This window comes from Klebsiella planticola (assembly GCF_000783935.2).
Lineage (GTDB): Bacteria > Pseudomonadota > Gammaproteobacteria > Enterobacterales > Enterobacteriaceae > Klebsiella > Klebsiella planticola.
Genome location: NZ_CP026047.1, coordinates 1,033,414 through 1,494,786 on the forward strand (window position 1 = coordinate 1,033,414; position 461,373 = coordinate 1,494,786).

Annotated in this window: 437 protein-coding genes, 4 tRNA genes, 4 rRNA genes, 1 other RNA gene, 5 pseudogenes and 1 riboswitch (1 of these 452 only partly in view); of the genes and pseudogenes, 190 read left to right on the plus strand and 261 right to left on the minus strand. The window is 55.8% G+C overall.

Going from position 1 to position 461,373, the window contains the following annotated elements; all coding sequences use genetic code 11:
- Nucleotides 1–358: the beginning of a bifunctional [glutamate--ammonia ligase]-adenylyl-L-tyrosine phosphorylase/[glutamate--ammonia-ligase] adenylyltransferase gene (gene glnE / locus MC50_RS04915; RefSeq protein ID WP_165457258.1), read on the minus strand. It extends 2,480 nt beyond the left edge of the window; 358 of the gene's 2,838 nt are visible here — the first part of the coding sequence; it begins with the start codon at nucleotides 356–358; its stop codon lies beyond the left edge, outside the window.
- Nucleotides 359–379: 21 nt separating this feature from the next.
- Nucleotides 380–1,678, minus strand: a complete 1,299-nt coding sequence (locus tag MC50_RS04920) for a CYTH domain-containing protein (protein WP_047663510.1) — start codon at nucleotides 1,676–1,678, stop codon at nucleotides 380–382.
- Between the two features lie 214 nt (nucleotides 1,679–1,892).
- Between MC50_RS04920 and MC50_RS04925 the strand changes: the two genes are divergently transcribed.
- Both MC50_RS04925 and MC50_RS04930 read left to right on the plus strand, forming a co-directional pair.
- Nucleotides 1,893–2,513 (plus strand): TIGR04211 family SH3 domain-containing protein, encoded by a 621-nt coding sequence (locus MC50_RS04925; RefSeq protein ID WP_004867804.1) that lies wholly within the window; start codon nucleotides 1,893–1,895, stop codon nucleotides 2,511–2,513.
- Nucleotides 2,514–2,574: 61 nt separating this feature from the next.
- Nucleotides 2,575–3,816 carry a multifunctional CCA addition/repair protein gene (locus tag MC50_RS04930; protein WP_047663511.1) on the plus strand — a complete coding sequence of 414 codons (1,242 nt, stop codon included), beginning with the start codon at nucleotides 2,575–2,577 and terminating at the stop codon, nucleotides 3,814–3,816.
- Between the two features lie 27 nt (nucleotides 3,817–3,843).
- On the opposite strand, the gene bacA is transcribed toward MC50_RS04930, so the two are convergent.
- Together bacA and folB are read right to left on the minus strand one after the other, a co-directional pair.
- The gene (bacA, locus tag MC50_RS04935) at nucleotides 3,844–4,665 is read right to left on the minus strand and encodes an undecaprenyl-diphosphate phosphatase (RefSeq protein WP_004867807.1); all 822 of its coding nucleotides are present in this window, start codon (nucleotides 4,663–4,665) and stop codon (nucleotides 3,844–3,846) included.
- A gap of 208 nt (nucleotides 4,666–4,873) precedes the next feature.
- Nucleotides 4,874–5,267 (minus strand): annotated as a pseudogene (gene folB / locus MC50_RS04940) (bifunctional dihydroneopterin aldolase/7,8-dihydroneopterin epimerase).
- A 230-nt stretch (nucleotides 5,268–5,497) separates the two neighbouring features.
- Here folB and plsY point away from each other — a divergent pair.
- Together plsY and MC50_RS04950 are read left to right on the plus strand one after the other, a co-directional pair.
- On the plus strand, nucleotides 5,498–6,118 hold the full coding sequence (gene plsY, locus MC50_RS04945) for a glycerol-3-phosphate 1-O-acyltransferase PlsY (RefSeq protein ID WP_032697633.1): 621 nt from the start codon (nucleotides 5,498–5,500) through the stop codon (nucleotides 6,116–6,118).
- Nucleotides 6,119–6,331: 213 nt separating this feature from the next.
- The gene (locus MC50_RS04950) at nucleotides 6,332–7,798 is read left to right on the plus strand and encodes an MFS transporter (RefSeq protein ID WP_047663512.1); all 1,467 of its coding nucleotides are present in this window, start codon (nucleotides 6,332–6,334) and stop codon (nucleotides 7,796–7,798) included.
- Nucleotides 7,799–7,865: 67 nt separating this feature from the next.
- On the opposite strand, the pseudogene MC50_RS28795 reads toward MC50_RS04950, so the two are convergent.
- Nucleotides 7,866–7,952 (minus strand): annotated as a pseudogene (locus tag MC50_RS28795) (short-chain dehydrogenase); the annotation flags it as partial.
- Between MC50_RS28795 and MC50_RS04955 the strand changes: the two are divergent.
- The 8 genes from MC50_RS04955 to MC50_RS04990 all read left to right on the plus strand — a co-directional run bounded on the left by MC50_RS04955 (nucleotide 7,942) and on the right by MC50_RS04990 (nucleotide 14,705).
- On the plus strand, nucleotides 7,942–8,766 hold the full coding sequence (locus MC50_RS04955; protein ID WP_032697546.1) for an urease accessory protein UreD: 825 nt from the start codon (nucleotides 7,942–7,944) through the stop codon (nucleotides 8,764–8,766). The pseudogene MC50_RS28795 and the gene MC50_RS04955 overlap by 11 nt on opposite strands.
- 9 nt (nucleotides 8,767–8,775) lie before the next feature.
- Nucleotides 8,776–9,078 (plus strand): urease subunit gamma, encoded by a 303-nt coding sequence (locus tag MC50_RS04960; RefSeq protein WP_004867816.1) that lies wholly within the window; start codon nucleotides 8,776–8,778, stop codon nucleotides 9,076–9,078.
- Nucleotides 9,079–9,087: 9 nt separating this feature from the next.
- Nucleotides 9,088–9,408, plus strand: coding sequence for an urease subunit beta (locus tag MC50_RS04965; RefSeq protein ID WP_032697545.1), 321 nt, complete (start codon nucleotides 9,088–9,090; stop codon nucleotides 9,406–9,408).
- Nucleotides 9,401–11,104 (plus strand): urease subunit alpha, encoded by a 1,704-nt coding sequence (ureC, locus tag MC50_RS04970; RefSeq protein ID WP_032697544.1) that lies wholly within the window; start codon nucleotides 9,401–9,403, stop codon nucleotides 11,102–11,104. Before MC50_RS04965 ends, ureC begins: the two co-directional genes overlap by 8 nt.
- Nucleotides 11,105–11,113: 9 nt before the next feature.
- Nucleotides 11,114–11,644: an urease accessory protein UreE gene (ureE, locus tag MC50_RS04975; RefSeq protein WP_052135772.1), complete on the plus strand. Its 531-nt coding sequence runs from the start codon at nucleotides 11,114–11,116 to the stop codon at nucleotides 11,642–11,644.
- Nucleotides 11,645–12,319, plus strand: a complete 675-nt coding sequence (locus tag MC50_RS04980) for an urease accessory protein UreF (RefSeq protein ID WP_047663513.1) — start codon at nucleotides 11,645–11,647, stop codon at nucleotides 12,317–12,319.
- 8 nt (nucleotides 12,320–12,327) lie between these two features.
- Nucleotides 12,328–12,942 carry an urease accessory protein UreG gene (gene ureG / locus MC50_RS04985; protein WP_032690662.1) on the plus strand — a complete coding sequence of 205 codons (615 nt, stop codon included), beginning with the start codon at nucleotides 12,328–12,330 and terminating at the stop codon, nucleotides 12,940–12,942.
- Between the two features lie 155 nt (nucleotides 12,943–13,097).
- Entirely contained in the window at nucleotides 13,098–14,705 is a 1,608-nt protein-coding gene (locus MC50_RS04990) for a purine-cytosine permease family protein (protein WP_032690661.1), read from the plus strand.
- A gap of 42 nt (nucleotides 14,706–14,747) precedes the next feature.
- Here MC50_RS04990 and tsaD read toward each other — a convergent pair whose 3' ends face one another.
- Nucleotides 14,748–15,761 (minus strand): tRNA (adenosine(37)-N6)-threonylcarbamoyltransferase complex transferase subunit TsaD, encoded by a 1,014-nt coding sequence (gene tsaD, locus MC50_RS04995; protein ID WP_004867835.1) that lies wholly within the window; start codon nucleotides 15,759–15,761, stop codon nucleotides 14,748–14,750.
- Nucleotides 15,762–16,110: 349 nt separating this feature from the next.
- Here tsaD and rpsU point away from each other — a divergent pair, with 349 nt between their 5' ends.
- From rpsU to rpoD, 3 genes are all read left to right on the plus strand, one after another.
- Entirely contained in the window at nucleotides 16,111–16,326 is a 216-nt protein-coding gene (rpsU, locus tag MC50_RS05000) for a 30S ribosomal protein S21 (RefSeq protein ID WP_001144069.1), read from the plus strand.
- 176 nt (nucleotides 16,327–16,502) lie between these two features.
- A complete protein-coding gene (gene dnaG, locus MC50_RS05005; protein ID WP_032690660.1) occupies nucleotides 16,503–18,248 on the plus strand; it encodes a DNA primase in 1,746 nt (581 codons plus the stop codon).
- A gap of 150 nt (nucleotides 18,249–18,398) precedes the next feature.
- On the plus strand, nucleotides 18,399–20,243 hold the full coding sequence (gene rpoD, locus MC50_RS05010) for an RNA polymerase sigma factor RpoD (protein ID WP_032690659.1): 1,845 nt from the start codon (nucleotides 18,399–18,401) through the stop codon (nucleotides 20,241–20,243).
- Between the two features lie 102 nt (nucleotides 20,244–20,345).
- Here the strand turns inward: rpoD and mug are convergent, their stop codons facing one another.
- On the minus strand, nucleotides 20,346–20,852 hold the full coding sequence (gene mug, locus MC50_RS05015; protein ID WP_004867844.1) for a G/U mismatch-specific DNA glycosylase: 507 nt from the start codon (nucleotides 20,850–20,852) through the stop codon (nucleotides 20,346–20,348).
- Nucleotides 20,853–20,976: 124 nt separating this feature from the next.
- On the opposite strand from mug, the gene MC50_RS05020 reads away from it, so the two are divergent.
- Nucleotides 20,977–21,052 (plus strand) — tRNA-Ile (locus MC50_RS05020).
- A gap of 686 nt (nucleotides 21,053–21,738) precedes the next feature.
- On the opposite strand, the gene MC50_RS05025 is transcribed toward MC50_RS05020, so the two are convergent.
- From MC50_RS05025 to MC50_RS05035, 3 genes are all read right to left on the minus strand, one after another.
- On the minus strand, nucleotides 21,739–22,062 hold the full coding sequence (locus MC50_RS05025) for a DUF1889 family protein (protein ID WP_072000068.1): 324 nt from the start codon (nucleotides 22,060–22,062) through the stop codon (nucleotides 21,739–21,741).
- Between the two features lie 235 nt (nucleotides 22,063–22,297).
- Nucleotides 22,298–24,223: a dihydroxyacetone kinase operon transcriptional regulator DhaR gene (dhaR, locus tag MC50_RS05030; RefSeq protein WP_046853434.1), complete on the minus strand. Its 1,926-nt coding sequence runs from the start codon at nucleotides 24,221–24,223 to the stop codon at nucleotides 22,298–22,300.
- 94 nt (nucleotides 24,224–24,317) lie between these two features.
- Nucleotides 24,318–25,415 (minus strand): glycerol dehydrogenase, encoded by a 1,098-nt coding sequence (locus MC50_RS05035; RefSeq protein WP_032690654.1) that lies wholly within the window; start codon nucleotides 25,413–25,415, stop codon nucleotides 24,318–24,320.
- Nucleotides 25,416–26,010: 595 nt separating this feature from the next.
- Between MC50_RS05035 and dhaK the strand changes: the two genes are divergently transcribed.
- From dhaK to MC50_RS05060, 4 genes are all read left to right on the plus strand, one after another.
- A complete protein-coding gene (dhaK, locus tag MC50_RS05045) occupies nucleotides 26,011–27,081 on the plus strand; it encodes a dihydroxyacetone kinase subunit DhaK (protein ID WP_047663514.1) in 1,071 nt (356 codons plus the stop codon).
- Between the two features lie 10 nt (nucleotides 27,082–27,091).
- Nucleotides 27,092–27,724: a dihydroxyacetone kinase subunit DhaL gene (dhaL, locus tag MC50_RS05050; RefSeq protein WP_032690652.1), complete on the plus strand. Its 633-nt coding sequence runs from the start codon at nucleotides 27,092–27,094 to the stop codon at nucleotides 27,722–27,724.
- Nucleotides 27,725–27,734: 10 nt separating this feature from the next.
- Entirely contained in the window at nucleotides 27,735–29,156 is a 1,422-nt protein-coding gene (gene dhaM / locus MC50_RS05055; protein WP_099001546.1) for a dihydroxyacetone kinase phosphoryl donor subunit DhaM, read from the plus strand.
- A 90-nt stretch (nucleotides 29,157–29,246) separates the two neighbouring features.
- Entirely contained in the window at nucleotides 29,247–30,899 is a 1,653-nt protein-coding gene (locus MC50_RS05060) for a glycerone kinase (protein ID WP_047663515.1), read from the plus strand.
- A 111-nt stretch (nucleotides 30,900–31,010) separates the two neighbouring features.
- Here MC50_RS05060 and MC50_RS05065 read toward each other — a convergent pair whose 3' ends face one another.
- A complete protein-coding gene (locus MC50_RS05065; protein WP_046853431.1) occupies nucleotides 31,011–31,784 on the minus strand; it encodes a siderophore-interacting protein in 774 nt (257 codons plus the stop codon).
- A gap of 237 nt (nucleotides 31,785–32,021) precedes the next feature.
- Between MC50_RS05065 and MC50_RS05070 the strand changes: the two genes are divergently transcribed.
- Together MC50_RS05070 and ygjG are read left to right on the plus strand one after the other, a co-directional pair.
- Nucleotides 32,022–32,594: a PadR family transcriptional regulator gene (locus MC50_RS05070; RefSeq protein ID WP_047663516.1), complete on the plus strand. Its 573-nt coding sequence runs from the start codon at nucleotides 32,022–32,024 to the stop codon at nucleotides 32,592–32,594.
- 265 nt (nucleotides 32,595–32,859) lie between these two features.
- Nucleotides 32,860–34,239: a putrescine aminotransferase gene (ygjG, locus tag MC50_RS05080; RefSeq protein WP_032690647.1), complete on the plus strand. Its 1,380-nt coding sequence runs from the start codon at nucleotides 32,860–32,862 to the stop codon at nucleotides 34,237–34,239.
- Between the two features lie 133 nt (nucleotides 34,240–34,372).
- On the opposite strand, the gene MC50_RS05085 is transcribed toward ygjG, so the two are convergent.
- The 8 genes from MC50_RS05085 to lsrA all read right to left on the minus strand — a co-directional run bounded on the left by MC50_RS05085 (nucleotide 34,373) and on the right by lsrA (nucleotide 41,907).
- Nucleotides 34,373–34,852 (minus strand): Hcp family type VI secretion system effector, encoded by a 480-nt coding sequence (locus tag MC50_RS05085; protein WP_032690646.1) that lies wholly within the window; start codon nucleotides 34,850–34,852, stop codon nucleotides 34,373–34,375.
- Between the two features lie 198 nt (nucleotides 34,853–35,050).
- Entirely contained in the window at nucleotides 35,051–35,764 is a 714-nt protein-coding gene (locus tag MC50_RS05095) for a hypothetical protein (RefSeq protein ID WP_047663517.1), read from the minus strand.
- Between the two features lie 319 nt (nucleotides 35,765–36,083).
- Entirely contained in the window at nucleotides 36,084–36,377 is a 294-nt protein-coding gene (gene lsrG / locus MC50_RS05100) for a (4S)-4-hydroxy-5-phosphonooxypentane-2,3-dione isomerase (RefSeq protein ID WP_032690643.1), read from the minus strand.
- The gene (lsrF, locus tag MC50_RS05105; RefSeq protein WP_004867885.1) at nucleotides 36,374–37,261 is read right to left on the minus strand and encodes a 3-hydroxy-5-phosphonooxypentane-2,4-dione thiolase; all 888 of its coding nucleotides are present in this window, start codon (nucleotides 37,259–37,261) and stop codon (nucleotides 36,374–36,376) included. The genes lsrG and lsrF overlap by 4 nt, the downstream gene beginning before the upstream one ends.
- 11 nt (nucleotides 37,262–37,272) lie before the next feature.
- A complete protein-coding gene (gene lsrB, locus MC50_RS05110; RefSeq protein WP_032690642.1) occupies nucleotides 37,273–38,286 on the minus strand; it encodes an autoinducer 2 ABC transporter substrate-binding protein LsrB in 1,014 nt (337 codons plus the stop codon).
- Between the two features lie 124 nt (nucleotides 38,287–38,410).
- Complete coding sequence (lsrD, locus tag MC50_RS05115) at nucleotides 38,411–39,388, minus strand: autoinducer 2 ABC transporter permease LsrD (RefSeq protein WP_032697474.1); 978 nt, start codon at nucleotides 39,386–39,388, stop codon at nucleotides 38,411–38,413.
- Entirely contained in the window at nucleotides 39,389–40,423 is a 1,035-nt protein-coding gene (gene lsrC, locus MC50_RS05120; protein ID WP_004867893.1) for an autoinducer 2 ABC transporter permease LsrC, read from the minus strand.
- A complete protein-coding gene (gene lsrA, locus MC50_RS05125) occupies nucleotides 40,420–41,907 on the minus strand; it encodes an autoinducer 2 ABC transporter ATP-binding protein LsrA (protein ID WP_032690640.1) in 1,488 nt (495 codons plus the stop codon). The genes lsrC and lsrA overlap by 4 nt, the downstream gene beginning before the upstream one ends.
- A gap of 217 nt (nucleotides 41,908–42,124) precedes the next feature.
- Between lsrA and lsrR the strand changes: the two genes are divergently transcribed.
- The 3 genes from lsrR (at nucleotide 42,125) to MC50_RS05140 (ending at nucleotide 46,938) form a co-directional block, all read left to right on the plus strand.
- Nucleotides 42,125–43,096, plus strand: coding sequence for a transcriptional regulator LsrR (gene lsrR / locus MC50_RS05130; protein WP_032690639.1), 972 nt, complete (start codon nucleotides 42,125–42,127; stop codon nucleotides 43,094–43,096).
- A gap of 37 nt (nucleotides 43,097–43,133) precedes the next feature.
- Complete coding sequence (lsrK, locus tag MC50_RS05135; RefSeq protein ID WP_032697471.1) at nucleotides 43,134–44,726, plus strand: autoinducer-2 kinase; 1,593 nt, start codon at nucleotides 43,134–43,136, stop codon at nucleotides 44,724–44,726.
- Nucleotides 44,727–44,916: 190 nt separating this feature from the next.
- Nucleotides 44,917–46,938: an NADPH-dependent 2,4-dienoyl-CoA reductase gene (locus MC50_RS05140; protein WP_047663518.1), complete on the plus strand. Its 2,022-nt coding sequence runs from the start codon at nucleotides 44,917–44,919 to the stop codon at nucleotides 46,936–46,938.
- A 101-nt stretch (nucleotides 46,939–47,039) separates the two neighbouring features.
- On the opposite strand, the gene rlmG is transcribed toward MC50_RS05140, so the two are convergent.
- The gene (gene rlmG / locus MC50_RS05145; RefSeq protein ID WP_032698750.1) at nucleotides 47,040–48,176 is read right to left on the minus strand and encodes a 23S rRNA (guanine(1835)-N(2))-methyltransferase RlmG; all 1,137 of its coding nucleotides are present in this window, start codon (nucleotides 48,174–48,176) and stop codon (nucleotides 47,040–47,042) included.
- A gap of 136 nt (nucleotides 48,177–48,312) precedes the next feature.
- On the opposite strand from rlmG, the gene MC50_RS05150 reads away from it, so the two are divergent.
- From MC50_RS05150 to sstT, 4 genes are all read left to right on the plus strand, one after another.
- Nucleotides 48,313–48,813 (plus strand): M48 metallopeptidase family protein, encoded by a 501-nt coding sequence (locus tag MC50_RS05150; protein WP_047663519.1) that lies wholly within the window; start codon nucleotides 48,313–48,315, stop codon nucleotides 48,811–48,813.
- Between the two features lie 73 nt (nucleotides 48,814–48,886).
- A complete protein-coding gene (locus tag MC50_RS05155; RefSeq protein ID WP_032690633.1) occupies nucleotides 48,887–49,876 on the plus strand; it encodes a Gfo/Idh/MocA family protein in 990 nt (329 codons plus the stop codon).
- Between the two features lie 280 nt (nucleotides 49,877–50,156).
- A complete protein-coding gene (locus tag MC50_RS05160; RefSeq protein WP_032690632.1) occupies nucleotides 50,157–51,125 on the plus strand; it encodes a TerC family protein in 969 nt (322 codons plus the stop codon).
- 253 nt (nucleotides 51,126–51,378) lie between these two features.
- On the plus strand, nucleotides 51,379–52,626 hold the full coding sequence (gene sstT / locus MC50_RS05165) for a serine/threonine transporter SstT (protein WP_032697468.1): 1,248 nt from the start codon (nucleotides 51,379–51,381) through the stop codon (nucleotides 52,624–52,626).
- Between the two features lie 21 nt (nucleotides 52,627–52,647).
- Here sstT and MC50_RS05170 read toward each other — a convergent pair whose 3' ends face one another.
- From MC50_RS05170 to uxaC, 3 genes are all read right to left on the minus strand, one after another.
- Nucleotides 52,648–53,199 carry a YgjV family protein gene (locus MC50_RS05170; RefSeq protein ID WP_047663520.1) on the minus strand — a complete coding sequence of 184 codons (552 nt, stop codon included), beginning with the start codon at nucleotides 53,197–53,199 and terminating at the stop codon, nucleotides 52,648–52,650.
- Between the two features lie 150 nt (nucleotides 53,200–53,349).
- Complete coding sequence (locus MC50_RS05175) at nucleotides 53,350–54,837, minus strand: UxaA family hydrolase (RefSeq protein ID WP_047663521.1); 1,488 nt, start codon at nucleotides 54,835–54,837, stop codon at nucleotides 53,350–53,352.
- 18 nt (nucleotides 54,838–54,855) lie between these two features.
- Nucleotides 54,856–56,268, minus strand: a complete 1,413-nt coding sequence (gene uxaC / locus MC50_RS05180; RefSeq protein WP_046853427.1) for a glucuronate isomerase — start codon at nucleotides 56,266–56,268, stop codon at nucleotides 54,856–54,858.
- 482 nt (nucleotides 56,269–56,750) lie between these two features.
- Here uxaC and MC50_RS05185 point away from each other — a divergent pair, with 482 nt between their 5' ends.
- The 11 genes from MC50_RS05185 to MC50_RS05235 all read left to right on the plus strand — a co-directional run bounded on the left by MC50_RS05185 (nucleotide 56,751) and on the right by MC50_RS05235 (nucleotide 64,167).
- Nucleotides 56,751–58,052, plus strand: a complete 1,302-nt coding sequence (locus MC50_RS05185) for an MFS transporter (RefSeq protein ID WP_032690627.1) — start codon at nucleotides 56,751–56,753, stop codon at nucleotides 58,050–58,052.
- Between the two features lie 129 nt (nucleotides 58,053–58,181).
- Nucleotides 58,182–58,958, plus strand: coding sequence for a transcriptional regulator ExuR (gene exuR / locus MC50_RS05190; RefSeq protein WP_032690626.1), 777 nt, complete (start codon nucleotides 58,182–58,184; stop codon nucleotides 58,956–58,958).
- 336 nt (nucleotides 58,959–59,294) lie between these two features.
- Nucleotides 59,295–59,957 carry a DedA family general envelope maintenance protein YqjA gene (gene yqjA, locus MC50_RS05195; protein ID WP_032690625.1) on the plus strand — a complete coding sequence of 221 codons (663 nt, stop codon included), beginning with the start codon at nucleotides 59,295–59,297 and terminating at the stop codon, nucleotides 59,955–59,957.
- 2 nt (nucleotides 59,958–59,959) lie between these two features.
- A complete protein-coding gene (mzrA, locus tag MC50_RS05200) occupies nucleotides 59,960–60,343 on the plus strand; it encodes an EnvZ/OmpR regulon moderator MzrA (RefSeq protein ID WP_032690624.1) in 384 nt (127 codons plus the stop codon).
- Nucleotides 60,344–60,493: 150 nt separating this feature from the next.
- On the plus strand, nucleotides 60,494–60,862 hold the full coding sequence (locus MC50_RS05205) for a DUF1090 domain-containing protein (RefSeq protein WP_032690623.1): 369 nt from the start codon (nucleotides 60,494–60,496) through the stop codon (nucleotides 60,860–60,862).
- A gap of 41 nt (nucleotides 60,863–60,903) precedes the next feature.
- Complete coding sequence (locus MC50_RS05210; protein WP_004867946.1) at nucleotides 60,904–61,209, plus strand: DUF883 family protein; 306 nt, start codon at nucleotides 60,904–60,906, stop codon at nucleotides 61,207–61,209.
- A gap of 2 nt (nucleotides 61,210–61,211) precedes the next feature.
- The gene (locus MC50_RS05215; protein ID WP_004867949.1) at nucleotides 61,212–61,610 is read left to right on the plus strand and encodes a phage holin family protein; all 399 of its coding nucleotides are present in this window, start codon (nucleotides 61,212–61,214) and stop codon (nucleotides 61,608–61,610) included.
- Nucleotides 61,607–61,903 carry a YqjK-like family protein gene (locus MC50_RS05220; RefSeq protein WP_032690622.1) on the plus strand — a complete coding sequence of 99 codons (297 nt, stop codon included), beginning with the start codon at nucleotides 61,607–61,609 and terminating at the stop codon, nucleotides 61,901–61,903. Before MC50_RS05215 ends, MC50_RS05220 begins: the two co-directional genes overlap by 4 nt.
- A 311-nt stretch (nucleotides 61,904–62,214) precedes the next feature.
- The gene (locus tag MC50_RS05225; protein ID WP_004867955.1) at nucleotides 62,215–62,607 is read left to right on the plus strand and encodes a DoxX family protein; all 393 of its coding nucleotides are present in this window, start codon (nucleotides 62,215–62,217) and stop codon (nucleotides 62,605–62,607) included.
- A 77-nt stretch (nucleotides 62,608–62,684) separates the two neighbouring features.
- Nucleotides 62,685–63,671 (plus strand): glutathione S-transferase family protein, encoded by a 987-nt coding sequence (locus MC50_RS05230; RefSeq protein WP_032690621.1) that lies wholly within the window; start codon nucleotides 62,685–62,687, stop codon nucleotides 63,669–63,671.
- Between the two features lie 127 nt (nucleotides 63,672–63,798).
- Nucleotides 63,799–64,167, plus strand: a complete 369-nt coding sequence (locus MC50_RS05235) for a DUF805 domain-containing protein (RefSeq protein WP_032690620.1) — start codon at nucleotides 63,799–63,801, stop codon at nucleotides 64,165–64,167.
- 38 nt (nucleotides 64,168–64,205) lie between these two features.
- Here the strand turns inward: MC50_RS05235 and MC50_RS05240 are convergent, their stop codons facing one another.
- Nucleotides 64,206–65,102 (minus strand): LysR family transcriptional regulator, encoded by an 897-nt coding sequence (locus tag MC50_RS05240; RefSeq protein ID WP_004867964.1) that lies wholly within the window; start codon nucleotides 65,100–65,102, stop codon nucleotides 64,206–64,208.
- 104 nt (nucleotides 65,103–65,206) lie between these two features.
- Here MC50_RS05240 and MC50_RS05245 point away from each other — a divergent pair, with 104 nt between their 5' ends.
- A complete protein-coding gene (locus MC50_RS05245) occupies nucleotides 65,207–65,908 on the plus strand; it encodes a pirin family protein (protein WP_046853423.1) in 702 nt (233 codons plus the stop codon).
- Between the two features lie 57 nt (nucleotides 65,909–65,965).
- A complete protein-coding gene (locus MC50_RS28655) occupies nucleotides 65,966–66,100 on the plus strand; it encodes a hypothetical protein (RefSeq protein WP_370594274.1) in 135 nt (44 codons plus the stop codon).
- A gap of 825 nt (nucleotides 66,101–66,925) precedes the next feature.
- Here the strand turns inward: MC50_RS28655 and rnpB are convergent.
- From rnpB to garL, 4 genes are all read right to left on the minus strand, one after another.
- Nucleotides 66,926–67,302, minus strand: an RNA gene (gene rnpB, locus MC50_RS05250) — RNase P RNA component class A.
- 32 nt (nucleotides 67,303–67,334) lie between these two features.
- A complete protein-coding gene (gene garK / locus MC50_RS05255) occupies nucleotides 67,335–68,480 on the minus strand; it encodes a glycerate 2-kinase (protein WP_032697460.1) in 1,146 nt (381 codons plus the stop codon).
- A gap of 63 nt (nucleotides 68,481–68,543) precedes the next feature.
- The gene (gene garR / locus MC50_RS05260) at nucleotides 68,544–69,434 is read right to left on the minus strand and encodes a 2-hydroxy-3-oxopropionate reductase (RefSeq protein WP_032690616.1); all 891 of its coding nucleotides are present in this window, start codon (nucleotides 69,432–69,434) and stop codon (nucleotides 68,544–68,546) included.
- A 28-nt stretch (nucleotides 69,435–69,462) separates the two neighbouring features.
- Nucleotides 69,463–70,233, minus strand: a complete 771-nt coding sequence (garL, locus tag MC50_RS05265) for a 2-dehydro-3-deoxyglucarate aldolase (RefSeq protein WP_032690615.1) — start codon at nucleotides 70,231–70,233, stop codon at nucleotides 69,463–69,465.
- A 511-nt stretch (nucleotides 70,234–70,744) separates the two neighbouring features.
- Here garL and garD point away from each other — a divergent pair.
- Nucleotides 70,745–72,316, plus strand: coding sequence for a galactarate dehydratase (garD, locus tag MC50_RS05270; protein WP_032690614.1), 1,572 nt, complete (start codon nucleotides 70,745–70,747; stop codon nucleotides 72,314–72,316).
- Nucleotides 72,317–72,381: 65 nt separating this feature from the next.
- Here garD and MC50_RS05275 read toward each other — a convergent pair whose 3' ends face one another.
- A complete protein-coding gene (locus MC50_RS05275; RefSeq protein WP_032697456.1) occupies nucleotides 72,382–73,203 on the minus strand; it encodes a DeoR family transcriptional regulator in 822 nt (273 codons plus the stop codon).
- Nucleotides 73,204–73,441: 238 nt separating this feature from the next.
- Here MC50_RS05275 and kbaZ point away from each other — a divergent pair, with 238 nt between their 5' ends.
- The 9 genes from kbaZ to MC50_RS05325 all read left to right on the plus strand — a co-directional run bounded on the left by kbaZ (nucleotide 73,442) and on the right by MC50_RS05325 (nucleotide 82,807).
- Nucleotides 73,442–74,749: a tagatose-bisphosphate aldolase subunit KbaZ gene (kbaZ, locus tag MC50_RS05285; protein WP_072024986.1), complete on the plus strand. Its 1,308-nt coding sequence runs from the start codon at nucleotides 73,442–73,444 to the stop codon at nucleotides 74,747–74,749.
- 19 nt (nucleotides 74,750–74,768) lie between these two features.
- On the plus strand, nucleotides 74,769–75,242 hold the full coding sequence (gene agaV, locus MC50_RS05290; protein WP_032697453.1) for a PTS N-acetylgalactosamine transporter subunit IIB: 474 nt from the start codon (nucleotides 74,769–74,771) through the stop codon (nucleotides 75,240–75,242).
- Nucleotides 75,243–75,252: 10 nt separating this feature from the next.
- Nucleotides 75,253–76,032, plus strand: a complete 780-nt coding sequence (gene agaW, locus MC50_RS05295; RefSeq protein ID WP_032697452.1) for a PTS N-acetylgalactosamine transporter subunit IIC — start codon at nucleotides 75,253–75,255, stop codon at nucleotides 76,030–76,032.
- Nucleotides 76,022–76,900: a PTS N-acetylgalactosamine transporter subunit IID gene (gene agaE, locus MC50_RS05300; protein WP_015585675.1), complete on the plus strand. Its 879-nt coding sequence runs from the start codon at nucleotides 76,022–76,024 to the stop codon at nucleotides 76,898–76,900. Before agaW ends, agaE begins: the two co-directional genes overlap by 11 nt.
- 17 nt (nucleotides 76,901–76,917) lie before the next feature.
- Nucleotides 76,918–77,352: a PTS galactosamine/N-acetylgalactosamine transporter subunit IIA gene (gene agaF / locus MC50_RS05305; RefSeq protein ID WP_032697451.1), complete on the plus strand. Its 435-nt coding sequence runs from the start codon at nucleotides 76,918–76,920 to the stop codon at nucleotides 77,350–77,352.
- Nucleotides 77,349–78,482, plus strand: a complete 1,134-nt coding sequence (gene nagA / locus MC50_RS05310; protein WP_032697450.1) for an N-acetylglucosamine-6-phosphate deacetylase — start codon at nucleotides 77,349–77,351, stop codon at nucleotides 78,480–78,482. Before agaF ends, nagA begins: the two co-directional genes overlap by 4 nt.
- A 299-nt stretch (nucleotides 78,483–78,781) precedes the next feature.
- Nucleotides 78,782–79,939: an SIS domain-containing protein gene (locus MC50_RS05315; RefSeq protein ID WP_032697449.1), complete on the plus strand. Its 1,158-nt coding sequence runs from the start codon at nucleotides 78,782–78,784 to the stop codon at nucleotides 79,937–79,939.
- 12 nt (nucleotides 79,940–79,951) lie between these two features.
- Complete coding sequence (gene kbaY / locus MC50_RS05320) at nucleotides 79,952–80,824, plus strand: tagatose-bisphosphate aldolase subunit KbaY (RefSeq protein ID WP_047663522.1); 873 nt, start codon at nucleotides 79,952–79,954, stop codon at nucleotides 80,822–80,824.
- 93 nt (nucleotides 80,825–80,917) lie between these two features.
- A complete protein-coding gene (locus MC50_RS05325; protein ID WP_032697447.1) occupies nucleotides 80,918–82,807 on the plus strand; it encodes an alpha-galactosidase in 1,890 nt (629 codons plus the stop codon).
- 32 nt (nucleotides 82,808–82,839) lie between these two features.
- Here the strand turns inward: MC50_RS05325 and rsmI are convergent, their stop codons facing one another.
- Nucleotides 82,840–83,700 (minus strand): 16S rRNA (cytidine(1402)-2'-O)-methyltransferase, encoded by an 861-nt coding sequence (gene rsmI, locus MC50_RS05330; RefSeq protein WP_032698740.1) that lies wholly within the window; start codon nucleotides 83,698–83,700, stop codon nucleotides 82,840–82,842.
- Nucleotides 83,701–83,763: 63 nt separating this feature from the next.
- Here rsmI and MC50_RS05335 point away from each other — a divergent pair, with 63 nt between their 5' ends.
- The 4 genes from MC50_RS05335 to dolP are packed head-to-tail and all read left to right on the plus strand — an operon-like array spanning nucleotide 83,764 to nucleotide 87,408.
- The gene (locus tag MC50_RS05335; RefSeq protein WP_047663523.1) at nucleotides 83,764–85,866 is read left to right on the plus strand and encodes a penicillin-binding protein activator; all 2,103 of its coding nucleotides are present in this window, start codon (nucleotides 83,764–83,766) and stop codon (nucleotides 85,864–85,866) included.
- Entirely contained in the window at nucleotides 85,824–86,210 is a 387-nt protein-coding gene (locus MC50_RS05340; protein WP_047663524.1) for a YraN family protein, read from the plus strand. Before MC50_RS05335 ends, MC50_RS05340 begins: the two co-directional genes overlap by 43 nt.
- Before the next feature lie 22 nt (nucleotides 86,211–86,232).
- Nucleotides 86,233–86,823, plus strand: coding sequence for a DnaA initiator-associating protein DiaA (gene diaA, locus MC50_RS05345; RefSeq protein WP_004868024.1), 591 nt, complete (start codon nucleotides 86,233–86,235; stop codon nucleotides 86,821–86,823).
- 9 nt (nucleotides 86,824–86,832) lie between these two features.
- Nucleotides 86,833–87,408 (plus strand): division/outer membrane stress-associated lipid-binding lipoprotein, encoded by a 576-nt coding sequence (gene dolP / locus MC50_RS05350; RefSeq protein WP_032690598.1) that lies wholly within the window; start codon nucleotides 86,833–86,835, stop codon nucleotides 87,406–87,408.
- An 81-nt stretch (nucleotides 87,409–87,489) separates the two neighbouring features.
- Here the strand turns inward: dolP and MC50_RS05355 are convergent, their stop codons facing one another.
- From MC50_RS05355 to MC50_RS05365, 3 genes are all read right to left on the minus strand, one after another.
- A complete protein-coding gene (locus MC50_RS05355; RefSeq protein WP_047663525.1) occupies nucleotides 87,490–88,527 on the minus strand; it encodes a permease in 1,038 nt (345 codons plus the stop codon).
- A 42-nt stretch (nucleotides 88,528–88,569) separates the two neighbouring features.
- Entirely contained in the window at nucleotides 88,570–89,214 is a 645-nt protein-coding gene (locus MC50_RS05360; RefSeq protein ID WP_032690596.1) for an NAD(P)H-binding protein, read from the minus strand.
- 93 nt (nucleotides 89,215–89,307) lie between these two features.
- Nucleotides 89,308–89,745: a YhbP family protein gene (locus tag MC50_RS05365; protein WP_046853416.1), complete on the minus strand. Its 438-nt coding sequence runs from the start codon at nucleotides 89,743–89,745 to the stop codon at nucleotides 89,308–89,310.
- A gap of 46 nt (nucleotides 89,746–89,791) precedes the next feature.
- Between MC50_RS05365 and MC50_RS05370 the strand changes: the two genes are divergently transcribed.
- Complete coding sequence (locus MC50_RS05370; protein WP_172619961.1) at nucleotides 89,792–90,085, plus strand: GIY-YIG nuclease family protein; 294 nt, start codon at nucleotides 89,792–89,794, stop codon at nucleotides 90,083–90,085.
- Here MC50_RS05370 and MC50_RS05375 read toward each other — a convergent pair.
- A complete protein-coding gene (locus MC50_RS05375; protein WP_032690593.1) occupies nucleotides 90,072–90,575 on the minus strand; it encodes a GNAT family N-acetyltransferase in 504 nt (167 codons plus the stop codon). The two genes, MC50_RS05370 and MC50_RS05375, sit on opposite strands and share 14 nt — an antisense overlap.
- A complete protein-coding gene (ubiT, locus tag MC50_RS05380; protein ID WP_032690592.1) occupies nucleotides 90,569–91,093 on the minus strand; it encodes a ubiquinone anaerobic biosynthesis accessory factor UbiT in 525 nt (174 codons plus the stop codon). The genes MC50_RS05375 and ubiT overlap by 7 nt, the downstream gene beginning before the upstream one ends.
- Before the next feature lie 221 nt (nucleotides 91,094–91,314).
- On the opposite strand from ubiT, the gene ubiU reads away from it, so the two are divergent.
- The 3 genes from ubiU to MC50_RS05395 all read left to right on the plus strand — a co-directional run bounded on the left by ubiU (nucleotide 91,315) and on the right by MC50_RS05395 (nucleotide 94,347).
- On the plus strand, nucleotides 91,315–92,310 hold the full coding sequence (ubiU, locus tag MC50_RS05385; RefSeq protein WP_004868047.1) for a ubiquinone anaerobic biosynthesis protein UbiU: 996 nt from the start codon (nucleotides 91,315–91,317) through the stop codon (nucleotides 92,308–92,310).
- 8 nt (nucleotides 92,311–92,318) lie between these two features.
- Complete coding sequence (locus MC50_RS05390) at nucleotides 92,319–93,197, plus strand: U32 family peptidase (protein WP_046853415.1); 879 nt, start codon at nucleotides 92,319–92,321, stop codon at nucleotides 93,195–93,197.
- Nucleotides 93,198–93,339: 142 nt separating this feature from the next.
- Nucleotides 93,340–94,347 (plus strand): luciferase-like monooxygenase, encoded by a 1,008-nt coding sequence (locus MC50_RS05395; protein WP_047663526.1) that lies wholly within the window; start codon nucleotides 93,340–93,342, stop codon nucleotides 94,345–94,347.
- 288 nt (nucleotides 94,348–94,635) lie between these two features.
- Here the strand turns inward: MC50_RS05395 and mtr are convergent, their stop codons facing one another.
- From mtr to MC50_RS05460, 12 genes are all read right to left on the minus strand, one after another.
- Nucleotides 94,636–95,880 carry a tryptophan permease gene (mtr, locus tag MC50_RS05405; protein WP_032690586.1) on the minus strand — a complete coding sequence of 415 codons (1,245 nt, stop codon included), beginning with the start codon at nucleotides 95,878–95,880 and terminating at the stop codon, nucleotides 94,636–94,638.
- Nucleotides 95,881–96,022: 142 nt separating this feature from the next.
- On the minus strand, nucleotides 96,023–97,990 hold the full coding sequence (locus MC50_RS05410; RefSeq protein ID WP_004868054.1) for a DEAD/DEAH family ATP-dependent RNA helicase: 1,968 nt from the start codon (nucleotides 97,988–97,990) through the stop codon (nucleotides 96,023–96,025).
- Complete coding sequence (gene yrbN / locus MC50_RS05415) at nucleotides 97,983–98,063, minus strand: protein YrbN (RefSeq protein WP_099001532.1); 81 nt, start codon at nucleotides 98,061–98,063, stop codon at nucleotides 97,983–97,985. The genes MC50_RS05410 and yrbN overlap by 8 nt, the downstream gene beginning before the upstream one ends.
- A gap of 102 nt (nucleotides 98,064–98,165) precedes the next feature.
- Nucleotides 98,166–99,050: a lipoprotein NlpI gene (gene nlpI / locus MC50_RS05420; RefSeq protein WP_004868058.1), complete on the minus strand. Its 885-nt coding sequence runs from the start codon at nucleotides 99,048–99,050 to the stop codon at nucleotides 98,166–98,168.
- 108 nt (nucleotides 99,051–99,158) lie between these two features.
- Nucleotides 99,159–101,294, minus strand: coding sequence for a polyribonucleotide nucleotidyltransferase (gene pnp, locus MC50_RS05425; protein WP_004868062.1), 2,136 nt, complete (start codon nucleotides 101,292–101,294; stop codon nucleotides 99,159–99,161).
- Between the two features lie 242 nt (nucleotides 101,295–101,536).
- On the minus strand, nucleotides 101,537–101,806 hold the full coding sequence (gene rpsO / locus MC50_RS05430; protein WP_004868066.1) for a 30S ribosomal protein S15: 270 nt from the start codon (nucleotides 101,804–101,806) through the stop codon (nucleotides 101,537–101,539).
- Nucleotides 101,807–101,953: 147 nt separating this feature from the next.
- The gene (gene truB, locus MC50_RS05435; RefSeq protein ID WP_032690585.1) at nucleotides 101,954–102,898 is read right to left on the minus strand and encodes a tRNA pseudouridine(55) synthase TruB; all 945 of its coding nucleotides are present in this window, start codon (nucleotides 102,896–102,898) and stop codon (nucleotides 101,954–101,956) included.
- The gene (gene rbfA, locus MC50_RS05440) at nucleotides 102,898–103,299 is read right to left on the minus strand and encodes a 30S ribosome-binding factor RbfA (protein WP_004106092.1); all 402 of its coding nucleotides are present in this window, start codon (nucleotides 103,297–103,299) and stop codon (nucleotides 102,898–102,900) included. The genes truB and rbfA overlap by 1 nt, the downstream gene beginning before the upstream one ends.
- Nucleotides 103,300–103,517: 218 nt before the next feature.
- The gene (gene infB, locus MC50_RS05445) at nucleotides 103,518–106,202 is read right to left on the minus strand and encodes a translation initiation factor IF-2 (RefSeq protein ID WP_004868071.1); all 2,685 of its coding nucleotides are present in this window, start codon (nucleotides 106,200–106,202) and stop codon (nucleotides 103,518–103,520) included.
- Between the two features lie 24 nt (nucleotides 106,203–106,226).
- Nucleotides 106,227–107,714: a transcription termination factor NusA gene (nusA, locus tag MC50_RS05450; RefSeq protein ID WP_032690584.1), complete on the minus strand. Its 1,488-nt coding sequence runs from the start codon at nucleotides 107,712–107,714 to the stop codon at nucleotides 106,227–106,229.
- A 27-nt stretch (nucleotides 107,715–107,741) separates the two neighbouring features.
- Entirely contained in the window at nucleotides 107,742–108,194 is a 453-nt protein-coding gene (rimP, locus tag MC50_RS05455) for a ribosome maturation factor RimP (RefSeq protein ID WP_004868075.1), read from the minus strand.
- A gap of 206 nt (nucleotides 108,195–108,400) precedes the next feature.
- Nucleotides 108,401–108,477: transfer RNA gene (locus tag MC50_RS05460), tRNA-Met, on the minus strand.
- Nucleotides 108,478–108,931: 454 nt separating this feature from the next.
- Here MC50_RS05460 and argG point away from each other — a divergent pair.
- The 3 genes from argG (at nucleotide 108,932) to MC50_RS05475 (ending at nucleotide 112,310) form a co-directional block, all read left to right on the plus strand.
- Nucleotides 108,932–110,275 (plus strand): argininosuccinate synthase, encoded by a 1,344-nt coding sequence (gene argG, locus MC50_RS05465; protein ID WP_047663528.1) that lies wholly within the window; start codon nucleotides 108,932–108,934, stop codon nucleotides 110,273–110,275.
- A gap of 167 nt (nucleotides 110,276–110,442) precedes the next feature.
- A complete protein-coding gene (locus tag MC50_RS05470) occupies nucleotides 110,443–111,072 on the plus strand; it encodes a winged helix-turn-helix transcriptional regulator (protein ID WP_032690581.1) in 630 nt (209 codons plus the stop codon).
- Nucleotides 111,073–111,758: 686 nt separating this feature from the next.
- Nucleotides 111,759–112,310: a YfaZ family outer membrane protein gene (locus MC50_RS05475; protein WP_004868084.1), complete on the plus strand. Its 552-nt coding sequence runs from the start codon at nucleotides 111,759–111,761 to the stop codon at nucleotides 112,308–112,310.
- Nucleotides 112,311–112,347: 37 nt separating this feature from the next.
- Here the strand turns inward: MC50_RS05475 and MC50_RS05480 are convergent, their stop codons facing one another.
- The 7 genes from MC50_RS05480 to rlmE form a co-directional block, all read right to left on the minus strand.
- Complete coding sequence (locus MC50_RS05480) at nucleotides 112,348–112,749, minus strand: hypothetical protein (protein ID WP_032690580.1); 402 nt, start codon at nucleotides 112,747–112,749, stop codon at nucleotides 112,348–112,350.
- A gap of 146 nt (nucleotides 112,750–112,895) precedes the next feature.
- Nucleotides 112,896–112,982 (minus strand) — tRNA-Leu (locus MC50_RS05485).
- A gap of 13 nt (nucleotides 112,983–112,995) precedes the next feature.
- Nucleotides 112,996–113,325, minus strand: a complete 330-nt coding sequence (gene secG / locus MC50_RS05490) for a preprotein translocase subunit SecG (protein ID WP_004868090.1) — start codon at nucleotides 113,323–113,325, stop codon at nucleotides 112,996–112,998.
- A 305-nt stretch (nucleotides 113,326–113,630) separates the two neighbouring features.
- A complete protein-coding gene (gene glmM, locus MC50_RS05495; protein ID WP_032690579.1) occupies nucleotides 113,631–114,968 on the minus strand; it encodes a phosphoglucosamine mutase in 1,338 nt (445 codons plus the stop codon).
- A complete protein-coding gene (folP, locus tag MC50_RS05500; RefSeq protein ID WP_032690578.1) occupies nucleotides 114,961–115,809 on the minus strand; it encodes a dihydropteroate synthase in 849 nt (282 codons plus the stop codon). The genes glmM and folP overlap by 8 nt, the downstream gene beginning before the upstream one ends.
- 100 nt (nucleotides 115,810–115,909) lie before the next feature.
- Nucleotides 115,910–117,844: an ATP-dependent zinc metalloprotease FtsH gene (gene ftsH / locus MC50_RS05505; protein WP_015585660.1), complete on the minus strand. Its 1,935-nt coding sequence runs from the start codon at nucleotides 117,842–117,844 to the stop codon at nucleotides 115,910–115,912.
- A gap of 99 nt (nucleotides 117,845–117,943) precedes the next feature.
- A complete protein-coding gene (gene rlmE / locus MC50_RS05510) occupies nucleotides 117,944–118,573 on the minus strand; it encodes a 23S rRNA (uridine(2552)-2'-O)-methyltransferase RlmE (RefSeq protein ID WP_004106110.1) in 630 nt (209 codons plus the stop codon).
- Between the two features lie 124 nt (nucleotides 118,574–118,697).
- Between rlmE and yhbY the strand changes: the two genes are divergently transcribed.
- On the plus strand, nucleotides 118,698–118,991 hold the full coding sequence (yhbY, locus tag MC50_RS05520) for a ribosome assembly RNA-binding protein YhbY (protein WP_004139797.1): 294 nt from the start codon (nucleotides 118,698–118,700) through the stop codon (nucleotides 118,989–118,991).
- A gap of 152 nt (nucleotides 118,992–119,143) precedes the next feature.
- Here the strand turns inward: yhbY and greA are convergent, their stop codons facing one another.
- The gene (greA, locus tag MC50_RS05525) at nucleotides 119,144–119,620 is read right to left on the minus strand and encodes a transcription elongation factor GreA (RefSeq protein ID WP_004868107.1); all 477 of its coding nucleotides are present in this window, start codon (nucleotides 119,618–119,620) and stop codon (nucleotides 119,144–119,146) included.
- 235 nt (nucleotides 119,621–119,855) lie between these two features.
- On the opposite strand from greA, the gene dacB reads away from it, so the two are divergent.
- The gene (dacB, locus tag MC50_RS05530; protein ID WP_032690577.1) at nucleotides 119,856–121,289 is read left to right on the plus strand and encodes a serine-type D-Ala-D-Ala carboxypeptidase; all 1,434 of its coding nucleotides are present in this window, start codon (nucleotides 119,856–119,858) and stop codon (nucleotides 121,287–121,289) included.
- A 118-nt stretch (nucleotides 121,290–121,407) separates the two neighbouring features.
- On the opposite strand, the gene cgtA is transcribed toward dacB, so the two are convergent.
- The 4 genes from cgtA to rplU form a co-directional block, all read right to left on the minus strand.
- Nucleotides 121,408–122,586: an Obg family GTPase CgtA gene (gene cgtA / locus MC50_RS05535; RefSeq protein WP_032690576.1), complete on the minus strand. Its 1,179-nt coding sequence runs from the start codon at nucleotides 122,584–122,586 to the stop codon at nucleotides 121,408–121,410.
- 15 nt (nucleotides 122,587–122,601) lie between these two features.
- On the minus strand, nucleotides 122,602–123,567 hold the full coding sequence (locus MC50_RS05540; protein ID WP_102990864.1) for a DMT family transporter: 966 nt from the start codon (nucleotides 123,565–123,567) through the stop codon (nucleotides 122,602–122,604).
- Between the two features lie 95 nt (nucleotides 123,568–123,662).
- Nucleotides 123,663–123,920, minus strand: a complete 258-nt coding sequence (rpmA, locus tag MC50_RS05545) for a 50S ribosomal protein L27 (RefSeq protein ID WP_003861831.1) — start codon at nucleotides 123,918–123,920, stop codon at nucleotides 123,663–123,665.
- A gap of 19 nt (nucleotides 123,921–123,939) precedes the next feature.
- Complete coding sequence (gene rplU / locus MC50_RS05550; protein ID WP_004106123.1) at nucleotides 123,940–124,251, minus strand: 50S ribosomal protein L21; 312 nt, start codon at nucleotides 124,249–124,251, stop codon at nucleotides 123,940–123,942.
- A 260-nt stretch (nucleotides 124,252–124,511) separates the two neighbouring features.
- On the opposite strand from rplU, the gene ispB reads away from it, so the two are divergent.
- Both ispB and sfsB read left to right on the plus strand, forming a co-directional pair.
- On the plus strand, nucleotides 124,512–125,483 hold the full coding sequence (gene ispB / locus MC50_RS05555) for an octaprenyl diphosphate synthase (protein WP_032690575.1): 972 nt from the start codon (nucleotides 124,512–124,514) through the stop codon (nucleotides 125,481–125,483).
- A 200-nt stretch (nucleotides 125,484–125,683) separates the two neighbouring features.
- On the plus strand, nucleotides 125,684–125,956 hold the full coding sequence (sfsB, locus tag MC50_RS05560) for a DNA-binding transcriptional regulator SfsB (RefSeq protein ID WP_032690574.1): 273 nt from the start codon (nucleotides 125,684–125,686) through the stop codon (nucleotides 125,954–125,956).
- Between the two features lie 79 nt (nucleotides 125,957–126,035).
- On the opposite strand, the gene murA is transcribed toward sfsB, so the two are convergent.
- The 7 genes from murA to mlaF all read right to left on the minus strand — a co-directional run bounded on the left by murA (nucleotide 126,036) and on the right by mlaF (nucleotide 130,841).
- Nucleotides 126,036–127,295, minus strand: coding sequence for a UDP-N-acetylglucosamine 1-carboxyvinyltransferase (gene murA, locus MC50_RS05565; protein ID WP_032690573.1), 1,260 nt, complete (start codon nucleotides 127,293–127,295; stop codon nucleotides 126,036–126,038).
- A gap of 54 nt (nucleotides 127,296–127,349) precedes the next feature.
- The gene (gene ibaG / locus MC50_RS05570; RefSeq protein WP_015585657.1) at nucleotides 127,350–127,604 is read right to left on the minus strand and encodes a BolA family iron metabolism protein IbaG; all 255 of its coding nucleotides are present in this window, start codon (nucleotides 127,602–127,604) and stop codon (nucleotides 127,350–127,352) included.
- Nucleotides 127,605–127,740: 136 nt separating this feature from the next.
- Nucleotides 127,741–128,031: a lipid asymmetry maintenance protein MlaB gene (gene mlaB, locus MC50_RS05575; protein WP_047663529.1), complete on the minus strand. Its 291-nt coding sequence runs from the start codon at nucleotides 128,029–128,031 to the stop codon at nucleotides 127,741–127,743.
- Nucleotides 128,031–128,666, minus strand: a complete 636-nt coding sequence (mlaC, locus tag MC50_RS05580; RefSeq protein WP_047663530.1) for a phospholipid-binding protein MlaC — start codon at nucleotides 128,664–128,666, stop codon at nucleotides 128,031–128,033. The genes mlaB and mlaC overlap by 1 nt, the downstream gene beginning before the upstream one ends.
- An 18-nt stretch (nucleotides 128,667–128,684) precedes the next feature.
- Complete coding sequence (gene mlaD / locus MC50_RS05585; RefSeq protein WP_032690570.1) at nucleotides 128,685–129,236, minus strand: outer membrane lipid asymmetry maintenance protein MlaD; 552 nt, start codon at nucleotides 129,234–129,236, stop codon at nucleotides 128,685–128,687.
- Between the two features lie 4 nt (nucleotides 129,237–129,240).
- Nucleotides 129,241–130,023 carry a lipid asymmetry maintenance ABC transporter permease subunit MlaE gene (gene mlaE / locus MC50_RS05590; protein ID WP_032690569.1) on the minus strand — a complete coding sequence of 261 codons (783 nt, stop codon included), beginning with the start codon at nucleotides 130,021–130,023 and terminating at the stop codon, nucleotides 129,241–129,243.
- The gene (mlaF, locus tag MC50_RS05595) at nucleotides 130,023–130,841 is read right to left on the minus strand and encodes a phospholipid ABC transporter ATP-binding protein MlaF (protein ID WP_004868142.1); all 819 of its coding nucleotides are present in this window, start codon (nucleotides 130,839–130,841) and stop codon (nucleotides 130,023–130,025) included. The genes mlaE and mlaF overlap by 1 nt, the downstream gene beginning before the upstream one ends.
- Nucleotides 130,842–131,052: 211 nt before the next feature.
- Here mlaF and MC50_RS05600 point away from each other — a divergent pair, with 211 nt between their 5' ends.
- The 11 genes from MC50_RS05600 (at nucleotide 131,053) to npr (ending at nucleotide 138,951) form a co-directional block, all read left to right on the plus strand.
- The gene (locus tag MC50_RS05600; RefSeq protein ID WP_032690568.1) at nucleotides 131,053–132,030 is read left to right on the plus strand and encodes a calcium/sodium antiporter; all 978 of its coding nucleotides are present in this window, start codon (nucleotides 131,053–131,055) and stop codon (nucleotides 132,028–132,030) included.
- Entirely contained in the window at nucleotides 132,027–133,031 is a 1,005-nt protein-coding gene (kdsD, locus tag MC50_RS05605) for an arabinose-5-phosphate isomerase KdsD (RefSeq protein ID WP_369804298.1), read from the plus strand. Before MC50_RS05600 ends, kdsD begins: the two co-directional genes overlap by 4 nt.
- Nucleotides 133,032–133,045: 14 nt before the next feature.
- On the plus strand, nucleotides 133,046–133,612 hold the full coding sequence (kdsC, locus tag MC50_RS05610) for a 3-deoxy-manno-octulosonate-8-phosphatase KdsC (RefSeq protein ID WP_032690566.1): 567 nt from the start codon (nucleotides 133,046–133,048) through the stop codon (nucleotides 133,610–133,612).
- Nucleotides 133,609–134,184 (plus strand): LPS export ABC transporter periplasmic protein LptC, encoded by a 576-nt coding sequence (lptC, locus tag MC50_RS05615; protein ID WP_032690565.1) that lies wholly within the window; start codon nucleotides 133,609–133,611, stop codon nucleotides 134,182–134,184. Before kdsC ends, lptC begins: the two co-directional genes overlap by 4 nt.
- Nucleotides 134,153–134,698: a lipopolysaccharide ABC transporter substrate-binding protein LptA gene (gene lptA, locus MC50_RS05620; RefSeq protein WP_032697434.1), complete on the plus strand. Its 546-nt coding sequence runs from the start codon at nucleotides 134,153–134,155 to the stop codon at nucleotides 134,696–134,698. The genes lptC and lptA overlap by 32 nt, the downstream gene beginning before the upstream one ends.
- Nucleotides 134,699–134,704: 6 nt before the next feature.
- On the plus strand, nucleotides 134,705–135,430 hold the full coding sequence (gene lptB, locus MC50_RS05625; protein WP_004206203.1) for an LPS export ABC transporter ATP-binding protein: 726 nt from the start codon (nucleotides 134,705–134,707) through the stop codon (nucleotides 135,428–135,430).
- A 47-nt stretch (nucleotides 135,431–135,477) separates the two neighbouring features.
- Nucleotides 135,478–136,911 (plus strand): RNA polymerase factor sigma-54, encoded by a 1,434-nt coding sequence (rpoN, locus tag MC50_RS05630; protein ID WP_032690563.1) that lies wholly within the window; start codon nucleotides 135,478–135,480, stop codon nucleotides 136,909–136,911.
- A 22-nt stretch (nucleotides 136,912–136,933) separates the two neighbouring features.
- Nucleotides 136,934–137,221 carry a ribosome hibernation promoting factor gene (gene hpf, locus MC50_RS05635; RefSeq protein ID WP_004868168.1) on the plus strand — a complete coding sequence of 96 codons (288 nt, stop codon included), beginning with the start codon at nucleotides 136,934–136,936 and terminating at the stop codon, nucleotides 137,219–137,221.
- Between the two features lie 72 nt (nucleotides 137,222–137,293).
- On the plus strand, nucleotides 137,294–137,782 hold the full coding sequence (gene ptsN / locus MC50_RS05640; RefSeq protein ID WP_015585655.1) for a PTS IIA-like nitrogen regulatory protein PtsN: 489 nt from the start codon (nucleotides 137,294–137,296) through the stop codon (nucleotides 137,780–137,782).
- A 45-nt stretch (nucleotides 137,783–137,827) separates the two neighbouring features.
- Nucleotides 137,828–138,682 (plus strand): RNase adapter RapZ, encoded by an 855-nt coding sequence (gene rapZ / locus MC50_RS05645; RefSeq protein ID WP_004868172.1) that lies wholly within the window; start codon nucleotides 137,828–137,830, stop codon nucleotides 138,680–138,682.
- Nucleotides 138,679–138,951, plus strand: coding sequence for a PTS phosphocarrier protein NPr (npr, locus tag MC50_RS05650; RefSeq protein WP_004868176.1), 273 nt, complete (start codon nucleotides 138,679–138,681; stop codon nucleotides 138,949–138,951). The genes rapZ and npr overlap by 4 nt, the downstream gene beginning before the upstream one ends.
- A gap of 61 nt (nucleotides 138,952–139,012) precedes the next feature.
- Here npr and mtgA read toward each other — a convergent pair whose 3' ends face one another.
- The 4 genes from mtgA to MC50_RS05670 form a co-directional block, all read right to left on the minus strand.
- Nucleotides 139,013–139,738, minus strand: a complete 726-nt coding sequence (gene mtgA / locus MC50_RS05655; RefSeq protein WP_032690562.1) for a monofunctional biosynthetic peptidoglycan transglycosylase — start codon at nucleotides 139,736–139,738, stop codon at nucleotides 139,013–139,015.
- Entirely contained in the window at nucleotides 139,735–140,388 is a 654-nt protein-coding gene (gene elbB, locus MC50_RS05660; RefSeq protein WP_032690561.1) for an isoprenoid biosynthesis glyoxalase ElbB, read from the minus strand. The genes mtgA and elbB overlap by 4 nt, the downstream gene beginning before the upstream one ends.
- Before the next feature lie 232 nt (nucleotides 140,389–140,620).
- Entirely contained in the window at nucleotides 140,621–142,960 is a 2,340-nt protein-coding gene (gene arcB / locus MC50_RS05665) for an aerobic respiration two-component sensor histidine kinase ArcB (protein ID WP_032697432.1), read from the minus strand.
- An 84-nt stretch (nucleotides 142,961–143,044) separates the two neighbouring features.
- The gene (locus MC50_RS05670) at nucleotides 143,045–143,980 is read right to left on the minus strand and encodes a TIGR01212 family radical SAM protein (protein WP_049266998.1); all 936 of its coding nucleotides are present in this window, start codon (nucleotides 143,978–143,980) and stop codon (nucleotides 143,045–143,047) included.
- Between the two features lie 672 nt (nucleotides 143,981–144,652).
- Here MC50_RS05670 and gltB point away from each other — a divergent pair.
- Nucleotides 144,653–149,113 (plus strand): glutamate synthase large subunit, encoded by a 4,461-nt coding sequence (gltB, locus tag MC50_RS05685; RefSeq protein WP_049266964.1) that lies wholly within the window; start codon nucleotides 144,653–144,655, stop codon nucleotides 149,111–149,113.
- 9 nt (nucleotides 149,114–149,122) lie between these two features.
- Nucleotides 149,123–150,541, plus strand: a complete 1,419-nt coding sequence (locus MC50_RS05690; protein WP_032697430.1) for a glutamate synthase small subunit — start codon at nucleotides 149,123–149,125, stop codon at nucleotides 150,539–150,541.
- 73 nt (nucleotides 150,542–150,614) lie between these two features.
- Here the strand turns inward: MC50_RS05690 and nanQ are convergent, their stop codons facing one another.
- The 11 genes from nanQ to zapE form a co-directional block, all read right to left on the minus strand.
- Entirely contained in the window at nucleotides 150,615–151,079 is a 465-nt protein-coding gene (gene nanQ / locus MC50_RS05695; RefSeq protein WP_032697428.1) for an N-acetylneuraminate anomerase, read from the minus strand.
- On the minus strand, nucleotides 151,076–151,951 hold the full coding sequence (gene nanK, locus MC50_RS05700) for an N-acetylmannosamine kinase (RefSeq protein ID WP_047663531.1): 876 nt from the start codon (nucleotides 151,949–151,951) through the stop codon (nucleotides 151,076–151,078). Before nanK ends, nanQ begins: the two co-directional genes overlap by 4 nt.
- Entirely contained in the window at nucleotides 151,948–152,637 is a 690-nt protein-coding gene (locus MC50_RS05705; RefSeq protein ID WP_032690554.1) for an N-acetylmannosamine-6-phosphate 2-epimerase, read from the minus strand. Before MC50_RS05705 ends, nanK begins: the two co-directional genes overlap by 4 nt.
- A 49-nt stretch (nucleotides 152,638–152,686) precedes the next feature.
- Nucleotides 152,687–154,174: an MFS transporter gene (locus MC50_RS05710; RefSeq protein ID WP_032698721.1), complete on the minus strand. Its 1,488-nt coding sequence runs from the start codon at nucleotides 154,172–154,174 to the stop codon at nucleotides 152,687–152,689.
- 160 nt (nucleotides 154,175–154,334) lie between these two features.
- On the minus strand, nucleotides 154,335–155,237 hold the full coding sequence (nanA, locus tag MC50_RS05715) for an N-acetylneuraminate lyase (RefSeq protein WP_032690552.1): 903 nt from the start codon (nucleotides 155,235–155,237) through the stop codon (nucleotides 154,335–154,337).
- 140 nt (nucleotides 155,238–155,377) lie between these two features.
- A complete protein-coding gene (nanR, locus tag MC50_RS05720; RefSeq protein WP_015585646.1) occupies nucleotides 155,378–156,169 on the minus strand; it encodes a transcriptional regulator NanR in 792 nt (263 codons plus the stop codon).
- A 120-nt stretch (nucleotides 156,170–156,289) separates the two neighbouring features.
- Nucleotides 156,290–156,787, minus strand: a complete 498-nt coding sequence (gene sspB, locus MC50_RS05725) for a ClpXP protease specificity-enhancing factor (RefSeq protein WP_032690551.1) — start codon at nucleotides 156,785–156,787, stop codon at nucleotides 156,290–156,292.
- A gap of 3 nt (nucleotides 156,788–156,790) precedes the next feature.
- Entirely contained in the window at nucleotides 156,791–157,429 is a 639-nt protein-coding gene (gene sspA, locus MC50_RS05730) for a stringent starvation protein SspA (RefSeq protein ID WP_004868218.1), read from the minus strand.
- A gap of 314 nt (nucleotides 157,430–157,743) precedes the next feature.
- Complete coding sequence (rpsI, locus tag MC50_RS05740) at nucleotides 157,744–158,136, minus strand: 30S ribosomal protein S9 (protein ID WP_003025138.1); 393 nt, start codon at nucleotides 158,134–158,136, stop codon at nucleotides 157,744–157,746.
- A gap of 15 nt (nucleotides 158,137–158,151) precedes the next feature.
- A complete protein-coding gene (gene rplM, locus MC50_RS05745) occupies nucleotides 158,152–158,580 on the minus strand; it encodes a 50S ribosomal protein L13 (RefSeq protein WP_004868222.1) in 429 nt (142 codons plus the stop codon).
- Nucleotides 158,581–158,870: 290 nt separating this feature from the next.
- Nucleotides 158,871–159,998, minus strand: coding sequence for a cell division protein ZapE (gene zapE / locus MC50_RS05750; protein ID WP_032690550.1), 1,128 nt, complete (start codon nucleotides 159,996–159,998; stop codon nucleotides 158,871–158,873).
- A 190-nt stretch (nucleotides 159,999–160,188) separates the two neighbouring features.
- Between zapE and zapG the strand changes: the two genes are divergently transcribed.
- The 3 genes from zapG (at nucleotide 160,189) to degS (ending at nucleotide 163,274) form a co-directional block, all read left to right on the plus strand.
- On the plus strand, nucleotides 160,189–160,587 hold the full coding sequence (zapG, locus tag MC50_RS05755; protein ID WP_004868227.1) for a Z-ring associated protein ZapG: 399 nt from the start codon (nucleotides 160,189–160,191) through the stop codon (nucleotides 160,585–160,587).
- Nucleotides 160,588–160,760: 173 nt separating this feature from the next.
- Nucleotides 160,761–162,128, plus strand: a complete 1,368-nt coding sequence (gene degQ / locus MC50_RS05760) for a serine endoprotease DegQ (RefSeq protein WP_032690549.1) — start codon at nucleotides 160,761–160,763, stop codon at nucleotides 162,126–162,128.
- 87 nt (nucleotides 162,129–162,215) lie between these two features.
- On the plus strand, nucleotides 162,216–163,274 hold the full coding sequence (degS, locus tag MC50_RS05765) for an outer membrane-stress sensor serine endopeptidase DegS (protein ID WP_032690699.1): 1,059 nt from the start codon (nucleotides 162,216–162,218) through the stop codon (nucleotides 163,272–163,274).
- Nucleotides 163,275–163,327: 53 nt separating this feature from the next.
- On the opposite strand, the gene mdh is transcribed toward degS, so the two are convergent.
- The gene (mdh, locus tag MC50_RS05770; protein WP_004868243.1) at nucleotides 163,328–164,266 is read right to left on the minus strand and encodes a malate dehydrogenase; all 939 of its coding nucleotides are present in this window, start codon (nucleotides 164,264–164,266) and stop codon (nucleotides 163,328–163,330) included.
- Nucleotides 164,267–164,681: 415 nt separating this feature from the next.
- On the opposite strand from mdh, the gene argR reads away from it, so the two are divergent.
- From argR to yhcN-B, 3 genes are all read left to right on the plus strand, one after another.
- Nucleotides 164,682–165,152 carry a transcriptional regulator ArgR gene (gene argR / locus MC50_RS05775; RefSeq protein ID WP_004868245.1) on the plus strand — a complete coding sequence of 157 codons (471 nt, stop codon included), beginning with the start codon at nucleotides 164,682–164,684 and terminating at the stop codon, nucleotides 165,150–165,152.
- Between the two features lie 353 nt (nucleotides 165,153–165,505).
- Nucleotides 165,506–165,769 carry a peroxide/acid stress response protein YhcN gene (gene yhcN / locus MC50_RS05780; protein ID WP_004868247.1) on the plus strand — a complete coding sequence of 88 codons (264 nt, stop codon included), beginning with the start codon at nucleotides 165,506–165,508 and terminating at the stop codon, nucleotides 165,767–165,769.
- A gap of 102 nt (nucleotides 165,770–165,871) precedes the next feature.
- The gene (yhcN-B, locus tag MC50_RS05785; protein ID WP_004868249.1) at nucleotides 165,872–166,138 is read left to right on the plus strand and encodes a DUF1471 family stress response protein YhcN-B; all 267 of its coding nucleotides are present in this window, start codon (nucleotides 165,872–165,874) and stop codon (nucleotides 166,136–166,138) included.
- 49 nt (nucleotides 166,139–166,187) lie between these two features.
- Here the strand turns inward: yhcN-B and MC50_RS05790 are convergent, their stop codons facing one another.
- The 4 genes from MC50_RS05790 to aaeX all read right to left on the minus strand — a co-directional run bounded on the left by MC50_RS05790 (nucleotide 166,188) and on the right by aaeX (nucleotide 169,742).
- Nucleotides 166,188–166,463, minus strand: a complete 276-nt coding sequence (locus MC50_RS05790) for a barstar family protein (RefSeq protein WP_032690548.1) — start codon at nucleotides 166,461–166,463, stop codon at nucleotides 166,188–166,190.
- Between the two features lie 162 nt (nucleotides 166,464–166,625).
- Nucleotides 166,626–168,593, minus strand: coding sequence for a p-hydroxybenzoic acid efflux pump subunit AaeB (gene aaeB / locus MC50_RS05795; RefSeq protein WP_046853409.1), 1,968 nt, complete (start codon nucleotides 168,591–168,593; stop codon nucleotides 166,626–166,628).
- Nucleotides 168,594–168,598: 5 nt separating this feature from the next.
- Nucleotides 168,599–169,531: a p-hydroxybenzoic acid efflux pump subunit AaeA gene (gene aaeA / locus MC50_RS05800; RefSeq protein ID WP_032690546.1), complete on the minus strand. Its 933-nt coding sequence runs from the start codon at nucleotides 169,529–169,531 to the stop codon at nucleotides 168,599–168,601.
- Nucleotides 169,532–169,538: 7 nt separating this feature from the next.
- Nucleotides 169,539–169,742 carry a p-hydroxybenzoic acid efflux pump operon protein AaeX gene (gene aaeX, locus MC50_RS05805; protein ID WP_004868260.1) on the minus strand — a complete coding sequence of 68 codons (204 nt, stop codon included), beginning with the start codon at nucleotides 169,740–169,742 and terminating at the stop codon, nucleotides 169,539–169,541.
- A gap of 131 nt (nucleotides 169,743–169,873) precedes the next feature.
- Here aaeX and aaeR point away from each other — a divergent pair, with 131 nt between their 5' ends.
- Complete coding sequence (aaeR, locus tag MC50_RS05810; protein ID WP_032690545.1) at nucleotides 169,874–170,803, plus strand: HTH-type transcriptional activator AaeR; 930 nt, start codon at nucleotides 169,874–169,876, stop codon at nucleotides 170,801–170,803.
- 74 nt (nucleotides 170,804–170,877) lie between these two features.
- On the opposite strand, the gene tldD is transcribed toward aaeR, so the two are convergent.
- The 8 genes from tldD to csrD form a co-directional block, all read right to left on the minus strand.
- Nucleotides 170,878–172,323 (minus strand): metalloprotease TldD, encoded by a 1,446-nt coding sequence (tldD, locus tag MC50_RS05815; RefSeq protein WP_032690544.1) that lies wholly within the window; start codon nucleotides 172,321–172,323, stop codon nucleotides 170,878–170,880.
- Between the two features lie 88 nt (nucleotides 172,324–172,411).
- The gene (gene yhdP / locus MC50_RS05820; protein ID WP_049266984.1) at nucleotides 172,412–176,212 is read right to left on the minus strand and encodes an AsmA2 domain-containing protein YhdP; all 3,801 of its coding nucleotides are present in this window, start codon (nucleotides 176,210–176,212) and stop codon (nucleotides 172,412–172,414) included.
- 127 nt (nucleotides 176,213–176,339) lie between these two features.
- Complete coding sequence (gene rng, locus MC50_RS05825; RefSeq protein ID WP_032690542.1) at nucleotides 176,340–177,809, minus strand: ribonuclease G; 1,470 nt, start codon at nucleotides 177,807–177,809, stop codon at nucleotides 176,340–176,342.
- A gap of 2 nt (nucleotides 177,810–177,811) precedes the next feature.
- Nucleotides 177,812–178,393, minus strand: a complete 582-nt coding sequence (locus MC50_RS05830) for a Maf family protein (protein WP_032690541.1) — start codon at nucleotides 178,391–178,393, stop codon at nucleotides 177,812–177,814.
- Between the two features lie 7 nt (nucleotides 178,394–178,400).
- On the minus strand, nucleotides 178,401–178,889 hold the full coding sequence (mreD, locus tag MC50_RS05835; protein ID WP_004868276.1) for a rod shape-determining protein MreD: 489 nt from the start codon (nucleotides 178,887–178,889) through the stop codon (nucleotides 178,401–178,403).
- Entirely contained in the window at nucleotides 178,889–179,881 is a 993-nt protein-coding gene (gene mreC, locus MC50_RS05840) for a rod shape-determining protein MreC (protein WP_032690540.1), read from the minus strand. The genes mreD and mreC overlap by 1 nt, the downstream gene beginning before the upstream one ends.
- Before the next feature lie 70 nt (nucleotides 179,882–179,951).
- Nucleotides 179,952–180,995, minus strand: a complete 1,044-nt coding sequence (mreB, locus tag MC50_RS05845; protein ID WP_002918653.1) for a rod shape-determining protein MreB — start codon at nucleotides 180,993–180,995, stop codon at nucleotides 179,952–179,954.
- A 304-nt stretch (nucleotides 180,996–181,299) separates the two neighbouring features.
- A complete protein-coding gene (gene csrD / locus MC50_RS05855; RefSeq protein ID WP_032690539.1) occupies nucleotides 181,300–183,240 on the minus strand; it encodes an RNase E specificity factor CsrD in 1,941 nt (646 codons plus the stop codon).
- 219 nt (nucleotides 183,241–183,459) lie between these two features.
- Here csrD and acuI point away from each other — a divergent pair, with 219 nt between their 5' ends.
- From acuI to MC50_RS05920, 12 genes are all read left to right on the plus strand, one after another.
- Nucleotides 183,460–184,434: an acrylyl-CoA reductase (NADPH) gene (gene acuI / locus MC50_RS05860; protein ID WP_032690538.1), complete on the plus strand. Its 975-nt coding sequence runs from the start codon at nucleotides 183,460–183,462 to the stop codon at nucleotides 184,432–184,434.
- A gap of 77 nt (nucleotides 184,435–184,511) precedes the next feature.
- Nucleotides 184,512–185,513: a protein-methionine-sulfoxide reductase catalytic subunit MsrP gene (msrP, locus tag MC50_RS05865; protein ID WP_032697416.1), complete on the plus strand. Its 1,002-nt coding sequence runs from the start codon at nucleotides 184,512–184,514 to the stop codon at nucleotides 185,511–185,513.
- Nucleotides 185,513–186,112, plus strand: a complete 600-nt coding sequence (gene msrQ, locus MC50_RS05870; protein ID WP_032697415.1) for a protein-methionine-sulfoxide reductase heme-binding subunit MsrQ — start codon at nucleotides 185,513–185,515, stop codon at nucleotides 186,110–186,112. The genes msrP and msrQ overlap by 1 nt, the downstream gene beginning before the upstream one ends.
- A 233-nt stretch (nucleotides 186,113–186,345) precedes the next feature.
- Nucleotides 186,346–186,798: a type II 3-dehydroquinate dehydratase gene (gene aroQ / locus MC50_RS05875; protein ID WP_004868300.1), complete on the plus strand. Its 453-nt coding sequence runs from the start codon at nucleotides 186,346–186,348 to the stop codon at nucleotides 186,796–186,798.
- Nucleotides 186,799–186,820: 22 nt separating this feature from the next.
- Nucleotides 186,821–187,285 carry an acetyl-CoA carboxylase biotin carboxyl carrier protein gene (accB, locus tag MC50_RS05885; protein ID WP_032690535.1) on the plus strand — a complete coding sequence of 155 codons (465 nt, stop codon included), beginning with the start codon at nucleotides 186,821–186,823 and terminating at the stop codon, nucleotides 187,283–187,285.
- A 10-nt stretch (nucleotides 187,286–187,295) separates the two neighbouring features.
- Nucleotides 187,296–188,645, plus strand: coding sequence for an acetyl-CoA carboxylase biotin carboxylase subunit (gene accC / locus MC50_RS05890; protein ID WP_004868303.1), 1,350 nt, complete (start codon nucleotides 187,296–187,298; stop codon nucleotides 188,643–188,645).
- Between the two features lie 108 nt (nucleotides 188,646–188,753).
- Nucleotides 188,754–188,996: a YhdT family protein gene (locus MC50_RS05895; protein ID WP_004868304.1), complete on the plus strand. Its 243-nt coding sequence runs from the start codon at nucleotides 188,754–188,756 to the stop codon at nucleotides 188,994–188,996.
- Nucleotides 188,986–190,437: a sodium/pantothenate symporter gene (panF, locus tag MC50_RS05900; protein ID WP_032690534.1), complete on the plus strand. Its 1,452-nt coding sequence runs from the start codon at nucleotides 188,986–188,988 to the stop codon at nucleotides 190,435–190,437. Before MC50_RS05895 ends, panF begins: the two co-directional genes overlap by 11 nt.
- Nucleotides 190,438–190,448: 11 nt before the next feature.
- Nucleotides 190,449–191,330 (plus strand): 50S ribosomal protein L11 methyltransferase, encoded by an 882-nt coding sequence (gene prmA, locus MC50_RS05905; protein ID WP_032690533.1) that lies wholly within the window; start codon nucleotides 190,449–190,451, stop codon nucleotides 191,328–191,330.
- Nucleotides 191,331–191,689: 359 nt separating this feature from the next.
- Nucleotides 191,690–192,655, plus strand: coding sequence for a tRNA dihydrouridine synthase DusB (gene dusB, locus MC50_RS05910; RefSeq protein ID WP_032690532.1), 966 nt, complete (start codon nucleotides 191,690–191,692; stop codon nucleotides 192,653–192,655).
- A 25-nt stretch (nucleotides 192,656–192,680) separates the two neighbouring features.
- Complete coding sequence (fis, locus tag MC50_RS05915) at nucleotides 192,681–192,977, plus strand: DNA-binding transcriptional regulator Fis (RefSeq protein ID WP_000462905.1); 297 nt, start codon at nucleotides 192,681–192,683, stop codon at nucleotides 192,975–192,977.
- Between the two features lie 1,032 nt (nucleotides 192,978–194,009).
- Nucleotides 194,010–194,231 (plus strand): hypothetical protein, encoded by a 222-nt coding sequence (locus MC50_RS05920; protein ID WP_032690531.1) that lies wholly within the window; start codon nucleotides 194,010–194,012, stop codon nucleotides 194,229–194,231.
- A 223-nt stretch (nucleotides 194,232–194,454) separates the two neighbouring features.
- Here the strand turns inward: MC50_RS05920 and rrf (MC50_RS05925) are convergent.
- The 5 genes from rrf (MC50_RS05925) to MC50_RS05945 form a co-directional block, all read right to left on the minus strand.
- Nucleotides 194,455–194,570: ribosomal RNA gene (rrf, locus tag MC50_RS05925) — 5S ribosomal RNA — on the minus strand.
- A 37-nt stretch (nucleotides 194,571–194,607) separates the two neighbouring features.
- Nucleotides 194,608–194,683: transfer RNA gene (locus tag MC50_RS05930), tRNA-Thr, on the minus strand.
- A 14-nt stretch (nucleotides 194,684–194,697) separates the two neighbouring features.
- Nucleotides 194,698–194,813 (minus strand): 5S ribosomal RNA (rrf, locus tag MC50_RS05935).
- A 93-nt stretch (nucleotides 194,814–194,906) separates the two neighbouring features.
- Nucleotides 194,907–197,813, minus strand: a 23S ribosomal RNA gene (locus MC50_RS05940).
- A 233-nt stretch (nucleotides 197,814–198,046) separates the two neighbouring features.
- Nucleotides 198,047–199,586: ribosomal RNA gene (locus MC50_RS05945) — 16S ribosomal RNA — on the minus strand.
- Together the 16S, 23S and 5S rRNA genes with 1 tRNA gene alongside form the textbook arrangement of a ribosomal RNA operon.
- 467 nt (nucleotides 199,587–200,053) lie before the next feature.
- On the opposite strand from MC50_RS05945, the gene MC50_RS05950 reads away from it, so the two are divergent.
- Complete coding sequence (locus tag MC50_RS05950) at nucleotides 200,054–200,608, plus strand: gamma carbonic anhydrase family protein (RefSeq protein WP_032690506.1); 555 nt, start codon at nucleotides 200,054–200,056, stop codon at nucleotides 200,606–200,608.
- Here the strand turns inward: MC50_RS05950 and MC50_RS05955 are convergent.
- The 6 genes from MC50_RS05955 to dprA are packed head-to-tail and all read right to left on the minus strand — an operon-like array spanning nucleotide 200,584 to nucleotide 204,375.
- Entirely contained in the window at nucleotides 200,584–200,841 is a 258-nt protein-coding gene (locus MC50_RS05955) for a DUF1488 family protein (protein ID WP_032690493.1), read from the minus strand. The genes MC50_RS05950 and MC50_RS05955 overlap by 25 nt on opposite strands.
- The gene (gene aroE / locus MC50_RS05960) at nucleotides 200,838–201,656 is read right to left on the minus strand and encodes a shikimate dehydrogenase (RefSeq protein ID WP_032690492.1); all 819 of its coding nucleotides are present in this window, start codon (nucleotides 201,654–201,656) and stop codon (nucleotides 200,838–200,840) included. Before aroE ends, MC50_RS05955 begins: the two co-directional genes overlap by 4 nt.
- Before the next feature lie 3 nt (nucleotides 201,657–201,659).
- The gene (gene tsaC, locus MC50_RS05965) at nucleotides 201,660–202,232 is read right to left on the minus strand and encodes an L-threonylcarbamoyladenylate synthase type 1 TsaC (protein WP_032690491.1); all 573 of its coding nucleotides are present in this window, start codon (nucleotides 202,230–202,232) and stop codon (nucleotides 201,660–201,662) included.
- Nucleotides 202,225–202,779 (minus strand): DNA topoisomerase family protein, encoded by a 555-nt coding sequence (locus tag MC50_RS05970; protein ID WP_047663532.1) that lies wholly within the window; start codon nucleotides 202,777–202,779, stop codon nucleotides 202,225–202,227. Before MC50_RS05970 ends, tsaC begins: the two co-directional genes overlap by 8 nt.
- A gap of 26 nt (nucleotides 202,780–202,805) precedes the next feature.
- Nucleotides 202,806–203,279, minus strand: a complete 474-nt coding sequence (smg, locus tag MC50_RS05975; RefSeq protein ID WP_004868322.1) for a DUF494 family protein Smg — start codon at nucleotides 203,277–203,279, stop codon at nucleotides 202,806–202,808.
- Nucleotides 203,251–204,375, minus strand: coding sequence for a DNA-protecting protein DprA (gene dprA, locus MC50_RS05980; protein ID WP_032690490.1), 1,125 nt, complete (start codon nucleotides 204,373–204,375; stop codon nucleotides 203,251–203,253). Before dprA ends, smg begins: the two co-directional genes overlap by 29 nt.
- A gap of 128 nt (nucleotides 204,376–204,503) precedes the next feature.
- On the opposite strand from dprA, the gene def reads away from it, so the two are divergent.
- The 5 genes from def to mscL all read left to right on the plus strand — a co-directional run bounded on the left by def (nucleotide 204,504) and on the right by mscL (nucleotide 209,270).
- The gene (gene def / locus MC50_RS05985) at nucleotides 204,504–205,013 is read left to right on the plus strand and encodes a peptide deformylase (RefSeq protein WP_032690489.1); all 510 of its coding nucleotides are present in this window, start codon (nucleotides 204,504–204,506) and stop codon (nucleotides 205,011–205,013) included.
- A 14-nt stretch (nucleotides 205,014–205,027) separates the two neighbouring features.
- A complete protein-coding gene (gene fmt / locus MC50_RS05990) occupies nucleotides 205,028–205,975 on the plus strand; it encodes a methionyl-tRNA formyltransferase (protein WP_032690488.1) in 948 nt (315 codons plus the stop codon).
- Nucleotides 205,976–206,027: 52 nt separating this feature from the next.
- Entirely contained in the window at nucleotides 206,028–207,323 is a 1,296-nt protein-coding gene (gene rsmB, locus MC50_RS05995) for a 16S rRNA (cytosine(967)-C(5))-methyltransferase RsmB (RefSeq protein ID WP_046853403.1), read from the plus strand.
- 13 nt (nucleotides 207,324–207,336) lie between these two features.
- On the plus strand, nucleotides 207,337–208,713 hold the full coding sequence (gene trkA / locus MC50_RS06000; RefSeq protein ID WP_047663533.1) for a Trk system potassium transporter TrkA: 1,377 nt from the start codon (nucleotides 207,337–207,339) through the stop codon (nucleotides 208,711–208,713).
- A 143-nt stretch (nucleotides 208,714–208,856) separates the two neighbouring features.
- Nucleotides 208,857–209,270 carry a large-conductance mechanosensitive channel protein MscL gene (gene mscL, locus MC50_RS06005; protein ID WP_032690485.1) on the plus strand — a complete coding sequence of 138 codons (414 nt, stop codon included), beginning with the start codon at nucleotides 208,857–208,859 and terminating at the stop codon, nucleotides 209,268–209,270.
- Here mscL and MC50_RS06010 read toward each other — a convergent pair whose 3' ends face one another.
- From MC50_RS06010 to rpsJ, 31 genes are all read right to left on the minus strand, one after another.
- Nucleotides 209,271–209,486: an alternative ribosome-rescue factor A gene (locus MC50_RS06010; protein ID WP_032690484.1), complete on the minus strand. Its 216-nt coding sequence runs from the start codon at nucleotides 209,484–209,486 to the stop codon at nucleotides 209,271–209,273.
- Between the two features lie 57 nt (nucleotides 209,487–209,543).
- Nucleotides 209,544–209,969 (minus strand): Zn(2+)-responsive transcriptional regulator, encoded by a 426-nt coding sequence (gene zntR, locus MC50_RS06015; RefSeq protein ID WP_032690483.1) that lies wholly within the window; start codon nucleotides 209,967–209,969, stop codon nucleotides 209,544–209,546.
- 2 nt (nucleotides 209,970–209,971) lie between these two features.
- Entirely contained in the window at nucleotides 209,972–210,340 is a 369-nt protein-coding gene (locus tag MC50_RS06020; protein WP_032690482.1) for a DnaJ family domain-containing protein, read from the minus strand.
- 107 nt (nucleotides 210,341–210,447) lie between these two features.
- Nucleotides 210,448–210,834, minus strand: coding sequence for a 50S ribosomal protein L17 (rplQ, locus tag MC50_RS06025; protein WP_004868344.1), 387 nt, complete (start codon nucleotides 210,832–210,834; stop codon nucleotides 210,448–210,450).
- A gap of 40 nt (nucleotides 210,835–210,874) precedes the next feature.
- A complete protein-coding gene (locus tag MC50_RS06030; RefSeq protein ID WP_002919219.1) occupies nucleotides 210,875–211,864 on the minus strand; it encodes a DNA-directed RNA polymerase subunit alpha in 990 nt (329 codons plus the stop codon).
- 25 nt (nucleotides 211,865–211,889) lie between these two features.
- The gene (gene rpsD, locus MC50_RS06035; RefSeq protein WP_004868345.1) at nucleotides 211,890–212,510 is read right to left on the minus strand and encodes a 30S ribosomal protein S4; all 621 of its coding nucleotides are present in this window, start codon (nucleotides 212,508–212,510) and stop codon (nucleotides 211,890–211,892) included.
- A gap of 33 nt (nucleotides 212,511–212,543) precedes the next feature.
- Nucleotides 212,544–212,933, minus strand: coding sequence for a 30S ribosomal protein S11 (rpsK, locus tag MC50_RS06040; protein WP_004138423.1), 390 nt, complete (start codon nucleotides 212,931–212,933; stop codon nucleotides 212,544–212,546).
- A gap of 16 nt (nucleotides 212,934–212,949) precedes the next feature.
- On the minus strand, nucleotides 212,950–213,306 hold the full coding sequence (gene rpsM, locus MC50_RS06045) for a 30S ribosomal protein S13 (RefSeq protein ID WP_004868349.1): 357 nt from the start codon (nucleotides 213,304–213,306) through the stop codon (nucleotides 212,950–212,952).
- 146 nt (nucleotides 213,307–213,452) lie between these two features.
- Nucleotides 213,453–213,569 (minus strand): 50S ribosomal protein L36, encoded by a 117-nt coding sequence (rpmJ, locus tag MC50_RS06050; RefSeq protein ID WP_000868187.1) that lies wholly within the window; start codon nucleotides 213,567–213,569, stop codon nucleotides 213,453–213,455.
- Between the two features lie 31 nt (nucleotides 213,570–213,600).
- Complete coding sequence (gene secY / locus MC50_RS06055; RefSeq protein ID WP_004868351.1) at nucleotides 213,601–214,932, minus strand: preprotein translocase subunit SecY; 1,332 nt, start codon at nucleotides 214,930–214,932, stop codon at nucleotides 213,601–213,603.
- 7 nt (nucleotides 214,933–214,939) lie between these two features.
- Nucleotides 214,940–215,374: a 50S ribosomal protein L15 gene (gene rplO, locus MC50_RS06060; RefSeq protein ID WP_004868352.1), complete on the minus strand. Its 435-nt coding sequence runs from the start codon at nucleotides 215,372–215,374 to the stop codon at nucleotides 214,940–214,942.
- Nucleotides 215,375–215,377: 3 nt separating this feature from the next.
- Nucleotides 215,378–215,557: a 50S ribosomal protein L30 gene (gene rpmD, locus MC50_RS06065; RefSeq protein ID WP_001140434.1), complete on the minus strand. Its 180-nt coding sequence runs from the start codon at nucleotides 215,555–215,557 to the stop codon at nucleotides 215,378–215,380.
- Nucleotides 215,558–215,560: 3 nt separating this feature from the next.
- The gene (rpsE, locus tag MC50_RS06070) at nucleotides 215,561–216,064 is read right to left on the minus strand and encodes a 30S ribosomal protein S5 (protein WP_004106339.1); all 504 of its coding nucleotides are present in this window, start codon (nucleotides 216,062–216,064) and stop codon (nucleotides 215,561–215,563) included.
- 14 nt (nucleotides 216,065–216,078) lie between these two features.
- Entirely contained in the window at nucleotides 216,079–216,432 is a 354-nt protein-coding gene (gene rplR / locus MC50_RS06075; protein WP_000358960.1) for a 50S ribosomal protein L18, read from the minus strand.
- A 9-nt stretch (nucleotides 216,433–216,441) separates the two neighbouring features.
- Nucleotides 216,442–216,975, minus strand: coding sequence for a 50S ribosomal protein L6 (rplF, locus tag MC50_RS06080; RefSeq protein ID WP_004868354.1), 534 nt, complete (start codon nucleotides 216,973–216,975; stop codon nucleotides 216,442–216,444).
- 12 nt (nucleotides 216,976–216,987) lie between these two features.
- A complete protein-coding gene (rpsH, locus tag MC50_RS06085) occupies nucleotides 216,988–217,380 on the minus strand; it encodes a 30S ribosomal protein S8 (protein WP_004106343.1) in 393 nt (130 codons plus the stop codon).
- A 33-nt stretch (nucleotides 217,381–217,413) separates the two neighbouring features.
- Complete coding sequence (gene rpsN / locus MC50_RS06090; protein ID WP_002919667.1) at nucleotides 217,414–217,719, minus strand: 30S ribosomal protein S14; 306 nt, start codon at nucleotides 217,717–217,719, stop codon at nucleotides 217,414–217,416.
- Nucleotides 217,720–217,733: 14 nt separating this feature from the next.
- A complete protein-coding gene (rplE, locus tag MC50_RS06095; RefSeq protein WP_001096206.1) occupies nucleotides 217,734–218,273 on the minus strand; it encodes a 50S ribosomal protein L5 in 540 nt (179 codons plus the stop codon).
- A gap of 14 nt (nucleotides 218,274–218,287) precedes the next feature.
- Nucleotides 218,288–218,602, minus strand: a complete 315-nt coding sequence (gene rplX, locus MC50_RS06100; protein ID WP_004106345.1) for a 50S ribosomal protein L24 — start codon at nucleotides 218,600–218,602, stop codon at nucleotides 218,288–218,290.
- Between the two features lie 10 nt (nucleotides 218,603–218,612).
- Entirely contained in the window at nucleotides 218,613–218,984 is a 372-nt protein-coding gene (gene rplN, locus MC50_RS06105) for a 50S ribosomal protein L14 (protein ID WP_002919748.1), read from the minus strand.
- Nucleotides 218,985–219,145: 161 nt separating this feature from the next.
- Nucleotides 219,146–219,400: a 30S ribosomal protein S17 gene (gene rpsQ / locus MC50_RS06110; protein ID WP_004868357.1), complete on the minus strand. Its 255-nt coding sequence runs from the start codon at nucleotides 219,398–219,400 to the stop codon at nucleotides 219,146–219,148.
- On the minus strand, nucleotides 219,400–219,591 hold the full coding sequence (rpmC, locus tag MC50_RS06115) for a 50S ribosomal protein L29 (protein WP_004868359.1): 192 nt from the start codon (nucleotides 219,589–219,591) through the stop codon (nucleotides 219,400–219,402). The genes rpsQ and rpmC overlap by 1 nt, the downstream gene beginning before the upstream one ends.
- Nucleotides 219,591–220,001, minus strand: a complete 411-nt coding sequence (gene rplP, locus MC50_RS06120) for a 50S ribosomal protein L16 (protein ID WP_002919759.1) — start codon at nucleotides 219,999–220,001, stop codon at nucleotides 219,591–219,593. The genes rpmC and rplP overlap by 1 nt, the downstream gene beginning before the upstream one ends.
- A gap of 12 nt (nucleotides 220,002–220,013) precedes the next feature.
- Nucleotides 220,014–220,712, minus strand: a complete 699-nt coding sequence (gene rpsC / locus MC50_RS06125; protein WP_002919766.1) for a 30S ribosomal protein S3 — start codon at nucleotides 220,710–220,712, stop codon at nucleotides 220,014–220,016.
- A gap of 17 nt (nucleotides 220,713–220,729) precedes the next feature.
- Nucleotides 220,730–221,062 (minus strand): 50S ribosomal protein L22, encoded by a 333-nt coding sequence (gene rplV / locus MC50_RS06130; RefSeq protein ID WP_002919773.1) that lies wholly within the window; start codon nucleotides 221,060–221,062, stop codon nucleotides 220,730–220,732.
- A gap of 14 nt (nucleotides 221,063–221,076) precedes the next feature.
- Entirely contained in the window at nucleotides 221,077–221,355 is a 279-nt protein-coding gene (rpsS, locus tag MC50_RS06135; RefSeq protein ID WP_001138115.1) for a 30S ribosomal protein S19, read from the minus strand.
- A 16-nt stretch (nucleotides 221,356–221,371) separates the two neighbouring features.
- Nucleotides 221,372–222,193, minus strand: coding sequence for a 50S ribosomal protein L2 (rplB, locus tag MC50_RS06140; RefSeq protein ID WP_002919786.1), 822 nt, complete (start codon nucleotides 222,191–222,193; stop codon nucleotides 221,372–221,374).
- Nucleotides 222,194–222,210: 17 nt separating this feature from the next.
- On the minus strand, nucleotides 222,211–222,513 hold the full coding sequence (gene rplW / locus MC50_RS06145; protein ID WP_004868363.1) for a 50S ribosomal protein L23: 303 nt from the start codon (nucleotides 222,511–222,513) through the stop codon (nucleotides 222,211–222,213).
- Entirely contained in the window at nucleotides 222,510–223,115 is a 606-nt protein-coding gene (gene rplD, locus MC50_RS06150; protein ID WP_000424395.1) for a 50S ribosomal protein L4, read from the minus strand. The genes rplW and rplD overlap by 4 nt, the downstream gene beginning before the upstream one ends.
- 10 nt (nucleotides 223,116–223,125) lie before the next feature.
- On the minus strand, nucleotides 223,126–223,755 hold the full coding sequence (rplC, locus tag MC50_RS06155; protein WP_004868374.1) for a 50S ribosomal protein L3: 630 nt from the start codon (nucleotides 223,753–223,755) through the stop codon (nucleotides 223,126–223,128).
- 32 nt (nucleotides 223,756–223,787) lie between these two features.
- A complete protein-coding gene (gene rpsJ, locus MC50_RS06160; protein WP_001181005.1) occupies nucleotides 223,788–224,099 on the minus strand; it encodes a 30S ribosomal protein S10 in 312 nt (103 codons plus the stop codon).
- A gap of 379 nt (nucleotides 224,100–224,478) precedes the next feature.
- Between rpsJ and MC50_RS06165 the strand changes: the two genes are divergently transcribed.
- On the plus strand, nucleotides 224,479–224,946 hold the full coding sequence (locus MC50_RS06165; RefSeq protein WP_032696885.1) for a prepilin peptidase: 468 nt from the start codon (nucleotides 224,479–224,481) through the stop codon (nucleotides 224,944–224,946).
- Here MC50_RS06165 and bfr read toward each other — a convergent pair.
- The 11 genes from bfr to fkpA all read right to left on the minus strand — a co-directional run bounded on the left by bfr (nucleotide 224,930) and on the right by fkpA (nucleotide 233,335).
- Complete coding sequence (gene bfr / locus MC50_RS06170; RefSeq protein WP_004868378.1) at nucleotides 224,930–225,406, minus strand: bacterioferritin; 477 nt, start codon at nucleotides 225,404–225,406, stop codon at nucleotides 224,930–224,932. The two genes, MC50_RS06165 and bfr, sit on opposite strands and share 17 nt — an antisense overlap.
- 73 nt (nucleotides 225,407–225,479) lie before the next feature.
- On the minus strand, nucleotides 225,480–225,674 hold the full coding sequence (gene bfd / locus MC50_RS06175) for a bacterioferritin-associated ferredoxin (RefSeq protein ID WP_004868381.1): 195 nt from the start codon (nucleotides 225,672–225,674) through the stop codon (nucleotides 225,480–225,482).
- A 179-nt stretch (nucleotides 225,675–225,853) separates the two neighbouring features.
- Entirely contained in the window at nucleotides 225,854–227,038 is a 1,185-nt protein-coding gene (gene tuf, locus MC50_RS06185; RefSeq protein ID WP_004118409.1) for an elongation factor Tu, read from the minus strand.
- Nucleotides 227,039–227,108: 70 nt separating this feature from the next.
- The gene (gene fusA / locus MC50_RS06190) at nucleotides 227,109–229,223 is read right to left on the minus strand and encodes an elongation factor G (protein WP_004868382.1); all 2,115 of its coding nucleotides are present in this window, start codon (nucleotides 229,221–229,223) and stop codon (nucleotides 227,109–227,111) included.
- 96 nt (nucleotides 229,224–229,319) lie between these two features.
- Nucleotides 229,320–229,790 carry a 30S ribosomal protein S7 gene (gene rpsG / locus MC50_RS06195; RefSeq protein ID WP_004106370.1) on the minus strand — a complete coding sequence of 157 codons (471 nt, stop codon included), beginning with the start codon at nucleotides 229,788–229,790 and terminating at the stop codon, nucleotides 229,320–229,322.
- Nucleotides 229,791–229,885: 95 nt separating this feature from the next.
- Entirely contained in the window at nucleotides 229,886–230,260 is a 375-nt protein-coding gene (rpsL, locus tag MC50_RS06200) for a 30S ribosomal protein S12 (protein WP_002920115.1), read from the minus strand.
- Nucleotides 230,261–230,384: 124 nt separating this feature from the next.
- Nucleotides 230,385–230,672 (minus strand): sulfurtransferase complex subunit TusB, encoded by a 288-nt coding sequence (gene tusB / locus MC50_RS06205; RefSeq protein WP_032690480.1) that lies wholly within the window; start codon nucleotides 230,670–230,672, stop codon nucleotides 230,385–230,387.
- A gap of 7 nt (nucleotides 230,673–230,679) precedes the next feature.
- Complete coding sequence (gene tusC / locus MC50_RS06210; protein WP_032690479.1) at nucleotides 230,680–231,039, minus strand: sulfurtransferase complex subunit TusC; 360 nt, start codon at nucleotides 231,037–231,039, stop codon at nucleotides 230,680–230,682.
- Nucleotides 231,039–231,425 (minus strand): sulfurtransferase complex subunit TusD, encoded by a 387-nt coding sequence (gene tusD, locus MC50_RS06215; protein ID WP_032690478.1) that lies wholly within the window; start codon nucleotides 231,423–231,425, stop codon nucleotides 231,039–231,041. The genes tusC and tusD overlap by 1 nt, the downstream gene beginning before the upstream one ends.
- Nucleotides 231,425–232,147, minus strand: coding sequence for a helix-turn-helix transcriptional regulator (locus MC50_RS06220; RefSeq protein ID WP_004868391.1), 723 nt, complete (start codon nucleotides 232,145–232,147; stop codon nucleotides 231,425–231,427). The genes tusD and MC50_RS06220 overlap by 1 nt, the downstream gene beginning before the upstream one ends.
- A gap of 357 nt (nucleotides 232,148–232,504) precedes the next feature.
- Nucleotides 232,505–233,335: an FKBP-type peptidyl-prolyl cis-trans isomerase gene (gene fkpA, locus MC50_RS06225; RefSeq protein ID WP_015585625.1), complete on the minus strand. Its 831-nt coding sequence runs from the start codon at nucleotides 233,333–233,335 to the stop codon at nucleotides 232,505–232,507.
- Nucleotides 233,336–233,556: 221 nt separating this feature from the next.
- Here fkpA and MC50_RS06230 point away from each other — a divergent pair, with 221 nt between their 5' ends.
- The gene (locus MC50_RS06230) at nucleotides 233,557–233,775 is read left to right on the plus strand and encodes a protein SlyX (RefSeq protein ID WP_004868395.1); all 219 of its coding nucleotides are present in this window, start codon (nucleotides 233,557–233,559) and stop codon (nucleotides 233,773–233,775) included.
- Nucleotides 233,776–233,962: 187 nt separating this feature from the next.
- Here the strand turns inward: MC50_RS06230 and slyD are convergent, their stop codons facing one another.
- The 4 genes from slyD to kefG form a co-directional block, all read right to left on the minus strand.
- Entirely contained in the window at nucleotides 233,963–234,547 is a 585-nt protein-coding gene (slyD, locus tag MC50_RS06235) for a peptidylprolyl isomerase (RefSeq protein ID WP_004868397.1), read from the minus strand.
- Nucleotides 234,548–234,641: 94 nt separating this feature from the next.
- Nucleotides 234,642–234,842: a YheV family putative zinc ribbon protein gene (locus MC50_RS06240; protein WP_013364433.1), complete on the minus strand. Its 201-nt coding sequence runs from the start codon at nucleotides 234,840–234,842 to the stop codon at nucleotides 234,642–234,644.
- Between the two features lie 13 nt (nucleotides 234,843–234,855).
- A complete protein-coding gene (kefB, locus tag MC50_RS06245; RefSeq protein ID WP_032690476.1) occupies nucleotides 234,856–236,661 on the minus strand; it encodes a glutathione-regulated potassium-efflux system protein KefB in 1,806 nt (601 codons plus the stop codon).
- A complete protein-coding gene (kefG, locus tag MC50_RS06250; RefSeq protein WP_032690475.1) occupies nucleotides 236,648–237,211 on the minus strand; it encodes a glutathione-regulated potassium-efflux system ancillary protein KefG in 564 nt (187 codons plus the stop codon). The genes kefB and kefG overlap by 14 nt, the downstream gene beginning before the upstream one ends.
- Before the next feature lie 173 nt (nucleotides 237,212–237,384).
- Here kefG and MC50_RS06260 point away from each other — a divergent pair, with 173 nt between their 5' ends.
- The 5 genes from MC50_RS06260 to MC50_RS06280 all read left to right on the plus strand — a co-directional run bounded on the left by MC50_RS06260 (nucleotide 237,385) and on the right by MC50_RS06280 (nucleotide 242,205).
- Nucleotides 237,385–239,289 carry an ABC transporter ATP-binding protein gene (locus MC50_RS06260; RefSeq protein ID WP_032696887.1) on the plus strand — a complete coding sequence of 635 codons (1,905 nt, stop codon included), beginning with the start codon at nucleotides 237,385–237,387 and terminating at the stop codon, nucleotides 239,287–239,289.
- A 112-nt stretch (nucleotides 239,290–239,401) separates the two neighbouring features.
- Nucleotides 239,402–239,854 carry a nuclear transport factor 2 family protein gene (locus tag MC50_RS06265; RefSeq protein ID WP_032690473.1) on the plus strand — a complete coding sequence of 151 codons (453 nt, stop codon included), beginning with the start codon at nucleotides 239,402–239,404 and terminating at the stop codon, nucleotides 239,852–239,854.
- Between the two features lie 208 nt (nucleotides 239,855–240,062).
- On the plus strand, nucleotides 240,063–241,085 hold the full coding sequence (locus MC50_RS06270; protein ID WP_032697073.1) for a hydrolase: 1,023 nt from the start codon (nucleotides 240,063–240,065) through the stop codon (nucleotides 241,083–241,085).
- Nucleotides 241,082–241,300, plus strand: coding sequence for a YheU family protein (locus MC50_RS06275; RefSeq protein WP_004868412.1), 219 nt, complete (start codon nucleotides 241,082–241,084; stop codon nucleotides 241,298–241,300). Before MC50_RS06270 ends, MC50_RS06275 begins: the two co-directional genes overlap by 4 nt.
- A gap of 35 nt (nucleotides 241,301–241,335) precedes the next feature.
- Nucleotides 241,336–242,205: a phosphoribulokinase gene (locus MC50_RS06280; protein ID WP_032690472.1), complete on the plus strand. Its 870-nt coding sequence runs from the start codon at nucleotides 241,336–241,338 to the stop codon at nucleotides 242,203–242,205.
- 100 nt (nucleotides 242,206–242,305) lie between these two features.
- Here the strand turns inward: MC50_RS06280 and MC50_RS06285 are convergent, their stop codons facing one another.
- Nucleotides 242,306–242,710 (minus strand): OsmC family protein, encoded by a 405-nt coding sequence (locus MC50_RS06285; protein ID WP_032690471.1) that lies wholly within the window; start codon nucleotides 242,708–242,710, stop codon nucleotides 242,306–242,308.
- 305 nt (nucleotides 242,711–243,015) lie between these two features.
- On the opposite strand from MC50_RS06285, the gene crp reads away from it, so the two are divergent.
- On the plus strand, nucleotides 243,016–243,648 hold the full coding sequence (gene crp, locus MC50_RS06290) for a cAMP-activated global transcriptional regulator CRP (RefSeq protein WP_000242758.1): 633 nt from the start codon (nucleotides 243,016–243,018) through the stop codon (nucleotides 243,646–243,648).
- A gap of 52 nt (nucleotides 243,649–243,700) precedes the next feature.
- Nucleotides 243,701–245,779 (plus strand): annotated as a pseudogene (locus tag MC50_RS06295) (YccS/YhfK family putative transporter).
- Here MC50_RS06295 and argD read toward each other — a convergent pair.
- The 5 genes from argD to ppiA all read right to left on the minus strand — a co-directional run bounded on the left by argD (nucleotide 245,769) and on the right by ppiA (nucleotide 249,111).
- On the minus strand, nucleotides 245,769–246,989 hold the full coding sequence (argD, locus tag MC50_RS06300; protein ID WP_046853400.1) for a bifunctional acetylornithine/succinyldiaminopimelate transaminase: 1,221 nt from the start codon (nucleotides 246,987–246,989) through the stop codon (nucleotides 245,769–245,771). The pseudogene MC50_RS06295 and the gene argD sit on opposite strands and share 11 nt — an antisense overlap.
- 89 nt (nucleotides 246,990–247,078) lie before the next feature.
- On the minus strand, nucleotides 247,079–247,642 hold the full coding sequence (pabA, locus tag MC50_RS06305) for an aminodeoxychorismate synthase component 2 (protein WP_032690468.1): 564 nt from the start codon (nucleotides 247,640–247,642) through the stop codon (nucleotides 247,079–247,081).
- A gap of 44 nt (nucleotides 247,643–247,686) precedes the next feature.
- Nucleotides 247,687–248,277: a putative adenosine monophosphate-protein transferase Fic gene (locus MC50_RS06310; RefSeq protein WP_032698705.1), complete on the minus strand. Its 591-nt coding sequence runs from the start codon at nucleotides 248,275–248,277 to the stop codon at nucleotides 247,687–247,689.
- Entirely contained in the window at nucleotides 248,267–248,434 is a 168-nt protein-coding gene (locus MC50_RS06315; RefSeq protein ID WP_049267913.1) for a YhfG family protein, read from the minus strand. Before MC50_RS06315 ends, MC50_RS06310 begins: the two co-directional genes overlap by 11 nt.
- A 107-nt stretch (nucleotides 248,435–248,541) precedes the next feature.
- Nucleotides 248,542–249,111, minus strand: a complete 570-nt coding sequence (gene ppiA, locus MC50_RS06320) for a peptidylprolyl isomerase A (protein ID WP_004868429.1) — start codon at nucleotides 249,109–249,111, stop codon at nucleotides 248,542–248,544.
- Between the two features lie 276 nt (nucleotides 249,112–249,387).
- On the opposite strand from ppiA, the gene tsgA reads away from it, so the two are divergent.
- Complete coding sequence (gene tsgA, locus MC50_RS06325) at nucleotides 249,388–250,572, plus strand: MFS transporter TsgA (protein ID WP_032690466.1); 1,185 nt, start codon at nucleotides 249,388–249,390, stop codon at nucleotides 250,570–250,572.
- On the opposite strand, the gene MC50_RS06330 is transcribed toward tsgA, so the two are convergent.
- Nucleotides 250,569–251,894 (minus strand): cytosine deaminase, encoded by a 1,326-nt coding sequence (locus MC50_RS06330; protein WP_032690465.1) that lies wholly within the window; start codon nucleotides 251,892–251,894, stop codon nucleotides 250,569–250,571. The two genes, tsgA and MC50_RS06330, sit on opposite strands and share 4 nt — an antisense overlap.
- Before the next feature lie 240 nt (nucleotides 251,895–252,134).
- On the opposite strand from MC50_RS06330, the gene nirB reads away from it, so the two are divergent.
- From nirB to cysG, 3 genes are all read left to right on the plus strand, one after another.
- Entirely contained in the window at nucleotides 252,135–254,678 is a 2,544-nt protein-coding gene (gene nirB, locus MC50_RS06340) for a nitrite reductase large subunit NirB (protein WP_047663534.1), read from the plus strand.
- Nucleotides 254,675–255,001: a nitrite reductase small subunit NirD gene (gene nirD, locus MC50_RS06345; RefSeq protein ID WP_047663535.1), complete on the plus strand. Its 327-nt coding sequence runs from the start codon at nucleotides 254,675–254,677 to the stop codon at nucleotides 254,999–255,001. Before nirB ends, nirD begins: the two co-directional genes overlap by 4 nt.
- A gap of 155 nt (nucleotides 255,002–255,156) precedes the next feature.
- Entirely contained in the window at nucleotides 255,157–256,530 is a 1,374-nt protein-coding gene (gene cysG, locus MC50_RS06350) for a siroheme synthase CysG (RefSeq protein WP_032690464.1), read from the plus strand.
- Nucleotides 256,531–256,650: 120 nt separating this feature from the next.
- Here cysG and trpS read toward each other — a convergent pair whose 3' ends face one another.
- From trpS to MC50_RS06420, 12 genes are all read right to left on the minus strand, one after another.
- Nucleotides 256,651–257,655 (minus strand): tryptophan--tRNA ligase, encoded by a 1,005-nt coding sequence (gene trpS, locus MC50_RS06355; RefSeq protein ID WP_032696893.1) that lies wholly within the window; start codon nucleotides 257,653–257,655, stop codon nucleotides 256,651–256,653.
- The gene (gph, locus tag MC50_RS06360; RefSeq protein ID WP_032696894.1) at nucleotides 257,648–258,409 is read right to left on the minus strand and encodes a phosphoglycolate phosphatase; all 762 of its coding nucleotides are present in this window, start codon (nucleotides 258,407–258,409) and stop codon (nucleotides 257,648–257,650) included. The genes trpS and gph overlap by 8 nt, the downstream gene beginning before the upstream one ends.
- Nucleotides 258,402–259,079: a ribulose-phosphate 3-epimerase gene (gene rpe, locus MC50_RS06365; RefSeq protein WP_004868444.1), complete on the minus strand. Its 678-nt coding sequence runs from the start codon at nucleotides 259,077–259,079 to the stop codon at nucleotides 258,402–258,404. Before rpe ends, gph begins: the two co-directional genes overlap by 8 nt.
- 16 nt (nucleotides 259,080–259,095) lie before the next feature.
- Nucleotides 259,096–259,920, minus strand: coding sequence for an adenine-specific DNA-methyltransferase (gene dam / locus MC50_RS06370; protein WP_032690461.1), 825 nt, complete (start codon nucleotides 259,918–259,920; stop codon nucleotides 259,096–259,098).
- A 77-nt stretch (nucleotides 259,921–259,997) separates the two neighbouring features.
- Nucleotides 259,998–261,302, minus strand: a complete 1,305-nt coding sequence (gene damX / locus MC50_RS06375) for a cell division protein DamX (protein ID WP_047663536.1) — start codon at nucleotides 261,300–261,302, stop codon at nucleotides 259,998–260,000.
- Nucleotides 261,303–261,386: 84 nt separating this feature from the next.
- Nucleotides 261,387–262,481, minus strand: coding sequence for a 3-dehydroquinate synthase (gene aroB, locus MC50_RS06380; RefSeq protein WP_004868451.1), 1,095 nt, complete (start codon nucleotides 262,479–262,481; stop codon nucleotides 261,387–261,389).
- 55 nt (nucleotides 262,482–262,536) lie between these two features.
- The gene (gene aroK / locus MC50_RS06385) at nucleotides 262,537–263,058 is read right to left on the minus strand and encodes a shikimate kinase AroK (RefSeq protein ID WP_004868452.1); all 522 of its coding nucleotides are present in this window, start codon (nucleotides 263,056–263,058) and stop codon (nucleotides 262,537–262,539) included.
- Between the two features lie 393 nt (nucleotides 263,059–263,451).
- Nucleotides 263,452–264,690, minus strand: a complete 1,239-nt coding sequence (gene hofQ, locus MC50_RS06400) for a DNA uptake porin HofQ (protein WP_047663537.1) — start codon at nucleotides 264,688–264,690, stop codon at nucleotides 263,452–263,454.
- Complete coding sequence (locus MC50_RS06405) at nucleotides 264,629–265,018, minus strand: HofP DNA utilization family protein (RefSeq protein WP_032690457.1); 390 nt, start codon at nucleotides 265,016–265,018, stop codon at nucleotides 264,629–264,631. The genes hofQ and MC50_RS06405 overlap by 62 nt, the downstream gene beginning before the upstream one ends.
- On the minus strand, nucleotides 265,008–265,457 hold the full coding sequence (locus MC50_RS06410; protein WP_032690456.1) for a HofO family protein: 450 nt from the start codon (nucleotides 265,455–265,457) through the stop codon (nucleotides 265,008–265,010). Before MC50_RS06410 ends, MC50_RS06405 begins: the two co-directional genes overlap by 11 nt.
- On the minus strand, nucleotides 265,441–265,980 hold the full coding sequence (locus MC50_RS06415; protein WP_032690455.1) for a PilN domain-containing protein: 540 nt from the start codon (nucleotides 265,978–265,980) through the stop codon (nucleotides 265,441–265,443). The genes MC50_RS06410 and MC50_RS06415 overlap by 17 nt, the downstream gene beginning before the upstream one ends.
- Before the next feature lie 2 nt (nucleotides 265,981–265,982).
- Nucleotides 265,983–266,768 (minus strand): type IV pilus biogenesis protein PilM, encoded by a 786-nt coding sequence (locus MC50_RS06420; protein ID WP_047663538.1) that lies wholly within the window; start codon nucleotides 266,766–266,768, stop codon nucleotides 265,983–265,985.
- Between the two features lie 118 nt (nucleotides 266,769–266,886).
- Between MC50_RS06420 and mrcA the strand changes: the two genes are divergently transcribed.
- On the plus strand, nucleotides 266,887–269,445 hold the full coding sequence (mrcA, locus tag MC50_RS06425) for a peptidoglycan glycosyltransferase/peptidoglycan DD-transpeptidase MrcA (protein ID WP_032690453.1): 2,559 nt from the start codon (nucleotides 266,887–266,889) through the stop codon (nucleotides 269,443–269,445).
- 86 nt (nucleotides 269,446–269,531) lie between these two features.
- Here mrcA and nudE read toward each other — a convergent pair whose 3' ends face one another.
- On the minus strand, nucleotides 269,532–270,092 hold the full coding sequence (gene nudE / locus MC50_RS06430) for an ADP compounds hydrolase NudE (protein WP_032690452.1): 561 nt from the start codon (nucleotides 270,090–270,092) through the stop codon (nucleotides 269,532–269,534).
- 329 nt (nucleotides 270,093–270,421) lie between these two features.
- Here nudE and MC50_RS06435 point away from each other — a divergent pair, with 329 nt between their 5' ends.
- The 5 genes from MC50_RS06435 (at nucleotide 270,422) to pckA (ending at nucleotide 276,603) form a co-directional block, all read left to right on the plus strand.
- Nucleotides 270,422–272,551 (plus strand): intracellular growth attenuator family protein, encoded by a 2,130-nt coding sequence (locus MC50_RS06435; RefSeq protein WP_032690451.1) that lies wholly within the window; start codon nucleotides 270,422–270,424, stop codon nucleotides 272,549–272,551.
- 59 nt (nucleotides 272,552–272,610) lie between these two features.
- Nucleotides 272,611–273,294, plus strand: a complete 684-nt coding sequence (gene yrfG, locus MC50_RS06440) for a GMP/IMP nucleotidase (RefSeq protein ID WP_047663539.1) — start codon at nucleotides 272,611–272,613, stop codon at nucleotides 273,292–273,294.
- On the plus strand, nucleotides 273,291–273,692 hold the full coding sequence (gene hslR, locus MC50_RS06445) for a ribosome-associated heat shock protein Hsp15 (protein WP_032690449.1): 402 nt from the start codon (nucleotides 273,291–273,293) through the stop codon (nucleotides 273,690–273,692). The genes yrfG and hslR overlap by 4 nt, the downstream gene beginning before the upstream one ends.
- Nucleotides 273,693–273,738: 46 nt before the next feature.
- Complete coding sequence (gene hslO, locus MC50_RS06450) at nucleotides 273,739–274,617, plus strand: Hsp33 family molecular chaperone HslO (protein WP_032690448.1); 879 nt, start codon at nucleotides 273,739–273,741, stop codon at nucleotides 274,615–274,617.
- Between the two features lie 363 nt (nucleotides 274,618–274,980).
- Nucleotides 274,981–276,603, plus strand: a complete 1,623-nt coding sequence (pckA, locus tag MC50_RS06455) for a phosphoenolpyruvate carboxykinase (ATP) (RefSeq protein ID WP_032690447.1) — start codon at nucleotides 274,981–274,983, stop codon at nucleotides 276,601–276,603.
- A 92-nt stretch (nucleotides 276,604–276,695) separates the two neighbouring features.
- Here the strand turns inward: pckA and envZ are convergent, their stop codons facing one another.
- On the minus strand, nucleotides 276,696–278,057 hold the full coding sequence (gene envZ / locus MC50_RS06460; protein WP_032690446.1) for a two-component system sensor histidine kinase EnvZ: 1,362 nt from the start codon (nucleotides 278,055–278,057) through the stop codon (nucleotides 276,696–276,698).
- Nucleotides 278,054–278,773: an osmolarity response regulator transcription factor OmpR gene (gene ompR / locus MC50_RS06465; RefSeq protein WP_001157751.1), complete on the minus strand. Its 720-nt coding sequence runs from the start codon at nucleotides 278,771–278,773 to the stop codon at nucleotides 278,054–278,056. Before ompR ends, envZ begins: the two co-directional genes overlap by 4 nt.
- A gap of 247 nt (nucleotides 278,774–279,020) precedes the next feature.
- Between ompR and greB the strand changes: the two genes are divergently transcribed.
- From greB to feoC, 5 genes are all read left to right on the plus strand, one after another.
- Nucleotides 279,021–279,494 carry a transcription elongation factor GreB gene (gene greB, locus MC50_RS06470; RefSeq protein ID WP_032690445.1) on the plus strand — a complete coding sequence of 158 codons (474 nt, stop codon included), beginning with the start codon at nucleotides 279,021–279,023 and terminating at the stop codon, nucleotides 279,492–279,494.
- Between the two features lie 101 nt (nucleotides 279,495–279,595).
- On the plus strand, nucleotides 279,596–281,926 hold the full coding sequence (locus MC50_RS06475) for a Tex family protein (RefSeq protein ID WP_032690444.1): 2,331 nt from the start codon (nucleotides 279,596–279,598) through the stop codon (nucleotides 281,924–281,926).
- Between the two features lie 407 nt (nucleotides 281,927–282,333).
- Nucleotides 282,334–282,561: a ferrous iron transporter A gene (gene feoA, locus MC50_RS06480; protein ID WP_004868486.1), complete on the plus strand. Its 228-nt coding sequence runs from the start codon at nucleotides 282,334–282,336 to the stop codon at nucleotides 282,559–282,561.
- 29 nt (nucleotides 282,562–282,590) lie between these two features.
- A complete protein-coding gene (gene feoB / locus MC50_RS06485; RefSeq protein ID WP_047663540.1) occupies nucleotides 282,591–284,909 on the plus strand; it encodes a Fe(2+) transporter permease subunit FeoB in 2,319 nt (772 codons plus the stop codon).
- 9 nt (nucleotides 284,910–284,918) lie between these two features.
- On the plus strand, nucleotides 284,919–285,155 hold the full coding sequence (gene feoC / locus MC50_RS06490; RefSeq protein ID WP_032690442.1) for a [Fe-S]-dependent transcriptional repressor FeoC: 237 nt from the start codon (nucleotides 284,919–284,921) through the stop codon (nucleotides 285,153–285,155).
- 63 nt (nucleotides 285,156–285,218) lie between these two features.
- On the opposite strand, the gene MC50_RS06495 is transcribed toward feoC, so the two are convergent.
- Together MC50_RS06495 and bioH are read right to left on the minus strand one after the other, a co-directional pair.
- Entirely contained in the window at nucleotides 285,219–285,488 is a 270-nt protein-coding gene (locus tag MC50_RS06495) for a YdgH/BhsA/McbA-like domain containing protein (RefSeq protein WP_004868491.1), read from the minus strand.
- 109 nt (nucleotides 285,489–285,597) lie between these two features.
- Nucleotides 285,598–286,380, minus strand: coding sequence for a pimeloyl-ACP methyl ester esterase BioH (gene bioH / locus MC50_RS06500; protein ID WP_032696903.1), 783 nt, complete (start codon nucleotides 286,378–286,380; stop codon nucleotides 285,598–285,600).
- 37 nt (nucleotides 286,381–286,417) lie between these two features.
- Here bioH and gntX point away from each other — a divergent pair, with 37 nt between their 5' ends.
- From gntX to gntT, 3 genes are all read left to right on the plus strand, one after another.
- Nucleotides 286,418–287,092: a DNA utilization protein GntX gene (gntX, locus tag MC50_RS06505; RefSeq protein WP_072009551.1), complete on the plus strand. Its 675-nt coding sequence runs from the start codon at nucleotides 286,418–286,420 to the stop codon at nucleotides 287,090–287,092.
- 58 nt (nucleotides 287,093–287,150) lie between these two features.
- Nucleotides 287,151–287,726, plus strand: coding sequence for a Fe-S biogenesis protein NfuA (nfuA, locus tag MC50_RS06510; RefSeq protein ID WP_032690439.1), 576 nt, complete (start codon nucleotides 287,151–287,153; stop codon nucleotides 287,724–287,726).
- A gap of 345 nt (nucleotides 287,727–288,071) precedes the next feature.
- On the plus strand, nucleotides 288,072–289,388 hold the full coding sequence (gene gntT, locus MC50_RS06515; protein WP_032690438.1) for a gluconate transporter: 1,317 nt from the start codon (nucleotides 288,072–288,074) through the stop codon (nucleotides 289,386–289,388).
- A gap of 104 nt (nucleotides 289,389–289,492) precedes the next feature.
- Here gntT and malQ read toward each other — a convergent pair whose 3' ends face one another.
- Both malQ and malP read right to left on the minus strand, forming a co-directional pair.
- Complete coding sequence (gene malQ, locus MC50_RS06520; RefSeq protein ID WP_032696906.1) at nucleotides 289,493–291,580, minus strand: 4-alpha-glucanotransferase; 2,088 nt, start codon at nucleotides 291,578–291,580, stop codon at nucleotides 289,493–289,495.
- Between the two features lie 10 nt (nucleotides 291,581–291,590).
- On the minus strand, nucleotides 291,591–293,981 hold the full coding sequence (malP, locus tag MC50_RS06525; RefSeq protein WP_032698660.1) for a maltodextrin phosphorylase: 2,391 nt from the start codon (nucleotides 293,979–293,981) through the stop codon (nucleotides 291,591–291,593).
- Between the two features lie 621 nt (nucleotides 293,982–294,602).
- On the opposite strand from malP, the gene malT reads away from it, so the two are divergent.
- Nucleotides 294,603–297,308: an HTH-type transcriptional regulator MalT gene (gene malT / locus MC50_RS06530; protein ID WP_032690435.1), complete on the plus strand. Its 2,706-nt coding sequence runs from the start codon at nucleotides 294,603–294,605 to the stop codon at nucleotides 297,306–297,308.
- A 6-nt stretch (nucleotides 297,309–297,314) separates the two neighbouring features.
- Here malT and MC50_RS06535 read toward each other — a convergent pair whose 3' ends face one another.
- From MC50_RS06535 to glpE, 3 genes are all read right to left on the minus strand, one after another.
- Entirely contained in the window at nucleotides 297,315–298,073 is a 759-nt protein-coding gene (locus tag MC50_RS06535; RefSeq protein WP_004868507.1) for a DeoR/GlpR family transcriptional regulator, read from the minus strand.
- Between the two features lie 68 nt (nucleotides 298,074–298,141).
- A complete protein-coding gene (gene glpG / locus MC50_RS06540; protein WP_032698658.1) occupies nucleotides 298,142–298,972 on the minus strand; it encodes a rhomboid family intramembrane serine protease GlpG in 831 nt (276 codons plus the stop codon).
- Between the two features lie 141 nt (nucleotides 298,973–299,113).
- A complete protein-coding gene (gene glpE / locus MC50_RS06545; protein ID WP_032690433.1) occupies nucleotides 299,114–299,443 on the minus strand; it encodes a thiosulfate sulfurtransferase GlpE in 330 nt (109 codons plus the stop codon).
- A gap of 213 nt (nucleotides 299,444–299,656) precedes the next feature.
- On the opposite strand from glpE, the gene glpD reads away from it, so the two are divergent.
- On the plus strand, nucleotides 299,657–301,165 hold the full coding sequence (gene glpD / locus MC50_RS06550) for a glycerol-3-phosphate dehydrogenase (protein WP_032690432.1): 1,509 nt from the start codon (nucleotides 299,657–299,659) through the stop codon (nucleotides 301,163–301,165).
- A gap of 86 nt (nucleotides 301,166–301,251) precedes the next feature.
- Here the strand turns inward: glpD and glgP are convergent, their stop codons facing one another.
- The 11 genes from glgP to MC50_RS06610 all read right to left on the minus strand — a co-directional run bounded on the left by glgP (nucleotide 301,252) and on the right by MC50_RS06610 (nucleotide 317,486).
- Entirely contained in the window at nucleotides 301,252–303,699 is a 2,448-nt protein-coding gene (gene glgP, locus MC50_RS06555) for a glycogen phosphorylase (RefSeq protein ID WP_032690431.1), read from the minus strand.
- Between the two features lie 17 nt (nucleotides 303,700–303,716).
- Complete coding sequence (glgA, locus tag MC50_RS06560) at nucleotides 303,717–305,150, minus strand: glycogen synthase GlgA (RefSeq protein WP_032698654.1); 1,434 nt, start codon at nucleotides 305,148–305,150, stop codon at nucleotides 303,717–303,719.
- Nucleotides 305,150–306,445, minus strand: a complete 1,296-nt coding sequence (gene glgC, locus MC50_RS06565; RefSeq protein ID WP_032690430.1) for a glucose-1-phosphate adenylyltransferase — start codon at nucleotides 306,443–306,445, stop codon at nucleotides 305,150–305,152. The genes glgA and glgC overlap by 1 nt, the downstream gene beginning before the upstream one ends.
- An 80-nt stretch (nucleotides 306,446–306,525) precedes the next feature.
- Nucleotides 306,526–308,502: a glycogen debranching protein GlgX gene (gene glgX, locus MC50_RS06570; protein ID WP_047663541.1), complete on the minus strand. Its 1,977-nt coding sequence runs from the start codon at nucleotides 308,500–308,502 to the stop codon at nucleotides 306,526–306,528.
- The gene (gene glgB, locus MC50_RS06575; protein ID WP_032696912.1) at nucleotides 308,499–310,685 is read right to left on the minus strand and encodes a 1,4-alpha-glucan branching enzyme; all 2,187 of its coding nucleotides are present in this window, start codon (nucleotides 310,683–310,685) and stop codon (nucleotides 308,499–308,501) included. Before glgB ends, glgX begins: the two co-directional genes overlap by 4 nt.
- Nucleotides 310,686–310,931: 246 nt before the next feature.
- Complete coding sequence (gene asd, locus MC50_RS06580) at nucleotides 310,932–312,038, minus strand: aspartate-semialdehyde dehydrogenase (RefSeq protein ID WP_004868528.1); 1,107 nt, start codon at nucleotides 312,036–312,038, stop codon at nucleotides 310,932–310,934.
- A 426-nt stretch (nucleotides 312,039–312,464) separates the two neighbouring features.
- Nucleotides 312,465–313,805, minus strand: a complete 1,341-nt coding sequence (gene gntU / locus MC50_RS06590) for a gluconate transporter (protein ID WP_032690426.1) — start codon at nucleotides 313,803–313,805, stop codon at nucleotides 312,465–312,467.
- Entirely contained in the window at nucleotides 313,805–314,335 is a 531-nt protein-coding gene (gntK, locus tag MC50_RS06595) for a gluconokinase (protein ID WP_004868532.1), read from the minus strand. The genes gntU and gntK overlap by 1 nt, the downstream gene beginning before the upstream one ends.
- A gap of 186 nt (nucleotides 314,336–314,521) precedes the next feature.
- Nucleotides 314,522–315,517 carry a gluconate operon transcriptional repressor GntR gene (gntR, locus tag MC50_RS06600; protein ID WP_004868533.1) on the minus strand — a complete coding sequence of 332 codons (996 nt, stop codon included), beginning with the start codon at nucleotides 315,515–315,517 and terminating at the stop codon, nucleotides 314,522–314,524.
- 114 nt (nucleotides 315,518–315,631) lie between these two features.
- On the minus strand, nucleotides 315,632–316,327 hold the full coding sequence (yhhW, locus tag MC50_RS06605) for a quercetin 2,3-dioxygenase (RefSeq protein ID WP_047663542.1): 696 nt from the start codon (nucleotides 316,325–316,327) through the stop codon (nucleotides 315,632–315,634).
- Between the two features lie 121 nt (nucleotides 316,328–316,448).
- Nucleotides 316,449–317,486, minus strand: a complete 1,038-nt coding sequence (locus tag MC50_RS06610; RefSeq protein ID WP_047663543.1) for an oxidoreductase — start codon at nucleotides 317,484–317,486, stop codon at nucleotides 316,449–316,451.
- A 357-nt stretch (nucleotides 317,487–317,843) separates the two neighbouring features.
- On the opposite strand from MC50_RS06610, the gene yhhY reads away from it, so the two are divergent.
- Nucleotides 317,844–318,320: an N-acetyltransferase gene (gene yhhY / locus MC50_RS06615; RefSeq protein ID WP_162180063.1), complete on the plus strand. Its 477-nt coding sequence runs from the start codon at nucleotides 317,844–317,846 to the stop codon at nucleotides 318,318–318,320.
- A gap of 236 nt (nucleotides 318,321–318,556) precedes the next feature.
- Here the strand turns inward: yhhY and ggt are convergent, their stop codons facing one another.
- Nucleotides 318,557–320,299 carry a gamma-glutamyltransferase gene (ggt, locus tag MC50_RS06620; protein WP_032690422.1) on the minus strand — a complete coding sequence of 581 codons (1,743 nt, stop codon included), beginning with the start codon at nucleotides 320,297–320,299 and terminating at the stop codon, nucleotides 318,557–318,559.
- A gap of 120 nt (nucleotides 320,300–320,419) precedes the next feature.
- Here ggt and MC50_RS06625 point away from each other — a divergent pair, with 120 nt between their 5' ends.
- Nucleotides 320,420–320,743: a DUF2756 family protein gene (locus MC50_RS06625; protein ID WP_004868539.1), complete on the plus strand. Its 324-nt coding sequence runs from the start codon at nucleotides 320,420–320,422 to the stop codon at nucleotides 320,741–320,743.
- A gap of 18 nt (nucleotides 320,744–320,761) precedes the next feature.
- On the opposite strand, the gene ugpQ is transcribed toward MC50_RS06625, so the two are convergent.
- From ugpQ to livK, 10 genes are all read right to left on the minus strand, one after another.
- Nucleotides 320,762–321,502, minus strand: coding sequence for a glycerophosphodiester phosphodiesterase (ugpQ, locus tag MC50_RS06630; protein WP_032696917.1), 741 nt, complete (start codon nucleotides 321,500–321,502; stop codon nucleotides 320,762–320,764).
- Complete coding sequence (locus tag MC50_RS06635; protein WP_032690420.1) at nucleotides 321,499–322,569, minus strand: sn-glycerol-3-phosphate import ATP-binding protein UgpC; 1,071 nt, start codon at nucleotides 322,567–322,569, stop codon at nucleotides 321,499–321,501. Before MC50_RS06635 ends, ugpQ begins: the two co-directional genes overlap by 4 nt.
- Before the next feature lies 1 nt (nucleotide 322,570).
- A complete protein-coding gene (gene ugpE, locus MC50_RS06640) occupies nucleotides 322,571–323,416 on the minus strand; it encodes a sn-glycerol-3-phosphate ABC transporter permease UgpE (RefSeq protein WP_046853388.1) in 846 nt (281 codons plus the stop codon).
- Entirely contained in the window at nucleotides 323,413–324,300 is an 888-nt protein-coding gene (ugpA, locus tag MC50_RS06645) for a sn-glycerol-3-phosphate ABC transporter permease UgpA (RefSeq protein ID WP_032690419.1), read from the minus strand. Before ugpA ends, ugpE begins: the two co-directional genes overlap by 4 nt.
- A gap of 107 nt (nucleotides 324,301–324,407) precedes the next feature.
- Complete coding sequence (gene ugpB, locus MC50_RS06650; protein WP_032690418.1) at nucleotides 324,408–325,724, minus strand: sn-glycerol-3-phosphate ABC transporter substrate-binding protein UgpB; 1,317 nt, start codon at nucleotides 325,722–325,724, stop codon at nucleotides 324,408–324,410.
- 285 nt (nucleotides 325,725–326,009) lie between these two features.
- A complete protein-coding gene (gene livF, locus MC50_RS06655) occupies nucleotides 326,010–326,723 on the minus strand; it encodes a high-affinity branched-chain amino acid ABC transporter ATP-binding protein LivF (protein WP_094898159.1) in 714 nt (237 codons plus the stop codon).
- 2 nt (nucleotides 326,724–326,725) lie between these two features.
- Nucleotides 326,726–327,493, minus strand: coding sequence for a high-affinity branched-chain amino acid ABC transporter ATP-binding protein LivG (gene livG, locus MC50_RS06660; RefSeq protein WP_032690417.1), 768 nt, complete (start codon nucleotides 327,491–327,493; stop codon nucleotides 326,726–326,728).
- Nucleotides 327,490–328,767, minus strand: coding sequence for a branched chain amino acid ABC transporter permease LivM (livM, locus tag MC50_RS06665; RefSeq protein ID WP_032690416.1), 1,278 nt, complete (start codon nucleotides 328,765–328,767; stop codon nucleotides 327,490–327,492). Before livM ends, livG begins: the two co-directional genes overlap by 4 nt.
- Nucleotides 328,764–329,690 (minus strand): high-affinity branched-chain amino acid ABC transporter permease LivH, encoded by a 927-nt coding sequence (livH, locus tag MC50_RS06670; RefSeq protein WP_004868550.1) that lies wholly within the window; start codon nucleotides 329,688–329,690, stop codon nucleotides 328,764–328,766. Before livH ends, livM begins: the two co-directional genes overlap by 4 nt.
- 53 nt (nucleotides 329,691–329,743) lie before the next feature.
- Nucleotides 329,744–330,853 (minus strand): high-affinity branched-chain amino acid ABC transporter substrate-binding protein LivK, encoded by a 1,110-nt coding sequence (gene livK / locus MC50_RS06675; protein WP_032696920.1) that lies wholly within the window; start codon nucleotides 330,851–330,853, stop codon nucleotides 329,744–329,746.
- A 422-nt stretch (nucleotides 330,854–331,275) separates the two neighbouring features.
- On the opposite strand from livK, the gene panM reads away from it, so the two are divergent.
- The gene (gene panM, locus MC50_RS06685; RefSeq protein WP_047663544.1) at nucleotides 331,276–331,665 is read left to right on the plus strand and encodes an aspartate 1-decarboxylase autocleavage activator PanM; all 390 of its coding nucleotides are present in this window, start codon (nucleotides 331,276–331,278) and stop codon (nucleotides 331,663–331,665) included.
- A gap of 409 nt (nucleotides 331,666–332,074) precedes the next feature.
- Here the strand turns inward: panM and livJ are convergent, their stop codons facing one another.
- Nucleotides 332,075–333,178: a branched chain amino acid ABC transporter substrate-binding protein LivJ gene (gene livJ / locus MC50_RS06690; protein ID WP_094898160.1), complete on the minus strand. Its 1,104-nt coding sequence runs from the start codon at nucleotides 333,176–333,178 to the stop codon at nucleotides 332,075–332,077.
- A gap of 257 nt (nucleotides 333,179–333,435) precedes the next feature.
- Nucleotides 333,436–334,680 (minus strand): aromatic amino acid transport family protein, encoded by a 1,245-nt coding sequence (locus tag MC50_RS06695; protein WP_032690412.1) that lies wholly within the window; start codon nucleotides 334,678–334,680, stop codon nucleotides 333,436–333,438.
- 73 nt (nucleotides 334,681–334,753) lie between these two features.
- Between MC50_RS06695 and MC50_RS06700 the strand changes: the two genes are divergently transcribed.
- The gene (locus MC50_RS06700) at nucleotides 334,754–335,758 is read left to right on the plus strand and encodes an IS110-like element IS4321 family transposase (protein ID WP_000427623.1); all 1,005 of its coding nucleotides are present in this window, start codon (nucleotides 334,754–334,756) and stop codon (nucleotides 335,756–335,758) included.
- Nucleotides 335,759–336,152: 394 nt separating this feature from the next.
- Here MC50_RS06700 and MC50_RS06705 read toward each other — a convergent pair whose 3' ends face one another.
- Nucleotides 336,153–337,418, minus strand: coding sequence for a 4-aminobutyrate--2-oxoglutarate transaminase (locus MC50_RS06705; protein WP_032690411.1), 1,266 nt, complete (start codon nucleotides 337,416–337,418; stop codon nucleotides 336,153–336,155).
- A gap of 118 nt (nucleotides 337,419–337,536) precedes the next feature.
- Between MC50_RS06705 and pdxR the strand changes: the two genes are divergently transcribed.
- A complete protein-coding gene (gene pdxR / locus MC50_RS06710; protein ID WP_032696921.1) occupies nucleotides 337,537–339,060 on the plus strand; it encodes a MocR-like pyridoxine biosynthesis transcription factor PdxR in 1,524 nt (507 codons plus the stop codon).
- Between the two features lie 51 nt (nucleotides 339,061–339,111).
- On the opposite strand, the gene rpoH is transcribed toward pdxR, so the two are convergent.
- The 4 genes from rpoH to ftsY form a co-directional block, all read right to left on the minus strand.
- Complete coding sequence (rpoH, locus tag MC50_RS06715) at nucleotides 339,112–339,966, minus strand: RNA polymerase sigma factor RpoH (RefSeq protein WP_004868561.1); 855 nt, start codon at nucleotides 339,964–339,966, stop codon at nucleotides 339,112–339,114.
- A 258-nt stretch (nucleotides 339,967–340,224) separates the two neighbouring features.
- Nucleotides 340,225–341,283, minus strand: a complete 1,059-nt coding sequence (ftsX, locus tag MC50_RS06720) for a permease-like cell division protein FtsX (protein ID WP_032690503.1) — start codon at nucleotides 341,281–341,283, stop codon at nucleotides 340,225–340,227.
- Nucleotides 341,276–341,944 carry a cell division ATP-binding protein FtsE gene (gene ftsE, locus MC50_RS06725; protein WP_004868565.1) on the minus strand — a complete coding sequence of 223 codons (669 nt, stop codon included), beginning with the start codon at nucleotides 341,942–341,944 and terminating at the stop codon, nucleotides 341,276–341,278. The genes ftsX and ftsE overlap by 8 nt, the downstream gene beginning before the upstream one ends.
- 2 nt (nucleotides 341,945–341,946) lie before the next feature.
- On the minus strand, nucleotides 341,947–343,605 hold the full coding sequence (ftsY, locus tag MC50_RS06730) for a signal recognition particle-docking protein FtsY (RefSeq protein ID WP_047663545.1): 1,659 nt from the start codon (nucleotides 343,603–343,605) through the stop codon (nucleotides 341,947–341,949).
- Nucleotides 343,606–343,796: 191 nt separating this feature from the next.
- Between ftsY and rsmD the strand changes: the two genes are divergently transcribed.
- Entirely contained in the window at nucleotides 343,797–344,393 is a 597-nt protein-coding gene (rsmD, locus tag MC50_RS06735) for a 16S rRNA (guanine(966)-N(2))-methyltransferase (RefSeq protein ID WP_032690408.1), read from the plus strand.
- The gene (locus MC50_RS06740; protein ID WP_004868571.1) at nucleotides 344,383–344,661 is read left to right on the plus strand and encodes a DUF1145 family protein; all 279 of its coding nucleotides are present in this window, start codon (nucleotides 344,383–344,385) and stop codon (nucleotides 344,659–344,661) included. Before rsmD ends, MC50_RS06740 begins: the two co-directional genes overlap by 11 nt.
- A 10-nt stretch (nucleotides 344,662–344,671) precedes the next feature.
- On the opposite strand, the gene MC50_RS06745 is transcribed toward MC50_RS06740, so the two are convergent.
- On the minus strand, nucleotides 344,672–345,031 hold the full coding sequence (locus tag MC50_RS06745; RefSeq protein ID WP_032696923.1) for a DUF2500 domain-containing protein: 360 nt from the start codon (nucleotides 345,029–345,031) through the stop codon (nucleotides 344,672–344,674).
- 141 nt (nucleotides 345,032–345,172) lie between these two features.
- Between MC50_RS06745 and MC50_RS06750 the strand changes: the two genes are divergently transcribed.
- Nucleotides 345,173–345,799 carry a lysoplasmalogenase gene (locus MC50_RS06750; RefSeq protein ID WP_004868576.1) on the plus strand — a complete coding sequence of 209 codons (627 nt, stop codon included), beginning with the start codon at nucleotides 345,173–345,175 and terminating at the stop codon, nucleotides 345,797–345,799.
- 78 nt (nucleotides 345,800–345,877) lie between these two features.
- On the plus strand, nucleotides 345,878–348,076 hold the full coding sequence (gene zntA, locus MC50_RS06755; RefSeq protein WP_047663546.1) for a Zn(II)/Cd(II)/Pb(II) translocating P-type ATPase ZntA: 2,199 nt from the start codon (nucleotides 345,878–345,880) through the stop codon (nucleotides 348,074–348,076).
- 244 nt (nucleotides 348,077–348,320) lie between these two features.
- Here the strand turns inward: zntA and tusA are convergent, their stop codons facing one another.
- Complete coding sequence (gene tusA / locus MC50_RS06760) at nucleotides 348,321–348,566, minus strand: sulfurtransferase TusA (RefSeq protein ID WP_004868581.1); 246 nt, start codon at nucleotides 348,564–348,566, stop codon at nucleotides 348,321–348,323.
- Between the two features lie 336 nt (nucleotides 348,567–348,902).
- On the opposite strand from tusA, the gene MC50_RS06765 reads away from it, so the two are divergent.
- Together MC50_RS06765 and MC50_RS06770 are read left to right on the plus strand one after the other, a co-directional pair.
- Entirely contained in the window at nucleotides 348,903–349,568 is a 666-nt protein-coding gene (locus tag MC50_RS06765; protein WP_032690404.1) for a 7-cyano-7-deazaguanine/7-aminomethyl-7-deazaguanine transporter, read from the plus strand.
- Between the two features lie 73 nt (nucleotides 349,569–349,641).
- The gene (locus MC50_RS06770; protein WP_032690403.1) at nucleotides 349,642–350,199 is read left to right on the plus strand and encodes a DcrB family lipoprotein; all 558 of its coding nucleotides are present in this window, start codon (nucleotides 349,642–349,644) and stop codon (nucleotides 350,197–350,199) included.
- On the opposite strand, the gene MC50_RS06775 is transcribed toward MC50_RS06770, so the two are convergent.
- Nucleotides 350,200–351,420, minus strand: coding sequence for an MFS transporter (locus MC50_RS06775; RefSeq protein ID WP_032696926.1), 1,221 nt, complete (start codon nucleotides 351,418–351,420; stop codon nucleotides 350,200–350,202).
- Nucleotides 351,421–351,736: 316 nt separating this feature from the next.
- On the opposite strand from MC50_RS06775, the gene MC50_RS28465 reads away from it, so the two are divergent.
- From MC50_RS28465 to acpT, 19 genes are all read left to right on the plus strand, one after another.
- Nucleotides 351,737–352,072: a hypothetical protein gene (locus tag MC50_RS28465; protein WP_127913549.1), complete on the plus strand. Its 336-nt coding sequence runs from the start codon at nucleotides 351,737–351,739 to the stop codon at nucleotides 352,070–352,072.
- A 17-nt stretch (nucleotides 352,073–352,089) separates the two neighbouring features.
- Nucleotides 352,090–352,479, plus strand: a complete 390-nt coding sequence (locus MC50_RS06780) for a hypothetical protein (RefSeq protein WP_032690401.1) — start codon at nucleotides 352,090–352,092, stop codon at nucleotides 352,477–352,479.
- Nucleotides 352,480–352,970: 491 nt separating this feature from the next.
- Nucleotides 352,971–353,693, plus strand: coding sequence for a beta-ketoacyl synthase chain length factor (locus MC50_RS06785; RefSeq protein WP_032696927.1), 723 nt, complete (start codon nucleotides 352,971–352,973; stop codon nucleotides 353,691–353,693).
- Nucleotides 353,690–354,505, plus strand: a complete 816-nt coding sequence (locus MC50_RS06790) for a lysophospholipid acyltransferase family protein (RefSeq protein ID WP_047663547.1) — start codon at nucleotides 353,690–353,692, stop codon at nucleotides 354,503–354,505. The genes MC50_RS06785 and MC50_RS06790 overlap by 4 nt, the downstream gene beginning before the upstream one ends.
- Nucleotides 354,486–354,743, plus strand: a complete 258-nt coding sequence (locus tag MC50_RS06795) for a phosphopantetheine-binding protein (protein ID WP_004868598.1) — start codon at nucleotides 354,486–354,488, stop codon at nucleotides 354,741–354,743. Before MC50_RS06790 ends, MC50_RS06795 begins: the two co-directional genes overlap by 20 nt.
- 10 nt (nucleotides 354,744–354,753) lie before the next feature.
- Nucleotides 354,754–355,005, plus strand: a complete 252-nt coding sequence (locus tag MC50_RS06800; RefSeq protein ID WP_004868599.1) for an acyl carrier protein — start codon at nucleotides 354,754–354,756, stop codon at nucleotides 355,003–355,005.
- Between the two features lie 5 nt (nucleotides 355,006–355,010).
- Nucleotides 355,011–355,592: a COG4648 family protein gene (locus MC50_RS06805; protein WP_032690398.1), complete on the plus strand. Its 582-nt coding sequence runs from the start codon at nucleotides 355,011–355,013 to the stop codon at nucleotides 355,590–355,592.
- Nucleotides 355,589–356,947, plus strand: a complete 1,359-nt coding sequence (locus MC50_RS06810; protein WP_064385367.1) for a class I adenylate-forming enzyme family protein — start codon at nucleotides 355,589–355,591, stop codon at nucleotides 356,945–356,947. The genes MC50_RS06805 and MC50_RS06810 overlap by 4 nt, the downstream gene beginning before the upstream one ends.
- The gene (locus MC50_RS06815) at nucleotides 356,934–357,287 is read left to right on the plus strand and encodes an ApeI family dehydratase (RefSeq protein ID WP_047663548.1); all 354 of its coding nucleotides are present in this window, start codon (nucleotides 356,934–356,936) and stop codon (nucleotides 357,285–357,287) included. Before MC50_RS06810 ends, MC50_RS06815 begins: the two co-directional genes overlap by 14 nt.
- Nucleotides 357,278–358,969 carry a glycosyltransferase family 2 protein gene (locus MC50_RS06820; protein ID WP_047663549.1) on the plus strand — a complete coding sequence of 564 codons (1,692 nt, stop codon included), beginning with the start codon at nucleotides 357,278–357,280 and terminating at the stop codon, nucleotides 358,967–358,969. Before MC50_RS06815 ends, MC50_RS06820 begins: the two co-directional genes overlap by 10 nt.
- 3 nt (nucleotides 358,970–358,972) lie before the next feature.
- Nucleotides 358,973–359,395: an acyl-CoA thioesterase gene (locus MC50_RS06825; RefSeq protein ID WP_004868610.1), complete on the plus strand. Its 423-nt coding sequence runs from the start codon at nucleotides 358,973–358,975 to the stop codon at nucleotides 359,393–359,395.
- Nucleotides 359,392–359,997, plus strand: a complete 606-nt coding sequence (locus MC50_RS06830) for a LolA family protein (protein WP_032690394.1) — start codon at nucleotides 359,392–359,394, stop codon at nucleotides 359,995–359,997. Before MC50_RS06825 ends, MC50_RS06830 begins: the two co-directional genes overlap by 4 nt.
- On the plus strand, nucleotides 359,966–362,290 hold the full coding sequence (locus MC50_RS06835) for an MMPL family transporter (RefSeq protein WP_047663550.1): 2,325 nt from the start codon (nucleotides 359,966–359,968) through the stop codon (nucleotides 362,288–362,290). Before MC50_RS06830 ends, MC50_RS06835 begins: the two co-directional genes overlap by 32 nt.
- Complete coding sequence (locus tag MC50_RS06840; RefSeq protein ID WP_032690392.1) at nucleotides 362,287–362,871, plus strand: DUF3261 domain-containing protein; 585 nt, start codon at nucleotides 362,287–362,289, stop codon at nucleotides 362,869–362,871. The genes MC50_RS06835 and MC50_RS06840 overlap by 4 nt, the downstream gene beginning before the upstream one ends.
- Before the next feature lies 1 nt (nucleotide 362,872).
- The gene (locus MC50_RS06845) at nucleotides 362,873–364,042 is read left to right on the plus strand and encodes a beta-ketoacyl-[acyl-carrier-protein] synthase family protein (RefSeq protein ID WP_047663551.1); all 1,170 of its coding nucleotides are present in this window, start codon (nucleotides 362,873–362,875) and stop codon (nucleotides 364,040–364,042) included.
- The gene (locus MC50_RS06850; protein ID WP_032690390.1) at nucleotides 364,039–364,515 is read left to right on the plus strand and encodes an ApeP family dehydratase; all 477 of its coding nucleotides are present in this window, start codon (nucleotides 364,039–364,041) and stop codon (nucleotides 364,513–364,515) included. Before MC50_RS06845 ends, MC50_RS06850 begins: the two co-directional genes overlap by 4 nt.
- Nucleotides 364,512–365,243: a 3-ketoacyl-ACP reductase FabG2 gene (locus MC50_RS06855; protein ID WP_032690389.1), complete on the plus strand. Its 732-nt coding sequence runs from the start codon at nucleotides 364,512–364,514 to the stop codon at nucleotides 365,241–365,243. Before MC50_RS06850 ends, MC50_RS06855 begins: the two co-directional genes overlap by 4 nt.
- Complete coding sequence (locus MC50_RS06860) at nucleotides 365,240–366,469, plus strand: beta-ketoacyl-ACP synthase (protein WP_032690388.1); 1,230 nt, start codon at nucleotides 365,240–365,242, stop codon at nucleotides 366,467–366,469. The genes MC50_RS06855 and MC50_RS06860 overlap by 4 nt, the downstream gene beginning before the upstream one ends.
- Nucleotide 366,470: 1 nt before the next feature.
- Nucleotides 366,471–367,040 (plus strand): 4'-phosphopantetheinyl transferase AcpT, encoded by a 570-nt coding sequence (gene acpT, locus MC50_RS06865; protein ID WP_047663552.1) that lies wholly within the window; start codon nucleotides 366,471–366,473, stop codon nucleotides 367,038–367,040.
- 1 nt (nucleotide 367,041) lies between these two features.
- Here acpT and arnF read toward each other — a convergent pair whose 3' ends face one another.
- The 8 genes from arnF to MC50_RS06905 form a co-directional block, all read right to left on the minus strand.
- Nucleotides 367,042–367,425, minus strand: a complete 384-nt coding sequence (gene arnF / locus MC50_RS06870) for a 4-amino-4-deoxy-L-arabinose-phosphoundecaprenol flippase subunit ArnF (protein WP_032690386.1) — start codon at nucleotides 367,423–367,425, stop codon at nucleotides 367,042–367,044.
- Nucleotides 367,425–367,763, minus strand: coding sequence for a 4-amino-4-deoxy-L-arabinose-phosphoundecaprenol flippase subunit ArnE (gene arnE, locus MC50_RS06875; RefSeq protein ID WP_004868642.1), 339 nt, complete (start codon nucleotides 367,761–367,763; stop codon nucleotides 367,425–367,427). Before arnE ends, arnF begins: the two co-directional genes overlap by 1 nt.
- Nucleotides 367,760–369,415 carry a lipid IV(A) 4-amino-4-deoxy-L-arabinosyltransferase gene (gene arnT, locus MC50_RS06880; protein WP_047663553.1) on the minus strand — a complete coding sequence of 552 codons (1,656 nt, stop codon included), beginning with the start codon at nucleotides 369,413–369,415 and terminating at the stop codon, nucleotides 367,760–367,762. Before arnT ends, arnE begins: the two co-directional genes overlap by 4 nt.
- Nucleotides 369,412–370,314 (minus strand): 4-deoxy-4-formamido-L-arabinose-phosphoundecaprenol deformylase, encoded by a 903-nt coding sequence (arnD, locus tag MC50_RS06885; protein WP_032696940.1) that lies wholly within the window; start codon nucleotides 370,312–370,314, stop codon nucleotides 369,412–369,414. The genes arnT and arnD overlap by 4 nt, the downstream gene beginning before the upstream one ends.
- On the minus strand, nucleotides 370,311–372,296 hold the full coding sequence (gene arnA, locus MC50_RS06890) for a bifunctional UDP-4-amino-4-deoxy-L-arabinose formyltransferase/UDP-glucuronic acid oxidase ArnA (protein WP_032698615.1): 1,986 nt from the start codon (nucleotides 372,294–372,296) through the stop codon (nucleotides 370,311–370,313). Before arnA ends, arnD begins: the two co-directional genes overlap by 4 nt.
- Entirely contained in the window at nucleotides 372,293–373,276 is a 984-nt protein-coding gene (gene arnC / locus MC50_RS06895; protein ID WP_032696942.1) for an undecaprenyl-phosphate 4-deoxy-4-formamido-L-arabinose transferase, read from the minus strand. Before arnC ends, arnA begins: the two co-directional genes overlap by 4 nt.
- A gap of 1 nt (nucleotide 373,277) precedes the next feature.
- Complete coding sequence (arnB, locus tag MC50_RS06900) at nucleotides 373,278–374,417, minus strand: UDP-4-amino-4-deoxy-L-arabinose aminotransferase (protein ID WP_046853371.1); 1,140 nt, start codon at nucleotides 374,415–374,417, stop codon at nucleotides 373,278–373,280.
- Between the two features lie 368 nt (nucleotides 374,418–374,785).
- Nucleotides 374,786–375,319, minus strand: a complete 534-nt coding sequence (locus MC50_RS06905) for a phenolic acid decarboxylase (protein WP_162180062.1) — start codon at nucleotides 375,317–375,319, stop codon at nucleotides 374,786–374,788.
- A gap of 97 nt (nucleotides 375,320–375,416) precedes the next feature.
- On the opposite strand from MC50_RS06905, the gene MC50_RS06910 reads away from it, so the two are divergent.
- The 8 genes from MC50_RS06910 (at nucleotide 375,417) to MC50_RS06945 (ending at nucleotide 383,164) form a co-directional block, all read left to right on the plus strand.
- Nucleotides 375,417–376,277: a LysR family transcriptional regulator gene (locus MC50_RS06910; RefSeq protein ID WP_032690379.1), complete on the plus strand. Its 861-nt coding sequence runs from the start codon at nucleotides 375,417–375,419 to the stop codon at nucleotides 376,275–376,277.
- Nucleotides 376,278–376,472: 195 nt separating this feature from the next.
- The gene (gene nikA, locus MC50_RS06915) at nucleotides 376,473–378,041 is read left to right on the plus strand and encodes a nickel ABC transporter substrate-binding protein (RefSeq protein WP_047663554.1); all 1,569 of its coding nucleotides are present in this window, start codon (nucleotides 376,473–376,475) and stop codon (nucleotides 378,039–378,041) included.
- The gene (nikB, locus tag MC50_RS06920) at nucleotides 378,041–378,985 is read left to right on the plus strand and encodes a nickel ABC transporter permease subunit NikB (protein ID WP_046853369.1); all 945 of its coding nucleotides are present in this window, start codon (nucleotides 378,041–378,043) and stop codon (nucleotides 378,983–378,985) included. The genes nikA and nikB overlap by 1 nt, the downstream gene beginning before the upstream one ends.
- Nucleotides 378,982–379,815: a nickel ABC transporter permease subunit NikC gene (nikC, locus tag MC50_RS06925; RefSeq protein WP_049267941.1), complete on the plus strand. Its 834-nt coding sequence runs from the start codon at nucleotides 378,982–378,984 to the stop codon at nucleotides 379,813–379,815. Before nikB ends, nikC begins: the two co-directional genes overlap by 4 nt.
- On the plus strand, nucleotides 379,815–380,579 hold the full coding sequence (gene nikD, locus MC50_RS06930) for a nickel import ATP-binding protein NikD (protein ID WP_047663555.1): 765 nt from the start codon (nucleotides 379,815–379,817) through the stop codon (nucleotides 380,577–380,579). Before nikC ends, nikD begins: the two co-directional genes overlap by 1 nt.
- Nucleotides 380,576–381,367, plus strand: a complete 792-nt coding sequence (gene nikE / locus MC50_RS06935; RefSeq protein ID WP_047663556.1) for a nickel import ATP-binding protein NikE — start codon at nucleotides 380,576–380,578, stop codon at nucleotides 381,365–381,367. Before nikD ends, nikE begins: the two co-directional genes overlap by 4 nt.
- Complete coding sequence (gene nikR, locus MC50_RS06940) at nucleotides 381,355–381,771, plus strand: nickel-responsive transcriptional regulator NikR (RefSeq protein ID WP_032690373.1); 417 nt, start codon at nucleotides 381,355–381,357, stop codon at nucleotides 381,769–381,771. The genes nikE and nikR overlap by 13 nt, the downstream gene beginning before the upstream one ends.
- 139 nt (nucleotides 381,772–381,910) lie before the next feature.
- Nucleotides 381,911–382,094: riboswitch (M-box (ykoK) riboswitch) on the plus strand.
- Between the two features lie 56 nt (nucleotides 382,095–382,150).
- Nucleotides 382,151–383,164: a magnesium transporter gene (locus MC50_RS06945; RefSeq protein ID WP_032690372.1), complete on the plus strand. Its 1,014-nt coding sequence runs from the start codon at nucleotides 382,151–382,153 to the stop codon at nucleotides 383,162–383,164.
- Nucleotides 383,165–383,206: 42 nt separating this feature from the next.
- On the opposite strand, the gene MC50_RS06950 is transcribed toward MC50_RS06945, so the two are convergent.
- Nucleotides 383,207–384,400, minus strand: coding sequence for a BaiN/RdsA family NAD(P)/FAD-dependent oxidoreductase (locus tag MC50_RS06950; RefSeq protein WP_046853366.1), 1,194 nt, complete (start codon nucleotides 384,398–384,400; stop codon nucleotides 383,207–383,209).
- Nucleotides 384,401–384,630: 230 nt separating this feature from the next.
- Between MC50_RS06950 and pitA the strand changes: the two genes are divergently transcribed.
- Nucleotides 384,631–386,130: an inorganic phosphate transporter PitA gene (gene pitA / locus MC50_RS06955; protein ID WP_032696945.1), complete on the plus strand. Its 1,500-nt coding sequence runs from the start codon at nucleotides 384,631–384,633 to the stop codon at nucleotides 386,128–386,130.
- A 74-nt stretch (nucleotides 386,131–386,204) separates the two neighbouring features.
- Here pitA and uspB read toward each other — a convergent pair whose 3' ends face one another.
- Complete coding sequence (gene uspB, locus MC50_RS06960) at nucleotides 386,205–386,540, minus strand: universal stress protein UspB (RefSeq protein ID WP_032696946.1); 336 nt, start codon at nucleotides 386,538–386,540, stop codon at nucleotides 386,205–386,207.
- A 379-nt stretch (nucleotides 386,541–386,919) separates the two neighbouring features.
- Between uspB and uspA the strand changes: the two genes are divergently transcribed.
- Together uspA and dtpB are read left to right on the plus strand one after the other, a co-directional pair.
- Nucleotides 386,920–387,357, plus strand: a complete 438-nt coding sequence (uspA, locus tag MC50_RS06965) for a universal stress protein UspA (protein ID WP_004126268.1) — start codon at nucleotides 386,920–386,922, stop codon at nucleotides 387,355–387,357.
- Between the two features lie 320 nt (nucleotides 387,358–387,677).
- Nucleotides 387,678–389,150 carry a dipeptide/tripeptide permease DtpB gene (dtpB, locus tag MC50_RS06970; protein ID WP_032696947.1) on the plus strand — a complete coding sequence of 491 codons (1,473 nt, stop codon included), beginning with the start codon at nucleotides 387,678–387,680 and terminating at the stop codon, nucleotides 389,148–389,150.
- Between the two features lie 165 nt (nucleotides 389,151–389,315).
- Here dtpB and rsmJ read toward each other — a convergent pair whose 3' ends face one another.
- From rsmJ to MC50_RS06985, 3 genes are all read right to left on the minus strand, one after another.
- The gene (gene rsmJ, locus MC50_RS06975; protein WP_032697075.1) at nucleotides 389,316–390,068 is read right to left on the minus strand and encodes a 16S rRNA (guanine(1516)-N(2))-methyltransferase RsmJ; all 753 of its coding nucleotides are present in this window, start codon (nucleotides 390,066–390,068) and stop codon (nucleotides 389,316–389,318) included.
- A 133-nt stretch (nucleotides 390,069–390,201) separates the two neighbouring features.
- The gene (gene prlC / locus MC50_RS06980) at nucleotides 390,202–392,244 is read right to left on the minus strand and encodes an oligopeptidase A (RefSeq protein WP_032690366.1); all 2,043 of its coding nucleotides are present in this window, start codon (nucleotides 392,242–392,244) and stop codon (nucleotides 390,202–390,204) included.
- A gap of 393 nt (nucleotides 392,245–392,637) precedes the next feature.
- Nucleotides 392,638–393,909, minus strand: a complete 1,272-nt coding sequence (locus MC50_RS06985; protein WP_032698606.1) for an acid phosphatase — start codon at nucleotides 393,907–393,909, stop codon at nucleotides 392,638–392,640.
- 193 nt (nucleotides 393,910–394,102) lie between these two features.
- Between MC50_RS06985 and MC50_RS06990 the strand changes: the two genes are divergently transcribed.
- Together MC50_RS06990 and gorA are read left to right on the plus strand one after the other, a co-directional pair.
- Nucleotides 394,103–394,945 carry a 23S rRNA (adenine(2030)-N(6))-methyltransferase RlmJ gene (locus MC50_RS06990; RefSeq protein WP_032690364.1) on the plus strand — a complete coding sequence of 281 codons (843 nt, stop codon included), beginning with the start codon at nucleotides 394,103–394,105 and terminating at the stop codon, nucleotides 394,943–394,945.
- Between the two features lie 97 nt (nucleotides 394,946–395,042).
- Entirely contained in the window at nucleotides 395,043–396,395 is a 1,353-nt protein-coding gene (gene gorA / locus MC50_RS06995; RefSeq protein WP_032690363.1) for a glutathione-disulfide reductase, read from the plus strand.
- 53 nt (nucleotides 396,396–396,448) lie between these two features.
- Here gorA and MC50_RS07000 read toward each other — a convergent pair whose 3' ends face one another.
- From MC50_RS07000 to hisD, 12 genes and pseudogenes are all read right to left on the minus strand, one after another.
- Nucleotides 396,449–397,504 (minus strand): galactitol-1-phosphate 5-dehydrogenase, encoded by a 1,056-nt coding sequence (locus tag MC50_RS07000; protein WP_032690362.1) that lies wholly within the window; start codon nucleotides 397,502–397,504, stop codon nucleotides 396,449–396,451.
- Nucleotides 397,505–397,659: 155 nt separating this feature from the next.
- Entirely contained in the window at nucleotides 397,660–397,929 is a 270-nt protein-coding gene (locus MC50_RS07005) for an HPr family phosphocarrier protein (RefSeq protein WP_032696952.1), read from the minus strand.
- A gap of 23 nt (nucleotides 397,930–397,952) precedes the next feature.
- On the minus strand, nucleotides 397,953–398,813 hold the full coding sequence (locus tag MC50_RS07010; protein ID WP_032690360.1) for a class II aldolase: 861 nt from the start codon (nucleotides 398,811–398,813) through the stop codon (nucleotides 397,953–397,955).
- 11 nt (nucleotides 398,814–398,824) lie between these two features.
- Nucleotides 398,825–399,562, minus strand: coding sequence for a GntR family transcriptional regulator (locus MC50_RS07015; protein WP_032690359.1), 738 nt, complete (start codon nucleotides 399,560–399,562; stop codon nucleotides 398,825–398,827).
- 188 nt (nucleotides 399,563–399,750) lie between these two features.
- A complete protein-coding gene (locus MC50_RS07020; RefSeq protein ID WP_032696953.1) occupies nucleotides 399,751–400,785 on the minus strand; it encodes a zinc-binding dehydrogenase in 1,035 nt (344 codons plus the stop codon).
- Entirely contained in the window at nucleotides 400,782–402,296 is a 1,515-nt protein-coding gene (locus MC50_RS07025; RefSeq protein ID WP_047663557.1) for an FGGY-family carbohydrate kinase, read from the minus strand. Before MC50_RS07025 ends, MC50_RS07020 begins: the two co-directional genes overlap by 4 nt.
- 79 nt (nucleotides 402,297–402,375) lie before the next feature.
- Complete coding sequence (locus MC50_RS07030; RefSeq protein ID WP_049267930.1) at nucleotides 402,376–403,773, minus strand: PTS galactitol transporter subunit IIC; 1,398 nt, start codon at nucleotides 403,771–403,773, stop codon at nucleotides 402,376–402,378.
- 8 nt (nucleotides 403,774–403,781) lie between these two features.
- A complete protein-coding gene (locus tag MC50_RS07035) occupies nucleotides 403,782–404,063 on the minus strand; it encodes a PTS sugar transporter subunit IIB (protein ID WP_032690356.1) in 282 nt (93 codons plus the stop codon).
- Nucleotides 404,064–404,102: 39 nt separating this feature from the next.
- A complete protein-coding gene (locus tag MC50_RS07040; RefSeq protein WP_032690355.1) occupies nucleotides 404,103–404,567 on the minus strand; it encodes a PTS sugar transporter subunit IIA in 465 nt (154 codons plus the stop codon).
- A gap of 251 nt (nucleotides 404,568–404,818) precedes the next feature.
- The gene (locus tag MC50_RS07045) at nucleotides 404,819–406,012 is read right to left on the minus strand and encodes a serine hydrolase domain-containing protein (RefSeq protein ID WP_077267082.1); all 1,194 of its coding nucleotides are present in this window, start codon (nucleotides 406,010–406,012) and stop codon (nucleotides 404,819–404,821) included.
- Nucleotides 406,013–407,260: 1,248 nt separating this feature from the next.
- Nucleotides 407,261–407,626: pseudogene (locus tag MC50_RS29360) on the minus strand (GntP family permease); the annotation flags it as partial.
- A 100-nt stretch (nucleotides 407,627–407,726) separates the two neighbouring features.
- On the minus strand, nucleotides 407,727–409,034 hold the full coding sequence (hisD, locus tag MC50_RS07055) for a histidinol dehydrogenase (RefSeq protein ID WP_032696956.1): 1,308 nt from the start codon (nucleotides 409,032–409,034) through the stop codon (nucleotides 407,727–407,729).
- A gap of 180 nt (nucleotides 409,035–409,214) precedes the next feature.
- Between hisD and MC50_RS07060 the strand changes: the two genes are divergently transcribed.
- On the plus strand, nucleotides 409,215–410,231 hold the full coding sequence (locus MC50_RS07060; protein WP_032690352.1) for a LacI family DNA-binding transcriptional regulator: 1,017 nt from the start codon (nucleotides 409,215–409,217) through the stop codon (nucleotides 410,229–410,231).
- A gap of 16 nt (nucleotides 410,232–410,247) precedes the next feature.
- On the opposite strand, the gene MC50_RS07065 is transcribed toward MC50_RS07060, so the two are convergent.
- On the minus strand, nucleotides 410,248–410,871 hold the full coding sequence (locus tag MC50_RS07065) for a glutathione S-transferase family protein (protein WP_047663558.1): 624 nt from the start codon (nucleotides 410,869–410,871) through the stop codon (nucleotides 410,248–410,250).
- Between the two features lie 122 nt (nucleotides 410,872–410,993).
- Here MC50_RS07065 and MC50_RS07070 point away from each other — a divergent pair, with 122 nt between their 5' ends.
- The 3 genes from MC50_RS07070 (at nucleotide 410,994) to MC50_RS07080 (ending at nucleotide 414,652) form a co-directional block, all read left to right on the plus strand.
- Entirely contained in the window at nucleotides 410,994–412,142 is a 1,149-nt protein-coding gene (locus tag MC50_RS07070; protein ID WP_032690350.1) for an iron-containing alcohol dehydrogenase, read from the plus strand.
- A 249-nt stretch (nucleotides 412,143–412,391) separates the two neighbouring features.
- On the plus strand, nucleotides 412,392–414,044 hold the full coding sequence (locus MC50_RS07075) for an alpha,alpha-trehalase (protein ID WP_032690349.1): 1,653 nt from the start codon (nucleotides 412,392–412,394) through the stop codon (nucleotides 414,042–414,044).
- A 68-nt stretch (nucleotides 414,045–414,112) separates the two neighbouring features.
- A complete protein-coding gene (locus tag MC50_RS07080) occupies nucleotides 414,113–414,652 on the plus strand; it encodes a GNAT family N-acetyltransferase (RefSeq protein WP_032690348.1) in 540 nt (179 codons plus the stop codon).
- Between the two features lie 42 nt (nucleotides 414,653–414,694).
- Here MC50_RS07080 and MC50_RS07085 read toward each other — a convergent pair whose 3' ends face one another.
- Nucleotides 414,695–415,453 (minus strand): SDR family NAD(P)-dependent oxidoreductase, encoded by a 759-nt coding sequence (locus tag MC50_RS07085; RefSeq protein WP_032698597.1) that lies wholly within the window; start codon nucleotides 415,451–415,453, stop codon nucleotides 414,695–414,697.
- Between the two features lie 119 nt (nucleotides 415,454–415,572).
- Between MC50_RS07085 and MC50_RS07090 the strand changes: the two genes are divergently transcribed.
- The 3 genes from MC50_RS07090 to MC50_RS07100 all read left to right on the plus strand — a co-directional run bounded on the left by MC50_RS07090 (nucleotide 415,573) and on the right by MC50_RS07100 (nucleotide 419,205).
- Nucleotides 415,573–416,472 carry a LysR family transcriptional regulator gene (locus tag MC50_RS07090; protein WP_047663559.1) on the plus strand — a complete coding sequence of 300 codons (900 nt, stop codon included), beginning with the start codon at nucleotides 415,573–415,575 and terminating at the stop codon, nucleotides 416,470–416,472.
- 109 nt (nucleotides 416,473–416,581) lie between these two features.
- Nucleotides 416,582–417,613, plus strand: coding sequence for an inner membrane protein YhjD (gene yhjD / locus MC50_RS07095; protein ID WP_032690345.1), 1,032 nt, complete (start codon nucleotides 416,582–416,584; stop codon nucleotides 417,611–417,613).
- Nucleotides 417,614–417,882: 269 nt separating this feature from the next.
- Nucleotides 417,883–419,205 (plus strand): MFS transporter, encoded by a 1,323-nt coding sequence (locus MC50_RS07100; RefSeq protein WP_032690344.1) that lies wholly within the window; start codon nucleotides 417,883–417,885, stop codon nucleotides 419,203–419,205.
- Between the two features lie 47 nt (nucleotides 419,206–419,252).
- On the opposite strand, the gene MC50_RS07105 is transcribed toward MC50_RS07100, so the two are convergent.
- On the minus strand, nucleotides 419,253–421,304 hold the full coding sequence (locus MC50_RS07105) for an AsmA family protein (RefSeq protein WP_032698593.1): 2,052 nt from the start codon (nucleotides 421,302–421,304) through the stop codon (nucleotides 419,253–419,255).
- Nucleotides 421,305–421,498: 194 nt separating this feature from the next.
- Between MC50_RS07105 and kdgK the strand changes: the two genes are divergently transcribed.
- Complete coding sequence (gene kdgK / locus MC50_RS07110) at nucleotides 421,499–422,428, plus strand: 2-dehydro-3-deoxygluconokinase (RefSeq protein ID WP_032697076.1); 930 nt, start codon at nucleotides 421,499–421,501, stop codon at nucleotides 422,426–422,428.
- 167 nt (nucleotides 422,429–422,595) lie between these two features.
- Here the strand turns inward: kdgK and MC50_RS07115 are convergent, their stop codons facing one another.
- The 9 genes from MC50_RS07115 to bcsR all read right to left on the minus strand — a co-directional run bounded on the left by MC50_RS07115 (nucleotide 422,596) and on the right by bcsR (nucleotide 438,566).
- On the minus strand, nucleotides 422,596–424,089 hold the full coding sequence (locus tag MC50_RS07115) for a M16 family metallopeptidase (RefSeq protein ID WP_032696960.1): 1,494 nt from the start codon (nucleotides 424,087–424,089) through the stop codon (nucleotides 422,596–422,598).
- A 220-nt stretch (nucleotides 424,090–424,309) separates the two neighbouring features.
- The gene (locus tag MC50_RS07120) at nucleotides 424,310–425,596 is read right to left on the minus strand and encodes a dicarboxylate/amino acid:cation symporter (protein ID WP_032690342.1); all 1,287 of its coding nucleotides are present in this window, start codon (nucleotides 425,594–425,596) and stop codon (nucleotides 424,310–424,312) included.
- A 157-nt stretch (nucleotides 425,597–425,753) separates the two neighbouring features.
- A complete protein-coding gene (hmsP, locus tag MC50_RS07125) occupies nucleotides 425,754–427,763 on the minus strand; it encodes a biofilm formation regulator HmsP (protein WP_047663560.1) in 2,010 nt (669 codons plus the stop codon).
- A gap of 308 nt (nucleotides 427,764–428,071) precedes the next feature.
- Nucleotides 428,072–431,551: a cellulose synthase complex outer membrane protein BcsC gene (bcsC, locus tag MC50_RS07130; protein WP_047663561.1), complete on the minus strand. Its 3,480-nt coding sequence runs from the start codon at nucleotides 431,549–431,551 to the stop codon at nucleotides 428,072–428,074.
- Nucleotides 431,533–432,642, minus strand: a complete 1,110-nt coding sequence (gene bcsZ / locus MC50_RS07135) for a cellulose synthase complex periplasmic endoglucanase BcsZ (RefSeq protein WP_047663562.1) — start codon at nucleotides 432,640–432,642, stop codon at nucleotides 431,533–431,535. The genes bcsC and bcsZ overlap by 19 nt, the downstream gene beginning before the upstream one ends.
- Nucleotides 432,643–432,645: 3 nt before the next feature.
- A complete protein-coding gene (bcsB, locus tag MC50_RS07140; protein ID WP_072024990.1) occupies nucleotides 432,646–435,003 on the minus strand; it encodes a cellulose biosynthesis cyclic di-GMP-binding regulatory protein BcsB in 2,358 nt (785 codons plus the stop codon).
- Nucleotides 435,004–435,013: 10 nt separating this feature from the next.
- Entirely contained in the window at nucleotides 435,014–437,632 is a 2,619-nt protein-coding gene (gene bcsA, locus MC50_RS07145; RefSeq protein WP_047663564.1) for a UDP-forming cellulose synthase catalytic subunit, read from the minus strand.
- Nucleotides 437,629–438,366, minus strand: coding sequence for a cellulose biosynthesis protein BcsQ (bcsQ, locus tag MC50_RS07150; RefSeq protein ID WP_032690337.1), 738 nt, complete (start codon nucleotides 438,364–438,366; stop codon nucleotides 437,629–437,631). The genes bcsA (MC50_RS07145) and bcsQ overlap by 4 nt, the downstream gene beginning before the upstream one ends.
- A gap of 11 nt (nucleotides 438,367–438,377) precedes the next feature.
- On the minus strand, nucleotides 438,378–438,566 hold the full coding sequence (gene bcsR, locus MC50_RS07155; protein ID WP_004868728.1) for a cellulose biosynthesis protein BcsR: 189 nt from the start codon (nucleotides 438,564–438,566) through the stop codon (nucleotides 438,378–438,380).
- A gap of 169 nt (nucleotides 438,567–438,735) precedes the next feature.
- On the opposite strand from bcsR, the gene bcsE reads away from it, so the two are divergent.
- The 5 genes from bcsE to map all read left to right on the plus strand — a co-directional run bounded on the left by bcsE (nucleotide 438,736) and on the right by map (nucleotide 443,350).
- Nucleotides 438,736–440,292 carry a cellulose biosynthesis protein BcsE gene (bcsE, locus tag MC50_RS07160; RefSeq protein WP_032698586.1) on the plus strand — a complete coding sequence of 519 codons (1,557 nt, stop codon included), beginning with the start codon at nucleotides 438,736–438,738 and terminating at the stop codon, nucleotides 440,290–440,292.
- Entirely contained in the window at nucleotides 440,289–440,486 is a 198-nt protein-coding gene (gene bcsF, locus MC50_RS07165) for a cellulose biosynthesis protein BcsF (protein WP_032690335.1), read from the plus strand. Before bcsE ends, bcsF begins: the two co-directional genes overlap by 4 nt.
- On the plus strand, nucleotides 440,483–442,153 hold the full coding sequence (gene bcsG / locus MC50_RS07170) for a cellulose biosynthesis protein BcsG (RefSeq protein ID WP_047663565.1): 1,671 nt from the start codon (nucleotides 440,483–440,485) through the stop codon (nucleotides 442,151–442,153). Before bcsF ends, bcsG begins: the two co-directional genes overlap by 4 nt.
- A gap of 218 nt (nucleotides 442,154–442,371) precedes the next feature.
- Nucleotides 442,372–442,590, plus strand: a complete 219-nt coding sequence (locus MC50_RS07175) for a ParD-like family protein (RefSeq protein ID WP_004868736.1) — start codon at nucleotides 442,372–442,374, stop codon at nucleotides 442,588–442,590.
- Complete coding sequence (gene map, locus MC50_RS07180) at nucleotides 442,571–443,350, plus strand: type I methionyl aminopeptidase (RefSeq protein ID WP_032696968.1); 780 nt, start codon at nucleotides 442,571–442,573, stop codon at nucleotides 443,348–443,350. Before MC50_RS07175 ends, map begins: the two co-directional genes overlap by 20 nt.
- A gap of 62 nt (nucleotides 443,351–443,412) precedes the next feature.
- Here map and MC50_RS07185 read toward each other — a convergent pair whose 3' ends face one another.
- The 12 genes and pseudogenes from MC50_RS07185 to dppA form a co-directional block, all read right to left on the minus strand.
- Complete coding sequence (locus MC50_RS07185) at nucleotides 443,413–444,405, minus strand: glycosyl hydrolase family 8 (protein ID WP_032698584.1); 993 nt, start codon at nucleotides 444,403–444,405, stop codon at nucleotides 443,413–443,415.
- Between the two features lie 11 nt (nucleotides 444,406–444,416).
- Entirely contained in the window at nucleotides 444,417–444,893 is a 477-nt protein-coding gene (gene bcsD, locus MC50_RS07190; protein WP_162180061.1) for a cellulose biosynthesis protein BcsD, read from the minus strand.
- Nucleotides 444,893–448,945: a cellulose biosynthesis protein BcsC gene (locus MC50_RS07195; protein WP_047663566.1), complete on the minus strand. Its 4,053-nt coding sequence runs from the start codon at nucleotides 448,943–448,945 to the stop codon at nucleotides 444,893–444,895. The genes bcsD and MC50_RS07195 overlap by 1 nt, the downstream gene beginning before the upstream one ends.
- Nucleotides 448,942–451,425: a cellulose biosynthesis cyclic di-GMP-binding regulatory protein BcsB gene (bcsB, locus tag MC50_RS07200; RefSeq protein WP_047663567.1), complete on the minus strand. Its 2,484-nt coding sequence runs from the start codon at nucleotides 451,423–451,425 to the stop codon at nucleotides 448,942–448,944. Before bcsB (MC50_RS07200) ends, MC50_RS07195 begins: the two co-directional genes overlap by 4 nt.
- On the minus strand, nucleotides 451,422–453,533 hold the full coding sequence (bcsA, locus tag MC50_RS07205) for a UDP-forming cellulose synthase catalytic subunit (RefSeq protein ID WP_052135774.1): 2,112 nt from the start codon (nucleotides 453,531–453,533) through the stop codon (nucleotides 451,422–451,424). The genes bcsB (MC50_RS07200) and bcsA (MC50_RS07205) overlap by 4 nt, the downstream gene beginning before the upstream one ends.
- 19 nt (nucleotides 453,534–453,552) lie before the next feature.
- Nucleotides 453,553–454,345: pseudogene (locus MC50_RS07210) on the minus strand (cellulose synthase operon protein YhjQ/BcsQ).
- A 1-nt stretch (nucleotide 454,346) separates the two neighbouring features.
- Complete coding sequence (gene bcsO, locus MC50_RS07215; RefSeq protein ID WP_047663568.1) at nucleotides 454,347–454,949, minus strand: cellulose biosynthesis protein BcsO; 603 nt, start codon at nucleotides 454,947–454,949, stop codon at nucleotides 454,347–454,349.
- Between the two features lie 496 nt (nucleotides 454,950–455,445).
- The gene (gene dppF, locus MC50_RS07220; RefSeq protein WP_032690326.1) at nucleotides 455,446–456,459 is read right to left on the minus strand and encodes a dipeptide ABC transporter ATP-binding subunit DppF; all 1,014 of its coding nucleotides are present in this window, start codon (nucleotides 456,457–456,459) and stop codon (nucleotides 455,446–455,448) included.
- Entirely contained in the window at nucleotides 456,456–457,439 is a 984-nt protein-coding gene (dppD, locus tag MC50_RS07225) for a dipeptide ABC transporter ATP-binding protein (RefSeq protein WP_015585548.1), read from the minus strand. Before dppD ends, dppF begins: the two co-directional genes overlap by 4 nt.
- 10 nt (nucleotides 457,440–457,449) lie before the next feature.
- Nucleotides 457,450–458,352 carry a dipeptide ABC transporter permease DppC gene (dppC, locus tag MC50_RS07230; RefSeq protein ID WP_032690325.1) on the minus strand — a complete coding sequence of 301 codons (903 nt, stop codon included), beginning with the start codon at nucleotides 458,350–458,352 and terminating at the stop codon, nucleotides 457,450–457,452.
- Between the two features lie 9 nt (nucleotides 458,353–458,361).
- The gene (gene dppB, locus MC50_RS07235) at nucleotides 458,362–459,381 is read right to left on the minus strand and encodes a dipeptide ABC transporter permease DppB (RefSeq protein WP_032690324.1); all 1,020 of its coding nucleotides are present in this window, start codon (nucleotides 459,379–459,381) and stop codon (nucleotides 458,362–458,364) included.
- Between the two features lie 108 nt (nucleotides 459,382–459,489).
- Complete coding sequence (gene dppA / locus MC50_RS07240; protein WP_032690323.1) at nucleotides 459,490–461,097, minus strand: dipeptide ABC transporter periplasmic-binding protein DppA; 1,608 nt, start codon at nucleotides 461,095–461,097, stop codon at nucleotides 459,490–459,492.
- Nucleotides 461,098–461,373 lie beyond the last annotated feature (276 nt).

The window sequence follows — 461,373 nt, forward strand, 5'->3', positions numbered from 1 at the left end:
TTAGCTGCTGCAAACTGCTCTCTTCACTGACCAGCGACAGCGCCTGTGCCCAAGCGATGCGCACCATGATCCGGCGGCGAAACAGGCGCAGCTCACGCATTAGCGCCGCTTCGTCGTTGACCCCGGCCAGGGCGGCCTGTAGCCAGTCGGCATAGTGACGCCACTCCTGCGCCTCGGGGGGCGAGTTTTCAAGCTCGGCCAGCCACTGCGGCTGCGCCACCAGACTCTGCTGGACGAAATCGCTGAACGCCATCACCGACTGCGCCTGCGGACTTAGTGTGGATAATGGAAAATCCGCCGGCAGTCGGTCTACAACCGTCTGCCAGTGCTGCTGTAACTGTGAAGAAAGCGGCATTATAGGGGTCTCCCTGGCCTGAAATTATCGTTTTCCACTATGCAGCCAGAATGGCTCCGCGGCCAGCGCCTGGCGGCGGAAATATTCAATGACGCTACGATCTTTGTGCTCAATCGCACGACGGACTTCCAGCCAGTTCTCCAGCCAGGAGGCAGCAGCATCGGCATAGGCGCCGGCAAGCAGCTGAATACAGTCAATGTCGCGGGCCAGACGCGGCAGCTGGCCGTCGTAATCGTCCCCCAGCGTCTGCTGAAACGCATTTTTTAACTCCGCCGCCGCCCGCGAAAGCTGGATATCGGCGAAACGTTTAAAAGAGCCGGCGATCTTCTTCTGCGCGTTCTCATTTAAAAAGGCGCGCCAGCTGCGGCTCACCAGCCATTCGGTCAAGGCGAGCTTCGCGCTGACTGCGGCAATGCTGAACAGCGCCGACGGATCCTTGCCGGCCTCCGTCAGGACAGCTTCCGCTTCAGCGAGCTGTTCGCGCAGCTGCGCGGTGGCCTTACGCGGCACGATGCCGCCAAACAGCACCAGCGCATGACGTACCCGGGCAATGGCGCGGAGGATTTCTCCTTTTGCCATCGGATTACCGCGGCTCCAGACCTCATCATGATAGAGCCAGTGCGCCAGCGCGTTTTCCAGCGACGCCTCCAGCCCCTGTTCTACGCTGGCTTTTGGCGCCACCTGCAGAACGCCGAATGGCTGCACCGGGCGCGCTTCATTACCCTGGGCAAGATGGTAGCCGCGCGCCGCTTTGCTGAGACTTCCCTGGCGCAGCACGCCGGTTTCCAGCAGAAGACGGGCGAGCGCCAGCACATCCTCCGTCTTGCCAGAGAGCAGTTCCAGCTCCAGCTCGCAAATCGCCTCCTGATGCTCAGGGGTTTTCACCTCCCCGCGATCGAGCGCGATTTCAATCTGGCTCTCTCCTTCGCTGAGCACCCATTTTTCACGTTCAAAATCGGTACTGAACAACGGCTGTACGTTTTGCGCCAGCTCCGTGGGCAGTTCGCCCTGCGGCCAGACTTCGGCAGGAAGGCGTTCCAGCGCCAGTTCCGGGCTTTCCAGCGGGATGTTGAATTCCGGACGCTGATGCAATCCGCCCACCACGCGCCCGGCGATTTTCAGGGTCATTTCATACCGACCGCGATCGCCACGGATGCGCAGCCCCATATCGTGACGGCGCAGCCAGTTATCCGCCGTTTCATAGTAAATATTGAGCAATTGACCCGCAGGCGTGTGCTGGGCATTAAGCGCGTTAAGGTGCTGGCGCAATGTTTCCACGCCGCTGTCGGAGACGATAAATTTTAATTCGATTTCTTGAGCCATGACTGAATTCTTCCGCTTCTTTGCGCTGCCGGGAAAATACGGCGAACTATCGCCGATATTTTTTGTCAGTAGATAGTATTTTGCGGCGATTCTCCATGCAATGCGCATTTTGCCGGGCCACCTCCCGGATGTTTCCGATTGTGGCAGAAAACTTTGCGTCGCTATGGCGATGCCACTACTATCGTTCAACTTTTTATGATCAAACGATGACCTGATGCCAAAATTACGCCTTATCACTTTTACTTTGCTGGCGCTCAGCGCCGCCACGGCGGTTCATGCAGAAGAAAAACGCTATGTTTCTGATGAACTGAACACCTGGGTTCGCACGGGGCCGGGCGATAATTATCGTCTTCAGGGCACCATTAACGCCGGGGAAGAAGTTTCTCTGCTGCAGACCAATGACAGCACCGGTTATGCCCAGATCCGCGACGGCAACGGCCGTACCGCCTGGATTCCGCTGAAAGAGCTGAGCACCGAGCCCAGCCTGCGCACCCGCGTGCCGGATCTGGAAAATCAGGTGAAAACCCTGACCGACAAGCTGAATAACATCGACACCACCTGGAATCAGCGCACCGCCGACATGCAGAAAAAGGTCGCCGGCAGCGATACCGTTATCAACGCGCTGAAAGACGAAAACCAAAAGCTGAAAAACGAGCTGGTTGTCGCCCAGAAGAAGGTGAATGCCGCGAATCTGCAGCTGGATGATAAGCAGCGCACCATTATCATGCAGTGGTTTATGTACGGCGGCGGCGTGCTTGGCGTCGGACTGCTGCTCGGTCTGGTGCTGCCGCATCTGGTCCCGAGCCGTAAACGTAAAGACCGGTGGATGAACTAATTCGTCTTCTCTGCCAGACTTACGTATCATCTTGAGCAAAGTGGATACGGGAGAGTCAGGCGTGAAGATTTATCTGGTCGGTGGTGCAGTTCGGGATGCGTTATTAGGGCTACCGGTCAAAGACAGAGATTGGGTCGTGGTGGGTGCCACGCCTGAGCAGTTGCTTGATGCGGGCTACCAGCAGGTAGGCCGCGATTTCCCCGTATTTCTGCACCCGAAAAGCCGGGAAGAGTATGCTCTGGCACGTACTGAGCGTAAATCGGGTGCCGGCTACACCGGTTTTACCTGCTATGCCGCCCCGGACGTCACGCTGGAACAGGATCTGCTGCGCCGCGATCTGACGGTCAATGCGCTGGCTCAAGATATCGATGGCCTGATTATCGATCCCTACGGCGGCCAGGCCGATTTGCGTCTGCGCCTGCTGCGCCACGTCTCACCCGCCTTCAGCGAAGACCCGCTGCGCGTTCTGCGCGTGGCGCGCTTCGCCGCCCGCTATGCCCACCTGGGCTTTCGTATTGCCGACGAAACCATGGCGCTGATGCGTGCCATGGCCGACGCCGGCGAACTGGCGCATCTGACGCCGGAACGCGTCTGGAAGGAGACGGAAAACGCCCTTGGCACCCGTAATCCTCAGGTCTTTTTCCAGACCTTGCGCGACTGCCACGCGCTCGGCGTGCTGTTCCCGGAAATTGACGCGCTGTACGGCGTTCCGGCACCGGCTAAATGGCACCCGGAAATCGACACCGGTGTACATACGCTGATGACCCTGACGATGGCGGCAATGCTGTCGCCGGAAATTGACGTTCGCTTTGCAACGCTATGCCACGATCTCGGCAAAGGGCTGACGCCAAAAGCGCTCTGGCCGCGCCACCACGGCCACGGTCCGGCAGGCGTCAGGCTGGTCGAGCAGCTCTGCGCCCGCCTGCGCGTGCCGAACGACATTCGCGATCTGGCGAAGCTGGTCGCCGAATTCCACGACCTGATTCATACCCTGCCGATACTGCAGCCCAAAACGCTGGTCAAACTGTTTGATAATATCGACGCCTGGCGTAAGCCGCACCGGGTCATGCAAATCGCCTTAACCAGTGAAGCGGATGTGCGCGGACGTACCGGATTCGAAGCCCGCGATTATCCGCAGGGACGCCTGCTGCTTGAAGCCTGGGAGATAGCCCAATCGGTCTCTACAAAAGAGGTGGTTGCTCAGGGCTTTAAAGGGCCGGAGATTCGTGAGGAGCTGACGCGGCGCCGCATTCTGGCCGTCGCGAAGTGGAAGGAAGAGCGCTGCCCTCAGCCTTGCGACTGAGGGCCCGGTTTTACCGGCGCTTCAAACTCAGAAGAAGATAACGTAAACCACTGCCGCGACGACAAAACGGTAGATGGCAAACGGGATAAACGAGATACGTTTAATCAGCTGCAGGAAGGTTTTAATCGCGATCAGCGCCACGATGAACGCCATAATAAAGCCGACGGCAAACATCGGAATATCGCTGGCGTTGAGGAAACCGATGCTCTTATACACATCCAGCACGGTCGCCCCCATCATCATCGGCACCGCCAGCAGGAAGGAGAACTCTGACGCCGCATAGCGGCTTACGCCCATCAGCATCCCACCGGAAATGGTCGCACCGGAGCGAGAGAAGCCGGGCCACAGCGCCAGGCACTGGAAGCAGCCGATGATAAATGCCTGACGATAGGTCATATCATCAATGCCGACGGCACGCGGCTGTTTTGGCTTCAGCACTTCCGCCGCGATCAGCAGCAAGCCACCCACGATCAGCGCATACATGACGTTGACCGGGTTGAACAACGATTTGATGGTATCGTGGAACAACAGGCCCAGCACCACCGCCGGAACCATCCCGAGTAAAATATGAATCAGCGATAAACGGCCGCTTCCCTGGCCTTCATGTTCCGGTGGTTTACCGAAATGAATACCGATCAGACCAAACAGACGACGCCAGAACATGACGACAACAGCAAGAATAGAACCTAACTGAATGACCACCTCAAAAGTATTTGCCGTCTCGCCTTCAAAACCCAGAAGATGGCCGACAATAATCATATGGCCAGTACTGGAAACAGGTAAAAATTCCGTTAACCCTTCAACCACACCCAATATTGCCGCCACCAGCAGCGAGTGTATATCGCTCATCCAATAAACCCTTTAAAAGTAAAATGAAAAAACCAGATACGCTGAACCATTCCATCAGGTGATATTGATGCGGCCAGTCTGGAGACGGACGGCGCAGGAAACCGGAGCGTACACGGAGTACGCGTAAATTTCGAGTGCTGTCCTGACCCTGAGCGGCAATTAAATATCCCGATAGCCGGATCCTGTGACCGGTATAAACTCAATTTGTTTAACGAGTATGACCTGAAAAGTTTTGTTTCAGATTAAGGCTACGTCCGACTGCGCTCGATAATCACGCCCACGTTTGCCGCCCGGGCAACGGCGCCCGGTTTGCTGACTTTAATCCGCACCCACGGCGAGGGAAATTTTTCCAGCAGCAGATCGGCAATCTCTTCCGCGACGCGTTCAACCAGCGCAAAACGCCCGCCTTCAACGTGACCAATCACCAGCTCGCTGATATCAGCATAGCTGAGGCAATCATTGACATCATCACTGCTCGCCGCTTTGCGGTTGTCCCACGCCATTTCGATATCGAACACCAGCTTCTGTTCAATGGTTTGTTCCCAGTCGTAAACACCGATAGTGGTGATTACCGAAAGTTGCTCTATAAATACAATATCCATCACGACCTGCCTGCTTTTTGGCTAAACCGGATACCACTTCCGGCGAATTATGCGTATTATCCACAGATGCAAAGACATCCCCTAAATAATTCGTATTGCAGGAAAGCAGCGGCGCAGCAAGCGTTCTGGCTCAATGCACGCTCCGATGACGGCACGAAAGAAGCGCGCCAGCGCATCAGCGACGCGAAGGAGAGCGGGGACAAAATGACATTTTCAAAATGGAACAGCTGATGAGTGCAATCGCGCCTGGACTGGTTATCCTTGCCTACCTCTGCGGCTCAATTTCCAGCGCCATTCTGGTGTGTCGTCTCGCTGGCCTGCCCGACCCTCGCGATAGCGGTTCCGGCAATCCTGGGGCGACAAACGTACTACGAATTGGCGGCAAGGGAGCAGCCGTAACGGTTCTTATTTTTGATGTGCTCAAAGGCATGCTGCCCGTCTGGGGTGCCTGGGCGCTCGGCCTGACGCCTTTCTGGCTGGGCCTGGTCGCCATTGCGGCCTGCGTAGGCCATATCTGGCCGGTATTCTTTAACTTCCGCGGTGGTAAAGGCGTGGCGACCGCTTTCGGCGCAATCGCCCCCATCGGCTGGGATTTGACCGGCGTGATGGCGGGTACCTGGCTGCTGACCATCCTGCTCAGCGGCTATTCGTCGCTGGGGGCTATTGTCAGCGCGCTGATTGCCCCCTTCTACGTCTGGTGGTTCAAACCGCAGTATACCTTCCCGGTCTCTATGCTCTCCTGCCTGATTCTGCTGCGCCATCACGACAATATTCAGCGTCTGTGGCGCCGCCAGGAAACCAAAATCTGGTCCCGACTGAAAAAGAACAAAAAAACGCCTGAGCAGAAATAATCTTGCGCCCGGTGGCTCACGCCGGGCCCCCTTTATCCCGACATTCTCTCTAAATTGCCCTTTTTGGCAGCCAATCATTCTGAACCCACCGCTCAGCAAAAGATAATCATTTCACAACAATCACTTAGCTATGTCTTATAACCAAAAATAATTTATCCCTGCCTGCCACGATGTTTACTCTGAATCCTTTATAAAACAGCACAGAACAACATCATGACAGACGTAATCAACGCGGATCCGGTCGCAGCGGCGGGATCGCCTGGCGGGGAAGTACAGTGGATACGCGGCGCGGCCGATGTATCGCGTTTAATTAATGAGGGCAGCAGCGGGCGCAATAATGCGCGTATCGTCATGGGTATCGCCCTCGGCGGTATTTTTCTTGACGCCTACGATCTGGGCTCCCTGGCCTTCGGCCTGAAAGATATTACCCGCGAGTTCAATCTGACCCCTGCCGGTACCGGAATGGTGGCATCGGCCATCACCTTCGGGGCAATCGTCGGCGCGCTGCTGGGCGGCTACCTGACGGATAAAATCGGCCGCTACCGCGTCTTTATGGCCGATATGCTGTTTTTTGTGGTGGCCGCGATCGCCTGCGCGCTGGCCCCCAACGAATATGTGCTGACCGGCGCCCGTTTTGTCATGGGCCTCGGCGTCGGTATCGATCTGCCGGTGGCGATGGCCTTCCTGAGCGAGTTCTCAAAGCTTAAGGGGCCGGGCAACAAAGCGGCCAGCGTCGCCATGTGGTGCCCGACGTGGTATGCCGCTATCAGCATCTCGTATCTGCTGGTGCTCTTGTTCTACGCCATGCTGCCAGAAAGCCACAGCGACTGGCTATGGCGGCTGATTCTGGGCTTCGGCGCGGTACCTGCGCTGGTGATTATCGCCATTCGCAGCCGCTATATGAGCGAATCACCGGTGTGGGCCGCCAATCAGGGCAACCTGCGCGACGCCGCCGCCATTCTCCGCAAGGCCTATAACATCAACGCCCACGTGGCGCAGGACGCGCTGGATAACCCGACGCCGGTGGTGAAAAAAGCGCAGTGGAGCAACTATTTCCGTCTGTTCCAGGGCGTCTATCTGCGGCGAACCACCCTCGCCACGCTGCTGTCGGTGGTCTCTTCCTTTGCCTATAACGCCGTCGCCTTCGGCCTGCCGGTGATCATCTCCAGCTTCTTTGTTCAGTCGATGCTGACCACGATTGTGATCTCGCTGGCGCTGAATCTGCTCTTCGCCTTTGTCGGCGGTCTGCTGGCGGTTCGGCTGGTGCCGCGTTTAGGGGCCTGGAAGATGTCGCTGGCGGGCTACAGCTGCCAGCTGGCGGCGCTGCTGGGGCTGGCGCTGATCGGCCGTCCGCACGGCGCGGGCGAAGGCATCGCGGCCGTGGCGATGCTGGCGCTGTTCCTGTTCGGCCAGGGGTTTGGCCCCGGCGCCCACACCATGACCTTTGCCTCGTTGAGCTATCCGACCTCACTGCGCGGCGTCGGCGTTGGCCTGAATCAGACCCTGATGCGCAGCAGCTCAACCCTGTCGCTGTTCCTCTTCCCGCTGCTGGTTGCAGCCCTGGATACCCAGGTCTTTTGGATTATCGCCGCCGCGCCGCTGATTGGCCTGCTGTCGCTGCTCGCGATTCGCTGGGAACCGTCGGGTTATGACATTGACGCCGAGGATTATCAGGCGTAATAATCTTTTCGCTAAACGGCCGCCGCTCAGGCGGCTGTTTTCTTGTTTTTAATTCATAAGCTTTTCATATGATCGAGATACTTTCGCGCCGATCAATACTCATCGCTGCTGTTTTATCTTGATTTTGCAGGGGCGTAACAACATTGCACAGCACCGTGTTACCAGAGAATAAAAAAGGCTGGCAGGCTACGCTGGACCTTCATTTTCAACATCGCGGCGGCAAAACGGTACTCACCTCCGCCCGTCATGTCGGTCCGCTCACCGTCCAGCGTCCCTTTTACCCCGAAGACGATACCTGTCATCTCTATTTACTCCACCCGCCGGGCGGGATCGTTGGAGGCGACGAGCTAACGATTCGCGCCGCTCTCGATAGCGGCTGCCACACGTTAATCACCATGCCCGGCGCCAGTAAATTTTACCGCAGCAGCGGCGCGCAGGCCCATTTACATCAGCGCCTGACGCTGGCGGAACGCTCGACGCTGGAGTGGTTGCCGCAGGACGCGATTTTCTTTCCGGGCGCCCGGGCCAGTCTGCACACCGCCTTTCATCTTTGCGCCTCCAGCACGCTGCTGGCCTGGGATCTGCTGTGCCTTGGCCGCCCGGTCATCGGCGAAAACTTTAGCCATGGCGCCCTCAGCAACCGTCTTGAAGTATGGATGGATGATGCTCCGCTGCTGATCGAACGCCTGCACCTGGCCGACGGGCGTCTGGCCAGCGTGGCGCAATACCCGTGGGTCGGTACTCTGCTGTTCTATCCCGCCAGCGAAGCCCTGCTTGACGGCGTGCGGGAACGACTCACAACGCTAGGAAATTATGCCGGCGCCACGCTGACTGACGGCCTGCTGACGGTGCGCTTTTTAAGTGACGATAACTTACTTTGCCAGCGGGCGATGCGTGATATCTGGCGCTTTATGCGCCCGCATCTGACCGGAAAGTCCCCGGTCCTTCCCCGAATCTGGTTGACCTGAGAGAACGCTATGGAACTGACCCCCAGAGAGAAAGACAAGCTGCTGTTGTTTACCGCCGCGCTGGTGGCGGAACGTCGCCTGGCCCGCGGCCTGAAGCTGAACTACCCGGAAGCCGTGGCCTTAATCAGCGCCTTTATTATGGAAGGCGCCCGCGACGGTAAAAGCGTGGCGGCGCTGATGGAAGAAGGCCGCCACGTGTTAAGCCGCGAGCAGGTCATGGAAGGCGTACCCGAAATGATCCCCGACATCCAGGTCGAGGCCACCTTCCCGGATGGCTCGAAGCTGGTCACCGTCCACAACCCGATTATCTGAGGTTTCGCGATGATCCCAGGTGAATACAAGGTGCAACCCGGCCAGATAGCTCTGAACGTTGGCCGCGCCACCCGCAGCATTATCGTTGAGAATCATGGCGACCGGCCGATTCAGGTTGGCTCGCATTACCATTTTGCCGAGGTCAACCCGGCGCTGAAATTTGATCGGGCGCAAGCCACCGGCTACCGCCTGAACATCGCCGCTGGCACCGCGGTCCGCTTTGAGCCGGGGCAAAAACGTGAAGTGGAGCTGGTCGCGCTCGCCGGTCGTCGCGCGGTATACGGCTTTCGCGGCGAGGTGATGGGGAATCTGGAGGCAAACAATGAGTGATATTTCACGTCAGGCTTATGCTGACATGTTTGGCCCCACCACCGGCGATAAAGTGCGCCTGGCGGACACCGAACTGTGGATCGAGGTCGAAGACGATCTGACCACCTACGGCGAAGAGGTCAAGTTCGGCGGCGGCAAGGTCATCCGTGACGGTATGGGCCAGGGGCAAATGCTCGCTGACGACTGTGTCGATCTGGTGCTGACCAATGCGCTGATCGTCGATCACTGGGGGATCGTTAAAGCCGATATCGGCATCAAAGACGGGCGGATCCTGGCGATCGGCAAAGCGGGCAATCCCGATATCCAGCCTGGCGTCAATATCCCCATTGGCGCGGCGACGGAAGTGATTGCCGCCGAAGGCAAAATAGTCACCGCCGGCGGCGTCGATACCCATATCCACTGGATCTGTCCGCAGCAGGCGGAAGAGGCGCTGGTCTCCGGCGTCACCACCATGGTCGGCGGCGGCACCGGCCCGGCCGCGGGGACGCATGCCACCACCTGCACGCCGGGTCCGTGGTACATCTCGCGGATGCTGCAGGCGGCAGACAGTCTGCCGGTGAATATCGGTCTGCTGGGCAAAGGCAACGGCTCGAACCCGGACGCGCTACGCGAACAGGTCGCGGCAGGCGTTATCGGCCTGAAAATTCATGAAGACTGGGGCGCCACGCCGGCAGCCATCAACTGCGCGCTGACGGTTGCCGACGAAATGGATATTCAGGTGGCGCTGCACAGCGATACCCTGAACGAATCCGGCTTTGTGGAAGATACGCTGGCGGCGATCGCCGGACGAACCATCCACACGTTTCATACCGAAGGGGCCGGCGGCGGCCATGCGCCGGATATTATTACCGCCTGCGCACACCCCAATATTTTGCCCTCTTCAACCAACCCGACGCTGCCCTATACCGTCAACACCATCGACGAACATCTGGATATGCTGATGGTCTGCCACCATCTCGATCCGGATATCGCCGAAGATGTGGCGTTTGCCGAATCGCGTATCCGCCGGGAAACCATCGCGGCAGAAGATGTTCTGCACGATCTCGGCGCCTTCTCGCTGACATCGTCTGATTCGCAGGCGATGGGCCGCGTCGGCGAAGTCGTTCTGCGTACCTGGCAGGTCGCGCATCGGATGAAGGTCCAGCGCGGGCCGCTGGCGGAAGAACGCGGCGATAACGACAACTTCCGCGTGAAGCGCTATATCGCCAAGTACACCATTAATCCGGCTCTGACCCACGGTATCGCCCATGAAGTCGGATCGATTGAAGTCGGCAAGCTGGCGGATCTCGTGCTGTGGTCCCCGGCGTTTTTCGGCGTTAAGCCCGCCACGGTGATCAAGGGCGGGATGATCGCCATTGCACCGATGGGCGACATCAACGCCTCGATTCCGACGCCGCAGCCGGTGCACTACCGTCCGATGTTCGGCGCGCTGGGCAGCGCTCGCCATCACTGTCGCCTCACCTTCCTGCCGCAGGCGGCGGTCGACAGCGGCGTGGCGCAACGTTTGAATCTGCAGAGCGCCACGGCGGTAGTGAAAGGCTGCCGGACGGTACAAAAGACCGACATGATCCATAACGGCCTGCAGCCCAATATCACCGTCGACGCGCAAACCTATGAAGTGCGCATCGATGGCGAGCTGATTACCAGCGAACCGGCAGATGTCCTGCCGATGGCGCAACGTTATTTTCTGTTTTAAGGAGTCCGGATGCTCTATCTGACCCAACGAGTGGATTCACCTGGCAAACTGACCGCCAGCCTTACGCTACCGATCGATGTACGGGTGAAAAGTCGTATCAAAGTCACCCTCAACGATGGTCGCGAAGCCGGTTTGTTGTTGCCGCGCGGCCTGCTGCTACGCGGTGGGGATGTGCTCAGCAATGAAGACGGCAGCGAATTTGTGCAAATTATCGCCGCAGATGAAGGCGTGTCCGTGGTGCATTGTGACGATCCGTTCACGCTGGCGAAAGCCTGCTATCACCTCGGTAACCGCCACGTTCCGCTGCAAATCATGCCCGGAGAGCTGCGCTATCACCACGACCATGTGCTGGACGATATGCTGCGCCAGTTCGGCCTGGAGGTCACTTTCGCCCATCTGCCGTTTGAACCGGAAGCCGGCGCCTACGCCAGCGAAAGCCACGGCCATAGCCACGGTCATAGTCACGATCATAGTCACGATCATGGCCACGATCATGGCCACGATCATGGCCACGATCATCATCACGAGCACAGTCACTAAATGCCAACGTCGGAAAAACGCCTGCGGTTGATGCAGCTGGCCAGCAGCAACCTCCCGGTCGGCGGCTATAGCTGGTCGCAAGGGCTGGAGTGGGCGGTGGAAGCGGGCTGGGTGCCCGATGCCGCCGCTTTTGAACGCTGGCAGCTGCAGCAGATGGAACAGAGCTTTTTTACCGTCGATCTTCCTCTGTTCGCCCGGCTGTATCGGGCATGCGAAAACGACGATCTGCCGTCAGCACAGCGCTGGACCACCTGGCTGCTCGCCTGTCGTGAGACCCGCGAACTGCGTGAAGAAGAGCGTAATCGCGGCGCGGCCTTTGCCCGCCTGCTGGCCGACTGGCAGCCGGATTGCCCGCCGGCGTGGCGCGTTTTGTGTCGGCAAAGTCAGCTCGCCGGCATGGCGTGGCTCGGCGTACGTTGGCAAATCGCACTTCCCGACCTGGCGCTGAGCCTTGGCTACAGCTGGATCGAGAGCGCGGTCATGGCCGGCGTTAAGCTGGTTCCTTTCGGCCAGCAGGCGGCCCAGCAGCTGATTTTACGCCTGTGCGATCGCTACGCGGCGGATATGACCTGCGCCCTTGCGGCGCCGGATAGCGCGATAGGTTCATCCACGCCGCTGGCCGCCATTGCTTCTGCCCGGCATGAAACCCAGTATTCCCGATTATTCCGTTCCTAGGAGAGAGTATGCATAACTACAAACACCCGCTGCGCGTCGGCGTCGGCGGCCCGGTCGGTTCCGGGAAAACGGCCCTGCTGGAAGCGCTGTGTAAAGCCATGCGTGACAGCTGGCAGTTAGCCGTCGTCACCAACGACATCTACACCAAAGAAGATCAGCGTATTCTCACCGAAGCGGGCGCTCTGGCGCCGGAGCGCATCGTCGGCGTCGAAACCGGCGGATGTCCACATACCGCGATCCGCGAAGACGCGTCGATGAACCTGGCGGCGGTAGAAGCGCTGAGCGAAAAGTTCGGCAACCTCGATCTGATCTTCGTTGAAAGCGGCGGCGATAACCTGAGCGCCACCTTCAGTCCGGAGCTGGCGGACCTGACCATCTACGTCATTGACGTTGCGGAAGGGGAAAAGATCCCGCGCAAAGGCGGACCGGGGATCACGAAGTCGGACTTCCTGGTGATCAACAAAACCGACCTTGCACCGTATGTGGGCGCATCGCTGGAGGTGATGGAGCGCGATACGATGCGTATGCGCGGCGACCGCCCGTGGACCTTTACCAACCTGAAAAGCGGCGATGGCCTGAACAACATCATCGCTTTCCTTGTCGACAAAGGCATGCTGCGCTAAGCGTCCCTGCACCATCCGGGCGCACCTGCGTCCGGATGGTGCACATCCTGCCCCCTCTTTATTCATCCCCGCCCCGCCAGCGCCCGCCGCAGCTGTTCTACGAAGTGGCATAAGGTTTGCTAATTCCTGTCATGCCTGATCATTAAGGAATGACTATGTCATCACTGGATATTAAAACTGAGTTACCTGCCCAGACCGGGACATCCGGCTCCAGAGAAACCCTGGAAGACTATACACTCCGCTATGCTCCGCTGAGCTTCCGCCGCTGGGGACCCGGCGTCGTCGCCGTGACCGCGCTGGGCGGTATCGCCTATCTGGCGGACTTCTCCATCGGCGCCAGCATCGGCATGGCATGGGGCACCACCAACGCGATTTACGCCATCCTGCTGGCGGCGCTGGTGATCTTCCTCACCGGGATCCCGCTGGCGATTACCGCCGCCCGCTATAACATCGATCTCGACTTAATCACCCGCAGCGCCGGATTCGGCTATTTTGGTTCGGTCATCACCAGCATTATCTTCGCAGGCTTCACCTTTATCTTCTTCGCCCTTGAAGGCTCGATTATGGCCCAGGGGCTGCTGGTTGGATTAGGGATCCCGCTGTGGATGGGCTATCTCATCGCCACCCTGATGGTGCTGCCGCTGGTCGTTTACGGTATGAAAGCCCTGACCCGCCTGCAGGTGTGGACCACGCCGCTGTGGCTGGTGCTGATGGTGGTGCCGGTGGCCTGGCTGATTGCCAAAGACCCGGCGCTGGTGGACGGCTTTATGCACTTCGCCGGCAAGAATAACGCGGCGCAGGTTGATTTAACTGCCATTATGCTCGGCGCCGGCGTCTGCCTGTCGCTGATTATGCAGATCGGCGAGCAGATCGATTACCTGCGCTTTATGCCGCCGAAAACGGCAGAGAACAGCAAAAGCTGGTGGCTGGCGGTCTTTTCCGCAGGCCCAGGCTGGGTGATATTAGGCGCAATTAAGCAGATCATCGGCGCCTTCCTCGGCTTCTATCTGCTGACCCGCTTCCCGGCGGTGCACAATACCGAACCGGTACAGCAGTTCGTCAGCGTCTTTGATAACCTGGTACCCGGCTGGCTGGCGTTAACCCTGGCCGTCGTGCTGGTGGTCATTTCACAGATTAAAATCAACGTCACCAACGCCTATTCTGGCTCGCTGGCGTGGACCAGCGCCTGGACGCGCACCACCAAACGCTATCCGGGGCGGATTATCTTCGTCATCGTCAACCTCGCCATCGCGCTGGCGCTGATGGAGGGCGATATGTTCAGCGCGCTGTCGTGGATTCTTGGTTTCTACTCTAACTTTGCCATTGCCTGGGTGGTGGTGGTTGCCACCGATATCACCGTCAACAAAGGCCTGCTCAGGCTCGCCCCGGCGCAGCCAGAATATCGTCGCGGAATGATCTACAACGTTAACCCGGTGGGCGTGGTTTCGTTTGCTCTGGCGGCCGGGCTCTCCATCTGCGCCTTCTTCGGTCTGCTCGGCGCCACGCTGGCACCCTTCTCGCCGCTGATTGCGCTGGTCGTGGCGCTGGTGATGACACCGCTGATGGGTATCCTCACCGGCGGACGCTACTACATCAAGCAGTACGATGACGGGATTAGCGAGCCGCGCTACGACGCGCAGGGCAATGCGTCCATCACCGTTTACCAGTGCGTCAGCTGTGAAGAAGAGTACGAACGTCCGGACGTCATGCACTCGCACAAACATCAGGGCGCGATTTGCTCGCTGTGTAAAAGTATGGAGTAAAGCAGAAAGGCAGGCCGACAGAATGTCGGCCTGTGATGCAGATTACGCCGCCGGCAGTTCAGCGAGCGGCCAGCGCGGACGGACGGTCACGCCGAGATCCGGCTTAGCGCCGGTACGCAGGCGAACCATCCCGGCATAGGCGATCATCGCGCCGTTATCGGTGCAGAACTCCGGACGCGCATAGAACACTTCGCCGCCACGCTTTGCCATCATCTCCGCCAGCTTCGCGCGCAGCGTGCGGTTGGCGCTCACGCCACCGGCCATCACCAGGCGTTTAAAGCCGGTCTGCTCCAGCGCGCGACGACACTTAATCATCAGCGTATCCACCACCGCATCTTCAAACGCGCGGGCGATATCTGCACGGGTCTGCTCATCGTCATCGTTATTGCGAATGGTGTTAGCCGCAAAGGTTTTCAGGCCGGAGAAGCTGAAATCCAGACCGGGACGGTCGGTCATCGGACGGGGGAAAACAAATCGTCCTTCTTTGCCCTGAGCCGCCATCTTAGACAGCATCGGGCCGCCGGGATAATCGAGCCCCAGCAGCTTCGCGGTTTTATCAAACGCTTCTCCGGCCGCATCATCGATAGACTCGCCGAGCAGCTCGTACTGACCAATACCGGTGACGCTAATCAGCTGGGTATGGCCGCCAGAGACCAGCAGCGCCACAAACGGGAATGCGGGGGGATTATCTTCCAGCATCGGCGCCAGCAGATGCCCTTCCATATGGTGCACCGGAACCGCTGGCACGTTCCAGGCAAACGCCAGTGAACGCCCTACCGTTGCGCCGACCAGCAGCGCGCCGACCAGGCCGGGACCTGCGGTATAGGCCACGGCATCGATCTCTTTTGCCGTCAGCCCGGCCTCTTTCAACGCCGCCTGAATCAGCGGAACGGTTTTACGCACGTGGTCGCGCGAAGCCAGCTCAGGCACCACCCCGCCGTAGTCAGCATGTAATTTCACCTGACTATACAATTGATTGGCTAGCAGGCCTTTTTCGTCGTCATAAATGGCGATGCCGGTTTCATCGCAGGATGTTTCAATACCCAGTACACGCATGTCTTGTTTTACCTCGCTCTAATACCGCGCAGTTTAGGACCAATGCGGGTTGATGTATACCCTCAGCGTGCCTGGTTGGCGCAGCGAGGCAACCGGGGCGCCCCGAAAACCCGCCCGGCCGCACGTTGCCCGCCATGCGGCGCCAGAAAGGCCTGCAGGCGGCGAAGATAAAACTTTGTTCGCCCCAGGAACAACCCTCGTGTATACTCCTCACCCTTATAAAAGTCCTTTCAAAAAAGGCAGCGGTGCTTTACAAAGCAGCAGCAATTGCAGTAAAATTCCGCACCATTTTGAAATAAGCTGGCGTTGATGCCAGCAGCAAACCGAATTAATCAAAGGTGAGAGGCACATGCCGGTAATTAAAGTACGTGAAAACGAGCCGTTCGACGTAGCTCTGCGTCGCTTCAAGCGTTCCTGTGAGAAAGCAGGTGTTCTGGCGGAAGTTCGTCGTCGTGAGTTCTATGAAAAACCGACTACCGAACGTAAGCGCGCTAAAGCTTCTGCAGTGAAACGTCACGCGAAGAAACTGGCTCGCGAAAACGCACGCCGCACTCGTCTGTACTAATCTGTTGAGGGCCAACGCCCTCAATTCAGACTGAGTTGTTGTTGTAAGGCCGTGCTTCCGGAAGGAATGCGCGGCTTATTTTCGTTTATGCATTAGCAGATACACCGCATCATGAAAGAACGTATTCAGCATAGGCTGAGGCCGTCTGGTGATCGTGTGTATAGTTTACGGGGCCTATGGCTGGACGAATCCCACGCGTATTTATCAATGATCTGCTGGCGCGCACCGACATCGTCGATCTCATCGACGCGCGGGTAAAGCTCAAAAAGCAGGGCAAGAACTACCACGCGTGCTGTCCATTCCATAACGAAAAAACCCCCTCTTTTACCGTCAACGGTGAAAAACAGTTTTATCACTGCTTTGGTTGCGGTGCGCACGGTAACGCCGTCGACTTCCTGATGAACTACGACAAACTCGAGTTCGTGGAGACGGTCGAAGAGCTGGCCGCCATGCACAACCTCGAAGTGCCATACGAAGCAGGCAACGGACCGAGTCAAATAGAGCGCCATCAGCGGCAAAGTCTCTATCAATTGATGGACGGTCTGAATGCGTTTTATCAACAGTCTCTGCTGCAACCCGCCGCCGACCCTGCGCGCCAGTATCTGGCGAAACGTGGCTTAAGCAGCGAGGTCATTGCGCGCTTCGCGATTGGCTACGCCCCACCCGGTTGGGATAACGTCTTAAAACGTTTTGGCGGCAATCAAGAAAACCGCCAGTCGCTTATCGATGCCGGCATGCTGGTGACGAACGATAAGGGGCGCAGTTACGACCGCTTCCGCGAACGGGTGATGTTCCCTATCCGCGATAAGCGAGGCCGGGTGATTGGTTTTGGTGGTCGCGTGCTGGGTGATGCCCTGCCGAAATACCTTAACTCTCCGGAAACCGATATTTTCCATAAGGGCCGTCAGCTGTACGGCCTGTATGAAGCGCAGCAGGATAACGCCGAACCACCGCGTTTGCTGGTTGTCGAAGGCTATATGGACGTCGTGGCACTGGCGCAGTACGACATCAACTACGCCGTCGCGTCGCTGGGGACCTCGACCACCGCCGACCATATTCAGCTTTTGTTCCGGGCGACCAATCAGGTCATCTGCTGTTACGACGGCGACCGGGCTGGCCGCGATGCCGCCTGGCGGGCGCTGGAAACGGCACTGCCGTACATGACCGATGGTCGTCAGCTACGCTTTATGTTTCTGCCCGACGGCGAAGACCCGGATACGCTGGTGCGTAAAGAGGGGAAAGCGGCGTTTGAAGCGCGGATGGAGCAGGCTCAGCCGCTCTCCACGTTTTTGTTCAACAGCCTGCTGCCGCAGGTCGATTTGAGCACCCCGGACGGGCGCGCGCAGCTCAGTACCTTAGCGCTGCCGCTCATCACCCAGGTACCGGGCGAAACGCTGCGCATTTATTTGCGTCAGGAGCTGGGCAACAAGCTGGGGATTTTAGATGACGCTCAGCTTGAACGTTTAATGCCAAAACAGACAGAAAGTGGAGCTCCACGCCCCGCGCCGCAGCTAAAACGCACGACCATGCGTATACTGATAGGACTGCTGGTGCAAAACCCGGATTTGGCGCCGCTGGTTCCGCCTTTAGAGGGCCTGGATCAGCGCAAAATGCCCGGGCTTGGCCTGTTCAGCGAACTGGTCAAAACCTGTTTGTCTCAGCCAGGTCTGACCACCGGGCAACTTTTAGAGCAGTATCGCGGTACAAATGAGGCCGCAACCCTTGAAAAACTGTCGATGTGGGACGATATAGCAGATAAAGATATCGCGGAAAAAACCTTCACCGACGCGCTCAACCATATGTTTGATTCACTGCTCGAACTGCGGCAAGAAGAGTTGATAGCTCGCGACCGCACGCACGGTTTAAGCAGTGAAGAACGCCGGGAACTCTGGACCATCAGTCAGGAGCTGGCAAAAAAATGAATTGCACGGCTTAAGTGCCGAATATCGTTCGGGAAGCCCCCGACAGCCGCGCTGAGGCGCAGCGGCAATAATATAAGTACGCCCTCGCTTTAAATGTTGGCAGTTTGTCTGTCGACACCAATCAAACGAATTAAGTGTGGATACCGTCTTATGGAGCAAAACCCGCAGTCACAGCTGAAGCTTCTTGTCCAACGTGGTAAGGAGCAAGGCTATCTGACCTATGCCGAGGTCAATGACCATCTGCCGGAAGATATCGTCGACTCCGATCAGATCGAAGACATCATCCAAATGATCAATGACATGGGCATTCAGGTGATGGAAGAAGCACCGGATGCCGATGATCTGCTGCTGGCTGAAAACAGCAACAACACCGACGAAGATGCAGAAGAAGCTGCTGCACAGGTGTTGTCCAGTGTTGAATCTGAAATCGGACGTACAACCGATCCGGTGCGCATGTACATGCGCGAAATGGGTACCGTAGAACTGCTGACGCGTGAAGGCGAAATCGACATCGCCAAACGTATTGAAGATGGGATCAACCAGGTTCAGTGCTCCGTTGCTGAATATCCGGAAGCCATTACCTATCTGCTGGAGCAGTACGACCGCGTTGAAGCTGAAGAAGCGCGCCTGTCCGATCTGATCACCGGTTTCGTCGATCCTAACGCCGAAGAAGACCTGGCGCCAACCGCGACGCACGTCGGCTCTGAACTCTCTCAGGAAGAGATGGATGACGACGAAGACGAAGATGAAGAAGAAGACGACGACAGCAGCGATGACGACAACAGCATCGACCCTGAGCTGGCGCGCGAGAAATTCGCTGAACTGCGCACGCAGTACGAGCTGACCCGCGATACCATCAAAGCGAAAGGTCGTAGCCACGCCGCAGCGCAGGAAGAAATTCTCAAGCTGTCCGAAGTGTTCAAACAGTTCCGCCTGGTACCGAAACAGTTCGATTACCTGGTCGGCAGCATGCGTAGCATGATGGATCGCGTCCGTACTCAGGAACGCATCATCATGAAACTGTGCGTCGAACAGTGCAAAATGCCGAAGAAGAACTTCATCACCCTGTTCACCGGCAACGAAACCAGCGAGACCTGGTTCAACGCTGCGATCGCCATGAACAAGCCGTGGTCTGAAAAACTGCACGACGTCAAAGAAGACGTTCAGCGCGGCCTGCAGAAGCTGCAGCAGATTGAAGAAGAGACCGGCCTGACTATCGAGCAGGTTAAAGATATCAACCGTCGTATGTCCATCGGTGAAGCGAAAGCCCGCCGTGCGAAGAAAGAGATGGTTGAAGCGAACTTGCGTCTGGTTATCTCTATCGCCAAGAAATACACCAACCGTGGCCTGCAGTTCCTGGATCTGATCCAGGAAGGTAACATTGGTCTGATGAAAGCGGTTGATAAGTTCGAATATCGTCGCGGCTACAAGTTCTCCACCTACGCAACCTGGTGGATCCGTCAGGCCATCACCCGTTCTATCGCGGATCAGGCGCGCACCATCCGTATTCCGGTGCATATGATTGAGACTATCAACAAGCTCAACCGTATCTCCCGCCAGATGCTGCAGGAAATGGGTCGCGAGCCGACGCCGGAAGAGCTGGCTGAACGCATGCTGATGCCAGAAGATAAAATTCGTAAAGTGCTGAAAATTGCCAAAGAGCCTATCTCCATGGAAACGCCGATCGGCGACGATGAAGATTCGCATCTGGGTGATTTCATCGAGGATACCACCCTCGAGCTGCCGCTGGACTCCGCAACCACGGAAAGCCTGCGTGCCGCCACTCACGACGTGCTGGCAGGCCTGACCGCTCGTGAAGCCAAGGTCCTGCGTATGCGTTTCGGTATCGATATGAATACCGACCACACGCTGGAAGAAGTCGGTAAACAGTTCGACGTTACCCGTGAACGTATCCGTCAGATCGAAGCGAAGGCGCTGCGTAAGCTGCGTCACCCGAGCCGTTCTGAAGTGCTGCGTAGCTTCCTCGACGATTAATCGTTGCCGGAAATAAAAAAGCTCCCTGCGGGGAGCTTTTTTTTGTCTTCAATTCACCCTGTTGCCGTCAGAGAGAGCCGGCGACGCGACTCACCGCAGGCTCTATCGACCTCGCGATGCCAGCGCATCATCCAGTTCACGATACGCTTCCACCAGCTTATCCAGCGTCGCCCGGTTCAACCCGCTAGGGTTTGGCAGCACCCACACTTCCGTATCGCCGATGGTCACCTGCTGTTTGCCCCAGCGCGCGCCGCGCACCTGAAACGCTTTCTCAAAGGCCTGTTTACCGAGAATCGCCAGCGCCCGCGGCTGATACTGTTCAATTTTCAACACCAGCTCCCGCCCGCCGCTGCGTAGCTCCTGCAAGGCAACTTCGCTGGCCTGAACCGTCGGGCGCTCCACCAGCATAGTAATCCCGCAGCGCGTATCGAGCAGCTGCAGCTCCTCTTCCGGCTTCAGCAGACGGTCGGTAAAACCGGCCTGATAAATCACCTTCCAGAAGCGATTGCCCGGATGCGCGAAATGAAAACCGGTATGGGCAGAGGACTTCCCCGGATTGATGCCGCAGAAGACCACCCGCAGGTCCGGCGCCAGAATATCGTTAATCATCTTTCCACCCGTTCAATACCTAAAAGGCGATTATAAAGGATTGAAAATGCATTGTTTATAAAAACAGCAGCCGTGCGTTTTGCGCTGGATTGCGTCTGCCAGTTACTTTATAATCCCTCGCCACGGCCCCTTAGCTCAGTGGTTAGAGCAGGCGACTCATAATCGCTTGGTCGCTGGTTCAAGTCCAGCAGGGGCCACCAGATAAAACAAGGACTTAGATAAGAAATTATCTAAGTCCTTTTTCTTTGCATTGCATTTGAGCCAGGTCCCGTTTGGGCTTCAGACTTCAATCTCGTTTTTTACCCTGAAGGTTCACCAGAACACTTTCGTTGCAGATAGCCAGCACTTGCTTTAGCCATTCACCGGGGATGCCAACCCAAAACGGCCGTGACTGGCTGTTACCACAATGTTCACTTTCCCCCCCTGAAGGGATGAATCAACATACATTCCACATGACTTTCAGCCAGACAGCCAGCCCGTTCTGTGCGAGAAAACGCACTCAATTCAGAAAAGCGGGAGAGGTATTGTTGCTCAAATGTCGTCATCAGCGGCGGAATTCTGTCCGCCGCTGTAAACTGAAAGCCATCCTAGTCAGATTGACGTTACGGAACCGGCCTGCCCAGTCGTAGACACGACCTGGCCGTTGGCGATGCCACTTGCGAATATGCTCAAAAGCTAAAGTTGCCGGAAGATGATGGCGGATAAAGTGAAAAATACAGCATCATGTTCAGCCAGCGGCAAATACATCGCTTAGCGCGGCAATCTCAAATTATGCTGAATATTCATCGGCTGCAAAAATATAAGGAGCGACGTTAGCAACGTTGCTCCTTTTTTATACCATCCTGCAGGATATCGTCTTCAGAATCATTTTTTAAAAACGTGCCGCTTACACCAGCTCCCGGAGCTGCTCCCGCATATAGGAAGAGAAGTACTCTGGATTTTTAATTACGAGACGGTTGCCAGCGGCGATTTTTTCCGCCCATCCAGCGACTTTATTGGTGAACCCGGAATTCCATCCCTCCCGTTCGCCTCGCAGGATCACGTCTTCGGCGCTAGCCGGAACGCCTAACTCATGGAGATATTTTAAAATGCCCTTAGCCGTACTTTCATCCATTGAATGCGGAGCCGACGCCGATGTGTTCATTCCACCAATAAAATCTAATGCTTTATCTATCGCTGTTGGCATGCTCTTATCCTTAAAATTAACCATGTGATGAACATGTTTATAATATGGACCCAAGTCTGCGGGGATATCAAAGAGATCGTTGCCTTTCTTTGATTCAGACCTCAGTCAAACGTTTGCATGGCGTTTTTCTGCCCAATAAGTCCGGCGCAGCCCGCATAAACCGCCCCGTCATCGGTGACCAACAGCAAATCCCCGCTTAGATCGGGAAAAAACAGCAATTGCGCCCGCCAAATTGCGGAGAGCGCAGGAAAGCAGCAAACTAGTCGTGGTTTTTACGCTTGAACTGGCTGGCGTCGATATCGTACTGCTTCATTTTGCGCCACAGCGTCGTGCGCCCGATATTGAGCAGATGGGACATCTCCTGCACCCGGCCGCTGGTGACGCGGGCGGCATGGATAATGGCCTCTTTTTCAATGGCGCTGAAGGTCAGGCTGGCGGGTAACAGGGGCGAGGCGGTATCGCCGCCCGGCCGCTCGGAGAAGAGATATTCCGGCAAATTGCTCAGGCGGATATGGCCGTTATCGCTACTGATGGCGATATTTTCAATAATGCTGTTTAACTCAAAATCATTGCCCGGCCAGGAGTAGTTCACCAGCTGCGCCAGGGCATCGTCGTCCACTTTCAGGCGTGATGAAAAGCGTTTCTCCAGGCTACGCAGGCGGTTGTGCACCAGCGAGGGAATGCTGTTGCGCCGCGACCTCAGCGGCGGAATGACGATCTCAAACGAGTGCAGCGCGTAATAGAGCTGGCGACTAAAGCGGTTCTGCTCCACCAGATTAGCCAGATCAACGGTGGTGGTGGCAATCACCTTAACGTCCACCGGGATCAGGCGCCGGGCATCGAGGCGGGTTAACACTCCTTGCTTAATCACCTGCAGCAGCGCGGACTGCAGCTCCGGCGCCAGGTACTCTATTTTTTCCAGAAACAGAGTGCCGCCGCTGGCCAGCTCCAGGCGGCTCAGACGCCCGTTTTCGTCATCGGTGGGCGCGCTGCCCATAAAATCCTGCCCCAGCACGCTGTCGGCATACAGCTGACAGTTGACGGCAATATAAGGGCCGCCCGCCCGTTCGCTTTCATTATGAATGGCCTGGGCGACCAGCTCCTTACCCACCCCTTCTTCCCCACAGAGCAGGACCGGAAAACCACCCCGCGCCGCCTGACGGCCAAAATGAATCAGCCGTCGCGTTTCCGGATCGTCCGAGGACATCTGCGCAAACGTGTGGCTCACTTTCCCTAACTGGCTGGTCATCAGCTGGCGCATCTGCTCTACCGGGTGCAGCAGTAAAATAAAGCTGTTGCCCTGCTCTTCGACGATGGGCTTGAGGGTAATCACGGCATCGATAAACTGATGCTGGCTCTCAAACGTCACTTCCGCATGGTTCAGCGCGCGCGCGTGCTTAATGGCCCGGCGCAGCAGCGCCGGCAGCGTCACCAGTTCATTAATATTTTTCCCCTGGCTGGTCTGGGCATCAAGATGTAAGAGCGTCGCGGCCTGCACATTAAGAAACTGCAATACCCCCTGCTCATTCCACGCCATCACGCCGTCATCCATGCTCTCCAGCAGGCCATACATCTGGTTGAGATGGCGGTTAGATTCGGCCAGCAGGCTGTCGGTCAACAGCGAGTTGCCCACCTCCCGGGCGATAGCCAGCGTCAGAGACAAATCAGAGGAGGCCTGCTGTTCTATCAAACAGCACAGCGAGATGGAGCCAAACAGGCGACCGTGGTTATCAAACACCGGCGTGGAGCTAAATGACCACCCGTGCAGCGCCTGTTTAAAGTGTTGATCGCCGGTGGTTTTCACCGGTTGCCCCAGCATCGAGGCCAGCGAGAGCGCGCAGCTGCCGATAATGCTTTCCGCGCAGTAGCTGCCGTCAAGAAAACCGAGTTCGGCGAGCTGCGCCAGCGTCTGCGGATCGCCGCAGCGACTGAGAATACAGGCGGACTCATCGAGGATAAACAACGCGCAGGGTCGGCTATCCATAAACTCCCAGGCATCTTCCAGCGCGGCCTGGCCGATGGTCAGCAGCGCGGTTTTACGTCGGCAGATCGATTCGAAGGTCAGCCCCTGCGCCTGATGCGGCGCCTGCCAGGTCTCCCTTGGCATAAACCGGCTGCAACGCTGCCATGACTGACTGATAACGGAAGATACTGTTTTTCCGGAGTCCTGAGTCTGCGCCGCCATTTCCTTTTCCGCTGTTTAAAATAGTTAACCCCTCCGGCAGAGACTGTCGGAGGGGAGAATACGCTTCACCCTGCAAAAGCAGGTCAGCGAGACGTTAACGCGCCAGCCACTGCTGACCGAGCAAATCGGCCGTCAGGATCGCGGCGTAAACGCTGTCTGCCGTCACCGGGAATGGCATGTTATGGATCGTTTCACCTTCCGCGCAGGTCGCTTGCGCTACCGCCTGAATTTTCCCTTCAATGCCCTCTTTGACGCCCATTTGCGCCAGGGTCACCGGCAGACCGACTTTCTGGCAGAAACCCAGCACCGTTTCAATCTCTTCCATCGGGCTGTTTTGCAGCACCAGCTGCGCCAGGGTGCCAAACGCCACTTTTTCGCCGTGGTACAGATGATGGCACTCTTCCAGAATAGTGAAGCCGTTATGAATGGCGTGCGCCGCGGCAAGCCCGCTGCTTTCAAAGCCAATTCCGCTGAGGTAGGTATTGGCTTCGACAATGCGCTCCAGCGCATCCGTCACTACGCCAGCCTGCGCTGCCAGGCGCGCTTTTTCGCCTTCGGCCAGCAGCGTATCATAGCACAGGCGGGCGAGGCTCAACGCCGCCGCCGTGGACTGTCCGCCGGCCATACTGGTCGCTCTGGCATCAAAGCAGGCCTTCGCTTCAAACCAGGTCGAGAGCGCATCGCCCATCCCGGCCACCAGCAGGCGCACCGGCGCTTTGGCAATAATTGCCGTATCCATCACCACCATATCCGGGTTTTTCGGATAGATCAGATACTCTTCAAACTCACCGGCTTCGGTGTAGATAACCGACAGCGCGCTGGTTGGCGCATCGGTAGAGGCAATCGTCGGGATCACCACCACCGGCAGCTTCTGGTAGAAGCCAATGGCTTTAGCGGTATCGAGCGTCTTCCCGCCGCCAATCCCCACCACGCCGCGGCAGCCGTGCTGCTGCAGAATGGCAATCAGGCGGTTGATCTCCGCGTGGCTGCATTCGCCGTTAAAACGGGCCGCGTGGCAGCTTAAACCGTGGTTATGCAAACCATTGAGTACTTTGTCCCCCGCCAGCTTCATCACGAAGTCATCGGCAATCACAAAAAAACTGTCCGCCAGATTTTTGGCATACTGACCAAAAAGCGTGGATGCGTCAGGACCCTGAAGATATTTGGCCGGAGATTGAATAACTTTTAGCATTCCTTTCACCCTCAAATAAGTGCATGTTTTACATGATGAGCCCTGGCGTCATCCTGTTCAGCCTGCGGTTGATGGCGGAAACGGGATCGTGGCCGGAGCGATGCAAACACTGTAGGGCGAGCAGTGAACAAAAAAATTTTTCCCGTTTTTGTTCTGATATGAAACAGAGAATATTTTTTACCGTTCCATATTGGAACATCAATTGCCGTAAAACGCCGGGATTGCGATCCCGATCCGTCCATTCGCCGTCATGCTACAAAAAAAAACGGATAATCTGCCAACACTGTTGCCCCCGACAGCAGAAAACAAATCAAAAAAGGATCCGCCGCCCCGGCTACCGCAGAAGAACGCAGGGCGAAAAAACAGCCTTAGCTCGCATTTTTCTCTTTTCATCGGCGATAACGTTTCATAACGGAACAAAAATAAATAACCACGTTCCGTTATGAAACTCGTTTTCGCGACATTTTTTTTTCCGTTAACTCAGCCAGAATCATAACGTCGCCGGGTCGTTCTTCACGCCAGACGATACCCCTACACGATGACCGCCTCCGCGGGTAGAGAGGCCGCATCGCATCACTCCGACGGAGCATAAATAATGAAAAAATTGATTAACCGTGTCGAAGATGTACTGAGTGAACAACTGCTTGGCCTCGCCAGAGCCCATCCTGAATTGACGCTGCATCAGGACCCGGTGTATGTCACCCGCGCCGATGCGCCGGTTGCCGGGAAAGTGGCACTGCTCTCCGGCGGCGGCAGCGGACACGAGCCGATGCACTGCGGCTATATTGGCAAAGGTATGCTTGCCGGCGCCTGTCCGGGCGAGATTTTCACCTCCCCGACCCCGGATAAAATGTTCGAGTGCGCGATGAATATCGACGGCGGCGAAGGCGTGCTGCTGATCATCAAAAACTACACCGGGGATATCCTCAATTTCGAAACCGCCACCGAACTACTGCACGAAAGCGGCGTTAAGGTGACCACCGTCGTCATCGATGACGACGTGGCGGTCAAAGACAGCCTCTACACCGCCGGACGCCGCGGCGTCGCCAACACCGTCCTGATTGAGAAGCTGGTCGGCGCGGCCGCCGAACGCGGCGATTCACTGGAAGCCTGCGCTGAGCTGGGTCGCAAGCTTAACAACCTCGGCCACTCCATCGGGGTGGCGCTAGGCGCCTGTACCGTGCCGGCCGCCGGACAGCCATCGTTTGAATTACAGGATAATGAGATGGAATTCGGCGTCGGGATCCACGGCGAGCCGGGTATCAATCGTCGCCCCTTCAGCTCTCTTGACCGCACCGTTGATGAGATGTTCGACACCCTGCTGGAGAACGGCACCTACAGCCGCACGCTGCGTCAGTGGGATACCGTCAAAGGAAGCTGGCAGGACGTCACGCAAAGCAAACAGGCGCTACAGAAGGGCGACCGCGTCATCGCGCTGGTCAATAACCTTGGCGCCACCCCGCTGTCGGAACTGTACGGCGTATACAACCGTCTGGCCAAGCGCTGCGAGGAGAGTGGCATCACCATCGAGCGCAACCTCATCGGCAGCTACTGCACCTCGCTGGATATGGTGGGTTTCTCCCTCACGCTACTGAAAGTCGATGACGACACGCTGGCGTTATGGGACGCCCCCGTTCATACCCCGGCGCTGAACTGGGGCCATTAAGGAGCACGACATGTCACTGAACAGAACGCAAATCGTTAACTGGCTCTATCGCTGCGGCGACATTTTTACCAAAGAGAAAGATTTTCTGACCGGCCTGGATAAAGAGATTGGCGATGCCGACCACGGTCTGAATATGTATCGCGGCTTCAGCAAGGTGGTGGAAAAACTGCCGTCCATTGCCGATAAAGATATCGGTTTTATTCTTAAGAACACCGGAATGACGCTGCTCTCCAACGTCGGCGGTGCCAGCGGCCCGCTGTTCGGCACCTTCTTTATTCGCGCAGCCCAGGTGACACAGGCTCACCAGAGTCTGACCCTCGAAGAGCTGTACCAGATGATGCGCGAAGGGGCGGACGGCGTGGTCAACCGGGGGAAAGCGGAACCCGGTGATAAAACCATGTGCGACGTCTGGCTACCGGTCGTCGAGTCACTGCGCCAGTCCAGCGAACAGCACCTGTCGGTTCAGCACGCGCTGGATGCCGCCGCGACACAAGCAGAGGAAGCCGCCCGCTCTACCATCACCATGCAGGCCCGCAAAGGCCGCGCCAGCTACCTCGGCGAACGCAGCATCGGGCACCAGGATCCGGGCGCAACCTCGGTGATGTTCATGATTCAGGAGCTGGCTGCCGCAGCCAAAGAGTAAGGATAACGCGATGGTAAACCTGGTGATTGTTTCTCATAGCGCCCGACTGGGCGAAGGTGTCGGAGAACTGGCCCGGCAGATGTTAACTGGCGACGGCTGTAAGCTAGCGATCGCCGCCGGCATTGACGATCCTGAAAACCCGATCGGCACCGATCCCATTAAGGTGATGGAGGCCATTGAATCCGTCGCCGATACCGACCACGTGCTGGTGATGATGGATATCGGCAGCGCCCTGCTCAGCGCGGAAACCGCGTTGGATCTCCTCGATCCGGCGATCGCGGCGAAGGTTCGCCTGTGCGCCGCGCCGCTGGTCGAAGGCACTCTGGCGGCAACGGTCAGCGCCGCCACCGGATCGGATATCGATAAAGTGATCGCCGACGCCATGAACGCCCTGGAAGCTAAGCGCGTACAGCTGGGGTTACCATCGCTCGCACAGAACGGCCCCGAGGCCACGCCGCTGGCCGACGATCTGAGCGGCGAGTCCGTCTCCGTGGTCATTAAAAACCATAACGGCTTACACGTTCGTCCGGCATCGCGGCTGGTGGCCGCGTTATCCGGATTCAATGCCGATCTGGTGCTGGAGAAAGGCGGCAAATGCGTCTCACCGGACAGCATTAACCAGATTGCCCTGTTGCAGGTACGCTGCAACGATACATTAAGGCTGCTGGCCCGCGGGCCAGATGCCGAAGCGGCGCTGGCGGCATTTCAGGCGCTGGCGGCGGAGAACTTTGGCGAGCAGCCGGACGCCGCGCCAGCGCTCTTTGCCCCGACCGCCGCGCGCGTTCAGGGCAAAGCGCTCCGCTATCCGCTGCCTGCCCCCCGGCCAGTCCAACAAACCGGCGCCGACATCGCCAACGAACAGCGGCGCCTGCAGCAGGCGATCGGCCAGACGCTGGACGATCTCAATGCGCTGACCACTCTGGCGGAAGAGCGCTATTCTGCCGATATCGCGGCCATTTTCTCCGGCCACCACACGCTGCTCGACGACCCGGATCTCTATGAAGCCGCCTGCGATATCCTGCGCCAGGAACAATGCAATGCGGAGTGGGCGTGGTATCAGGTGCTGGCCGATCTCAGCCAGCAGTACCGCCAGTTGAACGATGCCTATCTGCAGGCGCGCTATATTGATATCGACGATCTGCTTCACCGGACTTTGCGCCATCTGCAAGGCAGCAGCGAAGAGCCGCTGGCGGTGCATGAGCCGACGATTATCATCGCCGACGATCTCTTTCCTTCCACTGTCTTGCAGCTGGATCCTCGCCTGGTCAAGGGGATTTGTCTGCGGGAAGGGAGCGAGGCATCCCATGGCGCGATCATCGCCCGTCAGGCCGGGATCGTCTGCCTGTGTCAGCAGGGAGACGCTCTGCAGCAGATAGGTGACGGTGAATCCCTTACCCTGGATGTCGCCGGAAAACGCGTTATCCGCACGTAGCTGTCCATTTGTCACTCTCTGTACGCCATTCTTCACGCCGGAGGCTCCGCCTCCGGGGATTCTGTTTTCGCTCAACCACCAGGAACCGTTATGTCTCAATTCTTTTTTAATCAGCGCACCCGCCTCGTCGACGATGTTATTGAAGGAACGATCGTTGCCAGCCCGTGGAACAACCTGGCGCGTCTGGAGAGCGACCCGGCGATTCGCGTGGTCGTTCGTCGCGATCTCAACAAAAGCAATGTCGCCGTCATCTCCGGCGGCGGCTCCGGCCATGAGCCGGCCCACGTCGGGTTTATCGGCAAAGGGATGCTCACCGCCGCGGTGTGCGGCGATATTTTTGCTTCCCCGAGCGTGGATGCGGTGCTGACCGCCATTCAGGCGGTGACCGGCGAAGCGGGCTGTCTGCTGATTGTCAAAAACTATACCGGCGATCGCCTTAACTTTGGTCTCGCCGCAGAGAAAGCACGTCGCCTGGGTTACAACGTCGAAATGCTGATTGTCGGCGACGATATTTCGTTGCCGGATAACAAGCATCCGCGCGGGATTGCCGGGACTATCCTGGTGCATAAAGTGGCCGGTTATTTTGCCGAACGTGGCTACAATCTTGCCACCGTGCTGCGCGAAGCCCGGTATGCGGCGGACAAGACCCGCACGCTGGGCCTCGCGCTCTCCAGTTGTCATCTGCCGCAGGAGGCTGAAACGGCGCCACGCCACCATCCCGATCGGGCAGAACTGGGCATGGGCATCCATGGCGAACCCGGCGCCTCGGTCATCGCCACCCAGAACAGCGCGCAGATTGTCCGCCTGATGGTGGAGAAACTGACCGCCGCCCTGCCGCAAACCGGCCGCCTGGCGGTGATGCTTAACAACCTCGGCGGCGTGTCGGTGGCGGAAATGGCGATTCTGACCCGTGAGCTGGCCGACACGCCGCTCCATCAGCGGATCGACTGGCTGATTGGCCCGGCGTCGCTGGTGACGGCGCTGGATATGAAAGGTTTCTCGATAACCGCCATCGTACTGGAGGAGAGCATTGAAAAGGCGCTGCTTTCCGCTGTGGAAACAGCCAGCTGGCAGGCGCCGGTACAGCCGCGGGCCATCGAGGTGATGCCCTCTTCGCTGCGTAGCACCCGCGTGGCGTTCCAGCCTTCGGACAATCACGACGTGGCGGGCTATGTCGGGCGGATAACCAGTACCCTGTCTGACCTGGAGACGCACCTGAATGCGCTGGATGCCAAAGTCGGCGATGGCGATACCGGCTCCACCTTTGCCGCAGGCGCGCGCGATATTGCCGCCCTGCTGCGGCGCCAGCAGCTGCCGCTGGGCGATCTCGCGACCCTGTTCACCCTGATCGGTGAACGTCTGACCGTGGTGATGGGGGGTTCCAGCGGCGTGCTGATGTCGATCTTCTTTACCGCCGCCGGGCAGAAGCTGGAACAAGGCGCCGGCGTCGCGGAAGCGTTAAACGCCGGTCTGGCGCAAATGAAGTTTTACGGCGGGGCGGATGAGGGCGATCGCACGATGATTGATGCGCTACAGCCGGCGCTGGCGTCGCTGCTTGTCGCACCGATGGATTTACAGGCGGCGTTTGCCGCGGCGGAAGCGGGCGCCGAACGCACCTGCCACGCCAGCAAAGCTAACGCCGGGCGCGCGTCGTACCTTAACAGCGACAGCCTGCTGGGCAATATGGATCCGGGCGCCCACGCGGTAGCGCAGGTCTTCAAAACGCTGGCGGAACACCGCTAAGGCTGCGCCCTCAGCAGCGGAATATCCCGGCAACGCGACGCTGAGCCGGGCGAGAGAACGGAATAGCCGCTATCCCGGGCAACGTGCTGACGCCGTAGCCCGGGAATCAGGCTATTTACTGTGCCAGTAGGCCTGGGAACGCACCAGCTGAGGGTCAATTTGGTCATTTTCAAACCGCCCGAGCAGCGATTTCACCACCGCGCCTTCACCGGTCACCCAGATAAAATAATCTTCCGCGGGCACGCTCACCTGCGCCAGACGTTCAGCCACGACCGATGAATGATGGCCGACGATCCACTCAATATTAAAGCCCTGCAAATCTGCCAGATAATCTTTATACGATGCGTCGCCGATCGTCACCAGCGCCGTAACCTGCGGGCGCACGGGCAGGCGGCTGAGGCCCAGCAGACGGCGGCGTAGCGCAGGCATACCGGATTCATCGCAGACATACAGCTGCCAGGCATAATCCTCCGGCACCACCAGCGAACCGCGCGGACCACCAATCACCAGCTTATCGCCGACGTTTGCCGCCAGCGCCCAGCTGCTGGCGATACCGCCGTCGTGGATGAAGAAGTCATAGGCCAGTTCATGACGTTCGGCATCATACAGCGGCGTGTAGTCTCGGGTTGCCGGACGGACGCCGTCGCCCCAGTTAATGCCCTCTTCCGTCACCTGCGGCGGCGTAAACGCGGCGCCGGCTTCCGGGAAAAAGAGTTTGGTATGGTCGTCAAAACCCTGGGAGACAAAACCTTCCAGCGCCTCTCCGCCCAGCACAATGCGCTGGAAGGCGGCGCCGACGCGCTCAACGCGCAGCACGGTTAACTCGCGAAAACGCAGCTCATTGCGAACGCGTTTCGGGTACTGAGGTTCTTTCGTTTTTATCATTGTCATTCGCCTTCGTGAGATTTATAGATATATCTAAACTTTACCCAAATGATAATGATTGCCATTAAAAAAGAATGCAAGTTTTTTTTGATATAGCCGTCGCAAAAAGCAATAAAGTACAAATGACAAAATAAAACCATTTAAAATCAATAAATTATTAAAATATTGAGATTCATGCTTGCTAAGCATTATTTTTTAGATATAAATTAGATATATCAAAACATACAGGAGCAAACTATGCGACATCATCATGAAGAAGGTCGTGGGCCACGTGGCCACCACGGTGAACACAGCGAACGCGGGGAGCATGGCCGCCGGGGTGGCGGCGGTGGCGGCGGTGGCGGACGCCGTCAGCGTTTCTTTGGCCACGGCGAACTGCGTCTGGTGATCCTCGACATCCTCACCCGCAACGCCAGCCACGGCTACGAGTTGATTAAAGAGATAGAAAACCTGACCCAGGGCAACTACAGCCCAAGTCCGGGCGTGATCTATCCCACCCTCGATCTCCTTCAGGATCAGGGTCTTATCAGCGTCGAAGAGGAAAATGGCCGCAAAAAAATCGCCATAACCGCAGAGGGCAGCCTTCTGCATGCCGAGAATCGGGAACAGCTCGGCCATATTCAGGAACGTTTGCAGGCCCGTATGGTCGGCTGTGAACTGCGGAAAAACCCGCAAATGAAGCGGGCGCTGGAGAACTTTAAAGCCGTTCTGGATTTAAAAGTTAATCAGCAGGCCATTAGCGAGACCCAGTTGAAACAGATTGTCGCCGTCATTGACCGCGCGGCCATGGAGATTTCCCAGCTCGATTAATCTCTTCGGGGGGATGCCAGTCCCCCCTCTGCCCCCATATTGGGCAATCTGCACCACCAGGCGGCACGCGGTGGAATGCCTCCAGACGGGTAGCGTCCCCCGCTCAGGAGTAAAACATGCCAAAAATATCGCCGTGAGATTAAATTTCGTGCAAATGCGCTTTCGCGCTGCGTTTATCCCGATTTTCAGCTGCCGTGCCGAAGTGGCGTAATCCCTGCAATACTTAATGCAGTATCATGTGATACGCCCGTCCCAGGAGCTCACTTTGAACAGGTTACCTTCCAGCGCATCGGCTCTGGCCTGCAGCGCACACGCACTGAATCTCATTGAGAAGCGAACGCTTGATCATGAGGAGATGAAAGCACTTAACCAGGAGGTCAGGGAATATTTTAAAGAGCATGTGAATCCCGGTTTTTTAGAGTACCGAAAATCGGTTACCGCTGGCGGGGATTACGGAGCCGTAGAGTGGCAAGCGGGAGGGTTAAATACGCTTGTCGACACTCAGGGACAAGAGTTTGTCGATTGCCTGGGTGGCTTTGGAATTTTTAATGTAGGGCACCGTAATCCAGTTGTGATTTCCGCCGTCGAGCATCAGCTCGCTAAACAACCTCTTCATAGTCAGGAACTGCTTGACCCGCTGCGGGCCATGCTGGCAAAAACGCTGGCCGCGTTAACCCCCGGCAAGCTGAAATACAGCTTCTTCTGTAACAGCGGTACAGAGTCGGTCGAAGCGGCGCTGAAGCTCGCTAAAGCCTACCAGTCGCCGCGCGGTAAATTTACGTTTGTGGCCACCAGCGGCGCTTTCCATGGTAAGTCGCTGGGCGCGCTATCGGCCACCGCGAAATCGACATTCCGTAAGCCTTTTATGCCGCTACTTCCAGGGTTCCGTCACGTGCCGTTCGGCGATATCAACGCGATGCGTACTCTGCTGAGCGAGTGTAAAAAAACCGGTGATGATGTCGCGGCGGTGATCCTTGAGCCGATCCAGGGTGAAGGAGGCGTGATCCTGCCGCCGCAGGGCTACCTGCCCGCGGTGCGTAAGCTGTGCGATGAGTTTGGCGCGCTGCTGATCCTCGACGAAGTGCAAACCGGCATGGGGCGCACCGGCAAAATGTTTGCCTGCGAGCACGAAAACGTTCAGCCGGACATTCTGTGCCTCGCCAAAGCGCTCGGCGGCGGCGTGATGCCAATTGGCGCAACGGTGGCGACCGAAGAGGTGTTCTCGGTGCTGTTCGACAACCCGTTCCTGCACACCACCACCTTCGGCGGTAATCCGCTGGCCTGTGCTGCGGCGCTGGCCACGATCAACGTCCTGCTGACGCAGAATCTGCCGGCCCAGGCGGAGCAGAAAGGTGAGCTGTTGCTGAACGGCTTCCATCAACTATCCCGCGAATACCCGGATCTGGTGAATGAAGTTCGCGGTAAAGGGATGCTGATGGCGATTGAGTTCGTGGATAACGAAATCGGCTACAACTTCGCCAGCGAGATGTTCCGCCAGCGGGTGCTGGTGGCCGGAACGTTGAATAATGCCAAAACCATTCGTATTGAACCGCCGCTGACGCTGACGATTGAGCAGTGTGAACAGGTCATCAAAGCGGCGAGTAAAGCGCTGGCGGCCCTGCGGGTATCTGTGGAGCAAGCCTGAAGATAGTCAACAAAAGCCCGGCGAAAACGATGTTCGCCGGGCTTTTTTACGCCTGCCATTCCGTCATACCGGCCAGACCAATGCCGTACTGCCCGACTTTCACCTTCATGTCATATGCCGTTTGCCTATACGGTTAATATGTCGCACGCTCATTCCATGAGTCTGTATAGACAATATTGCCATCGCAATGCTTCCAGGTAATTTTTTCATAGCGCATAAGCACCGTTTCAAGATGCGTTCCGGTATCTGCCCCTGGGTATAAATCCGGCGTGATTGATGTCAGCTTTACATTTTCAAGAATAATATTGAAGTACTCCTGCTCTAACCCGGCCTCAATAATCTGATACAGTTTGAACATCGCAGATTGCAAAGTTCTCCCGGTACTTAACGCCCGGTAAAGCATGGGAGTGACACGGTCAAATTCCTTCTGAAACATAATCGGCATATGAATACGCGTGCCGGTCAACTTTCCGGTATTGCCGTCAATCGGAATATTGACGTTATGGGTAAACGATTTCAGCTCGATAGCCCCTTCACGACCTGATACCAGCGACGGACCGACCATCGGTGAACCATTTTCATCCGTTAACCATAAATAGGCTGGATTAGACATAAAAATCCTTTTCGTAGAAATTATTTATCGTACTTATCGAATCGTTCCGTAAATTTAGGCAATATAATGATCAGTACTATCATTGAAAAAATGGTTAAAGCAAACCAGTAAGTCGGAAAAAATTCAAGATAAAAAAATCCAAACCCAATGTAGCAGACCAGAATAAGTCCTTCATTAAAAATAAGTGACAGTAAAGTTTTAAACATGATACTTACTCTTTATGGCGTTATAACACTCATCGAAATCCTGATAAAATTTTATCTTAACATTTTTGATAACTTCGGATAGAACAGGTTCAAGGAAGTAATAAAGCATTTCTAGTTCTGCGTTGTAGAGTATCGCGAAGTATTTTGGATCCAGTGTTTTCAGCCTACGGGCAGCAAGGGCACATTTCTGTTCGGTCCCGAATATCTGGAACATCCAAACAACACCTGGAACCCGTGCAGCGAGCCTTTCAACAACCGCACGAGACACTAAATCTGACATAGATAATGCCTCGGCCAGGGTAACAGCAAGACCCAACTGCACTGCCCTACTTTCTGGCATTCGGGCAACCACCCTTGTAGCTGTTGAATCAACAGAACGCACAATACCCTTTGAATTTCCGTTTTCCGTATCGTCTATGACCATTTGAAAGTAGAGATAGAATATATGGACTATCACGTCACGGTACCGATAGATGGAGCGAATGGAATACATCATCCTTTTTTCTTCGGAGTATAATTGCCCGCAAACATCATGATATCTGGGGATAAGACAAGAAGAATACCAACTTACCCGCTCAACCCCGGAGTAAATATCAGAACCAATGCCCTTCATTGCTTTCCATGTGGAGATTACGCCCTGTTGTCCATACACCGCTAGCTGCCTGTCGCTCTGCAACTTCATTTTTAAATAGTCCGAGGCTTTCATCGAGTATCCTTACTATCAGCATGGCTAACCCCGAATGTATGCAAAAAGAACAAACAACTCAAATAAAACAAACCAAAAACCTTTATTTATTTTGTACCAAACCGCCGGGAGCGCTAATTCATATTTAAATATACAGTTCCTTGCAGAATATATTAATACGTTGAATACATCGCGAAGATAATGCACTCACCGTCCGGTTTATCATTGCGGTAAACCCTACCCACAATACAAAAGAAAGTTTAAAGCACTCCCCTCTCGACAGAAACATGGCCTGCGATAATCCGCTCGCCGCAGAGATCCCGCAGGCCAGGGGGCAAGGCTATTCCGGCAATAACCCCACGAAACTGCGTTTCTTACGCGGCTCCGACATCATCTGGTCGAGCTTTTCCACGCAGGCCAGGTAGTGCGGGGTTTTCTTATGCGCCAGCACCGCCTCATCATCTTTATAAGCTTCGTAGATAAAAAAACGGGTCTTCACTTCCGGGTCCTGCAGCACGTCAAATCGCAGGTTGCCCGGCTCTTTTAGCGCCCCTTCATGGTTAGCCCGAAAGACGTCGAGAAACTCCGCCACCCGCTCTGGCCTGATATTAATCTCCACCAGCGTCACATTCATTTTTGCTCTCCCTGTTTCTCTTCCTGCCAGAACTGATACGCCTCGCGGGCGCTCATATTCTCATGGACCACTTTTTTCACCGCCTTTAACATCGCCCGCGGCGCGCTGGACTGGAAGATATTGCGCCCCATATCGACGCCGGATGCCCCCTGGTCAAGCGCCCGCCAGCACATCTCCAGCGCTTCATGTTCCGGCAGCTTTTTGCCCCCGGCGATCACAATTGGCACCGGGCAGCTGGCGGTGACTTTTTCAAATCCCTCATCGACAAAGTAGGTTTTGACAAACTGCGCCCCCATCTCGGCAGCAATGCGGCTGGCAAGCGAGAAGTAGCGGGCGTCGCGGGTCATCTCTTTCCCCACGCCGGTCACCGCCAGCACCGGCATACCGTAGCGGTTGCCCGCATCCACCAGCTTAATGATGTTATTGATCGACTGGTGTTCGTATTCGCTGCCGATATAGACCTGCGCCGCCACCGCGCAGACGTTGAGGCGCAGAGCATCTTCCATCGCCACGGCAACGCACTCGTTGGAGAGTTCGCTGAGAATAGAATTGCCGCCGGAGGCGCGTAGCACCACCGGCTTGTTGGTGGCCGCCGGGACCTGGCTGCGTAGCACCCCGCGGGTACACATCAGCACGTCGGTCTCCTCAAACAGCGGCGCGATAGAGAGATCGATACGTTCAAGCCCGGTGGTCGGCCCCTGAAAGTAGCCGTGATCGAAAGCCAGCATGACCGTGCGGTTGCTCTGCGGATTAAAGATACGCGCCAGCCGGGACTGCATTCCCCACTCCAGCGAACCACAGCCTTTCAACGTATAGAGCGTATTCTTCTGCGGCCGGTCAAAGCCGAAGTCTTTTCCCTCTTTGATATCGTCTAAATCTGCCATCTCGTCCTCCATCAGAAGTCGTAGTGATTGATGTTCTCTTTGGTGAACACCACGCGCTCTGGCAGCAGTACGATACCGTTGCCTTGCGCTTCATACTGGTAGCCCTGCACGCTGTTTGGCTCAACCTTCAGCGTCCCGATGTCTTTGATATCCACGCTATCGCCAACGTTAAGATCGCCTTTTTTTAGCAGCCGATCGGCGACGTTCACCGCAATTTTCCCCTGCTGTACCACATCCCACAGGCCGAAGGCTTTGACCGTGCCGCGCTCGACATAGGGGCGCATCACATTCGGCGTGCTGAAGCCGACAATCGCCACGCCCTGGCGCTTGAGGTTCTCTGCCGCCTGCGCGGCGGCCGGCAGCGCGTTGGCGTCAGGGGCGATAATGGCGTCGAGATCCGGATACGCTTTTAAGATCCCCTCGGCGGTTTGCAGCGATTTGGTGGCGTCGTTATAGCCAAACTGCGTCGTCACCACCTCCCACTGCGGATGCTCTTTTTCGATTTTGGCTTTCGCCTCTTTCACCCACTGGTTCTGGTCGGTCACCGTCGGGCTGGAGTAGAAAAATGCCACTTTGGCGGCGGGCTTCGTCACCTGTTTTTCCGCCATCTCCACCAGCAGGCCGCCGAGCTGCTGCGGAGTGCCCTGGTTGATGTAGATGCTGCGGCACTCGGGTTTAGTATCGGAGTCCCAGGTCAGGACCTTCACGCCGCGCTGCATCGCCCGCTTCAGCGCCGGACACAGGCCATCCGGCGACACTGCCGAGACGATAATCGCGTTGTAACCCTGATTGACGAAGTTGTTGATCAGCTGCACCTGGCCGGACACGCTTGGTTCGGTCGGGCCGTCGTAGGTGACGTCCACGCCAAGCGCTTTGCCTGCTTCTTTCGCGCCGTTGCCGCCGCTGGTAAAGAAGCCCACGCCGACCAGCTTAGGAATAAAGGCGATGCGATCCGCCGCCTGAGCCACCGCGACACTCATGGCCAGCGCCAGGGCACTGATTTGCAGGATATGTTTTGCTTTCATCTTGTTATGCTCCGATTGTTTTAAACCGTCATACTTCAAGTTGCATGTGCGTTGGCTACCTTCGTTCACCCCGCAGCACCCGGGAACGCATAAACTTGCCGCCTTCTGGCAAAATGAATGATGTCTATACGCGAGAAAGACGCCGCCAGGCCGTGCGTAGCCATTCGCGGTGCAGGCTCAGCGAACGCCCCATCACCACCACCACCAACAGTGCCCCTGACAACGCGCTCGACACCTGGTTGGGGATGCCGACCATCTGTAAACCCTGTTGCAGATACCCCACCAGCAGCGCCGCCAGCGCCGTACCGAGTATCGAACCCGACCCGCCATAGATATTCGCTCCACCGAGCACGGCAGCGGTCAGCGCCGGCATCAGCAGGTCGCGGCCTAAATCCGAACGCGCCGAACCGAAATAGGAGACCAGAATCAAGGCGGCAATTGCCGAGGCCACGCCCACCAGGCCATACAGTACGTAGGGCATACCGTTGACCGACAGTGCGGCATAGCGTGCTGCTCTGGGGTTTTGTCCAAGTAAAAAGAGGTGGCGGCCAAAACGCCCGCGATGGGTCAGCAGCCAGAAGAAAAAGGTGATGATGGCAAACATCACCAGCGGCAGCGGTAGGCCCAATAGCGTCAGGTTGGCAAAAGCCGTAAAGCTATCGGGAAAGCCGCCAATCCCTTCATAGCCCGTCGCCCCGGCCATTCCCGAAAGCAGCAGCGCCCCGCCGCCGTAGAGATACAGCGTGCCGAGAGTAATCACCAGCGGGCTGATGCCGGTGTAGTGAATCAACGCGGCATTCACCAGGCCGCACAGTAGCCCAATGGCAAGGGTGAGCGGGATCGCCAGCGCCAGCGGCCAACCCGCCTGCATCATCACCCCCAGCGCGATGGCGCACAGGCCAATGGTGGAACCGAGGGAAATATCAATACCGCCGCTGATGATCACCAGAGTCAGCGGCAGTGCGACGATGCCAATACAGATAAAGTCGCTGGTGCTAAACAGCAGCATGTTGATATCCAGCATCCGCGGATTGATCGCCCCAAACAGCAGAATCTCCAGCACCAGTAATGCCAGCAGCGCGCTTTCCCAGTTGAGTTTCATCTACGCCACCTCTTTGTTTTTACGTTTTTCGAACGGGGTGACGTGCTTTCCCCCTTTATTGCCGGGCTGAAAACGGCTGTACTTCAGCGCCCGCTGATGCCGCGCCAGCGCCTGACGCAGCCGCCCGTCGAGTACCAGTACGCCCAGCAGAACGAGGCCGGCAATAAAGTCGTTCCACCATGCCGGCAGCCGCAGCAGCACCAGTACGGTGTCGATTTGAGTGAGGAAAAAGGCGCCGAGAAAAGCGCCGACGAGGGTTCCTGTCCCGCCGAGCAGCGAGATCCCGCCCAGTACGCAGGCGGCGATGGCTTTCATCTCCAGCCCGCTACCGGTCTGGTTGGGGACAAAGCCAATCTGCGCGGCAAAGACGATCCCGGCGCAGGCTGCCAGCATGCCGTTGAGCGTAAAGGCCAGCATCCGCGTGCGGTTGACCGCGACGCCCAGCTGACGCGCGGCGGCCAGGTTATCGCCCACGGCGTAAAAATCGCGACCAAAGGCGGTGCGAGCCAGCAGCCAGGTCCCGCTCAGCAGTAGCGCCAGCACCAGCCAGCCCAGCGGCGATACGCCGATAAAGAACGGTTCAGAAAGCGACTTCAGGCTATCGGGCAGCCCCTCTATCCACTTGCCTCCGGTCCACAGCAGCATCATTCCGCGATACAACCCCAGGGTGCCGAGCGTCGCAACAATCGCCGGAATGCGTAGGCCAACCACCAGCAGGCCGTTAAAGGCCCCCGCCAGTGCGCCAATCGCCAGCGCAAAGACAATCGCCGCCGTCAGACCATAGCCGCCGTTGAGCGCGGCGCCGACCGCAATCGCGCTCAGGCCGACGGTCGAGCCGACGGAGACGTCAATATTGCGGGTCAGCATGACCAGCGTCGCCCCCAGCGCCAGCAGACAGAGGATTTGCGAACTGGCAAAAATCATCGCCAGAATTTGCAGGTTGAACCAGGCGGGGTTGAGCGCAATCAGCAGCGCAAACAGCGCCAGAATCGCCAGCAACGCGCTCAGCTCGCGGTTTCTGAGTAACGTTTTCATGACTGCCCTCCAAAGGCCAGGGTCATCATGCGATCGACGGTGACCGCCTGCCGGAGCAGTTCCCCGCTCTGCCGGCCCTGGTGCATAACCACCACCCGGTCGGCCAGCCCGACAAACTCATCCAGATCGCTTGATATCATCAGCACCGCCACGTTTTGCGCGGCGACGCTTTTCAGCAGTTGATAGATGTCGGCGCGGGCGGAAACATCCACGCCGCGCGTCGGTTCATCGACAATCAGCAGCAGCGGATTGGCTTCCAGACAGCGAGCCAGCAGCACCTTTTGCTGATTGCCGCCGGAGAGCGTGCGCACGGTCTGATCGCTGTGATTGAGTTTGATGCCCAGCGCCCGATGGTAGCGCTCCACTACCGCCGCTTCGCGCTGGCGCTGCTGCCACCACGACGGCTGGTTAAACATCACCGTGTTCCAGCGCACCGGAGCATCGAGAAACAGCCCGGAGACCTGCCGATCTTCCGGCAGATACACCAGCCCGCTGGCGAGCCGCGCGCGCGTGCTGTCGCGACTGATATCGCGGTTTTCCAGCCATATCCGGCCAGCTCGCGGCGGGCGCAGACCATAGAGCGTCTCGGCAAATTCGGTGCGCCCGGATCCCACCAGCCCGGCGAGACCAACGATCTCTCCGGCATGGATCTCCAGACTGAGATCGATAAAACCTTCTCCGGTCAGATCGTCCACCCGTAGCACCGGGAAATCCTGCGGCTGGGTACGGCGATTCCCCGGCAGCGCCAACCATAGCTTCTGGGTATCGCTGAGATCGTGTCCACGAAGAGCGGGGGTCATGGCATTGATTAGCTGCGCGTCGCTGTAGCTCGCCGTGTCGCCGCTCAGCACCACCGCCCCGTCGCGCATGACCGAGATATGGCTGGCGATCTGACGGATCTCCGGCAGCTTATGCGAGATAAACACGATACCGACGCCGAGATCCTGCAGAGCGCGGATCTGACGAAACAGCCGATCCGTCTCCCCGGGGGTTAACGAGGCGGTGGGTTCATCGAGGATCAGGATCTGCGCATCGCGCATCAGACCGCGCAGGATCTCCACCATCTGCTGATCCGCCACTTCCAGCGTCCCGGCCACCGCCTCCAGATTGAGCTGACAGTTCAGTTGCCGCAGCGTCTCCTGTAAACGCGCGTCGTTATCGGCGCGTTTCGGCAGGCGAAAGAGAATATTTTCCCGTACCGTCAGGTTAGGAAACAGCAGCGGTTCCTGGGGAACAAGGTAAACGCCCAGTTGATGAGCCAGAGCCGGGTTGAGACGCGCAAAAGCGCGGCCGCCAAGAGTGAGTTCACCGTCGTCGGGCGTTTCCACCCCGGCGATAATCTTCATCAGCGTCGATTTTCCCGCGCCATTACCGCCCATCAGCGCATGCACCTGGCCGGAAAAGAGCGTGAAATCAATGCCCTTCAACACGGCGATGCCGGAGAACTGTTTGCGAATCTGACGGGCTTCAAGCAGTGGCTTCATCATCGCGCCTCGTATGAACAAATGATTTTTTAATTTAATAATGTTCAAAAGCGTAGACGGTGAACTATATTTACAACCGTGCAAAGATCACAGTTTCATGCTTTAGATCGTTGGAAAAAACCTGCAAACAATGAAAGATCGGTTTTGCCGGACGGCTCACACTTTCCGACCGCGCAATAGCGAACATATGATCTAAATTTTTATAAGAGTTCACTTTATGAGCGAAAAACGCATTACGGAAGAGAACCGCTACGCAGGCCTGGCGTTAGCCGAAGAGGAGCTGGTGGCGCGGGTCGCCTGGTGTTACTACCACGATGGATTGACGCAGAACGATATTGGCGAGCGCCTGGGGCTGCCGCGGTTAAAGATCTCCCGCCTGCTGGAGAAAGGTCGCCAGTCCGGGGTGATCCGCGTGCAGATCAACTCCCGCTATGAAGGGTGTCTGGCGCTGGAAACCGAGCTGCAACAGCGTTTTGACCTGAAGATTGCCCGCGTGCTGCCGGCGCTCAATACGCCACCGATGAATACGCGGCTGGGGATCGGCGCGGCGCAATCGCTGATGGGGGTGCTGGAACCAGGACAGCTGCTGGCGGTGGGGTTTGGCGAAGCCACCATGAGCTGTCTGCAGCACCTGAGCGGGTTTATCAGTTCGCAGCAGGTGCGGCTGGTGACGCTTTCCGGCGGCGTGGGCCCCTATATGACCGGTATCGGCCAACTGGACGCCGCCTGTCGCGTCAGCATCATTCCGGCGCCGCTGCGGGTCTCTTCGGCCGATGTGGCTGAAATTCTGCGTCGGGAGTCGAGCGTCCGGGATGTGATTCTGGCGGCCACCGCGGCGGATGCGGCGGTCGTGGGGATCGGCGCCATCGACCAGCGCCGCGACGCAACCATCCTGCGCTCCGGTTACATCAGCGAAGGCGAACAGTTGATGTATGCGCGTAAAGGCGCGGTGGGCGACATTTTAGGTTATTTCCTGCAGGCCGACGGCAGGCGGGTTGAGGATCTGGAGATTCACCGGGAATTACTCGGCGTCACCCTCGACGAGCTGGCGCAGCTGCCGACCATTGTCGGCGTTGCCGGTGGAACGGAAAAAGCGCAGGCGATTTATGCCGCCCTGACGGGCAAACGCATCAATGGCCTGGTAACGGAAGAGACAACAGCACGCGCGGTGCTCACGCTGGCCTCCTGATGGCCCTGCGCCGCGCAACAACCGCGAGGCGCATGTCATGAGTTACCTGTTAGCGTTAGATGCCGGGACCGGCAGTATTCGGGCGGTGATTTTCGATCTCAGCGGCCACCAGGTCGCGGTCGGTCAGGCGGAATGGAAGCACCTGAGCGTGGAAAATGTTCCCGGCTCGATGGAGTTTGACCTCACCACCAACTGGCTGCTGGCCTGCCAGTGTATCCGCCAGGCGCTGGCAAACGCGCACCTTCAGGCGGCCGATATTCAGTCCGTCGCCTGCTGTTCCATGCGCGAAGGGATTGTGCTTTACGACCGCAACGGCGAGGCTATCTGGGCCTGCGCCAACGTCGATGCCCGCGCCAGCCGCGAAGTCGCGGAGCTTAAAGAGATCCATGATTATCATTTTGAATCGGAAGTCTATGATGTCTCAGGCCAGACGCTGGCACTCAGCGCCATGCCGCGGCTGCTGTGGCTGGCCCACCATCGCCCGGATATTTACCGTCAGGCTGCCACCATCACCATGATTAGCGACTGGCTGGCGGCAAAACTCTCCGGTGAACTGGCCGTCGACCCCTCCAATGCCGGTACCACCGGGATGCTCGACCTGTTCAGCCGCGACTGGCGCCCGGCGCTGCTCGATATGGCCGGGCTGCGTGCGGATCTGCTCTCGCCGGTTAAAGAGACCGGCACTCCGCTCGGTGCGGTGACCGAGACGGCAGCACGGCAGTGCGGGCTACGTGCCGGCACGCCGGTGATCATGGGCGGTGGCGATGTCCAGCTCGGCTGCCTGGGTCTGGGGGTGGTACGCGCCGGCCAAAGCGCGGTGCTGGGGGGCACCTTCTGGCAACAGGTGGTGAATCTGCCGGAGGTCCGTACCGATCCGCAGATGAATATTCGTATCAACCCGCACGTCATTCCCGGCATGGCGCAGGCCGAATCGATCAGCTTCTTCACCGGCCTGACCATGCGCTGGTTCCGCGATGCTTTTTGCGCCGAAGAGAAGCTGGTTGCCGAACGCCTGGGAGTGGATGCCTATGCTCTGCTCGAAGAGATGGCCAGCCGCGTACCGCCAGGTTCCCACGGCGTGATGCCGATCTTCTCCGATGCCATGCATTTCAAGCAGTGGTATCACGCCGCGCCGTCGTTTATTAACCTCTCCATCGACCCGGAGAAATGCAATAAAGCCACTCTGTTCCGCGCGCTGGAGGAGAACGCGGCGATTGTCTCTGCCTGTAACCTGGCGCAAATCTCCCGCTTTTCCGGCGTGACGTTCGACAGCCTGGTGTTTGCCGGAGGCGGATCGAAAGGGGCATTATGGAGCCAGATCCTCAGCGATGTCACCGGCCTGCCGGTGCGGGTCCCGGCGGTGCGCGAAGCCACGGCGCTGGGCTGCGCGATCGCCGCCGGAACCGGCGCCGGCTTGTACAGCGATATGGCCGGCACAGGTGAGAAGCTGGTGAGCTGGCATCGGGTGTTTACCCCCAATCCGGCACATCGCGAACTGTACCAGGGGATGATGGAGAAATGGCAATCGGTCTATGCCGACCAGCTGGGGCTGGTCGACAGCGGTCTGACCACCTCGATGTGGCAGGCGCCAGGCCTTGAGCGGCGCCCACCTGTCGTTCCGGCGCCCTGACCTCCAGCGAGCGTCTGCCGCTGGCACAAAAACCCCTCTTCCCTTCGAGGAGGGGAACTCCCCGTCACCGTTATTTGAATCCCATCACAATCACCGCACGCCCTTTTTCACTTTTCGCTGACGACGGCTAAATTAGTAACTCATCCGACCACATAACAATAGTGTTACATATAAGAGACTGGAAGCCATTATGAGCCACTACCCGTCGTTATTCGCCCCGCTCGACCTGGGGTTCACCCAGCTGAAAAACCGCGTGCTGATGGGTTCCATGCACACCGGGTTGGAAGAACATGCCGACGGCGCGCAACGGCTGGCGGCTTTTTACGCCGAACGCGCGCGTCACGGCGTGGCGCTGATTGTCACCGGCGGGATTGCGCCGACGGCGTCCGGCGTCACAATGGCGGGCGGCGCGGTGCTCGACGATGCCCGCCATCTGGCGCAGCATCGGTACATTACCGATGCGGTCCACCGGGAAGGCGGCAAAATCGCCCTGCAAATTTTGCATACCGGCCGCTACAGCTATCAGCCGCGGCCGGTGGCCCCGTCAGCACTGCAGGCGCCGATTAACCGCTTTGCTCCGCACGCGCTCAGCCATGATGAGATCCTGCAGCTGATCGATGATTTTGCCCGCTGCGCGCAGCTGGCCCGGGAGGCCGGCTACGACGGTGTCGAAGTGATGGGCTCTGAAGGTTATTTGATTAACGAATTCCTCGCCGCGCGTACCAACCAGCGTGATGACCCGTGGGGCGGCGATTACGCCCGCCGCATGCGCTTTGCCGTAGAAGTGGTGCGTGCGGTACGCGAACGGGCTGGCCATGACTTTATTATTATCTACCGCCTGTCGATGCTCGACCTGGTCAACGACGGCAGTACGCTGCCGGAAGTAATTAAGCTGGCACAGGCCATCGAGGCGGCAGGCGCAACCATCATCAACACCGGTATCGGCTGGCACGAAGCGCGTATTCCAACCATTGCGACGCCGGTACCGCGCGGCGCCTTCAGTTGGGTCACCCGGAAGCTGAAAGGCGCGGTGTCGATCCCCCTGGTCACCACTAACCGCATCAACGATCCTGATGTCGCGGATGCGATCCTCGCCCGCGGCGACGCCGATATGGTGTCAATGGCGCGCCCGTTTCTGGCCGACGGCGAGTTCCTTTCCAAAGCCCAAAGCGGGCGCGCCGATGAGATCAATACCTGTATCGGCTGTAACCAGGCCTGCCTGGATCAGATCTTCGCCGGTAAAGTGACCTCTTGTCTGGTCAATCCGCGAGCCTGCCACGAAACCCTGATGCCGGTTATGCCTGCTGCCGCGCCAAAGCGCCTGGCCGTTGTGGGAGCCGGCCCCGCCGGCCTGGCCTTTGCCGTCAATGCCGCCGCGCGCGGCCACTCTGTCACCCTGTTTGATGCGCAGCAGGAGATTGGCGGGCAGTTTAATATCGCCAAACAGATCCCCGGCAAAGAGGAGTTTTACGAAACGCTGCGCTACTACCGGCGCATGCTGGATCTGCATGGCGTCAATCTGCAGCTGGGCCAGCTGGTCACGGCGGATCGTTTGCTGGAATTTGACGAAACGATCCTCGCCACCGGGATCGCCCCGCGCATGCCGGCGATCGCCGGAATTACCCATCCGAAGGTGATGAGCTACCTCGACGTACTGCGCGACAAGGCGCCGGTGGGTCAGCGCGTCGCGATTATCGGCTGCGGCGGGATCGGCTTTGATACCGCGATGTACCTGAGCCAGCCTGGCGTTGCCACCAGCCAGAACATCGACGCGTTCTGCAGGGAATGGGGTATTGATACGACACTGCAGAGCGCGGGCGGACTGCGTCCGGAAGGACCGCAGCTGGAGAAAAGCCCGCGGCGCATCGTGATGCTCCAGCGCAAGGCCAGCAAACCCGGCGATGGGTTAGGAAAAACCACCGGCTGGATCCACCGGGCTACCCTGCTGGCCCGCGGCGTCAAAATGATCCCGGGAGTCAGCTATCAGAAGATCGACGATGAGGGATTACATGTCACGATCGGCGGCGAGAGCCAGATATTGCATGTTGATCAGGTGATTATCTGCGCCGGTCAGGAGCCGAAGCGCGAGCTGGCGGATCCGCTACGCGCGGCAGGGAAAGTCGTGCATCAGATTGGCGGGTGCGATGTCGCGATGGAGCTGGATGCTCGCCGCGCCATCGCTCAGGGTACGAAACTGGCGCTGGAGATTTAACGGGGGCGCTGCGCTTGCCCGGGCTACGTGTTCGGGCTACATGATATGAGTAGCCCGGCTAAGGCGATGGCCGCCAGCCGGGGTGTCCTGGCAGTCTGCGATTAGCGCAGCTTACGTACCTTCACCGCTTTCAACACCACAAATTTATTGTTGGTGGCGACGGTGGCGCAGTTACCGAAAATTTTCTTCAGCTTGTGGAAATAATCCAGATGGCGGTTGGCCACAATGTACAGCTCACCGTTGATCTTCAGGCAGCGGCGCGCGTGGTGAAACATCTCCCAGGCGATATTATCGGTTAACGCGTGTTTCTGGTGGAACGGCGGGTTGCACAACACGGCGTTGAAGCGGAAAGGCTCAACGCCGGACAGCGCGTTGTTAATCATAAACTCGCAGCGATCCAACGCCTCGGGCATGTTGGTTTCCACGTTCAGACGACTGGAGGCGACGGCCATCGGCGACTCATCGACGAACACCACGTTAGCCTGCGGGTTCTTCTCCAGCAGCGTCAGGCCAATCACCCCGTTGCCACAGCCCAGATCGACAATCTCGCCTTCAAGATCCGACGGCAAGTGTTCGATAAAGAAACGCGCGCCAATATCCAGCCCGGTGCGGGAGAATACATTCGCGTGGTTGTGAATGGTCCAGTCGGTCCCTTCCAGCTTCCAGCTCAGCGTCTGCGGCGCATCGGCAAGCGTCGGTTCGCTGAACGTACAGTTGATCAGGCGGGCTTTCTTCCAGGCCAGGGTGGTGGTGGTCGGCCCCAGCACTTTCTCGAACAATTCCAGTGTGGAAGTATGGATATCACGTGCCTTTGCGCCGGCAATAATACGGGTTTGCGGCGTCACGACCTGGCGTAGCGCGCGCAGCTGCTGCTCGAGCAACGCCAGCGTTTTCGGAACTTTAATCAGGACAACGCCTGGCGCCGACGGATACTCTGCGGTGCTGTCGAGAAACTTGACGCTGGATTCCGCGATATCGTTATGGCGTAAATTCTCACGCGTCGCGAGCTCGGTGAGGTAAGAGTCACCGATGCTAAACGGCGTATGCTCCGCCAGCGCGCAGCTCAGTGCGCCAAAGGTATCGTTGAAAATCAGGACCGGGCCGTTAATCTCCGTGTCATCCAACTGCTGCAGCAGATATTCATCCGCCGCTTCCCACGCCAGCAGCGGGTTAACGTCATCCGTTTCCGGAAAACGTTTTAGTGTCAGTGAACGGAAACCGTTGTCTAAGTGGCTCATCGGCCCTCCTGAGTGGTAAAATTTCGGCGTTATCCCTGAAAGGGTGCGTGAGTATACCCTTTTTATACACAAAATCATTCAAGATGCGCCGATGCAGCCTGAAGGAGGATGTGAAGATCTTTTATCTGGAGCTGTCATGAGTCAACTCACTTACCTGCAGGGCTATCCGGAGAATTTGCTTTCCCAGGTGCGCACATTGATTGCCGAGCAGCGCCTGGGGGCGGTTTTGCAAAAGCGCTATCCGGAAGGCCACGACGTCAATAACGATAAGGCGCTGTATCAGTACACGCAGGATCTGAAAACCCGCTATTTACGCGGCGCGGCGCCGGTCAACAAGGTGATGTACGACAATAAGATCCACGTCTTGAATAATGCGCTCGGCCTGCATACCGCGATTTCGCGGGTCCAGGGCGGTAAGCTGAAAGCAAAAGCCGAAATCAGGGTGGCCACGGTGTTCCGCGAAGCGCCTGAGGCGTTTTTACGCATGATTGTGGTGCATGAGCTGGCGCACCTTAAGGAGAAGGAGCATAACAAAGCCTTCTATCAACTCTGTTGCTATATGGAGCCGCAGTACCACCAGCTGGAGTTCGATACCCGTCTGTGGCTAACGCATCTTTCGTTAAATCGTTCTGCGTAGTCGCGCACTGGTTTTGTCATGATGGCATGTTAGAGTGACCACAGGTCCCCTTTAACGGAGTTCGTCAACGTTTATGATACGTTTCGCTGTTGTTGGCACAAACTGGATAACAAAACAGTTTGTCGATGCCGCCCATGAAACTGGCAAGTATAAACTCACCGCAATTTACTCTCGCAGCCTTGAACAAGCGCAGGCCTTTGCGAGCGATTATCCCGTCGACCAGCTGTTTACGTCGCTGGACGATCTGGCGCAAAGCGATGCCATCGATGCGGTTTACATTGCCAGCCCGAACTCCCTGCACTTCCCGCAAACGCAGCTGTTCCTGAGCCATAAAAAGCACGTGATTTGCGAAAAACCGCTGGCCTCAAACCTGCGGGAAGTCGAAGACGCTATTCGTATCGCTCGCGAAAATCAGGTGGTGCTGTTCGAAGCCTTCAAAACCGCCAGCCTGCCAAATTTTCTGCTGCTGCAGCAGTCGCTCGGCAAGGTAGGCAAACTGCATAAAGCGTTTATCAACTACTGCCAGTACTCCTCCCGCTATCAGCGCTATCTCGACGGTGAGAACCCGAACACCTTTAACCCGGCCTTCTCGAACGGCTCGATTATGGATATCGGCTTCTATTGTCTGGCCTCGGCGGTGGCGCTGTGGGGCGAACCGCGCGCGGTTCACGCCAGCGCCAGCCTGCTGGACAGCGGCGTTGATGCCCAGGGTACCGTGATCCTGAACTACGCCGATTTTGACGTCACCCTGCACCACTCCAAAGTGAGCGACTCTACGCTGCCAAGCGAAATTCAGGGTGAAGCCGGCGCGCTGGTTATCGAAAAAATCTCCGAGTGCCAGAAGCTCTCTTTCATCCCACGCGGTGGGAAGGCTCAGGATCTGACGCAACCGCAGCATATCAATACTATGCTGTATGAGGCGGAGGAGTTTGCGCATCTGGTGGAGAACAACCAGGTTGTTCACCCGGGGCTGGAAGTCAGCCGTATTACGGCCAGACTGCTGAGCGAAATTCGTCGTCAGACCGGCGTCGTATTCCCGGCCGATGGCCCGCAGGTGGCGTAAAAGAGTGTAAAGAGGCCGTCAGCAACCATTGACGCCCTTTATGACTTGTCATATTTTGTTACCTGCAAAGGGGAGTAACTTCCTTGCCGGTGGATCGTCATTACGATGCGTGCAAAACCGCATCCGGTCGCCGGGCAATAATAAAAGGTCCTTCCGTCATCGCGCGGTTCTTTTATTGTTGTAAGTGAGACCTTGCCGGAAGGCGAGGTCTATGCATAAACACGCAGCGGCTGCCGTCTTCCGACGTCAGCCGTTTTGTTTTTATGTAAGGAATTAAGTAATGAATACTGTCGGCACACCGTTGTTATGGGGCGGATTCGCCGTGGTCGTGGTGATCATGCTAGCCATCGATCTGCTTCTTCAGGGACGGCGTGGTGCGCATGGCATGACTATGAAACAGGCCGCGGGTTGGTCAATTCTCTGGGTAACGCTCTCCCTTCTCTTTAACGCCGTTTTCTGGTGGTACCTGGCACAAACCGAAGGCCGTGCCGTTGCCGATCCGCAGGCGCTGGCTTTCCTCACCGGCTATCTGATTGAAAAAGCGCTGGCCGTGGACAATGTCTTTGTCTGGCTGATGCTATTCAGCTACTTCTCCGTCCCGCCTGCGCTGCAGCGCCGGGTACTGGTTTACGGCGTACTGGGTGCGATCGTGCTGCGTACGGTGATGATCTTTACCGGAAGCTGGCTGATCTCCCAGTTCGAGTGGCTGCTCTATCTCTTCGGTGCTTTCCTGCTGTTTACCGGCGTGAAGATGGCGCTGGCGAAAGAGGATGACTCCGGCATCGGCGACAAACCGCTGGTACGCTGGATCCGCAGCCACCTGCGGATGACCGATAAGATTGAAGGCGAGCGCTTCTTTACACGGCAAAACGGCGTTCTGTTCGCCACGCCGCTGCTGTTGGTGCTGATCCTGGTCGAACTGAGCGACGTGATTTTTGCGGTCGATAGTATCCCGGCAATCTTCGCCGTAACCACCGATCCGTTTATCGTGCTGACGTCGAACCTGTTCGCGATTCTCGGCCTGCGCGCCATGTACTTCCTGCTGGCCGGCGTCGCGGAGCGCTTCTCCATGCTGAAATATGGTCTGTCGATCATTCTGGTCTTTATCGGTATCAAGATGCTGATCGTCGACTTCTACCATATCCCGATTGGCGCCTCGCTCGGCGTGGTTGGCGGTATTCTGGCGCTGACGCTGCTGATTAACGCCTGGGTCAATAAGCAACACGACAAGAAGAAATTACAGCACTAAGCCTTAAATAACCGGGTGGAAGCCACTTTCACCCGGTCAGCAACGCCCGCCGCGTATTATTTCTCACCATGTCACAAAAACGTTAAGACATAGTTAAAAAATAAGATCTCAGCTAAATAAGCAGCATTTTACCCTTCCTACATGGCGCACTTTCCGTATACTCGACCAGGCAAACATTTATTTACATCCGGACATAAACGTAACAAATAATACGTACATGGGACGGGTAGCAACATCACAACAAGGAATCATTATGACGACACAAACTCCCCCATCGGGCCTGCTACAGCGCCTGGCTCAGGGCAGCCTGGTCAAACAAATTTTAATCGGTCTGGTGCTTGGCGTGCTGCTGGCGCTGGTTTCGAAACCGGCGGCGATCGCCGTTGGCCTGCTCGGTACGCTGTTCGTCGGCGCGCTGAAAGCCGTAGCGCCGGTGCTGGTGCTGATGCTGGTGATGGCCTCCATCGCTAACCACCAGCAGGGGCAAAAAACCAGCATCCGTCCGATTCTGTTCCTGTATCTGCTGGGGACGTTCAGCGCCGCATTAACCGCCGTGGTGTTCAGCTTTGTCTTCCCTTCCACGCTGCACCTGAGCTCCGCGGCCGGCGATATTACGCCGCCATCGGGGATTGTCGAAGTGCTGCGCGGGCTGCTGATGAGCATGGTTTCAAACCCTGTTGACGCCCTGCTCAATGCCAACTATATCGGGATTCTGGTGTGGGCCGTGGGTCTGGGCTTTGCGCTGCGTCACGGTAATGAGACGACAAAAAACCTGATCAACGATGTCTCTCATGCGGTGACCTTTATCGTGAAACTGGTCATTCGGTTTGCGCCGCTGGGTATTTTCGGCCTGGTCTCCTCCACCCTGGCGACCACCGGTTTTGAAACCCTGTGGGGCTACGCGCAGCTGCTGATGGTGCTGGTGGGCTGTATGCTGCTGGTAGCGCTGGTGATTAACCCGCTGCTGGTGTTCTGGAAAATCCGCCGCAACCCCTATCCGCTGGTGCTGACCTGCCTGCGCGAAAGCGGCGTGTATGCCTTCTTTACCCGCAGCTCCGCCGCCAATATTCCGGTAAATATGGCGCTGAGTGAAAAGCTGAATCTCGATCGCGATACCTATTCGGTGTCGATCCCGCTGGGCGCCACCATCAACATGGCCGGGGCCGCCATCACCATTACGGTGCTGACGCTGGCTGCCGTAAATACCCTGGGCATTCCGGTGGATCTGCCTACCGCGCTGCTGTTGAGCGTCGTGGCGTCGCTGTGCGCCTGCGGTGCTTCCGGCGTGGCGGGCGGCTCCCTGCTGCTGATCCCGCTGGCCTGCAATATGTTCGGTATCCCCAATGATATCGCCATGCAAGTGGTTGCCGTCGGCTTTATCATCGGCGTGCTGCAGGACTCCTGTGAGACGGCGTTGAACTCCTCCACCGACGTGCTATTTACCGCCGCCGCCTGTATGGCGGAAGACGAGCAGCTGGCGAAAAACGCGCTGCGCGATTAATCCCGACCTTCCCCTCCGCTATTATGCGGAGGGGTTCTCTTTCAGCTCCGCCTCTTCTCTTTTAAACGGATCGATACCGCGTTTTTGCATGCGCCAGAAACGAATAATATTCAGGCCATTGACGATCAGGAAGCTGCCTTCAATCAGCGTGCCACCAATCGACCCCAGCCAAAAGTTATGCGTGACCCAGCACGCCGTAGAACACCACATCACGCAGCGGATGGTCAGCCCTTTACAGCGAAACAGGGCCCAGGTGCTGGCGACGGTCCCTGCCACCGGCAACAATTCCATCGCATGCTGGAGTTTTCCGAGGCCGAGAATCAGCGTCAGGGCAATAAATATCACCATGATCCACAGATTGCGGGTACGCAGCGAAATCAGCGTGCGCACGGCGTTAATCCCGGCGCTCATGCCCGCAGGCAGCGCTCCCATCAGAATAAAATGCAGGCCGATAATGCCGCTGTACAGCGCCAGCTGCTGTTTAAAGCGCCGCTCATCGCGATTGATAAAGGTGGTGATTCCAATCAGAAAGGCGATGACACCTACGCCCTGGGCAAGCCAATACGCAGTCATGAAAGATCCTTGTCAAAACAGTTAAAAACAAACGGCGCCCTCTCCCCGAGTGCGCCGTTTTTTATCCACGCGACAAAAGCTCCATCATTCTCGCACACCGATCAGGCGGTCGATCCGCCCGGGGTTGTGATGAGCCAGGATGAGGAATCATTACAACGTGACGCCGCTTTTGAAGATCGCCAGTTCACGGAAATCATTGCGCTCATTGCAGGTCGGTTTGCCATTGATGATATCAACGAGGGTATCGACAAACTCTTCCAGCAGCTGAGGCATCGCTTTACCGTGAATCAGTTGACCGGCGTCAAAATCGATCCAGTGTTTCTTTTTCGCCGCCAGTTCGCTGTTGGTGGAGATTTTGACCGTCGGCACAAAACCGCCGTACGGCGTGCCGCGACCGGTGCTGAACAACACCATATGACAGCCCGCACCGGCCAGCGCGCTGGTTGCCACCGCATCGTTGCCCGGTGCGCTCAGCAGATTGAGACCATGCACTTTTAAACGTTCGCCATAGCGCAGGACGTCCACTACCTCGCTGGAGCCCGCTTTCTGCGTGCAGCCCAGCGATTTATCTTCCAGCGTCGTGATCCCGCCCGCTTTGTTGCCCGGCGACGGATTCTCGTAAATCGGCTGGTTATGCGCAATGAAGTACTGTTTAAAGTCATTCACCATGGTCACCAGCTTGTCGAAGGTCTTTTCATCGCGGCAGTGGCTCATCAGCAGCTGCTCAGCGCCGAACATTTCCGGCACTTCCGTCAGCACGGTGGTGCCACCGTTGGCGATCAGGTAATCCGAGAAACGACCCAGCATCGGGTTGGCGGTAATCCCCGAAAGGCCGTCCGATCCGCCGCACTCGAGGCCAAACTTCAGCTCGCTCAGTTTGCCTGGCTCACGTTTGTCGTGACGCATCACCTCATAAAGCTGATGCAGATGCTCAAGTCCCGCTTCCACCTCATCGTCCTGCTTCTGGCAGATCATAAAGTGTACGCGCTGAGGATCGAACTCACCGAGGGTTTCACGGAACGCGTCGACCTGGTTGTTCTCACAGCCCAGGCCAATCACCAGCACCGCCCCGGCGTTCGGGTGACGCACCATGTTTTGCAACATGGTGCGGGTATTGATGTGATCATCACCCAGCTGCGAACAGCCATAAGTGTGACTGAAGAGAAAGACGCCATCGGTGCCTTCCGCTTCGTTGGTCTCTTTCAAAAACCGGTTCTGAATCTGACGGGCGATACCATTGACACAGCCGACGGTCGGCAGGATCCACAGTTCATTACGCACCCCGACCTCCCCGTTCGCACGACGATAAAGCTGCACGTCGCGGTCGGCCGGCTGCGCCGATGGCTCGGCAAGTTCCAGTTGATAGCGATACTCGTCAAGGTCGCTCAGGTTGGTACGCGTATTATGGGCATGAATATGTTCCCCTGGCGCAATATCCGCCAGCGCGTGGCCAATGGGCAGACCATACTTGATGACGTTTTCTCCCTTCGCAATCGCGCGTAGTGCGAACTTATGACCACGAACAACGTCCTGGCTTAAGGTGACCGCATCATCATCAATGGTGACCTGGGTACCCGCCGCCATATCTGCTAACGCGACAGCAACGTTATCCTGCGAATGGATTTTAATGTATTGCATAGCAACCGACCTCTGGTCTTAATTCAGTTCAATCGCGAAGTAATCACGCGCATTGTTAAAGCAGATATTTTTCACCATCTCGCCCAGCAGCTGAATATCCGCCGGCGCTTCACCCGCGGCAACCCAGCGACCGATCATCTGGCACAGGATGCGACGGAAATACTCATGGCGGGTGTAGGACAAGAAGCTGCGGCTGTCGGTCAGCATGCCGACGAAACGGCTGAGCAAACCAAGCTGAGCCAACTGGGTCATCTGACGCTCCATGCCGTCTTTCTGATCGTTAAACCACCAGCCGGAACCGAACTGCATCTTGCCCGGCATCCCTTCGCCCTGGAAGTTACCGATCATTGTGCCCAGCACTTCGTTATCGCGCGGATTCAGGCAGTAAAGAATGGTTTTCGGCAGCAGGTTTTCTTCATTCTGCTTGCTCAGCAGACGGGACAGCTCTTCGGCCATCGGGCGATCGTTGATGGAATCAAAGCCAACATCCGGCCCTAACAGCTTGAACTGACGCTGGTTATTGTTACGCAGCGCGCCAATGTGATACTGCTGGACCCAACCACGACGGGCATACTCTGCGCCGAGGAACACCAGTACCGCGGTTTTGAACTGCGCCACTTCGTGTTCGCTCAGGGTCGAGCCGGCCAGACGACGCGCCAGGATAGTATCAAGTTCTGCTTCGCTGGATTCGGCAAACAGCACGACATCCAGCGCATGGTCGGAGACTTTACAGCCGTGCGCGGCGAAGTGATCCAGGCGCTTGACCAGCGCAGCCTGCAGATCGGCAAAGCGACGGATGTCGGTATCCGAGACTTCGCCGAGCTTCGCCATATAGTCGTTAAACGTCGCCTGCTCAATGTTAAACGCTTTATCCGGACGCCAGCTTGGCAGCACTTTGGTCGTGAAAGTCGCGTCTTTCGCCACCGCCGCATGGTGTTCCAGCGAATCAATCGGATCGTCGGTGGTGCCGACCATTTTCACCTTCATCTGCGTCATGATACCGCGAGCGGAGAAGCGATCCTGGGCCAGCAGATCGTTACACTGATTCCAGATTTCATCCGCGGTGGACGGAGACAGCAGCTTACCCGTAATCCCAAACGGGCGGCGCAGCTCCAGATGCGTCCAGTGATAGAGCGGATTGCCGATCGTATGCGGTACGGTAGCCGCCCATGCGTCAAACTTCTCGCGGTCCGAGGCATCGCCGGTACACAGGCGTTCAGCCACGCCATTGGTGCGCATCGCGCGCCATTTGTAATGGTCACCTTTCAGCCAGATGTCATACAGGTTTTTAAAGCGATAATTTTCGGCAATCTGCTGCGGCGGAAGGTGGCAGTGATAGTCGAAAATCGGCTGGTCTTTGGCGTAGTCGTGGTACAAACGGCGGGCAAACTCGGTATCAAGCAGAAAATCTTCGGTCATAAACGCTGTCATTTTCATTTCCTCTTCGCCCCATCGAGGAGCCTTTCAGATGATTGACTATCATGCTGACAAAGTTATCACACCAATTTCTACAGGCCGAAATCTTTTTCGTGAGTTAGATCAATAAACGCTGACAAAAAAAGTACCCTTTCTGGAGTAAACCCTCGTGCAAGCCGCGCCAGCACTGGCTTTGCTCGCGAGAAATAATACCCCCATAAACTTTCCCACTTTTGTGACAGTACTCAACTTTTAAAGTTGTATGACAAGTTATCTTTCTGCCGTCGCAACATATAAACCGTTGGAATGTATTCGCGATGATTCATTACATCGCATTGACCGGTACGGATACCGAATTAAGCAACACACATTGATGGCAAGGTTCGGGCCATATGGGTTTTCCCTCCTGAGCCCTCCGTTTCTCCTTCTCAATCCCTGTGCAGGGTTTGAAGATGGCCGCACTCGCTGCGGAGATATAACAAACGATGAGGTTTTACATGCGTAAAATTAAAGGGTTACGTTGGTACATGATCGCACTGGTGACAATGGGCACCGTGCTGGGTTACCTGACGCGTAACACTGTGGCTGCGGCTGCGCCGACTCTGATGGAAGAGTTACACATCTCCACCCAACAGTATTCCTATATCATCGCAGCCTATTCAGCTGCTTATACCGTCATGCAGCCAGTGGCAGGCTATGTCCTTGACGTGCTGGGGACGAAGATCGGTTATGCCTTCTTCGCGATCGCCTGGGCCGTTTTCTGTGGTTCAACGGCGCTGGCGGGCAGCTGGGGTGGATTAGCGCTGGCTCGTGGCGCGGTCGGCGCGGCGGAAGCGGCGATGATCCCGGCAGGCCTGAAGGCCAGCTCCGAATGGTTCCCGGCAAAAGAACGTTCTATTGCCGTGGGTTACTTCAACGTGGGCTCTTCAATCGGCGCGATGATCGCCCCGCCGCTGGTCGTCTGGGCAATTGTGATGCACAGCTGGCAGATGGCGTTCATTATCTCCGGTGTCTTGAGCTTTATCTGGGCAATGGCGTGGCTGGTCTTCTATAAACACCCTCGTGACCAGAAAAAATTAACCACCGAAGAACGCGACTACATCATCGGCGGCCAGGAATCGCATCACCAGACCAACAACAGCAAGAAAATGTCTCCGTGGCAGATTCTGCGCAACCGTCAGTTCTGGGGCATCGCGCTGCCGCGTTTTCTTGCCGAGCCAGCATGGGGGACCTTCAATGCCTGGATCCCGCTGTTCATGTTTAAAGTCTATGGCTTTAACCTGAAAGAAATCGCGATGTTTGCGTGGATGCCGATGCTGTTTGCTGACCTGGGTTGCATCATCGGGGGCTATCTGCCGCCGCTGTTCCAGCGCTGGTTCGGGGTTAACCTGATTGTTTCGCGTAAAATGGTCGTGACCATGGGCGCACTGCTGATGATTGGCCCGGGGATGATCGGCCTGTTTACCAGCCCGTTTGTGGCTATCGCCCTGCTGTGCGTCGGCGGCTTTGCTCACCAGGCACTGTCCGGTGCGCTGATTACGCTCTCTTCCGACGTATTTGGCCGTAACGAAGTGGCTACGGCAAACGGCCTGACCGGTATGGCAGCCTGGATGGCGAGTACCATGTTCGCCCTGGTGGTCGGCGCTCTGGCGGATACCATCGGTTTCAGCCCGCTGTTCGCCGTGCTGGCGGTCTTCGATCTGCTGGGCGCCCTTGTCATCTGGACCGTACTGAAGAACAAGTCTGCCGATGACGACACCCCGCCGCTCAAAACGACTAAGCCGGTGACGCAAAGCTAGTCCTGATACGGTTAGATCTGTTTACAAAGCCGCCTTATCGAAGGCGGCTTTTTCATGTCTGACGGTGGTGAGATGCGCGTAAAAGTGGTATAACAAATCCAATATTGTCGCCATCTTCCGGGAGCGAATATGGAAATCACAGAACCGCGTCGTTTGTATCAGCAGCTTGCTGCCGAGCTGAAGGCGCGTATTGAACAAGGTGTTTACCTTGTGGGCGATAAGCTGCCTGCAGAGCGGTTTATCGCCGATGAAAAGAGCGTCAGCCGCACCGTGGTTCGCGAAGCCATTATTATGCTGGAAGTGGAAGGCTATGTGGAGGTGCGTAAGGGCTCTGGCATCCACGTCATCTCCAACCATCCGAAGCATCAGCAGGTGGTTGATGAAACGCTGGAGTTCGCCAGCTACGGTCCCTTTGAACTGCTGCAGGCGCGTCAGCTGATTGAAAGCAATATTGCCGAGTTCGCCGCCACCCAGGTGACCAAGCAGGACATCATGAAGCTGATGGAGATCCAGGAGAAGGCGCGTAAAGAGAAATGCTTCCGCGATTCGGAATGGGATCTCCAGTTTCACGTCCAGGTAGCCCTGGCGACGCAAAATACGGCATTAGCCGCTATTGTTGAAAAAATGTGGACCCAGCGCGTGCATAACCCGTACTGGAAAAAGCTCCATGACCATATCGACCTGCGTACCGTGGATAACTGGTGTGACGATCATGACCAAATTCTGAAGGCACTGATTCGCAAAGATCCGCACGCGGCAAAACTGGCCATGTGGCAGCATCTGGAGAACACTAAGCTGATGTTATTCAACGAGACCAGCGACGATTTTGAATTCAATGCCGACCGCTATCTGTTTGCAGAAAATCCGGTCGTTCATCTCGATACCGCCGCCAACGGCGCAAAATAAGCGGTTATCTTCCTTTCAGGCAGGCTATCAGCGCCTGCCCGCAAACCCGCCTGGGTAAGCAAACATATATAGTGTCAGCCTGTGTAAAGAGACTCGCCACCCGCCACTGCAATCAGCAAAATCAACGAGCAACTGACTGCAATTTTTCTGACGTAAACTCAGTGCTTTTGTTACAATTAGATGCATTTTGACGTTCTGAAGTGGGCTTGCATTGATTTCACTTTTAACAGGGAACCGTTCAGAACGCACCAACAGCGACCATAATCTCATAAGAATCTATGTCGCAATACACACTGCGTTCAGACATACCGTTAACCGATGTACCAGGAATCGTGAATGGAACTATTAACCCAATTGTTGAATGCTTTATGGAGCCAGGATTACGAGACCCTCGCGAATCCCTCCATGATTGGCATGCTTTATTTTGTCTTATTTATGATTTTGTTCCTTGAAAACGGCCTGCTTCCCGCCGCCTTTTTACCCGGCGACAGCCTGCTGGTGCTGGTCGGCGTTCTGATAGCCAAAGGTGCAATGGGTTTTCCGGAAACCCTGCTTCTGCTGACGACGGCAGCCAGCCTGGGTTGTTGGCTCAGCTACATTCAGGGCCGCTGGCTCGGTAATACGCGGATTGTGCAAAACTGGCTTTCACATTTGCCCTCCCACTACCACCAGCGCGCACACCACCTGTTTCATAAGCACGGGCTCTCCGCCTTGTTGATGGGCCGCTTTATTGCCTTCGTTCGTACGCTGCTGCCAACCATTGCCGGACTTTCGGGTCTGAACAATGCCCGCTTCCAGTTCTTTAACTGGATGAGCGGCCTGCTGTGGGTTCTGATTCTGACCACCCTCGGTTACCTGCTGGGTAAGACCCCGGTATTCCTCAAATATGAGGATCAGCTGATGTCCTGCCTGATGCTGCTGCCGGTTGTGCTGCTGGTGTTTGGCTTAATCGGCTCGTTAGTTGTCCTGTGGAAGAAAAAATACAGAAGCCGGAGCTGATAATGGCCATAAAAAGCCTCTCCCGACGCCGGATTAGCTGGCTGCTGGGCGGTTCTGTTTTTTTGTGCGCGCTGTTCTGGCTATGGCTGGCGGTGCAGCAACAGGAATCAACCCTGACTATTCATCCTGTCTCTCAGGGCGTTGGCATGCCCGACGGTTTTTCCGTCTGGCATCATCTCGACGCAAACGGCATTCGTTTTAAAAGTATCACCCCGCAAAAAGACGGCCTGCTGATCAAATTTGATTCCAGCGCCCAGGGTATCGCCGCGAAAGAAGTGCTGGGCCGCGCCCTGCCGCATGGTTATATTATTGCTTTGCTGGAGGAAGAGAATACCCCGACAGCATGGCTCTCCCGTCTGCGCGATACCCCACACAGATTGGGATAAGTAGCCAAAATTCTGAATATTTTCACGCAGTTTGGTGGTTTCCCGTTTTCCTGACTATGCTTAAGACTGCGGGAGCCACCGGGCTGACGTTTATCGACTGGATCGGGCATATCTCCCGGGTATGCCCTCACACAATGGAAGGTAGCATCCATGAAATACCGCATCGCTTTGATTCTGGTTTTGACTTCGCTGAGCTCCAGCGCCTTTGCCATCTCCCCCTGTCAGGAAAAAGAGCAGGATATCCAGCGGGAGATTAGCTATGCCGAAAAACATCACAACCAGAACCGGATTGATGGTTTGAACAAAGCGCTTCGTGAAGTCAGAGCGAACTGCAGCGACGGTAAGCTCAAAGCCGAACATCAGCAAAAAATCGCGAAACAACGCGAGGAAATTACCGAACGTCAGCGCGATTTGAAGGAAGCTGAGCAGAAAGGCGATGCCGATAAAATCAGCAAGCGCCAACGCAAGCTTGATGAAGCGCAGCACGAGCTGAAAACGCTTGAGTCGCGTGATTACTGATAAGCCACACTTTACATGGACCCACTCTACAGGAGAGAAAGATGCCTAAAGACAACGTTGCAGACGATCTGCGTGCAGAACTGAAGACTCTGGCTGATACCCTGGAAGAAGTGCTTAACTCCTCCACGGATAAGTCAAAAGAAGAAATTGGCAAACTGCGTAGCAAAGCAGAGAGCGCACTGAAAGAGAGCCGCGTCCGGCTGGGTGAAACCAGCGATGCCATCGTCAGACAAACGCGTGAAACTGCCGCCCGCGCCGACGAGTACGTCCGCGAAAATCCGTGGACCGGTGTAGGTATTGGCGCAGCCGTCGGGCTGGTGCTGGGTGTCCTGCTGACGCGTCGTTAATTATGGCGGATTCTCAACACACGCAGGGGCCGGGCAAGAGCGTTTTCGGGATCGGCCAGCGGATCATTACGCTGCTGGTTGAAATGGTGGAAACGCGCCTGCGCCTGGTGGTCGTGGAGCTGGAGGAAGAGAAGGCGAACCTCTTCCAGCTATTTTTGATGCTGGGGCTGACGCTGCTGTTTGCCGCCTTTGGCCTGATGAGCCTGCTGGTTCTGATTATCTGGGCCATCGATCCCCAGTATCGGCTGTACGTGATGATTGCGACCACCGCTGTGCTGCTCCTCAGCTCGTTAATCGGCGGTATCTGGACGCTGCGTAAAGCCCGCCGTTCGACTTTCCTGCGCTTGACGCGCAAAGAGCTGGCTGAAGACCGCGCTCTGCTGGAGGACGAACGCCTATGAGCAGCAAACAGCAACGCGAGCAGCAGAAAACGCTGCTTTTGCGCCAGATCCAACAGCAGCGGCTGGATTTAATCGCCAGCCGTCGCGACTGGCTCGAAGCGACCGCCCCGTTCGACCGCGGCTGGCAGACCCTCCAGCACCTTCGCTCCTGGGCAATGGTCGGCAGCGGTATCATGGCAGTATGGTCCGTTCGCCACCCGCGCTTCTTACTGCGCTGGACTAAACGCGGCTTCGGTCTCTGGAGCGCATGGCGCATGGCAAAACGCCTGCTGCGCCAGACATCATCCTTCTAAACGCTCTGCCCACCACACGTCCATCATCCCTGTTTTCCTTGTTCCGGGGCGTCAACGCCTCGTGACTGGTGCTGCTCTTGGTCACCACTCCAGCCGGTGACGACGGTGTTCATCCCTGCTCGTCGCCCTCCTCACGTCGCGTTTACTGATCGCGATCACTCAGAATCTTTGATGAAGATCTACAGTTTTCCTTGCTAACAATTCCTTTCGCGCCTCGCTAATATTCTCTCCATCGACAGCAACCCCGCGTAACTACGCAGGATTGCACCAAAAAACAAAATCGCCGCCCTTTGGGTTTTCTGGAGTAAGAAATGAAAAAATTAGAAGATGTTGGTGTACTGGTAGCACGCATTCTGATGCCAATCCTGTTTATCACTGCAGGTTGGGGAAAAATCACCGGTTATGCGGGTACTCAACAATATATGGAAGCCATGGGCGTACCGGGCGCATTACTGCCGTTAACCATTCTGCTGGAGTTCGGCGGCGGTCTGGCGATTCTGTTCGGTTTCCTGACACGTACCACCGCGCTGTTCACCGCAGGCTTCACCCTGCTGACCGCGTTCCTGTTCCACAGCAACTTTGCTGAAGGCGTGAACTCGCTGATGTTCATGAAAAACCTGACCATCGCAGGCGGTTTCCTGCTGCTGGCCATCACCGGTCCGGGCGCATTCAGCATCGACCGCGTGCTGAATAAAAAGTGGTAAGCACACTATACTGAGTGAACAACAAAGCGAGGAGACATCTCCTCGCTTTTGCTATCTGAAGTCTGAAGGAGGAAAAAATGGGACAATTAATCGACGGCGTCTGGCACGATACCTGGTATGACACCAAATCCACCGGAGGGCGTTTCAAGCGTTCTGTTTCTGCCTTCCGCAACTGGCTGACCGCCGATGGCGCACCGGGCCCCTCTGGCGACGGCGGCTTTGCTGCAGAAAAAGATCGCTATCATCTGTACGTATCCCTCGCCTGCCCGTGGGCGCACCGCACGTTAATCCTGCGCAAGCTCAAAGGTCTGGATCCTTTTCTTTCCGTCTCGGTGGTTCACCCTCTGATGCTGGAAAACGGCTGGACTTTCGACGACGATTTTCCCGCTGCGACCGGCGATACGCTGTATCAACATGAATTCCTCTATCAGCTCTACCTGCACGCCGATCCGCACTACACCGGGCGCGTCACGGTGCCGGTTCTGTGGGATAAAAAGCAGCATACGATCGTCAGTAATGAGTCGGCTGAAATCATCCGCATGTTCAATACCGCCTTTGACGGCCTCGGCGCTACCGCCGGCGATTACTACCCACCTGCGCTGCGCGAAAATATCGATGCGCTTAACGGTTGGATCTACGACAACGTCAATAACGGCGTCTATAAAGCCGGGTTCGCCACCAGCCAGCAGGCCTATGATGAGGCGGTCGATGCGGTGTTCACCTCGCTGGAGCGCCTGGAGCAAATTCTGAGCCAGCATCGCTATCTGACGGGCAGCCAGCTGACCGAGGCCGATATTCGTCTGTGGACTACCCTCGTGCGTTTCGACCCGGTCTACGTAACCCACTTTAAGTGCGACAAACGCCGTATCAGCGATTACCCCAATCTGTATGGTTTCCTGCGCGATATCTACCAGATACCGGGTATTGCGGAGACGGTGAATTTTGCCCACATCCGCAACCACTACTATCGCAGCCATAAAACGATTAACCCAACCGGGATTATTTCCGTCGGACCTCATCAGGATCTCAGCGAGCCGCACGGCCGGGACCTTCTGTTCCGCTAACCTGCCGGGCGCCATTCCCGGCGCCCGATATTTTCAGATCCGGCATATTTACCCGTCTGCTATTCGCGTCTATTCTTATTACGATCGCTTTAAAAACAAGTGATTGACCGTTAATCGAGGCGTAAAAATGGACTGGTATTTAAAGGTACTGAGAAACTATATTGGATTTGGCGGCCGCGCACGCCGTAAAGAGTACTGGATGTTTATTCTGGTCAACATCATCCTGACCGGCGTATTGAGCATCATCGATAAAATGCTGGGATGGCAGCGCGCAGGAGGTGAAGGCATCCTGACGACGATTTATGGCGTGTTGGTCTTTTTACCGTGGTGGGCGGTGCAGTTTCGCCGTTTACACGATACGGATCGCTCGGCGTGGTGGCTGTTGCTGATGCTGATTCCGGTGATTGGCTGGCTGATCATTCTGCTCTTCAATTGCCAGAACGGCACGCCTGGAAACAACCGTTTCGGGCCGGATCCCAAACCCCTGTCATCGTGAATGATGCGCTCCTCCTGCGGAAGGAGCGCATAGCGGATTTACTTCCCGGCAAACAGCTTAGGGATCTCGCGCAGACACCATGATTTCGCTTCGCCCATACTGTCGCGGCGCCACGCCATAATGATGTCGATTTCATTGGTATATTCCGGGCTGACAACCCGTAAGCGCCCTTCGGCAATGTCTTTCTCGACCAGCGGATAGGGCATCGTCGCCACCCCCAGTCCCGCCAGCAGAGCCTGACGTTTATCCTCAATGGTACTGACCGTTAAGCGCGGCTGTTTGTCGAGCAGTTGCACCGTCAGAACCGGACGCTCACGGGCGGTATCTGCCACCGCCACGCCGCGATATTTTACCCGCGTCACCTCGGAAAGCGGCTCCGGCTCCTGGTGAATAGGGTGATCCGGCGCAGCGACATAGACGTTCAGCACCGAATAGAGTTTGCGGGAGTTGATCTCCGATGAGGAACGAAAATGCATATCAGGGGCGACAACGATATCCGCACGTCCCTGTTCCAGCCGTTCCCACGCGCCGGCCAGCACTTCGGTAAGCACCGACAGCTGGGTATTCGATTTGGTCGCCAGCTTCTCAATCAGCGGAAAGAAGTCCTGGGTCGGTACCAGGGCTTCGGTCACGATGGTCAGATGCGTTTCCCAGCCGCGCGAAAGCGCTTCGGCATCGGTGGTGAGCTTATCGGCCGCTTCCAGCAGCACGCGCCCGCGTTCCAGCAGCATCCGCCCAACGTTGGTGAATTTTGTCCGATGACCTGAGCGGTCAAACAGCACCACATCCAGCTCCTCTTCCAGCTTTTGCATGGTGTAGCTGAGGGCTGAGGGCACCCGTCCGAGTTCGTCGGCCGCAGCAGCAAAGCTCCCACGCCTGTCGATAGCGTCCATTACGCGTAACGCTTCCAGCGTTAATGCTCTCTCTTTGGCCATAGCACTCTCATTCAGGAAATTTGAATATACCGGGCAGAATATCTGGCTAACAATACAGCGTCCATACCTTTACCATTGATTTAGTGTAAAGAGAGGTCAAGAAAATGATTACTACCCGAACAGCCAAACAATGCGGACAAGCAGATTTCGGCTGGCTGCAGGCCCGCTACACCTTTTCCTTTGGACACTACTTTGACCCTAAACTGTTAGGCTACGCCTCTTTGCGCGTGCTCAACCAGGAAGTTCTGGCACCCGGCGCGTCGTTTCAACCGCGTACCTACCCGAAAGTCGATATCCTGAACCTGATTCTGGAAGGGGAAGCGGAATATCGTGACAGTGACGGCAACCATGTGCAGGCAAAGGCCGGTGAAGCGCTGCTGATATCCACTCAACCAGGGGTGAGTTATAGCGAGCACAATTTGAGTAAAGAGGGTTCGCTGACGCGGATGCAGCTGTGGCTGGATGCCTGCCCGCAGCGGGAAAATCCGCTGCTGCAGAAGATGGCTATCGCGGATAGCGGGCAACAGCTGCTCGCTTCGCCTGACGGCGCGCACAACAGTTTACAGCTGCGTCAGCAGGTCTGGATCCACCATCTCGATCTCGCCAAAGGCGAGCAGGTTGATGTCCAGCTGCACGGGCCGCGCGCTTACCTGCAATCGATTCATGGAACGGTGCATGCCGTTGCCCATGAAGAAGAAAAACAGGCCCTGACCTGCGGTGACGGGGCATTTATTCGTGACGAAGCTAACATTACCCTCGTTGCCGACACGCCTTTGCGCGCTTTACTGATAGATTTACCGGTGTAATAACGGGAGTTATGGAGTCTGTCAGTGAGTAAGCATAAGAAGAAAGCAAAGAAAACCGTGTCGTCGCCCGAGCCGCTGTTAACGGAGCCAACGCAGGCCGTAAGTTTTGGCTATGAAGAGATGCTAAGCGAACTGGAAGCAATTGTTTCAGAAGCCGAAATTCGGATTCAGGACGAAGAAAACGCCGCCTGAATGGCCACCGTCAGAAACAGCAAAACGCCCATGCAGATTGCGCTATATGGGCGTTTTTGCATGAGTTAAAGCTGACCGCTAAGCCGCGTTCTTTTCATCGAGTACGGAGTGGACAGTCATTCATCTGTCCTTTCCTCCCGGAACCGGAAAGTAAAAACCCCCGCCATTTCTGGCGAGGGTTCTCTGAAGAAGTTGAAGCTGGCCGATAAGCCGCTTTCTTTTCATCGAGTACGGAGTGGACAGTCATTCATCTGCTCTTTCCTCCCGGAACCGGAAAGTAAAAACCCCCGCCATTTCTGGCGAGGGTTCTCTGAATGAGTTGAAGCTGGCCAATAAGCCGCTTTTTTTTCATCGAGTACGGCGTGGAGAGTCATTCATCTGCTCTTTCCTCCCGGAACCGGAAAGTAAAAACCCCTGCCATTTCTGACGAGGATTCTCTGAATGAGTTGAAGCTGGCCGATAAGCCGCGTTCTTTTCATCGAGTACGGAGTGGACAGTCATTCATCTGCTCTTTCCTCCCGGAACCGGAAAGTAAAAACCCCCGCCATTTCTGGCGAGGGTTCTCTGAAAAAGTTGAAGCTGGCCAATAAGCCGCTTTCTTTTCATCGAGTACGGAGTGGACAGTCATTCATCTGCTCTTTCCTCCCGGAACCGGAAAGTAAAAACCCCCGCCATTTCTGGCGAGGGTTCTCTGAATGAGTTGAAGCTGGCCAATAAGCCGCTTTCTTTTCATCGAGTACGGAGTGGACAGTCATTCATCTGCTCTTTCCTCCCGGAACCGGAAAGTAAAAACCCCCGCCATTTCTGGCGAGGGTTCTCTGAAGAAGTTGAAGCTGACCGATAAGCCGGGTTCTGTCGTGGACAGTCATTCATCTAGGCCAGCAATCGCTCACTGGCTCAAGCAGCCTACCCGGGTTCAGTACGGGCCGTACCTTGTGAACCCCTATTTGGCCTTGCTCCGGGTGGAGTTTACCGTGCCGCGAACTGTTACCAGTCGCGCGGTGCGCTCTTACCGCACCCTTTCACCCTTACCTGATCCCGCTTGCGCGGGCCATCGGCGGTTTGCTCTCTGTTGCACTGGTCGTGGGTTTCCCCCCCAGGCGTTACCTGGCACCCTGCCCTATGGAGCCCGGACTTTCCTCCCCTCCGCCCGTCTCCCCCGAGGAGGACGACGGCGAAGCGGCGACTGTCTGGTCAGCTTCGGCGCGAAGTATAAAAGGTTTACCGCCGGTTGTCATCCTTCCATCACAATCCCGACCTGCAAAGTCGCAGCAACATTCCGTGAAGCGCGATAAATATTGTCCGAAGCGCCGCGGAAGGCCTCCTCCAGGCTCGTGATAGTGGTCAGCACGCTGAACACCGCATCGATACCATACTGATGCACCACGCCGACATCGCGGGTCAGGCTGCCAGCAATACCAATCACCGGCTTATGGTACTTTTTCGCCACGCTGGCAACGCCGACCGGGACCTTACCGCTAATGCTTTGACTGTCGAGCCTTCCTTCACCGGTCACCACCAGAGAACAGTCAAGAATATGCTCTTCCAGATTCAGCGCCTGGGTCACAATCTCGATACCGCTACGTAGTTCCGCATTCAGAAATGCCATCAGCGCCGCCCCCATGCCACCTGCGGCACCGGCTCCGGCGACCTCTTTGACATCGACACGCAGAGTTCGCTTAATCACATCCGCATAGTGCTCAAGATTACGATCCAGCTCGAGAATCATCGCTTCCGTCGCCCCTTTTTGCGGGCCGAAAATCCACGAAGCGCCCGTCTCGCCAGTCAGTGGATTAGAGACATCGCAGGCCACGCGAATTGAACACTCCTGCAACCGAACATCCAATGCAGACAGGTCGATCGAGTTCAGGCAAGCAAGGCTGCCGCCGCCGTCACCAATATCAGCGCCGTTCGCATCATGAAGCCGCGCGCCCAGCGCCTGCACCATCCCCGCGCCACCGTCGTTGGTCGCACTGCCACCAATGCCAATAATGATATTTCTCGCCCCATGCTCCAGCGCCTGCAAAATCAGCTCACCGGTACCACGCGAGGTCGTCAACAGCGGATTGCGCTGCGCGGGAGGCACCAGCCCCAGCCCGCTGGCCGCCGCCATTTCAATAAACGCGGTTTGACCATCCCCGGAAAGCCCCCAGCAGGCATCAACCGGCACGCCCAGCGGCCCCGTCACACAAGCGCTCATTTTGGTTCCCTGCGTCGCGGCGATCATCGCCTCAACGGTACCTTCTCCGCCATCGGCGAGGGGGACCTTTACATAGAGCGCATCGGGGAAAATCTCCCGAAAACCTTTTTCTATAGCCTGTGCAACCTCAGTAGCTGAGAGGCTTTCTTTATAAGAGTCTGGGGCGATTACGATTTTCATAGTTATTAGCCTGACAGTGCCGCGCAAGGCAAGAATGACAGGGCGCCATCCGCGCCCTTCTTGTTAGCGAGTGACTTCCACTTTCGCCAGTTTTTCGTAGTAACACGCAAGCGCGCTGTGGTCGGCGGTACCCAGGCCGTCAGCGCGCAGCGCCTGCATCATCTCCATCACCGCCGCGGTCAGCGGCAGCTGCGCCCCCACGCCGTGGGACGTATCCAGCGCATTCGCCAGATCTTTGATATGCAAATCGATACGGAAGCCCGGTTTAAAGTTGCGATCCATCACCATGGGCGCTTTGGCATCCAGCACGGTGCTGCCGGCCAGACCGCCGCGGATTGCCTGATACACCAGATCGGGGTTCACGCCTGCTTTGGTGGCCAGAGTCAATGCTTCAGACATCGCCGCGATATTCAGCGCCACGATCACCTGGTTGGCCAGCTTGGTCACGTTGCCCGCGCCGATATCGCCGGTATGCACGACAGAGCCCGCCATCGCTTTCAGCAGGTCATAATATTGTTCAAAAATCGCTTTATCACCACCAACCATGACGGACAGAGTCCCGTCAATGGCCTTCGGCTCGCCGCCGCTTACCGGCGCATCCAGCATATTTACGCCTTTCGCCTTTAACGCATCGCTGATTTCACGGCTCGCCAGCGGTGCAATAGAGCTCATATCAATCAGCACGGTGCCCGGTTTCGCCCCTTCAATAATGCCGCCTTCGCCCAGCGCCACCTCTTTCACATGCGGAGAGTTCGGCAGCATGGTGATGATCACCTCGCACTGCTCAGCTATCGCTTTCGCTGAAGCGGCGGTTTCAGCGCCTGCGGCAATCACTTCTGCGATGGCTTCCGGATTACGATCGGCAACCACCAGCGAGTAACCCGCTTTGAGGAGGTTTTTACTCATGGGTTTACCCATGATGCCAAGGCCAATAAAACCAACTTTCATTGTCATGTCTTTATCTCTCTTGTTGCGGTGGCGGTTATTTCTTAAAGGAATCAGCCAGTTTCTGCGTGGCGGAGCGGAATACGCCCAGATCGCTGCCGACGGCGACAAAGGTTGCGCCCCATTCCAGATAGCGACGCGCATCCGCTTCTACCGGCGCCAGAATACCGCTCGGCTTGCCATGCTTTTTCGCGCTTGCAAAAATGTGCTGGATAGCCTGCTGGACCTGCGGGTGAGAGGCGTTGCCCAGATGTCCCAGCGCGGCGGCCAGATCGCTTGGGCCGACAAAAATACCGTCAACGCCCGCAGTCGCAGCGATCGCATCAACGTTATCCACCCCCTGCTGGCTTTCAATTTGTACCAGGATGGTGATGTTTTGGTTCGACTGCGCGAAGTAATCCGGCACCGTGCCAAACATATTGGCGCGGTGCGACACGGAAACGCCGCGAATGCCTTCTGGCGGGTAGCGGGTGGCGGCGACGGCGTTAATCGCTTCTTCTTCGCTTTCCACGAACGGGATCAAAAAGTTATAGAAACCAATATCCAGCAGGCGCTTAATGATCACCGGTTCGTTGGTCGGTACGCGCACAACCGGCGCGCTGGCGCTGCCTTTCAGCGCCATCAGCTGGGGGATAAAGGTGGAGATATCGTTCGGCGCATGTTCGCCGTCCAGCACCAGCCAGTCGAAACCGGCCAGGCCTAACACCTCTGTCGTGATAGGGCTGGCCAGGGCGGACCAGCAGCCAATTTGAATCTGATGCGCCGCCAGGGCCGCCTTAAATTTATTCGGGAAGATATCGTTATTCATCACTTATACCTTGTCACTTAACCGTTAATTATTTCTGCAGTTCCACATATTGAATGTTGCCGATGATAAACGGATAGTAAATCATTGCCATCAGGCCAAACATCCGATGAAGATTAGCGCTGCGTTAAATGAGAGCATTGCACTTCATTTATTTATTTTTGGTGTCTCTCTTAATTATTTATAAACCGAGATCAGAAGCACTCGATTTACTCATCCGGTGCATAGCAAGCATGACTCAGTATAATCAGCTGACGGCCAGAGAACACCGTGCAAAAAACCCATAAAATGGAATGAATAATCATTAAAATTGTGCATCCGCCATAATCAGTGGGCGCTGATGCACAGTTCCAGCGTTTTCCCTTTGCCGCAATTTTGCTCCCGCAACAATGAGTGACAGGGATCACACATCTAAATCAAAACAGCTGACATTCTTTGCCGAGGAAATTCGTTCATCAGAAACTGAATAGCCGTTTTATTTTATTATTCGCACCTTGCTGGAGAATACTGGACAATGGCCGACATTGAAATCAGGCAGGAATCGCCGACGGCGTTTTATATAAAAGTACACGAAACGGATAATGTAGCGATTATTGTTAACGATCGCGGTTTAAAAGCCGGAACGCGTTTCCCTGACGGACTGACGCTCATCGAACATATCCCGCAAGGTCACAAAGTAGCATTGGTTGATATCCCCATACATGGTGAAATCATCCGCTATGGCGAAGTCATTGGCTACGCGGTGCGCGACATTCCGCAGGGCAGCTGGATTGACGAATCGCTGGTCGAACTGCCGAAAGCGCCGCCGCTGAACACGCTACCGCTGGCAAACAAAGTTCCGGAGCCTCTGCCTGCGCTGACCGGCTACACCTTTGAAGGGTATCGCAACGCCGATGGCAGCGTCGGCACCAGAAACCTGCTCGGTATCACTACCAGCGTGCACTGCGTCGCGGGCGTCGTCGATTATGTGGTGAAAATTATTGAACGAGACCTGCTGCCGAAATACCCGAATGTCGACGGCGTGGTCGGTCTCAACCACCTGTATGGCTGCGGCGTGGCGATCAACGCCCCGGCCGCCGTGATCCCTATCCGCACGATCCATAACCTCGCGCTAAATCCCAATTTCGGCGGTGAAGTCATGGTGGTTGGGCTCGGCTGTGAAAAGCTCCAGCCGGAGCGCCTGCTCCAGGGCACCGAAGATGTCCAGCCCATTGCCGTCGACAGCGCCAGTATCATCCGCCTGCAGGATGAACAGCATGTCGGGTTCCAGTCAATGGTTGACGATATTTTGCAGGTCGCAGAACGGCATCTGGCAAAACTGAATGCCCGCCAGCGTGAAACCTGTCCGGCTTCTGAACTGGTGGTGGGCATGCAGTGCGGCGGCAGCGATGCCTTTTCCGGCGTGACCGCCAACCCGGCGGTGGGCTACGCTTCCGACCTGTTGGTCCGCTGCGGCGCGACCGTCATGTTCTCTGAGGTCACTGAGGTTCGCGATGCTATCCATCTGCTGACGCCGCGGGCGATCAACGAGGAAGTGGGCAAGCGTCTGCTCGAAGAGATGGCCTGGTACGATAACTACCTCGATTCAGGTCAGACCGATCGCAGCGCCAATCCCTCCCCCGGGAATAAGAAGGGCGGCCTGGCGAACGTGGTGGAAAAGGCGCTGGGTTCGATCGCCAAATCCGGCAAGAGCGCGATTGCCGAGGTCCTCTCACCGGGCCAGCGCCCAACCAAACGCGGCCTGATCTTCGCGGCTACCCCGGCCAGCGACTTCGTCTGCGGCACTCAGCAGGTTGCTTCAGGGATCACGGTTCAGGTGTTTACAACCGGGCGCGGCACGCCGTATGGTCTGGTCGCCGTGCCGGTCATCAAGATGGCAACCCGCACCGAGCTGGCAAACCGCTGGTATGATTTAATGGATATCAACGCCGGAACTATCGCCACCGGTGAAGAGACGATTGAAGAGGTTGGCCAGAAGCTGTTCGGGTTTATTCTTGATGTCGCCAGCGGCCGTAAGAAAACCTTCTCCGATCGGTGGGGCCTGTATAATCAGCTGGCGGTGTTTAACCCGGCGCCGGTGACCTGATTGCCGGTCAGGCGGCGCGACGCCAGCCGCCTGACCGCAGCCCCTCTCCCCCACAGGAAGGGGGTCTATGCCACGTTCTGGCGCTTCACCAGTCGCACATCAATCCCGCTCTTACGCAGCCCTTCCAGACTTTCCGTCGGAATGCCTTCATCGACGATGATCATATCAATTCGTTGCGTATCGATAATCTTATGCAGGCTCGAACGGTTAAATTTGGTGGAATCGGTGACGACGATAATGCGTTCCGCCACTTCACACATCCGCCGGTTCAGGCGTGCCTCATCTTCATTATGGGTGCTCACGCCGCGATCGAGGTCGATGGCGTCGACGCCGAGAAAAAGCATATCGAAGTGGTAATTCAGCAAAGACTGTTCGGCCTGATCGCCATAAAACGACTGCGACTGGCGGCGCAGATGTCCACCGGTCATTAACAGCTCCACCCCTTCGGCATCCAGCAGCGCATTCGCCACATTCATCCCGTTGGTCATCGCAATAATATCCGTATGCTGATGTAGCATACGGGCGATTTCATAGGTGGTAGTCCCGGAGTCGAGAATAATACGATGCCCCGGTTGAATCAGTTCTACCGCTGCCCGCGCGATGCTGCGCTTCACTGCGGTATTGAGCGAACTTTTATCTTCCACCGACGGTTCGGCAGCCGGCATTGTTCCATCGCAGATCAGCGCGCCACCGTAGGCGCGAACCGCAATCCCCTGCTTTTCAAGGAAGGCCAGATCGTTGCGAATCGTCACCGTCGAGACACCGTATAAAAGAGAAAGATCGTTTACCTGCACGCTTCCCTGCTGCCGTAAGCGCTGGATAATCTGCTCACGCCTTTCACTGGTGCCGCTGATGCGCTTATCTGCAGAAGAGTCGGTACCGCTCATAAGTATTCCTTTCATCAAATCTTTCGTTTCATTTCGTTTGGTCTATTAACACCTTTCTTTTAACGGAATGCAAGCCCCATAACGCCAGAGAGCAGCGCAATGTCCACCGCTGAAACCTTTCATTATGTTTCTTTTGTGAAACAGATCGGAAAACTATTATCTTTCGTTTTATTTTTACATCACCATGATGCAGTATTAAATGAAACAAAACGAAAGATTAATCTCATTACCATCCGAAATGGAGAGGAAAGTGAAACATCTGACAAAAATGGTGGCGCAGCATAAACAAGGTGGAGGCAACGGTATTTATGCCGTCTGTTCCGCCCATCCCCTGGTACTTGAGGCCGCCATTCATTACGCCCGGGCGCAGCAGACCCCGTTACTGATTGAAGCCACATCCAATCAGGTGGATCAGTTCGGCGGTTATACCGGCATGACACCGGCCGATTTCCGCGGTTTTGTCCACCAGCTTGCCGACTCGCTCGATTTTCCCCAATCACAGCTGATCCTCGGCGGCGATCACCTTGGGCCCAACCGCTGGCAAACCCTGCCCGCGGCCCAGGCGATGGCGAATGCCGATGATTTAATAAAAAGCTACGTCGCCGCCGGTTTTAAAAAGATCCACCTCGATTGCAGTATGTCCTGCGAAGGTGACCCGGTGCCGTTAACCGATGACATCGTCGCTGAACGCGCCGCGCGGCTGGCTCAGGTGGCGGAAGAGACCTGCCGTGAACGTTTCGGCAAACCTGACCTGGTCTACGTCATCGGCACCGAAGTCCCCGTCCCGGGCGGGGCTCATGAAACCCTGACCGAGCTACAGGTCACGACGCCTGATGCGGCGCGTGCGACGCTGGAAGCACATCGGCAGGCCTTTGAGCAACGCGGGCTGACCCACATCTGGCCACGCATCATCGGGTTAGTAGTACAGCCCGGCGTCGAATTCGACCACACGCATATTATCGACTATCAACCGCAGCGAGCGGAAGCGCTTAGCGCCATGGTTGAAGACTATGACGCGCTGGTCTTCGAAGCCCACTCGACCGATTACCAGACGCCGCAGGCGCTGCGGCGTCTGGTTAAAGATCACTTTGCCATTTTGAAGGTTGGCCCGGCGCTCACCTTCGCCCTGCGTGAAGCGCTGTTCTCACTGGCGGCAATAGAGGAAGAGTTGCTGCCTGCGAAGGCCTGCTCCGGGCTGCGTCAGGTGCTGGAAAACGTGATGCTCGACCGCCCGGAATACTGGCAAAACCACTATCACGGCGATGGTCATGCGCGACGTCTGGCCCGAGGCTACAGCTATTCAGACCGCGTGCGCTACTACTGGCCGGATCGGCAAATCGATGAGGCGTTTGCACGCCTGGTACGTAATCTCGCGGACTGGCCGCTCCCGCTGCCGCTCCTCAGTCAGTATATGCCGCTGCAGTACCTCAAAGTTCGCGAGGGCGATCTCAAGGCGGAACCGCGAGAGCTCATCCTCGATCACATTCAGGACATACTGCAGCAGTACCACGCCGCCTGTGTGGGCGTTACGTCCCATAACGCATAACAACGAAGAGGAAAACGCGATGCCAAACATTGTCTTAAGCCGTATTGATGAACGTTTGATCCACGGCCAGGTGGGTGTCCAGTGGGTCGGATTTGCGGGAGCAAACCTGGTACTGGTGGCCAATGATGAGGTTGCTGAAGACCCGGTACAGCAAAACCTGATGGAAATGGTCCTGGCAGAAGGGATCGCCGTACGCTTCTGGTCACTGCAAAAGGTCATCGACAATATCCACCGCGCCGCCGATCGACAAAAGATTCTGCTGGTCTGCAAAACACCAGCCGATTTCCTACGCCTTGTCGAAGGCGGAGTTCCCGTCACACGTATCAACGTAGGAAATATGCACTACGCCAATGGCAAACAACACATTGCCAAAACGGTTTCTGTAGACGCTGGCGATATTGCGGCGTTTAACGGTCTGAAGGCCGCCGGGGTGGAATGCTTTGTTCAGGGCGTTCCGACAGAACCCGCTTTGGATCTCTTTAAACTACTCTGAGGGATTCATAATGGAAATCAGTCTGTTGCAGGCATCTGCGTTGGGCATTCTGGCCTTTATTGCGGGCCTGGATATGTTCAATGGTTTAACACATATGCACCGTCCGGTGGTGCTCGGCCCGCTGGTTGGCCTGATTCTGGGCGATCTGCATACCGGCATTTTAACCGGCGGTACGCTGGAACTGGTCTGGATGGGGCTGGCCCCGCTGGCCGGTGCTCAGCCGCCAAACGTGATTATCGGTACCATCGTCGGCACCACCTTTGCCATTACCACCGGCGTGAAACCTGACGTTGCCGTCGGTGTCGCCGTGCCCTTCGCCGTCGCAGTACAAATGGGGATCACCTTCCTGTTCTCGGTGATGTCAGGGGTGATGTCTCGCTGCGACCGGATGGCCGCGAATGCTGATACCCGCGGTATTGAACGGGTTAACTATCTGGCGCTGCTGGCTCTGGGGATTTTCTATTTTCTCTGCGCTTTCCTGCCGATCTATTTCGGCGCGGAACATGCGAAAACGGCCATTGATGTCCTGCCTGCGCGCCTGATCGACGGTCTCGGCGTGGCTGGCGGCATTATGCCTGCTATCGGCTTCGCTGTTCTGCTGAAAATCATGATGAAAAACGTCTATATCCCCTATTTTATCATCGGTTTTGTCGCCGCTGCCTGGCTGAAGCTGCCGGTGCTGGCCATTGCCGCCGCGGCGCTGGCAATGGCACTCATAGACCTGCTGCGTAAATCTCCTGAACCGACTGCATCTGCGGCACAGAAAGAGGAATTCGAAGATGGCATCTAATCAAACCACTCTGCCAGGCGTCTCCGCTCCTGAAGAGACGTTGCTTTCCGGCGTGAATGAAAACGTCTACGAAGACCAGAGTCTCGGTGCGGAGCTGACGAAAAAAGACATTAACCGTGTCGCCTGGCGGTCCATGCTTTTACAGGCCTCGTTCAACTATGAACGTATGCAGGCTTCAGGCTGGCTGTACGGTCTGCTGCCCGCGTTGAAAAAGATCCATACCAATCAACGCGACCTGGCACGCGCCATGAAAGGGCATATGGGATTCTTCAACACCCACCCTTTCCTGGTGACTTTTGTTATCGGCATCATTCTCGCCATGGAACGTTCCAAGCAGGATGTAAACAGCATTCAGAGCACCAAAATTGCCGTGGGTGCCCCGCTCGGCGGGATTGGCGATGCCATGTTCTGGCTGACGCTACTGCCCATCTGCGGCGGGATTGGGGCCAGCCTCGCGTTACAAGGATCTATCCTCGGCGCGGTGGTGTTTATTGTGCTGTTTAACGTGGTACATCTCGGATTGCGTTTTGGTCTTGCACACTACGCGTACCGTATGGGCGTAGCGGCTATCCCGTTGATTAAAGCCAATACCAAAAAAGTCGGACACGCGGCGTCTATTGTTGGCATGACGGTAATTGGCGCGCTGGTGGCCACCTATGTCCGCCTCAGCACCACGCTGGAGATCACCGCGGGTGATGCAGTCGTGAAGCTGCAAACCGATGTCATCGATAAGCTGATGCCAGCGTTTCTTCCACTGGTTTATACCCTGACCATGTTCTGGCTGGTGCGCCGCGGCTGGAGCCCGTTGCGCCTCATCGCGCTCACCGTTGTGCTGGGCGTTGTGGGTAAATTCTGTCACTTCCTGTAAAGGCAAAGAGGTATTCGATGTTAGGCATTATTTTGACGGGGCATGGCGGCTTTGCCAGCGGTATGGCAATGGCGATGAAGCAAATTCTGGGTGAACAATCGCAGTTTATTGCCATCGACTTTCCAGAAACCTCAACCACGGCCCTGCTGACTGCGCAGCTTGAGCAGGCCGTCAACGCACTGGATGCTCAGGACGATATCGTTTTTCTGACCGACCTCCTGGGGGGGACCCCCTTTCGCGTAGCCTCGACGCTGGCAATGCAAAAACCCGGGCGCGAGGTGATTACCGGCACTAATTTGCAGCTGCTGCTTGAAATGGTGCTGGAACGCGAAGGGCTGAACAGCGAGGCGTTTCGCCTGCAGGCGCTGGAATGCGGGCATCGCGGGTTAACCAGTCTGGTCGATGAACTGGCGCGCTGTCGCGAAGAGAAACCTGTTGAGGAAGGAATATGACGCAAATTCTGCGTGCCAGACGCTTGCTAACCGAGCAGGGCTGGCTTGCCGATCATCAGCTTCGTATGGAAGCTGGCGTTATCACCGCCATCGAGCCCGTTCCCATTGGCGTCACCGCTCGCGATGCCGATCTGCTTTGCCCGGCCTACATCGATACGCATGTCCACGGCGGCGCGGGTATTGATGTGATGGACGAGGCACCGGAAGCACTCGACAGGCTGGCGATGTATAAAATTCGTGAAGGAGTGGGAGCCTGGCTCCCCACTACCGTCACCGCGCCGTTGCAGACCATCCAGCGTGCGCTGGAACGTATAGCCCGGCGTACGCTTTCCGGCGGCCCCGGCGCCCTGGTATTGGGGAGCTATCTTGAAGGCCCCTATTTCACGCCAGAGAATAAAGGTGCTCATCCGCCTGAGTTGTTCCGCGAACTGGATATCGCCGAGCTGGATACGCTGATTGCTCGCTCCCGGCAAACGCTGCGGGTCGTGGCCCTGGCGCCGGAAAAACCGGATGCCATACGGGCTATTCGCCATCTTAAACAGCAGGGTATCCGCGTCATGCTCGGCCATAGCGCTGCTACCTATGCACAGACCCGAGCGGCATTTACCGCAGGCGCTGATGGGCTGGTGCATTGCTACAACGGCATGAGCGGATTACATCATCGGGAGCCTGGCATGGTCGGCGCCGGATTAACCACCCGGCAGGCATGGCTGGAACTTATCGCCGATGGCCATCATGTTCATCCTGCCGCCATGCAGCTGTGTTGCAGCTGCGCCAGAGAGAGGCTGGTCCTGATCACCGATGCGATGCAGGCAGCCGGCATGCCGGATGGCCACTATTCGTTGTGCGGCGAAGAGGTAGAAATGCGCAAGGGCATCGTACGCACCGCTTCCGGCGGCCTCGCGGGCAGCACACTCTCTCTTGATGCCGCCGTCCGCAACATGGTTGAACAAGCGGGGGCCACGCCGGAGCAGGCAATTCATATGGCATCGCTCCACCCTGCTCGTCTGTTGGGTATCGACGATCGGCTGGGATCGCTGCGTACGGGAAAATACGCGAACGTTATTGCACTGGACGACCGCCTGCATCTGCAAAAGATCTGGATTCAGGGACAGGCGCTCCCCCTTTAAATCTTTCGTTATGTATCACATTGGCCTTTGGCGTTGTACCGAAAGGCCTTTTCTTTCCTTTCTGAAATAACGGCAATCTGATAATAAAAACAGATAATCTATTGTTTATCAGTCACATAAAAACATCAAAACTTCAAAGATCACAGTTTTCGTTTTATTTCTAACTTCCTCCATTGAACTTTCGATTTCTTTCCTATAGATTTTATCTAACTGATTACATGAATAAGTGAAACGAAACGAAAGATAGCGACATTTTTGCCAGCGTCTGATGTGGAATTCACACGACTAAGGACTAAGTTATGCCTGAAACCTATACCGCCGCCTTTGCCTCGACCGGCACCTGGACTGAAGCAGAGATTCGTCAACAGCCCTCCTGCTGGCTTCGCTCACTCAACAACATCGACAATCATCGTGCAACGATCGACAGCTTCCTCGCCCCGCTGCTGCGCAAAAACGATCTGCGGATCGTCCTGACTGGCGCAGGCACCTCCGCCTTTATCGGCGAGATCATCGCGCCCTGGCTGTCGCGCCATAGCGGAAAAAATATCAGCGCTATCCCGACGACTGACCTGGTCACCAACCCCATGGACTATTTTAACGCCGCACATCCGCTGCTGCTGGTCTCCTTTGCCCGCTCCGGCAATAGCCCGGAGAGCGTCGCCGCCGTTGAGCTGGCCAATCAGTTCGTAGCGGAATGCTACCACCTGTCGATTACCTGTAATGAAGCCGGCAGCCTGTACCAAAATGCGGTGAGCAGCGATAACGCCTTTGCGCTATTGATGCCGGCAGAAACACATGATCGCGGCTTCGCAATGACCAGCAGTATCACCACCATGATGGCAAGCTGCCTTGCGGTATTCGCGCCGCAGACGATCAACAGCAATACCTTCCGTGACGTAGCGGATCGTTGCCAAAAGATTCTCACGTCGCTGGGTGATTTTAGCGACGGGGTGTTTGGTTATGAGCCGTGGAAACGAATCGTCTATCTTGGCAGCGGTGGATTACAGGGCGCGGCTCGTGAATCGGCCCTCAAGGTCCTGGAGCTGACCGCCGGCAAGCTGGCGGCGTTTTATGACTCTCCAGCCGGCTTCCGCCACGGGCCTAAATCGCTGGTGGATAATGAAACGCTGGTTGTGGTGATGGTGTCCAGCCATCCCTATACCCGCCAGTACGATCTCGATCTACTGGCCGAACTGCGTCGCGACAACCAGGCCATGCGCGTGGTGGCAATAGCGGCCGAAAACGACGCCGCCGTCGAAGCCGGCCCACACATCCTGTTACCGCCGTCTTCCCGCACCTTTAGCGATGTCGAGCAGGCGTTCTGCTTCCTGATGTATGCCCAGACGTTTGCGCTCGCACAATCTATCCGCGTTGGTAATACCCCGGATACCCCTTCCGCCAGCGGCACGGTTAACCGCGTGGTGCAAGGTGTTGTCATTCACCCCTGGAATGCTTGAGAGGAACGCATCATGAGTATCATTTCGACGAAATATCTCCTGCTGGATGCCCATGCAAAAGGCTATGCGGTCCCGGCATTCAACATTCATAACGCCGAGACGATCCAGGCGATCCTCGAAGTCTGCAGCGAAATGCGATCGCCGGTGATCCTTGCAGGAACGCCGGGCACGTTTAAGCACATCGCGCTGGAGGAGATCTATGCGCTATGCAGCGCTTACTCCACCACCTACGACATGCCGCTGGCGCTGCATCTCGATCATCATGAATCGCTGGAAGATATTACCCGTAAAGTGAATGCCGGCGTTCGTAGCGCCATGATCGATGGTAGCCATTTCCCGTTTGCTGAGAATGTCCGGCTGGTGAAATCGGTCGTGGATTTTTGCCATGCCCGTGATTGCAGCGTCGAAGCAGAACTCGGACGCCTGGGCGGCGTGGAAGATGATATGAGCGTTGATGCTGAAAGCGCTTTTCTGACCGATCCGCAGGAGGCAAAGCGTTTTGTTGAATTGACCGGAGTCGACAGTCTCGCGGTGGCAATCGGCACCGCCCACGGGCTCTATAGCAAAACGCCAAAAATTGACTTCCAGCGTCTGGCGGAAATCCGTGAGGTCGTGGACGTTCCCCTGGTGCTGCACGGCGCAAGCGACGTACCTGACGATTACGTTCGCCGCACCATCGAACTGGGGGTATGTAAAGTCAACGTCGCCACCGAGCTAAAAATCGCCTTTGCCGCGGCGGTCAAAAAATGGTTCGCCGACAACCCGCAGGGTAACGATCCTCGCTACTACATGCGCGTCGGTATGGATGCCATGAAAGAGGTGGTCAGACACAAAATCACCGTCTGCGGCTCAGCCAGCCGTCTGCTGCTCCCCGCTGAAGCCTGATAGCTTTCTCAGGCGGCCCTGCCCCCCAGCGTTATTCACGACAGGATAACGCTGACGACCGCTGATAAAACGAAAATAAAGGACCTCTGCCCCATGAAAAAAGCGCTCAATGTTTCGTTGCTCGCCCTGTTTATGTCACCGGGCGCCTTCGCGGCGAACTATGCACTGAATAACGACAATATGGCTTTCTCATTCGATGATGCCAGCTCGGCTGTTGTCGTTAAAGATACGCATTCCGGCCATCAGTTGTCGCCTCAGGAACCATTCTTTCTGACGCTACCAGATGAGACCGTCATCCATACGGCTGATTTTAAAATCAGCCGCGTTGAGAAAAAAGAGAATACGCTGGTAGTGACGTACATCCATCCCGATTTCAACGTGACCATGACGCTGAATTTGCTGAAAGACAAGTACGCCAGTATCAATTACACCATTGCCGCGGTTGGCAAAGCGCGGAATGTCGCGAAAATCACCTTCTTCCCGACCAAAAAACAGGCACAGGCGCCTTACGTGGATGGCGCTATTAACAGTTCACCGATTATTGCCGATACGTTTTTCATGTTGCCGAATAAACCTGTCGTCAATACTTATGCCTATGAAGGCACCACCAACCTTAACGTTGAACTTAAAACGCCCGTTCAGCCAGAAACGCCGGTGAGCTACACCACCTGGTTTGGCACCGTGGCAGAAACCAGCCAGCTGCGCCGCAGCGTCAACCAGTTTATCGATGCCGTTCGCCCACGGCCTTATAAACCCTACCTCCACTACAATAGCTGGATGGACATCGGCTTCTTTACCACCTACACCGAGCAGGACGTGCTGGGACGTATGGATGAATGGAATAAAGCGTTTATTACCGGCCGCGGCGTACCTCTCGATGCCTTCCTGCTGGATGATGGCTGGGACGATCGTACCGGAAGATGGCTATTTGGCCCGGCATTCAGTCAGGGTTTCGGTAAGGTCAGGGAGAAAGCGGACAGCCTGCATAGTTCCGTCGGTTTATGGCTCTCACCGTGGGGCGGCTACAATAAACCGCGCGATATTCGCGTCTCTCATGCCAAAGAGTATGGTTTTGAAACGGTCGACGGTAAATTTGCGCTCTCCGGGCCTCGTTATTTCAAGAACTTCAATGAACAGATCGCCAGTCTGATTAAGAACGAACACATCACCTCCTTCAAACTGGACGGCATGGGCAACGCCAACTCGCATATTAAGGGTAGCCCGTTTGCTTCCGATTTTGATGCCTCCATCGCCCTGCTACACAACATGCGTAGCGCAAACCCGAACCTGTTTATCAACCTGACGACCGGCACCGATGCCAGCCCGTCATGGCTGTTCTATGCCGATTCGATCTGGCGCCAGGGCGATGATATCAATCTGTACGGTCCCGGAACGCCGGTACAGCAGTGGATGACCTATCGCGACGCGGAAACCTGGCGCTCAATCGTGAGAAAGGGACCGTTATTCCCACTTAATTCCTTGATGTACCATGGCATTGTCAGTGCAGAAAATGCCTATTACGGACTGGAAAAAGTACAGACCGACGGCGATTTTGCCGATCAGGTGTGGAGCTATTTCGCGACGGGGACCCAGCTACAAGAGCTGTACATCACGCCGTCCATGTTGAACAAAGCCAAGTGGGACGTTCTGGCAGAGGCCGCTAAATGGTCGCGTGAAAATGCCCACGTGCTGGTGGACACACACTGGGTCGGCGGCGATCCGACGGCGCTTGAGGTATATGGCTGGGCATCCTGGAGCAAAGACAAGGCGATACTGGGACTGCGTAACCCTTCTGATAAACCGCAACGTTACTACCTGAATCTGACAAAGGACTTTGAAATTCCTCAAGGCGAAGCAACCCGGTTCACCCTGACCGCTCGCTACGGCAGTAACCCAACGGTTCCGGAGCATTATCAGGACGCCGTGGTGATTACGCTACAGCCGCTACAAACGCTGGTTTTTGAAGCCACGCCGATCAAATAAGATCAATGGCCCGGTGTTCCCGGGCCTGTCTCTTATCCCTGCTGCTCCAGCGCATATTTATACAGCGCATTTTTCTTCACGCCGTGAATTTCAGCGGCCAGCGCGGCGGCTTTTTTCAGCGGCAGCTCCGCCTGCAGCAGGGCCAGCGTACGCAGCGCGTCTGCGGGCAGGGCCTCTTCCTGCGCTTTAAATCCTTCGACGATCAGTACCATCTCGCCTTTACGCCGGTTCTCATCCTCTTTCACCCACGCCAGCAGCTCGCCAATTGGCGCACCGTGAATGGATTCCCAGGTTTTGGTCAGCTCGCGCGCCAGCACCACATAGCGGGACTCTCCCAGCACCGTGCAGATATCTTCCAGGCTTTCCAGTAAACGGTGGGTTGATTCGTAAAAGATAATCGTACGCGGCTCTTCTTCCAGCGCCTTCAGCGTATCGCGACGCCCTTTTGATTTTGCCGGCAGGAACCCTTCGTAGCAGAAACGATCGGAAGGCAGGCCTGCCGCGCTGAGCGCAGCAATGGCGGCACAGGGGCCCGGAAGCGGCACCACGCGGATATTTGCCTCGCGACAGGCCCGTACCAGGTGATAGCCAGGATCGTTGATCAGCGGAGTCCCGGCGTCAGACACCAGCGCAATGTTCTGCCCGTCTTTTAATTTCGCCAGAAGTGTTTCAGCTTTTTGCTGTTCATTATGGTCGTGCAGCGCAAATAAACGGGCGTTAATCGCAAAATGCTGGAGCAGCAAACCGGTGTGGCGGGTGTCTTCCGCGGCAACTAAATCAACGGCTTGTAACACTTCCAGGGCACGCTGCGTGATATCAGACAGATTTCCGATCGGAGTGGGCACAATATAGAGCTGCCCCTGAGAATTATCTGCTGATTCGTGTTGTTTCATTGTCTCGTCCGTATTGCCGAATTAATATTGAGCATTGAGCCAAAAAAATATCACTGGATACATATGGTACCGTCAACATTTCTTCGTTCTAAACCCGCGCGTTGTCTGCCCGTACTGCTGGCTGCTTTGATCTTCGCTGGCTGCGGCACCCATACCCCGGATCAAAGCACGGCGTTTTTACAGGGTACGGCACAGGCAGATTCCAGTTACTACCTACAGCAAATGCAGCAAAGCTCGAATGATAGCAAGACCAACTGGCAATTACTCGCCATTCGTGCACTGTTACAGGAAGGCAAAAAGCAGCAGGCCATCGACCTGTTCAACCAGCTGCCGTCTAATCTCAACGGTACCCAGGCCCGCGAGCAATCTCTGCTGGCCGTCGAAGTGAAGCTGGCGCAGAACGATTTCCAGGGCGCTCAGGCGCTGCTGGCGAAGCTCGATCCCGCCAGTTTTGAGCACAATCAGCAGCCGCGATACTGGCAGGCGCAGATTGATGCCAGCCAGGGCCGCCCGTCAATTACGCTGCTGCGTGCCCTGATCGCCCAGCAGCCGCTGCTGAGTCAGGCGAAACAACAGCAGCAGAATATCGACGCGACCTGGAAAGCGCTCACCTCAATGACCCAGGATCAGGCTAACGCGCTGATCATCAATGCCGATGAAAACGTCCTGCAGGGATGGCTGGATCTGCAACGCATGTGGTTTGACAACCGTAACGATCCCACCCTACTCAAAGCCGGCGTGAAAGACTGGCAAACCCGCTATCCGCAGAACCCTGGCGCGAAAATGCTGCCAACGGCGCTGGTGAATATGCAAAATTATAAACCGGCTTCAACCAATAAAATCGCGCTCCTGCTGCCGCTCAACGGCCAGGCCGCGGTCTTCGGCCGTACCATCCAGCAAGGCTTTGAAGCGGCGAAAAATGGCGCGCCGACCGTCGCCGGAAGCGCCGTTCCTGCCCAGGTTGCGCAGGCCGCCAATGTCGCCAGTAGCGACGTCGTGAGCCCTTCGCAGGCGGAAGTGGGCGACCTGACCTCAGCCAATACCGCGCCGGTCCCTGTTCAGGCGCCAGCGGCCGATCGGGCTCCGGTGACGGCAGCGGCCGCCACTCAGGCCGCTGCTGCGCCGGAGCAGTCAGCCACCAGCGACGCCGCCGCGACGACCGCACAACCTGCGGTCAGCGCACCGCAGGCCCAGCCGGTTGCCACCACCCCGGCCAATCCTTCGGCTGAACTGAAAATTTACGACACCACCACGCAATCAATGAGTCAGCTGCTCGCGCAGGTACAGCAGGATGGCGCCACCCTCGTCGTCGGCCCGCTGCTCAAAGATAACGTCGAGGAGGTCATCAAGAGCAACACCTCGCTCAACGTGCTGGCGCTGAACCAGCCGGAGAAAGTCGAAAATCGCGCCAATATTTGCTATTTCGCCCTCTCGCCGGAAGATGAAGCCCGTGACGCGGCGCGCCATATTCACGATCAGGGCAAACAAACGCCGCTGCTGCTGGCGCCTCGCGGCGCGCTCGGCGATCGCGTGGTGAACGCCTTTGCCAACGAGTGGTTAAAACTGGGTGGCGGAACCGTTCTGCAGCAGCGCTTTGGTTCAGCTTCTGAGCTGAAATCCAGCGTCAACAGCGGTATCTCTCTGAGCGGAACGCCCGTTTCTACGCTGCCGTCAGCGTCTGACAGCAGCCTCGGCAACCCGGAAGATGTCCCGGTCAGCAGTAGCGGTGGCGTCGACGCCGCCTGGATCCTGGCGACGCCGGAACAGATTGCCTATATCAAACCGATGATCGCCCTGCGCAACGGCAGCCAGAGCAATGTCACCCTGTACGCCAGCTCCCGTAGCGCCCAGGGCACTGCCGGCCCAGATTTCCGCCTGGAGATGGAAGGTTTGCAGTATAGTGAGATCCCGATGCTGGCCGGCAGCAACCCGGCGCTGATGCAGCAGGCGCTCTCCGCCGTGCGCAACGATTATTCACTGGCTCGCCTGTATGCAATGGGCGCGGATGCCTGGTCGCTGGCTAACCATTTCGCCCAGATGCGCCAGACGCCGGGCTTCGAGCTGAACGGTAACACCGGCGATCTGACGGCCACGCAGGACTGCGTGATCAACAGGAAATTGTCATGGCTCAAGTACCAACACGGACAGATCGTCACAGCCAACTAACCAAACAGACCGGAGATGCCTGGGAAAACCAGGCTCGCCGGTGGCTGGAAAGCCGGGGGCTGCATTTTATCGCCGCCAACGCCCGTGAGCGGGGCGGTGAAATTGACCTCATCATGCGCGATGGCGCGGTAACCGTTTTTGTGGAAGTGCGCTATCGGCGCAGCGCAAGCTACGGGGATGCCGCCTCCAGCGTCACGCAAAAAAAACAACAAAGACTCCTCCAGGCTGCTCGCCTGTGGCTCTCCCGGCAGAATGGGAGCTTTGACACTGTGGATTGCCGTTTCGATGTGGTAGCCTTCACCGGAAACGACATCCAATGGCTGAGAAACGCCTTTGGCGAATAGCGTAAATGAATTAAGGGATCCCGTGCTCGATAGAATTAAAGCCTGCTTTACTGAAAGCATTCAAACCCAAATTGCAGCAGCGGAAGCTCTCCCGGATGCCATCTCCCGTGCGGCCTTGACCCTGGTACAGTCGCTGCTCAATGGCAACAAAATCCTCTGTTGTGGCAATGGCACCTCTGCCGCCAACGCACAGCATTTTGCTGCCAGCATGATTAATCGTTTTGAAACAGAGCGTCCTGGTTTACCCGCCATTGCACTAAATACCGATAATGTGGTCTTAACCGCAATTGCCAACGATCGCCTGCACGACGAAATCTACGCCAAGCAGGTTCGCGCGTTAGGCCATGCAGGTGATGTTCTGCTGGCCATTTCCACGCGCGGCAATAGTCGGGACATCGTGAAAGCCGTTGAAGCTGCCGTCACCCGCGATATGACCATCGTCGCACTCACCGGCTACGACGGCGGTGAGCTGGCTGGCCTGCTGGGCCAGCAGGATGTCGAAATCCGCATTCCGTCTCATCGCAGCGCGCGAATTCAGGAAATGCATATGCTCACCGTTAACTGCCTGTGCGATTTGATTGATAACACGCTTTTTCCACACCAGGACGATTAAGGAGAACACATGAAGGCTCTCTCGCCCCTCGCCATCATTCTTTCTGCGCTACTGCTACAAGGATGCGTTGCCGCAGCGGTAGTCGGAACGGCAGCTGTCGGCACCAAAGCCGCCACGGACCCGCGTACGGTAGGTACTCAGGTTGATGACAGTACGCTGGAACTGCGCGTCAACAGCGCGCTGTCGAAAGACGAGCAAATTAAGAAACAGGCCCGGATTAACGTTACCGCCTATCAGGGCAAAGTCCTGCTGACCGGTCAGTCTCCGGTGGCGGATCTCTCCGCGCGCGCGAAACAAATTGCGATGGGCGTCGAAGGGACAACGGAAGTCTTTAACGAAGTACGTCAGGGCCAGCCGATTGGTTTAGGTACCGCCTCTTCCGATACCTGGATTACCACAAAAGTACGCTCTCAGCTGCTGGGCACCGATCAGGTCAAATCGTCAAACGTCAAAGTAACGACCGAGAATGGCGAAGTGTTCCTGATGGGTCTGGTCACGGACCGTGAAGGCCGTGCGGCGGCAGATATCGCCAGCCGGGTCAGCGGCGTGTCGCGCGTGACCACCGCCTTTACCTATATCAAGTAAGTAGCAAAAATAGTCCCGGCTCGCGCAATGCTGAGCCGGGTGACTAACCGGGCAAGGCGTTAGCCGCAGCCCGGGATTTCATCAGAGTAACGCCAGTCCGCCAACCACCGCACCACATAGCGCCACCAGCCCACCGGTCAGCCACAGCGCTTTCGCCGGAAAAGCCTTACGCAACATAATCAACGACGGCACGCTGACCGCAGGCAACGTGATGAGCAGCGCCAGCGCCGGGGCAAACCCCATTCCCGCCAGCATCATGGTCTGGACGATAGGGATCTCCGCCGCAGTAGGGATGACAAACAGACAGCCGGCTATCGCCATCGCCACCACCCAGAACAGGGTATTCCCCACCACGCCATCGGCATGCGGGAACAGCCAGACGCGCGCCGCCCCCAGCACCAGGACCGCCAGAATATAGACCGGGATAGTATTCCAGAACAGGGTCCAGAGCGCCCTCAGCCAGCGGGATAAAAAAGGTCCCTGCGCGGTATCACCGACAGCCGGAAGATCTGACGGTTGCGTTGCCGCCTCTTTGACCCATTTTTGCACCAGCGTCGCCACGATCAACACCGTTGCCAGCCCGGCAACCAGGCGAATCAACGCAAACTGCCAGCCCAGCACAAACCCCATAAACACCAGCGTTGCCGGATTCAGCAACGGGTTGCCCATCCAGAACGCCAGTGCGCCGCCCATCGATACCTGCTGCTTACGCATTCCCGCCGCAACCGGTGCGGCGCAGCAAGTACACATCATACCGGGCAGAGAAAACAGCACGCCTGAGAGCGTACCGCGAAATCGAGACTGGCCCAACGTACGCAGCAGCCAGTCGCGCGGGATCAGCACCTGAATCAGCGAACCAAGCAGGACGCCCAGCACCGCCGCTTTCCAGACAGCCAGGAAGTAGACCGCCGCGTAGTCCCATGCCGCTTTGAACGGATTGGCATCGGCCTGGGCGAGGATCGATTTACCGATACTGTGCGTTTCTGCGGCCGTAAACGCCTTGCCATAGTAAGGCTGCCATTTGACGAACCACAGGCCAACGATGACAACGAGAAAAAAGAGCGCGGGTTTCCACCATTGAAACGGTGATGCCGCCTGAGATGAAGACTGACCAGCCATAGCATTCCCCAGGAAAGATGTGGTGATGTGAAGCGCAGAATACTACGCTTCGCTGGCCGCAATTTCACGCAGTTTTGCCGATGGCAGAATCGTCACGCCCTCCCGGCCTGGGGTCAGCGCTTCGCTAAGCATCGCCTGCGCCACCTCATGGGCATGGATAGATTTCCAGTTTCCCGGCAGCAGTCGGAACAATGGCGCCAGCACCGCTTCATTGGCCCTTTTTTGCTCTCGATCGCCCAGCAGCATCGACGGTCGCAAAATCGTCAGACGCGTCCACGGCTGCGCGCGCAGCGCCTCTTCCATTTCGCCTTTAACGCGGTTGTAGAAGAACATCGAATGCGGATTGGCCCCCATCGCGCTGACCACCAGCATGTGCTTTGCGCCCAGCCGTAGCCCGGTGAGCGCCGTATCCACCACCAGCCGGTAGTCAGCCTGAATGAAGGCGGCTTTACTGCCCGCGTCTCGCAACGTGGTCCCCAGGCAGCAAAACACGATATCGACGGGGTCAACAACCTGCGCCAGCGCATCACTCAACTGAGGCGCATGAGGATTCAGCACGCCCTCGGCATCCGCCAGCGGGCGGCGGGTCGCTGCGGTTATCGCCGCAATGCCCGGCGCCTGGATCAGCATTCGAAGTAAGTGCCCACCAACTAATCCGGTAGCCCCTGTTATTAGCACCTGGCTCATTATGCCCCCTGAAAAATCAGCCCTTCAGCGGCAGACGCCGCGGTAACAAGAGTATGTGGGAAAGATGGGACTCTGCACGTCCGTTACGGGCTTTCACTCGCTATCGGAATGACGTAGCCAGTGTAACTTGGTGCCGAACCCCAGCGTGTTATCGGTGAACTTGAGCTCATCCGGACGGATTTCCCAGACCGGCGCCCGCAGCATCCTGGCGATCGGAAAGCGGGTGACGTACCGCGCGCGCATCACCGCTTCCTCATCACCTGAAAGACGACGAATTTCACCTTTGAACTGGACGCCGCGAATACGGGCAACGGTTTTCGGCTGGCCATTTACGGTGCCGGCGACCTTTGCACGCTGGCCGGTCATCTGCCCGTGGCGGGTATTGTCATCACTGAGGAGATAGAAGGCGACGTTTTGCGAGTCATACACATAGAACGCATTGGCGCACCACAGCTCTTCCTCGCTGGCAACGCACCAGGTAATCACATGCTGTTTGCCAAGCCAGCGGCTGATAGCAGCGAGCGTATCCATCTTTACTCTCCGGTATGTTATGGTGCATCTACCTTAACATACCGATATTTCTACCGTGCGCTGGTTTCTCTATTTGATACGTACCGCCGATAATCGCCTTTACACCGGGATTACTACCGATGTTGCGCGCCGTTTTTGTCAGCATCAGGATGGCAAGGGAGCAAAAGCATTGCGGGGAAAAGGCGAACTGCAGCTGGCGTTCAGCCAGGAAGTTGGTGAACACTCACTTGCACTACGAGTGGAGTATCGCATCAAGCAGCTAACGAAGCGCCAGAAAGAGCGCCTCGTTGCCGGAGATGGTTCTTTTGAGACTCTGCTGGAGAGCCTCAGAGGCGGTTAAAGCGATCGCTGTACTCCACCAGCCCATGCACCCCTTCCAGCGCGTCATCGGCCAACGGGCGCACCTGGAACGCCTCGGCGGTATCCGCCCAGCGGCAACGCAGATCGAAGCGGGCTGCCGGCTCAAAGCCGAGGCGGCCGTAGAAGGCCGGATCGCCCAGTGTCACCACTGCGGCATAGCTAAACTCATTCAATGAATCCAGCCCTTCGTAGACCAGCTGGCTGCCGATTCCCTGGCCGCGATAATTTTCATCTACCGCCAGCGGCGCCAGCCCAACCCACTGCAGTTCTTCGCCTTCAACGGAGACCGGGCTGAAGGCAGCATAGCCAATAACCTGCCCTTCATCATCTGTCGCCACCACGCCCAGCGTGATCAGACCGTCTTCACGTAAATCGTGCACCAGCTGCGCTTCGGCATCGCTGCCAAACGTACGGCGCAATAACGCGTCGATTCCCGGTGCATCAATCCCAATTTCAACTCGAATCAGCATGCCTCACCTACCGATGTCTGTTCAGGTTTCCGCGGGCCGTTCAGCCCCGCTTCAACAAAGTCAGCCAGCTGCAGCAGCATCACGCGCAGCGCTTTTGGCATCTGCTCCAGCTCAATGGCATCCATCAGGTTTTTTACATACAGCCCCAGCTCAGTATCACCTTCGATGACCAGCCGACGCTGGAAGAACAACGTATCCGGATCCTGCTTACGCGCGGCGATCATCAGCAGATCGCTGGCATCGGCGCTGAAGCTCACATCCGCTTCGGCCGTAGAGCTGACCACCAGACGCCCTTCGCTCACCGAGGTATACCACAGCAGACCGATATCACGCACATTAATACTTAACCAGCGGCCTTCGAGAAAATCCAGTTCGCCATCTTCCAGAGCCTGACGAAACTGCCAGCTTAATACCTGCTCCAGCACCTGGCGCTTGAGGGCAAAAGGCGCCAGCTTAACCGGCACGCTCATCAAAGACGGGCCAAAGTGGACCAGCCGGGAACGCAATTTATCCAACACAAGCCTTACTCCATGAAAGCAATAGTTCCGCTATTGTGCCATATCAAATAAACGACATAGCGGCGTAAATCAACAAAATCACAACGACGGATACCTATTATTGGCGCCGTCAATACGCTTTTAACTGCCTCAAATCAAAAATTGTCACCAGAAGGTTAACTAAAATCCCTGCTCATTAACCCTATCAGCGTCCCTACGGGCCGCATTTTTCAGGAAAAATTATGGAGCTGCTCTGCCCAGCCGGCAACCTTCCGGCACTTAAGGCGGCCATCGAAAACGGTGCCGATGCCGTCTATATCGGGCTGAAAGATGACACTAACGCCCGCCACTTTGCCGGCCTTAATTTCACCGAAAAGAAACTGCAGGAAGCCGTTAGCTTTGTGCATCAGCACCGTCGTAAGCTGCATATCGCGATCAATACCTTTGCACATCCTGACGGTTATGCCCGCTGGCAGCGCGCGGTAGACATGGCGGCACAGCTGGGCGCGGATGCCTTAATCCTTGCCGATATCGCCATGCTGGAATACGCCGCGGAGCGTTATCCGCATATTGAACGCCACGTTTCGGTACAGGCGTCGGCAACCAACGAAGAGGCGGTGCGTTTCTATCACCGCAATTTCGATGTCGCCCGCGTTGTGCTACCGCGCGTGCTCTCGATTCATCAGGTAAAACAGCTGGCCCGCACGACGCCGGTTCCGCTGGAGGTCTTCGCCTTCGGTAGCCTGTGCATCATGGCAGAAGGCCGCTGCTACCTCTCTTCCTACCTGACCGGCGAATCGCCGAATACCGTCGGCGCCTGTTCACCTGCGCGCTTTGTCCGCTGGCAACAAACGCCGCAGGGTCTGGAATCACGCCTCAACGAAGTGCTGATCGATCGCTATCAGGATGGCGAAAATGCGGGTTACCCGACGCTGTGCAAGGGCCGCTATCTGGTCGATGGCGAGCGCTATCATGCGCTGGAAGAGCCAACCAGCCTGAATACGCTGGAGCTACTGCCGGAACTGATGGCGGCCAATATTGCGTCGGTGAAAATTGAAGGTCGTCAGCGCAGCCCCGCCTATGTCACCCAGGTGGCGAAAGTCTGGCGCCAGGCGATCGATCGCTGCAAAGCCGATCCGCAAAACTTTATTCCGCAATCCGCATGGATGGAGACGCTCGGTGCCATGTCCGAAGGGACACAAACCACCCTTGGCGCCTACCACCGTAAATGGCAGTGAGAAAAGTAATGAAATATTCATTAGGGCCGGTGCTTTACTACTGGTCGAAAGAGACGCTGGAAGATTTTTACCAGCAGGCCGCACGTTCCAGTGCCGATACTATCTATCTGGGCGAAGCCGTATGCAGCAAACGCCGCGCCACCAAAGTGGGCGACTGGCTGGAGATGGCGAAAGCGCTGGCGGGCAGCGGTAAGCAGGTGGTGCTCTCCACGCTTGCGCTGGTGCAGGCCTCTTCCGAACTCAATGAGCTGAAGCGCTATGTCGATAACGGCGAATTTCTGATCGAAGCCAGCGACCTTGGCGTCGTCAATATGTGCGCAGAGCGCAAACTGCCTTTCGTCGCCGGACATGCGCTCAACTGCTATAACGCCGTCACCCTGCGTCTGCTGCGTAAACAAGGAATGATGCGCTGGTGCATGCCGGTTGAGCTGTCTCGCGACTGGCTGGTGAACCTGCTCGCCCAGTGCGAAGAGCTCGGTCTGCGCGATCAGTTCGAAGTGGAAGTCCTGAGCTACGGCCACCTGCCGCTGGCCTACTCTGCCCGCTGCTTTACCGCACGTTCCGAAGATCGCCCGAAAGATGAATGCGAGACCTGCTGCATCAAGTACCCGAACGGGCGCAGCGTGCTGTCCCAGGAAAATCAGCAGGTGTTTGTCCTGAACGGTATTCAGACCATGAGCGGCTATGTCTATAACCTCGGCAACGAACTGGCGTCGATGCAGGGGCTGGTCGATATGGTGCGCCTGTCACCGCTGGGCAACGATACCTTTGCTATGCTCGATGCTTTCCGCGCCAATGAAAACGGCGCCTCGCCGTTGCCGCTGATCGCCAACAGTGACTGTAACGGTTACTGGAAACGACTGGCCGGGCTGGAACTGCAGTCCTGAAAATAGCTCGCTTTGTTAACAGCATGCTTCGTCTTTTCATGCAGTATGAAAGCTGCAGCTTTTCTGGCTGGCGCTCGCTGAATGCGCCAGGCTGGAAGAAGACCTTCAATCTGATGACGATGCTGTAACAAAGTGAGCCTTTATGACTGACAAATCTATTCCGTTCTCGGTGCTCGATCTGGCACCGATCCCCGAGGGTTCTTGCGCCAAAACGGCCTTCTCGCACTCTCTGGATCTCGCTCGCCTGGCTGAAAAACGCGGCTATCACCGCTATTGGCTGGCGGAACATCACAACATGGTTGGCATTGCCAGCGCCGCAACATCGGTGCTTATCGGTTATCTGGCGGCGAATACCACGACGCTGCATCTGGGATCCGGTGGCGTGATGTTACCCAACCATTCACCGCTGGTGATCGCCGAACAGTTCGGTACGCTCAATACCTTATATCCCGGGCGTATCGACCTGGGGCTTGGCCGTGCGCCGGGCAGCGACCAGCGTACGATGATGGCGCTCCGCCGTCATATGGGCGGGGATGTTGATAACTTCCCGCGCGATGTCGCCGAACTGGTGGACTGGTTTGATGCCCGCGATCCCAATCCGCACGTGCGCCCGGTTCCCGGTTACGGAGAGAAGATCCCGGTGTGGCTGTTAGGCTCCAGTCTGTACAGCGCGCAACTGGCGGCGCAGCTTGGCCTGCCCTTTGCCTTCGCTTCGCACTTCGCGCCGGATATGTTATTCCAGGCGCTGCATCTCTACCGCACCCAGTTCAAACCGTCCGAACGCTTAGCGAAACCGTACGCCATGGTATGTATTAATATCATCGCCGCCGATAGCAACCGTGATGCCGAATTCCTGTTCACCTCGATGCAACAGGCATTCGTGAAACTGCGTCGCGGCGAAACCGGTCAGCTGCCGCCGCCGGTGGAAAATATGCATCAACTGTGGTCTGCCTCAGAACAGTATGGAGTCCAGCAGGCGCTCAGCATGTCGCTGGTTGGGGATAAGGCCAAAGTCCGCCACGGGCTGGAATCCATTTTGCGGGAAACCCAGGCCGATGAGCTGATGGTGAACGGCCAGATCTTCGATCATCAGGCGCGCTTGTATTCGTTTGATTTAGCGATGCAGGTGAAAGAGGAGTTGCTGGGGTAGTTTTTTGCCGGATGACGGCGGCGTCTTATCCGGCCTGCTCATCCCCTGTAAGCCCGGTCAGACTTGCGTCACCGGGCATTGTGGCTTCGAGTTGGTGGGGGCGTTTTTGCCGGATGACGGCGGCGTCTTATCCGGCCTGCTCATCCCCTGTAAGCCCGGTCAGACTTGCGTCACCGGGCATTGTGGCTTCGAGTTGGCGGGGGCGTTTTTGCCGAATGACGGCGGCGCCTTATCCGGCCAGCTCATCCCCTGTAAGCCCGGTCAGCTTCGCGCCACCGGGCATGCTGTTTACTGGTAAACAGGCAACAGATTAAAGCTCGATAAGAAATGCACGATAATGTTACCGGCGCCAAACAGCAGAATCAGCACAATCATCGGCGTTCCACCCCAGACACGAAACTGTGGGCTGCCGAAGCGCTTGCGCGATGCGCGGGCCAGCAGCGCCGGGACAATCGCCGCCCAGATGGTTGCGGCCAGACCGGCATAGCCGATGGCATACAGGAAACCATTGGGCTGCAGCAGGCCGCCGATGATCGGTGGAACAAAGGTCAGGAGCGCGGTCTTAAAACGGCCGAGAGCAGAATCATCAAAACCAAACAGGTCCGCCAGGTAGTCAAACAGGCCCAGGGTTACCCCAAGGAAAGAGCTGGCAACGGCGAAGTTCGAGAACACCACCAGTAACAGATCCAGACTACGGCTGTTGAGCACCCCACTCAATGCCTGTACCAGCACATCAATATTGCCGCCCTTCTGCGCGATACCGATAAACTCAGGGCGTGGAATGTTGCCCATCGTCACCAGTAACCAGACGACATACAGCCCCAGAGCCAGCAGCGTGCCGTAAACCAGGCAACGGGTTATGGTCCGGGGATCTTTGCCATAATACTTCATCAGACTCGGTACGTTACCGTGATAGCCAAAGGAGGCCAGGCAAAACGGGAGGGTCATCAACAGGTACGGCGTGTAGGATGCATTCTTTTCGGCGACGTTAAACAGTGTCGTCGGCTCAACGTGCCCCAGCAGACTTCCGAAGGTCAGGAAGAAGGTAATAACCTTGGCTCCCAGTACGATTGCCGTCATTCGGCTCACCGCTTTGGTACTCAACCAGACGATAAAAGCCACCAGCAGCGCAAAGCCAAAGCCCGCTGCCCGCGCCGGCACATGCAATGAAAGCTCTGAGAAGGTATGGTGCAGTATGGAGCCGCTGGCCGAGATATAGGCGTAGGTCAGAATATAGAGCACAAAAGCGATCGATAGACCGTTGACCAGATTCCAGCCTTTCCCCAGCAGATCTTTGGTGATGGTGTCGAAGCTGGAGCCAATACGGTAGTTCAGGTTCGCTTCCAGAATCATCAGTCCGGAATGGAGCATGCAAAACCAGGTAAAGATCAGCGCAGCCAGCGACCAGAAGAACCACGCACCGGACATGACCACCGGCAGCGAAAACATGCCTGCGCCAATGATGGTCCCGCCGATTATCACCACGCCGCCAAATAAGGACGGTCGGGTTGCCGTAGTGGTAAGTGTCGCCATTTGCCGAAATCTCCAGTCATTCATGCTTTTCGTTGTTAACGCGCAGCACTGTACCAGTACACGAGTACAAAAGAAATAAAAAAAGCCCCAATCATCACGATCGGGGCTGTATTATTTACTTTACGCTAGCGGAGTGCGCTAATTACGCATCGCCACCGAAACGACGACGACCAGCGGAATCATCACGGCGCGGAGCCGCAGCTGCATCATCACGACGCGGGGCACGAGCACCGTCACGACGTTCGCCGCTGAAACGACGACCATCACCACGGCCGCCTTCACGACGCTCACCACCACCGAAGTTGCGGCCGCCTTCACGACGTTCGCCACCGAATGCGCGACCGCCTTCACGGCGCTCACCACCGCCACGACGCTCGCCGCCACGGTCCGGACGCGGCTGAGCATCGCCCAGCAGCTGCATGTTCATCGGCTTGTTCAGGATGCGAGTACGAGTGAAGTGCTGCAGAACTTCGCCCGGCATGCCTTTCGGCAGTTCGATCGTGGAGTGGGTACCGAACAGCTTGATGTTACCGATGTAACGGCTGCTGATGTCGCCTTCGTTAGCGATAGCGCCAACGATATGACGAACTTCAACGCCATCATCGCGGCCCACTTCAATGCGATACAGTTCCATATCGCCCACGTCGCGACGTTCGCGCTTAGGACGATCTTCACCGCTACGCTCCGGACGGTCGCCACGCGGACCACGGTCGTTGCGGTCGCCACGGCGCTCGAAACGATCGTCACGGTCGCGGAATTCACGCTTAGGACGCATCGGTGCATCCGGCGGCAGAATCAGCGGACGTTCGCCCTGAGCCATTTTCAGCAGGGCTGCGGCCAGGGTTTCGATATCCAGCTCTTCACCTTCAGCAGACGGCTGGATTTTCGCCAGCAGCGCACGGTACTGATCCAGATCGCTGCTTTCCAGCTGCTGCTGAACTTTGGCGGCAAATTTTTCCAGACGGCGTTTGCCCAGCAGTTCTGCGTTCGGCAGTTCGACTTCCGGGATCGTCAGCTTCATGGTGCGTTCGATGTTACGCAGCAGGCGGCGTTCACGGTTCTCAACGAACAGCAGCGCGCGGCCAGCACGACCCGCACGACCGGTACGGCCGATACGGTGAACGTAAGACTCGGAGTCCATCGGGATATCATAGTTAACAACCAGGCTGATACGCTCAACGTCAAGGCCACGAGCCGCAACGTCGGTCGCAATCAGAATATCCAGACGACCATCTTTCAGACGCTCCAGAGTCTGCTCACGCAGCGCCTGGTTCATGTCGCCGTTCAGCGCGGCGCTGTTGTAGCCGCTACGCTCCAGCGCTTCAGCCACTTCCAGGGTCGCGTTTTTGGTACGAACGAAGATAATCGCCGCATCAAAATCTTCCGCTTCCAGGAAACGCACCAGCGCTTCATTTTTACGCATACCGTAAGCAGTCCAGTAGCTCTGGCTGATGTCCGGGCGAGTCGTGACGCTGGACTGGATGCGCACTTCCTGCGGCTCTTTCATAAAGCGGCGGGTAATGCGACGGATCGCTTCCGGCATGGTGGCAGAGAACAGAGCGGTCTGATGACCTTCCGGGATCTGCGCCATAATCGTTTCTACGTCTTCGATGAAGCCCATACGCAACATTTCGTCAGCTTCATCCAGTACCAGACCGCTCAGTTTAGAGAGATCAAGAGTACCGCGCTTCAGGTGGTCCAGCAGACGACCTGGGGTACCCACAACGATTTGTGGTCCCTGGCGCAGAGCACGCAGCTGCACGTCATAACGCTGGCCGCCGTAAAGGGCTACCACGTTTACGCCGCGCATATGTTTAGAGAAGTCCGTCATTGCTTCAGCAACCTGTACCGCCAGTTCGCGGGTCGGCGCCAGCACCAGAATTTGCGGTGCTTTCAGCTCAGGATCAAGATTGTTCAGCAGCGGTAAAGAGAACGCTGCGGTTTTACCGCTACCCGTCTGGGCCATACCCAGAACGTCGCGGCCGCCCAGAAGATGCGGAATGCACTCAGCCTGGATCGGAGATGGTTTTTCGTAACCCAGATCGTTAAGCGCTTCAAGGATGGGAGCCTTCAGGCCCAGATCTGCAAAAGTGGTTTCGAATTCAGCCATGTAGTACGTGTGCCTCAAAATTAATGGCGGCCAGTCTACATAACTCAACGTGAAAATTTAGAGTAATTTTCATTGAAAAGTGTGAACCGGCTCAAAGTAGGTGTATTAACGAACAACAACGCCCTCACCCGTTAAGGTGATGGCAAACAAAAAAATGGGCTGATGTGTTCGTCAGCTATTGCTGGTCCGATTCTGCCAGGTCATCTTGCTCCTGGCCCAAGAGCGATAATTCCAACAATGCGTATCGGTGCTCAACGTAGTTGTGAACGTTGTTTGCGACCGCCAGTTTGAACAGTGCCGTAGCGCTGTCCTTGTCCCCCAGACTTAGGTAGTACTTACCTAAATAGAAGTTGGTTTCACTGAGATGCTCAGCGAGCGAGGTGTTATCCGTTGCGTCTGCCTTCAAACGGTCCATCAACGTTTTTTCGTTGATGTCGCTAAGGTAGAACTCGACAATGTTCCATCCCCATTGTTCTTTATCCGATTTGTCGAAGCGCTGTTTCAGTGCTTCAAGCGCCTGCTTCTCGTCGAGTTTACGCTCAGCGAGGTAAAGCCACAGGCTACGGAAAGGATCATTGGGATCGTCTTGATAAAACGCCAGCAGATCATCTTGCGCTAACTTAGCGCGACCGCCGTAATACAGGGCGATACCGCGATTCAAGTGCGCGTAGTTGTAAGTTGGATCAAGCTCAAGTACAGAATCAAACGCTTCATAGGCAGCATCAAAATTGCCTGCCTGCGTTAAATAAATGCCTAAGTAATTGAATACTTCAGGCATATCAGGTCGGATTGCCAACGCTTGTGAAAAATCATTTCGCGCTAATGCCCTCAGACCGAGACTATCATACAACACTCCGCGCTCATATAAAAGCTGTGCGCGTTCGTCATCGGTTAAAGCCCGACTGGCAAGAATTTGTTCCATGCGCGCCAGAATCACTTCTTGCTGCAAAGTCGGTTGCAATGGCACCGCGAGGACTGCGTCCTTACGCCAGGCAGAGTTGCTGCATCCTGCCAGCGTGAGAGCTGTCGCCACGAAACACCAGCGCAAAAAAGGCTTCATTTCCCACTCCCGAAGACAACGATTGGATGAACGTCCAGTTCCCCGGCTGCAAACAGGGCGTCCTGCCCGTAATACGCCCTCCGCCAACGCGGAGGGCAAACGGCAACCTTACTCGCCTTGCTCAGCAACCGGAGCTTCCGGTGCAGCGGCAGGCTGTGTCTGTTCAGCTGCTTCTTTAATGCTCAGACGAACGCGGCCCTGACGGTCAACTTCCAGAACTTTAACCGGCACTTCCTGACCCATCTGCAGGTAATCGGTCACTTTCTCTACGCGCTTGTCAGCGATCTGAGAAATGTGGACCAGACCTTCTTTACCGCCGCCGATGGCAACAAATGCGCCAAAGTCAACGATACGGGTCACTTTACCATTGTAAACACGGCCAACTTCGATCTCAGCGGTGATCTCTTCGATACGACGGATAGCGTGTTGCGCTTTGTCGCCATCGGTTGCTGCGATCTTCACGGTACCGTCATCTTCGATTTCGATGGTAGTACCGGTCTCTTCAGTCAGCGCACGAATCACAGAGCCGCCTTTACCGATCACGTCTTTGATCTTGTCCGGGCTGATCTTGATGGTGTGGATACGCGGTGCGAATTCGGAGATATCGCCGCGCGGCGCGTTAATCGCCTGCTCCATTACGCCCAGGATGTGCAGACGAGCACCTTTCGCCTGGTTCAGTGCAACCTGCATGATCTCTTTGGTGATGCCTTCAATTTTGATATCCATCTGCAGCGCAGAGATACCGTCGCGGGAACCCGCCACTTTGAAGTCCATATCACCCAGGTGGTCTTCGTCACCCAGAATGTCAGACAGAACGACGTAGTTGTCGCCTTCTTTCACCAGACCCATTGCGATACCCGCAACGGCAGCTTTCACCGGCACACCAGCATCCATCAGCGCCAGAGAAGCACCGCAAACGGAAGCCATGGAGGAAGAACCGTTAGATTCGGTGATTTCAGATACCACGCGAACGGTGTACGGGAATTCTTCCGTGGTCGGCATAACGGCCAGTACGCCGCGCTTAGCCAGACGACCGTGACCGATTTCACGACGCTTCGGTGAACCCACCATGCCAGTCTCGCCGACAGAGTACGGAGGGAAGTTGTAGTGGAACAGGAAGGAGTCAGTACGCTCGCCCATCAGTTCGTCAATGTTCTGCGCATCACGTGCGGTACCCAGAGTGGCAGTCACCAGCGCCTGAGTTTCGCCACGGGTGAACAGTGCGGAACCGTGAGTACGCGGCAGTACGCCAGTACGAACATCCAGACCACGAATCATATCTTTTTCACGGCCATCGATACGCGGCTCGCCTGCCAGTACGCGGCTACGCACGGCATTTTTCTCGATAGCGTGCAGGATTTCACCCAGTTCGTTAGCGTCCAGGGTTTCGTCTTCAGCAATCAGCGTCGCGATGGTTTCCGCTTTGATCACGTCAATCTGAGCGTAACGCTCTTGTTTATCAGTGATACGGTAAGCATCGCTCAGACGCGCTTCGGCCAGGGCAGCAACGCGCGCATTCAGCGCTTCGTTGACAGCTTCCGGCTGCCAGTCCCAGCGCGGTTTACCCGCTTCTTTAACCAGGTCGTTGATGTTCTGAATGACAATCTGCTGCTGCTCGTGGCCAAAGACCACCGCACCCAGCATCTGGTCTTCGCTCAGCAGTTCAGCTTCAGATTCCACCATCAGGACTGCCGCTTCGGTACCGGCAACAACCAGGTCCAGCTTACTTTCTTTCAGCTCATCCTGAGTCGGGTTCAGAACGTACTGGTCATTGATATAACCAACGCGAGCAGAACCGATAGGACCGTTGAACGGAATACCTGACAGGGACAGCGCTGCGGAAGCACCAATCATCGCCACGATATCCGGGTTAACCTGTGGGTTAACGGAAACAACGGTAGCGATAACCTGAACTTCGTTGACGAAGCCTTCCGGGAACAGCGGACGAACCGGGCGGTCAATCAGACGCGCGATCAGGGTTTCGCCTTCGCTTGGACGGCCTTCACGACGGAAGAAACCACCCGGAATTTTACCTGCTGCGTAAGTACGCTCTTGATAGTTAACGGTCAGCGGGAAGAAGTCCTGACCTGGCTTCGCTTTTTTCTGACCAACAACGGTAACGAATACCGCAGTGTCATCCATGCTAACCATGACAGCAGCAGTGGCCTGACGAGCCATCATGCCGGTTTCCAGCGTTACGGTATGTTGGCCGTACTGGAATTTACGAACGATCGGATTTAGCAAAATTCTATCCTTTATATCAATAGGTGACGCGATATCCACGACATAGCGTCAGTTGACCCGATCTCCTGCATCCTCGCGACTAATGACAACCTTTACCCGCCCCTGCGGATCAAGCCTCTCATTAGCCGCGCGAACCTCTGCACGAAGATCATTAATAGCAACAATACATGAGTTTTTAGTGAATTGCTGCCGCCTGGTCGAAAAAAGGGGCCCTGAGGCCCCTTTTTCTGAAACTCGCAGAATTAGCGACGCAGACCCAGACGCTCGATCAGCGAAGAGTAACGTGCAACATCTTTACGTTTCAGGTAGTCGAGCAGTTTGCGACGCTGGGAAACCATGCGCAGCAGACCACGACGGCTGTGGTGATCTTTTTTATGCTCGGAGAAGTGACCCTGCAGATGGTTAATCTGTGCAGTCAGCAGTGCAACCTGAACTTCGGTAGAACCGCTGTCGTTTTCGCCACGACCAAACTCAGAAACGATTTTTGCTTTAGCTTCAACGCTTAGAGACATTTTAAAACTCCAGATTTAAAAGAAAGAAAGGGTGCCGATCTCTAATTCAGCGACCCCTGATGCAACGCCCGAAAATGTTAAAACACTTTTGCGGACGTTAAGCGGCGATATTCTACCCGCAGCCGGCTTTTATCGCAAGAACAGCACTCAAGCCGGGTATTCGACAACCAGACGACGCGGCGCCACGCGGCCTTCATCGTCAATCTCACCCATACCGAGAAACTTACCGTCTTCACCTTCAGTGACCCGCACCAGGCCCTGTAGCGGGGCACCTGTTGTACGGACCGGGTTGCCATTCTTAAAGTAAACCGCCGATGTTTCGGGAATATTAACCAGCGGATAATCTGACGCCGGGCTGTCCATAGGCATCAGCAGCGGATCGAGCAGCTGCGCGGCGGGAATATCCTGTGCCGCCGCCTGTTCAACCAGCGCCTGTAGCTGCTCCAGCGTCACCATCCGCTCAACCGGATATTTGCTGACGGCCAGACGGCGCAGATAAATAACGTGGGCGCCACAGCCCAGTTTCTCACCCAGATCGTCGATAATCGTCCGGATATAGGTGCCTTTGGAGCAATGAATTTCCAGCTCCAGCTCATCCCCTTCGTGGCGGATAAACAGCAGCTCATAGACGTTAATCGGCCGGGCTTCACGCGGAACGTCAATCCCCTGACGGGCATATTCGTAGAGCTTTTTCCCCTGGTATTTCAGCGCCGAATACATCGACGGTACCTGTTGGGTTTCGCCGCGGAAACTGTCCAGCGCCGCCGCCAGCTGTTCGTCGCTGAAGGTCAGCGGGCGCTCTTCCACCACCTGGCCATCGGCATCAGAGGTGTCGGTACGCTGTCCGAGCTTCGCAATCACACGATAACGCTTATCGGAATCCAGCAGATACTGGGAAAACTTGGTGGCTTCCCCGAGGCAAATCGGCAGCATGCCGGTTGCCAGCGGATCCAGCGCCCCGGTGTGCCCTGCGCGATTCGCATTATAGATACGTTTGACTTTCTGCAGTACATCGTTGCTGGACGCGCCCTGAGGTTTATCCAGCAACAGCACGCCATGCACATCGCGACCGCGACGACGAGGACGACTCATCAGTCCTCCTTGCTGTCGTCCGGGTTCACACGACGCTCATCGTCATGCTTCACCACGCTGGTCACCAGGTTAGACATACGCATCCCTTCAACCAACGAGTTGTCGTAGAAGAAGGTCAGTTCCGGCACGATACGCAGCCGCATTGCTTTCCCCAGCAGGGAACGGATAAAGCCGGATGCTTCCTGCAATGCTTTGATGCCGGCTTTCACCGCGGCTTCGTCTTTGTCGTTCAGAAAGGTCACGAAGACTTTGGCATAAGCCAGATCGCGAGACATTTCAACGCCAGAAACGGTGGTCATCATGCCCAGACGCGGGTCTTTAATTTCGCGTTGCAGGATGATAGCAATCTCTTTTTGCATCTCCTGAGCCACGCGCTGCGGGCGACCAAATTCTTTCGCCATAATAAATTCTCCAGATAAAGACAAAAAAGGGGCCATAAGCCCCTTTTTAGAATTATTGCCGGGTGGCGCTATGCTAACCCGGCCAACGCTAGTCAATCGTCTAAGGATTTGGGGGCAACACAGGCGGCAGGCTCATCAATCCCCGGGAGCATAGATAACGATGCGACCGGGGTGAACGAGCGCAGCCAACGCAGTGGCGGCCCAAAAGTCGACGAAGATTACGCGATGGTACGCTGAATCTCGATGATCTCGAACACTTCGATCATATCGCCAACGCGAACGTCGTTGTAGTTCTTCACGCCGATACCACATTCCATGCCGTTACGGACTTCGTTAACGTCATCTTTGAAGCGGCGCAGGGATTCCAGCTCGCCTTCATAGATAACCACGTTGTCGCGCAGTACGCGGATTGGGTTATGACGTTTAATCGTCCCTTCGGTAACCATACAGCCCGCGATAGCGCCGAATTTCGGCGATTTAAAGACATCGCGCACTTCAGCCAGACCGATGATCTGCTGTTTCAGTTCCGGAGAGAGCATACCGCTCATCGCCGCTTTCACTTCGTCGATCAGGTTATAGATGACGGAGTAGTAGCGCAGATCCAGGCTTTCCGCTTCGATAACTTTACGCGCTGATGCATCGGCACGTACGTTGAAGCCTACCAGGATAGCGTTGGATGCCGCAGCCAGGGTCGCGTCGGTTTCGGTGATACCACCTACGCCAGAGCCGATGATCTTCACTTTGACTTCGTCGGTAGACAGTTTCAGTAAAGAGTCGGAGATCGCTTCCACGGAACCCTGAACGTCCGCTTTCAGTACGACGTTCACTTCGTGAACTTCGCCTTCAGTCATGTTAGCGAACATGTTCTCAAGTTTAGATTTCTGCTGACGCGCCAGTTTGACTTCACGGAATTTGCCCTGACGATACAACGCAACTTCACGCGCTTTCTTCTCGTCACGAACCACGGTCACTTCATCACCCGCAGCCGGAACACCGGACAGACCGAGGATTTCCACCGGAATGGACGGACCCGCTTCCAGAACTTCCTGACCCAGTTCGTTACGCATCGCACGAACGCGACCGTATTCGAAGCCGCACAGAACGATGTCGCCCTTGTGCAGAGTACCTTCGCGAACCAGAACGGTTGCCACCGGACCACGACCTTTATCCAGGAAGGATTCGATAACCGCACCGCTGGCCATACCGTTACGTACCGCTTTCAGCTCCAGAACTTCAGCCTGCAGCAGGATAGCATTCAACAGGTCATCAATACCGGTACCCGCTTTCGCAGAAACAGGGATGAACTGAGATTCGCCGCCCCACTCTTCCGGCATAACGCCGTACTGAGACAGTTCGTTTTTAACGCGATCCATATCCGCTTCAGGTTTGTCGATCTTGTTGACCGCAACCACTACCGGCACCTGAGCCGCTTTTGCGTGCTGGATAGCTTCGATAGTCTGTGGCATCACGCCATCGTCGGCAGCGACAACCAGAACAACGATATCCGTTGCCTGCGCACCACGAGCACGCATTGAGGTAAACGCGGCGTGGCCCGGGGTATCCAGGAAGGTGATCATCCCGTTTTCAGTTTCAACGTGGTATGCACCGATGTGCTGGGTAATACCACCCGCTTCGCCGGATGCCACTTTGGTTGAACGAATATAGTCCAGCAGAGAGGTTTTACCGTGGTCAACGTGACCCATGATGGTCACAACCGGTGCACGGGCTTCTGCCGCCGCGCCGGTATCACGGTCGCTCATTACCGCTTCTTCCAGTTCGTTCTCACGACGCAGGATAACTTTGTGGCCCATCTCTTCGGCAACCAGCTGTGCGGTTTCCTGGTCGATGACCTGGTTGATGGTCGCCATCGCGCCCAGCTTCATCATCGCTTTGATGACCTGAGAGCCTTTGACCGCCATCTTGTTAGCCAGCTCGCCAACGGTGATGGTTTCACCGATGATAACGTCACGGTTTACAGCCTGCGCAGGCTTCTGGAAGCCCTGTTGCAGAGAAGAACCTTTACGCTTGCCGCCTTTGCCGCCACGAACGGCTGCACGGGCTTCTTCACGATCGGCTTTGGATTCGGCGTGTTTGTTGCCTTTCTTCGGACGCGCAGCTTTGCTGTTGCGACCGCGGCCACGACCGCCTTCAACTTCGCGATCGTTATCATCTTCAGCCTGACGGGCGTGCTGAGACGTCGTCACGTGATAATCGCTGGTTTCTTCTGGAGCTTCTGGTGTTTCGGTCCAGTTCTTTTCGTTTTCTGCAGCCATACGGCGTGCTTCGTCCGCTACGCGGCGCGCTTCTTCTTCAAGCTTGCGACGTGCTTCTTCTTCCGCTTTACGTTTCAGCTCTGCTGCTTCGTTTTCACGGCGGATCTTTTCAGCCTGGGCGCTTTTTGTCATGTCGTCGGTTTGTTGATTGCTCACTTTGTCTTTTTCCGCAGCTTCACGTTTCGCTTTCTCAGCGACTTCACGTTTAGCTTGTTCTGCGGCCTCACGTTCAGCTTTTAATTGCGCCTCTCGCTTGGCAGCTTCTTCTGCCTCGCGATGGGCTTGCTCTTCCGCTTCACGCTGCGCCTGCTCTTCCGCGGCAAGGCGTTCTGCCTCTTGCGGATCGCGTTTCACAAAGGTGCGCTTCTTGCGGACTTCGATTTGTACCGATTTACTTTTACCACCGGTACCTGGAATATTTAACGTGCTGCGCGTTTTGCGCTGCAGCGTCAGCTTGTCGGGCGCCGAACCGTGTTCACGGTTCAGGTGCGTCAACAAGGTCTGCTTCTCTTGCGCCGTCACAGAATCATCAGCCGATTTGCGAATCCCTGCATCAGCAAATTGCTGTATCAGGCGATCCACAGAGGTCTGAATCTCTGAGGCCAGCGCTTTAATGGTCACATCTGTCATGCTGTTCCTTCCTGCTACAGTTTATTACGCTTCGTCGCCGAACCAACAAATATTACGGGCGGCCATGATGAGCTCTCCGGCTTTTTCGTCGGTCAACCCTTCGATATCAGCCAGATCATCAATGCCCTGCTCGGCGAGATCTTCCAGCGTACAAACACCACGGGCAGCCAGTTTGAAAGCCATCAAACGTTCTAAACCTTCCAGATTTAACAAATCATCGGCAGGTTTAGTATCTCCCAGGCTTTCTTCCTGAGCCAGCGCCAACGTGGTCAGCGCATTTTTCGCACGCTCACGAAGTGCTTCAACGGTGGCTTCATCCAGACCGTCGATTTCCAGCAGTTCTTTCACCGGCACATAGGCCAGTTCTTCCAACGTCGCGAAACCTTCTTCAACCAGCAGCGTGGCGAAATCTTCATCAATATCAAGATATTTCGTGAAGGTATCGATAGCCGCGTGGGCTTCAGCCTGATGCTTCGCCTGCAGGTCGTCAACGGTCATCACGTTGAGTTCCCAGCCACTCAGCTGTGAGGCCAGACGGACGTTTTGACCGTTACGGCCAATCGCCTGCGCCAGATTGCCCGCTTCAACCGCGATATCCATGGTGTGCTTATCTTCATCCACCACGATAGAGGCGACGTCAGCCGGTGCCATCGCGTTAATCACGAATTGCGCCGGGTTATCATCCCACAGGACGATATCGATACGCTCGCCGCCCAGCTCGGTTGAAACCGCCTGAACGCGTGCGCCACGCATACCTACGCAAGCGCCAACCGGGTCGATACGCTTATCGTTGGTTTTCACCGCAATCTTGGCACGAGAGCCCGGATCGCGAGCGGCGGCTTTGATTTCGAGAACTTCTTCGCCGATTTCCGGTACTTCAATACGGAACAATTCAACCAGCATTTCCGGCTTAGAACGGGTCACGAACAGCTGAGCGCCGCGCGCTTCCGGACGAACCGCATACAGGACACCGCGGATACGGTCACCCGGACGGAAGTTCTCACGCGGCAACATATCTTCACGCAGGATCACGGCTTCAGCATTGCTGCCCAGATCCAGAGTGATGTTGTCGCGGTTTACTTTCTTCACCACGCCGGTGATGATTTCACCTTCGTGCTCGCGGAACTGATCGACAACCATAGCGCGTTCAGCTTCACGCACTTTCTGTACGATAACCTGTTTCGCGGTCTGCGTAGTGATACGGTCGAAGGTGACGGATTCAATCTGGTCCTCAACGTAGTCACCAGGATTCATGCTTTCGTCTTCGTAGCGCGCCGCTTCCAGCGTAATTTCGCGCGTCGGCTGGGTCACTTCTTCAACGACCAGCCAACGACGGAAGGTGTCGAAATCACCGCTTTTACGGTCGATTTCTACGCGAACGTCGATCTCTTGTTCATATTTTTTCTTGGTTGCCGTTGCCAGAGCACTTTCCAGCGCTTCGAAAATCTTTTCGCGCGGCAGCGCCTTTTCGTTGGAAACGGCTTCAACAACAGCCAAAATTTCTTTGTTCATCGGGGCCTTTCACCTCAATCCAGACTGTTAAAAGTGGGGAACCAGGTTCGCCTTCTGGATGTTACTCAGCGCGAACACTTCATCTTTGCCTTCGACGGTTACCGTGATCATTTCACCGTCTACCGCTTTGATAATGCCCTGCCATTTGCGACGGTTCTGTACCGCCATACGCAATACCAGCGCGACTTCCTCACCGGAAAAACGCTCATAGTGTTCGGCGGTAAACATCGGGCGATCGAGACCAGGTGAAGATACTTCCAGGTTGTAAGCTACGGTGATTGGATCTTCGACATCCATGACAGCGCTGACCTGGTGGCTCACATCAGCACAATCATCAACATTGATGCCATCATCACTATCAATATAGATGCGCAGTGTGGATGTGCGACCGCGAATGAATTCGATGCCGACCAGCTCAAAGCCAAGCGCTTCAACCGGCGCCGTGAGCATCTCTGTTAATTTTTGCTCTAATGTGGACAAACCCACCCCCAAGACATAAAAAAAGGGCGTATAGCCCAGTTATTCTGAAGTCAGATAACAAAAAACCCCGATAAATCGGGGTTTTAGATAACTGAACCCTGCGATCGCAACTGCGATCTGGAACACCTTCCAGGAGAATTCTTTCAAATTCGGATACGAAGGACCAGGTCCTCACAGTATATTTGAAAAAGTACTCAATGGGAAAGTGGTTGCGGGGGCCGGATTTGAACCGACGACCTTCGGGTTATGAGCCCGACGAGCTACCAGGCTGCTCCACCCCGCGCCTGAAACGTGGCATATTTTACTCTTATTGAGCAAAAGACGCAAATACTGCTGGGATTTGGTACCGAGGACGGGACATAAAATCGTGGTAAAGTTTATTGATAAACTCTATATTTTGTCAACCTGTATTTCGTCTCTCCCTGTTCTCGTTTGTGCTGCCATCTCGCTATTTTTTAGCAAAAAAGCAATGAAGCACTTCCTGTCATCCGCAAAAGATGATTAAATGAAAACTCACAATTAATGCATAAAAATGCAATAAGAACTTGTTCCATTTGACGCCATTGCCACCGCATCTTTGGGTACGGAAAGCGCGCAGTCGCCAGCGCAGCGTCAAAGCTCGTGAAGATTATGCACTTTGTCCGCAGAAAAAACGGCAGGCAGAATAGTCAAATGGGACAGGTTCTACGACTTGATAAACCGAACTCACAACAGTCTATCTAGCAGGGTTTTATTTTATGACGACGATTCTTAAGCATCTCCCGGTTGGTCAACGTATTGGTATCGCTTTCTCTGGTGGTCTGGATACCAGCGCCGCACTGCTGTGGATGCGCAAAAAAGGCGCAGTTCCTTATGCCTATACTGCAAACCTGGGCCAGCCTGACGAAGAAGATTACGATGCAATCCCTCGTCGCGCCAAAGAGTACGGTGCAGAAGGCGCTCGTCTGATCGACTGCCGTAAACAGCTGGTCGCAGAAGGTATCGCCGCGATTCAGTGCGGTGCTTTCCACAATACTACTGGCGGTCTGACCTACTTTAACACCACCCCGCTGGGCCGCGCGGTGACCGGCACCATGCTGGTTGCAGCGATGAAAGAAGATGGCGTAAACATCTGGGGCGACGGCAGCACTTACAAAGGCAACGATATCGAGCGTTTCTACCGCTATGGTCTGCTGACCAATGCCGAGCTGAAAATTTACAAACCGTGGCTGGATAGCGACTTTATCGATGAGCTGGGCGGCCGTCAGGAAATGTCCGAATTCATGATTTCCTGCGGCTTTGACTACAAAATGTCCGTTGAAAAAGCCTACTCCACCGACTCCAATATGCTGGGCGCAACGCACGAAGCGAAAGATCTGGAATTCCTCAACTCCAGCATGAAAATCGTTAACCCGATCATGGGCGTCAAGTTCTGGGACGAAAGCGTCAAAATCCCGGCCGAGGAAGTGACTATCCGTTTTGAGCAGGGTCATCCGGTGGCGTTGAACGGTAATACCTTCAGCGATGACGTCGAGCTGATGCTGGAAGCGAACCGCATCGGCGGCCGTCATGGTCTGGGCATGAGCGATCAGATCGAGAACCGTATCATCGAAGCGAAGAGCCGCGGTATTTATGAAGCCCCGGGGATGGCGCTGCTGCATATTGCTTATGAGCGTCTGCTGACCGGTATTCACAACGAAGATACCATCGAGCAGTACCATGCCCATGGTCGCCAGCTGGGCCGCCTGCTGTATCAGGGCCGTTGGTTTGATTCCCAGGCTCTGATGCTGCGCGATGCGCTGCAGCGTTGGGTGGCCAGCGCCATTACCGGCGAGGTGACGCTGGAGCTCCGTCGCGGCAACGACTACTCCATCCTGAACACCGTCTCCGATAATCTGACCTACAAAGCCGAACGTCTGACGATGGAAAAAGGCGACTCCATGTTCTCGGCGGAGGACCGTATTGGTCAACTGACCATGCGTAATCTGGATATTACCGATACCCGTGACAAGCTGTTTGGTTACGCGCAATCGGGCCTGCTGAGCGCCTCTTCGGCTACCGGCCTGCCGCAGGTAGAAAACCTGGAAAACAGAGAAAAATAATCTGTTTTCAACTACGCTTTCAGCCGACGTTAATCCGTCGGCTTTTTTTTGGTCAACACTCAACGCCAGAAAAATCTTAGCCTGTTAATTTTTACCTGTCGCAATTTCTTATAATTACTGTCTATAATCACCCGAATACATTTATCCTTGACCCCGTGAGGATCGCGATGAATATTAATCCCCCGGTCAGGCCAAACCAGGCGATCAACCGCCTTCTGGAAACGCTCGAACCGTATGCTACACCAATGAATGTCGTTGCCAGAAAAAGGCTGACGCCGAACTATAAAGGTAAAGCGCAGCTCTATCTTTTAAAAAAAGGTGAGCTGTCCATCATTCGTTCATCTGATAAATTATTGATCGTTACCGTCTATGAACCTCATCTGTTTGGCGTCGCCGAGATACTTCAGCCAAGCCATAGCCACGCTCTGCGTGCTGAGGTCGCCTCCGAGGTTCTGCGTATCGACAGCGAGCATGCCATCAAACTGTTCCGCGAGCATAACCTGTGGGAAGAGGTGACCCGCCTGCTGGCATACCATACTTCCTATCTGGTGTACCGGGACGATCTGGTGTTGCAGCAACGTACCTACTCGGTGATTCGCAATCATCTGCTGGAGATGCTGCTGTTGCCGCAAGAGACGCGCCTGCGGGTCTCCATCCTCGAATATATTCAGGACCGCACCCATCTTTCACGCAGCAGTATTCTCAATGTGCTGTCGGCGTTAAAAAAAGGGGGATATATTGAGTTCGCCCGCGGTGGTTATTTACAAAGCGTAAGCTCACTTCCTGAAAAATTCTAATCATCCATCGTACTATTTATCGCTTATCTATTGTTGTCGGCGCCGGGTCGACTGAAGAATTTAAATTTAAACAAACAAATGATAACGACAAGCGATAAATAATTTTATTCTGGGCTCCTGTATTTATCACACTGATTGTGTGTTGAAAACTGAACAACAAGCTCAGGAATGAAGATGGTTCTCCTTATGCCGTTCACCGTCAATGCCTGCTTCGTGCGCAGGTTAGTCTCCTTGTGTCCCGGTGCACGGTACGACAATACCTGTTTCTGCAGCTGGCACTATGACTCTCTTCTTTGACCGCAATTAATCAGCCTGGTGGCCGATGCGTTGGGAAGAGATGTCTGATGTGAGGATTAACCCTCATCTGGCTGCAGGCATTTATGCCCCTTCAGGCACGAGGATGGGGGGAAATCAGGTGTTTCAGCTGTCCCTGAAACGCCTGATGGATGGGCCGTCCGTCAGCAGAGGGTGCGCTATCCGTATGTCACACCAGACTGGGCTGATCGTGCGATGTTTTAGCACGCCAGCAACGCTGGCAATAATCAGCAAAGCGTAAGTGTCGATACCTCTACCGCAATCGTGGCAATGGTTTCGCGCTTCAGTAAATAACGATTAAACCCAAAAACCCGTTAAATTTTTGCCCGAACGCCCGTATCGGGCATTTTTTTACCTGAAGGAATTCAACAATGAGCATGATCACTCCGAAATCAGTTCTGTTAGTTGCCGCACTCGGTGCCAGCAGCGCCGCCTGCGCATCGGTAAACTTACACGGAGAGGCGGGGGAAGAGTTCACTAACCTTTCCGCCAGCTTCGGTGCAGAAGAACCGGGTATGACTTTTAACGGCAACTGGGCACACAGCGATAATGACGGCGACGTCGCCGGGTTAGGCATGGGCTATAACTTTAACCTCGGTCCGTTTCTCCTGACGCTGGGAGGCAAAGCGCTCTATCTGAATCCGCAAGATAGCGATGAGGGTTACGCCGTCGCACTGGGCGGCGGTGCACAGCTCCCACTGGGCCAATACTTTACGCTTTTCGGTGAAACCTATTATTCTCCGGACTCCATGTCCAGCGGCGTCGATGACTACGTGGAAGCTAACGCCGGCGTGCGGATTAACGTGATTAAATCGCTGAATATTGAAGCCGGATATCGCTATATTGATATGGCGGGGAAAGACGCCCATCATGACAACACGTTGGCTGATGGCGCTTATGCAGGTTTCAACTTCCGTTTCTGATGCAAAAGGGGATTGCCGCCGGCAATCCCTCATTCATTTATGCCGCCACAGGAACGCCTTTCAGCAGGCGGTTGATCACCTGTAGTCCTGCAATGTTGTTCTCTTTACGATAAACCTCATTCATCGCTGACATCTGTTCCAGTTTGGTCAGAGCGCTGTAGACGTGGAACGCCTCGCTGTCTTTATCAAATATGTCTTTTTTAGAGACATCCTGCAGGTAGTTGTCTTTTAACGACCGGCTCAGGTTGCCGATAATCGCGCTATTATCCTGGAAACAACTGACCACCGCCTGAGCACTCTGCCCTGAAGGCTGCGCGCCACTCTGCAATACCGGCACCGTTAAGGTATTAATGGTGTCCACGGTATCCCCCGACGGCGTAGCACTGCATCCGGACAAACACAGGGCGCCGGCAATGATAAACGACCTGATTTTTTTCATGGCGTCACTTCACCTCTTCTGAATAGATGAGCGCGACTTTAGCGATTGCGGTGGGTTCAAGACCAGTGAAGAGTTATTTATAAATAAATAAGCGCCTGTCGAAGGCAAAAAAAAAGACGCTTTTCAGCGTCTTTTTTTCGGAATATTGGTACCGAGGACGGGACTTGAACCCGTAAGCCCAATCGGGCACTACCACCTCAAGGTAGCGTGTCTACCAATTCCACCACCTCGGCACGGATATAACTATTAGTGCGGGATATCGCTGCTCGGCTGTGCCGGAGCTGTTGGCTGAGTCTGCTCGGTTTTCGGCGCGCTCAGATTATCCCACTCACTTCCTTTATTGGTCTTGTTGCTGTTGATATTGCCCAGCACCAGACTGATGATGAAGAACAACGCTGCCAGAATACCAGTCATGCGGGTCATGAAGTTACCAGAACCACTGGATCCAAACAACGTGCCGGAAGCGCCTGCTCCGAAGGAGGCTCCCATATCAGCGCCTTTACCTTGCTGCAGCATAATCAGACCAACGAGGCCAATCGCTACAATAAGGAAAACAACTAAAAGAGCTTCTTGCATAATCAACCTGTTCCTTGCGGATTCGCCGCATACCAATTGCTTCAACCAATAAAGCGGGAGGTTTTAATGTTTCCCACTGAAGCGGGTGTGAATACTAACCAAAGCGAATGACCTTCGCAAGGGCAATTTCGGTGCATTGTATCAACTGCGGAAAAAAACAGCAAAAAACGATTTTTTGGCGAAGAAAAAGGCGGCAAGCGCCGCCTTTTTAAACACTTAGCACCCTGTCAGCCCGCATAATTATTTCACATTGCCTGGCGCTGACGGCAGCACTGCGCAGACGAGAAAATAAATAACCGGCTTAATCAGGCGTTTTTCACCGCATCGGCGATACGATGCGCGAACTCATGCACCTGCTCTTCGTGCTCGCCTTCGACCATGACGCGAATAAGTGGCTCAGTACCCGATTTGCGCAGCAGCACACGACCACGATTGCCCAATGCCGCTTCCACTTCAGCCATCACCGCTTTCACGTTTTCATGTTCCAGCGGGTTACCACTGCCTTCAGTGAAACGGACGTTGACCAGAATTTGTGGGAACATTTTCATGCCGCTACACAGGTCATGCAGACTCATGTGGTTACGCACCATCGCTGCCACAACCTGCAGGCTGGCGACGATACCGTCACCGGTGGTGGTTTTATCCAGCAGGATAACGTGGCCGGAGTTTTCCGCCCCGATACGCCAGCCTTTCTCCTGTAGCTTCTCGAGGACATAGCGGTCACCCACTTTAGCCCGGGCAAACGGAATGCCCAGCTGCTTGAGCGCCAGCTCCAGCCCCATGTTACTCATTAACGTTCCCACCGCGCCGCCGCGCAGCTGGCCCTGCCGCAGACCTTCCCGGGCGATGATATACAGAATCTGATCGCCATCGACCTTATTACCTTCATGGTCGACCATAATGACGCGGTCGCCATCGCCATCATAGGCGATACCCAGATCGGCTTTTTCGGCCAGCACGCGCGCCTGCAGGGCGCGTACGTCGGTTGCCCCGACCTCTTCGTTGATGTTGAGCCCGTTCGGCTCACAACCCATCGCGATCACCTGAGCACCCAACTCGCGGAACACATTCGGGGCGATGTGATAGGTCGCGCCATGGGCGCAGTCGACAACCACTTTGAGCGCATTCAGGCTCAGTTCGTTCGGGAAGGTGCCTTTGCAGAATTCAATATAACGCCCCGCGGCATCCACGATGCGGCTGGCTTTCCCCAGCTCAGCAGAATCAACGCAGGTGAGCTCTTTTTCCATTTCCGCTTCAATCGCCTCTTCTACGTTATCCGGCAGCTTGGTGCCTTCAATAGAGAAGAATTTGATCCCGTTGTCATAAAACGGGTTATGCGAAGCTGAAATGACAATCCCGGCTTCAGCACGGAAGGCTCGCGTCAGGTAAGCCACCGCCGGAGTGGGCATCGGGCCGGTAAAAGAAGCGGAAAGCCCCGCCGCAGCCAGTCCTGCCTCCAGCGCCGATTCCAGCATATAGCCAGAGATACGGGTATCTTTACCAATAATGATTTTGCGTGAACCGTGACGCGCCAGCACCTTGCCCGCGGCCCAGCCCAGTTTGAGCACGAATTCCGGGGTGATGGGCGCATCGCCTACGCGGCCACGGATACCATCGGTGCCAAAATATTTGCGGTTACTCATAACGTTTATTTTCCTTTGTGCTCAGGGTGGCTTCCACCACGCGTAGCGCTTCTACCGTTTCTTTGACGTCATGGACGCGAATAATCTGCGCGCCCTGCATCGCTGCAATCACTGCACACGCCAGGCTACCGCTGAGGCGTTCCGCCGGCCCGACGTTAAGCAGTTGGCCAACCATCGACTTACGCGACATGCCGACCAGCAGCGGGAGACCGAACTGGTGGAACTCGCCGAGTCGGGCAAGTAGCTCATAATTATGGGCAAGATTTTTACCGAAACCGAATCCCGGGTCGAGCAACAATTTCTCTTTTGCGATACCGGCCTGCTCACAGCGCACGATATGCTCGGTGAAAAAGCGCGCGACGTCGGCAAAAACATCATCGTACTTCGGCGCTTCCTGCATCGTTTTTGGCTGTCCCTGCATATGCATCAGACACACCGGTAGCCCGGTTTGCGCCGCGGCTTCCAGCGCCCCTGGCTCGGTCAGCGAACGGATATCGTTAATAATATGTGCGCCTGCCCGTGCGGACTCACGGATCACTTCTGGCTTCGACGTGTCTACCGAAATCCAGACTTCAAAACGCTGGGCAACCGCCTCCACAACCGGAATCACGCGCGCCAGCTCTTCCTCGACGCTCACATCCAACGCTCCCGGACGAGTCGATTCGCCTCCGATATCGATGATAGTCGCTCCCGCGTTTATCATCAGATTGGCATGCTTAACCGCCTCCACGAGCGAGTTATGTGTGCCGCCATCGGAGAATGAATCTGGCGTCACGTTAAGGATACCCATTACGTGAGGATGGGAGAGGTCGAGGGTTGAGCCCTGGGCTACGAGTTTCATCGCGAAATCCATGAATCCGGAAGGTTAATAAAAAGAAAAACCCCGGAGCGGCTGGCGCCCCGGGGTTTCAATAGACATAACAACATCAATAGCGGCTAACTTATTTGTCGCCCAGTTGCTCTGACATGGTGTTACCCGGGTTCGGCGTACGCGGTTCATCGACCGGACGCGGCGCACTCGGGGTGCCATTGTTGCCAGAATTATTGGTGCCGTTCGGATCTTCCCATCCCGCAGGTGGGCGAACTTCGCGACGAGCCATCAGGTCATCAATCTGCGGTGCGTCGATGGTCTCATATTTCATGAGCGCATCTTTCATCGAATGCAGGATGTCCATGTTGTCATTCAGAATCTGACGAGCACGGTTGTAGTTGCGTTCAACCAGCGATTTCACTTCCTGGTCGATGATACGTGCTGTCTCATCGGACATATGTTTCGCTTTCGCGACGCTACGACCGAGGAACACTTCGCCCTCTTCCTCTGCATACAGCAGCGGACCGAGTTTGTCAGAGAAGCCCCACTGCGTCACCATGTTACGCGCCAGGTTGGTCGCGACTTTAATGTCGTTCGACGCCCCGGTAGAAACATGTTCTACGCCGTAGATAATCTCTTCCGCCAGACGGCCGCCGTACAGGGTCGAAATCTGACTTTCCAGCTTCTGACGGCTGGCGCTGATAGCATCGCCTTCCGGCAGGAAGAAGGTCACACCCAACGCACGACCGCGCGGAATAATCGTCACTTTATGCACCGGATCGTGCTCCGGTACCAGGCGGCCGATAATCGCATGGCCCGCTTCGTGGTAAGCGGTGGATTCTTTCTGCGCTTCGGTCATCACCATGGAGCGACGTTCCGCACCCATCATGATTTTGTCTTTCGCTTTTTCGAACTCGACCATCGATACCACGCGTTTGTTGCCACGGGCAGCAAACAGAGCGGCTTCGTTGACCAGGTTCGCCAGGTCAGCACCCGAGAAGCCCGGGGTACCGCGCGCAATGATTGCCGCGTCGATATCCGGCGACAGCGGTACGCGACGCATGTGAACTTTCAGAATCTGTTCACGACCGCGGACATCCGGCAGCCCCACGACAACCTGACGGTCGAAACGGCCTGGACGCAGCAGCGCCGGGTCAAGTACGTCCGGACGGTTGGTCGCCGCGATAACGATAATGCCTTCGTTACCTTCGAAGCCATCCATCTCAACCAGCATCTGGTTAAGCGTCTGTTCACGTTCATCGTGACCACCGCCCAGACCAGCGCCACGCTGGCGACCGACGGCGTCGATTTCATCGATGAAGATAATGCACGGTGCCGCTTTCTTGGCCTGTTCGAACATGTCACGCACGCGAGATGCGCCCACGCCAACGAACATTTCCACGAAGTCAGAACCGGAAATGGTGAAGAACGGTACTTTCGCTTCGCCGGCGATAGCTTTTGCCAGCAGCGTTTTACCGGTACCCGGAGGGCCGACCATCAGGACGCCTTTCGGGATTTTACCGCCCAGCTTCTGGAAGCGGCTCGGTTCACGCAGGTATTCAACCAGTTCACCCACTTCCTCTTTCGCCTCGTCGCAACCGGCAACATCAGCAAAAGTGGTTTTGATCTGGTCTTCCGTCAGCATACGGGCTTTGCTTTTGCCGAAGGACATCGCGCCCTTTCCGCCGCCGCCCTGCATTTGACGCATGAAGAAGATCCAGACACCGATCAGCAAGAGCATCGGGAACCAGGAAATAAAGATGGAAGCCAGCAGGCTAGGTTCTTCCGGCGGTTCGCCAACCACTTTGACGTTTTTCGTCAACAGGTTATCGAGCAGCTTCGGATCGTTGACCGGAATGTAAGTCGTGTAACGGTTACTATCTTTCTTGGTAACGTTGATCTCACGTCCGTTGATACGCGCTTCGCGAACCTGGTCCTGGTTGACCTCTTGCAGGAAGGTTGAATAATCCACCTTACGGCCATTAGACTCGCTGGGCCCAAAGCTCTGGAATACTGACATCAGCACAACGGCAATGACCAGCCAGAGTATTAGGTTTTTCGCCATGTCACTCAAGGGATTAACCTCTTATTACAACTGTGTTAAAAACAGCGTCAGGATACTCTATATCCAGCGTCTTTCAAACTTTCGTTTGAAATCTACCGGTTATGGTTTACGCCCGGTCGCTACAATGTACACTTCACGCGAACGTGCGCGAGAAGAGTCCGGCTTACGAACTTTGACCTTCGTAAACAGGGAGCGAATTTCTCTTAGATACTCATCGAAGCCTTCGCCCTGGAACACCTTCACTACAAAACTACCACCCGGCGCTAATACATCACGAGCCATTCCAAGCGCCAGCTCCACCAAATACATGGCCCGGGGAATATCCACCGCCGGTGTTCCACACATGTTTGGTGCCATATCGGACATGACAACCTGCACTTTACTGTCACCTACGCGTTCAAGTAACGCTTTCAGAACTAATTCATCACGAAAGTCGCCCTGAAGGAAGTCCACACCAACGATTGGATCCATAGGTAAAAGATCGCAAGCGATGATGCGGCCGCTGTTTCCGATCTGCGTAACCGCATATTGCGACCAGCCACCGGGTGCAGCGCCGAGGTCAACAATGGTCATCCCCGGTTTAAAAATCTTGTCACTTTGCTGTATTTCATCAAGTTTAAACCAGGCACGGGAACGTAACCCCTTTTTCTGTGCCTGTTGAACATATTTATCGCTAAAGTGTTCCTGAAGCCAGCGGCTTGAGCTGGCAGAACGCTTTTTACCTGTCATTTAACATTCCCGTTTCGGGTTCATCATACTTTGCGACGTAAAAATCGACACGGTAGTTTGGCGATATATGGGAGATGGCGGTAGAATGAACCGTTTTCAATCCCAACGTAAGCAAAAAAATACGATGAATCTGAGTACTAAACAAAAACAGCACCTGAAAGGTCTGGCACATCCGCTCAAGCCGGTAGTTATGCTTGGCAACAATGGTTTGACCGAAGGGGTACTGGCCGAGATCGAACAAGCGTTAGAGCACCATGAGCTCATCAAGGTGAAAATCGCATCGGAAGACCGCGAAACTAAAACCTTGATCGTGGAAGCTATCGTGCGCGAAACCGGCGCCTGTAACGTACAGGTCATCGGTAAAACGCTGGTCCTGTATCGCCCAACTAAAGAGCGTAAAATCTCGCTGCCACGCTAAGAATATCCTGAATCTCGACACAACTTTGTGTAAAACGAGGGATTTCTACGGGTAGACGAGCAAAATGCCATGCTCCGGACGTTGATAAAAGGCCGCTATGCGGCCTTTTTCCTTTCTTTACAATCCATCAACATGGTAGCGGGAAATACGGATTAAAGGTACTCGACCTTGATAATTTCGTATTCTACTTCGCCGCCTGGTGTGCGGATTGTCACTACATCGTCCTGTTCTTTACCGATCAAACCACGGGCAATCGGTGAATTCACAGAGATCAGATTTTGCTTAAAATCAGCTTCATCATCACCCACGATGCGGTAAGTCTGTTCTTCATCGGTATCGAGGTTCAGGACCTTTACGGTTGCACCAAAAATCACCCGCCCGTTGTTCGGCATTTTGGTGATATCGATAACCTGTGCATTGGACAGCTTAGCTTCAATATCCTTAATGCGGCCTTCGCAGAAACCTTGCTGCTCGCGGGCTGCGTGGTACTCAGCGTTCTCTTTCAGATCGCCATGTTCGCGCGCATCGGCAATAGCAGCGATGATTTCAGGACGACGAACGGACTTCAGAAAATCCAGTTCTTCGCGAAGTTTTTCAGCACCACGTAAGGTCATCGGAATAGCTTGCATTTGTTATACCTCTTTATCATTCCTTCATAGAACGGACGCCGCCGTTCCGCCACCAGTCAGGCATTGAGCAGGACAGGAGCAAAAAGAAAACCGACCCGGAAAACATTCCCCAGGTCAGCAGCAATTTTCAATTTGATACGTATTTTACCCTGAAGTTCACTATGGGTCATCGTTTACTTTACAGGGTGTTGCACCGTAGTATGACGACCTGGTTTCAGGTTGTTAGCGCGAGATTATGCGATTTCCCAGATTTATCATCGGATTGACCGCCGGTATAGCGTTTAGCGCTCAGGCGGCGAACATTGACGAATATATCACCCAGCTGCCTGCGGGTGCTAACCTCGCCTTCATGGCGCAGAAGGTTGGCTCCCCGACGCCGGAGATAGATTTCCACAGCCAGCAGATGGCACTCCCCGCCAGTACCCAGAAGGTGATCACTGCGCTGGCCGCTCTGCTGCAGCTCGGGCCGAACTTTCGTTTTACCACCACGCTGGAAACCAAAGGCAGCCTTGATGGCGGCGTGCTAAAAGGCGACCTGATTGCCCGTTTTGGCGGTGATCCCACGCTGAAACGTCAGGATATTCGCAATATGGTGGCGACGCTAAAAAAAGCGGGCGTCCAGCGGATCGAGGGGAACGTCTTGATTGATACCTCGGTCTTCGCCAGCCACGACAAAGCGCCGGGCTGGCCGTGGAACGACATGACCCAATGCTTTAGCGCCCCGCCTGCGGCCGCTATCGTCGATCGTAACTGTTTTTCTGTCTCACTTTATAGCGCGCAAAAACCTGGCGATCTGGCCTTTATTCGCGTCGCGTCGTACTACCCGGTGACGATGTTTAGCCAGGTGAGAACGCTGGCCCGCGGCTCCGCGGAGGCCCAGTACTGCGAACTCGACGTGGTGACCGGCGACCTGAACCGCTATACCCTGACGGGTTGCCTGCCACAGCGTAGTGAGCCCTTACCGCTGGCTTTCGCCATTCAGGATGGCGCAAGCTATGCTGGCGTGATCCTGAAGTCCGAACTGACCCAGGCAGGGATTACCTATAGCGGTACGCTGCTGCGCCAGACTCTGGCGAACGATCCGGGAACCGTGCTGGCTACGACGCAATCAGCTCCGCTGCACGACCTCCTGCGAATCATGTTAAAAAAATCAGACAACATGATTGCGGACACCGTCTTTCGCACCATTGGTCACGCTCGTCTCGGGGTACCAGGTACCTGGCGTGCCGGTTCGGATGCGGTGCGCCAGATCCTGCGTCAACAGGCCGGCATTGATCTCGGTAATACGATTATTGCCGACGGTTCCGGTCTGTCGCGGCATAACCTGATTGCTCCGGCAACCATGATGCAGGTGCTGCAATATATCGCCCAGCACGATAATGAACTCAACTTCATCTCCATGCTGCCGCTGGCTGGCCACGATGGCTCGCTGCAGTATCGTGCAGGCCTGAATCAGGCAGGGGTCGATGGTAAAGTGTCGGCCAAAACGGGTTCTCTGCAGGGCGTTTACAACCTCGCAGGTTTCATCACCGCCGCCAGCGGGCAAAAAATCGCCTTCGTACAATACTTATCAGGCTATGCGGTACCGCCTGCGGATCAGCGCAACCGCCGGATCCCGCTGGTACGCTTCGAGAGTCGATTGTATAAGGATTTGTACCAGAACAACTAATACAAAGGGCCGCATCAAATGCGGCCCTTTTTAGTGCGTTCTGCACCGCTTTCCGGCATATCCGGGCAGCAGTCCTGCCGTCGCCCCGATCGGCAATGTACCGGGGCGCTCCAGCAACTTAACGCTTATAGATGAACTCGACGCCTTCTTCGTCGTCTTCGTCCCAGTCGTCATCCCAGTCTTCGTCGTCTTCGACTTCAACTTCGGCTTCTTCAAGCTGCTGACGGTGGTAGTCGTCCCACATAAACTCGACTTTTTCAGGCGCTTTCTCTTCCTGTGCATGAACGATTGGGTTCTCGATGATAAAGGTCATCACGTCCCAGCACAGATCTTTCACGCCCTGCTGGCTTGCCGCGGAGATCAGGTAGAACTTATCTTCCCAGCCCAGCGCATCGGCAATGGCTTTCGCCTTCGCTTCAGCTTCCGCTTTATCCATCAGGTCAATCTTATTGAAGACCAACCAACGTGGTTTTTCAGCCAGCTTCTCGCTGTATTTTTCCAGTTCACCGATGATAATGCGCGCATTCTCAACCGGATCGGAACCGTCGATCGGCTCGATATCGATGAGGTGCAACAGCACGCGGCAGCGTTCAAGGTGTTTCAGGAAGCGAATACCCAGACCTGCACCTTCCGCGGCGCCTTCGATAAGCCCAGGAATATCCGCAACAACGAAGCTCTTCTCGTTATCCATACGCACAACGCCAAGGCTCGGCACCAGCGTGGTAAACGGATAATCAGCCACTTTCGGCTTCGCCGCAGAAACGGCGCGGATGAAGGTGGATTTACCGGCATTCGGCATACCCAGCATCCCGACGTCTGCCAGCAGCATCAGCTCCAGCTGCAGATCGCGCTTGTCACCCGGCGTCCCCATCGTTTTCTGACGCGGAGTACGGTTGACGGACGATTTGAAACGGGTGTTGCCCAGACCGTGCCAGCCGCCTTTAGCGACCATCAGACGCTGACCATGCTTAGTCATATCGCCCATGACTTCGCCGGTCCCTTGATCGATAACGCGGGTCCCTACAGGCACTTTGACCGACACGTCTTTACCACGTTTACCGGTACAGTCGCGACTCTGGCCATTCTGTCCACGCTCAGCGCGGAAGGATTTTTCAAAACGGTAATCGATCAGGGTGTTCAGGTTTTCGTCCGCTTCCAGCCAGACATCACCACCATCACCACCGTCGCCGCCGTCCGGGCCGCCTCTCGGGATATATTTTTCACGGCGGAAGCTAACGCAACCATTGCCGCCATCACCTGCTACGACCAGGATTGTTGCTTCATCAACAAACTTCATTTTACTCTCCGAAAATCATTCGCCTGAGCGGGGCAGCGGTACAACCGCTTCACGCTTACGTAAGCCACCCCAAAGACGGTGGCCTATGGCGGAATACATCGCGCCCGCAACCACGACAAACGCACCGAGATAACCTAACAGGTTTAACATCGGTCTGGCGAAAACATCGGGCCAGGCCAGTGATAATAAATCTGAAAAAAGCAGCGTAAACAATGGCGTTAAGGTAATCAACGCGCTCACCTGAGCTGCCTGCCAGCGCGCCATGGCTTCCGCCAGCGCACCGTAGCCTACCAGGGTATTTAACCCGCAGAAAATCAGGCACGCCAGTTGCCAGTTGCTTAACGCCAGAACTTGTGAGAGCGTCGCCAACGGCAGCAACGCTATCGTACATAAAGTGTACAGCAAAAAGAGGATTTGCTGTGACGCCAGGCGGCGTAATAACACCTTTTGCGCGACGCCGTAGCTGACCCAAACCGCAGCCGCTGCAACGCCAAAAATTACCCCCCACGTGTAATCCGTCAGGCGGGTAAAAATCTCAATCAGGCTGGTGTTAAAGAACATCACCAGCCCGCAAATCAACATCAGTGCTCCCACGACCTGGGTACCACGCATTTTCTCCTTAAGGATGAATACGCTGGCCACCATCATACCGACTAGAGATAGCTGTCCGATCACCTGAGAAGCCGTGGGGCTAAGATATTGCAGGGAAGAGCTGAACAGAATGAAGTTACCAAACAGGCCGCCCGTCGCAATGGCCAGTAGAACCAGCCAGCGCGGTTTGCGAAAGAGGCGCAGCGGCGGCAGTTTACCTCTGATAGCGAGGATTGTGCCAAGGCCGATACTTGCCATCAAAAAGCGATAAAACACCACCGTCGGCGGCGCCATCACTTCAAGAACCTGCTTCATGGCAATGGGCAACGCTCCCCAGCACATCGCGGTGGTGAGGGCCAAAAGAATGCCAATGCCGGCCTGCTGCTTCATACCCGTTTTCCCTGCAGAAAAATATCCGGGATTCTAATGTAAAAAGCCCCGCAACACGTTGCGGGGCTTTAATCCGTTACCGGACCACGAAAAACTTACTCAGCAACGATGCTGATGTATTTACGGTTGTTCGGGCCTTTAACTTCAAATTTCACTTTACCGTCTGCTTTAGCAAACAGAGTGTGGTCACGACCGCAACCTACGTTGGTGCCTGCGTGGAATTTGGTGCCACGCTGACGAACGATGATGCTACCCGCCAGAACGGATTCGCCACCGAAACGCTTAACGCCCAGGCGTTTAGCTTCTGAGTCGCGACCGTTACGAGTTGAGCCGCCAGCCTTTTTATGTGCCATTTAAATCTCTCCTCAGGTCTTAGGCGCTGATGCCAGTAATTTTCACATCAGTGAACCACTGACGATGGCCCTGCTGCTTACGGTAGTGTTTACGACGACGAAACTTAACGATTTTAACTTTCTCGCCACGACCGTGAGCAACAACTTCAGCTTTGATTACGCCGCCCTCAACGAAAGGAACGCCGATCTTGATTTCTTCACCGTTTGCGATCATCAGCACTTCAGCGAACTCAACAGCTTCGCCAGTTGCGATGTCCAGCTTTTCCAGGCGAATGGTCTGACCTTCGCTTACTCGGTGTTGTTTACCACCACTTTGGAAAACCGCGTACATATAAAACTCCGCTTCCGCGCACCTCTTCGTGTGATTCAGAGTGCGCTATAAATATTCACAATAGGGCGCGAATATTACGCAAAACGCGAGCCTTTGACAAGAGCGATTAGCGATCAACGCAGAAAAAAAACACAACTTTCACGCTAACGTTTATCTATGGCAATTTTTCAGTACAATCATAGCTTCGTTTAATTCTATCTTAATCCTTCTGTGAACCCACCTGGATTCGCGGTAACAGGACATGTGGCCCGGCTTTTGCGATGAATTTAGAAAAAATCAATGAGTTAACCGCGCAGGATATGGCGGGTGTCAATGCGACAATCCTTGAGCAACTTGACTCAGATGTTCAGCTTATCAATCAATTAGGCTATTACATCGTTAGCGGAGGCGGTAAACGTATTCGTCCGATGATTGCGGTTCTTGCCGCCCGGGCAGTGGGTTACCAGGGCGACGCGCATGTCACTATTGCCGCACTGATCGAATTTATTCATACCGCCACCTTGTTGCATGATGATGTCGTTGATGAATCCGATATGCGCCGCGGCAAGGCGACGGCAAACGCCGCTTTTGGCAACGCAGCCAGCGTGCTGGTTGGTGATTTTATCTATACCCGCTCTTTCCAGATGATGACCAGCCTCGGCTCGTTAAAAGTGCTGGAAGTGATGTCTAAAGCCGTTAACGTCATTGCCGAAGGCGAAGTGCTGCAGTTGATGAACGTCAACGACCCGGACATCACTGAAGAAAACTATATGCGGGTAATTTACAGCAAAACAGCCCGTCTGTTTGAAGCCGCCGCACAGTGTTCCGGCATCCTGGCCGGTTGTACCGCAGAACAGGAGCAAGCGCTTCAGGACTATGGTCGTTATCTCGGCACGGCATTCCAGCTGATCGACGATTTACTGGACTACAGCTCTGATGGTGAGCGTCTCGGCAAAAACGTGGGTGATGACCTGAACGAAGGCAAACCGACGTTACCGTTATTGCATGCCATGCGTCATGGCACTCCAGAGCAGTCAGCGATGATTCGCGGAGCGATTGAGCAAGGCAACGGGCGTCACCTTCTCGACGCGGTTCTCGAGACGATGGCGACCTGCGGCTCACTGGAGTGGACCCGTAAACGCGCGGAAGAGGAAGCGGACAAAGCCATTGCGGTGCTTCAGGTCTTACCGGATTCCCCATGGCGTGAAGCGCTTATCGGTCTTGCCCATATTGCGGTACAACGCGACCACTGATTCCCCCTCCCCTGTTCCCGCGACGGCGCGGGAACAGGCCATAAAGTTCCAGTAAAATTCATGCCTCGCCTTATTTCCTGGTATATTCCGAATATCAAGACACCTTACAAGAACTTGTTAGAACTTAATTAAACCTGGGAGTATAGTCATTCCGTTGCTCATATATCAGGCAAGCGGGATCATCACCACCAGGAGAATTTATGGAAAAGTTCATCGACTGGCATCCGGCAGATATCATTGCTGGATTGCGCAAAAAAGGGACTTCGCTGGCAGCGGAGTCGCGGCGTAACGGCTTGAGTTCTTCAACGCTGGCGAATGCATTGACCCGGCCATGGCCAAAAGGCGAGCTGATTATTGCTCATGCGCTGGATACCAAGCCGTGGATTATCTGGCCCTCACGCTATCATGACCCGGTAACGCATCAGTTTATCGACAGAACGCAAATGATACGCCAGAAGAAAGAGAGCGAATGAAAGCGGTTCGCTGAGTGCAACAGGACGGAATAAAAAACAGCCCCCGGACACACGTCAAGGGGCTGTTATCACTACAGAGTTACTCGCCTTTTACGCGTTCGATATTTGCGCCCAGCGCCTGCAGTTTATCTTCGATGCGCTCGTATCCACGATCGATGTGGTAGATACGATCGACAATCGTGGTGCCTTCCGCGATACAGCCGGCCAGGACCAGACTTGCTGACGCACGCAGGTCGGTCGCCATCACCTGTGCACCGGAGAGCTGCGCCACGCCGTGGCATATCGCCGTATTGCTTTCGATCTCCGCGTGTGCACCCATACGGATCAGTTCCGGAATGTGCATGAAACGGTTTTCAAAGATCGTTTCGGTAATCACGCCGGTCCCTTCCGCAACCAGGTTCAGCAGCGTGAACTGCGCCTGCATGTCGGTCGGGAACCCCGGGTGTGGCGCGGTGCGTACATTGACGGCTTTCGGACGATTGCCGTGCATATCCAGGCTAATCCAGTCTTCGCCGGTTTCGATATCAGCGCCCGCATCGCGCAGCTTGGCCAGTACGGCATCCAGGGTATCAGGCTGTGCGTTGCGGCAAACAATTTTACCGCCGGAGATTGCCGCAGCGACCAGGAAAGTACCGGTTTCGATACGGTCAGGCAGAACGCGGTATACGCCGCCACCCAGACGCGCTACGCCTTCGATGGTGATGCGGTCAGTCCCCTGACCTTTAATTTTCGCGCCCAGCGTGTTGAGGAAGTTCGCCGTATCGACGATTTCCGGCTCGCGAGCGGCGTTTTCAATAACGGTGGTGCCCTCCGCCAGCGTCGCGGCACTCATAATGGTCACGGTCGCGCCGACGCTGACCTTATCCATCACAATATGCGCGCCTTTAAGACGTCCGTTAACCGACGCCTTCACATAACCTTCTTCCAGTTTGATCTCTGCGCCCAGCTGCTCAAGGCCGATAATATGCAAATCGACCGGACGCGCACCGATAGCACAACCGCCCGGCAGTGAAACCTGTCCCTGACCAAAGCGCGCCACCAGCGGGCCCAGCGCCCAGATAGAAGCACGCATTGTTTTGACCAGATCGTACGGCGCGCAGAAGACGTCGACCGGACCCGCATCGATCCAGACTGACCCATTGCGTTTCACTTTGGCGCCGAGCTGGCTCAGCAGTTTCATCGTGGTATCGATGTCTTTCAGTTTTGGTACGTTCTGGATCTCAATCGGCTCATCTGCCAGCAGTGCAGCAAAGAGGATCGGCAGGGCGGCATTTTTTGCACCGGAGATGGTGACTTCCCCCTGGAGGCGTGTCGGCCCCTGAACACGGAATTTATCCATTGATTCTGTTCTCTGTTAAGAATTCACATACGCTGCGGGGAACATCCCTGCAGCTTAAAAGCCGTTGAGTTTGCGGTCCCGGGCCCATTCTTGCGGGGTAAATGCTTTGATCGACAGAGCATGAATGCGGTTGTCGGCAATGTATTCCATCAGCGGAGCGTAGACTGCCTGCTGTTTTTTTACCCGGCTCATGCCGTCAAACATCTCACCCACAGCAATAACCTGAAAGTGACTGCCATCGCCAGAGACGTGGACTTCCTGAAGGGAGAGTGCGTTCATCAGCACGGTCTGAATTTCATGATTTTCCATGGGTTCAAATTTTATCTGGTAGTGAAAATAGCCCAACATCTTAGAGGAAAGTGGCGCGGTCTTAAATAAGCAAAAAGCCCCATCGAAGATATTGATGGGGCTTTCAGGATAACCTCAGCAGTAACGCACTGAAAAACTATGGGATCATATCGGCGGGAAGGTTGTAAAGACTGACTAAAGTTTGCAGGTTGTCGCTCTTGCCAGTCAGTTTCGCTTCCCGGCCCTGGTGGCGAATTAACGCCACAAAGTGCATCAGCAGCGCCAGGCCGGCGGTATCCACCCGGGTCAGCGCGCTCAGGTCGATAGTCGATACGCCATCGGTCGCTTGTGCACGGGCTTCCCAGAGCGGGACCAGCAGATCCTGGTCCAGCTCCCCGTGCAGCGCCAGTCGCTCGCCGTCGCGAGTCCAGCTCAGCTGCCCGGTCATTATTTTTTCTGTTCCAGAGTGATCGGCTGCGCGGAGATCGCTTTCAGTTGCGCGGTCAGGCCATCAACGCCTTTGGTGCGCAGCAGGTCGCTCCACTCGTTTTGTTTGGTGGTGATCATGCTCACCCCTTCGGCAATCATATCGTAAGCCTGCCAGTTACCGGTCTGGGTGTTTTTACGCCACTGGAAATCCAGGCGCACCGGAGGGCGGCCATTGGGATCGATGATCGTCACGCGAATAGGGATGATAGTTGCATCGCCCAGCGGTTGTTCCGGAGCAATTTGATAGGTTTGACCATGGTACATAGCCAGCGCCTGGCCGTAGGCCTGCTTCAGGTATTCACGGAAGGCGACAAAGTAGGCTTCGCGCTGCGCCGGGGTCGCATCTTTGTAATACCGGCCCAGCACCAGCGCGCCGGCATACTTCACCTGGACATACGGCATCAGCTCCTGGTCAACGATATCACGCAGATAGTTCGGGTTAGCCTGAATCCTCGACTGTTCATTCTTAAGACGATCGAAGGTCTTCTGCGCCGCTTCGTTCATCAGCTTATAGGGATTGGACTGATCCGCCGCCGTAGCAGCCGTCAAGGGAGCAATCACCAGCATGGCGATCATCATTAAACGTTTAAACATAGGGTGTCTCTCCTGAAATTAATGCGTCGTGGCGGCCGGTGGCGTCGCGCTAGTATGACTATCTGTCGCTGCCGAATCATCGCCAGAATTCTTATTGTCACTGCCCTTACTGCTATAAAGGAACTGACCAATCAGGTCTTCCAGAACCATGGCAGACTTGGTGTCCTGAATAGTGCTGCCATCTTTAAGGATAGACGTCCCCAGTTCCGGATCGTCGAAACCGATATTCAGCGCCAGATACTGTTCTCCCAGCAGACCTGAGGTACGAATAGCCAGCGAGCTGGAATCAGGAATATGGTTGTAGCTCTCATCAATATCGAGCGCGACCCGCGGCAGGTAGGTTTTCGGGTCAAGCGTAATATCCGCCACCCGGCCCACGACCACGCCGCCAATGCGGACCGGAGAACGCGCCTTCAGCCCACCAATATTGTCAAAGGTGGCATAGATACGATACGTCGGCTCGGTACGTAAAGAGGTCACGTTGGCGGCTTTGAGACAGACAAACAGCGCAGCCAGCAACGCAACCAGTAAGAACACACCTACCCAGATTTCACTTTTTTTCGTTTGCATGAACTCAATTCCCAAACATCAGCGCAGTCAGCACAAAATCCAGCCCCAGAACCGCCAGCGACGAATGCACCACGGTACGCGTCGTTGCCCGGCTAATCCCGGCGGAAGTGGGGATAGCGTCATAACCATTAAATAACGCAACCCATGTCACCGTAATGGCAAACACCAGACTCTTAATCAGGCAGTTAACCAGGTCCATTCGCCAGTCAACGGCATTTTGCATCGCGGTCCAGAAGAAGCCACTGTCGATGCCCTTCCAGCTTACGCCCACCAGCGAACCGCCCCAGATACCCACGGCGACAAAAATAATGGTCAACAGCGGTAGCGAGATAACCCCGGCCCAGAAGCGAGGTGAAATCACGCGACGCAGCGGATCGACCGCCATCATTTCCATGCTGGAGAGCTGTTCGGTCGCGCGCATCAGGCCAATTTCCGCGGTCAGCGCTGAACCCGCACGCCCGGCAAACAGCAGCGCAGCGACCACCGGACCCAGTTCGCGCAGCAGGGATAGCGCCACCAGCATGCCTAAACTGGTTTCCGCACTATAGGTGGTGAGCACCAGATAGCCCTGCAGCCCCAGAACCATGCCGATAAACAGCCCCGACACGATGATAATCAGCATCGATAGCACGCCAACGTTGTAGAGCTGGCGAACCAGCAGCGGCGCATGCTTACGAAATTCCGGCTTGCCCACCACCGCATTGAAAAGCATTAATCCGGCACGCCCGAAAGCCGCGGTCGTTTTAATTCCCCGGTGTCCGAGTGATGCCAGCACGTTTAGCAGCATCAGTTGCTCGCTCCCTTGCCTAATAAATCATGCTGATAGTCACCGGCCGGATAGCGGAACGGTACCGGACCATCGGCAATACCATCAATGAACTGGCGAACCCGAGGGTCGCCGTTTTCACGCAGCGACTGCGCGCTGCCGTGAGCCACGATTTTTTTGTCCGCCACGATATACGCGTAATCAGCAATGCTCAGCACTTCTGGCACGTCGTGTGACACCACGATACAGGTCACGCCCAGCGTGCTGTTGAGTTCTGAAATCAGCTTGACCAGCACCCCCATGGTAATGGGATCCTGTCCGACAAACGGTTCGTCGAACATAATCAGGTCCGGCTCCAGCGCGATGGCTCTGGCCAGGGCGGCGCGACGCGCCATCCCGCCTGAGAGTTCAGAGGGCATCAATTTCGCCGCTCCGCGCAGCCCGACCGCTTCAAGCTTCATCATGACGGTCGTATGCAGTAGCGCCTCCGGCAAACGCGTATGTTCACGTAGCGGATAGGCTACGTTATTGAACACGTTCATATCGGTGAACAGGGCTCCGGACTGGAACAGCATGCTCATCCGCTTACGCACGGTATACAGGCGCGAGCGTGACATCTGCGGCACGTTTTCACCATCGAACAGAATCTCACCTTTATCCGGCGGGATCTGCCCGCCGATCAGGCGCAGCAGCGTCGTTTTACCGATCCCCGATGGTCCCATAATCGCCGTGATCTTACCGCGCGGCACTGACAGCGAGATATCGTCAAAGATGACGCGATCGCCGCGAGAGAAGCGGATACCGCGTACTTCGACCAAATTCGCCAGAGTTTGGCTCATAAAATCATCCTTACTAAACATCCCTCGGGCTAAGCATGGCGCGTACCTTCGCCACAAACCCAACATTTTTACAGAATCTTACCTGCCTGGGTTAGCGAAAGCTGGCATTTGTTTTACTTTTGACAAACATAAAGTCAAAATTAAGAATTCGTTACGCTGCAGATGGACCGGTACAGCGAATCGACGATTATACCTGAAGAAAGGACTTTAGATGCTCTTAGCGACGGCTCTGTTAATAATTGGTTTACTGCTGGTAGTTTACAGCGCCGATCGTCTGGTCTACGCCGCTTCAATACTTTGCCGCATGATAGGGATCCCCCCGCTCATTATCGGGATGACGGTGGTCAGTATCGGCACCAGCCTGCCGGAGATCATCGTTTCCGCCGCCGCGTCTCTGCACGGACAGACCGATCTGGCGATCGGCACGGCGCTCGGATCCAATATTACCAATATATTATTAATACTCGGCCTCGCTGCCTTGTTGCGTCCATTTACCGTGCATTCTGATATCCTGCGCCGCGAGTTACCGCTAATGTTGCTGGTCAGTTTGCTGGCAAGCTTTGTGCTGTACGATGGGCAGCTGTCCCGTATGGATGGTCTTTTCTTACTGGCGCTAGCCCTGCTGTGGCTGCTGTTTACGATTAAAATCGCCCGGCTGGCGGAACGTCAGGGCAGCGATAGCCTGACCCGGGAACAGATGGCAGAGCTTCCACGAGAAGGTTCGCTTCCCGTGGCCCTGCTCTGGCTGGGCGTAGCCATGATTGTGATGCCTATGGCAACCCGAATGGTCGTGGATAATGCTACCGTGCTGGCAAACTACTTCGCTATCAGCGAGCTCACCGTCGGCTTAACGGTGGTGGCGATCGGCACCAGCCTGCCGGAACTGGCAACGACGATTGCCGGGGCACGAAAAGGGGAAGACGATATCGCTATCGGGAATATTATAGGCGCCAATATCCTGAATATCGCCCTGGTTCTCGGATTACCCGCACTGATCGCCCCGGGAGCGTTCGCACCTGAGGCCTTTACGCGCGACTACACCGTGATGCTGTTCGTCAGCGTGATATTCGCCCTGCTATGCTGGCGTCGCAAATGGCAACCCGGTCGCCTGGTCGGTGCGCTGCTGGTCGGCGGTTTTGTGGTTTGGTTGGCGATGCTGTACTGGGCAGCACCGCTCTTCGTTGAATGAATCGGGATAACACTATGTCGCAAATAGATTTGCCAACGGATTTTGACTTTCAACGGGTAGGACGCGAGGTCCTGGAAATTGAACGTGAAGGTCTGGCTCAACTCGATCAGTACATTAATGAAGATTTCACCCATGCCTGCGAGAAGATCTTCCGCTGCGCGGGTAAAGTCGTGGTGATGGGGATGGGCAAATCCGGCCATATCGGGCGTAAAATGGCGGCGACGTTTGCCAGCACCGGTACGCCGTCATTTTTCGTTCACCCTGGCGAAGCGGCCCACGGCGATTTAGGTATGGTGACGCCGAAGGATGTGGTTATCGCGCTCTCGAACTCCGGCGAGTCGAACGAGATCCTGGCGCTGATTCCGGTGCTCAAACGCCAGCAGGTTCCCCTTATCTGCATCACCAGCCGCCCGGAAAGCAGCATGGCGCGCGCGGCGGACATCCACCTTTGCGTGAAGGTACTGAAAGAAGCCTGCCCGTTAGGGCTGGCGCCCACCTCCAGCACCACCGCCGCGCTGGTGATGGGCGATGCGCTGGCGGTTGCTTTGCTGGAAGCGCGCGGCTTTACCGCTGAAGATTTTGCGCTGTCGCACCCTGGCGGCGCACTGGGCCGTAAGCTGTTGCTGCGGGTCAATGATATTATGCATACCGGTGATGAAATCCCGCACGTCAATGTGCAGGCCACCTTGCGTGATGCGCTGCTGGAAATCACGCGTAAAAATTTAGGCATGACGGCTATCTGTGATGATGACATGAACATCATCGGTATTTTCACCGATGGCGACCTGCGCCGGGTATTTGATACCGGTGTCGATATGCGTAATGCCCGTATCGCTGACGTCATGACGCCGGGCGGCATTCGCATTCGCCCCGGTATTCTTGCCGTCGATGCGCTGAACCTGATGCAATCTCGCCATATCACCTGTGTGTTAGTTGCCGATGGCGACCGCCTGTTGGGTGTGGTACATATGCACGATCTCCTGCGCGCAGGCGTAGTGTAAGTAAGGATAAAATAATGAATAATGCTGATGCTCTGCAGGAAACCTGCTACGGGCCAGTAAGCCCTGAGTTTATCGATCGGGCGGCGAAGATCCGTTTATTGATTCTCGACGTAGACGGCGTGCTGTCCGACGGTCTTATCTACATGGGCAACAGCGGTGAAGAGCTGAAGGCGTTTAATGTTCGCGACGGTTACGGGATTCGCTGCGCGCTGACCTCAGGTATTGAAGTCGCGATTATTACCGGACGAAAAGCTAAACTGGTAGAAGATCGTTGTCAGACGCTGGGCATTACGCACCTGTATCAGGGGCAGTCCGATAAACTGCTGGCATTTCGCGAATTATTGAGCAAGCTGGCCGTTCGTCCGGACGAAGTGGCCTACATCGGCGATGATCTTATCGACTGGCCGGTGATGGCCGAGGTCGGCTTAAGCGTGGCAGTGGCGGATGCGCACCCGCTACTGATACCGCGAGCGGATTATGTTACCCGCATCGACGGTGGACGCGGGGCGGTACGCGAAGTCTGCGATTTGTTACTATTGGCGCAGGGCAAGCTGGATGAGGCCAAAGGGCAATCAATATGAGTAAAACCAGACGTTGGGTTATCATTTTACTATCGCTGGTCGCGCTTATTCTGATCGGCCTGAATCTGGCGGGTACGGACGATACCATTCAGCAAGAGATCGGTCCTGATGACCCGACCTATACCAGTGAACATACCGACACCGTTGTTTACAGCCCGGAAGGGGCGCTTAACTACCGCTTAATCGCTGAGCATGTGGAGTATTTTTCCGCCCAGGAAGTATCGTGGTTCACCAAACCGGTGATGACCACGTTTGATACCAACAAGGTACCCACCTGGTCTATCAAAGCGGATAAAGCCAAACTGACTAAAGATCGCATGCTGTATCTTTACGGAAACGTCGAGGTGGACGCGCTGAGCGCGGACTCTCAATTGCGCAAAATTACGACGGATAACGCCCAGATAAACCTGGTGACGCAAGATGTTACCTCTGATGACATGGTGACGTTGTACGGGACGACATTTAATTCCAGCGGCCTGAAAATGCGCGGAAATTTACGCAGCAAAACTGCCGAGCTGATTGAAAAGGTTAGAACCTCTTATGAAATTCAGAACAAACAAACTCAGCCTTAAGGTTGCGCTCGCCAGCGCCTTACTGGCCGCCAGCCTGCCGGCACTGGCAAAAACCGGCGATACCGATCAACCGATTCACATCGAATCCGATCAGCAGTCACTGGATATGCAGGGTAATGTCGTTACCTTCACCGGTAATGTCGTCGTCACCCAGGGGACCATTAAAATCAACGCCGATAAGGTGGTGGTGACCCGTCCTGGCGGTGAAAAAGGTAAAGAAGTGATCGACGGTTACGGTAATCCGGCAACCTTCTACCAGATGCAGGACAACGGCAAGCCGGTGAAAGGCCGCGCGCAGAAAATGCACTATGAATTGCAGAATGATTTTGTGGTGCTGACCGGCAACGCACACCTGGATCAGCTCGACAGCAACATTCAGGGCGACAAAATCACCTATCTGGTGAAAGAGCAGAAAATGCAGGCGTTCAGCAATAAAGGCGGACGCGTGACGACGGTTCTGGTTCCTTCGCAGCTGCAAGACAAAAGCACCAACCAGCAAAAGAAGGGTAACTAATTCGTTATGGCAACATTAACCGCAAAGAATCTCGCCAAGGCGTATAAAGGCCGCCGCGTGGTGGAAGATGTCAGTCTGACCGTCAACTCTGGCGAGATCGTTGGCCTCCTCGGGCCGAACGGCGCCGGTAAAACCACGACCTTCTACATGGTAGTCGGCATTGTACCGCGCGACGCTGGCAACATTATCATCGACGATGAAGATATCAGCCTGCTGCCGCTGCATGCCCGCGCGCGTCGGGGTATCGGCTATCTGCCGCAGGAAGCCTCCATTTTCCGCCGCCTGAGCGTGTACGATAATTTAATGGCGGTGTTGCAGATTCGTGACGATCTCAGCAGCGAGCAGCGTGAAGACCGCGCGAAAGAGCTGATGGAAGAATTTCACATCGAGCATCTGCGCGACAGCCTCGGTCAGGCGCTGTCCGGCGGTGAACGCCGCCGCGTTGAAATCGCCCGCGCGCTGGCCGCTAATCCGAAATTCATTCTGCTGGATGAGCCTTTTGCCGGGGTTGACCCCATTTCCGTTATTGATATCAAACGCATCATCGAGCATCTGCGCGACAGTGGTCTTGGCGTGCTGATCACCGACCATAACGTCAGGGAGACGCTGGCCGTCTGCGAACGCGCCTATATCGTCAGCCAGGGTCATCTGATCGCCCACGGCACCCCGCAGCAAATCCTTGAAGACGAGCAGGTTAAGCGCGTGTATCTTGGGGAAGACTTCAGACTCTGATAGGGTAGAGGTTACAGACGTTTTAGCCGGAGATATTAGCCCTGAATATGAAGCAAGGTTTGCAATTAAGGCTAAGCCAACAGCTTGCCATGACGCCACAACTGCAACAGGCTATTCGCTTGCTGCAGCTGTCCACGTTAGAACTCCAGCAAGAACTCCAGCAGGCGCTGGAGAGTAATCCGCTGCTTGAGCAAACCGATCTTCACGAAGAGGTAGAAACCAAAGAGGTCGAGGACCGCGAATCGCTGGACACCGTCGACGCTCTTGAACAAAAAGATATGCCGGAAGAGCTGCCGCTCGACGCCAGCTGGGATGAAATCTACACCGCTGGCACTCCGTCCGGAAACGGCGTTGACTACCAGGACGACGAACTGCCTGTCTATCAAGGCGAAACGACCCAAAGCCTGCAGGATTACCTGATGTGGCAGGTTGAACTGACGCCGTTTACCGACACCGACCGCGCCATCGCCACGTCGATTGTCGATGCCGTTGATGACACCGGCTATCTCACCATTCGGCTGGAAGATATTGTCGAGAGTATCGACGATGACGAAATTGGTCTCGAAGAAGTTGAAGCGGTGCTAAAGCGTATTCAGCGCTTTGACCCGGTCGGCGTCGCGGCAAAAGATCTGCGCGACTGTCTGCTGGTTCAGCTTTCCCAATATGCCAAAGAGACGCCGTGGCTGGAAGAAGCCCGACTGATCATCAGCGATCATCTCGATCTGCTCGCCAACCATGATTTCCGCTCCCTGATGCGCGTCACCCGACTGAAAGAAGAGGTGCTGAAAGAAGCCGTTAATCTCATCCAGTCCCTCGATCCGCGCCCCGGTCAGTCGATCCAGACCAGCGAACCGGAATACGTCATTCCCGACGTACTGGTACGTAAGGTCAGTGGTCGCTGGGTAGTGGAGCTTAACTCCGACAGCATCCCACGCCTGAAGATTAATCAGCATTACGCGGCCATGGGCAACAGCGCGCGCAATGATGCAGACAGCCAGTTTATCCGCAGCAACCTGCAGGAAGCTCGCTGGCTGATCAAGAGTCTGGAAAGCCGCAATGATACGCTGCTGCGCGTCAGCCGCTGCATCGTCGAACAGCAGCAGGCCTTCTTCGATCAGGGTGAAGAGTTCATGAAACCGATGGTGCTGGCGGATATTGCTCAGGCCGTCGAAATGCATGAATCCACCATTTCACGCGTTACCACCCAAAAATATCTGCACAGTCCGCGCGGTATTTTTGAGCTGAAATATTTCTTTTCCAGCCACGTGAATACGGAAGGCGGCGGCGAGGCATCGTCGACGGCCATTCGTGCGCTGGTGAAGAAGTTAATCGCCGCGGAGAATCCCGCGAAGCCGTTGAGTGACAGTAAGCTGACCACCATCCTGTCCGAACAGGGTATCATGGTGGCACGTCGTACCGTCGCTAAGTACCGAGAGTCTTTATCCATTCCGCCATCTAACCAGCGTAAACAACTGGTTTGATACAACCGATAAGGAAGACACTATGCAGCTCAACATTACAGGACACAACGTCGAGATCACCCCTGCACTGCGTGAATTCGTTAATGCGAAGTTCAGCAAGCTGGAGCAGTTTTTCGACAGGATCAATCAGGTCTATATTGTGTTAAAAGTAGAGAAGGTGACGCAAATTGCGGATGCCAATCTGCATGTCAACGGTGGCGAAATCCATGCCAGTGCGGAAGGGCAGGATATGTATGCCGCTATCGATGGACTCATCGATAAGCTGGCAAGACAGTTAACAAAACATAAAGATAAACTAAAACAACACTAATTGTCCGGGCGCCGCCCTTGCCTGCTGCCGGCTTTCATCGGCGGCAGGCGAGGGGCGCGCTCAGGTGAAATTATGATGAACAACGATTCGGCTCTACAACTGAGCAACGTCCTTAACCAGGAATGTACCCGTAGCCAGGTTCACTGCCAGAGCAAAAAGCGCGCGCTGGAAATCATCAGTGAACTGGCAGCAAAACAGTTAGGTTTGCCACCGCAGGTGGTGTTTGAGGCGATCCTTACCCGCGAGAAAATGGGCAGTACCGGGATTGGCAACGGGATTGCCATTCCGCACGGCAAACTCGAAGAGGATACGCTGCGCGCCGTCGGCGTGTTTGTCCAGCTGGAGACTCCGATCGCCTTTGATGCCATCGACAACCAGCCGGTCGATCTGCTGTTTGCGCTTCTGGTCCCGGCTGACCAGACCAAAACCCATCTGCATACGCTGTCGCTGGTCGCAAAACGACTGGCGGATAAAACGATTTGCCGCCGCCTGCGCGCGGCGCAAAGCGATGAAGAGCTGTATGAGATCATCACCGAAGCAGGAAGCAACGATGACGTATAACGGCCGTCGCCCCCTACCCTTTATCGTACTGAGGAGAAACGGTACATGGTACTGATGATCGTCAGTGGCCGCTCAGGCTCGGGGAAATCCGTCGCTCTGCGGGCGCTGGAAGATATGGGCTTCTACTGCGTAGATAACCTGCCGGTAGTGCTGTTGCCTGAGCTGGCGAGATCGCTGGCCGACAGAAACATCTCTGCCGCCGTCAGCATTGACGTGCGTAACATGCCGGAATCGCCAGAGATCTTTGAACAGGCGATGAAAAATCTGCCTGAGGCATTTTCCCCTCAGCTGCTGTTCCTTGATGCTGACCGCAATACGCTGATCCGCCGCTACAGCGACACCCGTCGTCTGCATCCGCTATCAAGCAAAAATCTGTCGCTGGAAAGCGCGATTGACGAAGAGAGCGCCCTGCTGGAGCCGCTGCGTTCCCGCGCCGACCTGATCGTCGATACTTCAGAGATGTCGGTACATGAGCTGGCGGAAATGCTCCGTACCCGTCTGCTCGGCAAGCGCGAACGTGAGCTGACCATGGTCTTTGAATCCTTTGGCTTTAAGCACGGTATCCCGATTGATGCCGATTACGTCTTTGACGTACGCTTCCTGCCAAACCCGCACTGGGATCCGAAACTGCGTCCAATGACCGGTCTGGATAAACCGGTGGCCGCCTTCCTTGACCGGCACACGGAAGTTCACAATTTTATTTACCAGACCCGCAGCTATCTTGAGCTATGGTTACCGATGCTGGAAACCAATAATCGCAGCTATCTGACGGTGGCGATTGGTTGTACCGGCGGTAAACACCGTTCGGTCTACATTGCCGAACAGCTGGCTGATTACTTCCGCTCACGCGGTAAGAACGTGCAGTCTCGCCATCGGACGCTGGAAAAACGCAAATCATGACCGTAAAGCAGATCGTTGAAATCACCAATAAGCTGGGGATGCATGCCCGCCCGGCGATGAAGTTGTTTGAGCTGATGCAGAATTATGATGCGGAAGTCCTGCTGCGCAACGACGAGGGGACGGAAGCGGAAGCCAATAGCGTCATTGCCCTGCTGATGCTCGACTCTGCCAAAGGTCGGCAAATCGAGATTGAAGCCAACGGTCCGCAGGAAGTCGAGGCGCTGGCAGCGGTTATCGCGCTGTTCAACGCCGGTTTTGACGAAGACTAAGCATTCCCGCCTCTTCCCCGGCTGTACAACGCTGACCGGGGCTATTGTTTCTGTCGTGACCTCACTTCAGCTTGTTCGCCTGCATAAATCCTTCTCCGCCTAACTGACGCATCTGACGCAGGATCCACGCCTGCCGACTGCGGACATAGCCGGACGGCGCATCGGCGCGAAAGCGAATCGGGTTGGGTAATACTGCGGCCAGGAGCGCCGCTTCAGAAGCGGTTAACTTGCTCGCAGGCTTGTGAAAGTAGCGTCGGGATGCCGCTTCGACGCCGAACGTCCCTTCCCCAAATTCCGCGATATTCAGGTAGACGGTCAGAATCCGTTTTTTACTCCATACCGTCTCAATCCCTACCGTTAACCCTGCCTCCAGCCCTTTGCGCAACCAGCTGCGGCCATCCCACAAGAACAGGTTCTTCGCCGTTTGCTGCGAGAGCGTGGAGGCGCCGCGCACGCGGTTTTCCTGACGTTCATTGTGCGCCAGCGCTTTCTCTATCGCTGATACATCAAAACCCCAGTGTTCGGGGAATTTTTGATCCTCCGCAGCGATTGCCGCCAGCCCCATCCACGGCGAGATCTCGTCCATCCCGACCCAGTCGGAATGGGCGACATAATGAAAATCACCGCTCAGCCATGCGCCGATTTGTCGCTCGAGCATAACGGCTGAAAACGGCACCGGCAGTATGCTAAACAGCGCGATGCCACCTCCCCAAAAGGCTGTCGCAATCAGCAGAATGCGCAATAAAAAGCGTTTAATCATTCGCAACGGGGCCGAACGCACGCTCATTCAGTCAGAACCAGCACGCGAGCCACCAGCTTCTCAATCCCGCTTGCCGCTTCCGCAATGTTCTGCGCCAGCATCCAGGCCGGGGTCGTCACCACCTTATGCTCTTCATCGACGACGATATCATCGACCGGGCAAGGAACGTGTTCTGCCCCCATCTCTTCCACCACCTCAGCGGTATCAAGATCGGTGCCGATGGTTATCCGCAGCGGGATCGGGAAAATTTTTGGCAGCAGCGCCGGGGCGATACACATAAAGCCCAGGGGCTTGCCCGCTTCGTGCATCGCCAGCGTCAACGCCTTCAGGTCGCTATCGATCAGGCATTCGGCCCCTTGCGAGGCAAAATTGCTGAGGTTCTTCGCCGCGCCAAATCCGCCAGGGACAATCAGCGCATCCAGATCTTCCGCCCGGGCCGCCGCCAGAGGCTGAATATCGCCACGGGCAATACGCGCGGCCTCAACCAGAACGTTGCGGCTTTCGGCCATCGGCTCACCGGTCAGGTGGTTGATCACGTCCGTTTGCGCTTTATCCGGGGCGAAACAGAGGGCCTGTGCGCCGCTACGGGCGATCGCCAACAGGGTAATGACCGCTTCATGGATCTCCGTTCCGTCATAGACGCCACAGCCGCTCAATACCACGCCAATCTTTTTCATACTGCCAGCTCCTTAGTGCAACTTGCTGAAACCAGTCAAAAATTTTGATTTACACGCATTGCTTCACATATTTTACTGATTCACGTAACAAATTATTTAAGGTTTGCTATCTTAATGAGCGAGCAAACCAAATCCTCAGGTTGCGCTACGTAAAAATATCTCTAAAAATTCTGGCGCAACGACCAGTTCCCTGGTGTTGGCGCAGTATTCGCGCACCCCGGTTTATCCGGGGTCATTTTTTATGTGCCGCCGCAACCCATGCCTTCAGCACGGCCACATCGTTCTGCCACTCGGATTTCATCTCTTCCACCCATTCACCAACGTTATCCGACCACGCCGGCAGATCCGGAGTCTGAATCTGCTGTCCAAGCTGTTGAATATGCCGCAGGCCAATAGACCCCGCCGCGCCTTTAATTTTATGCCCTTCATCGACGATCCCTTTCTGGTCGCGAGCGGTCAGATTAGACTCCAGTACCGCCATATAGCCCGGCATCATCTTCTCAAAAACCGCAAGGCCATCGTTGATAAGCTTTGGCCCCACCAGCTCGATATACTGCTCAAGCATTGGGATATCCAGCACGGATGCCGATTTACTCACATCCACGGTCGGCATTTCGCACTCATCCTCTTCCGGCGAATCCCAGAATTTTTTAATCATAGCCGTAAGCGCCGGCACCGATAGCGGTTTACTCAGGACGTCGTCCATGCCGGCATCGAGATACTCTTTTTTATTTTTCAGGACGTTGGCGGTCAGGGCAACCAGAGGCGGTAGCTCGTCGGCGGCAAAGTGCTGCTTAAGATGACGAGAAATATCCAGGCCCGTCATATCCGGCAGCTGGATATCCAGCAGCACCAGGTCGTACTCGCCCGGTTCAAACATCTCCAGCGCGGCCTTACCGGTCATCGCTACATCGACGCTGTTGCCCAGCTTCTCCAGCACCGAGCGCGCCACAATCACGTTGAGCTCGATATCCTCGACCAGCAGCACGTTCAGCGCCGGCAGGGGCATCTCATCTTCAGTCAGCATATCTTCCACTTCTTCCGCCACCGCCGGCGCATGCACGGTCAGCGTAAACGTGGCCCCCTGGCCCGGCTGGCTGGAGACGTTAATGTCGCCGCCCATATTGCGAGCCAGACGACGCGATACGGCAAGACCGATCCCGGTGCCTGTCGCAGGCTTGCCACCGTGGCTGTCTTTCACCTGATAATACATCGCGAAGATCTTATCCTGCTCGGCTTCGGGAATGCCGATGCCGGAATCTTCCACTTCAAAATGCAGGATATCGCCTTCATCATAACGAACGCGAACGGTGACGTTGCCACCTTGCGGGGTGAATTTCACGGCGTTACTGATGAGGTTCCACAGAATCTGCCGCAGACGCGTCCCGTCGGTCACCACTTTATGCGGCAGCGGCAGGGTCGGATCCAGGACAAAGCGCAGCCCTTTCTGTTGCGCCTGCAGGCCGGAGAGGTTTTCCAGATCGGCCAGGAAACCGGTGAAATCGACCTGCTGATTATCCAACTGGACTTTGCGCCGTTCCATTTTATCCATGTCGATAATATCGTTGAAAATATTCCCCAACGTGACGGCAGAAACATGGATAGTTTTGAGGTATTTTTCCTGCTCACCGGTCAGCTCGGTATCCAGCAGGATACGACTCAGCCCGACGATGCCGTTAAGCGGCGTGCGCAGTTCGTGGCTGATCGTTGAGATAAAGGTGGTCTTATCGCGGCTGGCGCGCTCCAGCGCATCCTGGTAGCGCTTACGTTCGGTAATATCGCGGCCAAAGCCCATCAGTCCACGGCGCTTGCCGACGCGGTCATAGTAAGGAACCTTGCGGATTTCAAAGCAGGCTTTACGCCCGTCCGGATAATCCAGCCACTGCTCGTAGGTCAGCGACACATTATGGCGGAAGACTTTTTCGTCAGTCTCCAGCACTTTAACCGCCGCCTCTTCGTTATAGACATCCTGAGGTTTCAGGTGGATAAGCTGCTTTTCACTTTTCCCGGTCAGTAGTTCCATCGCCCGGTTACAGCCAGAAAACTCTTTGTCTTCATTGCGATAGAATACCAGGTCCGGTGAGGCATCAAGGAAAGAACGGAGGAAGGAGGATTGCTGTTCCAGCTGAATTTGCGTCTCTTCACGCTCTTTCATCTCAATCTTCAGCTGTTCCAGCGTCGTCTCGCGTTCGGCTTCCGCCTTTTCACGCTCGCCAATCTCCTGATTGAGCTGCGCGATATTATCTTTGAGCTGCACGTTAAGCTGCAGGTCGCGCTCGCGCATCTCCTCCAGTTTTTCCACCAGCCGGGAGAGACGCTGCCGCGACTCTTCCAGTTGCTCCACCACCACCGACAAAAAGTAGACTGCCCAGGGGGTTATCAGCAGACCAAAGAAGATAGAGCGGATAACGTCGATGCTCTCAACCTGGCCATGCAGAACCATCGTGACGGCCATCTGAACCACAATCGCCAGCACCACCAGGGCAAGGGCCAACAGCATGGAAAAACGCACCAGACCCAGCTTCATCATCAGGTCGACATAGTACTGCGCCAGCATACGGATTTGCTTCATAAGGGATTCCTTCGCGACAACTCCGCACAATAATACCCAATTCTGAGCAATACGCTGTAAGTTGTGCAAAAAATGCGGGCGCCCTTACTCTAAAGCTGCGCGCGGCACCCAGGCTTGTCCCAGCGCCGAGCCCTGCACGCCATGTTGGTTGAGATAGCGGTCGAGTTCAACCATCCCGGTCCAGCGATTCTCACACCACAGGGGGGCCAGCAGCGTCGGCCGCCGGGCGCTGGCGGAAATGCGGTGATAGATAACCTCAGGTGGCGTGTGGCGAATCATCTCCCCGGCAATGATCGTATACTCATCCAGCGCAATCGCCTGCAACCGCCCCGCCTGCCAGGCTTTGGCCATCGTACTGCCGGTGACGATATGCAGCGGATGCAGTTTGATACCATCCACGCCGGTATCCACAACCTGTTCCAGCGTTTGCAGGCAATGGCTCTGCGCCTCGCCCGGGAGCCCGACTATCAAATGCGCGCAGACCTTCAGCCCGCGCTCACGCGCCAGCCGGGTCGTACGCTGATAACAGGCAAAATCATGCCCACGATTAATCCGCTGCAGCGTTTTGTCATGCGCCGTCTGTAAGCCTAGCTCCAGCCACACTTCGTAACCCTGTTCCCGATAGCCGCTGAGCAGATCCAGTACCGCCTCCGGGACGCAGTCAGGACGAGTGCCCACGCACAGTCCAACGATATTGGCCTGACTCACCGCCTGCTGATACATCGAGCGCAGTACCTGAACTTCGGCAAAGGTGCTGGTGTAAGCCTGAAAATAAGCGAGATAGCGCTTTGCGCGATTAACCCTCTGCGCCTGATGTGCCAGCTGTTCAGCAATAGAGTGGTGCTGCTGCTCTTCGTCAGCAAAAGAGGCAACGTTGCAGAACGTGCAGCCTCCGCGGCCGATGGTGCCATCGCGATTCGGGCAGCTAAACCCGCCATGCAGCGTCAGTTTATGAACCTTTTCGCCATAGCGCCGCGAAAGATCCCCACCAAACATATTGACTAATTTCTGTAACTGCATAATCTGATAGACCGGCCTGAAGAAAGGGGCCAAGCCTGCCATTTTTAGCCACCGACGGCGATGACCTGGATCAATCGTCAGCGCGGCCGCTCAGCTCATTGCATAAACACTCAAGATAACTGCAATTTCATTCACTCACTCTGTGATGACTTTTCCTTATACTTAACCTCAGGTTTGCCATTATCTTCATCAGGGCAAAAAACAGTGTTATTTACCGCCTTCAAGGTAACAGGCAGATAAATACTCTGCGATAAATAGGCAGTTCAGCACAGATCGATAATGTTACGCTATCGATATAGTGAGACAGATCACACTAGATTATGCTTTCCGCTACGTTTCAGCGCCGCTTAAAACACAACTATTATCTTAATTATCATAATGTTAAACCCTGTATAGCACATTTTTGTATAAATAAGATTGCCATTTGACGTAAGTGCGGATTCCCGATAAGTTGGGAATCCGCTGGAAGCTTTCTGGATGAGCACTCTGCTCATCATATTTATGCAGTAATTGAGATTCCCTCTTACAGCAAGTCCTCAAACTTGCGTACCGATGCGAAAAGGATTTAAAGAGGGCGAATGCGAGGTGCAAACCCCGTCGCCATGCTCTTTCTGTGCCCGTGCGCAATCGGTATCGGAGGGTGTCCCGTAGAGCCTGGGGAGGTTCACTGATATGTTGTACGATAAATCCCTTGAGAGGGATAACTGTGGTTTCGGCCTGATCGCCCACATAGAAGGCGAACCTAGCCACAAGGTAGTGCGTACCGCTATACACGCACTGGCCCGAATGCAGCACCGCGGCGCGATCCTTGCCGATGGTAAAACCGGCGACGGTTGTGGCTTGCTGCTGCAAAAACCTGACCGTTTCTTCCGTATCGTTGCGGAAGAGCGCGGCTGGCGTTTAGCCAAAAATTACGCCGTCGGGATGTTGTTCCTTAATAAAGATCCTGAACTGGCGGCTACGGCACGCCGCATCGTTGAAGAAGAACTACAACGTGAAACCCTGTCCATCGTCGGCTGGCGCGAAGTGCCGACCAACGAAGGGGTTCTCGGTGAAATCGCCCTCTCCTCGCTGCCCCGTATTGAACAAATTTTTGTTAACGCCCCGGCAGGCTGGCGCCCGCGCGATATGGAACGTCGTTTGTTCATCGCCCGTCGCCGCATTGAAAAGCGTCTGCAGGAAGATAAAGATTTCTACGTTTGCAGCCTGTCGAATCTGGTGAACATTTACAAAGGTCTGTGTATGCCGGCGGACCTGCCGCGCTTCTACCTGGACCTCGCGGACCTGCGTCTGGAGTCGGCAATCTGCCTGTTCCACCAGCGCTTCTCCACCAACACCGTACCGCGCTGGCCGCTGGCACAGCCGTTCCGCTACCTGGCGCACAACGGCGAAATCAACACTATCACCGGCAACCGCCAGTGGGCGCGCGCGCGTACCTACAAGTTCCAGACGCCATTAATTCCGGACCTGCACGATGCGGCACCGTTCGTGAACGAAACCGGCTCCGACTCCAGCTCCATGGATAACATGCTTGAGCTGCTGCTGGCCGGCGGGATGGATATCGTGCGCGCCATGCGTCTGCTCGTACCGCCAGCCTGGCAGAACAACCCGGATATGGATCCGGAGCTGCGCGCCTTCTTTGATTTTAACTCCATGCATATGGAGCCGTGGGATGGCCCGGCGGGCATCGTGATGTCCGACGGCCGCTATGCCGCCTGTAACCTCGATCGTAACGGCCTGCGCCCGGCGCGCTACGTCATCACCAAAGACAAGCTGATCACCTGCGCTTCAGAAGTCGGGATTTGGGATTACCAGCCTGACGAAGTCGTCGAAAAAGGCCGCGTTGGCCCGGGCGAACTGATGGTTATCGATACCCGCGGCGGACGTATTCTGCACTCTGCGGAAACCGATGATGACCTGAAAAGCCGCCACCCTTACAAAGAGTGGATGGAGAAAAACGTCCGTCGCCTGGTGCCGTTCGAAGATCTGCCTGACGAAGAGGTTGGCAGCCGTCAGCTGGATGATGACACCCTCGCCAGCTTCCAGAAACAGTTTAACTACAGCGCAGAAGAGCTGGACTCCGTCCTGCGCGTTCTGGGCGAAAACGGCCAGGAAGCGGTCGGTTCAATGGGCGATGATACCCCGTTTGCCGTGCTCTCCAGCCAGCCGCGTATCATTTACGACTACTTCCGTCAGCAGTTCGCGCAGGTTACCAACCCGCCGATCGACCCGCTGCGTGAAGCCCACGTGATGTCGCTGGCCACCAGCATCGGCCGTGAAATGAACGTCTTCTGCGAAGCGGAAGGCCAGGCGCACCGCCTGAGCTTCAAATCGCCGATCCTGCTGTACTCCGATTTCAAACAGCTCACCACCATGGAAGAGGAGCACTATCGCGCCGATACGCTGGATATCACCTTTAACGCCGCGGAAACCTCGCTGGCCGACACGGTGAAGGCGCTGTGTGATAAAGCCGAACAGATGGTGCGTAACGGTACCGTTCTGCTGGTGCTCTCCGATCGTAATATCGCCAAAGATCGTCTGCCGGTTCCGGCGCCGATGGCGGTAGGCGCGATTCAAACCCGCCTGGTGGATAAGAGCCTGCGCTGCGATGCCAACATTATCGTTGAAACCGCCAGCGCCCGTGACCCGCACCACTTCGCGGTGCTGCTGGGCTTCGGCGCCACGGCTATCTATCCGTACCTGGCCTATGAAACGCTGGCGAAGCTGGTCGATAACAAGGCCATTGAGAAAGACTACCGTACAGTGATGCTGAACTACCGTAACGGCATCAACAAAGGCCTGTACAAGATCATGTCTAAGATGGGCATCTCGACCATCGCCTCCTACCGCTGCTCGAAGCTGTTCGAAGCGGTTGGCCTGCATCGTGAGGTTTCCGACCTGTGCTTCCTCGGCGTTGTCAGCCGCATCGGCGGCGCGGGCTTTGATGACTTCCAGCAGGATCTGCTGAATCTGTCTAAACGCGCCTGGCTGGTCCGTAAGCCGTTGGATCAGGGCGGTCTGCTGAAATATGTTCACGGCGGTGAATATCACGCCTACAACCCGGACGTAGTCCGCACGCTGCAGCAGGCGGTTCAGAGCGGTGAATACCACGACTATCAGCAATATGCGAACCTGGTAAATGAACGCCCGGCCGCAACGCTGCGCGATCTGCTGGCGCTGAATCCTGGCGATGACGCCATCAGCATCGACCACGTTGAATCGGCCAAAGAGCTGTTCAAACGCTTCGATACCGCCGCCATGTCTATCGGTGCGTTAAGCCCGGAAGCTCATGAATCGCTGGCGGAAGCGATGAACAGCATCGGCGGCTTCTCTAACTCCGGCGAAGGCGGCGAAGACCCGGCGCGCTATGGCACCAACAAAGTGTCGCGTATTAAACAGGTCGCTTCCGGTCGCTTCGGCGTCACTCCGGCTTACCTGGTCAACGCCGACGTTATCCAGATTAAAGTTGCTCAGGGCGCGAAGCCGGGCGAAGGCGGGCAGCTGCCGGGTGACAAAGTCACGCCGTACATTGCCAAACTGCGCTATTCGGTCCCGGGCGTGACCCTGATTTCACCGCCGCCGCACCACGATATTTACTCTATCGAGGATCTGGCGCAGCTGATTTTCGACCTGAAACAGGTCAACCCGAAAGCGATGATCTCCGTGAAGCTGGTTTCCGAACCGGGCGTCGGCACCATCGCCACCGGCGTGGCCAAAGCCTATGCCGATCTTATCACCATCGCCGGTTACGACGGTGGTACGGGGGCCAGCCCGCTCTCCTCCGTGAAATACGCCGGTTGTCCGTGGGAACTGGGTCTGGTGGAAACCCAACAGGCGCTGGTGGCTAACGGTCTGCGTCACAAGATCCGTCTGCAGGTGGATGGCGGCCTGAAAACCGGCCTCGACATCATCAAGGCGGCGATTCTTGGCGCAGAAAGCTTCGGCTTCGGCACGGGCCCGATGGTCGCGCTCGGCTGTAAATATCTGCGTATCTGCCACCTGAACAACTGCGCAACCGGCGTAGCCACTCAGGATGACAAACTGCGTAAGAACCACTATCACGGCCTGCCGTTCAAAGTGACCAACTACTTTGAATTCATCGCCCGCGAAACCCGCGAGCTGATGGCTGAGCTTGGCGTGAAGCGTCTGGTGGATCTGATTGGCCGTACCGACCTGCTGAAAGTGCTGGATGGCTTTACCGCGAAGCAGCAGAAGCTGGATCTGAGCAAACTGCTGGAAACCGCCGAGCCGCATCCGGGGAAAGCGCTGTACTGCACCGAAAGCAACCCGCCGTTTGATAACGGCGTGCTGAACGCGCAGCTGCTGCAGCAGGCAAAACCATTCGTGGACAGCAAGCAGAGCAAAACCTTCTGGTTCGATATCCGTAATACCGATCGTTCCGTTGGCGCGTCGTTGTCCGGCTATATCGCCCAGACCCACGGCGATCAGGGACTGGCGGCAGACCCGATTACCGCGCACTTCAGCGGTACCGCAGGCCAGAGCTTCGGCGTGTGGAACGCCGGCGGCGTAGAACTGCATCTGACCGGTGACGCGAACGACTACGTGGGTAAAGGGATGGCAGGCGGTCTGCTGTCAATCCGTCCTCCGGTGGGCTCCGCCTTCCGCAGTCACGAAGCGAGCATCATCGGTAACACCTGTCTGTACGGCGCGACCGGCGGTCGTCTGTACGCAGCAGGCCGCGCAGGCGAACGTTTTGCGGTGCGTAACTCCGGTGCCATTACCGTGGTAGAAGGCATCGGTGATAACGGCTGCGAATACATGACCGGCGGCATCGTCTGCGTACTGGGTAAAACCGGCGTCAACTTTGGCGCAGGGATGACCGGCGGCTTTGCTTACGTCCTGGATGAAGACGGCGATTTCCGTAAACGTGTGAACCCGGAACTGGTGGAAGTGTTGGGCGTTGACTCTCTCGCTATCCATGAAGAGCACCTGCGTGGTCTGATTACCGAACACGTGCAGCTTACCGGTTCGTCTCGTGGCGAAGAGATCCTGGCCAACTGGCCGGCTTTTGCCGCGAAATTCGCGCTGGTTAAACCAAAGTCCAGCGATGTTAAAGCACTGTTGGGTCACCGTAGTCGTAGCGCAGCAGAGCTGCGTGTGCAGGCGCAGTAAGGAATTCAGATGAGCCAGAACGTATACCAGTTTATCGACTTACAGCGCGTTGATCCGCCAAAGAAACCGCTGAAGATCCGTAAAATTGAATTTGTAGAAATTTACGAGCCGTTTTCAGAAGGCCAGGCCAAAGCCCAGGCAGACCGCTGCCTGTCCTGCGGCAACCCGTACTGCGAATGGAAATGTCCGGTCCATAACTACATCCCGAACTGGCTGAAGCTGGCCAATGAGGGGCGTATTTTTGAAGCGGCAGAACTGTCGCATCAGACCAACACCCTGCCGGAAGTCTGCGGGCGCGTCTGCCCGCAGGACCGTCTGTGCGAAGGCTCCTGTACGCTGAACGACGAGTTCGGCGCGGTGACTATCGGCAACATCGAACGCTATATCAACGATAAAGCGTTCGAGATGGGCTGGCGCCCGGATCTCTCCGGCGTGAAACCAACCGGTAAAACGGTGGCGATCGTCGGTGCTGGTCCGGCAGGACTGGCCTGCGCAGACGTCCTGACCCGCAACGGCGTCAAAGCCGTGGTATTCGATCGCCATCCGGAAATCGGTGGCCTGCTGACCTTCGGTATCCCGGCGTTTAAGCTGGAAAAAGAGGTGATGACCCGCCGCCGTGAAATTTTCACCGGCATGGGGATTGAGTTCAAACTCAATATCGAAGTGGGCCGTGACGTTCAGCTTGACGATCTGCTGAAAGATTACGACGCCGTGTTCCTCGGCGTGGGGACCTATCAGTCCATGCGTGGCGGGCTGGAAAACGAAGACGCGAATGGTGTCTTTGATGCGCTGCCGTTCCTGATTGCCAACACCAAGCAGACCATGGGCTTTGGCGAAACGGCAAGCGAGCCTTACGTCAATATGGAAGGCAAACGCGTGGTGGTTCTCGGCGGTGGCGACACCGCGATGGACTGCGTGCGTACTTCCGTACGTCAGGGCGCGACTCACGTTATTTGCGCCTACCGTCGCGACGAAGAAAACATGCCGGGCTCCAAACGCGAAGTGAAAAACGCGCGTGAAGAGGGCGTCGAGTTCCAGTTCAACGTTCAGCCTCTGGGCGTAGAAGTGAATGCTAACGGCAAAGTGTGCGGCGTGAAAATGGCGCGTACCGAGATGGGCCAGCCGGATGCCAAGGGGCGTCGTCGTGCGGAGATCGTCGCAGGCTCCGAGCACGTGGTCCCGGCAGATGCGGTGGTGATGGCGTTTGGTTTCCGCCCGCACAGCATGGAGTGGCTGGCGAAGCACGACGTTGAGCTGGATTCTCAGGGCCGTATTATTGCGCCGGAAGGCCATGAAAACGCATTCCAGACCAGTAACCCGAAAATCTTTGCCGGCGGCGATATCGTGCGCGGTTCCGATCTGGTGGTGACGGCGATTGCCGAAGGTCGTAAAGCGGCTGACGGGATCCTGAACTACCTGGAAGTGTAATCAATAAACCCGGATAAACTGTCTGTCCGGGTCTCTGACAGAGCCCGCTGGCGCAAGCCCGCGGGCTTTTTTATCATGCCAGCAGAGCGGCGCGGACCTTAATGACCACTTTTTTAATCCCGGCGCTGTGCCCGACCTGGCAACCGGGTTTGTGTGGTTCATCGGGCATGAAAACCGCAAACATATCCGGATGCAAGGTCAGTACCTGTTCCCCGCGTATCCGACGACAAAGCTGATAATCCTCGTCAGGATGCGCTTCTTCGCACTCACAGGCCGACCCCGCCACGCCATAAAAGATCCGCTCTTCCCCCGCCAGTAAAATCTGGATATCGATAAACTGGCTATGCAGTTCGGCTTTTTTCTCTTCCGGCACACCGCTATGAAACTGCATGACGTTCATCAATACATTGTCGCCCTGCAGCTCATAGCGCCCGGGGGCGATAGTGTGCAGATCGTGGGCCTGCGCCAGGGCGATAGCCCGGACCAGAACCGCCGGAAGACCGGCATGCGAAGGCTGCCGTAGATGACCCAGAATCATATCTTTCCTCCCTGTGCCCATAATGCCGCCCCTAACAGGCCCGCATCATGCAGATAATAAGCTTCCCGCAGCGGAACATGATAGACCGCAGGTTCTTGTGACAAGTACTTCTCAACCCGCGGCAGGTAGCCGCCTGCAAGACCGATACTGCCGCCGATCACAACGCAGGCGCAGTCCGTAACGGCCTTCAGGTCAGCAATCAGTCGGGCCAGCGTACGTGCCGATCGCTGAATCAATATCTCCGCCTGCGGGTGTCCCTCGCTCGCCAGAGCAAATATCGCTTTTGCATCCAGCCCGCTGAGCTCACCGCCGGCCGCCGCCGCGATGCCGCGCCCGGAAGCGATAGCCTCGACACAGCCTTTCCGGCCGCAGCCGCAGAGTGGTCCATCAGGATCCGCCAGCGTATGGCCACAATGACCGGCCAGACCTCCGCGACCGGTCAGCAGCCTGCCCTGGCTGACGATCCCCCCGCCAACGCCGGTTGAAACGGTCAAAAAGAGCATCTCGCTGACTTTCTCCGGCAGCGCATGATATTCCGCCCATGCTGCGGCCTGAGCATCATTGAGGGAAATACCGGGCAACGCCGTGAGGTCGGATAAACACACCTGCAGGGGAAAATGCGCCAGTCCTCCCAGATTTTCTGGATTGATGGCCGTCAGAATGCCGTCCCGAATGATGCCGGTGGAGGCGATAGCAAAACGATCCGCGCGCGTCGAGAGAGGGGCCACCAGCGCCGCCAGCGCGGCAGCTAATGCCGCCGGCGTCTGACTGGCTGGCGTGGGGACTTCACGTCGCTCCAGGAGGGTCAATCGGCTGTCTATCAGTGCGGCGGCTAGCTTGGTGCCGCCAATATCAATCGCCAGCGTCGTCATTGCACCGCCTTTTTCAGCGCCGTATTGTACCACTCGCAAATGTGTTCCAGCCGCGTAATGGCGGAGCCTACGGTCACCGCCCAGGCGCCGTGACGCATGGCCTCTGCCGCCTGCGCTGGCGTGTTGTAGCGCCCTTCGGCAATCACCCGACAGCCCGCTGCGTGTAGCGCCTGTACCAGCGCCAAATCAGGCTCTTCCGGCGTGTGCGCCGTGGTATACCCCGACAGGGTGGTGCCGATAATTTCCGTACCGAGCTGCTGACAGAACACCCCATCTGCCACGGATGAACAGTCGGCCATTGCCAGCTTGTGCTGCTGATGGATACGGGCCAGCAGGGCTTCCACCGCCACCGGGCGCGGCCGACGGGTACCATCGAAAGCAATAATATCCGCCCCCGCCTGCGCCAGAGCATCAACATCCTCTAAAAATGGGGTAATGCGTACCGGCGAATCATCGAGGTCACGTTTGAGAATACCGATAATGGGTACGGTCACCCTTGCGCGGGTCGCACGCAGATTCTCAACGCCTTCGATACGCAATGCCACCGCCCCGGCCTGTTCGGCCGCCAGCGCCATCGCCGCGACAATCGCCGGCGTATCCAGCGGGCTACCGGGGACCGGCTGACAGGAGACAATTAACCCGCCGCTGGCGTGGATGCGGTTATCCAGTTGTTCAAGCAAAGACATAATAACTCCCTGAGTATGCTCAATGCCCGGCCCGAGGGCCGGGCGCAGATTACCTGGTTTTCATTAATTCACTTTTACCGGCACCGAACGGCACTGCGCCGCTCAGGGGCCTGCCATCAATCGCATCGTGAGTTCGCACCGCTTCCGGGCGGATCCAGCGCTGAACACGCGAGGGCATATCCAGTCCGATAAGCAGGATCACCACAAAGGTCAGGCCGAAAGAGAGCGATCCCAGCGTCGTGCCCAGATCCATCCGCTGCGCGATCAGCGCACCGAGAATCGGCGCGATCGCCCCACCTAAGGCCCCGACGTTATAGGTAAAACCCAGGCCCGCAGCACGCTGATCGGTATCGAAATAGCCGCCGATCAATTTAGGCAAGATCCCGGAGATCCCCTGCCCAAGCATCTGCTGGAAGAACAGTAACAGTCCCAACACCCACACGTTGGTGCCGCCGATAGCAAAGACGGGAATAATCAACAGCTGGGAAGCCAGCAGGCTACAGACATAGGCTTTGCGCGTTCCCAGCCAGTCACCGAGAAAACCGCCGACGCAACAGCCGACCGCCGCACCAAAACCGCTGAAGAACAGCACCTTCGCCACGGTCGTATGATCGTAAGCGAGCTCCGTTTTAAGATAGGTGGGCAAAAGCGCCTGGATAGGCCATGAATAGAGAAAGGCGAACAGGACGACTACCATCAGCGTCACGCCCGTTGGCCAGCGTTTACCGCTGCTTTGCACCATAAAGCTGATAAAGATCGTGGTGCAGAGCAGCCCCAGTGCGACCACGATTCCGGCATTGTTGAGCTCGCCGGCGAAACAGAACCACAGCGCCGTCGCCGCCACAATGGTCAGGAAAATATTGATCGCCCGGTGTTTACCGCAGTAGAGGATATCCACCATGGTCCGCACCGGCGCCTTACCCTGATGCTTCTCTTTCCAGTCTTCGGCTTCCGGGATGTTTTTCCGCAGCCACAGCGCAAAAATAATCGGCACGATGCCAATGAAAAAGAGCGCACGCCATCCCCAGACCGGTACCACCAGGCTGTAGATTTGCGCGGCAATCACCGCCCCGACGGAAAAGCCGGAGATCAGAAAACCACTGGCCTTGTTACGCAGCTGCTTTGGCCAGCTTTCAATGACATAGGTCGCACTGGATCCATATTCCCCCGCCATCCCCATGCCAATCACCAGACGGGCGATAAACAGGGTGGTAAAACCGGTGGCAAAGCCGCAGGCCAGCGTGCCGACGGAAAAGAGAATAATACTGGTGACCATAGCCAGCCGCCGTCCGTAACGATCGCCCATTGCGCCCAGCATCAGGCCGCCAAACCAGCGAGAAATGAAGGCGGCTGAGATCAGACTCGCCGCCTCTACGGTTGTCAGACCAAAGTCAGCCTGGATTTCTGTCAACACCAGGGCAATCAGGACAAAATCAAAACCATCAAGCAAATATCCCAGCCAGGCGGCGGAGAAAGCCCGCCACTGCGCCCGGTTGAGATGGCGATACCACGGGATGTTCTCGGTCGTTGCGATCATTTTACTCTCCCGCGATGGGTCAGACCCACGCTTGGTTTGCCATACCAGATGTCGCTATCACCGCACCCGATATAGACCGTGTTGTGACCCGGACCGGGCGCATAGCGCCTCCATCCGGGAATATCCCCGCTCGCACAATGCGGCGGGGAAACCGCTAACCTCAAGCCAGCCGCGCTTTCTCCTGCTGCAGCTGTTGCGCCAGCGCTTTCAGCTCCGGCAAGAACTGCTCAGCAACCGGAGCGAACGGTTTGCGACATAGCGGTTCAGCGACCACATCCATGTAGTGCAGCACGGTTTTCAGCCCCCGGAATACGCCGGTTTTAATCAGCAGATCGATCGCCTTGTTGCATTCACACTGCAGCCTTTGCGCTTCCGCTATATCGCCCGCCCGCAGCGCTTTCACGATCCCCTGATAGCGCCAGCCCATAATGTTATAGGTGCTACCGATCCCGCCATCGGCGCCGGCCAGCAAGCCAGAAGCAAAAATCTCGTCATAGCCGTTGTAAAGCACCAGATCCGGATGCGCCCGGCGGATCTGCTCCATCTGGTAAAGATCGCCTGAGGTCTGCTTCAATGCCCCCACGCCCGGCAGCCTCACCAGCGTATTGATCTGATCCAGGGAGAGCTTCACGCCGCTCAGCGCCGGGATGTTGTAGACCACCATCGGTAAGCCATTGGCTGAATCAATAATGGCCTGGTAGTGGGCGCAGTGCTCTTCAAAGCTGAAGGGATAGTAGAACGGCGTGACGGCGGACACGGCATCATAGCCATAGCTCTCCGCAGCTTCAGCCAGTCGCTGGCTCTCCAGCGTGCTGACGCAGCCAACATGGGCAATCAGCGTCATTTTTCCCTTCGCTTCTTCCGCTACGATCTCCAGCACTTGCTGACGTTCTGCACTGCTTTGCACAAAAGCTTCACCGGTCGAACCGCCAACGTACAACCCGTCGATTCCCTGACTCAAATTGAAACGTACCAGCCGGCGCAGACTCTCTTTATCCAGCTTTTGTTCCCCGTCAAACGGCGTAAGCAGCGCTGCCATGACTCCACGTAAATTAACCGCCATATCTCACCTCGTATGCTATTTGTTATGATTAACTGTGTACCTTTATACCTGTTATACCAGACGAATTACGCGACGACCTCATAGGGAACGCTTATTATGCGATCGGCTTCACTAAACGAGGATCCAGACGATCGGTCTTGTTACTTACGTGATTGTTTTTTCTGGCCGAAGGCGTGCCAGGTGGCGGAAACGCTATTGAGGTGGGTCTGCAGGGCGCGATCGGCCTCATCAGGATCATGGCGGCGGATCGCATCAACGATGTCGATATGTTGTTGATAGCTTACGTTATTATGTTCGTGAAGCTCGTGCTCCGGGACGGTAGGGCGTGCGGCGATGAGCCAGTCCAGCAGGGCGACATGGATAGCCAGGAAGATAGGATTACCGGGAATTTCCGCCAGCACGCGGTGAAATTCAACGTCTGAACGGATAAACAGCGCGTTATCATCCAGCGACTGGCTGTTGATCTTCAGCGCCTGCTCCAGCTTTGCAACCTGCTCGTCGCTGGCGTGCTCCGCTGCATAGCGGACCAGGCTGGACTCGAAAAACAGACGCAGCTGTTCAAAATGCGCGATCCCACCGGGGTGAGAGAGAAAATCCTTCGCCATCCCCGAAAGTTCGCCAATGATGGTGTCGGCAGAAGGCCGGGAGACGCGGGCGCGTTCACCGTTGTTAATCTGCACCAGTCCTTTACGCTTTAACGCGGCCAGAGCTTCGCGCACAGAAGGTCGCCCGACGTTGAAAAAAGTCATCAGCTCACGTTCAGAAGGTAGCTGCTCGCCTTCGGCAAACTCACGGCGGCGAATCATATTCTCGAGCTCTTCTTCTACCATCTCCGACAGCTTTTTGCGCGCCAGAGGGCGGCGGTGCAGGCTGTTACCGATGGGGGTGGATGCTTCTTCTGTCTGGGGATCAAATGCGCTCATAGGGACCATGTGTGATGTGTGACAGCAAGTGACGACCGAACCATCTTAACACAAGAATGCCATGCTGGCGGCGTAGATAACAGAACAGGCCCCGAAGGGCCTGCAATATGAAATCCACGACCTGCTGGATTATTTCACGACGCGCAGCGCCGGACGCCCACCGCGCGGCGGCGGCGGCGTATCATCCGGGTCATCATCATGATGATCCGGCTTATCGCCATCGATCACCGACATGACCGTCTCGCTTTCATTGCTTACCGATGCATCGTCATCATTCAGAGTGCTGACCTCTTCATCGTAAGCCGCTTCAGGTTCGAACATAGTACCCGCGCCGTTTTCACGAGCATAGATAGCCAGTACGGCAGCCATAGGCACGGAAACGTTACGCGGGACACCGCCGAAGCGCGCGTTGAAGCGTACTTCGTCATTAGCCAGTTCCAGATTACCCACGGCGCGCGGAGCAATATTCAGAACGATTTGCCCGTCGCGCGCATACTCCATCGGAACCTGTACGTTTGGCAGTGTCACATCCACAACCAGGTGTGGAGTCAGCTGGTTATCCAGCAGCCACTCATAGAACGCCCGCAGTAGGTACGGGCGACGCGGCGTTAGCTGCGATACATCCATCGGTTAGCCCCGACCGAGACGCATTTCACGCTCGGCTTCAGTTAAAGAAGCGAGGAAGGAATCACGTTCAAAGACGCGAGTCATATAGCCCTTGAGCTCTTTCGCGCCGGCACCAATAACTTCAACACCGAGAACCGGCAAACGCCACAGCAGCGGCGCCAGATAGCAATCAACCAGGCTGAACTCATCGCTCAGGAAGTAAGGTTTCTGAGTGAAGACAGGCGCGATCGCCTGCAGCTCTTCACGCAGCTGTTTACGTGCGGTATCCGCTTGCGCGGCGGTACCGGTCTGAATGGTGTTCATCAACGAATACCAGTCTTTCTCGATACGCTGCATGTACAGACGACTTTCTCCACGCGCTACCGGATAGACCGGCATTAACGGTGGATGCGGGAAACGCTCATCCAGATATTCCATAATGATGCGGGATTCCCACAGAGTGAGCTCACGATCCACCAGCGTAGGTACGCTTTGATTCGGGTTGAGGTCAATCAGATCCTGAGGTGGGTTGTCCTTCTCCACGTGCTCTATCTCAAAACTAACACCTTTTTCTGCCAGCACGATGCGGACTTGGTGGCTATAGATGTCAGTAGGACCAGAAAACAGCGTCATTACCGAACGTTTGTTGGCAGCGACAGCCATGAAAACCTCCAGGTATATTCAGAATTTTTGTACTGCTACCAGCCACGCGTGGCCAGCCAGATGTAAAAACCCCATTCGCGTGAAGTCATTATTGTTTATGCCTAAAAAACAAAAAATGAACAATCACCAGCATTTGGGCAGAAAATTGGATGATAGTTTACCAGATCTTGAAGGCATTGTGGTGAGGGGATTCTGGAAATGCTGAAAAAGTGGTAAGAACAGGCGATTTCCTTGTGGATAACCGCAGGTTTATGCATAAAAAAACCCGCCGAAGCGGGTTTTTTCGCAAATTGTTCTGCATAAGCAGAAAACAATTAACGTTTGGAGAACTGAGGACGACGACGTGCTTTACGCAGACCGACTTTCTTACGTTCAACCTGACGAGCATCACGGGTAACGAAGCCAGCTTTACGCAGTTCGCCACGCAGGGACTCATCATACTCCATCAGAGCGCGGGTGATACCGTGACGGATCGCACCAGCCTGACCAGAGATACCACCACCTTTAACGGTGATGTACAGATCCAGTTTCTCAACCATGTCGACCAGTTCCAGCGGCTGACGAACTACCATGCGGGCAGTTTCACGACCGAAGTACTGTTCCAGAGAACGCTGGTTGATAACGATTTTGCCGCTGCCTGGTTTGATGAAAACGCGAGCTGCGGAACTTTTGCGGCGACCAGTGCCGTAATATTGATTTTCAGCCATTGCCTATAATCCCGATTAGATGTCAAGAACTTGCGGTTGCTGTGCCGCGTGGTTGTGCTCGTTACCCGCGTAAACTTTCAGTTTACGGTACATAGCACGACCCAGCGGGCCTTTTGGCAACATGCCTTTAACCGCGATTTCAATCACACGCTCAGGACGGCGAGCAATCATCTCTTCAAAGGTCGCTTCTTTGATACCACCGATGTGGCCGGTGTGATGGTAATACATTTTGTCTTCGCGCTTGTTGCCGGTTACAGCAACTTTTTCTGCGTTCAGAACGATGATGTAATCACCAGTATCGACGTGCGGAGTGTATTCCGCTTTGTGCTTACCGCGCAGGCGACGAGCCAGTTCAGAAGCCAGACGGCCCAGAGTTTTACCGGTCGCGTCAACAACATACCAGTCGCGCTTTACGGTTTCTGGTTTAGCTGTAAAAGTTTTCATTAAAAGCTTACCCAAATAATAAGTTACACGTTGGTGAACACCCAAACGTTTAGTCAGTTGAGGTTCACACGACATTGTCCAGCAAACCTACCCCTTCGAATAGCCTATGCCGGCACTATAGAAAGTTTTGGGAAAAAAACCTTCTTGTAACGTGGGGTCGCAAGATTATAGAGAAGTCGGGGCCAAAGATCGACCCCTTTATGTGATTTGAACCTGCTTTTTTCGACGGCGCGTTGCCGTGCGATATCCTTGTGCCCTGGCAACAGGATGCGCAGGGGAAAGCCCGCCAGTTAAGGCATATGCGGGCGTTTCAAATACTCTTCGCTTTGCATTTCCTGCAGGCGCGATAAGCAGCGCTGAAACTCAAACTTCAGTCGCTCTCCCTGATAAATGTCATACAGCGGCACCGCGGCGCTGACAACCAGCTTAACGTGCCGCTCGTAGAACTCATCCACCAGGGCGATAAACCGCCGGGCTTCGCTCTCCAGCTGCGTCGTCATCACCGGTACATCAAATAACATGACGGTATGGAACAGGCGCGAAAGCGCGATGTAATCGTGCTGGCTGCGCGCGTCCACGCACAATGTGGCAAACGAGGCCGCCAGCGTCTGGTTTTCGACGCCTAATGTCGGGAGCGGTCGATGGTTAATTTCCAGCGTCGGCGTCTGCTCGCGTTTCGCACCCGCTAATGCCAGCCATAGTTTATCCATCTGCTGCTGCGTCTGCGCATCGAGCGGCGACAGCCAAAGGTGGGCCTGCGTCAGCGTGCGTAGGCGGTAATCAATGCCCGCGTCCACATTCATAATGTCGCAATGCTGTTTAATCGCATCGATCGCGGGCAGGAAGCGGGCGCGCTGCAGGCCGTTGCGATAGAGCTCATCTGGCGGGATGTTCGAGGTGGCCACCAGCGTGATGCCACGTGCGAACAGGGCTTTCATCAGGCCGCCCAGCAGCATGGCGTCAGTAATATCGGAGACAAAAAACTCATCGAAACAGAGAACGTCGGTTTCCGCCTTGAAGCGGTCGGCGAGGATTTCCAGCGGGTCGCTGTGCCCCTGCAGGGCCACCAGCTCTTCATGGACGCGCAGCATGAAGCGATGGAAGTGCAGGCGCTGCTTACGATCGCCAGGCAGGCTATGATAAAAAAGGTCCATCAGCCAGGTTTTCCCTCGCCCGACGCCCCCCCACATATAGAGGCCACGTACGGCAGCCGTCTCGACGGCAGGTTCACGCTTACCCAGCAGCTTGCCGAATTTTGCCCGCAGGCCGCTGCTTTGCGGCGCCGGAACAGGTTTATTCTGCAGTTCATGATAGATAGTATCGAGGCGGCTTACCGCTTCTTGCTGGACGTCGTCAGGTTGATGGCTGCCCTCTTTGAGAGCTAAAAGGTAACGCGATGTTGGGGACAGGCTTTGCATGATCTAATTGTTATTCCTTGAAAACCGTAATGCTGAAGCTCACGATTGACGAAAAAAAGGCCGTTCTACACTACGCGATGATACGCCAGGATTCCACTTCTGTGGAATTAGCGGTTATAGTGGCACTATCGGGCGCAGGCGGAGAGCCTTACAGCCACCCTACGGAACCACAAAACAACGGGAGATGTACATGACCTGGGAATATGCGCTAATTGGGCTAGTTGTCGGTATCATCATCGGTGCCGTCGCCATGCGTTTTGGCAACCGCAAATTACGTCAACAACAGGCGCTGCAGTTCGAACTGGAAAAGAATAAAACAGAGCTTGAAGAGTATCGTGAAGAGCTGGTCAGTCATTTTGCCCGCAGCGCTGAACTGCTGGATAACATGGCCGATGATTATCGCCAGCTGTATCAGCACATGGCAAAAAGCTCCAGCAGTCTGCTGCCGGATACCATGGCGGACGCAAACCCGTTCCGCAATCGTCTGGCGGAATCAGAAGCCGGCAACGATCAGGCACCGGTCCAGATGCCGCGCGATTATTCTGAAGGCGCATCCGGCCTGCTGCGCGGTGGTGCAAAACGCGACTGATTTATCCCTGCCAGCAAAAATATTATCCGGGCGCACTCCCTGCGCCCGCCTCAACCCCACATCCCAGCTATTATTTAATCATTGACCGCATTGTTAGCCGGTTGAAAATTCAATAACATCAGGCCATTCGGGACGTTTTTCCATACACCTCAGGTTACGAGAGCCAGCAACTAATGAAGAAACAGACTTTGCTGTTGAGTGCGTTAGCGTTAAGCATCGGGTTATCGTTGTCGGTTTTACCTACGGCGACGGCATCGTTACCCACGCAGGTACCCGGCCAGGGGGCTTTGCCAAGCCTTGCGCCGATGCTGGAAAAAGTGCTGCCCGCGGTCGTGAGCGTCCAGGTTGAAGGGACCGCCGCCCCCACGCAAAACATGCCGGAAGAGTTGAAAAAGTTCTTTGGCGACAATGCGCCGCAGGAGCAGGCTCAGCCTTTTGAAGGCCTGGGCTCCGGGGTAATCATCGATGCCGCCAAAGGCTATGTATTAACTAATAATCACGTGATCAGCCAGGCACAGAAAATCAGTGTTCAGCTCAACGATGGGCGCGAATTTGATGCGAAGCTGGTCGGCAGCGACGATCAGAGCGATATCGCCCTGCTGCAATTACAAAACCCCAGCCATCTGACGCAAATCGCGATCGCCGATTCCGATAAACTTCGCGTTGGCGATTTCGCCGTGGCCGTCGGTAATCCATTTGGCCTCGGGCAGACCGCCACATCCGGCATTATTTCCGCACTCGGTCGCAGCGGTCTGAACCTTGAAGGGCTGGAGAACTTTATCCAGACCGATGCCTCTATTAACCGGGGTAATTCCGGCGGCGCGCTGCTGAACCTGAACGGCGAGTTGATTGGTATCAACACCGCGATTCTGGCGCCAGGCGGCGGCAGCGTCGGCATTGGCTTTGCCATTCCGAGTAATATGGCGCAAACCCTCGCTCAACAGCTGATCCAGTTTGGCGAAATCAAACGCGGCCTGCTGGGAATTAAGGGCATGGAAATGAGCGCGGATATTGCTAAAGCGATGAATATCGACGCTCAGCGCGGGGCCTTCGTCAGCGAAGTCTTACCGAATTCAGGTTCGGCGAAAGCCGGGATTAAGTCCGGCGACGTGATTGTCAGCATGAACGGTAAACCGCTGAGCAGCTTTGCCGAGCTGCGTTCGCGAATTGCCACGACCGAGCCGGGCACCAAAGTGAAGCTGGGCCTGCTGCGCGACGGGAAACCGCTGGATGTCGAAGTCACTCTGGATAAGAGCACCTCGTCTACCGCCAGCGCCGATCTCATCATCCCTGCGCTTCAGGGGGCATCGCTGAGCGACGGTCAGATGAAAGACGGCACTAAAGGCGTCGCCGTCGACAATGTCGATAAAGGAAGCCCGGCGGCGCAGGTTGGCCTGCACAAGGACGATATTATTATCGGCCTGAACCGCGAGCGCGTGCGCTCTATTGCCGAACTACGTAAAGTGCTGGAGAGCAAGCCGGCGGTCATCGCTCTGAACGTCATTCGCGGTAACGAAAGCATCTATCTGCTGCTGCGATAACACGCATTTCCGGACATCGCCCGCAGTGCGATGTCCGGATAACTCGTGTTATGCTGCGCATGTCCATCCATCAACGATACCGGTATCATGCCTGGAAAGTTTTTACGTTCTGTACTCATTGGTTTGATCGTCGGAGGCCTGCTTCTGGCCGTAATGCCTTCGCTGCGTCAATGGCATCTGTCGACAACAACCCAGTACGATAGCGCGGACGAGTCGCCCGCCAGCTATAATTCTGCCGTTCGCCGCGCTGCCCCTGCGGTGGTCAACGTCTATAATCGCGCGCTGAACGGTACCAGCCATAATCAGCTGACTCTGGGCTCCGGCGTTATCATGGACCAGCGTGGTTACATTCTGACCAACAAACACGTCATTAATGATGCGGATCAGATTATTGTCGCCCTGCAGGATGGTCGTGTTTTTGAAGCGTTACTGGTTGGCTCTGACACCCTGACTGACCTGGCGGTATTAAAAATTAACGCCAATGCCGGCCTGCCGGTCATCCCTATCAACCCGAAACGAGTGCCGCATATCGGCGATGTCGTCCTTGCGATTGGTAACCCTTACAACCTCGGTCAGACGATTACTCAAGGGATTATCAGCGCTACCGGTCGTATCGGCCTGAACCCTACCGGACGGCAAAATTTCCTGCAAACCGATGCATCAATCAACCACGGCAACTCCGGTGGCGCGCTGGTGAACTCGCTGGGCGAACTGATGGGTATCAACACGCTGTCATTTGATAAAAGTAATGATGGTGAAACGCCGGAAGGGATCGGCTTTGCGATTCCCTTCCAGCTGGCAACCAAGATCATGGATAAGCTGATCCGCGATGGCCGCGTGATCCGCGGTTATATCGGTATCAGCGGCCGCGAGATTGCGCCGCTGCATGCTCAGGGCGGCGGCATCGATCAGCTGCAGGGGATTGTGGTTAATGACGTTGCTCCGGATGGTCCGGCGGCTCAGGCCGGTATCCGCGCCAACGACGTGATCATTTCGGTGAATGACAAACCGGCGGTTTCCGCCCTCGAAACCATGGACCAGGTCGCGGAAATCCGCCCAGGCTCCGAAATTCCGGTGGTTATCATGCGCGATGACAAAAAAATCACTCTGCATATCGCCGTTCAGGAATATCCGGCGACCAACTGACCGACATAAAAAAACCGGAGCCGCGGCTCCGGTTTTTTTATCGCATCGCCATTTTATTTATTGACGAAATCTTCGCCCAGGGCGATATCTTTCTTCAGCGTATCGAGCATGCCTTCCAGCGCCTGTTGCTCAAAGGCGCTCAGCTTACCGAACGACTGACGCTCTTCGATGCCGTTTTTGCCCAGCAGTAACGGCTGTGAGAAGAAACGCGCGTACTGGCCATCGCCTTCAACATAAGCGCATTCGACCACGCCTTTCTCGCCCTGCATCGCACGCACTAAGGAAAGACCAAAGCGGGCGGCCGCTTGCCCCATAGAAAGCGTGGCAGAACCACCACCGGCTTTGGCTTCAACGACTTCGGTGCCGGCGTTCTGGATGCGTTTAGTCAGATCGGCAACTTCTTGCTCACTGAAGCTCACGCCAGCAATCTGCGACAATAACGGCAGGATGGTCACGCCGGAGTGGCCGCCAATAACCGGCACTTCAACGTCGGATGCGGATTTACCTTTCAGCTCAGCCACAAAGGTATTTGAACGGATGATGTCCAGCGTGGTAACGCCAAACAGTTTGTTCTTATCGTACACGCCCGCTTTTTTCAGCACTTCTGCCGCAATAGCCACCGTCGTGTTCACCGGGTTAGTAATGATACCGATGCAGGCTTGCGGGCAGGTTTTCGCTATCTGCTGTACCAGGTTCTTCACGATACCAGCGTTAACGTTAAATAAATCGGAGCGATCCATGCCTGGCTTACGGGCTACGCCAGCGGAAATCAGCACCACATCAGCCCCAACAAGCGCCGGAGTTGCGTCTTCACCGGAGAAACCTTTGATTTTTACATCGGTAGGGATATGGCTAAGATCAACCGCCACGCCCGGCGTGACCGGAGCAATGTCGTACAACGAGAGTTCTGAACCTGAAGGCAGTTGGGTCTTAAGTAGTAGGGCAAGCGCCTGGCCGATTCCACCAGCGGCGCCGAGGACTGCAACTTTCATCCTAAACTCCTTATTATGGTTAATATAGTCTTTCGTTACTCCGTCGCCTGGACCTTAATTCACAAGATGAACAATTACAATAAGTATGGTTGAAGAATGCGTTCTGGTGCGCAGCGATGCATCCGCTTCGCATTTTCATCCCTGAGACTGACCATCCAGCAAAACGTAGTACCGGATCGACTGTTGGTTACAATACACCCAGCTCACTCGGCAAAACAACATCATTCTCATAACATTTAGTTTACTTTTACAGCGATTTACGCGCTGTGATGAAGGCATGTTCCTTAGCAGGGTTATTTGCTAAAATATGCCCCCTTCATAACATTATTTACTTTATCCCCCTGCGGATTATTTGCATAAAAATTCATTACTATGCATAATGATGTTGTTTTTACCACCATAATTTGGGTGACTTATGCGAAGTTCGGCAAAACAAGAAGAACTGGTTAAAGCGTTTAAACTGCTGCTTAAAGAAGAAAAGTTCAGCTCTCAAGGTGAAATCGTCCAGGCGCTGCAGGAAGAAGGTTTCGATAATATCAACCAATCGAAAGTCTCCCGCATGTTGACAAAATTTGGCGCGGTTCGTACCCGTAACGCCAAAATGGAGATGGTCTATTGCCTGCCTGCCGAGCTTGGCGTTCCGACGACCTCCAGCCCGCTGAAAAACCTCGTGTTGGATATCGACTATAACGATGCCGTCGTGGTTATCCATACCAGCCCGGGCGCAGCGCAGCTGATTGCTCGCCTGCTGGACTCTCTCGGCAAAGCGGAAGGGATTCTCGGCAGCATTGCCGGGGATGACACCATCTTTACGACCCCGGCCAGAGGCTTCACCGTCAAAGATCTGTACGACGCCATTCTCGTTCTGTTTGAACAGGAACTCTGAGAGCCTCCCCTCTGGTCCCCACCAGAGGGTCTTTTCAAAAATATTGCATTTCTTTAACATTTAGTGTGGTTTTCGGCCTCTATACATACTTTTACCGAATGAACTCGCCGGAAGCGCACAAAATATCAAAACATCCTATCTATATGATTTTAATCGCTATATCAGACCTGAATGGCGAGTAAATGACATTTCTAATTCTTATATGTTATAAAAACGACAATTCTTTGTAATTATTTACTCATACAACCATTAGCAGGGTATTAATATTTTTGGTGATTAGTGTATACTTGATTTTGTGATGAGGGTCACGAAACGAAGAGCCCTCAATAATAAGATTCGACGAGGTGAACATCATGAAAATCAAAACAACTGTCGCTGCACTAAGCATCCTGTCTGTTCTGTCATTTGGCGCTTTCGCCGCTGACTCTATCAACAGCGATCAGGCACAAGGCCGTCAGTCAATCGGTACCATTTCCGTCGGCGCGGTGAGTTCTTCCCCGATGGATATGCATGAAATGCTGAACAAAAAAGCTCAGGAAGAAGGTGCATCTTCTTATCGCATCATCGAAGCCCGTACCGGTGACCACTGGCACGCTACGGCAGAGCTTTATAAATAAGACGTAACGATTGTCGGTTACGAACTCAATACGAATAATTTCCAGCGGCCCAGGCCCATATAAAGCCTCCCGCCGCTGCAACAAATGGTTGGAGTAAAGATTATGAAACGTTCAATGATCATCGCATCCCTGGGCCTGGCTTCCGTTCTCTCCTTCGGCGCGAGTGCCGCCGTACATCAGGTCAACGCGGAACAAGCTCAAAACCTGCAGTCGATGGGCACCATCTCTGTTTCTCAGGTAGGCAGCGCCCCGATGGATATGCGCCATGAACTGGCGGCTAAAGCCGAAAAAGAAGGCGCCAGCAGCTACCGTATTATTGAAGCCCGTACCGGCGATAGCTGGCACGCTACAGCTGAGTTGTACAAATAAACCCTCGTCGTCTTGTCCGACGACTTGCCCCCGCCCGTCGGGGGCTTTTTTATGCCTGCCTGGCGTTAAACCGTAGCTCCCCTTCCAGCTCTTCTTCCGCTTCATCAAACAGCAATATCAAGGCGCCAAAGCGCCGACGCTGCTTATCGCTTAAGTGAATAAACTCAATCTCCAGCGGCAGCGGCAGCAGACCGCCGGTTACGGCTTCCCACAGTGAGTCCAGATTGTTCACCTGCTCGCGGTTGAGCGAGAAGCTCTGTGAAAACTCACGATAGAAATCCTGCTGATCGGCTATATCATCAAAATCAAATGTATAGATAGTCATCGCCCACACCCTGTCAACATCGCGCTATTGCCACCCGCCAATACTGCCCATACTTGCACGCGCCGGGGTTTCTTTCCCTGCTTCCCTGAACGAAACGCGAATATCCCCGACGATTAAGTATAGTGATAAAAAAACCGACGCTTCAGCGTCGGTTTCAGGGAGTTAGTGATTGGTGAAGGCGTACTGGTATTTTCGCAACATCTCCACCAGCCGCCGGACCGGTTCGGTCACCTGCGGCGATGCCTCCCAGGCCTGCAGTTTTTCCTGATAAACGTCCAGCTCTTCAAGCAGACGGGCGAAATAGCGACGCCGCTTATCATCGTTGCTGGCGGATATCATATGGTCCGCGGTGCGTCGCAGCTGGCGATGGAATGCAGAGAGATCTTCGTTGACCGGTACCGGAGCGTCCCGCAAACGTTGATGGGCAATAATCAGCGTCAATGCGAGGCGGAAACGGGCAATGTCATCGGGAAACTTATTCAACAGTAAGAACAGCTGCTGATAAAGCGCGGGAAGATGGTTCTCTTTGCGACGGGCGGTGTTGGTGGTCAGCGATGAGACCGCCGCCGAAACAAACTGATTCAGCAGCACGCGCCCGGTACGCTCCCGAGAGTTATCCCGCACCAGCAGAATCACCATCAGCGCCAGGAAACAGCCGACGATTTGTCCCAGCGCACTATCGAGAAACTGGCTGAACTGAAACTGCATTGGGTTGTCCAGCACCAGGATATTGATGGTGCCTGCCAACGCCCCCATCGATCCCAGCCGGCGCTTCTGGACTTCAATCCCAATGAAGAATGCCATCACCGCCAGGCTGATGCACAGCAACAGCATGCTTTGCTGCGTCGCGGGCATAATCACGAGGAAAAACAGCGCCCCCAGCGGCAGGGCTACCAGCATCCCGTAGAGGAAATCGAGCGCCACCATCCGCGGGTTCGGTAGGCGCATCGCCAGCGCGGTCACCACGGCGATCATCACCATCGCCCCGCTGCCGGAGGTCCAGCCGGTCCACAGCCAGAACAACGTACCGAGGATGCAGGAGATGGAGGTGCGCCAGAAGTTGACCATCGCATGATGACGCTCGGCGGACCCTGCTTTGATCACCACTTCATCCTGCAGCACTTCATCTTCAATCCGGCTGATTTTGGTATTGCCGACCACGCCGCGTTTCAACAGCAGATAGCGCGTCGCCGCCCCCACCCAGCTGTAGATCGTCACCGGCGTGTTGTGCTCCCCTTTCCAGGTCAGAAAGCGGCGCATTCTCTTCAGCTGTCGGTGGACGTCCTGCACGGTTTCAACCGGCTCGGCAAACAGCTCGCGATAATCATCGGTCACCATTTCCGGGCGTGAATTCTGGATTAAATAGGTTTCACAGGCCTGAGTAATCAGCGTCAGGGAGATGGTGTTAATGGCCTTCAGGCGGCGGTTAACCTTTGCCCACCGCGACGACTCCATAATCAGGTTGCCGCGCATGCCTTCCAGGGCGTTAGTCCGGCGTACCAGCGCCCCCCATGCTTTGTCGACCACCTCGCTGTCGCCATGCGCCACACAAAGTTGCATCAGGCGGTACTGTTCTACCAGCAGGTTATCCAGTTCAAGATCGATCTCTTTCTTAATCGAGCGCGGGGAAAATAGCAGATCCGCCATGATGGCGCTGACAATCCCCACCACAATCTCGCTGCAACGCTCAACGGCAAACTGCGGCGCCAGCATCGGATCGGTATGAATGGTGATAATAATGATCAGCGCGGTATAGCCTGCCAGCCCCCACGCGTAGGAGTTTTCGACGCGAACCAGCGAGGAGATCCAGGTGCAGAAACCCGCCCACAGACAGCACACCAGCATCATCAGCAGCGGCGCGCGAATCATCAGAATGATTATCGCCAGCGCGGCAATACAGCCGATAAACGTCCCGACGATACGCAGCATCCCGCGATAGCGGATGGCGCCAGAATAGGGTTCTCCCCCGGCGGCGAATGCCGGACCGGCGGCAACAATAGCCGCCGTCAGCACCGCCCAGCGCGGGGTTTCCAGTTGAAAGTGGAAGCCGACGAATAACGCCAGCACCACCGCACACGCTAATTTAATGGCGAAGCGAAGGTGCCGGGGAGCAATGGTGAAGATCCCCATGGCGATTAACCAAACTCACGCAGGCGCATCGCCAGTTTCTGGAAGAAGTTCACCTGGGTCGTATCGCGGTCTTCTTTACCGGTAATCACCACCGTCGCGGTTGTCCCCGCTGGCCACAGATTGCCCTGCTGCTTATCGAGTCGAATACGGACCGGCACACGCTGCGCCAGGCGAACCCACTCAAGGTTAGAATCCACGGAAGCCATCCCTTTAGCATCGCTGCTGCTGCTGGCGTTGGTCACCCCGGCGGCAATACTGTCCACCGTACCTTTAATCGAGCGGCTGCTTCCCAGCGGGGTGATTTCCGCACGGTAGCCCTGACGAACCCCTTCAAGTTTGGTCTCTTCGAGGTAGGCCACCACGTAAAAGGTGTCTTGCTTAACCAGCGCCACGGCTGTCGAGCCACGGGTAATAAATTCGCCGCTGTATACGTTGAGGTTGGTCACCCAGCCATCGGCCGGCGCGCGGATAACCGTGCGTTCAAGATCGAGCTTCGCCAGATCGCGGGTTGCCATCGCTTTTGCCAGCTGATGCTCCACCGTTTGTAAGACGTTGTTGGCCTGGTCTATTTCCTCACGGGACATCGCCTGTATGCCAAGCCGGTTACGACGCCCGGCCTCGGTACGCTTTTCCTGCGCCAGGGTCTGGTAGTAAGCGACATCGGCCTGAGCCTCTTCGAGGGCTTTCTGATAACGCGGCTGATCGATCACGAACAAAACCTGGTCTTTCTTAACCAGCTGGTTATCCTTGACGTTGACCTGCGTAATCAGTCCTGACACATCCGGCGCGATCGCCACGATATCGGCGCTAAAGCGTGCGTCACGCGTCCAGGGTGATGCGGTGTAATAGACCCATGCGCGAAAAATCGCGACAAATGCGAGGATAACCAGTATCACAGTGATTGCGGTACGGAAGATATTTCTTGTTAGTGTTTTCACATCGACCTCAAACGAACAAACGCGATATCAGATAAAAAAGGCAGCAATATAACGCGGTATTAAACAGTGCAGGGTGCCAGACAAAATCATAGATGCCGGTGGGAACCAACAGCCGATGTACCAACCAGAAAATGGCCAGCGATATTAGCAACTCAAAGAAGATCGGCGGAAATGACAAGCCGAAAATCACGATGACAGGAAACAGACTCATGATGACCTTGATAAGAAGCGTACAGGTGATATGCGTGAAGCGTTTATTATGTAGCTAACAATATAGTAACGTAACAATTGCAGCATGATCTATATTATGTGATCTAAATCACTTTTAAGTCAGAGTGAACAATGGAACGATTAAAACGCATGTCCGTTTTTGCCAAAGTGGTTGAACTGGGTTCATTTACCGCCACGGCACACCAGCTCCAGATGAGCGTTTCATCCATCAGCCAGACTGTCTCCAGACTGGAAGATGAACTCCAGGTGAAGCTGCTTAACCGCAGCACCCGCAGCCTTGGCTTAACGGAAGCCGGCAAGATCTATTACCAGGGCTGCCGACGAATGCTGTTCGAAGCGCAGGACGTCCATGAGCAACTGTACGCGTTTAACAATACGCCCATCGGTACGCTGCGCGTCGGCTGCTCTTCAACTATGGCACAAAATGTCCTCGCCCACATAACCGCTGGAATGCTGAAAGAGTACCCGGGTTTATCCGTCAACCTGGTCACCGGAATTCCGGCGCCGGATCTGATTGCTGACGGGCTGGATGTGGTGATCCGCGTCGGGGCATTGCAGGATTCCAGCCTCTTTTCACGCCGGCTTGGCTCGATGCCGATGGTGCTCTGCGCAGCAAAAAGCTACCTGCAGCAGGCGGGGATCCCGGAAAAACCGGCCGATCTCGCCAGCCATTCGTGGCTGGAGTACAGTGTGCGCCCTGACAATGAATTTGAAATTATCGCCCCGGAAGGGATCTCAACCAAACTGATCCCCCAGGGCCGCTTTGTCACCAACGATCCCATGACGCTGGTCCGCTGGCTGACCGCAGGGGTCGGGGTGGCTTACGTTCCGCTGATGTGGGCGATCGAAGAGATCAACCGCGGTGAGCTGGAGATCCTGCTGCCAAGCTACCAGTCAGATCCGCGTCCGGTATACGCGCTGTATACCGAAAAAGACAAGCTACCGCTGAAGGTTCAGGTCTGTATTAATTCACTGACGGAGTATTTCGTCGAGGTGGCAAAAATTTACCAGGGGATGCACGGCCGGGGAATTGCCCGCTAGCGACGCGACACAAACAGCAGCGATGGCCGGTGCAGGCTGCGCCTCCGCAAAATGCGGAAGCGCATTCAGAATACTCAGGCGGTTCCGCCAACGGTAAGGTTATCGACTTTCAGCGTCGGTTGGCCAACGCCTACCGGCACGCTCTGGCCCTCTTTACCGCACACGCCGACACCGCTATCAAGCTTCAGATCGTTACCGACCATGGAAATCTGCTGCATCGCTTCAATACCGGAACCGATCAGGGTCGCCCCCTTCACTGCTTTCGTGACCTTCCCTTTTTCGATCAGGTAGGCTTCTGAAGTGGAGAACACAAACTTACCTGAGGTGATATCGACCTGACCACCGCCGAAGTTAGGGGCATAGATACCGTAATCAACCGATTCGATAATCTCCTGCGGCGTCGATTTACCTGCCAGCATGTAGGTGTTGGTCATCCGCGGCATCGGCAGATGGGCGTATGACTCACGACGGCCGTTACCGGTCGGCGCAACGCCCATCAAACGCGCATTGAGTTTGTCCTGCATATAACCTTTCAGGATACCGTTCTCAATCAGCACGTTGTATTGGCCCGGCGTCCCTTCGTCATCAACGGCCAGCGAGCCGCGGCGATTGGCAATGGTGCCATCATCCACCACGGTGCACAGTTCGGAAGCCACCAGTTCCCCCATATGGCCGCTGAACACCGAGGTACCGCGACGGTTGAAATCGCCTTCCAGACCGTGTCCTACCGCTTCATGCAGCAATACCCCAGGCCAACCGGCCCCCAGCACCACCGGCAGCATGCCCGCCGGGGCGGCAACGGCAGATAAATTCACCAGCGCCATCCGCACCGCTTCTTTCGCCCAGGCATCGGCACGGACTTCACCGTCTTCGGCAGCCAGGAAATAGTCATAGCCAAAACGACCGCCGCCGCCGCTGGAGCCGCGTTCACGTTTACCGTCGTCTTCCACCAGCACGCTGACCGACAGACGCACCAGCGGACGAACGTCCGCCGCTAACGTGCCATCGGTCGCCGCGACCAGAATCAATTCATACACGCCGCTCAGACTGGCGGACACTTCCTGCACGCGTTTATCAGCGGCGCGAGCCGCTTTATCGACGCGGCGCAGGATATCCAGTTTCTCTTCGCGGCTCATACTTTGCAGCGGATCGATACTGGTATACAGCGCGCTGTATTCTACCGCCCCCAGGGTACGCACTTTGCCGTCGCCGCTGTCGCGCACGATGGTACGAGCCGCCTGCGCGCTCTGTTCCAGCGCCAGTCGACTGATTTGGTCGGCATAAGCAAAACCCGTTTTCTCGCCGCTGACCGCACGAACGCCGACGCCCTGGTCAATATTGTACGAACCATCTTTAATGATGCTGTCTTCCAGAACCCAGGATTCGTGATAGCTCGACTGAAAATAGAGATCGCCGTAATCCAGACGGCGCTCGGCCAACTGGCCAAGAATGGCAAAAAGATCCTGATGATTCAGGCCATTTGCTGACAGTAATTGTTCACTTACCAGGTTCAGACTCATCGTTATGCTACTCGTTTGTTGCCGCCGGTCAGGCGGAAATAAAAAACGCTATCCATTGAGAGTGCGGTAATTCCCCGCAATCGTCAAATCATTGCTTTTTGTCACTGCGCGCCTGGCGCAGGACTTCATTGATCTGCGGCTGATCGATAGGGCCAGTAATGCGATAACGCAGGATAGATACTTTGTTCCACAGCGGCCCCAGCACTTTACTGGCGGCAAACACCGCGGCGCCGACTATCGGATTTATCACAAACGCTGTCGCAACGCCGACGGTCGCCGAAATTTCCGGGGCCACGACGGCCTGCATATCCAGCCGGCGGCGTACCAGGTCGACCGAGCCTTTCATCGCGATATCCGCCTCGAGGCCATCCACCAGCGTATCATCCGTATTCAGCACGCCATCTTTAATCCATGCCGTGCTGTTGATCGAATCAAAATAGAAGCCTTCGCTGAAGGTATCGCTAAAGTCGAAACGCAGCTTTCGCAGCAGCGCATCGACGCTCAGCAGACGCAACAGCTGCCCGGCATGACCGGTGCTGATGTCGGTAAATTCGCCTTTCCCGAGATGGCTTTTCAGCACCCCATTGAGCGATGCCACGTCCGGCTGCCACGGCGGTGCACGCCAGTGCAAATCGTAATCGACATCGAACGACGACCCTTTCACCGGCGTCGAAATACCGAAAAAGCTGGCGAAGGCATCCGTTTTATTCCCATGGAGTTTACCTTTCAGCGACGTCCGCACGCCGCCCGGGGCATTGACCCATACGCCGTCGGAAGTCAGACGGCCAAAACCGGTATCCACCAGCCCGTTAGCCAGCGTCAGGGTATCGCCTTTAATTGAGAAATCACCGTCGATGCGCCCGTATTTTTGCCCCCATAGCCAGCACTCTGCGCAGCGCAGCTGGAGATCCGGCCAACCGCGAAAATCAAGGCGGTTACTGGCAAGCGGGTTCGTCCCGCTGGACGCCTCACCACTCTTCTGAGCGGCAGCCGGGTTGTAATACAGATAGCGAATGGCGGCCTGCCAGGGGGCATTTTGCCGCATTGTCAAAGAGGCGTTAATTTCGCGCCCCTGGGCTTCAACCTTCGAGCCACCGGCATTCGGTTGACTCACCAGGCTCACGTTGTTCCAGCTTTGGCCAGCAAACGTCAGCGACGGCGTGCGCAACGTGATACGTTCCGGGAAGAGAATATTGCTGCTGACTTCATTGACTGCGCCACCCTGGAAAAGCGCCAGCCACTCCGCGCCATCCATCGCCGGCATATTCAGCTCAACGCCGGCCTGATCCGGCAGCGGAGAAATGGCTTTGCTATCAGAGGTTAAAATCGCCCGATCCAGCGTCAGCTTACGGTTCAACAGCCAGCGGCTGTTGAAATGATTTTTCGCACCAATAGCGCCGGTCAACTCGAAGCTGTTTAACCCGCCTTCAACATTAATTTTCACCGGCAGCGGCTCACCCGCTGTTTTATCGACCGGAGAAGGTAAGTCACTGCTTACATTTTTCAGATCGCCGTTAATATCAACCTTATAGCTCGCATTCCCATGGTACGGCAGCTCAATTGCCACCTTACCGTCCCACGGCACGCTACCGCTAACGGCATCATTGACCGCTTTTGGCAGGAGACCGGTACGCGATGGCTGCCAGCTGGCGTTCATGCCAACGTTGACCAGGAAGGCCTTAGGTCCCTCGGTGGTGGAAAAATCGAGATTCAACGGCTGATTAAACCAGCTGGCTTTCAGGGTCTCGCTTTTCAGATCGCCATTTGTAAAGCTGAACTTACCGGTCAGATCCTTCAGCGTTGTATCAATCGGTTTGATAAACAGGCTGTTATTCACCAGATTGACATCGCCTTTGGCGGTGGTCAGCTCGCCATCCAGCGGAATATCAAGATGTAAGCGAGCGCTCACATTCCCATCCAGTTGTAGTTCATCCAGTGCCGAACCCAGCGTCTCTTTCAGCGGCGTCTCGTTAAAATAGGGTCCGACATCTTTCCCTGGACCGTTGATATCGGCATCAATAAGCAGTTTTTCCCGCGAATAATCCGGGATAACCGCATCAAGGTTGCTGGCGGTGACGTTCCCCAACATGACCTTATCGGCCTTCATCCACAAACCGTTATTGATAAAATCGAGGTTGATATCCAGCCCGGTTAATGCCGGCCAGTCGGGTTGAAAGGCAAAGGTGGCGTTGGTTAATGGCACCGAAACCTGGAACTGGCCTTCGTTATGCAGATACGGGAACAGGTGCGGGTTACCGCCGTAAACCAGGGTGGCGTTGGTTGCCTGCCCGCCTTTTATCGCGCCGCTGAGATAATCCACCAGCTCTTTGCCCATCAGGTTTTCTGGAAAATAGCGCCATGCCTGACCACCGTCATTGGTGCTGATCCCCGCCAGAATCCCCAGCCACGGCTCATCACCCTGCGGCTGTAAATAGCGGAACCCTCCCCGCGCACGTACTCCGGTTGCCTGCACGTCAATGTTGCGCCCGTCAAGCATAAAGCCTTTGTCATTCTTCACCCAACTGAGGGTGGCATCACCTTTGGCAATTTCCAGCGGGGCGCGGAAGACCGTGGCATAAGGCATTTTGGCTTCGCTCATACTGGCGTGCAGCGAGCCGTTCTCCACGCTTCCGGCAGCGCTACCCGAGAAATGTTCGGCCCCCGGCAGCAGCTTCCACTGTTTCCAGGAGAGATCGCTCCAGCTTGCCTGAAAACGGGACTTTTCCGCTGCCTGCAGCGGGATATCCAGCGCCAGCAGATCGATTTTGCCGGCAGGTTGCGTGGTACGCCAGACCTCGCCCAGCTCAGGGGCCAGCTTATCGGCAATCGGTTGCAGCCCGGTCAGGCCATTGAGATCGAGGTGACTGGCGCGGACACGCAGCTCATCGCTGCGCGAGTGGTTATCACCGCCGACATCCTGGGCCGGGATCCACGCCATCGCCAGCGCGCCGCGCGGCCAGGCTTTGCCGTCGATCGAGATCCGGGTATCCGGGATGTCGAAGCCCCAGCCCTGCTTCTCGCGGAAGATATGGGCCGTCAGATTATCTACCGTCAATCGATGGGGCTGACCATCACCCTGCCAGCTGGCGCCGCCCTTCTTCAACCAGACGTCACCGCTGGCGATATCGCCTTTGTCGATAGTCATCCAGCCTTCGAGGCTAAAGCGCGCAGTCTGCAACGCAATATTGTCCTGCATCCAGCGGCCCAGCCACGGCTTCACGTCAATATCATCCGCCTGCAGCCATACGCGCCCTTTGTTCAGCAGACCATTTTCATCACGCAGATCCATACGTACCTGCATCACCCCATGCTGGCCGTTCAGACTGGAGAGACTCAGTTGCCCTTCTGCACGATGGCGGTTATTCGTATTCAGCCAGGTGAGCTGCGGAACAGCTAATTCCGCACGTTGCCCGGAAATGGTCACGAAACTCAAATGGCTATCGCGCAGAATAAAGTGGTCGAACTGGCGCAGGAAGAGATCGCCAATATGGTCGGTTTTCAGACTCTCGCCGCCATCATTGGTCTGGATTGGCGAATTGGTATGGATTTTCAACTGCCAGAAGGTGAGGTCGCGGAATTGCCAGCGCATGTGCAGCAGACTTTGCCAGACATCCAGCGCCAGAGTGACCCGTTTAACCGAGAGCTGGCCGCCGTCTTTCAGACCCGCGGAGACATCGCGCACGTCGAGCGTCGGGCCAAAGTTTTCCCAGCGGGCCGTTAGCTGTGAAGCATTGACCGGGGAGCCTGAAAGCGCAGAGATTTTTTCCAGCAGCTGCGGGCGCCATGCGTCCAGCTGCGGCAGAACGAGACGCAGGCCGCTCACCAGCAGTGCGACGACAACTGTCAATGTTGCCGCGGTGAGCAGTAATATCCCGGGCAGTCGCCTCACGCCTCTCTCCTTGTCAGACTTTTACACGTCATCCGTCTATTTGCCTCCGCGTCGGCGGCGTTGACTTCCGGGATAAGCCGTCGTTCGGCCATACTCCCGGGTGCCAGAGCAGAAGCAAACCAGATGATTACATCATAACGACATCGAACTGCTCTTGATTATAGAGCGGTTCAATTTGTACTTTGACCTGTTTGCCGACAAAGATTTCGACTTCCGCCAGCGCGTGCGACTCTTCCCCTTTCAGGGTTTCCGCAACCGCAGGAGAAGCATAGACCAGGAAACGATCGGAATCGTAGGCATGATGCACACGCACAATCTCACGCATGATTTCATAGCACACCGTTTCCACCGATTTCACCGTACCGCGTCCGTGGCAGGTAGGGCAATCCTTACACAACACGTGCTCAACGCTTTCACGAGTCCGCTTACGGGTCATCTCTACCAGACCAAGCTGGGAGAAGCCGTTAATACTGGTTTTGACCCGATCTTTACTCAGCGCCTGTTCCAGTGAATGCAACACCCGGCGACGGTGATCTTCATTATTCATATCAATGAAATCAATAATGATAATCCCGCCCAGATTGCGCAGACGCAGCTGGCGGGCAATCGCCTGAGTCGCCTCAATATTGGTATTAAAAATCGTATCGTCGAGATTGCGATGACCGACAAATGCCCCGGTATTGATATCCACGGTGGTCATCGCTTCGGTTTGATCGATAACCAGATAGCCGCCGGATTTCAGCTCCACCTTACGCTCCAGCGCGCGCTGAATTTCGTTCTCCACGTCAAAGAGATCGAAAATCGGCTGACGGCCGCTGTAATGCTCCAGCTTGCTGGTCATTTCCGGCATATATTCGGCGGTAAACTCCACCAGCGATTCATACGTCAGGCGGGAATCGACGCGTATACGGTCCAGATGCTCATCGGCAAAATCACGCAGCACGCGCTGAGCCAGCGCCAGTTCACCGTACAGCTGATAACGGGTCTGCTGACGTTTTTTGCGCTCCATGACCTTCGTCCATACGCGCTTGAGGTAAGCCGCATCGGCGGCTAACTCCTGTTCATGCACCCCTTCCGCGGCGGTACGGATGATAAAACCGCCCTGCTCATCGCAGTAGTCGGCCACCACCTTCTTTAACCGCTCGCGTTCAGCTTCACTCTCGATACGCTGTGACACGCCGACGTGAGAAGCCCCCGGCATAAAGACCAGATAGCGGGAAGGCAGCGTAATGTCCGTCGTCAGGCGGGCGCCTTTGGTGCCGAGCGGATCTTTCACCACCTGAACCATCAGGTCCTGGCCCTGACGAACCAGTTCGGAAATATCGCGCACCGTAAACTGCTTTTGTTCTTCCCCGGCAACGCATTCGGTATGCGGCATAATATCTGACGCGTGCAGAAATGCGGCCTTATCCAGGCCAATATCTACAAAAGCCGCCTGCATCCCCGGCAGTACACGACTGACACGACCTTTGTAGATATTGCCTACGATTCCGCGCCGCGCTTCACGCTCAATATGAATTTCCTGCAGAATACCGCCATCAATGTACGCAACGCGCGTCTCCGATGGCGTTACGTTAACTAATAATTCAGCCGTCATCTTTATCCCTTTTCTTCACGCAGTGAGTTAAAGTTACTCAGCAACTCATACGTTTCTACCAGCGGTAAGCCGACCACGGCGTGATAGCTGCCATTAATCTTCCTGACGAAACAGCCACCCAACCCTTGAATACCGTATGCACCTGCTTTGTCCAGAGGTTCGCCGCTGGCCACATAGCTGGCAATATCCTGATCTGAAAGCAGGCGGAAGGTGACTTCCGTCACCACCAGGCAATCCAGCGTCAGCTGCTTATCCGCCAGCGCCACGGCCGTCATGACCTGATGCGTCTTACCGGAGAGCATGCGCAGCATCTCGGCGGCGTGCGCGGCATCGCGCGGTTTTTCCAGCACTTCGCCGTTCAGGATAACAATGGTATCGGCCCCCAGCACCGGCAGATCGCGCGGGGCCAGTGCGACCCCCGCCTGCGCTTTTTCACGCGCCAGACGCGCAACATAATGCCCGGCGCTCTCCTGTGGCAGGCGTCGTTCTTCAATACCGGGAACCAGACGTTCAAAAGATAACCCCAGTTGCGTCAGCAGTTCTTGTCGACGCGGAGAGCCTGAAGCGAGATACAGAGTCGTCATATCAACCTTATTGCACCGCAAATTGCTGACGGACTTTCCGCATCAGCAGGAATAACCATGGCCAGAGCACACCGTTTACTACACTACTCCAGAACACTTCCGGACGGAAAGAGACGTTGATCACTAAAAACTCTGCCCAGAAAACAACGATATCCACAGCAAGGGATAACATCATCACCACCAGCGCCTGCTGCCAGAGCGCCAGATTGCGAAACAGCTGATATTTCAGCGCCACCAGATAAGCGATGATACTTAACGATAGCGCGCGAACGCCCAGTGTCGACCCGCTGATCAGATCGAGGATCGCCCCCATGACGAAACCGGTGCCTACGTTCACCCGATGCGGTAAGGCGAGGATCCAGTAAAGCAGGATCAGGAATACCCAGTTTGGCCGGAAGACGGTCAGGTCCGCCGGCCAGGGCATGACCTGCAGCAATAGCGCGATAAGAAACGAGAGCCAGATAACCCAGCGTCCCTGGCTTCGATAACTTGCCACTATTGCCCCCCTGCAGGCAGAGGTTGCGAAGGCGGCGTCATGCCGGTTGCTGGCGCAGGCATTTGCGGCCCCATGGCATCTGGTGCCGGCAGAACCTGCGGCATCATCTGCATCAGACGTTCATTGGCAACGCGGTGCACCTCTTCCGGCGTCATCGGGTTGGCCCCGTTACGATCGGCTCCCCACAGCAGCAGGAGATAGCGCAGACGCTGCAGACCCGCCGTTGGACGCGCCTGAATGACCGTATACGCACGCTGCGTGTCGAGCTTCACCGAGGAAACCACGCCGACCGGGTAGCCTTCAGGGAAGCGGCCACCGAGACCGGAGGTCACCAGCACATCGCCGACGCGAATATCGGTGTTCGCCGGCAGGTGCTCCAGCTGCAAATCGTCAGTGCACCCGTTACCCGCCGCAATCACGCGAATATCATTACGCAGAACCTGAATCGGCAACGCATGCGTCGCGTCGCAGATGAGCAGCACGCGGCTGGTTAACTTCGCCACCGCAACGACCTGACCAACCACGCCTTTGTCGCTGATCACCGGCTGGCCTTCGTATACGCCGTTAACGCTGCCCTTATCGATAACAACCTGATCGCTATAAGGATCGTTAACCGTAGAGATGACCTGAGTCACCATTTTTTGCTCATCCTGGCGCAGCGGCGAGCCCAGCAGCTCGCGCAGACGCGCGTTCTCCTGTTTATACTGACCCAGCATCAGCAAATCGCTGTTCTTCAGCAGCAGTTCCTGACGCAGCGCGCGGTTTTCCAGTTCGAGCTGATCGCGGGTTGCCAGCGTTTGCGATACGCTGTCCAGCAATTCCCGGGGACCATTTGAGATAAAGTAGAAAGGGCTGACGGCAGTGTCCATGTACGTTCTAATCTGACTGAACGTACCCAGGCGGCTGTCGGCGATAATCACGCCAAGCGCCACCAAAACCGCCAGGATAAGGCGAATCTGTAGCGACGGGCCACGGCTAAAAATTGGCTTCATAGGCTATGCGTATTCTCGTGTCAGTTAAGACCAAGGGTAGCTTTTGAGGCTACCCTGGACCTTCGGCTGACTACTCTTCGCTGAACAAGTCGCCGCCGTGCATGTCGATCATTTCCAGCGCTTTACCGCCGCCACGTGCGACGCAAGTCAGTGGATCTTCTGCAACTACGACAGGAATACCTGTCTCTTCCATCAACAGACGGTCGAGGTTGCGCAGCAGGGCGCCACCGCCAGTCAGAACCATACCACGCTCGGAGATATCGGAAGCCAGCTCCGGCGGACACTGTTCCAGCGCGACCATGACCGCGCTGACGATACCGGTCAGCGGTTCCTGCAGCGCTTCGAGAATTTCGTTCGAGTTCAGGGTAAAGCCGCGTGGCACGCCTTCTGCCAGGTTACGGCCGCGAACTTCGATTTCACGCACTTCATCGCCCGGATACGCCGAACCGATTTCATGCTTAATACGTTCAGCCGTCGCTTCACCGATCAGGGATCCGTAGTTACGACGCACATAATTAATCACGGCTTCATCGAAACGGTCACCACCGATACGAACGGAAGAGGAGTAAACCACGCCGTTCAGGGAGATAACCGCCACTTCGGTGGTACCGCCACCAATATCCACCACCATAGAACCGGTCGCTTCGGAAACCGGTAAGCCCGCGCCAATCGCAGCCGCCATCGGCTCTTCAATCAGGAAGACTTCACGAGCGCCAGCGCCCTGAGCAGATTCACGAATCGCACGACGCTCAACCTGGGTTGCACCGACCGGTACGCACACCAGAACACGCGGGCTTGGACGCATGAAGCTATTGCTATGCACCTGTTTAATAAAGTGTTGGAGCATTTTTTCGGTGACGAAGAAGTCGGCGATAACGCCGTCTTTCATCGGGCGAATCGCCGCGATATTGCCCGGTGTACGCCCGAGCATCTGCTTCGCTTCATGACCAACAGCAGCGACGCTTTTCGGCGAGCCGGCACGATCCTGACGAATGGCCACAACGGAAGGCTCATTCAATACGATGCCTTGTCCTTTTACATAAATCAGGGTATTCGCGGTACCCAGGTCAATGGACAGGTCATTGGAAAACATGCCACGAAATTTTTTTAACATACTAAGGGATAATCCTGAAAGCTGGGGCGGAAAACAAAATCCGCTTACTTTACCAACCACACGCAGCAGCGACAAGGCGCAAAAATCATCTGCTACGGTGAAAATTAGTGCAGCGCATTTCCTTCGTTACAAATTTACCGGGTCCATTCAGTGGCGAAATCGTCAACAGCGCTCCGCGCCTGAATCTGTAACCCGTCAAAGGTCATTTACTGGCATTTACATTGCGATAATCCGGCAGGTAGACAAGCACACCCCCTTCACTATGGCGCGCGTTATTCTACGTGAAATCACGCTAAACGGCAGATCAAACCGAGTATCTTTGCGAATATTTTTTCACATTTGTGTCAAGTGGCTGTGAGGCGGCAAAAAATTCCCCCTGACCACCCGTGACACCGCACTGAGACAGCACCTGCCATTCACTGCGACTGCGAACGCCGGTTGCAAAAACCTGGACCGGCATGCCCTTACAGGCCTCCACCAGGCTTTGAACCAGCAGCTGGTTCTCACTGCGCTTTTCGATATTGCGCGACAGTCCCTGGTGCAGCTTAATCACTTCGACATCCAACTGCTTGATCCAACTGGTTCCAACCAGCGTTAATCCGGCCTGCACGACGGCAACGCGAATACCCAGGGCATTGACCAGGCGCATTACCGGTTGTAAGCGGCCGATATATTGACAAACATCTGCCTCTGCAAGTTCAAAAATAATCCGTCGACGTTGCGATTTTTCACTCTGCATCAAAGTATCACGCAGCCAGCGCTGAAATCTCGGGCGGATCAATGATTCCACCGTCACCTGCAGCGCGAGGTTTTCCTCCGGCCAAAAACTTAAAAATGGCAGTAAGCGCGTGATCTGCAGGCGGTCGTACTCTTCCGCCAGACCAAACTGTTGCACCATTGGCATATATTCTGCCGCGCTCACCTCTTCCTTACCGTCGTACAACCGCGACATCAGTTCACGATGATGGACGCGTCCATCGCGGGTAACGGCCGGCTTCTGGTACAGTCGCGGCCCGCCGCGGCTGAGCATTTGTTCAATCAGCGTACGCCAGCGGACGTTACCGCGCCCTTTCTCCGGTAACGAGTCATCGTAGACTGCCCAGCTATTGCTGCCCTGTAGCACCGCATTGCGCGTCGCAGCCTCGGCGCGTTCCATCACCTGGGCGGTCGTCTGCCCACTGCGGAAAGCGCAAAGACCGATATGCATCATGTCATCGCGGTCAAGAATCCGCGTCGGCGGCAGTGCATCCACCGCTTTTAACAGCAACCCGGCGATGCTATCGGCCTCTTTTAAGGTACGGTGAGGAAGGAGTACAGCAAAATCACTGCGGTGGTAGCGCGCCAGCAGCGCCCCGGGATAACGCATAATAAAAGTCGACAGCAGGTTGATGAGCGTGAAGTAGTGTTCTTCGGCAGCGGCTCGTCCCCAGTTATCACGTAACAGATCGAACTCCGGCAGGCGGATCATCATCACGATACCGTGCGAACCCACTTTTTCCTGATCTTCCAGCAAAGTTGCCAGCTGATTATCAAAGAACAGACGATTATTCAGCCCGGTTTTCGAGTCTTGCGCCGCATAAGAACGAATCAACGTATCCATACGACTACGCTGATCGCTGGCAAACTGCAGCTCGGAAAGCAGCATATCCAGCGCGCTGCTGGTGCTTGCCGGCCACTCATGTACCGACCCACGTACCTGCGGCCCGCGTTCGCCGTTGAGGATCCGCGCAGCACGTACCTCCAGCAGCTCCTGACCAGCAAGCTGACGGCGAATCCAGCGCACGGAGAAAAAGATAACCAGAACCATAAGGCCGATAGCTGTCGATAAGGGTCCGGTGATGTGTAGCGAGCGGAAATAATTCACCATCGGGTCGAGGTAGACCACGTGAATCGTCATACCGGGGTGTTTTAACGACGGTACCGTTATTTCACGATACTGATTCTTACTCCCCGGCGGACGATAGCTGTCGCTACGCGAGTGACCGTACACCGGCTTGCCGTTAAGCAGAAAATCGACCTGCACAATCTCCACCGGCGTCATCAACTCATCCATTTGCGGTTCGAGCTTATCGAACGAGGATGAGATCAGGCGGTTATCCAGCATCGTCGCCACAGCCTGGACGCGATTCTCCATCTTCAGCTGGATACCGTTATAAAAACTCAGCGAAGCACCTATAAGCGTGACAAAGATGGTCAGGCTGGTGAGCAGCGTGACAAATGCTGAGAACTTCGTCGTTAATCGCATCCCTGTGTTAACTCCGCGAGTGAATGACCGCCCGATAGATTTTCAGGCACGTGTACTAGCGCTTTACCTAAAGTAAGCGCTAACTTTCTAAAGCGCGAGGCATACTATCAAAGCTGGCGTTTCTGGCAATTTATTGCGTTATATCGGCGTAATAATGTCGATAGCGAGTATAGTCTGCAGAAAATTTTTTCCAATCTTTGTACAAATAAGGACCCGCATATGCAGGCTTTAATATTAGAACAGCAGGATGGTAAAACAATCTCCTCGGTGCAAACCATCGACGCCGACCAGCTGCCGCCGGGCGATGTCACCGTCGATATTCACTGGTCCAGCCTTAACTATAAAGATGCGCTGGCGATCACCGGCAAGGGAAAAATCATCCGCAACTTTCCGATGATTCCTGGCATCGATTTCGCCGGTACCGTTCATTCAAGCGAAGATCCGCGCTTCCACAGCGGCCAGAAAGTGCTGCTGACCGGCTGGGGCGTCGGTGAAAACCACTGGGGCGGTCTGGCCGAACGTGCGCGGGTGAAAGGCGACTGGCTGGTCGCGATGCCGGAAGGTCTTGATGGCCGTAAAGCGATGGCGATCGGTACCGCCGGCTTCACCGCTATGCTGTGCGTCATGGCGTTGGAGGATGCCGGCATCCGTCCGCAGGATGGTGAAATCATTGTCACCGGCGCCAGCGGCGGCGTCGGCAGTACTGCCATTGCGCTGCTACATCAGCTCGGCTATTCGGTCGTCGCAGTCTCTGGCCGCGAAAGTACCCATGAATATCTGAAAAGCCTCGGCGCACAGCGCATTCTCGGTCGCGAAGAGTTTGCCGAAACCCGTCCGCTGGAAAAACAGCTGTGGGCTGGCGCGATTGATACCGTCGGGGACAAGGTGCTGGCCAAGGTGCTGGCGCAGATGAACTATGGCGGCTGCGTCGCCGCCTGTGGCCTGGCCGGGGGCTTCGCGCTGCCAACGACGGTGATGCCGTTTATTCTGCGCAATGTTCGCCTGCAGGGCGTCGATTCCGTCATGACGCCGCCCGCGCGTCGCGCTGAAGCCTGGCAACGTCTGGTGCGTGATCTGCCGGAATCCTTCTATTCCGCGAGCGCCACGGAAATTACGCTCGCAGAGGCCCCGGCATTCGCCGCTAAGATCATGAACAATCAGATCCAGGGGCGGACGCTGGTGAAGATCGCCTAATCTGCAATTTTTCGTGACATATTCGCGATAAATCGCCGCCTCCGTCATGCTTAGGAAAAAGCATGCCGGAGGATGTCATGAAAGCCAAAAAACTCACGGAAGCCGATGTAACGGCAGAGTCCGTATTTATGCTGCAGCGCCGCCAGGTTCTGAAGTCACTCGGGATCACCGCAACGGCTCTTTCTCTTTCCCCCACGGCGCGGGCCGATCTCCTGGACTGGTTTAAAGGTCACGACCGCCCGCCGGCCCCGGCAGGTAAAGCGCTGACGTTTAATAAACCCGCGGAGTGGCAAAGCTCGCTCGCCCTGACGCCGGAAGATAAAGTCACCGGCTATAACAACTTCTATGAATTTGGTCTTGATAAAGCTGACCCCGCGGCCAATGCCGGCAGCCTGCGTACCGATCCCTGGACCCTCACGATTGGCGGAGAAGTGGCCAAACCGCTGACGCTCGATCATGACGACCTGACCCGGCGCTTTCCGCTGGAAGAGCGTATTTACCGGATGCGCTGCGTGGAGGCCTGGTCAATGGTGGTGCCCTGGGTCGGCTTCCCGCTACATAAACTGCTGGCGCTGGTTGAACCCACCAGCAACGCCCGTTTTGTCGCCTTTAAAACTCTGTATGCACCGGACCAGATGCCGGGGCAAAAAGATCGCTTTATCGGCGGGGGGCTGGCTTATCCTTATGTAGAAGGTCTGCGGCTGGATGAAGCCATGCACCCTCTGACGCTGCTGAGCGTCGGCGTTTACGGTAAAGCGCTGCCGCCGCAAAATGGTGCCCCTGTCCGGCTGACCGTCCCATGGAAATACGGTTTTAAAGGTATCAAGTCCATCGTCAGTATCGAGCTGACGCGCGAGCAGCCCCCCACCACCTGGAATCTCGCCGGGCCGGAAGAGTATGGCTTCTACGCTAACGTCAATCCGCACGTCGATCATCCGCGCTGGTCGCAGGCCACAGAGCGTGTTATTGGCTCTGGCGGCGTGCTTGATGTTAAACGCCAGCCGACGCTGCTGTTTAACGGCTATGCTGACGAGGTGGCATCGCTCTATCGGGGACTGAATCTGCGGGAGTATTACTAGTGCGTCTGAACGTAAAACAGATTACCTGGCTGAAGGGGGTACTCCATCTGGCCGGCTTCTTACCCTTTATCTGGCTCTTCTGGGCCGGACAACAGGGCTACTTTAGCGCCGACCCGGCAAAAGATATCCAGCATTTTACCGGTAGGATGGCTCTTAAATTTTTGCTTGCGACCTTGCTCGTCTCACCGCTCGCGCGCTACGCTAAACAACCTTTGTTGATTCGTACCCGGCGTTTACTCGGGTTGTGGTGCTTTGCCTGGGCAACGCTGCATCTCACCAGCTACACGCTGCTGGAGTTAGGTATCAACAATCTGGCGCTGCTGGGCTCGGAGTTAGTCAGCAGACCTTACCTGACTTTGGGTTTTATCAGCTGGTTGATTTTGCTGGCGCTGGCCGCCACCTCAACACAAGCGCTGCAGAGAAAACTGGGTCGCCGATGGCAAACTTTGCACAACTTCGTCTATCTGGTGGCAATCCTTGCCCCCATTCACTACCTGTGGTCGGTGAAGATTTTATCTCCGCAGCCGGTGATTTATGCCGTGCTGGCCGCATTGCTTTTAGCATGGCGTTACAAGAAGTTCCGTCAGTGGTGGCGATAATCATCGGATATGTGCAGTTTCCCGCAGATCTTTTATCAACCGCGACGCTTTGAACGATAGCGGTTGATAATCTTCCCTGATAAGACCAGTATTTAGCTGCCAAATGCTACGAAATCGTTATAATGTGCGACTTTGGTTTTCCTGACGGGGTTTTCGGGCCCTGAAAAGGTGACAAGCGCGCTTCGAAGGTATATTTTGTTTTTTACCCGAGAATGGCAGGAGATAGCCACACAATGGCTGACAAATTTCGCATTTTGCTTTTAAACGGACCCAACCTTAACATGCTCGGCACTCGTGAGCCTGAGAAGTATGGCACCCTTAAGCTTTCTGAGATTGTTAACCGTCTGGAATCAGAAGCTTCGGCTCTGAACGTGGCGCTGGATCACCTGCAGTCCAATGCGGAGTTCGCGCTAATCGACCGAATTCATCAGGCTAAAGACACTGTGGACTATATCCTGATTAATCCGGCCGCGTTTACGCACACCAGCGTGGCTATCCGCGATGCATTACTTGCGGTCAGTATCCCGTTTATCGAGATTCACCTGAGCAACGTACATGCACGCGAACCGTTCCGTCACCACTCCTATCTGTCGGATATCGCCTCGGGCGTCATCTGCGGACTCGGTGCGGACGGCTATTCATACGCTTTACAGACGGCGGTAAAACGCCTGTCACAATCACACTAAACAAAGAGTACGGAACCCACTCATGGATATTCGTAAGATTAAAAAGCTGATCGAGCTGGTTGAAGAATCAGGCATCTCCGAACTGGAAATTTCTGAAGGCGAAGAGTCTGTACGCATCAGCCGTGCCGCGCCAAATGCGGGCTACCCGGTCATGCAGCAGGCTTATGCCGCGCCGATGATGCAGGCTCAGGCACCGGTTGCAGCAGCACCGGCCGCCGCTCAGGCAGACGCGCCGGCGAAAGCTGAAATCAGCGGTCACATCGTACGTTCCCCGATGGTCGGTACTTTCTACCGCACCCCGAGCCCGGACGCCAAAGCGTTCGTGGAAGTCGGTCAGAAAGTTAACGTGGGCGACACCCTGTGCATCGTAGAAGCGATGAAAATGATGAACCAGATCGAAGCCGATAAATCCGGCGTGGTGAAAGCCATTCTGATCGAAAGCGGCCAACCGGTAGAATTTGATGAGCCGCTGGTAGTCATCGAGTAACGAGGCGAACATGCTGGATAAAATTGTTATCGCCAACCGAGGCGAGATTGCACTGCGTATCCTGCGTGCCTGTAAAGAACTGGGCATCAAGACCGTCGCTGTGCATTCCACTGCGGATCGCGATTTAAAACACGTACTGTTAGCGGATGAGACGGTCTGTATTGGCCCGGCTCCGTCCGTAAAAAGCTATCTGAATATCCCGGCAATCATCAGCGCAGCGGAAATTACCGGCGCGGTGGCCATCCATCCGGGTTATGGCTTCCTGTCCGAAAACGCCAACTTTGCTGAGCAGGTTGAACGTTCAGGCTTCATCTTCATCGGCCCGAAAGCCGACACCATTCGTCTGATGGGCGATAAAGTGTCCGCGATCACCGCGATGAAGAAAGCGGGCGTACCAACCGTTCCGGGTTCTGACGGCCCGCTGGGCGACGATATGGATGCTAACCGCGCTCATGCAAAACGCATCGGCTATCCGGTTATCATCAAAGCCTCCGGCGGCGGCGGCGGACGCGGTATGCGCGTGGTACGCAGCGATGCTGAACTGGCCCAGTCCATCTCCATGACCAAAGCTGAAGCCAAAGCTGCATTCAGCAACGACATGGTATACATGGAAAAATACCTGGAAAATCCGCGTCACATCGAGATCCAGGTACTGGCTGATGGTCAGGGCAACGCTATCTATCTGGCGGAACGCGACTGCTCCATGCAGCGTCGTCACCAGAAAGTGGTCGAAGAAGCGCCGGCGCCGGGCATTACCCCGGAACTGCGTCGCTACATCGGCGAACGCTGCTCTAAAGCGTGTGTCGACATCGGCTATCGCGGCGCAGGCACCTTTGAGTTCCTGTTTGAAAACGGTGAGTTCTACTTCATTGAAATGAACACCCGTATTCAGGTTGAGCATCCGGTAACCGAAATGATTACCGGCGTTGACCTGATCAAAGAACAGCTGCGTATCGCTGCTGGCCAGCCGCTCTCCATCAAGCAAGAAGAAGTCCAGGTTCGTGGCCATGCGGTGGAATGCCGTATCAACGCCGAAGACCCGAACACCTTCCTGCCGAGCCCGGGTAAAATTACCCGCTTCCACGCGCCAGGCGGTTTCGGCGTACGCTGGGAGTCTCATATCTACGCAGGCTACACCGTACCTCCGTACTATGACTCAATGATTGGTAAGCTGATTTGTTACGGCGAAAACCGTGATGTCGCGATTTCACGCATGAAAAATGCGCTGCAGGAGCTGATCATCGACGGCATCAAAACCAACGTCGATCTGCAGATTCGCATTATGAATGACGAGCATTTCCAGCATGGTGGAACCAACATCCACTATCTGGAGAAAAAACTCGGTTTACAGGAAAAATAATCCTGTATTCGCAGCAAAAGGCCGGATTATCCGGCCTTTTTTCTTTTTCTCTCCCCTTGCCAGCCCCTTAAGGTACAATCCCCGCTTTAAATTGACCCCGGGAGCCTTATGGACGCGCGTTTTGTTCAGGCCCACAAAGAAGCCCGCTGGGCGTTGTGGCTTACCCTCCTCTATCTTGCAGCATGGTTAGCAAGTGCTTACATTCCTGGTTCTCAGCAGGGCTTTACCGGCCTGCCGCGCTGGTTTGAAATGGCTTGTCTGTTGATCCCGCTGATTTTCATTCTGCTGTGCTGGGCGATGGTGAAGTTTATCTACCGCGATATTCCGCTGGAGGATGATGATGCAGCCTGAAGTGATCCTGCCGCTTATTGCCTACCTGCTGGTGGTGTTTGGCCTGTCGATTTATGCGATGCGCAAGCGCTCGACCGGGGCATTCCTTAACGAGTATTTTCTCGGCAGCCGTTCTATGGGCGGCTTCGTGCTGGCCATGACCCTGACGGCCACCTACATCAGCGCCAGTTCGTTCATAGGCGGCCCGGGTGCGGCATATAAATACGGGCTCGGATGGGTACTACTGGCGATGATCCAGCTGCCTGCCGTGTGGCTGTCGCTAGGGGTACTGGGGAAAAAATTCGCTATTCTGGCCCGCCGGTATAACGCGGTAACGCTCAACGATATGCTGTTCGCCCGCTATCAGAGCCGTCTGCTGGTATGGCTGGCGAGCCTCAGCCTGCTGGTTGCGTTTATCGGTGCGATGACCGTGCAGTTTATCGGCGGCGCGCGACTGCTGGAAACCGCCGCAGGCATCCCTTACGAAACCGGTTTGCTGATTTTCGGTATCAGTATCGCGCTCTACACCGCTTTCGGCGGCTTCCGCGCCAGCGTGTTGAATGATGCGATGCAGGGTCTGGTGATGCTGATAGGCACCATCGTGCTGCTCGTCGGTATCGTTCATGCTGCGGGTGGCCTGAGCATGGCGGTGCAGACCCTGGAGCATATCGATCCGAAGCTGGTTTCTCCCCAGGGAGCGGACGATATTCTGTCACCGACTTTTATGACCTCTTTCTGGGTCCTGGTCTGCTTTGGCGTTATCGGTCTACCGCATACGGCGGTGCGCTGTATCTCCTATAAAGACAGTAAGGCGGTGCACCGCGGGATTATTCTCGGCACCATCGTGGTCGCTATCCTGATGTTTGGCATGCATCTCGCCGGAGCGCTGGGTCGCGCGGTGATCCCGGATCTGACCATCCCGGATCTGGTCATCCCGACGCTGATGGTGAAAGTACTGCCGCCGTTTGCCGCCGGGATCTTCCTTGCCGCGCCAATGGCGGCGATCATGTCGACGATCAATGCGCAGTTATTGCAGAGTTCCGCTACGATCATTAAGGATTTATACCTGAACCTGCACCCGGAACAGCTGGATAACGAGAAACGCCTGAAGCGGATGTCGGCGATGATCACGCTGATCCTCGGCGCGCTGCTGTTGCTGGCCGCATGGCGTCCGCCAGAGATGATCATCTGGCTGAACCTGCTCGCCTTTGGCGGGCTGGAAGCGGTCTTCCTGTGGCCACTGGTTCTGGGCCTGTACTGGGAGCGCGCCAACGCGGCGGGAGCCCTGAGCGCGATGATCGTCGGCGGCGTGCTGTATGCCGTGCTCGCCACCCTGAAAATTCAGTACCTGGGCTTTCATCCTATCGTGCCCTCGCTGCTGCTAAGTTTGCTGGCTTTTGTGGTGGGCAACCGTTTTGGTCAGCCCGTTCCACCAGCCCCTGTTATGACTACTGACAAATAAAGAGTTTTGCTATGCCATGGATCCAATTGAAACTGAATACCACCGGCGCACATGCTGAAGACCTCAGCGACGCGCTAATGGAGGCCGGCGCGGTCTCCATCACTTTCCAGGATACCCACGATACGCCGGTATTCGAGCCGCTGCCGGGTGAAACTCGCCTGTGGGGAGACACCGATGTTATCGGCCTGTTCGATGCTGAAAGCGATATGCATGACGTGGTGGCTATCCTCGAGCAGCATCCGCTGCTGGGCGCCGGTTTCACCCATAAAATCGAGCAGCTGGAAGATAAAGACTGGGAACGTGAATGGATGGACAATTTCCACCCAATGCGTTTCGGCGAACGGCTGTGGATTTGCCCAAGCTGGCGCGAAGTACCGGATGCAAACGCGGTCAACGTGATGCTCGACCCGGGCCTGGCGTTTGGTACCGGCACGCACCCGACCACCTCGCTCTGTCTGCAATGGCTGGACGGACTGGATCTGACGGGTAAAACGATTATCGATTTCGGCTGCGGTTCGGGCATTCTGGCGATTGCGGCGCTGAAGCTGGGTGCCGCAAAAGCTGTCGGTATTGATATCGACCCGCAGGCAATTCAGGCCAGCCGTGATAATGCCGAGCGTAACGGTGTCTCCGATCGTCTGGAGCTCTATTTACCGCAGGATCAGCCAGAAGCGCTCAGCGCCGATGTGGTGGTCGCCAACATCCTGGCAGGGCCATTACGTGAGCTGGCCCCGTTAATCAGCGTGCTGCCCGTTTCAGGCGGTTTGCTGGGCCTTTCCGGTATTCTCGCCAGCCAGGCGGAAAGCGTCTGCGAAGCCTATGCCGATCGCTTTGCCCTCGACCCGGTGGTGGAGAAAGAAGAGTGGTGTCGGATCACCGGCCGCAGAAAGTAACTCTGGAATGCGGCCTGCGGGCCGCTTTTTTGTTTCCAGTAACCGCTGAATGACGTCAAGAAATGGGAGCCAGATCGCATTACGATGCGCTTTTTTGACTACAAAAACAGCGTTTTATGCCGTTAACAGTGCCCTTTTTCTAAGAAAAATCGAGAAGTTTTGCGATTTTATAAATGGACACAAATTATCCACCACCGATTAAGGTGATGATTAATATGATAATTTATCCATCTCTTTTCTATCGATGTGGGATTCATTGATCTGTGACAGAGGATTGCTCAAAGTTTGGCCTTTCATCTCGTGCAAAAAATGCGTAATATACGCCGCCTTGCAGTCACAGTATGGTCATTTCTTAACTCATGCGCATCGGACACTATCAGCTCAGAAATCGCCTGATCGCAGCGCCTATGGCTGGCATTACTGACAGACCATTCAGGACGCTGTGCTACGAGATGGGAGCAGGTTTAACCGTTTCCGAGATGATGTCCTCCAACCCGCAGGTTTGGGAGAGCGACAAATCCCGTTTACGGATGGTGCACGTGGATGAGCCCGGTATTCGTACCGTGCAAATCGCCGGTAGCGTACCGGAAGAGATGGCCGCAGCCGCCCGTATTAACGTGGAAAGCGGTGCCCAGATTATTGATATTAATATGGGGTGCCCGGCGAAAAAGGTGAATCGCAAGCTCGCAGGTTCAGCCCTCTTGCAGTATCCCGATCAGGTGAAGTTAATCCTGACGGCGGTCGTCAAGGCAGTGGACGTTCCCGTGACACTCAAGATTCGCACCGGTTGGGAGCCGGAACACCGTAACTGTGTAGAAATTGCCCAACTGGCTGAAGAGTGTGGCATTCAGGCTCTGACTATTCACGGACGCACCCGCGCCTGTTTGTTTAACGGAGACGCTGAATACGACAGTATTCGGGCAGTTAAGCAGAAAGTTTCCATTCCGGTTATCGCGAATGGTGACATTACTGACCCGCTTAAAGCCAGAGCTGTGCTCGACTATACGGGGGCTGATGCCCTTATGATAGGCCGCGCAGCTCAGGGAAGACCCTGGATCTTTCGGGAAATCCAGCATTATCTGGACACTGGGGAGCTGCTGCCCCCGCTGCCATTGGCAGAGGTTAAGCGTTTGCTTTGCGCGCATGTTCGGGAATTGCATGACTTTTATGGCCAGGCAAAAGGGTACCGAATTGCACGTAAACACGTCTCCTGGTATCTACAGGAGCACGCCCCAAATGACCAGTTTCGGCGCACATTCAACGCCATAGAGGATGCCAGCGATCAGCTGGAGGCGTTGGAGGCATACTTCGAAAATTTTGCGTAAACAGAAATAAAGAGCTGACAGAACTATGTTCGAACAACGCGTAAATTCTGACGTACTGACCGTTTCTACCGTTAACTCTCAGGATCAGGTAACTCAAAAACCCCTGCGTGACTCGGTTAAACAGGCACTGAAGAACTATTTTGCTCAACTGAATGGTCAGGATGTGAATGACCTGTATGAGCTAGTACTGGCTGAAGTTGAACAGCCCCTGTTGGACATGGTGATGCAATACACCCGTGGTAACCAGACCCGTGCGGCCCTGATGATGGGCATCAACCGCGGTACTCTGCGTAAGAAACTGAAAAAATACGGCATGAACTGATACTAATCAGTTAATTGCTTGTTATAAAAGGCGCTCTTCGGCATGGGGAAGCGCCTTTTTATTATCTGACATATCGAATTTCTCCGGCTGCCAGGGCGGATATCGGTATTTCGCATCGCTGAAGTGCAGATCACTGCTCAGCAGCATGACTCTGCAATGCCACTTTGCCAAAGAGAGTAATCTCAAATCCGGGCAGCCGTTTTATCAAATCACACCTGCCAGACCGTATACCCGAACGTAATAGAAAATAAAGCGAAAGCAAAGTCGCTGCGTATCTCTCTCCTGTCCGCGCGTTAAGCACTATCGCAACTTAATATATCAGCCGCGGGGGAATGAGACTCCTGTGCCTGCCTCCTGGCCATTATTGAACTCGCCAGGGCTACCAGTTTTAACTTTAAGCTTATCAATCGGGTGACCAGACTCATAGCGTACTGACACAGTACCTGCAATCAAATCCGGACCCGCCACCGCCAGTGCGCATACGATCAAACGGGCTTGAGAACACCCCCCATCTCCGGTTCGATATGCACCTGGAAAAGACCTTGCTCTCAGATTGCGACAAAACCCTCTCTGATGCACCAGGAGCGCATTGATGGCCTGCCTCAATGGAGATTTCATCTGGGCCCTGGCATCCTGTTGTAGTGGCTTCTGTGGCTGCATACCTGGGGCGGCATTTGGCCCTGATGTTAAGTCACGACCAATAAGCGGGGTAGAAAATACTGCCGACATAAGTAAGCTCTTCGTTTACACGCAGGTTTCGCTTCACACTTTTTCGCCCGGCAACCAATATACGGATATGTTAAAAATCAATTTGTTATATTATCGGCCGACTAATAATATGGCTCTTACTTCTCTTTCGTTATTTTATTCTGCATATTTTCCTCATAATCCCAGCGCGATCTCCACGATATTTACCCTGAACATAAATTGATATTATTTCGGCCGCTGACCTTGATATTGTCGATGGTAAAATAGGCTATTCCGTCATATATCGACAGCGGTACAACCCGACGGATTATTCAGAGGCCTACCATGAACAAATTTATTTTAGTGACGCTGCTGACGACGCTGCTCGCCGGCTGTGCCCACGACTCCCCCTGCGTACCGGTCTATGATTCTCAGGGGCGATTAGTCCATACTAATACCTGTATGAAAGGGACCACTCAGGATAACTGGGAGACAGCAGGCGCCATTGCAGGAGGTGCCGCAGCCGTTGCAGGCCTGACACTGGGTATTGTGGCCCTGACCCGCTAATTTTTATCCTGGAAGCATGCAGAAACTGCAGCTAAAACAAAGGGCCCAGTCGAAGACTGAGCCCTTTTTAGTTTAATAGCCGTTCGTTTATCAGAATATTTGTGGCGACTATACTGGCCTGGCCGGGAGATATCTCGCTACTGTACAGTATCTCCGCGTGGTGCTGAAAATCAGAAAAGCAAAAAGGCCCAGTCTTTCGACTGAGCCTTCTGCTTTATTTGATGCCTGGCAATTCCCTACTCTCACATGGGGAGACCCCACACTACCATCGGCGCTACGGCGTTTCACTTCTGAGTTCGGCATGGGGTCAGGTGGGACCACCGCGCTCTCGTCGCCAGGCAAATTCTTTCTAAGTGCCGAACTTTAACCTAAAAACTGGTGCTGATACCCAGAGTCGAACTGGGGACCTCACCCTTACCAAGGGTGCGCTCTACCAACTGAGCCATATCAGCACGCTAAATTTGATGCCTGGCAGTTCCCTACTCTCACATGGGGAGACCCCACACTACCATCGGCGCTACGGCGTTTCACTTCTGAGTTCGGCATGGGGTCAGGTGGGACCACCGCGCTATCGCCGCCAGGCAAATTCTGTTACCACCCCGCATTTCTGCGCAGTGACATAATCTGTATCAGGCTGAAAATCTCGTCTCTTCGCCAAAACAGCTTCGGCGTTGTAAGGTTAAGCCTCACGGTTCATTAGTATCGGTTAGCTCAACGTATCGCTACGCTTACACACCCGACCTATCAACGTCGTCGTCTTCAACGTTCCTTCAGGACTCTCAAGGAGTCAGGGAGAACTCATCTCGGGGCAAGTTTCGTGCTTAGATGCTTTCAGCACTTATCTTTTCCGCATTTAGCTACCGGGCAATGCCATTGGCATGACAACCCGAACACCAGTGATGCGTCCACTCCGGTCCTCTCGTACTAGGAGCAGCCCCCCTCAATTCTCCAGCGCCCACGGCAGATAGGGACCGAACTGTCTCACGACGTTCTAAACCCAGCTCGCGTACCACTTTAAATGGCGAACAGCCATACCCTTGGGACCTACTTCAGCCCCAGGATGTGATGAGCCGACATCGAGGTGCCAAACACCGCCGTCGATATGAACTCTTGGGCGGTATCAGCCTGTTATCCCCGGAGTACCTTTTATCCGTTGAGCGATGGCCCTTCCATTCAGAACCACCGGATCACTATGACCTGCTTTCGCACCTGCTCGCGCCGTCACGCTCGCAGTCAAGCTAGCTTATGCCATTGCACTAACCTCCTGATGTCCGACCAGGATTAGCTAACCTTCGTGCTCCTCCGTTACTCTTTGGGAGGAGACCGCCCCAGTCAAACTACCCACCAGACACTGTCCGCAACCCGGATCACGGGTCTACGTTAGAACATCAAACATTAAAGGGTGGTATTTCAAGGTTGGCTCCATGCAGACTGGCGTCCACACTTCAAAGCCTCCCACCTATCCTACACATCAAGGCTCAATGTTCAGTGTCAAGCTATAGTAAAGGTTCACGGGGTCTTTCCGTCTTGCCGCGGGTACACTGCATCTTCACAGCGAGTTCAATTTCACTGAGTCTCGGGTGGAGACAGCCTGGCCATCATTACGCCATTCGTGCAGGTCGGAACTTACCCGACAAGGAATTTCGCTACCTTAGGACCGTTATAGTTACGGCCGCCGTTTACCGGGGCTTCGATCAAGAGCTTCTCCTTACGGATAACCCCATCAATTAACCTTCCGGCACCGGGCAGGCGTCACACCGTATACGTCCACTTTCGTGTTTGCACAGTGCTGTGTTTTTAATAAACAGTTGCAGCCAGCTGGTATCTTCGACTGATTTCAGCTCCATGAGCAAGTCACTTCACCTACCATCAGCGTGCCTTCTCCCGAAGTTACGGCACCATTTTGCCTAGTTCCTTCACCCGAGTTCTCTCAAGCGCCTTGGTATTCTCTACCTGACCACCTGTGTCGGTTTGGGGTACGATTCGTTGTTACCTGATGCTTAGAGGCTTTTCCTGGAAGCAGGGCATTTGTTACTTCAGCACCGTAGTGCCTCGTCATCACACCTCAGCGTTAAAAGAAGTCCGGATTTACCTAAACTTCCCGCCTACATGCTTAAACCGGGACAACCGTCGCCCGGCTAACATAGCCTTCTCCGTCCCCCCTTCGCAGTAACACCGAGTACAGGAATATTAACCTGTTTCCCATCGACTACGCCTTTCGGCCTCGCCTTAGGGGTCGACTCACCCTGCCCCGATTAACGTTGGACAGGAACCCTTGGTCTTCCGGCGAGCGGGCTTTTCACCCGCTTTATCGTTACTTATGTCAGCATTCGCACTTCTGATACCTCCAGCAACCCTCACAGGCCACCTTCAACGGCTTACAGAACGCTCCCCTACCCAACAACACATAGTGTCGCTGCCGCAGCTTCGGTGCATGGTTTAGCCCCGTTACATCTTCCGCGCAGGCCGACTCGACCAGTGAGCTATTACGCTTTCTTTAAATGATGGCTGCTTCTAAGCCAACATCCTGGCTGTCTGTGCCTTCCCACATCGTTTCCCACTTAACCATGACTTTGGGACCTTAGCTGGCGGTCTGGGTTGTTTCCCTCTTCACGACGGACGTTAGCACCCGCCGTGTGTCTCCCGTGATAACATTCTTCGGTATTCGTAGTTTGCATCGGGTTGGTAAGTCGGGATGACCCCCTAGCCGAAACAGTGCTCTACCCCCGAAGATGAATTCACGAGGCGCTACCTAAATAGCTTTCGGGGAGAACCAGCTATCTCCCGGTTTGATTGGCCTTTCACCCCCAGCCACAAGTCATCCGCTAATTTTTCAACATTAGTCGGTTCGGTCCTCCAGTTAGTGTTACCCAACCTTCAACCTGCCCATGGCTAGATCACCGGGTTTCGGGTCTATACCCTGCAACTTAACGCCCAGTTAAGACTCGGTTTCCCTGCGGCTCCCCTATACGGTTAACCTTGCTACAGAATATAAGTCGCTGACCCATTATACAAAAGGTACGCAGTCACCCCATAAAAGAGGCTCCCACTGCTTGTACGTACACGGTTTCAGGTTCTTTTTCACTCCCCTCGCCGGGGTTCTTTTCGCCTTTCCCTCACGGTACTGGTTCACTATCGGTCAGTCAGGAGTATTTAGCCTTGGAGGATGGTCCCCCCATATTCAGACAGGATACCACGTGTCCCGCCCTACTCTTCGAGTTCACAACGTGTGCATTTTAGTGTACGGGGCTATCACCCTGTACCGCCGGACTTTCCAGACCGTTCCACTAACACACGCGCTGATTCAGACTCTGGGCTCCTCCCCGTTCGCTCGCCGCTACTGGGGGAATCTCGGTTGATTTCTTTTCCTCGGGGTACTTAGATGTTTCAGTTCCCCCGGTTCGCTTCGTTAAGCTATGTATTCACTTAACGATAGTGTGACGAATCACACTGGGTTTCCCCATTCGGAAATCGCCGGTTATAACGGTTCATATCACCTTACCGACGCTTATCGCAGATTAGCACGTCCTTCATCGCCTCTGACTGCCAGGGCATCCACCGTGTACGCTTAGTCGCTTAACCTCACAACCCGAAACTGTTTCGTAAAACAGTCCGCATTGCGAAAATTTGAGAGACTCGAACACACCATTTTTCCTTTCTTGTTTACGGAGAAAGGAAACAGTGTGTCGTTTCAATTTTCAGCTTGATCCAGATTTTTAAAGAGCAAAATTTCACAATGCACTTCTCAGTACATTTTGAAATTTATCATTCATCAGACAATCTGTGTGAGCACTACAAAGGCAGGTTCTTTCAGGTAAGGAGGTGATCCAACCGCAGGTTCCCCTACGGTTACCTTGTTACGACTTCACCCCAGTCATGAATCACAAAGTGGTAAGCGCCCTCCCGAAGGTTAAGCTACCTACTTCTTTTGCAACCCACTCCCATGGTGTGACGGGCGGTGTGTACAAGGCCCGGGAACGTATTCACCGTAGCATTCTGATCTACGATTACTAGCGATTCCGACTTCATGGAGTCGAGTTGCAGACTCCAATCCGGACTACGACATACTTTATGAGGTCCGCTTGCTCTCGCGAGGTCGCTTCTCTTTGTATATGCCATTGTAGCACGTGTGTAGCCCTACTCGTAAGGGCCATGATGACTTGACGTCATCCCCACCTTCCTCCAGTTTATCACTGGCAGTCTCCTTTGAGTTCCCGACCGAATCGCTGGCAACAAAGGATAAGGGTTGCGCTCGTTGCGGGACTTAACCCAACATTTCACAACACGAGCTGACGACAGCCATGCAGCACCTGTCTCAGAGTTCCCGAAGGCACCAAAGCATCTCTGCTAAGTTCTCTGGATGTCAAGAGTAGGTAAGGTTCTTCGCGTTGCATCGAATTAAACCACATGCTCCACCGCTTGTGCGGGCCCCCGTCAATTCATTTGAGTTTTAACCTTGCGGCCGTACTCCCCAGGCGGTCGACTTAACGCGTTAGCTCCGGAAGCCACTCCTCAAGGGAACAACCTCCAAGTCGACATCGTTTACAGCGTGGACTACCAGGGTATCTAATCCTGTTTGCTCCCCACGCTTTCGCACCTGAGCGTCAGTCTTTGTCCAGGGGGCCGCCTTCGCCACCGGTATTCCTCCAGATCTCTACGCATTTCACCGCTACACCTGGAATTCTACCCCCCTCTACAAGACTCAAGCTTGCCAGTTTCAAATGCAGTTCCCAGGTTGAGCCCGGGGATTTCACATCTGACTTAACAAACCGCCTGCGTGCGCTTTACGCCCAGTAATTCCGATTAACGCTTGCACCCTCCGTATTACCGCGGCTGCTGGCACGGAGTTAGCCGGTGCTTCTTCTGCGAGTAACGTCAATCGCCAAGGTTATTAACCTTAACGCCTTCCTCCTCGCTGAAAGTACTTTACAACCCGAAGGCCTTCTTCATACACGCGGCATGGCTGCATCAGGCTTGCGCCCATTGTGCAATATTCCCCACTGCTGCCTCCCGTAGGAGTCTGGACCGTGTCTCAGTTCCAGTGTGGCTGGTCATCCTCTCAGACCAGCTAGGGATCGTCGCCTAGGTGAGCCATTACCCCACCTACTAGCTAATCCCATCTGGGCACATCTGATGGCATGAGGCCCGAAGGTCCCCCACTTTGGTCTTGCGACGTTATGCGGTATTAGCTACCGTTTCCAGTAGTTATCCCCCTCCATCAGGCAGTTTCCCAGACATTACTCACCCGTCCGCCGCTCGTCACCCGAGAGCAAGCTCTCTGTGCTACCGCTCGACTTGCATGTGTTAGGCCTGCCGCCAGCGTTCAATCTGAGCCATGATCAAACTCTTCAATTTAAGTTTGATGCTCGTGAATTAAACTTCGTAATGAATTACGTGTTCACTCAGAGACTTGGTATTCATTTTTCGTCCGAGGACGTTAAGAATCCATGTCACTTTGAGTGCCCACACAGATTGTCTGATAAATTGTTAAAGAGCAGTGCGACGGCGCTGAGCGCTCTGTCGCGAGGTGGCGTATATTACGCTTTCCTCTTTCAGAGTCAACCCTGAATTTCAGAATTTTTTCTCTGCCGACCCGGCTTACTCTGTGAACTCGTTCACATGTGCCGTGTCAGTGGGAGCGCATTATAGGGATCCCATTTTATTGCACAAGTCTTTTATCGATCTTTTTTTCCAAGTGATGTTTTTTCGCCCTTTTCGCGGCGTTATTGTTCAGATTGCTCAATTTTCACCACAATAAGGGGTTGCAGGTGGCCGCAAAAGCCACCAAAGTCTTCGTACAACCCAGGTTTATTGAGGTAACCATGTCCGCTAATTTACGTCCTTATAAAGATTTATTCCCACAAACCGGCCAGCGAGTGATGATCGATGCCACCAGCGTAGCGATCGGCGATGTCCGAATGGCTGATGATGTCAGCATCTGGCCGCTGGTTGCTATTCGCGGAGATGTTAACTACGTGGCAATCGGTGCCCGCACTAACATTCAGGACGGTAGCGTGCTACATGTCACCCACAAATCCTCCTCTAACCCTCAGGGGAATCCTCTGATCATTGGCGAAGAGGTCACCGTCGGTCACAAGGTCATGCTGCATGGCTGCACTATCGGCAATCGGGTGCTGGTTGGCATGGGTTCGATTTTGCTGGATGGCGTTGTAGTAGAAGACGACGTGATGATTGGCGCCGGTAGTCTGGTCCCGCAAAACAAACGGCTGGAAAGCGGCTATCTCTATTTTGGCAACCCGGTGAAACAAATCCGCCCCCTGACGGAGGCGGAACGGGCAGGTCTGCTCTATTCAGCAAACAACTATGTGAAATGGAAAAACGATTATCTGGATCAGGAGAACCACACCCAGCCCTGATCATCTTCCTGCTGGTCGCGGATCAATACTTCAGCTTCTTCTTCCAGATCCCAGCGATGGCGACAAAACGCGGCCAGCCACTGCTCGGGGGTATCACCATCGAAGCGCTGCTTTAACGTTGCCCCCCTGATTGCACAGGTGAGCTGCATACCATTAACCAGCACGGGAAAGGTGACACACTGTCGGTCGGTATCCCACTCTTCTCTGTCAGGAAACTGAATCGCCTGATTCACGTATTCAGTTCCTTATGTAAGGCCTGAATAACCGGCGTAATCTCTGGCAGAACCCCATGCCAGAGCAGAACGGCATGGGCGGCCTGCGCCACCAGCATACCCAGCCCATCGGCACACATTGTCGCACCATGATCCTGGCACCAGTGTAAAAACGGTGTGCAGCCCTTCTGGTAAAACATGTCATAACAATAAACGTGCGTATTGATTAAGGACGCGGGAACTGCCGGCACATCACCGCTGATACCACTGGAAGTTGCATTAATAATGAGATCGAACTCATGTCCAGCCAGTGATTCCATCTCAAGCGCGCATACACTACCGGTATGCGCAAACAGTGTCGCCAGCTCCTGCGCGCGGGAATAAGTCCGGTTGACAATAGTGACAGCGCAATCCAGTGACAGCAGGGGTAACAAGACACCCCGCGATGCGCCGCCGGCCCCGATAAGTAATACCCGATAGCCCGGTTTAATGAACCCCAGCCGCTCCAGATCGCTCAGCAGCCCAATCCCATCGGTGTTGTCCCCCAGCAAACGTCCATCGTCCAGCCTCTTTAGGGTATTCACCGCCCCCGCCAGGGCCGCGCGCTCAGTCAGTTCATCCGCTCGGGCAAACGCTTCCTCCTTGAACGGAACGGTAACGTTAGCCCCCTTTCCCCCTTCGGCGAAGAAGGTATCCAGGGTATGGATAAAATCGTCCAGCGGCGCCAGAACTCGCCCATACGGATGCGCAATCTGCAGCTGCTGCGCAAAGCGCTGGTGAATAGAGGGGGACTTACTGTGGGCGATCGGATTTCCGAAGACAGCGTAGGTTTGCATAAATTATCCCTGGCGAAAGAGTTCGCCCGTCAGGGCATCGCGAATTTCAGACGGATTCTGACGACCACCCGTTGCACCATCGACGACCGGGAAACTGGCGCCAAACTGAGTCAGAACTTCAGCCGTGGTACGGCAAGGCGGCTGACCGGATAAATTCGCGCTGGTTGAAACCAGCGGTTTGCCATAGGCCTCACACAATTCGACCACCAGCGGATGATCGCTGACGCGTACCGCCAGGGAATCAAAACGCCCGGTCAGCCAGCGTGGCGTTGTGGCACGAGCCGGAAAGACAAAAGTAACCGGCCCCGGCCAGCAGGAGAAGATCGCCGCTCGCTGTGCATCATTAAGCCGCGAATCATCAATATAAGGTATCAGCTGTTCATAGCTGGCCGCGATCAGGATGAGCCCCTTCTCAACGGGGCGTTGTTTAAGCGCCAGCAGGCGCATGACCGCCGTTTCGCTGTCAGGATCGCAGCCTACGCCAAAAACGGCTTCTGTTGGATAGGCGATGACATCTTCGTTATGCAGTACCGTCACGGCATGAGCGACGGTTTCTGAGTGCAGGTTCTTATTCACTGATTTGTTCCGCCGGGATCGGCTTTCCACATTGTTTACTGGCACAAAAGCGTCTGACGCCCTGCGCCGTTTTCTTTTCGATTAATAGCGGATAGTGGCATTCAGGGCATTCACCCGCTACCGGTTTGAAGTTGATAACGAACTGGCAATCGGGGTAACGATCGCAGGAATGAAAGGTTTTGCCGAAACGAGAACGGCGCTGAACCAGCTGCCCTTGCCCACACTGCGGGCAGGAAATCGCTGTTTCGTCAGGCTTATCAATAGTTTCAGTATGCTCACATTCCGGATAACGGCTGCAACCAACAAACATACCGAAGCGCCCCTGGCGCAACACCATAACAGCACCGCAAGACGGACACTCCTGTCCCTCCAGTACCTTTACGATATGTCCGTCCGCCTGATTTTTCAGCGGACGGACATAGTCACAGTCCGGATAGTGCGAGCAACCGAGAAACGGCCCGTGTTTCCCGGAGCGGATTACCAGTTCAGCCCCGCACTGTGGGCAGGGCTCATTTTTACGCACCGAAAACAGTGCTAATTTGGTCATAACAACTCGATGTTGCCGCAATAAGATTAATGCAGCATACCTTCATTTACTTCGAAGAGTAATTCTTCCATTTGTTGATAGGCATTTTCACAGCCCGGAATATTGAACAGTACCATCAGGATCACCCATTTCAGGTCTTCCAGATCAAATTCTGCTGTATCCAGAGCTAGCACACGCTCTATCACCATTTCCCGCGTTTCGAGGTTCAACACCTGAATCTGCTCGAGGAATAATAAAAATCCCCGGCAACTGGCATCCAGACGCAGACACTCTTCTTCGGTATAAATCCGCAAAGAGAGCGGGTCAGAAGCAAGCTGCATGGGAGCAACGAGCCCCTCTTGATAGTCAGCCAGTTTCTCGAGCCACATCAACGCGTTATAGATATCTTCCCGATCGAATCCTGCATCGGTGAGATCCCGGGTCAGTTTATCCTGGTCCACGCGCATTTCTGCTTCGTTTTGGATGTAAGTCTCAAACAAATACATGAGTACGTCGAACATGGCTTGCCCTCCTTAATCGGACATAGCCGCCGGGTACAGCTGCGATCCAGCCTGCTAACTCCAGTTCAAGTAGCTGAGCTACGGTCACTGGCACAGATTGGCCGGCACGTTCAGCGACAACGTCAACAGGTGTTACCTCATCTCCTACGTTAGCCAGGAGCTCTGGAAATGGCAATGCTACGGGAGGCGGATCCATGCAATTATTTATATTGTCAGGCACATCCTGGAGCCATTGCAGCTCCTGCTGGCAATACGCGATGATATCTTGCGCTGATGTCACGGGGATGGCGCCTTGTTTAAGCAGCCAGTGTGGACCTTCGGAACCAGGATTACCTACCGGCCCGGGTAATGCAAAAACCTCTCTTCCTTGTTCCAGCGCACAGCGAACCGTCACCAGCGAGCCGCTTTTCAGGGCGGCCTCAATCACCAGCACGCCAATACTGAGTCCGCTGATAATTCGATTCCGACGAGGGAAATTTCCCGGCCACGGGGAGGTTGTAAGGGGAAACTCAGACAGCAATGCTCCCCCGCTATCCACTATCTTCCCGGCTAATGCGTGATGACGACGCGGATAGATTGCGCCTAATCCATTGCCGAGTACGCCGATTGTCTTCCCGCGTGCCTCAAGTGCGCCGCGGTGAGCGACGCCGTCAATGCCAATAGCCAGGCCGCTGGTAATGGTGATACCAAGATGCGCCAGCTCTTCGCTGAACTGTTTCCCCCACCGAGCACCGTACCAGGAGTGGGAGCGGCTGCCGACAACGGCCAGCTGTAAACTGCTCAACACGGCCAAATCTCCGCAAACGAAAAGCGCGCCGGGATAGTCAGCGATGGCGCGCAGTCGGGGCGGATAATAAGGGCTATCGGCCAGCAGCAGGTGGTGCCCGGGTTGCTCCAGCCACAATAGCGTAGACTCAAGCTCTCGTTGGCCAACGGATAGAAATTGCTTCACTTGCGCTGCACTCAGACCGCAGGCGTACAATACTTCACTATCTGGCACCCGGGCTGCACGCAGTATTCTGGCAGCCATCACCATACCGTCGCCATAAAGGTTGCTCACCTTCATCAGACGCAGCCAGATCTCCGTAGGTGCCATCCCTGTCCCCTGCCATAAGTGGCTTTAACAATCTTTGCGATTGGACAGTGAGACTGTCAATTAGAGGGGGTTTTGTCTAGAATAGAGCTAATAATCTTATCAACTCCTGAATACGACTCTGGATCTTTATGGCAGTTTTGCAAGTGTTACATATCCCGGACGAGCGCCTTCGCAAAGTCGCTGAACCGGTAAAAGAAGTCAATGCGGAAATTCAACGTATCGTTGATGATATGTTCGAGACGATGTACGCGGAAGAAGGTATCGGTCTGGCCGCTACCCAGGTAGATATCCATCAGCGCATTATCGTTATCGATGTCTCGGAAAACCGTGAACAGCAGCTGGTGTTAATCAACCCGGAGCTGTTGGAAAAAGACGGTGAAACGGGCATCGAAGAAGGTTGCTTGTCTATCCCGGAACAGCGCGCACTGGTGCCACGTGCCGAAACCGTGAAGATTCGTGCATTGGATCGCGAAGGCAAGCCGTTTGAACTGAATGCTGACGGCCTGCTGGCTATCTGTATCCAGCATGAAATGGATCACCTGGTAGGCAAACTGTTTATCGATTATCTGTCGCCGCTTAAACAACAGCGTATTCGCCAGAAAGTTGAAAAACTGGACCGTTTGCGTACGCGTGCCTGAGGACAAGGACTAACGTGTCACAATCACTACGTATTATCTTTGCGGGAACCCCCGATTTTGCAGCGCGTCATCTCGATGCGCTGCTGTCGTCTGGGCACCAGATTGTTGGCGTATTTACCCAGCCCGATCGCCCCGCCGGCCGCGGCAAAAAATTGCAGCCAGGCCCGGTAAAGGTTCTTGCACAGGCGCACAATCTGCCGGTGTTCCAGCCTGTCTCCCTGCGCCCGCAGGAAAATCAGCAGCTGGTAGCCTCTCTGAATGCCGATGTCATGGTCGTCGTAGCCTACGGATTGATTCTGCCCAAAGCAGTTCTGGATATGCCACGACTGGGCTGCATCAACGTACACGGCTCTTTGCTGCCGCGCTGGCGCGGCGCGGCGCCTATTCAGCGCTCACTCTGGGCGGGTGATGCTGAAACCGGCGTCACCATCATGCAGATGGACGTCGGTCTGGATACCGGAGATATGCTGCATAAACTCTCCTGCCCGATCTCTGCGCAAGATACCAGCGCCAGTCTGTATGACAAGCTGGCAGAACTCGGCCCACAAGGGTTGCTGGAAACGTTAACTCAGCTCGCAAACGGCTCGACTCAGCCGGAAGTCCAGGATGAGGCGTTGGTGACCTACGCTGAGAAGCTCAGTAAAGAAGAAGCCCGCATTGACTGGTCTCTTTCCGCTGCGCAGCTCGAACGTTGCATTCGCGCATTCAACCCGTGGCCCATGAGCTGGCTGGAAATTGATGAGCAACCGGTGAAAGTGTGGCAGGCATCCGTCATTGCTGAAACCAGCGGTGCTGAACCTGGTACGATCGTGGCCGCTGGCAAGCAAGGTATTCAGATCGCAACCGGCAATGGCATCCTGAACCTCGAGTCATTGCAGCCGGCAGGTAAAAAAGCGATGAGCGCCCAGGACTTGCTAAATTCTCGCCGGGAATGGTTTATCCCCGGTAACCGTCTATCCTGACGGTAGTCACTGTCTAAAGCCCGGGTTTACCGGGCATTTTTATTTTGCGGTTATGAAAAAAAATCAAAATTTACGCAGTCTGGCGGCGAAAGCCGTTGAGCAGGTTGTCGAACAAGGTCAGTCATTAAGTAACGTTCTGCCGCCATTACAGCAAAAGGTCGGGGAAAAGGACAAAGCGCTGCTGCAAGAGCTGTGTTTTGGTGTCCTGCGTACCCTCAGCCAGCTGGACTGGCTGGTTAACAAACTGATGGCTCGCCCGATGACGGGCAAACAGCGAACCATTCACTATTTAATTATGGTGGGGTTTTATCAGCTGCTCTATACCCGCATTCCGGCCCATGCTGCGCTGGCGGAAACGGTGGAAGGCGCGGTAGCCATCAAACGTCCGCAGTTGAAGGGACTCATCAACGGCGTTTTACGCCAGTTTCAGCGCCAGCAGGAAGCTTTATTGGCCGAATTTGCCCAAAGCGAGAGTCGTTTTCTTCATCCGGCATGGCTGCTCAAGCGTTTGCAAAAATCATGGCCGCAGCAATGGCAAGCGATTGTCGATGCAAATAACCAACGCCCGCCCATGTGGCTGCGCGTAAACCGCAGTCATCATTCACGCGATGAGTGGCTCGCGCTTCTGGAAGAGGCCGGACTGCACGGTTTTACCCACCCTGATTATCCTGATGCGGTGCGTCTGGCAACGCCGGCCCCCGTTCAGGCATTACCCGGATTCGACCAGGGCTGGGTTACCGTCCAGGATGCTTCAGCCCAGGGCTGCATGCGCTATCTGACCCCAGAAAATGGCGAGAGAATCCTCGACCTGTGTGCTGCTCCTGGGGGTAAAACGACGCATATTCTGGAAGTCGCGCCGCAGGCCAGCGTTCTGGCGGTTGATATTGATGAGCAGCGCCTGTCGCGTGTCTATGACAATCTGAAGCGACTCGGCATGAAAGCGCAGGTGAAACAGGGTGATGGCCGCTATCCCGCTCAGTGGTGTGAAGACGAACAGTTTGATCGCATTCTGCTCGATGCCCCCTGTTCAGCAACGGGCGTCATTCGTCGTCATCCGGATATTAAATGGCTACGCCGCGATCGCGACATTGCCGAGCTGGCCCAGCTGCAGGCGGAGATTCTTGACGCCATCTGGTCTCATCTGAAACCTGGCGGAACACTGGTCTATGCGACCTGCTCAATTCTTCCGGAAGAGAATAGCCAGCAAATTGCTGCCTTCCTCAAGCGTACGCCAGATGCAGAGCTCAGCCTCACCGGCACGCCTGAGCTGCCGGGCGTGCAAAATTTGCCCGGCGCAGAAGAGGGTGATGGGTTCTTTTACGCTAAGCTGATCAAACATCGGAAATAATGGATCACTGCTGATGAAGATTATTATTCTGGGCGCCGGTCAGGTAGGCGGAACTCTTGCGGAAAACCTCGTGGGAGAGAACAACGATATCACCCTGGTCGACACCAATGGTGACCGCCTGCACAGCCTGCAGGATAAATTTGACCTCCGCGTTGTTCAGGGACACGGTTCCCACCCACGCGTGCTGCGTGAAGCTGGCGCCGACGATGCCGACATGCTGGTTGCCGTAACCAGTTCAGATGAAACCAATATGGTGGCCTGCCAGGTTGCCTATTCACTGTTCAATACGCCTAATCGTATTGCGCGTATCCGTTCCCCGGATTATGTACGAGATGCCGAAAAACTGTTCCACTCGGAAGCGGTGCCTATCGATCATCTGATCGCGCCTGAACAATTAGTTATCGACAATATCTACCGACTTATTGAATATCCAGGTGCACTGCAGGTCGTAAACTTTGCCGAAGGTAAAGTCAGCCTCGCGGTCGTAAAAGCCTACTACGGCGGTCCACTGGTAGGGAATGCGCTCTCGACAATGCGTGAACATATGCCGCATATCGATACTCGCGTAGCGGCCATTTTCCGCCACGACAGACCCATCCGTCCGCAGGGTTCGACAATCGTTGAAGCCGGCGATGAAGTGTTCTTCATTGCCGCATCGCAGCATATTCGCGCCGTCATGAGCGAACTGCAGCGCCTGGAAAAACCCTATAAGCGCATCATGCTGGTTGGCGGGGGCAATATCGGTGCAGGTCTTGCTCGTCGTCTTGAGAAAGATTACAGCGTTAAGCTGATCGAACGCGATCAGCAACGCGCCGCCGAGCTTGCGGAGAAACTACAGAATACTATTGTCTTCTATGGCGATGCCTCGGATCAGGAACTGCTAGCGGAAGAACACATCGATCAAGTGGATCTCTTCATTGCCGTCACCAATGACGATGAAGCCAATATCATGTCTGCAATGCTGGCCAAACGGATGGGCGCCAAAAAAGTCATGGTGTTGATCCAGCGGAAAGCCTACGTCGATCTGGTGCAGGGTAGCGTGATCGATATTGCTATATCGCCGCAGCAAGCCACGATCTCCGCCCTACTGAGCCATGTCCGTAAGGCCGATATTGTTGGCGTCTCCTCACTGCGCCGCGGTGTCGCAGAGGCCATTGAAGCTGTAGCTCACGGCGATGAAAGTACCTCCCGTGTAGTGGGTCGTTCGATCGATGAGATCAAGCTACCGCCGGGCACGATCATCGGTGCTGTCGTCCGTGGCAATGACGTAATGATCGCGAATAATAACCTGCGTATTGAGCAGGGCGATCACGTCATTATGTTTCTGACCGACAAAAAATTTATATCCGACGTCGAGCGTCTTTTCCAACCCAGTCCTTTCTTCCTCTAATTGCACGGGCGCCTGTATGGCGCCCTTTTTGATTATCCTTTATATATCAGGGGATAATATTTTTTAGCAATTATTCAACAGCAATGGCAAATGGAAATACATTTGATAAACTTATCACTGTTAGCGGGTTCATGGAGAATAAAATGAGCATTTTAAAAGAGTTTCGCGACTTCGCGATGCGCGGGAATGTTGTTGATTTGGCAGTGGGTGTCATCATCGGTGCGGCATTTGGTAAAATTGTATCGTCATTGGTTGCCGATATTATTATGCCGCCACTAGGCCTGCTGATTGGTGGAATTGATTTTAAATCGTTCGCCGTCACGTTACGCGATGCACACGGCGATGTCCCGGCTGTGGTAATGCATTATGGGGTGTTTATCCAGAACGTGTTTGATTTCGTGATCGTGGCCTTTGCCATTTTTATGGCGATCAAACTGATGAATAACCTGAATCGCAAAAAGGCAGAGGCTCCTGCTGCGCCACCGGCACCAACGAAAGAAGAAGTATTGTTGAGTGAGATTCGCGATCTGCTGAAAGAACAGAATAACCGTTCGTAATCAGGCAACAGAAAGCAGAAGGCCAGTGGTAAAAAAGCGATTCACTCTTTTGCCACTGGCCTCCCGGTCATTCCGCCCCGCATGTTTATCTTTACGTTGGTAGCTGCCTTTCCCCTTCCGGTTTTTCTCTACTCTCTGTCTGAATAACGGGTCATGCAGCAACGCCTCAATGGCATTGTCTTTTATTTGCCCTTTGGTGTGTTGATAGCGGCTCATAATAGCTCCTGGATGTGAATGAGATCGGCGGGAGTGTAGATCCGCGCGATGAAAAAATCAACGTTCCGCCGTAGTACTACTGGCTCCTTGCTCAAGGGCCTCGAGAATAGAACAATAGACGCTGCTATGGGCTGTACCGCAGCAGGCCTCATTCAGTCGTTGCAATGAACGGCGCATTGCTTGTAGCTCTTTAATTCGTGCGTCGACTTCGCTCAGACGTGCCTGAACAATGCCTTTTGACTCCTGACAGGTATGATGCTCCGGATCAACGCGGATCGACAATAATTCACGGATCGCTTCAAGGGTAAACCCGAGCTGACGGGCATAGCGGATGAAGCGCAGGCGCTGAAGGTCGTTCTCGGTATAGAGGCGAAATCCACCTTCTGTACGTACATCGTGAGCCATCATCTGCTGTTTTTCATAGTAGCGAATGGTATCGGGCGTGACATCAGCCAGCTTTGCGAGTTCACCAATACGGTACATACCTACTCCTCATCAATTTTATTCTGAAGCCTGTCTGCGTATTCACCACGTAAAAAATCGGTATTCAACCCCGCCTGCCGTAACTTCAGTTCCAGTAAAGCAAGTCGGCGGCTGAGCTCTGCATACTGAGGATCGTCCGGACGGACCGCTTTTAATAAATCGACCAGCGCAACGGCTTCTCTTCGTTGCTCAAGTTCAGGAGGCAGACAGCCGGCATTTTTGAGTAAGCGGTAGCCCGCGCGTAATTCAGGCGGCACATGCAGGTCATCATCCAAAGCCAGTGGCTCTCCACGACCAGGAAGATCATCAAATTCACCTTTGGTTTGTGCATCAAGGATATGGCGTTCTGCCCACTGATCCAGCAACCACATCATTCGGCTCCGGGGATGAACAAAAAGAATACAGGTATTGTAGTGAAGCAGCCGTAGCGAGGATATAAAAAAACCCGCCGAGGCGGGTTTTTTTACGTTACTACAGATTACTCTGCAGCAGCTTCTGCTTTCAGCTCAGCACGATCAACCAGCTCGATGTATGCCATCGGCGCGTTGTCGCCTGCACGGAAGCCACACTTCAGAATGCGAGTGTAACCACCGGCGCGGCTCGCGAAACGCGGGCCCAGCTCGTTAAACAGTTTTGCCACGATCTCGTTATCACGAGTACGGGCGAATGCCAGACGACGATTAGCAACGCTATCAGTCTTGGCAAGAGTAATCAGCGGCTCAACTACGCGACGCAGTTCTTTCGCTTTCGGCAGGGTCGTCTTGATGATTTCATGACGAACCAGCGAACCAGCCATGTTACGGAACATAGCCTGGCGATGGCTGCTGTTGCGGTTCAGTTGACGACCACTCTTACGATGGCGCATGACCTTATCCTTCTCAGTAAAACCTTAACCTGTGATCCGGTTACTCGTCAGCAATGCTTGCCGGTGGCCAGTTTTCCAGGCGCATGCCCAGAGACAGACCACGTGAAGCCAGCACGTCTTTAATCTCGGTAAGAGATTTTTTACCCAGGTTCGGCGTTTTCAGCAACTCAACCTCGGTACGCTGTACCAGATCACCGATATAGTGGATAGCTTCTGCCTTGAGGCAGTTAGCAGAGCGGACAGTCAATTCGAGATCGTCAACAGGGCGCAGCAGGATCGGATCGAATTCTGGTTTCTCTTCTTTCACTTCCGGCTGACGTACATCACGTAAGTCAACGAAAGCTTCCAGTTGTTCTGCCAGGATGGTTGCCGCACGACGAATCGCCTCTTCAGGATCGATTGTGCCGTTGGTTTCCATTTCGATGACCAGCTTGTCCAGGTCGGTACGCTGTTCTACACGCGCTGCTTCAACATTGTAGGCAATACGCTCTACCGGGCTGTAGCATGCGTCGACCAGCAGACGGCCGATTGGGCGCTCATCTTCTTCCGAATGAATTCGGGCAGAAGCCGGCACATAACCGCGACCGCGCTGAACTTTGATACGCATGCTAATAGCTGCGTTCTCATCGGTCAGGTGGCAGATCACATGTTGCGGCTTGACGATTTCGACATCACCGTCATGGGTAATGTCGGCTGCGGTCACAGGGCCAATGCCAGATTTATTCAAAGTAAGGATGACTTCATCTTTACCCTGAACTCTCACCGCAAGCCCTTTCAGGTTGAGCAGGATTTCAAGGATATCTTCCTGAACGCCTTCTTTGGTGCTGTACTCGTGCAGTACACCATCAATCTCAACCTCGGTCACCGCGCAACCCGGCATCGATGAGAGCAGAATACGGCGCAGTGCGTTACCCAGAGTATGGCCAAAGCCACGCTCTAAAGGCTCAAGGGTCACCTTGGCGTGCGTCGAACTCACTTGCTCGATATCGACCAGGCGCGGTTTTAGAAACTCTGTCACAGAACCCTGCATTGTGTCCTCTCTTTGGTACTAAGCTTTACTTGGAGTAAAGCTCGACGATCAGGTGTTCGTTAATGTCCGCAGACAGATCAGAACGTTCCGGCTGACGCTTGAACGTACCTTCCATCTTGCCAGCATCAACTTCCAGCCAGGTTGGCTTTTCACGCTGCTCAGCCAGCTCCAGAGCGGCTTTCACGCGAGATTGCTTTTTCGCTTTCTCACGAATGCTAACAACGTCGTTCGCTTTAACCTGATAAGAAGCAATGTTAACAACACGACCGTTTACCATGATAGCTTTGTGGCTAACCAGCTGACGTGATTCAGCACGAGTCGCGCCGAAGCCCATACGGTATACAACGTTGTCCAGACGGCCTTCCAGCAGAGCCAACAGGTTTTCACCGGTGTTGCCTTTCAGACGTGCTGCTTCTTTATAGTAGTTACGGAACTGACGCTCCAGCACACCGTACATACGGCGAACTTTTTGCTTTTCACGCAACTGCACACCATAGTCAGACAGACGCGGCTTACGCGCACCGTGCTGGCCAGGAGCTTGTTCAATTTTACACTTGGTATCGATCGCGCGAACGCCAGACTTAAGGAATAAGTCGGTGCCCTCACGACGGCTCAGCTTGAGCTTAGGACCCAAATATCTTGCCATTTTCTTTCTCCAACAATCCTAGAAACGAGCGCGTTATACGCGACGTTTTTTCGGCGGACGACAACCGTTATGAGGGATCGGAGTCACATCAGTAATATTAGTGATGCGGAAACCAGCGGCGTTCAGTGCACGAATAGTAGATTCGCGACCCGGACCCGGACCTTTGACCATAACTTCCAGATTCTTGATGCCGTATTCTTTTACGGCTTCAGCGCAACGCTCTGCTGCAACCTGAGCTGCGAACGGAGTGGATTTGCGAGAACCACGGAAACCGGAACCACCGGCTGTTGCCCAACCCAGTGCGTTACCCTGACGATCGGTAATGGTAACGATGGTGTTGTTAAAAGAAGCATGGACATGAGCCACGCCATCAGAGACTTGTTTTCTTACACGCTTACGTGCACGAACTGGTGCCTTTGCCATTATTCAATCACCCCGATTATTTCTTGATCGGTTTACGCGGACCCTTACGGGTACGTGCGTTGGTCTTAGTACGCTGACCGCGAACCGGAAGACCACGACGATGGCGTAAACCACGATAGCAACCAAGGTCCATCAGACGCTTGATGCTCAGGGTGATTTCACGGCGCAGATCACCTTCAACGACAAATTTACCTACTGCTTCACGCAGGGATTCAATTTGTTCTTCAGACAGCTCACTGATCTTAACATTTTCAGCGATACCCGTGTCAGCACAGATGGCTTTAGAGCGGGTCTTGCCGATACCGAAAATAGCAGTTAATGCGATTACGGTATGTTTCTGATCAGGAATGTTAATGCCTGCTATACGGGCCACTATGCACTCCTACTATTTAATATGTACGCACCATGCTGAAAAGCCCGTTTTCAGGATACTCAAATGGAAACGCACAGACATACAAAAGATTGGCTGGCTAATCTAGCCAGCTCAATCCAACTTTGCAAGAAAAATATGCGAAAAAATCAGCCTTGGCGCTGTTTATGCTTTGGCTCGGCACTGCAAATCACGCGGATGACGCCATCACGCTTAACGATTTTGCAGTTACGGCATAATTTCTTGACGGAAGCACGAACTTTCATTTTTACTCTCCGTAACTTCTCGGGCGCCCTGTTAGCGGCCGTAGCCTTTCAGGTTCGCCTTCTTCAATGCAGACTCGTACTGACTTGACATCATCAGAGTTTGCACTTGAGCCATAAAGTCCATAATCACAACGACAACAATAAGCAGCGAGGTTCCACCGAAGTAGAACGGCACTTTCATTGCATCACGCATGAACTCCGGGATCAGGCAGATAAAGGTAATGTATAACGCACCAACCAGGGTCAGGCGAGTCATCACTTTATCAATATACTTCGCCGTTTGCTCTCCCGGACGAATTCCTGGTACAAATGCACCGGACTTCTTCAGGTTATCTGCTGTTTCACGCGGGTTGAAAACCAACGCCGTGTAGAAGAAACAGAAGAATATGATTGCAGACGCATAGAGTAACACATAAAGCGGTTGCCCAGGCTGCAAATACAGCGAAATTGTTGTCAGCCAGTTCCAACCGGTCCCGCCCCCGAACCATGACGCGATGGTCGCAGGGAACAGAATAATACTGGAAGCGAAGATTGCCGGGATAACCCCTGCCATATTCACTTTCAGCGGTAAATGTGTGCTCTGTGCAGCATAGACACGACGACCTTGTTGACGCTTCGCGTAGTTCACCACAATGCGGCGTTGACCACGTTCTACGAATACAACAAAGAAGGTCACGGCAAATACTAATACTGCAACCAACAGCAACAGGAGGAAGTGCAGGTCGCCTTGACGCGCTTGCTCGATAGTATGGGCGATGGCTGGCGGGAGTCCCGCAACGATACCAGCGAAGATAATGATCGAAATACCGTTACCGATACCACGTTCAGTAATCTGTTCGCCGAGCCACATCAGGAACATAGTCCCTGTGACCAGACTTACAACAGCGGTGAAATAGAATGCAAAGCCTGGATTCATCACCAGGCCCTGCATACCAGGCATATTCGGCAGACCGGTAGCAATACCGATCGACTGGAATATCGCCAGCACCAGAGTACCGTAACGGGTGTACTGGCTGATCTTACGACGACCAGACTCCCCTTCTTTCTTTATTTCTGCCAGCGGCTGATAAACAACCGTCAACAGTTGGACAATAATCGATGCCGAAATATACGGCATGATACCCAAAGCAAAGATAGAAGCACGGCTGAGAGCACCACCAGAGAACATGTTGAACATTTCAATGATGGTGCCTCGCTGTTGCTCAAGCAGTTTGGCAAGTACAGCGGCATCAATACCAGGGATCGGAATAAAAGAACCAATACGGAACACAATCAGCGCACCGATAACAAACAAAAGTCTGCGTTTCAGTTCGCCAAGTCCACCTTTGGCACTTTGAAAATCTAATCCCGGTTGCTTAGCCATCTGCTACTTATTCCTCAATTTTACCGCCAGCAGCTTCGATAGCAGCACGAGCACCTTTAGTCACACGCAGGCCACGAACAGTTACCGGACGAGCTACCTCACCAGACAGGATCACTTTCGCGAACTCAATCTGAATACCGATAATGTTAGCTGCTTTCAGCGTGTTCAGGTCGACTACATCGCCTTCTACGTGAGCCAGATCAGACAGACGAACTTCTGCAGTGATCATCGCTTTACGAGAAGTGAAGCCGAATTTCGGCAGACGACGGTACAGAGGCATCTGACCACCCTCGAAACCGCGACGTACGCCACCGCCAGAACGAGAGTTCTGACCTTTGTGACCACGACCACCGGTTTTACCGAGGCCAGAACCGATACCACGACCAAGGCGTTTACCCGCCTTTTTGGAGCCTTCGGCCGGAGACAGAGTATTTAAACGCATCTCTTACTCCTCAACTTTAACCATAAAGGAAACCGCGTTGACCATACCACGAACAGCAGGAGTATCCTCGCGTTCTACGGTGTGACCAATACGACGCAGACCCAGGCCAAGCAGCGTTGCCTTGTGTTTCGGCAGACGACCGATTGCACTGCGGGTTTGAGTAATTTTAATAGTCTTTGCCATGGTTTATTTCCCCAGAATTTCTTCAACGGATTTACCACGCTTGGCAGCGACCATTTCTGGAGAATTCATATTTTCCAGGCCATCAATAGTTGCACGAACCACGTTGATCGGGTTGGTGGAACCATATGCTTTAGCCAGAACGTTATGAACTCCAGCAACTTCCAGAACGGCGCGCATTGCACCACCGGCGATGATACCGGTACCTTCGGAAGCTGGCTGCATGAATACACGAGAACCCGTGTGAACACCTTTAACCGGGTGTTGCAGGGTGCCGTGGTTCAGCGCGACGTTAATCATATTGCGACGGGCTTTTTCCATCGCTTTCTGGATCGCTGCTGGAACTTCACGCGCTTTACCGTAACCAAAACCTACGCGGCCATTACCATCACCAACTACAGTCAGAGCTGTGAAGGAGAAAATACGACCACCTTTAACGGTTTTAGATACGCGGTTAACCGCGATCAGCTTTTCCTGCAGTTCGCCAGCTTGTTTTTCGATGTGAGCCATCTTACACCTCTACCTTAGAACTGAAGGCCAGCTTCACGGGCAGCATCTGCCAGTGCCTGGACACGACCATGATATTGGAACCCGGAACGGTCAAAGGAAACATCTTTGATGCCTTTTTCCAGAGCGCGTTCAGCAACAGCTTTACCCACAGCTGCAGCCGCGTCTTTGTTACCGGTGTACTTCAGTTGTTCAGCGATAGCTTTTTCTACAGTAGAAGCAGCTACCAGAACTTCAGAACCGTTCGGTGCAATTACCTGTGCGTAAATATGACGCGGGGTACGATGTACCACCAGGCGAGTTGCACCCAGCTCCTGGAGCTTGCGGCGTGCGCGGGTCGCACGACGGATACGAGCAGATTTCTTATCCATAGTGTTACCTTACTTCTTCTTAGCCTCTTTGGTACGCACGACTTCGTCGGCGTAACGAACACCCTTGCCTTTATAAGGCTCAGGACGACGGTAGGCGCGCAGATCTGCTGCAACCTGACCGATCACCTGCTTATCAGCGCCTTTCAGCACGATTTCAGTTTGAGTCGGGCATTCTGCAGTGATACCGGCCGGCAGTTTGTGTTCAACAGGATGAGAGAAACCTAAAGCCAGGTTTACTACATCCCCTTTAACCGCTGCACGATAACCTACACCAACCAGCTGAAGCTTTTTAGTGAAGCCTTCGGTAACACCGATAACTACTGAGTTAAGCAGGGCACGCGCGGTACCAGCCTGAGCCCAACCGTCTGCGAAACCATCACGCGGACCGAAGGTCAGTGCATTATCTGCATGTTTAACTTCAACAGCATCGTTGAGAGTACGAGTCAGCTCGCCATTCTTACCTTTGATCGTAATAACCTGACCGTTGATTTTTACGTCAACGCCGGCAGGAATAACGACCGGTGCTTTAGCAACACGAGACATTTTTTCCTCCGATTAGGCTACGTAGCAGATAATTTCGCCACCAAGACCAGCTTGGCGCGCTGCACGATCAGTCATAACACCTTTAGAGGTAGAAATAACTGCGATACCCAGACCCGCCATAACTTTTGGCAGCTCATCTTTACGCTTATAGATGCGCAGACCTGGGCGGCTGACACGCTGAATGCTTTCTACAACAGCTTTACCCTGGAAATACTTAAGAGTCAGTTCCAGTTCCGGCTTGATGTCGCCTTCAACTTTAAAATCTTCAATAAAGCCTTCTTCCTTCAGCACGTTGGCAATTGCCACTTTCAGCTTGGAGGAAGGCATGGTGACCGCAGCTTTATTCGCGGCCTGACCGTTACGGATACGGGTCAGCATATCCGCGATCGGATCTTGCATGCTCATCTGTCTTTACTCCCGTGATTCAATTGGTGACAATTACCAGCTAGCCTTTTTCAGACCCGGGATTTCACCGCGCATTGCGGCTTCACGGACCTTGATACGGCTCAACCCGAACTTCCGCAGGAAACCATGCGGACGACCTGTTTGACGGCAGCGGTTACGCTGACGAGACGGGCTGGAATCACGCGGCAGAGTCTGCAGCTTGAGAACGGCATTCCAACGATCTTCGTCGGTTGCGTTCACATCAGAGATGATAGCTTTCAGTTCAGCGCGTTTAGCGAAGAATTTATCAGCTAAAGCCACGCGCTTTACTTCGCGTGCTTTCATTGATTGCTTAGCCATTAAGTAACCCTACCTTACTTGCGGAACGGGAAGTCAAAGGCAGCCAGCAGAGCGCGGCCTTCTTCATCAGATTTCGCAGTAGTGGTAATGGTAATATCCAAACCACGAACGCGGTCGACTTTATCGTAGTCGATTTCTGGGAAGATGATCTGCTCACGGACACCCATGCTGTAGTTACCACGACCGTCGAAAGACTTAGCGGACAAGCCACGGAAGTCACGGATACGCGGTACAGCAATAGTGATCAGGCGCTCAAAGAACTCCCACATGCGTTCGCCACGCAGAGTTACTTTACAGCCGATCGGATAGCCCTGACGGATTTTGAAGCCTGCAACTGATTTGCGTGCTTTGGTGATCAACGGCTTTTGACCGGAGATTGCTGTCAGATCAGCTGCTGCGTTATCCAGCAGTTTCTTGTCAGCGATCGCTTCACCAACACCCATGTTCAGGGTGATCTTCTCGACCCGAGGGACTTGCATGACAGAATTGTAGTTAAACTCAGTCATGAGTTTATTAACTACTTCGTCTTTGTAGTAATCATGCAGTTTCGCCATCGTACTACTCCAAATTACTTGATAGTTTCGCTGTTAGACTTGAAGAAACGGACTTTTTTGCCGTCTTCGAATCTAAAGCCTACACGGTCAGCCTTGCCGGTTGCCGCATTGAAGATTGCAACGTTAGAAACCTGAATAGCAGCTTCTTTTTCAACGATGCCGCCTGGTTGGTTCAGAGCCGGAACCGGCTTCTGGTGTTTCTTAACCAGGTTGATACCTTCAACAATGAGCTTGCCGGAAGACAAGACATTCTTAACTTTACCGCGTTTACCTTTATCTTTACCGGTTAACACGATAACTTCGTCATCACGACGGATTTTCGCTGCCATGATTCGCTCCTTAGAGTACTTCTGGTGCCAGAGAGATAATTTTCATGAACTTCTCGGTACGAAGCTCACGAGTTACCGGCCCAAAAATACGCGTACCGATGGGCTGCTCGCTGTTATTGTTCAGAATAACGCATGCATTACCATCGAAGCGAATGACAGAACCGTCCGGGCGACGAACACCCTTCTTGGTGCGCACCACTACCGCCTTCAGCACATCACCTTTTTTGACCTTACCACGCGGAATTGCTTCCTTGATGGTGATCTTGATGATGTCGCCTACGCCTGCGTAGCGACGGTGCGAGCCACCCAGAACCTTGATACACATTACGCGACGTGCACCGGAGTTGTCGGCGACGTTCAGCATAGTCTGTTCTTGGATCATTTTAGTGCTCCGCTAATGTCAACTACTACTGAGACCCAAAGTCGGGCCGTTAAAAATCCCCATATCGAGGGCGCGGCATTATAACACCGGAAATCGGATATGGGTAGAAAAAATAAACGGCTCATCGCTGAGCCGTTTATCCGTTGAGAATGCAGGCTCTATTACAGAACTGCTTTCTCTACAACGCGAACCAGCGTCCAGGACTTAGTCTTGGACAGCGGACGGCATTCGTGGATTTCGACCACGTCACCGATACCGCATTCGTTGTTCTCGTCATGTACGTGCAGTTTGGTCGTACGCTTGATGAATTTACCGTAGATCGGGTGTTTCACAAAACGTTCGATAGCAACAACGATGGATTTCTCCATTTTATTGCTAACTACGCGACCTTGCAGAGTACGGATTTTATCGGTCATTACGCACCCGCCTTCTCAGTCAGTAAAGTCTTAACGCGTGCAACATCACGACGCACTTGCTTCAGCAGATGAGTCTGTTGCAGCTGGCCACTTGCAGCCTGCATACGCAGGTTGAACTGCTCACGCAGCAGGTTCAGCAGCTCAGCGTTCAGCTCTTCAACGCTTTTTTCACGCAGCTCTTTTGCTTTCATTACATCACCGTCTTAGTTACAAAGGTGGTTTTGATAGGCAGTTTCGCTGCTGCCAGGCCGAAGGCTTCACGGGCCAGCTCTTCCGGTACGCCGTCCATTTCATAAAGGACTTTACCCGGCTGAATCAAGGCAACCCAGTACTCCACGTTACCTTTACCTTTACCCATACGAACTTCCAGCGGCTTCTCGGTGATCGGTTTGTCCGGGAATACACGGATCCAGATCTTACCTTGACGCTTAACTGCACGGGTCATAGCACGACGTGCTGCTTCGATCTGACGTGCAGTCAGACGACCACGGCCAACAGCTTTCAGACCGAAAGTGCCGAAGCTAACATCCGTACCCTGCGCCAGACCACGGTTGCGGCCTTTGTGCACTTTACGGAATTTTGTACGCTTTGGTTGTAACATCAGCGACGCTCCTTATTTACGGCCTTTACGCTGCTGCTTTTTAGGTTGAGCAGCCGGTTCCGGTTGTTCAACAGCAGCCATACCACCCAGGATCTCGCCTTTGAAGATCCATACCTTAACGCCGATTACACCGTAAGTGGTGTGCGCTTCAGAGGTGTTGTAGTCGATGTCAGCACGCAGAGTGTGCAGCGGTACGCGACCTTCACGGTACCATTCGGTACGTGCGATTTCCGCGCCGCCCAGACGGCCGCTAACTTCAACTTTGATACCTTTAGCGCCCAGACGCATTGCGTTCTGTACAGCACGCTTCATCGCACGACGGAACATAACGCGACGTTCCAGCTGAGAAGTGATGCTGTCAGCAACCAATTTAGCGTCCAGTTCTGGCTTACGAACTTCGGCGATATTGATCTGTGCAGGAACGCCAGCGATATCCGCTACGACCTTGCGCAGTTTTTCTACGTCTTCGCCTTTCTTACCGATAACGATGCCCGGGCGAGCAGTGTGAATAGTCACACGGATGCTCTTAGCCGGACGCTCGATAACGATACGAGATACGGACGCTTTAGCCAGTTCTTTAGTCAGGAACTGACGTACTTTAAAATCGCTGTCCAGGTTGTCAGCGAATTCTTTGGTGTTCGCGAACCAGGTAGAGTTCCATGGTTTGACAATACCCAGGCGAATACCATTAGGATGTACTTTCTGACCCATTGCTAGTCTCCAGAGTCTCAGCGATCGGACACAACCACAGTGATGTGGCTGGTGCGCTTCAGGATGCGATCTGCACGACCTTTCGCACGCGGCATAATGCGCTTCATGCTCGGGCCTTCGTCTACGAAAATTTTCGCAACTTTCAGATCGTCAATGTCAGCGCCATCGTTGTGTTCAGCGTTAGCAATGGCAGATTCCAGTACCTTCTTGACCAGTACAGCAGCTTTCTTGTTGGTGTAGGTCAGAATATCCAGGGCCTGCGACACTTTCTTACCGCGAATCAGGTCAGCTACAAGGCGAACCTTCTGAGCAGAAGAACGAGCATGGCGATGTTGAGCTAAAGTTTCCATCTCTTCCTCCTACCTTATTTCTTCTTCGCTTTTTTATCAGCAGCGTGGCCGCGATAAGTACGAGTCGGTGCGAATTCACCCAGTTTGTGACCAACCATTTCGTCGGAAACAAAAACTGGAACGTGCTGACGACCATTATGGACAGCGATGGTCAAACCGATCATGTTAGGAAAGATCGTTGAACGACGGGACCAAGTGCGCAGGGGCTTCTTGTCTCCGCTTTCCACCGCTTTCTCTACCTTCTTCAGCAAGTGCAGGTCAATAAAAGGACCTTTCTTGAGAGAACGTGGCATGGCTTATCCTCTAAAATTATTTGCTACGGCGACGTACGATGAATTTATCAGTACGCTTGTTGCTGCGGGTCTTCTTACCTTTGGTCTGCAGGCCCCACGGGGATACCGGGTGCTTACCAAAGTTACGACCTTCACCACCACCATGTGGGTGGTCGACTGGGTTCATCGCAGTACCGCGAACGGTAGGACGAACACCACGCCAGCGTGCAGCACCTGCTTTACCCAGTACGCGCAGCATATGCTCAGCATTGCCAACTTCGCCCAGAGTCGCGCGGCAGTCTGCTTCGACTTTACGCATTTCACCAGAACGCAGACGCAGGGTGACATAAGCACCGTCACGAGCAACGATCTGAACGTAAGTACCAGCGGAACGAGCCAGCTGACCGCCTTTACCTGGTTTCATTTCTACGTTATGAACGGTAGAACCAACCGGGATATTGCGCATCGGCAGGGTGTTGCCTGCTTTGATTGCAGCATCAACGCCAGACTGAATCTGGTCGCCAGCTTTCAGGCCTTTAGGGGCCAGGATGTAACGGCGTTCGCCATCTTTGTACAGAACCAGCGCGATGTTCGCGGAACGGTTCGGATCGTACTCAAGACGCTCAACAACTGCCGGGATACCATCTTTGTTGCGTTTGAAGTCAACAATACGGTAAGCCTGCTTGTGGCCACCACCGATATGACGGGTGGTGATACGGCCATTGTTGTTACGACCACCGGATTTGCTGTTTTTTTCCAGCAACGGAGCAAAAGGTTTGCCCTTGTGCAGCTCAGGGTTAACCACTTTAACAACGTGGCGACGACCCGGAGATGTCGGTTTACATTTAACAACTGCCATTGTATTACTCCTCCGACTTACTCAGCGCCGCCAACGAAGTCCAGATTCTGGCCTTCTTTCAGGGTGACGTAAGCTTTTTTCCAGTCGCTACGACGACCGATACGCTGTCCGTGACGTTTAACTTTCCCTTTAACTACCAGGGTGTTAACGACTTCGACTTCGACTTCAAACAGTTTCTGCACAGCAGCTTTGATTTCTGCTTTGGTCGCGTCTTTAGCAACTTTGAGAACGATGGTGTTTGTTTTTTCCATCGCAGCAGACGCTTTTTCAGAAACGTGCGGTGCACGCAGCACCTTCAGCAGACGTTCTTCACGAATCATGCCAGCATCTCCTCAACTTGCTTAACAGCATCAGCAGTCATTACGACTTTGTCGAAGGCGATCAGGCTAACCGGGTCGATACCAGTTGCATCGCGTACGTCAACCTTGTGCAGGTTGCGCGCAGCCAGGAACAGGTTCTCGTCCAGCTCACCGGTGATGATCAGCACATCTTCCAGAGCCATGTCTTTCAGTTTCTGTGCCAGCAGCTTAGTTTTAGGCGCTTCAACAGAGAACTTCTCGACAACGATCAGACGATCCTGACGTACCAGTTCGGACAGAATGCTTTTCAGCGCGCCGCGGTACATCTTTTTGTTAACTTTTTGACTGTGGTCCTGCGGACGAGCAGCGAAGGTTACGCCACCGGAACGCCAGATCGGGCTCTTGATAGAACCTGAACGCGCACGGCCGGTACCTTTCTGGCGCCACGGCTTTTTGCCTGAACCAGTTACTTCAGCACGAGTCTTCTGAGCACGAGTACCCTGACGAGCACCAGCTGCATAAGCAACAACAACCTGGTGTACCAGCGCTTCGTTGAAATCACGACCGAAGGTAGTTTCGGAAACAGTCAGCGCGCTCTGCGCGTCTTTCAATACTAATTCCATTGCTATCTCCTCACGCCTTCACAGCTGGTTTAACGATCAGGTCGCTACCGGTTGCACCCGGGACAGCACCTTTAACCAGCAGCAGGTTGCGCTCAGCGTCAACACGTACTACGTCCAGGCTCTGAACGGTGACACGCTCATTACCCAGCTGACCTGCCATTTTCTTGCCTTTGAACACTTTGCCCGGAGTCTGGTTCTGACCGATAGAACCCGGAACGCGGTGGGACAAGGAGTTACCGTGAGTAGCGTCCTGGGTACGGAAGTTCCAGCGCTTAACGGTACCAGCAAAACCTTTACCTTTAGAGGTACCGGTTACGTCAACTTTTTTAACGTCAGCAAACAGTTCAACGCTAATGCTCTGACCTACGGTGAATTCTTCGCCGTCAGCAAGACGGAATTCCCACAGACCACGGCCAGCTTCTACGCCAGCTTTAGCGAAGTGACCAGCTTCCGGCTTGGTTACACGGTTAGCTTTTTTAGCACCGGTGGTAACCTGAATTGCGCGGTAACCATCGTTAGCCAGGTCTTTGACCTGAGCAACACGGTTTGCTTCAACTTCGATTACGGTTACTGGGATAGATACGCCATCTTCAGTGAAGATGCGGGTCATGCCCACTTTTTTACCGACTAAACCAATCATTGTTTCAACCTCTCAATCGCTCGATGACCTGATTAACCCAGGCTGATCTGCACGTCTACACCGGCAGCCAGATCCAGACGCATCAGAGCATCAACGGTTTTCTCAGTTGGCTCAACGATGTCAACCAGACGCTTGTGAGTGCGGATTTCGTACTGATCGCGCGCATCTTTGTTGACGTGCGGAGAAATCAGAACGGTAAAGCGCTCTTTGCGGGTCGGCAGCGGGATCGGACCACGGACCTGCGCACCAGTGCGCTTGGCAGTCTCGACGATTTCCGCGGTTGATTGATCGATCAGACGATGATCAAACGCTTTAAGACGGATACGGATTCTTTGGTTCTGCATGAGACCAGAGCTCCAATTATTTATAGACGAAATGGTTACTCCTCATACCCATTACGATTGATGGGAGAGTGTAACCGTTCTTACATAGTTCCCCAATTGGGAACATTGTTTGATAGCTAAAAGCTCTATCAGGGTTCATATCGAACCAGCCTGCCAATTTTGACAGGCCCGCGCATTATACGCAAATTCGGGCTCGACGCAAGTGCTGCATACAAAATCAGCAATCATTTTTGCGTGCTGCGGCGGGCGGGCATTGAAAGTCGTGAAAACTGAGGTAATACCGTGGATAGCGCCTCGCGATAATGAATGCGGACCTTTGCCATCCATCTCTTTTTCGACCAGACTCCGCGCATATCTCCATCGCCAGGTAACCTCACCGATGATGCCCCCCTTATTACTGGTCTATAGCGGTTTATCCCTCGCCCTCTGCTGGTACGATCTGCGCTACGGCCTGCTTCCCGATCGCCTGACCTGCCCCCTGCTCTGGAGCGGGCTGCTCTATTATCTATACTACGCTCCACTACGGCTGGAATATGCCGTTGGCGGCGCCATCGGCGGCTATCTGGCTTTCACTTTACTCTATTGGCTCTATCGGGGGATTCGCGGTTATGAAGGGCTCGGCTATGGGGATGTCAAATTTCTGGCCGCACTTGGCGCGTGGCACGGTTGGCCAATGCTGCCGCAGCTGGTTTTTTTGGCGACTGTCTTCGCCGGGGGAGTCATGCTGCTAGTGATAATTCTCGGGAAAGCACCGGGGTCATTGAACAACCCGCTGCCTTTTGGCCCTTTTTTGGCTGCAGCGGGTTTTTGGTGCGGATGGCAAACGCTAGTCAGTCAGCCACTTTGATTTGTGACTGGAGATAGTTTTGCAGTCCTAATTTACCAATCAGATCCAGCTCCGTTTCCAGCCAGTCAATATGGCCTTCTTCGTCCGTCAGGATTTCAATAAGCATGTCACGACTGACATAGTCATGGACGCTGTCGGCATAAGCGATCGCTTCACGTAGGTCTTTTGCGCCTTCGAGTTCCAGTCGCAAATCAGATTGCAGCATCTCTTCGACATCTTCACCGATGCCCAGTTTGCCAAGATCCTGTAGATTGGGGATACCTTCAAGGAAGAGAATTCGCTCGATATACTTATCGGCGTGTTTCATTTCATCGATGGATTCATGATATTCAACATCATTGAGGCGCATCAGGCCCCAGTTCTTGAACATTCTGGCGTGAAGAAAGTACTGATTTATTGCGACAAGCTCATTTCCCAACAATTTATTGAGATAACTTATGATTTTGACATCACCTTTCATTATATAGTCCCTCCGCTTCCACTTATTGAAGCGTAGTTCGGGCTATAAAGATGTCAAAGAAAAGCCTGAGCTCTTAAGCGCTCTCCTGGTATTCCGGCATGCGAGTTAATTCATCTTCCATAATCTCACGGGCAGCACGGACACATTTACCGCATTGATTTCCAACAGGAATAAATTTGCGCAATTGCTGAAAAGACTGTGGATGAAATTGACGTACGGCCTGACGAATTTTTTTATCGTTTACACCATTACACAAACAAACGTACATACCGACTCCCGTTCAATTTATGCTCAAAAGTGTAAATGAGAATAGTTATAATTACAATAGTGAGTTGATTAAATACGCAAAGAGATACTCTTTTTTCGTACAAACATCATTCTGGTCAACGCCAGATAACGGGCAGCAAAAAGGGCGCCGAAGCGCCCTTTTTCATTCAGAACTAATAATTAGCCCAGAACTTTAGCTACAACGCCCGCGCCAACGGTACGGCCGCCTTCACGGATTGCGAAACGCAGACCGTCGTCCATCGCGATCGGGTGAATCAGGGTAACAACCATTTTGATGTTGTCGCCCGGCATTACCATCTCTACGCCTTCCGGCAGTTCGATGGTGCCAGTCACGTCAGTTGTACGGAAGTAGAACTGCGGACGGTAGCCTTTGAAGAACGGAGTATGACGGCCGCCTTCGTCTTTGGACAGAATGTACACTTCAGATTCGAACTTGGTGTGCGGCTTGATAGAGCCCGGCTTAGCCAGTACCTGACCACGTTCGATTTCTTCACGTTTGATACCACGCAGCAGAACACCAACGTTCTCACCAGCACGGCCTTCGTCCAGCAGTTTGCGGAACATTTCAACGCCAGTACAGGTAGACTTAGCAGTCTCTTTGATACCAACGATTTCAACTTCTTCGCCCACTTTGATGATACCGCGCTCTACACGACCGGTAACAACGGTACCACGACCGGAGATGGAGAATACGTCTTCGATCGGCAGCAGGAACGGCTTGTCAATCGCACGCTCTGGTTCCGGGATGTAAGAATCCAGGTAGCCAGCCAGTTCGATGATTTTCGCTTCCCAGTCTGCTTCGCCTTCCAGCGCTTTCAGAGCGGAACCACGAACGATCGGAGTGTCGTCGCCCGGGAAGTCGTACTGAGACAGCAGCTCACGAACTTCCATTTCAACCAGTTCCAGCAGCTCTTCGTCATCAACCATGTCGCATTTGTTCAGGAACACGATGATGTACGGAACGCCTACCTGACGACCCAGCAGGATGTGCTCACGAGTCTGCGGCATCGGGCCGTCAGTCGCAGCAACAACCAGGATCGCGCCATCCATCTGAGCAGCACCGGTGATCATGTTTTTAACATAGTCGGCGTGGCCCGGGCAGTCTACGTGTGCGTAGTGGCGAGTCGGGGTGTCATATTCAACGTGAGAAGTGTTGATGGTGATACCACGAGCTTTTTCTTCCGGTGCGTTATCGATCTGGTCGAATGCACGAGCAGAACCACCGTAGGTTTTAGCCAGAACGGTAGTGATTGCAGCGGTCAGAGTAGTTTTACCATGGTCAACGTGGCCGATAGTACCGACGTTGACGTGCGGTTTTGTACGTTCAAATTTTTCTTTAGACACGGCTATATTCCTTACTATAGCGCTCTCCCCTTCAGGAGAGAGCACGGGATTTTGGTTTTAACCCTACGGCTTATTTACCACGGGCTTCAATTACGGCCTGAGCAACGTTGTTCGGCGCGTCATCATACTTCAGGAACTCCATGGAGTAAGAAGCACGACCTTTGGTCAGGGAACGCAGCTGAGTTGCATATCCGAACATTTCAGACAGCGGAACTTCAGCGTGAATCACAACGCCAGTCACGTTGGATTCTTGACCACGCAGCATACCACGACGACGGCTAAGGTCACCGATGACGTCACCAGTGTTCTCTTCCGGAGTTTCTACTTCAACCTTCATGATCGGCTCAAGCAGAACTGGTTTCGCTTTCTTAAAGCCATCTTTGAAGGCAATAGAAGCGGCCAGTTTAAACGCCAGTTCAGAGGAGTCAACGTCATGGTAAGAACCGAAGTGCAGACGCACGCCGAGATCAACTACCGGGTAACCTGCCAGCGGACCAGCTTTCAGCTGTTCCTGGATGCCTTTATCAACGGCCGGGATGTATTCGCCAGGAATTACACCACCTTTGATGTCGTTGATGAACTCGTATCCTTTCGGATTTGAGCCCGGCTCCAGCGGGTACATGTCGATCACAACGTGACCATACTGACCGCGACCACCAGACTGCTTGGCATGTTTACCTTCGATATCGGTAACTTTCGCACGAATCGCTTCGCGGTAAGCAACCTGAGGTTTACCGACGTTCGCTTCAACGTTGAATTCACGCTTCATACGGTCAACGATGATGTCGAGGTGCAGCTCACCCATACCGGCGATAATGGTCTGGTTAGATTCTTCGTCAGTCCATACGCGGAATGACGGGTCTTCTTTCGCCAGACGACCCAGAGCCAGACCCATTTTTTCCTGGTCAGCTTTGGTTTTCGGTTCAACAGCGATGGAGATTACCGGCTCAGGGAATTCCATACGCTCCAGAATGATCGGGTGATCCGGGTTACACAGGGTGTCACCAGTAGTCACGTCTTTCAGACCGATAGCAGCAGCGATGTCGCCCGCGCGAACTTCTTTGATCTCTTCACGTTTGTTAGCGTGCATCTGTACGATACGACCGAAACGCTCACGTGCAGATTTCACGGAGTTCAGGATGGTATCACCAGAGTTAACCACACCGGAGTAAACGCGGAAGAAGGTCAGGTTACCCACGAACGGGTCGGTAGCGATTTTAAATGCCAGAGCAGCAAACGGCTCTTCATCGCTAGCGTGACGCTCAGCCGGAGTATCTTTACCGTCGTCCAGAATACCGTTGATCGCAGGTACGTCAACCGGGGATGGCAGGTAATCAATTACCGCATCCAGCATCGCCTGAACACCTTTGTTCTTAAATGCAGAACCACAGGTTACCAGGATGATTTCGTTGTTCAGAACACGCTGACGCAGAGCTTTTTTGATCTCTTCTTCAGTCAGTTCTTCACCACCCAGGTATTTCTCCATCAGCTCTTCTGAAGCTTCTGCAGCGGACTCGATCAGGTTCTGGTGCCATTCTTCAGCCAGATCCTGCATGTCAGCCGGGATATCTTCATAGGTGAAGGTTACGCCTGCGTCTTCTTCGTTCCAGTTGATGGCTTTCATTTTCACCAGGTCAACAACACCGGTGAAACCTTCTTCAGCACCAATTGCCAGCTGCAGCGGAACCGGGTTCGCGCCCAGACGGGTTTTGATCTGACCAACAACTTTCAGGAAGTTCGCACCCATGCGGTCCATTTTGTTAACGAACGCAATGCGCGGAACTTTATATTTGTTTGCCTGACGCCATACGGTTTCAGACTGCGGCTGAACACCACCAACTGCGCAGTAAACCATTACCGCACCATCAAGCACACGCATGGAACGTTCTACTTCGATAGTGAAGTCAACGTGCCCCGGGGTGTCGATGATGTTAACGCGATGCGGTTCATACTGCTTAGCCATACCAGACCAGAATGCAGTAGTCGCTGCGGAGGTGATAGTGATACCACGCTCCTGCTCCTGCTCCATCCAGTCCATGGTTGCTGCGCCGTCATGAACTTCACCGATTTTGTGGTTTACACCGGTGTAGAACAGAATACGTTCGGTAGTAGTGGTTTTACCGGCGTCGATGTGCGCACTGATACCGATGTTACGGTAGCGTGCGATGGGTGTTGTACGAGCCATTTGATTCCTCGTTTATTTCTTTAGGCGTTCAGTTAAGTTATCCAGCACGGGCGACTTACCTGAAGCGCCCGCCTGGTGACTATGACTCCGAAGGGATTACCAACGGTAGTGAGCGAACGCCTTGTTGGCTTCTGCCATGCGGTGAACGTCTTCACGTTTCTTAACTGCAGTACCTTTGTTGTCTGCAGCGTCAGAAAGTTCGTTCGCCAGACGCAGAGCCATGGATTTATCACCACGTTTACGAGCAGCTTCTACGATCCAACGCATTGCCAGGGCATTACGACGAACCGGACGGACTTCAACTGGAACCTGGTAAGTAGAACCACCTACGCGGCGGGACTTAACTTCGACGGTCGGACGGACGTTGTCCAGAGCGACTTCGAAAGCTTCCAGTTCATTTTTACCAGAGCGCTGAGCCAGGGTCTCCAGCGCGCTGTATACGATAGCTTCTGCAGTAGATTTTTTACCATCTACCATCAGGATGTTTACAAATTTTGCCAGCAGTTCTGATCCGAACTTAGGATCTGGAAGGATTTTACGCTGACCAATGACGCGACGACGTGGCATGGAAATACTCCGTTGTTAATTCAGGATTGTCCAAAACTCAAAGAGTTTAGTTTGACATTAATATAAAACGTTTGGCCTTACTTAACGGAGAACCATTAAGCCTTAGGACGCTTCACGCCATACTTGGAGCGAGCTTGCTTACGGTCTTTAACGCCGGAGCAGTCAAGCGCACCACGAACGGTGTGGTAACGAACACCCGGAAGGTCTTTTACACGACCGCCACGGATCAGGATCACGGAGTGTTCCTGCAGGTTGTGACCTTCACCGCCGATGTAGGAGGTGACTTCGAAACCGTTAGTCAGACGAACACGGCAAACTTTACGCAGTGCGGAGTTCGGTTTTTTAGGAGTGGTGGTATATACGCGAGTACATACGCCACGTTTCTGCGGGCAGGCTTCCAGTGCAGGCACGTTGCTCTTTGCAACTTTGCGTGCGCGTGGTTTGCGTACCAGCTGGTTAATTGTTGCCATTAAATAGCTCCTGGTTTTAGCTTTTGCTTCGTAAACACGTAATAAATCGCCTCATATAATATGAGGACGCAGAATTTTAGGGCGGTGCCGAAAAGGTGTCAAGAAATATACAACGATCCCGCCATTACCAGGACAACTGTCCAGGATGTTTGACCGACATTCTGACGAAATCAGTATAGCTAACCCTGATGACACTGTCCGCAATTTGACCAGCCAGCCCGCGGGCATCGATATCGTCTTGCAGAGCATGAATGGTTATGGGGGCAGAGTGCAGGATTTCAAGGAAGGGTCCGCCGGCAATAGCCGCAATCACGCCATCAGAAAGCAGCAGGAGATCGTCGCCATCCTTTACCAGGCGCAGCATTGCACGGAGATCGGTGTGCCACGGGGACGAGCTGAGTGTGTGGAGCATTCAGTCCTCAGAAACGTAAAATCACGTTGAAATCATCGAGTCGGGCGCGCAGCGCTTCGGGTTCAAGCCACCCGGCATCCACTACCCACGCCGTCCCGGCATTCAGGCCGCGTTCGCGGGCAGACGCTGCGCATATCCAGCACGCGTCGATATCGTACAGCGGCAAAAGTTTAAAGGTCGCGATATAATCGCGGGCAAGCACCGCCGACGGTTGTTGCCCGGGCAGCAGTTGGAAGACGCCGTCGCCGACAAAGAATACGCCGATCTCATCGGTCAGCGCGGAAGTCGCCAGCAGCGCATCCAGACCTTCCCGACCCGACGCAGAACCATGTGGGGCAGAAGAAAAAACAAAGGCAACGCGTTTCATCAGAACTGCACCATCCGATCGCAGGTTAATGAGGCTTCCGCCAGCGCACCCAAGCCGCTCAGCGTAAATCCGGGCTGCAGATTATGACCCGGCAACCCCAGCTGCTGAGCTTCTTGTTCATCGGTGACACCGCGACGCAGGGCTGCCGCCACGCAGATGTGCAGCGCGACAGCATGATCGTCATGCAGCCGCTGCCACGCGCGTACCAGGTCAAATTCATCGCTGGCGGGTGCAGTCAGCTGGTTGGCGTTGTAGACGCCTTCACGATAGAAGAAGACACAGTCCAGCTCATGACCCTCTTGCAAAATGGCCTGGGCAAACTGCCAGGCGCTGCTGGCCTGCTGCGTACCGTAGGCTGGCCCCGTCACCGTAATGGCAAAACGCATTACTTATCCAGCCCCTGGAAATCGCCGCTCTTAAACTGACGGATATAGAGATAGACCGTATGTTTGGAAATATTCAGCCGATCGGCAACCTGGTTGATGGCATCTTTGATATCAAAGATCCCTTTCTCGTAGAGATTCAGGACAATCTGGCGATTTTTAGCATTGTTGGAAACATTACGGTCAGCATTCACTTCTTCGATAGTGAACTCAAGAGTTTGAGCGACCAAATCGTCGACGGAGGAGGCAAAGTTAACCTGAGAGTTCACCTCTGGCGTTTCCGGCGGAATAAAGGTGCTCATTATCTGTGAGAACGGCACATCAAGGTTCATGTTGATGCACAGCAGACCGATGACCCGATGTTCACGGTTGCGAATCGCGATCGTGACGGACTTCATCAGGACGCCGCTCTTCGCCCGCGTAAAGTAACACTTGGATACGCTGCTATCGGCCCCCGTCATATCATGCAGCATGCGCAGCGCAAGATCGGTAATCGGCGAGCCGATTTGGCGCCCGGTATGCTCACCGTTGGCGATGCGGATGGCGGAGCATTTCAGATCCTGTAAAGAATGCAGCACGATCTCGCAATGGGAACCAATGAGCATCGCTAACCCGTCCACAACCGCTTCATAGGATTTGAGGATATCGAAGTCGGTCTGGTCGAAAGGACGTTGATCCAGCAGGTCAAGCTCACTGGTTTCGTTGGTTAAAAGCGACCTGGACATGAAAAAAAGCACTCCTTTTCAGGAGCCTGTCATTTTTTACACAAAACCGTTCAAGATGCGCTGAGGTGCACGTCCGAGACATTCGTCACCACGAATTTGACCAGCCGTAAGCTGGCGAGGTAAGAGGCAAACATGTCTCTTATCACGTCTCAGGGCTGACTCCAGTGCGTAACCGGAATAAGCGGATGCAACCAATGCAGAGGCAGCTTGAAGGATGAGGTGTAGCTTGTCAGGGCAGGCTCATCATCATTATTAAGCTAACTAAAGTAATACAGCGCTTGAGGCACTTTCCAGTTTTAATTATATCTGCCCCAAATAAAAAAGCCGCCGCCTTTAACGGCGGCGGCTTAGACCAGATTACTTCTTCGCGTCTGCGCTTTGTGCGTCAGCTTTGGCATCAGCCGCCGCTTCAGGCTTGGCATCGGCTTTCGGTGCCGGTTTGATATCCAGCAGTTCTACGTCGAAGACCAGCGTGGAGTTAGCCGGAATACCCGGGACGCCAGTTTTGCCGTAAGCCAGATCCGGTGGGATGACCAGCTTGATTTTGCCGCCTTTCTTGATATTTTTCAGGCCTTCAGTCCAGCCAGGGATAACGCCGTCCAGACGGAAGGAGAGCGGCTCACCGCGGGTGTAGGAGTTATCGAACTCTTTACCGTCAATCAGCGTACCTTTGTAGTTCACGACAACAGTGTCGCTGTCTTTCGGTGCGTCGCCGGTCCCTTCTTTCTCAACTTTGTACAGCAGGCCAGATTTAGAGGTTTTTACGCCCTTCTCTTTTGCGAAGGTGTCGCGATAGGCTTTGCCTTTAGCATCGTTTTCAGTCGCGTCTTTTTCCATTTTCTGCTGAGCAGCAGTTTTTACGCGAGTCTCGAAGGTTTGCAGAGTCTGCTCGATTTCTTGATCGGACAGTTTGCTTTTATTCGCAAACGCATCCTGAACACCGGCAATCAGCTGATCTTTATCCAGCTTGATACCCAGTTTTTCTTGTTCTTTCAGGGAGTTTTCCATGTAACGTCCCAGTGAAGCACCCAGCGCATAAGCAGATTTTTGATCGTCATTTTTAAATGCCGCTTTGCTATCCGTTGCAGGTGCCGTCTTCGCGGCAGTATCAGCCGCAAAGGTCAGCGGTGCATTCAGGGCGACAGCCATCGTGGTCGCCAGCAGCGTTACTTTAAACAGTGATTTCATCCATTTCTCCAGGGCCGGGGCATCTCACCCCAGGGTTATCGTAAAAAGCAAAAAAGGTACTATAGAACGTTGCAGAGCAAATCTACATACAGACCTTCCTGAATATCGCCAGTTTTCAGACTATTTTTGTATAAATAAGTTTCCTGTCTTACGCGAGGTTGCTGCGCGAAGGGTGAAAGTTGAGTAGAATCCGCTCGCGAATAAGACAGAAGAGGTGACTCATGCACGACAGTACACTGGAGACTCGCCTGGCGGAGCTGGAAAGCCGGCTGGCGTTTCAGGAAATCACCATTGAAGACCTCAACAAGACCGTCACCGCCCATGAGATAGAAATGGCGAAGATGCGTGAACATATGCGCTTGATGGTTGAAAAACTGAAAGCGACCCAATCATCGCATATCGCATCACAGGCAGAAGAAACGCCTCCACCACATTATTGAGGCGTAAAAAAAGCGGGTTTCCCCGCTTGACTATCTCCGGCAGCGCTATGTCTACCGGATTGAATACCCTAAGAATTTCGATTCGCAGAACGGCGGCAGGCTTGAGAACTCCCGACAGCATAGAGAACAATGTCACCGGGGTTTGAAAGCCAGGCCAACGCGCCTGCGGCCTGAAAGACGACGGGGATTAGTGGCAACCGCAGCCGCCGTTACCACAACCACCTTTGCCATGTTCATGACCGTGGTCGTGATCGTGGCCGTGGCCGCCGCAGCAACCTTCATGATCGTGGTCATGATCGTGGCCGTGGGCGCCGTGCACGTGACCGTGCTCCAGCTCTTCTGCAGTCGCTTCGCGAATCGCAACAACTTCAACGTTGAACTTCAGATTCTGGCCAGCCAGCATGTGGTTACCGTCAACCACTACGTGCTCATCGTCCACTTCGGTGATTTCAACCGGCACTGGACCCTGGTCGGTTTCCGCCAGGAAACGCATGCCAACCTGCAGTTCGTCAACGCCCATGAAGACGTCTTTAGGAACACGCTGAACCAGATTTTCGTCGTACTGACCGTACGCATCGTTCGCGCCGACTTCTACGTCAAATTTGTCGCCCACTTCATGACCATCCAGCGCATTTTCCAGGCCGGAAATCAGGGAGCCGTGACCATGCAGGTAGTCCAGCGGCGCGCTTACCGGAGACTCATCAACCAACACACCGTCTTCTGTACGTACCTGATAGGCCAGGCTGACCACCAGGTCTTTTGCTACTTTCATGATATCTCCTGAGCATGGGAAGAATAGTGGCGCAGATTGTAGCGGAATTCTGCAGCCGTGTACCCTCTAGCTTAAAAAAAGGCGACAGATAACGCTAGTCCGGATGAAAAATGCCAATCACTTGTTCATCTTTGCGGACGTGCTCGCGCGCCTCTTTATCCGCCTCACGCATCTGGTGACCACACTTAACACACTCAACAATATCGACATTATTCTCACGCCACATTGCCAGAGAATCCTGCGCCTGGCACGCCGGACATTTTGCCCCGGCAATAAAACGTTTACGTACAGCCATCATTATTTGACCCTTATTCAAACTCATCCCAACCGTCAAGCTGCCTGCTCTCTTTCTGCATCTCGCGCTGGAAAATCTCTTCCAGCTCCCGGCGAGCCTCCCGCACGCGTGATATCTGCAGCGTATCAGTATTCACGGGCATTAACTCACGCAGCATTCGCATATCCAGACGACGGAAGTGCAGCTGCGCACGCTGAGCCTGATGCGGATGCATGCCCAGGGTAATCAATGCCTTGCGCCCCAACTCCAGCGCGCTGGAAAACGTTTCACGCGAAAACTGTTTCACGCCGGCCTGCAGCAATTCATGCGCCTCAACACGCCCCCGGGCGCGCGCCAGAATATTCAGATGCGGAAAGTGTTGCTGACACATCTCCACCAGCTTCATGGTATCTTCCGGCTCGTTGCAGGTGATAACAATCGACTGCGCATCCTCCGCCCCCGCCGAGCGCAGCAGCTCCAGTTGCGTCGCATCGCCAAAATAGACTTTATAGCCATATTTACGCATCAGGTTAACCGCACTGATATCGCGCTCCAGCACGGTAATCCGCATTTTATTGGCCATCAGCAAACGACCAATAACCTGCCCGAAGCGGCCAAAGCCGACAATAATCACCTGCGGTTTATCGTCCTCAACCCACGGCGCTTCATCTTCTTCTTCCGGTTGGTTAAAGCGCCGGGAGAGAATTTGATCGATAAGCGTCATCAGCAGCGGCGTCGTCATCATCGATAGCGTGACCGTCACCAGTAGCAGCGCCATCTGATCGTTTTCGAACAGTCGCAGCGAAGCCGGCAGTGAGAACAGCACAAACGCAAACTCGCCCCCCTGGCTCAGCACTCCCGCAAACTGCATCCGTTCCGAGCTACGCAACCCGTATACCCGCGCCAGGCTGTACAGCACGAGGCTTTTCACCGCCACCAGCACGGCAACGCTTGCCGCCACCCACAGTAAGTGGGTATAGAGCACGCCCAGATTCAATGCCATGCCGACGGAAATAAAGAACAACCCGAGCAAGAGCCCTTTAAACGGCTCAATGGCGATCTCCAGCTCATGGCGATACTCGCTTTCAGCCAGCAGAACGCCGGCGATGAAGGTACCGAGCGCCATAGACAGACCGAGCGCGTCCATAAACAAGGCCGATCCCAGTACCAGCAGCAGCGTCGCGGCGGTAAATACTTCTCGGACCCCGGAGCCGGCGATAAACCGAAAAACAGGTCGCAGCAGAAAACGGCCGCCAATAAGCATCCCCGCGAAGGCCAAAACCTTCAGCCCGACGGTCACCCAGTTAAGATGGTCATCACCGGAACCGGCCAACAGCGGAACCAGAGCCAGCGCGGGGATCACCGCCAGATCCTGGAACAGCAGCACGGAAAAACCCAGCTGGCCGGACTCGCTGCGACTCATTCCTTTCTCACGCATCAGCTGCAGCGCCATTGCCGTGGACGACATCGCCAGACCAATACCGCCGACTACCGCCGCCTGCCAGGAAAACCCGGTCACTATCAGTAATCCGCCGAGGATACCCGCGCTGAGCACGACCTGCGCCGCCCCGACGCCAAAAATGGAGCTGCGCAGGCGCCAGAGCTTAGCCGGATTCAGCTCCAGTCCGATGATGAACATCAGGAACACAACGCCCAGTTCGGAGAAGTGCAAAATCTCATCGACATCGCTAATAAATCCCAGCCCCCAGGGACCAATCGCAATGCCGGCCAGCAGATAGCCTAATACCGCACCGATGCCCAGCCGGGCGGCCAACGGCACCGCCACCACGGCAGAAAACAGAAACAAGACTCCCGCTAACAGCAGATCAGCGCCCTCCATTTATGCCTCCTGCCGCGATGGGATTAGCCAGCCAGTCGCGATAAGCACGCGCGTGATTTTTCAGATCGGCAGGCGATTGTCGGCGAGCCCAGTAGACAATAATCGGACTCATCCAGTGCATCCGGCACATGCCGGCAGTCAGTTCAAATGGGCGCAGGATGTCGTTCATGGGATAGCGATTGGCATCGCGTCGGTAGGCGCTCTCGGGCTCACCGGTGGTAATCACGCTACGCCAGTACTTTCCCGCAAGCTGGTTCCCTCCGGCGCCGCTGGCAAAGCCGCGGGTCAGCACTCTGTCCAGCCACTCCTTCAGCAATGCCGGGCAGCTCCACGTATAAAGCGGGTGCTGGAAAACAATCACCTCATGCTGGCGCAACAGATCCTGCTCGTGAGCAATATCGATAAAAAAATCTGGGTAGTGTGCATAGAGATCGTGCACGGTGACATTAGGCAACTGTAAAGCCGGTTCAAGTAAAACCCGGTTGGCCACGGAATCCTGGGATTCTGGGTGGGCATACAGCAGCAAAACCTTCGCTGTCTGAGACATCATTCCCCTCCCGAACGTCTTCTGGTGGCCTGTACAACGGCTACGTCCCGACGCAACCAGAATGACTTTGTGTATCGTCTTCGTTTTGGGCTACCATTGCGGCCCGGTGGAGCAATTTGCTACCACATTACATTATCATAATGACAAACTAACATAGTCAGAACATACGGCGCCTTATGATTGTTTTCTCCTCGTTACAAATTCGTCGCGGCGTACGGGTCCTCCTGGACAACGCCACCGCAACCATCAATCCTGGCCAGAAGGTCGGCCTGGTGGGAAAAAACGGCTGCGGCAAATCCACGCTGCTGTCGCTTTTGAAAAACGAGATTAGCGCCGACGGCGGCAGTATGACCTTTCCGGGTAACTGGCAGCTGGCGTGGGTTAATCAGGAAACCCCTGCGCTGCCGCAGCCAGCCATTGATTATGTTATTGATGGCGATCGCGAATACCGCCAGCTCGAAGCCGATTTAAACCTGGCCAACGAGCGCAATGACGGCCACGCCATCGCAACGGTGCACGGTAAACTGGATGCCATTGATGCCTGGACCATCCGTTCGCGCGCCGCCAGCCTGCTGCACGGGCTGGGGTTCAGTAATGAGCAGCTTGAAAGCCCGGTCAGCGACTTTTCCGGCGGTTGGCGTATGCGCCTGAACCTCGCGCAGGCGCTGATTTGTCGTTCCGATCTGCTGCTGCTCGATGAACCGACTAACCACCTCGATCTCGATGCGGTCATCTGGCTGGAAAAATGGCTGAAAGGCTACACCGGCACGCTGATTCTGATCTCTCACGATCGTGACTTCCTGGACCCGATCGTCGATAAAATTATTCATATCGAACAGCAAACGATGTTCGAATACACCGGCAACTACAGCTCGTTTGAAGTGCAGCGCGCAACCCGTCTGTCACAGCAGCAGTCGATGTATGAAAGCCAGCAACTGCGCGTCGCGCATCTGCAAAGTTATATCGACCGCTTTCGCGCCAAGGCCACCAAGGCCAAGCAGGCGCAAAGCCGTATTAAGATGCTGGAGCGTATGGAGCTTATCGCTCCGGCTCACGTCGATAACCCGTTCCACTTCAGTTTCCGCGCGCCGGAAAGCCTGCCAAACCCGCTGCTGAAAATGGAAAAAGTCAGCGCCGGCTACGGCGAACGGGTGATTCTGGACTCGATCAAGTTAAACCTGGTGCCCGGTTCGCGCATTGGCCTGTTAGGGCGCAACGGCGCCGGCAAGTCGACGCTGATCAAACTGCTGGCTGGCGAACTCCAGCCGCTGCATGGCGAGATTGGCCTCGCTAAAGGCATTAAGCTCGGCTACTTCGCTCAGCATCAGCTGGAGTTTCTGCGCGCTGACGAATCCCCATTACAGCATCTGGCTCGCCTGGCGCCTCAGGAGACAGAGCAGAAGCTGCGCGACTATCTCGGCGGATTTGGTTTCCAGAGCGATAAGGTCAACGAAGAGACTCAGCGTTTCTCCGGCGGTGAAAAGGCCCGTCTGGTGCTGGCGTTAATCGTCTGGCAGCGCCCTAACCTTCTGCTGCTCGATGAACCGACGAACCACCTCGATCTCGATATGCGTCAGGCCTTGACCGAAGCGCTGATTGATTTCGAAGGCGCGTTGGTTGTGGTCTCGCACGATCGCCACCTGATCCGTTCCACCACCGACGATCTCTATCTGGTGCATGACGGCAAAGTCGAGCAGTTCGATGGCGACCTGGAGGATTATCAGCAGTGGCTCAGCGACTCACAGAAACAGGAGAGCTCGTCGTCTGACGTGGCGAAAGAGAGCGGTAACAGCGCGCAGGCCCGCAAAGACCAGAAACGTCGGGAAGCGGAATTACGCACGCTCACTCAACCGCTGCGTAAAGAGATTACCCGCCTCGAAAAAGAGATGGATAAGCTCAACGCGCAGCTCGCCCAGGCGGAAGAGAAGCTCGGCGACAGCGGGCTGTATGATGCCTCCCGCAAAGCCGAGCTGACCACCTGTCTGCAGCAGCAGGCCAGTGCCAAATCCGGTCTGGAAGAGTGTGAAATGGCCTGGCTGGATGCACAAGAGCAGCTGGAACAGATGCTGCAGGAAGGTTAAGACCGGTTATGATCGGGCAGGGGGCATAAACGCAGCGGCGCCAGGTTATGGGAACACGCCGTGATATGCCCCTGCTAAAAACCGCAACACTCATCTGCGAAGAGGCATTGCCATGGTAAAAAAAACGCTCATCTCCCTCTCACTGCTTTGCGCCCTGACCCACTCTGCTTTTGCCGCCTACACCGCAAGCGAATTAAAGAACAAAGAAAACGTCATCGCTTTTTATAATAAGGCGCTGAACGATAAAGACTTTGATGCCGCAAAAACCTACCTCGGGCAGGAGTATATCCAGCATAATCCTGGCGCGAAGGATGGGCCTGAAGGCTTTCGTCAATTCATCGCCTTTCTGAAAGAGAAATTCCCCGACTCTCACAGCGAGATTAAACGGGTGATTGTCGACGGCGACTATGTCGTTCTGCACGTTGCGTCCACCGGCCGCGAGCCGGGCGTCACCCGGGCGATTATCGATATTTTCCGCCTCGATGCGCAGAACAAGATCGTTGAGCACTGGGATGTTATTCAGACGGTTCCGGAAAAAACCGCCAGCGGCAACAGCATGTTTTGAGCCAGCCCCACGGCCATTCGCTCCTGGCGGGGCCGTTTCCCCTTCCAGCCCTCCCGGGTAGCGGGTCATCCTTATCCCGCAAGAGCAGTCCTCATCCGGCTTCAATTTCGTGTAACCTATAGCGCAGGCCGCAAGACCACATATTGGATAACCTGCGCACTTCATGCGCGGTATACTGTTTTATAAGATGATTAACTGCTCTGGTGCTATGGTTGAAATCACCCCCACAGAAATGACGCCCCCCGAAGACGACTCGCGCGAGTTTCACCCTATGCGCGGCGTGGGCAATCGTCATCTGCAGACCATGCTGCCGCGCCTGATTCGCCGTAAGCTGGGATTCACGCCGCACTGGCAGCGACTTGAACTCCCGGACGGTGATTTTGTCGATCTGGCGTGGAGCGAAGACCCCGCCGGGGCGCAACATAAACCGCGACTGGTCGTGTTCCACGGGCTGGAGGGCAGCCTGCACAGCCCCTATGCTCATGGCCTTATCCATGCAGCCATGCAGCGCGGCTGGCTGGGCGTGGTGATGCATTTCCGCGGCTGTAGCGGCGAACCCAATCGCAATAACCGCATCTATCATTCGGGTGAAACCGAAGATGGCAGCTGGTTCCTGCACTGGCTACAACGCGAATGGGGTGCGGTGCCGACCGCCGCCGTCGGCTATTCGCTGGGCGGCAATATGCTGGGCTGCCTGCTGGCCGAAGAAGGCGATAATGTCCCGCTGGATGCCGCGGTTATTGTCTCAGCCCCGTTCATGCTCGAAGCCTGCAGCTATCATATGGACAAGGGCTTTTCCCGGGTCTATCAACGTTATCTGCTCAATCTGTTAAAGGCCAACGCCGCGCGTAAGCTGAAAGCCTATCCCGGCTCGCTACCGGTTGATCTGCGCCAGCTCAAAGGTATGCGCCGCATCCGCGAGTTTGACGATATGATCACTGCCCGGATTCACGGATTTGCGGATGCGCTGGACTACTATCGCCAGTGTAGCGCAATGCCGCGGCTCAGCGACATTACTAAACCGACGTTGATCATTCATGCGAAGGACGATCCTTTTATGGACCACCACTCCATTCCGCCGCAAGAGCAACTCCCGCTAAACGTCGAGTATCAGCTGACAGAAAATGGCGGACACGTCGGATTCGTTGGCGGCACGCTGCGCAAGCCGGAAATGTGGCTGGAAAAGCGTATCCCGGACTGGTTAACCCGTTGGTTGGGAGCACAAAAATGATTATTCCCTGGCACGATCTGGATCCCGAAACGCTGGATAACCTGATCGAAAGCTTTGTGTTGCGTGAAGGCACCGATTATGGTGAACATGAACGCTCGCTGGCGGATAAAGTCGCCGACGTCAAACAGCAATTGAAAAGCGGAGAAGCCGTACTGGTGTGGTCAGAACTGCACGAGACGGTCAACATCATGCCCCGCAAGCAGTTTCACGGCTAAGGCGGCGCCACACATCGTTTAATCTGGGAGTTGTTATGTCTGCCAAACATCCGGTGATTGCCGTCACGGGCTCCAGCGGCGCGGGAACCACGACCACCAGCCTCGCCTTTCGTAAAATTTTCGCACAGCTAAACCTGCGTGCCGCTGAGGTGGAAGGCGACAGCTTCCATCGCTATACCCGCCCGGAAATGGACATGGCGATCCGCAAAGCGCGCGATCAGGGGAAACACATCAGCTACTTCGGTCCGGAAGCCAACGACTTCGGTCTGTTGGAAAACACCTTCCTTGAGTACGGGCGTAACGGTAGCGGTCAGTCGCGCAAGTATTTGCATACCTATGATGAGGCGGTGCCGTGGAATCAGGTGCCGGGCACATTCACACCGTGGCAACCGCTACCGGAACCGACCGATGTCCTGTTTTATGAAGGGCTGCACGGCGGGGTTGTTACGCCGCAGTATAACGTCGCGCAGAATGTCGACCTGCTGGTCGGCGTGGTGCCTATCGTCAACCTGGAATGGATTCAGAAGCTCATCCGCGATACCAGTGAACGCGGCCACTCCCGTGAAGCGGTGATGGATTCCGTGGTCCGTTCAATGGAAGACTATATCAACTTCATTACGCCGCAGTTTTCGCGCACCCATATCAACTTCCAGCGCGTCCCCACTGTCGACACCTCCAACCCGTTTGCGGCGAAGGGCATTCCGTCATTGGATGAAAGCTTTGTGGTGATCCATTTCCGCAACCTGCAGGATATCGATTTCCCCTGGCTGCTGGCGATGCTGCAGGGGTCGTTTATCTCGCATATCAATACGCTGGTGGTGCCTGGCGGGAAAATGGGGCTGGCGATGGAGCTCATCATGACGCCGCTAGTCGAACGGCTGATGGAAGGGAAGAAAATCAGTTAACCACGTTAAAAAACCCCGAGCGCCTGGCGCTAAGCGGGGTTTTCGTCCTTCACTCACGGCTCCCGGATAAGGCGTTTGCGCCGCTCTCCGGGAAGGCTGCTTAGCCTTCCACCACTTCATAGGTGTGGGTGATATTCACCGCTTTTTGCAGCATCAGCGCCACCGAGCAGTATTTCTCCGCCGACAGATCCACCGCACGGGAAACGGCCGCCTCTTTCAGCTCCTTACCGGTGACGATAAAATGCATGTTGATATGGGTAAACAGGCGCGGCGCCTCTTCCCGACGTTCAGACGTCAGCTTGACTTCACAGTTGGTCACGTTGTGACGACCTTTCTGCAAAATAGACACGACATCGATCGCGCTACATCCGCCCGCCGCCATCAGCACCATCTCCATTGGGCTTGGCGCTTTATCTCCGGAGTTGCCGTCCATCAGAATCTGGTGACCTGACGCCGACTCTCCGATGAAGGTTAACCCTTCAACCCATTTCACACGAGCTTGCATAAAATTTAACTCCGAGGTTGCAATTTTCCTGACAGATTACGCGTACATAACAATTCTCGCAACGGAAGGCGACCTGCATCATGCTGAAGCGAGACACCAGGAGACATGCGGCAAAAGCTATGCTAAAACAGTCGGGATGCTACAGTATTACATTGATGTACTGCATGTATGCAGAGGAGTTCACATTACAGGCTGAAGAAAACTCACCAGCCGTTTCCCAGGCATAGGGAAACAATACGATTGCATGCCCGGATGCCGTGTAGTGTCGGCACCCGGAGATAGCTTATAACAGAGGATAACCGCGCATGGTGCTTGGCAAACCGCAAACAGACCCTACCCTCGAATGGTTCTTGTCTCATTGCCACATTCATAAGTACCCATCTAAAAGCACGCTGATCCACCAGGGTGAAAAAGCAGAAACGTTGTACTACATCGTCAAAGGCTCTGTGGCTGTGCTCATCAAGGATGAAGAAGGTAAAGAGATGATCCTCTCTTACCTCAACCAGGGCGATTTCATCGGTGAATTAGGCTTGTTTGAAGAAGGCCAGGAGCGTAGCGCCTGGGTACGTGCGAAAACCGCATGTGAAGTGGCCGAAATCTCCTACAAAAAATTCCGTCAGCTCATTCAGGTTAACCCGGATATCCTGATGCGCCTGTCGTCGCAGATGGCTCGCCGTCTGCAGGTGACCTCAGAAAAAGTGGGTAACCTTGCCTTCCTCGACGTCACCGGGCGCATCGCTCAGACGCTGTTGAACCTGGCAAAACAGCCGGATGCGATGACCCACCCTGATGGTATGCAAATTAAAATTACCCGTCAGGAAATTGGTCAGATCGTTGGCTGTTCCCGCGAGACCGTTGGCCGTATCCTGAAGATGCTGGAAGATCAGAACCTGATCTCCGCACACGGTAAAACTATCGTCGTATACGGTACGCGTTAAGTCGATAAAACGGCGTGTTGCTTGCGCAACACGCCGTTTTTGTTTTCCCTCTATGTGGCGCAGGCTGATTTACCACCCGGAAGTCAACTATGCACTGCGGCAAACGCTGGTGTTGTGTTTGCCTGTCGCAATCGGTCTCCTCCTCGGTCACTTACAGCAAGGTCTGCTGTTTTCGCTGGTGCCCGCCTGCTGTAACGTCGCCGGTCTGGATACGCCGCACAAACGCTTTTTTAAACGTCTGATTATTGGCGGCTCGCTGTTTGCCGGCTGTAGCCTGGTGGTCCAGCTTCTTCTTCAGCAGGATATCCCGCTGCCCTTGATTCTCAGCGGCCTGGCGCTACTGCTGGGCGTAACGGCGGAGATCAGCTCTCTGCACGCCAGGCTTCTGCCCGCGTCGTTAATTGCCGCAATCTTTACCCTGAGCCTTGCCGGGAACATGCCCGTCTGGGAGCCACTGCTGATCTACGCCCTCGGGACGCTGTGGTACGGCCTGTTTAACTGGTTCTGGTTTTGGCTATGGCGCGAGCAGCCGCTGCGCGAATCGCTGAGCCTGCTTTATCGCGAGCTGGCTAACTACTGCGAAGCCAAATACAGCCTGCTGACCCAGCATATCGATCCCACCACTTCACTGCCGCCGCTGCTCACGCGCCAGCAGAAGGTGGTGGACCTGATCACCCAATGCTACCAGCAGATGCATATGCTGGCGGCGAACTAGCGCAATGACCACAAGCGCCTGCTGCGGGCATTTCAGATGGCGCTGGATTTGCAGGAACATATCTCCGTCAGCCTGCACCAACCCGAAGAAGTACAAAAACTGGTAGAGCGCAGCCATGCCGAGGCGGTGATCCGCTGGAACGCACAAACCGTTGCCGCACGCCTGCGGGTGCTGGCCGATGACATTCTCTACCACCGCTACCCGCAACGCTTTCATATGGATAAGCAAATCGGCGCGCTGGAGAAAATCGCCTGGCAGCATCCGGACAACCCGGTAGGGCAGTTCTGCGCCTGGCACTTCAGCCGAATAGCCCGGGTGCTGCGTACCCAGCGCCCGCTGTATGCTCGCAACCTGATGGCGGATAAAGAGCGCCGTCTGCCGCTGCTGCCCGCGCTAAAGAGCTATCTCTCATTAAAATCGCCGGCGCTACGTAACGCTGCGCGTATCTGCGTGATGCTAACGGCCGCGAGCCTGATGGGAAGCGCCCTGAACCTTCCCAAGCCTTACTGGATCCTGATGACGGTGCTTTTTGTGACCCAAAACGGCTACGGCGCGACGCGGGTACGTATCGTCCATCGGGCGGCAGGTACACTTGCCGGTCTGGCTATCGCCGGCCTGGCGCTGCACTTTCACGTCCCGGAGGGTTATACGCTCTCCGCGATGCTGCTCGTCACGCTGCTGAGCTACCTGATTATTCGCAAGCATTATGGCTGGGCGATGGTTGGCTTTACCGTGACGGCGGTGTATACCCTGCAGCTTCTGACGCTCAACGGCGAGCAGTATATTGTCGCCAGGCTTATCGATACGCTTATCGGCTGCCTTATCGCCTTTGGCGGCATGGTCTGGCTATGGCCGCAATGGCAAAGCGGGCTACTGCGTAAAAACGCTCACGACGCGCTGGAAGCCGATCAGGAAGCGATCAGGCTAATTCTCAGCGACGATCATCAGGCCCCGGCGCTGGCCTATCGCCGGATGCGCGTCAATCAGGCACATAACTCGCTGTATAACTCGCTGAATCAGGCCATGCAGGAACCCGGTTTTAACACACATTATCTTGATGATATGAAACTGTGGGTCACCCACAGCCAGTTTATTGTTGAGCATATCAACGCCATGACCACCCTCGCCCGCGAGCACAATATGCTGACGCCGGAGCTGGCCCGGCGTTACCTGGAATCCTGTGAGATTGCGCTCCAGCGCTGTCAACAGCGGCTGGACTCCGACGGTCCCGGCAGCGCTGGCGATGTGAATATTATGGAGTCGCAGGATGTGGAGGTGAGCCGGGGCCCGTTGAGTACAATGGAGCAACATCTGCAGCGGATCCTCGACCATCTGAACACCATGCACACCATCTCCTCGGTGGCATGGCGTCAGCGCCCGCATCACGGTATCTGGCTACGCGCGATTAAGCGTTAAGAACCTGCTTTATCGCCTGGGCAAAGCGGGCCATGCCTTCAGCAATATCCTTCTCGTCGATGACCAGCGAAGGGACAAAGCGCATCACATCCGGCCCGGCATTCAGCACCATCACGCCCGCATCTGCCGCGGCATAGAGAAAATCGCGTGCCCGGCCTTTATACTGCGGCTTAAGCTCCGCGCCAATCAACAGCCCCATACCGCGGATGTCGCTGAACAGGTCAAACTGCGCGTCAATTTGCTGGAGATGCTGCACAAACAGCTCGCGCTTCGCCTTCACGCCCTCCAGCACCTCCGGCGTATTAATCAGATCAAATGCCGCCCCGGCGACGGCGCAGGCCAGCGGGTTACCGCCGTAGGTCGAACCGTGGGAACCGGCGTGGAATGCGCTGGCAATATCACTGGTGGTCAGTACAGCGCTGATCGGGAAGCCGCCGCCCAGCGCTTTAGCGCTGGTAAGAATGTCCGGCGTCACGCCGTAGTGCATATATGCAAACAGCGAACCGGTACGCCCCATGCCGCACTGCACTTCATCAAATACCAGCAGCGCCTGATGCTCATCGCACAGCTCGCGCAGTCCTTTCAGGAACTCCGGCGTCGCGGCCATCACCCCGCCTTCCCCCTGAATTGGCTCAACCACTACCGCACAGGTGTGGTCATCCATCACCGCCTTCACCGCATGCAGATCGTTAAACGGCACGTGGATAATGTCCGCCGGTTTCGGGCCGAAGCCATCAGAATATTTTGGCTGCCCGCCCACCGATACCGTGAACAGCGAACGGCCGTGGAAGGCATTATGGAAGGCGATGATTTTGGTCTTATACGGGCTGTGACGGGTAATGGTGTAGTGGCGGGCCAGCTTGAACGCCGTTTCGTTCGCTTCGGTGCCGGAGTTCATGAACACCACGCGCTCGGCGAAGGTGGCATCCACCAGCTTGCGGCCCAGACGCAGCGCCGGCTCGTTGGTAAAGACATTGCTGGTATGCCACAAGGTTTCTCCCTGCTCATGCAGCGCCGCGACCAGAGCCGGATGACAATGCCCTAACGCCGTCACCGCAATCCCGCCGGCGAAATCAACGTACTCTTTGCCCTGCTGATCCCAAACGCGGCTACCTTTACCTTTGACCGGGATGAATTCTGCCGGTGCATAAATCGGCAAAATAACTTCATCGAATGTGGCGCGGGTAATTACCGGTTGCTCAGTTGCCATGTCATGCCATCCTTCTTCGTTATGCGGTCATTATTGTGATAATCTAATCACAAAATATGCATAAAAAATCAGTCAATGGCAACTACAAATCACCGGTTGAGGAAGTTTGCCAGCAGCTGATGTCCCTGCTCGCTGAGAATACTCTCCGGGTGGAACTGTACCCCTTCGAGATCCCACTCCCGATGGCGAATGGCCATAATCTCCCCGCTGTCGCTGCGGGCCGTCACCTCAAAACATTCGGGAAGCGTCGCGGGATCAATCAGCAGAGAGTGGTAGCGAGTGACGGTCAGCGGATTATTCAGCCCCTGAAAGACCCCCTGCCCGTTATGATGGATGGGGGAAGTCTTGCCGTGCATCACTTTCGCCGCTCTCACGATAGTGGCCCCAAAGACCTGGGCGATAGCCTGATGGCCAAGACAAACGCCCAGCAGCGGAATCTGACCGGCATAACGGGCAATCACCGCCAGCGAAATGCCTGACTCATTTGGTGTACAGGGCCCGGGAGAGATCACGATTTTCTCCGGCAGCAACGCCGCTATCTCCTCAAGCGTCAGCTCATCATTACGCCTGACCAGCACTTCCGCCCCCAGTTCACAGAAGTACTGGTACAAGTTCCAGGTGAAAGAATCATAGTTGTCGATAAGCAGGATCATAGCGGCTCCGGAAAGAATAAAACCGGGCTATTCTACTCAGATTCTCACGCTTCGCTTACCACTTTGCGAAAGATCCGCTCAAGGGGTTCGGGATCGCCCATCGCCCCCAGCTGGTTAGCCTGGCTCCAGGTATCGGGGTCGATATCCCGCCAGTCGAGCACAAACCCGGCGTGAAGAGCCAACTGTTCAAAGAAAATCCGCTGAACCAGGCCGCTACCGACGCGAAACGGGTGCAGGACGTTGATTTCCCCGTAGTACCAGCTCAGACGCGTGACAAACGTCGCGCGGCTGATTCCGCTGAGATAGTCCTCGTCCTCCAGCGCCCGCATCAGCGCATTGCCCTCTTTCTCAATCCACGCAAAATGACAGAAAGGGGTATCACCCTGATAGATATCGACTTCTCTGAATTGCCCCGCCCAGTCGAAGATATCCTGATACAGCTGATGATGAATGAAACAGAGGTAAGGTAGCCCGCGGCCACGCGGTCCCAGCGGCAGCGTCGCCGCACGCAGGGAGGTGATTTCCCAGGCCGTTTGCTCCAGCCGCTGCGCCTGACGAATGCCGAGACGGTTACGCATCACATTGAGCGCAGGGTAGAGGTAAGGGTCGCGATCGTCGCCATATTTACTGCTCATGACGCCTCCTGATCTCGGCGACACGCGCCAGCGCTTGTTCGGCAGTCAGTGTCACCAGCGGGATCGCTGCGCCCTCAAGACGACGGCTGGCCTGAAAATTCACATTGCGGGTCTGTTCCCAGAGTTGGGATTTTTGCTTATCGGTGAGTGAACGCATGGTCGCCTCCCTTATCGTCCCCTGTTTGCCACAAGTATAAGCAGCAATTTCGGGTTACGCAGAGAGGCCGATGTGGCGCGGGCGATGTTACCCGCGCACAGAAAGGCTTACGGCAGGACTTTCGCTGAGAGGATGACGACAGGTTTGGACGGTACATTCTGGTACGGTCCGACGTTGTGCGTCTGAACCTGAGAAATCTTATCCGCCACGTCCATGCCTTTCACCACTTTGCCGAAGACCGCATAGCCAAAATCACGCTGCCCGTGGTCAAGGAAGGCGTTGTCCGCAATGTTAATGAAGAACTGGCTGGTCGCGCTGTCCTGATCGGCGGTACGCGCCATCGCGATAGTGCCGCGGGTATTGCGCAGACCGTTATCGGCTTCGTTTTTAATCGGCGGGTTCGGCTGCTTTTGCTGCATCTGTTCGTTGAAGCCGCCGCCCTGCACCATGAAGCCCGGAATCACGCGATGGAAGGTGGTGTTGTTATAGAAGCCGCTGTTCACGTACTTCAGGAAGTTATCCACGGAAATCGGTGCTTTCTGGCTATTTAACTCCAGCTCAATATTGCCCGCAGACGTCGTCAGCAGTACATGAGGATCGCCTTTCGCTGCCATTGCCGGAGAGAAAGCTGAAATGGCGAAAACGGCAACCACCGCCGCCAGAGTTGATTTGAGCATGGGAATTCCTTAACGGAGCAGAATAAAAAGCAAGTGCTTTGATTCTAAAGAGCCTTTGCATCCTGGGCCAGCCTTTTACCTAATTTTACGTAGCTGAAACAGTTGTTACGGCGCACGCCTTGACCAGCGTGATCAATAAAAGCGATACAAATCACACTAATCTATGCAAAAAGCATTTCATTGCATAATAAACGTTTGCTTACATCACTCGAATGAATAAAATCTGTCCGCCCTGGCGCAGTCAATGCGCTTTACATTTCTATTCACAGGCCAGTCATGACTAACAGCAATCGTATCAAGCTCACATGGATCAGCTTCTTTTCCTACGCCCTCACCGGCGCGCTGGTGATCGTCACCGGAATGGTGATGGGAAATATCGCCGATTATTTCCATTTGCCCGTCTCCAGCATGAGCAACACCTTTACTTTCCTCAACGCCGGTATCCTGATCTCTATCTTCCTGAACGCCTGGCTGATGGAAATTGTGCCGCTGAAAACCCAGCTGCGTTTTGGCTTCATTCTGATGGTACTGGCCGTTGCCGGGCTGATGTTTAGCCACAGCCTGGCTCTGTTCTCCGCGTCCATGTTCGTTCTGGGACTGGTCAGCGGGATCACCATGTCGATCGGGACCTTCCTGATCACCCACATGTATGAAGGCCGCCAGCGTGGCGCGCGTCTGCTGTTTACCGACTCCTTCTTCAGCATGGCGGGGATGATCTTCCCGATGGTCGCCGCATTCCTGTTGGCCCGCAGCATTGAGTGGTACTGGGTTTATGCCTGCATTGGTCTGGTCTACGTTGCCATCTTTATTCTGACCTTCGGCTGTGAGTTCCCGGTTCTTGGCAAAAAAGGGCAGCAGGACAACCAGCCGGTCGTGAAAGAAAAATGGGGCATCGGCGTGCTGTTCCTCGCAATTGCGGCGCTGTGCTACATCCTCGGTCAGCTGGGCTTTATCTCCTGGGTACCGGAGTATGCCAAGACCCTGGGCATGAGCCTGGCCGATGGCGGTAAGCTGGTGAGTGATTTCTGGATGTCGTACATGATTGGCATGTGGTCGTTCAGCTTCATCCTGCGCTTCTTCGACCTGCAGCGGATCCTGACCGTCCTGGCTGGTCTCGCCACCGTGCTGATGTACCTGTTCATCAACGGTTCACCGGAGCATATGCCGTGGTTTATTCTGACCCTCGGCTTCTTCTCCAGCGCGATTTACACCTCGCTTATTACGCTGGGTTCGCTACAAACCAAAGTCGCGTCGCCGAAACTGGTGAACTTTGTACTGACCTGCGGCACCATCGGCACAATGCTGACCTTCGTGGTGACCGGTCCGATTGTGGCTGCCAGCGGCCCGCTGGCAGCGCTGCACACCGCTAACGGCCTCTACGCCGTCGTCTTTGTGATGTGCTTAATCCTTGGCTTCGTCTCCCGCCACCGCCAGCACAATGCGGCGGCGGCCTCCCACTAAGCCTTTGTTGGCCCCTTTGCGTCAGTGAAGGGGCTGTTTCGGCTAAAGAACAGCTCCTCTCCTCCTCTGTCGGTCTGGATCCAGGTCTGTGCCAGTTGCGTTGTGGCAATTACCCGTCCCTGACGAATCGACCAGCGAACCGGCACCTGGCAGCGAACCGCTTCAAAACCATTCTCCGCCGGTAGAATAACCAGATTTGCGGGATAGCCCGGCACAATGCCGTAATCGTGCAGGCCAAAGGTGCGGGCGCTGTTGTCGGTAATCAGCTTCAGCCCATCGTTAATCTGCTGATAGCCCATCAGCTGACAGACATGCAACCCCATATGCAGCACCTGCAGCATATTGCCAGTACCGAGCGGGTACCACGGGTCGAAAACATCATCGTGACCGAAACAGACATTAATGCCCGCCGCCATCAGCTCCTTCACCCGGGTGATGCCACGGCGCTTTGGATAATCGTCAAAACGCCCCTGAAGATGAATATTCACCAGCGGGTTAGCGACAAAGTTGATTCCCGAGAGCTTCAGTAACCGAAACAACCGCGAAGTATAGGCGCCGTTATAGGAGTGCATCGCGGTGGTATGGCTGGCCGTAACCCGTGGGCCAATCCCCTCTTTCAACGCCAGAGCCGCCACCGTTTCGACAAACCGCGACTGCTCGTCGTCAATCTCATCGCAGTGAATATCCAGCGGACGCTGATACTGCTGCGCCAGACGGAACGCGATATGCAGCGATTCCACGCCATACTCGCGAGTAAACTCAAAGTGCGGAATGGCGCCGACCACATCGGCCCCGAGTCGCAGGGCCTCCTCCAGCAAGGCCTCACCATTGGGGTAGGATAAGATCCCCTCCTGGGGGAAGGCGACTATCTGCAAATCTACCCATGGCGCTACCTCCTGTTTCACCTCCAGCATCGCCTTTAATGCCGTCAACGTCGGGTCAGACACGTCAACGTGCGTCCGGACAAACTGAATCCCGTTGCCGATTTGCCATTTCAGCGTCTTCCACGCCCGGGCCTTCACATCTTCATGACTCAACAGCGCCTTACGCTCTGCCCAGCGCTCAATCCCCTCGAACAGCGTCCCGGACTGGTTCCAGTTTGGCTCGCCGGCAGTTTGGGTGGTATCGAGATGAATATGCGGTTCAATAAATGGTGGAATCGCGAGCCCGCCGCGGGCGTTGAGCACTTCATAACTTTCGCTGCGCGCATCGCCCATCGGGGTGATATCACCAAAACAGCCTTTATCTATCGCGATCTGCCACAGCCCTTCGCGGTCAGGCAAACGTACGTTCTCAATCAACCAAAGCGGAACTGCTGTCATCTTGATGACTCCCGTGAATATTGCCGTTTTTTCGCCCAACCCATGAACATTCCCCCGCATCCATTTTGTACACAAAAGCAACAGCAAGGAAAAGCCTGAGTTTTCCATAACTTATAAAAATCCAGGAAAATCATAAGCATACCCATTAAGTGGTAGGTGCGGGCGTTCTTGATTTGTATCAATAAGTGTCCTGGCTGAATCGTTAAGGTAGGCGGTAATAGAAAAGAAATCGAGGCAAAAATGAGCAAAGTCAGAATCGCTATTATCGGTAACGGCATGGTTGGCCATCGCTTTATCGAAGAGCTTCTTGATAAGGCGCCTGCCGGACAGTTCGACATTACCGTGTTCTGTGAAGAACCCCGTATCGCTTACGACCGCGTCCACCTGTCGTCTTACTTCTCCCATCACACCGCCGAAGAGCTCTCGCTGGTCCGTGAAGGTTTTTACGAGAAACATGGCGTTAAAGTCCTGATCGGTGAACGCGCTATTACCATTAACCGCCAGGAGAAAGTGATTCACTCCAGCGCGGGACGCACGGTATTTTACGACAAGCTGGTGATCGCGACGGGCTCCTATCCGTGGATCCCGCCAATCAAAGGCGCGGACACTCAGGACTGCTTTGTGTACCGCACCATTGAAGATCTGAACGCGATTGAATCCTGCGCGCGTCGCAGCAAACGCGGCGCCGTAGTCGGCGGCGGCCTGCTGGGCCTCGAAGCTGCCGGCGCGCTGAAGAACCTCGGCGTGGAAACCCACGTCATCGAATTTGCGCCCATGCTGATGGCCGAACAGCTGGATAATATGGGTGGCGAGCAGCTCAAGCGTAAAATCGAAAGTATGGGCGTAAAGGTCCATACCAGCAAAAACACCAAAGAGATTGTCCAGCAGGGCAGCGAGGCCAGAAAAACCATGCAGTTCGCCGATGGCAGCGAGCTGCAGGTCGATTTCATCGTCTTCTCCACCGGTATTCGTCCACGCGACAAGCTGGCGACCCAGTGCGGTCTGGCCGTGGCGCAGCGCGGCGGTATCGTGGTCAATGACACCTGCCAGACTTCCGATCCGGATATCTATGCTATCGGCGAATGCGCCAGCTGGAACAACCGCGTCTACGGTCTGGTGGCGCCGGGTTATAAAATGGCCCAGGTGACCGTCGACCATCTCCTCGGCAACGACAACCGCTTCATCGGGGCCGATCTCAGCGCCAAACTGAAGCTGCTTGGCGTTGACGTGGGCGGCATCGGCGATGCGCATGGCCGCACGCCTGGCGCCCGCAGCTACGTCTATCTTGATGAAAGCAAAGAAGTCTACAAACGACTGATCGTCAGCGAAGACAATAAAACTCTGCTTGGCGCGGTGCTGGTCGGTGACACCAGCGATTACGGCAATCTGCTGCAGCTGGTGCTCAACGGCATTGAACTGCCGGAAAACCCGGACTCGCTGATTCTGCCGGCACACGCAGGCAGCGGTAAGCCGTCAATCGGCGTCGATAAACTGCCGGACAGCGCGCAAATCTGTTCCTGCTTCGACGTGACCAAAGGGATGCTGATTTCCGCCATCAACAAAGGCTGCCATACCGTCGCCGCGCTGAAAGCAGAAACCAAAGCCGGTACCGGCTGCGGCGGCTGTATTCCGCTGGTGACCCAGGTGCTGAACGCGGAGCTGGCGAAACAGGGGATCGAAGTGAACCACAATCTGTGCGAACACTTTGCCTACTCCCGCCAGGAGCTGTTCCACCTGATTCGCGTAGAAGGGATTAAAACCTTCGAAGAGCTGCTGGCGAAACACGGAAAAGGCTACGGCTGCGAAGTGTGTAAACCGACCGTTGGCTCGCTGTTGGCCTCCTGCTGGAATGAGTACATTCTCAAGCCTCAGCATACGCCGCTGCAGGACACGAACGATAATTTCCTCGCCAACATCCAGAAAGACGGGACCTATTCGGTTATCCCGCGCTCCGCCGGCGGCGAAATTACGCCGGAAGGCCTGGTGGCCGTAGGGCGCATCGCGCGCGAATATAACCTCTACACTAAAATCACCGGTTCACAGCGTATCGGCCTGTTCGGCGCACAAAAAGACGACCTGCCGGAAATCTGGCGTCAGCTGATTGAAGCGGGCTTCGAAACCGGCCACGCGTATGCCAAAGCGCTGCGTATGGCGAAAACCTGCGTCGGCAGCACCTGGTGCCGCTACGGCGTCGGCGACAGCGTGGGCTTCGGCGTCGAGCTGGAAAACCGCTACAAAGGCATCCGTACGCCGCACAAAATGAAGTTTGGCGTCTCCGGCTGCACCCGTGAATGTGCGGAAGCGCAGGGGAAAGACGTCGGCATTATCGCTACCGAGAAAGGCTGGAACCTGTACGTCTGCGGGAATGGCGGGATGAAGCCGCGCCACGCCGACCTGCTGGCCGCCGATCTCGATCGCGAAACGCTGCTCAGCTATCTCGATCGCTTTATGATGTTCTATATCCGTACCGCCGATAAGCTGACGCGTACCGCGCCGTGGTTAGACAACATGGAAGGCGGCATCGACTACCTGCGTAGCGTCATTATCGACGACAAGCTGGGCCTGAACGCCCACCTGGAAGAAGAGCTGGCGCGTCTGCGTGCCGCTGTCGCCTGCGAGTGGACCGAGACGGTCAACAATCCGGCGGCACAAACCCGCTTCAAACACTTTATCAACAGCAACCAGCGCGACCCGAATGTACAGGTCGTACCGGAACGCGAGCAGCACCGTCCGGCAACGCCGTATGAGCGTATCCCGGTCACTCTGGTGGAGGAGAACGCATGAGCCAGTGGGTAAACATCTGCAAGATTGACGATATTCTGCCTGCAACCGGCGTCTGTGCGCTGCTGGGCCAGCAGCAGGTCGCCCTGTTCCGGCCTTACCATGACGATCGGGTCTATGCGATCAGCAATATCGACCCGTACTTCAACGCCAGCGTGCTGTCGCGAGGCATCATTGCTGAACATGAGGGTGAGCTGTGGGTCGCCAGCCCATTGAAGAAACAGCGCTTCCGTCTGCGCGACGGCCTGTGCATGGAAGATGCAAGCCACTCCATTGCACATTTCGATGCGCGCGTGAAAGACGGCAACGTTCAGCTGAAGGCATGATGCCCTGAGGTTCCCGCCGCGCTCCGGCGGGAACCATATTTTCTTCTTATGCCAACTAAGCGGTAGGCGCCCGAAAAATCGTATATTGTGCTAACCCTCTGCTGCTATGCTACGACCGCTTACCCCTCTCCCACTGCTTGCTGCGAGGATGTTCCGTGGATCACTTACCTATTTTCTGTCAGCTGCGCGGCCGCGACTGCTTACTGGTCGGCGGCGGTGATGTTGCCGAACGCAAGGCACGCCTGCTGCTTGATGCCGGCGCCAGAGTCACGGTCAACGCGCTGGTGTTCTCGCCGCAGTTCCATGCGTGGGCTGATTCGCAGATGCTGACCCTGGTGCAAGCGCCGTTTAACCCGGCGCTTCTCGACACCTGCTGGCTGGCCATCGCCGCCACCGACGATGAGGATGTCAATCAGCGGGTCAGCGACGCGGCAGAGGCACGGCGGATATTCTGTAACGTGGTGGATGCGCCGCAGCAGGCCAGTTTTATTATGCCGTCGATCATTGACCGCTCGCCGCTGATGGTCGCCGTCTCCTCTGGCGGTACCTCACCGGTGCTGGCGCGGCTGCTGCGGGAAAAGCTGGAGTCGATTCTGCCGCTCCACTTAGGCCAGCTGGCCCACTATGCCGGCCAGCTGCGTTCGCGGGTGAAAAAACAGTTTGCGACGGTCGGCGAACGTCGACGTTTCTGGGAAAAGTTGTTCGTCAACGACCGTCTGGCGCAATCGCTGGCCAATGAAGACCGCCAGGCCGTTGCCGATACTACCGAGCAACTGTTAACGGAGCCGCTGGATCATCGTGGCGAAGTGGTGCTGGTCGGCGCCGGTCCCGGCGATGCCGGGCTGCTGACCCTCAAAGGGCTCCAGCAGATTCAGCAGGCGGACGTCGTGGTGTATGACCGTCTGGTTTCTGACGACATTATGAATCTGGTACGTCGCGACGCCGATCGGATTTTCGTCGGCAAACGCGCGGGCTATCACTGCGTACCCCAGGAAGAGATTAACCAGATCCTGCTGCGCGAGGCGCAGAACGGACGTCGCGTGGTGCGCCTGAAAGGCGGTGATCCCTTTATTTTTGGCCGCGGCGGCGAAGAGCTGGAAACCCTGTGCAACGCCGGAATCCCCTTCTCGGTGGTGCCAGGAATTACCGCGGCTTCAGGCTGTTCCGCCTATTCAGGTATCCCGTTGACCCATCGCGATTTCGCCCAGGGCGTCCGCCTGATCACCGGCCATCTGAAGACCGGCGGCGAGCTGGATTGGGAAAACCTGGCGGTAGAGAAGCAGACGCTGGTGTTTTATATGGGGCTGAACCAGGCCTCTGCTATCCGTGAGAACCTGATTGCTCACGGCATGGCGGCGGATATGCCCGCGGCTATCGTTGAAAACGGTACGGCGGTCAGCCAAAGAGTGGTCGCCGGCACCTTAGATCAGCTGGATATTCTGGCGCAGCAGATGGCCAGCCCGGCGCTGATTATCGTTGGCCGCGTGGTCAGCCTGCGCGACAAGCTGAACTGGTTCTCACATCACTGATACTGACGTTCCGGGTTCAGCTCGCGAATGCTGAGAAACTGACCGGCAAACGTCGCATACGCTTAACATGCAAAAGGGCGGGATTTCCCCGCCCTTTTCTGTTTATCGCCCGGCTATCGCTTACGGCTTAGCCACAAAACCAATGGCTTCATAGACTGCTTTCAGCGTTTGCGACGCACGAGCGCTGGCTTTTTCAGCCCCGTCTTTCATCACCTGATTGAGGAACGCTTCGTCGTTACGGAAGCGGTTATAGCGCTCCTGCAGCTCCAGCAGCATACCGGACACCGCATCAGCCACTTCGCCTTTCAGGTGACCATACATTTTGCCTTCGAAATGCTGCTCCAGCTCCGCGATGCTCTGACCGGTAACCCCGGAAAGAATATCCAGCAGGTTGGAGACACCGGCTTTATTCTGCTGGTCATAGCGGACAACAGGCGGCTCATCGGAGTCCGTCACGGCGCGCTTGATCTTTTTCACCACCGATTTCGGGTCTTCCAGCAGACCGATCACGTTATTGCGATTGTCGTCTGACTTGGACATTTTCTTTGTCGGTTCAAGCAGGGACATCACGCGGGCACCGGATGCAGGAATAAACGGCTCAGGCACTTTAAACACCTCGCCGTAAAGGGCGTTGAAGCGCTGCGCGATATCGCGGCTCAGCTCCAGGTGCTGTTTCTGATCTTCGCCAACCGGAACCTGGTTGGTCTGATACAGCAGAATGTCCGCCGCCATCAGCACCGGATAGTCAAACAGACCGGCGTTAATGTTTTCCGAATAGCGCGCAGATTTGTCTTTGAACTGAGTCATCCGGCTCAGTTCACCGAAATAGGTGTAGCAGTTCAGCGCCCAGCCCAGCTGTGCGTGTTCCGGCACGTGCGACTGAACGAAGATGGTGCTTTTCTCCGGGTCGATACCACATGCCAGGTAAAGCGCCAGAGTATCCAGCGTCGCTTTACGCAGTTTCTCAGGATCCTGACGCGCGGTGATGGCATGCAAATCCACGATGCAGTAGATGCAGTGATAATCATCCTGCATGCTCACCCATTGACGCAGCGCACCCATATAGTTGCCAATGGTCAATTCACCTGAGGGCTGTGCGCCACTAAAAACGATGGGCTTAGTCATTTTTCAATTCCTGAGTTTCACTGTACGGTAGCCCGAGAGCGGGCAAGAGTTCATTAAATTGGTCGAAGATGTAGTCCGGTTCGCTAAGCGCGATCGACTCGCCGTAGTTATACCCGTAGGTCAGTCCGACAGAGCTGCAGCCAGCGGCTTTAGCCGCCTGAATATCATTACGTGAATCACCAACGAACAGCAGCTCAGCAGGCGCCAGACCCAGCTTCTGCGCCACAAGCAGCAGCGGATCCGGATGTGGTTTTTTATTCTTCACATCATCGCCACCGATGACGACCGTAAAATATTTCGCGATATCCAACGCTGCCAGAATTGGCGCAACGAACGGCGTCGGCTTGTTGGTCACCAGCGCCAGCGGCAGGCCTTTCGCATGTAGTGCGCCAAGCGTATCAGCCACTGCCGGGAACAGAAAACTGCCTTCTTCCGCCGCTTCAGCATAGTAGCGATCGAACAGCTTACGCAGCACCATCAGCTGCTCTGCCCGTGGAATATCGTCATGATCGACGGAGGGTTTCCCCATTGCAGCACGCTGGGTTGCGCGTTCCTGACGCGCCCAGCTCAGGGCCCGCTCCATCAGAACATCCGCACCGTTGCCGATCCAGGTTACGACGCGCGCCTCGCCCGCCATCGGCAGCTCCAGCGCATAGAGCGCGCTATCAACCGCAGCCGTCAAACCCGGTGCGCTGTCGACCAGCGTGCCGTCAAGGTCAAAGGCGACACCGCGAACAGAGTGTAATTTATCCATGACTAACCTTTGCTAATTCACTACGCATTTGATCAATAACCTCCTTGTAGTCAGGACGGTCGAATATCGCGGAGCCGGCAACAAACATATCTGCACCTGCCGCCGCAATGTCCGCAATATTGCTGACCTTCACGCCGCCGTCGACTTCCAGACGAATGTCATAACCCGACGCATCGATGCGCTGGCGCACTTCGCGCAGTTTATCCAGCGTCTGGGGGATGAAGGACTGGCCGCCGAAACCTGGGTTAACGGACATCAGCAGGATAACGTCCAGCTTATCCATCACATAATCAAGGTAACTCAGCGGCGTGGCCGGGTTAAACACCAGACCGGCTTTACAGCCATGTTCTTTGATAAGCTGCAGGCTGCGATCAACGTGCTCAGAGGCTTCCGGATGGAAGGTGATAATGCTGGCGCCCGCCGCGGCGAAATCAGGGATGATGCGGTCGACCGGTTTCACCATCAGGTGCACGTCGATCGGGGCGGTGATGCCATAGTTGCGTAGTGCTTTCAGCACCATAGGGCCGATGGTCAGATTCGGCACGTAGTGGTTGTCCATCACGTCAAAGTGCACAACGTCCGCACCTGCAGCCAGCGCTTTGGCGGTATCCTCGCCCAGGCGGGCAAAATCAGCCGACAGAATCGAAGGGGCAATCAAATACTGCTTCATCCGCATCTCCTTGAAATTATTTAGTCTTGGGCGGACGGTAAAGAGCCAGAAGCTCGTCCACCTTCTTTCGTGTACCACCGTTGCTGCTGATACTGCGTCGAACTTTGACGACATGCAGTTTAGCCTGACGATACCATTCGCGCGTGAGCGCGGTATCGTGGTTGGAAATCAGAACCGGAACCCGCTGTTCCAGCAGGTTCTCCGCCAGCTGCGCCAGATGGGCCTGCTGCTCGGCGTTAAAGCTGTTCGTATGATAGGCCGTAAAATTGGCGGTAGACGACAATGGCGCATACGGAGGATCGCAATAGACCACCGAAGAACCGTCCGCGCGCGCCATGCTGTCGGCATACGACTCGCAGTAGAAGTACGCATTCTGCGCCTTCTGGGCAAAATGATACAGCTCAGCTTCCGGGAAGTAGGGCTTCTTATAACGGCCGAACGGTACGTTAAATTCGCCGCGCAGATTATAGCGACACAGGCCATTGTAACCATGGCGGTTCAGATACAGGAACAACACCGCACGACGCAGCGGATCCTGACTTTGATTGAATTCAGTACGGAACTGATAGTACTGCTCTGCCGCGTTATTCTCGGGCGTAAACATTTCACGCGCCGCCGCAACATACTCATCCGTCTGCAATTTAACGATGTTGTAAAGACCGATCAGGTCGCTGTTGATGTCCGCCAGAATATAACGAGAAAAGTCGGTATTCAGAAATACCGACCCTGCGCCCACAAAGGGCTCAATCAGACAATCGCCTTGCGGCAAGTGTTTCTTTATATCGTCAAGCAGGGGGTATTTCCCCCCTGCCCATTTCAGAAAAGCGCGATTCTTTTTCATGCTGCCTAACTAATTACCACATTCTCCGGCTGTGGAGAAAGCTCCGACAGCACCCTGCGCTTAAGACTACACCGCACTTACTTCAGATCAGCCTGAACCTGATGCAGCGGTTTCGCCCACGGGTTTTTCGCCTGCACATCCGCTGGCAGAGTGGCAACAGCACGCTTCGCTTCATCTTTCGAAGCGTAGATACCGCTGACCAGTACATACCATGGCTGACCGTTACGCGTGGTCTCGTAGACGACATATTTATCCAGCTTCTCTTTCTTCGCCCAGCTATTCAGGTTGTTGTAGTTGGAGGAGCTGCTGAGTTGCAGAGTGTAGTTACCCGACGGCGCCGCTTTCATCGAGCTGACATCACCGGCAGTTTTACCCCCGGCAGTCGCAGCCGGAGCCGCCGTCGCCGCAGCGGTAGCCGCTGGTGCGGTCGCGGTTGTCGTTGTCGTTGTCGTTGTCGTCGGAGCCGGCTTAGTTGTCTGTGCGGTGGCAACAGGTTTGCTCGGCTGAGTAACAGGCGCTTTCACCGGCGCGGCCGCGGCAGTGCTTTCAACACGCTTCGGCTGAACCGGTTTCGCTTCAACCGGGGCTTTCGCCACTGGTTTCGGCTCTATCACCGTATGCTTACGCTCTACCGGACGCGGAGCGGCGGCAGTCTGACGTTCAGTTGTTGCCTGACGCGGGGCGGCGCCATTACGGACAGGAGCAACGGTTGCCGGTTCAGTCGGCAGCGTAGAGTTCGCTACGGCGCTGTCAATCTGGCCCTGCTGCTGAGTCAAGGCATTATTCAGATCGCCCTGTACTTCAACACGCTGCTGTCCCTGCGGCTCAGCGGCAGTCTGGCCCTGAGTCGGGTTAGAGGCGATCGGCGGCAGAGAAACATCCTGCTGCGCGTTGTTTGCCGTTGTCTGGTCCTGAGCGGCAGGCTGGCCATTGCCAGACTGTCCATTGTCAGACTGATCGCCTGACAGGTTAATGCTCTTCTCGCCTGACGCGGTTTGTTCACTGGAAGAGGATGGCGACTTCAGTGCAGAGCCAATGCCGACGATCAGCAGCAGCAGCACGAGAATCCCCACCCCCATCATAATATATTGGCGGGAGGCTGGCTTCGCGGGCGCTTTCTTACGCTTGCGCGGACGACGCTCAACCTGCTGCTCTTCGGACTCTTCGTCTTCTTCAGACTCTACGTCCGCTTCATACTCTTCTTCATCGCGCTCACGGCGTGCTTTGCTGGCGCGCGTCGGACGGCTGTCGTCCGCATCAAGATCGACATCATCAAAATTGATCTGCGGATCGCTATCGCGCTCGGAAGATTGACGGGAACGACCAGTACGACGATCGCTGCGATCGGCTTTCAGATCATCTTCTGGTTTTAATTCATCCATTTAACACCCCACTAAAAGGCTTATGCTCACGACTATTGCATGTCACCTGAAATGATAACGCCGCGCGGACGCGGCTAGACCTTCTTATTGTTGCGCTAGCTGTGTATCAGCAATCGCGCCAAGAACTACATCATGCGACACTCCGCCGCGAACTTCGCTTTTCCCTATTGCCAGCGGTAGCACCAGCCGCATCTCGCCTGCCAGCACCTTTTTATCACGCATCATGTGGGGCAGATACGCCTGCGCAGTCATCTCCTGCGGCCCACGTACCGGCAAGCCCGCACGCTGCAGCAGCGTCACGATACGCTGTGTATCCTGTGCGCTGAACTGCCCTAATCGCTCGGACGTATGCGCAGCCATCACCATACCGGCAGCAACGGCTTCACCGTGTAGCCAGTTACCGTAGCCCATTTCGGCTTCAATAGCATGACCAAAAGTATGCCCAAGATTGAGTAAAGCACGTAACCCGGTTTCGCGCTCGTCGGCAGCAACAACTTCGGCTTTCAGCTCACAGCAACGACGAATACAGTACGCCATCGCCTTCTCATCAAGCGCCATCAGCGCATCGATATTGCTTTCCAGCCAGCTGAAGAATTCACCGTCGAGGATAATGCCGTACTTGATCACTTCGGCCAGTCCGGAAGAGAGTTCACGGGCCGGCAACGTCTTAAGACAGTTGAGATCGACGACCACGGAAACCGGCTGCCAGAAGGCACCAATCATGTTTTTACCAAGAGGGTGATTGACGGCCGTCTTACCGCCGACCGAAGAGTCCACCTGCGACAGCAGGGTGGTTGGAACCTGGATAAAACGCACGCCGCGCTGATAGCTAGCCGCAGCAAAGCCGGTTAGATCACCGACCACGCCACCGCCGAGCGCCACCAGAGTGGTGTCACGGCCGTGCGGTTTTTGCAGTAAAGCGGTAAAGACGGAGTCCATCACCGTCAGGCTTTTGTACTGCTCGCCGTCGGGTAGAATGACGCTATCTACGTTAACCCCCGCCTGCTCCAGTACAGAGCGAACGTTATCCAGATAAAGCGGCGCCAGCGTTTCATTGGTGACCAGCATAACCTGGTCGCCTGATTTCAGTGGCTGGAAGGAAGCTGGATCGTTAAACAAACCAGCCGCGATGGTAATCGGGTAACTACGTTCCCCGAGGGTTACAGTAAGCCTCTCCATAACGCGACGTCCACCTCAGTTGCTTTTTACTCTGACGCTCTTTATTAAGCCAGAATCAATTGCTTTCCAGCATATGAATAATCTGGTTTGCCACTACTTTTGCGCTCTGATCGTCGGTACGGATAGTGACGTCAGCAATCTCTTCATACAGTGGGTTGCGTTCGTCGGCCAACGCTTCAAGAACTTCGCGAGGCGGCGCTTCAACTTGTAATAGAGGACGCTTTTTATCGCGCTGCGTACGGGCAAGCTGCTTTTCGATCGTTGTTTCCAGGTACACCACCACGCCGCGGGCGGAGAGACGGTTACGCGTTTCACGGGATTTCACAGAGCCGCCGCCAGTCGCCAGCACAATTCCCTGTTTTTCCGTCAACTCATTGATGATCTTTTCTTCACGGTCGCGGAAGCCGTCTTCACCTTCGACATCGAAAACCCAGCCCACATCTGCGCCAGTGCGTTTCTCAATCTCTTGATCAGAATCGTAAAATTCCATATTGAGCTGTTGGGCTAACTGGCGCCCAATAGTGCTTTTGCCGGCACCCATAGGCCCAACCAGAAAGATATTGCGTTTCTCTGCCATTTTTTCGGTACTACTAAGACTATTCGTTAATGGTAAACCCGCTTCGCGAATACCCAGCGCAGCAGGACATGAACTGAAACCTCATATGCAATAGAGCGAGAGTCAGACTAAAAATTATCTCAATACTCAGGCAGGTTTGGCAACTGAATATACTCGTCATTATTCAAACTACCTCGCCGTCGGCTGCACTTATCCGCCTCCAGGTGCATAGTTATCTATGTTTCTGGGGGTAAACCAGCTTACCGCCTCGACGCATCCTGAATGATCGTGTGGATAAATCACCGGACAAAAAGGGAGGATTGATGCCGAACCCGACTCTCAAATCGGTACCCCTTGTATGCTAAATCCGTCCTCACGTCAAACACCTGAAACGTGTTTAGCAAGAAAAACCGCTTAATGCACTGCCAGAATTCGTGGGGTAATGAAGACAACCAGTTCGCGCCGTTCGTTATCTTTACCGTCGCGACGAAACAGCTGGCCGAGCAGCGGAATGTCACCCAGTAGCGGAATACTGTCGCGGGCAGATTTCTTTTTTTGCGAAAAGATTCCGCCCAGAGCCAGCGTTTCGCCGCTTTTAACTTCAACCTGCGTCTCAATTTCCTGTTTATCGATAGCCAACGCTTCGCCGTTTTCCTGCTTCAGAACCTGACCTGGCGTATTCTCAGTAATACGTAGCTTCAGGCGCACGCGATTCTGTTGCAGAACCGTTGGCGTGACCTCCATTCCCAGAACCGCCTCTTTAAACTCAACCGATGTTGCGCCGCTTTCCCTGCTGGAGACCTGATAGGGAATTTCGCTACCCTGCTTGATGCTGGCAGGCTGCATATGAGAAGCCAGCAAACGCGGGCTGGCGATGATTTCCACCTGCTGTTTTTGCTCCAGCGCCGAAAGCTCCAGCTCCAGCAATCGCCCGCTCAGGCGGCCGATATTAAACCCCACGCGAGTGCTGGCATCGTTCACCGCCTGATGGCTGCTTAAGGTCGTCAGCTTACCGGAACCCGGCGCGCTGCTGGCTTCGGCCATGCTCCATTTCACCCCCAGTTCACGCAGGCTGGTTTCACTCATCGAGACGATATGTGCCGCCAGTTCGACCTGACCGACCGGCAGATCCATCTCCTGGGCCCACGCTGTCAACGTCGACAGATGCGCGGCATCGTCGTGAATGAACAGTCGATTGGTGCGTTTATCCACCGTCAGGCTGCCCCGGGCGCTGAGCAATTTGTCCCCGGACTTTGCCAGCTCGCTCGCATCGGCATGCTGCAGCATCACGCTATGCCTTTGCAAAGGCAGATTCTGCAATTGCTTCGCGCGCGCCGCCTCTTGTTGCGCCTGCCGCGCATTTTGCCAGCCCAGCGTATGCACATGCAGGACCGTGCCCTGCTGGTTATACATCAGCCCGGCGCTATCAATCACCGCGCGCAATGCCTGCTGCCAGGGAACGTTTTTCAGATGAAGCGACACCGTACCGCTGACGTCAGGCGCTACGACCAGATTTTTTTGCTGCATCTCGGCCAGCGTTTGCAGCACCTGGGCTACCGGCACATCATCAACCACCAGCGACACGAGTTGCTCATTTTTTGCCGCCGCTAGCGCTGGCAACAGTAGAAACAGCAGGCTTATCCATCGCATCATTTTTTGCTCCTTTTTCCCGCAGCCATTCCCAATGCGCAGGTTCGCATCCAGGCCCTGTTGTTATTTCAATTCGCTCCGCCGTCAGCACATGGATTCGCCAGCCCCCCGGCAAAGCGTCATCTTGTCGCACCCGTAGCCATTGGTTACGATGGTCCAGTAAATAACCCACCCAATATTGCGGATGACCGACCGCGCCACCATAGCGCCATTGCGCCAGCTGTGCCGTCTGGCAGCGATCCTCCGGAGGCAGAAACGGATCGCGATCGCCGGCCAGCAATGGTAGCGAAAGCGGCAACAGCCATAGAAAGCGCCAACCCTTACCCCACATCTTCGGCCTCCAGCTGTAACGTCATCAGCAGTGCCTCTTTTTCCGGACGCAGCGAAAAGCCCGTTACGCGCATCCCGCACTCCGCCAGCCAGGAAAACAGCGGCGGGACCGCCTGCCAGCTGGCCTCCAGCAGCAGCTCACCGCCATGCCCCGACGGGCGCCAGGTCACCAGCATGGCGCCTGATACCGGCAGCGCAACCGGCGAGAACAGCGAGCGCTGTTGCTCATCCGGAAGGACATTTTGCAAGGCAGTCTGCAGCGGCATTAACCGAAGCCACTGCTGACGCAGCCGGAGATGTCCGTCGGTTTCTGTCGGTGGAGGCGAAGCCGACAGCCGAAAAAAAATCACCACGAGCAGCCCCAGAATAATCGGCAGCGCGAGCCGCCCGCCACGCAGAGAAAACAATGCCGTCATTCCACGTTCAATGAGTGCCTGCATCAGCGTGCTCTCCGCTCAGGGAAAAGCGAAACTGCCAGCGCCCCGACTCACCGCGGCGCGTTTCACCGGCTTTAGCCGGTTTGAACCCGGCAACCGCACCCAGCGCTTTTTCCAGCCCCGCCACGGCATTAAGATTCAGCGCCAGACCGCTCAACATCAGGGTATCGCGCTGATACTCCAGCCGGGTTAACCAGGCCTGCTCCGGTAGTTGCGCGGCGATTGCCTGCAATCGGGGCCGCCAGGCCTCGGTTAATGCCCTTCTTTGCTGTCTCAGCCGCAGCCGCTGTGCTTGCTGCTGTCGCTCCAGCATCATGCTTTCGCGCTGACGGAGTGCGGACCAGAGCTGGTTTTCAGCCGCGGTTCTCACCGCCGCCAGCACCTCAACCGCGTGACGCTCAGCCCGGTTAACCTGAGCCATCGTCAGCAAGAGCAGTAGAACCCCCACCGCATACAGCAGCGCGACACGCAGCTGCTGGCGGCGACGTGCTTCACGCCATGGCAAAAAATTCACCGCCGTCGTCATCGTTACCGCCCTCCTAACGCCAGCGCAATCGCCACGGCATAGCGGTCTCCACAGCTCGGCAGCGGTGGTTGCAGGCGATGAATCACGCGCCAGGGGTCAAAAGCGGTCTCATCGCCAGAACGCGTGGCGCAGCGCTGGAGTGATTGGGCATCGATAAGCCGGGAGAGTTGTGAAAACGAAGAGGCTTCAGCGCACGGCAAACTGCCCCAGCCTTCCCGGGTTGCCCATAGCCAATGAGGCTCGTTGCGCCACGCCAGGCCTTGCGAGCCAGAGGGTAACCAGGGGAGGAACGCCGCCAGCGCGCTGGCATCCGGTACAATGCCTGCGATGCTCAGCTTCAGGCGGGCGGCGAGCTGACGCAGAACGTCGATATCCAGGCGTTGTGCCGCCGTCACCCGCCACGCGTTATTTGCCGGCGCGGCGGAATAATCGACGCACAGCGAGGCGGCGGGCATCTCCAGCTGTTGCGCCATCACGCTGGCTATCCAGGTTGCCCGCTCCCTGTCGCTCAGAGACAGCTGCGGACGCGGCAGCTGCTTTTGTAGCGTTCGGCTGGCCGGAAACGCAATGCTGACCTGATGTTGCAAAGGCAGTTCCCGCCGCCAGCTCTGCAACCGTTCAGCCAGCGCAGTCACGTCAACCACCATGCCATGACGCACGATGCCGGGCGCCAGTTCGATATCCCACCAGCGGCATAACGCCCAGCGGGAACGCGCATAGCGCAGTGCGACCAGCACGATTGCGTCCTGTTGAATATGCATCCCGATTCGCCAGTTGCTGAAAGCCATGCTTACGATCTCCTTGTCCGCCATTACGGCTCGACTCTATCAATGCACCAGGCTTGCCTTTATACTACCGCGCGTTTGTTTATAAACTGCCCAAATTAAACTTAATGGGAAATCTCCGGTGAAGTTCGTAAAGTATCTATTGATCCTTGCAGTCTGTTGCGTACTGCTGGGAGCAGGCTCGGTTTTTGGCCTCTATAAATATATTGAGCCGCAACTCCCTGACGTCGCGACCTTGAAGGATGTGCGTTTGCAGATCCCGATGCAGGTCTATAGCGCGGATGGTGAGCTTATTGCGCAGTATGGCGAGAAACGCCGTATTCCCGTCACGTTGCAGCAAATGCCGCCCGAGCTGATCAAAGCGTTTATTGCCACCGAAGATAGTCGTTTCTATGAGCATCACGGCGTCGATCCAGTCGGTATTTTTCGTGCAGCCAGCGTTGCCATGTTCTCAGGCCATGCCTCACAGGGCGCCAGTACGATCACCCAGCAGTTAGCGCGTAACTTCTTCCTGAGCCCAGAGAAGACGCTGATGCGTAAGATCAAAGAGGCCTTCCTGGCGATTCGCATCGAGCAGTTGCTGAATAAAGACGAAATCCTTGAGCTGTACCTGAATAAAATCTATCTCGGCTACCGCGCCTATGGCGTCGGCGCGGCGGCGCAGGTTTACTTTGGTAAATCTATCGACCAGCTTAGCCTGAGCGAAATGGCCGTTATCGCTGGCCTGCCTAAAGCACCATCTACATTTAACCCGCTCTATTCCATGGACCGCGCGACCGCGCGTCGTAACGTTGTTCTGGCACGTATGCTGAGCGAAGGCTATATCACGCAGACGCAATACGATCAGGCGCGCAACGAAGCCATTGACGCCCGCTACCACGCACCGGAAATCGCCTTCTCGGCACCTTATCTCAGTGAAATGGTCCGCCAGGAGATGGTTAACCGCTATGGCGAACAGGCGTATGAAGATGGCTATCGCGTTTACACCACTATCACGCGTAAAAACCAGCAGTCTGCTCAGCAGGCCGTCCGCAATAACGTGCTGGATTACGATATGCGCCATGGCTACCGCGGCCCGGCCAACGTGCTGTGGAAAGTGGGCGAAACGCCCTGGGATCACGCGAAAATCATCGCATCGCTGAAAAGCCTGCCCGGCTACGGGCCGCTTGCTCCGGCGGTAATTACCTCGGCAAATCCCCAGGAAGCGGTCGCATTATTAAGTAATGGAACGTCGGTCACGCTGAACATGGAGGGCGTCCGCTGGGCGCGTCGCTTTATCTCCGATACCCAGCAAGGAGCGACTCCGCGGAAAGTCACCGATGTCCTGCAGTCCGGGCAGCAGGTTTGGGTCCGTCAGGTCGGCGACAGCTGGTGGTTGTCGCAGGTACCGGATGTAAACTCGGCGTTGGTTTCCATTAACCCGCAGAACGGCGCCATTATCGCCCTGGTCGGCGGGTTCGACTTCAATCAAAGTAAATTCAACCGCGCGACCCAGGCCCTGCGCCAGGTAGGCTCAAACATTAAGCCGTTCCTCTACACTGCGGCGATGGATAAAGGCCTGACGCTGGCCAGTATGCTTAACGATGTGCCGATTTCCCGTTGGGACGCCGGTGCAGGTTCCGACTGGCAGCCGAAAAACTCCCCGCCGCAGTACGCCGGCCCGATTCGCTTGCGTCAGGGACTGGGGCAGTCGAAGAACGTCGTGATGGTTCGCGCCATGCGTGCCATGGGCGTGGATTACGCGGCGGAGTATCTACAGCGTTTCGGTTTCCCGGCGGGGAATATCGTGCATACCGAGTCGCTGGCGCTGGGGTCCGCATCCTTTACGCCGCTGCAGGTTGCGCGCGGTTATTCGGTGATGGCCAACGGCGGCTTCCTGGTAACGCCGTTCTTTATCAGCAAAATCGAGACCGATCAGGGCGGCGTGATCTTTGAAGAGCGGCCTAAAGTTGCCTGTCCGCAGTGCAACCTGCCGGTAATTTACGGCGATACGCCGAAATCCGACGTGCTGGAAAATAAAGATGTCGAAGATGTCGCGACCTCTGCAACACCGCAGAACTCCGCGCTGCCGCCGCAGCCAGAGCTTGAACAGGTCAACCAGGCGCTGGTAGCGCAAACCGGCGCCCCGGAATACGCGCCGCATGTGATCAGCACGCCGCTGTCATTCCTGATTAAAAGCGCCCTGAACAGTAACATCTTCGGCGAACCGGGCTGGATGGGGACCGGCTGGCGCGCCGGTCGCGATCTGCAGCGCCACGATATCGGCGGTAAAACGGGGACCACCAACAGTTCAAAAGATGCGTGGTTCTCCGGTTATGGTCCGGGTGTCGTGACGTCGGTATGGATTGGTTTTGACGATCACCGCCGCGATCTGGGGCGAACCACCGCATCCGGGGCGATTAAAGATCAGATCTCTGGCTATGAGGGGGGAGCCAAAAGCGCCCAGCCAGCCTGGGATGACTTTATGAAACGCGTGCTGGAAGGCGTACCTGAAGAGCCATTAACCCCGCCGCCTGGCGTGGTAACGGTCAATATCGACCGCAGCACCGGCCAGTTGGCAAGCGGTGGTAACAGCCGCGCCGAATACTTCATTGACGGCACACAGCCGACCCATCAGGCGGTGCATGAAGTGGGGACCACGATCACCGATGGTGGCGGTGAAACCCACGAATTGTTCTGATAAAAAAAGCGCCTGCGGGCGCTTTTTTTCTGCTTCTGTTTGCAGGCCATGGTTGCAGGCCAGATGTCTGGCAAGGCGTCGGGCAGTCACAAGCGTCCCTGAGCCTGCAGCCACTCGCGGACCAAAAACAGGGCGCTGACGTTGCGCGCTTCATTAAAATCTTCATCATCCAACAGCGTCATCAGCTGCGACAGCGGCCAGCGTACCTGCGGTAAGGGTTCCGGCTCATCGCCAGGCAGCGATTCCGGGTACAGATCTTCAGCCACCAGGATATTCATCTTGCTGGAGAAATAGGACGGTGCCATGCTCAGTTTTTTCAGGAACGTCAGCTTATTCGCGCCGAAACCGACCTCTTCTTTCAGCTCACGGTTCGCGGCTTCCATAACGGTTTCGCCCGGATCAATCAGCCCTTTAGAAAACCCAAGCTCATAAGATTCGGTGCCAACGGCATATTCACGAATCAGAATGAGATGGTCATCGACAATCGGTACAATCATCACGGCTTCACGCGTCGAAGGGCGCATGCGTTCATAAACGCGACGCACGCCGTTGCTGAATTCCAGGTCCACGCTTTCAACATTAAAAAGACGCGAACGCGCTACTGTTTCAACATTGAGAATGGTGGGTTTTTGTAATGATTTGCTCATTGTTATCGATCTATGCTGTGATTCCAGAAGTCATTGTGCGATACGCAGCACGGTTTCGGCAATTCAATTCGCCACTTATTTACATAGTTGCAACTTGCACGCCCAAAACACGAGAATCAGAAAGATAAAAAAGTCAATAGGTTGAAATGTTTTTGAGAATTTACTGATTCCTGGATTTTAACGATTTTGATAAGCTTGTATGCTGCTGTATCGCACAATAAATTTTCCCGTATACATACGCTATCTGCCGAGAGCACACTGCAGGTTCACGCAAAGTGTTAAGCAACTAAAGACACCTGTAAGAAAAGAATAACTACGATGGGATGGGCATGGGCACCTTTCTGATTTCTTTCACAGCTCTGCTAATCTGCGCATTGCTTATCGGGTGGTGGTATCGATCGCATGCCAGACGTCGCCGCCTCCCCCTCCTGCATGCCTTTAGCGATGCCGTCACCCGCAAGCTTTCTGAGCAAGAACGCCGCGCGGTGGAAAAGTACCTTGAAGGTCTCAACCACGCCCGACAGATGCCGGCATCGGGGGCAAGCGTTGCCCCTGCCGCACTGTCTCTCACTCAGCAGAGCGATACCGTCTTCACGGTGACCCGCGCCATTACGCGCTATGGCATTACCACCGATGACCCGAACAAATGGCGCTACTTCCTCGACTCGGTGGAGGTGCATCTGCCGCCCTTCTGGGAGCAGTATATCAATGACGAAAATAGCGTTGAGCTGATACCCACCGACAGCCTGCCGCTGGTCATTGCGCTCAATGGCCACGCGCTCAGCGACTACCCGCAGGAGAGCCGCGGTTACGCCCTTGAACGGGCGTCGTCAACCCAGGCGTCAATCCGCGGGGAAGAGAGCGAGCAGATCGAGCTGTTAAGTATTCGCCAGGAAACGGCTGAGGAATACGCGCTGAGTCGGCCGGATGGGCTGCGTGAAGCGATCTTTATCGTCACCTCGTTCCTGCTGTTTTACTTCAGCCTGATAAGCCCCTACGTGTTTACCCCGTGGCTAATGCTCGGCGGGCTGCTGTTACTGGCTGCGGGCCTGTGGGGAATCTACGCGCCGCCGCGTAAAACGGCGCTCCGGGAGATCCACTGCCTGCGCGGGATGCCCAAACGCTGGGGTCTGTTTGGCGAAAATGACCAGGAGCATATCAATAATATCTCCCTGGGGATTATCGATCTGATCTATCCGCGCCACTGGCAGCCCTGGATTGCCCAGGATCTCGGCCAGCAGACGGATATCGATATCTATCTCAGCCGTCACGTCGTGCGCCAGGGCCGCTTTCTGTCGTTGCACGATGAAGTGAAACACTTCCCGCTTCAGTACTGGCTGCGTAGCGCCATTATCGCCACCGGCGCACTGCTGGTGGTGGTGATGCTGTGGGCCAGCGTACCGTTGAATATGCCGTTTAAGTTTACGCTTTCGTGGCTGAAAGGGGCGCAAACCATTGAAGCGACCACCGTCGCCCAACTGGAGAAGTCGCAGGTTCGTCTTGGCGATACGCTGCGATTGAAAGGTACCGGAACCTGCAATATCCACTCGCCGGATACCTGGACGGCGAAAGAGAACTCGCCGTTTATGCCGTTTGATTGCTCGCAGATCATCTGGAATGACGCGCCTCCCCTACCGCTCCCGGAGTCCGACGTCGTCAGCAAAGCCACGGCGCTGATGCAATCCGTGCAGCGCCAGCTACATCCCGATCCGGACGATGATTCGCACGTCAGCCCCGCGCTACGCTCGGCGATTCAGAAATCAGGGATGGTGCTGCTGGATGATTTTGGCGATATCGTCATTAAAACCAACAACCTGTGCGCGGCAAAAGATGACTGCACCCGTTTGAAAAACGCGCTGGTTAACCTGGGCAATACGCGTAACTGGGAAGCGCTGACCAAACGCGCCAACTCGGGCAAGCTGGATGGCGTCAACGTTCTGCTGCGCCCGGTAAGCGCCGAGTCGCTGGAAAATCTGGTGACCACCTCAACGGCACCGTTTGTCATTCGTGAGACCTCACGCGCAGCGCAGGCCCTTAACAGTCCGGCTCCCGGCGGTTTCCTGATTGTCAGTGATGAAGGCAGCGATCTGGTAAATCAGCCGTGGCCGACCACCAGCTTGTATGACTATCCGGCGCATGAACAGTGGGGCGAACTGCAGCGGCTGGCCAGAATGCTGATGCATACGCCGTTCCACGCCGAGGGGATTGTTACCAATCTCTATACCGATGCCAATGGCACGCAGCACATCAACCTGCATCGCATTCCGGACCGTTCAGGTCTGTGGCGCTATCTGGGGACGACGCTGCTTCTGCTGACCATGCTGGGCTGCATGTCGTGGCACGGGATCCTGACGATTCGTCGCTACCAGCGTCATCGCCAGCGAATGGAAGATATTCAGAAATACTACGAAAGCTGTCTGAATCCGGTACTCATCCCCTCGCCGGAACATCAAGAGTAATTCCCTACGCGGCGGGGTGTGATACCCTGTCGCGCATTTCCCCTCGCTGGAGACTCACCATGCATTTTGATATCGCCTGGCAGGAGGTTGATACCGTTCTGCTGGATATGGATGGCACGCTGCTCGACCTCGCCTTCGACAACTTTTTCTGGCAAAAGCTGGTGCCGGAAACCTGGGGGGCGGCACGTGGCCTCAACCTGCAGGAGGCCAAAGAGGCGATGCACCAGGAGTATCACGCGGTGCAGCATACGCTAAACTGGTACTGTCTGGACTACTGGAGCGAGCGCCTGAATTTGGATATTCGTGCGATGACCAGCGAGCAGGGGCCGCGAGCGGCGCTGCGTGAAGATACCGTCCCGTTCCTTGATGCCCTCAAGGCCAGCGGCAAGCGGCGCATCCTGCTGACCAACGCCCATCCGCACAATCTGGCGGTAAAGCTTGAACATACCGGTCTCGACGCACACCTTGATTTATTGCTTTCTACCCACACATTTGGTTATCCGAAAGAAGATCAGCGTCTGTGGCGTGCGGTAGCGGAAGAAACCGGCTTCGATGCGCGCAAAACGCTCTTTGTTGACGATAGCGAGGCGATTCTCGATGCCGCGGCTCAGTTTGGTATTCGTTACTGCCTGGGCGTCACGAATCCGGATTCCGGACTGGCGGAAAAAAGCTATGCCCGCCATCCGGGACTGAACGACTACCGGCGCCTGATCCCTTCGCTGACCCTAAAGGAGAGGCCATGAAAGAGAAGCCCGTCGAAGCCGTCAGGCTGGACAAATGGCTTTGGGCAGCCCGCATTTATAAAACCCGTGCGCTGGCGCGCGAGATGATTGAAGGCGGCAAGGTGCATTACAACGGCCAACGCAGCAAGCCGGGTAAAGTCGTTGAGCAGGGCGCCACCCTGACGCTACGCCAGGGCAACGACGAACGTACCCTGCTGGTCAAAGGGATAACGGAACAGCGCCGACCTGCCAGTGAAGCCGTCGCGTTGTATGAAGAGACGGCAGAGAGCATCGAGAAACGCGAGAAAATGGCGCTGGCGCGCAAAATGAACGCGCTGACCATGCCGCATCCCGACAGACGTCCGGACAAGAAAGAACGCCGCGACCTGATGAGATTTAAACACGGCGACAGTGAGTAACCGCCTATACCTGTAGGCACCGCTGTTGCCAGCAAGAGAGACCATTATGACTCAACACGATCAATTACATCGTTATCTGTTTGAAAACTATGCCGTACGCGGTGAACTGGTTACCGTCTCGGAAACCCTGGAACAGATTCTGGCGAACCACAGCTACCCGCAGCCGGTCAAAACCGTGCTGGCAGAGCTGCTCGTCGCCACCAGCCTGCTGACCGCCACGCTGAAGTTTGCCGGCGATATCACCGTGCAGCTGCAGGGCGATGGTCCTCTGTCTCTGGCGGTTATCAACGGGACGAATCAGCAGCAGCTGCGCGGCGTAGCGCGGACTCAGGGCGACATTCCGGAAGATGCGGACCTGAAAACGCTGGTTGGTAACGGGTACCTGGTCATCACCATTTCACCGGATGAAGGTGAGCGCTATCAGGGCGTGGTCGGTCTGGAAGGCGACACCCTGGCGGCTTGCCTGGAAGATTATTTCCAGCGCTCAGAACAGTTGCCGACGCGCCTTATCATTCGCACCGGCGAACATGAAGGGAAACCGATGGCGGGCGGCATGCTGCTTCAGGTCATGCCGGCGCAAGAGACCCAGGCCAATGATTTCGAACATCTGGCTACGCTCACTGAGACCATCAAAGCCGAGGAGCTGTTCACCCTCTCTGCCACTGACGTCCTGTGGCGTCTGTATCACGAAGAAGAAGTGACCGTGTACGATCCGCAGAATGTGGAATTTAAATGTACCTGTTCCCGCGAACGCTGCGCCGGGGCGCTGAAAACGCTGCCGGATGAAGAGATCGACAGCATTCTCGCTGACGAAGGGGAAATTGATATGCACTGCGATTACTGCGGCAATCATTATCTCTTCAACGCCATGGATATCGCCGAGATTCGCAATAATGCCTCTCCGGCTGACCCGCAGGTTCACTGATAATCCTGTCCGCCAGAGCTCGCGGCGGAGGTTTTCAGCCTCCGCCGCGCCTGTTGTCAAACATTTCCTCGCGTGATGAATCGATTTTCACTGAAAGAGTTACGTAATTTTCTTTCAAGAAAGCGATTACATTCACAATTCAGCAGTTTTTTTAATTACTTTTTAACCAATAAGAAACATCTATCCCCACCAACGGCCAATTTCCTGAGATAATCACGCATGTTTCGTGACAGGAGTCACCGTGTTTTTCGTAAGTAAGGCGTTTGTCGAGATACGTAAATCTATGAGCCTGGTCGCGGTCTATACCCCGAAAGAACCCCTACAATTTAAAGCAGTATATATTATTGGCTAAGGAGCAGTGACATGCGCGTTAATAATGGTTTAACCCCGCAGGATCTCAAGGCTTATGGTATCAATGACGTCCAGGATATCGTCCACAACCCTAGTTACGATACGTTGTATCAAGAAGAACTCGATCCCACTCTGGAAGGGTATGAGCGCGGCGTACTAACCAATCTGGGAGCGATCGCCGTCGATACCGGTATTTTTACCGGTCGCTCGCCGAAAGATAAATATATCGTTCGTGACGATACAACCCGCGATACCGTGTGGTGGTCTGATAAAGGCAACGGTAAAAACGACAACAAACCGCTCTCTCAGGAAACCTGGCAGCACCTGAAAGATCTGGTCACCCATCAGCTTTCCGGCAAGCGTCTGTTCATCGTTGATGCGTTCTGCGGCGCCAATGCCGACACACGTCTGAGCGTACGCTTCATTACCGAAGTGGCCTGGCAGGCACACTTCGTCAAGAACATGTTTATTCGCCCAGGCGATGAAGAACTGGCCAACTTTAAGCCGGATTTCATCGTGATGAACGGCGCCAAATGCACCAACCCGCAGTGGAAGGAGCAGGGACTCAACTCTGAAAACTTCGTTGCCTTCAACCTGACGGAGCGGATCCAGCTGATCGGCGGGACCTGGTACGGCGGCGAAATGAAGAAAGGGATGTTCTCTATCATGAACTACCTGCTGCCGCTGCAGGGTATCGCGTCGATGCACTGTTCCGCTAACGTTGGCGAGAAAGGCGACGTGGCGGTCTTCTTTGGCCTCTCCGGCACCGGCAAAACCACCCTTTCCACCGATCCGAAACGCCGCCTGATCGGCGATGACGAACACGGCTGGGATGACGATGGCGTCTTCAACTTCGAAGGCGGCTGCTATGCCAAGACCATTAAACTCTCCGAAGCCGCAGAGCCAGATATCTATCACGCGATTCGTCGTGATGCGCTGCTGGAAAACGTGGTGGTTCGCGCGGACGGCACGATTGATTTCGACGATGGTTCGAAAACCGAGAACACCCGTGTCTCCTACCCGATCGATCATATCGAGAACATCGTTAAGCCGATCTCGAAAGCGGGCCATGCCACCAAAGTTATCTTCCTGACCGCGGATGCATTCGGCGTACTGCCGCCGGTATCGCGCCTGACGGCAGATCAGACCCAGTATCACTTCCTCTCTGGCTTTACCGCTAAACTGGCCGGTACCGAGCGTGGCGTCACCGAGCCGACGCCAACCTTCTCCGCCTGCTTCGGCGCCGCGTTTTTGTCGCTGCACCCGACGCAGTATGCGGAAGTCCTGGTGAAGCGCATGCAGGCGTCCGGCGCGCAGGCTTATCTGGTCAACACCGGCTGGAATGGCACCGGCAAACGTATCTCGATTAAAGATACTCGCGCCATTATCGACGCCATTCTTGACGGGTCGCTGGACGATGCGGAAACCTTCACGCTGCCGATGTTCGATTTGCAGATCCCAATCTCGCTGCCAGGTGTCGATACGCACATCCTCGACCCGCGCAACACCTACGGTTCGCCAGAGCAGTGGCAGGAGAAGGCCGAGCAGCTGGCGAAGCTGTTCGTAGAGAACTTCGAGAAGTACACCGATACGCCAGCGGGCGCCGCGCTGGTCGCTGCCGGTCCGAAACGCTAACCGTGTATCCATAAAGAATAAGCCGGGCAATGCCCGGCTTTTTTTATGCTCTCGCGCCGACTCGCGCGATTCAGGCGGCCGCGAGCGGCCGCTTAACTCTCTTTGCTCTGTTTCGTCGGCATTAACGCACGTTGAACCGGAACCGGCAGCCAGGCGCGAATTAACAGCCCGCCCCGCTCGCTGGAGCCAATCTCCAGGCGACCGTTATGGTTATCGATAATACGCTGCACAATCGCCAGTCCCAGCCCGGTACCGCTGGTGCTGCGGGCGCTATCGCCACGCACAAACGGCTGGAACAGATGCTCGCGTTGTTCCGGCTTAATCCCCGGACCATCATCCTCAACCTGGAACCAGGCGCTGCTGGCTTCGCTACCGCTGCTGACCTTAATCCAGCCGTTGCCATACCGCGCGGCGTTAACCACCATATTAGCCAGCGCACGCTTGATAGAGAGCGGATGGATGCGCAGCGGAATCTCGCCGGCCTGCAGGTCCGTCGCGATTTCACGTTCGTAACCGCTTTCTGCCGCGATAACCTCACCCAGCACGGAGTTAAGGTCCGCCAGCTCCATCGGCATCTCCTGGCCCGTGCGCAGGTAATCAATAAACTGCTCGATGATGGCGTTACACTCTTCGATATCTTTATTGATCGACTCGGCAAGGTAACCGTCCTCTTCCCCCATCATCTCCGTCGCCAGACGAATACGCGTCAGCGGCGTACGCAGATCGTGGCTGACGCCGGCCATTAACAGCGTACGATCGTCTGCCAGCTGTTTTACGCCTGCGGCCATGTGGTTAAAGGCCCGGGTGACCGAACGCACTTCGGATGCACCGTACTCCCGCAGCGGCGGCGGAATGATGCCTCGCCCGACCTGCAACGCCGCATGTTCAAGATCGACCAGCGGCCGGTTCTGAATACGGATAAACAGCCAGGCGCCGCCGATCGCCAGCAGCATAATCGCCAGGGTATAGCGGAACAGCGGCGAGAAGTCGCCCTGGTGGATTTCCGTCAGCGGTACGCGTACCCAAATATTGGGCGACAGCCAGGTTTTCAACCACACCACGGGGGAGCTTTTGTTAACCTCGACCCGCACTTCGGTTGGCCCACCGAGCTGGTGCGCCATCTGCTGACTTAAAAACTCATAATGCTGCGCCCAGCGCAGGCCTGCGTCTTCCGCCGCTTCATTGGAATAGAGCGAAATGCCCAGCTCGCGATAAATTTCGCGGCGAAACGCCGGCGGCACCACCAGCTGGGTACCATCCTCCAGCTGCAGTTTATCGGTCATCAGCATACGCACTTCGTATGCCAGCACCTTATTAAACTGCTGGAGGCTCGGTAGAATCGCAAAATTCAGCACCACCAGATAGGTCGTCACCAGGCTGACAAACAGCAAGGTGACAATCAATAACAGGGTGCGAGCAAACGAGCTTCGCGGCGAAAAGCGCACGCGTTTCATGCCTTAGAGCCGTCCGGTACGAAGACGTAGCCTAGCCCCCACACGGTCTGGATGTAACGCGGATGTGCCGGGTCCTCTTCGACCATGCGGCGCAGGCGGGAGATTTGTACATCGATGGAACGCTCCATCGCGGAATATTCACGACCGCGAGCGAGGTTCATCAGTTTATCGCGGGAAAGCGGCTCGCGCGGATGGCTCACCAGCGCTTTCAGTACCGCAAATTCACCGCTGGTGAGCGGCATCGGTTCATCTTCGCGGAACATCTCGCGGGTGCCGAGATTCAGCTTGAATTTACCAAAGGCGATGACCGCCTCTTCCTGCGACGGCGCACCCGGCAGCTCATTGGCCTGGCGACGCAGCACGGCGCGGATACGGGCCAGCAGTTCACGCGGGTTGAACGGTTTTGGAATATAGTCATCCGCACCGATTTCGAGGCCCACAATACGGTCAACCTCTTCCCCTTTCGCCGTGACCATAATGATCGGCATCGGGTTGCTTTGGCTACGCAGACGACGACAAATGGAGAGGCCATCTTCGCCCGGCAGCATCAAATCCAGTACCATCAGGTGGAAGGACTCACGAGTCAACAGACGATCCATTTGTTCAGCGTTGGCGACGCTTCGAACCTGGAAGCCTTGCTCGGTCAGATAACGTTCGAGCAGCGCACGCAGGCGCATGTCGTCGTCGACAACCAGAATCTTATAATTCTCTTGCATTGTTTATACTCCCAAAGGTTCACTGCAATTGTCAGTGCGTATTCTCAAAAAAGCCCGGGTCGCCGACCAGCTAAATCTGGTATATATTCCAGGCTAAATTGTTACAAAGCATATTTAACAGCAGCTTAAGTATACATTTAATCATAAGACACATTATTTATCCTGTCGGTATTATTACGCACTACGAATTGTGCGCAACCGCACATCGCCGCGCACCGTGTCCGACAATCAGAAGGTAGAACGATAAATGAAAACGCCGCTGATCACCCGTGAAGGGTATGAAAACCTTAAAAAAGAAATGGATTATTTGTGGCGTGAAGAGCGTCCCGAGGTCACCAAAAAAGTGACCTGGGCGGCCAGCCTTGGCGACCGTAGCGAAAATGCTGATTACCAGTACAACAAAAAACGTCTGCGTGAAATCGACCGCCGGGTACGCTATCTCACCAAATGTCTGGAAAATCTGAAAATCGTCGATTACTCCCCGCAGCAGGAGGGCAAAGTGTTTTTCGGCGCGTGGGTTGAAATCGAAAACGATGATGGCGACACCAGACGCTTTCGCATCGTCGGTTACGATGAAATTTTCGGACGTAAAGACTACATCTCTATCGACTCGCCGATGGCCCGCGCGCTGCTGAAAAAAGAGGTCGGCGACCTGGCGGTTGTCAACACGCCCGCCGGCGAAGCCAGCTGGTACGTCAACAATATCGAATATGTGAAATAGCGCGTCCGGAACAATCTGAGAGCCTCGTGTCACGACTGGCATTTTGCCGTGCCAGTCCGTATAACTATCCCCTGATTTTCGATCCACAAGATGAAATAGACATGATGAATGATTCGCTCTGCCGCATTATTGCGGGTGAACTTCAGGCCAGGTCTGAACAGGTAGAAGCTGCCGTTCGCCTGCTTGATGAAGGGAACACCGTGCCGTTTATCGCACGCTATCGTAAAGAAGTCACCGGCGGTCTGGATGACACGCAGCTGCGTAATCTGGAAACCCGCCTTGGTTATCTGCGTGAACTGGAAGACCGTCGTCAATCCATCCTCAAGTCGATCGGCGAACAGGGCAAGCTGACCGATGCGCTGGAAAAGGCGATTACCACCACGCTGAGCAAAACCGAGCTCGAAGACCTTTACCTGCCCTATAAACCGAAGCGCCGTACCCGCGGGCAAATCGCCATTGAAGCCGGACTGGAGCCGCTGGCGGACCTGCTATGGAACGAACCGTCCCACGATCCGGAAACAGAAGCCGCGAAGTTTGTCGATGCCGATAAAGGCGTCGCCGATACCAAAGCCGCACTGGATGGCGCGCGTTATATCCTGATGGAGCGTTTTGCTGAAGATGCCGCGCTGCTGGCGAAGGTGCGTGACTACCTGTGGAAGAATGCGCACCTGGTTGCCACGGTGGTGAGCGGCAAAGAAGAGGAAGGGGCAAAATTCCGCGACTACTTCGATCACCACGAGCCTATCGCTACCGTCCCTTCGCACCGCGCGCTGGCCATGTTCCGCGGCCGTAACGAAGGCATCCTGCAGCTGGCCCTGAATGCCGACCCGCAGTTTGACGAGCCGCCTAAAGAGAGCCACTGCGAACAGATTATTATCGACCATCTCGGTTTACGGTTGAACCACGCCGCAGCCGACAGCTGGCGCAAAGGGGTTGTCAGCTGGACATGGCGCATCAAGGTACTGATGCACCTGGAGACCGAGCTGATGGGCACCGTGCGTGAACGCGCGGAAGATGAAGCCATCAACGTGTTTGCCCGTAACCTGCACGACCTGCTGATGGCCGCCCCCGCCGGGTTGCGCGCCACGATGGGCCTCGACCCGGGTCTGCGTACCGGCGTGAAAGTCGCTGTGGTAGATGGCACCGGTAAACTGGTTGCCACAGACACCATCTATCCGCACACCGGACAGGCTGCCAAAGCGGCGGTTGTCGTCGCAGCGCTGTGTGAAAAACACAACGTTGAGCTGGTTGCTATCGGCAACGGCACCGCCTCCCGCGAAACCGAGCGCTTCTTCCTCGATGTGCAGCAACAGTTCCCGAAAGTCACCGCGCAGAAAGTGATCGTCAGCGAAGCCGGGGCCTCCGTCTACTCGGCTTCCGAGCTGGCGGCCCTGGAGTTCCCGGACCTCGATGTTTCTCTGCGCGGCGCTGTTTCAATCGCCCGCCGTCTGCAAGATCCGCTGGCCGAGCTGGTTAAAATCGATCCGAAGTCCATCGGCGTGGGCCAGTACCAGCACGACGTCAGCCAGTCACAGCTGGCGCGCAAGCTGGATGCGGTGGTCGAAGACTGTGTTAACGCCGTCGGCGTGGATCTGAATACCGCATCCGTGCCACTGCTCACCCGCGTAGCGGGCCTGACGCGGATGATGGCGCAGAACATCGTCGCCTGGCGTGATGAAAACGGCCAGTTCCAGAACCGTCAGCAGCTGCTGAAAGTCAGCCGCCTGGGTCCCAAAGCCTTCGAGCAGTGCGCCGGGTTCCTGCGCATCAACCACGGCGACAACCCGCTGGACGCCTCCACCGTTCACCCGGAAGCATACCCTATCGTCGAGCGCATTCTGGCCGCCACCCGGCAGGCGTTAAACGATCTGATGGGCAACAGCAGCGAGTTACGCAATCTGAAAGCGGCCGACTTCACCGATGACAAATTCGGTGTGCCAACCGTCACCGACATCATCAAAGAGCTGGAAAAACCTGGTCGCGACCCGCGTCCGGAGTTTAAAACCGCGAAGTTCGCCGATGGTGTGGAAACCATGAACGACCTGCTGCCGGGCATGGTACTTGAAGGTGCGGTCACCAACGTCACTAACTTTGGCGCCTTTGTCGATATCGGCGTACACCAGGATGGTCTGGTGCATATTTCGTCGCTGTCGAATAAATTCGTCGACGATCCGCATACCGTCGTCAAAGCTGGCGACATCGTGCAGGTTAAAGTGATGGAGGTCGACCTGCAGCGTAAACGCATCGCACTGACCATGCGTCTGGACGAGCAGCCAGGCGAGAGTAACGCCCGGCGCGGCGGCGGGAGCGATCGTGCGCAGGGCAACCGCCCGGCGGCGAAGACGGCTAAACCGCGCGGCCGTGAGGCGCAGTCAGCTGGCAACAGCGCCATGATGGACGCGCTGGCAGCGGCCATGGGTAAAAAACGCTAATCTTTTCCCGGCCCCTCATTGCAGGGGCCATTTTCCCGCCCTTATTCTCTGACCCCGTGTTGGTATACTCCGAAAACCGATTAGCTCCGGTTAATACAGGCGAGTAAATAAGTTATTTATTAAGATTTCATTTTGTTAACCAATGAAACCTTAATTACACATTAAATGACAAAATAAATATTACCCTTATTTATCGCTACAGTGCAGACCTTGCGTCATATCAAAAAAACAGTATATTTCCGGCAAATGTCGATTATTAAACCATTTATGTATTGATGATAAAAACCATTATCATTATCATCATTCATAGTAAATATATCTTCTTCTCCGTTGACTATGCTCCCCGGTGCTGCGCGATGACCGCACACGGTAAACTCTCGTTCAGTTAGCGATTACAGGTAGGCCCTATGCAATTCACTCCTGATAGTGCGTGGAAAATCACGGGTTTCTCTCGCGATATTAGTCCGGCTTATCGTCAGAAACTGTTGTCCCTTGGAATGCTGCCAGGATCCTCTTTTAATGTGGTCCGCGTCGCGCCGCTCGGCGATCCCGTGCATATCGAAACCCGGCGTGTAAGCCTGGTATTACGCAAAAAAGATCTCGATTTAATAGAACTGGAAGCGGTTGCACAATAACACCTGACCCGGTACGCAGAGTCTGAAATATGAAAAAGTTAACTCTTGGTTTAATTGGTAATCCGAACTCCGGCAAGACAACATTATTTAATCAGCTTACCGGCGCCCGTCAGCGCGTCGGCAACTGGGCCGGGGTCACCGTCGAGCGCAAAGAAGGAGCCTTTACCACCACTGACCACCAGGTCACGCTGGTGGACCTGCCCGGCACCTATTCGCTGACGACGATCTCTTCACAGACCTCTTTAGATGAGCAGATCGCCTGTCACTATATCCTCAGCGGCGATGCCGACATGCTGATTAACGTGGTTGACGCCTCAAATCTGGAACGCAACCTCTATCTGACGCTGCAGCTACTGGAGCTGGGCATCCCCTGTATCGTTGCGTTGAATATGCTGGATATTGCCGAGAAGCAAAAAATCCGCATCGACGTTGACGCGCTGGCCGCCCGCCTGGGTTGCCCGGTGATTCCACTGGTCTCGACGCGCGGGCGCGGTATCGAAGCCTTAAAAATGGCCGTCGACCGCCACCAGCAAAATACGTCGCTTGAACTGGTGCACTACCCGCAGCCGCTGCTGCGTGAAGCCGAAAAGCTGGCTCAGGAGATGGCGCGGGAGATCCCGCAGCGTCAGCGTTGCTGGCTGGGTCTGCAGATGCTGGAGGGCGATATTTACAGCCGCGAGTACGCCGGAAACGCTGCGCATAAGCTCGACGATGCCCTGGCAAATCTGAGCGCGGAAATTGACGATCCGGCGCTGCATATCGCGGATGCCCGCTATCAGAGCATTGCCGCCATCTGCGATGCCGTCAGCAACACGCTCACCGCTGAGCCAAGCCGCTTCACCACCGCGATGGACAAAATCATCCTCAGCCGCGTGCTGGGGCTGCCCATCTTCTTATTTGTCATGTACCTGATGTTCCTGCTGGCGATCAACATCGGCGGCGCATTACAACCCATCTTTGACGCCGGGTCCGTGGCTATCTTTATTCACGGTATTCAGTGGCTGGGCTATACCCTGCATTTACCGGACTGGCTAACCGTTTTCCTTGCCCAGGGGCTGGGTGGCGGTATCAACACCGTGCTGCCGCTGGTCCCGCAAATCGGCATGATGTATCTGTTCCTCTCCTTCCTTGAAGATTCCGGCTATATGGCGCGAGCGGCATTCGTCATGGACCGCTTGATGCAGGCGCTGGGGCTACCGGGGAAATCCTTCGTTCCGCTGATTGTCGGCTTCGGCTGCAACGTGCCGTCGGTCATGGGCGCGCGCACGCTGGATGCGCCTCGTGAACGCCTGATGACCATCATGATGGCGCCGTTTATGTCCTGCGGCGCGCGCCTGGCGATCTTCGCCGTGTTCGCCGCCGCGTTCTTTGGTCAGAATGGCGCGCTGGCGGTCTTCTCGCTGTATCTGCTCGGCATCGTGATGGCTATCCTGACCGGTCTGATGCTCAAACACACCATTATGCGCGGCGAAGCATCGCCGTTTGTGATGGAGCTGCCGGTCTACCACGTCCCGCATATCAAAAGCCTGGTCATCCAGACCTGGCAGCGGCTGAAAGGCTTTGTGCTGCGCGCGGGTAAAGTTATCGTCATCGTCAGTATCTTCCTTAGCGCCCTGAACAGCTTCTCGCTCAACGGTAAGCTGGTGGATAACATTAACGATTCGGCGCTGGCCTCCGTCAGTCGTATTATCACGCCGATTTTTAAACCGATCGGCGTGCATGAAGACAACTGGCAGGCCACCGTCGGGCTGTTTACCGGCGCAATGGCGAAAGAAGTGGTCGTCGGCACGCTGAACACGCTCTACACCGCCGAAGACATTCAGAACGAAGCGTTTAATCCTCAGGAATTCCACCTCGGCGACGAACTGCTGGCCGCGCTGGACGAAACCTGGCAGAGCCTGAAAGATACCTTCAGCCTGAGCGTCCTGGCTAACCCTATTGAAGCCAGCAAAGGCGATGGTGAAATGGAAACCGGCGCCATGGGCGTCATGGGCAGCAAATTCGGCAGCGCGGCCGCCGCCTACAGCTACCTGATTTTCGTTCTGCTCTATATTCCGTGCATCTCGGTGATGGGGGCTATCGCTCGCGAATCCAGCCGTGGCTGGATGTCATTCTCCATCCTGTGGGGACTGAACATCGCCTACTCGCTCTCGACGCTGTACTACCAGACCGTGAGTTTCAGCCAGCATCCGCGCTACAGTCTGGTGTGTATCCTGGCGGTGGTGCTGTTTAACATCCTGGTCTTTGCTCTGTTACGCCGGGCACGCAGCCGGGTTGATATCTCTCTGCTGGCCACGCGTAAAACGCCGTCATCCTGCTGTCAGAGTCCGGCAGGCGATTGTCACTAAGGAGTCATCATGGCGTCGTTGATTGAAGTACGCGATATGCTGGCCCTGCAGGGGCGTATGCAGGCGACACAACTCAGCGCTCACCTGCATGCTCCGCAGCCGCTGGTCGAGGCCATGCTGAGTCGTCTGGAAGCCATGGGGAAAGCCGTGCGCATAACGGAAGACGCGGACGGCTGTTTGTCCGGCAGCTGCAAAAGTTGCCCTGAGGGAAAAGCCTGCTTGCAAGAGTGGTGGGCGCTACGCTGATCGCCCTTGGGCAATCAGCCTCTGAGCAATAAAACCAAAGCGGGTCCTGAGACCCGCTTTTGCTTATTTGTAGACGTCGGCGTTAGCGTGAACGGTTTTCTCGTTTTTCGAACCGGCAATCACCACAAAGTACTTGCCGCCCAGCTCATCCGCCTTCTTCGACAGATCGCGCTTTGCATCCATCGGTGACGTTGTTTTTGAGGTCGTAATGCTGCCGATTTTCGTCAGCTTCATTGACGCCACTTCATCTTTTTGAATCTCTTTCGCTGCAAACGCGCCAAAAGACAGGGACCCAATCACCAGAGATGCGACAATACCCGTAATAAGTTTCATAGCCTGAACTCTCCATAAGGTTGTTTTTATAGGCCACGGCGGCGACAGAAACGCATGCTCCCCGTGACAACCTAAGTATTGCTATGGTCGGGATTTTTGCCACAGCCGGCTAAAAATAATTGCGCAGGCGATTTTTCAACGCCACCAGCGGCTCACAGAACGCCTGCGGGTGCGAGATGAACGGCGCATGGGCCGCTTTTTCAAAGACCATAGATTCACTCTGCGGCCATAATGCATCCAGAACCGGCACAATTTTGCGCGGTACCAGGCCATCCAGTCGGCCATACAGCCGCAGGAATGGCAGGGTGATTGCGGCCAGCGGCTGGCGTAAATCGGCCGTTTTAAGGATCTCCAGTCCGCCGTTCAACACTTCTGCGGACGGCATCGGCAACGACAGCACGGTACTTTTCAACGCCCGGGCATCCTGGCGAGCGCTTTCCGTCCCCAGCGTTTGCAGCGCCAGAAACCGCTCCACGGTACGCTGGAAATCTTCGCTCAACTGCTGCTGAAAGCCACTTAGCACCTCCGCTTTGATCCCGGGCCAGTCGCCATCGGCGCCAAAACAGGGTGAGGACGCCACGGTGACCAGCGCCTGTACGCGTCCGGGGTGTTGCAAGGCAATCTGACTGGCCACCAACCCGCCGAGGCTCCAGCCCAGCCAGATAGCCTGCTCCGGGGCCTGGCTCAGTACCTGCTGTGCCATCTCTTCCAGCGACAGAGCGCCAAAGCCGCTGCTACGACCATATCCCGGCAGGTCAACCAGATGCAGCGTAAAGTGCGAGGCCAGTTCCGGCGTCACGCAATCCCATACCCTGGCATTCAGCCCCCATCCGTGCAGGAGCACAAGATGACAATTTCCTTCCCCCACGGTTTGCCACCAGATGTCGTTCATCAGTTACTGTTCTCTTTCCACCATTACGAGGTGAAATATGCTAACAGCACACAGCTTATGCTGGCTATGCCAAATGCCGGTGGCGATCGCCAGCTGGGGAATCTGCTCCTGCTGCGCGACCTCGCTGGCGCTTACCCATTCGCTTTGCCCACGGTGCGGCCTGCCTGCAGCGGTCAGCAGAGTCCCCTGCGGCCGCTGCCTGCGGAATCCGCCGCCGTGGCAACGGCTGGTGACGGTCAATGATTACCGGCCACCGCTGAGCGGTTTGATCCATCAGCTTAAGTTTTCCCGTCGCCCGGAACTGGCGTCAGCGCTGGCACGACTGCTGCTATTACGCGTTCGCCAGAGGGAAGGATTCCCTCGACCAGACCGGCTCGTCAGCGTCCCGCTATGGCAGCGACGTCAATGGCGACGAGGCTTCAATCAAAGCGACCTGCTATGCCGACCGTTGGCTTACTGGCTGCAGTGCGCCTGGCACCATGACGCTGTACGTCGCCAGCGACGCACTGCGACCCAGCACCACCTCTCTGCACGCTTGCGTAAACAGAACCTGAAAAATGCCTTTCAGCTTGAAATATCGGTGCGCGGCCTCCATATCGCCATTGTGGATGATGTCGTCACAACCGGAAGCACCGTCGCTGAAATATCCCGCCTGCTTTTGCGAAACGGCGCCGCGACGGTTCAGGTATGGTGTATATGCCGTACCTTGTAGACCCCTGCTGATGGGCGTATTATAACCAAGTAAAATAGTCAACTATTAGGCCAACGCTATGATCCGTATTTCCGATGCTGCACAAGCGCACTTTGCCAAATTGCTGGTAAATCAGGAAGAAGGGACACAAATTCGCGTATTTGTGATTAATCCCGGCACCCCAAACGCTGAGTGCGGCGTATCCTATTGCCCACCGGATGCGGTGGAAGACACCGACACGGCGCTGAAGTTTGAGCAACTGACTGCGTATGTCGACGAACTCAGCGCGCCGTATCTGGAAGACGCTGAAATTGACTTCGTTACCGATCAGCTTGGCTCTCAGCTGACGCTGAAAGCACCGAACGCCAAGATGCGCAAAGTTTCCGACGATGCTCCGCTGATGGAACGCGTTGAATACCTGCTGCAATCACAGATTAACCCGCAGCTGGCCGGCCACGGCGGACGCGTTACGCTGATGGAAATCACCGAAGACGGTCTGGCCATCCTGCAGTTCGGCGGCGGTTGTAACGGCTGTTCAATGGTCGATGTGACCCTGAAAGAAGGGATCGAGAAACAGCTGCTCAACGAATTCCCTGAGCTGAAAGGCGTGCGCGATCTGACCGAACACCAGCGCGGCGAGCACTCTTACTACTAAGTCCCCCCTCTTCCCGATGTTAAGCCCGGCGGCATTTGCCCAGCCGGGCCGCCCCTGCCGATGTTACCGCACAACATTTCCCCCTGAACCACCCGGCAAAAACCCGGGAAAGAGTATGACTTAAGTCTCATATTTAAAATTTTACCCCGACGGGTGATTCTCAACCTGCATATGTTACCCGTATCATCTCTTTCAGGCACCGCTGCTATAAAAATAGCCAGCTATCCTTTCCTACAGGAGTGATAGTCGATTTTATGGCGCCACACCGTTTGCCGGCTCAGGCAGAGCAAACGAAAAAGATTGAAATTTGACGTTACCCATAACAAATGTAAGGCCAGGTAAATTATGCCATTAGTCATCGTTGCTATCGGGGTTGCCCTGCTGTTGCTGCTGATGATCCGTTTCAAGATGAACGGCTTCATCGCTCTGGTTCTGGTGGCACTCGCCGTCGGACTTATGCAAGGTATGCCTCTGGATAAAGTCATCGTATCCATTAAAAACGGCGTTGGGGGAACCCTCGGCAGTCTCGCGCTGATCATGGGCTTTGGCGCTATGCTCGGTAAGCTGTTGGCGGATTGCGGCGGCGCTCAGCGAATTGCCACAACCTTAATCGCTAAGTTCGGGAAAAAGCACATCCAGTGGGCAGTCGTGCTGACCGGTTTTACCGTCGGCTTCGCGCTGTTCTACGAAGTGGGCTTTGTGCTGATGCTGCCGCTGGTGTTCACCATTGCCGCGTCTGCCCGCATTCCGCTGCTGTACGTCGGCGTTCCAATGGCGGCCGCGCTCTCCGTGACTCACGGTTTCCTGCCTCCGCACCCGGGCCCAACGGCGATTGCCACTATCTTCCACGCTGATATGGGTAAGACCCTGCTGTACGGTACGATTCTGGCTATCCCGACGGTTATCCTTGCCGGTCCGGTTTTCGCTCGCTTCCTGAAAGGCATTGATAAGCCGATTCCGGAAGGGCTGCACAACCCGAAAACCTTCAGCGAAGAAGAGATGCCGGGCTTTGGCGTCAGCGTCTGGACTTCACTGGTACCGGTGATCCTGATGGCGATGCGTGCCGTTGCCGAGATGATCCTGCCGAAAGGCCACGCCTTCCTGCCGGTTGCCGAGTTCTTCGGCGACCCGGTAATGGCGACCCTGATTGCGGTTCTCATCGCCCTGTTCACCTTCGGCCTGAACCGTGGGCGTTCCATGGAGCAGATCAACGACACGCTGACCTCTTCGATCAAAATTATCGCCATGATGCTGTTGATCATCGGCGGCGGCGGCGCCTTCAAACAGGTGCTGGTGGATAGCGGCATGGATAAATACATCGCCTCTATCATGCATGAATCCAACATGTCCCCGCTGTTTATGGCCTGGTCTATCGCGGCGGTACTGCGTATTGCGCTCGGTTCTGCGACCGTTGCCGCCATCACCGCCGGCGGGATTGCCGCACCGCTGATTGCCACCACCGGCGTCAGCCCGGAACTGATGGTTATTGCGGTTGGTTCCGGCAGCGTTATCTTCTCTCACGTGAACGATCCAGGCTTCTGGCTGTTTAAGGAATACTTCAACCTGACCATCGGCGAAACCATCCGGTCGTGGTCGGTGCTGGAAACCATTATCTCAGTCTGCGGCCTGGTTGGCTGTCTGCTGCTGGGGATGGTGGTGTAAGCCAGACGTCAGCATAAAAAAGGCCGGGTCCGCATACGCGACCCGGCCTTTTTGTTGGCCCTTTCTCACACCGTTTCCCCGGTATCACCGGAGAAACGGCGGCACTATTTCTTCTTAGCGACCGCTTTGCGCCGCTTATCCAGATCCTTAATCAGCTTATTCACCCGCTCATCGGCAAACATCTGCTCAAGGGTCGTGGAGAGCTTACGCCGCCAGTTCGGATATTCGCTGCTGGTTCCCGGGATATTGACCGGGGTGGCCATTTCCAGCCAGTCTTCCGGCTGTAGCCCCAACAATGCGCTGTTGCTGTCCGCAATGTAACGCTGCATACCGCGATTGAGGGTCGAGGTCATCGCCATCAGCGAGGCATTATGCCCGGCGCGTTTAGGCAGGCAGCCATATTGATGCAGCGCATCCAGTAGCCCCTGCTTCGCCAGTTCACGATCCTGATACAGGCCACGCAGAACCCCTTCATCCGGATACAGACCTAACGATTTACCCAGCGTCAGGTCTCCGCTTTCCCAGTAACCGCGCAGCGTTGGCAGGTCATGCGTTGTCGCCACCGCCATTGATTGTTCCGGATACGTCTGCGGCGCGCGGAACGTCTTCTCATGGTCATTTTCGAAATAGAGCACTTTGTAGGAATAGACGCCGCTCTTACGCAGCTTGCCGACAATCTCCACCGGTACGGTACCCAGATCTTCGCCAATCACCATACAGCGATGACGCTGACTTTCCAGTGCCATAATCGATAACAGATCATCGACCGGATACTGCACATAGGCACCGTGGTCAGCGGTTTCACCATACGGAATCCACCACAGACGCAGAACCGACATCACGTGGTCGATGCGCAAGGCACCGCAGTTTTGCATGTTGGCGCGCAGCAGCTCAATAAACGGCTCATAGGCACGGGCGACGATGATATGCGGATCCATCGGCGGCAGACCCCAGTTTTGTCCCAGCGGGCCAAGAATGTCCGGCGGCGCCCCGACGGAGGCTTTCAGACAATACAGTTCGCGGTCGCACCAGGTTTCCGAACCGCCTTCCGCCACGCCCACCGCCAGATCGCGGTACAGGCCAATCGGCATCGCGTCGTGCTGGCTGGTGTGCCAGCATTCGGCGAACTGGCAATACGCCAGCCACTGCAGCCAGAGGTAGAAACTCACCTCGTCGGCCTGCTCGGTGCAGAACGCTTTCACTTCCGGGCTGTTGATATCCTGATACGCTTTTGGCCAGGCAGGCCAGCCCCAGCGCAGCGGATCTTGCTGTACCTGCCAGGCGTGCAGGGCGTCATACGCCGCCTGCCAGTACAGGCTTTCGCCTTCACGAAGCACGAACTGGCGGAACTCCGTCATCGCCTCATCGTGACGGGCGGAAAATCGCTTCCAGGCCATGCGCAGCGCGGTCATTTTCAACGCGGTCACGGCGGTATAATCCACATCATCGGTTTGACGCGCGGCCTGTAATGCCCGCTGCGTCTCCGGCGATTGCCACCAGGCCTGCGCCTCTTTGCTCAGGCGAAAATCATCGACCGCGTTAACGTCAATATAGATAACGTTCAGCCAGCGCCGTGAGGATGGGCTGTAGGGACTGGCGCTCTCCGGGTTGGCCGGGTAGAGCGCATGAATCGGGTTAAGGCCGATAAACGCGCCGCCGCGCCGGGAAATCTCCGGCAGCATCGTGCGTAAATCGCCAAAATCGCCGATTCCCCAGTTTTTCTCCGAGCGCAGCGTATAAAGCTGTACGCAGGCGCCCCACAGTTTTTGCCCCTCTTTCAGGGCCTGTGGTTCATAGCAACGCACCGGCGTCACAATCGCCCGACAATGCCAGCGTTCGCCATCCTGAGTCAGGGTCAGCGAATGATAGCCTTCCGGCAGTTTGGCCGGCAGCGGGAGGGTCTCCCCTCCACGCACTTTGCCTTGATACTGTTTCCCCTCTTCGGTGGTGAGGATCCACTGGAATTCCCCACGACCGGCGACCGGCAGCGACATTTTCTTGCCGTGTGTGAAAACCTGCACCGGCGGCAGCGGGTCAACCGCCACTTTCGTGGCGGTTGTTGTACGATGCATCGCATCCAGCAGACGTTGTTTAGTCGCCGCAGCAATTGACTGCGGCTTACCGTGCGCATTGATGTAGTCAGGACTTATTCCCGCCGCCAGCGCGGCGTTATCAAGGCGTTTAGTCTCCATAGGCCTGTCCTTAGCGTTTTGCCTGCCAGATACGTTGTTGATAGTCGCGAATTGAGCGGTCGGAGCTGAACATGCCGCAGCGCGCGGTATTCAGAATCGTCGCGCGAGTCCAGGCTTCCTGGTCACGGTATAACTCATCCACCTGTTTCTGCGCGGCAACATACGCTTCGAAGTCCGCCAGCACCAGGTACGGGTCGCCGCCTTTCAGCAGGCTGTGCAGCATCTGGTCGAAAGCATGCTTGTCGCCATCGCTATACTTGCCGCTTTCCAGCTCTTTCAGGACCGCATCCAGCAGCTTGTCCTTTTTACGCCATTTCAGCGGGTCATAACCTTTCGCTTTCAGCGCCTTAACTTCTTCAACGGTGTTACCAAAGATAAAGATATTCTCTTCGCCGACCTGTTCGGCGATTTCAACGTTCGCACCATCAAGAGTCCCGACGGTCAGCGCGCCGTTCAGCGCCAGCTTCATGTTGCCGGTACCGGAGGCTTCTTTCCCCGCCGTGGAGATCTGTTCTGAGACATCCGCCGCTGGAATCAGCATTTCCGCCGCAGAGACGCAGTAATCCGGCAGGAAGACCACTTTCAGCTTGTCGCCCACCAGCGGATCGTTATTCACCGCCTGCGCCACCTTGTTGATAGCAAAAATAATATTTTTTGCCAGGTAGTAGCCCGGTGCGGCTTTCGCCCCGAACAGGAACACGCGTGGCACGCGGTCCGCCTGCGGGTTTTCACGAATCTCTTTGTACTGCGCCAGAATGTTCAGCAGATTGAGATGCTGACGCTTGTACTCGTGCAGACGCTTAATCTGGATATCGAAAATCGCCTGCGGGTTGATCTCGATGCCGGTACGCGTCTTAACAAACTCAGCCAGGCGAACTTTGTTAGCCAGCTTAATCTCACGGTAGGTCTGGCGGAACGCAGCATCGTCAGCATATTTCTCCAGATGGATCAGCTGATCGAGGTCGTTAGCCCACTCTTTCTTCAGCGTCTTATCCAGCAGCGCGGCCAGTTCCGGGTTGCACTGTTTAATCCAGCGGCGCGGCGTAATACCGTTGGTCACGTTGTGGAACTTATTCGGCCACAGCTGGTGATATTCCGGGAACAGATCTTTCACCACCAGGTCGGAGTGCAGCGCGGCAACGCCGTTGACCGCAAAGCCGCTGACCACGCACATGTTCGCCATGCGAACCTGCTTGTCATGCACCACCGCCAGTTTCGCCCACACCTGCTTATCGCCAGGCCAGGTTTTCTCGACCAGCTTCTTAAATCTGTCATTAATCTCTTTAATGATCTGCATATGACGCGGCAGCAGGGCTTTTACCAGCTTCTCGTCCCAGCACTCCAGCGCTTCAGGCATCAGCGTGTGGTTGGTATAGGCGAAAGTTTTGCTGGTGATGGCCCAGGCGTCATCCCAGCTCAGCTGGTGCTCATCGATCAGCACGCGCAGCAGTTCAGGAATGGCGATGGTCGGGTGGGTATCGTTGAGCTGGATTACTTCGTAATCCGCCAGCTCTGCCAGCTTACGACCCGCAAGATGGTGGCGACGCAAAATATCGGCAACCGAACAGGCGCACTGGAAGTATTGCTGCATTAAGCGCAGCTTTTTCCCTGCCTGATGGTTATCGTTCGGGTAAAGCACTTTAGTCAGTTTTTCCGCGTCGATACCCTGCTGCTCTGCGCGCAGGAAATCGCCATCGTTAAATTTGGTCAGGTTAAATGGATGCGCATGGGTCGCCTGCCACAGACGCAGCGGCTGCGCCACGTTATTGCGGTACCCCAGCACCGGCAGATCCCAGGCCTGGCCGGTAATCACGAACGCCGGTTCCCAGGCGCCGCTTTTGCTGACCTTACCGCCGATCCCAACCTGCACATCCAGCTGTTCGTTATGACGGAACCACGGGTAGCGGCTACGCCCCCAGTCATCCGGTGCTTCAACCTGCTGGCCATCTTCGAAAGACTGGCGGAACAGACCATACTGATAATTCAGGCCATAGCCGGTTGCCGACTGGCCAACGGTCGCCATGGAGTCGAGGAAACATGCTGCCAGACGGCCCAGACCACCGTTGCCGAGGCCCGGATCGATCTCTTCTTCCAGCAGATCGGTCAGGTGAATGTCATGAGCCTTCAGCTCATCGCTCACCCCTTGATACCAACCCAGGTTCAACAGGTTGTTGCCGGTCAGGCGACCGATCAAAAACTCCATAGAGATGTAGTTGACGTGACGCTGCCCTTTGGCCGGTTTCGCCACCGGTTGAGCGGCCAACAGCTCGGCAAGCGCGCCGCTTACGGCGTGCCACCACTGACGCTGAGTCATCTCAGAAGCGGACTGTAAGCCAAAATGCTGCCACTGACGGGTCAGTGCAGCCTGAAACTGATCTTTATTAAAAGAAGTCTGTGACATAAGAAATCCGGGTCCTTTACTAAAACGTTGGCGTTAGTGTGCCGACCTCCTGAAGCAACGTCCTCATCCCGATGGGGATTAGGCAGGGAGGAGCAGCAGGGATGAGCGAAAAGTGTGATCGTGGCCACTATAACGGTAGCTCTCCGTCAGAAACATGCTGAAAAATTCACCACACAGAAACACTATGTTGCTCTTCACCATCAGAAGAATATTTGTTACAGGCCGAGACAAAGCGTTGGATAAAACACCATTCCGCAATTATCACGAAATAAAAATAAGCATTGTGTAAAAATAATCCTGCCTGATGACACAAATACGCCAAAACGATTATTTATAAGATTTCCCTTAAATTAACTTAATAAAAACATACAACTACGAAAAAATGGAGTGAATGCCATTTTACTTGTGCCGGGTGCGGGGAAAACCCAGTAACCACGCACGCTGGTACCGGTTTTACAACGAAAGGACTTTAATTGGGAATTTGTGACCTGGTGCAAATTCAAGAGCATAAAATTCGGACATAACTTGCAATAATTTTCATTATCGCCGACCTTAATAGTCATTAATTACGAAGCGCAAAAAAAATCGCAAATCCTCTCTTGCACAGCGAAATGATTAACTATGTTGATTCCGTCTAAATTAAGTCGCCCAGTCCGCCTTGAACACACCGTGGTTCGCGAGCGATTGCTGGCTAAACTTTCCGGCGCGAACAATTACCGTCTCGTGTTGGTCACCAGCCCCGCTGGGTACGGCAAGACAACGCTCATCTCTCAGTGGGCGGCGGGGAAAAATGAACTTGGCTGGTTTTCGCTGGATGAAGGCGATAACCAACAGGAGCGTTTTGCCAGTTATCTGATCGCCTCTGTTCAGCAGGCTACCGGCGGCCACTGCGTGGCCAGCGAAACCATGGTGCAGAAACGCCAGTATGCCAGCCTGCCCTCGCTTTTCGCGCAGCTGTTTATTGAGCTTGCCGACTGGCAGCGCCCGCTGTATCTGGTGATTGATGATTATCATCTGATCAACAATCCGGTGATTCACGATGCGATGCGCTTCTTCCTCCGTCATCAACCGGAGAATATGACCCTGGTGGTGCTCTCGCGTAACCTGCCGCAGCTCGGCATTGCCAACCTGCGCGTGCGCGATCAGCTGCTGGAAATCGGCAGCCAGCAGCTGGCATTTACCCATCAGGAAGCAAAACTCTTTTTCGACTGTCGTCTGGCTTCGCCGATTGAAGCTGAAGACAGCAGCAGGCTGTGCGACGACGTCGCCGGCTGGGCCACGGCGCTTCAGCTTATTGCTCTGTCCGCCCGCCAGAATAACTCCTCCGCCCACCACTCAGCCCGTCGTCTTGCCGGTATTAATGCCAGCCATCTCTCCGATTATCTGGTGGATGAGGTCCTGGATAATGTCGACGCGCGGACGCGTAACGTTTTGCTGAAAAGCTCGCTGCTGCGTTCAATGAACGATGCGCTCATCGTTCGCGTGACCGGGGAAGAAAACGGGCAAATGCAGCTGGAAGAGATTGAACGTCAGGGCCTGTTCATGCAGCGGATGGACGATTCCGGCGAATGGTTCCGCTATCACCCCCTGTTTGGCAATTTCCTGCGCCAGCGCTGCCAGTGGGAGCTGGCAACCGAATTACCTGAAATTCACCGCTCTGCCGCCGAAGGCTGGATGGCGCTGGGCTTCCCGAGTGAAGCCATTCATCATGCGCTGGCGGCCGGCGATGCGAAAATGCTGCGCGATATTTTACTGAATCATGCCTGGGGCATGTTTAACCACAGCGAACTGGGACTGCTCGAACAATCGCTGGCGGCGCTGCCGTGGTCAAACCTGCTGGAAAATCCGCGTCTGCTCCTGCTGCAGGCCTGGCTGATGCAAAGCCAGCACCGTTACAGCGAAGTCAACACCCTGCTGGCGCGCGCCGAGCAGGAGATGGACATGAAAATGGATACCGCGATGCATGGCGATTTCAACGCCCTGCGTGCACAGGTGGCCATTAATGCGGGCGATCAGGAAGAGGCCGAGCGTCTGGCCATGGTCGCGTTAGAAGAGCTGCCGTTGGCCAGCTACTATAGCCGAATTGTTGCGACATCGGTCCACGGTGAAGTGCTGCATTGTAAAGGCCAGTTAAGTAAATCTCTGGCGGTCATGCAACAGACGGAACAGATGGCCCGCCGCCACGATATCTGGCACTACGCGCTGTGGAGCATGATCCAGCAAAGCGAGATTCTCTTTGCCCAGGGCTTCCTGCAGGCCGCCTGGGAAGTGCAGGAGAAAGCTTTCCAGCTTATCCGCGAACAGCATCTCGAGCAGCTGCCGATGCATGAATTCCTGCTACGTATTCGCTCACAGCTGCTGTGGGCCTGGGCGCGGCTGGATGAAGCGGAAGCGTCCGCACGTAATGGCATGGATGTCCTGTCAAGCTATCAGCCGCAGCAGCAGCTGCAGTGTCTGGCCCTGATGGTGCAGTGCTCGCTGGCCCGCGGCGATTTGGATAACGCCCGCAGCCACCTCAACCGCCTGGAGAACCTGCTCGGCAATGGTCACTATCATAGCGACTGGGTATCAAACGCCGATAAAGTCCGGGTGATCTACTGGCAGATGGTCGGTGATAAAGCCGCGGCCGCCAACTGGCTGCGCCAGACGCCGAAACCGGAATTCGCCAATAACCACTTCCTGCAAAGCCAGTGGCGCAACATTGCCCGGGCGCAAATTCTGCTGGGTGATTTTGACTCGGCGGAAATGGTGCTGGAAGAGTTGAACGACAATGCCCGCTCTTTGCGTTTGATGAGCGATATTAACCGCAACCTGCTGCTGCTCAACCAGCTTTACTGGCAGGCGGGACGGAAAAGCGAAGCGCAAAAAGTCCTGCTGGAGGCGCTTGCACTCGCCAACCGCACCGGGTTTATCAACCACTTTGTGATTGAAGGCGAAGCCATGGCGCAGCAGCTGCGCCAGCTGATTCAGCTTAATACGCTGCCGGAGCTGGAACAGCATCGCGCCCAGCGCATCCTGCGCGATATCAACCAGCACCATCGCCACAAGTTTGCCCACTTTGATGAGGGCTTTGTCGAACGGCTACTGAGTCATCCGGAAGTCCCGGAACTGATTCGCACCAGCCCGCTGACCCAGCGTGAATGGCAGGTACTGGGGCTGATCTATTCCGGCTACAGCAACGAACAGATTGCCGGTGAGCTGGACGTGGCGGCCACGACCATTAAAACCCACATTCGTAATCTGTATCAGAAGCTGGGAGTCGCCCACCGCCAGGATGCGGTACAGCACGCCCAGCGGCTGCTTAAAATGATGGGATACGGCGTTTAACGCCGTTTAGCACAGTTCCAGCTGAAGGTTGTTGTCCGTAATCACCTTCAGTACGCCTGCCGGCGGCATCACATCGGTGTAGACCGCATCGACCATGCTGATGCTGCCCATATTCACCATCGCATTGCGGCCAAATTTCGAGTGATCCACTACCAGCATCACGTGGCGCGAGTTTTCAATAATCGCGCGTTTGGTGCGAACTTCGTGGTAATCAAACTCCAGCAGCGAACCGTCGCTGTCTACGCCGCTGATACCGAGAATGCCGAAATCAAGGCGAAACTGGGAGATAAAGTCCAGCGTCGCCTCGCCGATAATGCCGCCATCCCGACTGCGCAGCTCGCCGCCCGCCAGAATAATGCGGAAATCCTCTTTCACCATCAGCGTGGTGGCCACGTTCAGGTTGTTGGTGACGATACGCAGATCGTTATGCTCCAGCAGCGCATGTGCAACCGCTTCCGGCGTGGTGCCGATATCGATAAACAGTGTCGCGCCATCGGGGATCTGGCTGGCCACCTTGCGGGCAATACGCTCTTTTTCCTGCGTCTGGGTGGCCTTCCTGTCGTGCCAGGAGGTATTTACCGAACTGGAAGGCAGCGCGGCTCCGCCGTGGTGGCGCAGGATCATCTTCTGTTCGGCGAGGTCATTCAGGTCACGACGAATGGTCTGTGGGCTGACGGCAAACTGCTCAACCAGCTCTTCCGTACTGACATATCCCTGTTTTTTTACCAGCTCGATAATGGCGTCATGACGTTGTGTTTGTTTCATGAAATATCCCTGGGATTATAAGACTCGCATAAAGGCGCTGTCGTTGCAGAGAGCCGGGTAAGACGGCCCTATGTTCGCTTTCGCACATGTTGCGTATCGACAAACGCCATCGCCAGCCCGGTCAGGAGACCCGCCACATGCGCACCGTTCGCAATCGACATGCCAAAAACATCAAACCATCCAGCAATTAACCACACTAAAGAGAAGAGTATCAAGCCACGCTGCAAATAGACGCCGCTTTGCGGATCCCGTTCTCCACGCAGCCAGACATAGCCCATCAGCGCATACACGACGCCGGATAACCCACCAAACCAGGGGCCGCTAAACTGGTGCTGAATAAACCCGCTTAACAAGGCGCTAATGACGGTAATGACCACCAGCTTGCCGCTGCCGATGCGTTTCTCCACCGCCCCGCCAAGGTACCACCACCATAGCAGGTTAAACAGGATATGCATCAGCGAGAAGTGCATGAAAGCATGGCTAAAGTAGCGCCAGACTTCAAATTTCAGCGACGGGTCATACGGCCAGGCCAGCAGCAACATTACCGGCTGGTCGCCGAGGATATTTTGCAGCGCAAAGACCGCAATGCAGACGAGCAGAATCGCCCATGTAAACGGCCCGGCGTTGTGGCGCAGGGTGGCAAAAAAGGGAAAGCGCTGGTAGCGCAGCCCGCTATTGGTGTGCCCGGATTGCCAGCTGGCCGCCAGATAACGCGGATCGGCAGGGTTTTCCAGGAAGCGAGCCAGTTCAGCCTGCACCCGCCCGGCCTGACTCTCATCGGCCAGCCAGACATCGCTCTGATCATGCTGCTGAATGGTCAGGATAACGCCCTGTGTCGCCATGTAGTCGACAAACGCCTGGGCCACACGCGGGTTAGCAAAAGAGGTAATCATTAACATACAGCGGATCGCTTATTCCACACAAAGGGGGCTAGTATATACGAGTTTGCAGGAGTGGCGCGCCCGGGACGTCCTTGAACAACACATCCGCAGCCATGCCATCTGAAACAAGACGGGAATAACGGTATGACGTGCTAACGCTTAAAGCGCGCCATGTTCCACTTCCGCCGGGAAATGACGATGCCACGCATCGAACCCGCCATCCACGCTGTAAACCTTGTCATAGCCCTGCTGTAGCAGATACTGCGCGGCGCCTTTACTGCTATTGCCGTGGTAACACATCACCATCACCGCGGTGTCAACGTCGTTATCGCGCATGAACGCGCCCAGCGTATCGTTGGTCAGATGAAACGCACCCGGCGTATGTCCCATCGCAAAACTCTGCGGATCGCGGATATCCACCAGCACCGCCATTGCCTGATGCAGTTTCTGGTGCGCTTCTTCAACATTGATACATTCAAAGTGGTCCATGTGCTCTTTCTCTATATAGCGGAATGATATTGCTGACCCGTTACCGGCCATGATTCTACTACCTAGTTTACCGTCAGACGGGAAATAAACGCCAATATGTTACACGCATCACTCTGAAATGTTTTTTTGATGTTACCAATGGCGCGTTTGTTTGCTATATTGAGCGATAACGAACATTTATGAGCTTAAACGAAAGTGCCAGAGGTAGCGAACGTGGAAACCAAAGATCTGATTGTGATAGGGGGAGGCATCAACGGTGCCGGTATCGCGGCAGACGCCGCCGGGCGTGGTTTATCCGTACTGATGCTGGAAGCACGCGATCTCGCCTGCGCCACTTCCAGCGCCAGTTCGAAGCTGATTCACGGCGGGCTGCGCTACCTCGAACACTACGAATTCCGCCTCGTCAGCGAAGCGCTGGCCGAACGTGAAGTGCTGTTAAAAATGGCGCCGCATCTCGCCTTTCCGATGCGCTTTCGTCTGCCGCATCGCCCGCACCTGCGTCCGGCATGGATGATCCGTATTGGTCTGTTTATGTACGATCACCTGGGGAAACGTACCAGCTTACCCGGCTCAACCGGCTTGCGATTTGGCGCAGAATCGGTATTAAAACCTGAAATCGTGCGCGGTTTCGAATATTCCGACTGCTGGGTCGACGATGCGCGTCTGGTACTGGCTAACGCGCAGATGGTGGTACGCAAAGGTGGCGAGGTCCGGACCCGTACCCGGGCAATTTCGGCGAAACGTGAAAACGGCCTGTGGATTGTCGAGGCGGAGGATATCGATACCGGCGAGAAATTCACCTGGCAGGCCCGTGGCCTGGTCAATGCGACCGGCCCGTGGGTCAAACACTTCTTTGACGAAGGGATGCACCTGCGCTCACCGTACGGCATTCGCTTGATTAAGGGCAGCCATATTGTGGTGCCGCGCGTGCACACCCAGAAGCAGGCCTACATTCTGCAAAACGAAGACAAACGCATTGTGTTCGTGATCCCATGGATGGATGAGTTCTCGATAATCGGTACCACCGACGTTGAGTACAACGGCGATCCGCAGAAAGTGGCGATCGATGACAACGAGATCAACTATCTGCTGAACGCCTATAACGCACACTTCAAAAAGACGCTGTCCCGTGACGATATCGTCTGGACCTACTCCGGCGTCCGTCCGCTGTGCGACGATGAATCGGATTCGCCGCAGGCGATTACCCGCGATTACACCCTGGATATCCATGACGAACAGGGCCAGGCGCCGCTGCTGTCGGTATTTGGCGGCAAGCTGACGACCTATCGCAAGCTGGCCGAGCACGCGCTGGAAAAACTGACGCCCTACTACAAAGGCATCGGTCCGGCCTGGACCAAAACCGCGGTGCTGCCCGGCGGGGATATCGACGGTGACCGCGACGATTACGCGGCCAAACTGCGCCGCCGGTTCTCATTTATCAGCGAATCGATGGCGCGTCACTATGCCCGCACCTACGGCAGCAACAGCGAGCTGATCCTCGCAGAGGCGGCATCGGTAGCGGATTTGGGTGAAGATTTTGGTCATGAGTTCTATGAAGCCGAGCTGAAATACCTGGTGGAGCATGAGTGGGTACGCACTCTTGAGGATGCCATCTGGCGCCGGACGAAACAGGGCATGTGGCTGAATGACCAGCAGCAGGCGCGGATCGGCGAATGGCTGGCGCAGCACGCGGGAAAGTCTGAGCTTTCGCTGGCGTCGTAAGCCACCACAACCTGCGCCTGCGGGGAGTTTACGCATAGAATGCATAAAAAACGGGGCCAGTGGCCCCGTTTTCACTGCGTAACCGGCTACAGCCTTACCGGGTCGATATGCCAGATATGGTCGGCGTATTCCTGAATCGTACGGTCAGAAGAGAAATAGCCCATGTTGGCGATATTATGCATCGCTTTCATCGCCCACTCTTCCGGATGACGATACAGCTCATCCACCTTATCCTGGCAATCCACATAGCTACGGTAATCAGCCAGCACCTGATAATGGTCACCGAAGTTGATCAGCGAATCCAGCAGATCGCGATAGCGACCCGGCTCCGACGGGCTGAACAGTCCGGTACCGATTTGCGTCAGCGCCTGATGCAGCTCCGGATCCTGTTCGTAAAATTCCCGCGGCTTGTAGCCGTTACGACGCAACGCCTCCACCTGTTCCGCGGTATTGCCGAAGATAAAAATATTATCCTCGCCCACGTGCTCCAGCATCTCGACGTTCGCGCCGTCCAGGGTACCGATGGTCAAGGCGCCGTTAAGCGCAAATTTCATATTACTGGTTCCGGAAGCTTCCGTACCTGCCAGCGAGATCTGCTCAGAAAGATCCGCCGCCGGAATAATCAGCTGCGCAAGGCTAACGCTGTAGTTCGGGACAAACACCACTTTTAGCTTATCGCCAATCTGCGGATCGTTGTTCACCACCGCCGCCACATCGTTAATGAGGTGAATAATGTGCTTGGCCATGTAATAAGCGGAGGCGGCTTTACCCGCAAAGATATTCACGCGCGGCACCCATTCGGCGTCAGGATCGGCCTTAATACGGTTGTAGCGGGTAATGACGTGCAGGACGTTCATCAGCTGACGTTTGTATTCGTGGATACGTTTGATTTGCACGTCAAACAGCGCTTTCGGGTTCACCACCACATTCAGCTGATGGGCAATCACGTTTGCCAGCCGCTGCTTGTTCTCCAGCTTCGCCTGACGTACGGCCTGATTTACCGTCGGATAGTCAATATGCTGCTCCAGCTCCTTGAGCTGGCTCAGATCGGTACGCCAGGTACGGCCGATGTTCTCGTCCAGCACCTTCGACAACGGCGGATTCGCCAGCGCCAGCCAGCGGCGCGGCGTCACGCCGTTGGTGACGTTAATAAAACGCATCGGGAAAATCGTTGCGAAGTCGGCAAACAACGACTCCACCATCAGCCTGGAGTGCAGTTCGGAAACGCCGTTCACCTTATGACTAATCACCACCGCCAGCCATGCCATGCGCACGCGACGGCCGTTGGATTCGTCGATAATCGACGTGCGACTCAGCAGCGCGGTATCATTGGGATACTGCTCCTGCAGCGTCTTCAGGAAGTAGTCATTGATCTCGAAAATAATCTGCAAATGGCGCGGCAGAATTTTCCCCAGCATATCGACAGGCCAGGTCTCGAGCGCTTCACTCATCAACGTATGGTTGGTGTAGGAGAAGACCTGGCAGGTGACTTCAAACGCCTCATCCCAGCCGAACTTATGCTCGTCAATCAGCAGGCGCATCAGCTCCGGAATCGACAGCACCGGATGGGTGTCGTTGAGGTGAATCGCAATTTTGTCTGCCAGGTTAGCAAAGGTTTTATGCAGCTGATAATGGCGGTTGAGAATATCCTGCACCGTCGCGGAGACGAGGAAATATTCCTGCCGCAGACGCAGCTCGCGCCCGGAGTAGGTCGAGTCGTCCGGATACAGTACCCGGGAGACGTTTTCGGAATGGTTTTTATCTTCTACCGCCGCGAAGTAATCACCCTGATTAAATTTACCGAGGTTAATCTCGCTGCTGGCCTGGGCGCTCCACAGACGGAGCGTGTTGGTCGCGTCGGTATCAAAGCCCGGGATAATCTGATCGTAGGCTTCCGCCAGGATCTCTTCGGTTTCAACCCAGCGCGCCTGTTTACCTTCCTGCTGAATGCGTCCGCCAAAGCGCACTTTGTAACGCGTATTATGCCGTTCAAATTCCCACGGGTTGCCGTATTCAAGCCAGTAATCCGGGGACTCTTTCTGCCGCCCGTCAACGATGTTTTGCTTAAACATCCCGTAGTCATAGCGGATACCGTAACCACGGCCAGGCAGGCCCAGCGCCGCCAGCGAGTCGAGGAAACAGGCGGCCAGGCGCCCAAGACCGCCATTGCCCAGCCCCGGGTCATTCTCTTCGTCAATCAGCTCTTCAAGGTTCAGCCCCATCTCTTCCAGCGCGCTGTTCACATCTTCGTAGATGCCCAACGACAGCAAGGCGTTCGAAAGCGTACGGCCAATCAGAAATTCCATCGACAGGTAATAAACCTGGCGTACTTCCTGAGAAAGCTGAGCGCGATTCGAGCGCAGCCAGCGCTCCACCATACGGTCGCGGACGGCAAACAGCGTGGCGTTGAGCCACTCATGCTTATTGGCGATGGCCGGATCTTTACCAATGATAAACATCAGCTTATAGGCAATAGAGTGCTTTAATGCCTCAACGCTCAGCGTGGGTGATGCATAGCTAAAGGGTACATTCATCACAATGACTCCTGTGGTTACAGCAAGCGTTGATAAAGTTCGCGATAAGAGTGCGCCGCGACCTGCCAGCTAAAATCCATATTCATCGCCTGACGCTGAACGTAACGCCAGAGCGACGGGCGCGACCACAGCACGAACGCGCGCCGAATTGCCCGCAGCAGCGATAGTGCATTGCTGTCCTCAAAGACAAAACCGCTGGCCACGCCATCGGCCAGATTTTCCAGCGAACTGTCGGTCACGGTATCCGCCAGACCACCGGTACGCCGCACCAGCGGCAGCGTGCCGTACTTCAGGCCATACAGCTGTGTTAAGCCACAGGGCTCAAAACGGCTGGGAACCAGAATCACGTCGGCGCCCCCCATGATGCGGTGTGAAAAGGCCTCGTGATAACCAATCTGCACGCCAACCTTGCCCGGATGCTCGGCGGCCGCAGCGAGGAAACCTTCCTGGAGTACCGGGTCTCCTGCGCCAAGCAGCGCCAGTTGCCCACCCTGCTCAAGCAGGCCCGGCAGCGCTTCGAGAACTAAATCCAGCCCTTTCTGGCTGGTCAAACGGCTGACCACGGCGAACAGCGGGACTTTGTCGTCTACTTTCAGCCCCATCGCGATTTGCAGCTGGCGCTTGTTCTCCGCTTTGTCCTCAAGGCGATCGCGGTCATAACGCGACGCCAACAGCAGGTCACTCTCCGGGTTCCAGATGCCCGCATCCACGCCGTTCAGGATCCCCGATAGCCGCCCCTCGTGCTGGCGCTGACGCAGCAGCCCTTCCATGCCGTAGGCAAATTGCGGTTCGGTTATTTCCCGCGCGTAGGTCGGACTGACCGCCGTAATATGATCGGCGTAATAGAGCCCGGACTTGAGGAACGAGATCTGGCCGTTGAACTCCAGGCCATGCATGTTATAGAACGACCACGGCAGTTCGATCTCATTCATGTGCCAGGAGTAGAACATCCCCTGATAGGCCAGATTGTGTACCGTAAAGACCGATTTCGCCGGTCGTCCACGCGCGGCCAGATAGGCTGGAGTCAGACCCGCATGCCAGTCGTGAGCATGCACGACATCAGGACGCCAGAAAGGATCCAGCCCGCAGGCCATCTCGCTACCTACCCAACCCAGCAGCGCAAAACGCAGCACGTTGTCGGTGTAAGCATGTTGGTTAGTATCGTGGTAAGGGCTCCCTGGGCGGTCGTAGAGATGCGGGGCATCAATCAAATAGATCCCCACGCCGTTATAGTGACCAAACAGCAGCGTCATGCGTCCGGCAAAAGTATCCCGCCGCGTCACCACCTGCGCATCGGTGACGCCACGGCGAATGTCCGGGAACGCCGGCAGCAGCACGCGCGTATCAATACCTTCAGCGATTTGCGCCGCAGGTAGCGCGCCGATCACATCCGCCAGACCGCCGGTTTTTAACAGCGGGAACATCTCTGAACATACATGTAAGACCTGCATTATCGCTCCTGTTTATGCCCCAACTTCCGCAACATATCACGCGTAACCAGCACGATGCCTTCCTCTGAACGGTAGAACCGACGCGCATCCTCTTCCGCGTGTTCGCCGATCACCATGCCCTCAGGAATCACGCAGGCACGATCGATTACGCAGCGGCGCAGGCGGCATGAGCGCCCCACCCACACTTCTGGCAATAAGACTGCCGAATCAATATTACAGAATGAATTCACGCGCACGCGCGGGAACAGCACCGATTGCACCACCACGGAGCCGGAGATAATACAGCCGCCGGAAACCAGCGAGTTCAACGTCATACCGTGACTCCCCGAGCGGTCCTGAACGAACTTCGCGGGCGGCAGAGACTCCATATGGGTGCGAATCGGCCAGTTCTGATCATACATGTCCAGCTCCGGCGTCACCGAAGCCAGGTCCAGGTTCGCTTTCCAGTAGGCTTCAAGCGTACCCACATCGCGCCAGTACGGTTCCGCATCCGGGTCAGACTGCACGCAGGAGAGCGGGAATGGATGTGCATAAGCCATGCCAGCTTCGGTTATCTTCGGAATAATATCTTTGCCGAAATCGTGGCTGGAGTTTTCGTCGTTATCATCTTCAGTCAGCAGTTCATAAAGATAATCCGCATCAAAGACATAGATCCCCATGCTGGCCAGCGATTTGGTCTCATCGCTCGGCATCGCCGGCGGTGTCGCCGGTTTTTCGACAAATTCGATAATTTTATCGCTTTCATCCACCGCCATAACGCCAAAGGCGGATGCCTCTTCAATGGGCACCGGCATACAGGCCACGGTGCAGCGAGCCCCTTTTTCGACGTGATCGATCAACATGCGCGAGTAGTCTTGCTTGTAAATATGATCGCCGGCGAGGATCACCACATACTCCGCTTTGTAGCGACGAATGATATCGAGGTTCTGCGTCACCGCATCCGCCGTGCCGCGATACCAGTTTTCGCCATGCACCCGCTGTTGCGCTGGCAGTAAATCGACGAACTCGTTCATTTCTTCGCTGAAAAACGACCAGCCGCGTTGGATATGTTGCACCAGAGTGTGCGATTGATACTGGGTGATGACGCCGATGCGGCGAATACCTGAGTTAATGCAGTTAGATAATGCGAAATCAATTATGCGAAACTTACCGCCGAAATGGACAGCCGGTTTTGCACGCTTAATAGTTAAGTCCTTAAGCCGGGTACCGCGTCCACCCGCAAGAATCAACGCAACGGTTTTGATGGGGAGCTGACGCGCCAGCATCAACGGATCGTTCTTTTCTAGCCTAACCATGATTAACTCCTTTTGACATCCCAGCCTTCCTGTCCCTCTCACCGCGCAGCGGCCGCGAGTGCAACCGGAAGCTTCAGGGCTTACGACCTTTGAAATACGCACACTCCGTGCGCGGGCCCATGCCAGACAGCCATGACGACCGGATTATCCTCTCCGGCGAAAGGAGGAACGGCGTGCCACTCCCCCTCAGGTAATTCCATATGCGCCACCTCTGGGGTGGCATTCACCGTCATTAACCAACGGCCAGACAGCAAAATTTGCAGACGCGCGGTGCCGTGCTGCCATTCATCGGCAGTTAACGGTTGCGCATACTGGTTTAGCCAAACAACGTTGCCGTCCCCTTCCTGCCACCAGTGGTTACTGGTTAATGCCGGTATGCATCGACGCAGATGAATGAGCGCGGCGGTAAATGCCGTCAGCCCGCTATTTGCCTGGTTCCAGTCAAGCCAGGTCAATGCGTTGTCCTGACAATAGGCGTTATTGTTGCCGTGCTGGCTATGACCATGCTCGTCACCCGCCAGCAGCATCGGCGTGCCCTGCGCCAGCAGCAGCGTCGAGAGCAGGGCATGAACGCTGTCCCGACGCCGCTCAAGCACATCAAGACTCCCCCCTGTTCCCTCTATACCATGATTGCTGCTGTAGTTATTGTTAGTCCCATCGCGATTCTCTTCACCATTCGCCTCATTATGTTTCTGATTGAAACAAACGCAGTCGCGCAGGGTGAAGCCATCGTGGGCGGTGATCAGGTTCACCGCCGCAGCGGGCTGGCGACCGTTACGCGAAAAGAGATCGCTGGACGCAGCAAAACGCCGGGCAAACTCGCCCAATGAGACGCTTTGTTGTAACCAGAAGCGCCTGGCGACATCGCGAAAATGGTCATTCCATTCGGCAAACAGCGGTGGGAAGTTCCCCACCTGATAGCCACCGGCGCCAATATCCCAGGGTTCGGCAATCAGCTTCACGGCCGCCAGCTGCGGATCGTTACGGATCGCTTCAAACAGCGGCGCATCCTGGCGAAAGTCCGGCGTGCGTCCCATCACCGAGGCCAAATCAAAGCGAAAACCATCAACGTGGCACTCATCGACCCAAAACCGCAGACACTGGCGGGCATACTCCACCACGTCCGGCTGGCTGAGATTGAGCGTATTTCCACAGCCGGTCCAGTTGTAGTAATCCCCGTCTTCTCTGATCCAATAATAGTTACGGTTATCGATTCCGCGCAAAGAGAAGGTCGGCCCTTCAAGATCAATTTCAGCACTGTGGTTCAGCACTACGTCGAGGATCACTTCAATACCCGCCGCGTGCAGCGCCTTTACCGCATCGCGAAACTCATCCAGCGCACGCTCAGGCTCGCTGGCATAGCGCGGATCGAGCGCGTACATCGCCATTGGGTTATAGCCCCAGTAGTTGCTTAACCCCATTCTCTGCAGGCGCGGTTCGCTGGCAAACTGCGCCACCGGCATCAGCTCCAGCGCCGTAATACCAAGGGTCCTGAAGTAATCGATCATCACCGGGTGACCCAGCGCTTTATAGGTGCCGCGAATCGACTCCGGCAGCCCGGGATGCAGCCAGGTCAGCCCTTTAACATGGGCCTCATAGATAACCGTCTGGCCCCAGGGGGTCCCCGGCGGCGCATCGTTCTGCCAGTTGTAACGCAGATCCACAACCTGCGACTTTGGCGCAATCGCCGCGCTGTCACGATGATCGGGAAAAAGATCGCCTCCGTGGAGACGCTCATCATCGGGCAGTACGCCCTCAACCCGATGACAGCACGGGTCGAGCAGCAGTTTGGCCGGATTAAAGCGGTGCCCCTGCGCCGGATCCCACGGCCCATGCACACGGTAGCCGTAGAGCAGACCCGGCCCGGCGGCAGGAAGCCAGCCGTGCCAGATATTGCCCGTGCGCGCGGGTAAATCGAACCGCTGCTCATTGCCTTGTGCATCAAACACGCAGAGCTCCACTCGCTCGGCATGGGCGGAAAAGAGCGTGAAATTCACCCCCTTTCCGTCATAGCTCGCCCCCAACGGCGAGGGTTTTCCGGCCGCCAGTGTCGTCATTCTGCCTCCCGTACCAGCCAGACGGTCGCCAGCGGCGGTAGCGTAATCGAGAGAGAATGCTCACGCCCGTGACTGGCGATGGCCTCACTTTCCACGATGCCGCCGTTACCGGTGTTGCTACCGTGGTAATGCATCGAGTCGGTGTTCAGCTCTTCACGCCAGCGCCCTGGCTGGTTAATCCCGAACCGATAGCCGTGACGCGGCACCGGCGTGAAGTTGCTGGCAACGATAATCTCATTGCCGGCCTTATCGCGACGGACGAAGACAAATACCGAGCGCTCATGATCGTCCACCACCAGCCATTCAAAGCCATAGGGGTCAAAATCCAGCTCGTGCAGCGCTTTATGGTGACGATAGGTATGGTTCAGATCGCGTACCAGGCGCTGGACGCCGTGATGCCAGTTATCGCCGCCTTCCAGCAGATGCCAGTCCAGGCTACCGTCGTGGTTCCACTCCCGCCCCTGGGCAAATTCATTGCCCATAAACAGCAGTTTTTTCCCCGGGAAAGCAAACATCCAGCCGTAGTAGGCGCGCAGGTTGGCAAACTTCTGCCAGGCATCGCCGGGCATCCGGTCAAGAATCGATTTTTTGCCGTGAACCACTTCATCGTGTGACAGCGGCAGGACGAAGTTTTCGGTGTAGTTGTAGAGCATCCCGAAGGTCATCTTGTCGTGATGATGACGACGATAGATGGGATCGAGCTTCATGTAGTCGAGGGTGTCATGCATCCAGCCAAGGTTCCATTTGAACCAGAAGCCAAGACCGCCCGTTGAAGACGGTCGTGAAACCCCGGCGAAGTCGGTGGACTCCTCCGCCATCGTGACCGCTCCCGGCGTCTGTTCGCCGAGCACGCGGTTGGTATTGCGCAAGAACTCGATCGCTTCGAGGTTTTCCCGGCCGCCGTACTCGTTGGGCACCCACTCACCCTCTTTGCGGCTGTAGTCGCGGTAGATCATTGACGCTACCGCATCCACGCGCAGGGCGTCGATCCCGAAGCGTTCAATCCAGTACAGCGCGTTACCGACCAGGAAGTTGCTGACTTCCCGGCGACCGTAGTTGTAGATCAGCGTATTCCAGTCCTGGTGATAACCTTCACGCGGGTCGCTGTGTTCGTACAGCGCGGTACCGTCGAACGATGCCAGCGCAAAGTCATCCGACGGGAAGTGGCCCGGCACCCAGTCGAGAATGACGTTCAGACCCGCGGCATGGGCGGCATTCAGGAAGTAGCGGAAGTCTTCACGGGTGCCAAAGCGGCGGGTCGGCGCGTACAGCCCGGTCGGCTGATAGCCCCAGCTGCCGTCGAACGGATGTTCGTTTACCGGCAGCAGCTCCAGATGGGTGAAGCCCATCCACTTCGCGTAGGGCACCAGCTGATCGGCCAGTTCGCGGTAGCTCAGCCAGAAGTTGTTATCGGTATGGCGACGCCAGGATCCCAGATGGACTTCATAAATCGAAATCGGTGCATCAAACTGATTGGCCTGTTTGCGGGACTGCGGCTGTTCGATCTTTTCCGGCAGACCGCAGATAAGCGAGGCGCTTTCCGGGCGCATCTGCGCTTCAAAAGCATAAGGGTCAGACTTCACGCGCAGATGGCCGTGGGCGTCAATCAGTTCAAATTTATACAGTTGGCCATTATGCGCCCCGGGCACAAACAGCTCCCAGATGCCGGACTCTTTGCGCAGGCGCATCGGATGGCGGCGGCCATCCCAGTAGTTGAACTGCCCGACAACGGAAACCCGACGGGCGTTCGGCGCCCAGACGGAAAAGCGCGTGCCGGTGACGCCGTCCATCGTGTCGGCGTGCGCCCCCAACGTTTCATAAGGCCGCAGATGGGTCCCTTCTGACAGCAGCCAGACATCAAGATCCTGCAGCAGCGGACCAAAGCGATAAGGGTCGTCAATCAGATTTTGCTGGCCATGCCAGGTGACCGCCAGCTGGTAACGAAAAGGATTTTTTCGCCGCGGCAGAACGCCGCTAAAGAATCCGCGTGAGTCGAGGCATTCGAGCTTGCCGACTTTGCGCCCGGTTTTCGGTTCAATAACCCATACATCGGTGGCATCGGGTAATAATGCGCGTACTTCCAGCCCGGCATCGGTTTGATGCATGCCAAGTACGGAAAAGGGATCCGCAAAATGGCCGGAAATAAGCGCATTAATCACGTCTCTATCGATACGATTAGACATGGTTTCATCCTGTTGTAAGTGTCGCCCTTTCCTGTATCTGGCGACTTTTTTTGACCTGAACGGTGCAGCACACTGTGCATCCTCCTGCTCCGTCCCACCTTCAGGTAAGGCAACGTTGTCGTTCCTTACTTAAAGCATAGCCAAGGCTGTCTTACCTCCGTTGGAAAAATCTGACATCCGCGTGTACTCCTTGTATTACGCAAAAAAAAGGAGGTGTAAAACACCCCCTTTTTGTTCATCCAGTTATCAAGCCAGCTGGCGCAACATGCGTCGCAGTGGCTCGGCGGCGCCCCACAAGAGCTGGTCACCGACGGTGAAAGCCGACAGGTATTCCGGCCCCATATTCAGCTTACGCAGACGACCCACTGGCGTGGTCAGGGTGCCGGTGACAGCGGCCGGGGTCAGCTCACGCATCGTAATATCACGATCGTTTGGTACGACTTTGGCCCACGGGTTGTGTGCGGCCAGCAGTTCTTCCACGGTCGGGATAGAGACATCTTTTTTCAGTTTGATAGTAAACGCCTGGCTGTGGCAGCGCAGCGCGCCAACGCGTACACACAGGCCATCGACCGGAATGACTGACGAGGTGGCGAGAATTTTGTTTGTCTCAGCCTGACCTTTCCACTCTTCGCGGCTCTGGCCGTTATCCAGCTGCTTGTCGATCCATGGGATCAGACTGCCTGCCAGCGGCACGCCAAAGTTATCCACCGCCAGGTCGCCGCTGCGGGTCAGCGCCGTCACTTTGCGTTCGATATCCAGAATGGCGGACGCCGGGTTCGCCAGCTCTGTCGCCACGTGGCTATGCAGCTGGCCCATCTGGGTCAGCAGCTCACGCATGTGGCGCGCCCCGCCGCCGGATGCCGCCTGGTAAGTGGCCACGCTCACCCACTCCACGAGATCCTGGGCAAACAGGCCGCCGAGGGACATCAGCATCAGGCTGACGGTACAGTTGCCGCCAACAAACGTTTTCACGCCATTATTCAGACCGGCGGTAATCACATCCTGGTTTACCGGATCAAGAATAATGATGGCGTCGTCTTTCATGCGCAGCGAAGAGGCGGCGTCAATCCAGTAACCCTGCCAGCCGCTTTCACGCAGCTTCGGATACACGTCGTTGGTATAATCCCCGCCCTGGCAGGTCACAATAATGTCCAGTGCCTTCAGCGCGTCCAGATCAAACGCGTCCTGCAGCGTACCGCCGGTGCTGCCACCAAAAGAGGGAGCCGGCTGCCCCAGCTGAGAGGTGGAGAAAAAAACAGGGCGAATGGCGTCGAAGTCGCGCTCTTCAACCATGCGTTGCATGAGTACAGAGCCGACCATTCCGCGCCAGCCGATAAAACCAACATTTTTCATAACGTATTTCCTGGGAGATGTGTGCTGTTTGTGCCTAGCCAGTTTCCTGCTGGATCATCCCTCACATTACAAAATGCTGCTAAAGTCGCAAGTGAAATTAATCAATGATTGCGCGGCAATCAGAAAAGCAACTTATTGAACGCAGTTTCTGCCGACATCGGTACCCAGAAAAACCGCAAAGATTATCGGGGAAATGGTCGTGGGAAGGGAATATTTTCCGCCGCTTTTTTATTGATCTGGATTATGGATCTGCGCAGAAATTTAGCGATATCGCGCCGGTGGAGAAAGCGGAGAAAACCAGGCCTGATACGGCCTTATGAGGATTAATCCTTTCGTCTCATCGCTCAGCAGAGACGTTTTTTTTGCGCTATTGGAGGGGCGATTTGCCCGGCCTCGCGTCGCTCGGCCGGACAATCTCAGCGGCGTTTAGCTTAACAACGTAAACGCGATCATACCGACGATGGCACCGGTGGTGCCGAGGATAGTTTCCATCATCGTCCAGGTTTTCAGCGTCTGCGCTTCGGTGGCGCCGGTAAATTTCCCGAACAGCCAGAAACCGGCGTCGTTCACGTGGCTCACTACGATGGAACCGCCCGCGATACAGATGGAGAGCGCCGCCATCTGCGCACCGCTGTAGTTCAGCTGCTCGATGACCGGCATGACCAGCCCCACGGCCGTTAAGCAGGCAACGGTCGCAGAACCCTGGATAATACGCACCGCCGCCGCCAGCACGAAGCAGGTAATGGCGATTGGTAATCCCATGCCCGTCAGCGCTTCACCGAGCGCCGGTCCCACGCCGGAGTCAACCAGCACCTGTTTGAAGACGCCGCCGGCGCCGATAACCAGCAGGATAATCCCCGCAGGCTGCAGCGCATGACCGCAGATCTCCATCACCCGATCTTTCGCCATCCCCTGACGTATCGCCAGACCATAGATAGCCACCAGACATGCGACCAGAATCGCGGTGAACGGATGGCCGATAAACTCAAACCATTCGTAAGCGCTGGAGCCAACCGGCACAAAACGCGCGGCGATGGTTTTCAGCCCCACCAGCACCAGCGGCAGGAGAATCAGCGACAGGCTAAAGGCAAAAGACGGCATCTTGCCTTCACCCAGGCTTGGTTCGCTAATATCGTCAGGAATATGCAGCTCAACGTAGCGGCTGATGAAGTTGCCCCACAGCGGCCCGGCGATAATCATTCCCGGAATCGCCGCACACAGACCAATCAGGATCATCCAGCCAAAGTCAGCATGCATTTGCGATGCCAGCAGCATCGGCGCCGGCCCGGGCAGCAGGAACGCCGCCGCGGCCGCCACGCCTGCAAACAGCGGGATAACCAGTTTCACCAGGTTGGTACCGGTATGGCGCGCCATGGAGAAGGCGACGCTGATCAGCAGCACGATCGCCACTTCAAAAAACAGCGGCAGCGCGCAGATAAGACCGGCGAGGCCAATCGCGTAATGAGCGCGGCTGTGGCCGAAAGATTTCAACATCTTGACGGCAATCTGATCGACAGCGCCGGTTTCATGAAGAATCTTGCCAAACATCGCCCCGAGTGCCACGACGATCGCCAGGAAGCCCAGCGTCCCGCCCATCCCTTTTTCCATCGTCGCCGCAATTTTATCCAGCGGCATTCCGGAAAAGAGACCGGCACCAATAGAAACCACCATCAAAGCCACGAAAGCATGCATACGCGCCTTCATGACTAAAAACAGCAGCAGCAAAACGGAGCCCACTGCTGTTAAAACAAGCGTTAATGTACTCACTAGTTACTGCCTTTGTTGATCACCTCAATGGTGCTCGCGACCACGCCTTCCAGCGATTGATCAATATCGACGATTAAAACATCGCCTTCGTCTGCGCCAGGTTCCTGCAGCGTTTCAAACTGGGTCACCAGCATCTGGGTTTTAAAGAAATGGCCTTTACGCGCTTTCAGACGGCTTTCAATCAGGTCGAAATCGCCTTTCAGGTAGACGAAAGAGAGATTCGGATTGCCCTTACGAAGAATATCGCGATAGCTCTTTTTCAGAGCGGAACAGACGATCAGCGAGACTTTATTTGTACGCTGCATGGCAAAAGCGGCGTCGTTCAGCGCCTGCAGCCACGGTGTACGATCATCGTCGTTTAACGGTTCGCCGGAGGCCATCTTGTTGATGTTGCTACGCGGGTGCAGAAAGTCACCATCGAGAAACGCGGCATGCAGCTGATGCGCCACTTCGCTGGCGACAGCGGATTTACCACTGCCGGAAACGCCCATCAGGACATAGACGTGGTGATCATGGTTAGTCGTGCTCAAAGCTTCCTCCCACTGGACACATATACCAAGCCGTACTGGCTGCAAGAATACAGCGTGAAAGACTCGTATACAGATTGATTGTTACGGGTAACTGTTATCGGTAACATTGTCATGCCGGACTCAGGGATAAGCAATCACCATTCGTGCCAGAAATGAATATGTGTGATCTACTTCAAACTTGTCAGTCTAAATTGATCCGCCCGGTGACAATGTGAAACCTAAATCTAACATCTTCGGTGTCACGACTTCACCCCGAATGCGGGCCAGCAGCCGTTCGGCTCCAATGCGTCCCATTCGCTCGCGCGGGGTCAGCACGCTGGCCAGCCGCGGTTCCATCACCTGCCCAATATCATGGCCGTGGAAACCGGCGATCGCCATATCGTCCGGAATTTTCAATCCCAGGCGCTGACACTCAAAAGCGGCACCGACCGCAAGGTCATCGTTGGTACAGAAGATCCCATCGAGCTGCGGATATTCGCGACGCGCCTGGCGCATCAGCTCGATCCCTGACGAATAGGACGAAGATTGTTCAACCATCACGCTATACGGCGTCATGCCGGCATCGCGCATCGCCTGTTCGTATCCCTTTTGCTTGATGATAGTACGTTCATCAAGACGCGCCCCCAGATACGCCACGTGGCGATGGCCGCGGGCAATAATCGCTGCGGTCATCTGGCGTGCGGCATCAAAGTTATCAAAACCGACGGCGATATCGAGGCACGGCGACTGGCTGTCCATCAGTTCAACCACCGGGATACCGGCAACTTCGATCATTTTCAGCGTGCGAGGGGTATGGGTACGTTCGGTGAGAATCAGGCCATCAATGTTCCATGAGAGCATGGATTCGAGACGCTTTTCTTCCATTTCCGGCTTATAGCCGTAGTGCGCGAGCATCGTCTGGTAGCCGAAGGCATCGGTGACGCTTTCAATCCCACGCAGCACTTCCGAGAAGACCTGGTTGGTCAACGAGGGCAGCAGCACACCAATGGCGCGACTGGTGGCATTAGAGAGGATATCAGGCGCACGATTGGGAATATAACCCAGTTCATCGAGTGCAGCGGCAATCTTGCCACGCAGGGCCTCGGAAACCTGTTCCGGGTTACGTAAAAAGCGACTGACCGTCATTTTGGTCACGCCGACAAGATCGGCTACATCCTGCAGTACGGGTCTTTTCTTTTTCATCGTCCTGACTGTGATAACGGGGGAGACATTTTCCCAGTTTATCACGGACAAAGCGCAACCTTCCCAAACATCCGGGAAGGCTGCGCAATTTATTTACCCATCTGCACAACGGAATCAGACCGGCGGCAGATCGAACAGCAGGATCTCGCTATCGCTGTCGGCGTGTACGGAAATCGCCTGCTCGTCCCAAATCGCCAGGCCATCGCTGGTGGTCGCTTTGGTACCGTTAATCGTCACTTCGCCTTTCACCACCTGGATCCACACGCGGCGTTCCGCGGCAATCTGATGTACCGACTGTTCATCTTTCAGCAGCGCCCAGCGGTACAGTTCCATATCCTGGTGCACTTTCAGTGAACCGTCACGAGCATCCGGCGACAGAACCAGCTGTTTGCCCTGCAGAGCATCAAAGCGACGCTGTTCGTAGCGCGGAGTGATGCCGTTTTCTTCTGGCATAATCCAGAACTGGTACAGATGCAGTTTTTCTGTCTCGCTTGGGTTGTACTCGGAGTGACGGATCCCGGTACCTGCGCTCATGATCTGGAACTCGCCCGCCGGAACCTGCTCTTTGTTACCCATGCTGTCCTGATGCTCAACCGCCCCTTCCAGCACGTAGGTCAGGATTTCCATATCTTTGTGCGGATGGGTACCGAAGCCCTGGCCGGCATCAATCACATCATCATTGATAACCCGCAGTGCCGAGAAGCCCATGAAATTCGGGTCATAATAGTTAGCGAAAGAGAAAGTATGCCAGGAATCCAGCCAGCCGTGGTTAGCGTGACCGCGTTCGTTAGCTTTGCGTAAGTAGATCATGTTGCACCCCCGTATGTTTTCGATGGAGTCAGTGTGGACTCAATCTGCTCACGATCATAGAGGGTGAAAATTGACTCCTCTGTTCAAAAAATATGAATAATTACAGAGGAGCCAGGAAGACTTATTTATCTAAGGTTATCGTGGCCGGAGAGGGCTGTTCAAATCCGCGTCCGAGGATCTCCATATTCGTGAGAACGTCAGATTCCTTGACGTAATTTGGCTGACCGTTAACGAGGGTTTCATACAGCGCATCATAGACCCGCCCATAGTCGCCGGTTTCAATCGGGATCTCTTCCCGCACGGTTTCACCCGCTTCATTGACGTACTCCAGCAGGCCAAACGTATCGTCCGCGCCGAATCCTGGCTCACCCGGCATAATATTGGCTTTCAGGCTGGTTTCCTGCCGATCGATACCATATTTGATAAACGAACCTTGATGGCCGTGAACGATAAACCTCGGGTACGCCAGCTTCACCAGGTGGCTGGTTTTAACAATGGCCTTCAGGTCGCTGTAGAACAGCTGGGCTTCAAACGTGTCATCCGGGTTGGCTTTGTTGCGCAGGCTGCGGATGTCATAAGCCACGTGGTCCGGGCGGCCAAACAGCGAGATGAGCTGATCCAGCGTATGCACGCCAAGACCGTAAAATGTGCCATCCTGCGGGACTCCGGGCTGGGTTTCTGCGACCGGGCGATAGAGGTCAAAATGGCTCTCAACTTCCACGATCTCACCCAGTTTGCCGCTCTCAATCACCTTTTTCATCGTCAGGAAACAGGAATCAAAGCGGCGGTTCTGGTATGGCGTCACCGTCAGTCCCCGACTCTTCGCCAGTGCAAAGAGCGCCTTTGCCTCTGCTAGCGTGGAGGTAAACGGTTTTTCTACCAGCACATTTTTACCTGCTTCCAGCGCCCGCTTTGCATATTCGAAATGGCTGTCCGCATGGGTACAGACGATCACCAGTTTTACCTGCGGGTCGTTGAGCACTTCGTCGAGGTCGCTGGTGAAATGAATATGAGAATACTGCGGCGCCTGCTCCTGCGGCTTCGCACTGCGGCGATAGATATGCGCGACGCGCCAGCGGTCTTTGCGGTGCAGAACATAAGGAAGATGGTAGCGGGTCGTGCTTTTGCCAAACCCAATAAATGCGCAGTGCAGAGTCATACAGCCGTCCTTTGTTGAGGTTTCTGCTGCTCACCATAGCGCACCCCGGCGACGAACTTAACTCTTAACCCATTCAAGATGGTGGAAATGACCGGCAAAAAAGCCAAAAAAAAAAGCCAGCACCTGGCTGGCTAAAGTAATACTGGAAGCAATGTGAGCAATGTCGTGCTTTCAGGCTTTCCGCAAGGGTCTCCCTGAATGCAGGACAATAATAATCATTCTCATTCGCACTTGTCTACCTCTTTTTGCAAAAATTAGGCGTTGACGCATTTTTTAAACTCAGGGATGTTTAAAAGGCCAATAAAGTGGATGAAGACCGCGATGCCGCGGCACAGGAGAAGAGGAATGAGTGACATAGTGATACGCCACGCCGAACCGCGCGATGCAGAACCTTTACGCCAGCTGACGGCTCACCCGGAGGTCTATCACGACACACTACAGCTTCCTCACCCCTCGATGGAAATGTGGCAAGAACGTCTACAGCCCAGGCCTCACAGCCACCATCTGGTCGCCACTCTTGACCATAGCGTCGTCGGTCACCTGATGCTCAGCGTCGAGCCGCGGCCTCGCCGGAGCCACGTTGCCACCTTCGGAATGAGCGTTGACGCAGCATTCCACGGACGTGGAGTGGGCAGCGCGCTGATGCGCGAGATGATCAACCTGTGTGATAACTGGCTGCGCATCGAACGTATCGAGCTAACGGTATTTGCCGATAATTCATCCGCGCTGGCGCTATACCGGAAGTTCGGTTTTGAAATTGAAGGAACCGGCAGGAAATTTGCCCTGCGTAACGGCAAGTATGTGGATGCGCATTTCATGGCGCGCCTCAAGTAACCACTCAGCATTGCCCGGCGGCGCTATGCCTACCGGGCCCGTGATTGTGCATCATTCTGTAGGCCGGGTAAGGCGTCAGCCGCCGCCCGGCGTGTTATCCGCAGTTCCCCAAAATCTCCGCGCTACCGGCCAGGCGATGAACCAGGGAGACGGTAAATCCCCCCATTATGGACAATCGGGGATTTGCCCGGCGGCGCAAGGCTTACCGGGCCTGTGGCTTGCCCCTGGCAAATCAATCAGTAGCCCGCCGTCAAATCACCGGGCGAACGCGGATCGGACGCACCATACAGCGTCCCGTCCGGGCCCACCATAATGCTCTGGGTACTGCCCATCGCCTCTTTCAGCGCCACTTTCTGCCCTTTCTGCTCCAGCAGCTTCAGCGTATCCGGGCTAAACCCCTTCTCCACCCGCAGCTCATCCGGCAGCCACTGATGATGGAAGCGCGGCGCATTGGTGGCTTCCGCCACGTTCATCCCGAAATCAATGGTGTTGACCACCATCTGCAGTACGGTGGTAATAATGCGGCTGCCGCCCGGACTACCGGTCACCAGCCAGGTTTTCCCCTCTTTCACCACGATAGTCGGCGACATCGACGACAGCGGACGTTTTTTCGGCCCGACGGCGTTGGCATCGCCGCCCACCAGCCCATAGACATTCGGCACGCCAGGTTTCGCCGAGAAGTCATCCATCTGGTTGTTCATCAGTATCCCGGAGCTACCCGCCACAATACCGGTCCCGAAGGTGGTATTCAGCGTATAGGTGACCGCCACCGCGTTACCCTCTTTATCCACCACCGAGAAATGGGTGGTCTGGTTACTTTCATACGGCGCCAGTTTGCCCGGACGAATCTGGCTCGAAGGTTTGGCTTTGTTGATATCAATCTGTTCAGCAATCGATTTGGCGTAGGCTTTATTGGTGAGCGCTTGCCACGGTACTTTGACAAAGTCCGGATCGCCGAGATACTCCGAGCGGTCGGCATAGGCATGCTTTTCAGCTTCCGCCATGACCTGCATGGCGTCTGCACTGCCGAAGCCATATTTATGCATGTCGAAGTTTTCGAGGATATTGAGGATCTGTACGATGTGGATCCCCCCGGATGAAGGCGGTGGCATCGAAAATACCTGATAACCGCGATACTCGCCGCTTATCGGCGTACGCTCGACCGCCTTGTAGCCGGCAAGGTCGGCTTTGGTGATCAGGCCGCCGTTTTTGTGCATTTCGTCGGCAATCTGATCGGCAATCGTCCCTTTATAAAAGGCATCCGGGCCATGCTCCGCGATCAGCTCAAGGCTTTTGCCCAGCTGTTTTTGCACCAGCTTGTCACCTTTCTTCAGCGGCTCACCGTTTTTCCAGAAGATGGCTTTACTGTTCGGGTGACTGGGGATGACTTCACTCCCGTAGGTCTTCAGATCGTCGGCCAACGCATCGTTCACCGTGAAGCCCTCTTCCGCCAACTTAATCGCCGGGCGGATCACCTTGTTCAGCGGCATGGTGCCGTATTTTTCCAACGCTAATGAGAAGCCCGCCACGGTACCCGGCGTACCGGAAGCCAGATGCGAAGTGAGCGATTTTTTGCTATCCGGGTTGCCCTGATCGTCAAGGAACATATCCCGGGTGGCCTGCTCAGGCGCCATTTCGCGAAAATCAATCGCCGTCGTTTTACCGTCTTTGGTCCGCAGCATCATAAATCCGCCGCCGCCAATATTACCGGCCTGTGGATGCGTGACCGCCAGCGCATAGCCCACCGCCACCGCGGCATCGACGGCGTTACCGCCCTGACGCAGAATATCCACCCCGACGCGGGTTGCCATCGCATCCACCGAGGCAACCATCCCCTCCCGGGCACGAACCGGGTGAAAGACATCTTCTTCTACACCATAAGAAACGGGCGGCGGGGTGGGATTTGCGGCGACGGTAAAACTTCCGCCGGCCAGCAAAGCAGCGATGACCACCTGACGCCAGGAACGCGTGTTTATCATTGTCTTACTCCTGAAGTGTTTTTTTTCCCCGCTTAAGCCTGGTTGATAAGTCCTAAAAAATCATTGTTATGCCGAAAAGGAGGTACACTTAAGTGATCCCACGCACGGGAGGAGAGAACCATGAAAGCACTGTTATTTCTGGCGGCGCTGCTGCCGCTAAGCGTCCTGGCACAGCCACTCAACACCACTAATAATCCCAACCAGCCGGGGTACGTCATCCCCAGCCAGCAGCGGATGCAAAATCAGATGCAAGTGCAACAGCAGCAGCACCAAAGCATGCTGAAGCAGGATATGCAGAGCCAGACACGCGCCCAGCAACAGCATCTCCAGACGCAGCTCAACAACAACCAGCAGCGGGTCATTCAGAGCGGTAATTTGAATTCGTCGCAGCAGATGTTGCCGAATAACAACGGAGGGATGTTGCAACGGCAGACGACGCCATAACGGCCGTCTGCCGGTGGATCAGGCCTGGAAGTCAGGACCGATGACATCAATGGCATCGGTACAAATGCAGTCCACGCCCCAGCGCAACAGCTCAGCCGCCCGCTGGGGTTTGTTGACGGTATAGACGAGGATGTGCAGACCCACGGCCTTCAGGCTTGCCACTCGCGACTCATCCAGCAGTTTATGGTTAAGGTGGATCGAAACGCACTCCAGGCGCGTGGTCAGCTCGCGCCAGTCCTCGCGCCACTCATCCAGCAGCAGCCCGCGCGGCAGCTCAGGCACCGCCTGCTGCGCCGCCTCCAGCGCGTCAATTTCAAACGATGAGAGCAGCGGCGGCGTCATCCCCTGCCACAGCTCACGGGCCGCCAGCGCCACCGCTTTCCCGGTGAGCGGCCCGGTGCCGGTCGTTGGTTTAATCTCGATATTCGCCATCATGCCGTGCTGACGACAGCGTTCGGCAACCTCGGCCAGCAGCGGCAGCGGCTCGCCTTTGAATTCATGGCTATACCAGCTTCCGGCATCGGCTTTCAGCAGTTCGCTCCAGGCCAGCTCGCCGGCGACGCCCCAGCCGTTGCTGGTGCGCTCGAGATGGTCATCGTGCAGCAAAAAAATCTGTCCGTCTTTCGATAGCTTAGCGTCAAACTCGATCATCGTATGCCCGAAACGGGCGCCGACGTCGATGGCCGCCAGGGTGTTTTCCGGCGCCAGTTTCCCGCCGCCACGATGGGCGACGATGTGAGGATAAGGCCAGTGACTCATGCGCGTTGTCCTGTTTCACCATCAAAGAGATGCAGATGATCCTCGGGCAGATGCAGCCACAGCGTGCTGCCTGCTGACGGACGCTGCTGATGCGGCAGCCTGACCACCAGTTTCTGCTCGCCCCAGCGACCGTGGGCAAGGTTATCGGCACCTAAAATTTCCAGCGTATCCATCACCAGCGGTACGCCACCTTCCGCCTGGGAGCTTAATGCAAAATGCTCCGGGCGGATACCTAACGTCATCTTACGCCCGGCATGGCGGCGATGCTCGCCATTCATCGGTAAACGCAGGCCGCCTTCCAGTTCAAAACGACGACCATCTTCGCTGATGCGCCCGTCCAGCAGGTTCATCGCCGGACTGCCAATAAAGCTCGCCACAAAGCGGCTGGCCGGTTTCTCGTACACCTCGACGGGGGTGCCAATTTGTTCGGCAATACCTTTATTCATGACCATCACCCGCTGGGCAAGCGTCATCGCTTCCACCTGGTCATGCGTGACGTACAACGAGGTGGTTTTCAGACGACGATGCAGCTGCTGAAGTTCAAGACGCATCTGGACGCGCAGCTTGGCATCGAGGTTCGATAGCGGTTCATCAAACAGAAATACCGCCGGGTCGCGCACGATGGCGCGGCCCATCGCCACACGCTGGCGCTGACCGCCGGAGAGCTCGCGCGGGCGGCGCTTGAGTAGCCCGTCCAGCTCCAGAATGCGCGCCGCTTCCTGCACCCGTTCGGCGATCAGGCCTTTGCCCATACCGCGTATTTTTAGCCCCCAGGCCATGTTCTCTTCCACGCTCATGTGCGGATAAAGCGCGTAGTTCTGAAACACCATCGCGATCCCGCGATCCTTCGGTTCCATCTCGGTCACACGCTGGCGGTTAATCCAGATATCGCCGCTGGTCACGCGTTCGAGCCCGGCGACCATGCGCAGCAGCGTTGATTTCCCGCAGCCGGACGGTCCGACCATGACGATAAACTCCCCGTCCGCGACGTCCAGCGTCAGCGGTTGAATCACCTGGGTTTTGCCATCCCAGCTTTTGGTTACAGCCTGTAGTTTTAAACCTGCCATTTTATTTCTCACTGTCCACTAAACCACGCACAAACGCCCGCTGCATGGCTAAAACGATAACGACCGGGGGAATCAGCGTCAGCAGCATCGCGGCCATCACCTGATTCCACTGCGTGGTGCCTTCTCCGGTGGCGATCATGCCTTTGATACCCGCTACTGCGGTGCCAAGATTGACGTCCTGAATAATCAACAGCGGCCACAGATATTGGTTCCAGCCGTAGATAAAGGTGATAACAAACAGGGCCGCGAGATTGGTTTTCGACAGCGGCAGCACGATGTCGCGGAAAAAGCGCATCGGTGAGGCGCCATCGATACGCGCCGCTTCAATCAGCTCGTCCGGCAGGGTCATAAAGAACTGGCGGAACAGGAAGGTGGCGGTCGCCGAGGCCATCAGCGGTAGCGTCAATCCGGCATAGCTGTCGAGCATCTTCAAATTGGCGATCACTTCCACGGTGGGAAAGATACGTACCTCAACCGGTAGCATCAGGGTAATAAAAATCATCCAGAAGAAGAGGTTACGCAGCGGAAAGCGGAACCAGACGATGGCGAATGCGGAGAGCATCGACACCACGATTTTGCCCACCGTGATGCCGAAGGCCATGATGAAGCTGTTGAGCATCATCAGCCAGAATGGCGCGCTGTTCACGCCAACGCCCTGGGTCCAGATGGTCGCCATATTTTCCAGCAGATGTCCGCCGGGAATCAGCGTCATCGGCGTCTCAAAAACGGCTTTGTTATCCAGCGTCGCGGCAACAAACGCGACATACAGCGGGAACAGGATCACGGCGATCCCCGCAATCAGCATGGTGTGGCTGAAAAGCGTCAGCCCGCGACGGTTCTCAATCATTGGTAGCGCACCTTACTTTCAACGTAGCGGAACTGAACGACCGTCAGCACAATCACCAGCAACATCAGAACCACCGACTGGGCGGCGGACGCCGACAGGTCGAGCCCGGCGAAACCTTCGCGATAGATCTTATAAATCAACGTAGTGGTTGCCTGTACCGGGCCGCCGGCGGTGGCGGCATCGATCACCGGGAAGGTATCGAAGAAGGCGTAGACCAGGTTGACCACCAGCAGGAAAAAGCTGACCGGCGCAATCAACGGCAGCGCCAGTTTAAAGAAGCGGCGAATCGGCCCGGCGCCGTCAATGGCGGCAGCCTCAACCAGCGAGCGCGGGATCGACTGCAATGCAGCGAAGAAAAACAAAAAGTTATAGCTGATCTGCTTCCACACCGAGGCAAAGACCACCAGGAACATCGCCTGGCCGCTGTTCTGCGCATGGTTCCAGTCGTAGCCCATTTCGCCGAGGAAATGGGTTATCAGCCCACGACCGGGATTAAAGAGGAAAATCCACAGTACCGCCGCCACCGCTGGTGCTACGGCATAGGGCAGCAGCATCAGGGTTTGATAAAAGCGGCTGCCGCGCACGACATAATCCACCAGCGCAGCAAAGAACAGAGAAATCATCAGCCCGCTGAAAGTCACCAGGCTACTGAACTTGATAGTGGTCCAGAACGAGTCCAGATAGTACGGGTCGTGGAACAGGGTCACGAAGTTGTCCAGGCCAACGAACTGGCTGGAAAGACCAAACGGATCGACGCTCTGTAGTGAGTACCACAGCGCTTCGCCCGCGGGCCAGATAAAGAAAATAATGGTGATAATCAGCTGCGGCGCGACCAGCACATAAGGCAGCCAGCGCGAGCGGAATACCGGACGGGATGATGACATAGATGGACTCTTTTCCAGAAATCGCCGGGTGGCAGCTTCGCCTTACCCGGCCTACACATGGCACGTCGTCGGCCCGGTGAACATAGCGCCACCGGGCATTTCAACTATTACGATTTAGTTGATTGCTCGAAGCGGCGCAGCAGTTGGTTACCACGTTCAACCGCTGAATCCAGCGCCTGTTGTGGCGTCTTCTTCCCGGTCCACACGCTTTCCAGCTCCTCATCCACAATGGTGCGGATCTGCGGCATGTTGCCCAGACGCAGCCCTTTGGTGAACGGCAACGGCGGCTTGTTCAACATCTGACGAGTGGCAATATCCGCGCCGGGATTCTTATCGTAGAAGCCCTGCTGGCGGGTCAGGTCATAAGCGGCGGTGGTAATCGGCAGGTAGCCGGTTTTCTGATGCCATTCTGCGGCGATTTCCGGTTTAGCGAGGAATTCCAGGAATTTCGCCACCCCGGTGTAAGTCTCTTTATCTTTACCCTGCATCACCCACAGGCTGGCCCCGCCGATAATGGCGTTCTGCGGCGCACCCTTCACGTCGGCGTCGTACGGCATCATCCCCACGCCGTAGTTGAACTTCGCGTACTGGCGGATATCGGCCAGCGAACCGGAAGAGGCGGTGGTTATCGCGCAGTCCCCGTTATAGAACTTCTCGGTAGACTCATCTTTACGCCCGAAGTAGCTGAAATCGCCCTTCTTGTTCATTGCTTCCAGCATGGCGATATGCTTGACCTGCTCCGGCTTGTTGAACTCCAGAACCGCATCAGTCCCGTCGAAGCCGTTGTTTTTGGTCGCCACCGGCAGGCCATGCCAGGCGCTGAAGTTTTCAATCTGAATCCAGCCCTGCCAGCCGCTGGCGTAACCGCACTTCATCCCGGCGGCTTTCAGCTTATCGGTATAGGCCGCCAGCTCTTGCCAGGTTTTCGGCGGCTGCTCCGGGTCTAAACCGGCTTTTTTGAAGGCATCTTTGTTGTAGTACAGCACCGGCGTGGAGCTGTTAAACGGCTGGGAGAGCAGATGACCACTTTTGGAATCGGTGTAGTAACCGGAAACCGTCGGGACGAACTGCGATTCATCAAACTTGATACCCGCATCGCTGAACACCTGATACACCGGCTTAATGGCTTTCGAAGCCATCATTGTCGCGGTACCCACTTCATAAACCTGAAGGATCGCCGGCGCATTGCCGGTACGGAATGCCGCAATGCCGGCACTCAGGCTCTGTTCATAGTTACCTTTGTACACCGGCGTAATTTTATAATCCGGATTGGCCGCGTTGAAACGTTGCGCCAGAGAATCAACTTCTTTACCCAACTCCCCTTCCATGGAATGCCAGAACGGAATATTGGTCACTGCCAACGCCTGACCGGCACATGCCAGGCTGAGCGCCAGTCCTAAAGCTGTATGTCGTAACGATATCATCGGTTATCTCTCTTGTTGTTCCAGATGCGCGATTTCACGCGTTTTATGTTCGCGGGGGTAACATGACATGCTCGAATTACAGAAAAATAACTTTTTTATTACAAAAAAAAGATAGTAACGCGTCAGAGAGATGGCAAGACGATGAAGGATTGGAGACAGGAAAGTGGGAGCTGAGGCACGTATAGGGGGCGGAACGGTTCCCGGGGTCGGCGCAGGCACCTCGCCCGGGTGATGAGTGCAGTTTGTCGCCCGGCCAGACCTGGCGCCGCCGGGGAAAATAACGAATTAGCCGCCCAGATAGGCGCTACGCACCGCCTCGTTAGCCAGAAGCCGCTCGCCGGTGTCTTCCAGCACGACGTGACCGTTTTCCAGCACATAGCCGCGGTCAGCCAGCTTCAGCGCCTGGTTGGCGTTCTGCTCGACAAGGAAGATAGTCATCCCCTGTTCGCGCAGCTGTTCGATGGTGTTGAAAATCTGCTGGATGATGATCGGCGCCAGTCCCAGCGAAGGTTCGTCAAGCAGCAGCAGGCGCGGCTGGCTCATCAGCGCCCGACCAATCGCCAGCATCTGCTGCTCGCCGCCGGACATGGTGCCCGCACGTTGAATACGGCGTTCAAGCAGACGCGGGAACAGTTCGTAAACCCACTTAATACGGCTCTGGAACTGGTCTCGATCGGCAAAAAAACCGCCCATCGCCAGGTTTTCTTCAACGGTCATACGTGAAAAGACGCGCCGCCCTTCCGGGACAATCGCCACCGCTTCACGCATGATTTTTGCGGTCTGCCAGTCGGTAATATCTTTCCCATCAAAGACCACTTTTCCGCTGGAAGCCCGCGGATCGCCGCACAGGGTACCCAGCAGCGTGGTTTTCCCCGCGCCGTTGGCACCGATCAGGGTCACGATTTCCCCCTGATTAATATGCAGACTGACGTTATGTAGCGCCTGAATCTTGCCGTAGTGGGCGCTTACGTTGTCAAAAGATAACATCACTTTTTCCATACTTATGCCTCACCAAGGTATGCGCGGATCACGTCCGGGTTATTGCGGATCTCTTCCGGCGTACCGTTAGCCAGCGGCGTACCCTGATTGACCACATAAATACGATCGGAAATGCCCATCACCAGCTTCATATCGTGCTCAATCAGCAGGATGGTGGTGTTGTGATGACTGCGCAGCTCGGCGATCAGCTCGTCCAGCTCTTTGGTCTCTTTCGGGTTCAGACCCGCAGCGGGTTCATCCAGCATCAGGATTTCCGGCTGGGTCACCATACAGCGGGCAATCTCCAGACGCCGTTGGTCGCCATAGGCCAGGTTACTGGCCTGGCGGTTAGCATGCTCCAGCAGGCCAATACGCTCCAGCCAGGTTGCGGCGCGATCCAGCGCTTCGCTCTGCGCGCGGCGGAAGGACGGGGTTTTCAGCAAGCCGGAGAAGACCCCGGTTTTCAGCTGCTGATGTTGCGCCACCAGCAGGTTTTCAATCACCGTCATTTCGCGGAACAGACGCACGTGCTGGAAGGTACGGACCACGCCCATCCGGGCGATCTGCTGTCCCGGCAGCCCTTCCAGGTGCTGATCGCGCAGCATGATGGTCCCGCCGGTCGGCTTATAAAAACCGGTCAGGCAGTTGAAGACCGTGGTTTTCCCGGCGCCGTTAGGGCCAATCAGCGACACGATCTCCTGCGGGCGCAGCTCCAGCGACACGTTGTTGACCGCCAGCAGGCCGCCAAAGCGCATCATCAGGCCGCTGACGGATAATAATGGCTGACTCATGCCTGCTCTCCTTTCGCCTGACCTTTTTTCAGCTTCAGCTGCGGACGCGTCATCGGCAGCAGACCCTGCGGACGCCAGATCATCATCAGCACCATCAAACCACCCAGCATCAGCATGCTGTATTCGTTGAAATCACGCATTAGCTCGCGCGATACCACCAGCAGCACCGCGGCGAGAATGACCGCAAACTGCGAGCCCATCCCACCCAGAACCACAATCGCCAGCACGAAAGCCGACTCGGCAAAGGTGAAGGATTCCGGGCTGACAAAGCCCTGGCGCGCGGCGAACAGCGTACCGGCAAAACCGGCAAACGCGGCGCTGATGGTAAAGGCGGTCAGCTTGATGCGCGTCGGGCTAAGGCCCAACGAGCGGCAGGCAATTTCGTCTTCACGCAGCGCTTCCCACGCGCGTCCCAGCGGCATACGCAGCAGGCGGTTAATCACAAACAGCGACAGCACCACCAGCAGCAGCGCCACCAGATAAAGGAAAATCACCCGATCGCCCGGGTCGTACTTCAGGCCGAAGAAGTTACTGAAAGTATCCCAGCCGCCTTCACGGGCGCTGCGGCTAAACTCAAGGCCAAACAGCGTCGGTTTTGGAATCTGGCTGATGCCGTTGGGACCACCGGTGATTTCGGTGTTATTAAGCAGCAAAATACGCACGATTTCGCCGAAGCCAAGCGTGACGATCGCCAGATAGTCGCCGCGCAGACGCAGCACCGGGAACCCCAGCAGGAAGCCCGCGGCGGCGGACACCAGCCCTGCCAACGGCAGACAGGTCCAGAAGCCAAGACCGTAATAGTGGTTCAGCAGCGCAAAGGTGTAAGCGCCGATGGCGTAGAAGCCGCCATAGCCCAGCACCAGCAGACCGGACAGCCCCACCACCACGTTCAGCCCAAGACCGAGAATGATATAGATCATGGTCAGGGTGGCGATGTCCACCGTCCCGCGCGACACCATAAACGGCCACGCCACGGCGATAACCAGCAGCGCTATCAGGAACAGCTTCTGCTTGACCGTCGAACCGTCGATAGCCGGCATAACAAACTTCGGCCCGGAGACGTTTTTCAGGGTTTTCTGGAACAGCGGACGCATCAACTGGAAGAAGAAGACCACCGCGGTGCCGATGAAGATCCACTGCCAGCGGATATCGGCGGCGGTATCCACAACCAGTTTGGTGCCATCCAGCTCCAGCTGTACGCCCATAAACACGCCAGCCAGGACAAAGAACATCGCCGCAGACAGCAGCGACATAGCAATATGCATCGGTTTCATACTTTCTCGACCTCCGGGCGACCCAGAATGCCGGTAGGCATCACCAACAGCACCAGAATCAACAGGGCAAAGGAGACGACGTCTTTATATTCCGTGCTGAGATAGGCAGACGAAAGCGCTTCGGCAATACCGAGGATCAGACCGCCGATCATCGCCCCTGGGATACTGCCGATCCCACCCAGTACCGCAGCGGTAAAGGCTTTCATCCCGGCCATAAAGCCGATATACGGGTTGATAACGCCGTAGAACTGGCCCAGCAGTACACCTGCTACCGCCGCCATTGCCGCGCCGATAACAAACGTCAGGGCAATCACCCGGTCGGTATTGATACCGAGCAGGCTCGCCATTTTGAGGTCTTCTGCGCAGGCGCGGCAGGCGCGGCCCATGCGTGAATAGCGGATAAACAGCGTCAGTGCCAGCATCGCCACAAAAGTCACGACCCAAATCACCAGCTGCATCGTGGTGACGGTCGCGGCGAAGTTTTCGCTGCTGCCGATAATCCACTGGCCGTTAAACAGACTCGGCAGCGCGATATCGCGCGAACCTTCCGTCAGGCTGACGTAGTTTTGCAGGAAAATGGACATCCCGATGGCGGAAATCAGCGCAATCAGACGCTTGGAGCTGCGCACCGGCCGGTAGGCCACGCGTTCAATGCTCCAGCCGTAGGCGCTGGCGATAATAATCGCCCCGATAAACCCGGCGGCCACCAGCAGCCAGCTGGTATCAATCCCCATCATCATGAGGGCGGCGATGATCATGAAGGAGACGTAGCTGCCAATCATGTATACCTCGCCATGGGCGAAGTTAATCATGCCGATAATGCCGTACACCATCGTATAGCCGATGGCGATCAGCGCATAGGTACTGCCCAGCGTGACGCCGTTAAACATCTGCTGCAGAAAGTAGAGAAACTGCTCGGACATAAGGTAACCTTTTTCATGCCGCCCGCTTCACGCGGGCGGTGGGATAACGCATCTTATTTTGCGACAGAGGATGATCCATCCGCATGCCACTGGAAGACACCAAACTCAAATCCCTTCAAATCGCCTTTTTCGTCCCAATTCAGCGGCCCAATCACGGTTTTCGCTCCGTGAGCTTTCAGATCTTTGATTAAGTCCAGCGGCTCCTGGCTGCTGCTTCTGTCCATCGCCTGCGCCAATGACTGCACGGCGGCGTAGGTGATCCAGACATACGGACCGCTCGGATCTTTCTTCTCTGTTTTCAGCGCCTCAACGATAGCGCTGTTCGCCGGATCCTGGTCATAGCGTTTCGGCATTGTTACCAGCATGCCTTCCGCTGCTGCGCCGGCAATATTTGACAGCGACGCGTTGCCGACACCCTCAGGTCCCATAAAGACGGTTTTCAGCCCCACGGAGCGAGCCTGACGCAGCATCTGCCCCATTTCAGGGTAGTAGCCGCCATAATAAACGAAGTCGATATTTTCTTTTTTCAGGCGCGCCAGCAGCGCGGAGAAATCTTTCTCCCCCGCGGTGATGCCATCAAAGAAGACGATATTGGCGTTGCCTTTCTTCAGGCTCTCCTGGACGGATCGCGCCAGACCTTCGCCGTACTGCTGTTTGTCATGGATGATGGCGATACGCTGCGGTTTCACTTTTTCCAGGATGTATTTGGCGGCGGTCGGCCCCTGTGCGGAGTCCAGGCCAGCCGTACGCATGATGTACTGATAGCCGCGCTGGGTCAGTTCCGGGTTCGTCGCGCCCGGAGAGATCATCAGAATGCCTTCATCTTCATAGATATCGGAGGCAGGCTGGGTAGAAGAGGAGCACAGATGGCCGATGACGTACTTGATGCCTTCATTAACAATTTTGTTCGCTACCGCAACGGCCTGTTTCGGGTCGCAGGCATCGTCGAACTCAACGCCAACCAGCTTATCGCCTTTAATTCCGCCCTGCGCGTTAATGTCTTTAATGGCCTGCCGCGCGCCGTTGAACTCCATGTCGCCCCACTGAGCTACCGGACCGGACATCGCGCCGACGACGGCGACTTTAATATCCTTAGCCATGACCGCGTGAGACATCGTCAGTGCAACGAATCCCGCAATAATGGTTTTTGCGTTCCTTTTCATGCTTCAGAACCCCGTTCGTGATGTGGTGTAAATATTTTGTATTTTTATGGTTAAAAAGCATTCTGTGCTTTTATTAAACAACGCTACTTTTACCATTATCTTTAATGGTTTAGCGATGTTTTTTGCCTGAATTGAGATTAAAATCTCTATTTTTCAGGCGATTAAGCAAAGATAATATTCTGTATTAAAGCGAAGATAAACAAAAAAAAGTCCTCTTCACAGCATAAAATAACGATACATAAGGCGGAATAAAACGCTGCACATTAGGTTAAAATTCTGCTTATTTTTCGATCCATGACGGATTGCTCTACTCTGCACTCATCAAAAGAACGAATCCCCTAATGAATGGATAAAAAACAGCGCCCCTTCCGACAGCAAATTTGGGTACACTGCCCCATCCGTTTTGACTGGACTTGTCGCGCATGAAACTGACCATTATTCGATTACCGCTTTTCAGCGATCAGGATCGCATCGACTTAGGGAAAATCTGGCCGTCGCAGGATCCCGACGATATCCCTCTGGACGATCGTCACCGAATTTACGCCGCCCGCTTTAACGAACGTCTGCTGGGCGCCGTGCGCGTCACGCTACGCGGCAATGAAGGCGAGCTCAGCGCGCTGTGCGTACGCGAAGTCACCCGTCGGCGCGGCGTCGGGCAATATTTAGTCGAAGAGGTGCTGCAGAACAATCCGCAGATCGAGCGCTGGCGGGTCAGTAATGCGGGGGTGGAAGATAACGCGGTGATGTCCGCCTTTATGCAGGCGCTGGGTTTTAGTGCGCAGCAGAGTGGTTGGGAAAGAGCGCTCCGGTAAACGCCGCATCGCCAGAGGAAAATCCCGGGTTGCGGCGTAAACGCCTTATCCGGGCTACCTCTAACCGTTGCCCCGGTAAGCGGTACGCCACCGGGGAAATTCCGGGTTGCGGCGTAAACGCCTCCCCCGGCGACCTCTAACCGTAGCCCCGGTAAGCGGAGCGCCACCGGGGAAATCCCCGGGTTACGACATCAACGCCTTCCCCGACGACCTCTAACCGTAGCCCCGGTAAGCGGAGCGCCACCGGGGAAATTCCGGGTTACGGCGTAAACGCCTTCCCCGGCGACCTCTAACCGTAGCCCCGGTAAGCGGAGCGCCACCGGGGAAATCCCCGGGAGCTGACATCAGTAACTGACCGGGGTTGAAGAACGCCGCCAACGAACCTGCGGCGCGAGAGGCGAAGGTTAAATTATTTGGCGTCGGTTGCCGTACCATCAGCATGCCAGGTAAACACGCCGAACTCGAAGCCTTTCAGGTCGCCTTTCTGATCCCAGGAGAGCGGCCCCATAACGGTATCTACAGAGTTGGCCTTCAGGTATTTCGCGATCGCCGCCGGGTCTTCGGACTGATTCAGGCCAGCCTGCAGCGACTGAATTGCCGCGTAGGTTGTCCAGACGAAGGCGCCGCTCGGATCCTGTTTCTTCGCTTTAATCGCGTCCACAATCGGTTTGTTCGCCGGGACCTGGTCGTAGTTCTTCGGTTTCGTGACCAGCATGCCTTCCGCAGACTGACCGGCAATGTTAGACAGGGAGACGTTGGCGACGCCCTCCGGTCCCATAAACTGCGTTTTCAGACCTGCCGCGCGGGACTGACGCAGAATCTGCCCCATTTCCGGGTGGTAGCCGCCGTAATAGACGAAGTCGATATTTTCTTTCTTCAGGCGCGCAACCAGGGTAGAGAAATCTTTCTCCCCGGCGGTGATGCCGTCAAAGAACACCACGTTAGCGCCGCCCTTCTTCAGACCATCCTGCACCGCACGCGCCAGACCTTCACCATATTGCTGTTTGTCGTGAACGATAGCGATGCGCTGAGGTTTGACCTTCTCGATAATGTATTTCGCCGCCGTCGGCCCCTGGTCAGAATCGAGACCGGTGGTACGCAGAATCATTTTATAGCCGCGTGCGGTCAGCTCCGGCGCTGTCGCGGCCGGGGTAATCATCAGAACGCCTTCGTCTTCATAGATATCGGACGCCGGCTGGGTAGAGGACGAGCACAAATGGCCGATAACGTACTTAATGCCATCGTTAATCACTTTGTTGGCGACGGCCACCGCCTGTTTCGGGTCGCAGGCATCATCATATTTAACGATCTGCAGCTTGTTACCTTTGATCCCACCCTTCGCGTTAATATCGGCAACCGCCTGCTCAGCACCGGTAAACTCCTGGTCACCGTACTGGGCCACCGGGCCAGACATCGCGCCAACCACGGCAATTTTGATATCTTCCGCAAACGCGGCATTGCTCATAATCAAGGCGATACATCCTGCCAGCAGCGCTTTACCCTTCATGTTCATCCTGAGGCTCCCCATTATTATGGTTTTTTGCATTTGTTGTGATGTTGTTTGTTAGCGCATTATTCTAATTAAAGTCATAAAAAAAGCATATGACGTCTACTTTGAGGTCTGCCGCCTGCGCTTTTGCAGCACACTATGCTAAACATACCGCCATTCAGGAGAATTTGAAATGACAAAATTGCGGGTTATGTAACAGATAAGTGACAAATAAAAAACCGCGTCAGGATGAACCGGACGCGGTGGAGTCAGGCGCCAGATTACCAACCGGCGGGCAGGTAGCCCAATGCGGAAGCTATCGCGTAAACAGCGCTACAAAGGTAAAGCAACACAATGAAGGTCTGGATCAGCGGATGGGTTATCAGTGCCGGACAGGTCCAGCCTGGCGTGATATCACCGCGCTGCCGGGCACCTTTGAGCATCAGAATCGGCATGATGGATAAAATCACGCCGCTGAAGACGCCGGCAAAATAGAGTGCATTCACAAATGACACCATGCCGCTGTACGCCAGAATAAATGGCGGGATAGCCACGACAGTCAGCACGATCAGGCGCTTGAGCGGTTGTTCATCGTTGCCCAGGCGGAACTGATCGAAAATATTCGTCAGGAAGCTTCCCCCCAGACCCCAGTAAGAGGTCAGCATCGCGCACAGGGCAAACAGGTTAGCCGAGAAAAAGGCCCACTCACCGAGCGCTCTGCCCCAGGAAATCGTCGCCACGTCGGAAATATTATCCAGACCGCTCAGGGCGATTACCGACAGCGGGACCAGCGCCAGCAGGCAGAAAGTCAGCCCCATTCCCACCATAATCGCTTTCGGCAATTTCTCCGGCTTATCCGCAAACCCGCGGGCCATTTCCGGAACGATATACTGCGCCGAGAAGCAGAATGCGACCACGTTGAACACCGGCACCATATATAGCCAGTTGCCGTCGAGCAGATAGCGAACCTGGGTCGTCTCTTTGAGCAGCGTCGCCGCCACCAGCACGGCGATCATGACCACCATGCCGATACTGATGAATTTCTCACCCCGCCCGATGGCCTTCAGCCCGAGATAAAGTACGCCTGCCGCCGGGATAAAAAAGAGCGCACTCCCCAGCGCCGGAGAGATACCGAACAGCGAATGCAGCAGCTTACCGCTTCCGGTCATATAGGCCGTCAACGCGCCGATGCTGTTCACGCAAACGGACAGGAACATCATCAGCGCCCCGAAGCGCCCGACATAGCGATGCGACAGCCCACTCAGCTGTAAATGTTTACGGGTACGCAGCGTCGATTCCGCGACATACAGCATGGTGACCGTCGTCAGGCTGCCGACCACCACCAGCCAGAACAACAGCGGTAAAAAGCCGGCCTTGCTGGACGCATAGGCGATAGACAGAACCCCGGCACCGATATTGGTGCCGACGATCATTGAGACCCCTTCGACGAAACTAAGGGATTTTGCAGGTACAGCGGTACGCTCCCGGCTCGTCAGAACCGAGGAAAAGGTGGAATGTTCAGACATAATATTTAATGAGATGGTCACTCCCTCCTTCCCGGTACTATGCTGAGGACAGGCTTTCATTCGGAGAACTATCATGGAAAACATTGCGCTCATTGGTATCGATCTGGGTAAAAACTCTTTCCATATTCATTGCCAGGATCGTCGCGGGAAGGCTGTTTACCGTAAAAAATTTACCCGGCCAAAGTTGATCGAATTTCTGGCGACATGCCCCGCTACAACCATCGCAATGGAAGCCTGTGGCGGTTCTCACTTTATGGCACGCAAGTTGGAAGAGTTGGGGCATTCCCCAAAGCTGATATCACCACAATTTGTCCGCCCGTTCGTTAAAAGCAATAAAAACGACTTTGTCGACGCCGAAGCTATTTGTGAAGCTGCATCGCGTCCGTCTATGCGTTTTGTGCAGCCCAGAACGGAATCTCAGCAGGCAATGCGGGCTCTGCATCGTGTCCGTGAATCCCTGGTTCAGGATAAGGTAAAAACAACCAATCAAATGCATGCTTTTCTGCTGGAATTTGGCATTAGCGTTCCCCGAGGAGCTGCCGTTATTAGCCGACTGAGTACCATTCTTGAGGATAATAGTTTGCCTCTTTACCTCAGCCAGTTATTGCTGAAATTACAACAGCATTATCACTATCTTGTTGAGCAGATTAAAGATTTGGAATCCCAGTTGAAACGAAAGTTGGACGAAGATGAGGTTGGACAGCGCTTGCTGAGCATTCCCTGCGTCGGAACACTGACAGCGAGTACTATTTCAACTGAGATTGGCGACGGGAAGCAGTACGCCAGCAGCCGTGACTTTGCGGCGGCAACAGGGCTTGTACCTCGGCAGTACAGCACGGGAGGTAGGACGACATTGCTGGGAATTAGTAAGCGAGGTAATAAAAAGATCCGAACTTTGTTGGTTCAATGTGCCAGGGTATTCATACAAAAACTGGAACACCAGTCTGGCAAATTGGCCGATTGGGTCAGGGATTTACTGTGCCGGAAAAGCAACTTTGTCGTCACTTGTGCTCTGGCAAACAAGCTGGCCAGAATAGCCTGGGCCCTAACGGCACGACAGCAAACTTATGTAGCATAACGGCAGAAATACACCGGTTTAAAGAATTACTGATCTGGTTTTGCGAATACTGATATTGATGATACTAACGGCCCACCGGCCTGTTGAGGAACCTGTAAAACGGAAAGGCTCATTGAAGCCGTATATTTTCTGGAGGTTCATCAGGCGCGGAACTCATCAAGGCGCGGGAATAAAATCCCATTCAGACGCCGGATAGATTCAAGCAAGCCAACTTGTCGTCAAAATCGGTGTTGCAAAAACGGGAGTGACCATAGATTCCGTTTTATTCCGGCGACATGCGCCGCCGGAAAAAAGGTGATATCAGGGTGATAAACCACTCACGCTGAGTATGAAAACTCATGTGCGGCATCCTGTTTTATCTGGCTTCCCTGCCGCCGCACAGGAGTCGGGCACATCATCCCTTCAGGACGCGCGCCAGAATATCCAGCGCTTTTGTAAACTGCGCATCGGGGATAGTTAACGGATACAGGAAACGGATAACGTTGCCATAGACGCCGCAGCTCAGCAGCAGCAGACCATTTTCCTGCGCCTTTTGCTGGATGTGGCGGGTGAACTCCGGTGACGGCGCGCCGGTCTGCGGATCGTTAAACTCCACGGCAACCATTGAGCCCTGCCCGCGAATATCAACGATCGCCGGGCAATACTCGCGCGCCTGATTCAGCACCTCTTTCAGGTGGCTGCCAAGCTGTTCCGCACGCTGACACAGCTGCTCTTCTTCGATGACGTCAAGGACCGCATGAGCCGCAGCGACCGCCAGCGGGTTACCGGCATAGGTGCCGCCCAGTCCGCCCGGCGCCGGCGCATCCATCACCTCGGCGCGCCCCACTACGCCAGACAGCGGGAAACCGCCGGCAAGGCTTTTCGCCATCGTCATCAGGTCCGGCTTCACATCGTAATGCTGCATGGCAAACAGCTTGCCGGTACGGGCAAAACCGGTCTGTACTTCATCGGCAATCAGCAGGATGCCGTGGGTATCGCACAGCGTACGCAGCGCCTGCATAAACTCCGCTGGCGCGACGTTAAAACCGCCTTCGCCCTGAATCGGTTCGAGGATAATTGCCGCCACCTGGTCTGGAGCGATATCGGCTTTAAAAATACGCTCAAGGCTTTTCATCGCCTCATCGGTGGTAATGCCGTGGGCAGCATTCGGGTATACCCCGTGATAGACCGAACCAGGGAACGGTCCAAAACCGATTTTGTAAGGTGCGACCTTACCGGTCAGCGCCATGGTCATAAAGGTACGGCCATGAAAACCGCCGCCAAAAGTAATCAGCCCCGGACGACCGGTATAAGCGCGGGCAATCTTCACCGCGTTTTCCACGGCTTCCGCACCGGTGGTGAAGAAAGCGGTTTTGGCCGGGCCATCAACCGGCGCCAGCGCGTTAATGCGCTCCGCCAGCGAGACATAGCTTTCGTAAGGGACAATCTGATACGCCGTATGGGTAAAGGCCTCCAGCTGCTGCGCGACGGCGGCAACAATTTTCGGGTGGCGATGGCCGGTATTGAGCACGGCAATTCCCGCAGCAAAATCAATCACCTCATTGCCTTCCACATCCCACAGCGTGGCATTCTCCGCCTTCTCAACAAAGTAATTGCACATTACGCCTACGCCGCGCGGCGTCGCCTGCTGGCGACGTTGATTCAGTTCTGAACTTTTCACCCTCGAATCTCCTGTCATGTGTGTCACGTTATCGCAACAATCTCGAAACTATGTCGTTTATTTACACAGGAGTTGGCCCTATAATCGAGTACCAATTTAGATTATCTGAGGGATCCAATTGCGTTCACTCGTCGGTGACCTTGTGCTGGTCAGATTGCAGGAGGAGACAGACCCGCTGCTGCATAAACGCTTATATAACGCGGTTCGTCGCTCAATTCTGGACGGTTCTTTAGCGCCCCATAGCCGCCTGCCCCCCTCGCGAGATCTGGCCGGGGAGCTCGGCGTATCAAGAAACACCATATTAACAACTTATGAACAATTGCAGGCGGAAGGATATGTGGTTTCCCGCCGCGGGAGCGGCACATTCGTCGCGAAAACCGGGCCGGATATTTCTCTTTCTACTGGCAACATCGCCGTAAACAGCAGCGACTTGACGGCAACCCCCTTTTTGTCCCGTCGCGGGCAACAGTTGCTCAGCCACGTCAGCGCCAGTCCGCGCCAGTGGGGAGCTTTTATCCCCGGCGTACCGGACGTCAATGCCTTTCCCCACCCGCTATTTAGCAAGATTCAGGCCCGTATCAGCCGCCGCCCGAAACCCGAGCGACTGAGCTACAGCTGTAACGGCGGTACGCCTGAACTGCAGCAGGCGTTAGTGGACTACCTTCGCGTGTCCCGGGGCGTCCACTGTCAGGCAGATCAAATTCTTATTACGGAAGGGATCCATCAGGCAATCGATCTGGTGACGCGTATGCTCTGCGATAGTGGCGATCTGGCGTGGGTCGAGGAGCCCTCCTACTGGGGGATCCGCCACGTACTGGCGATGAATGATGTGCGGGTCAATCCGATTACCGTCGATGCCAACGGCCTGTGCCCGCCGGAGACCGTTGAGGAGGCGCCGCATCTGATTTTTGTCACCCCATCGCATCAGTACCCGCTGGGGGCGGTGATGAGTCTGGAACGCCGTCAGCGTCTGTTGGCCCTGGCGCGCCAGTACGGCAGCTGGATCGTCGAGGATGATTACGATAGCGAATTTCGCTTTTCCGGCCAGCCGATTCCGGCGCTGCAGGGACTGATTGCCGACGCGCCGGTGGTCTATATCGGAACGTTCAGTAAGACCCTCTATCCGGGGCTGCGGCTGGGGTATGTCGTGTTGCCGCGCCCGCTGATTGCCGATCTGAAAAGCGCCCATGCCGAGCTCTATCGCGGCGGCCACTCGCTGATTCAGATGGCGCTGGCGGAATTCATTAACGCAGGCCATTACTCCGCTCATATCCGACGAATGCGCCTGCTGTACAGTCGCCGTCGCGCCTGCCTGACCGAGCTGATTCAGCGCTATTGCAGCCCGCAGGCGCTGTCAGATTTCAGCGATAACGCCGGTCTGCATCTGATCCTCAACCTGCCAGATGATGCTGACGATGTTACGATCGCCAGACAGGCCAACGCCCGCAATATTCTGGTGCGTCCGCTGTCACGCTACTATCTGACGGAAGAACGTAAGAAGGGGCTATTGATGGGCTTTGCCAGCCTGGCGGAAGCGCAAATGGAGCCGGCCTTCCAGATCCTGCTTGAGTGCCTGCAGACCTTGTGCCCGCAGGCGCTGGCCGTCGGGGAAGAGGCAGAAAAACAAAACGCCCCAACATAATGTGGGGCGTTATCGGGTGCCTGCGCAGAGGCGAGTATGTACGCTGCCGCGTTATGCTTCGATGGCAGTACGCAGTTTCTTCATCGCGTTCTTTTCCAGCTGGCGCACGCGCTCAGCCGACACGCCATAGCGATCCGCCAGTTCCTGCAGCGTCGACTTATTGTCTTCGTCCAGCCAGCGGGCGCGGATGATATCCTGGCTACGCTCGTCCAGGCCCTGCATCGCGTCGGTCAGCTTGTTGGCCGCCTGCTCTTCCCAGTTATCATCTTCAATGCCATCGGCAAAGTTAGACGTTTTATCCTGCAGGTAGAGCACCGGCGCCATCGGCTGGCTATCGGACTCGTCGTCCGACGACATGTCGAAGGTCATGTCCTGCGCCGCCATACGGGATTCCATCTCACGTACGTCTTTGCTCGACACGCCCAGCTCGCGGGCCACCATCTCGACTTCATCCTGGTTAAACCAGCCCAGACGCTGCTTAGTTTTACGCAGGTTAAAGAACAGCTTACGCTGCGCTTTGGTGGTAGCGACTTTCACAATACGCCAGTTACGCAGAACGTATTCGTGAATTTCAGCCTTAATCCAGTGTACGGCGAAGGAAACCAGACGCACGCCCACTTCCGGGTTAAAACGACGCACGGCTTTCATCAGGCCAATGTTGCCTTCCTGAATCAGATCCGCCTGCGGCAGGCCATAGCCCGAGTAATTACGAGCAATATGAACAACAAAGCGCAGGTGAGACAGGATCAGCCTTTTCGCTGCTTCCAGATCGCCCTGGTAATGCAGCTTTTCAGCAAGCTCCCGCTCTTCATCAGCCGATAACATCGGCCAGCTGTTCGCAGCCCGGATATACGATTCCAGGTTACCAACGGGGGCTAAAGCTAAAGTTTGCATATCTTTGGTCATTCAAATCCTCTCAATCGATATCGTCTGACGTGATGGTTCCCATGAGATGAGCAACAAACATGCCAGCGTTTATGAGCAACGAGAATATCACCCACATTAGTATCAGACAGTGATTTTATCCACAAGTTCCATGCAACGATGTGAATAGATTACGCACAAAATGTGACATGGAAATGAAACGTAGGGAAGAGACAACAGGGACTCTTTCCCTGCAGAGAGACATTCATCAGTGCAGGGAAAGATTATATCAGACTTTTTTTAATCGGGGGTAAAGTGACGTAAATGTTGCACGGTAGCCAGCCAGGCCGCAACCCAGCCGATCATCGAGCAGACAATCAGCATCAGCAGACACTCGTCGAAGCCTAACCCGCTGAGTTCAAACCTGGTGCCAAACACCTGCGCGACTTCCGTCACCGCGGACGACAGTCGCATCACCATAATTTCCGACAAAATCAGCGACAAAAAGGCACCGCAGAAGCCCAGCAGCGCCCCGCCATACAGGAACGGGCGCAGGATGAAGCCGTCGGTCGCGCCAATCAGTTTTTGCACGTTAATGGTATCACGACGAGCAAAAATGCTCAGGCGTACGCTGTTGCCGATAACGAGGAACACGGCCGCCACCATCAGCACGCCAATCAGCGCCGACACACGGCCCACCAGCCCGGTCAACGAGGAGAGGCGGGCAAACCAGCTGTCATCCATACGCACTTCGTCCACGCCCTGAATGTGCGTCACGCGATCGCGCAGCGTATTCAGGGCATTGGTGCTCTGGAAATCCAGCTTCGGCACCACAATCGCGACGGCCGGAAGGGGGTTCTCTTCCAGCATATCCAGCGCGCCACCAAAGCCAGACCAGTTGCGGAACTCGCCAAGCGCTTCATCCCGCGACAGATAGTTCACTTTCTCTACGCCTTGTTCCGCCTGGAGCTGGCCAACCACCCGCGCCGCCGCGTCATCATCCAGCGTTTTCTCAAGATAAACGGTGATCTGCGGTGACGGATAGTACTGCGCCGCCGCGCTGTTGACGTTCTTGTACACCATGTAGCACACGCTTGGCAGCGTCAGCGAAATGGCGATAACCATAATGGTCAGGAAGGTAGCCAGCGGCGTACTTTTTAAATCCTGGACCGCGCCATGCCAGGCATAGCGAACCTGTTCGTTAAAGACGTTGCTCTTACGAGAAGCCGGGCCCGGCGCCGCTTTTGGCCGCTTCGGCGCATTACGCCCGCCACCGCCGCCCGCGCCTGCGCCATTGCGGAGGCGATCGAGCCGGCTACCGAACTGGCGAATCTGGTTTATTGCGTCGCGCTTATTCACCCCAATGGCCTCCATGCATATGACCGTCGCTCAGGGTCAGCATGCGATACGAGCGGCTGGAAATCAGCCCCAGGTCGTGCGTCGCCATCAGAACCGTTACCCCTACGCGGTTAAACTCCTCAAACAGGCGTAAAATCCCTTCCGAGAGCGCCTCATCGAGGTTACCGGTGGGTTCATCCGCCAACAACACCGCGGGCTTATTGACCACCGCGCGGGCAATCCCCACGCGCTGCTGTTCACCGCCGGAGAGTTGAATAGGGAGGTTTTTCGCTTTGTCCAGCAGCCCGACCTTGTCCAGCGCCGCCGACACGCGGCGACGAATATCATCGCCGCTGGCGCCGGCAATAATCAGCGGAATAGCGACATTATCAAACACCGTACGGTCCATCAGCAGGTGGTGGTCCTGGAAAATCATGCCGATCTGACGGCGCAAAAACGGCACCTCACGGCTTTTCAGGCGGCTAATGTCGTGGCCGCCGAATAAGATTTTCCCGGCGCTCGGCCGTTCAATACCGCAGATAAGCTTAAGCAGGGTACTTTTCCCTGCGCCGGAGTGGCCGGTCAGAAATGCCATCTCGCCCGACTGCAGGTGGAAATTCACCCCCTGCAGCGCTTGTCTCCCACCGAGATAGGCTTTGCTGACTTGTTCAAAGCGAATCATGATTAATCCTCTCGGGCAAAAAGTGCCTCAATAAAGTCGCCCGCATTAAACGGACGCAGATCCTCAATACGTTCACCGACGCCAATGTAGCGAATCGGAATACCGAACTGGTCGGCGACCGAGAAGATAACCCCACCTTTCGCGGTACCGTCCAGCTTAGTCAACGTGATGCCGGTCAAGCCAACGGCTTCATGGAACAGTTTGGCCTGGCTAATCGCGTTTTGCCCGGTGCTGGCATCGATGGTCAGCATGACCTCATGCGGCGCATCTTCGTCCAGTTTTTTCATCACCCGGACAATTTTCTTCAGCTCTTCCATCAGGTGCGATTTATTCTGCAGACGACCCGCCGTATCGGCGATCAGCACGTCAACGTTTCGCGCCTTCGCGGCCTGAATAGCATCGAAGATCACCGATGCCGAGTCCGCGCCGGTATGCTGAGCAATCACCGGAATGTTGTTGCGCTGACCCCAGACCTGCAGCTGTTCTACCGCCGCGGCGCGGAAGGTGTCCCCGGCCGCCAGCATCACCGATTTGCCCTGCTGTTCGAACTGACGGGCCAGCTTACCGATAGTGGTGGTTTTACCTACGCCGTTCACGCCCACCATCAGAATAACAAATGGCGTTTTCCCTTCAACATTCAGCGGCTCATCCACTTTCGCAAGGATATCGCCCATCTCTTCTTTCAGCAGGCCATACAGCGCTTCCGCATCACGTAGCTGCTTACGGCTGGCGCCTTCGGTAAGATTGGTAATGATCTTCCGGGTCGTTTCCACGCCGACGTCGGCAATCAGCAGCTGCTCTTCCAGCTCTTCAAACAGATCATCGTCGATTTTTTTGCCGCGGAACAGACTGATAAATCCGGAACCGAGATTCTGTTTGGTTTTAATCAGGCTGCGTTTCAGACGGGCGAAAAAGCCCTCTTTCGTCGGTTTTTCCTGCTCCTGTTGGGCGGAATCATCCGGCTGGCTCTGTTCTTCCGCTTCAACAATCTCTTGCTCATCAAGCGGTTGTGAAGCCAGCGCCAGAGCTTCAAGCTCTTCATCAGACAGTGCAGATTCAGGCTGTTCCTCAGCGCGCGTCTCATCACTCACCGCATCGTCCACGGCAGCGACTTGTGGCTCATCCGTCACCGCTTCCGGCGTCTGCCCGGCTACCGCTTCCGCGACAACCGGTTGAGCGATCACTTCTTCGACCAGCGGCTCCGGGGCAGCGAGATCTTCTGTCGGCAGCTGTTCAGCAACAGCCTCTTCCGCCACGGTCTCCGCCACAACCTGTTCAACGGCGGCCTCTTCGACCCACGTACTGGCGGCTGGCGCCTCGTCAATCGCAGCATGCGGCTGAGGGATCTCTTCGGCTTCAGCCGGGCCTTCGACCACAGGCGTCACCGGCGCTGAGTGCGGTAATTCGCTCTCAACAACCTGTTCCGTCACCTCAACGACCTCGGCCGCAAAAGCTTCCGCGTCCTCTTTCTCCACCGCAGAAGCGCTTACCGTCTCCGCTTCTGGTGCCGCCACCGTCTCAGCAGGCAACGCTGTAGCCGAATGCTGTTCGGCAACGTCGGTTTGCCCTTCTACTTTCTGTTCGGTCTCGGTTTCCTGCGCCTGTTCTTTTTGTCCAAAGCCCAGCCAGGAAAAGAAGCCACGTTTTTTCTCTTTTGCCATTTGCGACGACACTCCCGCTGTTTATTCATGGCACAGCTTCGGCATAACAATAGCGGAAGCTGAAAAATGATGAAATTAGTCGGATAGTCTATCACTTAACTTAACTCGCATCACCGCCCCCGGATTAAGGTTTCGTCATCCGCGTTCGATCGCTAGAATAGCGGACTGAAAGTGGAGACCTGAGCAACGAGATGAAGAAACCAAACCACACGGGCAGCGGCCAGATCCGTATTATTGGCGGGCAATGGCGGGGACGGAAATTACCGGTGCCCGAGAGCCCGGGCCTGCGTCCGACGACCGACCGGGTCCGTGAAACCCTTTTTAACTGGCTGGCGCCTGTCATGGTCGATGCGCAGTGCCTGGATTGCTTTGCCGGCAGCGGAGCCCTCGGGCTGGAAGCGCTGTCGCGCTATGCGGGCAGCACCACGCTGCTGGAAATGGAGCGCGGCGTCGCTCAACAGTTGCAAAAAAACCTGGCGACCCTGAAAGCCAGCCATGGCAAGGTGGTCAATACCAATACGCTCAGCTACCTTAATCAGCCCGGCACGCCGCACCATATCGTGTTTGTCGATCCGCCTTTCCGCAAAGGTCTGCTGGAAGAGACGCTGCGTCTGCTGGAAAATAACGGCTGGCTCGCCGATGAAGCGCTCATCTACGTTGAGAGCGAAGTCGAAAATGGTTTACCGCCGGTGCCGGCATGCTGGCATCTGTATCGTGAGAAAGTGGCCGGACAGGTCGCCTACCGTCTCTATCAACGTGAGGCAAAAGGAGAAAATCATGCTGATTAATTTTGGCCGCGTGTTGATGCTGTGCGTCTGGGCATTTTTATTATTAAACCTGTTTCAGCCTTTCCCGAAGCCACTGAACATCTTCGTTAACGTTGCCCTGATCTTTATGATCCTGATGCACGGTCTGCAGCTGACGCTGCTAAAGGCCACTCAGCCGAAAGATGCCCCGCCGCTGGGCCGCTTTGAACAGGTCCGTATTTTTATCTTCGGCGTGTTCGAACTGGTGGCCTGGCAGAAAAAGCTCAAGGCCACGCTGCGTAAGAAGTAACCCCCTGGGCTCAAGGTTCTGGCGTAAACGCGACAAACCTTGAGCCTTTGTAGCTTAGCGTTCCCCGATCACCGACGCTCAGCGCATGATATTGCGCCGCCTCAAGTCGAAAACTGACTTCCAGGCCACCGCTTTCCGGCCTGAAGCTCACGTCATAGCGCATATCGCTGCCAGCGGGGGCAACGGTTTGCTGGCGCGACCGGCGATCGTTGAGCACCTTCTCCCGCTTGTTACTCACCACCACCCGCTTTTGTAGCAGCGGCGCGGCGTCGTTATCCATATTTTCCCGTCGTTGCTGCACATAGCGTACCGATGCGGCCACCACAATGATGGCGACGACGATCATAAAAAACAGGGGAACCTTGCTCATTCATCTAACCCATAAGAATTCTCAGGAATAAGCATACCGCGCCTTGATTAACGTTGTCATCTGCCCGCCCGAACCACTACACTAAGTTTCAGTACCGCCAATACACCACTCACTTAATAATAACAGATACAAGGACTTACTATGCTTTGGTCGTTTATTGCTGTCTGTTTCTCCGCATGGCTTTTCGTCGATGCGTCCTATCGCGGCCCCACGTGGCAGCGCTGGGTTTTTAAACCCGTCACGCTGATCCTACTGCTGCTGCTGGCCTGGCAGGCGCCAATGTTCAACGCCATCAGCTACCTGGTACTCGCCGGGCTGTGCGCTTCGCTGCTGGGCGATGCATTAACGCTGCTGCCGCGCCAGCGGGTGATGTATGCGGTGGGGGCCTTTTTCCTGTCGCATCTGCTGTACACGATCTGGTTTGCCAGCCAGATGACGATGTCGTTTTTCTGGCCGCTGCCGCTGGTGCTGCTGGTTATCGGCGCGCTGCTGCTTGCGGTCATCTGGAGCCGGCTGGAAGACCTGCGCATGCCGGTCTTCACCTTTATCGGTATGACCCTGGTTATGGTCTGGCTGGCCGGTGAGCTGTGGTTCTTCCGCCCGACGGATACCGCGTTCTCTGGCTTCGCCGGCGCGACATTCCTGCTGTTGAGTAATATTGTCTGGCTGATCAGCCACTATCGTCGTCGCTTCCGCGCCGATAACGCCATCGCTGCCGCCTTCTACTTTGCTGGCCACTTTCTGATCGTCCGCGCGCTGTATCTGTAATTTTGCGCTTGACTCTGGAGTCGACTCCAGAGTGTATCCTTCTGGTAATGAGAAAATTATCATTACCGGGAGGGTCCCATGTCGACTCCAGAAACGCAGGATAAAAAAGTCCCACAGTTCTCGTCATTCAAATTAAAGCCGGTTGTCGCCCAGGCTGACAGCTGCTGCACGGAATCTGGCTGTGCCGCCAATAACGCCGCCGACAGCGAGGCGTTAAACGAGGCGCGCTATAGCTGGCTGGTTGAAGGCATGGACTGCGCCGCCTGCGCCCGTAAAGTCGAAACTGCGGTGCGCCAGGTACCAGGCGTCAACCAGGTACAGGTTCTGTTTGCCACCGAAAAACTGCTGGTCAACGCCGATGCCGATATCCGCACTGCCGTCGAAAGTGCGGTACGTGCCGCGGGCTATACGCTGCGCGATGAAAGCGCCCCGCCGCCGGAAACCTCGCCTCTGCGCGAGAACCTGCCGCTGATAACGCTGGTACTACTGATGGCGCTGAGCTGGGGTCTGGAGCAGTTCAACCACCCCTTCGGCGAGCTGGCATTCATTGCCACCACGCTTGTGGGCCTGTGGCCCGTCGCTCGTCAGGCTCTGCGCCTGATCCGCAGCGGTAGCTGGTTTGCCATTGAAACACTGATGAGCGTCGCCGCCATCGGGGCGCTGTTTATCGGCGCAACGGCCGAAGCCGCGATGGTGCTACTGCTGTTTATGGTTGGCGAGCGTCTTGAAGGCTGGGCGGCCAGCCGTGCCCGCCAGGGGGTAAGCGCGCTGATGGCGTTAAAACCCGATACCGCCACTCGTCTGCGTGACGGCGTGCGGGAAACCGTCGCCCAGCGCGATCTCCGCCCTGGAGACATCATTGAAGTCGCAGCAGGTGGTCGCTTGCCCGCTGATGGCCAGCTGCGCACGCCGTTCGCCAGCTTCGATGAAAGTGCCTTAACCGGTGAGTCGGTGCCGGTCGAGCGCCGGTCCGGCGAACGCGTGGCGGCAGGCGCCACCAGCGTCGACCGTCTGGTTCAACTGACGGTGATTTCTGAGCCGGGCGACAGCGCCATTGACCGTATTCTGAAGCTGATTGAAGAGGCAGAGGAACGTCGGGCACCCATTGAACGCTTTATCGATCGCTTCAGCCGGATTTACACGCCAGCCATTATGGTCGTCGCCCTGCTGGTCGCCATCGTACCACCGCTGTTCTTTGCCGCCGCCTGGCTGCCGTGGATCTACAAAGGTCTGACGCTGCTGCTGATCGGCTGTCCTTGTGCGCTGGTTATTTCCACTCCGGCGGCCATTACTTCCGGGCTGGCGGTGGCGTCGCGTCACGGTGCCCTGATTAAAGGCGGCGCAGCGCTTGAGCAACTGGGTCGCATACGTCAGGTGGCTTTTGATAAGACCGGGACGCTAACCGTCGGCCAACCGCGCGTCACCGCCGCAATCGCCCTGAATGACGTGGATGAAAATGGCCTGCTGGCACTGGCGGCGGCAGTAGAACAAGGCTCCAGCCACCCGCTGGCGCAGGCCATCGTGCGCGAAGCCCAGCAGCGCCAGCTGACGATTCCGTCTGCCCGCGGTCAGCGCGCGCTGGCGGGTTCGGGTATTGAAGCCAAGGTTGACGGTCGTCAGATACTGATTTGCGCGGCAGGCAATGACGCCGCCGCAGAGCATGAGGCGCAGATTCAGCAGCTGGAGAGCGCGGGTCAGACGGTTGTGCTGGTACTGCGCGAACAGTCTCTGCTCGGCATTCTGGCGCTGCAGGATACGCTGCGCGATGACGCCCGTCAGGCGGTCGACGATCTGCATCGTCTGGGGGTGCAGGGCGTCATTCTGACCGGCGATAACCCGCGTGCGGCTGCCGCCATTGCCGGGGAGCTGGGGCTGGAATTCCGTGCCGGACTGCTGCCGGCCGATAAAGTCGAGGCGGTCACGGCGCTCAATGCCGCTGCGCCGCTGGCCATGGTCGGTGACGGAATTAATGACGCGCCGGCAATGAAGGCCGCCACCATTGGTATCGCCATGGGCAGCGGAACCGACGTGGCGCTGGAAACCGCCGATGCCGCCCTGACGCATAACCGCTTAACCGGTCTGGCGCAGATGATTGCCCTGGCCCGCGCCACCCACGCCAATATTCGGCAGAACATTGCGATTGCGCTTGGCTTAAAGGGGATTTTCCTTATCACCACGCTGCTCGGATTGACCGGGCTGTGGCTGGCGGTGCTGGCCGATACGGGAGCAACGGTGCTGGTGACCGCTAACGCCCTGCGACTGTTACGTAAGAAATAAGCGGAAAGACCCCGGTGGCGCGCTGCTTACCGGGGCTACGGGAGCGTGCGGTCTTTGGATTTTGCAGGCCGGACAGGGACGCAGTCCCGCCTCCGGGAAGACGGTCTGCGGCAATCGCACCGTTTATCCCCCGGTAGCGCGCTGCTTACCGGGGCTACGGGAGCGTGCGATCTTTGGATTTTGTAGCCCGGACAGGGGCGCAGCCCCGCCTCCGGGAAAGGCCGTGCGGCACGTAAACCCGTGCTTAATGGCTTTTACGAATCAGATAGCGGTAGGGCAGCGCCGCGGTTTCTTGCGCCAGCAGCTCATGCTCCATAAAGCGGCAAAAACCCGGAATATCGCGGGTTGTCGCCGGATCGTCGGCGATAATCAGCAGCGTTTCGCCCACCGGCATGGTACGTACGGTCTTACGCACCATCATTACCGGCTCCGGGCAACGCAGGCCCTGAGCGTCCAGAGTGTGGTCAGGGCTGGAGAAAAGTTCGGTCATTTTTATCTCACATCAACAAAACGGCCCTAGTTTACCCCCACTTTTCCGCTACGCAAGTCAGGTTAACGTTTGCGCGAAAAACAACCATTGCAATACCCGCTCAACGCAGTATCATTCTGCCGCTTCAAACTGGTACTCGCGCGTTGGCAAGCCACGGCACGAGTATTGATTTATTGGGTTCCCTCACCCCAACTCTCTGGTCCTGAATCATTCGAGTTGCAGAAAGGCGATACCGCAGTGAATTCCCGAGGGCTTACCCAGGTAAGCGACTGGAATACACGAGGAGAGTCAACGCATCTGCAGTCTGAAGGATAACGGGCATAAAAAGGTCACAATATGAATCCGTTTACAACGTCACAGCGTCAAAAAGCGCTGGTCTGGCTTTCTCTTTTTCATTTGCTGGTTATCACCTCCAGCAACTATCTGGTGCAGCTCCCGATCTCCATTTTTGGTTTTCATACCACCTGGGGCGCATTCAGCTTTCCGTTTATCTTCCTCGCCACCGATCTGACGGTGCGGATTTTCGGCGCGCCGCTGGCACGACGCATTATCCTGGCGGTGATGGTCCCGGCGCTGCTGATCTCCTATGGCATCTCGTCCCTGTTTTATATGGGCGAGTGGCAAGGCTTTGCCGCGCTGACCCACTTTAACCTGTTCGTCGCCCGTATCGCCGCCGCCAGTTTCATGGCCTACGCGCTGGGCCAGATCCTCGATGTCCACGTCTTTAACCGCCTGCGGCAAAACCGCCGCTGGTGGCTGGCGCCGACTGCCTCGACCCTGTTCGGCAACGTCAGCGATACCCTGGCCTTTTTCTTCATCGCTTTCTGGCGCAGTCCGGACCCGTTTATGGCAGCGAACTGGGGAGAAATCGCGATTGTCGACTACAGCTTCAAGGTACTGATTAGCATTGTTTTCTTCCTGCCGATGTATGGCATGTTGTTGAATATGCTGCTGAAAAAACTGGCAGATAAATCTGATTTATCCGCATTGCAGCCAGGTTAAGAGTACTCGCAGGTTGATGTGATAAGATAAGCGAATGAGCCGTTAATGGCCGTTTATCGAAAGGAATATGTCAATGCGCAATTTGGTTAAATATGTCGGTATTGGCCTGCTGGTTATGGGGCTCGCGGCCTGTGATAACAGCGACACAAAAACGCCGACTGCCGGGGCAGCTGCGGAAAGCAACGCCAGCGGACAAACTATCAGCCTGCTGGACGGTAAGCTGAGTTTTTCCCTGCCAGCAGGAATGACCGATCAGAGCGGCAAGCTGGGTACCCAGGCCAACAACATGCACGTCTATTCTGACGTCACCGGACAGAAAGCGGTGATCGTGATTGTTGGCGACAGCACCAATGAAGAATTGAGCGTGCTGGCTCAGCGCCTGGAAGATCAGCAGCGCAGCCGCGATCCGCAGCTGCAGGTTGTCACCAATAAATCGATTGATATCAAAGGCCACACGCTGCAGCAGCTGGACAGCATCATCTCCGCCAAAGGCCAGACCGCCTGGTCTTCCGTGATTCTCGGCAAGGTTGACGATAAGCTGCTGACCCTGCAAATCACGCTGCCGGCAGACAACCAGCAGCAGGCGCAAAGCGCGGCTGAAAACATCATCAACACCCTCGTCATCCAGTAACTACTGGCCTGACGTAGCGGCCTCCGGCGCCACCGCCGGGGGCCGTTTTTTTAACCGCCAACTCAACAACAACGCCACCGCCACCAGCCCCGCCGCCGCCAGATAAATGGTGGAAATCCCGGCCCATGCCATCAGCAGCCCGGCCAGCGGCCCGGTGATGCCTAAAGACAGATCCATAAATACCGTATAGGTCGCCAGCGCCGAGCCCTGATTTTGCTGCGGCACCGCCTTCACCGCCACCACCCCCAGCGCAGGGAAGACCAGTGAAAAACCGGCGCCAGCGAAGAAGGTCCCGACTTTGGCGATCGGCGAAGTTTCAGCCAACCCCACCAGCAGAAGTCCGACAATCTCAACGCTAAAGCACAGCATCGCGACGTTCAGTCCCCCCAGACGATTAATGCCATTAGGGAACAGCAGACGCGTACCAACAAACGCACAGCTAAATAACGTCAGCGCAAACGCCGCGCCGTCCCAGCCTTTGGCGTCGTAGAACAGGGTAATAAACGTCGCGATCGTGCCAAACCCGGCGGAAGCCAATGCCAGCGCCATCCCATACGGCCAGACCCGGCCCAGCACGGCGCGAAACGTCATCGCTTTGCCCTTCGTTGCTCTGACCGCCGCCCTCGGCAGCGCACACAGAATAGCGACCAGCGCCACGGCCATAATCGCCCACGCCAGCCCCGGCAGTCCGACAAGGGAATAACAGAGCACGCCGAGCGGCGCCCCCATCGCCATCGCCCCGTAAGTCACGATACCGTTCCACGAAATAACCCGCCCGATATGCAGCGAGCCCACCACGCCCACCCCCCATAGCGTTGAACCGGTGCCGGCAAAGCTTTGCCCGATGCCGAGAATCACGCGACCGAGGCACAGCAGCGCCAGGCTAAAGATCGGCCAGCCGCTGCCGACGGCCGCCAGCAGATAGCTCAAACCGCTGAGAAAACAGCCGCACAGCCCGAAGATCACGATCTTTTTCGGTCCAAGAAGATCGGCGTAGCGTCCGGCATGAGGGCGGCTGAGGAGAGTGGCAAAATACTGCAGGCTAATGACCAGGCCGGCCCAGAACGCGCTAAATCCCATCACATCATGGACATAGCCCGGCAGAACGGCCAACGGCAGGCCAATTGTCAGGTAGCTGGCAAAATTAAACATCACAACGGAGACAATCCGCAGATTAAGGCGCACGCCATTCAGCGCCGGTTCGTCAACGGGTTCGGGCATGGGGGTCCACCAGACTTTTACAACAGTGTTTCACTATTACCACGTCGTCTGCTCAAAAGCAGCCCACGGCGCAGAAATTCGCGCGCGACGGGCCGCACGATCAACCTCAACATCGGGTACAGCTTCTGTCAGCAAGGACTGCTACAGGGCAACTGGCGTTCATTTTCGCTTCGCCACGGGGGAATGTTTGTGTCGCTAGCCGGAACCGGCCGGCAAGAGAGCCGCATTGGTCAGGAAAGAATGTAAATAGCCGAAGGCGGCATCGGTGAGGAGCCAGGATCGCCCGGGAACACAGATAACCCGATAGCCGGAGTGAATGGGCCTGGTCAACACATACGCAACCGGATGTCTAAGGCATATTTATTTAAATACCGTCAGCGATATACCTGAATATCCCCCGCGAATTAACTGTCTGGCGAATAATAATGTCGATGGTATAAGCTTCGGGAATTCCCGCTATGCCGTTAAAATTCAACCTCATAAAACCATTCATTATCACTCATTACTGCTGGTGGCCTCGCTCGCTATCCTTTATGATGAAAACCGTCGCATCATTAAGACAACACGAAAATCCATACCGGATATTTATCCGGAACTTTCTGGTGGCCGACATTCATTTTTAACGTCAGCCATTTCATTGTATTACCGGTAATTTGACAGGGAGTGTTCATGAAAAAGTATGTGCAGTGGTTCGCCGCTATTGCGGTTGCAGGCGCGTTGGCCGGCTGTGCGCGCACCGCGCCGGTTGAGCAAATCCAGACCACCGTGAGTGCCGGTCATACTGAGGCTCAGGTGAAACAGGCCATTCTGCGGGCCGGCGTGCAGCGCCAGTGGATCATGTCGCAAACCGCGCCTGGCGCGATCGCCGCGCGTCAGCAGGCTCGCGACCATGTCGTTGAGGTCCGTATTAATTACTCCGCCAGCGGTTATTCTATTCACTACGTCAGCAGCAGCAATATGCTGGCCTCCGGTGGGAAAATCCATAAAAACTATAACCGCTGGGTCCACAATCTGGATAAAGATATTCAGGTAAATTTAGCCGCTGATTCAAGCCTGTGATTGTCCTCGTCATCCCATCATTGATTCAGGAGTCAGCGCGCAAATGCTGACTTCTGAAGAGGCACAGGATCAGAGACTATTCTGATGCTCGACAGGATTCGGCATTATCCTATGTATTCGTTTGCCACCCGGTAGAATATGTGGCGGAAATGTCAGAGTCAGGTCACTGACCTGTTGATGGAATAACAGAATATCTCTCTCAGGCGCGAATAGTTGCCATAATAAATTGCGCTGGCATAGGAAAATATCGAAAATACGCCCTGACTTCGCCGCATAAATTGCCATGCAGTGAATATGCTTGCCGATATGCCCTCAGACTCACCCTGAGGCCGGATATCCGGTCGGCAAAAAGCGGAACGGTAAACAATCCAGGCCGGTAATGCGCCGTTGGTCAAGGCGTTAGCCATACTGTATACGCGTGCCACAACAAAAATAAAAAGTGCCGTTAAAAAATGGCGCTAAGATCACCGATTTATCGCGGATACGCGTTGATGAAATTTGCACTAAACATAGTTGACTGGCAGGGCAGAGCCCCGGGAATGAGCGAAGCGACACAGTGGCAGCAATGGTCACGGCATCCGCACGCCTTCGATCCCTCAGCCCCACAGGCAAAATTAACCGAATTACCGATGATGACCGCCAGACGCCTTAGCTCCGGCAGTAAACTCGCCGTTGAGTGCGGGCTGGCAATGCTGCGCCGTCATCAAATCGACGCCATACTGTACACCAGCCGCCACGGCGAACTTGAACGCAATTATCGTATTCTCCATGCCCTGGCGACGCAGCAGGCCATCTCCCCGACCGACTTTGCCCTGTCCGTCCATAACTCGGCGGTGGGGAATCTGACCATTGCCGCACAGCGGCCGATCGTTTCCTCCTCTCTGTCGGCCGGGCGGGATACCTTCCAGCAAGGGCTATGCGAAGTCATGTGCCTGCTGCAGGCGGGCTATCAACGGGTATTAATGGTGGATTTCGACGGCTACCTGCCCGAGTTCTACCATCCGCAGCTATCGCCAGAAATGCCAACCTGGCCCTATGCGCTGGCGCTGGTGATTGAAGCCGGGGCGGCATTGCGCTGCGTCACCCGTCGCAGCGCACCGTCCGCAGAGACCGCGCTGCCGCAAAGCCTGTTATTTTTACAACACTATTTGCAGGACAGCCCGGCCTTTACCCTGCCCGGCGAGCGCGTGCAGTGGCAATGGAGTCGCACATGAGCCCTCTGCAGGCACGTCTGAACCGGGTCTGGCGGGGAGCCATGACCGGCGTCTGTTTCGCCTTGTTCGGTCTTGGTGGACTGCTGCTGTCCCTCATCTGGTTCAACCTGCTGCTGATAGTTATCAGGAACAAACCCCGTCGCCGCCGTCTGGCGCGGCGCAGCATTGCCGCCAGCTTCCGCCTCTTTTTGGCGGTGGTCAGAGCCGTCGGCGTGCTGGATTACCGCATTGAAGGCGGTGACATTCTACGCCAGGAGCGCGGATGTCTGGTGGTGGCCAACCATCCCAGCCTGATCGACTACGTGATGCTGGCGTCGATCATGCCGGAGACCGACTGCATGGTAAAAAGCAGCTTGCTGAAGAACCCGTTCGTCAGCGGCGTGATTCGCGCGGCGGATTATCTGCTTAATGACCAGGCGGATTCGCTGCTGCCCGCCAGCCTGAACCGCCTTCAGCAGGGTGATACCATTTTGATTTTCCCCGAAGGCACGCGGACGCGCCCCGGTGAGCAGATGACGTTGCAGCGCGGTGCGGCCAATATTGCCGTGCGCTGCGCCAGCGATTTACGGGTCGTGACAATCCGCTGCAGCGAACACATGCTTGGCAAGCAGTGCAAATGGTACGATGCGCCGCCCAGCAAACCTCTGTTTACGATTGAGGTGCGGGATCGGATACGTATCAACCAGTTTTTCGATGCCAGCTCACAGACGCCATCGCTGGCGGCACGGCAGCTAAACCGGCATCTTTTGCTTCAATTACAATCAGGTACTACGCCTACTTCAGGAATTAATGATGCAAGCGCTCTATCTTGAAATTAAAAATCTCATAATTACTACGTTGAATCTGGAAGAACTGTCGGCTGACGACATTGACACCGATGCGGCACTCTTTGGCGATGGCCTGGGTCTGGACTCCATCGACGCCCTGGAGCTAGGGCTGGCGGTAAAAAACCGCTATGGCGTGGTGCTCTCCGCCGAAAGCGACGAGATGCGCCAGCATTTCTTCTCCGTTGCCACCCTGGCCGCGTTTATCGACGCTCAACGTACCTGAGGCTCGCCCCATGACTGAATCACATGATATTTATGCCGACGTCTCGGCACTGCTGGTTAAGCTGTTTGAAATCGATCCTGAGGATATCAAACCGGAAGCGCGGCTGTACGAAGACCTGGAGCTGGATAGTATCGACGCGGTCGATATGATCGTCCACCTGCAGAAGAAAACCAGCAAGAAAATCAAAGCAGAAGAATTTAAAGCCGTGCGCACCGTGCAGGATGTGGTTGATGCCCTCGAACGCCTGTCCCGGGAAGCCTGAGCCGCATGTCGGGGGCACTTTCACGCAAGGGTATCCTGCTGCTGACAAGCCTGCTCCTGCTGGCCTGGCCTTGTGTTATCTGGCTGGGCCTCGCGCATAACAGCCTGCGCTGGCTGCTCCCTTTAATGGCGCTGCTGCTGTATTTACGCCTGCGCCAGACCCGGCGTCAGGCGGGTCCGCTGCGTATCGTCACCCAGGTGGTTGCGCTGGCGGGGATCGTCCTGTGCGTGGCCAGCACGCTGTTGAAAACGCACCAGCTGCTGCTGTTTTACCCGGTGGTGGTCAACGCCGTGATGCTGGCTGCGTTCGGCGGTTCGCTGTGGACAACCATGCCGCTGGTGGAACGCCTGGCCCGCATACAAGAGCCTCACCTCCCCGCCGCCGCCGTGCGCTATACCCGTCGGGTCACGCAGATCTGGTGCCTGTTTTTTATCGTCAATGGCAGTATCGCCCTCTTTACGGCGCTGTACGGTGATATGGCGCTCTGGACCGCATGGAACGGCATGATCGCCTATCTGCTGATTGGCGCGCTGATGGCCGGAGAGTGGCTGGTACGCCGTCGGGTGATTAAGCGAGAATCCTCATGATGCCGCCTCTTTCTGTGGTCCGCTGGCTGAGTACCCCGCGTTCGGCCGACACCCTCGTGGCCTGGCGGGGCGACCAGGTCTGGACCCTGGGCCATCTGCGCGATGACGTTGCGCACTGCGTGGAGCGGCTGCAGCAGCACCAGGGTCAACGCTGGGCGCTCTGTTTTGACGACAGCTATCTGTTTCTGGTCGCGCTGCTGGCCACGCTGCATGCCCATAAAACGCCGGTGATCCCGGGGCATAGCCGCCTCTCTCAACTGGAAGAGCAACGCGCGCTGTTCGATGGCGTGCTCAGTGAAAAGCCTCTTGGCTGGAGCGGCCCGACATGGGTCATCAGCCGTTCCCGACGCCCTCCCGCGCAGACGGTCACCTTCCACCAGTTGGCTGATGACGCCACCATTGAGCTGTTCACTTCGGGTTCGACGGGGCAGCCGAAGCGAATTATCAAATCGCTGGCCGTTCTCGACCGCGAGGCTGAACTGCTGGCCACGCGCTTTGCCGACCGGCTGGCCGGCTGTCGTATTGTCGCTTCGGTGGCGCCCCAGCATCTTTACGGCCTGACCTTTCGCATTTTCCTGCCCATGGCGCTCGGCCTGCCGCTAGATGCGGCCATGCTGAATTATGCCGAACAGCTCAGCGCGCTGGATCCCCGGCATCGCTATGCGTTTATCAGCAGCCCGGCCTTTTTGAAGCGCCTTGACCCCCGGCTGACCCCGCCGCCGGTGGCAATCCTGTTCTCTGCCGGCGGAGTACTGCCCTGGGAACAGGTGACCGGAGCGGCCGACTGGCTTAAATGCTGGCCGGATGAGATTTACGGCAGTACCGAAACCGGCATCCTTGCCTGGCGTTGCCGCGAGCAGGAATATGGCAACTGGCGGCCTTTCCCCGGGGTCAAACTTCTCCCTGAGGGCGAAGCGTTTCGCGTATTTTCGCCGCTGATTGCCGAGCGAGATGGTCTGTTACTCGACGATACCCTGCAACTCACCGCCGACGGACACTTTCGCCTGACCGGGCGCCGTGGACGGGTGGTTAAAATTGAAGAAAAGCGGATTTCGCTCAGCGAAATTGAACAGCGCCTGATGGAACTGGAGGGGATTCGCGACGCGGTGGCTTTACCCGTCAGCCGCGGTGGCCGACAGGCCATCGGTGTCCTGCTGGTGCTCAATGACCATACCCGTCAGCAGTGGCTGTCCGCCAGCAAACCCCTTGAGCAGGCGTGGCGGCGAGCGCTTCGGCCAACGCTTGAGCCGGTCGCCATTCCCCGCTACTGGCGCAGTATCGACGAGATCCCGGTGAACAGCATGAATAAGCGCGTGTATGCGCAATTACAGGAGTTATTTCATGAAACCCCATGAAATTAAAGGGAATCAGGCGCATCCGCAACAGGTTGAGATTGTCTTGTACCTCGATCCTGGCCTTTTCTGGTTTAGCGGCCATTTTGCCATACAGCCGCTGCTGCCCGGCGTTGCCCAGCTGGACTGGGTAATGCATTACGCCACCACGCTGCTGGCGCCAGGCTGGCGGTTCCACAGCATTCAGAACGTCAAATTCCAGGCGCCGCTGCTGCCGGATGCGACCGTCACGCTCACCCTGCACTGGCAGGAAGCGCGCCAGATACTCACTTTCAACTATCAGCGCCACGATGGCGAAGCGCGGCATACCGCCAGCAGCGGGAAAATCCGTCTATGTCAGTAACCTTCGCGCCCTGTGTGGTGATCCCTTGCTACAACCACGGCGCGATGATGCCCCAGGTGCTGGCCCGTTTACGGTCCTGCAATCTGCCGTGCATCGTGGTCGACGATGGCAGCGACGCGCCGACGCGCCGGGTGCTGGAACAACTGGCGGCGCAGGAGCCCGGGTTGACGCTGATTCGCCTGACGGAAAATGCCGGCAAAGGCGCGGCGGTGATCCGCGGCCTACAGGCCGCAGCCGCGGCGGGTTTCAGCCACGCCGTGCAGGTGGATGCCGACGGGCAGCATGCCATTGAGGATATTCCGCAGCTGCTGGCTCTCGCGCAAGCGCACCCGGCCGCGCTGATCTCCGGGCGGCCCGTTTACGACGACACCATTCCCCGATCGCGCCTCTATGGCCGCTGGATTACCCACATCTGGGTGTGGATAGAAACGCTCTCGTTCCAGCTGAAAGACAGCATGTGCGGCTTTCGCGTCTACCCGATTGCGCCGACGCTACAGCTGGCGCAGCGCGTGGCGCTGGGTAAACGAATGGATTTCGATACCGAGGTCATGGTGCGTCTCTACTGGCAGGGCAATGACAGCCATTTTGTGGCGACCCGCGTGACCTACCCCGTGGACGGGCTGTCTCATTTTGATGCGCTAAAGGATAACTGTCGCATCTCCTGGATGCACACTCGCCTGTTCCTCGGCATGCTGCCACGTATCCCTTCCCTGCTGTTTCGCCGTCGGGCAAGCCACTGGGCGCAGCAGCAGGAGCTCAAAGGGCTGTGGGGAATGCGTCTGATGCTGCTGGTCTGGCGGCTGCTGGGGCGTAGGGCGTTTTCGTGGCTGCTCTACCCGGTGGTGGCCGTCTACTGGCTGACCGCGCACCGCGCCCGTCAGGCCTCGCAAAACTGGCTCTCCCGCGTGCGCGTGCAGCTTAGCGCCCGTCAGCAACCGCTGCCCGCGCACCTCAACAGCTATTGCCATTTTCTGCGCTTTGGCGAGGCGATGTTCAACAAAATCGCCGGCTGGCGCGGCGAATTACGCTTCGGACGCGATGTGGTTTTCGCCCCCGGAGCGGAAGACGTGCTCAGCAACACCACGCCAGGCGGCAAGCTCTTACTGGCCTCCCATCTCGGCGATGTCGAGGCCTGCCGGGCGCTGGCGCAATTGCAGGGCGGTCAGGTCATTAACGCGCTGGTGTTTAGCGATAACGCCCGCCGCTTTAAACAGATCATGGAGGAGATGGCGCCGCAGGCCGGGATCAACCTGATGCCGGTGACCGATATCGGCCCGGAGACCGCGATGCTGCTCAAAGAGAAGCTGGAGCGTAACGAATGGGTGGCTATCGTCGGCGACCGCATCGCCGTGACGCCCCAGCGCGGCGGCGAATGGCGCGTCTGCTGGAGCAAATTCATGGGGCAGCCCGCGCCTTTTCCGCAGGGGCCGTTCATTCTGGCGTCGATCCTGCGCTGTCCGGTGCAGCTGATTTTCGCGCTGCGCCAGCAGGGCAAACTGCATATCCATTGCGAACCCTTCGCCGACCCGCTGACGCTGCCTCGCGCAGAACGCCAGGCGGCGTTACAGCATGCCATTGACCGCTATGCAAAGCGCCTTGAGCACTACGCGCTGCAGTCGCCGCTGGACTGGTTCAATTTTTTCGATTTCTGGCAGCTGCCGGATGCCAAAGAGAAGGAGTAAAGGGTGCTGAACGATCCCCGTTTTACTGCCGAGGTAGAGCTGACCGTACCGTTTCACGACGTCGATATGATGGGCGTGGTGTGGCATGGCAACTACTTTCGCTACTTTGAGATTGCCCGCGAGGCGCTGCTTAATCAGTTCAACTATGGCTACCGCCAGATGAAAGAATCCGGCTATCTCTGGCCGGTGGTGGATACCCGGGTGAAATACCGCGACGTGCTGACCTTTGAACAACGTTTTCGCGTGCGTGCCCGGATAGAAGAGTACGAAAACCGGCTGCGCATCGGCTATGAGATTTTTGCCGCCGACAGCGGAAAACGCACCACCACCGGCTATACCATCCAGGTCGCCGTGGAGGAGAAGAGCCGTGAGATGAGCTTCGTCAGCCCGGATATCCTGTTTGAGCGCATGGGGGTGAAGCCATGAGATGGTGGCCCCTGCTGGCGCTGCTGATTAGCCCGTTGGTCAGCGCCCTGACGCTTGACGATCTGCAGCAGCGCTTTACCGAACAGCCGGTGATCCGCGCCCACTTCGATCAAACCCGTACCATTAAGGATCTGCCGCAGCCGCTGCGATCCCAGGGCCAGATGCTGATCGCCCGCGACCAGGGGCTGCTGTGGGATCAGACCGCACCGTTCCCGATGCAGCTCCTGCTGGATGATAAACGGATGGTACAGGCGATCGGCGGCCAGCCGCCGCAGACGATCACCGCCGAGAACAACCCGCAGATGTTCCAGTTCAACCATCTGCTGCGCGCGCTGTTTCAGGCCGACCGTCAGGTGCTGGAGCAGAACTTCCGCGTTGAGTTTGCCGATACCGGCGAAGGGCGATGGACCCTGCGCCTGACGCCGAAAACCACACCGCTGGATAAAATCTTCGCCACCATCGACCTGGCTGGCCAGCGCTACCTGGAAAATATTCAACTCAATGATAAACAAGGCGATCGTACCGATATCGTCCTCTCTCAACATCAACTGACGCCCGCGCAACTGACCGATGACGAACGACAACGATTTGCTGCACCGTAACCGCCGGAGCATCGCGCTGCTGTGGGGCTGCGCCTGCCTGCTGATGCTGGGCGTTCTGCTGACGCTGCTGCCGCAATCGCGGGTCAACAGCAGCGTGCTGGCGATGTTGCCGAAGCAGACCCTTGGCGCGATTCCCCCGGCCCTGAACGATGGCTTTATGCAGCGGCTGGACCGGCAGATAGTCTGGCTGGTGAATCCCGGCAAGCTGGTCGGTCCTCAGGCGGCAGGCGAATGGCTCACTCTCCTTCAGCAATCGCACGCTCTCGCAGAGGTGAAAGGCCCTATGAATGCCGCCAGCCAGCAGGCCTGGGGAACATTTTTCTGGCAGCACCGCAACGGGCTTATCGATGATGCTACCCGCGCCCGCCTGCAAAACGGCGGCGCGGCGCAGGCGCAGTGGGTCCTCTCCCAGCTCTACTCCGCCTTCTCCGGCGTCAGCGGCAAAGAGCTGCAAAACGATCCGCTGATGCTGATGCGCGGCTCGCAGCTGGCGATGGCGCAAAACGGCCAGCGTTTGCAGCTCAAAGATGGCTGGCTGGTGACCCAGGATAAGCAGGGAAACGACTGGTATCTGATCCACGGCGAGCTGGCCGGATCCTCATTCGATATGCAGCAGACGCACCGCGTCGTGACGACCCTCGCGGAGCTGAAAGAGCAATTAAAAGCGCGCTACCCGCAGGCACAGGTGCTCGCCCGCGGGACGGTGTTTTACAGCGACTACGCCAGCCAGCAGGCGAAGCAGGATATCTCCACCCTCGGTATCGCCACGCTGCTTGGCGTGATCCTGCTTATCGTTGCGACTTTCCGTTCGCTTCGTCCGCTGCTGCTGTGCGTGATTTCCGTTGGCATTGGCGGGCTGGCGGGCACCGTCGTCACGCTGCTGCTGTTTGGCGAACTGCATCTGATGACGCTGGTGATGAGCATGAGCATTATCGGTATCTCCGCCGACTATACGCTGTACTATCTCACGGAACGAATGGTCCACGGGCATGATGCCACGCCGTGGCAAAGCCTTGCCAAAGTCCGCCGCACGTTGCTGCTGGCGCTGCTGACGGCCGTGGTGGCCTATCTCATCATGATGCTCGCCCCCTTCCCCGGTATTCGCCAAATGTCGGTATTCGCCGCCGTCGGACTGAGCGCCTCCTGCCTGACGGTGATTTTCTGGCATCCGCTGCTGTCCCGCGGTCTGCCGGTTCGCCCGGTGCCGGCGATGGGGCTTATGCTTCGCTGGCTGGCAGCATGGCGACGCAACAAAAAACTGTATATTGGCCTGCCGCTGACGCTGGCGCTCTTATCGCTGGCCGGTATCGCCACCCTGCGGGTCGATGACGATATTTCACAGCTCCAGGCGCTGCCGCAGCATCTTCTGGCCGAAGAAAAAGCGATCGTCGCCCTGACCGGCCAGAGCGTGGATCAGAAATGGTTCGTGGTCTACGGTGCGACGCCGCAGCAGACGCTGGAGCGGCTGGAGGCCTTTACTCCTGCCCTTGCCCAGGCGCAACGTCAGGGGATGCTCAGCGGTTATCGCACGCTTCCGCTCAATTCGCTGGCCCGTCAACGCCAGGATCTGGCCCTGCTCAACGCGGCAGCCCCGGCGGTCACCGCCGCGCTGCAAAACGCCGGGCTCAAAACGGTCGATGCCGATCTTTCTGCCATGCCGGTCACGGTCGATGACTGGCTTGCCAGCCCGGCCAGCGAAGGCTGGCGCCTGCTGTGGCTGACGCTGCCAGGGGGCGAAAGCGGGGTGCTGGTTCCGGTTGACGGCGTGAAAACAAGTGCGGCGCTACGGGCCCTGAGTGAAAAACAGCCCGGCGTCGCGTGGGTAGACAGAAAAAGTGCCTTTGACGAACTGTTTACTCTCTATCGCCATATTTTGACGGGGCTGCTGGTGGTTGCGCTGGCGGTCATCGCCTGTGGCGCCATATTGCGTCTCGGCTGGCGCAAAGGGTCGATCGGCCTGCTGCCCTCCGTGCTGTCATTAGGCTGCGGGCTGGCGGCCCTCGCCTTCAGCGGCCACCCGGTGAATCTGTTTTCACTGCTGGCGCTGGTGCTGGTGCTGGGGATTGGTATCAACTACACCCTGTTTTTCAGCAACCCGCGCGGAACGCCGCTGACGTCACTGCTGGCGATCATCCTCGCCATGATGACCACCCTGTTGACCCTCGGCATGCTGGTCTTCAGCGCCACCCAGGCCATCAGCAGTTTTGGCATTGTGCTGGTCAGCGGTATTTTCACCGCTTTCCTGCTCTCCCCGCTGGCGATGCCCGGTAAAAAAGAGAAAAAAAGACGATGATTAAACACAGACTCCGGTGCGCCGCGGCGCTGGCCGCCACCTTCATCCTCGCCGGGTGCAGCCACTCGTCCAGCCCCATGCAAGGGCGACCGCAGGCATGGCTGGAGCCGGGAACCCGCGTGACGTTACCGGCGCCGGGCATCACCCCGCCGCTGAATGCCCAGCAGCTGCTTACCGGGCGTTTTCACGGCCAGACTCAGTCGCTGCTGGTGATGCTCAACGCGGATGAGCAAAAAGTCACGCTCGCCGGTCTCTCATCGATGGGGATCCGCCTGTTTCTTGTGACCTATGATGAAAAGGGGCTGCACACCGAGCAGTCTATCGTGGCCCCGCAGCTGCCGCCGGCAAGTCAGGTGCTGGCCGATGTGATGCTCAGCCACTGGCCTGTCGCCGCCTGGCAACCGCAGCTGCCGGGCGGCTGGACCCTGACCGACACCGGCGACCGCCGCGAGCTACGCAACGCCAGCGGCCAGCTGGTGACGGCGATCGTCTACCTGAACCGGCATGGTAAGCGCGAGCCGATCAGCATTGAGCAGCGGGCCTTTAAATACCACATCACCATTCAATATCTGGGTGACTGAGATGATCTACATTTCTGCTGTCGGCATGATCAATGCGCTGGGCGACAACTGCGATGAAATCGCCGCGAATCTGACGCGCGGTGTTGCCCCCGGCATGCGCCCGCGTGCGGGCTGGCTAGAGGGACAGCCCGCAGCGGTACTCGGCGGCGTGGATGCCGTCCTGCCTGCCATTGCCGATGATTTTGCGGCCCACCGATCGCGCAATAACCAGCTGCTGCTGGCGGCGCTGACCCAGATTCGTCCCCAGGTCGATGAAGCCATTGCGCGCTTCGGCAGCGACAGAGTCGCGGTGGTGCTTGGCACCAGCACCTCCGGCCTCGACGAAGGTGATATTCACGTGGCGGCCACGCTTAACGGCGGGGCCAGCGCTGGCTGGCAATATCCGCAGCAGGAGCTGGGCGATCCTTCGCGTTTTCTGAGCCACTGGCTGGCGCTGGACGGCCCGGCGTTCACCCTCTCCACCGCCTGCTCCTCCAGCGCCAGGGCCATGATCAGCGGGCGACGGCTGATTGAAGCCGACCTCGCCGACGTCGCGATTGTCGGCGGCGCCGATACGCTGAGCCGGATGCCGGTGAACGGTTTTCATAGCCTGGAGTCCCTCTCGGTGACGCGATGCCAGCCTTTTGCCCGCGACCGCTGCGGGATTACCATCGGTGAAGGGGCGGCGCTGATGCTGTTGACGCGCGAGCCGCAGCCTATCGCACTGCTGGGCGTCGGCGAATCAAGCGATGCGCACCATATTTCGGCCCCGCATCCACAGGGCGAAGGCGCCATCCGCGCCATTACCCAGGCGCTTGACGATGCCGGCATCACCGCCGGAGCGGTGGGCTACATCAACCTGCACGGCACCGCCACGCCGCTTAACGATCGGGTGGAGTCGCAGGTCGTGCAGCAGCTGTTCGGCGACACCGTGCCGTGCAGCTCAACCAAACACCTCACCGGACATACTCTCGGCGCCGCCGGGATCACCGAAGCGGCAATCGGGATGCTGATTTTGCAGCGTCATTTGCCACTGCCGGCCCAGGATTTCAGCCTCTCGCCGCGCGACCCGGCGCTGGCGAAGTGCGGTATTATCGCCACGGCGCAGCCTCTTGAACGCCCGGTGATTTTGTCCAACTCATTTGCCTTTGGCGGCAACAACGCCAGCATTTTGCTCGGGAGAGTTTCATGAGCCATTACCTGGCGCCCGGCGCCTATCTGCCGCACGATGCCCCGATGCTGCTGCTCGAAGAGGTGCTGGAGGTGACCGAGGAAACGGCCGCCTGCCGCGTGACCGTCGCCTCCGGGGGCGTACTGACGCCGTTTCTTGATGCCAACGGCGATCTGCCGGGCTGGTTTGCGCTGGAGCTGATGGCGCAGACCATTGGCGTCTGGTCCGGCTGGCATCGTCAGCAGAAAAACCTGGACAACATCGCCCTCGGTATGGTGCTGGGAGCCAGAGAACTGGTATGCGCCGCCGGGGTTCTGCCTGCCGGGCATACGCTGACCATCGCAGTCAGCTTATTAATGCAGGATGAACGTTTCGGTAGCTTCGAATGCACCATCTGCTGCGGGAATGACACGCTGGCAACGGGCCGCATCAACACCTTCCAGCCCACCCAGGAAGAGTTAACGACGCTTTTTAATCAGGGAGAGAAACCATGAGTCGTTCCGTATTAGTGACCGGTGCCAGCAAGGGTATCGGGCGTGCCATCGCCTGCCAGCTGGCGGCCGATGGCTTTATTGTCGGCGTCCATTACCATCGTGACGCAGAGGGCGCGCAGGAGACGCTGAAGAGCCTCCGCGCCGCCGGGGGAGCAGGCCGGACATTGAGTTTTGATGTCGCCAACCGTGAACAGTGCCGCGAGGTGCTGGAGCAGGAGATCGCGACTCATGGGCCGTGGTACGGCGTGGTGAGCAATGCCGGCATTACCCGGGATGGCGCCTTCCCGGCGCTCAGCGACAACGACTGGGATGCGGTGATCCACACCAATCTCGACAGTTTTTATAACGTCATTCAGCCGTGCATCATGCCGATGATCGGCGCCCGTCAGGGCGGACGGATTATCACGCTCTCTTCGGTGTCAGGTGTCATGGGCAACCGCGGGCAGGTTAACTACAGTGCCGCCAAAGCGGGCATTATCGGCGCGACCAAAGCGCTGGCCATTGAGCTGGCAAAACGCAAGATCACCGTCAACTGCATTGCCCCTGGGCTGATTGATACCGGGATGATCGCCATGGAAGAGACCGCCCTCAAAGAGGCGATGTCGATCGTTCCGATGAAACGCATGGGTCAGGCCGAAGAAGTCGCCGGACTCGCCAGCTATTTGATGTCGGATATTGCGGGCTATGTGACGCGTCAGGTGATTTCCATCAATGGAGGTATGCTATGACTCGTCGCGTCGTCATTACCGGCATGGGCGGCGTCACCGCCTTCGGTGAAAGCTGGCAGGCGGTATCCGCCAGACTACAGGCCTACGAGAACGCCGTGCGCACAATGCCGGAGTGGCAAATCTATGATGGTCTGCATACGCTACTCGGCGCGCCTGTCGACGATTTCACCCTGCCAGAGCACTATACGCGCAAGCGTATTCGCGCCATGGGGCGCGTCTCGCTGATGTCCACCCGCGCCAGCGAACTGGCGCTGGAACAGGCCGGACTGATTGGCGAGGCGGTTCTCACCAATGGCGAAACCGGTATTGCCTACGGCTCCTCTACCGGCAGCACCGGTCCGGTCAGCGAATTCGCCACCATGCTGACGGAAAAGCATACCAATAACATCACCGGCACTACCTACGTCCAGATGATGCCGCACACAACCGCAGTGAACACCGGCCTGTTCTTCGGCCTGCGCGGGCGGGTCATTCCCACCTCCAGCGCCTGCACCTCCGGCAGCCAGGCGATTGGCTATGCCTGGGAGGCGATTCGTCACGGCTATCAGACCATCATGGTGGCCGGCGGCGCTGAAGAGTTGTGTCCGTCGGAAGCCGCTATTTTCGATACGTTGTTCGCGACCAGCCAGCGTAACGATGAGCCGAAAACCACACCGTCGCCGTTCGATGAAGCCCGTGACGGACTGGTGATTGGCGAAGGCGCCGGCACCTTTGTGCTGGAAGAGCTGGAGCATGCCAAAGCCCGAGGGGCGACGATTTACGGTGAAATCATCGGCTTCGCCACCAACTGCGACGCGGCGCATATTACCCAGCCGCAGCGGGAAACCATGCAAATCTGCATGGAGCAATCGCTCAGGATGGCCGGTTTAAGCGCCGAGGATATTGGCTATATTTCGGCGCACGGCACGGCGACCGATCGCGGTGATATTGCCGAGAGCCAGGCCAGCGCGGCCGTGTTTGGCGACCGCGTTCCGATCTCTTCGCTAAAAAGCTATTTTGGCCATACCCTGGGCGCCTGCGGGGCGCTGGAAGCCTGGATGAGCCTGCACATGATGCGGGAGGGTTGGTTTGCCCCTACGCTCAACCTGCGCCGTCCGGACCCACAGTGCGGCGAGCTGGATTACATTATGGGCGAGAGCCGGCGGATCGACTGCGAATTTATTCAGAGTAATAACTTCGCCTTCGGTGGGATCAATACGTCAATCATTATTCAGCGCTGGCCCTGATATGTATCGACTTTTTCTGGGAAAAATCTCGACGTTAAGCACCCGGCCTCTGCCGCAGAACCTCGCGGCTCAGGCGCCGCAGGGCAGTCGTCGCGCAAGCTGGCTGGCGGGTCGGGTCCTGTTGGCGCAGGCGGTGTCGCCGCTGCCTGAGATTATTTACGCTGAACACGGTAAACCGGGGTTCTCCGGCGAGACGGGGCTGTGGTTTAACCTCAGCCACAGCGGCGATGATATCGCCCTGCTGCTCAGCGATGAAGGCGAGGTCGGCTGCGATATCGAAGTGATTCGCCCTCGACCGAACTGGCGCAGGCTGGCTAACGCCGTATTCAGTCTCGGGGAGCATGCGGAGGTCGAAGCGGAGCATCCGGAACGGCAGCTCGACGCCTTCTGGCGTATCTGGACGCGCAAAGAAGCGATGGTTAAGCAGCGCGGCGGCAGCGCCTGGCAGATTGCCAGCGTCGACAGCACGCGCGGCGCGGCGCTCCCGGTCAGTCAGATTCAGCTTGCCGATCTGAGCCTGGCGGTCTGCACGCCTACGCCGTTTGTGTTGAGGGCCGACAGGATTCGCTGACTCAGGCTTTACGCTTCGCCGGCCAGAAGATTGTCAGCACGCCGGCGATGATAATCAGCACCCCCAGCAGGGAACGCCAGTGGAAAGGCTCATGCCAGCCGGGCAACCAGATGGCGGCGGCCCAGACCAGAATGTAGCTAAGGCTGAGCAGCGCGTAGGCTTTAGCCAGCGGCAGCTGGTGCAGCGCAAAGTACCAGCAGACCATCGACAGCAGGTAGCCGCTCAGCCCCAGACCCAGGCCGATAGTTCCGGCACGCAGGTGTAGAAGATGATTGAGAAACGCGAACAGGTCACTCAGCGGCGGCAGCTCAACCATCGCCCCGCGCAGCAAAAGCTGCGCGGCGCTGACCAGCCCGACGCTGAATAACGCCCAGATTAACCCCATCAGACGCTACTCCCGAGCACCACGATGCCAACCACAATCAGCCCTACGCCGACCCAGTGCCGCCGGGCTACCGGCTCGCGCCAGATCCCCCAGGCCGCTAACGTCACCCAGACAAAATTGAGGCTCAGCATAGGATAGGCCACACTCACCGGAATGGATTGCAGCACGCTCAGCCACAGCAGCATACCGCCGCCGAGCGCCAGGAGCGCAAGGCCCAGCCAGCCGAGAATATGGCGACCGCGCCGCCGTGATTTAGACGGGCGCGTCGCCTGTTTCTGGCACAGCTGCCCGGCGCAGCTTAACAGGCTCGCCAGCGCCAGGCAGATCCAGGTACTCATTGCGGCAGATACTGGAGGAACACAACCCGCTCTAACACATAGCTGCTGTCAGGTTTCGGTAGCGGTAAATCGGCCATGTTTTCTCCTTTATCCATCAACAGCACCAGCGATACCGGTCCTTCCTGGCGATGCGCTGCCAGCCAGCTGGCAAACTCACTCTGGCTCACAAAGCCATTCTTCGCATCCGGCCAGTCTAAACCGTACTTCAGTTCGCCCTGCTTGTCATACATGATGATATCGTTGCGCTTGAGTTCCCACGCCAGACCCGCGGCAATGCCAACGTTGTTGCTCAGCACATAGCGGCTTGGCGCCAGTGATTCACCAATAATATCGACCATGAACTGCGGCTGCTTACTATCAATCACCCGGTCAGGAATAGCAAAGCCAATCAGCAGCGCCAGCCCCAGGGGACAGCAGGCGGCTAATGTCCAGCGACGACCGTTATCTTTCATCGCCAGCCAGCCCATCAGCGCCCAGATGGCAAACGCAATCGCCGCCAGCAGACATTTATACAGCTCGATCTGCGTCCAGACCGGTTTATGCATCACGCCCCACGGCGACACCACCAGCACGGCAATCAGGCCAACCAGACCAAAGACAAGGTTGATGAGGCCGTTAATGCGCAGCGCTTTCGCTCCCGCCTTCGCCGCATCCAGCGCATAGCGTGCCATCAGAATCGATAGCGGCCCGAAGCACGGCAGAATGTAGGTCGGTAGTTTCCCTTTGGCGATGCTGAAAAACAGGAACGGCATCGCCACCCAGCCAAGCAGATACAGCGCGCCGCGCACGTCATCGCGCTCGCTCCAGCCGCGCTTCAGCGCCCCGGGCAGCAGCGCCAGCCACGGCAGGCTTCCGGCGAGCAGGAACGGGATGTAATACCAGAACGGCGCCTTGTGCTGGGCATCTTTTTCGGCAAAGCGTTGAATATGCTCCACCCAGAAGAAATAGCGCCAGAAGTCCGGTTCGCGTTTAGCGATGGCCAGGCCCCAGGGCAGCACCGTCAGGATACAGACGCCCACCGCCAGCCAGCCGTAGGTCAGCACTTCACGCCAGCGTTTCTGGGCAATCACCCACGGCAGGACCCCGACAACCGGCACCGCCAGCGCCAGGAAGCCTTTGGTCATCACCCCCATTCCACAGGCCACCCCCAGCAGCGCGTAGCCGATGAGTTTACCGTTTCGGGTCTGCGCCTGAGCGGCGCCCCAGAAACTGCACATCGCCAGCGCCATCCACAGGGTGATCATCGGGTCCAGCACCGCATAGGTGCCAATAGCGTAGACCAGCAGAGCGGTCAGGAAGATCACGGCGGACAGAATCGCCACCCGTTTGTCCTGCCAGATTCGCCATGCCAACCACGCAATCAGCAGCGCGGTGACGCTAATGGAGAATACCGAGCCAAAGCGTACGGCAAAGTTATTGTGACCAAACAACCACTGCCCGATGCTGTTAATCCAGTATCCGGCAATCGGTTTTTCAAAATAGCGCAGCCCGAGAAAATGCGGCACCACCCAGTCACCGGACGCCAGCATCTCGCGGCTGATCTCCGCATAGCGCGTTTCATCAGGCTGCCAGAGCAGGCGGAAATTCAACGGAAGTAGATAATACAGCGCAAATAACACCACTAAAGAGACGCTATAACGAATGCTTTTCATACGTCCTGACTCAATAATTGTTCACGCCCAAGCCAGCCTTCCCGGCCAGCCAATTCACCGCGAACCACTTTACCCAACGGCAGCTCGCTAAAATCTGCGGGCAGCAGTTGGCTCAGAGGGCAAAACTGGATTTCTTCCTGTGCGGCCATCGTCAGCAGTTCATCAAACTGCCGGGCAAAGGCAATTCCTTCCACTTCAGCATGAATGGTGTAGACCGGCGTACCGCTATCCTGATGAATACAATCCAGAAGATAGCGATTGAAGCCCCCGGCATCGACGCTACTGCCGACCACTTCATCCCAGGTAGGCAGCGTAACGGGGATCTGCACCGTACCTGTCACCTTGTCGCCCAGCAACGGCAGGAAGGGACGCGAGCCCCGGCAGTCGCTGTTGTAGAGGAAATTGAAGGACTCTTTGGCTTTAATCACCCGCTGATCCGCGCGCCAGCCCGCCACGGCGGAACAGGTGACCGAACGGCCGATGATCCGCTCCAGCTCGAGCAGGCCACGTTCGACCTCCAGCGCCAGCCGCTCCTGTGGCCAGACGCCGCTCCATGCCTGCCAGCTGTAATGATCCCAGGCATGCAGACCCACTTCATGCGTCTGCGCCGTCGCACGGATAACCTCTTCATTACCCGCGCCAATCCGTCGCCCAGGCCAGGCGGTGCCGGCCAGCAAAATATCCCAGCCGTACAGCGAAGCGGCGTTTGAACGCAGCATCTTCCACAGAAACTTCGGTTTTATCAGGCGCCATAAATGGCGCCCCATATTGTCCGGCCCAACGCTGAAGAAGAAGCTTGCCTGAACCCCGTGCTGGCCCAGCAGGCTCAACAGGCGCGGTACCCCGTCCCGGGTACCGCGAAAGGTATCGACATCTATGCGTAAGCCGACCTGTTTCATGATGTCTTATCGTCCACCAGCTCAACCGTACGCAGGAAGAAGTCGAGCGTATGCTCCACGGTTTCTTCCATCGGAACCGTCGGCGTCCAGTTCAGGCAGCGCTTCGCGTTACGAATGCTCGGCTTACGATGCTCCACATCCTGATAGCCTTTACCGTAGTAATCGCTGCTCTCGACGTCGCGGAAACCGGCGAACGGCGGGAAGTTATTGCGCAGCGGATGACGCTCGAAGCACGCCAGCAGCATCTCCGCCAGCTCTTTGATGCTGGCTTCGTTTTCCGGGTTACCGATGTTGATAATCTGCCCGTCGCAGCGGCCGTCTTTGTTCTCAATAATGCGGAACAGCGCTTCGATACCGTCGCTAATATCGGTGAAGCAGCGTTTTTGTTTACCGCCTTCGATCAGCTTGATCGGCGAACCTTCAACCAGATTCAGGATCAGCTGAGTAATCGCACGAGAGCTGCCGATACGCGCGGCGTTCAGGTTATCCAGACGCGGTCCCATCCAGTTAAACGGGCGGAACAGGGTGAAGCGCAGACCGGACTTGTCGCCATAGGCCCAGATAACGCGGTCGAGCAGTTGCTTCGATACCGAGTAAATCCAGCGCTGTTTGTTGATCGGGCCGACCACCAGGTTTGAGGTGTCTTCATCGAAGTTTTTGTCGGTGCACATGCCGTACACTTCGGAGGTCGACGGGAAGATAATGCGCTTATCGTATTTCACGCAGTCGCGGATAATCTTCAGGTTCTCTTCGAAGTCCAGCTCGAACACGCGCAGCGGGTTGCGGGTATATTCGATTGGCGTCGCGATGGCCACCAGCGGCAGTACCACGTCGCATTTCTTAATGTGGTATTCGATCCACTCGGAGTGAATGCTGATATCGCCTTCAACGAAGTGGAAGCGCGGGTTGCCGAGGAAACGACTGATCGCGTCCGACCCGATATCCAGGCCATAGATTTCATAGTTGTCGTCGGCGAGCAGGCGCTCGGTCAGGTGGTTGCCGATAAAACCGTTCACGCCAAGGATCAGCACGCGGGTACGACGTTTCATCGCCACAACCGGTTTGCTGCTCAGTACCGCACCGGATACCAGCCCCAGCGCCTGCGCCAGCTGCGTACCCTGCATGTAAACGCCGCGCTCGGTTTGACCGGTTACGATCTCCAGCGCGCCATCCTGACAAGCGACCACCAGCGGAGAGGTCGACATCACCGTTCCAGGCTTCGCCGCTGCCAGGTCCTGACGCACGCGGGATTTCCAGACGATAAATTTATTCGCGCCCACATAGCCAAACGCCCCCGGCCACGGATCGGAAACCGCGCGGACCAGGTTATGCAGCGTCAGCGCAGGTTTGTCCCAATCGAGACGGCCATCTTCCGGCGTGCGGCGCCCAACGTAGGTGGCCTGGCTTTCATCCTGGGCACGAGCCTGGATTTTATCTTCACGAATCGCCGGCAGAGCCTGGTTTAGCAGCTCTGACGCCGCGGCGCACAGCTTGCGATGCAGGCTCAGCGCGACATCATCAGCGCCGATAGCCACCGTCTGCTGCGCCACGATATCGCCGGCATCCGCACGGCTGACCATGCGATGCAGGGTCACGCCGGTTTCCGTTTCACCGTTAACCAGCACCCAGTTCAACGGCGCGCGGCCGCGATATTGCGGCAGCAGAGAACCGTGCAGGTTGAAGCCGCCTTTTGGCGCAAGGCTGAGGATATCGTCGCCCAGCATGTTGCGATAGTAGAAAGAGAACAGTACGTCCGGCTTCATGTCGCGGATGCGTTCAATCCACAGCGGGTGGTTAACATCTTCTGGTGCCCACACCGGGATACCTTGTTCAGCAGCAATACGCGCAACCGAGCCAAAGAAATGGTTTTCGCCAGGGTTATCCGGATGGGTGAAAATAGCGGCGATTTCATACCCGGAATCCAGCAGAGACTGAATGCCAGCACAACCCATATCGTGATAAGCGAAGACTACAGCTTTCATGAACGATCTTCCTCTTGAGACGCCGTTTCCGGCTGACGAACAACACGTTGAATAAAGTAGCGGGGACGGGCGCGGACATCGTTATAAATGCGTCCGATATACTCCCCGAGCAGCCCCATGCCGACAAACTGCGCTCCGATGAACATGAACAGTACGGCAAACAGCATGAACACCCCTTCCGCCGCCCACTGCGGGCCAAATACCAGTCGCAGGAACACCAGCAGGAAGGCGAAAGCGAAGCCCAGCAGGGCAATCACGCTGCCAAAGACGCTAAGCAGACGCAGCGGCGTGGTGGTCAAACAGGTCACCAGGTCGTACATCAGATTAATCAGGCGCATAAAGCTGTATTTGGAATCGCCAAATTCACGTTCCGCGTGCATCACCGGGATTTCGACCGCCCGGCGGGCAAAGGTATTTGCCAGAATCGGGATAAACGTACTGCGCTCATGGCAATTGAGCATTGCGTCAATAATGTGGCGACGATAGGCGCGCAGCATGCAGCCGTAGTCCCCCATCGCTTTACCGGTGGTACGTTGAATCAGGCGGTTGATCATCTTCGACGCGCTTTTGCGGAAGAAGGTATCCTGGCGGTTCTGCCGAACGGTACCGACCACGTCGTAACCTTCGTCCGCCTTCGCCACCAGGCGCGGGATCTCTTCCGGCGGGTTTTGCAGGTCGGCATCAAGGGTAATAATCAGATCGCCGGTGACATGGCTGAAGCCCGCCATAATGGCCGAGTGCTGGCCATAGTTGCGGTTAAGCAACACCGCGACCACATGGCTGCCCTCGGCTTCTGCCGCCTCGGTCAACATACGGGCAGACTCATCGCTGCTGCCATCGTCGACCAGCAGAATCTCATACTGGCGATCCAGCGTCGCGCAGGCGGCATCCGTACGGCGAATCAGCTCGGGCAGGCTCTCCTGTTCGTTATAAACCGGAATAACGACCGAGACTTTTTTCACGGGTGGGTAAGTAAACATATCAACATCCTGACAGCTGGTGCAGCGCGGAAATGACCCGAGTGACGTCATCGTCGGTCATATCCGGGAACAAAGGGAGTGAACAGATACGCGCGCTGTTCCATTCCGTATTCGGTAAGGAAAGCGTAGGGAAACGCTCGCGGTAGTATTTTTGCGTGTGGGCCGCGCGGAAGTGCAGGCCGGTGCCGATGCCCATGGCTTTCAGTTTTTCCATCAACGCATCGCGGCTAATCCCGCAGGTGGCTTCATCCACGCGAATAATAAACAGGTGCCAGGCGTGCTGGTGTTCCCATTCCGGTATCGCCAGCGGCTTAAACGGCGTATCCGCCAGCTCGCGCAGATAGCGTTGGGCAATCTCGCTACGCCGCTGGTTGGCATGGGCCAGTTTATCCAGCTGTACCAGCGCCAGCGCGGCGTTGATATCGGCCAGATTGTATTTAAAGCCCGGCGAAATCACCTCCGCCTGCGGCGCCCGGCCATGCGTCTGACGGTCATAGGCATCGACGCCAAGTCCGTGAAATTTCAGGCTACGAATGCGCGATGCCAGCGCATCGTCATCGGTCACGATCAGACCACCTTCGGCGCAGGTCATATTTTTGATGGCGTGGAAAGAGAAGATCGCGCAGCCGCGTCCACCCACGTGTTTGCCCTTGTAATACGTCCCCGCCGCGTGCGCGGCATCTTCAATCACCGGAATGCCGTGACGTTCTGCCACGGCGCGAATCGCGTCGATATCCGCAGGCGCGCCCGCATAGTGCACGGGAATAATCGCCTTGGTGTTGGGGGTAATCGCCGCTGCCACAGACTCGGCGGTTATCATCAGATTGTCGCGATCGACATCGATCATCACCGGTGTCGCACCCAGCAGACAAATCATGTTCAGCGTGGAAACCCAGGTCTGGGATGGCGTGATGACTTCATCGCCCGGGCCAATGCCCAACGCCATCAGCGTGACGTGCATGCCGCCAGTCGCCGAACTCACCGCCACGGCGTGACGGTTGCCGGTCAGCGTACAGAATGCCTCTTCCAACGCCTGGTTTTTCGGTCCGGTAGTGATCCAGCCCGATTGCAAAACTTCACGCAGCGCAGCCAGCTCTGCGTCGCCCATCGACGGGCGCGAAAACGGCAAAAATTCGCTCATCATGTTCCTGTTCTGTATATGACCCTTTCAGGGTTACGGGGTCGATAGAAAAAATATCCTGCGCCAGCGGACTTAAACAAAATGAAAATGGAATCTCTTCAGCACCACTTTTCATTCCAGGGTATTTGACGTTATTAAATTTAGACGGGGTTGCTTAGGATAATATTAAGAAATTAATATAATTTGCCGGACAGACAATAATCAATTGTTTTTAAATGGAATTTACAAATGACGAGGCGGGAGAAGAGAGGGAAACCGGCTCCCGTTCATGGGCAAAACAGGAGCACGATGTAGTAAAGTAAACAGACATTAAACGGTTAAACAATAAATAGAATTTTATTCTGCAATCTGAATTTCAAAAACAGATCTTAGCTCACAAAATCATTTCCGGTAGATGACAAATTTGCAGGAAAGTCAGCCGGTAATTGATTAGCCGGGCAATTAATGACGCTGTTATTATCCGCGCCACAATCACGTATAAAGGTAATGGTGGCGAACTCGTCAATCACTTCCGTCGGGTAAGCCGGTCCGGCTTCACGGTAAGAAACCATCAGCGGGATATGATCGTTCTGGAAGCAGACGGTTTTTTCCGGATTATTCATCACCCAGCGCGGGAAGAAGATGGTGCCGTGAAACAGTTTGTCGCCGAGGTTGACGATCAGGCTCACATCAGTGCCGGTCGGTTCGGTCCAGGAAATTTTGTAGATGCTTTCACCAACGCGAACGATGTAAGCCTGCTGATCTTTCACCCAACGATTCGCGACGATACCGCTGTGAATTCGGTAATCCAGGGTGTTAGCGTTTTTCACGTAAATTTCGTAATTCCAGCCGTTATCGTAGGTATAAACCAGATGTTTGCCGATAAAACCGCTCAGGTCATGTTTGTCGAATGTGCTCATAATTTGTTCTCCTCTATTTGTTGAGAACAAGCATACTGCTTTAAAAAATGGATGAATAACGCTATGTTTTGATGAAACTCATTCACTTTTTCGATAAATCATGCACAAAACGACGCTGGAACAATGGGCCTTGCTGGAAAAAGTCATCGCGCTCGGTAGTTTCGCAAAAGCGGCAGAAGAGACTCACCGCAGCCAGTCTTCGGTGAGCTATAACCTCGCCCTGTTGCAGGAAAGGCTGGGCGTCGCGCTGCTGCACCCCTCAGGCCGCCGCGCGGTCCTCACTCCGGCCGGAGAGCTGCTGCTAAGCCAGGTAAAACCGCTCCTGCAGGCATTTTCATACGTTGAAACCCGCGCGGCGACCCTGCACAACGGCGCACGAACCCGTCTGGACCTGGTTGTGGACAGTATTTTCCCTCGCGAACGGCTGTTTGCCATTCTGCGCCAGTTTCAGCAGCGCCATCCGCAGACTCAGGTGAGGCTGACCGAAGTCCTCGAAAACATGAAAGATGAGCAGGAGGCCCGCAGCGAAGCCGACGTGATGGTACTCACCCGCCGCCAGGATATTACCGGGCGCGGCGAATGGTTGATGAACATTGATTTTGTTGCCGTTGCCCACCGGGACCATCCGCTTGCCAGACTGAGCGGCCCCCTCGACGACAGTGCGCTGGCCTCCTGGCCGCTGGTACGTATCGCCGATCGCAGCGATGACCCGCAGACGGGGCGCGAGGCGTGGACGTTTTCCACCATTGATGCCGCTATCGATGCCGTGCTCTATCAGGTCGGCTTCGGCTGGCTCCCGGAAGAGCGCATCCGCTCCCGGTTGGATCAGGGTCTGTTGAAAATATTGCCGCTCAGCCACGGCGCCCGACGCGCCACCCCGCTGCACCTGATCGTCAAACGCGATCTGGCGCCCATTGATGAGCAGCTCGCCACGCTGCTGGCGCTGTTCAGAGCGCCCTGAATCGCCCGCTTGCGCGGGCCTACGGGCCACTCATCCTTCACGTTGTCTCGACCTGGCTAACCTGCAGACAATCTGAATGATGAAGTGTGTATATGAAATTCTTATACTTTCTGTCCTGACATTGATCCAGGTTAGGCCTGAAGTATGATGAATTATTAAAATCATCATACTTTCCTTCCTGTTGAGATAAAGACCTTGTCTATTTTCCGCACCACGCTGCTGGCGCTCCTCGCCTGCGCACCTCTGTTGACCGCCGCCGCTTCCTACGACATCACCACCGCCTGGCCGGTGAACGTGGGTCCGCTGAATCCGCATCTGTATACCCCCAACCAAATGTTTGCCCAAAGCATGGTGTATGAGCCGCTGGTTAAGTACCAGGCGGATGGTGCGGTAAAGCCGTGGCTGGCCACCCGCTGGAGCCACTCTGCGGACGGGAAAGTGTGGATCTTTACCCTGCGTAACGACGTGCAGTTTTCTAACGGCGAGCCGTTCAATGCGCAGGCTGCGGTCGCCAACTTCCAGGCGGTGCTGGCTAACCGGCAGCGCCATGCCTGGCTGGAACTCACCAATCAGATTACCGACGTGCGGGCGCTCGGCGATACGCAGCTGCAGATTACGCTCAAAAGCGCCTACTACCCTTTCTTGCAGGAGCTGGCTCTGCCGCGCCCGTTCCGTTTTATCGCCCCTTCGCAGTTTGTGGAAGGGGGAACGCAACACGGTATCAAAGCGCCCATCGGTACCGGCCCCTGGGTACTGAAAACTTCGAAACTCAACCAGTATGATGTGCTGGTACGTAACGACCGCTACTGGGGTGACAAACCGGCGATCCGCCAGGTGACCGTGAAAGTGATTCCGGATCCGATGACCCGCGCCGTGGCCTTTGAAACCGGCGATATCGATCTGCTTTACGGTAACGAGGGCCTGCTGCCGCTGGATACCTTCGCCCGTTTCAGCCATAACCCGGCCTGGCGTACCCAGCTCTCTCAACCTGTGGAAACGGTGATGCTGGCGCTTAACTCCGCCAGAGCCCCCACCAATGAACTGGCGGTGCGTGAAGCGCTGAATTATGCGGTGAACAAAAAATCGCTGATCGACAATGCGCTGTACGGTACGCAGCAGGTGGCCGACACGCTTTTCGCCCCTTCCGTACCGTACGCCAACATTGGTCTGAAACCGCGCCACTACGACCCGCAGCAGGCCAACGCCCTACTGGAAAACGCCGGTTGGATCCGGCCCGCGGGCAAAGCGATTCGCGAGAAGAACGGCCAGCCGCTGCACATAGAACTGTCGTTTATCGGTACCGATGCCCTGAGTAAGTCGATGGCGGAGATAATCCAGGCGGATATGCGCCAGGTCGGGGTGGATGTGGCGCTGGTCGGTGAAGAGGAGAGCAGCATTTACGCCCGCCAGCGCGACGGCCGCTTTGGCATGATCTTTAACCGTACCTGGGGCGCGCCGTATGACCCGCATGCTTTTATGAGCTCAATGCGCGTCCCCTCGCACGCTGATTACCAGGCGCAGCAAGGGCTAGCGGACAAGCCACTGATTGATAAAGAGATTGGGCAGGTTCTGACCACCAGCAACGATGCGCAACGTCAGGCGCTGTATCGCGATATTCTGACTCGTCTGCACAACGACGCGGTCTATCTGCCCGTCAGCTATATCTCAATGATGGTGGTGGCGAAACCCGAGCTGGGAGCGATTCCTTACGCACCGGTTACCGCTGAAATTCCGTTCGAACAGATCCAGCCGGTGAATCCCTGATGCAACGTTATCTGCTGCGCCGCATTCTGCTGCTGATTCCGATGATTTTTGCCGCCTCGGTGATTATCTTCCTGATGCTGCGCCTCGGCACCGGTGACCCGGCGCTCGACTATCTGCGGCTTTCAAACCTGCCGCCCACGCCGGATATGGTGGCCTCTACGCGGGCGATGCTCGGGTTGGATCAACCGCTCGTCGTCCAGTACGGCCGCTGGCTGTGGCGGGCGCTGCATCTCGATTTTGGCGTATCATTTGCCACCCAGCGCCCGGTGCTTGACGATGTGCTGCGCTTCCTGCCCGCCACGCTGCAGCTGGCGGGCGCGGCGCTGGTGCTGATCCTGCTGACCTCGGTACCGCTGGGCATCTGGGCCGCGCGTCACCGCGAGAATTTGCCGGATTTCATCGTGCGGATCATCGCCTTTCTCGGCGTGTCGATGCCAAACTTCTGGCTCGCCTTTTTACTGGTGCTCTTCTTCTCGGTCTATTTACAGTGGCTGCCGGCTCTGGGCTACGGCGGCTGGCAGCATATCATCCTGCCGGCCGTGTCGATTGCGTTTATGTCGCTGGCGATTAACGCCCGCCTCCTGCGCGCCAGCATGCTGGAAGTCGCCGGACAGCGCCATGTCACCTGGGCACGCCTGCGCGGCCTGAATGCCAGGCAAATCGAACGTCGCCACATTCTGCGCAACGCCTCGCTACCGATGATTACCGCCGTGGGAATGCACATTGGCGAACTGATCGGCGGGACGATGATCATCGAAAATATCTTTGCCTGGCCGGGCATCGGGCGCTATGCCGTTTCGGCCATTTTTAACCGTGATTATCCGGTGATTCAATGCTTTACGCTTATCATGGTGGTGGTATTCGCCCTGTGTAATCTGGCGGTCGATCTGGTAAATGCCGCGCTGGACCCGCGCATTCGTCGTCATGAAGGAGCGCACTCATGAGCTTTTTCTTCTCAGCGCGCGGTTCGGTGCGCGCGGCGCTGGTCATCATCGTCCTGCTGACGCTGGTGGCGCTCACCAGCCAGTGGTGGCTACCGTATGATCCGCAGGCCATTGATTTACCTTCCCGTCTGCTGTCGCCAGACGGCCAGCACTGGCTGGGAACCGACCATCTTGGCCGCGATATTTTCTCCCGTCTGCTGGCGGCGACCCGGGTGTCGCTGGGGGCGGTGATGGCCTGTTTACTGCTGGTTCTGGCGCTGGGGCTCCTCATTGGCGGCTGTGCCGGCCTGATGGGCGGGCGCGTCGATCAGCTCACCATGCGGGTGGCCGATATGTTTATGACCTTTCCTACCTCCATTCTGTCGTTCTTTATGGTCGGCGCGCTGGGGACCGGGTTGAGCAACGTGATTATCGCCATCGCCCTGTCGCACTGGGCATGGTACGCGCGCATGGTTCGTAGCCTGGTGGTGTCCCTGCGCCAGCGCGAGTTTATTCTCGCCGCGCGGCTGAGCGGCGCAAATCGCTGGCGGCTTTTCCTCGATCACCTGGCCGGCGCGGTGGTGCCGTCGCTGCTGGTCCTCGCTACCCTCGATATCGGTCATATGATGCTGCACGTCGCCGGGATGTCGTTCCTCGGCCTTGGCGTCAGCGCACCCACGGCGGAATGGGGGGTGATGATTAACGATGCGCGGCAGTTTATCTGGACCCAGCCGCTACAGATGCTGTGGCCCGGCCTGGCACTGTTTATCAGCGTGATGGCCTTTAACCTGGTGGGCGACGCGCTGCGCGATCGTCTCGATCCTCACCTGATCGCGGAGCACAGCCACTGATGCCGCAAAAGATCCAGTTAGAACACTTTACCCTGTGCGCCGGCCGCCCGCTGGTGACGGAGCTGTCGCTGACCCTGCGTCGCGGGCAGGTGCTGGCCCTGCTGGGCAGCAGCGGTTGCGGAAAATCGCTGACCTGTGCCGCCGCGCTTGGCGTTCTGCCACCCGGCGTCCGGCAAACCGCCGGGCGTCTGCTGCTGGACGGCATTCCGGTGCACGGCGAACAGCTACGGGGCGGTACCATTGCCACCATTATGCAGAATCCGCGCAGCGCCTTTAATCCGCTGTATACGATGGCGACTCACGCGCGGGAAACCTGCCGCGCCACCGGCCAGCCTGCGGATGATGCGGCGCTTATTGCCGCCATGACCGCCGTCGGTCTGGAAAACCCGTCTCAGCTGCTGAAACGCTATCCCTTCGAGATGAGCGGCGGGATGTTGCAGCGAATGATGATCGCTCTCGCCCTGCTGAGTAAAGCCCCCTTTATCTTCGCCGATGAACCCACCACCGACCTCGATGCCGTGGCGCAGGGGCGCATTCTGGATCTGCTGGAAGAGATTGTCTCCAGCCGCGGCCAGGGACTGCTGCTGGTGACTCACGACATGGGCGTGGTGGCGCGGCTGGCGCACGAGGTCGCGGTGATGGACCGCGGGCGCATCGTCGAGCATTGCGACGTCAATACCCTGTTCAGCGCTCCCCGGCATCCGGTGAGTCAACGGCTGCTGGCGGCGCACCTGGCGCTGTACGGAATGGAGTTTGCAGGATGAACCTACTGAATGTTACCGACGTCAGCCACGATTACCCGCACCATCCGGGCGTGCTGCGCGACGTCAGCCTGAGCGTCCAGGCGGGTGAAACGGTGGCGCTGCTTGGACGCAGCGGCTGCGGTAAAAGCACTCTGGCGCGGATGCTGGTCGGCCTTGAGACACCGGATCACGGCGAGATAACCTGGCGCGGGACGCCGATTCATACGCTAAAAGGCGACGCGCAACGGGCGTTTCGTCGTGATATCCAGCTGGTTTTCCAGGATGCTCAAAGCGCGGTGAACCCGCGAAAAACGGTGAATGAGATCATCAGCGAGCCGCTGCGCCATCTGTTTCGCTTCGCGCGCGATGAGCGCCAGGCGCGGGTCGACGCGATGATGCAGGCGGTGGACCTTTCTCCACACCTGCTCGACAAACGCCCGCACCAGCTCAGCGGCGGGCAGCTGCAGCGGGTCTGCCTGGCGCGGGCGCTGGTTGTGCGTCCCCCCTTACTGATCCTCGATGAGGCCGTCTCGAATCTTGACCTCGTTTTGCAGGCGGAGATCGTTGCGCTGCTGAAGCGTCTGCAGGTACAGTTTTCTACCGCCTGCCTGTTTATCACCCACGATCTGCGGCTGGTAGAGCGCTTTTGCCAGCGGGTGATGGTGATGGAAAGCGGGCAGATTCTTGAGACCACGGCGGTCAACACGCCGCTGCGCCTTCAGTCAATGGCAGGACGGACACTTCAACGGGCGGTCCTCCCTGCTTTTCCACCTTCCCTTGCCATAGAGAAACGACCATGCAGCGCGTAACCCTGACTCTTGATGACGATCTTCTGGCGACCCTGGACGCGCTGAGCGCCCAGCGCGGCTATCACAACCGTTCGGAGGCGGTGCGCGATATCTTGCGCAATTCGTTGATGCATGAGCATGCGCAGCGGCCCGAACAGCGCGGTTACGCGGTGCTTTCCTATGTCTATGAACATGAAAAGCGCGAGCTGGCAAGCCGACTGATCGCCACGCAGCATCACCATCATGACCTGTCCGTTGCGACGCTGCATGTACATATCAGCCATGACGACTGTCTGGAGATTGCCGTCCTTAAAGGTGAAATGGGCGAGGTGCGGCATTTTGCCGATGAGGTGATTGCCCAGCGCGGCGTACGTCACGGGCATCTGCACTGCTTAACCGCGCAAGACGAGGGTCCGCACGACTGACCCGCCGATGATGGCGGAAACGCAATTCGACGTATCGCCCTGAAAACCGACCAATTTAACGTGGTTTATCAACAGTTGATAAACCACGTAAATTATATGCTTTCACCACTTTTCTACCTGCCTATAATGGCCGCTCATTTAACGATCTCGTTATGGCGAGGCTCCTGCACAAATACAAGTTACCGCCCTGCTGGTATCGAGAGAGACCACTCAGGGAAATACAGGCATCCATCGAATCAAGGTGTTGCCAAGGTAACTTCTGACGGCGTTCATGCCGGACAGATACGTTGTGCAGTGCTAAAACCAGGACGTAGGGATCTGCCTGTGCTCATCCTGTCTTGTTCGCCCCTATGAGTGATTTTTTATAGGGAATTACACCATGTCTTCAATGCAACACTGCGCCGCGCATCTGGCCACTTCCGCCTTCGACGGCGATGCGATCGCCCAGTACATGCGTACCGATTTTATCACTCTGCCCGAGCACCTCAGCGTCTATGAAGCGCGGGAGCTCTTTGTCTCGCAGCTCACCAGCGATGATATTCCAGGCCAGGTCTTTGTGGTGGCCGGAAAGAAGCTGCGCGGCAGTTTATCGATTAAAAAGCTGCTTCAGGAGAGCGATACGGCGCAATCCATTCGCTATCTGATGGACAGCTGCCTGTTTCGCGTGAAGCCCGATGATGAGCGTCAGGAGGTGGTCGCCGAACTGAGCGAGCGCGGACTCGACCTGGTGCCGGTGGTTGAAAAAGGCGAACTGGTCGGCTGCCTGATGGAGAAAGAGATTGCCCATCTGCTGGAAGACGACGTCACCGAAGATGTGCATCGCCAGGGCGCAACGCTCCCGCTGGATAAGCCCTATCTGGAGATCAGCCCGTGGACGCTGTGGAAAAAACGTTCGGTGTGGTTATTGCTGCTGTTCGTCGCGGAAGCCTACACCAGCAGCGTCATTCAACATTTTGAAGAGGCGCTGGAATCGGCCATTGCGCTGGCCTTCTTTATTCCGCTGCTGATCGGTACCGGCGGTAACAGCGGTACGCAGATCACCTCCACGCTGGTCCGTTCCATGGCGCTCGGGGAAGTCCGCCTGCGCGATATGGGCCGGGTGATTCGTAAAGAGATGACGACGTCGCTGCTGATTGCCATCACTCTCGGTCTGGCGGGCTGCCTGCGCGCCTGGATGATGGGCATTGGCATGGAGATCACCCTGATTGTCAGCCTGACGCTGGTATGTATTACGCTGTGGAGCGCGGTGGTATCGTCAGTGATCCCTCTGACGCTTAAGCGCGTGGGCATCGACCCGGCGGTCGTCTCCGCGCCGTTTATCGCCACGCTGATTGATGGCACCGGGCTGATTATCTACTTCAAAATCGCCCAGCACTTTCTTGGTCTGAGCTGATAAACCGGGGGCAGCTTCCCGTAACAGGAGGCTGCCCCTGTCTTACGCTTCGACCAGCGCCTGGGCGCAGGCCCAGGCGGAAGACCATGCCCACTGGAAGTTGTACCCCCCCAGCCAGCCGGTCACATCCATCACTTCACCGATAAAATAGAGCCCCGGCACCTTGCGAGCTTCCATGGTCCGCGACGACAGTTCGTGCGTATCGACGCCGCCGAGGGTCACTTCCGCCGTGCGATAACCCTCGGTGCCGTTGGGCTGCACGCGCCAGGCGGTCAGCGTCTCCACCAGCATTTCCTGCTCGCGCACATTGAGCTGTTTTAGCGTGACGTCCGGAATTTGTCCCAGCTGCTGCAGGCACTCCACCAGCCGCTTCGGCAGCTGCATGGCGAGGGTGTTTTTCAGGCTTTGATTCGGATGTTCGCTACGCTGCTCGTTAAGGAACTGATCAAGATGGCAATCAGGCAGCAGGTTGATGGTGACAAACTCGCCCGGCTGCCAGTAGCTGGAAATCTGCAGCACCGCCGGCCCGGAGAGCCCGCGGTGGGTAAACAGCAGATTCTCGCGGAACAGCGTGCCGTCCTGTGCGGTAATGGTTGATGGCACCGAAACGCCCGAGAGCACCTGCAACTGCTCAAGCAGCGGTTTATGCAGCGTAAAGGGCACCAGGCCCGCACGGGTCGGCAGCACCTTGAGACCAAACTGCTCGGCAAGTTTATAGCCAAACGGCGACGCCCCCAGCCCGGGCATCGACAGGCCGCCGGAGGCGACCACCAGTTTTTTCGCCGCCACCTCGTCGCCATTAAGTTGCAGTCTGTAGCCTTCATCATCGCGTTCGACGCTGATAATTTCGCTACGCAGGCGAATTTGCACGCCGCCCTTTTCACATTCCGCCAGCAGCAGGTTGACGATTTGCTCAGCAGAATCATCACAAAACAGCTGGCCGAGGGTCTTCTCATGCCAGGCAATTCCGTGTTTGCCCACCAGTTCGATAAAATCCCATTGGCTATAACGCGCCAGCGCAGATTTGCAAAAATGCGGGTTCAGGCTGAGATACGCTGCCGGCTCAATATACATATTGGTAAAGTTGCAGCGGCCGCCGCCGGACATCAGGATTTTACGGCCTGGCTTTTTGCCATTATCCAGCAACAGCACGCGCAGCCCCGCCTGGCCCGCCTGCGCTGCACAAAACATTCCCGCCGCTCCGGCGCCAATTACAATGGCATCAAACCTTTCCACGCAACTTTCCTCATATCCCGATTGTCGGGAATTGTAAATTTTTCACGCTGGTCGCACCAGCACGAAAATCGATGTATTCATGTACATCATTGAAAGATATAGGATTACTCTCAAGCAGGTAAAATCCAGACAGGAAGAAAATCAAAAAAAGTCTATATTTCACTTTGCCCGCGCCGCTAAAGTCACTGATAATGCGCCGCGTTCATGTCCTCAAAATGGCGTAACGTCCTATGCTACATTTATTTGCCGGTCTGGATTTACATACCGGGCTATTACTATTGCTTGCTTTAGCTTTCGTGCTGTTTTACGAAGCGATTAACGGTTTTCATGATACCGCAAACGCTGTTGCTACTGTGATTTACACACGCGCAATGCGGTCACAACTTGCTGTTGCGATGGCGGCCCTCTTCAACTTCTTCGGCGTTCTGTTGGGTGGTCTCAGCGTCGCTTATGCCATCGTGCATATGCTGCCGACCGACCTGCTGCTTAACATGGGTTCCGCACATGGCCTCGCCATGGTGTTTTCTATGCTGCTGGCAGCGATTATCTGGAACCTCGGTACCTGGTATTTTGGCCTCCCGGCCTCCAGTTCGCACACGTTGATCGGCGCTATCATCGGTATTGGTTTAACCAATGCGCTGATGACCGGCACGTCCGTGGTCGATGCGTTGAATATCCCGAAAGTCATCGGTATTTTTGGCTCACTTATCATCTCACCGATTGTCGGTCTGGTGGTTGCTGGCGGCCTGATTTTCATTTTGCGTCGTTACTGGAGCGGTACCAAAAAACGTGCCCGTATTCACCTGACGCCTGCAGAACGTGAAAAGAAAGACGGTAAGAAAAAGCCGCCATTCTGGACCCGTATTGCTCTGATTCTGTCCGCCATTGGCGTATCGTTCTCACACGGTGCGAACGACGGCCAGAAAGGCATTGGTCTGGTCATGCTGGTGCTGATCGGCGTGGCGCCGGCAGGTTTCGTGGTTAACATGAATGCCTCCGGCTATGAGATAACCCGGACCCGCGATGCGGTGAACAACGTGGAAACCTTCTTCGAACAGCGCCCTGAGCTGTTGAAAAAGGCCACCGGCGTTGATCAGCTGATTCCGTCTCCGGAGGCCGGGACGGCCGCCAGCGGCGGCGAGTTCCATTGCCATCCGGCGAATACCATCAACGCACTGAATCGCGTGAAGACGGCGCTGACCGGTATTGAAAGCTATGACTCGCTCTCCATTGATCAGCGTAGTCAGCTGCGTCGCATCATGCTGTGCATTTCCGACACGACCGATAAAGTCGCGAAGTTGCCGGAAGTGAATGCTGACGATCAGCGCCTGCTGAAGAAACTGAAAACCGATATGCTGAGCACCATCGAGTACGCGCCAATCTGGATCATTATGGCCGTGGCGCTGGCGCTGGGTATCGGCACCATGATCGGCTGGCGTCGCGTGGCGACCACTATCGGCGAGAAGATCGGTAAGAAAGGTATGACCTACGCGCAAGGTATGTCAGCCCAGATGACCGCTGCGGTTTCGATTGGTCTGGCGAGTTACACCGGTATGCCGGTTTCCACCACCCACGTGCTCTCCTCCTCCGTAGCGGGGACGATGCTCGTCGATGGCGGCGGCCTGCAGAGAAAGACCGTCACCAGTATTCTGATGGCGTGGGTGCTGACCTTGCCGGCAGCGATTCTGTTGTCAGGCGGACTGTACTGGATAGCCCTCAAGCTTATCTAAGTCCGGTTATTAGCGCTGAGCGAGCAAACATAAACGGGTCAGGAAACTGGCCCGTTTTTTTACCTGACATCCGGCTAGTGCCAGATCAGTAACGCGATCAGACTCACCACCACCAGACCGCACAGGGCGCTAGTCAGAATAAACTGCCGCCGTACCCGCTCGCAGCGACGAATAAACTCCTCATCGTGATGATCGCGATAACGTTGGGCATAGATATACCACACCAGGCGCACCTGTTTGCCCGGCTGCCCATGCGAAGTAAAAAAGCCTCCGCCATCAACATATTGATAAAGCAAGGGATCGCAACCACGTAGCACAACCAATAATGCACGCAATGATGAGAAGTAGCGTGCCATATTCACCACACAAACGATACACAGGGCCCAAAACAGCGCAATAGTGCTGATCATACGTCCTCCCCGGCGACCCGCCCTCGGAGACATCTCCGGAGCTAGCGCTTCCCAATACCCAACCCAACATACAATACGAGAGTGCGATTCCGATCACGTTTATTTATCCGATCGGCTCATTAAATAGTGTAGGAGATCAGTCAATTTTTTTACCACAAGGTTAATCGTTATCAATACGTAAGATGAATATATTTGTTTAACTTTTGGTGAACCAGGTGCATTGACGGAGCGCGAGGGGCGCTATAAGGTAGAAATATCTTCTACAATTAAGTCCTTAAAGGGCTGAACCCCCGCGGATTAGCACGCAGGACGCGGGCGAAGCGGCAGCACCAGCTGTCTGGTCCAATGGTCATCGACAACTTATGGAAGGAGTAACACTATGGCTTACAAACATATTCTTATTGCAGTAGACCTCTCCCCGGAAAGCAAAGTTCTGGTGGAGAAAGCCGTTTCTATGGCGCGTCCTTATAATGCCAAAGTCTCTCTGATTCACGTGGATGTTAATTACTCCGACCTGTACACCGGTCTGATCGATGTCAATCTGGGCGATATGCAGAAACGTATTTCCGAAGAGACGCACCACGCGCTGAGCGAGCTGTCCACCAATGCGGGTTACCCCATTACCGAAACCCTGAGCGGCAGCGGCGATCTCGGCCAGGTGCTGGTTGATGCGATTAAAAAATACGATATGGACCTGGTGGTCTGCGGTCACCATCAGGATTTCTGGAGCAAGCTGATGTCTTCCGCACGTCAGCTCATCAACACCGTTCACGTCGATATGCTGATTGTGCCGCTGCGCGATGAAGAAGACGAATAACCGTTCGCGCGGTTAACCATCAGAATGCCAGCGCCCGCCTTTGCGGGCGTTGTTGTTTTTCACGAAGGGCATATTTGCCCGCGCCCCTTGCCTGCCTCCATTGGCTGATTCAAATATTACTTACCCACCTTTACTACCAGGATATCAAACCGAGTATTTATTATTGATTAGTGTGATCAACCAGTTATTAGAAAAATAATCTATATAATAATCTACCGTCAAAGCCAATAGCCGCATCATTGCGCTTCACCATACTTTTTCAGCGCGTTCTGGCATACGCGTTCATACTTTTTTGGGATTGCACTACAAGGCGAAGGAATATGAAAACTACTGCACCTACGGGGCTGTTGCAGCAACCTCGTCCGTTCTTCATGATTTTTTTTGTGGAATTATGGGAGCGATTTGGTTATTACGGCGTTCAGGGGATCCTGGCGGTCTTTTTTGTTAAACAACTTGGATTTTCTCAGGAACAAGCGTTTATTACCTTTGGCGCCTTTGCCGCGCTGGTTTACGGGCTGATCTCCATCGGCGGCTATGTTGGCGACCACCTGCTCGGCACCAAACGCACGCTGGTTCTTGGAGCCGTGGTGCTGGCGCTGGGCTACTTCATGACCGGGCTGTCGCTGCTTAAACCGGACCTGATTTTTATCGCCCTCGGGACGATTGCCGTCGGGAACGGGCTATTTAAAGCCAATCCCGCCAGCCTGCTGTCAAAGTGCTATCCCCCCAAAGATGCTCGTCTCGATGGCGCATTCACCCTGTTTTATATGTCGATTAATATCGGCTCGCTGCTGTCGCTCTCTCTGGCGCCGGTGATCGCGGAAAAATTTGGCTATGCCGTGACCTATAACCTGTGCGGCGCGGGGCTGATTATCGCCCTGCTGGTCTATTTCGCCTGCCGCGGGATGGTGAAAGATATCGGGTCGGAGCCGGACCATCGGCCGCTTATTGTGCGCAACCTGCTGTACGTGCTGGTCGGTACGGTGGCGATGGTGTTCCTTTGCGCCTGGCTGATGCATAACGTCAAAATCGCTAACCTGGTGCTGATTGTCCTCTCTATCATCGTCATTATTTTCTTCTTTCGCGAGGCCTTCAGGCTGGATAAAACCGGGCGCAACAAAATGTTTGTCGCCTTTATCCTGATGCTGGAAGCGGTGCTGTTCTACATTCTGTACGCGCAGATGCCGACCTCGCTGAACTTCTTCGCCATCAATAACGTTCACCACGATATCCTCGGCATGACCATTAACCCGGTCAGCTTCCAGGCACTGAACCCGTTCTGGGTGGTGGTGGCCAGTCCGGTGCTGGCGGCGATTTATACCCGCCTTGGCAACAAAGGCAAAGATCTCACCATGCCGATGAAATTTACCCTCGGCATGTTTTTATGTTCGCTGGGCTTCCTGACCGCCGCCGCCGCGGGAATCTGGTTTGCCGATGCACAGGGGCTGACGTCGCCGTGGTTTATCGTGCTGGTTTATCTGTTCCAGAGTCTGGGGGAGCTGCTGATCAGCGCATTGGGGCTGGCGATGGTCGCCGCGCTGGTGCCACAGCATCTGATGGGCTTTATTCTGGGAATGTGGTTTCTGACTCAGGCGGCGGCCTTCCTGATGGGCGGATACGTCGCCACTTTCACCGCCGTGCCGGAAAATATCACCGACCCGCTGCAAACTCTGCCGGTTTATACCAGCGTGTTTAGCAAAATTGGCCTGGTGACGCTGGGTGTAACCATGGTGATGGCGCTGCTGGTACCGTGGCTCAACAGGATGATTAACACGCCGTCGAGCGACAAATAACAACCTGTTTCACCTCAGCGGCTGGCGCCGCTGGGGTGTTCCTTTCCGCGCGGCAATCCAGTCTCGCACTTCAATGACAAACTCGTCCGGCGCTTCAGGTCGTTGGACATACATCCCGGATAAGGCTTGCGGCTGCGATCCGGGATAGTCCGCAGCAGTGAAACGCTACTCGGGCGTCCCGGCGTAAATATCGAAGCGGTGTCCTTTGGTGACCACAGCGTTCGGCGTGGTGACATCCGCCAGCGGCGGGGCGTAATCCGGACGTTTCACCACCACCCGTTTGGTCGCCAGATGACGCGCGGGTTCCAGCAGGCCGTCGGCATCCAGATCCGGCCCCACCAGCGACTGAAACACGCGCATCTCTTTCTTTACCAGCGCACTTTTCTGCTTATGCGGGAACATCGGGTCAAGATAGACCACCTGCGGACGCGGCGTAATGTCCGTCAGCGCCGTCAGGCTGGAGGCGTGAATCAGCTGCAAACGCTGCCGAAGCCACGGGCCGATTTCCGGGTCGGCGTAGCCGCGAGCCAGCCCATCATCAAGCAGGGCCGCCACTACCGGGTTACGTTCCAGCATGCGCACACGGCAACCCACCGAGGCCAGCACGAAGGCATCGCGCCCCAGCCCTGCCGTCGCATCCACCACATCCGGCACGTAGTCGCCTTTGACGCCAACCGCTTTCGCCACCGCCTCGCCGCGACCGCCGCCAAATTTACGTCGGTGGGCCATCGCCCCGCCGACGAAATCAACGAAGATCCCGCCGAGCTTCGGCTCGTCGCGCTTACGCAGCTCCAGATGTTCGCGGGTCATCACCAGCGCCATCGGATTGTCATCGTCCTGCGTCAGGCCCCAGCGAGCGGCAAGAACAGATAAGGCGCCGTCTCCGGCGCCCGTTTCATCAATTAAGCAGATTTTCACGTCCACTTTACCCTAAAGAATTCGCGTTGCCTCAAGACAACAAAAGAACCAATCCCTGGCCACGTACAGAGAGTATGCGGCCAGGGTGAGTGAGTGCAGTTGCCAAAGAGGCAGCCTGAAGAATGACGGGAAATTAGCCCTTAATCCCGTAATGCTCCAGCATCGCGTCGAGCTGCGGTTCGCGCCCGCGGAAGCGTTTGAACAGCACCATCGGCTCTTCAGAACCACCGCGGCTCAGAATGTTATCGAGGAACGACTGGCCGGTTTCACGATTGAAAATCCCCTCTTCTTCAAAGCGCGAGAAGGCATCCGCCGCCAGGACATCGGCCCACAGATAGCTGTAGTAGCCTGCCGCATAGCCCCCGGCAAAAATATGGCTGAAGGCATGTGGGAAGCGCCCCCAGGACGGCCCAGGCACCACGGCGACCTGCTTTTTGATTTCCGCCAGCGTTTCGAGGATTTTCGCCCCTTGCTCCGGTTTGTACTCCGCATGCAGACGGAAGTCGAACAGGCCGAACTCCAGCTGACGCAGAATGAATAACGCGGCCTGATAGTTTTTCGCCGCCAGCATTTTTTCCAGCAGCTCCTGCGGCAGCGGTTCACCGGTTTCATAGTGGCCGGAGATAAACGCCAGCGCTTCCGGCTCCCAGCACCAGTTTTCCATAAACTGGCTCGGCAGCTCGACCGCATCCCACGGCACCCCGCTGATGCCGGAGACGCCGGCGGTATCGATACGGGTCAACATATGGTGCAGACCGTGACCAAATTCGTGGAACAGCGTGATCACTTCATCATGGGTAAACAGCGCCGGTTTGCCGTTCACCGGGCGGTTAAAGTTGCAGGTCAGGTAGGCAACCGGCTTTTGCAGCGAACCGTCAAGCTTGCGCATCTGCCCGACGCAGTCGTCCATCCACGCTCCGCCGCGTTTGTGCTCGCGAGCATACAGATCGAGATAGAAGCTGCCGCGCAGTTCGTGGTTCTCATCATACAGTTCAAAGAAACGCACTTCCGGGTGCCAGACGTCCACATCGGTGCGCTCTTTGGCGGTAATCCCGTAAATGCGGTTCACCACTTCAAACAGGCCGTTAACGGCTTTGTTTTCCGGGAAGTAAGGGCGCAGCTGCTCATCGCTGATGCTGTAGAGATGCTGCTTCTGTTTTTCACTGTAGTAAGCGATATCCCACGGCTGCAGCTCGTCGACGCCGAACTCCGCTTTTGCGAAGGCGCGCAGCTGAGCCAGCTCTTTCTCACCCTGCGGACGAGCGCGTTTCGCCAGGTCGGTCAGGAAGTCGAGCACCTGCTGCGGGTTCTCCGCCATTTTGGTCGACAGCGATTTGGCGGCATAGCTGTCAAAGCCCAGCAGCTGGGCCAGCTCGTGGCGCAGCGCGAGAATTTCCGCCATCACCGGGCTGTTGTCCCATTTGCCGGCATTCGGCCCCTGGTCTGACGCGCGGGTGGAGTAGGCGCGATACAGCTCTTCACGCAGCGCCTGGTTGTCGCAGTAGGTCATCACCGGCAGATAGCTCGGAATATCCAACGTCAGCAGATAACCTTCCTGCTCTTTCGCCTGAGCCTGAGCCTGGGCTGCCGCCAGCGCGCTTTCCGGCATCCCGGACAGCTCAGCGACGTCGGTCACCAGCTTGCTCCAGCCCATGGTGGCGTCGAGCACGTTGTTGCTGTACTGGTTGCCGAGCTCAGACAGGCGTGCGGCAATTTCGCCGTAGCGTTTCTGCTGCTCTTTCGCCAGGCCGATCCCCGACAGTTCAAAATCGCGCAGCGCGTTATCCACCGCTTTTTTCTGCGCGGTATTCAGCGTGGCGTAATGGTCGCCGTCACGCAGATCGCGATACGCTTGATACAACCCTTCATGTTGACCTACCCAGGTGCTGTATTCCGACAACAGCGGCAGCGTTTGTTCATAGGCTTCACGCAGCTCAGGGCTGTTCTTGACCGAGTTCAGATGGCTGACCGGCGAGAAGATGCGTCCCAGCACATCATCCACTTCAGCCAGCGGCTGGCAGAGCGTTTCCCAGCTGTATGGCGCGCCTTGCGCGACCACGCTTTCTACCGCGGCCCGACAGTCGGCCAGCGCTTTGGTCACCGCAGGGACGACGTGTTCCGGCTTGATCGCAGAAAAAGGCGGCAATGAAAAAGGCGTCAATAATGGATTGGTCATATGCGCAGTCCTGTTGAAAAGGGTGAATGAAGCGCGCGTTCCGGCGCTTTAGCATGAGATCTAGAATGGGGGATCGTGACGGGAATTTCAATGTCACACCGTGCCAGGCGCCGGGTATTGCTGCAATAAGTCGGCATTATTGGCGCAGGCAGTTTGCACCCGGCCAGCGCGGAGCAACCGGAGCGGACACGTAGCAGGTGAAGAGTTGATTTGCTTCGCTTCGCCCCCTCTTCGGGCCGCCAGGGGGCATTCAAACATAAATCGTTGTGGGCGTCGCCCCGCTTCAAAATGACAAGCAAAACAGCGCTGCGCTCAGTGCTGGTCTGACTCGCGCCGGTTTTCCCCGGCTATGTGGGCCGGGGACATTGTCATCCTGCAAACCGGGGAGCTGGATTAATGTGCTTTCTGCGCCATCTGATATGCCGCCGGCAGATTCACCCGCTGCCAGAACTGCTGGTCGGCGGTCTCGCCCGACAGCGGATAACCTGCCGGAAGCGCGGTTTTCACCATCAGCGCCCGGCGCTGGGCGGCGGACAGATGCGGCAGAGCGGTCTCCAGCAGAACCTCTGCGCCTTCCGGCACCGTCAGAGCTGATTTCTCCCCCTTCTGCTGGGGCAGGTTGTAGGTCATGGTGAACGCGTAAAATGCGTTCATCGCCGGGTCGCGGTACGGGTCATCTTTTCCGGCCGGCTTCGCGCACTCGGCCAGTGAGGTCGCGCACTCTTTTTCCAGCGCCGTCCGCAGCTGATCGCGCGCTTCATTGAACAGCGCACGATACTTCGCGTCGTTGAGGTAATGCGCGACATTACGCTGCGCCACCATCCGCGAACCCATCACATCCAGCGGGTAATGTACGCCAAGCACGATGCGGGAATAGCCGTAGCGCGCGCCGCGGGTCACCAGCGCATCAAAGCGCTCCGGGATCATTTCCGCCATCAGCAGCGCATCGGTGTAGCCGGTGTTGGTGTGTCCGCTGGGGAAGGAACCTCCGTCGGCGGTGTAAGGCTGGTTGTCCTTTATCACCACATCGTCCGGCACCAGATGAATGGTATTGCCCTGGATCAGGAACGGGCGCGGATTGTTATAATGCTTTTTCGCCGCCCCCGTACTGACTTCACTGGCCTTAATCAGCGCCGCCGCTTTACCCAGCTCACCTTTGTCGTAGGCCGTGAGGAAGGCTTTGCCGAGCCGTGGACCCAGCGCATCGCTGAGGAAATAGAGATAGCTAATCCCTTCCGCATCCGCCAGCGCCTGATGGCGGGTCGCCTGCGTCGCATCGCGATTAATTGCGGTCACCGTAGCCAGGTTATCCTTCACCACCGAATCCGGGAGCGTGCTGAAGGCGGCAAGCAGCGCGATACCCGCCTGCTGATTCGCTTTCTCCTGGAAATCGTAGCCGCTGGCCTTCAGCCAGGCCTTATCCGCCTGGGTTTTATTCTGTTTTGCGTGCGCGAGCTGACCACGGGTGAGCGTGGCGGCATCGCCCTTCAGCGCAGCGCGCAGCTGCGCCAGCGTCTGACCTTCAAGATCGTCAAACGCCGGGCTGGCCGCCGCTGGCGTCACGCTACCGGCGATCGCTGCCGCCTGGTTCAGCGGAACCTCTTTCGCCAGAGCCGGCAGCGCCAGGATCAACGCTGAGGTCAGGAGTGTGATTTGCAATTTCATTATTTTTCCTTTTATTCAAACAATTACCTTGCCTTCACGCGACGCTAGCGCTGATATTTGACATTTTTATGACGCAGTCATGTTTTGCAACGCTTTTGACCCCATTGAAACAGCGCGGCGCTACAGCGGTAATCTGTACGGATCTGCGGTAAACTATCGGTCATCTTGTTTAATTCCCGGAATCTCTGCATCCATGCTCAGTTATCGCCACAGCTTTCACGCAGGCAACCACGCCGACGTCCTTAAACACACCGTTCAGAGTCTGATCATTGAATCGCTGAAAGAGAAAGAAAAACCGTTTCTCTATCTGGACACTCACGCCGGCGCGGGCCGCTATCAGCTGAGCGGCGAGCACGCCGAACGTACGGGTGAATACCTGGAAGGCATTTCCCGTATCTGGCAGCAGGACGACCTGCCGGCCGAGATGGAAGCCTACATTTCCGTCATCCAGCATTTCAACCGTAGCGGCCAGCTGCGCTACTACCCGGGTTCTCCGCTGATCGCCCGCCAGCTGCTGCGCGAGCAGGACAGCCTGCAAATGACCGAACTGCACCCGAGCGATTTCCCGCTGCTGCGTTCGGAATTTCAAAAAGATGCCCGTGCCCGCGTGGAAAAAGCCGATGGCTACCTGCAGCTGAAAGCGAAGCTGCCGCCGGTGTCCCGTCGCGGCCTGATTCTTATCGATCCGCCGTACGAGATTAAAAGCGACTACCAGGCGGTCGTGGCCGGCATCCACGAAGGCTACAAACGCTTTGCCACCGGCACCTATGCGCTGTGGTATCCGGTGGTGCTGCGCGCGCAGATTAAGCGCATGATCAAAGATCTGGAAGCGACCGGCATTCGCAAAATCATGCAAATTGAACTTGCCGTGCGTCCTGACAGCGACCAGCGCGGCATGACCGCTTCCGGGATGATCGTCATTAACCCACCGTGGAAGCTGGAACAGCAGATGAACAACGTCCTGCCGTGGTTGCATAAGAAACTCTCGCCGACCGGCATCGGACATGCCACCGTTGGCTGGATCGTACCGGAGTAATCACAGCCATCGGTGGAACCTTTTACGCCTCGCGCTACAATCGCGGTCATTCAACGATTAAGGGCCTACCAGGATAGGTCTTCTAAGGATACAGGCTATGAGCAAACATTATGATTACATCGCTATCGGCGGCGGCAGTGGCGGCATCGCCTCCATCAACCGTGCGGCAATGTATGGCCAGAAGTGCGCGCTGATTGAAGCTAAAGATCTGGGCGGCACCTGCGTCAACGTCGGCTGCGTACCGAAGAAAATCATGTGGCATGCGGCGCAGATTCGCGAAGCGATTCATCTGTATGGCCCGGACTACGGTTTCGATACCACGATTAACCACTTCGACTGGGACAAACTGGTGGCCAGCCGCAGCGCGTATATCGACCGTATCCACACCTCCTACGACAACGTGTTAGGCAAAAACAAGGTTGATGTCATCAAAGGCTTCGCCCGTTTTGTTGATGCTAAAACCGTGGAAGTGAATGGCGAAACGATCACCGCCGATCATATCCTGATCGCCACCGGCGGCCGTCCGAGCCATCCGTCTATTCCGGGCGTTGAGTACGGCATCGACTCTAACGGCTTCTTCGAGCTGCCGGCCCTGCCGAAGCGCGTCGCCGTGGTGGGCGCAGGCTATATTGCCGTTGAGCTGGCTGGCGTCATTAACGGCCTCGGCGCCGAAACGCACCTGTTCGTGCGTAAACATGCGCCGCTGCGCAGCTTCGATCCGCTGATCGTCGATACCCTGGTCGAAGTGATGAACAGCGAAGGGCCGCAGCTGCACACTCACGCCATTCCGCAAGCGGTAGTGAAAAACGCAGACGGCAGCCTGACGCTTCAGCTGGAAGATGGCCGGAGTCAGACCGTGGATTGCCTGATCTGGGCCATTGGGCGTGAGCCGGAGACCGATAATTTCAACCTCGCAGCCGCTGGCGTAAAAACCAACGACAAAGGCTATATCGTGGTGGATAAATTCCAGAACACCAATGTGCCGGGGATCTATGCCGTGGGCGATAACACCGGGGCGGTGGAGCTGACGCCGGTGGCGGTAGCGGCGGGTCGTCGTCTGTCTGAACGCCTGTTCAACAACAAGCCGGAAGAGCATCTGGATTACAGCAATATCCCGACCGTGGTCTTCAGCCATCCGCCGATCGGCACCGTCGGTTTAACCGAGCCGCAGGCGCGCGAGCAGTATGGCGATGACGCCGTGAAGGTCTATAAATCCGCTTTCACCGCCATGTATACCGCCGTGACCTCGCACCGCCAGCCGTGCCGCATGAAGCTGGTATGCGTCGGCCCGGAAGAGAAGATTGTCGGCATTCACGGTATCGGCTTCGGCATGGATGAAATGCTGCAGGGCTTTGCGGTGGCGCTGAAAATGGGCGCCACCAAGCAGGACTTCGACAATACCGTGGCGATTCACCCGACGGCCGCGGAAGAGTTCGTAACCATGCGTTAATCCTCTCAGCCCCGTGTTCTCACGGGGCTTTTAAACCTCATTGCGTGATACCTTCAGGCGCTATCGCCTATCTCAATCAGGACTTTTACAAAAAACGTTTCCCGCTGATATAACCCGGGAAAAATAGCCGGAACATCTTTAAGCGCGACGCGTTTAGTGATTAAAGGCTGAACATCAATGACGCCGGAACTGAGGTACTTAATCGATGTATCCCACTCCGGGCCTGGAAAAGGCGCTGAAATAGAATTCCACGAACCCAGCACTTTAATTTCATTGCGGATGATTTTCTCAAAGTTAAGCCGGGGGAAAGCGACGTCGCCATAAGGAATACCCAGGAGGACCACGGCCCCACCTTTCGCCGCCAGAAGCATTGCGCTGGCAATCCCCGCGGGATGCCCTGAAGACTCAATAACGATATCTACGCCGGAGCTTTCTGTGAGCTCATGAAAACGGGACAGATAGCCTTCATCCTCGACCGAGAAAACATCTCTGGCCCCGGTCTCTTTGGCGATATCGAGCTTCTTTCGATCGGTATCAAAAGCAAATACTTCCCCGGCACCACAGACCTGGGCCCACTGTACTGCCAGCAGCCCGATGGTACCGCAGCCAACCACCGCCACCCGGCAGCCAACTTTCATATCGACCTGGCGTAGAGCGTGTACCACTACGCTGGAAGGTTCAATAAAGCTTGCCGTCGCAAAATCCATGGTCGCAGGCAGAAGTAAAACATTACGCGACGGCACCACAATATATTCAGCAAAAGCGCCGTTTTTATGTCCCCCGAGAACGTTGAGATCGATGCACTGCGAATAGCGCCCTTGTTGGCAATATTTGCATTGAAAACAGGGGAAGCAATTACAGGCCGTCACGCGATCGCCATTTTTCACTTCCTTCACAGCAGGACCGGTTTTCACCACTTCACCAGAAAATTCGTGCCCCCAGGTCAGCCCAGGGTTATAAGATCCCAGTTTGCCAAAACGAGAAATATCGGAGCCACAGATGCCCGCAACCTGGACCTTAATTAAAACATCGTCATCATTTTCAATGTCGGGTTGGATCGTCTCTTCATATCTCACATCCTGTCGCGAATAAAGATTTAATGCTTTCATATCATCACTCCCGGATAAAAAGTGAATGAGAGTCATAAAGCGAGTGAGCCATTGGGTGAGAAACGACAACAGAAAGCCGTTGAGGCTGCATAAGCGAGCCTCTGTTGCTGATGTGAATCTCACCCAAAATACAGGGGCATAATTTATTTCGTGAATTACTCTTTTTCGCCAAAGCCCGCAGCGAAAGCAGTTTTTAATTCACTCATTAATTCATGTTCATCCTCGCCATTACAGATAATATCAATCATGGTATTACCCTTTACGCCAGCACCAAGAATACTCATCATGCCTTTTATCTGAATCTCTCGCCCTTCATTGACCAGCGTTAATGATGAGGTATATTTCTTCACGATCCGGGCAAGAGTGGCCGCTGGCCTGGCGTGAAGTCCGGTACTGTTGACGACTCTGACGCTTTGTCTAATCATAATTCACTTAGCTCTAATAATTTTCAGGATGCCTGGCGTAGAAACTGATGCCCTTTATTCATCATAAGAATCTTAGAGTAGACATCATCTTCAACGGCTTGTTTTGCCGATGCCATAACTCGGGCCAGATTGGCTTCGTTATTGTTCTGTTGATAAGCTTTGCCAACGGAGGTAATAAAGGCTTTACGTAAATCGCTGGCAATATTCACCTTGACCACGTTATAGTTCACAAAACTACGCAGGATATCTTCGTCAATTCCTGAACCGCCGTGAATGACCAGAGGGACCGGCGAGACTTCAGCAATTCTCTGCAGCAGCGGAATATCAATACGCGGGACATCATCAAGACCGTGGACGTTGCCAATGGAGATAGCCAGCATATCGCAGCCGGTCTGTTCAACAAATGTCCGTACCTTTTCTGGTTCCGTTTTGCAGTCGGCTTCGCTGACATGATCGTCTTCTTTACCTAAAATCGCCCCCAGCTCAGCCTCAACCGGAACGCCATATGATTTACAGAAATCAACGGCAGCGGCGGTGAACGCAATGTTTTCTTCGAAGGAAAATGCTGCGCCATCAATCATAACGGAGGTAAAACCCGCCCGTACGGCCTGTTTGACATCATCAAAAGTTTTACCATGATCGAGGTGCAGGCTAACCGGTACATCCATTTTATCAGCATGACGTTTAACGATTTCATAAATATAGTCATAGCCTGATAATTGCGCATTGGTCGGTGCAATCTGGATGAAGTTTGGTAACCCTGAGCGCTCAATAGCATTGAGAATCGAGATGGTGGTTTCCAGATTCGTGGTATTGAATGCACCGGCAAGTACACGTTTCTCGCGGATACGATCCAGCAAGATTTTACCGTTAACTAATGGCATAGCATTATCCTCTATCTTCGTTGAAGAATAGTACCTAAATAATATTTATCTGATTTTAACCAGACGTTTCCTAAATCAAATGGCATTTTGTTTTCAAGGAAAACAAGTTGTTCGAGGTGCAAAACGGGGGCATCTTCATTGACTTCTAAATAATGACCACGTTCGCTACCAACAATTTTTGCTGCATAACGGCTTTCCGAATAGACAATTTTTTGACCAGATAACTCTTCAACCGTTGGAAACAAATTTTGTTTATTAAAGTCAACATCAGTAATTCCAGGGCAGAGTGCAATGTTGATTCTGTTTTCAATCAGCATCACTCTCTCGCCTTCCACGCTACGTACACGCTTAAGGTAAAGAATAGGCGCGCCAGGCTCAATTCTTAATTTCTCGGCAACACTTTTCGACGCTTTCTCAATATATGAAGTAATAACTTCAGTAGTAAATGACAAATGCTGACTTTCAAGTGATTCAGCAAAAGACAATAAACCTTCGCCAAGGGCATAAGAAATATTTTCTTTTTTTACAAATGTCCCCTTCCCCTGAACCTGGACCAGCAAACCTTCATTGACCAGCATGGTGACCGCTTTCTTTACGGTGCCCCGGCTGACCTGCAGTATTTCCATAATCTGGTTCTCAGAAGGAATACGATCGCCTTTGCCCAGCTCCCCTTTATAGATGTTTTCGCGGATCCATTCAGAAACCTGCATATACAACGGAATTTCTGAATCTTTCAGTATGGTGCTCATGTTGTGCTTCTCCTGTGTAGATCATCTGTATACAAGTATGAACAAGTTACGATAATACAGAGTTTTTTAAAAATCTAACTATATGATCAACTTCACAGTTTCAGCCCAACCCCCTGTTCTCCCTGTAACAAAGCGTTACGTGGCATATCGGCCCCCTCCCGACCGTTGAGCGGGAAGGGGCTCCCCGCTTAACCCTCAGATTTAATAATTATTTTCAGTACGTCGTTTTCAGGATTTGCCGCAAACTCAATTGCTTCTTCAAGACGAGAAAGAGGCCAGGTATGCGTGATCATCTCTCTGGTATTGATTTTGTCTTTTTCAACGATCTCAATCGCTTCTTTCATGTCGTAAGGGGTGAGAGAGTATGTACCAACGATGGATATTTCATCCCGGAACAGGCGTCCGGCATCAATTTCCACCACCGGGTTTTTATCAAATGGCGAGAATACAACGACCCGACCTCCCCGCCGCACCACGTTCACCGCCTGAGAAACTAATGACGACACGCCGGCCGCAATAATCACCACGTCGGGCCCTTTCCCATCGGTTATTTCAGCTACCCGCGTTTCAAGATCTTCATTCGCCGGGTCGATCGCATGGGTTACGCCGATTTTCAACGCCAGTTCACGTTTAAAGCGCGAAAGGTCGGAAACGATGACGGTTGATGCCCCCTTCAGCGCGGCAAGCTGTGCGCTGACCAGGCCAATGGTGCCGGAACCCAATACCAGCACCGTATCTTTTGCATGGATATTTGCTGATTTCAGACCATGTAAACAACAGGCCACCGGTTCGATCATCGCCGCACGATCCCAGTCGAGTTGCTCCACAATTCGATGCGTCAGATGCTCAACGTGTAGCTGAGGGATACGAATGAACTCACTGAAACCACCGGGCTCAAGATTGGTTTTTTTAAATTGATCGCAGAGGGTAAAATATCCTCTGTCGCAGTAGTGGCAGTTAAAACAAGGAACGTGAATAGCGGTTACCACGCGTTCTCCCACGCGGTAGCGGGTCACGTTTTTCCCGACCTTCACAACTTCGCCAGAGACTTCATGGCCGAGAATAACAGGCCCCGTTACGGTCTGGTGTTGCGCCTTATGAATATCAGTGCCGCACAGACCGCAGGAGTGCATTTTAATGAGCATATCGCCATCGCCTATTTCAGGCACCGCGATATCTTCATATCGAATATCATTTTTGCTGTAGTAGACGCTGGCTTTCATTGGCTAACTCCATAACAAAGATGCTCAGCACGCATCTTGGATTCATAAAGCGGTTTATACACCTGGCTAAAAATTTGCTGATAATGTGCGACAACCTCAGGCTCTGGCCGATAATTTTTCAGCTCTGCCGGCGCGGTAAGGGCACAGTTATCCATATCCACTCCAACGGCTTTTGCCGCCAGCATTGCCGCCCCTTTGCTCACGGCCTCATCGACATTACAGGCGACAATTTCCCTGTTCAGAATGTTTGCTTTCAGCTGTAGCCAGTAGGGGTTTTTACACGCCGCACCAATGACGTTGACGACCGGGTAGTGGCGCCCTGTCAGGGTTTCATACAAATCGAGAAGATTTTTCAGTTCAAAACACAAGCCCTGGAAAACGAAGCGCAGAACGTCTTCAGGCCGGGATTTATCATCAAGTCCATAAATCAACGCCCTGGACCAGGTATTCCTGTCCGGCGGCCCGCTACCCCGCAAATGAGGAATAAAAATGCCGTCCAGTGAGCCTGCAACAACCCGATCTTTTTCATTTCTCAGCGTATCCACCATGCGCAGAAAAGCAGGCATATCGAGTTCAAACAGGTTTCTGAACCATTCAATGGCGTAGCCAGCCGAAGGCAGCGAGGCATACAGAGAATGAAGCCCCGGCAAAACATGGACCCCGTTAGAGACCCTGGCACGGAAAAAGCTTCTGCTGTTGTTGACGGCCTCGGTCACCACCAACAATCCTTCCGTGGTGCCAGTAGAATTCAATATTTGGTTTTCGTTATTCAAGCCGACGGCGACAGAACCACACATATGATCATGCCCGGCAATGGCAACCTGCACATCGTCCGCCAGCCCGGTGAGGCCGGCAACCTCTGGGGTGATATGGCCTATCGACGTTCCGGCATGAACCAGCGGGCTAAACAGGGATGGGGAAAGTTTGGCCGCGGCCAGCATCTTTTCGTCCCAACCTCTCTCCGTGATATTCAATGCCATGGTCCGCGAGGCCAGGGAGTACTCCGAGCGTTTTATGCCTGACAATTTAAAGGCAATATATTCGGCAAGACACAACCACTTTGTTCCATCTGCGGCATTTTTAATATTGTCATGCAACCATCTAATTTTATTAATGCTGTAATTTGAATGCGCCGGGATACCGGTTATTTCATATATACTTTCAACATCCACAGCCGAAATAATACTCTCCAGCTGCCGTTTTGGCCGGGTATCATACCAGGTTAAAGATGGCCCAATAATATTATCATACTCATCGAGCAATACGCCGGCTTCCCCAACGCTGGCAACAGCAACGGCGCGGATATCTGTCACATCGGGTCGATTACCAGTTATCGTTTTCAGGCCATGGACAATACCCTCCCATATCAGGCGGACGTCAAAATCGGTATTATCGCCATCAATAAGTTTGGCGGTTCTGAAACTATACTGTTCAATTAAATCAAGCGAAGGAACCTGAAACAAACACACCTTACAATTTGTCGTACCAACATCGATTCCGATCGTATACATTACTCTCCCCTTCTTTTTGCAAGGGACATAGTTTGTTTTTATTCTGAGGCAGAACATCTCTGCCTCAGAATCAGCAGGATTATTTCGCTAGCGGAATATCACTCGTCGAGACTTCTGTATTTTCAGCCGCCTCTTCTGCCTGAAGCTGTTTTTTCGTTACACGATAGAGCCACAGACATAACAGGAATATGACCGGGATAAGAGCCAAAGCAATTCCATTACCTTCAAAGACTTTCACCGCCCAGAACCGATAAGGGTTACCGCCATCAAGCAGACTTGATATTTCACCATCGGTTTTGATGGGGAAATTCATATCTCGGGCAATTTTAGTCAGAATCGGCGCCGCCGCTGATGCCACATACAGGTTCACAGCAAGACAAGGAATACCGATAATAAATGCTCTGACAATATTCCCACGACAGGCCAGTACAACCATCGATATTGGTACCCAAATATTAGCCAGATCGCCCAACGGTAACAGTCTGTTGCCTGGCAGAATAACGGCAAGGAGCACCCCAACCGGAATCAGTAACAGAGCGGTCGACAGTACGGATGGGTGACCCACGGCGACCGCAATGTCGAGACCAATATAAAGATCGTGACGGTCTGGATAACGCTTACGCAGGAAACTTCTGACGGCATCTGATAATGGCAACAGCCCTTCCATCAACAGTTTTACCATCCGCGGCATAATCAGCATGACTGCCCCAAGGCTCATAGCCAGGTTCAACACACCTTTCAGGTCGTATTCTGCCAGCAGACCAATACCTGCCCCCAGAATCACCCCTAACATCATCGGCTCGCCAAAAACACCAAATCGTTTCTGGATTTGTTCCGGATCAGCATTCAGCTTGTTAATACCAGGGATTTTATCAAGCACCATATTTCCCAGCACGCCGATCGGGAAGAAGATGACGGACGACAATGTGGGCAGTGAAATCCCAGGTAGATTGAAGTATTTCTGGATCATCGGCGCGCACCAGTCCGCCATCACAAAGGTGATAGCCGCCGTCACGCCGGCAATCAGTAACCCGAAGAAGAAGCTGCCGGTAACTCCATATACCATGGCGCCGACCATAGAGAAGTGCCAGAAATTCCAGACATCAATATCGACCGTTTTAGTCCAGTTCAGGGTTAACATAAGTACGTTGATACCGATGGTCATCGGCACGACAAACGGCGCGACCTGTGAAGCCCAGGCAATAGCCGCAAGCGGTGTCCAGCCCAGATCGACGACAGGTAAATCAATGCCGGTGTGGCTAACCATCTCTTTCGCCGCCGGGCCAAGGCTATCGACCAGTAAACCAAAGACCAGGAAGATGCCGATGAAGCCCATACCGATTGTCAGGGCCGAGCGTAATGCCCGGCTAAAACCGGTCTGCAGGCACATTGCCATAATAAAAATAATTATCGGCAACATGATCGTCGGACCGAGCCCCAGAATAAACTGGACTGCGGAAAATACTTTATCCATCATGCTCACCTTTATTTTTTAAGGATGGCTACGATTTTTTCCAGTAACTCTTCTTCACCAAAACCGGTCAGAAGTGGAAGGCCATTCAAAACCGGGGTGGTCAGTTCGGTTTTTACCGCTGAAGTAACAATAATTAAATCAGCCATACCGTCCTGTTTACCAATAGTTCCGATATTTGACTGAATGGGGTCAACATTAATACCTTGGCTTTTACAATACTGAACAACTTTCTCTGTTGCTACGGCGGAAGTAGCGATACCACTGGTACATGCAAAAATAATTTTCTTGTTCATCGTAATCTCCGGGTACATTTATCAGGTGTAGTTGCTATTTTAATTAATGACTTCTTCGAGGAGTGTCTTCACCACTGAAGGTGAACTGGCTTTTAAAATCGCATCCATCTTGTCAGTTTGTCTGAACAAGCCGATCATTTTCATGAGAAAATCAATATGCGCATCTTTTTCTTTTAACAGCAGGAAAAATATAACCTGCACCGACATAACTTCATCGGGATCTTCTGCCTGCTTAAATTCAATCCCTTCCGGGCAGGTCACTACAACCAGTTTTTCCTCTTTAATATGCTCAACATCCACATGAGGAATCGCGACACCAATTCTCTCCAGTTGCATCGCCGTCGGATTATTTTCTTCCCTGCTGATTAAGGCAGAAAGATAAGTACTTTCGACAAAGCCATGCCTATAGAGCAGGTTGCCTACCTCGCCAAACAACGTTTCACGCTCACCCCCAGGGTGGTTTAGCAATATAAAATCGTTATCAAGACTGGTTGCAATGGACATAAAAACACCTCGGGTCCCGGTGAGAGATTTGTGTGTAACATATCTACTGTCAGTCATGGTTGTCTATGTACAACCATGTTCAAGTGATTTAAAGCTATACCTGGTACGAACTTGCTTCAATAGCGCTGGCTTTTTTTTGTGCTATGCATCACACAAAAGATATTCAAGAAGACAGAGTAAAAATAAAAACATTATTTATCATGTAGATAGAAATCCATTTACCCAGTCTTCAGGAGAGTGACGGGACGCGCCTACAGGTGTGAGGACCGCTCAGACAACGGGGGACGTTGGTATACGCTGTCATATCCGCTACAGGGGTTGACCTGTTCGCCAGACAGAGGGTGACTTACCGACGGTGCTGATAGCCGATTTTGCAAAATAGCGTGGCCGATGTAGTTACTCCAGTTAAAGCTGTTTTGCAGCACCACCACCGCATTCTGATTAGCCTTATCAAAACCGATATAGCTGGAATAGCCACCGATATAACCCACCTGATAGGTGATTCTTTGCCCGGCGAGGGTATCGGTCACCCAGGCGATATTGGCCGCCTCTTTTTCCCGCGGATAGTAATCAACGCTGACGTCGGCAAAAGCCTTATCCAGCGCAGCATGTTGGGTCGGAGAAAAATGGGCGCGGGCGTATTCGATCAGATCGCGAGCATCGCTGTACAGGTTCGCCGCTCCGACCATATTGTTGCTGAACTGCCAGTCCGGCGTGAGCGCGCCGCGAGGTTTAAACTTCGGCTGGTCGCCGGCATGGCCGAGGGCCCGCCGGGGATATTCGCGCAGGGTCTGCGGAAGATAGCTGCTATTTCTCATCGCCAGCGGCTGGAAAATCATCCTTGAGGCCAGCGCCGCAACGGATTCGCCGGTCTGATAGGTAAGGATATAACCCAGAATTGCGTAGCCCAGATTGGAGTATTCCGGCTCATGGCTCAGCGGCGCGTTAAAGGTGCTCAGGTAACTCAGTACCCGCTCATTATCCAGTTCGTGATAGAAATTTTCGCCATCACTCAGATAAACCAGCAAATGCTCAAGCGACAGCAGGTTCATCGGCTGGCGCGGCAGGCCTGAAGTGTGCGTCACCAGCTGCAACAAGGTGATTTTTTTCGCGTCATCACTCAGCGGCGTACCCGGCGGTAACAACGTCAGTAGCGTATCGTCCCAGTGCAGTCGCCCCTCGTTGACCAGCAGGGTTATCACCTCGGCGGTGGTGCCTTTACTCAGCGAACCCAGCGCAAAGAGCGTATCCGGGGTAATGGGATAACGGTTTTTGGCATCGGTCACACCATAGCAGTGGAACTCCGCCGGACCGTTGTGATGAATGATCGCCACCACCACGCCGCTGACCTGCTTGCGTTGCATATAGCGGCTGACGAACGCATCGATGGGCAGAACATGGCTATTTTGCCCGACCAGGCTGGTTTCATCTGAGGGGACGCTCATTTGTGAAAGCGTTCCGGAGCATCCTACAAGCAGCAGCGACGCCAATAGCACAGGGCTCAACTGCCTGTTCAAACCACACCTTCCTGCCGTACTGAAATCAAGGGGAGAATAAAGAGTCAGGGATCGTAACGACAGTCAACGGTCATTGCAAAGCGAACAGGCTGAAAAACGTCTGAACGACCGTCTGACACGCTGCCAGACGGTCTGCTCTGATTGGTCTCGTTACACCAGTCCCGTCGCGTAATAAACGCCAATAATGAAAAACGCCCCGAGAATCTTAAACAGCGTAATCCCGAGTATCGGTTTATAGGCCTGACGATGAGTTAACCCCGTCACCGCCAGCAGCGTGATGATCGCCCCGTTGTGCGGCAGCGTATCCATTCCCCCCGCCGCCATCGACGCGACGCGGTGCATCACCTCCAGCGGGATCCCCGCCGCATGGGCCGCCTCAATAAAGCGATCGGCCATCGCCGCCAGCGCAATACTCATGCCCCCCGAAGACGAGCCGGTGATCCCGGAGAGAATATTGATGGTGATCGCCTGATTAATGAGCGGGTTAGGGATAGCTTTCAGCGCATCGGCCACCTGGACAAACCCCGGCAGCGCAGCGATGACGCCGCCAAAACCGTACTCCGATGCGGTATTCAACGAAGCGAGCATCGCGCCGCCGACCGCCACCTTGCTGCCATCCGCCAGCTTGCCTTTCAGGCTGCGCCAGGCAAACAAAAAGATGGTGACAATACCGCACAACAGCGCCGCCATGACCGCCCAGATGGCGACCATCTTTTTGACATCGCTTTCCAGCGGCGCTTTCAGCCCCGGCAGGTCAATCAGGAAATGGCCGCCGTAGGTCAGAGGAATAAGCCAGGTAAAAATCAGGTTGGCGATACCGACCACCATCAGCGGCAACAGCGCGATAAACGGATGCGGCAAATTGAGGTCCGCCGGGGTTTCCGGCTCATTCACTAAATTTGTGCCGTAGCCTTCCCCGTTACGCTGCGCTTTACGCCGCATTGCTTCGAGATAGAGCCAGCCGCCGATCGCCACGAAGGCCGATCCGAGAATCCCCAGCCACGGCGCGGCCCAGGAGGTGGTGCCATAAAAGGTGGTCGGGATGATGTTCTGGATCTGCGGCGAACCCGGCAGGGCATCCATGGTGAAGGTAAAGGCCCCCAGCGCAATGGTGGCCGGCATCAGGCGTTTAGGGATCTGGCTCTGACGGAACATTTCAGCGGCAAACGGATAGACCGCGAAGACCACCACAAACAGCGAAACGCCGCCGTAGGTCAGCAGAGCGCACACCAGGATAATCACCGGCATCGCCTTGTTCTGGCCCATTAAGCGGGTCACGGCGCTGACAATCGAGCGGGAAAAGCCGGAAAACTCAATCAGCTTGCCGAAAACCGCCCCGAGCAAAAACACCGGGAAATAGAGCTTCACAAACCCAACCAGCTTATCCATGAAGATATCGCTGAAAACAGGCGCAACCGCCGCCGGTTGAGTTAACAAAACGGCGCCAAGTGCGGCCAGGGGGGCAAAGAGGATCACGCTGTAGCCACGATAGGCGGCTAACATCAATACTCCTAACGCCAGTAAGGCAATCAATACGTCCATAGGGCTATCCATCAGCGTGGCCGCCACTTTTCTCCGAGTTATATGGCGGCCGATGTTATCCAGAGGGGCTTATCCTGCCCTCCGCTTCAGTGCTGAATGCTCACTCGGGGATACCGGCGTAAGGCACATCTTTATGGCCATAGCGACGCACGCGAACGTTGGCCTGCTCGCCGTGTCCGGAGAACCCTTCCAGCGCGCACAGGCGCGAGCAGTACTCGCCAATCTGCGCGGAAGCGCTATCGGTCAGTACCTTTTGATAAGTGCAGGTTTTGATGAATTTGCCGACCCACAGCCCCCCGGTATAGCGCGCCGCTTTGCGCGTAGGCAGCGTATGGTTAGTCCCGATAACCTTATCGCCATAGGCCACGTTGGTACGCGGACCAAGGAACAGCGCGCCGAAGTTCTGCATATTGGCGAGGAACCAGTCAGGATCTTCCGTCATGACCTGCACATGTTCGAAGGCCAGCTCATTGGCAATCTTCAACATCTCTTCCTTGTCCTGGGCGACGATGACCTCGCCAAATTTATCCCACGATTGACGAGCGATTTCCGCCGTCGGCAGCACCGCCAGCAAACGCTCAATCTCCGCCAGGGTTTCGCGCGCCAGCTTCCCGGAAGTGGTCAGCAGAATAGCCGGTGAATCCAGGCCATGCTCGGCCTGGCCCAGCAGGTCGGTGGCGCAGATTTCGCCATCCACGCTCTCATCGGCAATCACCAGGGTTTCGGTTGGCCCGGCAAACAGGTCGATACCGACGCGGCCGAACAGCTGTCGCTTGGCTTCGGCAACAAACGCATTTCCCGGCCCCACCAGCATATCGACCGGAGCAATGCTCTCAGTGCCGACCGCCATCGCCGCCACCGCCTGAATACCGCCCAGACAGTAAATTTCATCCGCACCCGCCATATGCTGCGCCACCACAATGGCCGGAGCCGGTTTACCGTTAAACGGCGGCGCGCAGGTGACGATGCGCGGCACGCCGGCCACTTTAGCCGTAATGATCGACATATGCGCCGAGGCCAGCAGCGGGTACTTGCCGCCCGGAACGTAGCAGCCCGCCGCGCTGACCGGAATATTTTTATGGCCCAGAATGACGCCCGGTAAGGTCTCCACCTCAATATCTTTCATGCTGTCACGCTGATGCTGAGCAAAGTTGCGCACCTGCTCCTGGGCAAAACGGATGTCCGCAATATCGCGTGCGGAGAGCTGGGCATAACAGTCGTCAATCTCCTGCTGGCTGAGACGGAAGTCCTCTCTGTCGAGCTTGTCGAACTTAATCGACAGCTCGCGTACCGCGGCGTCTCCGCGCGCTTCAATGTCCGCCAGAATTTTTTCCACCGCTTCACGAACGGAACGATCGTGCGTTTTTACCGCTTCAGATTCAGCCCCGCGTTTGATCCAGGTCGCCATAATTTGCCTCACTATGATGTTAATAAAATGCTAATGCATTCGAATTCATTTGTATCCTGGCGTGAATAAGATGTGATGAAAAGGATCAATGCATTCGAATGCAACGCAGATCGCAAAATGAGTGACAGCGGGGCAGATTCACGCATAATGACGAGGCATTCGTTAGCGGGAGACAAAGGAATGGCAGGTTCAATCAAACGAGCGGTGACAAGTTATGACGTTGCGAAAGCGGCGGGTGTCTCGCAATCTGCAGTTTCCAGAGCCTTTACCGACGGGGCGAAAATATCGCCCGCCACCCGGGAGAAAGTGCGCAAAGTCGCCGCAGAGCTCGGCTATCGGCCGAGCTTTATCGCGCAATCGCTGATCACCCGCCGCTCCAATCTGATAGGCATTGTGGTACCTGGACTGGTCAATCCGTTCTACTCGGCCGTCCTCGATGAGCTTTCGCATAAGCTTAATCTGATGGGATATCGGGTACTGCTGTTTTCCATGTATCGCGATGACGATACCACGCCGATCATGGAGGAGATCCTGCGCCATCGCGTCGAAGCGCTGGTGCTGGTTTCCAGCAGCCTCTCTTCCCACTTCGCCCAGGAGTGCCAGCACCTCGGGCTCCCGGTTTTGCTGCTCAATCGTAAAAATGACAGCCAGTCCGTCTCCAGCGTCACCAGCGACAACCTCGCCGGCGGCGCGGCGATTGCCGATTTTCTGCTGGATGCCGGCCACCGGCAGCTGGCGTTTATTGCCGGGAGAGATACCTCATCCACCAGCCGCGACCGGGAAACCGGCTTTCGCCACCGGCTGGATACGCGCGGGGCCAGGCCCCCGTTGCGCGATAGCGGGATGTGGTCGATTGAAGAAGCGATGAACGCCACCCGCAGGCTGATGGCCCTGCCAGACCCGCCGGATGCGCTGTTTTGCGCCAATGACATGATGGCGATCGCGGCATTAAACGTCGTGGTGGGCGAAATGGGTATGCGGGCCGGCCACGATATTTCGGTCGTCGGCTTTGACGATATCGCGATGGCCAGCTGGCCGCTGATCGATCTCACCACCTGGGTGCAGCCGCTCTCGGAGATGGTGGAAGCGGCGATCGCGGTATTAAAGACGCAGTTGGATAGTGCGGAGGCGGCCCCCGTGCAGCACGTGTTGAAAGGCAAGCTCATTATCAGGGGCAGTACCCGGCCGCGGCGTTAACTCCGGGAGTAGACCGTCACGCCGTACCGTTATTGCCGTGGCGCATAAACGCCGGCCGCTGATTGAGCATCATATACCAGCGCTCAACCGCCGTCAGCTCCGGATGGGCAAAAGGGGTCATTTTCCAGCGATGTACCGACAGACCCAGTACGATGTCCGCCAGCGTAAACTGCGGGCCGGCGATCCATGCGCCGGTGCGCTGCAGCTGTGATTCAACGATGTGAACACAGCGGGTCCACGTAGCGATGCTCTCCTTAATCGCCGCCGGATCCTGAAAACGCGGGTCTTTGCGCACCAGACCCATAAATGCATAGCGCCAGGCATTGTTAAACTCCGTGGCCTGCCAGTCCATCCAGCGCTCAACATCCGCTGCGCCCTGAGGTGTCACCGGTAGCAGATCCTCACGTCCGGCTTTGCGCGTCAAATAGCGGCAGATGCTGTTTGACTCCCATAGCACGAAATCATCATCGAGCAGCACCGGCACCAGGCCGTTTGGGTTCAGGGCGCGAAACTCGGCGCTATCGACCGGCTGGAAACCGCTGCCGTAATCCTCCTGCTGATAGGTCAGACCGACTTCATCGCAGGTCCATAACACTTTACGAACGTTAATTGATGAGCGTTTGCCCAGTATTTTTAGCATCGTGACATCCTTAAGCGAAGGAACGTGACTTCCACCCTACTCTATCCGGCGACAAAGAGGCAGCCTGCCGGATAATGTGTATAGTTGATTTCAGTCTTTTTTGCTGACACAGGGAACCCGCCATGCTGACTCCGTTTACTGTTTTCACGCCCGGCAATATCCGTTTTGGCCGCGGCCTTGCCCGTAGCGCTGCCCCCTGGCTGGCCCAGCGTACCGCGAAGGTACTGCTGGTCCACGGCGCCAGCGCGCAGCGGGCCGGTTTTTTACTCACCGAGCTGCGCGCCCATCATCTTGAAGCGATGACGCTATCCGTAGCCCATGAGCCGACGCTGGAAGATATTGAACAGGGGGTGCGTCTGGCGCGGGAAAATGGCATCGGGGCGGTGGTCAGCCTCGGCGGCGGCGCGGTTATCGACGCAGGAAAAGCGATTGCTGCGCTGGTGCCGGCCTCGGGCCCGGTGATGGAGTATCTGGAAGTGGTGGGCAACGGCCGGGTATTAGAAGGGCATCCGCTGCCGTTTGTCGCTATCCCGACTACCGCCGGTACCGGGGCAGAAGTGACGAAAAATGCGGTGATTAACGTCCCTCAGCAGCGGCGAAAAGTCAGCCTGCGCGACGATCGGATGCTGCCGGAGCTGGCCATCGTCGACCCGGCGCTGACCGATAACGCCCCGCGCGCGGTGACGCTCGGCTCCGGCCTTGACGCGATTACCCAGCTCATTGAGCCCTGGCTCTGTACCCGCGCCAATCCTTTTACCGATGCGCTGTGCCGGGCCGCTATTCCGCGCGGAATCAAAGCGCTCCGCACGCTGATGGAAAAAGAGTGCCCGGACAGCCGCGATGAGATGGCCTGGGTCAGCCTGTGCGGCGGCCTGGCGCTGGCGAATGCTGGTCTTGGCGTCATTCATGGGCTGGCCGGCCCGCTGGGGGGACTGAGCCATGCTTCCCACGGCGCACTCTGCGGCAGCCTGCTGCCTTACGGCCTGGCGCTCAATGAGTCGCAGGTCAGCAACAGGGCTATCCGCGAACGCTTTGACGAAGTCCGCCAGTGGCTGGCCGACGGGCTGGACGTCGAGCCGGAGACGGCCTGGGATAGCCTGCGCGAATGGAGCCGCGGCGCCGGGCTGGGGAATCTGCGCGAACTGGGCGTACCGCACGAGGCCCTGGAGCCTGCGGCGCTGGCAGCCAGCAGCTCCTCATCCATGAAAGCGAATCCGGTGCAGCTGGATAGCGAGCAGCTGCTGGAGATGCTGGAAGCGGCGTGGGAGTGACGCCCCGTTTTATCCGGCATAATTAGATTTTGTTGCAAAACGATTGCTCCGAATTCCCCCCTTCGACCCGGAGCAATTTGATATAAAAAATCAATAAATTAGCCACATCTCTACCTAAACTTATCGCTAAAAAACGTGACCTGACGCACACTTTTATTTCCAGACACCGAAGCGAATGACTAAGCTTAATAGTCAGGCCGGGAGAGGCCCGGCGCCCTGAACTGACGCGATCCGGAGGTCTGTATCACTATGTCCAGCCAGACATTACGCAACGAGAATGGCGATAAACCGAAGATCGAGCGCGATCTGTGCTACGAAGCCGATCCGTATGAGTTAAAACTGGATGAAATGTTCGATGCCGAACCGGAGCCGGAGATCATCGAAGGCCTGCCGGCCTCTGATGCCCTGACGCCTGCCGACCGCTATCTGGAACTCTTTACGCATGTGCAGAAATCACGCATCTTTGCCGACAGCAAAACCTTCCCCGACTGCGCGCCAAAGCAAGATCCGCTGGATATCTTGATCCACTACCGGCGGGTGAAGCACCAGCCTGGATTCGACCTGCGCCAGTTTGTTGAAGAGCACTTCTGGATGCCGGACAACCGCACTGACGACTACGTGTCCGATCCCCGGCGATCGCTGAAAGAGCATATCGATAACCTCTGGCCCGTTCTCACCCGCGAACCGCAGGATCATATTCCCTGGTCATCGCTGCTGGCGCTACCACAGTCTTATATCGTGCCCGGCGGGCGCTTTAGCGAAACCTACTACTGGGACTCCTACTTTACTATGCTGGGGCTGGCGGAAAGCGGCCGCGAAGACCTGCTGAAATGTATGGCGGACAACTTCGCGTGGATGATTGAAACCTACGGTCATATCCCCAACGGCAACCGTACCTACTACCTCAGCCGCTCGCAGCCGCCGGTGTTTGCCCTGATGGTTGAGCTGTTTGAGGAGGATGGCGTGCGCGGCGCGCGGCGCTATCTCGACCATCTGAAACTGGAGTATCAGTTCTGGATGGATGGCGCCGAATCGCTGATCCCAAACCAGGCCTATCGCCACACGGTGCGCATGCCGGACGGATCGTTACTCAATCGCTACTGGGACGACCGCGATACCCCGCGGGATGAATCGTGGCGGGAAGATGTGGAAACGGCGCGCCACTCCGGCCGCCCGGCCAACGAAGTCTACCGGGACCTGCGCGCCGGGGCGGCCTCCGGCTGGGACTATTCCAGCCGCTGGCTGCGCGATATCACCCGGCTGGCAAGCATCCGTACGACCCAGTTTATTCCGATCGATTTAAACGCCTTTTTATTCAAACTGGAAAACACCATTGCCAATCTATCCGGCCTGAAAGGCGACCGGGAAACGGAAACGGCTTTTCGCCAGAAAGCCAGCGATCGCCGGTCCGCGGTAAACCGCTATTTATGGGATGAAGAGGGCGGCTGTTTTCGGGATTACGACTGGCGACGCGAACAGCAGGCGCTCTTCTCCGCCGCCAGCATCGTAGCGCTGTATGTCGGCATGGCTACGCACCAACAGGCCGAGCGGCTCGCCGATGCGGTCCGCGCCCGCCTGCTGACTCCCGGCGGCATCATGGCCACCGAATATGACAGCGGCGAACAGTGGGATAAGCCCAACGGCTGGGCGCCGCTACAGTGGATGGCGATACAGGGATTTAAACTGTACGGCCAGGACCCGCTCGGCGACGAAATTGCCCACAGCTGGCTGCAAACGGTGAACCATTTCTATAAGCAGCACCATAAGCTGATTGAGAAGTACCACATCGCCGGCGGTGTTGCCCACGAAGGCGGCGGCGGCGAATATCCGTTACAGGATGGCTTCGGCTGGACGAACGGCGTGGCGCGTCGGCTGATAGGGCTGTACGGAGAACCCTTATAACCAGGTGCTGTTCCGACAATTCATGTCCTGCTATGGTCATAGCATCGCACTTTGCAGGAATTGTTTTCATGACCGAATTGCTTACGCCACGGCTGCACTGTTCACAGCTGAAGCAGGAGGACTGGTCTTTTTTTCTCGCTCTGCAGAGAGATCCGCAGGCGATGCTGTATATAGCCGATTCACGCCCGCTGTCTGAAATACGCGAGGCCTTCGATTCGCGTATTTCACCGTGGTCGCCAGGGGCAAAACAGTGGCTGTGCCTGGTGGTGCGCGACAGGGAGACCCGTATACCGCTGGGTCTGACCGGCTACCGGCATCATGAAGGCGGTTGCGCTGAAGTGGGCTTTTTATTTACCCCGGCCGCGCAGGGGCGCGGCTATGGCTATGAATCCCTGCGTGCGCTCTGTGATTTTGCCTTCAGCGCCGGAGGCGTACGGCGTCTGACCGCCACGGTTACCGCCGGCAACATAGCCTCGCGAAATCTGCTGCAGAAAACCGGCTTTCTGCAGGAGGGTGAGCTGCGCGAATGCTACTGGCTGAACGGACGCTGGCATAATGACTGGCTGTTTGGCCTGCTGCGTCGCGATTATCACACGCTGAAAATATAAGCTGAACGCTGCGCCTCTCCGCAGACGGAGAGGCGGTCACGATTACAGGAACATGCCGCCGGAAACTTCCACGCGCTGTGCGTTCATCCATCTCAGGTCATCGCTCAACAATGCCGCGATTGCATCGCCGATGTCATCTGGCAGCCCTACCCGACCCAGCGCCGTTTGCGCCGCAATATGCTGATTAACCTGAGCATTATCCCGCACTATTCCACCGCCAAAATCGGTTTCTATCGCGCCTGGCGCGATAATGTTGACCGAAATCCCGCGCCCTCCCAGCTCCTTCGCCTGGTAGCGGGTCAGCACTTCCATCGCCCCTTTCATCGCCGCATAGGCGGCATAGCCCGGCAGCGCGAAGCGGGCCAGCCCGCTCGACACATTGAGGATACGTCCCTTATCCGCCAGAAGTGGCAGCAGGCGCTGGGTCAGGAAGAACGGCCCCTTAAACTGGATATTCATCAGCTCATCAAATTGTGCTTCGCTGGTCTCAGCAAAGGGGACGTTTAAACCGATCCCGGCATTGTTTAATAAATAATCAAAGGTATCGCGCTGCCAGCGCTGTTGCAGCAGCTGAGCCACATTCTGAGCGAAAGTGCCAAAGCTCGCCGTATCACCGACGTTCAACGCCAATGCCGCAGCTTTCACCCCTTTTTGCTCAATTTCATCCACGACTTCCTGGGCAGCCTGCGGGTTGCTATGCCAGGTGAGAATAATATCGGTTCCCTTCTCTGCCAGCTTCAGCGCGGCATTTTTTCCCAGTCCACGGCTGCCGCCGGTCACTAAAGCGATACGTTGTGCCATCAGAAAACCCCTTCTCAGTTGCGTTTGTCTGGTTAAAGAGCTTATTAGCTGCCAGTAAAACAATAAATGCGTTAAATTACGTTTTACTGTTCCAGAATTAACAACAATAGAGTTTCGGTATGGATAAAATTCACGCAATGCAGCTGTTCATCCGCGTCGCGGAGCTGGAGAGTTTTTCCCGCGCCGCCGAAACCTTAAACCTGCCTAAAGGGAGTGTCTCGCGCCAGATTCAGGCGCTGGAAAACCATCTGGGGGTGCGCCTGCTGCACCGCACCACGCGTCGGGTTCAGCTCACCCAGGACGGGATGGTCTATTACGAACGCGCCAGGGACCTGCTCAGCAATCTCGATGAGCTGGACGGCATGTTTCAGCACGATCCGGCCACCATCAGCGGCCGCCTGCGGGTGGATATGCCGGTTGGACTGGCCAGGAAACTGATCATTCCGCGCCTGCCGGCTTTTTTGCAGCAGTACCCGGGCGTTGAACTGGAGCTGAGCAGTAGCGACCGGTTGGTGGATGTGATTCGCGAGGGGTTTGACTGCGTGGTGCGCGTCGGCACGCTGAAAGACTCCGGCCTGATCGCCCGTCCGCTGGGTAAGCTGACGCAAATTAACTGCGCCAGCCCGCAGTATTTATCACGCTTCGGCTACCCGACCACGCTCGACGATCTGGCCGGTCATGCTCTTATTCACTATGCCAGCACCCCTGGCGCTCGCCCGCTGGGGTTTGAGGTGATGAGCGATGGCGTTGTCCAGTGGGTGAAGACCGGCGGCACGCTCACCGTTAACAGCACGGAAACCTATCAGGCCGCCTGCCTGGCCGGGCTGGGGATTATCCAGGTTCCGCGTACCGGCGTCCGCGAAGCGCTGCGCACCGGCGAGCTGATTGACATCCTGCCGCAGTACCGCGCGGCACCGCTGCCGGTATCGTTAATCTATCCGCACCGACGCAACCTTTCCCGTCGGGTACATCTGTTTATGGAGTGGCTGGGGAGCGTGATGAAAGAGTACGTCGATTAGGCGACGCCGCCCTTTATCCGGCGGTCGTTCGGACGCTTCGCAGGTCTATGAAGGATTTTACGTATATAATTTTGAAGAATCTCGCTGTAAAGAAAGGAAGAAATCACTCATGACATCGGAAAACGACGCGAAACGCCCGACCCAGGATCCGGGCCAGCCGCCGGAAAAAAGTAAAAGCCCGCTGGCCGCCATCAACGACTCTGCCGTGGCGCAGAAGGCGAATCAGGCGTTAAAAAGCGTCACCGGAACAGCAGAAAAAGTTCAGAGGAACCCGATTATTGCGCACCTGCTGCGCGCAACCGAACGGTTTAACGACAGGATGGGAAACCAGTTCGGTGCGGCCATCACCTACTTTTCGTTTCTGTCGATGATCCCGATTCTGATGGTCTCCTTCGCTGCCGCCGGTTTTGTGCTGGCCTGGCACCCGACGCTGCTGCAGGACATTTTCGATAAAATCCTGCTTAATGTCAGCGACCCCACGCTGGCCGCCACGCTGAAAAACACCATTAATACCGCCATCCAGCAACGCACCGCCGTTGGCCTGGTCGGTCTGCTGGTTGCGCTCTATTCCGGTATTAACTGGATGGGCAACCTGCGGGAGGCGATTCGCGCCCAGTCGCGCGACGTCTGGGAGCGAGCGCCGCAGGACCAGGAAAAGATCTGGATGAAATACTTCCGTGATTTTATCTCGTTGATCGGCCTGCTGGTGGCGCTGGTGGTGACGTTATCGATAACCTCGGTCGCCGGTTCCGCGCAGCAGATGATCATCTCCGCGCTCTATCTTGATAATATTGAGTGGTTGAAACCGGCCTGGCGGCTGATCGGCCTTGCTATCTCCATCTTCGCCAACTATTTGCTGTTTTTCTGGATCTTCTGGCGCCTGCCGCGCCACCGTCCGCGGCGTAAGGCGCTGATTCGCGGTACCCTGATTGCAGCTATCGGTTTTGAAATCATAAAAATGATCATGACCTGGACCCTGCCCGCGCTGGTGAAATCGCCTTCCGGCGCCGCCTTTGGCTCCGTATTAGGCCTGATGGCCTTCTTCTATTTCTTCGCCCGCCTGACGCTGTTCTGCGCGGCGTGGATCGCCACGGCCGACTACAAGGATGACCGTCGTATGCCGGGCAAAGCCCACGATTGATGCCGTATCGGGCTGAAGAAAGGTACAAAATTCAGCCCGAATCATCATTTCAGCAGATAAATCCAACATGTAACTTTTATTTAACGCGGAACTGGTTTTATCTACTATTATTTTATTTGTGTGAAGCATTTCATAGAAGTTATTTTTCCGGCACGCAAATTATCCGCTTTTTGACCATTTTTTCACCACTCACGCCCCCTGTTACAGATTGAAATGTCCCTTTTGCTGTGGCTATATGACCTTTCGTTCGCTAAAAATAAGAAAGATCTATGCAAGCCACAGCCACCACACTCGACAAGCAGCAGGAAACCGCTCCGGTTAACTCACGCAATAAAGTCGTCGTCGCCTCCCTCATCGGTACCGCCATTGAGTTCTTCGACTTTTATATCTATGCCACCGCCGCGGTGATCGTATTCCCGCACATTTTCTTCCCGCAGGGTGACCCGGCCGCAGCTACGCTACAGTCGCTGGCGACGTTTGCCATTGCCTTTATTGCCCGTCCGATTGGCTCTGCGCTATTCGGCCACTTCGGCGATCGCGTCGGCCGTAAGGTCACCCTGGTCGCTTCGCTGCTGACCATGGGCATCTCCACGGTGGTGATCGGCCTGCTGCCCGGTTACGAGAGCATTGGTATTCTGGCGCCGATGCTGCTGGCGCTGGCGCGCTTCGGCCAGGGGCTGGGGCTGGGCGGTGAATGGGGCGGCGCGGCGCTGCTGGCGACCGAAAACGCCCCGCCGCGCAAGCGCGCGCTGTACGGCTCTTTCCCGCAGCTCGGCGCGCCTATCGGCTTCTTCTTCGCCAACGGCACCTTCCTGCTGCTCTCGTGGCTGCTGACCGACCAGCAGTTCATGGCATGGGGCTGGCGCGTACCGTTTATCTTCTCCGCCGTGCTGGTGATTATCGGGTTGTATGTGCGCGTGTCGCTGCACGAGACGCCGGTGTTCGCCAAAATCGCCGCCGCGAAGAAACAGGTCAAAATCCCGCTGGGGACCCTGCTGACGAAGCATGTGCGCGTCACCGTGCTCGGCACCTTTATCATGCTGGCGACCTATACCCTGTTCTATATCATGACCGTCTATTCCATGACGTTCAGTACCGGCGCCGCGCCGGTGGGTCTCGGCCTGCCGCGGAACGAAGTGCTGTGGATGCTGATGATGGCGGTCATTGGCTTCGGCGTGATGGTGCCGGTGGCGGGTCTGCTGGCCGACGCGTTTGGTCGCCGTAAGAGCATGATCGTGATTACCACGATGATTATCCTCTTCGCGCTGTTCGCCTTTAAACCGCTGCTGGGCTCCGGTCAGCCGGTTCTGGTCTTCGCCTTCCTGCTGTTGGGCCTGAGCCTGATGGGGCTGACCTTCGGCCCGATGGGTGCGCTGCTGCCGGAGCTGTTTCCGACGGAAGTTCGCTACACCGGCGCATCGTTCTCGTATAACGTTTCGTCGATTCTCGGCGCCTCCGTCGCACCGTATATTGCCGCCTGGTTACAGGGCAACTACGGCCTGATGGCGGTCGGCCTCTATCTCGCGGCCATGGCCGGGCTGACGCTGATTGCGCTGCTGTTGACCCACGAAACGCGCCATCAGTCGCTGTAATCCCTTACTGCCCGGCGCGCCGCGCCGGGCACGCTTCTTCCATTCGTTTACTTTTTCATCTGCGATAAAATCGCCCGGCACTGATTGGCATCCCCTTCCGCAGGCGATACCAGCGCCAGCAGGGCCGCCGCCGGCGTGACTAATGTCGCCAGCGCCGCCGCTACCGCGCCGCGCGCGATCAACGGCCCGGCCTTCACCCCGGCATTCGGCGATTGAAAGGTCCCGCGCACGTACAGCGGAGAGCGTAGGGTAATAATACGCAATCCCTTACTCTCCGGATCAATGGTCAGGTCGAGCTGTTCCGAAGCAAAGCTGGCGGTGCCGGTCACGTTAATCAGCGCATTTTCGGTATCAAAGGCAAAAATCTGCGGCCGCGCCACGCCGTTAGTCACATTGATATTTGCCGCCGCGCAGTTCACCCGGACCTCATCATCGCCAAATATCTGCCCGATAACATAGTTACCCACGTTCAGACCGAGGATTTCCATCAGGTTACGGCTAATCAGACCGTCGTTCATCAGCAGCTTCAGATTGCCGTTGCTGTTGCCCAGCAGCGCCGCCACCGAATTGCCGCTCCCGCGCAGCTGTACGTCGCCATTCATCTCCCCGAGCGTCTTCTGCATCATTTCGACTTTCGGCATCAGCGCCTTCAGCTTCAGACGCCGCGCCTGCAGGTTGGCTTCCCCCTGCAATGGTTTCTTATTGCCCTGCAGATGGAGGCTGCCGGCAATTGTGCCGTTCGCCAGGCCAAAGCGCAGCGGCTGCAGGCGCAGGTCACCTCGTTCCAGGATCACATGGGTGGAAAGGTCGCTAACCGGCAAAGTGCCGCCGTGCTCAATCCGCCCGCCTTTAAAGCGCACATCGGCGTCCATCAGCTGCCATTTATCGGTATCAAAGCGATCGTACGGTAACACTTTCCCCGCAGGCTGCGCTGAAGCTGCGCCTTTACGTTGCTCGCCTCCGGCGGTTTTTGTGCCTGTATTCACGCCAATGAGCGGGCCAAGATCCGCCAGCCGTAGCTGTCGTGAAGCGACATCGCCCTCCAGCTTCGGTCGCGGTTTGCCAGTGCTGTAGGTCAAGGAACCGTGGATATCACTCTCGCCAATACGGCCGTTAAAATCACGATAGGCGAAACGCGCGCCTTTCGGATCCTGAAAAGTGGCGCGCAGATGGCCGTCGGTCGAGAAGGCCGGCGTATCCGGCAGCACCACCCCGGTCAGCTCGTACAGATCCCGCAGCGAGGCCCCGGAGAACTTCAAACGCAGATCCACGCCCCCGAGATTGAGGGGATCGCTGACCGTGCCGCTAAAGGCGACCCGGGTGTTGCCGGAGCGAAAGTCCCCCTGCAGCGGGAACGGCTCCCCCTCGCTGCGCAGCGCCAACATGCCGCCGATTTTACCGTCGCCCTGGAGCGGCTGCCCGTTATAGGTCCCCTTCGCCTGCAGGCCAAAAATATAGTCTCCGGCTTTTGCCGACCCCTCTTTGTCCTTCTCGCCGCTCACCTCGCTGAAGGGCAGCGGCTTGCCGAGCGGATCGACCAGGATCGTGATATCCGCGCGCGTCACCTTGTCATCAATGGCTATCCGTCCGCGATCGAACAGAATATTATCCAGGCGGAAAGACCAGCCGGAAGAGGCGGGCCGTTCGGTGGACGCGGCATCGGAGGCCAGGGTAAAGGTCCAGTTATTATTTTTTTCCGACAGCCGAATCAGGCGGGCATCGGGCTGTTCCAGCTTAATCCACGGCAGGTAAACGGTTCTGGTAAGCAACGCCAGCGGCGCCAGGGTGGCTTCAACGCGCGGCAGATGCACCATGGTGACCTGAGGGATCGCCGGCGGGTTGCCGAGAACAATATCTTCGGCATGGATGTGCGGCCAGGGGATCCAGCGCCGCCAGCCGCTCTCGCCTGGCTGGCGCTCCCAGACAATGCCGAGGTCGCCGCGAATCGCAAACGGTCGATTCAGCTCGGCTGAGACCTTCTGGTTGATCGTCGGTTTCAGGCGATTCCAGTCAAAGGTCGCCAGCACGATGAAAAACAGAACGATCGCTACGAGTATCGTTCCCGAGATAATGGCAATCGTTTTACGGGTTCTGGTCATCCCCTCTCCGCTCCTTTTGCGTCTCGTCAGTTCTGAATATAGTTGAAAAGCACATCTTTCTCTGACAAATGCGCTTTTCGTCACATTCCACGCGTCAGGTCAAAAAAATAATGGAACATTGTTTTAATATAATTGACCATAAAAACGGCGCGGCGCACACTCGCGCTTATTCGATTCCATCTCAGGTCATGATTATGTCTAAAAAAATTGCCGTCATTGGCGAATGTATGATTGAGCTGTCAGAGAAAAACGCGGCGGTAAACCGCGGATTTGGCGGCGATACCTTAAACACTTCCGTCTATATTGCGCGCCAGACCGATGCCAGCGCACTCGCCGTCCACTACGTTACCGCGCTAGGTACCGATGGATTCAGCCAGCAGATGCTGGATGCCTGGCAGCAGGAGAAGGTCCACACCAACCTGATTCAACGGATGGCCGACCGCTTACCCGGTCTGTACTACATCGAAACCGACGATACCGGCGAGCGGACGTTTTATTACTGGCGTAACGAGGCAGCGGCAAAATTCTGGCTGGAGAGCGAGCAGGCTGCCGCAATCTGTGAAGAGCTGGCCACCTTTGACTATCTCTATCTCAGCGGAATCAGCCTGGCCATCCTCAGCCCGACCAGCCGCGACAAGCTGCTGACGCTGCTGCGCGAATGTCGCGCTAACGGCGGGAAGGTCATTTTTGATAATAACTACCGCCCGCGCCTGTGGGCCAGCCAGGAAGAGACCCGCCAGGTCTATCAACAGATGCTGGCCTGCACCGATATCGCCTTCCTGACGCTGGATGACGAAGATGCGCTGTGGGGTGAAAAGCCGGTCGATGAAGTCATTGCCCGCACTCATGCCGCGGGCGTGCAAGAGGTGGTGGTGAAGCGAGGCGCGGATTCATGCCTGGTGGCGATCGCCGGCCAGCCGCTGCTGGACGTACCGGCCGTGAAGCTGGCAAAAGAGTGCGTAGTGGATACCACCGCGGCAGGCGATTCGTTTAGCGCCGGTTATCTGGCGGTGCGCCTGACCGGCGGCGATGCGGAATCTGCCGCCAGACGCGGCCACCTGACGGCCAGCACGGTCATTCAGTATCGTGGGGCGATTATCCCGCGCGACGCGATGCCGCAGTAGTCCAGGCCGGGCGATCGCACCGCCGTTCGCCAACATCTACCCCGCTCGCGCGGCGTTTAGCGGGGCTACGATCGGTGCCGTATGTAATCTGTAGCCCGGGCAAGGGGTTTACCCCGCCGCCCGGGAACTTCCCGGTCACGCAATGCAGACCGGAGATAGCCGCTGATTTACTGCGCAGGAGGAATATCTGAGGCGTCGTTATGCGCTTCAGCCGCGCCGCCGCTGGTTGCCGCAGCCGGGGCTGGCATCATCAGCCTTTCCCATGTCGCCTTCAGATCCTTCATATTGTATTCCGGCTCACCCTGCGGTTGTTGCAGTACCAGCGCCATATCCTGCGACAGCTGCTGGCGCAGATACTGATTCAGCATATCCACGGTCAGAGAGTCCAGAAACTCCTGACGCAGCTTCTGATACTGCTCCGGCGCGATATCCACCACCTGGTTTTGCAACGAGCGGATACGCTGGCTAATCAGAATGTCGGTATCGGTGCGCGCGTAGGTGGCAAACAGCTTCTGCAGCTCCAGGTTTTTCTGCGCAATCAGCGCATCAAACTCTTCTTCCGGCAAGCCGTTATCGCGTACCTTCGCCAGTTCGCGGGAGACTGCGGTCAGGTTTGCGTTGAGTTTATTGCCCGGTGATTCAATATTAATGGCGCACTGCGCGCGCTGATACAGCACCCGACAATCAAAGCCGAGGTTAACGTCTTTGGCATTGCTCCTGCTCAGGCTCTGTTGCACATGCCAGAACAGCGCCTCACGCGCCAGATCGTCACGCCAGTAGCGCTGCAGAGCCACAGAGTCGCGAATCGGCTGCCACGGGGAATCCCACATGATCGACAGCTTATCCTGACGCACCGTTTTGGTCATGATGCTCACCGGCGTCGTCGGGAGCGGCGCCAGCGTCGGCACCGCCGCCGGCGTTTCGCGTTTGCCTTTCAGCTCACCGAAGGTCTTGTTGATCTGCTCCGCCACGCTGCGGCTATCGACGTTACCCACCACGATCAGCGTCATGGCATCCGGGGTATACCATTTCTGATAGAACGCCTTCAGCTGAGCAATATCGACCGGTTTTTTCAACGGGGTGCCCGGATCATGTCCCAGCATCGTGGAACCTTTCAGACGATAGCGCCACCAGCCATCTTTGGTGTCCAACGGCCAGGTCGCCACCATGTCATCCCCCTGCAGGGCATGATTCACCGATTCCGGCGTCACGACCAGCTTTCCGCTGGCATCCGACAGCCAGTTCAACGCCTCTTTCAGCAGATCATTGCGGTTATTCGGCAGGCTGAGATTAAACATGGTGTAGCTATACGAGACGATCGCGGGCGGCATCGGACGATTGGGGTCGATGCTTTGTTGCCATAGCGAACGCGCCTGCATTGTCGGCAGACTGCCGCTCTGCGTCAGCGCCAGACGAGGAATAAAGTGGCTAAAGCCGCTCTGCTGAGTGCTCTCACTCAGCGAGCCAATATTTACGAACAGACGGACTTCAATACGATCGCTAGGACGCTGCGGCGTGGCTAAAACCTGCCACTGAAGTCCATTCGCGAGAGTCCCCTGTTGCCAGGCCGGGTCCGGCTGGAGCGCTTCTGCTTGCACATAACCGGCTGCTGCCATCATCAGCAAACCACCCGTTAACAGTCGAATTTTTGTGCCCTGCATGTGAACCCCTGATGAACATTCCTGGTTACAAAAGCAACCCGCGCGCGGGCTGCCAAAAAATATGGTGAACGAAGTACGTCGGTTAGACCACGCGGAGATGAAAATGTCGCACGGAGACGTAAAATAATCATTTCGTATCATTCCCCTGCTGCGGGGAATGATACCTAATTATGCGCAGGAGCCCGGAGTCCAGCAAGGACAACGGGCCTAACAGAAGGATTTAAGAGGATAATTCGTGCGATTTGTTGGTTGGCTCGCGGTTATTCAGGACATCATCCAGCTGCTGGCTGTCCAGTTCTTTCACCCATTTTGCCACCACGATAGTCGCCACACCGTTACCCACCAGGTTGGTCAACGCGCGTGCTTCAGACATAAAACGGTCAATCCCCAGGATTAGCGCCAGACCGGCGACCGGCAAATGCCCTACCGCAGAAATCGTTGCCGCCAGAACGATAAAGCCGCTCCCCGTCACCCCCGCCGCTCCTTTTGAGGAGAGCAACAGCACGACCAGCAGGGTAATCTGATGGAAAATATCCATATGACTGTTCGTCGCCTGAGCAATAAAGACCGCCGCCATCGTCAGATAGATCGAGGTCCCGTCGAGGTTAAAGGAGTAGCCGGTTGGAATCACCAGCCCCACGACCGATTTACGACAGCCCAGCTTCTCCATCTTGTCCAGCATACGCGGCAGCGCCGATTCGGACGAAGAGGTCCCAAGGACAATCAGCAGCTCTTCACGGATGTAGCGGATGAACTTGAAAATGCTAAACCCGGTCACGCGGGCAATAGAACCCAGTACCACCACCACGAACAGGATACAGGTGATATAGAAGCAGACGATCAGCTGACCCAGTTGCACCAGGGTGCCGACACCGTATTTCCCGATGGTGAAGGCCATGGCCCCGAAAGCACCGATTGGCGCAAGGCGCATAATCATGTTGATGATGCCGAAGATCACCTGCGAGAAACTTTCGATGACGTTAAAAATGAGCTGGCCTTTGCTCCCGAGGCGATGCAGCGCAAAGCCAAACAGCACGGCAAACATCAGTACCTGCAGGATGTTGCCGCTGGCAAAGGCGCCGATGACGCTGCCGGGGATAATATCCAGCAGGAAGGCGACAATCCCCTGTTCTTTCGCCTGCTCGGCGTAGACCGCCACCGCATGGGCATCCAGGGTCGCCGGGTCGACGTTCATTCCGGCGCCGGGTTGCACCACGTTAACAATAATCAGGCCGATAATCAGCGCTGCGGTACTGACCACTTCGAAATAGAGTAGCGCCACCGCACCGGTACGGCCGACGGCTTTCATACTTTCCATCCCGGCAATACCGGTCACAACCGTACAGAAAATAACCGGCGCGATAACCATTTTTATCAGTTTAACGAAGGCATCGCCGAGAGGTTTCATCTGCGCGCCCAGTTCCGGGTAGAAATGGCCCAGCAGAATACCGATCGCAATGGCCGACAAAACCTGCACATAGAGGCTTTTGAAGAGAGAGGTTTTCATAGGGTGTCCTTTGGGTAAAACCACAGACCTTGAAGGGGTATAGGCTGTCTGTGGCTTAAAAGTAACACCAGGGAAACATTTCAGAAATAACTAACCGCAAAAATGCAACGGAATTGTTAAAAACTTTGAGCTGACACGCACAAGTTCACCACGCGCGTTACAAGCTTGCACCCTCTTCATTCTTGCCTCGCAAGAACTGCGTCATAAAGGCCTCCTGCGACAAAGCGCAACCAAACAGGAACCCCTGAACGACATCCACGCCGGCCGCCTGCAACCAGTGATACTGCGGCTCTTTTTCTACCCCTTCCGCCACGATGCGCAGATTAAGGCCGCGCGCCAGCTGGATAATCGCCGGAACCATGCTGGTATCCTCGGGCAACATATCAATAAAGGCTTTATCGATTTTCAGGATATCGACCGGCAGCGATTTCATATGCTGGAGCTGACGCAGCCCGGCATAGCCCATACCGAAATCATCCAGCGCGATCCGCACGCCGGCCTCACGTAGCGGGCGCAGCAGCGACACCACCGTCTGCGGGTCGTCCAGATGACGGCTTTCCGTAATCTCCAGCACCAGCGTCCCAGGCGCAATGCGATAGCGATCCAGTAACGTCAGCATCTCGGTACCGCGATCGTGGTGCAGCAGCTGCAGCAGCGAAACGTTCACCGACAGCGGCAACATGATGCCCAGGCTTTGCCATGCGGCCAGCTGACGACAGGCTTCTTCCATCACCCAGTAACCTACCGGCACCATCAGCCCGCAGGCTTCAATGCGTTCAATCAGATCCGCAGGGAGCGACCAGCTACCGTCGGGCTGGCGTTGCCGCAGCAGCACTTCCGCCCCGCAGACCTCACCGCTGGCGGCATCAACCTGGGGCTGAAGCCAGATAGCAAACTGATGATTATCCAGCGCGGTCAGGATGTCGTGCTCTTCCATCAGCCGACGCTGGGCTTTTTCCATCTGCGCCGGATCGAAGAATTCAATCTGGTTTTTACCTTTGTGCCGCGCGGCGATGGCGGCAGAAAATGCCCGACGATAGAGCTGTTCCGCGCTCAGTTCGCCGTTAAACATCGCGATACCCACGCTGGCGCAGGGGCGCAGTTGAATACCCTGTAGCGGCAGCCGTTCATTTATGACTGTGAGCACTTGCTTACTTAATGTCACCGCGTGCCACGGCTCGCTCATTCCGTGGGCCAGAATCGCGAAGTCATAGCCGCTAATCTGAGCCAGCACCATCCGCGACGGGATAATCCCCCGCAGCTTCTCCACCAGCGTCAGCAGCAGGATCTCGCGCTGGGTCTCTTTCAGTACCCCCGCGGTGTCCTGCAATGTTTCGCAGGCGATAACCAGCAAAGCCGAGCTTTGCGGCCGGGCGACGGTCTGCTCCAGCAGGGCCATCAAAAAAGCCTTATTCGGCAGCTCGGATACCGGGAAGCGGGTGGACTGTAAGGTCAGCTCATCGTGCTGGCGCAGCAGGGTCTGCTGATTGCGGTTATAGCTGCGCACCAGCAGGCCTATTTCATCGTCATGGTGCAGACGCGGCAGCGTCAGCTGGTGCCCGAGCCGGTCCTGCGGCGCAACATCATTGAGCTCACGGGCCAGCTTACGCAGCGGACGGACGATCAGACGGTTGATACACCATGTGATAGCCACCGTCAGAATAAGCACCAGCAAGAAGTAAGCGGTCACTAACGTAGAAAGCACGCTCATGACGAATTTGTAGGTCTGCCAGGAGTCGGCCTGCAGCACCAGATAGGCTATCGGCTGCGGGTTGGCTGGCCTCTCCAGGGAGTAAATCGGCAGGGAGATCTGTACCGGGAGTTCGAAAATGCGAGTCACCATCACCGGTACCGGGCGCTCCGGGATAAAACGCATCCGCAGCGCCTGAAATTGATTGGGCAACACCACATCCGCCCGGCTGACAATACCAGCAGGCTGGATACGCCCCAGAATGGCTTCCGCCTCAGGGATATCCGCTTTCAGAATAGCCCCCGACAGGGGTTCGCGAACGGAACGAGCGATACTTTCTAATTGCGTGGCCGTAATGAAGCGACTCTGTTGCACAAAGTGAAACAGCAAAATAGAACAAAATACCAATACAAACGCCATGGACACGCCCGCGACCATCGCCATCTGTTTAATTGTAAGTGAGCGGCTGACGCGCAACTGGGTTCTCCACTGATACTTAACACCAACCCGGTTTAATTCCATCAAAACCGGTCGTTTTCGGGATGATTATATACTTAAATCCTTCGCTCGCGTCCGCAAGGGGTGACGTGATGTCTGCGCGTTATTTTCCCGGATTGCCGCTGACCCCTTACCGGAGCCAGGCGACGGCATTGGTCTGTCGCCCCGATAAGCGTAGCGCCAGCGAGGGAAAGACGGCCAGAATTAACAAAGACGGGCGAAGTTTGACGAGTATACGCGAACCGGCGGGTGGAGTGACGCCCGATCGCGTAATTCAGGCTATTCTGCTACCAGTCCGCGTAAGGCACCAGCGGCTGCGGCGGCATATCCATATCACCCTGCCAGCCGGCGGCCGAATAGCGCACGTAGAGCAGCGCATGGCTCGGGGTATAATCCTTCGCCTGTTGAATATCCACCGCCGCCCCCACGAACCAGTTGCCGGTGACACGTCGCTCAACCAGCGCCCGGGCAGTATAACCAAAGCCCTGGCTGCTGCTGCCTTGTTCCGTCAACTGACTGGCATCGGCCCGATAGTCCGAGGGAATCAAATTCAGCAACGGATAGCGCGGCATGGTTTTGGTACGCGAGTGCGACCAGGAGACGGATCCCCCCAGTTCCCATGACCAGTTTTCCGTACGCTGGCGCCAGGTGACCGGTACCGCGAACGAAATATACTCCTGCGGGCTATAGTAGCCGCCCTGGCCCAGGGTATAGCCGCTCAGGTCTTTGTCATAATGCCAGAGCATATTGTTCAGGCCCACCGTGACGCGGCGGTTATCTTCATTGATGACTTTATAGTAGTAACCGGTCATCCAGCGCACGCGCCAGTTGTCGGCCACGTTTTTCCCCGTGAGTCGATCGACGCCCAACGAAGACCAGACGCCGTTGGCTTCGCCCTTATCGTAGCTCATGCTCACGCCGCCGCCGTCAGCCCGGACGCCGCCCCAGGTTATCCCGGTATGGCTGCTGCTGTCTTTCTGTCCGCCAAAGGCGAGCAGCGAGCTGGAAACCGGCCGACGATGCATATTGAGGGTGTAGCCGATCGGTCCGAGATCGTTGCTGTAGCTCAGGCCGCCCACCACATCAACCACGTTAAAGCCCATCGGGGTGGTACCGATATCCGCGCTCCAGGTCTCGTTCTTCCAGCCCACCGCAACGCTGGCCCCACCGTCGGTCTGGTTTTTGCTACCGCTGGTGCAGGCAATTTCACCGCAGGTCCCCCAGTTTGGCGAATAGCTGCCGTCGCTGTTCGTTGAGAAGCTGCCGGCATCCATATTGACCAGGTCGGTGCGGAAGAACATGCGCCCGTCGGCAAGCGGCGCATCCACATGCAGCATCGTGGTGTGCGCTTTGAGATCGGAATAGCCGCCGGTACCGCTGGATCCCCAGAAATCATGTTCCAGGGTGACATTCAAATCCTGCTGGCGATAGAGATCCGCGGCATCGCTGCGGATCCCACGCTTCAGCCAGTCATCGCCGCTGTTGTTCCGGGTCAGACGGGTAAAGGCATCGTTATCCTGCGGGCGGACCGGGGTCACGCCGGAGGCCACCATGGCATCTTTATAACTCTCCAGCGCCATCTGCGGCTGGCCGTTCTGGGTCTGGAATCGGGCCGCATCGCGCAGCACCAGCGCGCTTTCCATCGACGGTGGCTGCGCTTTAGCCTGCGGGATAATACGGTTAAAAATTTGCTGCGCCTGGGTTGTATCGCCAAACCCTGCGTTCGCCAGGGCCACCCGCCGCTGCATATTGATGGAGTCGGTCTCACCGCCTTTCAGCTGGCTGACCTGCGCGCGCGCGGCATTTTTATCGCCTTCGGCAAGATAGACTTCCGCCAGTCCCAGACGGGCATCACCGTTGTCAGCCTCTTTACTCAGCACCACGTTGTACTGCGCAATCGCCGTCTGGCTATCGCCGCGTTGCTGCGCCCAGTCCGCAAGCGTAAGCTGGTAGCGAACCAACGGCGGCTGCTGTTGAAGGAGGGCGATAGCCTGTGCTTCCTGGCCGCTGTCACGCAGCTGGTTAGCCTGACGTATCACCTTATCGCTCTGTAGGCGCGCATCCAGCTCACGAATGTTATCCGTCCACTGACTGCGCGGCAGGGCAGCAAGCTGCGCCAGCGCCAGATCGTCCTGATTATTGCCGGATAAATAGAGACCCCAGGCATAAACCCGCTCGGCATCCCCCGGCCTGCGGCTGACCATATTACGCATCAGCGTATCGGCCTGTGCCTGTTCGCCTGCGCTGACTAAATCGCGGGATAAACGGTAGGTAATCCACACGCTATCCGGGTCAAGCGCCAGACGCCGACGCTGGACTTCCGCCGCCTGCGCCCAGTTGCTTTGGCTTTCCAGCGCTGCGGCCTGTTTTTCCAGTCGTTCATTGGTCAGGCTGCGCTCGATATCATCAATGCTGCGCCGCTGGGCAGGCGACAGACCGGCGATATAGGCGCTGGCTTTTTCCGGCGATTGCGCACGATAAAGATTAGCCAACCCGCGAACCGCCAGGTTGTTGCCGCGATCCATCCGCAGGGTGCGCTGATAATAGCGCTCCGCTGCGGCATTATCTTTGCGCGCTGCCGCCACATCTCCGAGCCCGAGCACCGCATAGCTATCGGTACCGTCGACTCGCTGAGCCTGCGCATAATAGTTTTGCGCCCGATCCAGCTCTCCGGCCTTCAGCGCGGTATCGCCCTGTTTGATCAACAACCAGTAGCGGTTCGTCTGGAGCAGGCTGTCCCATTTATCGCGATTCGGGCTTTTCGGATCCATCGCGATCGCTTTGTTCAGCTGTGCGACGGCACGGGCTCTGTCGCCACGCTGCGAATAGGCCTGACCCAGGGCGCCCACGGCATCGCTGTCCCGGGCATCGGCCCGTACGGCCTGCTGTAAATTGGCCACGGCCTGGGCGGGGTTGTCATTTTTAACCGCCGCCAGCCCTTCAGAACGCACGCGAAACGTCGGATCCTGCAGTTGAGTCTGCTGCTGAGCCAGCAACACGCGGGCATTCGCTGCCGATTCACCGGTTGTAAACAGGGCCAGGAAACGCTGCAGTTCCTGCACGCTGGCCCGGCTGACCGGCATATCTTTGATTTCGCTGAGCCACATATCGGCGGCAGCGCCGCGACCGGCGGCCGAACGCGACATTTGTTCTAAATAGGCAAACCCTTCCGCCGGCTTATTGTCAGCAAACATCTGTTTGGCTAACGCCGCCTGCAGGTCGGCATTGCCCGGAGAGCTGGCATCCAGCTTCTTCAGTTGAGCGACGGCTTCTTTATGTCGCGCCGGGAGACGAGCCACCAGCGCCCAGTATTCAATCGCGAGGGTCTGATCGGGCGGCACGCCGCCGAACAATTTTTCAAAGGCGGCCACGCCCTCTTCTACGCGTCCCGATACACCCAGCAGACGCGCCTGCTGAAGCTCCTGCCTCCCGTCGCCGGTGTTGAGGTTCATTTCGCTACGGGAGGATTTCAGCTCTGCGGAATCGGGGGCCAGTTTTGCCAGCCTGTCGAGCTGTTTTCTGGCGCCGTCGCTGTCGCCCTGGCGCAGCAGATAACGCATTCGCGCGGCAATTAATTGCGGATTATTCGGGTCAATCAGCTCGAGGCGATAGAGGGATTGCTTAACCAGATCTTCACGATGGCTCGCTTCGCCCAGCCGAACCTGCTCCAGCAGATGCTCCTGGGCAGGGGTTGTCGCCGCCTGCGCCACCGGCAGCAGGGCAAGCCCGAGAGACAGCGTGATAATACTTAATCTGAACTTACGCATTCCTGGTCCCAGTCAGGTCGTAATTCGCCACCCGCAGTGAAACGAAAACGATGTTGATCCCATCCCTGGCCAAAAAGAGTCAGGACCGCACTATAGTAGGCATCGGCACCTGGATAGTGGTCTGCGACGCGCTGGCGCTGTATCGCCCGGGCGTCGTCATTTTGTAAAAACGGCAGCATCGACGCGGAAAATCCGACCGGGCCGTTGCCGGTCGTTTTACCGGTTGCGATATTCGCTTTTTCCGGCGGAACGCCCTGGCGAATCGTCTGCGCTTCCATCGGTTTAAAACCAGCCAGCAGTCGCGCTTTCTGTTTATCCCCGTCATCCAGCATCCCGACCCACAGATAGACGCGGATCGCGTCGTAGCTGCCGATTATCGGTTTGTCCGCCTTCAGCTGCCAGCCTTGTCCTTTTTCGTAACGCACCCAGTCAGGGGAAAAACCTTTGGGCGCCGTCTCCAGCAGAAAACGCAGGTTGCTGTCGCGCAGTTTCAGCCAGGGGGCGCCAAAGCGGCTGAAGTAGCTGGCAAGCTGTGGCGGAAGGTAGCTGGGGTTAAAGCGCCAGCCTTTATCGTCGGCAAAGCCAACTTTGCCGGGGAGAACCATGGGTCCGAACCCCGGCACATCCGTCACTTCTTCATCGGCGATACGCGACAAGAGCGCCTTGCCCACCTCGGTGTACTGCGGCATCTGCCACAACCGCCCCGCTTCCAGCAGCGACCAGGCTATCCATAAATCGGAGTCAGACGCGGAGTTGCTGTCCAGCAAGGTCCACTCCTCATCGCTCTTTTTGCCCCACAGCCAGCCCGGCAGGTGCGCACGCAGGTCGCCCGCCGCCAGGTTGTTCTGGGTCCACTGGAACAGCTTGCCGAAAGCGTCGCGATCGTTTGCCGCCAGTGCGAAGAACAAGGCGTAGCTTTGTCCTTCGGAGGTGGTGATTTTTCGCGAATCGGCGGGATCAACCACCCGCCCTTCGCTACTCACATACTCTTTTTTAAATTGCTCCCAGGCCGGCCAGTGGCAGGCGGCGCTCACCTGCGCCGCCGCCAGCATCAGAACCGCCAGGATGACTCCGCGAATCGGGTTCATCATCGCTTACTCATCATCAAGGTGGAGACGACGACGGCTGACAATACGCAGCATGCGCCACAGCACCCAGGCCAGAAGCACAATGCTCACCGCAGCCAGAATCGCCAGCAGCACCGGGTGGCTGGACAGCGCAAACCAGATACGCTCAAACCACGGCAGGTGTCCGACATAATAGACGTCGCCCACGCGCAGGCTGTTCACCCCGGATTCACGAATCACCGACGCGGAACCAAACATCGCCGCCCGCTTACCGCTGTCGTTTAGCGCACCGTTCAGCAGCTCGTTACCGCGCGGACTGTCCGCCAGCAGCGCCACGACGCTGCGTTGATCGTAATACGGCGACTGGAAGCTGATAATGGCCGCCATTGGCCCGGAGGAGGTGATATCCGTGCGCGTATTGGGCGTTCTGGCCTCATCATCCGGATAGATGCTCGGCAGATCGTAATGGCGCATCGGCATCTTCACCCAGCTCTTTGTCGCATCGACCAGCAGGCTAATTTTGGTCTCATCTTTCAGCGCTGCCGGAATCGAGCCAATCAACAGCAGGTCGGCGTCTTTATCCTTAATTTTGTTGCCATCATCGGTGACCTGCACATTGGTAGCCGCCAGGCCAGTCTGCGCGCCGATACCGCCAACGGATTCCAGCAGCGTCGCCACCTGGCCCTCAGTCGGGGCGGATGGCACCACAATCAGCGTGTCAGCAAGGTCGGCCATCCGGCTATACGGGAAGCCCGAATTGGCAAACACGCGCAGATCCGGCATGGCAATAAAGTGGTAATACTTCGAGAAGTCGATCGTTGAATCGTCACCGATCACCACGTGGTTCTGCACCGGCTGAAAGGTAATACAGTTATCGATAGAGCCGCCCGGCATCGGGTTCATGTACTGGAAATCAAAACGCAGATGGTTGAGCGCCCCGAGGCGCAGCGCCGGGATACTGACGTTGGTCTTACCGTCCAGCAGCCCCTGCAACACCGGCAGACGCAATATTAATTTATTCACGTCCTGAGAGCTGTTCAGGCTGAAGGATTGCAGGAACTGGTCATTGAGGCTGATATCCATCCGCGAACTGTCTTTGATCGGCGGCATGGTGTAGCGATAGTTCAGCTTCATATCGATGCCGTTGGCGCGCAGCAAATAGAGATCCGGCGGCAAATTCAGCGCCACGTTAATGGAATCTGGCACCAGGCCGCTGGACTGCAGCTGCTGTTCGTAGGTTTTCAGTTCGCCGAAGGTGACTTCACGATCGGTTCGCACCCAGTTCGGCGCATCATAGGGTTTACGCGCCTGCAGCTCTTTGACGTCGTCGACCACGACGCTACTGCCGCGGAACAGAATATTGCCCTGTGCGATCCCCCTGGCGGCCCGCAGCAGATCTTTGTCATCACGGCCAAAGACCACCAGCAGCTTGACGTAAGGGTTGTCCGGATGGTCGATCATTTCGATGGTCGGCGCCTTCACCGGCGGATGTTCGCGCAGGAAGTCCGGGCGCTTATCGTTGGTCGCAAACACGATGGCGTTGCGATCCGGCAGTTTGTTAAACAGTACCGGGAACGCCTGGCCGCGCCAGCCGGCTTTACTGCCGAACCAGGAGGCCACAATCGCCGCCGCCTGCTGCTGCTGCGCATCCGGCGAGGAGGCGAAAACCATCGGCAGCGTCAGCGATCGGTTGTCCCGGGGGTCGTAGAACGGCACCGGGAAATGGGACAGATCGTTACGCACCGCCAGCGCCTGATAGGTCAGGTCCAGGTTGCTGTCACGCCCGACGTCCAGCCATAACGTACTGCTGGCCGGGTTCTCGCACACATCGCGATAATGGCCGACGAACACCAGACGCACGCGGTTAAAGTCGGTGATATACAGAGGATCGATAGGGATCTGCGCGCTGACTTTTTTACCCAGCTGCTCTTTAGTAACCGGCAGGACGCCCATCAGCTCATCATTGAGGTACACCTTCAGCTGCGACTGCACCGGCAGCAGTGAAGGGGACGGCGTATAGTCGAGATTCAGCAGGGCTTTCGTCACGACCTCATCGCTGCGCATACCAAATTCTACCGAGCCGTCGGGATGCGCCCCGCGCAGTACCATGCTGCCCGGAGGCGGGGCGATACTGGCGAAAGAGAGCTTCACGTCGCGGGTCGGAACATTCTCCATGACGACCGCCGGCGCTGGCGGTGCGGCAAGGGTTGCCGTCGGCTGGCTGTCGGCAATGACCGGGGCCGTCAGGCCCCCGTCCAGCGGATCCGTCGCCGCAGGCGCTGGCGCTGCCGCCACGACTGTCGTCGGCGCCGCAAAAGAGGCGAAGGATGACCAACCAGCCATGCCCACTGCCACTGCACAAATCAAGGAGAGTTTTCTTTTCATCGCATTATCATCATTGTTGAGCCATTTCTGGTTCCGCAGAGAGTATCGCCGCGGCACGCTCAGGCCGACGGGGAACAAACGAGACTATCCAGGCAACCAGCATGGTGAGCGAGCGGAAAATAACCTTCACCGACGGCGGCGAGAACTCCGCCAGGTGACGATATCCACGGAACCCCAGCTTCAGGATATCCAGCAGGCTTTCCATCGGTTTATCTTCCGGGAAGCTATCCTGCCAAAGCGCCCACGTATCAGCACGGGCAAACGTACACTGTACAAAATCAATATGTTGTTGATTGGTCAACGGCATCAGCTGCAAACCGACTTCGCTGCCGTTCACGCGCGCAACCCTGACCGGGAAGGCATATTCCTGCTGTCCGCGTTTGAGCAGCAGATTCACCTTTTGCCCTTCAAGCACCTGCGCCTTACCGTTAATTTTGATCCCCAGCCCGCCATCGGAATAGTCATGTACGGTACAGGAGAACAGGTGGCCATCTTCGCGCGCAATTGCCGCCGGCATGCTCATTTCGACGCGATGCGAGCGACGGACCTGCTTACTTTCCACCGAGACCGCCACCGCGCCGCCCAGGATAATCAGGTTATAGAACACCCAGACGATACTGACCCAAACGGTCAGGATCTCATTTTCCGGGCCATAGAAGTGACGCCAGACCCCAGCCGCCACGCCCACCAGGTTCAGCAGCACCAGATAGATATAGGGACGGGAAATGACCCAGTCGACATATTCGTCCTCCACCAGCCCTCCTTTCGCCGTCACGTTGAACTTACCTTTATGCGGGTTAATCAGCGCGACAAAGGTCGGCGGCGCGATATACCAGGCCAGCGTGGTTTCGTAGATTTCGCTCCAGAAAGAGTGGCGATATTTGCCCTGAATCTTCGAGTTCGTCAGGCTCGCATGAATCATATGCGGCAAGACGAAGAGCGCGATCATCAGCGCCGGCGCATAGATGATATAGGCGTGCAGCAGTAAAAATGCCAACGGCGCGACGAGGAAGATCAGCCGGGGAATGCCGGATAAAAAGTGCATCATCGCATTGACGTAACAGAGCCGCTGCGCAAACTTAAGCCCTTTACCAAACAAAGGGTTATCGAGGCGGAAAATCTGCACCATGCCACGCGCCCAGCGAATACGCTGGCCAATATGCGCTGAAAGGCTTTCGGTCGCCAGGCCGGCGGCCTGCGGAATGCGCATATAGGCGGACGTGTAGCCGCGACGGTGCAGACGCAGGGAGGTGTGGGCATCCTCGGTCACCGTTTCCACAGCGATACCGCCAATCTCATCCAGCGGGCCGCGCCGAATCACCGCGCAGGAGCCGCAGAAGAAGGTGGCGTCCCACATATCGTTGCCATCCTGCACCAGGCCATAAAACAGGGTCCCCTCGTTTGGCGTTTTCCTGAAACGTCCCAGATTGCGTTCAAACGGGTCGGGCGAGAAGAAATGGTGCGGCGTCTGCATCATCGCCAGCGCTTTCTCTTTCAGGAACCACCCCATGGTCATCTGCAGGAAAGAGCGTGTCGGCACGTGGTCGCAGTCGAAGATAGACACAAATTCGCCTTTGGCGTACTTAAGCGCGTTGTTGATATTCCCGGCCTTAGCATGCTCGTGAGTGGCGCGGGCGATGTAATGCACGCCGACGTCTTTGGCGAACTGGCGAAACTCTTCGCGCCCGCCGTCATCGAGGATCCAGATATTGAGCTTATCTTTTGGCCAGTCGATACCTTGCGACGCATAAATGGTGTTTTTCACCACGTTAAGGTCTTCATTGTAGGTGGGAACGAAAATATCCACCGTCGGCCACTCGGCCATATCTTTGGGTAACGGAACCGGCTGGCGATTCAATGGCCATATCACCTGGAAATAGCCCAGCACCAACACCAGCCAGGCATAGGTTTCAGCAAACAGCAGCACAACGCCGCACACCAGGCTGACGGGATCGTCCCAGTTCAGCGTCGAGGTATAGCGCCACCAGATGTAGCGGCAGGAGACGGTCAGCGAGAGGACAATCAGCATCAGGGCCGAAAAACGCCCGGGAATACGGCGCACCAGCAGCGCCACACCCCACAGCAACATCAGGAAAATAAACTGCGAAAGCGGGTTAAACGGCTGGGTAATACACAGCAGCGACAGCACCAGCGAGAAAGTGACCACCACGCCAAGAATCGCCTTGCGCAGTTTCGGGCTGATGTGCGCCAGCTCTTTGTGTTTATTCAGATGGGCAGTACGGCTGTTCGTCCGCTCGGGAAGCGTCTCCAGCCACTGGGTGTAGCGCCCGTGAACCCCTTTGATGGCGGCAAACGAACGCCAGTTCGCCTTTTTATCCGCCCCGGGTACATGCGTCACCAGCAGCCACAGGGACTGCAGCAGATAGCGCAGCGGATCCAGCAGCCGCGGGCGATGGGGATTAATATGCGGAAAGTAGTCACGATGGTTGTTCAGAATCGCCTGCCAGCGCGGTGTTTCCAGCGGCATCAGCGCCCAGACCAGCGACGCCCACAGGCAGCCCAGCGAGGCGGACAGCCACGATGCGCCGTGCTGGCGATAATCGCTGTAGCGTTCGCTCAGGCGTTCCGCAACCGCAGGCGCCAGGAGCAAAGTACTGAGGCGCATCATTGCGTCCCCTTGCCGGAATAGTGCAGCAAGCACCAGTTAGCGAGGGTCAGGATCTCTTCGGCGGCCAGCGAATCAGAACGATATTCCCCGAGCGGCTGCTTCGCCGCCAGACACTCCGCCATCGCCTCATCACGATGGACGGTGACCGGCAAAATACGGCGCTGGCTCTCCAGCCACAGCTGATACAAATCTTCCTGTAGCTGGCTGCCGACGCGCAGATCGTTAATCAGAATATCGCCCTTCGCCGGCAGCGCCTGTTGATGCAGGCGAATATGGCTGTTGCCATCCGGATGCACCACCACCAGCGTGCGATCGCAGGCGCTAAGCAGCGAACGAGTCAGCGGGGAATAACCTTCCGGTAAATCCAGCAGCAGCCAACGATGATCGCCCTGCTGTTCCAGTTTCTCCACCATGCCGACAAACGATTCCAGCAGCGGATAGAGCTTATCAACGTTCTCTCTTTCACCGGGCGAGAGCAGACCAAAAGGCAAAATATCGATATGCGAGGTATAACGGATGCCGGCGTCACGCCAGTCGCCTCCGTCAATTAACGCGCGTGCCCAACCGTCGCGATGCGTCGCATCAACGTTGAAAAAATAGCGCAGCATATTATCCGGGCTGGCGTCGATCGCCAGAACCGTCTCCCCGAGGAGCTGTAACGCCCAGGCGAGCGCGGCGGTAATCGACGTGGTGCCCACGCCACCGCGGATACCCTGTAATCCAAGAATAGCCATCGACGGCGTCCTTACTTTTTCTCTGCGAGTTCCGCCAATAGTGGCCAGCGTTTCAGCGCCGCGGCTAACTGCTCGCGCCGGGAAATGTCGTGGTAATCAATTTCGGGCAGGGAAAATGCCCGGCTTAACGCCAGGAAATCATTTTGAAAGGTGTAACCCAGCGTTGCATCTGAGGGTACTGAAGGCTCTTTTCCCGGCATTTCGCTGTCCATTCAAAAAACACATAAATAAAACCCGATGTATAATAGGCTCAATCTCAAGTCACCTATATATGCTAAAACTGATACCCTTTAAATTCAATGTTAGGTTTACTCTGACGCTTTCGCTAGTAAACTGATCCAGTATGAATCAGGGCTGACGAGGAACGACGTGAATATCGTTTATACTTTAGGTATTTCATCATTATGGGACGAGGTCTGCCATATGCCCGTCGGGGGCGTGTGGTGGCTTAACGTCGATCGCTATCCTGACGCGGTAAGCCTGCTCAATCAAACCCTGGCGGCCCAGGATAAAGAGTGTAAAGTCGCCGCCATCGTCATGGGTGAGAAACCAAATAAAATCATATCATTAAAAAAAGATCGCGGCCCGGAAAAAGTGGCGTTATTCAGCATGCCAGACCTGACGGCCGGGCTGGAAGAAATGCATCGTGATTTACTCTGCTCGATCGATCCGGCCAATTACTTTTTTATTTTGCTGTGCGCCGAAAATGCATGGAAAAACATAAAAAGTGAGAAAATAAGCGCATGGGTTGAAAAATCTCATCAATGGGCTAAATACCATAAGTGTTCGTTATTAATTCTTAATTCAGATAATGATATAGACAAGCAACTCTCGCCATTATTACACGAGTATCGCGCGCTTTCCGGGCTGGCGAGCATTCGTTATCAGGGCGATAGTTTTCTGTATGATATTGCCTGGTGGGGCAGCGAAAAAGGAATGAGCGCCCAGCAACAGCTGACGGTAATTCAGGATGACGACGGCTGGCGACTGGCTGAAGAAGAAGAGGCCACGGTGCAGCCGCGCAGCGATGAGAAGGTCGTCCTGAGTAACCTGCGAGTCCTGGAAGGGGCGCCTGCCCTGTCTGAATACTGGACGCTGTTTGATACCAATGACGGCGTGTTTAATGCCGCCCGCACCGCGCAGGCGGCAACGCTGTTATTTTCCGTGACGCAGAACGAACAAATTGAGCAACTGGGCCGCTATATTCACACGCTGCGCCGGCAGCGCGGCAGCGCGTTGAAAATTGTCGTCCGCGAACAGCTACCCAGCCTGCGAACTACCGATGAGCGACTGCTACTCAGCAGCGGCGCGAATATGGTGATCCCCTTCAGCGCCCCGCTTTCCCGCTGCCTGACGTTAGTGGAAAGCGTGCAAAAACAGAAGTTCACCCGCCATATTCCGGAAGAGTTCGCCACCCTGCTGACCTGGAGTCAGCCGCTTAAACTACGCGGCTACCAAAAGTGGGGAGATTTCTGCGCCGCGGTACATAACATTATGACCAACACCATGCTGCCTGCGGACAGCAAAGGGGTGATGGTGGCGCTGCGCCCGGCGCCGGGGCTGCGCGTCGAGCAAGCGCTGACGCTGTGCCGGCCGAACCGTATGGGCGATATCATGACGATCGGTAACAACCGATTAGTGCTGTTTCTGTCGTTTTGTCGCGTAAACGACCTGGACACCGCGCTAAACCATATTTTCCCGTTGCCCACCGGCGATATTTTTTCGAACCGCATGGTCTGGTTTGAAGATAAACAAATCACGGCGGAAATTGGGCTGATGCGGGGTATTTCGCCGGCGCAGTGGAACACGCCGCTGCCTATTACGATGGAGAAAAACACCCCCATTAACGCGGCCCATGACGGACGCAGCTGGCGACGTATTCCGCAGCCGCATCGTTTGTCTACCGACAGGGAGAAAACGTCATGATGTCCATCAGTGATATTCTTCAGCTGATCGTACTATGTGCCCTGCTGTTTTTTCCGCTGGGATATCTGGCGCGCCATTATCAGCGCCGAATTCGCACCACCTTACGCTTAATGTTCTTTAAACCTCGTTATGTCAAACCGGCTGGCGTATTACGCCGGGAAGCAACAACTCAGCAAGGCAAACTGAATAAATGACGAATCCAAAAACTAATGCGACGCCGCTGCCGCTGTGGCAATACTGGCGTGGCCTGGCCGGTTGGAATTTTTACTTCCTGGTGAAGTTTGCGCTGCTTTGGGCGGGATATCTTAATTTTCATCCCATGCTCAACCTGGTCTTTCTCGCGTTTTTACTGGTCCCGCTGCCAAAATATAAACTGCACCGCCTGCGGCACTGGATTGCTATTCCGATCGGCATCGGATTGTTCTGGCATGATACCTGGCTACCGGGGCCGGAAAGTATTTTCAGCCAGGGCTCACAGCTTGCTGGCTTCAGCGCCGGTTATATCTGGGACCTGATCACCCGCTTTATTAACTGGAATATGGTCGGCGCCTTCTTCCTGCTGCTGGTACTGTGGATGTTCATCAGCCAGTGGCTGCGCGTCACGGTGGTGGTCTCCGCGATTATGGTGTGGCTGGCGATCAGCCCACTGCTTCCGGCCTTTACCTTATGGCCCGTGGGCCAACCGACGGCAGCGGCGACCACCGCGAAGACTACCACCGCGACGATGGCGCCGGCGAGCACCTCGGCCGCCGGCGGCGATATTCCGGCCCAGACCGAACCGCCCACCTCGGCGAATTTGACCAACTGGCTGAACGCGTTCTACGCCTCAGAACAGAAGCGTAAAACGCCGTTCCCGGATCAGCTGCCGGCCGATGCCCAGCCGTTTGACCTGCTGGTTATCAACATTTGCTCGCTATCATGGTCCGATATCGAAGCCGCCGGGCTGATGGATCATCCGCTGTGGAAGCATTTTGATATTGTGTTCAAAAACTTTAACTCGGTGACCTCCTACAGCGGCCCGGCGGCGGTACGACTGCTGCGCGCAAGCTGTGGCCAGCTGTCGCATTCGAACCTCTATCAACCGTCGGGCAGCAACTGTTACCTGTTCGAAAATCTGGCAAAACTCGGCTTTACCCAACAGCTGATGCTCGGCCACAACGGCCTGTTCGGCGACTTCCTGAAAGAGGTGCGCAGCTTAGGCGGGATGCAAAGTCCGCTGATGGATCAAACGGGGCTGCCGGTCAGTCTGCAGGCTTTTGATGGCTCGCCGGTCTATGACGACTTAGCGACCCTCAACCGCTGGCTGGAAACCGAAAATAAACAGGGTAACGCCCGCAACGCCACCTTCTATAACACTCTGCCGCTGCACGACGGCAACCACTTCCCGGGCCAGAGCAAAACGGCGGATTACAAAGTTCGCGCGCAGAAACTCTTCGACGAGCTGGACAGCTTCTTTACCGCGCTGGAAAAATCGGGCCGTAAAGTGATGGTCGTGGTCGTACCGGAGCACGGCGGCGCGCTGAAGGGCGACAAAATGCAGGTTTCCGGCCTGCGTGATATCCCGAGTCCGTCCATTACCAACGTACCGACGGCGGTGAAATTTTTCGGCATGAAGGCACCGCATCAGGGCGCCCCGCTGATTATCGACCAGCCAACCAGCTATCTGGCGGTGTCGGAGCTGGTGGTGCGCGCGCTGGACGGCAAGATGTTTACCGAAGATAACGTGGACTGGCAGCAGTACACCGCCAACCTGCCGCAAAGCGCCGCGGTATCGGAAAACGCCAACGCCATCGTTCTGCAGTACCAGGGGAAACCTTACGTTCAACTGAACGGCGGAAGCTGGGTACCGTACCCGCAATAACCCCGCCAATGGCCGCAGGGGCGTTCCCTGCGGCCATGATGCGCCAGTAGTCAACTGCCCCTCGCCTCCTCGTTAGTCTCCCGGTGAAACCGCCAACGACCGCACAGGGTCGCTATCTCTGATGGCGTACTCCAGACGACCGTCGCTGGCAAAAAACGCCGTGACAGCGTTCGCCTGGGGCTATACGATATATATATGAATCATTACGGAACATATATATGGGAATCGTAAAAATCTCCGACCTGCTGCATGACGACATCCGCGACGCCAGCAAGGCCATGTCACGCTCAGTGAATGCTCAGGCGGAATACTGGATTCGGCTTGGGATGATGAGCGAACTCTACCCGGAGCTTAACCACCAGCAAATCAAGATGATGATGCTTAAATCGGGATCCGATCGTTTACTGGAGGTGATCAATGCCATCAATTCCCATTAAAACGGCGGACGAATTAGCCCGACAGCGCCGGGCAGGCGCGCTGCTGGCCTCGGTGTTCGACATGCTGGATAAGCATATTCAGCCCGGCATAACCACCATGGAGATCAACAACCTGGCGGAAGCGTTTATCGTCAACCAGCTCCATTCCCGACCGGCCAGCAAAGGGCAATACGATTATCCTTTCGTCTTAAATACCTCGGTGAATGAAGTGGTGTGCCACGGTATGCCAAAAGAAACGGAGCATCTGAAGTCAGGCGCGATCGTCAACGTCGACATTACGCTGGAAAAAGATGGTCTGATTGCGGACTCCAGCAAAATGTACTTAATCGGCGACGTTTCGCCGCTGGCCCGTCGACTGGTGAAGAAAACGTATGAAGCGATGTGGAAAGGTATCAAGGTTGTCAGGCCCGGCGCCACGCTGGGTGATATCGGCCATGCGATTCAGAGCTATGTTGAAAGCAACGGCTACAGCGTCGTACGCGAGTATTGCGGTCACGGTGTCGGGCAAGAGATGCATGAAGAGCCTCAGGTGCTGCACTACGGCAAGCCGGGTGAAGGCGCCGTGCTGCGAGAGGGCATGGTTTTTACCATCGAACCGATGGTCAACCAGGGCGATAGCCGGACAAAAATCAAGAAGGATGGCTGGACCGTGGTGACCCGCGATAAGAAGCTCTCGGCGCAGTGGGAACACACCGTGGCCGTCACCGCCGACGGCGTAGAAGTCCTGACGCTACGCGAGGACGAAATTATCCCGTTCTGAGCCGTTCCGGCTGTCGATATCGCCTTCAGCACGCCAGAGCGCGCCTGGCGAAGGCGCTAACATTACCGATCGCGCCCTGCCAGCCAGACCAGCAGTTTCAGGCTGGCGGAGTAGTAATCATCCTGGGCGGTAATTTGCGGATCCTCCGCCGTCTCGCCCATGGTCAGATCGCGCACCGCCAGCAGGCCGCCGGTCATAAACCACGGGGAGACGTTATTGGTGCTGACGTTAATCCACGCGGGCGTTTGCAGCCGCGGATAGCTCTGGAACCAGTTTTTCCACGGCGTCAGCAGAGGGCTCTGCGGATCGGCCCAGGTGAGATACAGCGGGATACGAATCGCGTCATAGCTCATCCGCGGCGGCCACTCTTTCGCCGGCTCCATCTTACCGTCAGCTTTCAGCGCAACCCAGTCGGTAGGGAGCTGGGTTTTGCCCCATGCCATTTTACCCAGTAGCGTCTGACCATCGCTTTGCAGCTTACGCCAGGCGATCAGATGCGTACGCTCAGCAAACGCCTGCCATGCCGGGAAGATAAAGTAGGAGGGGTTAAGATTGAGATGGTCATTGCGGTTGAAGCCTTTGGCGCCCGGCATCATGACCTGATATCCGGCAAAGGTCACCACCGTATTTTTCAGCAGCGAAGCGGTAATGGCATCAGACGCGTTGCCGTAGGATTTGTCCCCCCACTGTTGCTGTGCGCGCAGCAGCGCCCATGCAATCAGGGTATCGCCGTCGGTGGCATCGTTCTTATCGGCGACAGGGTCCGGCGCCACGGGGTTATAGCGCCAGTAAAAGAGCCCGTTGTCTTTATTGCGTAGCGTTTTATCGGTCCATTGCCATAGCTTGTCGAAGGCCGGTCGATCGTTTTTCGCGACCGCCAGCAGCATCGCGAATCCCTGGCCTTCGGTATGCGAAACGTTACCGTTGCCCGTATCCACAATGCGCCCGTCAGCCATCATAAAACGCGATTTATAGCTTTCCCAGGCGGCGTCTGCCCACGCGCGGGGCAGCACCATCATCGTCACCATGACTGCGATTACAGCACGCAAAGACATATGTTCACCCGTTATGGATGGAAGTAGAGGAACTGAACATCGGAAACCGAGAACAGCCGCTCACGCTGTAACACCACATGCGCACCGCCCCCTTGTCCCTGTAGCCAGCGAGAATAAAGCCCCTCGAGTATGGCACAAAATGCATTGCACCAGCGTACGCGGCGCGCATCGTCACGGCTCACCGGCAGCGCGCGATGACGTAAGCGCAGGCCGTCATCGCCCACCTCCACGCTGACGACGCCCCACTGAAAGCGGCTGAGCAGCTGGTTGATATTGGCCTCCAGCTGTCCGACTGTTTCTGACTCTGGCAGCGGATAGTTATCGGCCAGCGCTTCCCCCATCTGGCGTAAAAATGGCTGGCTCTCCAGCTCACCGGCGTTGTTCAGCATCCCGTCAATCATAATGAGCAGCAGATCAAACCATCCCGCGGGGGTTTGCTGCTGTTGAAACCAGGCCATGACTTCCGCGTTGTTTTTGTCCGTCATGATCAGTTATCTCCCAACATATAGCGGATATAGAGACCGGCGGTACTCTCGTTGTAATCACCGAAGGTGTCGTAGCCAATCTGGCCGCCCAGCGTCATCTGTTTGTTCACCTTATAATCCGCCCCGGCGCGCAGCGTGTAGCCAATGCCGCTTTTCGAGGTCGATGAATAGTACGCCTCTTTGGCAAAACCATTGGCCACCGCGGTCTCCAGGGTCTGCTGCCATTCGGAGTTGGTCGGGAAGTAGGCGCTCTTATCCTGACTATAGGATTGATAGCCCACCGAGCCGCCAAGCTTCATGGTCCAGTTGTCATACTTCTCCGTCAGGTTAACCGGCAGCGAAACGCTCACGTAGTTTTGCGGGCTGAAGTAGCCCCCCTGACCATAGGTGAAGTAGCTCAGGTTCTTCGAGTAATCCATGTAGCTCATACTCAAACCGGCCTGCAGCTGGCGATACTCATCATGGTAAGGTCGCAGATAGACCCCGGCATTGGCGTTGATACTGGTGTTGCTGGCCACGTCGCTGCCAATGTAGCTGTAGCCACCGCCGCCGACGTAAAAACCGGCGTCGCCATCGTCGTAGCTGAGCTGCAGAGTTCCGCCATTTTTTGTCACCTGCCCCCAGGTTTTCCCGGAGTAGGTGTCTTTCAGCCCCACGTAAGAGAGCAGGCTGTCGGTCAGCGAACGGCGCTCACCGGTGAAGATCAATGACAGGTAGTTGGTGAGTTTCGGCGACCATTTCACGCCCCCGACCACGGTGTTGAGATCCTGACCCAACGGCGTGCTGCCGATATCCACGCGATAATCATCGCCGCTCAGCGCCAGGGCTAATTCGACGCCATTTGCCTTCTGCGAATCCGTCGAACCGCTGGTCTGATCGACATTCGGTTTCTGGCTGGAGGAAGCCAGATAGCTGGCGACCTGTCCGGAGTCATAGGCGCCCAGTTTCGCCAGATTCTCCATCCCGCTGCTGGTCGTGGCGTTAAAGTCTGCCGCATTCAGCGTCCCCAGCGAACTCAAGGCTTCGGCTCCCGGATTGCTGGCAAAGTATGCCGTACGCTCCGTCTCAGTCATCGCCGCAATCGCCGCCTGTTCGCTGGTGGCAGTGGAAATCATGTTGGAAACCGCATTGGAGAGCGGGTTCGCGCCGTAGCGCCGCCAGGCGTCGCCGCTGGCGGTGCCGGCATTCAGCGAAATCGGCGTCACGGTAAAATCAAAACGCGAGTCGCCAAACGGCGATGAGGACCAGGTCAGCGGCGTTTTCATCTCGGTCAGCTTACTGGTCCCGGATTCACCGTCGCGCCCACGCACCTCCATCCCCCCCTGCAGCCAGGTGCCGGTTTTATCCTGCAGCGACTCCATCATGGTATCGACCTGGCGCAGCATGCGGGTTTGCGCGGTCTCCACCGGCAGGTCGGGACGTTGGATGCCGGGCAGCGTGGTTCCGCTGCCTGTTGACACCTGGGCAACCTGCCACGGCATATATTGCCCGTAAGCCGATGCCGTTCGCGTCGTGGACGGCGTGCGGGAGACGCCCACAAAGGGGTTATCCGCCGCCAGCACACCGCCAACGGTCGGCGTTTGCGCGCTGTTGCTGCTCTGCAGCCCCAGCAGTTTGCCGCGCGCGCTGCGCAGATACGTCATAGCCTGCTGATGGTGTCCCTGCGCTTCCGCGACGCGCGCCAGCAGCAGCAGGCGATCCGGCGTATTGTCCTGACGCAATCCGCCGGCCAGCTGTTCCGCCCGGTCGTTATCGCCGGCCGACAGCGCAACATCGATAGCGCCGGAGCGCGCCGCCTGATCCGGCGTATCGCGGGTCATCAGATAGTCATAGACCACCCCGGCTTCTTTGTTCATTTTGCCGCTCTGATAGAGACGCGCCATCGCGAACATCAGATCGGTATTTTGCGGATCGCTTTGCATCGCCCCCATCAGCTTGTCATACGCCGCGGCATAGTTGCCCTGCTCCCGCAGTCGATCGGCTTCGTTGATCACATAGCCGTTGCGGATGCTCGCCAGCTGCGTTGGCGTACTGCTTGCCTGAAGCTGCGGGTTCGACAGCAGAGTCTGCGCTTCATTGGTCAGCCCCGCCTGGTTGAGGACCGCCACCTGATCGGCATAGTCGCCGGCGTTCCCGGTGATTCCGCCGCTGATATTGTTGCGCACCAGCGTGACCGCCGTGGAAACATCGCCGCTCTGCGCCAGCAATCGCGCCAGTTTCCCCACGTCAGCCGGTGATTTTGGCGGCGTGGCCGACATCGCTTTCAGGGTATTGGACGCCGCCACCGTGTTGCCCTGGGCGAGATAGTCTTGCGCGGTGGTCAGCTGCAGGTTGTAGTTTACCCGCTGACGCAGGTCGCGCATCTGGCTGGTCTGGCTGGCGGCGGGAATCCGCCCCAGCAGCGTCTGCGCCTGCTGCCAGCCGCCGCTCTCACTGGCAAACAGCGCTGCGGCATAGAGGTCGTTACTGCTGGCGCCGGGACGATACGCGGCGGCCATCGTTGACGCGGCCTCGCTGTCATTGCCGGATTTTTGCAGGAGCCGGGCTAAGTCGAGGCGCATCCAGGCGTCATCCGGGTAGCGGGAGACCCCCTGGCGCAATGTCGCGATAGCGCCGCTGACGTTGCCGCTGTTGGCCTGCTCCTGCGCCTGGCGACGTAGCGAATCTCCCGGCATACCGGTCACGATGCGCGGCTGCAGCTTTTGCTGCAAACTCTCCGGCAGCGTGCGTAACATCGCCTGCGCTTCCGCCGTTTTATTTTGCTCGCGCAGGATGTAGTAAAGGTTCTCGCGCGCCGGGCCATTTTGCGGCTGCTCGCTGAGCAGCGAGCGCAGCGTTTGTTCGGCCTGAGGGAGATCTTTGTTATGGCGCAATACATCGGCACGGAACAGTTTAGCCGATGAGCCACGCGTCCCGCTCTGCTGAGCCAGCGGAGCAGAGAGCGCCAGCGCCTGACTAATATTGCCTTGCTTGTACGCCTGCTGAGCCTGCGCCAGCTGCCCATAGAAGAGCGCGTCCGCCGCCTGCTGACGGCGCGCCGCTGAATCATTACCGCCGAGATCCGCCGCCCGGCTTAAATATTGCGATGCGGCCTGGAAGTCACCGTTGCGCTGGGCGATATATCCCATCCCGGCCAGCGCGTCCGCATCCTGCGGGTTGGTTTGCAGCACTTGTTCAAACTGCTGCTTCGCCGCTGCGGTATTACCGCTATTGAGGTTAACGAACCCCTGACCACGCGCCTGGCCGCTTATCCGCTGGCGATAGTAATTCTGTACTTCGGTATCCTGCGGGTGGCGCTGCATCCAGGTATCGTAAAACTCCCGATCGCCCTCCTGCGGCCCCAGCCACAGCAGCGCCTGGCGCAGGCCGCTGTCGGCATCTTTACTGCCGCTGGCCATCGATTCCAGCATTGAAATCCCTTCCCGCCGGGTATCTTCCCGCCAGGTCAGCGCCTTGCCTAAAGCCACGCGCGGGGCGTTCTCCTGCGGATACTGCGCCACGTACTGACGCAGTTCGCTGACCGCCTGAGGATACAGCGCTTTGTCGCTGGCCATAGTCATGTAATACTCGCCAGCCAGCCCCGGCGGCGGCGTGTTGCCGTTGAACATGCTGCGCCAGGTCGTCAGCGCAGCCGGAATATTGCCGCTGCGCGCCTGCTGTCTGGCCAGACCCAGCTGCCCCTGCGGCACCTGAGCCATTTTTTTAGCGTTATCCAGCTCCTGCAGGTTTGGGCTCTCTGGCGACACTTTCGCCAGGCGCGCCCGCCACTGGGCCGCCGCCTGAAGGTCGCCGCCCTGCTGTGCCCACAGCGCCATCAGATACATGGCCTGCGTGTTGTTGGCATCAACCAGCAGAACTTTCTGCAGCGACTCTATCGCCAGCTCATCGTGCGATTTTTCATGCCAGTAGTTCGCCTGGGCAAACAGCGCCTGCAGCGCGGCATCATTCCCCGCGGCGATGGCATCGCCGAGGGCGCCCAGGGTCAGCGCACCGGACAGACAAAACGTGGATAATCCGCGGGTCGCCCTGCTCTTCATTTTAGTGGCTCGTTTCATTGGCTATCCCCCGAACTCAGACGCTTGCGTGCATGGCGTTTAAACATGGCGGTAAGCGCCAGGCCGATGATCGTTGTCGCCAGCAGTCCCAGCAGCGCCAGCAGACCGGAGTGCTGGTTGGCATACCAAACGGCCATCATGTACCACGGCATCTGCCCGCCAGGGTATGGCGTGCTCACCTGGAAGCTGCGAACCCCATTATCACTGGTGATAACCGCCGTATCACCGCGGATACCGGCGTTGATTCGCGGTGAATCAAGGTCGCTTTTCAGCTTCGTCAGCTGATCATCGTTGCTGGCCATCGCCACCACCACCGTCCGCCGTGGGTTCCACGGTGAACGGTAGCTAATAAAGCCGCGCCAGGCGCTGCTGGAGGAGAGATAGCGATCGGCATCCAGGCTGGCGGATGTCCAGTCGCCGGCCAGCCATCGCTGTACTTTTGAACTCAGTCCCGACTCGCGCACGCCCAGCTGATTATCCGTCTGATAATAAGGAGAATCTTCCAACAAGCGCTGGTTAAACGTTTTCTGATCGAGGGCGCTGACCGCCAGCACATCGCGATCGTGCAGATACTGAAGGCCAGCTCCACCGCTGGGGATGCCTAAAACAACCCGGTTGTTCGCCAGCGCCGTGCCGGTCGCATTCCCCGAGCGGGCCGCGAGGTTTAACAGCGTGGCGACCTGCGTTTCCGACGGTTTTTCCGCCAGCAGCAGCGTGGTTTGTGAATAGTCCGCCAGCCGCGAGAACGGGAACGAAGCGCCGACGAAATAGGAGAGATTGGGCAGCAGCGAGAAGTGTCGCGTATTGCTCAAATCAATCCACGAATCATCGGTAATCCGGCTCTTGATATTGTTATTGAGCACCACCGAACAGGGGGCGTTTTGTTTCGGCACCACGTTGAAATAGAGCGACAGCTGGTTATCGCCGTAAATCAGATACGGCGCCAGCGGAATGGTAAACCGCTCCTGACGCACATCGCCGCCCAGATAACGCCATAATTTCTCCAGCGGCCCCTGCTTGTTTAGCGGCAGGTTGTGCAGGAACGTGTTATTGAGCGTCACGCTTAATAACGACTGCTCCTCATTAATCCAGTTTTCCGACGGGAAACGGTAGCCAATCTGCAAGGGAATCGTTTCCCCGTCCCACAGATAGAGATCCGGCGCCGCGCGGAAAGCTACGCGCAGCGGTTCATGCCAGACGCCATTTACGGTCATACTCTGATCTTTACGCAGCAGCTCGCTGATTTTTACCGGCCGATCGGTTGGGATCCAGCGCGGGGCATCGTACGGCTTGCCGATCGGGATCGCCTGCGGATCCACGCTCAGACTCGCGGTCTGCGGGGCAATATTACCGCGGGTCAGCCGCCAGGCCGCCGCACGCAGCGCCGCATCATTTTGCCCGACGATCAGCAGCAGTTTGTAGGTGGGGTTACCCGGGTTATCGACAATCTGCAGCAGCGGTTTATCGGTTTGCGGCAGCGTCAGCCCGCCGACCTGGTCACCCGGATGGCCGATAATAATGCCGTGGCGCTCCGGTAAGCGGTCGCGCAGCGCGCTAAAAGCAATCCCGCGATAATCCGCCTGAATACCCAGCCACGACGAGAGCAGCGCTGCGGCGCTGAAGATATCCGCTCCCGATTTCTCCGGGTAGGCCACCGCGATATCCGCCGGGGTCATCTGCATGCTGTCGAAGAATGGCCGCGGGAAGTGACTCAAATCATTGCTGAGATTCAGCGGCTGGCTTTCCCAGTTAAAACGCGAAGCCGGTAAAATCGTGACGCCCGACGTGTCATGCGTATTGAGCTGGCACTGCATGTTGTCGCCATCATTCACTTTAAAGCTCAGATTGTTGCTGGAGACCATCAGCGCCGCCGGAATATCCAGCTGATAGTGCGAAATGTCCGCCCCGTCGGTGCCCAGCGGCACCGTGCCTAAAGGCTGGCCGTTGAGCATCAATTGCAGCGTGGCGTTGCGAGCGGCCATATCCGGCGAGACCTGAACATCCAGCATCAGCTCTGCATGGGTCACCACCTGGTCCGAAGGCAGCGTAAAACCCGCACCGCCCTGCTGTTGACCGCCGCTGAGGATAATGCCATCCGGCATCCCCATCTGAGCCAGATTCAGACTGCCCCCGACCACCGATGTTAACGGCGCGACATCCGGCATTGCCGTATTGGTCGGTGGAGGCATGACGGGAAGCGAGGGGGCCGGATCCGCCGCCGCGGGTTCTGCTGTCGTGGGTGTCGATGCGGTCGACGACCCGGACGCGGCAGAGGGTTCTGGGATCACCGGAACCTCCGGTGTGGCCGACGGATCCGCGCCGGTGGTCGACGCGGATTCATCGGCGGGAATGCCGCCCGTGGTCGCGCCCGGTAACGGGAAATTGAGCGGCGCAGAACGATCGGCCGGCGCCTCTTCACCGTGCAGCACCGGTATGGAAAACATGCCGGCCAGCAGCGCAAGCGTGGTTAATCGCTTCATAGTTGCCCATCCTCCTGCGCGCTACTCGCGACAGGTTTCTGCTGGCGACGGCCGCGTCGTGTTTTCCAGCTCAGCCAGAACAGTTCAAACACGCAGCGTAAGATGGTGAAAAATGACCGGAACGGGTTGTCCTGCGGGCGCGGCGGGTTAATCCATGCATCGGCGCGCGCCAGCACCACTCGCACCAGTTCACGGCGCAAAGAGAGGGGAATATTTTCATCAAACTTGAGGCGAATAAAGCTCTCGTCCGCGGTCACCTGTTCAGCCGGAATACAAATCGCGCCAGATTGCAGAATCAGTTCAATCTCTTCGATCTCATCCTGCAGATGACGATCGTCCGGGACCGCGATGCGGCATCCGCCCATCGACAGGTCTGCGGTGTGGCTGCGTGACACGATGCCGCTGGCGTAGTGAATCAACACCGGAATATTGACGTCGATACGGATCGTTTTCCGCACCTGGCGGGTTTCCCGGGCAACGGCAATCGCCGCCAGCAGGAAGATCAGGCTGTACAGCCCCCAGCCGACGTTCAGCGCGATAACGTTAGGATCCGAGCCGAAATAGTCATGGCCAATGGCCCTGACGATACCGACAATCACGCCAACCGCGAGCAAACATGCCACCACCAGATGCGGCCTGACGACGGTAAAGTCGAAGTAGCCCACATCCAGCAGCCCCCCTTTGTCGGTCACGTTGAATTTACCGCGTTTGGGGAAGATCATCGTCACCAGCGTCGGCAGCACCAGGTGGAATGCCAGCACGATGTCATAGATTTCCCCCCAGAAGCTGTAGCGATAGCGACCGTTCATCCGCGAGCCGACATAAATCGCCAGGAACAGATGCGGTAGCGCATACGAGACAATCAGGCTCGCTGAGGAGTAGATAATATTCAGGTTAAACAACAGATACGCTAACGGTGCGGTGACAAACACGACCCGTGGCAGGGCGAACTGATAGTAGAGCATGGCGCTGAGATAACACAGGCGCTGCTGGAAGGTCAGCCCGCGGCCCAGTAGCGGGTTATCGAGGCGGAAAATTTGCGTCATCCCACGCGCCCAGCGGGTACGCTGAATGACGTGCACGACCAAACGTTCGGTGGCTAAACCCGCAGCCAGTGGAATATCGAGAAACGATGATTTCCAGCCCAGGCGCTGAAATTTAAGCGCGGTGTGCGCATCTTCGGTCACAGTTTCTACGGCAAAACCACCGATATCATCCAGCGCTTTACGACGAATCACGGCGCAGGAACCGCAGAAGAAGGTCGCGTTCCAGTTATCGTTGCCCTGCTGAATCGGGCCATAGAACAGCATCCCTTCATTGGGGATATTGCGGCCGACGGAGAGGTTGCGTTCAAACGGGTCCGGCGAATAAAAATAGTGCGGGGTCTGCACCAGCGCCAGCATCGGGTCTTTGAGGAAGCCGCCGACCGTCGCCTGCAGGAACACGCGGGTCGCCACGTGGTCACAGTCGAAAACGCAAATCAGCTCCCCATGAGTCAGGGTCATCGCGTGGTTCAGGTTACCCGCCTTGGCGTGTTTATTATCATTACGGGTGATATAGCCAACGCCGACATCGGCGGCGAACACCGCAAACTCGCTACGTTTGCCATCGTCCAGCAGATAAATTTTCATTTTATCCGCCGGGTAATCGATACACTGCGCAGCCAACACGGTATCACGTACCACTTCCAGCGGTTCGTTATAGCTGGGAATATAAATATCGACCGTCGGCCATGTGCTCATATCATCCGGCAGCGGGACGATTTCTCGCTTCAGCGGCCAGACCGTTTGCAGATAGTTCAGCAGCAGCATCACCCAGATATAGACTTCCGCCAGAAACAGCCCCATCCCCAGCACCGTCTCAATAGTGGAGTTAAAATGCAGGGTCTGCGTCAGGCGAAAATACATATAGCGGGTAGACATCAGCAGCGAAGTCACGACCATAATGACCGAAATACTGCGCTTTTTGCTAAAGCCCATTAAGAACAGAATACCGATGCTTAGCAGACCAAAAAGATACTGCTTTTGGCTGTCCATCGGCGTAATAATGACCAGAACGGCAATCGGCGATAGCACCAGTGCCAGCAACCAGAAAAGAGACTTTTTCATTCAGCAGCCCTGCAATAAGTTAAAGCCCTGACATACGAGGCTGGCTGTGCACCGTGCCGTCGCCAATTTTAATACCCAACAGCGCAGAGATTTTTTTTGCCATGATTTCAATATCAAAGGCGGCTGCAGAGGAAGAGCTAAAGTCGAGAATCGACTTCTGGGAAGCATTCGCTTCAACGACGCTCTCATCGCGATGGATAATACCCAACAGACGATCGCCCAGTTTATCCTCCATCAGAGCAGTGACGTCACGGCTGACCTGACGGCGGTTATCGCTCTGATTCAGCACGAAAAAGTGCCCAAGTTTGTGGTTAAGCTTACCGCCGGTTAAACGCTGCTTTTCCACGTGCGACAGCGTCGACATCGAGGCGGTGTCCGCCAGCAGCGGCACCAGGTGCAGATCGGCCAGCGACGTTAATGCCGTCAGCGCCGGTGAAGGGCCGGGAGGCAGGTCGGCGATGATAATCAACCCGGGATAATTCAATAATGCCGCCAGCCCACGGGTGAGGAAATGGGCGTCGCTGACAAGGTGTTGGTCAAAAGCCTGATGCTGCGCCTCGCTAACATCGCCATACGGCAGGACAAAAATATTGCTGCCCGCGCTCAGTACGCACTGGCTCCAGTCATGAAGCTCCAGCGCTTTCGCGACATAGCCGCGCTCATCGCTCAGAGGGACGCCAAAATGCAGACGCAGCGCATTTTGCACGTCAAAATCGATCGCCAGGACTTTGCTGCCTGCGCGAGCTAATGAATAGGCCAGATTTGCCGCGAGGGTCGTTTTTCCTACGCCGCCTTTGGGAGAACACACGCAGATCAACGGCATGTCGCAATCCTTTCTAAAAGTGATTTCAGCGGCTGATCTTTATTTTTCGCCACCGGTTCAACGGCTTTTGCCGCAAATAAATGAGCATAGCCTTCCGCCGCCTGCACAGACGGCACGGCCGGGCGAACCGCTACCGGTGGTGCTGGCGCGACGGCTGGAGCTGGGGCTGAGGCAACGGCTGGGGCTGGATCTGGCGCAACGGCTGGAGCCGGCGCAAGGGGGACGGCCATTGCCGGCGCAGGTTCCGCTACCCGCGTATTTTCTGCAACCGAAAGGGGGTCATGTGGGGCTGAGACGGAGACAGGCGGCGGCATTACCGGAGCCGGGGCTACAGGTGATGATGGCAGCGGCGGGTGCGCGGGTTGTGCCTCGACCCAATGAAACATATCCGTAGGGACCGGCTGCGGTATCGGTAACGATACCGATCCTCCCATGGCCAGAGAGGATTCTTTTTCTTCCCCAGGCGAGAGCTGATTGAGAATAACCCAATCGCCCTGTTCCCTGGCGGCTGCGTGTGATGAAAGGTCCTTAAAATCGAGACTTTGCGTACGAGTCTTTTCCTTGAAGCGCTGCAAATCATCATAATGGTTCATGGATAACCTCATGATTCTAAAAAATAATATTTTAGCTGTTTTTATTTTGATACTACGCCTTTAGAGCATAGTTTATTTTATTGTTTTTCATCAACTTAAGTTGGTCAGAATGACCAACAATACAATGACGTTGTAGAGGAGTATTGGTCAAGGTGGCGTAAATCACTGATAATTTTGTAGTTACCCTATCATTTATTATAAGAAATGATAGCTCCATTTTTTAGGAGGTCCCATGATCCCAGCAAAGCTGAGCCCAGCGCACCCTTAAAATAACCCGTTTTTTCTCTAATTGATCTTTAGATAATGCGCAGAACAAAATAACTCTGCCGCGTGATGGAATATATTTTAGACTTTTTATATCGTTGTATAAATAGGTCAAATAAATTATTTAAGCCGAAAAATATCGGCCAGGTACTTTCTCAAGCCTGACTCTTCTCTGGGCATAATAAGCGGCTGCTGCCGAAAGTTTTGGCTCCTTCGACAGCAGCAGGGAACATCAGGCGAGCGGTTTTTGCTGGTTTTCATCCTGGTCAACGGCAAAACAGGCGACCAACTGACCCCGGTAATCTTTCAACTGTGGCTGCAGCTGGGTGCACGGACCGAAACGACGACGGCAGCGGGCGTTAAAAGCGCATCCCGGCGGCGGATTCAACGGGCTCGGCAGTTCGCCGGTCAGCTTAATACGTTCGCGACGATCGTCCGGGTTCAGGCGTGGCGTGGCCGACAGCAGGGCCTGGGTATATGGGTGCTGCGGATTGTTGAAGATCTGATCCTTGGACCCTTTCTCCACGCAGCGGCCGAGATACATCACCATCACTTCATCCGCAATGTGCTCCACGACCGACAGGTCATGGGAGATGAACACATACGACAGCCCCATATCCTGCTGCAGATCCATCATCAGGTTCAGCACCTGCGCACGAACCGACACGTCCAGCGCGGAGACGGGTTCATCGGCAATCACCACGTCCGGGTCCAGCATCAGGCCACGGGCAATCGCGATACGCTGCCGCTGACCGCCGGAGAACATGTGCGGATAGCGATCGTAATGCTCCGTTTTCAGCCCGACCTTCGCCATCATCGCCAGCGCTTTTTCACGGCGCTGTTCTTTGCTCAGCGAGGTGTTGATCTGCAACGGTTCTTCCAGAATCTGCCCCACTTTCTTACGCGGATTCAGCGAGCCGTAGGGGTTCTGGAACACAATCTGGATTTTCTGCCGACGCAGCTTTTGCGCCGTGGCGTCTGGCTTTAATAAATCCTGGCCCTGATAGTAAAGCTCGCCACCGGTCGGGATCTCAATCATCGTCAGCAGACGGCCCAGCGTTGATTTGCCGCAGCCGGACTCGCCGACCACCGCCAGCGTTTTCCCGCGTTCGAGGGTAAACGAGACCCCGTCCAGCGCCTTAACCAGCCTTTCCGGAGCAAACAGCCCCTTCTTCACCGGGTAATATTTTTTCAGATCAATGGCCTGCAACAAGAACTGTTGCGTGGTGGCCTCATGGGTACTCATAGCGTAGGCCTCCCGGCATCATCCAGTGGGTAGTGGCATTTCGACTGACGGGCGCCGTCGACGCGGTTCAGCTCAGGCTCCTCGCTGCGGCACTTATCCGTGGCATAGGGGCAGCGCGGGTTTAACAGACAGCCGTTGGGGCGGTCATATTTCCCTGGCACTACGCCCGGCAGCGACGCCAGCCGCGCTTTATCCTGGGCAAACTCCGGCAGCGCGCGCAGCAGCGCCTGAGTATACGGATGGCGCGGCGCGCGGAAGATATCCTTCGCATCGCCCGTCTCCACAACCTGACCGGCATACATCACAATAATTTTGTGTGCCGCCTCGGCCACCAGCGCCAGATCGTGGGTGATCAGGACCAGTGCCATGTTCTCTTTTTGCTGCAACTCCAGCAGCAGCTCAATGATCTGCGCCTGGATGGTCACATCCAGCGCGGTGGTCGGTTCATCCGCAATCAGCAGCTTTGGTCGGCAGGCAATCGCCATGGCGATCATCACGCGCTGGCTCATCCCACCGGAAAGCTGATGCGGATAGACATCAAGACGCGATGCCGGGTCAGGAATGCCAACCAGCGTCAGCAGATCGATCGCCCGCTGGATACGGGTTTTCTTATTTCCGCCCTGATGTACTTTAATGGCTTCCATTATCTGGTAGCCGACGGTGTAACACGGATTCAGGCTGGTCATCGGGTCCTGGAAGATCATCGCCACTTCCGCCCCCACCAGCTGGCGGCGCTCTTTTTCTGAAATACGCTTCAGATCGCGACCATTAAATTCCAGCTTATCCGCCATCACCCGGCCGGGATAATCAATCAGCCCCATGATCGCCAGTGAGCTGACCGATTTACCGGAGCCGGACTCGCCGACAATGCCAACCACTTCACCCTGATTCACGCTGTAACTCACGCGGTCTACCGCGCGAAACGGTGTCCCTTCGTCGCCGAAGTGCACCGATAATTTATCAACATTCAATAACGCCATCTCGAACCTCTTACTGCTTCAGTTTGGGATCGAGCGCGTCACGCAGACCGTCACCCATCAGGTTAAATGCCAGCACCGTCAGCAGAATCGCGACACCCGGGAAGGTGACGACCCACCAGGCACTCTGCGCGAACTGCAACACGTCGGAGAGCATCGTGCCCCACTCCGGTGTCGGCGGCTGCGCACCCATGCCAAGGAAGCCAAGAGCGGCCATATCGAGAATGGCGTTAGAAAAACCGAGCGACGCCTGAACAATCAGCGGAGCAAGGCAGTTAGGAAGAATGTTGATGAACATCTGACGTATTGCCCCCGCTCCTGCCACCCGTGAAGCGGTGACGTAGTCGCGGTTCACTTCCACCAGCACCGCCGCACGGGTCAATCGCACGTAGTGCGGCAGGGCGACAAAGGTGAGCGCCAGCGAAGCGTTGACGATCGAGGGGCCGAAGATAGCCACCAGCACCAGCGCCAGCAGCAGGCTCGGCAACGCCAGCATAATATCGACAACACGCATAATGATGGAGTCAATAACCCCGCCGAAGTAGCCGGCAATCAGGCCCAGTACCACGCCGAGAATCAGCGACAGCACCACGACCAGACAGCCAACCAGCAGCGATAAACGCGCGCCGTACATCAGTCGCGACAGAATATCGCGGCCCACGTCATCGGTACCCAGCAGATGCGCAAAACTTCCCCCGTCCTGCCAGGCCGGCGGCGCCAGCAGCACGTCGCGGAACTGATCCGCCGGGTTATAGGGGGCGAGGAAGTTAGCGAACACGGCGATGATAATCATAATCGCCACGTACACCAGGCCGACAACCGCCCCTTTATTGCGTTTGAAATAGTGCCAGAACTCCTGCAAAGGGGTCATTGGCACCGGTGCGGCGACAACTTTATTTTCAGTAATTTGTGACATGATGGCCCCTTACTTCTTATGCCGAATACGCGGGTTCACCACGCCGTACAGCAGATCGACCAGCAGGTTGACGAGGATAATCATCGTCGCCACCAGCAGTACCCCACCCTGAACCACCGGGTAATCACGGCGTTGCAGCGCATCGATCAGCCAGCGCCCTAAACCAGGCCAGGAGAAGATGGTTTCGGTCAAAATAGCGCCCGCCAGCAGCGTCCCTACCTGTAGCCCAATCACCGTGACCACCGGCAGCATAGCGTTACGCAGCGCGTGGACCACGATGACGCGCATACGGGTCAGCCCCTTGGCGCGCGCGGTGCGAATGTAATCTTCGCCCAGTACTTCCAGCATCGAGGAGCGGGTCATACGTACGATAACGGCCAGCGGAATGGTGCCCAGCACCACGGCTGGCAGAATCATGTGCATTAAGGCATCAATAAAATCGCCCGGCTCGCCCCAGATAGCGGTATCGATGAGCATAAAACCGGTCAGCGGCAGGGTATCGTCAAGAAACACGGTATCGCTGATACGTCCGGAGACTGGCGTCAGGTTGAGCTGGACCGAAACCAGCATGATCAACATCATTCCCCACCAGAAGATCGGCATGGAATAGCCGGTCAGCGCAAGGCCGACGGAGGTGTGATCGAAGATAGAACCGCGTTTGACCGCCGCCAGCACGCCCACCGGAATACCGACGATAACGGCGAAAATCATCGCGCACACGCCCAGTTCCAGCGTGGCTTTAAAGCGCGGCACGAACTCCTGCCACACGGGAATACGGCTTTTCAGCGAGATGCCTAAATCCCCATGCAATACACCCCAGATATAGTGGGCATACTGCTGCCACATCGGCTTATCAAGGCCCATTTCAGCCAGCAGCTGAGCGTGACGTTCAGGGGAGATACCACGTTCGCCCGCCATAATCATCACCGGGTCACCGGGAATCATATGCACAAAGGCAAAGGTGAGAAGGGTAATACCGATAAAGGTCGGGATGACAAGTCCCAAACGTCGGAGGATGAACTGCAACATAACCCGGATTCTCTATAGTGACGCCCCGCCTGGTGACCGGACGTCTGTATTGCTCACAAATGTCAATTCCCTCTCCCCAAGGCGGGGAGAGGGGGAACATACTGTTTATTATTCGACAGAGACGTTATCGAAGTGGTGCTTGCCTAATGGATCGACCACGTAGCCTTTGACTTCTTTACGCACTGGCTCATAGACGGTGGAGTGAGCGACGATCAGCGCCGGAGCCTGGTCATGCATCACCACCTGAGCCTGCTTGTAGAGCTCGATACGTTTGTTGTGGTCGTCGGTGGCACGTGCCGGCTGAATCAGATCTTCAAACGGTTTGTAGCACCAGCGAGAGTAGTTCGAGCCGTCTTTTGCAGCCGCGCAGCTGAACAGGGTGGCGAAGAAGTTATCCGGATCCCCGTTGTCGCCGGTCCAGCCCATCATCACGGTCTGGTGCTCGCCTGCTTTCGCACGCTTCAGATATTCGCCCCACTCGTAGGTGACGATCTTGGCCTGGACGCCAATTTTGGCCCAGTCAGCCTGGATCATCTCAGCCATACGGCGCGCGTTCGGGTTGTACGGACGCTGTACCGGCATTGCCCACAGATCGATGGAGAAGCCTTTTTCCATCCCGGCTTCTTTCAGCAGCGCTTTCGCTTTTTCCGGATCGTAAGTGTAGTCTTTAACGTCGTCGTTATAGCCCCACATGGTCGGTGGAATCAGGTTTTTCGCGGACTGACCTGCGCCCTGGTAAACGGCTTTGATAATCGCTTCTTTATTTACCGCATAGGTCAACGCCTGGCGGACCTTCACGTTATCCAGCGGTTTCTTCTCGGTGTTGAAGGAGAGATAGCCGACGTTCAGGCCCGGCTGTTCCAGCAGGTTAATGCTCTTATCTTCTTTCATGCGCGCGATGTCGGCCGGGTTCGGGTACGGCATCACCTGGCACTCATTCTTCTGCAGTTTGGCATAGCGCACGGAAGCATCAGGCGTAATGGAGAAGACCAGGCGATCGATCTTCGGCTTGGTGCCCCAGTAGCCCGGGAAGGCTTTATAGAGAATACGGGAGTCTTTTTGATACTGCAGCAGCTGGAACGGACCGGTACCGATTGGATTCAGGTCCACTTTTTCCGGTGAACCGGCTTTCAGCATGTTGTCGGCATACTCTTTCGACAGAATAGAGGCGAAGTCCATCGCCAGGTCAGCGAGGAACGGCGCTTCCGGGCGAGTCAGCACAAACTGGACGGTTTTATCGTCGACTTTCTTCACTTCGCTAATCAGGTCAGGCAGGCCCATCCCTTCGAAGTATTCATAGCTGCCGCCGGACACTTTATGGTACGGGTTTTGCGCGTTTTTCTGGCGATCGAACGAGAATACAACGTCGTCGGCATTCAGGTCGCGAGTAGGTTTAAAGTCTTTATTATCCTGCCACTTCACGCCCTGACGCAGGTGGAACGTATAGGTTTTGCCGTCCTCACTCACTTCCCATTTTTCCGCCAGCCCCGGAATCACTTCCGTAGTACCGGTTTTGAATTCAACCAGGCGGTTATAGATGGGCACCGAGCTGGCGTCATAGGTTGTACCAGAAGTGAATAGCTGTGGGTTAAAGCCTTCCGGCGAACCTTCAGAACAATAAACCAGGGTCTTAGCCTGAACGCTTGCTGCAACGGTCAGGGCGACCAGGCTCAGACCAAGCTTCAGCATCCCTGACTTTTTCAAGGAAATACTCATTATTCTGCTCCAAATGTGATGTTGTTTGCATATATCCGCCAGGCCTTTATTTATTTTTTACCCGGTCTGGTCGGTGGTGCCCGAAGGCCTGGATGAGAGATGGGGATTCCTTTCACAAAAACGCCTGAGTTGCAGTGCGGATTCTCCATGAAATGCCCCTCATGCCCTACAATCTGTCAACAGAATGCGTAAACGTCAATACAGCCAACCGGGTTTTACATCCGGGGTGAGAATCAGCAGGCAAAGATTAAAAAAACTTCAAGACGCTATTTTCAG

Coding starts and splice junctions, on each gene's coding strand:
- MC50_RS04920 (WP_047663510.1), bottom strand. CDS start 1,678: ATGGCTCAAGAAATCGAATTAAAATTTATCGTCTCCGACAGCGGCGTG.
- MC50_RS04925 (WP_004867804.1), top strand. CDS start 1,893: ATGCCAAAATTACGCCTTATCACTTTTACTTTGCTGGCGCTCAGCGCC.
- bacA (WP_004867807.1), bottom strand. CDS start 4,665: ATGAGCGATATACACTCGCTGCTGGTGGCGGCAATATTGGGTGTGGTT.
- plsY (WP_032697633.1), top strand. CDS start 5,498: ATGAGTGCAATCGCGCCTGGACTGGTTATCCTTGCCTACCTCTGCGGC.
- MC50_RS04950 (WP_047663512.1), top strand. CDS start 6,332: ATGACAGACGTAATCAACGCGGATCCGGTCGCAGCGGCGGGATCGCCT.
- MC50_RS04960 (WP_004867816.1), top strand. CDS start 8,776: ATGGAACTGACCCCCAGAGAGAAAGACAAGCTGCTGTTGTTTACCGCC.
- MC50_RS04965 (WP_032697545.1), top strand. CDS start 9,088: ATGATCCCAGGTGAATACAAGGTGCAACCCGGCCAGATAGCTCTGAAC.
- ureC (WP_032697544.1), top strand. CDS start 9,401: ATGAGTGATATTTCACGTCAGGCTTATGCTGACATGTTTGGCCCCACC.
- ureE (WP_052135772.1), top strand. CDS start 11,114: ATGCTCTATCTGACCCAACGAGTGGATTCACCTGGCAAACTGACCGCC.
- MC50_RS04980 (WP_047663513.1), top strand. CDS start 11,645: ATGCCAACGTCGGAAAAACGCCTGCGGTTGATGCAGCTGGCCAGCAGC.
- ureG (WP_032690662.1), top strand. CDS start 12,328: ATGCATAACTACAAACACCCGCTGCGCGTCGGCGTCGGCGGCCCGGTC.
- MC50_RS04990 (WP_032690661.1), top strand. CDS start 13,098: ATGTCATCACTGGATATTAAAACTGAGTTACCTGCCCAGACCGGGACA.
- tsaD (WP_004867835.1), bottom strand. CDS start 15,761: ATGCGTGTACTGGGTATTGAAACATCCTGCGATGAAACCGGCATCGCC.
- rpsU (WP_001144069.1), top strand. CDS start 16,111: ATGCCGGTAATTAAAGTACGTGAAAACGAGCCGTTCGACGTAGCTCTG.
- dnaG (WP_032690660.1), top strand. CDS start 16,503: ATGGCTGGACGAATCCCACGCGTATTTATCAATGATCTGCTGGCGCGC.
- rpoD (WP_032690659.1), top strand. CDS start 18,399: ATGGAGCAAAACCCGCAGTCACAGCTGAAGCTTCTTGTCCAACGTGGT.
- mug (WP_004867844.1), bottom strand. CDS start 20,852: ATGATTAACGATATTCTGGCGCCGGACCTGCGGGTGGTCTTCTGCGGC.
- MC50_RS05025 (WP_072000068.1), bottom strand. CDS start 22,062: ATGGTTAATTTTAAGGATAAGAGCATGCCAACAGCGATAGATAAAGCA.
- dhaR (WP_046853434.1), bottom strand. CDS start 24,223: ATGGCGGCGCAGACTCAGGACTCCGGAAAAACAGTATCTTCCGTTATC.
- MC50_RS05035 (WP_032690654.1), bottom strand. CDS start 25,415: ATGCTAAAAGTTATTCAATCTCCGGCCAAATATCTTCAGGGTCCTGAC.
- dhaK (WP_047663514.1), top strand. CDS start 26,011: ATGAAAAAATTGATTAACCGTGTCGAAGATGTACTGAGTGAACAACTG.
- dhaL (WP_032690652.1), top strand. CDS start 27,092: ATGTCACTGAACAGAACGCAAATCGTTAACTGGCTCTATCGCTGCGGC.
- dhaM (WP_099001546.1), top strand. CDS start 27,735: ATGGTAAACCTGGTGATTGTTTCTCATAGCGCCCGACTGGGCGAAGGT.
- MC50_RS05060 (WP_047663515.1), top strand. CDS start 29,247: ATGTCTCAATTCTTTTTTAATCAGCGCACCCGCCTCGTCGACGATGTT.
- MC50_RS05065 (WP_046853431.1), bottom strand. CDS start 31,784: ATGATAAAAACGAAAGAACCTCAGTACCCGAAACGCGTTCGCAATGAG.
- MC50_RS05070 (WP_047663516.1), top strand. CDS start 32,022: ATGCGACATCATCATGAAGAAGGTCGTGGGCCACGTGGCCACCACGGT.
- MC50_RS05085 (WP_032690646.1), bottom strand. CDS start 34,852: ATGTCTAATCCAGCCTATTTATGGTTAACGGATGAAAATGGTTCACCG.
- MC50_RS05095 (WP_047663517.1), bottom strand. CDS start 35,764: ATGAAAGCCTCGGACTATTTAAAAATGAAGTTGCAGAGCGACAGGCAG.
- lsrG (WP_032690643.1), bottom strand. CDS start 36,377: ATGAATGTGACGCTGGTGGAGATTAATATCAGGCCAGAGCGGGTGGCG.
- lsrF (WP_004867885.1), bottom strand. CDS start 37,261: ATGGCAGATTTAGACGATATCAAAGAGGGAAAAGACTTCGGCTTTGAC.
- lsrB (WP_032690642.1), bottom strand. CDS start 38,286: ATGAAAGCAAAACATATCCTGCAAATCAGTGCCCTGGCGCTGGCCATG.
- lsrD (WP_032697474.1), bottom strand. CDS start 39,388: ATGAAACTCAACTGGGAAAGCGCGCTGCTGGCATTACTGGTGCTGGAG.
- lsrC (WP_004867893.1), bottom strand. CDS start 40,423: ATGAAAACGTTACTCAGAAACCGCGAGCTGAGCGCGTTGCTGGCGATT.
- lsrA (WP_032690640.1), bottom strand. CDS start 41,907: ATGAAGCCACTGCTTGAAGCCCGTCAGATTCGCAAACAGTTCTCCGGC.
- lsrR (WP_032690639.1), top strand. CDS start 42,125: ATGAGCGAAAAACGCATTACGGAAGAGAACCGCTACGCAGGCCTGGCG.
- lsrK (WP_032697471.1), top strand. CDS start 43,134: ATGAGTTACCTGTTAGCGTTAGATGCCGGGACCGGCAGTATTCGGGCG.
- MC50_RS05140 (WP_047663518.1), top strand. CDS start 44,917: ATGAGCCACTACCCGTCGTTATTCGCCCCGCTCGACCTGGGGTTCACC.
- rlmG (WP_032698750.1), bottom strand. CDS start 48,176: ATGAGCCACTTAGACAACGGTTTCCGTTCACTGACACTAAAACGTTTT.
- MC50_RS05150 (WP_047663519.1), top strand. CDS start 48,313: ATGAGTCAACTCACTTACCTGCAGGGCTATCCGGAGAATTTGCTTTCC.
- MC50_RS05155 (WP_032690633.1), top strand. CDS start 48,887: ATGATACGTTTCGCTGTTGTTGGCACAAACTGGATAACAAAACAGTTT.
- MC50_RS05160 (WP_032690632.1), top strand. CDS start 50,157: ATGAATACTGTCGGCACACCGTTGTTATGGGGCGGATTCGCCGTGGTC.
- sstT (WP_032697468.1), top strand. CDS start 51,379: ATGACGACACAAACTCCCCCATCGGGCCTGCTACAGCGCCTGGCTCAG.
- MC50_RS05170 (WP_047663520.1), bottom strand. CDS start 53,199: ATGACTGCGTATTGGCTTGCCCAGGGCGTAGGTGTCATCGCCTTTCTG.
- MC50_RS05175 (WP_047663521.1), bottom strand. CDS start 54,837: ATGCAATACATTAAAATCCATTCGCAGGATAACGTTGCTGTCGCGTTA.
- uxaC (WP_046853427.1), bottom strand. CDS start 56,268: ATGACAGCGTTTATGACCGAAGATTTTCTGCTTGATACCGAGTTTGCC.
- MC50_RS05185 (WP_032690627.1), top strand. CDS start 56,751: ATGCGTAAAATTAAAGGGTTACGTTGGTACATGATCGCACTGGTGACA.
- exuR (WP_032690626.1), top strand. CDS start 58,182: ATGGAAATCACAGAACCGCGTCGTTTGTATCAGCAGCTTGCTGCCGAG.
- yqjA (WP_032690625.1), top strand. CDS start 59,295: ATGGAACTATTAACCCAATTGTTGAATGCTTTATGGAGCCAGGATTAC.
- mzrA (WP_032690624.1), top strand. CDS start 59,960: ATGGCCATAAAAAGCCTCTCCCGACGCCGGATTAGCTGGCTGCTGGGC.
- MC50_RS05205 (WP_032690623.1), top strand. CDS start 60,494: ATGAAATACCGCATCGCTTTGATTCTGGTTTTGACTTCGCTGAGCTCC.
- MC50_RS05210 (WP_004867946.1), top strand. CDS start 60,904: ATGCCTAAAGACAACGTTGCAGACGATCTGCGTGCAGAACTGAAGACT.
- MC50_RS05215 (WP_004867949.1), top strand. CDS start 61,212: ATGGCGGATTCTCAACACACGCAGGGGCCGGGCAAGAGCGTTTTCGGG.
- MC50_RS05220 (WP_032690622.1), top strand. CDS start 61,607: ATGAGCAGCAAACAGCAACGCGAGCAGCAGAAAACGCTGCTTTTGCGC.
- MC50_RS05225 (WP_004867955.1), top strand. CDS start 62,215: ATGAAAAAATTAGAAGATGTTGGTGTACTGGTAGCACGCATTCTGATG.
- MC50_RS05230 (WP_032690621.1), top strand. CDS start 62,685: ATGGGACAATTAATCGACGGCGTCTGGCACGATACCTGGTATGACACC.
- MC50_RS05235 (WP_032690620.1), top strand. CDS start 63,799: ATGGACTGGTATTTAAAGGTACTGAGAAACTATATTGGATTTGGCGGC.
- MC50_RS05240 (WP_004867964.1), bottom strand. CDS start 65,102: ATGGCCAAAGAGAGAGCATTAACGCTGGAAGCGTTACGCGTAATGGAC.
- MC50_RS05245 (WP_046853423.1), top strand. CDS start 65,207: ATGATTACTACCCGAACAGCCAAACAATGCGGACAAGCAGATTTCGGC.
- garK (WP_032697460.1), bottom strand. CDS start 68,480: ATGAAAATCGTAATCGCCCCAGACTCTTATAAAGAAAGCCTCTCAGCT.
- garR (WP_032690616.1), bottom strand. CDS start 69,434: ATGACAATGAAAGTTGGTTTTATTGGCCTTGGCATCATGGGTAAACCC.
- garL (WP_032690615.1), bottom strand. CDS start 70,233: ATGAATAACGATATCTTCCCGAATAAATTTAAGGCGGCCCTGGCGGCG.
- garD (WP_032690614.1), top strand. CDS start 70,745: ATGGCCGACATTGAAATCAGGCAGGAATCGCCGACGGCGTTTTATATA.
- MC50_RS05275 (WP_032697456.1), bottom strand. CDS start 73,203: ATGAGCGGTACCGACTCTTCTGCAGATAAGCGCATCAGCGGCACCAGT.
- kbaZ (WP_072024986.1), top strand. CDS start 73,442: ATGGAGAGGAAAGTGAAACATCTGACAAAAATGGTGGCGCAGCATAAA.
- agaV (WP_032697453.1), top strand. CDS start 74,769: ATGCCAAACATTGTCTTAAGCCGTATTGATGAACGTTTGATCCACGGC.
- agaW (WP_032697452.1), top strand. CDS start 75,253: ATGGAAATCAGTCTGTTGCAGGCATCTGCGTTGGGCATTCTGGCCTTT.
- agaE (WP_015585675.1), top strand. CDS start 76,022: ATGGCATCTAATCAAACCACTCTGCCAGGCGTCTCCGCTCCTGAAGAG.
- agaF (WP_032697451.1), top strand. CDS start 76,918: ATGTTAGGCATTATTTTGACGGGGCATGGCGGCTTTGCCAGCGGTATG.
- nagA (WP_032697450.1), top strand. CDS start 77,349: ATGACGCAAATTCTGCGTGCCAGACGCTTGCTAACCGAGCAGGGCTGG.
- MC50_RS05315 (WP_032697449.1), top strand. CDS start 78,782: ATGCCTGAAACCTATACCGCCGCCTTTGCCTCGACCGGCACCTGGACT.
- kbaY (WP_047663522.1), top strand. CDS start 79,952: ATGAGTATCATTTCGACGAAATATCTCCTGCTGGATGCCCATGCAAAA.
- MC50_RS05325 (WP_032697447.1), top strand. CDS start 80,918: ATGAAAAAAGCGCTCAATGTTTCGTTGCTCGCCCTGTTTATGTCACCG.
- rsmI (WP_032698740.1), bottom strand. CDS start 83,700: ATGAAACAACACGAATCAGCAGATAATTCTCAGGGGCAGCTCTATATT.
- MC50_RS05335 (WP_047663523.1), top strand. CDS start 83,764: ATGGTACCGTCAACATTTCTTCGTTCTAAACCCGCGCGTTGTCTGCCC.
- MC50_RS05340 (WP_047663524.1), top strand. CDS start 85,824: ATGGCTCAAGTACCAACACGGACAGATCGTCACAGCCAACTAACCAAA.
- dolP (WP_032690598.1), top strand. CDS start 86,833: ATGAAGGCTCTCTCGCCCCTCGCCATCATTCTTTCTGCGCTACTGCTA.
- MC50_RS05355 (WP_047663525.1), bottom strand. CDS start 88,527: ATGGCTGGTCAGTCTTCATCTCAGGCGGCATCACCGTTTCAATGGTGG.
- MC50_RS05360 (WP_032690596.1), bottom strand. CDS start 89,214: ATGAGCCAGGTGCTAATAACAGGGGCTACCGGATTAGTTGGTGGGCAC.
- MC50_RS05365 (WP_046853416.1), bottom strand. CDS start 89,745: ATGGATACGCTCGCTGCTATCAGCCGCTGGCTTGGCAAACAGCATGTG.
- MC50_RS05375 (WP_032690593.1), bottom strand. CDS start 90,575: ATGCTGATTCGAGTTGAAATTGGGATTGATGCACCGGGAATCGACGCG.
- ubiU (WP_004868047.1), top strand. CDS start 91,315: ATGGAGCTGCTCTGCCCAGCCGGCAACCTTCCGGCACTTAAGGCGGCC.
- MC50_RS05390 (WP_046853415.1), top strand. CDS start 92,319: ATGAAATATTCATTAGGGCCGGTGCTTTACTACTGGTCGAAAGAGACG.
- MC50_RS05395 (WP_047663526.1), top strand. CDS start 93,340: ATGACTGACAAATCTATTCCGTTCTCGGTGCTCGATCTGGCACCGATC.
- mtr (WP_032690586.1), bottom strand. CDS start 95,880: ATGGCGACACTTACCACTACGGCAACCCGACCGTCCTTATTTGGCGGC.
- MC50_RS05410 (WP_004868054.1), bottom strand. CDS start 97,990: ATGGCTGAATTCGAAACCACTTTTGCAGATCTGGGCCTGAAGGCTCCC.
- yrbN (WP_099001532.1), bottom strand. CDS start 98,063: ATGAAAATTACTCTAAATTTTCACGTTGAGTTATGTAGACTGGCCGCC.
- nlpI (WP_004868058.1), bottom strand. CDS start 99,050: ATGAAGCCTTTTTTGCGCTGGTGTTTCGTGGCGACAGCTCTCACGCTG.
- rpsO (WP_004868066.1), bottom strand. CDS start 101,806: ATGTCTCTAAGCGTTGAAGCTAAAGCAAAAATCGTTTCTGAGTTTGGT.
- truB (WP_032690585.1), bottom strand. CDS start 102,898: ATGAGTCGTCCTCGTCGTCGCGGTCGCGATGTGCATGGCGTGCTGTTG.
- rbfA (WP_004106092.1), bottom strand. CDS start 103,299: ATGGCGAAAGAATTTGGTCGCCCGCAGCGCGTGGCTCAGGAGATGCAA.
- infB (WP_004868071.1), bottom strand. CDS start 106,202: ATGACAGATGTGACCATTAAAGCGCTGGCCTCAGAGATTCAGACCTCT.
- nusA (WP_032690584.1), bottom strand. CDS start 107,714: ATGAACAAAGAAATTTTGGCTGTTGTTGAAGCCGTTTCCAACGAAAAG.
- argG (WP_047663528.1), top strand. CDS start 108,932: ATGACGACGATTCTTAAGCATCTCCCGGTTGGTCAACGTATTGGTATC.
- MC50_RS05470 (WP_032690581.1), top strand. CDS start 110,443: ATGAATATTAATCCCCCGGTCAGGCCAAACCAGGCGATCAACCGCCTT.
- MC50_RS05475 (WP_004868084.1), top strand. CDS start 111,759: ATGAGCATGATCACTCCGAAATCAGTTCTGTTAGTTGCCGCACTCGGT.
- MC50_RS05480 (WP_032690580.1), bottom strand. CDS start 112,749: ATGAAAAAAATCAGGTCGTTTATCATTGCCGGCGCCCTGTGTTTGTCC.
- secG (WP_004868090.1), bottom strand. CDS start 113,325: ATGCAAGAAGCTCTTTTAGTTGTTTTCCTTATTGTAGCGATTGGCCTC.
- glmM (WP_032690579.1), bottom strand. CDS start 114,968: ATGAGTAACCGCAAATATTTTGGCACCGATGGTATCCGTGGCCGCGTA.
- folP (WP_032690578.1), bottom strand. CDS start 115,809: ATGAAACTCGTAGCCCAGGGCTCAACCCTCGACCTCTCCCATCCTCAC.
- ftsH (WP_015585660.1), bottom strand. CDS start 117,844: ATGGCGAAAAACCTAATACTCTGGCTGGTCATTGCCGTTGTGCTGATG.
- rlmE (WP_004106110.1), bottom strand. CDS start 118,573: ATGACAGGTAAAAAGCGTTCTGCCAGCTCAAGCCGCTGGCTTCAGGAA.
- yhbY (WP_004139797.1), top strand. CDS start 118,698: ATGAATCTGAGTACTAAACAAAAACAGCACCTGAAAGGTCTGGCACAT.
- greA (WP_004868107.1), bottom strand. CDS start 119,620: ATGCAAGCTATTCCGATGACCTTACGTGGTGCTGAAAAACTTCGCGAA.
- dacB (WP_032690577.1), top strand. CDS start 119,856: ATGCGATTTCCCAGATTTATCATCGGATTGACCGCCGGTATAGCGTTT.
- cgtA (WP_032690576.1), bottom strand. CDS start 122,586: ATGAAGTTTGTTGATGAAGCAACAATCCTGGTCGTAGCAGGTGATGGC.
- MC50_RS05540 (WP_102990864.1), bottom strand. CDS start 123,567: ATGAAGCAGCAGGCCGGCATTGGCATTCTTTTGGCCCTCACCACCGCG.
- rpmA (WP_003861831.1), bottom strand. CDS start 123,920: ATGGCACATAAAAAGGCTGGCGGCTCAACTCGTAACGGTCGCGACTCA.
- rplU (WP_004106123.1), bottom strand. CDS start 124,251: ATGTACGCGGTTTTCCAAAGTGGTGGTAAACAACACCGAGTAAGCGAA.
- ispB (WP_032690575.1), top strand. CDS start 124,512: ATGAATTTAGAAAAAATCAATGAGTTAACCGCGCAGGATATGGCGGGT.
- sfsB (WP_032690574.1), top strand. CDS start 125,684: ATGGAAAAGTTCATCGACTGGCATCCGGCAGATATCATTGCTGGATTG.
- murA (WP_032690573.1), bottom strand. CDS start 127,295: ATGGATAAATTCCGTGTTCAGGGGCCGACACGCCTCCAGGGGGAAGTC.
- ibaG (WP_015585657.1), bottom strand. CDS start 127,604: ATGGAAAATCATGAAATTCAGACCGTGCTGATGAACGCACTCTCCCTT.
- mlaB (WP_047663529.1), bottom strand. CDS start 128,031: ATGACCGGGCAGCTGAGCTGGACTCGCGACGGCGAGCGACTGGCGCTG.
- mlaC (WP_047663530.1), bottom strand. CDS start 128,666: ATGTTTAAACGTTTAATGATGATCGCCATGCTGGTGATTGCTCCCTTG.
- mlaD (WP_032690570.1), bottom strand. CDS start 129,236: ATGCAAACGAAAAAAAGTGAAATCTGGGTAGGTGTGTTCTTACTGGTT.
- mlaE (WP_032690569.1), bottom strand. CDS start 130,023: ATGCTGCTAAACGTGCTGGCATCACTCGGACACCGGGGAATTAAAACG.
- mlaF (WP_004868142.1), bottom strand. CDS start 130,841: ATGAGCCAAACTCTGGCGAATTTGGTCGAAGTACGCGGTATCCGCTTC.
- MC50_RS05600 (WP_032690568.1), top strand. CDS start 131,053: ATGCTCTTAGCGACGGCTCTGTTAATAATTGGTTTACTGCTGGTAGTT.
- kdsD (WP_369804298.1), top strand. CDS start 132,027: ATGAATCGGGATAACACTATGTCGCAAATAGATTTGCCAACGGATTTT.
- kdsC (WP_032690566.1), top strand. CDS start 133,046: ATGAATAATGCTGATGCTCTGCAGGAAACCTGCTACGGGCCAGTAAGC.
- lptC (WP_032690565.1), top strand. CDS start 133,609: ATGAGTAAAACCAGACGTTGGGTTATCATTTTACTATCGCTGGTCGCG.
- lptA (WP_032697434.1), top strand. CDS start 134,153: ATGAAATTCAGAACAAACAAACTCAGCCTTAAGGTTGCGCTCGCCAGC.
- lptB (WP_004206203.1), top strand. CDS start 134,705: ATGGCAACATTAACCGCAAAGAATCTCGCCAAGGCGTATAAAGGCCGC.
- rpoN (WP_032690563.1), top strand. CDS start 135,478: ATGAAGCAAGGTTTGCAATTAAGGCTAAGCCAACAGCTTGCCATGACG.
- hpf (WP_004868168.1), top strand. CDS start 136,934: ATGCAGCTCAACATTACAGGACACAACGTCGAGATCACCCCTGCACTG.
- ptsN (WP_015585655.1), top strand. CDS start 137,294: ATGATGAACAACGATTCGGCTCTACAACTGAGCAACGTCCTTAACCAG.
- rapZ (WP_004868172.1), top strand. CDS start 137,828: ATGGTACTGATGATCGTCAGTGGCCGCTCAGGCTCGGGGAAATCCGTC.
- npr (WP_004868176.1), top strand. CDS start 138,679: ATGACCGTAAAGCAGATCGTTGAAATCACCAATAAGCTGGGGATGCAT.
- mtgA (WP_032690562.1), bottom strand. CDS start 139,738: ATGAGCGTGCGTTCGGCCCCGTTGCGAATGATTAAACGCTTTTTATTG.
- elbB (WP_032690561.1), bottom strand. CDS start 140,388: ATGAAAAAGATTGGCGTGGTATTGAGCGGCTGTGGCGTCTATGACGGA.
- arcB (WP_032697432.1), bottom strand. CDS start 142,960: ATGAAGCAAATCCGTATGCTGGCGCAGTACTATGTCGACCTGATGATG.
- MC50_RS05670 (WP_049266998.1), bottom strand. CDS start 143,980: ATGCAGTTACAGAAATTAGTCAATATGTTTGGTGGGGATCTTTCGCGG.
- gltB (WP_049266964.1), top strand. CDS start 144,653: ATGTTGTACGATAAATCCCTTGAGAGGGATAACTGTGGTTTCGGCCTG.
- MC50_RS05690 (WP_032697430.1), top strand. CDS start 149,123: ATGAGCCAGAACGTATACCAGTTTATCGACTTACAGCGCGTTGATCCG.
- nanQ (WP_032697428.1), bottom strand. CDS start 151,079: ATGATTCTGGGTCATCTACGGCAGCCTTCGCATGCCGGTCTTCCGGCG.
- nanK (WP_047663531.1), bottom strand. CDS start 151,951: ATGACGACGCTGGCGATTGATATTGGCGGCACCAAGCTAGCCGCCGCA.
- MC50_RS05705 (WP_032690554.1), bottom strand. CDS start 152,637: ATGTCTTTGCTTGAACAACTGGATAACCGCATCCACGCCAGCGGCGGG.
- MC50_RS05710 (WP_032698721.1), bottom strand. CDS start 154,174: ATGATCGCAACGACCGAGAACATCCCGTGGTATCGCCATCTCAACCGG.
- nanA (WP_032690552.1), bottom strand. CDS start 155,237: ATGGCGGTTAATTTACGTGGAGTCATGGCAGCGCTGCTTACGCCGTTT.
- nanR (WP_015585646.1), bottom strand. CDS start 156,169: ATGGTCCCTATGAGCGCATTTGATCCCCAGACAGAAGAAGCATCCACC.
- sspB (WP_032690551.1), bottom strand. CDS start 156,787: ATGGATGTATCGCAGCTAACGCCGCGTCGCCCGTACCTACTGCGGGCG.
- sspA (WP_004868218.1), bottom strand. CDS start 157,429: ATGGCTGTCGCTGCCAACAAACGTTCGGTAATGACGCTGTTTTCTGGT.
- rpsI (WP_003025138.1), bottom strand. CDS start 158,136: ATGGCTGAAAATCAATATTACGGCACTGGTCGCCGCAAAAGTTCCGCA.
- rplM (WP_004868222.1), bottom strand. CDS start 158,580: ATGAAAACTTTTACAGCTAAACCAGAAACCGTAAAGCGCGACTGGTAT.
- zapE (WP_032690550.1), bottom strand. CDS start 159,998: ATGCAAAGCCTGTCCCCAACATCGCGTTACCTTTTAGCTCTCAAAGAG.
- zapG (WP_004868227.1), top strand. CDS start 160,189: ATGACCTGGGAATATGCGCTAATTGGGCTAGTTGTCGGTATCATCATC.
- degQ (WP_032690549.1), top strand. CDS start 160,761: ATGAAGAAACAGACTTTGCTGTTGAGTGCGTTAGCGTTAAGCATCGGG.
- degS (WP_032690699.1), top strand. CDS start 162,216: ATGCCTGGAAAGTTTTTACGTTCTGTACTCATTGGTTTGATCGTCGGA.
- mdh (WP_004868243.1), bottom strand. CDS start 164,266: ATGAAAGTTGCAGTCCTCGGCGCCGCTGGTGGAATCGGCCAGGCGCTT.
- argR (WP_004868245.1), top strand. CDS start 164,682: ATGCGAAGTTCGGCAAAACAAGAAGAACTGGTTAAAGCGTTTAAACTG.
- yhcN (WP_004868247.1), top strand. CDS start 165,506: ATGAAAATCAAAACAACTGTCGCTGCACTAAGCATCCTGTCTGTTCTG.
- yhcN-B (WP_004868249.1), top strand. CDS start 165,872: ATGAAACGTTCAATGATCATCGCATCCCTGGGCCTGGCTTCCGTTCTC.
- MC50_RS05790 (WP_032690548.1), bottom strand. CDS start 166,463: ATGACTATCTATACATTTGATTTTGATGATATAGCCGATCAGCAGGAT.
- aaeB (WP_046853409.1), bottom strand. CDS start 168,593: ATGGGGATCTTCACCATTGCTCCCCGGCACCTTCGCTTCGCCATTAAA.
- aaeX (WP_004868260.1), bottom strand. CDS start 169,742: ATGAGTCTGTTTCCTGTCATCGTGATTTTCGGCTTGTCATTTCCGCCG.
- aaeR (WP_032690545.1), top strand. CDS start 169,874: ATGGAACGATTAAAACGCATGTCCGTTTTTGCCAAAGTGGTTGAACTG.
- tldD (WP_032690544.1), bottom strand. CDS start 172,323: ATGAGTCTGAACCTGGTAAGTGAACAATTACTGTCAGCAAATGGCCTG.
- rng (WP_032690542.1), bottom strand. CDS start 177,809: ATGACGGCTGAATTATTAGTTAACGTAACGCCATCGGAGACGCGCGTT.
- MC50_RS05830 (WP_032690541.1), bottom strand. CDS start 178,393: ATGACGACTCTGTATCTCGCTTCAGGCTCTCCGCGTCGACAAGAACTG.
- mreC (WP_032690540.1), bottom strand. CDS start 179,881: ATGAAGCCAATTTTTAGCCGTGGCCCGTCGCTACAGATTCGCCTTATC.
- mreB (WP_002918653.1), bottom strand. CDS start 180,995: ATGTTAAAAAAATTTCGTGGCATGTTTTCCAATGACCTGTCCATTGAC.
- csrD (WP_032690539.1), bottom strand. CDS start 183,240: ATGCGATTAACGACGAAGTTCTCAGCATTTGTCACGCTGCTCACCAGC.
- acuI (WP_032690538.1), top strand. CDS start 183,460: ATGCAGGCTTTAATATTAGAACAGCAGGATGGTAAAACAATCTCCTCG.
- msrP (WP_032697416.1), top strand. CDS start 184,512: ATGAAAGCCAAAAAACTCACGGAAGCCGATGTAACGGCAGAGTCCGTA.
- aroQ (WP_004868300.1), top strand. CDS start 186,346: ATGGCTGACAAATTTCGCATTTTGCTTTTAAACGGACCCAACCTTAAC.
- accB (WP_032690535.1), top strand. CDS start 186,821: ATGGATATTCGTAAGATTAAAAAGCTGATCGAGCTGGTTGAAGAATCA.
- accC (WP_004868303.1), top strand. CDS start 187,296: ATGCTGGATAAAATTGTTATCGCCAACCGAGGCGAGATTGCACTGCGT.
- MC50_RS05895 (WP_004868304.1), top strand. CDS start 188,754: ATGGACGCGCGTTTTGTTCAGGCCCACAAAGAAGCCCGCTGGGCGTTG.
- panF (WP_032690534.1), top strand. CDS start 188,986: ATGCAGCCTGAAGTGATCCTGCCGCTTATTGCCTACCTGCTGGTGGTG.
- prmA (WP_032690533.1), top strand. CDS start 190,449: ATGCCATGGATCCAATTGAAACTGAATACCACCGGCGCACATGCTGAA.
- dusB (WP_032690532.1), top strand. CDS start 191,690: ATGCGCATCGGACACTATCAGCTCAGAAATCGCCTGATCGCAGCGCCT.
- fis (WP_000462905.1), top strand. CDS start 192,681: ATGTTCGAACAACGCGTAAATTCTGACGTACTGACCGTTTCTACCGTT.
- MC50_RS05920 (WP_032690531.1), top strand. CDS start 194,010: ATGAACAAATTTATTTTAGTGACGCTGCTGACGACGCTGCTCGCCGGC.
- MC50_RS05950 (WP_032690506.1), top strand. CDS start 200,054: ATGTCCGCTAATTTACGTCCTTATAAAGATTTATTCCCACAAACCGGC.
- aroE (WP_032690492.1), bottom strand. CDS start 201,656: ATGCAAACCTACGCTGTCTTCGGAAATCCGATCGCCCACAGTAAGTCC.
- MC50_RS05970 (WP_047663532.1), bottom strand. CDS start 202,779: ATGACCAAATTAGCACTGTTTTCGGTGCGTAAAAATGAGCCCTGCCCA.
- smg (WP_004868322.1), bottom strand. CDS start 203,279: ATGTTCGACGTACTCATGTATTTGTTTGAGACTTACATCCAAAACGAA.
- dprA (WP_032690490.1), bottom strand. CDS start 204,375: ATGGCACCTACGGAGATCTGGCTGCGTCTGATGAAGGTGAGCAACCTT.
- def (WP_032690489.1), top strand. CDS start 204,504: ATGGCAGTTTTGCAAGTGTTACATATCCCGGACGAGCGCCTTCGCAAA.
- rsmB (WP_046853403.1), top strand. CDS start 206,028: ATGAAAAAAAATCAAAATTTACGCAGTCTGGCGGCGAAAGCCGTTGAG.
- trkA (WP_047663533.1), top strand. CDS start 207,337: ATGAAGATTATTATTCTGGGCGCCGGTCAGGTAGGCGGAACTCTTGCG.
- mscL (WP_032690485.1), top strand. CDS start 208,857: ATGAGCATTTTAAAAGAGTTTCGCGACTTCGCGATGCGCGGGAATGTT.
- MC50_RS06010 (WP_032690484.1), bottom strand. CDS start 209,486: ATGAGCCGCTATCAACACACCAAAGGGCAAATAAAAGACAATGCCATT.
- zntR (WP_032690483.1), bottom strand. CDS start 209,969: ATGTACCGTATTGGTGAACTCGCAAAGCTGGCTGATGTCACGCCCGAT.
- MC50_RS06020 (WP_032690482.1), bottom strand. CDS start 210,340: ATGTGGTTGCTGGATCAGTGGGCAGAACGCCATATCCTTGATGCACAA.
- rplQ (WP_004868344.1), bottom strand. CDS start 210,834: ATGCGCCATCGTAAGAGTGGTCGTCAACTGAACCGCAACAGCAGCCAT.
- MC50_RS06030 (WP_002919219.1), bottom strand. CDS start 211,864: ATGCAGGGTTCTGTGACAGAGTTTCTAAAACCGCGCCTGGTCGATATC.
- rpsD (WP_004868345.1), bottom strand. CDS start 212,510: ATGGCAAGATATTTGGGTCCTAAGCTCAAGCTGAGCCGTCGTGAGGGC.
- rpsK (WP_004138423.1), bottom strand. CDS start 212,933: ATGGCAAAGGCACCAGTTCGTGCACGTAAGCGTGTAAGAAAACAAGTC.
- rpmJ (WP_000868187.1), bottom strand. CDS start 213,569: ATGAAAGTTCGTGCTTCCGTCAAGAAATTATGCCGTAACTGCAAAATC.
- secY (WP_004868351.1), bottom strand. CDS start 214,932: ATGGCTAAGCAACCGGGATTAGATTTTCAAAGTGCCAAAGGTGGACTT.
- rplO (WP_004868352.1), bottom strand. CDS start 215,374: ATGCGTTTAAATACTCTGTCTCCGGCCGAAGGCTCCAAAAAGGCGGGT.
- rpmD (WP_001140434.1), bottom strand. CDS start 215,557: ATGGCAAAGACTATTAAAATTACTCAAACCCGCAGTGCAATCGGTCGT.
- rpsE (WP_004106339.1), bottom strand. CDS start 216,064: ATGGCTCACATCGAAAAACAAGCTGGCGAACTGCAGGAAAAGCTGATC.
- rplR (WP_000358960.1), bottom strand. CDS start 216,432: ATGGATAAGAAATCTGCTCGTATCCGTCGTGCGACCCGCGCACGCCGC.
- rplF (WP_004868354.1), bottom strand. CDS start 216,975: ATGTCTCGTGTTGCTAAAGCACCGGTCGTTATTCCTGCCGGCGTTGAC.
- rpsH (WP_004106343.1), bottom strand. CDS start 217,380: ATGAGCATGCAAGATCCGATCGCGGATATGCTGACCCGTATCCGTAAC.
- rpsN (WP_002919667.1), bottom strand. CDS start 217,719: ATGGCTAAGCAATCAATGAAAGCACGCGAAGTAAAGCGCGTGGCTTTA.
- rplE (WP_001096206.1), bottom strand. CDS start 218,273: ATGGCGAAACTGCATGATTACTACAAAGACGAAGTAGTTAATAAACTC.
- rplX (WP_004106345.1), bottom strand. CDS start 218,602: ATGGCAGCGAAAATCCGTCGTGATGACGAAGTTATCGTGTTAACCGGT.
- rplN (WP_002919748.1), bottom strand. CDS start 218,984: ATGATCCAAGAACAGACTATGCTGAACGTCGCCGACAACTCCGGTGCA.
- rpsQ (WP_004868357.1), bottom strand. CDS start 219,400: ATGACCGATAAAATCCGTACTCTGCAAGGTCGCGTAGTTAGCAATAAA.
- rpmC (WP_004868359.1), bottom strand. CDS start 219,591: ATGAAAGCAAAAGAGCTGCGTGAAAAAAGCGTTGAAGAGCTGAACGCT.
- rplP (WP_002919759.1), bottom strand. CDS start 220,001: ATGTTACAACCAAAGCGTACAAAATTCCGTAAAGTGCACAAAGGCCGC.
- rpsC (WP_002919766.1), bottom strand. CDS start 220,712: ATGGGTCAGAAAGTACATCCTAATGGTATTCGCCTGGGTATTGTCAAA.
- rplV (WP_002919773.1), bottom strand. CDS start 221,062: ATGGAAACTTTAGCTCAACATCGCCATGCTCGTTCTTCTGCTCAGAAG.
- rpsS (WP_001138115.1), bottom strand. CDS start 221,355: ATGCCACGTTCTCTCAAGAAAGGTCCTTTTATTGACCTGCACTTGCTG.
- rplB (WP_002919786.1), bottom strand. CDS start 222,193: ATGGCAGTTGTTAAATGTAAACCGACATCTCCGGGTCGTCGCCACGTT.
- rplW (WP_004868363.1), bottom strand. CDS start 222,513: ATGATTCGTGAAGAACGTCTGCTGAAGGTGCTGCGTGCACCGCACGTT.
- rplD (WP_000424395.1), bottom strand. CDS start 223,115: ATGGAATTAGTATTGAAAGACGCGCAGAGCGCGCTGACTGTTTCCGAA.
- rplC (WP_004868374.1), bottom strand. CDS start 223,755: ATGATTGGTTTAGTCGGTAAAAAAGTGGGCATGACCCGCATCTTCACT.
- rpsJ (WP_001181005.1), bottom strand. CDS start 224,099: ATGCAGAACCAAAGAATCCGTATCCGTCTTAAAGCGTTTGATCATCGT.
- MC50_RS06165 (WP_032696885.1), top strand. CDS start 224,479: ATGATGCCCCCCTTATTACTGGTCTATAGCGGTTTATCCCTCGCCCTC.
- bfr (WP_004868378.1), bottom strand. CDS start 225,406: ATGAAAGGTGATGTCAAAATCATAAGTTATCTCAATAAATTGTTGGGA.
- bfd (WP_004868381.1), bottom strand. CDS start 225,674: ATGTACGTTTGTTTGTGTAATGGTGTAAACGATAAAAAAATTCGTCAG.
- fusA (WP_004868382.1), bottom strand. CDS start 229,223: ATGGCTCGTACAACACCCATCGCACGCTACCGTAACATCGGTATCAGT.
- rpsG (WP_004106370.1), bottom strand. CDS start 229,790: ATGCCACGTCGTCGCGTCATTGGTCAGCGTAAAATCCTTCCAGATCCT.
- rpsL (WP_002920115.1), bottom strand. CDS start 230,260: ATGGCAACAATTAACCAGCTGGTACGCAAACCACGCGCACGCAAAGTT.
- tusB (WP_032690480.1), bottom strand. CDS start 230,672: ATGCTCCACACACTCAGCTCGTCCCCGTGGCACACCGATCTCCGTGCA.
- tusC (WP_032690479.1), bottom strand. CDS start 231,039: ATGAAACGCGTTGCCTTTGTTTTTTCTTCTGCCCCACATGGTTCTGCG.
- tusD (WP_032690478.1), bottom strand. CDS start 231,425: ATGCGTTTTGCCATTACGGTGACGGGGCCAGCCTACGGTACGCAGCAG.
- MC50_RS06220 (WP_004868391.1), bottom strand. CDS start 232,147: ATGTCCAGGTCGCTTTTAACCAACGAAACCAGTGAGCTTGACCTGCTG.
- fkpA (WP_015585625.1), bottom strand. CDS start 233,335: ATGAAATCACTGTTTAAAGTAACGCTGCTGGCGACCACGATGGCTGTC.
- MC50_RS06230 (WP_004868395.1), top strand. CDS start 233,557: ATGCACGACAGTACACTGGAGACTCGCCTGGCGGAGCTGGAAAGCCGG.
- slyD (WP_004868397.1), bottom strand. CDS start 234,547: ATGAAAGTAGCAAAAGACCTGGTGGTCAGCCTGGCCTATCAGGTACGT.
- MC50_RS06240 (WP_013364433.1), bottom strand. CDS start 234,842: ATGGCTGTACGTAAACGTTTTATTGCCGGGGCAAAATGTCCGGCGTGC.
- kefB (WP_032690476.1), bottom strand. CDS start 236,661: ATGGAGGGCGCTGATCTGCTGTTAGCGGGAGTCTTGTTTCTGTTTTCT.
- kefG (WP_032690475.1), bottom strand. CDS start 237,211: ATGATGTCTCAGACAGCGAAGGTTTTGCTGCTGTATGCCCACCCAGAA.
- MC50_RS06260 (WP_032696887.1), top strand. CDS start 237,385: ATGATTGTTTTCTCCTCGTTACAAATTCGTCGCGGCGTACGGGTCCTC.
- MC50_RS06265 (WP_032690473.1), top strand. CDS start 239,402: ATGGTAAAAAAAACGCTCATCTCCCTCTCACTGCTTTGCGCCCTGACC.
- MC50_RS06270 (WP_032697073.1), top strand. CDS start 240,063: ATGGTTGAAATCACCCCCACAGAAATGACGCCCCCCGAAGACGACTCG.
- MC50_RS06275 (WP_004868412.1), top strand. CDS start 241,082: ATGATTATTCCCTGGCACGATCTGGATCCCGAAACGCTGGATAACCTG.
- MC50_RS06280 (WP_032690472.1), top strand. CDS start 241,336: ATGTCTGCCAAACATCCGGTGATTGCCGTCACGGGCTCCAGCGGCGCG.
- MC50_RS06285 (WP_032690471.1), bottom strand. CDS start 242,710: ATGCAAGCTCGTGTGAAATGGGTTGAAGGGTTAACCTTCATCGGAGAG.
- crp (WP_000242758.1), top strand. CDS start 243,016: ATGGTGCTTGGCAAACCGCAAACAGACCCTACCCTCGAATGGTTCTTG.
- argD (WP_046853400.1), bottom strand. CDS start 246,989: ATGGCAACTGAGCAACCGGTAATTACCCGCGCCACATTCGATGAAGTT.
- pabA (WP_032690468.1), bottom strand. CDS start 247,642: ATGATCCTGCTTATCGACAACTATGATTCTTTCACCTGGAACTTGTAC.
- MC50_RS06310 (WP_032698705.1), bottom strand. CDS start 248,277: ATGAGCAGTAAATATGGCGACGATCGCGACCCTTACCTCTACCCTGCG.
- MC50_RS06315 (WP_049267913.1), bottom strand. CDS start 248,434: ATGCGTTCACTCACCGATAAGCAAAAATCCCAACTCTGGGAACAGACC.
- ppiA (WP_004868429.1), bottom strand. CDS start 249,111: ATGCTCAAATCAACTCTGGCGGCGGTGGTTGCCGTTTTCGCCATTTCA.
- tsgA (WP_032690466.1), top strand. CDS start 249,388: ATGACTAACAGCAATCGTATCAAGCTCACATGGATCAGCTTCTTTTCC.
- MC50_RS06330 (WP_032690465.1), bottom strand. CDS start 251,894: ATGACAGCAGTTCCGCTTTGGTTGATTGAGAACGTACGTTTGCCTGAC.
- nirB (WP_047663534.1), top strand. CDS start 252,135: ATGAGCAAAGTCAGAATCGCTATTATCGGTAACGGCATGGTTGGCCAT.
- nirD (WP_047663535.1), top strand. CDS start 254,675: ATGAGCCAGTGGGTAAACATCTGCAAGATTGACGATATTCTGCCTGCA.
- trpS (WP_032696893.1), bottom strand. CDS start 257,655: ATGACTAAGCCCATCGTTTTTAGTGGCGCACAGCCCTCAGGTGAATTG.
- gph (WP_032696894.1), bottom strand. CDS start 258,409: ATGGATAAATTACACTCTGTTCGCGGTGTCGCCTTTGACCTTGACGGC.
- rpe (WP_004868444.1), bottom strand. CDS start 259,079: ATGAAGCAGTATTTGATTGCCCCTTCGATTCTGTCGGCTGATTTTGCC.
- dam (WP_032690461.1), bottom strand. CDS start 259,920: ATGAAAAAGAATCGCGCTTTTCTGAAATGGGCAGGGGGGAAATACCCC.
- damX (WP_047663536.1), bottom strand. CDS start 261,302: ATGGATGAATTAAAACCAGAAGATGATCTGAAAGCCGATCGCAGCGAT.
- aroB (WP_004868451.1), bottom strand. CDS start 262,481: ATGGAGAGGCTTACTGTAACCCTCGGGGAACGTAGTTACCCGATTACC.
- aroK (WP_004868452.1), bottom strand. CDS start 263,058: ATGGCAGAGAAACGCAATATCTTTCTGGTTGGGCCTATGGGTGCCGGC.
- hofQ (WP_047663537.1), bottom strand. CDS start 264,690: ATGATGCGATGGATAAGCCTGCTGTTTCTACTGTTGCCAGCGCTAGCG.
- MC50_RS06405 (WP_032690457.1), bottom strand. CDS start 265,018: ATGTGGGGTAAGGGTTGGCGCTTTCTATGGCTGTTGCCGCTTTCGCTA.
- MC50_RS06410 (WP_032690456.1), bottom strand. CDS start 265,457: ATGCAGGCACTCATTGAACGTGGAATGACGGCATTGTTTTCTCTGCGT.
- MC50_RS06415 (WP_032690455.1), bottom strand. CDS start 265,980: ATGACGACGGCGGTGAATTTTTTGCCATGGCGTGAAGCACGTCGCCGC.
- MC50_RS06420 (WP_047663538.1), bottom strand. CDS start 266,768: ATGGCTTTCAGCAACTGGCGAATCGGGATGCATATTCAACAGGACGCA.
- nudE (WP_032690452.1), bottom strand. CDS start 270,092: ATGAGCAAATCATTACAAAAACCCACCATTCTCAATGTTGAAACAGTA.
- MC50_RS06435 (WP_032690451.1), top strand. CDS start 270,422: ATGGGCACCTTTCTGATTTCTTTCACAGCTCTGCTAATCTGCGCATTG.
- yrfG (WP_047663539.1), top strand. CDS start 272,611: ATGCATTTTGATATCGCCTGGCAGGAGGTTGATACCGTTCTGCTGGAT.
- hslR (WP_032690449.1), top strand. CDS start 273,291: ATGAAAGAGAAGCCCGTCGAAGCCGTCAGGCTGGACAAATGGCTTTGG.
- hslO (WP_032690448.1), top strand. CDS start 273,739: ATGACTCAACACGATCAATTACATCGTTATCTGTTTGAAAACTATGCC.
- pckA (WP_032690447.1), top strand. CDS start 274,981: ATGCGCGTTAATAATGGTTTAACCCCGCAGGATCTCAAGGCTTATGGT.
- envZ (WP_032690446.1), bottom strand. CDS start 278,057: ATGAAACGCGTGCGCTTTTCGCCGCGAAGCTCGTTTGCTCGCACCCTG.
- ompR (WP_001157751.1), bottom strand. CDS start 278,773: ATGCAAGAGAATTATAAGATTCTGGTTGTCGACGACGACATGCGCCTG.
- greB (WP_032690445.1), top strand. CDS start 279,021: ATGAAAACGCCGCTGATCACCCGTGAAGGGTATGAAAACCTTAAAAAA.
- MC50_RS06475 (WP_032690444.1), top strand. CDS start 279,596: ATGATGAATGATTCGCTCTGCCGCATTATTGCGGGTGAACTTCAGGCC.
- feoA (WP_004868486.1), top strand. CDS start 282,334: ATGCAATTCACTCCTGATAGTGCGTGGAAAATCACGGGTTTCTCTCGC.
- feoB (WP_047663540.1), top strand. CDS start 282,591: ATGAAAAAGTTAACTCTTGGTTTAATTGGTAATCCGAACTCCGGCAAG.
- feoC (WP_032690442.1), top strand. CDS start 284,919: ATGGCGTCGTTGATTGAAGTACGCGATATGCTGGCCCTGCAGGGGCGT.
- MC50_RS06495 (WP_004868491.1), bottom strand. CDS start 285,488: ATGAAACTTATTACGGGTATTGTCGCATCTCTGGTGATTGGGTCCCTG.
- bioH (WP_032696903.1), bottom strand. CDS start 286,380: ATGAACGACATCTGGTGGCAAACCGTGGGGGAAGGAAATTGTCATCTT.
- gntX (WP_072009551.1), top strand. CDS start 286,418: ATGCTAACAGCACACAGCTTATGCTGGCTATGCCAAATGCCGGTGGCG.
- nfuA (WP_032690439.1), top strand. CDS start 287,151: ATGATCCGTATTTCCGATGCTGCACAAGCGCACTTTGCCAAATTGCTG.
- gntT (WP_032690438.1), top strand. CDS start 288,072: ATGCCATTAGTCATCGTTGCTATCGGGGTTGCCCTGCTGTTGCTGCTG.
- malQ (WP_032696906.1), bottom strand. CDS start 291,580: ATGGAGACTAAACGCCTTGATAACGCCGCGCTGGCGGCGGGAATAAGT.
- malP (WP_032698660.1), bottom strand. CDS start 293,981: ATGTCACAGACTTCTTTTAATAAAGATCAGTTTCAGGCTGCACTGACC.
- malT (WP_032690435.1), top strand. CDS start 294,603: ATGTTGATTCCGTCTAAATTAAGTCGCCCAGTCCGCCTTGAACACACC.
- MC50_RS06535 (WP_004868507.1), bottom strand. CDS start 298,073: ATGAAACAAACACAACGTCATGACGCCATTATCGAGCTGGTAAAAAAA.
- glpG (WP_032698658.1), bottom strand. CDS start 298,972: ATGTTAATGATTACCTCTTTTGCTAACCCGCGTGTGGCCCAGGCGTTT.
- glpE (WP_032690433.1), bottom strand. CDS start 299,443: ATGGACCACTTTGAATGTATCAATGTTGAAGAAGCGCACCAGAAACTG.
- glgP (WP_032690431.1), bottom strand. CDS start 303,699: ATGAATGTACCCTTTAGCTATGCATCACCCACGCTGAGCGTTGAGGCA.
- glgA (WP_032698654.1), bottom strand. CDS start 305,150: ATGCAGGTCTTACATGTATGTTCAGAGATGTTCCCGCTGTTAAAAACC.
- glgC (WP_032690430.1), bottom strand. CDS start 306,445: ATGGTTAGGCTAGAAAAGAACGATCCGTTGATGCTGGCGCGTCAGCTC.
- glgX (WP_047663541.1), bottom strand. CDS start 308,502: ATGACGACACTGGCGGCCGGAAAACCCTCGCCGTTGGGGGCGAGCTAT.
- glgB (WP_032696912.1), bottom strand. CDS start 310,685: ATGTCTAATCGTATCGATAGAGACGTGATTAATGCGCTTATTTCCGGC.
- asd (WP_004868528.1), bottom strand. CDS start 312,038: ATGAAAAATGTTGGTTTTATCGGCTGGCGCGGAATGGTCGGCTCTGTA.
- gntR (WP_004868533.1), bottom strand. CDS start 315,517: ATGAAAAAGAAAAGACCCGTACTGCAGGATGTAGCCGATCTTGTCGGC.
- yhhW (WP_047663542.1), bottom strand. CDS start 316,327: ATGATCTACTTACGCAAAGCTAACGAACGCGGTCACGCTAACCACGGC.
- MC50_RS06610 (WP_047663543.1), bottom strand. CDS start 317,486: ATGACTCTGCACTGCGCATTTATTGGGTTTGGCAAAAGCACGACCCGC.
- ggt (WP_032690422.1), bottom strand. CDS start 320,299: ATGATAAACACGCGTTCCTGGCGTCAGGTGGTCATCGCTGCTTTGCTG.
- MC50_RS06625 (WP_004868539.1), top strand. CDS start 320,420: ATGAAAGCACTGTTATTTCTGGCGGCGCTGCTGCCGCTAAGCGTCCTG.
- ugpQ (WP_032696917.1), bottom strand. CDS start 321,502: ATGAGTCACTGGCCTTATCCTCACATCGTCGCCCATCGTGGCGGCGGG.
- MC50_RS06635 (WP_032690420.1), bottom strand. CDS start 322,569: ATGGCAGGTTTAAAACTACAGGCTGTAACCAAAAGCTGGGATGGCAAA.
- ugpE (WP_046853388.1), bottom strand. CDS start 323,416: ATGATTGAGAACCGTCGCGGGCTGACGCTTTTCAGCCACACCATGCTG.
- ugpA (WP_032690419.1), bottom strand. CDS start 324,300: ATGTCATCATCCCGTCCGGTATTCCGCTCGCGCTGGCTGCCTTATGTG.
- ugpB (WP_032690418.1), bottom strand. CDS start 325,724: ATGATATCGTTACGACATACAGCTTTAGGACTGGCGCTCAGCCTGGCA.
- livF (WP_094898159.1), bottom strand. CDS start 326,723: ATGGAAAAAGTGATGTTATCTTTTGACAACGTAAGCGCCCACTACGGC.
- livG (WP_032690417.1), bottom strand. CDS start 327,493: ATGAGTCAGCCATTATTATCCGTCAGCGGCCTGATGATGCGCTTTGGC.
- livM (WP_032690416.1), bottom strand. CDS start 328,767: ATGAAACCGATGCATATTGCTATGTCGCTGCTGTCTGCGGCGATGTTC.
- livH (WP_004868550.1), bottom strand. CDS start 329,690: ATGTCCGAGCAGTTTCTCTACTTTCTGCAGCAGATGTTTAACGGCGTC.
- livK (WP_032696920.1), bottom strand. CDS start 330,853: ATGAAAAGGAACGCAAAAACCATTATTGCGGGATTCGTTGCACTGACG.
- panM (WP_047663544.1), top strand. CDS start 331,276: ATGAAACTGACCATTATTCGATTACCGCTTTTCAGCGATCAGGATCGC.
- livJ (WP_094898160.1), bottom strand. CDS start 333,178: ATGAACATGAAGGGTAAAGCGCTGCTGGCAGGATGTATCGCCTTGATT.
- MC50_RS06695 (WP_032690412.1), bottom strand. CDS start 334,680: ATGTCTGAACATTCCACCTTTTCCTCGGTTCTGACGAGCCGGGAGCGT.
- MC50_RS06700 (WP_000427623.1), top strand. CDS start 334,754: ATGGAAAACATTGCGCTCATTGGTATCGATCTGGGTAAAAACTCTTTC.
- rpoH (WP_004868561.1), bottom strand. CDS start 339,966: ATGACCAAAGATATGCAAACTTTAGCTTTAGCCCCCGTTGGTAACCTG.
- ftsE (WP_004868565.1), bottom strand. CDS start 341,944: ATGATTCGCTTTGAACAAGTCAGCAAAGCCTATCTCGGTGGGAGACAA.
- ftsY (WP_047663545.1), bottom strand. CDS start 343,605: ATGGCAAAAGAGAAAAAACGTGGCTTCTTTTCCTGGCTGGGCTTTGGA.
- rsmD (WP_032690408.1), top strand. CDS start 343,797: ATGAAGAAACCAAACCACACGGGCAGCGGCCAGATCCGTATTATTGGC.
- MC50_RS06740 (WP_004868571.1), top strand. CDS start 344,383: ATGCTGATTAATTTTGGCCGCGTGTTGATGCTGTGCGTCTGGGCATTT.
- MC50_RS06745 (WP_032696923.1), bottom strand. CDS start 345,031: ATGAGCAAGGTTCCCCTGTTTTTTATGATCGTCGTCGCCATCATTGTG.
- MC50_RS06750 (WP_004868576.1), top strand. CDS start 345,173: ATGCTTTGGTCGTTTATTGCTGTCTGTTTCTCCGCATGGCTTTTCGTC.
- zntA (WP_047663546.1), top strand. CDS start 345,878: ATGTCGACTCCAGAAACGCAGGATAAAAAAGTCCCACAGTTCTCGTCA.
- tusA (WP_004868581.1), bottom strand. CDS start 348,566: ATGACCGAACTTTTCTCCAGCCCTGACCACACTCTGGACGCTCAGGGC.
- MC50_RS06765 (WP_032690404.1), top strand. CDS start 348,903: ATGAATCCGTTTACAACGTCACAGCGTCAAAAAGCGCTGGTCTGGCTT.
- MC50_RS06770 (WP_032690403.1), top strand. CDS start 349,642: ATGCGCAATTTGGTTAAATATGTCGGTATTGGCCTGCTGGTTATGGGG.
- MC50_RS06775 (WP_032696926.1), bottom strand. CDS start 351,420: ATGCCCGAACCCGTTGACGAACCGGCGCTGAATGGCGTGCGCCTTAAT.
- MC50_RS28465 (WP_127913549.1), top strand. CDS start 351,737: ATGGGCCTGGTCAACACATACGCAACCGGATGTCTAAGGCATATTTAT.
- MC50_RS06780 (WP_032690401.1), top strand. CDS start 352,090: ATGAAAAAGTATGTGCAGTGGTTCGCCGCTATTGCGGTTGCAGGCGCG.
- MC50_RS06785 (WP_032696927.1), top strand. CDS start 352,971: ATGAAATTTGCACTAAACATAGTTGACTGGCAGGGCAGAGCCCCGGGA.
- MC50_RS06790 (WP_047663547.1), top strand. CDS start 353,690: ATGAGCCCTCTGCAGGCACGTCTGAACCGGGTCTGGCGGGGAGCCATG.
- MC50_RS06795 (WP_004868598.1), top strand. CDS start 354,486: ATGCAAGCGCTCTATCTTGAAATTAAAAATCTCATAATTACTACGTTG.
- MC50_RS06800 (WP_004868599.1), top strand. CDS start 354,754: ATGACTGAATCACATGATATTTATGCCGACGTCTCGGCACTGCTGGTT.
- MC50_RS06805 (WP_032690398.1), top strand. CDS start 355,011: ATGTCGGGGGCACTTTCACGCAAGGGTATCCTGCTGCTGACAAGCCTG.
- MC50_RS06810 (WP_064385367.1), top strand. CDS start 355,589: ATGATGCCGCCTCTTTCTGTGGTCCGCTGGCTGAGTACCCCGCGTTCG.
- MC50_RS06815 (WP_047663548.1), top strand. CDS start 356,934: ATGAAACCCCATGAAATTAAAGGGAATCAGGCGCATCCGCAACAGGTT.
- MC50_RS06820 (WP_047663549.1), top strand. CDS start 357,278: ATGTCAGTAACCTTCGCGCCCTGTGTGGTGATCCCTTGCTACAACCAC.
- MC50_RS06830 (WP_032690394.1), top strand. CDS start 359,392: ATGAGATGGTGGCCCCTGCTGGCGCTGCTGATTAGCCCGTTGGTCAGC.
- MC50_RS06835 (WP_047663550.1), top strand. CDS start 359,966: ATGACGAACGACAACGATTTGCTGCACCGTAACCGCCGGAGCATCGCG.
- MC50_RS06840 (WP_032690392.1), top strand. CDS start 362,287: ATGATTAAACACAGACTCCGGTGCGCCGCGGCGCTGGCCGCCACCTTC.
- MC50_RS06845 (WP_047663551.1), top strand. CDS start 362,873: ATGATCTACATTTCTGCTGTCGGCATGATCAATGCGCTGGGCGACAAC.
- MC50_RS06850 (WP_032690390.1), top strand. CDS start 364,039: ATGAGCCATTACCTGGCGCCCGGCGCCTATCTGCCGCACGATGCCCCG.
- MC50_RS06855 (WP_032690389.1), top strand. CDS start 364,512: ATGAGTCGTTCCGTATTAGTGACCGGTGCCAGCAAGGGTATCGGGCGT.
- MC50_RS06860 (WP_032690388.1), top strand. CDS start 365,240: ATGACTCGTCGCGTCGTCATTACCGGCATGGGCGGCGTCACCGCCTTC.
- acpT (WP_047663552.1), top strand. CDS start 366,471: ATGTATCGACTTTTTCTGGGAAAAATCTCGACGTTAAGCACCCGGCCT.
- arnF (WP_032690386.1), bottom strand. CDS start 367,425: ATGGGGTTAATCTGGGCGTTATTCAGCGTCGGGCTGGTCAGCGCCGCG.
- arnE (WP_004868642.1), bottom strand. CDS start 367,763: ATGAGTACCTGGATCTGCCTGGCGCTGGCGAGCCTGTTAAGCTGCGCC.
- arnT (WP_047663553.1), bottom strand. CDS start 369,415: ATGAAAAGCATTCGTTATAGCGTCTCTTTAGTGGTGTTATTTGCGCTG.
- arnD (WP_032696940.1), bottom strand. CDS start 370,314: ATGAAACAGGTCGGCTTACGCATAGATGTCGATACCTTTCGCGGTACC.
- arnA (WP_032698615.1), bottom strand. CDS start 372,296: ATGAAAGCTGTAGTCTTCGCTTATCACGATATGGGTTGTGCTGGCATT.
- arnC (WP_032696942.1), bottom strand. CDS start 373,276: ATGTTTACTTACCCACCCGTGAAAAAAGTCTCGGTCGTTATTCCGGTT.
- arnB (WP_046853371.1), bottom strand. CDS start 374,417: ATGAGCGAATTTTTGCCGTTTTCGCGCCCGTCGATGGGCGACGCAGAG.
- MC50_RS06910 (WP_032690379.1), top strand. CDS start 375,417: ATGCACAAAACGACGCTGGAACAATGGGCCTTGCTGGAAAAAGTCATC.
- nikB (WP_046853369.1), top strand. CDS start 378,041: ATGCAACGTTATCTGCTGCGCCGCATTCTGCTGCTGATTCCGATGATT.
- nikC (WP_049267941.1), top strand. CDS start 378,982: ATGAGCTTTTTCTTCTCAGCGCGCGGTTCGGTGCGCGCGGCGCTGGTC.
- nikD (WP_047663555.1), top strand. CDS start 379,815: ATGCCGCAAAAGATCCAGTTAGAACACTTTACCCTGTGCGCCGGCCGC.
- nikE (WP_047663556.1), top strand. CDS start 380,576: ATGAACCTACTGAATGTTACCGACGTCAGCCACGATTACCCGCACCAT.
- nikR (WP_032690373.1), top strand. CDS start 381,355: ATGCAGCGCGTAACCCTGACTCTTGATGACGATCTTCTGGCGACCCTG.
- MC50_RS06945 (WP_032690372.1), top strand. CDS start 382,151: ATGTCTTCAATGCAACACTGCGCCGCGCATCTGGCCACTTCCGCCTTC.
- pitA (WP_032696945.1), top strand. CDS start 384,631: ATGCTACATTTATTTGCCGGTCTGGATTTACATACCGGGCTATTACTA.
- uspB (WP_032696946.1), bottom strand. CDS start 386,540: ATGATCAGCACTATTGCGCTGTTTTGGGCCCTGTGTATCGTTTGTGTG.
- uspA (WP_004126268.1), top strand. CDS start 386,920: ATGGCTTACAAACATATTCTTATTGCAGTAGACCTCTCCCCGGAAAGC.
- dtpB (WP_032696947.1), top strand. CDS start 387,678: ATGAAAACTACTGCACCTACGGGGCTGTTGCAGCAACCTCGTCCGTTC.
- prlC (WP_032690366.1), bottom strand. CDS start 392,244: ATGACCAATCCATTATTGACGCCTTTTTCATTGCCGCCTTTTTCTGCG.
- MC50_RS06985 (WP_032698606.1), bottom strand. CDS start 393,909: ATGAAATTGCAAATCACACTCCTGACCTCAGCGTTGATCCTGGCGCTG.
- MC50_RS06990 (WP_032690364.1), top strand. CDS start 394,103: ATGCTCAGTTATCGCCACAGCTTTCACGCAGGCAACCACGCCGACGTC.
- gorA (WP_032690363.1), top strand. CDS start 395,043: ATGAGCAAACATTATGATTACATCGCTATCGGCGGCGGCAGTGGCGGC.
- MC50_RS07000 (WP_032690362.1), bottom strand. CDS start 397,504: ATGAAAGCATTAAATCTTTATTCGCGACAGGATGTGAGATATGAAGAG.
- MC50_RS07005 (WP_032696952.1), bottom strand. CDS start 397,929: ATGATTAGACAAAGCGTCAGAGTCGTCAACAGTACCGGACTTCACGCC.
- MC50_RS07010 (WP_032690360.1), bottom strand. CDS start 398,813: ATGCCATTAGTTAACGGTAAAATCTTGCTGGATCGTATCCGCGAGAAA.
- MC50_RS07015 (WP_032690359.1), bottom strand. CDS start 399,562: ATGAGCACCATACTGAAAGATTCAGAAATTCCGTTGTATATGCAGGTT.
- MC50_RS07020 (WP_032696953.1), bottom strand. CDS start 400,785: ATGAAAGCCAGCGTCTACTACAGCAAAAATGATATTCGATATGAAGAT.
- MC50_RS07025 (WP_047663557.1), bottom strand. CDS start 402,296: ATGTATACGATCGGAATCGATGTTGGTACGACAAATTGTAAGGTGTGT.
- MC50_RS07030 (WP_049267930.1), bottom strand. CDS start 403,773: ATGATGGATAAAGTATTTTCCGCAGTCCAGTTTATTCTGGGGCTCGGT.
- MC50_RS07035 (WP_032690356.1), bottom strand. CDS start 404,063: ATGAACAAGAAAATTATTTTTGCATGTACCAGTGGTATCGCTACTTCC.
- MC50_RS07040 (WP_032690355.1), bottom strand. CDS start 404,567: ATGTCCATTGCAACCAGTCTTGATAACGATTTTATATTGCTAAACCAC.
- MC50_RS07045 (WP_077267082.1), bottom strand. CDS start 406,012: ATGAGCGTCCCCTCAGATGAAACCAGCCTGGTCGGGCAAAATAGCCAT.
- hisD (WP_032696956.1), bottom strand. CDS start 409,034: ATGGCGACCTGGATCAAACGCGGGGCTGAATCTGAAGCGGTAAAAACG.
- MC50_RS07060 (WP_032690352.1), top strand. CDS start 409,215: ATGGCAGGTTCAATCAAACGAGCGGTGACAAGTTATGACGTTGCGAAA.
- MC50_RS07065 (WP_047663558.1), bottom strand. CDS start 410,871: ATGCTAAAAATACTGGGCAAACGCTCATCAATTAACGTTCGTAAAGTG.
- MC50_RS07070 (WP_032690350.1), top strand. CDS start 410,994: ATGCTGACTCCGTTTACTGTTTTCACGCCCGGCAATATCCGTTTTGGC.
- MC50_RS07075 (WP_032690349.1), top strand. CDS start 412,392: ATGTCCAGCCAGACATTACGCAACGAGAATGGCGATAAACCGAAGATC.
- MC50_RS07080 (WP_032690348.1), top strand. CDS start 414,113: ATGACCGAATTGCTTACGCCACGGCTGCACTGTTCACAGCTGAAGCAG.
- MC50_RS07085 (WP_032698597.1), bottom strand. CDS start 415,453: ATGGCACAACGTATCGCTTTAGTGACCGGCGGCAGCCGTGGACTGGGA.
- MC50_RS07090 (WP_047663559.1), top strand. CDS start 415,573: ATGGATAAAATTCACGCAATGCAGCTGTTCATCCGCGTCGCGGAGCTG.
- yhjD (WP_032690345.1), top strand. CDS start 416,582: ATGACATCGGAAAACGACGCGAAACGCCCGACCCAGGATCCGGGCCAG.
- MC50_RS07100 (WP_032690344.1), top strand. CDS start 417,883: ATGCAAGCCACAGCCACCACACTCGACAAGCAGCAGGAAACCGCTCCG.
- MC50_RS07105 (WP_032698593.1), bottom strand. CDS start 421,304: ATGACCAGAACCCGTAAAACGATTGCCATTATCTCGGGAACGATACTC.
- kdgK (WP_032697076.1), top strand. CDS start 421,499: ATGTCTAAAAAAATTGCCGTCATTGGCGAATGTATGATTGAGCTGTCA.
- MC50_RS07115 (WP_032696960.1), bottom strand. CDS start 424,089: ATGCAGGGCACAAAAATTCGACTGTTAACGGGTGGTTTGCTGATGATG.
- MC50_RS07120 (WP_032690342.1), bottom strand. CDS start 425,596: ATGAAAACCTCTCTCTTCAAAAGCCTCTATGTGCAGGTTTTGTCGGCC.
- bcsC (WP_047663561.1), bottom strand. CDS start 431,551: ATGCGTAAGTTCAGATTAAGTATTATCACGCTGTCTCTCGGGCTTGCC.
- bcsZ (WP_047663562.1), bottom strand. CDS start 432,642: ATGATGAACCCGATTCGCGGAGTCATCCTGGCGGTTCTGATGCTGGCG.
- bcsB (WP_072024990.1), bottom strand. CDS start 435,003: ATGAAAAGAAAACTCTCCTTGATTTGTGCAGTGGCAGTGGGCATGGCT.
- bcsA (WP_047663564.1), bottom strand. CDS start 437,632: ATGATGCGCCTCAGTACTTTGCTCCTGGCGCCTGCGGTTGCGGAACGC.
- bcsQ (WP_032690337.1), bottom strand. CDS start 438,366: ATGGCTATTCTTGGATTACAGGGTATCCGCGGTGGCGTGGGCACCACG.
- bcsR (WP_004868728.1), bottom strand. CDS start 438,566: ATGCCGGGAAAAGAGCCTTCAGTACCCTCAGATGCAACGCTGGGTTAC.
- bcsF (WP_032690335.1), top strand. CDS start 440,289: ATGATGTCCATCAGTGATATTCTTCAGCTGATCGTACTATGTGCCCTG.
- bcsG (WP_047663565.1), top strand. CDS start 440,483: ATGACGAATCCAAAAACTAATGCGACGCCGCTGCCGCTGTGGCAATAC.
- MC50_RS07175 (WP_004868736.1), top strand. CDS start 442,372: ATGGGAATCGTAAAAATCTCCGACCTGCTGCATGACGACATCCGCGAC.
- map (WP_032696968.1), top strand. CDS start 442,571: ATGCCATCAATTCCCATTAAAACGGCGGACGAATTAGCCCGACAGCGC.
- MC50_RS07185 (WP_032698584.1), bottom strand. CDS start 444,405: ATGTCTTTGCGTGCTGTAATCGCAGTCATGGTGACGATGATGGTGCTG.
- MC50_RS07195 (WP_047663566.1), bottom strand. CDS start 448,945: ATGAAACGAGCCACTAAAATGAAGAGCAGGGCGACCCGCGGATTATCC.
- bcsB (WP_047663567.1), bottom strand. CDS start 451,425: ATGAAGCGATTAACCACGCTTGCGCTGCTGGCCGGCATGTTTTCCATA.
- bcsA (WP_052135774.1), bottom strand. CDS start 453,533: ATGAAAAAGTCTCTTTTCTGGTTGCTGGCACTGGTGCTATCGCCGATT.
- bcsO (WP_047663568.1), bottom strand. CDS start 454,949: ATGAACCATTATGATGATTTGCAGCGCTTCAAGGAAAAGACTCGTACG.
- dppF (WP_032690326.1), bottom strand. CDS start 456,459: ATGAGTACCCATGAGGCCACCACGCAACAGTTCTTGTTGCAGGCCATT.
- dppD (WP_015585548.1), bottom strand. CDS start 457,439: ATGGCGTTATTGAATGTTGATAAATTATCGGTGCACTTCGGCGACGAA.
- dppC (WP_032690325.1), bottom strand. CDS start 458,352: ATGTCACAAATTACTGAAAATAAAGTTGTCGCCGCACCGGTGCCAATG.
- dppB (WP_032690324.1), bottom strand. CDS start 459,381: ATGTTGCAGTTCATCCTCCGACGTTTGGGACTTGTCATCCCGACCTTT.
- dppA (WP_032690323.1), bottom strand. CDS start 461,097: ATGAGTATTTCCTTGAAAAAGTCAGGGATGCTGAAGCTTGGTCTGAGC.